Source organism: Hahella sp. CR1 (genome assembly GCF_029813005.1).
In the GTDB taxonomy this organism is placed as follows: domain Bacteria; phylum Pseudomonadota; class Gammaproteobacteria; order Pseudomonadales; family Oleiphilaceae; genus Hahella.
Genome location: NZ_JAPELK010000002.1, coordinates 1 through 461,373 on the forward strand (window position 1 = coordinate 1; position 461,373 = coordinate 461,373).

General features: G+C 53.0%; 387 protein-coding genes and 14 tRNA genes (1 of these 401 only partly in view). 154 read left to right on the forward strand and 247 right to left on the reverse strand.

The genetic code is table 11. The features are described from left to right. The coding region (locus ONV78_RS05590) for an IS630 family transposase (protein WP_279501774.1) at nucleotides 1-550 on the forward strand (550 nt) is incomplete at its 5' end. 197 nt (nucleotides 551-747) lie between these two features. Next, nucleotides 748-975 carry a DUF2970 domain-containing protein gene (locus tag ONV78_RS05595; RefSeq protein ID WP_279501775.1) on the forward strand — a complete coding sequence of 76 codons (228 nt, stop codon included), beginning with the start codon at nucleotides 748-750 and terminating at the stop codon, nucleotides 973-975. A 179-nt stretch (nucleotides 976-1,154) separates the two neighbouring features. Here the strand turns inward: ONV78_RS05595 and ONV78_RS05600 are convergent, their stop codons facing one another. Then, nucleotides 1,155-1,277 (reverse strand): hypothetical protein, encoded by a 123-nt coding sequence (locus ONV78_RS05600; protein WP_255509308.1) that lies wholly within the window; start codon nucleotides 1,275-1,277, stop codon nucleotides 1,155-1,157. Between the two features lie 294 nt (nucleotides 1,278-1,571). On the opposite strand from ONV78_RS05600, the gene ONV78_RS05605 reads away from it, so the two are divergent. The 3 genes from ONV78_RS05605 to ONV78_RS05615 all read left to right on the forward strand — a co-directional run bounded on the left by ONV78_RS05605 (nucleotide 1,572) and on the right by ONV78_RS05615 (nucleotide 5,037). Further along, the gene (locus tag ONV78_RS05605; protein WP_279501778.1) at nucleotides 1,572-3,233 is read left to right on the forward strand and encodes a nitrite/sulfite reductase; all 1,662 of its coding nucleotides are present in this window, start codon (nucleotides 1,572-1,574) and stop codon (nucleotides 3,231-3,233) included. Further along, complete coding sequence (locus ONV78_RS05610; RefSeq protein ID WP_216735889.1) at nucleotides 3,217-3,723, forward strand: DUF934 domain-containing protein; 507 nt, start codon at nucleotides 3,217-3,219, stop codon at nucleotides 3,721-3,723. Before ONV78_RS05605 ends, ONV78_RS05610 begins: the two co-directional genes overlap by 17 nt. A gap of 150 nt (nucleotides 3,724-3,873) precedes the next feature. Beyond that, nucleotides 3,874-5,037 carry a cation:proton antiporter gene (locus tag ONV78_RS05615; protein ID WP_127969889.1) on the forward strand — a complete coding sequence of 388 codons (1,164 nt, stop codon included), beginning with the start codon at nucleotides 3,874-3,876 and terminating at the stop codon, nucleotides 5,035-5,037. 25 nt (nucleotides 5,038-5,062) lie between these two features. Here the strand turns inward: ONV78_RS05615 and ONV78_RS05620 are convergent, their stop codons facing one another. Further along, nucleotides 5,063-6,064 carry a YhdH/YhfP family quinone oxidoreductase gene (locus tag ONV78_RS05620; protein ID WP_279501784.1) on the reverse strand — a complete coding sequence of 334 codons (1,002 nt, stop codon included), beginning with the start codon at nucleotides 6,062-6,064 and terminating at the stop codon, nucleotides 5,063-5,065. A 109-nt stretch (nucleotides 6,065-6,173) separates the two neighbouring features. Further along, nucleotides 6,174-7,211, reverse strand: a complete 1,038-nt coding sequence (sohB, locus tag ONV78_RS05625) for a protease SohB (protein ID WP_279501785.1) — start codon at nucleotides 7,209-7,211, stop codon at nucleotides 6,174-6,176. Nucleotides 7,212-7,545: 334 nt separating this feature from the next. On the opposite strand from sohB, the gene ONV78_RS05630 reads away from it, so the two are divergent. Further along, nucleotides 7,546-7,860: an SCP2 sterol-binding domain-containing protein gene (locus ONV78_RS05630; protein WP_216735885.1), complete on the forward strand. Its 315-nt coding sequence runs from the start codon at nucleotides 7,546-7,548 to the stop codon at nucleotides 7,858-7,860. A gap of 124 nt (nucleotides 7,861-7,984) precedes the next feature. Here the strand turns inward: ONV78_RS05630 and ONV78_RS05635 are convergent, their stop codons facing one another. Together ONV78_RS05635 and ONV78_RS05640 are read right to left on the reverse strand one after the other, a co-directional pair. Next, nucleotides 7,985-8,635, reverse strand: coding sequence for a multidrug transporter (locus ONV78_RS05635; protein WP_279501786.1), 651 nt, complete (start codon nucleotides 8,633-8,635; stop codon nucleotides 7,985-7,987). Nucleotides 8,636-8,944: 309 nt separating this feature from the next. Next, on the reverse strand, nucleotides 8,945-10,642 hold the full coding sequence (locus ONV78_RS05640; RefSeq protein ID WP_216735883.1) for a chemotaxis protein: 1,698 nt from the start codon (nucleotides 10,640-10,642) through the stop codon (nucleotides 8,945-8,947). A gap of 364 nt (nucleotides 10,643-11,006) precedes the next feature. Between ONV78_RS05640 and nhaB the strand changes: the two genes are divergently transcribed. Beyond that, nucleotides 11,007-12,506: a sodium/proton antiporter NhaB gene (gene nhaB / locus ONV78_RS05645; protein ID WP_216735882.1), complete on the forward strand. Its 1,500-nt coding sequence runs from the start codon at nucleotides 11,007-11,009 to the stop codon at nucleotides 12,504-12,506. A 108-nt stretch (nucleotides 12,507-12,614) separates the two neighbouring features. Here nhaB and dnaQ read toward each other — a convergent pair whose 3' ends face one another. The 3 genes from dnaQ to ONV78_RS05660 are packed head-to-tail and all read right to left on the reverse strand — an operon-like array spanning nucleotide 12,615 to nucleotide 14,569. Continuing rightward, nucleotides 12,615-13,337: a DNA polymerase III subunit epsilon gene (dnaQ, locus tag ONV78_RS05650; RefSeq protein WP_279501787.1), complete on the reverse strand. Its 723-nt coding sequence runs from the start codon at nucleotides 13,335-13,337 to the stop codon at nucleotides 12,615-12,617. 10 nt (nucleotides 13,338-13,347) lie between these two features. Then, on the reverse strand, nucleotides 13,348-13,794 hold the full coding sequence (gene rnhA / locus ONV78_RS05655; protein WP_127969882.1) for a ribonuclease HI: 447 nt from the start codon (nucleotides 13,792-13,794) through the stop codon (nucleotides 13,348-13,350). Continuing rightward, nucleotides 13,781-14,569, reverse strand: a complete 789-nt coding sequence (locus ONV78_RS05660) for a class I SAM-dependent methyltransferase (protein WP_279501790.1) — start codon at nucleotides 14,567-14,569, stop codon at nucleotides 13,781-13,783. The genes rnhA and ONV78_RS05660 overlap by 14 nt, the downstream gene beginning before the upstream one ends. A gap of 194 nt (nucleotides 14,570-14,763) precedes the next feature. On the opposite strand from ONV78_RS05660, the gene gloB reads away from it, so the two are divergent. After that, complete coding sequence (gene gloB / locus ONV78_RS05665; protein ID WP_279501791.1) at nucleotides 14,764-15,537, forward strand: hydroxyacylglutathione hydrolase; 774 nt, start codon at nucleotides 14,764-14,766, stop codon at nucleotides 15,535-15,537. Between the two features lie 84 nt (nucleotides 15,538-15,621). Beyond that, nucleotides 15,622-17,367 (forward strand): LysM peptidoglycan-binding domain-containing protein, encoded by a 1,746-nt coding sequence (locus ONV78_RS05670; protein WP_216735878.1) that lies wholly within the window; start codon nucleotides 15,622-15,624, stop codon nucleotides 17,365-17,367. Between the two features lie 97 nt (nucleotides 17,368-17,464). Here ONV78_RS05670 and ONV78_RS05675 read toward each other — a convergent pair whose 3' ends face one another. Next, nucleotides 17,465-18,907, reverse strand: a complete 1,443-nt coding sequence (locus tag ONV78_RS05675; protein ID WP_279501793.1) for an HDOD domain-containing protein — start codon at nucleotides 18,905-18,907, stop codon at nucleotides 17,465-17,467. Between the two features lie 381 nt (nucleotides 18,908-19,288). Here ONV78_RS05675 and ONV78_RS05680 point away from each other — a divergent pair, with 381 nt between their 5' ends. The 6 genes from ONV78_RS05680 (at nucleotide 19,289) to ONV78_RS05705 (ending at nucleotide 27,186) form a co-directional block, all read left to right on the forward strand. Beyond that, entirely contained in the window at nucleotides 19,289-21,091 is a 1,803-nt protein-coding gene (locus ONV78_RS05680) for an extracellular solute-binding protein (RefSeq protein ID WP_279501794.1), read from the forward strand. Between the two features lie 3 nt (nucleotides 21,092-21,094). Then, complete coding sequence (locus ONV78_RS05685; protein WP_216735875.1) at nucleotides 21,095-22,180, forward strand: microcin C ABC transporter permease YejB; 1,086 nt, start codon at nucleotides 21,095-21,097, stop codon at nucleotides 22,178-22,180. A gap of 3 nt (nucleotides 22,181-22,183) precedes the next feature. Then, entirely contained in the window at nucleotides 22,184-23,215 is a 1,032-nt protein-coding gene (locus ONV78_RS05690) for an ABC transporter permease (protein ID WP_216735874.1), read from the forward strand. A gap of 13 nt (nucleotides 23,216-23,228) precedes the next feature. Beyond that, nucleotides 23,229-24,818, forward strand: a complete 1,590-nt coding sequence (locus ONV78_RS05695; RefSeq protein WP_279501799.1) for an ABC transporter ATP-binding protein — start codon at nucleotides 23,229-23,231, stop codon at nucleotides 24,816-24,818. A 257-nt stretch (nucleotides 24,819-25,075) separates the two neighbouring features. Continuing rightward, entirely contained in the window at nucleotides 25,076-25,858 is a 783-nt protein-coding gene (locus ONV78_RS05700; RefSeq protein ID WP_279501801.1) for an enoyl-ACP reductase, read from the forward strand. A gap of 257 nt (nucleotides 25,859-26,115) precedes the next feature. Further along, a complete protein-coding gene (locus ONV78_RS05705) occupies nucleotides 26,116-27,186 on the forward strand; it encodes an alpha/beta hydrolase (protein WP_279501802.1) in 1,071 nt (356 codons plus the stop codon). 71 nt (nucleotides 27,187-27,257) lie between these two features. Here the strand turns inward: ONV78_RS05705 and ONV78_RS05710 are convergent, their stop codons facing one another. Then, nucleotides 27,258-27,677, reverse strand: a complete 420-nt coding sequence (locus tag ONV78_RS05710; RefSeq protein ID WP_216735871.1) for a PilZ domain-containing protein — start codon at nucleotides 27,675-27,677, stop codon at nucleotides 27,258-27,260. A 3-nt stretch (nucleotides 27,678-27,680) separates the two neighbouring features. Continuing rightward, nucleotides 27,681-29,486: a DUF1631 family protein gene (locus ONV78_RS05715; protein WP_279501804.1), complete on the reverse strand. Its 1,806-nt coding sequence runs from the start codon at nucleotides 29,484-29,486 to the stop codon at nucleotides 27,681-27,683. Nucleotides 29,487-30,243: 757 nt separating this feature from the next. On the opposite strand from ONV78_RS05715, the gene ONV78_RS05720 reads away from it, so the two are divergent. Continuing rightward, on the forward strand, nucleotides 30,244-31,314 hold the full coding sequence (locus tag ONV78_RS05720) for a 3-deoxy-7-phosphoheptulonate synthase (protein ID WP_216735870.1): 1,071 nt from the start codon (nucleotides 30,244-30,246) through the stop codon (nucleotides 31,312-31,314). A gap of 97 nt (nucleotides 31,315-31,411) precedes the next feature. On the opposite strand, the gene ONV78_RS05725 is transcribed toward ONV78_RS05720, so the two are convergent. Both ONV78_RS05725 and ONV78_RS05730 read right to left on the reverse strand, forming a co-directional pair. Further along, nucleotides 31,412-32,275, reverse strand: a complete 864-nt coding sequence (locus tag ONV78_RS05725) for a universal stress protein (RefSeq protein ID WP_279501805.1) — start codon at nucleotides 32,273-32,275, stop codon at nucleotides 31,412-31,414. Further along, nucleotides 32,275-33,765, reverse strand: coding sequence for a SulP family inorganic anion transporter (locus tag ONV78_RS05730; RefSeq protein ID WP_279502451.1), 1,491 nt, complete (start codon nucleotides 33,763-33,765; stop codon nucleotides 32,275-32,277). Before ONV78_RS05730 ends, ONV78_RS05725 begins: the two co-directional genes overlap by 1 nt. Before the next feature lie 321 nt (nucleotides 33,766-34,086). On the opposite strand from ONV78_RS05730, the gene ONV78_RS05735 reads away from it, so the two are divergent. Further along, entirely contained in the window at nucleotides 34,087-35,862 is a 1,776-nt protein-coding gene (locus tag ONV78_RS05735) for an ABC transporter substrate-binding protein (protein ID WP_279501807.1), read from the forward strand. A 260-nt stretch (nucleotides 35,863-36,122) separates the two neighbouring features. Next, nucleotides 36,123-36,317 carry a DUF6316 family protein gene (locus ONV78_RS05740; protein ID WP_279501809.1) on the forward strand — a complete coding sequence of 65 codons (195 nt, stop codon included), beginning with the start codon at nucleotides 36,123-36,125 and terminating at the stop codon, nucleotides 36,315-36,317. Nucleotides 36,318-36,472: 155 nt separating this feature from the next. Here the strand turns inward: ONV78_RS05740 and ONV78_RS05745 are convergent, their stop codons facing one another. The 13 genes from ONV78_RS05745 to ONV78_RS05805 form a co-directional block, all read right to left on the reverse strand. Beyond that, nucleotides 36,473-37,018 carry a type II secretion system protein GspG gene (locus tag ONV78_RS05745; protein ID WP_279501811.1) on the reverse strand — a complete coding sequence of 182 codons (546 nt, stop codon included), beginning with the start codon at nucleotides 37,016-37,018 and terminating at the stop codon, nucleotides 36,473-36,475. 61 nt (nucleotides 37,019-37,079) lie between these two features. Beyond that, nucleotides 37,080-38,459 (reverse strand): molecular chaperone, encoded by a 1,380-nt coding sequence (gene yegD, locus ONV78_RS05750; protein ID WP_279501813.1) that lies wholly within the window; start codon nucleotides 38,457-38,459, stop codon nucleotides 37,080-37,082. A 265-nt stretch (nucleotides 38,460-38,724) separates the two neighbouring features. Further along, entirely contained in the window at nucleotides 38,725-39,078 is a 354-nt protein-coding gene (locus ONV78_RS05755; protein WP_216735865.1) for a hypothetical protein, read from the reverse strand. A 38-nt stretch (nucleotides 39,079-39,116) separates the two neighbouring features. Continuing rightward, nucleotides 39,117-39,455, reverse strand: coding sequence for a hypothetical protein (locus tag ONV78_RS05760; RefSeq protein WP_279501815.1), 339 nt, complete (start codon nucleotides 39,453-39,455; stop codon nucleotides 39,117-39,119). 81 nt (nucleotides 39,456-39,536) lie between these two features. Then, nucleotides 39,537-40,553 carry an NAD(P)-dependent oxidoreductase gene (locus ONV78_RS05765; RefSeq protein WP_279501816.1) on the reverse strand — a complete coding sequence of 339 codons (1,017 nt, stop codon included), beginning with the start codon at nucleotides 40,551-40,553 and terminating at the stop codon, nucleotides 39,537-39,539. Nucleotides 40,554-40,578: 25 nt separating this feature from the next. Beyond that, a complete protein-coding gene (locus ONV78_RS05770) occupies nucleotides 40,579-41,625 on the reverse strand; it encodes an MBL fold metallo-hydrolase (RefSeq protein WP_279501817.1) in 1,047 nt (348 codons plus the stop codon). Between the two features lie 71 nt (nucleotides 41,626-41,696). Continuing rightward, the gene (locus ONV78_RS05775; RefSeq protein ID WP_216735861.1) at nucleotides 41,697-42,464 is read right to left on the reverse strand and encodes an SAM-dependent methyltransferase; all 768 of its coding nucleotides are present in this window, start codon (nucleotides 42,462-42,464) and stop codon (nucleotides 41,697-41,699) included. Between the two features lie 138 nt (nucleotides 42,465-42,602). Then, nucleotides 42,603-45,902 (reverse strand): benzoate-CoA ligase family protein, encoded by a 3,300-nt coding sequence (locus tag ONV78_RS05780; protein ID WP_279501821.1) that lies wholly within the window; start codon nucleotides 45,900-45,902, stop codon nucleotides 42,603-42,605. 31 nt (nucleotides 45,903-45,933) lie between these two features. Further along, the gene (locus ONV78_RS05785) at nucleotides 45,934-47,454 is read right to left on the reverse strand and encodes an FAD-dependent oxidoreductase (RefSeq protein ID WP_279501822.1); all 1,521 of its coding nucleotides are present in this window, start codon (nucleotides 47,452-47,454) and stop codon (nucleotides 45,934-45,936) included. 48 nt (nucleotides 47,455-47,502) lie between these two features. Continuing rightward, the gene (locus ONV78_RS05790; RefSeq protein WP_216735858.1) at nucleotides 47,503-48,690 is read right to left on the reverse strand and encodes a Phenylacetic acid catabolic protein; all 1,188 of its coding nucleotides are present in this window, start codon (nucleotides 48,688-48,690) and stop codon (nucleotides 47,503-47,505) included. 4 nt (nucleotides 48,691-48,694) lie between these two features. Continuing rightward, entirely contained in the window at nucleotides 48,695-50,095 is a 1,401-nt protein-coding gene (locus tag ONV78_RS05795) for an enoyl-CoA hydratase-related protein (RefSeq protein WP_279501824.1), read from the reverse strand. Nucleotides 50,096-50,123: 28 nt separating this feature from the next. Continuing rightward, nucleotides 50,124-51,104, reverse strand: a complete 981-nt coding sequence (locus ONV78_RS05800; RefSeq protein WP_279501826.1) for an NAD-dependent epimerase/dehydratase family protein — start codon at nucleotides 51,102-51,104, stop codon at nucleotides 50,124-50,126. An 88-nt stretch (nucleotides 51,105-51,192) separates the two neighbouring features. Next, entirely contained in the window at nucleotides 51,193-51,909 is a 717-nt protein-coding gene (locus ONV78_RS05805) for a nitroreductase family protein (RefSeq protein ID WP_216735855.1), read from the reverse strand. A gap of 224 nt (nucleotides 51,910-52,133) precedes the next feature. Between ONV78_RS05805 and ONV78_RS05810 the strand changes: the two genes are divergently transcribed. Genes ONV78_RS05810 through ONV78_RS05825 form a run of 4 tightly spaced genes read left to right on the forward strand, consistent with a single transcriptional unit; the run spans nucleotide 52,134 to nucleotide 57,283 of the window. Next, entirely contained in the window at nucleotides 52,134-52,748 is a 615-nt protein-coding gene (locus ONV78_RS05810; protein WP_279501827.1) for a Dabb family protein, read from the forward strand. 49 nt (nucleotides 52,749-52,797) lie between these two features. Continuing rightward, complete coding sequence (locus tag ONV78_RS05815) at nucleotides 52,798-53,652, forward strand: outer membrane lipoprotein-sorting protein (RefSeq protein WP_127969851.1); 855 nt, start codon at nucleotides 52,798-52,800, stop codon at nucleotides 53,650-53,652. 23 nt (nucleotides 53,653-53,675) lie between these two features. Further along, entirely contained in the window at nucleotides 53,676-54,938 is a 1,263-nt protein-coding gene (locus ONV78_RS05820) for a hypothetical protein (RefSeq protein WP_279501828.1), read from the forward strand. A gap of 14 nt (nucleotides 54,939-54,952) precedes the next feature. Then, the gene (locus ONV78_RS05825) at nucleotides 54,953-57,283 is read left to right on the forward strand and encodes an efflux RND transporter permease subunit (RefSeq protein ID WP_279501829.1); all 2,331 of its coding nucleotides are present in this window, start codon (nucleotides 54,953-54,955) and stop codon (nucleotides 57,281-57,283) included. Nucleotides 57,284-58,009: 726 nt separating this feature from the next. Here the strand turns inward: ONV78_RS05825 and ONV78_RS05830 are convergent. Next, complete coding sequence (locus ONV78_RS05830; protein ID WP_216735850.1) at nucleotides 58,010-58,471, reverse strand: Lrp/AsnC family transcriptional regulator; 462 nt, start codon at nucleotides 58,469-58,471, stop codon at nucleotides 58,010-58,012. Nucleotides 58,472-58,618: 147 nt separating this feature from the next. Between ONV78_RS05830 and ONV78_RS05835 the strand changes: the two genes are divergently transcribed. Beyond that, on the forward strand, nucleotides 58,619-59,542 hold the full coding sequence (locus ONV78_RS05835) for a DMT family transporter (protein WP_279501832.1): 924 nt from the start codon (nucleotides 58,619-58,621) through the stop codon (nucleotides 59,540-59,542). Between the two features lie 137 nt (nucleotides 59,543-59,679). Here ONV78_RS05835 and ONV78_RS05840 read toward each other — a convergent pair whose 3' ends face one another. Both ONV78_RS05840 and ONV78_RS05845 read right to left on the reverse strand, forming a co-directional pair. Next, on the reverse strand, nucleotides 59,680-60,645 hold the full coding sequence (locus ONV78_RS05840; protein WP_216735849.1) for a LysR family transcriptional regulator: 966 nt from the start codon (nucleotides 60,643-60,645) through the stop codon (nucleotides 59,680-59,682). 720 nt (nucleotides 60,646-61,365) lie between these two features. After that, entirely contained in the window at nucleotides 61,366-61,683 is a 318-nt protein-coding gene (locus ONV78_RS05845) for a 2Fe-2S iron-sulfur cluster-binding protein (protein ID WP_216735848.1), read from the reverse strand. Between the two features lie 1,147 nt (nucleotides 61,684-62,830). Here ONV78_RS05845 and ONV78_RS05850 point away from each other — a divergent pair. The 4 genes from ONV78_RS05850 to ONV78_RS05865 all read left to right on the forward strand — a co-directional run bounded on the left by ONV78_RS05850 (nucleotide 62,831) and on the right by ONV78_RS05865 (nucleotide 70,217). Next, the gene (locus ONV78_RS05850) at nucleotides 62,831-65,047 is read left to right on the forward strand and encodes a M4 family metallopeptidase (protein ID WP_279501835.1); all 2,217 of its coding nucleotides are present in this window, start codon (nucleotides 62,831-62,833) and stop codon (nucleotides 65,045-65,047) included. A gap of 537 nt (nucleotides 65,048-65,584) precedes the next feature. Further along, entirely contained in the window at nucleotides 65,585-67,729 is a 2,145-nt protein-coding gene (locus ONV78_RS05855) for a choice-of-anchor B family protein (RefSeq protein ID WP_279501837.1), read from the forward strand. A 206-nt stretch (nucleotides 67,730-67,935) separates the two neighbouring features. Continuing rightward, nucleotides 67,936-68,877, forward strand: a complete 942-nt coding sequence (locus tag ONV78_RS05860; protein ID WP_279501838.1) for a FixH family protein — start codon at nucleotides 67,936-67,938, stop codon at nucleotides 68,875-68,877. Between the two features lie 8 nt (nucleotides 68,878-68,885). Then, nucleotides 68,886-70,217 (forward strand): cytochrome c peroxidase, encoded by a 1,332-nt coding sequence (locus ONV78_RS05865; protein ID WP_279501839.1) that lies wholly within the window; start codon nucleotides 68,886-68,888, stop codon nucleotides 70,215-70,217. A gap of 157 nt (nucleotides 70,218-70,374) precedes the next feature. Here ONV78_RS05865 and tal (ONV78_RS05870) read toward each other — a convergent pair whose 3' ends face one another. From tal (ONV78_RS05870) to ONV78_RS05890, 5 genes are all read right to left on the reverse strand, one after another. Beyond that, on the reverse strand, nucleotides 70,375-71,343 hold the full coding sequence (gene tal, locus ONV78_RS05870; RefSeq protein ID WP_279501841.1) for a transaldolase: 969 nt from the start codon (nucleotides 71,341-71,343) through the stop codon (nucleotides 70,375-70,377). A 4-nt stretch (nucleotides 71,344-71,347) separates the two neighbouring features. After that, the gene (locus tag ONV78_RS05875; RefSeq protein ID WP_279501842.1) at nucleotides 71,348-72,898 is read right to left on the reverse strand and encodes an FGGY-family carbohydrate kinase; all 1,551 of its coding nucleotides are present in this window, start codon (nucleotides 72,896-72,898) and stop codon (nucleotides 71,348-71,350) included. 11 nt (nucleotides 72,899-72,909) lie between these two features. Then, a complete protein-coding gene (locus ONV78_RS05880; RefSeq protein WP_279501843.1) occupies nucleotides 72,910-73,986 on the reverse strand; it encodes an alcohol dehydrogenase catalytic domain-containing protein in 1,077 nt (358 codons plus the stop codon). 214 nt (nucleotides 73,987-74,200) lie between these two features. Continuing rightward, the gene (locus tag ONV78_RS05885; protein ID WP_216735840.1) at nucleotides 74,201-75,187 is read right to left on the reverse strand and encodes a ribose ABC transporter permease; all 987 of its coding nucleotides are present in this window, start codon (nucleotides 75,185-75,187) and stop codon (nucleotides 74,201-74,203) included. Further along, the gene (locus ONV78_RS05890) at nucleotides 75,180-76,685 is read right to left on the reverse strand and encodes a sugar ABC transporter ATP-binding protein (protein ID WP_279501844.1); all 1,506 of its coding nucleotides are present in this window, start codon (nucleotides 76,683-76,685) and stop codon (nucleotides 75,180-75,182) included. The genes ONV78_RS05885 and ONV78_RS05890 overlap by 8 nt, the downstream gene beginning before the upstream one ends. Here ONV78_RS05890 and ONV78_RS05895 point away from each other — a divergent pair. Further along, nucleotides 76,684-76,884: a hypothetical protein gene (locus ONV78_RS05895; RefSeq protein ID WP_279501845.1), complete on the forward strand. Its 201-nt coding sequence runs from the start codon at nucleotides 76,684-76,686 to the stop codon at nucleotides 76,882-76,884. The genes ONV78_RS05890 and ONV78_RS05895 overlap by 2 nt on opposite strands. 82 nt (nucleotides 76,885-76,966) lie before the next feature. On the opposite strand, the gene ONV78_RS05900 is transcribed toward ONV78_RS05895, so the two are convergent. Beyond that, complete coding sequence (locus ONV78_RS05900) at nucleotides 76,967-77,887, reverse strand: ABC transporter substrate-binding protein (RefSeq protein ID WP_279501847.1); 921 nt, start codon at nucleotides 77,885-77,887, stop codon at nucleotides 76,967-76,969. A 297-nt stretch (nucleotides 77,888-78,184) separates the two neighbouring features. On the opposite strand from ONV78_RS05900, the gene ONV78_RS05905 reads away from it, so the two are divergent. Further along, a complete protein-coding gene (locus ONV78_RS05905) occupies nucleotides 78,185-79,192 on the forward strand; it encodes a LacI family DNA-binding transcriptional regulator (protein ID WP_279501849.1) in 1,008 nt (335 codons plus the stop codon). 166 nt (nucleotides 79,193-79,358) lie between these two features. On the opposite strand, the gene ONV78_RS05910 is transcribed toward ONV78_RS05905, so the two are convergent. Both ONV78_RS05910 and ONV78_RS05915 read right to left on the reverse strand, forming a co-directional pair. Then, complete coding sequence (locus tag ONV78_RS05910; protein WP_279501850.1) at nucleotides 79,359-82,217, reverse strand: glycoside hydrolase family 48 protein; 2,859 nt, start codon at nucleotides 82,215-82,217, stop codon at nucleotides 79,359-79,361. Between the two features lie 113 nt (nucleotides 82,218-82,330). Beyond that, entirely contained in the window at nucleotides 82,331-85,144 is a 2,814-nt protein-coding gene (locus ONV78_RS05915; RefSeq protein WP_279501852.1) for a glycoside hydrolase family 9 protein, read from the reverse strand. 699 nt (nucleotides 85,145-85,843) lie between these two features. On the opposite strand from ONV78_RS05915, the gene ONV78_RS05920 reads away from it, so the two are divergent. Both ONV78_RS05920 and ONV78_RS05925 read left to right on the forward strand, forming a co-directional pair. Beyond that, nucleotides 85,844-86,557 carry a response regulator transcription factor gene (locus ONV78_RS05920; RefSeq protein ID WP_347815408.1) on the forward strand — a complete coding sequence of 238 codons (714 nt, stop codon included), beginning with the start codon at nucleotides 85,844-85,846 and terminating at the stop codon, nucleotides 86,555-86,557. 728 nt (nucleotides 86,558-87,285) lie between these two features. Then, a complete protein-coding gene (locus tag ONV78_RS05925; protein ID WP_279501854.1) occupies nucleotides 87,286-87,687 on the forward strand; it encodes a hypothetical protein in 402 nt (133 codons plus the stop codon). A 12-nt stretch (nucleotides 87,688-87,699) separates the two neighbouring features. On the opposite strand, the gene ONV78_RS05930 is transcribed toward ONV78_RS05925, so the two are convergent. From ONV78_RS05930 to tagH, 3 genes are all read right to left on the reverse strand, one after another. Continuing rightward, entirely contained in the window at nucleotides 87,700-88,956 is a 1,257-nt protein-coding gene (locus tag ONV78_RS05930) for an HD-GYP domain-containing protein (RefSeq protein ID WP_253938203.1), read from the reverse strand. Nucleotides 88,957-89,336: 380 nt separating this feature from the next. Continuing rightward, entirely contained in the window at nucleotides 89,337-91,034 is a 1,698-nt protein-coding gene (locus ONV78_RS05935; RefSeq protein ID WP_279501855.1) for a methyl-accepting chemotaxis protein, read from the reverse strand. Between the two features lie 241 nt (nucleotides 91,035-91,275). After that, the gene (tagH, locus tag ONV78_RS05940; protein WP_279501858.1) at nucleotides 91,276-92,622 is read right to left on the reverse strand and encodes a type VI secretion system-associated FHA domain protein TagH; all 1,347 of its coding nucleotides are present in this window, start codon (nucleotides 92,620-92,622) and stop codon (nucleotides 91,276-91,278) included. Nucleotides 92,623-92,994: 372 nt separating this feature from the next. Here tagH and ONV78_RS05945 point away from each other — a divergent pair, with 372 nt between their 5' ends. From ONV78_RS05945 to ONV78_RS05965, 5 genes are all read left to right on the forward strand, one after another. Continuing rightward, nucleotides 92,995-93,813, forward strand: a complete 819-nt coding sequence (locus tag ONV78_RS05945; protein WP_279501859.1) for a TOBE domain-containing protein — start codon at nucleotides 92,995-92,997, stop codon at nucleotides 93,811-93,813. A 108-nt stretch (nucleotides 93,814-93,921) separates the two neighbouring features. Continuing rightward, nucleotides 93,922-94,689, forward strand: coding sequence for a molybdate ABC transporter substrate-binding protein (gene modA, locus ONV78_RS05950; protein ID WP_279501861.1), 768 nt, complete (start codon nucleotides 93,922-93,924; stop codon nucleotides 94,687-94,689). Between the two features lie 62 nt (nucleotides 94,690-94,751). Then, nucleotides 94,752-95,444 (forward strand): molybdate ABC transporter permease subunit, encoded by a 693-nt coding sequence (gene modB, locus ONV78_RS05955; RefSeq protein ID WP_127969824.1) that lies wholly within the window; start codon nucleotides 94,752-94,754, stop codon nucleotides 95,442-95,444. Further along, nucleotides 95,441-96,517 carry a molybdenum ABC transporter ATP-binding protein gene (gene modC / locus ONV78_RS05960; protein WP_279501864.1) on the forward strand — a complete coding sequence of 359 codons (1,077 nt, stop codon included), beginning with the start codon at nucleotides 95,441-95,443 and terminating at the stop codon, nucleotides 96,515-96,517. The genes modB and modC overlap by 4 nt, the downstream gene beginning before the upstream one ends. Nucleotides 96,518-96,540: 23 nt before the next feature. Then, the gene (locus ONV78_RS05965) at nucleotides 96,541-96,996 is read left to right on the forward strand and encodes a bifunctional diaminohydroxyphosphoribosylaminopyrimidine deaminase/5-amino-6-(5-phosphoribosylamino)uracil reductase RibD (protein WP_279501865.1); all 456 of its coding nucleotides are present in this window, start codon (nucleotides 96,541-96,543) and stop codon (nucleotides 96,994-96,996) included. A gap of 55 nt (nucleotides 96,997-97,051) precedes the next feature. Here the strand turns inward: ONV78_RS05965 and cysG are convergent, their stop codons facing one another. The 21 genes from cysG to leuC form a co-directional block, all read right to left on the reverse strand. Then, a complete protein-coding gene (gene cysG, locus ONV78_RS05970) occupies nucleotides 97,052-98,461 on the reverse strand; it encodes a siroheme synthase CysG (protein ID WP_279501866.1) in 1,410 nt (469 codons plus the stop codon). A gap of 8 nt (nucleotides 98,462-98,469) precedes the next feature. Further along, nucleotides 98,470-99,753 (reverse strand): serine--tRNA ligase, encoded by a 1,284-nt coding sequence (serS, locus tag ONV78_RS05975; protein WP_279501868.1) that lies wholly within the window; start codon nucleotides 99,751-99,753, stop codon nucleotides 98,470-98,472. A 25-nt stretch (nucleotides 99,754-99,778) separates the two neighbouring features. After that, nucleotides 99,779-100,162, reverse strand: a complete 384-nt coding sequence (gene crcB, locus ONV78_RS05980; RefSeq protein WP_216735821.1) for a fluoride efflux transporter CrcB — start codon at nucleotides 100,160-100,162, stop codon at nucleotides 99,779-99,781. Between the two features lie 27 nt (nucleotides 100,163-100,189). Further along, a complete protein-coding gene (locus ONV78_RS05985; RefSeq protein WP_279501870.1) occupies nucleotides 100,190-101,536 on the reverse strand; it encodes a replication-associated recombination protein A in 1,347 nt (448 codons plus the stop codon). Continuing rightward, the gene (lolA, locus tag ONV78_RS05990; RefSeq protein ID WP_216735820.1) at nucleotides 101,533-102,162 is read right to left on the reverse strand and encodes an outer membrane lipoprotein chaperone LolA; all 630 of its coding nucleotides are present in this window, start codon (nucleotides 102,160-102,162) and stop codon (nucleotides 101,533-101,535) included. The genes ONV78_RS05985 and lolA overlap by 4 nt, the downstream gene beginning before the upstream one ends. Nucleotides 102,163-102,167: 5 nt before the next feature. Then, nucleotides 102,168-104,669 carry a DNA translocase FtsK gene (locus tag ONV78_RS05995; protein ID WP_279501872.1) on the reverse strand — a complete coding sequence of 834 codons (2,502 nt, stop codon included), beginning with the start codon at nucleotides 104,667-104,669 and terminating at the stop codon, nucleotides 102,168-102,170. Nucleotides 104,670-104,912: 243 nt separating this feature from the next. Next, nucleotides 104,913-106,136 (reverse strand): O-succinylhomoserine sulfhydrylase, encoded by a 1,224-nt coding sequence (locus tag ONV78_RS06000; protein ID WP_279501886.1) that lies wholly within the window; start codon nucleotides 106,134-106,136, stop codon nucleotides 104,913-104,915. Between the two features lie 214 nt (nucleotides 106,137-106,350). Next, nucleotides 106,351-107,871, reverse strand: coding sequence for an amidophosphoribosyltransferase (gene purF / locus ONV78_RS06005; RefSeq protein ID WP_279501887.1), 1,521 nt, complete (start codon nucleotides 107,869-107,871; stop codon nucleotides 106,351-106,353). Nucleotides 107,872-107,915: 44 nt separating this feature from the next. Next, entirely contained in the window at nucleotides 107,916-108,404 is a 489-nt protein-coding gene (locus ONV78_RS06010) for a CvpA family protein (protein WP_011396317.1), read from the reverse strand. Nucleotides 108,405-108,502: 98 nt separating this feature from the next. Continuing rightward, nucleotides 108,503-109,297 carry an SPOR domain-containing protein gene (locus tag ONV78_RS06015; RefSeq protein ID WP_279501889.1) on the reverse strand — a complete coding sequence of 265 codons (795 nt, stop codon included), beginning with the start codon at nucleotides 109,295-109,297 and terminating at the stop codon, nucleotides 108,503-108,505. A 77-nt stretch (nucleotides 109,298-109,374) separates the two neighbouring features. Beyond that, nucleotides 109,375-110,667, reverse strand: coding sequence for a bifunctional tetrahydrofolate synthase/dihydrofolate synthase (folC, locus tag ONV78_RS06020; RefSeq protein WP_279501890.1), 1,293 nt, complete (start codon nucleotides 110,665-110,667; stop codon nucleotides 109,375-109,377). Between the two features lie 44 nt (nucleotides 110,668-110,711). Beyond that, a complete protein-coding gene (gene accD / locus ONV78_RS06025) occupies nucleotides 110,712-111,644 on the reverse strand; it encodes an acetyl-CoA carboxylase, carboxyltransferase subunit beta (RefSeq protein WP_216735814.1) in 933 nt (310 codons plus the stop codon). A 20-nt stretch (nucleotides 111,645-111,664) separates the two neighbouring features. Then, entirely contained in the window at nucleotides 111,665-112,468 is an 804-nt protein-coding gene (gene trpA / locus ONV78_RS06030) for a tryptophan synthase subunit alpha (protein WP_279501891.1), read from the reverse strand. A 12-nt stretch (nucleotides 112,469-112,480) separates the two neighbouring features. Then, entirely contained in the window at nucleotides 112,481-113,701 is a 1,221-nt protein-coding gene (gene trpB, locus ONV78_RS06035) for a tryptophan synthase subunit beta (RefSeq protein WP_216735812.1), read from the reverse strand. Next, nucleotides 113,685-114,326 carry a phosphoribosylanthranilate isomerase gene (locus ONV78_RS06040; RefSeq protein ID WP_279501893.1) on the reverse strand — a complete coding sequence of 214 codons (642 nt, stop codon included), beginning with the start codon at nucleotides 114,324-114,326 and terminating at the stop codon, nucleotides 113,685-113,687. Before ONV78_RS06040 ends, trpB begins: the two co-directional genes overlap by 17 nt. A 122-nt stretch (nucleotides 114,327-114,448) precedes the next feature. Continuing rightward, nucleotides 114,449-115,300 carry a tRNA pseudouridine(38-40) synthase TruA gene (truA, locus tag ONV78_RS06045; protein WP_279501895.1) on the reverse strand — a complete coding sequence of 284 codons (852 nt, stop codon included), beginning with the start codon at nucleotides 115,298-115,300 and terminating at the stop codon, nucleotides 114,449-114,451. A 47-nt stretch (nucleotides 115,301-115,347) separates the two neighbouring features. Further along, nucleotides 115,348-118,374, reverse strand: coding sequence for a FimV/HubP family polar landmark protein (locus tag ONV78_RS06050; RefSeq protein WP_279501896.1), 3,027 nt, complete (start codon nucleotides 118,372-118,374; stop codon nucleotides 115,348-115,350). Nucleotides 118,375-118,917: 543 nt separating this feature from the next. After that, complete coding sequence (asd, locus tag ONV78_RS06055) at nucleotides 118,918-120,033, reverse strand: aspartate-semialdehyde dehydrogenase (RefSeq protein WP_279501897.1); 1,116 nt, start codon at nucleotides 120,031-120,033, stop codon at nucleotides 118,918-118,920. Nucleotides 120,034-120,139: 106 nt separating this feature from the next. Next, the gene (gene leuB / locus ONV78_RS06060) at nucleotides 120,140-121,222 is read right to left on the reverse strand and encodes a 3-isopropylmalate dehydrogenase (protein WP_279501898.1); all 1,083 of its coding nucleotides are present in this window, start codon (nucleotides 121,220-121,222) and stop codon (nucleotides 120,140-120,142) included. A 56-nt stretch (nucleotides 121,223-121,278) separates the two neighbouring features. Beyond that, complete coding sequence (leuD, locus tag ONV78_RS06065) at nucleotides 121,279-121,929, reverse strand: 3-isopropylmalate dehydratase small subunit (protein ID WP_279501899.1); 651 nt, start codon at nucleotides 121,927-121,929, stop codon at nucleotides 121,279-121,281. A gap of 10 nt (nucleotides 121,930-121,939) precedes the next feature. Continuing rightward, nucleotides 121,940-123,355, reverse strand: a complete 1,416-nt coding sequence (gene leuC / locus ONV78_RS06070; protein WP_279501900.1) for a 3-isopropylmalate dehydratase large subunit — start codon at nucleotides 123,353-123,355, stop codon at nucleotides 121,940-121,942. Nucleotides 123,356-123,556: 201 nt separating this feature from the next. On the opposite strand from leuC, the gene ONV78_RS06075 reads away from it, so the two are divergent. Then, on the forward strand, nucleotides 123,557-124,438 hold the full coding sequence (locus ONV78_RS06075) for a LysR family transcriptional regulator (protein WP_279501911.1): 882 nt from the start codon (nucleotides 123,557-123,559) through the stop codon (nucleotides 124,436-124,438). Here the strand turns inward: ONV78_RS06075 and phaC are convergent. From phaC to ONV78_RS06125, 10 genes are all read right to left on the reverse strand, one after another. Next, a complete protein-coding gene (phaC, locus tag ONV78_RS06080) occupies nucleotides 124,435-126,246 on the reverse strand; it encodes a class I poly(R)-hydroxyalkanoic acid synthase (protein ID WP_279501912.1) in 1,812 nt (603 codons plus the stop codon). The two genes, ONV78_RS06075 and phaC, sit on opposite strands and share 4 nt — an antisense overlap. Nucleotides 126,247-126,381: 135 nt before the next feature. Beyond that, nucleotides 126,382-126,744 carry a phasin family protein gene (locus ONV78_RS06085; protein WP_127969801.1) on the reverse strand — a complete coding sequence of 121 codons (363 nt, stop codon included), beginning with the start codon at nucleotides 126,742-126,744 and terminating at the stop codon, nucleotides 126,382-126,384. Between the two features lie 385 nt (nucleotides 126,745-127,129). After that, entirely contained in the window at nucleotides 127,130-128,284 is a 1,155-nt protein-coding gene (locus ONV78_RS06090) for an MFS transporter (protein WP_216735801.1), read from the reverse strand. A gap of 235 nt (nucleotides 128,285-128,519) precedes the next feature. Beyond that, entirely contained in the window at nucleotides 128,520-129,635 is a 1,116-nt protein-coding gene (aroC, locus tag ONV78_RS06095) for a chorismate synthase (protein WP_279501916.1), read from the reverse strand. A 48-nt stretch (nucleotides 129,636-129,683) separates the two neighbouring features. After that, nucleotides 129,684-130,589, reverse strand: coding sequence for a 50S ribosomal protein L3 N(5)-glutamine methyltransferase (gene prmB, locus ONV78_RS06100; protein ID WP_279501918.1), 906 nt, complete (start codon nucleotides 130,587-130,589; stop codon nucleotides 129,684-129,686). Nucleotides 130,590-130,642: 53 nt separating this feature from the next. After that, complete coding sequence (locus ONV78_RS06105; protein ID WP_279501920.1) at nucleotides 130,643-131,689, reverse strand: patatin-like phospholipase family protein; 1,047 nt, start codon at nucleotides 131,687-131,689, stop codon at nucleotides 130,643-130,645. 34 nt (nucleotides 131,690-131,723) lie between these two features. Beyond that, nucleotides 131,724-132,617 carry a DUF4892 domain-containing protein gene (locus tag ONV78_RS06110; protein WP_279501921.1) on the reverse strand — a complete coding sequence of 298 codons (894 nt, stop codon included), beginning with the start codon at nucleotides 132,615-132,617 and terminating at the stop codon, nucleotides 131,724-131,726. A gap of 28 nt (nucleotides 132,618-132,645) precedes the next feature. Beyond that, nucleotides 132,646-133,491 carry an alpha/beta hydrolase gene (locus ONV78_RS06115; protein ID WP_279501923.1) on the reverse strand — a complete coding sequence of 282 codons (846 nt, stop codon included), beginning with the start codon at nucleotides 133,489-133,491 and terminating at the stop codon, nucleotides 132,646-132,648. 8 nt (nucleotides 133,492-133,499) lie between these two features. Further along, the gene (locus tag ONV78_RS06120; RefSeq protein ID WP_279501924.1) at nucleotides 133,500-134,297 is read right to left on the reverse strand and encodes a TatD family hydrolase; all 798 of its coding nucleotides are present in this window, start codon (nucleotides 134,295-134,297) and stop codon (nucleotides 133,500-133,502) included. 87 nt (nucleotides 134,298-134,384) lie between these two features. Then, entirely contained in the window at nucleotides 134,385-134,735 is a 351-nt protein-coding gene (locus ONV78_RS06125; protein ID WP_011396293.1) for a PilZ domain-containing protein, read from the reverse strand. Nucleotides 134,736-134,903: 168 nt separating this feature from the next. Here ONV78_RS06125 and ONV78_RS06130 point away from each other — a divergent pair, with 168 nt between their 5' ends. After that, complete coding sequence (locus tag ONV78_RS06130) at nucleotides 134,904-135,821, forward strand: zinc ABC transporter substrate-binding protein (protein WP_279501930.1); 918 nt, start codon at nucleotides 134,904-134,906, stop codon at nucleotides 135,819-135,821. Between the two features lie 59 nt (nucleotides 135,822-135,880). Here ONV78_RS06130 and ONV78_RS06135 read toward each other — a convergent pair whose 3' ends face one another. From ONV78_RS06135 to ONV78_RS06300, 34 genes are all read right to left on the reverse strand, one after another. Continuing rightward, nucleotides 135,881-137,290, reverse strand: coding sequence for a mannose-1-phosphate guanylyltransferase/mannose-6-phosphate isomerase (locus ONV78_RS06135; protein ID WP_279501931.1), 1,410 nt, complete (start codon nucleotides 137,288-137,290; stop codon nucleotides 135,881-135,883). 24 nt (nucleotides 137,291-137,314) lie between these two features. Continuing rightward, complete coding sequence (locus tag ONV78_RS06140; protein ID WP_279501933.1) at nucleotides 137,315-138,121, reverse strand: glycosyltransferase family 2 protein; 807 nt, start codon at nucleotides 138,119-138,121, stop codon at nucleotides 137,315-137,317. Nucleotides 138,122-138,270: 149 nt separating this feature from the next. After that, nucleotides 138,271-139,374, reverse strand: a complete 1,104-nt coding sequence (locus ONV78_RS06145) for an acyltransferase (RefSeq protein ID WP_279501934.1) — start codon at nucleotides 139,372-139,374, stop codon at nucleotides 138,271-138,273. A gap of 72 nt (nucleotides 139,375-139,446) precedes the next feature. After that, the gene (locus ONV78_RS06150; RefSeq protein ID WP_279501935.1) at nucleotides 139,447-141,642 is read right to left on the reverse strand and encodes a glycosyltransferase; all 2,196 of its coding nucleotides are present in this window, start codon (nucleotides 141,640-141,642) and stop codon (nucleotides 139,447-139,449) included. Between the two features lie 44 nt (nucleotides 141,643-141,686). Next, nucleotides 141,687-142,646, reverse strand: a complete 960-nt coding sequence (locus ONV78_RS06155) for a hypothetical protein (RefSeq protein WP_279501937.1) — start codon at nucleotides 142,644-142,646, stop codon at nucleotides 141,687-141,689. Between the two features lie 61 nt (nucleotides 142,647-142,707). After that, nucleotides 142,708-144,096, reverse strand: a complete 1,389-nt coding sequence (locus ONV78_RS06160; RefSeq protein WP_279501939.1) for an ABC transporter ATP-binding protein — start codon at nucleotides 144,094-144,096, stop codon at nucleotides 142,708-142,710. Continuing rightward, on the reverse strand, nucleotides 144,086-144,910 hold the full coding sequence (locus ONV78_RS06165; RefSeq protein ID WP_279501940.1) for an ABC transporter permease: 825 nt from the start codon (nucleotides 144,908-144,910) through the stop codon (nucleotides 144,086-144,088). Before ONV78_RS06165 ends, ONV78_RS06160 begins: the two co-directional genes overlap by 11 nt. Before the next feature lie 6 nt (nucleotides 144,911-144,916). Further along, complete coding sequence (rfbD, locus tag ONV78_RS06170; protein ID WP_279501942.1) at nucleotides 144,917-145,822, reverse strand: dTDP-4-dehydrorhamnose reductase; 906 nt, start codon at nucleotides 145,820-145,822, stop codon at nucleotides 144,917-144,919. Next, nucleotides 145,823-146,359, reverse strand: a complete 537-nt coding sequence (gene rfbC, locus ONV78_RS06175) for a dTDP-4-dehydrorhamnose 3,5-epimerase (protein WP_279501944.1) — start codon at nucleotides 146,357-146,359, stop codon at nucleotides 145,823-145,825. Between the two features lie 11 nt (nucleotides 146,360-146,370). Beyond that, a complete protein-coding gene (gene rfbA / locus ONV78_RS06180; protein ID WP_279501946.1) occupies nucleotides 146,371-147,243 on the reverse strand; it encodes a glucose-1-phosphate thymidylyltransferase RfbA in 873 nt (290 codons plus the stop codon). Nucleotides 147,244-147,334: 91 nt separating this feature from the next. Then, the gene (gene rfbB / locus ONV78_RS06185; RefSeq protein WP_279501948.1) at nucleotides 147,335-148,396 is read right to left on the reverse strand and encodes a dTDP-glucose 4,6-dehydratase; all 1,062 of its coding nucleotides are present in this window, start codon (nucleotides 148,394-148,396) and stop codon (nucleotides 147,335-147,337) included. A gap of 157 nt (nucleotides 148,397-148,553) precedes the next feature. After that, nucleotides 148,554-150,470: a nucleoside-diphosphate sugar epimerase/dehydratase gene (locus ONV78_RS06190; RefSeq protein WP_279501950.1), complete on the reverse strand. Its 1,917-nt coding sequence runs from the start codon at nucleotides 150,468-150,470 to the stop codon at nucleotides 148,554-148,556. Between the two features lies 1 nt (nucleotide 150,471). Next, the gene (locus tag ONV78_RS06195) at nucleotides 150,472-151,491 is read right to left on the reverse strand and encodes a glycosyltransferase family 4 protein (protein WP_279501951.1); all 1,020 of its coding nucleotides are present in this window, start codon (nucleotides 151,489-151,491) and stop codon (nucleotides 150,472-150,474) included. A gap of 271 nt (nucleotides 151,492-151,762) precedes the next feature. Then, complete coding sequence (locus ONV78_RS06200) at nucleotides 151,763-152,692, reverse strand: ketoacyl-ACP synthase III (protein ID WP_279501952.1); 930 nt, start codon at nucleotides 152,690-152,692, stop codon at nucleotides 151,763-151,765. Nucleotides 152,693-152,914: 222 nt separating this feature from the next. Next, entirely contained in the window at nucleotides 152,915-153,835 is a 921-nt protein-coding gene (locus ONV78_RS06205) for an NAD-dependent epimerase/dehydratase family protein (protein ID WP_279501954.1), read from the reverse strand. Nucleotides 153,836-153,947: 112 nt separating this feature from the next. Continuing rightward, nucleotides 153,948-155,003 carry an MraY family glycosyltransferase gene (locus tag ONV78_RS06210; protein WP_279501955.1) on the reverse strand — a complete coding sequence of 352 codons (1,056 nt, stop codon included), beginning with the start codon at nucleotides 155,001-155,003 and terminating at the stop codon, nucleotides 153,948-153,950. A gap of 380 nt (nucleotides 155,004-155,383) precedes the next feature. Next, nucleotides 155,384-156,490, reverse strand: coding sequence for a glycosyltransferase family 4 protein (locus ONV78_RS06215; protein ID WP_279501956.1), 1,107 nt, complete (start codon nucleotides 156,488-156,490; stop codon nucleotides 155,384-155,386). A 12-nt stretch (nucleotides 156,491-156,502) separates the two neighbouring features. Beyond that, nucleotides 156,503-158,500, reverse strand: a complete 1,998-nt coding sequence (gene asnB, locus ONV78_RS06220) for an asparagine synthase (glutamine-hydrolyzing) (protein ID WP_279501958.1) — start codon at nucleotides 158,498-158,500, stop codon at nucleotides 156,503-156,505. A 59-nt stretch (nucleotides 158,501-158,559) separates the two neighbouring features. Next, the gene (gene asnB / locus ONV78_RS06225; protein ID WP_279501959.1) at nucleotides 158,560-160,530 is read right to left on the reverse strand and encodes an asparagine synthase (glutamine-hydrolyzing); all 1,971 of its coding nucleotides are present in this window, start codon (nucleotides 160,528-160,530) and stop codon (nucleotides 158,560-158,562) included. Nucleotides 160,531-160,599: 69 nt separating this feature from the next. Further along, nucleotides 160,600-161,733, reverse strand: coding sequence for a glycosyltransferase family 4 protein (locus tag ONV78_RS06230; RefSeq protein ID WP_279501961.1), 1,134 nt, complete (start codon nucleotides 161,731-161,733; stop codon nucleotides 160,600-160,602). Between the two features lie 17 nt (nucleotides 161,734-161,750). Continuing rightward, nucleotides 161,751-162,563, reverse strand: a complete 813-nt coding sequence (locus ONV78_RS06235) for a class I SAM-dependent methyltransferase (RefSeq protein WP_279501963.1) — start codon at nucleotides 162,561-162,563, stop codon at nucleotides 161,751-161,753. 40 nt (nucleotides 162,564-162,603) lie between these two features. Beyond that, the gene (locus ONV78_RS06240) at nucleotides 162,604-163,338 is read right to left on the reverse strand and encodes a class I SAM-dependent methyltransferase (RefSeq protein WP_279501965.1); all 735 of its coding nucleotides are present in this window, start codon (nucleotides 163,336-163,338) and stop codon (nucleotides 162,604-162,606) included. Further along, nucleotides 163,331-164,263 carry a glycosyltransferase family 2 protein gene (locus ONV78_RS06245; protein WP_279501967.1) on the reverse strand — a complete coding sequence of 311 codons (933 nt, stop codon included), beginning with the start codon at nucleotides 164,261-164,263 and terminating at the stop codon, nucleotides 163,331-163,333. Before ONV78_RS06245 ends, ONV78_RS06240 begins: the two co-directional genes overlap by 8 nt. Then, nucleotides 164,253-165,350: a glycosyltransferase family 4 protein gene (locus ONV78_RS06250; protein WP_279501969.1), complete on the reverse strand. Its 1,098-nt coding sequence runs from the start codon at nucleotides 165,348-165,350 to the stop codon at nucleotides 164,253-164,255. Before ONV78_RS06250 ends, ONV78_RS06245 begins: the two co-directional genes overlap by 11 nt. Nucleotides 165,351-165,354: 4 nt before the next feature. Next, a complete protein-coding gene (locus tag ONV78_RS06255; protein WP_279501970.1) occupies nucleotides 165,355-166,767 on the reverse strand; it encodes a hypothetical protein in 1,413 nt (470 codons plus the stop codon). Nucleotides 166,768-166,772: 5 nt separating this feature from the next. Continuing rightward, nucleotides 166,773-167,522 (reverse strand): class I SAM-dependent methyltransferase, encoded by a 750-nt coding sequence (locus ONV78_RS06260; RefSeq protein WP_279501972.1) that lies wholly within the window; start codon nucleotides 167,520-167,522, stop codon nucleotides 166,773-166,775. Between the two features lie 35 nt (nucleotides 167,523-167,557). Further along, nucleotides 167,558-169,315 carry a carbamoyltransferase C-terminal domain-containing protein gene (locus ONV78_RS06265; RefSeq protein ID WP_279501974.1) on the reverse strand — a complete coding sequence of 586 codons (1,758 nt, stop codon included), beginning with the start codon at nucleotides 169,313-169,315 and terminating at the stop codon, nucleotides 167,558-167,560. After that, a complete protein-coding gene (locus ONV78_RS06270; RefSeq protein WP_279501976.1) occupies nucleotides 169,315-170,487 on the reverse strand; it encodes a hypothetical protein in 1,173 nt (390 codons plus the stop codon). Before ONV78_RS06270 ends, ONV78_RS06265 begins: the two co-directional genes overlap by 1 nt. Nucleotides 170,488-170,641: 154 nt before the next feature. After that, the gene (locus ONV78_RS06275) at nucleotides 170,642-171,505 is read right to left on the reverse strand and encodes a class I SAM-dependent methyltransferase (RefSeq protein WP_279501977.1); all 864 of its coding nucleotides are present in this window, start codon (nucleotides 171,503-171,505) and stop codon (nucleotides 170,642-170,644) included. Further along, nucleotides 171,486-173,360 (reverse strand): asparagine synthase (glutamine-hydrolyzing), encoded by a 1,875-nt coding sequence (asnB, locus tag ONV78_RS06280; protein ID WP_279501978.1) that lies wholly within the window; start codon nucleotides 173,358-173,360, stop codon nucleotides 171,486-171,488. The genes ONV78_RS06275 and asnB (ONV78_RS06280) overlap by 20 nt, the downstream gene beginning before the upstream one ends. A 64-nt stretch (nucleotides 173,361-173,424) precedes the next feature. After that, entirely contained in the window at nucleotides 173,425-174,375 is a 951-nt protein-coding gene (locus ONV78_RS06285) for a Wzz/FepE/Etk N-terminal domain-containing protein (protein WP_279501979.1), read from the reverse strand. Nucleotides 174,376-174,498: 123 nt separating this feature from the next. After that, the gene (locus tag ONV78_RS06290) at nucleotides 174,499-177,585 is read right to left on the reverse strand and encodes an SLBB domain-containing protein (RefSeq protein ID WP_279501980.1); all 3,087 of its coding nucleotides are present in this window, start codon (nucleotides 177,583-177,585) and stop codon (nucleotides 174,499-174,501) included. Nucleotides 177,586-177,602: 17 nt separating this feature from the next. Continuing rightward, on the reverse strand, nucleotides 177,603-179,093 hold the full coding sequence (locus tag ONV78_RS06295) for a capsule assembly Wzi family protein (protein WP_279501981.1): 1,491 nt from the start codon (nucleotides 179,091-179,093) through the stop codon (nucleotides 177,603-177,605). A 226-nt stretch (nucleotides 179,094-179,319) separates the two neighbouring features. Next, nucleotides 179,320-179,667: a histone-like nucleoid-structuring protein, MvaT/MvaU family gene (locus ONV78_RS06300; protein ID WP_279501982.1), complete on the reverse strand. Its 348-nt coding sequence runs from the start codon at nucleotides 179,665-179,667 to the stop codon at nucleotides 179,320-179,322. 226 nt (nucleotides 179,668-179,893) lie between these two features. On the opposite strand from ONV78_RS06300, the gene ONV78_RS06305 reads away from it, so the two are divergent. Further along, nucleotides 179,894-180,199 (forward strand): helix-hairpin-helix domain-containing protein, encoded by a 306-nt coding sequence (locus ONV78_RS06305; RefSeq protein ID WP_279501983.1) that lies wholly within the window; start codon nucleotides 179,894-179,896, stop codon nucleotides 180,197-180,199. 100 nt (nucleotides 180,200-180,299) lie between these two features. Here the strand turns inward: ONV78_RS06305 and ONV78_RS06310 are convergent, their stop codons facing one another. The 5 genes from ONV78_RS06310 to ONV78_RS06330 form a co-directional block, all read right to left on the reverse strand. Next, entirely contained in the window at nucleotides 180,300-181,469 is a 1,170-nt protein-coding gene (locus ONV78_RS06310) for a DUF3103 domain-containing protein (protein ID WP_279501985.1), read from the reverse strand. A gap of 485 nt (nucleotides 181,470-181,954) precedes the next feature. After that, the gene (locus ONV78_RS06315) at nucleotides 181,955-182,539 is read right to left on the reverse strand and encodes an ATP-dependent Clp protease proteolytic subunit (protein ID WP_279501986.1); all 585 of its coding nucleotides are present in this window, start codon (nucleotides 182,537-182,539) and stop codon (nucleotides 181,955-181,957) included. A 150-nt stretch (nucleotides 182,540-182,689) separates the two neighbouring features. Continuing rightward, complete coding sequence (locus tag ONV78_RS06320) at nucleotides 182,690-183,205, reverse strand: DUF1993 domain-containing protein (protein ID WP_279501988.1); 516 nt, start codon at nucleotides 183,203-183,205, stop codon at nucleotides 182,690-182,692. 125 nt (nucleotides 183,206-183,330) lie between these two features. Beyond that, nucleotides 183,331-185,322: a diguanylate cyclase gene (locus ONV78_RS06325; RefSeq protein ID WP_279501989.1), complete on the reverse strand. Its 1,992-nt coding sequence runs from the start codon at nucleotides 185,320-185,322 to the stop codon at nucleotides 183,331-183,333. A gap of 124 nt (nucleotides 185,323-185,446) precedes the next feature. Next, nucleotides 185,447-185,701, reverse strand: a complete 255-nt coding sequence (locus ONV78_RS06330) for a hypothetical protein (protein WP_279501991.1) — start codon at nucleotides 185,699-185,701, stop codon at nucleotides 185,447-185,449. Between the two features lie 162 nt (nucleotides 185,702-185,863). Here ONV78_RS06330 and ONV78_RS06335 point away from each other — a divergent pair, with 162 nt between their 5' ends. Beyond that, entirely contained in the window at nucleotides 185,864-186,364 is a 501-nt protein-coding gene (locus tag ONV78_RS06335) for a hypothetical protein (RefSeq protein WP_279501992.1), read from the forward strand. Between the two features lie 9 nt (nucleotides 186,365-186,373). On the opposite strand, the gene ONV78_RS06340 is transcribed toward ONV78_RS06335, so the two are convergent. Next, nucleotides 186,374-186,643 (reverse strand): hypothetical protein, encoded by a 270-nt coding sequence (locus ONV78_RS06340; protein ID WP_216735761.1) that lies wholly within the window; start codon nucleotides 186,641-186,643, stop codon nucleotides 186,374-186,376. 264 nt (nucleotides 186,644-186,907) lie between these two features. Here ONV78_RS06340 and dusA point away from each other — a divergent pair, with 264 nt between their 5' ends. Both dusA and tal (ONV78_RS06350) read left to right on the forward strand, forming a co-directional pair. After that, a complete protein-coding gene (gene dusA / locus ONV78_RS06345) occupies nucleotides 186,908-187,927 on the forward strand; it encodes a tRNA dihydrouridine(20/20a) synthase DusA (RefSeq protein WP_279501995.1) in 1,020 nt (339 codons plus the stop codon). A gap of 27 nt (nucleotides 187,928-187,954) precedes the next feature. After that, nucleotides 187,955-188,914: a transaldolase gene (tal, locus tag ONV78_RS06350; protein WP_279501997.1), complete on the forward strand. Its 960-nt coding sequence runs from the start codon at nucleotides 187,955-187,957 to the stop codon at nucleotides 188,912-188,914. Between the two features lie 100 nt (nucleotides 188,915-189,014). Here the strand turns inward: tal (ONV78_RS06350) and ONV78_RS06355 are convergent, their stop codons facing one another. Together ONV78_RS06355 and ONV78_RS06360 are read right to left on the reverse strand one after the other, a co-directional pair. Further along, on the reverse strand, nucleotides 189,015-189,710 hold the full coding sequence (locus ONV78_RS06355; RefSeq protein WP_279501998.1) for an ABC transporter ATP-binding protein: 696 nt from the start codon (nucleotides 189,708-189,710) through the stop codon (nucleotides 189,015-189,017). Beyond that, complete coding sequence (locus ONV78_RS06360; protein WP_279502000.1) at nucleotides 189,703-190,944, reverse strand: lipoprotein-releasing ABC transporter permease subunit; 1,242 nt, start codon at nucleotides 190,942-190,944, stop codon at nucleotides 189,703-189,705. The genes ONV78_RS06355 and ONV78_RS06360 overlap by 8 nt, the downstream gene beginning before the upstream one ends. A gap of 176 nt (nucleotides 190,945-191,120) precedes the next feature. Here ONV78_RS06360 and ONV78_RS06365 point away from each other — a divergent pair, with 176 nt between their 5' ends. The 9 genes from ONV78_RS06365 (at nucleotide 191,121) to infA (ending at nucleotide 198,253) form a co-directional block, all read left to right on the forward strand. Next, nucleotides 191,121-191,732 (forward strand): PilZ domain-containing protein, encoded by a 612-nt coding sequence (locus tag ONV78_RS06365; RefSeq protein WP_279502002.1) that lies wholly within the window; start codon nucleotides 191,121-191,123, stop codon nucleotides 191,730-191,732. Nucleotides 191,733-191,864: 132 nt separating this feature from the next. Further along, nucleotides 191,865-192,158, forward strand: coding sequence for a hypothetical protein (locus ONV78_RS06370; protein WP_216735756.1), 294 nt, complete (start codon nucleotides 191,865-191,867; stop codon nucleotides 192,156-192,158). A gap of 38 nt (nucleotides 192,159-192,196) precedes the next feature. Next, a complete protein-coding gene (locus ONV78_RS06375) occupies nucleotides 192,197-193,231 on the forward strand; it encodes an agmatine deiminase family protein (protein WP_279502004.1) in 1,035 nt (344 codons plus the stop codon). Further along, nucleotides 193,231-194,133, forward strand: coding sequence for a carbon-nitrogen hydrolase (locus ONV78_RS06380; RefSeq protein WP_216735754.1), 903 nt, complete (start codon nucleotides 193,231-193,233; stop codon nucleotides 194,131-194,133). Before ONV78_RS06375 ends, ONV78_RS06380 begins: the two co-directional genes overlap by 1 nt. A 132-nt stretch (nucleotides 194,134-194,265) precedes the next feature. Further along, a complete protein-coding gene (locus tag ONV78_RS06385) occupies nucleotides 194,266-195,174 on the forward strand; it encodes a MoxR family ATPase (protein ID WP_127969729.1) in 909 nt (302 codons plus the stop codon). A gap of 183 nt (nucleotides 195,175-195,357) precedes the next feature. Further along, nucleotides 195,358-196,308 (forward strand): thioredoxin-disulfide reductase, encoded by a 951-nt coding sequence (gene trxB, locus ONV78_RS06390; RefSeq protein ID WP_127969728.1) that lies wholly within the window; start codon nucleotides 195,358-195,360, stop codon nucleotides 196,306-196,308. 104 nt (nucleotides 196,309-196,412) lie between these two features. Next, nucleotides 196,413-197,117, forward strand: coding sequence for a leucyl/phenylalanyl-tRNA--protein transferase (aat, locus tag ONV78_RS06395; RefSeq protein WP_279502008.1), 705 nt, complete (start codon nucleotides 196,413-196,415; stop codon nucleotides 197,115-197,117). A gap of 2 nt (nucleotides 197,118-197,119) precedes the next feature. Continuing rightward, the gene (locus ONV78_RS06400) at nucleotides 197,120-197,824 is read left to right on the forward strand and encodes an arginyltransferase (RefSeq protein ID WP_279502010.1); all 705 of its coding nucleotides are present in this window, start codon (nucleotides 197,120-197,122) and stop codon (nucleotides 197,822-197,824) included. A 210-nt stretch (nucleotides 197,825-198,034) separates the two neighbouring features. After that, complete coding sequence (gene infA, locus ONV78_RS06405; protein WP_011396232.1) at nucleotides 198,035-198,253, forward strand: translation initiation factor IF-1; 219 nt, start codon at nucleotides 198,035-198,037, stop codon at nucleotides 198,251-198,253. Nucleotides 198,254-198,409: 156 nt separating this feature from the next. Here the strand turns inward: infA and clpA are convergent, their stop codons facing one another. Both clpA and clpS read right to left on the reverse strand, forming a co-directional pair. After that, on the reverse strand, nucleotides 198,410-200,689 hold the full coding sequence (clpA, locus tag ONV78_RS06410; protein ID WP_216735751.1) for an ATP-dependent Clp protease ATP-binding subunit ClpA: 2,280 nt from the start codon (nucleotides 200,687-200,689) through the stop codon (nucleotides 198,410-198,412). A gap of 18 nt (nucleotides 200,690-200,707) precedes the next feature. Then, nucleotides 200,708-201,088, reverse strand: coding sequence for an ATP-dependent Clp protease adapter ClpS (gene clpS / locus ONV78_RS06415; protein WP_216735750.1), 381 nt, complete (start codon nucleotides 201,086-201,088; stop codon nucleotides 200,708-200,710). Nucleotides 201,089-201,449: 361 nt separating this feature from the next. Between clpS and ONV78_RS06420 the strand changes: the two genes are divergently transcribed. Beyond that, nucleotides 201,450-201,800, forward strand: a complete 351-nt coding sequence (locus ONV78_RS06420) for a cold shock domain-containing protein (RefSeq protein ID WP_127969723.1) — start codon at nucleotides 201,450-201,452, stop codon at nucleotides 201,798-201,800. A 209-nt stretch (nucleotides 201,801-202,009) separates the two neighbouring features. On the opposite strand, the gene icd is transcribed toward ONV78_RS06420, so the two are convergent. Continuing rightward, entirely contained in the window at nucleotides 202,010-203,269 is a 1,260-nt protein-coding gene (gene icd, locus ONV78_RS06425; RefSeq protein WP_279502013.1) for an NADP-dependent isocitrate dehydrogenase, read from the reverse strand. Nucleotides 203,270-203,434: 165 nt separating this feature from the next. Between icd and ONV78_RS06430 the strand changes: the two genes are divergently transcribed. The 7 genes from ONV78_RS06430 (at nucleotide 203,435) to ONV78_RS06460 (ending at nucleotide 209,992) form a co-directional block, all read left to right on the forward strand. Further along, the gene (locus ONV78_RS06430) at nucleotides 203,435-204,043 is read left to right on the forward strand and encodes a pseudouridine synthase (protein WP_279502014.1); all 609 of its coding nucleotides are present in this window, start codon (nucleotides 203,435-203,437) and stop codon (nucleotides 204,041-204,043) included. 21 nt (nucleotides 204,044-204,064) lie between these two features. Continuing rightward, entirely contained in the window at nucleotides 204,065-204,511 is a 447-nt protein-coding gene (locus ONV78_RS06435) for an NUDIX hydrolase (RefSeq protein ID WP_279502016.1), read from the forward strand. Nucleotides 204,512-204,643: 132 nt separating this feature from the next. Further along, nucleotides 204,644-205,738 carry a tRNA 2-thiouridine(34) synthase MnmA gene (mnmA, locus tag ONV78_RS06440; protein ID WP_216735746.1) on the forward strand — a complete coding sequence of 365 codons (1,095 nt, stop codon included), beginning with the start codon at nucleotides 204,644-204,646 and terminating at the stop codon, nucleotides 205,736-205,738. 13 nt (nucleotides 205,739-205,751) lie between these two features. Continuing rightward, nucleotides 205,752-206,369 carry a high frequency lysogenization protein HflD gene (gene hflD / locus ONV78_RS06445; RefSeq protein ID WP_216735745.1) on the forward strand — a complete coding sequence of 206 codons (618 nt, stop codon included), beginning with the start codon at nucleotides 205,752-205,754 and terminating at the stop codon, nucleotides 206,367-206,369. Nucleotides 206,370-206,429: 60 nt separating this feature from the next. Next, complete coding sequence (purB, locus tag ONV78_RS06450; protein ID WP_279502020.1) at nucleotides 206,430-207,824, forward strand: adenylosuccinate lyase; 1,395 nt, start codon at nucleotides 206,430-206,432, stop codon at nucleotides 207,822-207,824. A 7-nt stretch (nucleotides 207,825-207,831) separates the two neighbouring features. Beyond that, nucleotides 207,832-209,049, forward strand: a complete 1,218-nt coding sequence (locus ONV78_RS06455; RefSeq protein ID WP_279502022.1) for a cupin domain-containing protein — start codon at nucleotides 207,832-207,834, stop codon at nucleotides 209,047-209,049. Continuing rightward, on the forward strand, nucleotides 209,036-209,992 hold the full coding sequence (locus ONV78_RS06460) for a GNAT family N-acetyltransferase (protein ID WP_279502024.1): 957 nt from the start codon (nucleotides 209,036-209,038) through the stop codon (nucleotides 209,990-209,992). Before ONV78_RS06455 ends, ONV78_RS06460 begins: the two co-directional genes overlap by 14 nt. 46 nt (nucleotides 209,993-210,038) lie before the next feature. On the opposite strand, the gene ONV78_RS06465 is transcribed toward ONV78_RS06460, so the two are convergent. Continuing rightward, nucleotides 210,039-212,240 (reverse strand): adenylate/guanylate cyclase domain-containing protein, encoded by a 2,202-nt coding sequence (locus ONV78_RS06465; protein ID WP_279502025.1) that lies wholly within the window; start codon nucleotides 212,238-212,240, stop codon nucleotides 210,039-210,041. 127 nt (nucleotides 212,241-212,367) lie between these two features. Between ONV78_RS06465 and ONV78_RS06470 the strand changes: the two genes are divergently transcribed. The 3 genes from ONV78_RS06470 to ONV78_RS06480 are packed head-to-tail and all read left to right on the forward strand — an operon-like array spanning nucleotide 212,368 to nucleotide 216,668. Further along, nucleotides 212,368-213,681, forward strand: a complete 1,314-nt coding sequence (locus ONV78_RS06470) for a porin family protein (RefSeq protein WP_279502026.1) — start codon at nucleotides 212,368-212,370, stop codon at nucleotides 213,679-213,681. 12 nt (nucleotides 213,682-213,693) lie between these two features. After that, nucleotides 213,694-215,862, forward strand: a complete 2,169-nt coding sequence (locus ONV78_RS06475) for a FecR family protein (protein ID WP_279502028.1) — start codon at nucleotides 213,694-213,696, stop codon at nucleotides 215,860-215,862. A 26-nt stretch (nucleotides 215,863-215,888) separates the two neighbouring features. Next, nucleotides 215,889-216,668 (forward strand): cyclic nucleotide-binding domain-containing protein, encoded by a 780-nt coding sequence (locus ONV78_RS06480; RefSeq protein ID WP_216735739.1) that lies wholly within the window; start codon nucleotides 215,889-215,891, stop codon nucleotides 216,666-216,668. A gap of 32 nt (nucleotides 216,669-216,700) precedes the next feature. On the opposite strand, the gene ONV78_RS06485 is transcribed toward ONV78_RS06480, so the two are convergent. Next, a complete protein-coding gene (locus ONV78_RS06485; RefSeq protein ID WP_127969711.1) occupies nucleotides 216,701-217,663 on the reverse strand; it encodes a LysR family transcriptional regulator in 963 nt (320 codons plus the stop codon). Between the two features lie 107 nt (nucleotides 217,664-217,770). Between ONV78_RS06485 and aceA the strand changes: the two genes are divergently transcribed. The 4 genes from aceA (at nucleotide 217,771) to ONV78_RS06505 (ending at nucleotide 222,791) form a co-directional block, all read left to right on the forward strand. Further along, nucleotides 217,771-219,105, forward strand: coding sequence for an isocitrate lyase (gene aceA / locus ONV78_RS06490; RefSeq protein WP_011396215.1), 1,335 nt, complete (start codon nucleotides 217,771-217,773; stop codon nucleotides 219,103-219,105). Between the two features lie 101 nt (nucleotides 219,106-219,206). Further along, nucleotides 219,207-219,575, forward strand: coding sequence for a hypothetical protein (locus ONV78_RS06495; protein WP_279502030.1), 369 nt, complete (start codon nucleotides 219,207-219,209; stop codon nucleotides 219,573-219,575). A gap of 399 nt (nucleotides 219,576-219,974) precedes the next feature. Further along, a complete protein-coding gene (locus ONV78_RS06500; protein ID WP_279502031.1) occupies nucleotides 219,975-221,939 on the forward strand; it encodes an alkaline phosphatase family protein in 1,965 nt (654 codons plus the stop codon). Nucleotides 221,940-222,404: 465 nt separating this feature from the next. Next, entirely contained in the window at nucleotides 222,405-222,791 is a 387-nt protein-coding gene (locus tag ONV78_RS06505) for a 2OG-Fe(II) oxygenase (protein ID WP_279502032.1), read from the forward strand. Nucleotides 222,792-222,897: 106 nt separating this feature from the next. Here ONV78_RS06505 and ushA read toward each other — a convergent pair whose 3' ends face one another. The 7 genes from ushA to ONV78_RS06540 form a co-directional block, all read right to left on the reverse strand. Continuing rightward, on the reverse strand, nucleotides 222,898-224,544 hold the full coding sequence (ushA, locus tag ONV78_RS06510; protein ID WP_279502033.1) for a bifunctional UDP-sugar hydrolase/5'-nucleotidase UshA: 1,647 nt from the start codon (nucleotides 224,542-224,544) through the stop codon (nucleotides 222,898-222,900). Between the two features lie 314 nt (nucleotides 224,545-224,858). Next, a complete protein-coding gene (locus tag ONV78_RS06515; RefSeq protein ID WP_279502034.1) occupies nucleotides 224,859-225,830 on the reverse strand; it encodes a nucleoside hydrolase in 972 nt (323 codons plus the stop codon). Between the two features lie 3 nt (nucleotides 225,831-225,833). After that, on the reverse strand, nucleotides 225,834-226,706 hold the full coding sequence (locus ONV78_RS06520) for a ribokinase (RefSeq protein ID WP_279502035.1): 873 nt from the start codon (nucleotides 226,704-226,706) through the stop codon (nucleotides 225,834-225,836). A gap of 76 nt (nucleotides 226,707-226,782) precedes the next feature. Next, nucleotides 226,783-227,748: an ABC transporter permease gene (locus ONV78_RS06525; protein ID WP_127969704.1), complete on the reverse strand. Its 966-nt coding sequence runs from the start codon at nucleotides 227,746-227,748 to the stop codon at nucleotides 226,783-226,785. After that, nucleotides 227,745-228,845, reverse strand: coding sequence for an ABC transporter permease (locus tag ONV78_RS06530; protein ID WP_279502036.1), 1,101 nt, complete (start codon nucleotides 228,843-228,845; stop codon nucleotides 227,745-227,747). Before ONV78_RS06530 ends, ONV78_RS06525 begins: the two co-directional genes overlap by 4 nt. Beyond that, nucleotides 228,845-230,389, reverse strand: a complete 1,545-nt coding sequence (locus ONV78_RS06535) for an ABC transporter ATP-binding protein (RefSeq protein WP_279502037.1) — start codon at nucleotides 230,387-230,389, stop codon at nucleotides 228,845-228,847. Before ONV78_RS06535 ends, ONV78_RS06530 begins: the two co-directional genes overlap by 1 nt. 240 nt (nucleotides 230,390-230,629) lie before the next feature. Next, the gene (locus tag ONV78_RS06540) at nucleotides 230,630-231,622 is read right to left on the reverse strand and encodes a BMP family ABC transporter substrate-binding protein (RefSeq protein WP_279502039.1); all 993 of its coding nucleotides are present in this window, start codon (nucleotides 231,620-231,622) and stop codon (nucleotides 230,630-230,632) included. 168 nt (nucleotides 231,623-231,790) lie between these two features. Between ONV78_RS06540 and ONV78_RS06545 the strand changes: the two genes are divergently transcribed. From ONV78_RS06545 to ONV78_RS06555, 3 genes are all read left to right on the forward strand, one after another. Further along, nucleotides 231,791-232,282, forward strand: a complete 492-nt coding sequence (locus ONV78_RS06545) for a histidine phosphatase family protein (protein WP_279502041.1) — start codon at nucleotides 231,791-231,793, stop codon at nucleotides 232,280-232,282. A gap of 122 nt (nucleotides 232,283-232,404) precedes the next feature. After that, nucleotides 232,405-233,184 (forward strand): hypothetical protein, encoded by a 780-nt coding sequence (locus ONV78_RS06550; RefSeq protein ID WP_279502043.1) that lies wholly within the window; start codon nucleotides 232,405-232,407, stop codon nucleotides 233,182-233,184. Nucleotides 233,185-233,283: 99 nt separating this feature from the next. Continuing rightward, nucleotides 233,284-235,677 carry an ATP-binding protein gene (locus ONV78_RS06555; protein WP_279502044.1) on the forward strand — a complete coding sequence of 798 codons (2,394 nt, stop codon included), beginning with the start codon at nucleotides 233,284-233,286 and terminating at the stop codon, nucleotides 235,675-235,677. Between the two features lie 5 nt (nucleotides 235,678-235,682). On the opposite strand, the gene ONV78_RS06560 is transcribed toward ONV78_RS06555, so the two are convergent. The 4 genes from ONV78_RS06560 to msrB all read right to left on the reverse strand — a co-directional run bounded on the left by ONV78_RS06560 (nucleotide 235,683) and on the right by msrB (nucleotide 237,906). Next, nucleotides 235,683-236,159, reverse strand: a complete 477-nt coding sequence (locus tag ONV78_RS06560; RefSeq protein ID WP_279502045.1) for a MarR family transcriptional regulator — start codon at nucleotides 236,157-236,159, stop codon at nucleotides 235,683-235,685. Continuing rightward, complete coding sequence (locus tag ONV78_RS06565; RefSeq protein ID WP_216735725.1) at nucleotides 236,156-236,635, reverse strand: glutathione peroxidase; 480 nt, start codon at nucleotides 236,633-236,635, stop codon at nucleotides 236,156-236,158. Before ONV78_RS06565 ends, ONV78_RS06560 begins: the two co-directional genes overlap by 4 nt. Nucleotides 236,636-236,791: 156 nt before the next feature. Next, complete coding sequence (locus tag ONV78_RS06570; protein WP_279502049.1) at nucleotides 236,792-237,457, reverse strand: DNA-3-methyladenine glycosylase I; 666 nt, start codon at nucleotides 237,455-237,457, stop codon at nucleotides 236,792-236,794. 29 nt (nucleotides 237,458-237,486) lie between these two features. Beyond that, the gene (msrB, locus tag ONV78_RS06575) at nucleotides 237,487-237,906 is read right to left on the reverse strand and encodes a peptide-methionine (R)-S-oxide reductase MsrB (protein ID WP_279502051.1); all 420 of its coding nucleotides are present in this window, start codon (nucleotides 237,904-237,906) and stop codon (nucleotides 237,487-237,489) included. 224 nt (nucleotides 237,907-238,130) lie between these two features. Between msrB and ONV78_RS06580 the strand changes: the two genes are divergently transcribed. After that, nucleotides 238,131-239,345, forward strand: a complete 1,215-nt coding sequence (locus ONV78_RS06580) for a pyridoxal phosphate-dependent aminotransferase (RefSeq protein ID WP_279502053.1) — start codon at nucleotides 238,131-238,133, stop codon at nucleotides 239,343-239,345. A gap of 71 nt (nucleotides 239,346-239,416) precedes the next feature. After that, nucleotides 239,417-239,884 carry a hypothetical protein gene (locus tag ONV78_RS06585; protein ID WP_279502055.1) on the forward strand — a complete coding sequence of 156 codons (468 nt, stop codon included), beginning with the start codon at nucleotides 239,417-239,419 and terminating at the stop codon, nucleotides 239,882-239,884. Between the two features lie 95 nt (nucleotides 239,885-239,979). Here the strand turns inward: ONV78_RS06585 and bla are convergent, their stop codons facing one another. Continuing rightward, entirely contained in the window at nucleotides 239,980-240,879 is a 900-nt protein-coding gene (gene bla, locus ONV78_RS06590) for a class A beta-lactamase (RefSeq protein ID WP_279502057.1), read from the reverse strand. A gap of 214 nt (nucleotides 240,880-241,093) precedes the next feature. On the opposite strand from bla, the gene ONV78_RS06595 reads away from it, so the two are divergent. The 3 genes from ONV78_RS06595 (at nucleotide 241,094) to htpX (ending at nucleotide 243,753) form a co-directional block, all read left to right on the forward strand. Then, on the forward strand, nucleotides 241,094-242,002 hold the full coding sequence (locus ONV78_RS06595) for a LysR family transcriptional regulator (protein WP_279502058.1): 909 nt from the start codon (nucleotides 241,094-241,096) through the stop codon (nucleotides 242,000-242,002). 104 nt (nucleotides 242,003-242,106) lie between these two features. After that, nucleotides 242,107-242,622, forward strand: coding sequence for a hypothetical protein (locus ONV78_RS06600; protein WP_279502059.1), 516 nt, complete (start codon nucleotides 242,107-242,109; stop codon nucleotides 242,620-242,622). Nucleotides 242,623-242,871: 249 nt separating this feature from the next. Further along, complete coding sequence (htpX, locus tag ONV78_RS06605) at nucleotides 242,872-243,753, forward strand: protease HtpX (RefSeq protein ID WP_279502061.1); 882 nt, start codon at nucleotides 242,872-242,874, stop codon at nucleotides 243,751-243,753. 111 nt (nucleotides 243,754-243,864) lie between these two features. Here htpX and ONV78_RS06610 read toward each other — a convergent pair whose 3' ends face one another. Further along, a complete protein-coding gene (locus ONV78_RS06610) occupies nucleotides 243,865-244,560 on the reverse strand; it encodes a flagellar brake protein (protein ID WP_279502063.1) in 696 nt (231 codons plus the stop codon). Between the two features lie 422 nt (nucleotides 244,561-244,982). On the opposite strand from ONV78_RS06610, the gene ONV78_RS06615 reads away from it, so the two are divergent. Further along, nucleotides 244,983-245,183 (forward strand): PA1571 family protein, encoded by a 201-nt coding sequence (locus tag ONV78_RS06615; RefSeq protein ID WP_216739131.1) that lies wholly within the window; start codon nucleotides 244,983-244,985, stop codon nucleotides 245,181-245,183. Between the two features lies 1 nt (nucleotide 245,184). Here the strand turns inward: ONV78_RS06615 and pdxB are convergent, their stop codons facing one another. The 3 genes from pdxB to ONV78_RS06630 form a co-directional block, all read right to left on the reverse strand. After that, nucleotides 245,185-246,330: a 4-phosphoerythronate dehydrogenase PdxB gene (gene pdxB / locus ONV78_RS06620; protein ID WP_216739127.1), complete on the reverse strand. Its 1,146-nt coding sequence runs from the start codon at nucleotides 246,328-246,330 to the stop codon at nucleotides 245,185-245,187. Between the two features lie 30 nt (nucleotides 246,331-246,360). Next, complete coding sequence (locus ONV78_RS06625) at nucleotides 246,361-247,542, reverse strand: DEAD/DEAH box helicase (RefSeq protein WP_216739126.1); 1,182 nt, start codon at nucleotides 247,540-247,542, stop codon at nucleotides 246,361-246,363. A gap of 234 nt (nucleotides 247,543-247,776) precedes the next feature. Continuing rightward, entirely contained in the window at nucleotides 247,777-248,319 is a 543-nt protein-coding gene (locus ONV78_RS06630; RefSeq protein ID WP_216739125.1) for an elongation factor P hydroxylase, read from the reverse strand. Between the two features lie 410 nt (nucleotides 248,320-248,729). On the opposite strand from ONV78_RS06630, the gene dsbD reads away from it, so the two are divergent. Next, the gene (dsbD, locus tag ONV78_RS06635) at nucleotides 248,730-250,649 is read left to right on the forward strand and encodes a protein-disulfide reductase DsbD (RefSeq protein WP_279502066.1); all 1,920 of its coding nucleotides are present in this window, start codon (nucleotides 248,730-248,732) and stop codon (nucleotides 250,647-250,649) included. A 44-nt stretch (nucleotides 250,650-250,693) separates the two neighbouring features. Continuing rightward, a complete protein-coding gene (locus tag ONV78_RS06640) occupies nucleotides 250,694-251,581 on the forward strand; it encodes a DMT family transporter (RefSeq protein ID WP_279502067.1) in 888 nt (295 codons plus the stop codon). 4 nt (nucleotides 251,582-251,585) lie between these two features. Here the strand turns inward: ONV78_RS06640 and tusA are convergent, their stop codons facing one another. Beyond that, a complete protein-coding gene (gene tusA / locus ONV78_RS06645; protein WP_279502068.1) occupies nucleotides 251,586-251,849 on the reverse strand; it encodes a sulfurtransferase TusA in 264 nt (87 codons plus the stop codon). A 120-nt stretch (nucleotides 251,850-251,969) separates the two neighbouring features. Here tusA and ONV78_RS06650 point away from each other — a divergent pair, with 120 nt between their 5' ends. Further along, on the forward strand, nucleotides 251,970-252,254 hold the full coding sequence (locus tag ONV78_RS06650; protein WP_216739121.1) for an antibiotic biosynthesis monooxygenase: 285 nt from the start codon (nucleotides 251,970-251,972) through the stop codon (nucleotides 252,252-252,254). Nucleotides 252,255-252,338: 84 nt separating this feature from the next. Here the strand turns inward: ONV78_RS06650 and rlmM are convergent, their stop codons facing one another. Together rlmM and ONV78_RS06660 are read right to left on the reverse strand one after the other, a co-directional pair. After that, nucleotides 252,339-253,490, reverse strand: a complete 1,152-nt coding sequence (rlmM, locus tag ONV78_RS06655; RefSeq protein ID WP_253938600.1) for a 23S rRNA (cytidine(2498)-2'-O)-methyltransferase RlmM — start codon at nucleotides 253,488-253,490, stop codon at nucleotides 252,339-252,341. A 90-nt stretch (nucleotides 253,491-253,580) separates the two neighbouring features. Then, nucleotides 253,581-254,207 carry an alpha/beta family hydrolase gene (locus ONV78_RS06660; protein ID WP_279502071.1) on the reverse strand — a complete coding sequence of 209 codons (627 nt, stop codon included), beginning with the start codon at nucleotides 254,205-254,207 and terminating at the stop codon, nucleotides 253,581-253,583. 556 nt (nucleotides 254,208-254,763) lie between these two features. On the opposite strand from ONV78_RS06660, the gene ccoN reads away from it, so the two are divergent. The 10 genes from ccoN (at nucleotide 254,764) to hemN (ending at nucleotide 264,835) form a co-directional block, all read left to right on the forward strand. Beyond that, the gene (gene ccoN, locus ONV78_RS06665) at nucleotides 254,764-256,209 is read left to right on the forward strand and encodes a cytochrome-c oxidase, cbb3-type subunit I (RefSeq protein WP_216739118.1); all 1,446 of its coding nucleotides are present in this window, start codon (nucleotides 254,764-254,766) and stop codon (nucleotides 256,207-256,209) included. Nucleotides 256,210-256,228: 19 nt separating this feature from the next. Continuing rightward, nucleotides 256,229-256,831 (forward strand): cytochrome-c oxidase, cbb3-type subunit II, encoded by a 603-nt coding sequence (ccoO, locus tag ONV78_RS06670; RefSeq protein WP_216739117.1) that lies wholly within the window; start codon nucleotides 256,229-256,231, stop codon nucleotides 256,829-256,831. A 5-nt stretch (nucleotides 256,832-256,836) separates the two neighbouring features. Next, a complete protein-coding gene (locus ONV78_RS06675) occupies nucleotides 256,837-257,022 on the forward strand; it encodes a cbb3-type cytochrome c oxidase subunit 3 (RefSeq protein ID WP_216739116.1) in 186 nt (61 codons plus the stop codon). Then, complete coding sequence (gene ccoP, locus ONV78_RS06680) at nucleotides 257,015-257,908, forward strand: cytochrome-c oxidase, cbb3-type subunit III (protein WP_279502078.1); 894 nt, start codon at nucleotides 257,015-257,017, stop codon at nucleotides 257,906-257,908. Before ONV78_RS06675 ends, ccoP begins: the two co-directional genes overlap by 8 nt. Nucleotides 257,909-258,017: 109 nt before the next feature. Further along, complete coding sequence (ccoG, locus tag ONV78_RS06685) at nucleotides 258,018-259,451, forward strand: cytochrome c oxidase accessory protein CcoG (protein WP_279502079.1); 1,434 nt, start codon at nucleotides 258,018-258,020, stop codon at nucleotides 259,449-259,451. Nucleotides 259,452-259,465: 14 nt separating this feature from the next. Next, nucleotides 259,466-259,981 carry a FixH family protein gene (locus ONV78_RS06690; RefSeq protein ID WP_279502081.1) on the forward strand — a complete coding sequence of 172 codons (516 nt, stop codon included), beginning with the start codon at nucleotides 259,466-259,468 and terminating at the stop codon, nucleotides 259,979-259,981. Beyond that, nucleotides 259,974-262,415, forward strand: a complete 2,442-nt coding sequence (locus ONV78_RS06695) for a heavy metal translocating P-type ATPase (protein WP_279502083.1) — start codon at nucleotides 259,974-259,976, stop codon at nucleotides 262,413-262,415. Before ONV78_RS06690 ends, ONV78_RS06695 begins: the two co-directional genes overlap by 8 nt. Before the next feature lie 9 nt (nucleotides 262,416-262,424). Beyond that, nucleotides 262,425-262,658: a cbb3-type cytochrome oxidase assembly protein CcoS gene (ccoS, locus tag ONV78_RS06700; RefSeq protein WP_216739111.1), complete on the forward strand. Its 234-nt coding sequence runs from the start codon at nucleotides 262,425-262,427 to the stop codon at nucleotides 262,656-262,658. Then, entirely contained in the window at nucleotides 262,651-263,382 is a 732-nt protein-coding gene (locus ONV78_RS06705; RefSeq protein WP_279502087.1) for a sulfite exporter TauE/SafE family protein, read from the forward strand. The genes ccoS and ONV78_RS06705 overlap by 8 nt, the downstream gene beginning before the upstream one ends. A 76-nt stretch (nucleotides 263,383-263,458) precedes the next feature. Beyond that, nucleotides 263,459-264,835 (forward strand): oxygen-independent coproporphyrinogen III oxidase, encoded by a 1,377-nt coding sequence (gene hemN, locus ONV78_RS06710; protein ID WP_279502455.1) that lies wholly within the window; start codon nucleotides 263,459-263,461, stop codon nucleotides 264,833-264,835. A gap of 29 nt (nucleotides 264,836-264,864) precedes the next feature. On the opposite strand, the gene ONV78_RS06715 is transcribed toward hemN, so the two are convergent. The 7 genes from ONV78_RS06715 to ONV78_RS06745 all read right to left on the reverse strand — a co-directional run bounded on the left by ONV78_RS06715 (nucleotide 264,865) and on the right by ONV78_RS06745 (nucleotide 275,067). Beyond that, nucleotides 264,865-266,244, reverse strand: coding sequence for a hypothetical protein (locus ONV78_RS06715; protein WP_279502089.1), 1,380 nt, complete (start codon nucleotides 266,242-266,244; stop codon nucleotides 264,865-264,867). A gap of 183 nt (nucleotides 266,245-266,427) precedes the next feature. Continuing rightward, entirely contained in the window at nucleotides 266,428-269,160 is a 2,733-nt protein-coding gene (locus ONV78_RS06720; protein ID WP_279502091.1) for an ATP-binding protein, read from the reverse strand. Between the two features lie 137 nt (nucleotides 269,161-269,297). Further along, the gene (locus ONV78_RS06725) at nucleotides 269,298-270,965 is read right to left on the reverse strand and encodes an acetolactate synthase large subunit (RefSeq protein ID WP_279502092.1); all 1,668 of its coding nucleotides are present in this window, start codon (nucleotides 270,963-270,965) and stop codon (nucleotides 269,298-269,300) included. Nucleotides 270,966-271,039: 74 nt separating this feature from the next. Beyond that, nucleotides 271,040-272,473, reverse strand: a complete 1,434-nt coding sequence (locus ONV78_RS06730) for an aldehyde dehydrogenase family protein (RefSeq protein WP_279502094.1) — start codon at nucleotides 272,471-272,473, stop codon at nucleotides 271,040-271,042. Nucleotides 272,474-272,943: 470 nt separating this feature from the next. Next, the gene (locus ONV78_RS06735) at nucleotides 272,944-273,201 is read right to left on the reverse strand and encodes a hypothetical protein (RefSeq protein WP_216739022.1); all 258 of its coding nucleotides are present in this window, start codon (nucleotides 273,199-273,201) and stop codon (nucleotides 272,944-272,946) included. Between the two features lie 73 nt (nucleotides 273,202-273,274). After that, on the reverse strand, nucleotides 273,275-274,132 hold the full coding sequence (gene ttcA, locus ONV78_RS06740) for a tRNA 2-thiocytidine(32) synthetase TtcA (protein ID WP_216739023.1): 858 nt from the start codon (nucleotides 274,130-274,132) through the stop codon (nucleotides 273,275-273,277). Nucleotides 274,133-274,254: 122 nt separating this feature from the next. Beyond that, on the reverse strand, nucleotides 274,255-275,067 hold the full coding sequence (locus ONV78_RS06745) for a DUF547 domain-containing protein (protein ID WP_279502097.1): 813 nt from the start codon (nucleotides 275,065-275,067) through the stop codon (nucleotides 274,255-274,257). Between ONV78_RS06745 and ONV78_RS06750 the strand changes: the two genes are divergently transcribed. Next, a complete protein-coding gene (locus ONV78_RS06750) occupies nucleotides 275,066-275,734 on the forward strand; it encodes a DNA-J related domain-containing protein (RefSeq protein ID WP_279502099.1) in 669 nt (222 codons plus the stop codon). The genes ONV78_RS06745 and ONV78_RS06750 overlap by 2 nt on opposite strands. Beyond that, a complete protein-coding gene (locus ONV78_RS06755; protein WP_279502100.1) occupies nucleotides 275,731-276,807 on the forward strand; it encodes a polysaccharide deacetylase family protein in 1,077 nt (358 codons plus the stop codon). The genes ONV78_RS06750 and ONV78_RS06755 overlap by 4 nt, the downstream gene beginning before the upstream one ends. Before the next feature lie 16 nt (nucleotides 276,808-276,823). Here the strand turns inward: ONV78_RS06755 and ONV78_RS06760 are convergent, their stop codons facing one another. The 15 genes from ONV78_RS06760 to ONV78_RS06830 form a co-directional block, all read right to left on the reverse strand. Then, nucleotides 276,824-277,960 carry a MalM family protein gene (locus tag ONV78_RS06760; RefSeq protein WP_279502101.1) on the reverse strand — a complete coding sequence of 379 codons (1,137 nt, stop codon included), beginning with the start codon at nucleotides 277,958-277,960 and terminating at the stop codon, nucleotides 276,824-276,826. A 2-nt stretch (nucleotides 277,961-277,962) separates the two neighbouring features. Further along, on the reverse strand, nucleotides 277,963-279,585 hold the full coding sequence (locus tag ONV78_RS06765; protein ID WP_127969656.1) for an outer membrane protein transport protein: 1,623 nt from the start codon (nucleotides 279,583-279,585) through the stop codon (nucleotides 277,963-277,965). A gap of 30 nt (nucleotides 279,586-279,615) precedes the next feature. Further along, entirely contained in the window at nucleotides 279,616-280,632 is a 1,017-nt protein-coding gene (locus tag ONV78_RS06770) for a transporter (RefSeq protein WP_216739029.1), read from the reverse strand. Between the two features lie 63 nt (nucleotides 280,633-280,695). Next, on the reverse strand, nucleotides 280,696-281,505 hold the full coding sequence (locus tag ONV78_RS06775) for a C39 family peptidase (RefSeq protein WP_011396064.1): 810 nt from the start codon (nucleotides 281,503-281,505) through the stop codon (nucleotides 280,696-280,698). Between the two features lie 323 nt (nucleotides 281,506-281,828). Then, the gene (locus ONV78_RS06780) at nucleotides 281,829-283,715 is read right to left on the reverse strand and encodes a SurA N-terminal domain-containing protein (protein ID WP_279502104.1); all 1,887 of its coding nucleotides are present in this window, start codon (nucleotides 283,713-283,715) and stop codon (nucleotides 281,829-281,831) included. Between the two features lie 80 nt (nucleotides 283,716-283,795). Continuing rightward, nucleotides 283,796-283,872, reverse strand: a tRNA-Asp gene (locus tag ONV78_RS06785). Nucleotides 283,873-283,914: 42 nt separating this feature from the next. After that, nucleotides 283,915-284,187 carry a nucleoid-associated protein HU-beta gene (gene hupB, locus ONV78_RS06790; protein ID WP_011396062.1) on the reverse strand — a complete coding sequence of 91 codons (273 nt, stop codon included), beginning with the start codon at nucleotides 284,185-284,187 and terminating at the stop codon, nucleotides 283,915-283,917. 198 nt (nucleotides 284,188-284,385) lie between these two features. Beyond that, on the reverse strand, nucleotides 284,386-286,818 hold the full coding sequence (lon, locus tag ONV78_RS06795) for an endopeptidase La (RefSeq protein ID WP_279502106.1): 2,433 nt from the start codon (nucleotides 286,816-286,818) through the stop codon (nucleotides 284,386-284,388). Nucleotides 286,819-287,029: 211 nt separating this feature from the next. Further along, on the reverse strand, nucleotides 287,030-288,313 hold the full coding sequence (gene clpX, locus ONV78_RS06800) for an ATP-dependent Clp protease ATP-binding subunit ClpX (protein ID WP_127969652.1): 1,284 nt from the start codon (nucleotides 288,311-288,313) through the stop codon (nucleotides 287,030-287,032). Between the two features lie 77 nt (nucleotides 288,314-288,390). After that, nucleotides 288,391-289,005: an ATP-dependent Clp endopeptidase proteolytic subunit ClpP gene (gene clpP, locus ONV78_RS06805; protein ID WP_041599406.1), complete on the reverse strand. Its 615-nt coding sequence runs from the start codon at nucleotides 289,003-289,005 to the stop codon at nucleotides 288,391-288,393. A gap of 135 nt (nucleotides 289,006-289,140) precedes the next feature. Further along, the gene (tig, locus tag ONV78_RS06810; RefSeq protein WP_216739031.1) at nucleotides 289,141-290,490 is read right to left on the reverse strand and encodes a trigger factor; all 1,350 of its coding nucleotides are present in this window, start codon (nucleotides 290,488-290,490) and stop codon (nucleotides 289,141-289,143) included. 118 nt (nucleotides 290,491-290,608) lie between these two features. Then, nucleotides 290,609-290,693: transfer RNA gene (locus ONV78_RS06815), tRNA-Leu, on the reverse strand. 68 nt (nucleotides 290,694-290,761) lie between these two features. Next, a tRNA-His gene (locus tag ONV78_RS06820) sits at nucleotides 290,762-290,837 on the reverse strand. Between the two features lie 39 nt (nucleotides 290,838-290,876). After that, a tRNA-Arg gene (locus tag ONV78_RS06825) sits at nucleotides 290,877-290,953 on the reverse strand. A gap of 60 nt (nucleotides 290,954-291,013) precedes the next feature. Beyond that, nucleotides 291,014-291,090: transfer RNA gene (locus ONV78_RS06830), tRNA-Pro, on the reverse strand. 339 nt (nucleotides 291,091-291,429) lie between these two features. On the opposite strand from ONV78_RS06830, the gene folD reads away from it, so the two are divergent. Continuing rightward, complete coding sequence (gene folD, locus ONV78_RS06835) at nucleotides 291,430-292,314, forward strand: bifunctional methylenetetrahydrofolate dehydrogenase/methenyltetrahydrofolate cyclohydrolase FolD (RefSeq protein ID WP_279502107.1); 885 nt, start codon at nucleotides 291,430-291,432, stop codon at nucleotides 292,312-292,314. Between the two features lie 98 nt (nucleotides 292,315-292,412). On the opposite strand, the gene cysS is transcribed toward folD, so the two are convergent. After that, complete coding sequence (gene cysS / locus ONV78_RS06840) at nucleotides 292,413-293,816, reverse strand: cysteine--tRNA ligase (protein WP_279502108.1); 1,404 nt, start codon at nucleotides 293,814-293,816, stop codon at nucleotides 292,413-292,415. A 53-nt stretch (nucleotides 293,817-293,869) separates the two neighbouring features. Beyond that, a complete protein-coding gene (locus ONV78_RS06845; protein WP_279502109.1) occupies nucleotides 293,870-295,558 on the reverse strand; it encodes a glutamine--tRNA ligase/YqeY domain fusion protein in 1,689 nt (562 codons plus the stop codon). Between the two features lie 219 nt (nucleotides 295,559-295,777). On the opposite strand from ONV78_RS06845, the gene ONV78_RS06850 reads away from it, so the two are divergent. After that, nucleotides 295,778-296,272, forward strand: coding sequence for a peptidylprolyl isomerase (locus ONV78_RS06850; protein WP_279502111.1), 495 nt, complete (start codon nucleotides 295,778-295,780; stop codon nucleotides 296,270-296,272). A 3-nt stretch (nucleotides 296,273-296,275) separates the two neighbouring features. Continuing rightward, the gene (locus tag ONV78_RS06855; RefSeq protein WP_279502112.1) at nucleotides 296,276-297,010 is read left to right on the forward strand and encodes a UDP-2,3-diacylglucosamine diphosphatase; all 735 of its coding nucleotides are present in this window, start codon (nucleotides 296,276-296,278) and stop codon (nucleotides 297,008-297,010) included. Nucleotides 297,011-297,037: 27 nt separating this feature from the next. Here ONV78_RS06855 and ONV78_RS06860 read toward each other — a convergent pair whose 3' ends face one another. Continuing rightward, nucleotides 297,038-297,646: a tRNA-(ms[2]io[6]A)-hydroxylase gene (locus tag ONV78_RS06860; RefSeq protein ID WP_279502114.1), complete on the reverse strand. Its 609-nt coding sequence runs from the start codon at nucleotides 297,644-297,646 to the stop codon at nucleotides 297,038-297,040. 338 nt (nucleotides 297,647-297,984) lie between these two features. Here ONV78_RS06860 and acnB point away from each other — a divergent pair, with 338 nt between their 5' ends. Then, nucleotides 297,985-300,555, forward strand: a complete 2,571-nt coding sequence (gene acnB / locus ONV78_RS06865) for a bifunctional aconitate hydratase 2/2-methylisocitrate dehydratase (protein WP_279502116.1) — start codon at nucleotides 297,985-297,987, stop codon at nucleotides 300,553-300,555. A gap of 64 nt (nucleotides 300,556-300,619) precedes the next feature. On the opposite strand, the gene tmk is transcribed toward acnB, so the two are convergent. From tmk to ONV78_RS06910, 9 genes are all read right to left on the reverse strand, one after another. After that, nucleotides 300,620-301,258, reverse strand: a complete 639-nt coding sequence (tmk, locus tag ONV78_RS06870; protein WP_279502117.1) for a dTMP kinase — start codon at nucleotides 301,256-301,258, stop codon at nucleotides 300,620-300,622. 51 nt (nucleotides 301,259-301,309) lie between these two features. After that, nucleotides 301,310-302,389, reverse strand: coding sequence for an endolytic transglycosylase MltG (gene mltG, locus ONV78_RS06875; RefSeq protein WP_279502119.1), 1,080 nt, complete (start codon nucleotides 302,387-302,389; stop codon nucleotides 301,310-301,312). After that, a complete protein-coding gene (gene pabC / locus ONV78_RS06880) occupies nucleotides 302,340-303,164 on the reverse strand; it encodes an aminodeoxychorismate lyase (RefSeq protein ID WP_279502120.1) in 825 nt (274 codons plus the stop codon). Before pabC ends, mltG begins: the two co-directional genes overlap by 50 nt. A gap of 98 nt (nucleotides 303,165-303,262) precedes the next feature. After that, a complete protein-coding gene (gene acpP / locus ONV78_RS06885) occupies nucleotides 303,263-303,496 on the reverse strand; it encodes an acyl carrier protein (protein ID WP_011396045.1) in 234 nt (77 codons plus the stop codon). Between the two features lie 113 nt (nucleotides 303,497-303,609). Then, nucleotides 303,610-304,341: a 3-oxoacyl-ACP reductase FabG gene (gene fabG, locus ONV78_RS06890; RefSeq protein ID WP_216739040.1), complete on the reverse strand. Its 732-nt coding sequence runs from the start codon at nucleotides 304,339-304,341 to the stop codon at nucleotides 303,610-303,612. 13 nt (nucleotides 304,342-304,354) lie between these two features. Further along, nucleotides 304,355-305,272 carry an ACP S-malonyltransferase gene (fabD, locus tag ONV78_RS06895; RefSeq protein ID WP_216739041.1) on the reverse strand — a complete coding sequence of 306 codons (918 nt, stop codon included), beginning with the start codon at nucleotides 305,270-305,272 and terminating at the stop codon, nucleotides 304,355-304,357. 72 nt (nucleotides 305,273-305,344) lie between these two features. Then, a complete protein-coding gene (gene plsX / locus ONV78_RS06900) occupies nucleotides 305,345-306,352 on the reverse strand; it encodes a phosphate acyltransferase PlsX (RefSeq protein WP_279502125.1) in 1,008 nt (335 codons plus the stop codon). An 11-nt stretch (nucleotides 306,353-306,363) separates the two neighbouring features. Further along, complete coding sequence (gene rpmF, locus ONV78_RS06905; protein ID WP_011396041.1) at nucleotides 306,364-306,543, reverse strand: 50S ribosomal protein L32; 180 nt, start codon at nucleotides 306,541-306,543, stop codon at nucleotides 306,364-306,366. A gap of 47 nt (nucleotides 306,544-306,590) precedes the next feature. Further along, nucleotides 306,591-307,112, reverse strand: coding sequence for a YceD family protein (locus ONV78_RS06910; RefSeq protein ID WP_279502126.1), 522 nt, complete (start codon nucleotides 307,110-307,112; stop codon nucleotides 306,591-306,593). 126 nt (nucleotides 307,113-307,238) lie between these two features. Between ONV78_RS06910 and ONV78_RS06915 the strand changes: the two genes are divergently transcribed. Next, nucleotides 307,239-307,835: a nucleoside triphosphate pyrophosphatase gene (locus ONV78_RS06915; RefSeq protein ID WP_216739044.1), complete on the forward strand. Its 597-nt coding sequence runs from the start codon at nucleotides 307,239-307,241 to the stop codon at nucleotides 307,833-307,835. A 56-nt stretch (nucleotides 307,836-307,891) separates the two neighbouring features. Here the strand turns inward: ONV78_RS06915 and ONV78_RS06920 are convergent, their stop codons facing one another. From ONV78_RS06920 to ONV78_RS06930, 3 genes are read right to left on the reverse strand one after another with little or no spacing between them, the layout of a single operon-like run. Continuing rightward, a complete protein-coding gene (locus ONV78_RS06920) occupies nucleotides 307,892-308,881 on the reverse strand; it encodes a S49 family peptidase (RefSeq protein WP_279502127.1) in 990 nt (329 codons plus the stop codon). A gap of 60 nt (nucleotides 308,882-308,941) precedes the next feature. Further along, nucleotides 308,942-309,583 carry an HAD-IA family hydrolase gene (locus ONV78_RS06925; RefSeq protein ID WP_279502128.1) on the reverse strand — a complete coding sequence of 214 codons (642 nt, stop codon included), beginning with the start codon at nucleotides 309,581-309,583 and terminating at the stop codon, nucleotides 308,942-308,944. 12 nt (nucleotides 309,584-309,595) lie between these two features. Continuing rightward, entirely contained in the window at nucleotides 309,596-310,543 is a 948-nt protein-coding gene (locus tag ONV78_RS06930; protein WP_279502129.1) for an RluA family pseudouridine synthase, read from the reverse strand. A gap of 552 nt (nucleotides 310,544-311,095) precedes the next feature. Between ONV78_RS06930 and rne the strand changes: the two genes are divergently transcribed. Both rne and ONV78_RS06940 read left to right on the forward strand, forming a co-directional pair. Further along, nucleotides 311,096-314,194: a ribonuclease E gene (gene rne, locus ONV78_RS06935; RefSeq protein WP_279502131.1), complete on the forward strand. Its 3,099-nt coding sequence runs from the start codon at nucleotides 311,096-311,098 to the stop codon at nucleotides 314,192-314,194. A gap of 222 nt (nucleotides 314,195-314,416) precedes the next feature. Beyond that, on the forward strand, nucleotides 314,417-314,974 hold the full coding sequence (locus ONV78_RS06940) for a YecA family protein (RefSeq protein WP_279502132.1): 558 nt from the start codon (nucleotides 314,417-314,419) through the stop codon (nucleotides 314,972-314,974). Between the two features lie 40 nt (nucleotides 314,975-315,014). Here the strand turns inward: ONV78_RS06940 and ONV78_RS06945 are convergent, their stop codons facing one another. Together ONV78_RS06945 and ONV78_RS06950 are read right to left on the reverse strand one after the other, a co-directional pair. Beyond that, nucleotides 315,015-316,184: a phosphatidylserine/phosphatidylglycerophosphate/cardiolipin synthase family protein gene (locus ONV78_RS06945; protein ID WP_279502134.1), complete on the reverse strand. Its 1,170-nt coding sequence runs from the start codon at nucleotides 316,182-316,184 to the stop codon at nucleotides 315,015-315,017. Between the two features lie 10 nt (nucleotides 316,185-316,194). Then, nucleotides 316,195-317,055 (reverse strand): PHP domain-containing protein, encoded by an 861-nt coding sequence (locus ONV78_RS06950; RefSeq protein WP_279502136.1) that lies wholly within the window; start codon nucleotides 317,053-317,055, stop codon nucleotides 316,195-316,197. Between the two features lie 167 nt (nucleotides 317,056-317,222). Between ONV78_RS06950 and ONV78_RS06955 the strand changes: the two genes are divergently transcribed. The 4 genes from ONV78_RS06955 to ONV78_RS06970 all read left to right on the forward strand — a co-directional run bounded on the left by ONV78_RS06955 (nucleotide 317,223) and on the right by ONV78_RS06970 (nucleotide 319,669). Then, nucleotides 317,223-317,807, forward strand: a complete 585-nt coding sequence (locus ONV78_RS06955; protein WP_216739052.1) for a septation protein A — start codon at nucleotides 317,223-317,225, stop codon at nucleotides 317,805-317,807. Nucleotides 317,808-317,854: 47 nt separating this feature from the next. Further along, nucleotides 317,855-318,154: a YciI family protein gene (locus tag ONV78_RS06960; RefSeq protein WP_216739053.1), complete on the forward strand. Its 300-nt coding sequence runs from the start codon at nucleotides 317,855-317,857 to the stop codon at nucleotides 318,152-318,154. 174 nt (nucleotides 318,155-318,328) lie between these two features. Continuing rightward, complete coding sequence (locus ONV78_RS06965) at nucleotides 318,329-318,988, forward strand: TIGR04211 family SH3 domain-containing protein (protein ID WP_216739054.1); 660 nt, start codon at nucleotides 318,329-318,331, stop codon at nucleotides 318,986-318,988. A 369-nt stretch (nucleotides 318,989-319,357) separates the two neighbouring features. Next, nucleotides 319,358-319,669, forward strand: a complete 312-nt coding sequence (locus ONV78_RS06970) for a PilZ domain-containing protein (protein WP_241567020.1) — start codon at nucleotides 319,358-319,360, stop codon at nucleotides 319,667-319,669. A 49-nt stretch (nucleotides 319,670-319,718) separates the two neighbouring features. Here ONV78_RS06970 and rraA read toward each other — a convergent pair whose 3' ends face one another. From rraA to ppsA, 3 genes are all read right to left on the reverse strand, one after another. Continuing rightward, a complete protein-coding gene (rraA, locus tag ONV78_RS06975; protein WP_279502141.1) occupies nucleotides 319,719-320,210 on the reverse strand; it encodes a ribonuclease E activity regulator RraA in 492 nt (163 codons plus the stop codon). Nucleotides 320,211-320,295: 85 nt separating this feature from the next. After that, nucleotides 320,296-320,970 carry an NAD(P)H-binding protein gene (locus ONV78_RS06980; protein ID WP_279502143.1) on the reverse strand — a complete coding sequence of 225 codons (675 nt, stop codon included), beginning with the start codon at nucleotides 320,968-320,970 and terminating at the stop codon, nucleotides 320,296-320,298. Between the two features lie 111 nt (nucleotides 320,971-321,081). Continuing rightward, nucleotides 321,082-323,448: a phosphoenolpyruvate synthase gene (gene ppsA, locus ONV78_RS06985; RefSeq protein ID WP_216739057.1), complete on the reverse strand. Its 2,367-nt coding sequence runs from the start codon at nucleotides 323,446-323,448 to the stop codon at nucleotides 321,082-321,084. A 390-nt stretch (nucleotides 323,449-323,838) separates the two neighbouring features. On the opposite strand from ppsA, the gene ONV78_RS06990 reads away from it, so the two are divergent. Then, nucleotides 323,839-324,657 (forward strand): pyruvate, water dikinase regulatory protein, encoded by an 819-nt coding sequence (locus ONV78_RS06990; RefSeq protein WP_216739058.1) that lies wholly within the window; start codon nucleotides 323,839-323,841, stop codon nucleotides 324,655-324,657. Nucleotides 324,658-324,726: 69 nt separating this feature from the next. Here ONV78_RS06990 and ONV78_RS06995 read toward each other — a convergent pair whose 3' ends face one another. Further along, nucleotides 324,727-327,660: an insulinase family protein gene (locus tag ONV78_RS06995; protein WP_279502146.1), complete on the reverse strand. Its 2,934-nt coding sequence runs from the start codon at nucleotides 327,658-327,660 to the stop codon at nucleotides 324,727-324,729. Between the two features lie 200 nt (nucleotides 327,661-327,860). Next, a complete protein-coding gene (locus tag ONV78_RS07000; protein ID WP_216739060.1) occupies nucleotides 327,861-328,322 on the reverse strand; it encodes a methylglyoxal synthase in 462 nt (153 codons plus the stop codon). A 117-nt stretch (nucleotides 328,323-328,439) separates the two neighbouring features. Here ONV78_RS07000 and ONV78_RS07005 point away from each other — a divergent pair, with 117 nt between their 5' ends. From ONV78_RS07005 to ONV78_RS07020, 4 genes are all read left to right on the forward strand, one after another. Continuing rightward, nucleotides 328,440-328,976 (forward strand): hypothetical protein, encoded by a 537-nt coding sequence (locus tag ONV78_RS07005; protein WP_279502148.1) that lies wholly within the window; start codon nucleotides 328,440-328,442, stop codon nucleotides 328,974-328,976. Nucleotides 328,977-329,128: 152 nt separating this feature from the next. Then, a complete protein-coding gene (locus ONV78_RS07010) occupies nucleotides 329,129-330,490 on the forward strand; it encodes a PEGA domain-containing protein (protein WP_279502150.1) in 1,362 nt (453 codons plus the stop codon). 63 nt (nucleotides 330,491-330,553) lie between these two features. Then, nucleotides 330,554-331,693: a response regulator gene (locus ONV78_RS07015; RefSeq protein WP_279502153.1), complete on the forward strand. Its 1,140-nt coding sequence runs from the start codon at nucleotides 330,554-330,556 to the stop codon at nucleotides 331,691-331,693. Nucleotides 331,694-331,845: 152 nt separating this feature from the next. Further along, complete coding sequence (locus ONV78_RS07020; RefSeq protein WP_279502155.1) at nucleotides 331,846-332,697, forward strand: 6-carboxytetrahydropterin synthase; 852 nt, start codon at nucleotides 331,846-331,848, stop codon at nucleotides 332,695-332,697. 28 nt (nucleotides 332,698-332,725) lie between these two features. Here the strand turns inward: ONV78_RS07020 and ONV78_RS07025 are convergent, their stop codons facing one another. Then, nucleotides 332,726-334,600, reverse strand: a complete 1,875-nt coding sequence (locus ONV78_RS07025; RefSeq protein ID WP_279502156.1) for an MFS transporter — start codon at nucleotides 334,598-334,600, stop codon at nucleotides 332,726-332,728. Nucleotides 334,601-334,987: 387 nt separating this feature from the next. Here ONV78_RS07025 and ONV78_RS07030 point away from each other — a divergent pair, with 387 nt between their 5' ends. Continuing rightward, the gene (locus ONV78_RS07030; protein ID WP_279502158.1) at nucleotides 334,988-335,440 is read left to right on the forward strand and encodes a hypothetical protein; all 453 of its coding nucleotides are present in this window, start codon (nucleotides 334,988-334,990) and stop codon (nucleotides 335,438-335,440) included. 21 nt (nucleotides 335,441-335,461) lie between these two features. Here the strand turns inward: ONV78_RS07030 and ONV78_RS07035 are convergent, their stop codons facing one another. From ONV78_RS07035 to ONV78_RS07070, 8 genes are all read right to left on the reverse strand, one after another. Then, nucleotides 335,462-336,751, reverse strand: coding sequence for a hypothetical protein (locus ONV78_RS07035; protein WP_279502160.1), 1,290 nt, complete (start codon nucleotides 336,749-336,751; stop codon nucleotides 335,462-335,464). Between the two features lie 117 nt (nucleotides 336,752-336,868). Then, nucleotides 336,869-336,944, reverse strand: a tRNA-Glu gene (locus ONV78_RS07040). 8 nt (nucleotides 336,945-336,952) lie between these two features. Continuing rightward, nucleotides 336,953-337,028: transfer RNA gene (locus tag ONV78_RS07045), tRNA-Ala, on the reverse strand. Nucleotides 337,029-337,095: 67 nt separating this feature from the next. Continuing rightward, nucleotides 337,096-338,601: a glutamate--tRNA ligase gene (gltX, locus tag ONV78_RS07050; protein ID WP_279502161.1), complete on the reverse strand. Its 1,506-nt coding sequence runs from the start codon at nucleotides 338,599-338,601 to the stop codon at nucleotides 337,096-337,098. A 128-nt stretch (nucleotides 338,602-338,729) separates the two neighbouring features. Continuing rightward, nucleotides 338,730-341,204, reverse strand: coding sequence for an EAL domain-containing protein (locus tag ONV78_RS07055; protein WP_279502163.1), 2,475 nt, complete (start codon nucleotides 341,202-341,204; stop codon nucleotides 338,730-338,732). Nucleotides 341,205-341,219: 15 nt separating this feature from the next. Next, nucleotides 341,220-342,356, reverse strand: coding sequence for a spermidine/putrescine ABC transporter substrate-binding protein (locus ONV78_RS07060; RefSeq protein ID WP_279502166.1), 1,137 nt, complete (start codon nucleotides 342,354-342,356; stop codon nucleotides 341,220-341,222). A 425-nt stretch (nucleotides 342,357-342,781) separates the two neighbouring features. Then, on the reverse strand, nucleotides 342,782-343,393 hold the full coding sequence (locus ONV78_RS07065) for a DUF1439 domain-containing protein (protein WP_279502167.1): 612 nt from the start codon (nucleotides 343,391-343,393) through the stop codon (nucleotides 342,782-342,784). An 82-nt stretch (nucleotides 343,394-343,475) separates the two neighbouring features. Then, complete coding sequence (locus ONV78_RS07070) at nucleotides 343,476-345,128, reverse strand: diguanylate cyclase (RefSeq protein WP_279502169.1); 1,653 nt, start codon at nucleotides 345,126-345,128, stop codon at nucleotides 343,476-343,478. 126 nt (nucleotides 345,129-345,254) lie between these two features. Between ONV78_RS07070 and elbB the strand changes: the two genes are divergently transcribed. The 4 genes from elbB (at nucleotide 345,255) to ONV78_RS07090 (ending at nucleotide 347,428) form a co-directional block, all read left to right on the forward strand. Beyond that, nucleotides 345,255-345,911, forward strand: coding sequence for an isoprenoid biosynthesis glyoxalase ElbB (elbB, locus tag ONV78_RS07075; protein WP_279502170.1), 657 nt, complete (start codon nucleotides 345,255-345,257; stop codon nucleotides 345,909-345,911). 154 nt (nucleotides 345,912-346,065) lie between these two features. Next, entirely contained in the window at nucleotides 346,066-346,485 is a 420-nt protein-coding gene (locus tag ONV78_RS07080; RefSeq protein ID WP_279502171.1) for a hypothetical protein, read from the forward strand. Nucleotides 346,486-346,544: 59 nt separating this feature from the next. After that, complete coding sequence (locus ONV78_RS07085) at nucleotides 346,545-347,000, forward strand: hypothetical protein (protein ID WP_279502172.1); 456 nt, start codon at nucleotides 346,545-346,547, stop codon at nucleotides 346,998-347,000. Continuing rightward, the gene (locus tag ONV78_RS07090) at nucleotides 346,907-347,428 is read left to right on the forward strand and encodes a hypothetical protein (RefSeq protein ID WP_279502173.1); all 522 of its coding nucleotides are present in this window, start codon (nucleotides 346,907-346,909) and stop codon (nucleotides 347,426-347,428) included. Before ONV78_RS07085 ends, ONV78_RS07090 begins: the two co-directional genes overlap by 94 nt. 96 nt (nucleotides 347,429-347,524) lie before the next feature. On the opposite strand, the gene ONV78_RS07095 is transcribed toward ONV78_RS07090, so the two are convergent. The 9 genes from ONV78_RS07095 to thrS all read right to left on the reverse strand — a co-directional run bounded on the left by ONV78_RS07095 (nucleotide 347,525) and on the right by thrS (nucleotide 354,971). Beyond that, nucleotides 347,525-347,601 (reverse strand) — tRNA-Pro (locus tag ONV78_RS07095). A 103-nt stretch (nucleotides 347,602-347,704) separates the two neighbouring features. Further along, on the reverse strand, nucleotides 347,705-348,061 hold the full coding sequence (locus ONV78_RS07100) for a MerR family transcriptional regulator (RefSeq protein ID WP_011398340.1): 357 nt from the start codon (nucleotides 348,059-348,061) through the stop codon (nucleotides 347,705-347,707). Continuing rightward, nucleotides 348,042-348,344, reverse strand: a complete 303-nt coding sequence (gene ihfA, locus ONV78_RS07105) for an integration host factor subunit alpha (protein ID WP_011398341.1) — start codon at nucleotides 348,342-348,344, stop codon at nucleotides 348,042-348,044. Before ihfA ends, ONV78_RS07100 begins: the two co-directional genes overlap by 20 nt. Before the next feature lie 2 nt (nucleotides 348,345-348,346). After that, on the reverse strand, nucleotides 348,347-350,719 hold the full coding sequence (pheT, locus tag ONV78_RS07110; protein WP_279502180.1) for a phenylalanine--tRNA ligase subunit beta: 2,373 nt from the start codon (nucleotides 350,717-350,719) through the stop codon (nucleotides 348,347-348,349). A gap of 56 nt (nucleotides 350,720-350,775) precedes the next feature. Beyond that, nucleotides 350,776-351,771 (reverse strand): phenylalanine--tRNA ligase subunit alpha, encoded by a 996-nt coding sequence (pheS, locus tag ONV78_RS07115; protein WP_216737060.1) that lies wholly within the window; start codon nucleotides 351,769-351,771, stop codon nucleotides 350,776-350,778. A gap of 93 nt (nucleotides 351,772-351,864) precedes the next feature. Next, nucleotides 351,865-352,221, reverse strand: a complete 357-nt coding sequence (rplT, locus tag ONV78_RS07120) for a 50S ribosomal protein L20 (RefSeq protein WP_011398344.1) — start codon at nucleotides 352,219-352,221, stop codon at nucleotides 351,865-351,867. 21 nt (nucleotides 352,222-352,242) lie between these two features. Continuing rightward, nucleotides 352,243-352,434, reverse strand: a complete 192-nt coding sequence (rpmI, locus tag ONV78_RS07125) for a 50S ribosomal protein L35 (RefSeq protein ID WP_011398345.1) — start codon at nucleotides 352,432-352,434, stop codon at nucleotides 352,243-352,245. A 57-nt stretch (nucleotides 352,435-352,491) separates the two neighbouring features. After that, nucleotides 352,492-353,028 (reverse strand): translation initiation factor IF-3, encoded by a 537-nt coding sequence (infC, locus tag ONV78_RS07130; RefSeq protein WP_083769803.1) that lies wholly within the window; start codon nucleotides 353,026-353,028, stop codon nucleotides 352,492-352,494. Nucleotides 353,029-353,057: 29 nt separating this feature from the next. Next, on the reverse strand, nucleotides 353,058-354,971 hold the full coding sequence (gene thrS, locus ONV78_RS07135; protein WP_279502184.1) for a threonine--tRNA ligase: 1,914 nt from the start codon (nucleotides 354,969-354,971) through the stop codon (nucleotides 353,058-353,060). A 296-nt stretch (nucleotides 354,972-355,267) separates the two neighbouring features. Here thrS and ONV78_RS07140 point away from each other — a divergent pair, with 296 nt between their 5' ends. After that, nucleotides 355,268-356,014 (forward strand): AAA family ATPase, encoded by a 747-nt coding sequence (locus tag ONV78_RS07140; protein ID WP_279502186.1) that lies wholly within the window; start codon nucleotides 355,268-355,270, stop codon nucleotides 356,012-356,014. A gap of 35 nt (nucleotides 356,015-356,049) precedes the next feature. Here the strand turns inward: ONV78_RS07140 and ONV78_RS07145 are convergent, their stop codons facing one another. From ONV78_RS07145 to ONV78_RS07190, 10 genes are all read right to left on the reverse strand, one after another. After that, nucleotides 356,050-357,033: a TAXI family TRAP transporter solute-binding subunit gene (locus ONV78_RS07145; protein WP_279502188.1), complete on the reverse strand. Its 984-nt coding sequence runs from the start codon at nucleotides 357,031-357,033 to the stop codon at nucleotides 356,050-356,052. 187 nt (nucleotides 357,034-357,220) lie between these two features. Then, entirely contained in the window at nucleotides 357,221-359,614 is a 2,394-nt protein-coding gene (locus ONV78_RS07150; RefSeq protein ID WP_279502190.1) for an MMPL family transporter, read from the reverse strand. A 51-nt stretch (nucleotides 359,615-359,665) separates the two neighbouring features. Next, nucleotides 359,666-360,805 (reverse strand): YCF48-related protein, encoded by a 1,140-nt coding sequence (locus ONV78_RS07155; protein WP_216737065.1) that lies wholly within the window; start codon nucleotides 360,803-360,805, stop codon nucleotides 359,666-359,668. 114 nt (nucleotides 360,806-360,919) lie between these two features. Next, a complete protein-coding gene (locus tag ONV78_RS07160; protein WP_279502195.1) occupies nucleotides 360,920-362,305 on the reverse strand; it encodes a DUF1329 domain-containing protein in 1,386 nt (461 codons plus the stop codon). 235 nt (nucleotides 362,306-362,540) lie between these two features. Next, nucleotides 362,541-365,201: an aminopeptidase N gene (gene pepN, locus ONV78_RS07165; RefSeq protein WP_279502197.1), complete on the reverse strand. Its 2,661-nt coding sequence runs from the start codon at nucleotides 365,199-365,201 to the stop codon at nucleotides 362,541-362,543. 44 nt (nucleotides 365,202-365,245) lie between these two features. Beyond that, the gene (locus ONV78_RS07170; RefSeq protein ID WP_279502199.1) at nucleotides 365,246-366,073 is read right to left on the reverse strand and encodes a DUF2797 domain-containing protein; all 828 of its coding nucleotides are present in this window, start codon (nucleotides 366,071-366,073) and stop codon (nucleotides 365,246-365,248) included. A gap of 86 nt (nucleotides 366,074-366,159) precedes the next feature. Continuing rightward, nucleotides 366,160-366,444, reverse strand: a complete 285-nt coding sequence (locus ONV78_RS07175) for a DUF1315 family protein (RefSeq protein WP_216737069.1) — start codon at nucleotides 366,442-366,444, stop codon at nucleotides 366,160-366,162. A gap of 209 nt (nucleotides 366,445-366,653) precedes the next feature. Further along, complete coding sequence (locus ONV78_RS07180) at nucleotides 366,654-367,550, reverse strand: rhomboid family intramembrane serine protease (protein ID WP_279502202.1); 897 nt, start codon at nucleotides 367,548-367,550, stop codon at nucleotides 366,654-366,656. 4 nt (nucleotides 367,551-367,554) lie between these two features. Continuing rightward, a complete protein-coding gene (locus tag ONV78_RS07185) occupies nucleotides 367,555-368,544 on the reverse strand; it encodes a metallophosphoesterase (RefSeq protein ID WP_216737071.1) in 990 nt (329 codons plus the stop codon). A gap of 4 nt (nucleotides 368,545-368,548) precedes the next feature. Next, on the reverse strand, nucleotides 368,549-369,439 hold the full coding sequence (locus tag ONV78_RS07190) for an NAD(+) kinase (protein WP_279502203.1): 891 nt from the start codon (nucleotides 369,437-369,439) through the stop codon (nucleotides 368,549-368,551). 170 nt (nucleotides 369,440-369,609) lie between these two features. Between ONV78_RS07190 and ONV78_RS07195 the strand changes: the two genes are divergently transcribed. Beyond that, a complete protein-coding gene (locus ONV78_RS07195; protein ID WP_279502204.1) occupies nucleotides 369,610-370,530 on the forward strand; it encodes a DUF1853 family protein in 921 nt (306 codons plus the stop codon). 9 nt (nucleotides 370,531-370,539) lie between these two features. Here the strand turns inward: ONV78_RS07195 and ONV78_RS07200 are convergent, their stop codons facing one another. The 3 genes from ONV78_RS07200 to ONV78_RS07210 all read right to left on the reverse strand — a co-directional run bounded on the left by ONV78_RS07200 (nucleotide 370,540) and on the right by ONV78_RS07210 (nucleotide 375,217). Then, a complete protein-coding gene (locus tag ONV78_RS07200) occupies nucleotides 370,540-371,481 on the reverse strand; it encodes a pyridoxal-phosphate dependent enzyme (protein WP_279502206.1) in 942 nt (313 codons plus the stop codon). Nucleotides 371,482-371,484: 3 nt separating this feature from the next. Continuing rightward, a complete protein-coding gene (locus tag ONV78_RS07205; protein WP_279502207.1) occupies nucleotides 371,485-372,801 on the reverse strand; it encodes a DNA repair ATPase in 1,317 nt (438 codons plus the stop codon). A gap of 367 nt (nucleotides 372,802-373,168) precedes the next feature. Next, a complete protein-coding gene (locus ONV78_RS07210) occupies nucleotides 373,169-375,217 on the reverse strand; it encodes an NADPH-dependent 2,4-dienoyl-CoA reductase (protein ID WP_279502210.1) in 2,049 nt (682 codons plus the stop codon). Nucleotides 375,218-375,421: 204 nt separating this feature from the next. Here ONV78_RS07210 and ONV78_RS07215 point away from each other — a divergent pair, with 204 nt between their 5' ends. Continuing rightward, nucleotides 375,422-376,477: an AraC family transcriptional regulator gene (locus ONV78_RS07215; protein ID WP_279502211.1), complete on the forward strand. Its 1,056-nt coding sequence runs from the start codon at nucleotides 375,422-375,424 to the stop codon at nucleotides 376,475-376,477. A gap of 261 nt (nucleotides 376,478-376,738) precedes the next feature. Here the strand turns inward: ONV78_RS07215 and ONV78_RS07220 are convergent. From ONV78_RS07220 to ONV78_RS07250, 7 genes are all read right to left on the reverse strand, one after another. Continuing rightward, nucleotides 376,739-376,815: transfer RNA gene (locus tag ONV78_RS07220), tRNA-Asp, on the reverse strand. Nucleotides 376,816-376,839: 24 nt separating this feature from the next. Then, nucleotides 376,840-376,915, reverse strand: a tRNA-Val gene (locus ONV78_RS07225). A gap of 36 nt (nucleotides 376,916-376,951) precedes the next feature. After that, nucleotides 376,952-377,028: transfer RNA gene (locus tag ONV78_RS07230), tRNA-Asp, on the reverse strand. A gap of 20 nt (nucleotides 377,029-377,048) precedes the next feature. Further along, nucleotides 377,049-377,124: transfer RNA gene (locus ONV78_RS07235), tRNA-Val, on the reverse strand. Between the two features lie 221 nt (nucleotides 377,125-377,345). Continuing rightward, nucleotides 377,346-377,726, reverse strand: a complete 381-nt coding sequence (gene gloA / locus ONV78_RS07240; RefSeq protein ID WP_279502212.1) for a lactoylglutathione lyase — start codon at nucleotides 377,724-377,726, stop codon at nucleotides 377,346-377,348. Nucleotides 377,727-377,805: 79 nt separating this feature from the next. Beyond that, nucleotides 377,806-378,141, reverse strand: a complete 336-nt coding sequence (locus ONV78_RS07245) for a hypothetical protein (RefSeq protein ID WP_279502213.1) — start codon at nucleotides 378,139-378,141, stop codon at nucleotides 377,806-377,808. A 229-nt stretch (nucleotides 378,142-378,370) separates the two neighbouring features. Next, nucleotides 378,371-379,222: a DUF2846 domain-containing protein gene (locus ONV78_RS07250; protein WP_279502215.1), complete on the reverse strand. Its 852-nt coding sequence runs from the start codon at nucleotides 379,220-379,222 to the stop codon at nucleotides 378,371-378,373. Nucleotides 379,223-379,600: 378 nt separating this feature from the next. Between ONV78_RS07250 and ONV78_RS07255 the strand changes: the two genes are divergently transcribed. Beyond that, complete coding sequence (locus tag ONV78_RS07255) at nucleotides 379,601-380,155, forward strand: hypothetical protein (RefSeq protein ID WP_279502217.1); 555 nt, start codon at nucleotides 379,601-379,603, stop codon at nucleotides 380,153-380,155. 73 nt (nucleotides 380,156-380,228) lie between these two features. Here ONV78_RS07255 and ONV78_RS07260 read toward each other — a convergent pair whose 3' ends face one another. Further along, nucleotides 380,229-381,125: a hypothetical protein gene (locus tag ONV78_RS07260; RefSeq protein WP_279502218.1), complete on the reverse strand. Its 897-nt coding sequence runs from the start codon at nucleotides 381,123-381,125 to the stop codon at nucleotides 380,229-380,231. Nucleotides 381,126-381,499: 374 nt separating this feature from the next. Here ONV78_RS07260 and purE point away from each other — a divergent pair, with 374 nt between their 5' ends. From purE to ONV78_RS07290, 6 genes are all read left to right on the forward strand, one after another. Continuing rightward, on the forward strand, nucleotides 381,500-381,991 hold the full coding sequence (gene purE, locus ONV78_RS07265) for a 5-(carboxyamino)imidazole ribonucleotide mutase (RefSeq protein WP_127969585.1): 492 nt from the start codon (nucleotides 381,500-381,502) through the stop codon (nucleotides 381,989-381,991). Continuing rightward, nucleotides 381,988-383,115 (forward strand): 5-(carboxyamino)imidazole ribonucleotide synthase, encoded by a 1,128-nt coding sequence (locus ONV78_RS07270; RefSeq protein ID WP_279502221.1) that lies wholly within the window; start codon nucleotides 381,988-381,990, stop codon nucleotides 383,113-383,115. The genes purE and ONV78_RS07270 overlap by 4 nt, the downstream gene beginning before the upstream one ends. Before the next feature lie 358 nt (nucleotides 383,116-383,473). Next, on the forward strand, nucleotides 383,474-384,058 hold the full coding sequence (gene sodB, locus ONV78_RS07275) for a superoxide dismutase [Fe] (protein ID WP_127969583.1): 585 nt from the start codon (nucleotides 383,474-383,476) through the stop codon (nucleotides 384,056-384,058). Between the two features lie 226 nt (nucleotides 384,059-384,284). Further along, complete coding sequence (locus ONV78_RS07280; RefSeq protein WP_279502223.1) at nucleotides 384,285-386,345, forward strand: GGDEF domain-containing phosphodiesterase; 2,061 nt, start codon at nucleotides 384,285-384,287, stop codon at nucleotides 386,343-386,345. A 98-nt stretch (nucleotides 386,346-386,443) separates the two neighbouring features. Next, a complete protein-coding gene (locus ONV78_RS07285) occupies nucleotides 386,444-387,037 on the forward strand; it encodes a LemA family protein (RefSeq protein WP_279502225.1) in 594 nt (197 codons plus the stop codon). A 13-nt stretch (nucleotides 387,038-387,050) separates the two neighbouring features. Continuing rightward, nucleotides 387,051-388,994 carry a M48 family metallopeptidase gene (locus tag ONV78_RS07290; RefSeq protein WP_279502226.1) on the forward strand — a complete coding sequence of 648 codons (1,944 nt, stop codon included), beginning with the start codon at nucleotides 387,051-387,053 and terminating at the stop codon, nucleotides 388,992-388,994. A 69-nt stretch (nucleotides 388,995-389,063) separates the two neighbouring features. Here ONV78_RS07290 and gspD read toward each other — a convergent pair whose 3' ends face one another. From gspD to ONV78_RS07320, 6 genes are all read right to left on the reverse strand, one after another. After that, nucleotides 389,064-391,007, reverse strand: coding sequence for a type II secretion system secretin GspD (gene gspD, locus ONV78_RS07295; RefSeq protein ID WP_127969579.1), 1,944 nt, complete (start codon nucleotides 391,005-391,007; stop codon nucleotides 389,064-389,066). A 63-nt stretch (nucleotides 391,008-391,070) separates the two neighbouring features. Further along, nucleotides 391,071-391,907: a type II secretion system protein N gene (locus ONV78_RS07300; protein ID WP_216737088.1), complete on the reverse strand. Its 837-nt coding sequence runs from the start codon at nucleotides 391,905-391,907 to the stop codon at nucleotides 391,071-391,073. 6 nt (nucleotides 391,908-391,913) lie between these two features. Continuing rightward, complete coding sequence (gene gspN, locus ONV78_RS07305) at nucleotides 391,914-392,663, reverse strand: type II secretion system protein N (protein WP_279502227.1); 750 nt, start codon at nucleotides 392,661-392,663, stop codon at nucleotides 391,914-391,916. 380 nt (nucleotides 392,664-393,043) lie between these two features. After that, a complete protein-coding gene (gene groL, locus ONV78_RS07310) occupies nucleotides 393,044-394,693 on the reverse strand; it encodes a chaperonin GroEL (protein ID WP_127969577.1) in 1,650 nt (549 codons plus the stop codon). A 53-nt stretch (nucleotides 394,694-394,746) separates the two neighbouring features. After that, nucleotides 394,747-395,037 carry a co-chaperone GroES gene (gene groES / locus ONV78_RS07315; RefSeq protein ID WP_127969576.1) on the reverse strand — a complete coding sequence of 97 codons (291 nt, stop codon included), beginning with the start codon at nucleotides 395,035-395,037 and terminating at the stop codon, nucleotides 394,747-394,749. 170 nt (nucleotides 395,038-395,207) lie between these two features. Then, the gene (locus ONV78_RS07320; RefSeq protein ID WP_279502229.1) at nucleotides 395,208-395,714 is read right to left on the reverse strand and encodes an FxsA family protein; all 507 of its coding nucleotides are present in this window, start codon (nucleotides 395,712-395,714) and stop codon (nucleotides 395,208-395,210) included. Between the two features lie 315 nt (nucleotides 395,715-396,029). Between ONV78_RS07320 and ONV78_RS07325 the strand changes: the two genes are divergently transcribed. Together ONV78_RS07325 and ONV78_RS07330 are read left to right on the forward strand one after the other, a co-directional pair. After that, a complete protein-coding gene (locus ONV78_RS07325) occupies nucleotides 396,030-396,791 on the forward strand; it encodes an SDR family oxidoreductase (protein ID WP_216737091.1) in 762 nt (253 codons plus the stop codon). Between the two features lie 99 nt (nucleotides 396,792-396,890). Continuing rightward, nucleotides 396,891-397,211 (forward strand): MGMT family protein, encoded by a 321-nt coding sequence (locus tag ONV78_RS07330; RefSeq protein ID WP_216737092.1) that lies wholly within the window; start codon nucleotides 396,891-396,893, stop codon nucleotides 397,209-397,211. Between the two features lie 21 nt (nucleotides 397,212-397,232). Here the strand turns inward: ONV78_RS07330 and ONV78_RS07335 are convergent, their stop codons facing one another. Both ONV78_RS07335 and ONV78_RS07340 read right to left on the reverse strand, forming a co-directional pair. Then, on the reverse strand, nucleotides 397,233-398,813 hold the full coding sequence (locus tag ONV78_RS07335; RefSeq protein ID WP_279502233.1) for an MFS transporter permease: 1,581 nt from the start codon (nucleotides 398,811-398,813) through the stop codon (nucleotides 397,233-397,235). A 138-nt stretch (nucleotides 398,814-398,951) separates the two neighbouring features. Continuing rightward, the gene (locus ONV78_RS07340; protein WP_216737094.1) at nucleotides 398,952-399,437 is read right to left on the reverse strand and encodes a YajQ family cyclic di-GMP-binding protein; all 486 of its coding nucleotides are present in this window, start codon (nucleotides 399,435-399,437) and stop codon (nucleotides 398,952-398,954) included. Nucleotides 399,438-399,958: 521 nt separating this feature from the next. Between ONV78_RS07340 and ONV78_RS07345 the strand changes: the two genes are divergently transcribed. After that, entirely contained in the window at nucleotides 399,959-400,945 is a 987-nt protein-coding gene (locus ONV78_RS07345; RefSeq protein WP_127969570.1) for a response regulator, read from the forward strand. Nucleotides 400,946-401,462: 517 nt separating this feature from the next. Here ONV78_RS07345 and ONV78_RS07350 read toward each other — a convergent pair. Genes ONV78_RS07350 through ONV78_RS07360 form a run of 3 tightly spaced genes read right to left on the reverse strand, consistent with a single transcriptional unit; the run spans nucleotide 401,463 to nucleotide 406,326 of the window. Beyond that, nucleotides 401,463-403,034 (reverse strand): FGGY-family carbohydrate kinase, encoded by a 1,572-nt coding sequence (locus tag ONV78_RS07350; protein WP_279502237.1) that lies wholly within the window; start codon nucleotides 403,032-403,034, stop codon nucleotides 401,463-401,465. Continuing rightward, nucleotides 403,031-404,683, reverse strand: coding sequence for a glycerol-3-phosphate dehydrogenase/oxidase (locus ONV78_RS07355; RefSeq protein ID WP_279502239.1), 1,653 nt, complete (start codon nucleotides 404,681-404,683; stop codon nucleotides 403,031-403,033). Before ONV78_RS07355 ends, ONV78_RS07350 begins: the two co-directional genes overlap by 4 nt. Then, on the reverse strand, nucleotides 404,671-406,326 hold the full coding sequence (locus tag ONV78_RS07360; protein ID WP_279502241.1) for an FAD-binding oxidoreductase: 1,656 nt from the start codon (nucleotides 406,324-406,326) through the stop codon (nucleotides 404,671-404,673). The genes ONV78_RS07355 and ONV78_RS07360 overlap by 13 nt, the downstream gene beginning before the upstream one ends. A 217-nt stretch (nucleotides 406,327-406,543) precedes the next feature. Between ONV78_RS07360 and ONV78_RS07365 the strand changes: the two genes are divergently transcribed. After that, nucleotides 406,544-407,587, forward strand: coding sequence for an AraC family transcriptional regulator (locus ONV78_RS07365; RefSeq protein WP_279502243.1), 1,044 nt, complete (start codon nucleotides 406,544-406,546; stop codon nucleotides 407,585-407,587). 32 nt (nucleotides 407,588-407,619) lie between these two features. On the opposite strand, the gene ONV78_RS07370 is transcribed toward ONV78_RS07365, so the two are convergent. After that, a complete protein-coding gene (locus tag ONV78_RS07370) occupies nucleotides 407,620-408,423 on the reverse strand; it encodes a helix-turn-helix transcriptional regulator (RefSeq protein WP_279502244.1) in 804 nt (267 codons plus the stop codon). A gap of 146 nt (nucleotides 408,424-408,569) precedes the next feature. Here ONV78_RS07370 and ONV78_RS07375 point away from each other — a divergent pair, with 146 nt between their 5' ends. The 3 genes from ONV78_RS07375 to ONV78_RS07385 all read left to right on the forward strand — a co-directional run bounded on the left by ONV78_RS07375 (nucleotide 408,570) and on the right by ONV78_RS07385 (nucleotide 410,620). Beyond that, nucleotides 408,570-409,457: a hypothetical protein gene (locus ONV78_RS07375; RefSeq protein ID WP_279502246.1), complete on the forward strand. Its 888-nt coding sequence runs from the start codon at nucleotides 408,570-408,572 to the stop codon at nucleotides 409,455-409,457. A 109-nt stretch (nucleotides 409,458-409,566) separates the two neighbouring features. Then, entirely contained in the window at nucleotides 409,567-410,061 is a 495-nt protein-coding gene (locus ONV78_RS07380; RefSeq protein WP_279502247.1) for a CesT family type III secretion system chaperone, read from the forward strand. Nucleotides 410,062-410,071: 10 nt separating this feature from the next. Next, a complete protein-coding gene (locus ONV78_RS07385) occupies nucleotides 410,072-410,620 on the forward strand; it encodes a hypothetical protein (RefSeq protein WP_279502250.1) in 549 nt (182 codons plus the stop codon). Nucleotides 410,621-410,622: 2 nt separating this feature from the next. On the opposite strand, the gene ONV78_RS07390 is transcribed toward ONV78_RS07385, so the two are convergent. Then, on the reverse strand, nucleotides 410,623-411,846 hold the full coding sequence (locus ONV78_RS07390; protein ID WP_279502252.1) for a CaiB/BaiF CoA-transferase family protein: 1,224 nt from the start codon (nucleotides 411,844-411,846) through the stop codon (nucleotides 410,623-410,625). Between the two features lie 238 nt (nucleotides 411,847-412,084). On the opposite strand from ONV78_RS07390, the gene ONV78_RS07395 reads away from it, so the two are divergent. Then, nucleotides 412,085-413,104: an AraC family transcriptional regulator gene (locus ONV78_RS07395; protein ID WP_279502254.1), complete on the forward strand. Its 1,020-nt coding sequence runs from the start codon at nucleotides 412,085-412,087 to the stop codon at nucleotides 413,102-413,104. Here ONV78_RS07395 and ONV78_RS07400 read toward each other — a convergent pair. Next, nucleotides 413,095-414,147, reverse strand: a complete 1,053-nt coding sequence (locus ONV78_RS07400) for a GGDEF domain-containing protein (protein ID WP_279502257.1) — start codon at nucleotides 414,145-414,147, stop codon at nucleotides 413,095-413,097. The genes ONV78_RS07395 and ONV78_RS07400 overlap by 10 nt on opposite strands. Before the next feature lie 292 nt (nucleotides 414,148-414,439). Here ONV78_RS07400 and ONV78_RS07405 point away from each other — a divergent pair. From ONV78_RS07405 to ONV78_RS07420, 4 genes are all read left to right on the forward strand, one after another. Continuing rightward, nucleotides 414,440-414,516: transfer RNA gene (locus tag ONV78_RS07405), tRNA-Met, on the forward strand. 541 nt (nucleotides 414,517-415,057) lie between these two features. Continuing rightward, nucleotides 415,058-415,438, forward strand: a complete 381-nt coding sequence (locus ONV78_RS07410; RefSeq protein ID WP_279502258.1) for a hypothetical protein — start codon at nucleotides 415,058-415,060, stop codon at nucleotides 415,436-415,438. A 49-nt stretch (nucleotides 415,439-415,487) separates the two neighbouring features. Further along, complete coding sequence (locus ONV78_RS07415; protein ID WP_279502259.1) at nucleotides 415,488-416,123, forward strand: hypothetical protein; 636 nt, start codon at nucleotides 415,488-415,490, stop codon at nucleotides 416,121-416,123. Nucleotides 416,124-416,473: 350 nt separating this feature from the next. Continuing rightward, nucleotides 416,474-416,550, forward strand: a tRNA-Met gene (locus ONV78_RS07420). Nucleotides 416,551-416,684: 134 nt separating this feature from the next. On the opposite strand, the gene ONV78_RS07425 is transcribed toward ONV78_RS07420, so the two are convergent. From ONV78_RS07425 to ONV78_RS07440, 4 genes are all read right to left on the reverse strand, one after another. After that, the gene (locus ONV78_RS07425; RefSeq protein WP_279502260.1) at nucleotides 416,685-417,350 is read right to left on the reverse strand and encodes a hypothetical protein; all 666 of its coding nucleotides are present in this window, start codon (nucleotides 417,348-417,350) and stop codon (nucleotides 416,685-416,687) included. A gap of 148 nt (nucleotides 417,351-417,498) precedes the next feature. After that, a complete protein-coding gene (locus ONV78_RS07430) occupies nucleotides 417,499-419,520 on the reverse strand; it encodes an ATP-binding protein (RefSeq protein WP_279502261.1) in 2,022 nt (673 codons plus the stop codon). Nucleotides 419,521-419,526: 6 nt separating this feature from the next. Further along, entirely contained in the window at nucleotides 419,527-420,624 is a 1,098-nt protein-coding gene (locus ONV78_RS07435; protein WP_279502262.1) for an ABC transporter substrate-binding protein, read from the reverse strand. Continuing rightward, entirely contained in the window at nucleotides 420,621-421,928 is a 1,308-nt protein-coding gene (locus ONV78_RS07440; RefSeq protein WP_279502263.1) for a diguanylate cyclase, read from the reverse strand. The genes ONV78_RS07435 and ONV78_RS07440 overlap by 4 nt, the downstream gene beginning before the upstream one ends. Nucleotides 421,929-422,349: 421 nt before the next feature. Between ONV78_RS07440 and ONV78_RS07445 the strand changes: the two genes are divergently transcribed. Then, the gene (locus ONV78_RS07445; protein WP_279502264.1) at nucleotides 422,350-422,661 is read left to right on the forward strand and encodes a hypothetical protein; all 312 of its coding nucleotides are present in this window, start codon (nucleotides 422,350-422,352) and stop codon (nucleotides 422,659-422,661) included. A 25-nt stretch (nucleotides 422,662-422,686) separates the two neighbouring features. Here ONV78_RS07445 and ONV78_RS07450 read toward each other — a convergent pair whose 3' ends face one another. Then, nucleotides 422,687-423,337: a Crp/Fnr family transcriptional regulator gene (locus ONV78_RS07450; protein WP_216737109.1), complete on the reverse strand. Its 651-nt coding sequence runs from the start codon at nucleotides 423,335-423,337 to the stop codon at nucleotides 422,687-422,689. A gap of 100 nt (nucleotides 423,338-423,437) precedes the next feature. Here ONV78_RS07450 and ONV78_RS07455 point away from each other — a divergent pair, with 100 nt between their 5' ends. The 3 genes from ONV78_RS07455 (at nucleotide 423,438) to ONV78_RS07465 (ending at nucleotide 429,580) form a co-directional block, all read left to right on the forward strand. Then, nucleotides 423,438-425,447 carry an adenylate/guanylate cyclase domain-containing protein gene (locus ONV78_RS07455; RefSeq protein WP_279502265.1) on the forward strand — a complete coding sequence of 670 codons (2,010 nt, stop codon included), beginning with the start codon at nucleotides 423,438-423,440 and terminating at the stop codon, nucleotides 425,445-425,447. Between the two features lie 333 nt (nucleotides 425,448-425,780). Continuing rightward, nucleotides 425,781-429,161 (forward strand): FecR domain-containing protein, encoded by a 3,381-nt coding sequence (locus ONV78_RS07460; RefSeq protein WP_279502267.1) that lies wholly within the window; start codon nucleotides 425,781-425,783, stop codon nucleotides 429,159-429,161. 35 nt (nucleotides 429,162-429,196) lie between these two features. Continuing rightward, nucleotides 429,197-429,580: a hypothetical protein gene (locus ONV78_RS07465; RefSeq protein ID WP_279502269.1), complete on the forward strand. Its 384-nt coding sequence runs from the start codon at nucleotides 429,197-429,199 to the stop codon at nucleotides 429,578-429,580. A 51-nt stretch (nucleotides 429,581-429,631) separates the two neighbouring features. On the opposite strand, the gene ONV78_RS07470 is transcribed toward ONV78_RS07465, so the two are convergent. After that, complete coding sequence (locus ONV78_RS07470) at nucleotides 429,632-430,897, reverse strand: uracil-xanthine permease family protein (protein WP_279502271.1); 1,266 nt, start codon at nucleotides 430,895-430,897, stop codon at nucleotides 429,632-429,634. Between the two features lie 203 nt (nucleotides 430,898-431,100). Between ONV78_RS07470 and ONV78_RS07475 the strand changes: the two genes are divergently transcribed. Next, nucleotides 431,101-432,381 (forward strand): methyltransferase, encoded by a 1,281-nt coding sequence (locus tag ONV78_RS07475; protein WP_279502273.1) that lies wholly within the window; start codon nucleotides 431,101-431,103, stop codon nucleotides 432,379-432,381. Between the two features lie 13 nt (nucleotides 432,382-432,394). Here the strand turns inward: ONV78_RS07475 and ONV78_RS07480 are convergent, their stop codons facing one another. After that, nucleotides 432,395-432,631 (reverse strand): TIGR02647 family protein, encoded by a 237-nt coding sequence (locus tag ONV78_RS07480; protein WP_011398411.1) that lies wholly within the window; start codon nucleotides 432,629-432,631, stop codon nucleotides 432,395-432,397. A gap of 159 nt (nucleotides 432,632-432,790) precedes the next feature. Here ONV78_RS07480 and ONV78_RS07485 point away from each other — a divergent pair, with 159 nt between their 5' ends. From ONV78_RS07485 to arsJ, 7 genes are all read left to right on the forward strand, one after another. Next, on the forward strand, nucleotides 432,791-434,245 hold the full coding sequence (locus ONV78_RS07485) for a DNA-3-methyladenine glycosylase 2 family protein (protein WP_279502279.1): 1,455 nt from the start codon (nucleotides 432,791-432,793) through the stop codon (nucleotides 434,243-434,245). Next, nucleotides 434,238-434,720: a methylated-DNA--[protein]-cysteine S-methyltransferase gene (locus ONV78_RS07490; RefSeq protein WP_279502281.1), complete on the forward strand. Its 483-nt coding sequence runs from the start codon at nucleotides 434,238-434,240 to the stop codon at nucleotides 434,718-434,720. The genes ONV78_RS07485 and ONV78_RS07490 overlap by 8 nt, the downstream gene beginning before the upstream one ends. A 93-nt stretch (nucleotides 434,721-434,813) precedes the next feature. After that, entirely contained in the window at nucleotides 434,814-435,695 is an 882-nt protein-coding gene (locus ONV78_RS07495) for a DMT family transporter (protein ID WP_279502284.1), read from the forward strand. A gap of 257 nt (nucleotides 435,696-435,952) precedes the next feature. Beyond that, entirely contained in the window at nucleotides 435,953-436,300 is a 348-nt protein-coding gene (locus tag ONV78_RS07500) for a metalloregulator ArsR/SmtB family transcription factor (RefSeq protein WP_279502286.1), read from the forward strand. Between the two features lie 67 nt (nucleotides 436,301-436,367). Then, entirely contained in the window at nucleotides 436,368-436,838 is a 471-nt protein-coding gene (locus tag ONV78_RS07505) for an ArsI/CadI family heavy metal resistance metalloenzyme (RefSeq protein ID WP_279502288.1), read from the forward strand. A 53-nt stretch (nucleotides 436,839-436,891) separates the two neighbouring features. After that, nucleotides 436,892-437,893 carry an ArsJ-associated glyceraldehyde-3-phosphate dehydrogenase gene (locus ONV78_RS07510; RefSeq protein ID WP_279502290.1) on the forward strand — a complete coding sequence of 334 codons (1,002 nt, stop codon included), beginning with the start codon at nucleotides 436,892-436,894 and terminating at the stop codon, nucleotides 437,891-437,893. A gap of 25 nt (nucleotides 437,894-437,918) precedes the next feature. Next, nucleotides 437,919-439,160, forward strand: coding sequence for an organoarsenical effux MFS transporter ArsJ (gene arsJ / locus ONV78_RS07515; protein WP_279502291.1), 1,242 nt, complete (start codon nucleotides 437,919-437,921; stop codon nucleotides 439,158-439,160). Here arsJ and ONV78_RS07520 read toward each other — a convergent pair whose 3' ends face one another. Further along, nucleotides 439,161-439,580, reverse strand: coding sequence for a hypothetical protein (locus ONV78_RS07520; RefSeq protein WP_279502293.1), 420 nt, complete (start codon nucleotides 439,578-439,580; stop codon nucleotides 439,161-439,163). Between the two features lie 86 nt (nucleotides 439,581-439,666). Continuing rightward, the gene (locus ONV78_RS07525; RefSeq protein ID WP_279502295.1) at nucleotides 439,667-441,649 is read right to left on the reverse strand and encodes a methyl-accepting chemotaxis protein; all 1,983 of its coding nucleotides are present in this window, start codon (nucleotides 441,647-441,649) and stop codon (nucleotides 439,667-439,669) included. A 299-nt stretch (nucleotides 441,650-441,948) separates the two neighbouring features. Here ONV78_RS07525 and ONV78_RS07530 point away from each other — a divergent pair, with 299 nt between their 5' ends. After that, entirely contained in the window at nucleotides 441,949-444,033 is a 2,085-nt protein-coding gene (locus ONV78_RS07530; RefSeq protein ID WP_279502297.1) for a cache domain-containing protein, read from the forward strand. 190 nt (nucleotides 444,034-444,223) lie between these two features. On the opposite strand, the gene ONV78_RS07535 is transcribed toward ONV78_RS07530, so the two are convergent. Next, nucleotides 444,224-444,592, reverse strand: a complete 369-nt coding sequence (locus ONV78_RS07535) for a DUF6713 family protein (protein ID WP_279502299.1) — start codon at nucleotides 444,590-444,592, stop codon at nucleotides 444,224-444,226. 215 nt (nucleotides 444,593-444,807) lie between these two features. Here ONV78_RS07535 and rluA point away from each other — a divergent pair, with 215 nt between their 5' ends. From rluA to ONV78_RS07560, 5 genes are all read left to right on the forward strand, one after another. After that, nucleotides 444,808-445,470 (forward strand): bifunctional tRNA pseudouridine(32) synthase/23S rRNA pseudouridine(746) synthase RluA, encoded by a 663-nt coding sequence (gene rluA / locus ONV78_RS07540; protein WP_216737125.1) that lies wholly within the window; start codon nucleotides 444,808-444,810, stop codon nucleotides 445,468-445,470. 171 nt (nucleotides 445,471-445,641) lie between these two features. Further along, on the forward strand, nucleotides 445,642-447,372 hold the full coding sequence (gene dauA, locus ONV78_RS07545) for a C4-dicarboxylic acid transporter DauA (RefSeq protein WP_279502302.1): 1,731 nt from the start codon (nucleotides 445,642-445,644) through the stop codon (nucleotides 447,370-447,372). A 260-nt stretch (nucleotides 447,373-447,632) separates the two neighbouring features. Then, nucleotides 447,633-448,580: an ABC transporter ATP-binding protein gene (locus ONV78_RS07550; protein ID WP_279502304.1), complete on the forward strand. Its 948-nt coding sequence runs from the start codon at nucleotides 447,633-447,635 to the stop codon at nucleotides 448,578-448,580. Next, a complete protein-coding gene (locus ONV78_RS07555; RefSeq protein WP_279502306.1) occupies nucleotides 448,570-451,506 on the forward strand; it encodes a Gldg family protein in 2,937 nt (978 codons plus the stop codon). Before ONV78_RS07550 ends, ONV78_RS07555 begins: the two co-directional genes overlap by 11 nt. Before the next feature lie 3 nt (nucleotides 451,507-451,509). After that, complete coding sequence (locus ONV78_RS07560) at nucleotides 451,510-452,529, forward strand: DUF4340 domain-containing protein (RefSeq protein WP_279502310.1); 1,020 nt, start codon at nucleotides 451,510-451,512, stop codon at nucleotides 452,527-452,529. Between the two features lie 87 nt (nucleotides 452,530-452,616). On the opposite strand, the gene ONV78_RS07565 is transcribed toward ONV78_RS07560, so the two are convergent. After that, a complete protein-coding gene (locus tag ONV78_RS07565) occupies nucleotides 452,617-453,543 on the reverse strand; it encodes a choice-of-anchor A family protein (protein ID WP_216737130.1) in 927 nt (308 codons plus the stop codon). 306 nt (nucleotides 453,544-453,849) lie between these two features. On the opposite strand from ONV78_RS07565, the gene ONV78_RS07570 reads away from it, so the two are divergent. The 3 genes from ONV78_RS07570 to ONV78_RS07580 all read left to right on the forward strand — a co-directional run bounded on the left by ONV78_RS07570 (nucleotide 453,850) and on the right by ONV78_RS07580 (nucleotide 458,665). Next, entirely contained in the window at nucleotides 453,850-456,546 is a 2,697-nt protein-coding gene (locus ONV78_RS07570) for a CHASE domain-containing protein (RefSeq protein ID WP_279502312.1), read from the forward strand. Between the two features lie 108 nt (nucleotides 456,547-456,654). Further along, the gene (locus ONV78_RS07575) at nucleotides 456,655-457,530 is read left to right on the forward strand and encodes a hypothetical protein (protein ID WP_216737132.1); all 876 of its coding nucleotides are present in this window, start codon (nucleotides 456,655-456,657) and stop codon (nucleotides 457,528-457,530) included. A gap of 307 nt (nucleotides 457,531-457,837) precedes the next feature. Then, nucleotides 457,838-458,665, forward strand: coding sequence for an ATP-grasp domain-containing protein (locus tag ONV78_RS07580; RefSeq protein ID WP_279502315.1), 828 nt, complete (start codon nucleotides 457,838-457,840; stop codon nucleotides 458,663-458,665). A 27-nt stretch (nucleotides 458,666-458,692) separates the two neighbouring features. Here the strand turns inward: ONV78_RS07580 and ONV78_RS07585 are convergent, their stop codons facing one another. Together ONV78_RS07585 and ONV78_RS07590 are read right to left on the reverse strand one after the other, a co-directional pair. After that, nucleotides 458,693-459,367, reverse strand: coding sequence for a site-2 protease family protein (locus ONV78_RS07585; RefSeq protein ID WP_279502317.1), 675 nt, complete (start codon nucleotides 459,365-459,367; stop codon nucleotides 458,693-458,695). A gap of 83 nt (nucleotides 459,368-459,450) precedes the next feature. Continuing rightward, nucleotides 459,451-461,373, reverse strand: partial view of a bifunctional serine/threonine-protein kinase/formylglycine-generating enzyme family protein gene (locus ONV78_RS07590; RefSeq protein WP_216737135.1) — the 3' portion only. It continues 264 nt past the right edge of the window; 1,923 of the gene's 2,187 nt are visible here — the last part of the coding sequence; its start codon lies beyond the right edge, outside the window; it ends in the stop codon at nucleotides 459,451-459,453.

A 461,373-nucleotide genomic window follows, 5' to 3' on the forward strand; every position in this document is an offset into this window, starting at 1 on the left:
CGGACGAGCGAAGGCGGAAGGGGCGGAGATCTATTGGGGGGATGAGACAGGGCTGCGAAGCGACGCTCAACATGGGCGGGGCTATGCGCCGAAAGGGAAAACGCCGGTGATTCGCCTGAACGCCAAGCGTGAGTCGGTCAATATGATCTCAGCGATCAGCAACCAGGGCAAAGTGCGGTTTCAAATCTATGACGGCTCAATGGACGCAGACCGGTTGATAGGGTTCATGAAGCGGCTAATCCAAGACGCCCAACGGAAGGTCTTCCTGATACTGGACAATTTGAGAGTCCATCACGCGAAGGTTGTGAAGGCTTGGCTTGAGGAGAATGAGGATCGGATAGAAGTGTTCTATTTACCCGCCTATTCCCCGGAATTGAACCCGGACGAATACTTGAATTGTGACTTAAAAGCGGGAGTCCACAGTGGTAAGCCGGCACGAAAGAAAGGGGATCTCAAAAAGAAAGTTCGATCACATATGTGTATGTTGCAAAAGAAGCCTTCGAGGGTGAAAAAATACTTTAACCACCCAAGCATCAAATATGCGGCATAGAATGCCTATATCGATGCCGGATTAATAATATGAAGGACAAAATGCATGGACGCACCTGTATGGCGACAAGCCAAGGGAAACAAATAGAAGGATGCTATTTGTCTAGAGGATTAGCATAAGAAGGAGCGCCCGCCGGAAAATCAGGCCAATCTGAGCGTGGGCGTCAAATAATAAGACAAGCGAGTATGGAGAGCATCATGAACAACCTGTCCGAGCACAAGGAAAAAGAGCAAAAACCCTCCCTATGGCAGTTAGTGGTAAGCGTATTGGGAGCAGCGTTTGGCGTGCAAAGCAGCAAGACCCGGGAAAGAGACTTTAAACAGGCCAATCCCAAAGCCTATATCATTGGCGGGATCATATTCGGAGTGGTGTTTGTATTGACGCTGGCGCTTATCGTGAAAATGGTACTGAGTCAGGTCGCATAAGCCTGGTAACTCGGCAGGTTCTGACTAACCTTCAGAATTAACACCTTAAGTTTTTACAAGCGCGTCCAGACAAAGTGAGGATGAAACGCATGTCCCCACTTTGCTTCATTAATTCATCTCACATCAGGGAAACAGGAAAAACGGCTCGATAATCCGCCCGGGATGAAGTTCCGCAGCAGTCAGTGCCCCGCCACCCAGATCACCATCATGGAGGCAATGCTGAGTATCAGCACCACCGCTGCTATGGCGTCTACTTTGCTGTCGGGATTTGAAGTCGCGTTATGATTATTGTTTTCTGACACAGTCCAGCTCCTTTTTTGATGTCCGGATTGTACAAAGAGTATGTACCGGTTTGTTTTAAACCACATTTTTATTAAGTGCAAGCGCTTATAAAGGCCAACGCCCAGAATCCTGACGCCTCTGGCCAGAGGCCGGCGCCGCCGCTTATATTAAGGTGCCATGAACAAGAAAGGGTTCCGTCACATTCATATAATGAAAACGAATTACCATATAGATAATCAATCATTTTAATTATAAGTATATCCTGCTAAATTGGCGCCCATTCAATGGGTAATTGAAACTGTCAGGTAGTGTCAATGTATAGATACGACGATTACGATCGCCAGATCATCAAGGAACGAGTCAAGCAGTTCCAAGGGCAAACGGACCGTTTTTTCGCCGGTGAGCTCAGCAACGAAGAGTTCCTGCCCCTGCGTCTGCAAAACGGGTTATATGTGCAGCGGCTGGCGCCGATGCTGCGCATCTGTATTCCATATGGCATGTTGTCTTCCGCTCAGCTACGCAAGCTCAGTGAAGTCACGCGCAAATACGATAAGGGCTACGCCCACTTCACTACCCGGCAGAACCTGCAGCTGAACTGGCCGTCTATTGAGGATTCTCCAAAGATCCTCGCCGAACTGGCGGATGTGGAGATGCATGCAGTGCAAACCAGCGGCAACTGTATTCGTAACACTACCACCGACCAATTCGCAGGCGTAACGCCGGAAGAGATAGTGGACCCTCGCCCCTATTGCGAGATCATTCGTCAATGGTCCACTTTCCATCCCGAATTCGCCTTCTTGCCGCGTAAGTTTAAAATCGCCGTCAATTCCTGCCCGGATAGCGATCGCGCAGCCATTCAGGTTCACGACATCGGCATTCAGATCGTCAAAGACGCCGCTGGCGAGATTGGCTACAAAGTGTTGGCGGGCGGTGGTCTTGGCCGAACCCCAATGATCGGCTCCGTGATTCGCGAGTTCCTGCCTGAGCTGGACCTGCTGACTTACCTGGAAGCCATCCTGCGGGTATACAACCGTTACGGTCGTCGCGACAACAAGTACAAGGCGCGCATCAAAATTCTGGTTAAAGCCATGTCCCCGGAAGCTTTTGCTGAAAAAGTCGAAGCGGAATGGGAGCGCATCAAAGACAGCCCTTCCAAGCTGACTCTGGCGGAGATCGAGCGCATTAAATCATTCTTCACAGAGCCGGCTTATCTGGCGCTGGAAGATCAGCCCGCCGCATTGACCGATCGCCTGGCGGAAAACAAGTTTTTCAACAACTGGCATCACCGTAATGTCGCCCAGCATAAAAAGCCTGGATACGCGATTGTTACTCTGACGCTTAAGAAGCTGGGGGTTCCTCCCGGCAACATTACAGACAAACAGATGGACCGTCTGGCGGAGCTGGCGGACCAATACAGCTTCGGCGAAATGCGCATCACCCATGAGCAAAACGTGGTGCTGGCCGATGTAGAACAAGGCAAACTGTTCGAGCTGTGGGAAGCCATCAAATCACTTGGCTTCGCCACCCCCAACCTGGGCACGCTGACCGATATCATCTGCTGTCCCGGCGGCGATTACTGCTCGCTCGCGAACGCCAAGTCTATCCCTGTGGCGGAGGCGATTCAGGAACGTTTCGACAACCTGGACTACTTGTACGACCTCGGCAATATCGACCTGAACATCTCCGGTTGTATGAACGCTTGCGGCCACCACCATGTCGGCGCTATCGGCGTACTGGGCGTGGATAAGAAGGGCGAGGAATGGTACCAGATATCCTTAGGCGGAGCCTCAGGACAGGATGCGTCGCTGGGACAGATTCTGGGGCCGTCGTTTGCTCGCGAGCAGATGGCGGACGTCATTGAGAAGATTCTTGACGTATACGTATCCAGCCGTAATGACGACGAGCTGTTTATCGACACTTTCCGCCGCGTCGGCATCACCCCGTTCAAGGAGCGCGTTTATGCCAAACCTAATTAAGAACGCGGCGGTCGTCGCTGACGATTGGACTGTTCTGGACAAAGCTGAAGCCCCTGCGGAACAGGTTGTGCCGACCGGTAAAGTGATCATTCCTTTGAGCACCTGGCTGGCGCAGAGAGAACAGCTGCTGGCGAGAGCCCCGGAGCAAACCGGCGTTTGGCTGGATAGCGATGAAGAGCCTGACACTATCGGCGCAGACTTAAGCCACTTCAGCGTGATCGCTGTGAACTTTCCGAAGTTCGCCGACGGTCGCGGCTACTCCATCGCACGCATTTTGCGCGAGCAACTGCATTACGCAGGCGAACTGCGCGCAATCGGCGACGTACTCATGGACCAACTTTTCTTCATGAAACGCTGCGGCTTTGACGCCTTCGCCGTAAGAGCGGATCGCGATGCAGAAAAAGCGCTGGCGGGACTGGCGGACTTTTCCGTCACCTATCAGGCGTCAGTGGACCAACCGGAACCCCTGTTTCGTCGCAGAATGCACTAACACCAGCTTAGGCGTGTATTAAGGGTGGCGTCGTCCACCCTTTTTTGTGTCTGAACGAATGAGCCTTTTCCTTCTTAGAACAACAGCTTGTACTTTGACAGAGACGGAGACTGCCGATACTCTTTGGTAGAAGCCGATAGCGGAGCATCCATGGAAATCAATATCGTCTACTCATTCTTTCTGATCTTTTCCGGCGCCGCAGTTTTGGCTTCCGTCGCCCTCTTTACGCGACAACCCCTCATCCTCGCTTATATTGTTCTTGGCGCTTTGGTGGGCCCTTACGGACTGAGCCTGATCAACAACTCCGGCCTGCTCGCGGATATTTCCGAGATCGGCATTATATTCCTGCTGTTCCTGCTCGGCCTGGACATGCAGCCGAAAGCGCTGCTGCATGTATTGCGCAAGGCGACACTGGTCGCCCTACTCAGCTCTCTAGTGTTCGCCGCCATCGGCTATGCGATCGCCATCGTATTTGGCTTCACCTCTTACGAGGCGATGATTGTCGCGATTGCGGCCACTTTCTCCAGTACGATTATCGGCATCAAGCTACTGCCGACGACGGTTCTGCACCATCGCCACGTCGGCGAGATGGTGGTGGGTCTGCTGCTGGTTCAGGACTTAATCGCCATTGTGGCGCTATTGATACTGGCCGCTGGCGACGAAGGCATTTCCGTCATGAATCTCGGCAAGACTTTCCTGGCTTTGCCGATTCTCATCGGCGTTACCTTCCTTGCGGTCAAGTATGTATTACTGAAGCTGTTCTCCAAGTTTGACCGCTTTCACGAGTATGTCTTTCTACTGGCTATCGGCTGGTGTCTCGGCATTGCTGAGCTGGCGAAAGCCATGGGGCTGTCCTTGGAGATCGGCGCCTTCATTGCGGGCGTCACTATCGCCACCAGCCCCATTGCTCAATATATCGCCGAGAGCCTGAAACCCCTTCGGGATTTCTTCCTGGTGCTGTTTTTCTTCTCTCTTGGCGCCAGCCTTAACCTTGGATTGCTGCCTGATATCGCTATTCCTGCGATATTGCTGTCATTGATCTTACTGGCGGCCAAACCAGCCACTTTCTATGGCTTATTACGCACCATGAAAGAGGATAAAAAAACCTCTTGGGAGATTGGGTTTCGGTTGGGACAAATCAGTGAGTTCTCGTTGTTGATCGCCTTTCTAGCGACCAGCAAGTCTATGATTGGAGAGTCTGCGTCAGTGTTGATTCAGGCGACGGCGATCATCATGTTTATGTTGTCGTCTTACATTGTCGTGCTGAACTTCCCCAGCCCAATCGCCATCTCTGACAAGTTGCGGCGGGACTGAACCCGCCGCAGGCAATGGCTTTTAATTACTCTTGGTCGATGTGCCGGAGCACAGCGCGCCCCAACATTTTGCCGCAATAGATCTTTTCGATGACGCCGGGCAACTCTTCCAGCACGACATCTTGCGCCAAAAAGTTCAGGTCCGGCAGCGCCCAGTCACTATCCAGCTTTTCCCAGATATGGCGCTTCCTCTCTCTGGCGATCTCCACAGAGTCAATGCCATACAGCGTCACGCCACGCAAAATGAAAGGGAAAATAGAGGTGGAAAGTTCGGTTCCCGCCACCATGCCGCATGTCGTAGCAGCGCCACTATGCTTCACCGTTTTGAGAATTTTGGAAAACAGCGCGCCGCCGACAGTATCCACAACCCCCGCCCAGGTTTCTTTCATCAGCGCCTTCTCAGGCATTTCTTCAAGATGGGAGCGGTCCAGCACTCTGCGTGCGCCCAGCTTGGCCAACAAGTCACTGTGGTCGACTTTGCTGGTCAAAGCCACGGTGTCGTAGCCCAGCTTGGCCAGTAGGGCCACCGCCAGACAGCCCACGCCTCCCGTGGAGCCAGTCACCAGTATTTCGCCATCGCCAGGAGCCACCGTCTGGCTCAGTCGATCCACAGAAAGACCTGCGGTCAAACCAGCGGTGCCCAGCGTCATAAAATAATGCAGGTCATGTTTGGGAGGTTTCACCACGCACCACTCTACGGGCACGCGAATGTATTCACCAAATCCGCCCGGCGTATTCATGCCCAGATCATAGCCCGTCACAATGACTTCCTGACCTGGCTTCAATTCCGGCGAGCGGCTCTCCACCACCACACCCGCCGCATCGATACCCGGGGTATGTGGGAACTGACGGGTTACGCCTTTGTGGCCGTGAGCGGACAGCGCATCCTTGAAATTCAAGGACGAGTACTTCACTTTCACCAATACATCGTTATCGGGCAAATCATCCAGAGATTGCTCTTGAATCTCAGTGTGAAAATATCCCCCTTTTTCCAGCACGCGTAGCGCCCGAAATTTACTATCGCTCATAGAGCAGACTCCGTCACTCAGTTATCTCTTTCCATTGCCGAATGAACCCAACAGGCGACGCCCGCTACAACCCGGTTCCCACGCCGGCATTCCCGCCTCGCTCGCGTCTTTAGCTTTTGAAGTTAAAGGACTTGGCGAGCTTGAGGCCGAGGCTTTCCAGTGACGCCGCCATCGATAACCCCACCTTTTCCGCCAGGGACTTTTTCTCGATATATCGCACCTGGTACACCTCGCATTCGTTACAACGCTCCGCCAGATAATCATCACTGGTCTGGATAGCGTCCACCAGGTTGATATCCTTGGCGCGCGCGCCGTACCATACTTCGCCTTTCGCCACCTCGTCGATATCCACCTGCGGCCGGTGCGTGGCGACGAATTCTTTGAACAGGACATGGGTTTCCTCAAGGTCCTGCATGAACTTTTCCCGTCCCTTTTCAGTGTTCTCACCGAATACGGTCAGCGTACGCTTATACTCTCCAGCTGTCAGCACCTCATAATCAATATCATGCTTTTTCAACAAGCGGTTAAAGTTCGGCAGCTGCGCCACCACACCAATGGAGCCAATAATAGAGAAAGGCGCCGCAATGATTTTATTGGCCAGACAAGCCATCAAATAACCGCCGCTGGCGGCGACCTTGTCCACACAAACCGTTAGATTGACGCCGCGCTGACGAATACGCTCCAATTGCGACGCCGCCAGACCATAACCATGCACCATTCCTCCTGGGCTCTCCAGACGCACGACAACCTCGTCTTCCGGTTTCGCCAGGCTGAGTACAGCGGTAATCGCTTCGCGCAGCGTAGACACTTCAGAGGCTTTGATATCACCGTCAAAATCCAATACATACACCCTGCTCTTGTCCTGCTCTTGCAGCATATCCTTGTTAGCGTCCTTCTTGCTTTTCTTGTCGCTCTTCTTCTTTTCTTTGGCGGCGTTTTTCAGCCACTCCTTGCTGAAAACGCTATGTTCCAGCGCCTCGCGCATTCTCTTCAGGCGCTCATTGAGATGTACGACCTCGATCTCACCGTCCGCATGTTTTTTGCCGCGCTGGCTTAAAGCAATGATCGTCCCCACGACAAACAATATCGCCGCCGCGAGGGTCACAGTTTTGGCCAGGAAAGCGCCGTAATCGGTTAGAAAGTCCAAAAGTCGTACTCCTAAAATGGATGTTTATTCAAAGCATGTGGTAGCTATCAATCTCTATTGATAGATACAATCCGGTTAAATTAAGGGCGTCTATGTAAATTGCAACCCACGGCGAAAAATGAATTGCGCCGCCAATTCAAACAAGCGTTCGATTTTTTATTGACAGACACCTGCAAAGCCCCTACATTCAGGCATTAGCGGTGTATATCTGCTGTTTACGAAAGACTTTACGTTTTGCCTTCAGGGAGTTGCTACTCCTTGAATTCTAAGCTAAAACATATGCGCCAAAGTCTCCACAATATAATTGTGTATTACTCTTATAAAGGAAAGCACCATGCCTGTAGCACAAATTTTTCAACAACTGAAAGACAACTTTAACGCCGACGCCGCTTCCGACCTTGATCTTGTTTTTCAGTTTGCCATTGAAGACGCCGACAACTATCACCTGGTAGTTAAAAACGGCGGCTGCGAGCTGATTCAAGGCGACCACGACGATCCCTCCGTTACTCTGATCATGAATTCCGATACGCTGAAAGGCATCGTCAGCGGCGAAACTGACGGCATGCAAGCGTTCATGGCGGGTGATCTGCGCGCCGAAGGCGACATGATGCTGGCGATGAAACTGGGCCAACTGTTCAACATCGGCTAAGCACTGCGATTTTCTAAAGGCGCCGCTACGGCGCCTTTTTTATGTCTGCTTTTTAGCTCTGTTTTTGTATCTGTATAGCGGAGACATTTCCGCTTCATGCTTAGCGTTGAAATGCGCTAGCCGGTTACTGCCACATCTCCACAGCTTCCACCGCCGGCGTATTGACTGGCCGGGCGATCAAACCGTCATTTCCTATTGAGACCGTAAAGATAGCGCCGTCGCGCATGGGCAAGTATGTGGCGCTACCGTATTTGGCGTCCACCCAGGGCACTCCTTCGTGGCTATTAAGCCAAACCCAGAAATCAAACCCGATATCGGAAGGCGCGATGGCGAACACGGTGCGGGCGCCATCGTTTTCCTGCTCTAGAGAATAATAACGCCCACTGATGCGCTCCAGACGATACCCCGGCTGCATACCCAGCGCGCTAAACGGCCCGGACCAGGACACCAGCCTAGCGTCCAACTGCCAGAGATCTCCTGACACGTCAAAGCTGTACTCGCCATCTGGAGGAGCCGCGACCTTGACGCGGTACAACTGTTCCCCCAGCTTCTGCATGCTAAGCGTGGCGATTGTGGTCTCCTTTTGATAGGCCTTGTAGCGGTACATATCCAAAGCCAGAAAACAGAGAAACACTGCAAATAAAAGCGCGACAAAGGTCATCGTGCCTTTTAACCAAACCAGAAACCAGGACTTCCTGAACAGAAGGCGCAAGCAAATAAAAACGGTCAGTATCGCAATCGCCACCAATGCGACACTAATGCCGGAATACAACATACCCCTCCCCTGACCGCCCTCGGCGGCAGCCGTGAAACCGCATTTCTTCACCTGACACTGTTAGATCACTCGCTCCTGTCGCTCAAAAAATTAGGTAAGCATCCTGCGCTAATCGCCCTTTGAATTCTAGGACAGTCCCCGCAGGTTTTCATATTTTCTCAGGAATAACAGTGATAAAGGAGTTCGAGAGGGAGCCAGACGCGCCAACTAACATGCCCGACCCGACAAAGCGGCGAGCTCTGTTAACCAGTTGGCGATATTGAACCGAGCCTGACCTGCCGCCAGGCTCAAAAAGGAAGGGTTTTGAGATTAGTAGCCCAAAGAGTGGACGCTTTCTTCGGCGAGTTTTAACAACTCAGGATTGCCAGCGCCGGAGCGACCAACGCTGTCCACGTAGTATTCAAGAGACGTCAGCGCATCGGCGAGCGTTTCCAAAACATGATCGCCAGGCTTGTTTTCATTCTTGATGAGTTTCTCTTCAATACAGCGCGCTGTGGCGTGCAACGCCTTCGCCGCGCGGGACTGCTCGATCATCACCAGCGCTCCGAGTACGCCTTCCAGCGTAGGCAACACGTTGGCCAGATGCAGTTTGTCGCCGCCAGACTCCAGGTACGCAGTAATCGCCCGTTTGGCGAGAGAAAGGCCAGCCTGGGACTCGCCAATCACCACGATATGCGCCTCCATCAGATAAGGACTGATCATCTCTTCCGCGTCAGCGCCGACTACTTTATCGGTTTCGATGGTGAGACCATCTTCCTCCAGTTGCAGAATCGCTTGCTCGATGCTCAACACAGAGTCCGCCACCTGCATCAGGTCGGTATTGCTCGGATGCTTTTTATCCATCGCCCATGAGGAAATGGTCTGGTGCACCCCTCTGGCCACCGCACTGAGATTGATGAGGTCCAGCATGGTTAGCGTATCCGCCAGCTTGCCCAGACCTTCCGCGATCTGGGACAGACCATCTTCCTGGCCATCAATCCCGCGCTCGATTATATCCAACTTGTCTTTGATTTGGCTGATTTCTTCGTGCAGCGCTTTGGACAGCGACGCCAGGACATCGCTGCCCGGCCCCATCAACAGACTACGATGCGCAATGATCTTGGCCTGATCAAAATCCGCCGGCGCGAGACTGTAACCGGCCAACAGCTCCCGGGTCTTCTCGCCTTTATCGCCGCTGATGGCGATCAGATACAACAAATCCTTCGCCACGGTCTCAGAAATGGCCTTGGCCGTGGCCACTTTGCCCAGTTTGACGATTTCCCGCGCGTACTTTTCGATTTTCATCAACAGGCGCTGTCGAGTCGGCGTCAGCTCCATGGACTGAGTGTGCATCAGCTCCACGGTATATGCCGTCAACGACCATAGTTCAGAGATTGAAGAGCCTGCGCATATCTTGCTCATGCCGTCTGCGGCGCGACTCATCAGGCGATAGCCAATATCGGTTTCCTTGCTGCGCAACAGGTTCAGCAAGCCCACTTGATACATGTGACGCAGACGACGGCTACGGTGCTCGAACACATCCGTGGTGACGCTGGCGTCGCGTACGGGCTTGGGCGGAGAGCGCTGGAACTCGACATCAAAGAAATAGCTGTCCGGCAGCGGCTTGGCGCGACGGGACAGGCGCAGGAGATTGATGATCTCCAACAACAATTCGGGATGGTCTTCACGACGACGCTGGTAGTATTCGGTATAACGGCGCAGTACAAATAAAGCCTGACTCAACGACGACAGCAATCCGTTTTTATCCTCAGCCGCGCCGACGGGAACTTCATTGGCGATCGCCACGGATTCCTGACACAGAACGGTGCCGCCCTGCAGTTCAATCAATACAAAAATACCGCGCAGTTGATTCAGATAATCAATGCAATTCTGTAGATCTTCGCCGCTTTCGCGGTTTTCCTGAAAACGTTCGAGACTAAGCTCCGCTTGCTCAATCGTATTATTGATTTCCCTTTCGACCAGATCGAAGGAACTAGACTTTTTCGCGGCTAGCGTCGCGTCAACCATATACGATGTCCTTAACCCTCAGTTCATCAGCAACTGGGGAGTTTATTGTCAAAAAGTGGAAAATCGCCGAGTTATTACTAACTTATAACACAAAATTCAAGTTAAACAAGAAACTAACTGTTTCATTTGTTATCTGCTTGCGGAATCGCGAAAGCCCCGCAGGCATTAGGCCTAAAGAGAGAAACGATAAAAGGCGAATTCAAGAATAGTTGGCTATTATTGGAGTCACAACCGAATGCTCTCGCTGAAGCGGCAGTGCGAGCTTAAATGCATGGATTTATTGCCGTTTTTCATTAGAATGGTCGATCCTTACAATTTTTTAACTGGTCGTTTCGGCGGCCGCATTCGTTAACAGGAGCCGAGTATGGTGACCACTTTGCCGCAGGCGTTTTACAGTAATTTCCTGGGAAACGCCCCGAGCTGGTACAAGAAGGCCATTTGCCTCTTTCTACTGATTAACCCTTTCATCTTTATGGTCAGCCCCTACATCGCAGGCTGGGTGCTGATTCTGGAATTCATCTTCACTCTGGCGATGGCGCTGAAATGTTATCCGCTGCAACCTGGCGGCTTGCTCGCTATCGAAGCGGTCCTCATCGGCATGGTGTCGCCGCATACAGTATATGAAGAAGTCTCCGGCAACCTGGAAGTTATCCTGCTGCTGGTGTTTATGGTGGCCGGCATCTATTTCATGAAAGAGCTGCTGCTCTACGTGTTCACCAAAATACTGCTCAGCATTCGCTCCAAAGCGGTGCTTTCGCTACTGTTCAGCCTGGTGGCGGCGGTGCTCTCCGCGTTCTTGGACGCATTGACGGTAACCGCGGTCATCATCAGCGTCGCCGTCGGCTTTTACTCGGTCTACCACAAGGTCGCGTCAGGCAAACACTTCCACCACGACCACGATCATGGCGACGACGAATCCGTCCATCACGACCACCGCTCCGACCTCGAACAGTTCCGCGGCTTCCTGCGCAGCCTGTTGATGCATGCCGCAGTGGGCACCGCGTTAGGCGGCGTATGCACGCAGGTGGGCGAGCCCCAGAACCTGCTGATCGCGCAGCGGATGGGCTGGGACTTTATCGAGTTCTTCGTACGCATGGCGCCCATCTCCATGCCTGTGCTGGTGGCCGGTCTGGTGACATGCTTCATCCTGGAGAAGACTCATTGGTTCGGCTACGGCGACGACATTCCTGCTTCCGTGCGCAAAATCCTGGAAGATTTCAATGAAGCCGAAAAGAAGAAAATGACGCTGCTGCATGAGTCCAAACTGATCGCCCAGGCGGCTGTCGCCGTTATTCTGGTAGTGGCGCTGGCGTTTCATTTGGCGGAAGTGGGCCTGATCGGTTTGACAGTCATTATCCTGGCGACCGCGTTTTGCGGCGTAATTGAGGAACACCAGATCGGCAAGGCCTTTGAAGAAGCGCTGCCCTTCACCTCCCTGCTGGTCGTGTTCTTCGCCGTGGTTGGGGTTATCCATGAACAACACTTGTTCACCGGCATCATCAACTATGTGCTGGGTCTGGAGAAGAGCATTCAGCCGGGCATGTTCTTTATCGCCAACGGCGTGCTGTCGATGATCAGCGACAACGTCTTCGTTGCGACGGTTTACATAGATGAAGTGCGTAACGCCTTCAAAGACGGTTTGATCGACAGAGCGCATTACGAAGCATTAGCCGTGGCGATCAATACCGGCACCAACCTTCCAAGCGTCGCGACGCCAAATGGTCAGGCGGCGTTCCTGTTCCTGCTGACTTCCGCCATCGCCCCTTTAATCAGATTGTCCTACGGCAAAATGGTTTGGATGGCGCTGCCCTACACCATCGTGATGGGCGCGCTTGGTTACGTGATGATTGTCGTTACTCTCTAACGCCACGCCAGTCGCACTTAAGAAAAGTCAGAAACAAAAAAGCCGCCTCAAACAGGCGGCTTTTTTAGTTTTAAGCGAGAACAGATTGTCGGACTAAAGCAGCCCCGCTCAGTTCAACCCTTCTTCCGGCTTCTTGCGCCACAGGCTGAAGCCAGCGGCTTTTTCCACCGCGTCCAGTTGCCGGGCGTGCTCCGCCAATTCCGCTTCAGAGGCGCGAATCACTCGCAACGACGGTCTTTGCATATTGATCCTGCGTACTTCGGAGGCCTCTTCTTCCGCCCCGCCATCTTCTGAGTGCAGCGAAAGACTCGTCTGTCCACCGGTCATGGCGAGATAGACATCCGCCAAAATCTCCGAGTCGAGCAAAGCGCCATGGAGGTCACGGTGGCTGTTATCGATGCCGTAGCGTTTACAGAGGGCATCCAGGTTGTTCTTCTGACCTGGGTGCTTCTTGCGCGCCATCATCAAGGTATCGACGACGGAGCAATAATCGCTGACTTTGCCGAAAGGGGCTCCCAGCATGGAGAATTCGTAGTCGATGAAGCCCACGTCAAACGCCGCGTTATGAATGACCAGTTCCGCGCCGTTGATAAAGTCCAGGAAGTCCTGGGCGACTTGTTTGAATTTTGGCTTATCCGCCAGGAATTCATTGGAAATGCCGTGAACCTCAAAGGCTCCGGCGTCCACTTCCCGCTCGGGATTGATATAAACGTGATAGTGATTGCCGGTCAGAGAGCGATCGACCACTTCAACGCAACCGATTTCAATGATCCGGTGGCCCTGGGAGGTTTCCAGACCAGTGGTTTCAGTATCCAGTACTATTTGACGCATATAAAGATTCTCAGCCTGTCTCGCCTAACGCTTCTTTAACGCCAAGATTGGCCAGCTCGTCCGCGCGCTCGTTTAATGGATGGCCGCTGTGCCCTTTGACCCAGCGCCAACTGATATCGTGCTTGTTGCGTTCTTTGTCCAACGCCTGCCACAGATCAACGTTCTTCACTGGATCGCCGCCGCTGGTGCGCCAGCCTTTCTTGATCCAGTTCTGCATCCATTCGGTGATGCCTTTGCGCACATATTGCGAATCTGTATAGAGCTCGACTTTGCAGCCTTGTTTCAACGCGCGCAGCGCCTTGATCGCCGCCATCAGCTCCATGCGATTGTTGGTGGTGTCGAGCTCTCCCCCGAATATCTCCTTTTTATTCTTTCCGTATATCAGGATCGCTCCCCAACCGCCGGGCCCGGGGTTCTTCTTGCAGGCGCCGTCGGTATAAATTTCAACTGTCTTCATTCTTTTTGTACGGCCTGTAGGGCGTAAATTGGTGGACCACAGCCGCCCCCGCGACACGCGAGCGACGCCATTGGGGCCGCAGCGGAATCACGCATCCCACTCGTTTTTGAGCGACGATAGTGTAATAAGCTCCCAGGGGCAGCCGGAAACGTGCGCCGAACTTATCAAGAAACGCAAGGCGACTCAACCATTGCAGGTTGGTGACCGGTGGCGCATAAAAACGGTAGTGCACGTCTTTAAGGCGGAAGTCCAGCAGACTCAACCAGTCCTCCAGACGCGAGGAGGTCAGAAAACGTCCGGACCAGGGCGCTTTCGGACTTCTGAATATCGCCCGACGCAATCCCCAGGCGCTAAGCGGGTTAAACCCGATGATCACCATATGGCCGCCTGAGCGCAGTACGCGCGCCGCCTCGCGCAGGGACTGGTGCGGCCGCGCGGCTACATCAAGCGTATGGTGCAGTATAACCAGATCAATGCTGTCGCTTTCCAGCGGCAACTCATGGGAATGACACACCAGAGAGCCCTCGGGCAGCTCTTTCTCCCAGCGGGGAACGGAGATGATACGGTGTCCAAGCAGGCTGGACTGCCCTACCGGCAACTCATGACTGACCAGTAACTCCAGCTGGTGATAGCCGAAGAAGCGCCCGATGCTATGTTCTACCGTCTGGCGTTGATTGGCCAGCATGGTCTGCCCCAGAGGCGACTGAAACCAGGTTTCAAATTCCTTCTGTAGACGCTCCGCTTCCATGTCGCTTTTAACTTTCAGTCCTCGCACGCATCCCCCTTGGTCAGTTCTCTGTGAAAACTTACTTTCGTTTGAAAACCACTTAACAACAGACAGCGAGCAGCTATGCTATTAACATGGTCTTCAATCTGTCAGGTTAATGATAAGGGCAGTTCAAAATATGATAAGCGCCCTACGGCAAGTTTTCTAATATTTCATCAACGCATAGCAGTCAGTAATTCAGAATGACCGAAATACTCCCCATTCCCGCCTTCAACGATAACTACATCTGGTCGATTCAAAACGATCAGGGCGACGCCTGGGTGGTGGACCCCGGCGACGCGCAACCTGTACTGCGCCATTTGGCGGAGAACGGCCTCACGTTGAGAGGCATTCTGATTACGCATCATCATCACGACCACATCGGCGGCGTGAACGAGCTACTGGCGAACTACGCTGTTCCGGTTTACGGCTTCATGCGCTCCGCCATCAAGGCCATCACCATACCTTTACAGGAAGGCGACCGCGTGGAGTTAGGCGACTTCTCTCTGGAAGTGCTGGAGACGCCCGGGCATACCCTGGACCATATCGCCTACTTTGGCGAGATCGCTGGCGCGCCGCGTCTGTTTTGCGGCGACACCCTGTTTTCCGCCGGTTGCGGACGTTTGTTCGAAGGCGACCCGGCGATGATGCGCCAGTCGCTGGACAAACTGAGACGTCTGCCAGCGAATACCTATATATATTGCGCTCATGAATATACGTTATCTAACCTCCGTTTCGCTCAGGCCGTAATGCCAGAATCGGACGAGGTAAACAAAAGAAAACTTCAATGTGAGTCTTTGCGGGCCCAAGGCGTTCCAACATTGCCTGCCGTGTTGGGCGAAGAGGTCGCCTACAATCCGTTCTTAATGGCGGAACACCCCGCAGTACGGCGGATGGCGCAGGAAGTATCCGGTTCTCCCTGTGCTACTGCAACCGACACTTTTGCGGCGATTCGCGCCTGGAAGGATCGGTTCTAAAATTTTTTAACTTGCTGTCTATAAAATGTGTACCTAAAATCCGACCCTGGCATTTTTCAGGCTCAAAAGTAAAGTTGTGAAGTTATGGTTTGGATCTCGCGCCTCGCGATCACGTTGTCATTACTAGTCTGCGTCTCCTGCACGCAATTAAGAGGACTATCAAAGGAAGGCGGAGAGCCCCTGGCTGACGAAAGCGCCGCACAACAAGCGGACGCCTCTACCCGTAAAAACGGCGAAGGGCCGGCGGGAGGCAAACAGGACCCTTGGAATCCCTCTCTGCAATCGGATTACGAATATCTCGACCTCAATGACCTCTCTCCCGAAGAGCAGTTGACTTGGGCCGCACAAGGCGCCCGGGGTGAGGACGGAGACATTGAAGGCGGCGTGGACGCAACGCCCGCCAATATCTGGAACCGCATCCGCGCTGGTTTCGCACTGGATCTCGTTAATCAGACTAACCCCCGTATCGACTCAGAACAGAAGTGGTACGCGAGTCATCAGTCTTATCTTGATCGCACTTTCGGTCGTAGCGCCCTGTATCTGCATCACATTGTGAACGAGGCGGAAAAGCGCAAGATGCCGCTCGAACTGGCGTTATTGCCGGTGGTGGAAAGTGCCTTCGATCCCTTCGCCTATTCTCACGGACGCGCATCCGGCATCTGGCAGTTCATTCCCAGCACCGGCAAACATTTTGGACTACAGCAAAACTGGTGGTATGACGGCCGTCGCGATATCGTCGCATCTACCGATGCCGCGCTGACCTACCTGCAGAAGCTGTCGGACATGTTCGACGGCGACTGGCTGCTGGCGCTGGCGGCTTATAATTCCGGCGCCGGCACCGTTATGCGGGCGATCAAAAAGAATCAGGCGAAAGGCCTGCCGACCGATTACTGGTCATTGAGTCTGCCCCGTGAAACCAGCATGTACGTGCCGCGTCTATTGGCCATCGCCAAAGTGGTGGCGGACCCGGACAATAACGGCGTCACGCTGGTGGATATCGCAGATGAGCCTTACTTCGGGGTTGTAGAGCTGGATTCGCAAATTGACCTCGCTCAAGCAGCCAAACTGGCGCAAATTGACGTTGACGACCTTTACGTTCTCAACCCTGGTTACAACCAGTGGGCGACCGCGCCGCTGGGCCCGCACCGTCTGGCGCTGCCTTTACCGCAGCTGAAAGTCTTTGAAGACGCCTACGCCAACACGCCGAAAAAGCAGTTGGTGAACTGGACTCGCTACAAGGTCAGACAAGGCGACACCTTAATCACTATCGCCAAACACCACAAGACCACTCCAGAAGTAGTGCAGGAAGTTAACCGTCTAAAAGGCGCGTTGATCAGAGTTGGCCAACAGCTGCTGATTCCCAGCTCTTATGAAGGCGAAGATTTCTACAGCCTGAGCGCAGACAACCGTCTGGAAGCCAAACAGTCGAAGCAGGTTGGCGGCAACGGCACTGCGAAGGTGGAGCACGTAGTGAAAGCCGGCGACACCCTGTGGGATATCGCCCAGGACTACAAAGTCAATGTTCGCAAACTGGCGCGCTGGAACGGCATGGCGCCCGGCGATGTGCTCTCTCCCGGCAAAACATTGGTTATCTGGACCAAGTCCGGCGTGCAGCAAACCGCCAAGGCGTCCTCCCCCTCCATCAAGAATCGTCAGGTTATTCGCAAGATCGGCTACAAAATTCGTAGCGGCGATTCGCTGTACCGCATCGCCAGCCGCTTTAACGTCAGCGTCAACGATCTACTACGTTGGAACTCTATCAATAAGGGAAGCGTTCTGCGCCCAGGCCAGCGCCTGAGCATCTACGTAGACGTCACGCAAATTAACTGACGCTCATCTGCGGACTGATTGAAAAGCCAGCTACAACGCTGGCTTTTTTATTGGGCGCGCAAGAGAAGCTTTCGAATCAACATACCCGCTGGAAAATCTACTTCTTCGCCAGCAGCGACAGACATAAACAGGTTTGCTGCACAAAATGCTTAAATCCCGTGTAGTAAGTTTCGCTCATGGGTCGCCCGCTGACTCTTAAATCCGCATAGAGAAAACCGACCTCTCTACCGTTGGCGATAATCGGCCCGATAAAGAAATCCCCCATTCCAACAATGTCGATGAAGGCGCGAGTGCGCAGTTTGCTCAGGGAAGCGTAGCTGCCGCTGCCAATCCAGGCGGACTGATGCGAACTCATGACAGCGTGGAAAAAGTTATCCTGCGACTTGTCGTAGGCGAATCTGAACCGCTCGCGCCAGTTGATCATTTTTTGCCCCACCAGGAATTTAGCGCCAACCTGCGTTCGCGGCTGATTGAAAATCGCCAGTACGACTCTCTCCAACCCCACCCCTCGATGGAGACCTTCCAACACCGTCTGGAACAAGACTCCGGTATCGATTTTGCCCGCCATCATTTGCATGATGCGCTGCAAGGTTTCCAGCTGAAACTGTGGGTCCGGCTGTAGCAGAGGTTCATCCGACGCCAGTTCAGCGGACTTCGCCTCCCGGCTTGTCTGCTCCAGAATTCTGGAAATCTGCGGGTCAGAGTACTCTCTGGATAACTCAGCCGCTTCCTCCATACTCGCTTGCAGCTTGGCCTTGATGGCATTGACGGGCGTGTTGCTGAACACCGACACTCGCTTCAACACCGCCTGCATTTCAGGAGAGTCCCAGCCTTTCTCTACAGCGATGGAGATGTCTTCGCCCAAGCGCACCGCCTGCGCCTTTCTGCTGGGCTCATCCGGGGGCGACAAAGCTTCGCTCAGCGTGTCTCCCAACCCCCACTCATTGGCCATTTCCCGGGTCAGCCGGTCGAAGGTCACACCTAACAAGGATTCCAGTTCCGGCGTGGAGACGCCTTGCTGGTACATGCGATAGGCCTTGTCCACAGCGGGATGAGGGTAGCCCCAGATCAGCATTTCTCCCAGGTGCAGCAACAGCGTTGCGACGAACACTTCCTCTTTTACATCCGCCCGCGCTTTATCACATAGATTGCGAGCCTGCACTGCAGCGTGGAAGGACCGCGCCATTTGCATGACCAGGCTGTCGCGAGGATGCTGCTTCAACAACGCCTCCATCAAAATGGAGGACACACAAATCGCCCTTACCGCATTGAAGCCGATATGCATGATCGCCCGGCTGACAGTGGGTATGGGAGCCCTGCTGGGGTTATACACCGCACTGTTCGCCAGCTTGATTATTTTTGAGGTCAGCGCGGGGGTCTTCAGCACCACATCCGAGAGTTGCGCCACGGAGGACTCCTCCGAGGCCGTCAACTGGTTCAGTTGCCTGATGATCGCCCCCATCACCACAGCGTCCATGTGCGCCAACTCTTCAAGCCATTCGTCCAGGCCAAAAGGCGCCTTTGTCTTTGCCAAAACCATGATCGCTCTATTGGGTTCTCTTAATTAAATAGTAGAAGTCGCCGCAGGATGCGTAAAAGTCATGCGTTGAATAAGTGTAGTCGCTTTACGGGAAGTCAGCCGTTTATGGGGTCTCGCGGCGCGCCCAACAAGTTGCGCGACAGCGATAAGAGAGCGGCTCAGCCTAAACGGATCGTAATATAAAGCGCTTGAAGCCTCGCGCCGGACAAAGCAACATGCAAACAGGAACGCCCACCCACCGGGCGCAGGGATTTTGTCGGCAAGGACGCGTGGATCACAGTTTACGGCGGCGGTCCGTCAATCATCTTGTACGCCCGCATTAAACTGCTAATATCAATAACTGCTTGTTTTCAATAAATTAACCTTTAACAAGGCTATGAAATGATTCGATCCTTCGTTCTGCTGCTCTTATGCGCCGTTAGCTTGGTATGTTATGGAGAGCCGGAGGTCATCACAGCAAAAGGCATCGCGCTCAGGGGCGAACCCAAGTATCCGGACAATTTTACCCACTTCGATTACGTTAACCCCGACGCGCCCAAAGGCGGCACAATCCGACTTCACTCCATCGGCACCTACGACAACTTTAACCGTTATGCGCAAAGGGGCACTTCCGGAGCAGGCGCAGACGAGCTATACGATAGCCTGCTGATCGCGTCACAGGACGAAATTGAAGTTTACTATCCGTTGATAGCGGAGAAGATTGAATTCGCGTCTGATTATTCCTGGATCATTTTCCATATCAATCCCAAGGCGACCTTCCAGGATCACAAGCCGATCACCGCCCAGGACGTCAAATTCTCCTTTGAGAAGTTCGCCAATGAGGGCGTGCCTCAATTCAAGAAATATTATTCATTCATCACCTCAATCGAAGTTCTGGATGAGCATCAGGTCAAGTTCTCTATGAAGGACGCCAACAGGGAGCAGATGTTCTCCTTGTTCAGTCTCAAAATCCTGCCAGAGCACTACTGGGCTTCCCGTAATTTCGGCGACCCTATCAAAGATGTTCCCCTGGGCAGCAGCGGCGTCACCATCAGCGATTACAGTTACGGCCAATATGTTGTAGTGAAAACGCTGGATGATTACTGGGGCAAAGACCTGCCCGTCAACAAAGGGCGCAACAACATCACTTACACCCGCTACGATTACTACCGGGACGCCACCGTCGCATTCGAGGCGTTTAAGTCCGGCGAATTCGATTTTTGGCAGGAAGGTGAAGCCAAAAACTGGGCGACGGCCTACAATTTTCCGGCGATCAAGAACAAGCTCGTCAAAAAAGAAGAGTTGGCCCACAGTATCCCTCAGAGCACAACCGGCTTCGTCTACAACACGGAACGCCCTATCTTCAAAGACCGTCGCGTTCGTAAAGCGCTGAGCTATCTGCTTGATTTCGAGTGGATGAACAAAGCGCTTTTTTATGGCCAATATGTTCGCACCACCAGCTACTTCACCAATACACCATACTCCACCTCAGGGCTTCCCAGTGAAGCAGAGCTGGAAATATTAAATCCGCTAAAAGACCAGCTTCCGCCGGAAGTATTCGAGAAGCCATTCAAGCTGCCCGTCACCAACGGCGACGGCTACATTCGCGACAATATCCGCATCGCACTCCAATTATTGAAGGAAGCTGGCTGGGAGCTGAGAGATGGAAAGACCGTCAACGCCAAAACCGGTCAACAAATGGAGTTTGAACTTCTCAGCTACAGCCCCACTACAGAGCGCTCAGCAGCGCCGCTGAGGAGAAATCTGGAGAAGATCGGCATCATCATGAATCTGCGCCAAGTGGACCCAAGCCAGTACATCAACCGCGTGCGCACCCATGACTTCGACATGGTGTCGTTCCGTTATCCCGCCCTCTCCTATCCTTCCAGCGATCTCAAAATCCTGTTCCACTCCAGCTTTGTCGATTCCACCTGGAATTCCGCCAACCTTAGAGATCCAGCGGTGGATGCGATTGTTGAAGGGATAGAAAAAAGCCAGGAAGACCCAGACAAACTGATGGTTTACGGACATGCGCTGGATCGCGTACTGCTATGGAAGTACCTCATGATTCCACAATGGCACCTAAGCGCCTTCCGCATCGCCTATTGGGACAAATTCAGCCGTCCTGAAACCCGCCCCAAATACGATTTAGGGCAGGACACCTGGTGGTTTGACAAAGACAAAGCAGCGCAACTTGGGCGTTAATCTATGGCCGCTTACATAATAAGACGACTCCTACTGATGATCCCTACCCTTTGGGCGATCATCACCATTAACTTTTTCATTATCCAGATAGCCCCCGGAGGCCCGGTAGATCAAGCCATGGCCCAAGCCATGTCACTTGAAGGAGGCAGACTGGATAAAATATCTGGCGCTAACCAACAGGATGTAGGGTCAGCAGCCAGTGAAAGCTCTCAATACCGCGGAGCGCGAGGTTTAGACCCTGAGGTCATAGCAGAGATAGAGAAACGCTTCGGGTTTGATAAGCCAATCCACGAACGTTACTGGAATATGCTGAAAAGCTATGTGATGTTCGACTTTGGCGATAGCCTGTTCAAAAGCGGTAGCGTTGTTGGCCTTATAATAGAGCGAATGCCCGTCACCATCTCACTTGGACTTTGGACAACTCTACTTATTTACATGATTTCCATTCCTCTTGGCATCTCAAAAGCCCTGAGAAATGGACATCAATTTGATAGATGGACCAGCAGCGTACTTTCCATCGCCTACGCAATTCCAGGCTTCCTGTTTGCTATCTTGCTGGTAATTCTATTTGCAGGCGGCACCTACTTTGACTGGTTTCCACTGCGTGGCCTGGTCTCCGAAAACTGGGACAGTTTATCTTGGCCCAATAAGATTCTGGATTACTTCTGGCATATAACTCTGCCTGTCTTGGCGATGGTTATCAGCGGCTTTGCAACACTAACCCTTTTAACCAAAAACTCATTTTTGGATGAGATCAACAAGCAGTATGTCATGACCGCTAAGGCAAAGGGGCTCACTCAGCGGGAAGTGCTTTATAAACACATATTCCGCAACGCCATGCTAATTATTATCTCGGGGTTTCCCGGCGCATTTATCAGAATCTTTTTCACCGGCTCAATCATTATTGAAGTGATTTTCTCTCTTGAAGGAATCGGACTCTTGGGCTTTGAAGCAATTACCCAACGCGATTACCCCATTGTATTCAGCACTCTCTATATCTTCACTTTAATGGGGCTTCTGATATCACTGATATCCGACCTTACTTATACCTGGGTTGACCCCAGAATTGACTTCGAGAAAAGGGGCTAGCTAATGGCGTCATTCAAGCTCAGCAATAAAAGTGCGCGGCGCTGGCAAGCATTCAAATCTCATCGAATGGGCTTTTACTCACTTTGGCTCTTTCTGTTCATATTCCTATTCTGTCTATTCGCAGAGCTTGTCGCGAATGACAAACCCATCCTCGTAAAGTATGACGACAGCTATTACCTCCCAATTTGGAACACCTATCTGGAAACAGAGTTCGGTGGAGAATTCGAGTTCGAAGCGGACTATAAAGACCCATATGTCGCAAAGCTGATTGACGATAAAGGGTGGATGATTTGGCCGCTGGTTCCATACAGCTATAAAACAATCATCTATGATCTGGATTCTCCCGCTCCAAGCGCTCCTAGCACAAAAAACTTGTTAGGAACCGATGATCAGGGGCGAGATGTATTAGCCCGGGTGATTTATGGATTCAGAATATCTGTCTTATTTGGTTTTAGCCTAACCATTATCTCCGCCATCATTGGAGTAATCGCGGGGGCGATGCAAGGATATTACGGCGGCAAGATAGACTTGTTTTTCCAACGCTTTATCGAAATCTGGGCGAGTATGCCAACGCTGTTTCTCCTGATTATTCTGGCCAGCATCATTGAGCCTACTTTCTGGGTATTGCTCGGTTTCATTCTTCTCTTCACATGGATGGGGTTCGTTGGCGCGGTACGAGCAGAATTTTTACGTGGCAGGAACTTTGAGTACGTCACCGCAGCAAGAGCAATGGGCATGGGCGACAGGAGAATCATGTTCAAACATATCTTACCTAACGCAATGGTGGCCACGCTGACATTTATGCCGTTCATACTATCAGGCTCGGTGGAAACGCTCACTACGCTCGACTTCCTGGGTTTCGGCCTTCCAGCCGGCTCTCCCTCTTTAGGCGAGTTATTGGCTCAGGGCAAAGCTAATTTACAGGCCCCCTGGCTGGGCATCACGGCCTTCGTTGTTCTCGCGCTACTTATGGGCTTATTGGTCTTTATTGGAGAGGCTGTCAGAGACGCCCTTGACCCACGCACCAGCTACTAACTGAGAGAGTCTCATGGATACAATTTTAAGCATGCAAGACCTGACTCTTAGCTTTGCCCAGGGAGGCAAAGAAAATCAGGTGGTCCATGGCGTCAGCTTTGATATCAAGGCGGGACAGACTGTGGCGCTAGTGGGCGAAAGCGGTTCCGGCAAGTCCGTTAGCTCATTGTCGATACTCAAGCTCCTGAACTCCCCTCCTCTCAAATTCAAAAGCGGCAAGATTCTCTGGCAAGGAGAAGACCTGATCAGTGCGCCGGAATCTCGGATGCGACAAGTGCGCGGCCATGAGATAAGCGTGATCTTTCAAGAGCCGCTGACCTCTCTCAACCCACTGCATAAGATTCATCGGCAGATTTCGGAAACCATTGAAAGACACCAGGGATTGACCAAAAAGCAGTGCATGGAGCTGGCGCTGGATTGGCTCAATAAAGTCGGCATCCGCAATCCGGAACAAAAACTCAATGCGTATCCGCATCAGCTTTCTGGCGGGGAAAGACAGCGCGTAATGATCGCCATGGCGCTGGTCAACAAGCCCAAATTATTGATCGCCGATGAACCAACTACGGCGCTGGACGTTACCATACAGGCGCAAATTCTGGATTTGATCCGTGAGCTGCAGACAGAGATGAATATGTCCGTCCTGTTTATTACTCACGACCTGCACATTGTGAGGAAGCTTTCTGACTATGTTGTTGTCATGGAAAAAGGCAATGTTGTCGAACAGGGAGAAACTCAGGCGCTATTCTCCAATCCTTCTCACCCTTATACGAAAAAGCTGATTGAGGCGGAGCCTCATGGAACCCCGCCCCAAATCGCAACAGATAAGATGCCCATCCTGGAAGTAAAAGAACTGAAATGCTGGTTCCCGATTAAAAAAGGCGTCTTCCAGCGCACGGTGGACCACATCAAAGCCGTGAACAATATCAGCCTGAGCATATTGCCCGGAGAATCCGTCGGACTGGTAGGCGAAAGCGGCTCGGGCAAGTCCACGCTGGGGCGCAGTATCTTGCGCCTGGAAAACAGCGAAGGCGTCATCAACTACGACGGCCAGCGCATAGACCTGCTGGACAGCAAATCCCTGAAGCCGCTTCGTCGGGAGATCCAGGTTATTTTCCAGGACCCTTTCGGCTCTCTCAGCCCAAGGTTGACCATCGAGGAGATTATCAGCGAGGGGTTGGAAATCCATAAAATCGGCGACGCCGCCAGCCGCGAGCAAAGTGTGATTGAGGCGATGCGGGAAGTGGAGCTTGATCCGGAATGGCGTTATCGCTACCCCAATGAGTTTTCCGGCGGACAGCGACAACGTATCGCCATCGCCCGCGCGCTGGTGCTAAAACCCAAGCTGCTGATTCTCGACGAACCCACCTCTTCTCTGGACCGCACCATCCAGCAGCAGGTCATCGAGCTGTTGCAGCGACTGCAGAAAGAGCATCATCTCAGTTACTTGTTCATCAGCCATGATCTGCGAGTCGTGAAAGCGCTTTGCCACCGTATCGTGGTCATGCAGGGCGGTGAGCTGGTGGAGGCTGGCGACTGCGACGCCATTTACGCCAATCCGACGCAGCCCTACACACGCAAATTATTGGAAACTGCTTTTTATTAATACAAAGCGGCTACATCTCATACCAGCGCGCCCTCCCTCGTCCCGTTAAATGCTCCCGGGGCGTTGCGGGACGGGCCACGGCGCGCCTTTTTCTGTCATACTAAAGACTCATAGAAGCGTCGCCGTGATTAGTAAGAAAATATTTAATGTTTCAGCCGACAATAAGTTTTGGATGTTAGCTTAAGTAAATACAATCATCGGCCGTTTATTCATAAACAGCTTGAAGGTCTCTCTGAAGATAACTACAGGATAGAAAAATGGGATTACTAAGCGGAAAAAAAGCACTGATCGTCGGTGTTGCAAGTAAATTATCCATCGCCAAAGGTATTGCTGACGCTTTCCATCGGGAAGGCGCTGAAATCGCCCTGACCTACCAAAACGATAAGCTCAAGGGCCGGGTGGAAGGTTTCGCCGCGGAATACGACTCCAAGCTGACATTTCCCTGCGACGTAAGCAGCGACGCTGAAATCGAACAACTGTTCAAAGACCTCGGCCAGCATTGGGACGGCGTGGACATTCTGGTGCACTCCGTCGGTTTCGCGCCAGGCCACGAGCTTGACGGCAACTACGTGGACGCCACCACTCGCGAAGGCTTCCGCATCGCCCACGACATCAGCTCCTACAGCTTCGTCGCGCTGGCGAAAGGCGCCCGCGAAATGATGAAAGGCCGCAACGGCAGCCTGCTGACGCTGACCTATCTGGGCGCAGAACGCGTTATCCCCAACTACAACGTAATGGGTCTGGCCAAAGCCAGCCTGGAAGCCAACACCCGTTACATGGCGTGCAGCCTGGGGCCGGAAGGCACTCGCGTCAACGCGATTTCCGCAGGTCCCATCCGCACTCTGGCGGCGTCCGGCATTAAGGACTTCCGTAAGATGCTGCAGGAAAACGAGAAGCAGACCCCGCTGCGTCGCAACGTGACCATTGAAGAAGTGGGCAACGCCGCGCTGTTCCTGTGCTCTGATCTGGCTAGCGGCGTGACCGGTGAAATCATGTACGTGGACGGCGGCTTCAACATTACCGCCAGAGGCGGCGAATAAGTTATCGCTGCTGACTGCAATACCGGGGAGCCGGATCATGCCGGCTCCTTATTTAAACGTCTCGCCGTTTCTTAACCTCTCTTCGTCAACTTTCTCCAAGACCCTTATCCCACAGGCGCGTATTGGTTTTCAGCACCACGTCACTGTATGAGTCCGACATTAGGGTTAATGTAACCTTTTGTTATCTAGGGACATAACGCTCCCACCGCGCAACGCATATAAAAACAAAATCCACACCAGGAGTATTTCAGCCGCATATGAACAGGAAGCTCTTACTGTCGTTCTGCCTTCTATTCGTCGTCGGGCTCAGTGGCTGCGCCGGCCTCAAGCCATCACTCAAAGCCAGTCCCACTCTCGCCAACGCCCTGGGCGTCGCAGACATTCCCCTGAAAGAGTTAAAGAAGCAATACGCGGATAAAGACTCCCGCTTCATGGAAGTGGATGACCTGCAGATTCACTATCGCGACGTCGGCGATGGTCCGACCATTGTGTTGCTGCACGGCATCATGTCGTCGTTACATACTTGGGAAGGATGGATTGAGGAGTTGCGCAAGAACTACCGCGTCATCGCTCTGGACCTTCCCGGTTACGGCCTGACCGGAGGGCCGGAAGACGCCGATGACTTCGATGAAGATTACGTTTACATCCGTTTCAGCAAGTTCATCAGACAACTGGAGCTAACCCGATTCAGTCTGGCGGGCAACTCCTTTGGCGGCTATCTTTCCGCCCGCTATGCCGCGGAGCATCCAGAACAGGTGGAGAAACTCATTCTGATTGACCCGGTAGGCTACCCGCAGGAACACACGCCAGGAGTATTCGATCTGGCCACCATGCCGGTGGTGGGAACGCTGGCCAACTACGTGCAACCGCCGATATTGGTGACGCGCAATGTGGAGCAGGTTTATGGCGATCCCAAGCGCATCAGCCAGGACAATCTCTATCGCTACGTACACATGTCCCAGCGCCCCGGCGCCAGGAAGATTTACGTGCGCACTATGCGCATTATGAAAGAAGCCGCGGCGGAGCAACGCAACCTTCCCTTCGCGGACATTCGCTCGCCGACACTATTGATGTGGGGAGAAGCGGATCATTGGGTTCCCATAAAACTGGCGGAGCGCTGGCGCGGGGACGTCAGAAACATCAAGTTCATCAGCTATCCCGGGGTAGGACACGTGCCCATGGAGGAGATCGCCTACCAGACTGTGCAGGACGCTATCGTATTCCTGTCAGACCTGCAGCAGGCGCCGACACACAGCGAGCCTTCCATTGAAGAGCTGGAATCCATTCTGCAAGGCGACGGCGGCTTCGAACCGATGGAGGGCATCTGACGCCTTCTGCGCATCGCCCTCTCCCGGCGACCACGCCATAATCATTCCGTCACCCCGAGGATTACAAATCCTCAGTGGGTGACGTGATCCGCGTGGTCGGCGTCCTCATCGGAAAACATGGCTGACACCGCCAGTTTCCACTCGACGATGGAGGTCTCTTCGGACTCGAACAACGCCAATCCGGTCATATATCCATAAGTTCCTGGCAGGCGTTTGCGCCACTTCACTTCGGCGGTAAGATGAAACTTGTCGCCGGTTTTCTCCCGCAGGATGCATATCTGCAAGATGGCCCCGACTCGCAGCGCCTCCGGAATACGCACTTGCAGCCCGTTGGCGGAGATATCCACCGTCTCGGTCGCCCGCACCGCCGGATTGAGATCGTCGCTTTCCACCGCGCCAGGGGTCATGATCTCCACATAAATCACTTCATTGTGCGGCAGACGCGGCTCCGTGCGCTGGTTATCGTCCAGGGGATTTTCTTTCACCGACATACGTCACCTCTTCGCAATGCCTATTCTGCCCAAGGCGCGGGACAACCTTTCTTCCATTTCCACACCCGCTCCCAACACTTCAAAAAGCCCGTCGAGAATGTGGTCCACAACCTCATCACGTTTCATTTCTGTTATTTTCATCCCGAAATCATCTACAAATATCAGCTTGTCCGTGGCGTTCAAACGTACGCCCAGCTTACAGCGCACAGGTTCGCCTCCCTTCTGCAACTGCACCCAGCCACCCACTTTGAGGCCGTCTATCGCATTACGCGCCTGCTGACGTCTCTCCAGGGCTTTTCTTTCCTGCTCTTCCAACTCCCGCCGAAGCAACTCCTGCTCCGCCTCAAGGCGTTCCTGCTCCAGCTTTCTGGCGGCTTCTTCCCGCGCAGCGATGATCGCCTTGGCTTCAGCTTCCGCTTTTTCCTGCGCCGCCTTACGCAGCGCCTTTTCCTTCGCCAGCAAACTTTGCTGACGCAAACGCTGCGCCCGATCCCAGACAATATACTCCCTGGCCAGCTCATAAAACACTTGCTGAATGCGCGTCGAACCATCGAACGCCTGCAGACACCCTTCATTCTTGTCTTTGATCAAATCCTCTATGGGCTCCATCGACGTTTTTCTGCCGTTATAGTCGCCCCAAACCACCACTTTCTGTCCCGGCAGATAGACCAGAAACTTGCACACTTTTTCGAACCGGTTGAACCAGCCCCCGCGCAATTCCGTGAGCGCCAGTTCGTCAATCTGCAACTGATCTCTGACCTCATCCAGTTCCGTGGGAGCCGGCGTGAACATCACCCGCTCCACATCCTGACCTTTGACGATGCTCATCAGGATATCTTCGAGCCAGGCCAGGGTCTGCTCCGCATCGTTGGGGTTATGGCTCAGGCTCACCAGATGTTTCTCCAGCTCTTCTACGATCAATCCCGCGAAGGTGTATAACTTCTGCTGGCTGGCGGCCGTGTGATCGCCGCGAAACGTGAACACAATGCGATCGCACAGCTTACGCATGATCGAATAGTGTTTGCTGCTTTCGCCTTCCTGCAACAGCACCAGACGCATGGAGTCGAGCCAGGACCCTTTCATGAACTGCACCACCACTTCCGGCAGCTCTACCCCCTCCGCTGACTGATTCACCGCCATCGCGGCCTTCTGGTGGATATACCATGCATTATCGAGCCCCAATTCAGTTTCAATCAGGCGCTTTTCCAATTGATGACGGCGCTGACTTTCCCGCTGCCACTCCGCCATCAAGGCGTCGTATGCGCGACGCTGCTCGTCGGAGCTGAGACAGTTGTCGTCATCCAGCAGATGCGTCAAGGCTGAGAGGGACTTCATTACAAAGGGCGGCGGCTGGCCTCCGCCCTCTTCCCATCCCATGAACAGCTTTTCCACCAACGCCAGCAGGCGCGCCACCGGGTGCTCTTCGTTGATGACGAATTCCGGTTGATCCAGCAGCAAGGCGGCGAATATGTATTTACGGCGCAGCAGCGTCTTCTTTACGAATGGGTCCAGGGGGCTGGCGCTTTCCCAGCGCTCCGCCGCGCGGTCGATGAAAGTAAGGCAGTTGACCAGCGTTCTGTCCAATCCGCCAAGTTCTTTACTGAGCGCCAGCACCACGCCCTTGAGGTTTTCCTGCTTCTCCCGGCTGACGCTGGCCAGCTTGTCCGCCACCTCATGGCGCTCTCTGTCGATTTGCGGCGGCGCGGCGGTGTCGCCAAGAAAAGAAAAGATTTCTTTCGTCTCTGGAAGCTCCAGTCTGACCAAGGCCGCGGAAAGGGCTTCTACTGTAACTTCAGCTTGCTCCATCATGTACCTTTTGCACGCAACCCATCTTATCAAGACAGCCGCATCAGCGAGATCCGGGCCGAAGCGGTCCGGTGTTAGAGGGGAATAAAAACGCGAGGTTAAAAATGTCCGGACGACTCTAAAAGTATAGTCGGATTTGTCGCGGACGAGTCGCGCCTGACAGATATTTCATGCGCGTCGCCTATAACCGCCAATTCTGTACAGACCGCTCTTATGACCAATCAATATGACCCCACAAACGTAATACTGTTATGCTTTAAAGCAGAGTCCCGCAAGACCGAACAGCAGTGAATAACAAGGAGGACTCGATGTATAACCTTTGCGAAGATCGCCGCCGCAGAGAGCGTCGCAACCAACCGGGATCGAACGCGCCCAGGATCAAAAACCTTGAGCGTCGCAGCACTGACCGGCGCAGGGATAGACGTCCATTGGACGAATTCCCCTATTTGCCCCAGTGTTGCCTATAGTCGGCTAACGCCGACCCTACCGGAGACGGAAAATTCCGTCTCCGGGTTCCCATTCTGCGGTTAAACCGCCCGCAAACTCCCACTGCGCGCTGAATTTCCTCGATTCATCTATAGGCTAACGCCGGCAAGCTTGCTATTCTTCTTGTCCTGCCCGGGCCCGGCCGCGCCGCGGGGTTCGCCGGCGGGATCAAATCAAACCAGCGCCATCGGGGACCTGACGAACTCTTTTTCCCACAAGCGAAGTTCGCCTGACGCCTGGAGTGCTGACACGGGAAATCAAGTAGGGATCAAGCATGTCCTTAAATCAGATTGAAAACGTAAATGTAAACAGTCAGGAGATTCTCATTACTCCTGACCAGCTTAAGAGCGACATCCCTCTGTCCGAACAAGCGGGTCAAACCGTAATCGAGGGTCGCGAAACCATCCGCAATATTCTTGATCGCAAGGATCACCGTCTGTTCGTAGTGGTCGGGCCCTGCTCGATTCACGACGTGGCGGCCGCCAAAGAGTATGCGCAGAAACTTAAAACGTTATCGGACGAATTAAAGGACACTCTCTATCTGGTTATGCGCGTGTATTTCGAAAAACCGCGCACCACCATCGGTTGGAAAGGATTGATCAACGACCCCAACCTGGATGATTCCTTCGAAATCGAGAAAGGCCTGCACCTGGGACGGCAACTGCTGGTGGAGCTGGCGGAAATGGGCCTGCCTACCGCGACGGAAGCGCTGGACCCGATTTCTCCGCAATACCTGCAGGACACCATCTCCTGGTCCGCCATCGGCGCCAGAACCACTGAGTCTCAGACTCACCGTGAGATGAGCAGCGGCCTGTCCATGCCCATCGGCTTCAAGAACGGCACCGACGGCAGCCTCACTGTGGCGGTTAACGCCATGAGCTCCGTCTCGCATCCGCATTCCTTCCTGGGCATCAACCGGGAAGGACAAGTCGCCATCATCCGCACCAAAGGCAACGCTTATGGTCACGTGGTGCTGCGCGGCGGCGGCGGTAAGCCGAACTACGACTCCGTCAGCGTCGCACTGTGCGAGAAGGAACTTCAGAAAGCCAAACTGCGCGAAGCCATCATGGTGGATTGCAGCCACGCCAACTCCAACAAGGACGCGTCACTGCAGCCGCTGGTCATGCAGGACATCACTCATCAGATCATGGAAGGCAACAAGTCTATCGTGGGCGTGATGGTGGAAAGCAATATCCATTTCGGCAATCAGCCAATCCCCGCCGATCTGGCGGATCTGCAATATGGCGTCTCCATCACCGACGCCTGTATCGACTGGGCCACCACAGAAAAGGCCTTGCGCGACATGCACGACAAGCTGAAAGACGTTTTACCAAAGCGTATCTAGACGGCGGGTCAGAAAGTTCGCGTCCGCCGCACAGGCGGACGCCTTCCCTCTTTCTTAAATCATCCTGTTCAAACTATCCCTGTTTCTACAGGAAATCCTAGCGCAGCAATAACAATGGCTTTTGCGTCATTGTCAGCATCTTGGCGGTGAAGCTGCCGAGCAGCAGTTCACGCAGACGGGTATGGCTGTAGGCGCCCATAACAGTTAGATCGATATCGTGCTGACGCTGGTAGTCGCATAATTCCTGCTCCACTGCGCCAGTCAGCTTGGCCGTGACGACATCAACGCCGGCGTTCCGCAAACGTTGCGCCGCCTGCTCCAGCACCTGCTCATTGGCCTTGCCGTCGCGACTGACATGCACGACATGGCAACTTAGGTCTTTGTATAGCGGGCTTTCCGCCACCATATTCAGCGCCTTGCCAGCGGCTTCGCTGCCGTCATAGGCCAGCATGATGCGCTGAGGCGCGCTGAATTCGCCATTCACCACCAACACTGGACGATGCAAGGAGCGAATAATGGTTTCCAGATGCGCGCCAACGCGGCCCGCCTGATTCTCATGCTCTTCGCCGCGAATGCCCATCACCAGCACCCCGATATCGTCCTCCAGCTCAATCAGCGCCTCGGTGAGACCGCCGTGACGCTGGTTGACGATAGGATCGCTGACGCCAGCGGCGATCACTCTTTCTTTCGCCGCCTCCAGCATCAGTTTGCCTTCCTGCAACAAAATCTTGCTGCGACGCTGCTCCAGATCGGTCAGCTCCGCCAGGAGTTTCTCTCTGCTGCCCAGACCAATGCTGCCAGTCAGATCCGACACGGCGGGCGCTTCGCGATGTTCGATGTTGTGCAACAGCTTCAAGGACGCGCCGACACGCTGCGCAATCCAGGCGGCGTAATCGCAAACGGCGCGACTGAAGTTAGAGCCGTCGATACAGGCCAACACCGTCTTGTTATTGTTATCCATTAATGACCTCCCATGATTTTCTCGATCTCTTCGGGCTTATCGTGCACGCCGAAGCGGTCAACAATTGTCTCGCTGGCCTCGTTCAGGCCGATCAACTCGACATCCGCCCCTTCCCGGCGGAACTTTATCACTACTTTATCCAACGCAGAAACGGCGGAGATATCCCAGAAGTGCGCGCGATGCAGGTCGATGACCACTTTATCCACGGCTTCCTTGAAATCAAAGTTGGCGACAAATTTGTCGGATGAATTAAAAAACACCTGCCCCACCACCCGATAAGTGCGTTGGGCGCCATCTTCACTCAGGGCGGATTCGACATACATGAAGTGGCTGACTTTATTGGCGAAGAACAACGCCGCCAGCAAAACACCGAGAAAAACGCCGTAAGCGAGGTTATGAGTCGCGATAACCATGGCAACGGTAGAAATCATCACGATATTAGTGGAGAGCGGATGCTTCTTCAGATTAATGATGGAGTCCCAGCTGAAAGTACCGATAGACACCATGATCATGACCGCCACCAAGGCCGCCATGGGAATACGCGACAACCAAGGCCCCAGGAAAGCGATCATCACCAGCAGAAAAAAGCCCGCTACGAAAGTGGATAGCCTGCCGCGACCACCGGATTTAACGTTTATCACCGACTGACCGATCATGGCGCACCCAGCCATGCCGCCAAACAGCCCTGCGACGATATTGGCGATGCCCTGCCCCTTACACTCACGGTTTCTTTCGCTCTTTGTGTCGGTCAGGTCGTCAACGATGGTCGCTGTCATCAAAGATTCCAATAATCCCACCACCGCCATGGGTGCGGAAAACGGGAAAATGATCGCCAGCGTTTCAAAGTTCAAGGGTACGTCGGGGAACAGAAAGATTGGCAGCGTATCCGGCAATTTGCCCATATCGCCTACCGTACGGATATCCAGATCAAATAGCACCGCCACCGCGGTCATGGACAGAATGCAGACCAATGGCGACGGCAGGCTCTTACCAATCACCGGCACATGGGGGAACAGATAAATGATGACCAGTCCCGCCCCGGTCATGGCGTATACGTGCCAGGTGACGTTGGTCAGCTCCGGCAATTGCGATACGAAAATAAGAATCGCCAGCGCATTGACGAAGCCTGTCACCACCGAGCGTGAGACAAAGCTCATCAACTGCCCGAGTTTCAGATACCCGGCCAGTATCTGCAATACGCCGGTCAGCAAGGTGGCTGCAAGCAGGTACTGCAGGCCATGAACTTTCACCAGATCCACCATCAGCAACGCCATCGCGCCGGTGGCGGCGGAGATCATACCGGGTCTGCCGCCGACGATAGCGATAGTCATGGCGATACAGAAAGACGCGTACAGCCCTACTTTGGGGTCAACGCCAGCGATGATGGAAAACGCAATCGCTTCAGGAATCAGCGCCAGCGCAACCACCAGTCCGGCCAGCAGGTCGGCTCGCACATTTCCCAGCCAGTCATGTTTTTTTGAAAGTAACAACATATTTGTTCCACGAACGATCAGAAGCGGAGCGGCCTTCACCAGTATGGCGGGGCCGATAAAAAAGGGGCGTTGGATTATACACACTGCGCACAAAAACGCCATTTTTCCAATTTTTTCGTTTTGGAAAATTCATTCATCGCATCCACTTAGCTTATTCACATACGAATAATTACAAATAATTCAGCGACAGCCATTTAAATTACGGCATTTTGTGTATAAATTTTATCCATTGCAATTGGCGTCACATTTCGAATGCCGACTGTATCGCTTTCCTTTCTCAAATAAAAACGAACAAATACGAAGACAGGTTGAGTAGTTATGATCACAATAAAAAACACTTTCAGCGTCTCTATGCTTTCTCTCACTCTTGCCGCGGCGCTGCATGCCGCAGACGCAGCCGCCGGCCCCTACGCCGACAGACTGACGCCGCAAAAACGCGCGCAGGTGGAAAAATGGGTGGATAGCGAGTTCAAAGACTCCTCCATCAGCCGAGATCAGCAAATCGAAGAGCTGGCCTGGTTTATCCACACCGCCGCGCCTTATCAGGGACTCGAACTGAACGTACTGTCGGAAACCATTAAAACCCACGAATATGAATCCCAAGTGTTGGCGAAGGCGTTCAACGAACTGACCGGGATTAAGATCAACCATGAATTGCAGCCGGAAGGCACAGTCATTGACCGCCTTTGGGTGCAGTTCATTGGCGACCAACACCGTTATGACGCCTTCATCAGCGACTCCGACCTGATCGGCAATCACTCCCGCTCCGGGCGCATTCTGGCTCTGAGCGATTTCATGCAAGGGGAAGGCAAAGACGTCACCTTACCCACTCTGGACATCAACGACTTTATCGGCGTCAGCTTCGTGACCGGACTCGACGGCAAGATCTATCAGCTTCCCGATCAACAGTTCGCCAACCTTTACTGGTTTCGCTACGACTGGTTCCAACGCCCGGACCTGAAGAAGAAGTTCAAAGAAATTTACGGTTACGAACTCGGGGTGCCGATCAACTGGTCCGCCTATGAGGACATCGCCGACTTCTTCACTAATAAGGTCAAACACATCGATGGCGAGCGGGTTTACGGACACATGGATTACGGCAAGCGCGATCCGTCTTTGGGCTGGCGTTTCACCGACGCCTGGTTTTCCATGGCCGGCGCGGGGGACCCGGGGCTGCCCAACGGCAAGCCCGTAGATGAATGGGGCATCCGCATCGAAGGTTGCCACCCGGTGGGCTCCAGCATGGATCGCGGCGGCGCCACCAACAGCCCCGCCGCCGTGTACTCACTGGAGAAATATATCGACTGGCTGAAGAAATATGCGCCGCCGGAAGCTATCAAAATGGACTTCAGCGAAGCTGGCTCCGTTCCCGCGCAGGGCCACATCGCCCAGCAGATTTTCTGGTACACCGCCTTCACCTCAGACATGACCAAGCCCGGTCTGCCAGTGGTGAACAGCGACGGCACGCCAAAATGGCGCATGGCGCCCTCGCCTCACGGAGCCTATTGGCAGGAAGGGATGAAGCTGGGTTATCAGGACGCCGGTTCCTGGACCATTCCCAAAAACATGAGCCCAACCCGACAAAAAGCGGTCTGGCTGTATGCGCAGTTCACCGTCGCTAAAACCGTATCCCTGAAGAAAACCCTGGTGGGCCTGACGCCGATTCGCGAATCCGACCTGAGATCCGCCGCCATGCAAAAAGCCGCCCCCAAACTGGGCGGACTGGTGGAATTCTACTTGAGTCCCGCCCGCAAAGCCTGGACGCCCACCGGCGTCAACGTCCCGGACTATCCCAAGCTATCGCGCTACTGGTGGCCGACGCTGGCGGACGCCATCACTGGCAAGAAAACCCCGCAGCAGGCGCTGGACACTTTGGCGGAAAGGCAAGATCGGGCGATGGCGGTCATTCAGAGAAACATGGAATTGCAGTCCTGCGCGCCTAAAATCGCGGACGCCAGTGAGGTCAAGGGCGCAGACTACTGGCTGCGCCAACCCGGCGCGCCCAAGCCCAAACTATCCAATGAAAAACCCAAGGGCGTTACGGCGTCTTACGACGAGCTGTTGAAAGCCTGGAAGAACGGCCGCGTACGCTGATATCGCCAGGAACACAAGGTATTACGACGCACGATGCGCCGGTCGGAGACTGGGAGTTCAAAGAAGTCACTCTAGTTAATCGACCGGCGCCCTGTCTAAGTCCCAAAATGACTCCGCCCCTAGGGAATACCCTAGTCAAAATGAGGGGTATTCGCTGAAAGTCTTAGAAGGGCGAGGCATTTCGCTCTTTTGTAACAAAGTGTAAATGTGTATAATTTTTCGCCTTTCCGGTTCTAACAGCAGTTTCTTATGGAGTAGACATGAACCAATTGACACGCACCGACGACGCGCTTCAGCGTCCCAGCTACGATCGCTCAGATCGTTTTTATATCGAAAACGGCGAGTGGTTCTACCTGACCCGCGAACAAATTCCCATCGGCCCCTACGCTTCGCAGCAAGAAGCGGAAGACGGACTCAACGCTTATATCGACTACATGCAGGTAGAAGCGGAATAAAAAAGGGAATGCAAGGATGACGAACTATCACAGGAAGATAGCCCAAAATGAACCAAGCGCCCGCCAATCTTAGCAGCGCGACTCTAGGTAAAAAGCGGGTGTTTGGAAATTTCTCCCCCGTAAATTGAACATTGTTGAAATAACTTCCCCCCCCTCTACTCTCTCTCAACCCCTCTCGCCTGACGCCGACGTCGTATAAAGATCGCCAACCACGCCAATCCAGACAAACAGGTAATAGGAAGCAAGACCATACCGGCATGAATCGCTGCATTTTGGGCACGCTCACAGAGACTTGGACAAGGGTCGAAAATACCGCAGGGATAGGCCTTATCCCAGTTCACGATATCGTCGCCCTCGCCTTTTTCATCGACGCCATTTGGGCCAATCGAGTACAGCGTCATTTCCATCCCATGCCAGGGCTCAGGAGAGTACTGATACTCTTGTCCCCATGCGTCAATTGGGATTTTGGCGAGATAACCGTTCTTCAACGCCTGCAATCCTTGCTCTCTTGAAGGCAGTGCGTTGTGGTCGAGCTGATACAGACGCAGCGCGCTTTGCAAAGACGTCAACAGGATGCGATCGTCATGCTGGCTGCACTCAATCGCGCCTGGACAGGTACGCAATGTAATCAGAGCGGCCATCAACGCGAGCAACCAAAACCCAAACAATCCTAACGTTAGTTTCTTGATCACTCGCTCCATTTTATTTCCTTACTTTGCGGCCTTTATCCGTAACTTCATCCGTACCTTTATCTGCAGCCTGTTATCGGTAGATTTTAGCGGCCCATTGGGTCAGCCCCGCCGCGACGCTACCGAAGAAGTCGCCGTCCACGACGGGAATTTCGCCCAGCTCCTGCTCAAGCGCGGCGCGGATAACCGGGGATTTGCCGCTGCCGCCGGTGAGGTATACCAGATCCGGACGGCATTGCGCCAGTTTCAGCGCCTCGTGCACGATGTCGATAATCCGGTTGAGCGGATTTTGAATCGCTTCGCCCAGCATCGCGCGGTCCAAAGGCTGGCTTAGGCCTTTTTCGATGTAGTCGAGATTCACCTCATGGGCGTCGGCGTCTGACAGCTCGATCTTGGCCTGCTCTCCGCTGCGCACCAACTGATAGCTCTTGCGGCCTTCCTGCAGCAGCAACAGACGGTTCAATAACTCCGGGCGTTTGGCGTCGCGGCATAGCTGCGCGATGTCATCGCGGGTTTGCCAGGCGCTGAATTCCGCCTGGGTGCGCACATTGTTGATTTCGATGGCGCTCCAGAACGGCTGCGTGGGCATGGTGAGACCGGATTTTTTATCGGTTCCCAGACCAAACAACGGCATCAGGCCTTTGTAGGTAAGGTAGATATCCAGATCATTTCCGCCGGTGCGCTGACCGCAGTGCGCCAGAAAGTCATCGCTGCGATTGTCGTTATTGCGGTGCGACGGCCCCATTCTCACCATGGAGCAGTCGGTGGTGCCGCCGCCGATATCGACGACCAGCAGCACTTGGTCCTGCTGCATGCGACTTTCAAAGTTAACGCCCGCAGCAAGAGGCTCATACATGAACTCAAAGTCTTTGAATCCCGCCCGCTGCGCTGCGGAGGTCATGATTTCCATGGCCTGCCGGTTCGCCGCGTCGCTATCCGCTCCTTGATAATTCACCGGACGACCAATCACCGCTTGCGACAGCTCCGCTCCCGCGTTCGCCTCCGCCTGGGACTTCGCCCATATCATCATGGCGGTGACCACGTCTTCAATAAAGTCGAGTTGCGGCCGACTCAGGCCGCCAGAGCCCAGGAAAGATTTGGGAGACTTGATATAAAAGCCTTCATCCGGCGCTTCGATGTGCAGATCCACCGCCTGCCGACCGACGCACAACACTTGTTCGTCGGAGCCGATGCTCAGCTCACGGCGGGCGCGTTGCGCCTGTCCGGCTGCGTTGGGTCGGGAGGCGAGATAGGATTCACGGGCGTCCGGATCAGCAATGCGCCCGGCGACATATTCACATACCAGACTGCGATCCAGAGCATAAAGATTGGAAGGCAGCAACACCGAGTCCCGATCCAGGCCCAGCAACTTCACCTCCGATGACGCCTCTTCTCCGCGACGAATCACGCCCAGCGCGCAATTGGAGGTCCCATAATCAAAACCGGCGAACATAACTGGCCCCTTTTTGGAAAAAAGCCGGCGATTATAACGATGCGGATCGGGGTGTTCTAGTTTAAATAGAGATAGATTCGGACGACGAGACAACGTCGCCTGCCTGATTAGCGGGTAAACACGCACAGCAAAACGGGCGCACTTGAACAAATGCGCCCGTTTCGTCGCCCCTTACTTTTACTTACGTTACTCAGTAAGGGCTTGTATCTTTGGTCGCTGTTGAAGACGGATTTTGAACAGCGCGTCTTGCCGTCTTACTTTTGCATCACTCAGACTTCACCACAACGAGCTCTTCCTCCAGGTCAGCCAGAAATTCGGAGGAAATACCGGTGGTGATGGTGGTGTTGCTGGCCTGAGCAAGGGTGACGGATTCTTCGATATCCGCGCCGATTTCACTTTCCAGACCATAATCGCCGGAGCCCCATTTCACGCACTTCCACAACTCCATGGGGGCCATGTAGTCTTCCCGCAGATGCTCTTTGAACAGCTCAATCGCTTCCATCATCTCTCTGGCGGGAACGGCGCTGACGCCGACCATGTAATCGGAGCCGTCCATATTGATGGACGAACGGGGGCTGAGTGAGGACTTGTGATAAATCAACCAGATGTCTTTATTCATAATGAATCCTTTCCGTCTTTTTTATTTTAAGCATGGTGTTACGCAATAAAGTCACGCGCCCTGAAAGGCGTTGAGTTTGTTAAGTATTCATCCAGTGCGTCGATGGTTTGAAAACCCATCGTTGTCGACTCCTTTTCTTCCCCCTTAAGGGTCGCCCTGAATTCCCCATCATAGTAAAGAACCGCCTGCATGCGCTCGCCATCGGAAATGATGGTCGAGCTGGCTTGGCCACCTTCCTTCAGCGTCGCTTCCAGCGCGCTCAAGTTGCGCTGATGGCGCTCCGCAGCATTGCGAGCGCTGATTTCGCCGGGCAGGTTCAGAACAATATAGACCAGCCATAAGACAGAATTGTTGATGAAGGACAAAAGAGATTCCATTATGCGATCCATTTCCCATATCCACGGCGCGGCAGCAGGCTGCGCACAACTTACCGATAGGTCCGCAATTTAAACAGACTCTCAGGTCTCCAACAAATTATGCATAGGCGCCAGGGTTTTCTGGCGGCATATTTCTTCAATTTGTTCGTCAATGGAGCGTCGCCAGTCGATCTGCGGCTGATAGCCCAGCACAGCGGTGGCGCGGCTGTTATCCGCCCCGGTTTCTTCCAGCAAGTGAATCAGGCTGCGGGTAACCAATGGGTCAAAGGGCATCAAGGGATCAATCAGCTCCATCAGTTCGCCCACGCCATAGGCGACGGGAAACGGCACGCTGTAACAGGGTTTAGGAATCTGATGCCGGTCGGCGATGTATTCGATCACCTCACGCACGCTGGGCGGGCCGGAACCGACAATATTGAAGGCGGCGAAGTTTTCTCCCGGCGTCCATTGCGCCGCCAGAGAAAACGCCTGACCGATATCGCGACCATCGATCAGGGGCAAACTGGTTTTGCCGCCGCGAATCCAGGGAATCAGCCGTGTTTTCAGACGTGGCAGCAATATCGGCAGAAAACCGACGCGATAACGTCGCCCGACATAAATCCCCATGCGCAGGTTAATCACCTTAAACCAGTCGCGAGCGTATCCGCGCAGGATATTTTCGATGCGCACCAGATTACACAGGTGCGGCCAATAAGGAGGCTCGACGCCGGGACTATAGGGGTCGGAGGAACGCTCCGGCGCGGCGGCGGAAGCAGTGCTGGTGTTGATGAAGACTTTTACGCTCGCCTGCCGCGCCGCCTCGATCAATCCGAGGGTCGGCTGAAAATACAGGCGTTGCGAACTTTCGCGATGACCATACAGAGACGTCCAGGCCGCTGCGTGAATCACCACATCCACGCCCCGGCACACATCCTTGATGTAATTGGCGTCGCGCAAATCGCCTTCGCGCACTTCGCAACAGACTTCCGCAGGCAGTGCGCCGGGATGACGACAGGCGGCGATAGGCCGGATTCCTGGGACTCGACTCAGCGCTTCCAGAATATGGCTCCCGGCGAACCCCGTCGCGCCAGTCACCAGAACTTTCCTGACTTTAAACACCCCGCCGCTCCTCTCCGTCATGACCTTACACCGAAGACGCGCAGGCGGTTTCCTCCCTCTGCTGGTCGGCTTGGGAGACGGATTTGAAAGACCAGGTTTTCTCGCCCTCGCGATGCATCAACCCGATGCTTTCAAGATAACGCAGGTGCGCGGCGGTCTCCCCCAGCGCAAACATATACTGGTGAGGCGGCAGCTCCGTATTGAACAGCATGCCCACCGCTTCGTACACAGTAGTCGGTTCGCCGCAACCGCTCAAAAGTTTCTGCAACTGCCGATGATGATGCATTTTGATCTCGGCGATGCGTTCATGGTAGTTCTCGGAAGGCAGTCCATGGGCAGGAAAGTATCTGGCGCAATCAATCGCCAGAAAATCTTCCAGGGACAACAGGTAGTTTTCAAGTGGGTTAGACAGGCCGCCCACGATAATGCCGATATTCGGGGTGATTTTCGGCAGCACGTGGTCGCCGGTGATCATCTCACGGCTGGCCTCATTCCACAGACACAGATGCTCTGGAGAGTGGCCGCTGCCGCTGACCACGCGCCAGTCGCCGCTGGCGGCGCTGATGATATCGCCAGCGCGCAAGAACTTGACCTGTAAAGGCAGTTCCTTCACCAGACGCTGATAGTTGCCGCGGTTTTCGATCAGTTGCTCGAAACGCTCCCCGTCCACGCCAAACGCCCGGTAGTGCGCCGCGTAGCGGGGAATCGCGCTTTCCGCAGGGGAAAACCACAGCCGCTGCGCCATCAGCCAGTCCCCTTCGGAAATATAGGCGTCCGCCTTGAAGCGGCGCTGCAGCCAGGCCGCCTGACCAATATGATCCGGATGCAGATGGGTGATCAGGATCTTCTTGATCGGCTTTTGCTGGAAGACCGTATCCGCCAACGCTTCCCATGTCTCACGCACAGCGCGATGATTCAGGCCGGTATCGACCAGAATCCACCCGTCCTGATCATCAATCAGATACAGGTTGATATGATCCAGGCGAAACGGCAGCGGCATTTTCAGCAGGAATACGCCCTGCCCCACCTGAACCGGACTCCCGAAAGGGATGTCCTTGTGTATGTTATCCATATCTTATTCCTCGTGCGTTAACCGCGATCCATGGGAAGAGCGAGCGAACCGCTCGGCATGCCTGACGCGAATCACTCTTTACGCAGTTCAATACCGTAGATATCGAAACCGATGCCCGCTGTCATTTTGGAAGGCGGCCAGTTCACCCACTCCCACAACGGCATGGGGCGACGCGTGACTTTCCAGGGGGCAAACAGTTCGCAGAACTTGTCCACGTTACGAATGTGCATGGGCGCATTGACCTTCTTGAAGAAGGTGCGAATGAACTTGGCGCGCAGGTCGCTCTCCGATCCGGTGATGCCGGTGGTGCTGATTTTCAGCACGGAGCCCGGCGCGCACCAGTCGTACAGGTATTGGAAGGTGCTCTTGATTTCCGCGTCGTCCACGAACATCAACACCGCGTTGGAACCAAAAGCCACTTTTCTGGAATCATCGAAGAAGCCGTCCACCAGACCTTTTTCCAGCAACCCTGGCAACGCGCCGACGCTGGAGGTTTCGTATCTTGCGCTGGCGCCGGCGGGCAGTTTTCTGCGCGCGTGCTCAACGATGTCCGGGTTGTGATCGACGTACATGATATTGGCTTCGGTCGCCCACTCATGACCTCTGGGAATGGGGCCCGCGCCGATATCCAGAATATTGTTGAAGCCTTCCTGCTGGTAGCCCTCGTACATCTGCCGGACAAACGCGCGGTTGATGCGCATCTTCTCCGGGAACGGGGTGATGAATCCCATCAGGCCTGTAATGATGGAGTCTTTCCAATCGTGGTAGTCACCCTCATCCAAAGCCGCGCTGTAAAGTGTGGCCGTGTTTGAATAGTACTTTGGGTTACTGAAGCTCATTCTACTTCTCTCCGTAAGAGTATTGTTTAGAGCCCCCCACCTCCTCCGCCCGTAGGCGGAATCAGTTTCTTTGGGGGAAGTTTTTTTATTAGTCCGCCGCGCCGGGCCCATCCCAACGTCGGCGTTTAGAGTGCGGCGCTACTGCGCCATGTTCAGCTCCCGTTCTGGAGCGCTTTCTCTCACCGGTCTGGCCCAGATGACTTCCTGAGCCATATCCCGCAGGATCGCCTTGGCGATTTTGCCGGTGGCGGTGCGGGGCAGTTCGTCCAGCGCCTCCACGCAATGAGGGGTTTTGTATTTAGGCAGACGCTCCCGCAGGAAGCGGTGCGTATCGGTCTCCACCCGCTGTTTGTCCTCGAAGCTTTCCGCTTCCCGGGCCACCACATAGGCTTTGGATTTCAATAGCCCGTCGTTGCCCTGGAACACCACCACGGAGGACTCCGCCACCGCCGCCAGCTCACCCAGCACCGCTTCGATCTCCAGAGTGGAGACCCACAGGCCGGAGGATTTGTAGGTGTCGCCATGTCTGCCGACAAAGACATACTCGCCTTTGTCGTTGGCGAAGTAGCGGTCGCCGGTCAGCAGTGATCCGTCGTAAAAGGTTTCCGCCGTCTTGGCGGGATTGTTCCAATAGCCCTGCGCCAGGGTAGGCCCTTTCACCCGCAGCTCGCCGATGGCGTTTTCCGTCAGGACTTTGCCGTTCTCATCGCATACACAAAGCTCATAGCCAGGCACAGCGCGGCCGTAATAGCTTTCCTTGGCGGAGGAATGGTTGGAGACGCAGAAGATATGCAATGCCTCAGTGCTGCCAATGCCATCCAGCACTTCCACACCGGTGGCGGCGCACCACTGTTGCGCCAGCTTGATCGGCAGCGCTTCGCCGGCGCTGACGCATAAGCGTACGGAGCGGAAGTTGTCTTCCGTCGCGCCGCCGCCCTCCAGGATGCCCCGATACACCGCCGGCACCGCGAAGAAGACCGTCGGCTTGAGCTGTCCCAAAATATCCCGAATCACTTCCGGGGCCGCCTTGGTGCTGCACAACAGCGCGGTGGCGCCGAAGTACAATGGGAAGTACAGCGAATTGCCCAGTCCATAGGCGAAGAACAACTTGGAGGAAGAGAAAATACGGTCGCGGTCGTTGATCTTCAGGGTTTTGCGCGCAAAATTCTCCGCGCTGAAGCCCATGCTCACCTGGCGATGAATCGCGCCTTTGGGTTTGCCAGTGCTGCCGGAGGTGTAGAGAATGAAGCCGATGGTTTCATCGCTGACCGGAAGAATATCCTCCACCGGCTCCATGCGGGAGGTGGCGATGTCCTCGTAGCTGACCACTTCCACATGGGTCTGCTCGTTGATCTGCTCTACGGAGTAACGAGCCACCAGTTCCGCCTCGGTGATCAGCAGCTTGGCCCCGGAATCCTCCAGATAATGAGTCAGCTCCTGCTCTTTCGAGAAGGTGTTGAGCGGAATCGCGATGGCGCCGATTTGCTGCGTCGCCAGGAACATCGCCAGATATTCGGGACGGTCGTTCAGCAGCAGCGCCACACGGTCGCCCTCGTCGATGCGACTGGCTTTCAGGAAACCGGCGTATCGACTGGTCAGGCTCCACAGTTCGTCGTAAGTGTATGAAACGTCCAGCGTCTCCACCGCCGCTTTGCCGCCAAGTCCGGTTTCAACATGCTTTTTCAACAGAAAGTAAGCCGCGTTTTTTGTGGCCGCGCTGCTTATCAAAGATTTGTCGTCCATCGCTAATCGCCCTCTGTCTATCATTGCGGAGAGTTGTTCGGCGCTGATCAGCTCCGCGTGTACTTCATCGGATTCTGAGTCATAGCGGGTCAGCGTCCGTTGTGAGCTCAGGGCGGGATTTTCATCCCCGAAATCGTCCCGGAAGAAACAGCCGCGGCTTTCCTGCCGGGCCAGGGAGGAGCGCATAATGGCCTCGCCCACCAGCAGATAGGCCACCACGTCATCCAGTTCCCGGTGTTGCGCCGTCAGCGCGCGTCGTTGATCCCGAATCCAGTCGGCGAAGGCTGCCGCGCCTTCCACATCCACGCCGCTTTCCTGATAGCGCTGCAATCCCTGCTGCAACTCCGCCACCAACTTCTTGTCATAGGCGGACGCTTTGTCATCCAGCTCGAACGGCGTAGACAGCAAATGTCCCTGCCGCTTGAGCAAGTCGATCTTTTCAGAAATCACTTTGGCGGCGCAGAGATACAACGCCCACGGCAACCCTCCGACCCGATGAGCGCCGTAGTCGTGCATGGCTTCGCCGCACACAAACACGTTCTTCAGGTTGGTTTTGAATTTGTGGTGGGCCACGCCGCCCATGGAGAAATAGGAGATCTGACGAATGCGGCTGCGATCCACCGGATAAGCGTCCGCGACCAGCGCCTTGATCTCGCTGAACGTCTCAAAGTTGTACTCCCGTTCATGCCGGTTCACCGCTTCAAGAATCTCCCGCAAAGCGTCTTGACTGGCTTCCGGGCAGCGCTCCACCAGACCGGCGATCAAGGCTTCTTTGTCCGCGCAGATATCTTCGATATCGTCGGAGCCGACTACGGCGATGCGTTTGATGCTGCGGTGCAGTTCGCGATAGCGAAAGTCCACGTAGTATTTAAGATCGCCGCCCTTACGCCAGGTCATAAACGCCTGGAAGTGGTTGCTGGTGCCGCGTCCGTAGAACAGTTCCTGCTCCAGCCAGTCCACGTGTTCGCCGTTCTCGTCATAGATTTCCGCGCCAGGCAGTTCTTCCGTCGGCGTCAGGGTGCCCAGGTCCGGTTGTCCGTAGCCGTGTTTGAATACGAACTCCAGATTGCTCAACCAGCCGCCGGCGGCGAGATGGCGACCGTGCACGGAGCCGTAGGTGCCGGTTTTCACCGAACCATGGAACAGGCCGGAATAGCCGCCGGAGGCCAGCACCACCGCGCCGGCGTAAACCGCTCCGATTTGATCGCCGCTTTGATACTGCACGCCATGGCAACGCTTGGCGTCGGCGACGATACGGGTCACCCAGGCGTTGTCTAAAACGACGCCGCCCAGATAACGAATCTCCTGCAGCAGCCGCGCCAACAGATGTCGACCGGAACCGGATTTCAGCGCCACACCCAATTGGATGTTCTTGAGCGCGTCGAACTCCAACAGCGCGTCCAGTTCCGACGCCAGGTGATTTCTGGTGATGGCGCCGACGTCTGAGTGCTCTTGTCCGCGCCCCAGGTCGGTCAACCATTCCAGATAATCCCCGCGCGTCAACGGAGAGGTGTTGATGGCGCCCACCGACAAAGCGGAAGCGCCCAGCTTGCCGCCCCGATCGCTATCGCTGTAGAAGGCGATGGCGGTGGGGATGCCCTTGCGCAACAGCTTCAGCGCCGTCCAGCACCCCGCGATGCCTCCGCCCACTACGACGACATCAACGCTTATAGGATCAAGATTACTCGCAACCATGTTGTCCTCTCCGTGGTCATTTCTCAGTTGATCAGGCCAGTTCCGCGAAGTATCGGGATGACTTGTCCAACCGACGGTGCACGCCGCCGTAAATGGGGTTGCCGTAATCCCGGTAGTTATAGTCTTTCATTTCGAAGCGCACGAAATCGCGCAGGTAATCGAGCTGCTCCTGGGTCACTTCATCGCGTTCGTGCAGGTCCTTCACCATGGTGTAGAACTCTTCGAACTTGGCGACGAAGTTGTCGTCGCCGACGTTGAGCAGCAGGAACTTGGGATCATGCGGGCGCTTGATGCCGCCACGGTGCACGAAGCTCTCCGCGCCCATGAAGCAGAAGAAGCAGTAGTACTTGAACACTTCGAAGTGGCGCATGCTCTTGTAGATGCCGTCCACCATGCGGCAGACGTACTTCCACTCCTTGAACAGCGCGGTTTCGTAGTTCTCCAGATATTGACGGGAAAAGTCGTCGTCCTTGAGCATCTTGGTATGCAGCATGTCTACGATGCGATGTGCGCAAAGTAAGGTAAAGCCGAGTCCGGTGCTAAACCAACCATCACCTCCTACCGCCGAACCCGGCAACATGGCCCAACGATCGCCGACCGCTTGTTTTGTGCGAAACTGAATGCGTTTGGTCTTGATAAACGGCATCAAGGTTTCGCGTCCCTTCAACATCTTTTCGACAATCGGATAACGTCCGATGATCTCCCAGAATTCTTCTTCCCCGGTTTTGTCATTGATTGGATAGGTGTCGATATCCAGGTTCAGCCCCACACTGGTGACGCCGTTGTCGAACGGGATGAACCAGATCCAGCCGCCGTCGAAGCAGTGGTGCTGGGTGCCGCGAATACGCGGAACCGGGGTGCGTCCGATAAAGGCGTCATCGCATTCCAGACTGCTTTCAAAGTCGCCGATATCCTTGAAGTGAGTGAAAATGCTGCGGCTTTTCAGCGGCGTATCCAGTTCTTCCTGCGGCACAATCAGGTCGTAACGCTGGGAAATCAGCGAACGATGGCCGGTGCCGTCGATGATGAACCTGGTTTTGATTTCGCTGGCGCTTCCGTCTGGACGGGAGCACTTGATCACCGCGCCGTCGTCATTGAATTCAATGTCTTCAACGGTGGTTTCCTCGAAATAATCCGCGCCGTAGCTGATGGCCACGTCCACCAGATATTTGTCGCTCTCCGCACGGTACAACTGCGTGTCCACTTCCGGCGTCTGCACGATGATTTCCGGCACGGCGCCATTGCTCAGTTTGGCGGAGGACAATCCAGGTTCATGCCAGAAGTAGTGGAACAGCTCCTTGGGTCCGCAGGTGATCGGCATGTGCGCGTTCATGATGGTGTCGTAACTGGCCAGATTGACGAACTCGGGAATGTCGTATTTCTGACCCAGGTGCCGAATCGTCTTACTCATGATGGGCGTAGTCGATTCGCCCAGCGCGAAGCGCGGGTGCTTGCCCTTCTCAATCAGCGCCACAGTGTGGCCCAGTTTCGCCAGCATGATGGCGCTTGCGGCGCCTCCGAATCCTGATCCGATGATTGCAACGTCGTACATAACTTTATCCATCCGTATTAATGTGCCGTGTCTGTCCAAGGTCCCCGTCTACGCCGCCGTCATGGTCGGCAGCGCCTGACGAATCCTGTCCGTGTAGCTTCTGAAGTACTCCGTGCTACACAGTTTCTCCGGCAGCACACGGGTCAGGTAATTGATGTATTCAAAGGGGCTGATGCGATTGCCATCCACATCGAAAGTGGACTCATGTATCCCCTCGCCGCTGCGGAAGCGCAGGAAGCGAGTCGAAGGCAGCCGCAGAATCGCGGTTTCTTTCGCCATCAGACGCACCTGCTCCTTGCTCAGTTCAGGATGTCGACGCTGCAAGATGGCCGCGTTAAGAGAGTTGAGCAGCCACTCGATCTCTTTGATGTAACCGCCAATCGCCTCTTTGTTGGACATGGTTTTGAAACTGAATTCCAGGTTGGACTCGCCGCCCTCCTCGCTGCCGAACATTTCCAGCGCGCGGGGATACCAGAGATTGATCTTTTTCTGGATGTCCGCCAGGGTCCAGGGGCCTTCGCCCACCGCCGCCATTTCGCAGATTTCCTTCAGCACTTCCCAGCCGGTTTTCAGGTGGAAGGCTTCTTCTTTCAGCATCGGACGCATGCTGGCGGCCATGGGCGCGTAGGCGAACTCTTCCTGCATGGTGAGCTGGAAGCGCCCCACCCGGTCGATGAAGCAGGCGAAAGTGACGTTATCCAGCGAGTCCGTAAAAGGAATGTTGAACGCGTCCAGCACATGGGAGCCGGTGTTCATGGACAACAGCTCGTCCAGAGTGTTTTCCGCAATGCGGCTGGACCCGGTGGTGGACCAGCTGGGGTCGTGAGACAACACCCAGAACATCTGATAGGCGTGACGAAATTCTTCCGCCATGATGCGCAGCACGCTGAACTTCGCCTTATCCGTGTAGCAGGTGTTCACCGTGTCCATATGCTGCTGGATGGAGCCCAGCTCGGTGCTGCACTGGGCCTTGATGATGCGCAGCGCCTGATACAGCATGGAGCCTTTCATCTCGCGGGCGGTGGCGTACTTCTTCACGCCCTGATACTTGCCCTGATTGATGAGATCCGCTTTCACTTCGGAGAGCTTGGCGGTCAAGCGCCAGGCTGGATCATTCGGGAAGTAGACATCCCAATACTTCTCCAGCAGACCGATGTCCGGGAAGTTCTTGCGCTGCCATTCGATCAACGCGTCGTGATACTTCTTATCAATGGTGTATTCGTTAATGGCGGCCATTTTCCTATGCCCCTTTAAAGTTTGGTGTGCGTTTTTCGATGTACGCGCTCATGCCTTCCTGACTGTCCGCGCCGATGAATAGTTGCTCCTGCAGGTGGCGCTCCAGCAGCAGCGCTGAGGGAATGCTCTCCGCATAACCTTTACTGATGGCCAGTTTGGCGTAGCCGATGGCGGTGCTGGCGCCGTTGGGCGGCAGAAACCGGGTCATGTAACGCGCCACCCAGGCCAGGGGATCTTCTTCGTCGATGCAGCGGAACAGACCTGTTTCCACCAGTCGCGCCAGCGTCACTTGTTTGCCGGCGAGCGCTGCGGGAAGCTGGCTGGGATAACGTTGCAGAATTGCCAGTTCGCCCGTGGGCAACGCCACTTCCGCCGTCAATCCGGCCTGGTCGCAGAAGCGGAAGTCGCAGCCCAGCGCCAGTTCCATTTCCAGCTCCGACATGGCGCGGTTGCAGTAGAGCACGCACAGGCGGGCGAAGCCGTCGATGCGGGAGAACACCCTGCGTCCGTACTCGACCACAAAGTCATCGTTATCAATCAGCTCGTCGGCTCGCAGGAGGCCCGCAGACAGATCGATCGCCAAGGCGTATACGTCTTCGTCGATGCGGGCCTCCAGCAGCCGTTCGTTGAGCGCACGCAAGGTGGAGAACGCATCCGCCGAGGCGCTGGCTTCGGTCAGAGTAATCACCGCCAGCCCGTTCTCTTTGCGCAGGGTCGCCAATCCTTCGGGGAACGGCGTGCTCAGGCTCTGCGCCAGCGCCGCGCCGGTTTCGCTGGAGAGCGTCGGCGCCGGCTTCAGCGCATTCAGTTGCTCGCGGGTGAAAGCGATGGCGCGATTGAGGAAGCCTTCCTGGGGATAAATTTCGTCCACCAGACCGATTTCTTTCGCACGCTCCGCACTGATGAACTGCCCCTGGGTGATCATTTCCAACGCGGTTTGCGGTCCCACCAGACGCGTCAGACGTTGCGTGCCGCCCATCCCCGGGATAACGCCCAGGCGCACTTCCGGGAAACCGATGTTGTACTCGCCTTCCACCGCCACCCGCTTGTGCGCCACCAGCGCCAATTCCAGTCCGCCGCCAGTGATGTTGCCGTTGATGGCGGCGACGATCAGCTTCTTGGAATGAGTGATAGCTTCCAGCACTTCCGCGGCGTACAGAATGAAGTTGGAGTTGAACTTCTTGCCCGCGGTCAGCAGCATGCCGATGTTCACTCCGCCGGAGAAAAAGCGTGCGCCCTTGCCAGTGATGACGATCGCCTGCACCTGCGGATCCGCCTCCAGCGCCAAGAACTTGTATTCCAGTTCATGCAGCAGGTCGTAAGTCAGTGTGTTGGCGGACGGATCGTCCAATTCCAGAATGGCGATGGACTCATCCAGGCGATTGTTGATAAAGCGAAAATCCATGTTTGTCTCCTTGCTGGCGTTGCGGGAATCAGGCGGGCGACGCCTGCAGTTTTTGACCTGCGCGGGCGCGTCTCATGCTGCGCACCACATCGCCGACTTCATCGAGAAAACGCGGGTGTTTCAGGGTGAAGCCGGTGCTCTTCAATTTGGCGTTGCTGATGCGCTGGGACAGGGTCATGAACTCCACCGCGCACTTGCCGCCCAGGATCGCCACCAGCCATCTCGGCATGGTCATCACCCGCGTCTTGCCAAGCGCTCTGGCGATGGAGGTGACGAATTCGCGCTGAGTGACCGGCTGGTCGTCGGCGATGTGAAAGAATTCGCCGGCGTATTTGACGTCCGTGATATGCGCGATGGCGCGACCGACATCTTCCACGTGTCCGGTGGTGATATAGTTCTTACCGTCGCCGACCACGCCCATCTGCCCTTTTTCCAGCGGCTTGACGAAGACTTCGTCAAAGGAGGAAGTGGGCTTGTCGCCGTATACCACGCTGGGGGCCACGGCGATGATCAACGGCAATCCTTCGGCAATCGCCTGCTGGCACAGTTTGGTGGCGGGCGTCGCGACCCGGTTGAAACCGGAGGGGGTGTAGCGAATAGGAGTTTCTTCCGTCACCCAGTCCAAGCCCATGTCTTCGAAGATGGTGGTGCCGGTGACGTTGACCACCGCTTTGATGCCTTTTCGGCGCGCCAGATCGATAGTGACTTTGATCCAGCGGGTGTATTTCTCGCAGCACTTTTCCGCGTGGCTGACGCTGAAGCGCGCCGGCATGCCGTCAGTGAAAAAGCCCAGCACATTGATGGCGTAATCGATCCTGGGCAGCTTTGACAGCCACTCTTCGGGGCGGTAGACATCGCCCATGACGGGCGTGACGCCGATGGATCTCAATTTGGCGGCGCTGGCTTCACTACGCGCCAGTCCCAGTACTTTATTGCCTTTGGCGATATGGCTTCTGGCGGTTTCCTCGCCGATGAATCCGGTTGCGCCCATAATGAATATGGTGTCCACAGTGCCTCCTTCTAAAGACAGTCTTCGTTTCGCGTGCTTTTAATTGTTGTCGCAGTGGAGTCCGCCGAAGCGTCCCTGCGCCCGCCGTTCAATCCCGGTACTTGTCCTCATGGGTGAAACGGGCCGCCGGAATGCGCCTTTTGCCTGTCCCCGGCTGGCTGACGCCTTTGCCGATGGTCAGAATCATGGCGATCTCCACTCTGTCTTCATCCAGATGCAGAAGCTCGGAAACCCGTTTGTAGTTGAACCCGGACATGGGGCAGCTTTGATAGTCCAGCGATTCCGCAATCAACATCACCGACATGGCGAACAGATTCGCGGAACGCATGGCCTCATCTCTCTCCAGCGCAGGATTGTTTGCGTATATGGAACGCAGCATGTTGGCGAACGCCGCACGGTCCTGGGGATTACGGCTGTGGCAGAACGGCATGCCGGGAGTGGCCCAGGCTTTCTTGTCGGCGCACACCACCAAGATCTCCGCCGCTTCGCTGATCTGCTTTTGATTCCAGGCCGCTTTCAGAATCTCGTTTCTGAGCGCCTGGCGCCGCACCCGAATCACGCGCCAATGCTGTATGTTGAAGGCCGAAGGCGACAGACTGGCCTGCTGCAGGATGTACTCCACATCCGTTTCCGGAATGACGCAGTCCGCATGGAAGCGTTTGTAAGCCTTGCGTTTACGCAGCAGTTTCGAAAGCACCGCGGCGTCCTGACGTTGCGAGCCCGGCTTGGTGCGTTTGAAGTATCCGGTGTCCGCATCGGCTACCCAGTCTTCTATGGTTTCGTATTCGCCTTCGATGAATAACATGAGCCTGCAATCCGTGATTTCGCTGTTTGAAAAACCTTAATTGACTCCCCTTCTCGTTGGCTACAACCAAAATCGGGACACAATGTCTCACCATTAACGGTTGCTCAGAGGCGCCCCGCTCATTAAGAATTTGGCCGATAGCAAAGTTGGAACGCTTTATTTAAGTGCTTGAATTAACGAGAGATAAGGAATGCAGCAGGCGCATTTCGGAAGTGGAGCCCAGTATGAGATTCAAACCAGAGACGGGTAAATTCAGAACGGAGACAGGATTGTCCCGGTTATTTACCCAAGGCGCGGCGACCTGGACGGAAAACGACGGCTTTCTCTGGCGACTCATGCGCCAGACAGCGGAGGAATTCGCCGAAGCCGCCGAGCGGTTTCTCATTCAGGCGACGGAAAACGCCTCCGCTCCCACCGAAAAAGAACGCAAGTTCGCCCCCGCCGCCGCATTGCGCTCGTTGCGCAGCCGACTGTTCCGGGCTCACCGGGAAACGGGCGCCTACAAGCGCATTGTCATGGTGAAGTTCAAGGACGACGCCTCCGCCGCGGATATCGACAGTTTTCAGCAGGCGCTCAATCGCCTCGCCGCCCTGTCCGAAGGTCTGTTGAGCATGGATTGCGGCCCCATACATCGGCTGCAGGGAGAGGAATCCTTATCGGCGGTGTCGCCCGATGTCAGTTATGGAGATTTCATTTCCATCTGGACCTTCAAGTCGGAGCACTACCTGCAACGCTTCATCGACAATCCCGAGCACAAGAAGATCGCTGCGCGTTATTTCAAACCCGTAGTGTCCAACCGATACGTCATCAATCACCTGTCCCGGCCCCACGACGCTTGAGTCGCGGGACGACCGGCGGCGGTCACACAGGAATCAGCGGAGATTCATCATGCAAAGAGGAGCACTTTCCATCGCATTTCTGACGGCGGCGCTGACGGCCGGCGCGGTTCAGGCGGGCAATTACGACGAGAAAAACATCAACGGATATCTGGACCCGATCGCCGCTCGCCATCAGTCCGAGTCCCAGAAAAAAGGACTGGAGATTTACACTCATCAGTACCTGATTGACGAGGGCTGGACCTCAACCGAGGCGCGCATGGAAATGACTCTGGTGGACGCCCAGGGCCGCACCAGCAAGCGCCTGGTAATCAAAAAAATGATGGAGGAAGCCGGGGTGCCTGATAAAACCATCGGTATCTTCGTCGAGCCCAACGACATCAAAGGCACGGTGATGCTTACCTTTGAACAGTCCGAAGGCGCGGACAATCAGTGGCTGTTCATGCCCACCATCAAGCGCACCAAGAAGATCAACGCGCAGAACAAGTCGGGCTCTTTCGTCGGCTCCGAGTTCAGCTGGGAGGATATCTCCACCACGGAACTGTCCAAATACACGTACAACCTGCTGAGCGAAACGCCGGATTACTGGGTGGTGGAACGCACGCCGGTGTATGGCTATTCCGGTTACAGCAAGCAGGTCACCCATGTGGACAAGAGTAACTATCAGACCAGTTACATCGAGTTTTACGACGCCAAGGGCGACATGCTGAAAACCCTGACGCTGAGCGAATGGAATAAGTACGAGAACCGCTTCTGGCGTCCCAAACACTTTGAGATGGTGAACCTGCAGAACAAGAAGAAAACCATTCTGCAGCTCAGCGACTATGTGTTTGGCGCCGCTGACGGCGGCGAGTTCAACAGCTTCAACCTGAGCCGGGTGAGCAACGACACCCTGCGCCGCTTTTAACCTCGGCGGCGAAAGGGATGCTCATGCCCAGGCACTCACACTTGCGATTTGCGTCACAGCGAGCGGGCGCGGCGACCCTGGCGTTAGCCATCGCCCTGCCCCTCGGCGCCGGCGCTGCGGACATCTCCGTCACCAGCGCCTACCTCAGCCCTGAGATTTACTGGTATCCGCAGAACGGCGCGCCGATTCAGGATCATGGCAATGCGGCGCTGGCGGGGTCGGCGGAGCTGTTCACCTATCTCCCGCACAACTGGAGCCTGAAAGCCACGCCCTATGGTCGCGTGGATTTCGTTGACGACAATCGTCACCGCGTCGACTTCAAGGAACTGGACTTTGAGTACTTCCACGATAGCCACATCGTGAATATCGGTCTGCGTCATGTGTCCTGGAGCACCGTGGAAGCAGTGAACGTTCTGCCGTTGCAGGTGGCGGATGTGATCAACCAGCGCGACATCGCCGGCGATCCTGCGGGCCAGGACAAACTCGGCGCCCCCAGCATTCGCTACGCGTATCAGGCGGAATCCATGCAGTATGAAGTGTATGCGCTACCCTGGTTTCGCGAGCGCACTCTGCCCAGTCGCGAAGCCCGGGAGAATCCCACCCGCGGACAACTGGAGTTCGACGAGGACGACGCCCTGTTCACCGATGATCGGGACAATCACCGCCTGAGTTACGCGCTGCGGGTGGAGAAAGTAACCGGAGAGGTGAACCTCGCCGCCTTTCATTACGACGGTTATCGCCAGGACCCGCTATTTGCTCCCGGCTCCGAACCCGGACATTTGCGCCCGCTGTATTACAAGGTGAGAACCACGGGTTTTACAGTGCAGGGCACTGCGGGAAGCTGGTTGTACAAAGGCGAGTTCGCTTACAACAATACGGAAGAATCCAGCTCGCGCTACGCCTTGCCAACGGACTTTTTCGCCGCCGTGGCGGGAGCGGAATACACCTTTATCCGCCCAGAAGAACAAGCGGACCTCAGCGTTTTCGCCGAGTATATCTATGACTCTCGCGGCGATGACGCGCTGGGGACGCCTTTCGATCAGGATCTCTTCGTCGGCGTGCGCTGGGCCTCCAACGACTACAACGACAGCACGCTGATCGTCGGGGCCATTGCGGACCTCAATCACAGCGCGGCGGTCTATCACCTCAACTTCAAACGTCGTCTGACCCCCAATATCGCCATGGAACTGACTTTACGCGGTTACGACCCAGACGACAGCGATCCATTGTATCCCCTGCGCGATGACCAATTGATCAACGCTTCATTCACTTACTATTTCGACTGATCCGGTGATTCACTATGAACAGGCTAGCTCTCACTCTCGCCCATCTGATCATCGCCGCCCCGAAACGGGTGATTGCGTTTCTGCTGTTGATGCCCGTGCTTCTGTCGCCGGGTTTGCAATACATCAAATTCAACGACGATTATCGGGTGTACTTTTCCAAGGACAATGTGGATCTGGTGGCCTGGGAAAATCTGTTGGACACTTACTCTCGCACCGATCCGCTGATTGTGACGGTAGAGGCGACCCAGGGCGCAGACCTGTTCTCCCCGGAAGTGATGGAAGCAGTGCAGCGGCTGACGGAAGAGTTATGGCAAGTGGATTTCGTCACCCGCGTGGATTCGATCACCAACTTCCAGCACATCGAGGCGGACGCCGAAGAAATCCTGGTGGAGGATCTGGTTGTGCCGGAGAAACTGCATAATCCAGGCTACCTCAGTTCCCGCCGGACCATCGCCGAGAGCGAGCCGCGCATCAAGGACAGAATGCTGTCTTCCGATGGCAAGGTCACCGCCATCTATCTGCAGTTGATGATTCCCGACAAGGAAAACGCCATCGCCGAGGCCGCCGCCAAGGTGCGCTCCATTCGCGATGGCTATGAACAACGCTACGCCAACCTCGACATTCGTCTGGGCGGCATCGTCATGCTCAACGCCGCTTTCGATGAGTACGCCCGCGCCGATATGGCGACGCTGTTTCCACTGATGTTCCTGATTTTCATGGTCATCATGGCGCTGCTGTTCCGTTCCTGGAAAGTCACGTTGTGCATCGTGTTCTCAACAATTCTCACGGTTTTCTCGGCCTTTGGCGTCACCGGTTTTCTGGGTATCGAATTCAGTCCCCACAGCTCCATTGCACCTCACGTTATTCTCACCATCAGCGTGGCGGTGGGCATCCATGTGGCGCTCAGCTACCTGTTCGGTCGCGCCCGCTATCCAGGCCGGGACGATGCGGTCAAACACACGCTGCAACAAAATATTTATCCCGTCACCCTGACCAGCCTCACCACCGGCATTGGCTTCTTGTCCATGCTGTACAGCGATGTGCCGCCGTTCCAACACCTCGGCGTCATGTGTGCGCTAGGCGTGCTGTTCGCCTACATCAACTCCATGATTTTGATTCCTGCGTCCATGATGTTAATGAACATTCAGCGCGATCAGTCCGCCACTTCAGTGATCAGTCAGCTTTGCAAAGCGCTGGGGGAATTTCTGGTGCGCAGAAAGGCGTTAGTGGCGGTGGTGTTTCTGGGCCTGATGTCGGCGCCGCTTTATGGATTACGCTATTTCACGATCGACGATCATCCGGTGAAAATGTTCGAGAAAGGCACTGAATTCCGGGACGATGCGGACTTTATCGATCAACGTCTGGCCGGCACCACAACCATTCACTTCAGTCTCGACACCGGCGTTGAACAAGGCATTTCCGATCCGGTTTTCCTGCAAGACGCAGAGGCGTTCAAACAGCATTTGCTCGATGACCCCATGATCAATCATGTGGCGTCTTTGACTGACACGCTGAAGCGGGTCAACAAGTCTCTGCACAACGGCGATCAGGCGTTCTATAAAACGGCGGACTCTCAAGAAGCCAACGCCCAGGCGCTGCTGTTCTATGAAGCTAACCTGCCCTTCGGTCAGGAGATCAATAATGAGATCAATATCGCCAAGTCCTCCACCCGCATGATCGCCACTATCTCCTCCTCCAGCTCCAGTGAAATCATTAATCTGGTGGACCGCACGCATCAATGGCTGCAGGACAATGTACACAGTTTCAAAAGCCGGGGCGTGTCGGTGCTGGTGATGTTTTCTTACATGATTGAGCGTCTGGCGGACAATATGATCATCAACGCCGCGCTGGCCACCGTATTGATCGGCCTGGTGTTAACGCTGACCTTGGGCAGCGTGCGCCTGGGGCTGATATCCATGGCCCCCAATCTGGCGCCCATACTGGTGGCGTTTGGCGTCTGGTCGCTATGCGGAGGCTCACTGGATTTCGCCGCCGTGCTGATCTTCGCCATGACCCTGGGCGTAGTGGTGGACGACACCGTCCATTTCATCAGCAAATACCTGCGCCTGACCCGCGATCAGGGCATGACGCCCAACGAAGCCGTCGTGGAAACCTTCCGCAGCATCGGCCCCGCCCTGCTGATATCCACCGTCGTCCTGTCAGTCGGCTTCCTCGCCTTCTCCCTCAGCCACTTCCACATGAACGTGACCCTGGGCATCATGTCCTCCCTCACCTTCCTCATCGCCCTCATCTTCGACTTCATCATGCTCCCACTCCTCCTCCTGGCCTTCGGCCCCAAACCGAAGCCCGCCGCAGAAACGCTGAAAAATACCGTGACGGCTTGAAGAATTTGGGAGTGGTTGGCGCCCACCGCCTAGTGCGGTGGGTTGATAGGAGACGCGACAGAGAGGGTTCTTCCAACTCTAGGGAACCTCTGAAAAACTACCTGCGGCGTCGCCAACGTTTTTCAGAGATTCCCTAAAGAACAATTTCCCTGTTCTACACACCCCGTTCGCCCTGAGCTTGTCGAAGGGCCTCCCAGAGCGCTAATCTAAATGACCAGCCTGGGCAGAAAAAACAACTGGATTTAACGTTAGTGATCCACTAGTTCCGATGTCCGCCTGTCGATTAAGGACCACGCCTAGTTAACCAAATTGGATAAATTCAGCTTCATATGCATGACATAGATAGCCAAGGCAAAACCATGAACAAATTAAAGCCTGCACTCTATTTATTAGAAGCGGCGTCTATCATCGCAATGATAACCTGCTATATGTCTATCAGAACCGCAGGGGCTCTAGGCATTGATTCTTGGCAGAGTATAGGACTACAACTCGCGGGAAGCTTATTCTTCATATGCTTTTTCCCACTTTGCTACCTTAGCTGGTTTTCAACTGGCGAGAAAAATCTCCAGTATTACCTGAAGCAGGGCTTATTCTGGCTTTTCTCTTTTTCCGTCCTAGCCATTTACATTTCCCTTTTAAGGGTAGTTTTATGATAAACAAGCCAAGCTGACACTATCGTCTTTTACTTCTTCCACTGGCGACCTTCTTATTAGTCAACACTGTGCCTCACAACGGCAAACTCAAGTCGGCTTTTACCGCTTCGATAGCGATGATGGTGTAGAACTTACTGATCTTCATGTCGTCTGGAAACAGTTTGCGGGTGAGTAGGTCGTATTCGGCGATGTTGGCCACGTTGACTATTAATACGAAATCGAACTCCCCTGCTACGTAGTAGCATTGCTGCACTTCCGGGAATTTGATGACCCGGCGTTTGAAGGCGTCGACGATTCGCGGTCCGCCTTTTTCCAGAATTACCTGAATGATAACGGTCATTCTGTTACCCAGCAGTTGCGAGTTCAGAATCGCCACTTCCTTGTGAATAATCCCCTGCTCTCTCAATCTCTTAATGCGACGCTGGATCGCCGTGGGCGATAGGCCGATCTTCTCCGCCAGTTGTTGGGAGGTTTGCTGGCAGTCTTCCTGCAGTGCTTTGAGCAATGCGACGTCAAACGAGTCCAGTGCGTTCATTTTCGCCTCTTTTATGCGTTTATTATGAAAATAAGCGGATTTCCGACATAGTAAATCATAAATACGCAGAAATTCCCCTCAGCCCTCCTCCTAAAATGTCGTTCTGGCATTCAGCAATTAAAAGTTTCAAATAGCAGTAGGTGAATCGTGACAGTTGAGCGGGCTCGTATTGGACAAGGCATCGCCATGGGCGTCCTGGCGGCATTGATTTGGGGCATCTGGCCGGTTGTTTCCCGTCTGGGCGTGCAGCAGACTTTAACCGCCTATGATGTGGCCGCCATTCGCTTTATCGTGGCTGGCGTGATTTTTCTGCCCTGGGTCATCAAGTCGGGTTTGGGTGGCCTGACCTGGAAACAGGCGCTGATCCTCACCACCGGCGCCGGCGCGCCCTATGTTTTGATCAGCGTTGGCGGTCTCACTTTAGCGCCCGCAAGTCATGGCGGCGTCATTATTTCCGGTTGCGCCTTTTTGTTCGCCACACTGGGCAGCGTTCTGTTATTGGGCGACCGTCCCTCTTCCCAGCGCTGGATCGGTTTCATGCTGATCGCCTTGGGCATCATGAGTATTGGCTATCGGAGCGTCACCACTTCATCGGACGCTCTTGCTAACGCCTGGATTGGCGACCTGGTGTTCGTCCTGTCCGGTTTCCTGTGGGCGTCCTACACCCTCAACAGCAAACGCTACAATGTTCCGCCGGTCACCGGAGCAGCCATCGTGTCCGTTCTATCCATGCTGATATATGTTCCCGCTTATCTAACGCTCGGCGAGCCTCACCTGCTTCAGGCAAGCGGGCAGGAGTTACTGGTTCAAGGCGTTTTCCAAGGAGTCCTCGCCGCCGCCATCGCCCTGGTGTGCTACACCAAATCCATCTCCATTCTGGGCGCAGCGCAAGCCGCCGTCTTCACGTCTCTGGCGCCCGGCCTGGCGGTGCTTTTCGGTGATGTAATACTCGGCGAAACGCCAAGCTCCGCCGAATATATCGGCGTCTCTCTGGTCATACTGGGATTACTGACTTCACTAGGATTATTCAATTGGCGGAGAGCGTCTGGCGCTGTGGCGGCAGACTCCTGACAGAGCTATTTCTGATCAGGAATTCACGACTGAGAAGAATGTTCGACGCTAACTAAACCGTTCAGAAGAGCGAGCTTTCCGATATCTCCGAAGGGGGGACAATATCGGAAAGCTCCGGGCGCGCTGCTTACTTTTGTCTATTTCTGCATCAGCAACGGTTCTCTGTCGACATTCTTATGCGGGGGAATCATGGTATGGGGGGATGGGAAAACATCGTCGACATATATTTCCCAGGGAGGTATTGGGCGGGTTTCCTCTACGACGTGGTTAATGAACTTCCTGACGTGGGCGGGTTGGTGACGGGATTGGGTGTACACCAGGTTGAGATGCCGCGTGGGTTGGAAGCATTCTTTCTGAATGGGGATCAGAATGCCTTCTCTGATTTCATCCACGCACATAAACACCGGCAGTACAGCAATACCAAAGCCGTCCATCGCCATTTGTTTCGCCAATGAAAAGTCATTTATCTGCACGCGATCGCCAATCTTTTCATTGATCCGGAAATCATCCAGAAGCTTGCAATCATGCATGGCGATAATGGTGTGATTGATGACGTCATTGGGATTATCAGGCAGTCCGTTCATTTCCACATATTCCGGGCTCGCCACATAAGTAAAGGTCAATACGCCAAGTCCCCGCGCAATCATGGTCGAATCCACCAATGGCCCCAGCCGGAACGCCATGTCTATCCCTTCACTGATCAGACAAGTGCGGCGGTTGCTGAGATGTATATCGATTTTTACTTGCGGGGTTTTCTTAAGGAAATTGGTGAACAATTTCGACATGGCGTTATTGTTATTAAACGCCAGAGGCATACTGACTTTAATTTCACCTACCGGAGTGCTTTGCAGGGATTTGACCATCGCATTGGCCTCCTCCGCTTGCTGCACTATACAGGTGCAATATTGGAAATACGCTTGACCGGCGGTGGTCAATTCAAAGTTACGAGTGGTTCTCCTTATCAGGCAAACGCCTAATGATTCCTCCAATTGAATAATTTTACGACTGATGGTTTGTTTACTTATACCAAGCATCTGACTTGCGGAAGTAATGCTCTTAGTTTCCGCGACCTTGGTAAAAATACACATACTGTTAAGATCCATAGTGCATTCATCCCTAACTATAATGAAAAGCTTATTTTCTTAGTTTTATTAACGCCCGGCGTCTGGCCTCCAGCTACCGGTCAGTCGGTCCTGCGACCAACGTCTTTTCAACTAAACTGCAACCTATTCCAACAGCTGATGATCCATCTTTTTAGTTATAAACAGGTTCAACCGTCTGTGCTGTTAAATATTCACATTTGGTGAACCCTTTCAGTCGCAACGCCTTACCGCTGAACCGCAAAGAGCGCCGCCTCCGGCGGAGAACACATCACGTTCGCGCACGGAAATTCAGGGTGTCATGAACCGGCAAACCCGGTTCTTATTAGTTCCAGGGGAAGTAATAGTTATTCAGTATTTTTTGATATTTTGTGGAGTGAGCATTCATCCTCAGAGCAGAATGTAAACTGATTCGATGAAGCTTTAAATAAACCTTTAGCCTAAACCGGGATATTTTTTTAAAAAGTGCTTCCGTCACCATAACTTAACCCTATTGTCCTACAAGTTTCGACTTGGATGAAATACCCACACCCAGGGCGCCTGGATAGAGATATTTATACGTGAAGAGATCAGGAGATTGGAAACGCGGAGGCGGGATTAGTTCCGCTGACGCACCGTCGCGGACAATAAAAACGATTAAGTGATCATCCCTTTTAAGACGAACCTTAATCGCCTGCGTGCGCCCCACCGCCAAACAGCCCGGAGGGGTGAAATAAGCGAGAGTCAGTTATCTTCGGTCAACTCCAACAACAGACCGTCCAACTCTTCTGCATAACTTATCTGACACGCCAGCCTCGACACTCCCTCGATGTAATCAGGCTTGGTTTCCAGCAGTTCGGCTTCATCATAAGCAGGTTCAGGCAAGTGGCGTGCGTTCTCCCCGCGCACATGAACATGACAGGTGCCGCAAATGCAAGCGCCTCCGCAAATGGCGGCCATCTCAAAGCCGTTGTCTCGCAACAGCTCCATGAGAGAGTAACCCTCAACCGCCTGGATTTTTACTTCCGCGCCTTGCAAATCCTTCACGTTTATCGTTCCCATGCTCCACTATCACCCTGTCTTGTCTTTACTTCCCACCGCGCGGAGACATCCGCCGCACAGTCGACCCTGTTACGCCCTGACTCGCGTCGTCATTCGAAAGGCAGGTATTTTTCCTGCGTTTTTTTGGGATTCTAACAATTTCTCCGAACCCGGATAGCGTCATAACAGGGAAACATTGTCCCAATTTTGAAGCGATATTTGTCCCATTCGGTTTAATACCAGGCCACCAATACACAATTAATTCGCTTATATAAAAGCAAGTAAAGCGCGCTTTTTCCAAATTCTCACTATACGTTTCTTCTATTGAAACCATGAAAGGAAATCAATTTTTAAACAGAACCTTTATTTCATCTCCGTAATATTTACCGACACAGATAAAATATTTATGTCAAAGAGAGCGACGGCAGAGATGAGCGGCAGTTCTCAAAACTTAATGCCGTTTATTAAATACCATCAGTAAAAACCGAAAGAATCAACCACTTAACCTGTGTTTTGAGCATGGACATAGGCTTTTACCACTACGGAAAATACCTATAGATAATCCATTATCCTAGTCCTTATTAACGTTGACAGATTGTAATTTTTTAACCTACTATTTTTTCCACTTGCTTGCCGCGGCGTCAGCAAACGATGCGAATGGAAATACCAACTCATACAAAAATCGCATCAAGGAACGACTCCGGCAGCCAAGTTGGCGGATTGTCGCCAAGCCTGGGAATTCAGAGGGTTAACCCTCTCATCAAACAGATGTATGAGTGACCTGGGTGGCGCGTCCCCATAACAAGGATGGGAAAGAACTGTACTTGGATGTTTGGCGATTCGGATAATTAAAGGGCTACCAAGTGCAGTGTATGGATAGCTCTAACGCGACAGGGTTAGCGCGTAAAAAAGATAACAAACGGGTTTGCTAAAAGCCTTATATGACTTTTACATGGAATGTGAAGTTTATTTGCCGTCACTTCACTGCATTTCATACTTTTACCAAAGCATGAAATGATCCTATTGGATCAGGTGTATTTATATCCAAAGCCTGTTCTATTTCGTTTGCCTATCTTTTTATATATCGTTTCCTTTCGTATATATCTTCCTTCTCGCTGAACGCCAGTATGCTTCGACCCGGTTAAATAATTAAAACTGGAGTTTTAGCATGTCTGATCGACACTTTAAGCTTAATGCCTTGATAGTAGGCCTTACGCTCGCTTCCGCTCATACAATGGCGGCGGAGCGCGTAGATCTCCGCACTCATCAAAGCGCGGGATTCTTAGCGTCTGGCTCATCTATGGCTTCCCTGAGCAACGATGCTGCTTTGGGACTGTTAGGGGAGAATGGCCTAGTCAAGCTTTCGAGCCGAACCGAAGCAAACGGCCGCACCTATGAAAGACTGCAGCAAACCTATCATGGACTGAAGGTTTTCGGCGAACACATCATCATGGTGCGCGATGCGAACGACGAAGTGGTCCACATGAACGGCGGCCTGATTCAGGGCATCCAAGCGGATCTGGACAATGGTTTCGTACCCGGAGCCAACCCCACCATTTCCGACAAGGAAGCGCTGAACATTGCGAAAAACAACAGCGGATTCACCTTCGTGAATGCGCCGCAATATCGCAATGAATCCTCCGAACTGATGATCTACTTCGACCAGGAATCCGAACAGGCGAAACTGGTCTACGTCGTCAACTATTTCTCTGAAGCAACCAATGGCGCGCCTGATCCCAAGCGTCCATTCTTCATCATCGACGCTCATAGCGGCGACGTGATCAAGACCTGGGACGGCCTGGCGCATCAAGAAGCCACTGGCCCCGGAGGCAACCAGAAAACTGGAAAATACGAGTACGGCACCGACTATCCCACTTTTGAAGTGGACTCCCAATGTCGTATGAGCACCGCCAATGTTGAAACGATCAACCTGAACCACGGCACTTCCGGCGGTTCGATCCACCAGTTCACCTGCCCGAGAAACACCGTCAAGGAAATCAACGGCGCATACTCTCCACTGAATGACGCACACTTCTTCGGTATCGAAGTGTTCAAAATGTACAACCAGTGGTTCAACACCTCCCCGCTCAACACCAAGCTGAAACTGCGCGTGCACTACAGCAATGGCTATGAGAACGCCTTCTGGGACGGCAGCCAAATGACTTTCGGCGATGGCGCCAGCTACTTCTATCCGCTGGTTGACATCAACGTGGTCGCGCACGAAGTCTCTCACGGCTTCACCGAGTTCAACTCCGGCCTGGTCTATGAAAGACAGCCCGGCGGCATGAACGAAGCGTTCTCCGACATGGCCGGCGAAGCGGCTGAGTTCTTCATGCACGGCGAAAACGACTTCTATGTCGGCGCAGCCATCATGAAAAACGGCGACGGTCTGCGTTACATGGACAACCCTCCACGTGACGGCAGCTCTATCGGCCACGCCAGCGACTACTATGACGGCCTGGACGTGCATCACAGCAGCGGCGTTTACAACAAAGCTTTCTATCTGCTGGCCACCACCAGCGGCTGGGACACCAAGAAAGCCTTTGAAGTATTCGTGCGCGCCAACCAGACCTACTGGACGCCAAACTCCAACTTCAACGACGGCGCTTGCGGCGTTGAGTCCGCTGCGGAAGACAAAGGCTACAGCAAAGCCGACGTTACCGCTGCGTTCGAGCAAGTTGGCGTAAGCTGCGACGGCACTGATCCTGGCGATCAAGTCATCACCATGGAGAAAGCAACGCCGATCGAAGGCCTTTCCGGCAACCAGGGCTCAATGAAGTACTACAAACTGAGCGTACCAGCTGACGCTACCGATCTGGTCTTCACCATGAGCGGCGGCAGCGGCGACGCTGACATGTACGTCAAGTTCGGCTCCAAGCCAAGCACCTCCAGCTACGACTGCCGTCCATACAAAAACGGCAACGATGAAGTGTGCACCGTCGAAGCGCCAAGCGAAGGCGACTACTACGTCATGCTGCGCGGCTACTCCAGCTACTCCGGCGTAACCTTGGTCGGCGACTTTAACGGCGACACTGATCCTGGCGGCGGCGAGTTCGAAAACACTGATGACTATGCGATTCCAGACAACGACGCCAATGGCGTTTCCAGCCCGATCGAAGTGAAAGAAATCGGCACAGCCAACTCCGTTGAAGTGACTGTGAACGTTGTTCACACCTACATCGGCGACCTGGTTGTTCAGCTGGTCGGTCCAGACGGTAGCGTTCAAACTCTGCACAACCGCTCCGGCGGCAGCGCGGATAATCTGAACAAAACCTACACCGTAAATCTGGGCGGCAAAAACGTCGACGGTACCTGGGAGTTGAAAGTCACCGACCGCGCAAGACGCGACACTGGCTACATCGACAGCTGGAAAATGGTGTTCTAAGACAGGCCCTCAAGGTCTGATCTGATTCCTTAAATGTGACCGCAGTCTCGGACTGCGTAAATATCCGGCGACGAAAGTCGTCGGATATTTTCGATTTTATTTAACGCTGGTAAATTCAAGTTACCTATTGTGACATCAATGTGTTACGAAAAGGTGCATTAACGCACTGTTTTAGCGCCGCCACGGTCCGGATGCTGACCGCAAGGCCAGATTCCAGGGAAGCGGCGCATGGTGCGATTATTGCTGAATAGCCGGTTCGCCACGGCTAGAACGAACGCCCGAGATGAATTAGGACGAACGACATATAGGCCAGAAGCCAATGATCGTATTCAATAACAAGGCGTTTCCGTAGTGGCGAAGATTGCGTGATTTCACGCGAGTGACGTGGATGACCGAACAGGGGTTTGGGGCTTCCAGTCGCAGTACTCGACAGACAAGGATAACGTCATGTTCTCCCCGATGACCGTTTCTTCGTCGGTAGTGGAATTCAGCGGAACTAATAAAACTCAAACCGCAGAGTTATAAGGAAATATAAAGATGAAAAATCTTCCTTTAAAGGCTGTAGCGGCGACTAGCGCTCTCTTGCTCTCTTCTCATTCCTGGGGGCACAGCGCAATGTTTCCTGACGGCTTTAAGTACGACAATTCGAACGAGGGCGCGCAAAGCCCAATGATGAGTGCGATGATGGCCGATGAGGGGTCGGCGTCCGTCGCAAGCTTCACCGCCAGCACAGAATGCCAGAATGGCGGCGCCGCAGGTTATCCCTGTAAAAACGTTGACCTGATGTCATTTTTGCCGAAAGGCGATATGGGCGGCGGCTCCGCCAACCTGAACGACATCTGGGGTTACACCGACCCGCAGACCGGCAAGGAAATCGCTATTGTCGGCCGCGAGAACGGCACCTCTTTTGTTGACGTGACAGACGCGGAAAACCCGGTTTACCTGGGCTTCCTGCCTTCACACAACAACGGCTCCGACTCCTGGCGGGATATCAAAACCTACAATGACCATGCGTTCATCGTCGCTGACGGCAGCGGCAACCGTACTCATGGCCTGCAGGTGTTCGACCTGACCACCCTGCGCAACGTGACGCCAGGCTCCACACTGACGGAAACGGCGCATCTGGGCGGCTTCGGCAACGCGCACAACATCGCCATCAACGAAGAAACCGGTTACGCCTACATCGTGGGCAGCAACCAGTGTAGCGGCGGCCTGTACATGGTGGACGTGTCCAACCCGACTGCGCCTTCCTACTCCGGCTGTTTCTCCGCTGACGGTTATACCCACGATACTCAGTGCGTGGTGTACAACGGTCCGGATTCGCGCTACTTCGGCAAGGAAATCTGCGTTGGCTACAACGAAGACACTATCACCATCGTAGACGTATCCAACAAGAGCAACCCTCAGCAGATCTCGCGTACGCCTTACCAGGGCTCGCAGTATACGCACCAGGGATGGTTCATCGATGACAACCACTCTGTGTTGATCATGAACGATGAGCTGGATGAGCAAAACTCCGGCATCAACACCACGTCTTATATCTGGGACGTGAGCGATCTGCAGCATCCGGTAGAGCTTGGACGTTACGTCGGCCCAACCGAAGCGATCGACCACAACCTTTACACCAAAGACGGTTATGTGTTCGAAACCAACTACCGCGCAGGTCTGCGTATTCTTAACGCAGACGATATCGCCAACGGCAACCTGGAGGAAGTGGCGTATTTCGATACGATCCCCAACTCCAACGCAGCGCAGTTCTCCGGCACCTGGAGTAACTACGCCTACTTCGCCAGCGGCAACATCATCCTGAGCGACATTGGTAACGGTCTGTTCACAGTGAAACCAGATTGGGACGCGATTGGAAACCCTGATCCAGACCCCGATCCAGATCCAAGCGACTACTGTGAAGCCTCTGGCGCCAACGCCAGCGAAGAGTGGATCGGTAAAGTGGAAATCGGCGAATTCGCCAATGCTTCCGGCTCGTCCAAGTACAGCGACTTCACTGACATGACTGTCGCACTGGCCGCCGGCGAAACCAGCGTCACTCTGACTCCTTCTTTCAGCGGCAGCTCCTACAAAGAGTCCTGGAAGATCTGGGTTGACCTGAATGGCGATGGCGACTTCGAAGACAGCGGTGAAGAAGTGTTCAGCTCCGGCAGCGCTTCCTCGTCTCCAGTAACCGGTTCTCTGAACATTCCAGCCTCTGCGGCTGAAGGCAAAACCCGTATGCGCGTGGCCATGCGTTACAACGCAGCGCCCAGCCCTTGCGGAACCTTCAACTACGGTGAAGTGGAAGACTATACGGTTGAAATCGGCGACGGCGGCGAACCGCCCACTGATCCAGACAGCTACGAGAACACCACTCCATTCGCCATTCCGGATAACAACGGAACCGGCATCAGCAGCCCGATTGACGTGACCCGCTCCGGCGCTTCCGGTACAGTCAGCGTCACCGTGGACATCACCCACACCTACAAAGGCGACCTGGTGGTGGACCTGCTGCATCCGGATGGAACTGTGTTCAACCTGCATAACCGCACTGGCGGCTCCGCTGACAACATCCAGCAGACCTTCAGCGTCGACGTCGGCGCTAAAGACTCCGCAGGACAGTGGAAGCTTCGGGTCAAGGATCAGGCCAGACGCGATACAGGCACGCTGAACAGTTGGGGCGTTAAGTTCTAACTGACCGGCTGATCGGATAAAGGGGCAAGTTGGGGAGACTTGCCCCTGTTTTCGTTTATATCGGGACTTGTCGGCGCAACCGCGTCGCCAGCCCCGAACCCTAATAAAATAAGAAGCTCTTCAGAGAAGTTTCCCCAAGGCGACGCAGATCGCCCCCGCAGAGCAAGAAAGGGGAACTGAAGGGAATACATAAAGATGGACTGTTCATGAAACACATTGCCCAAGTTTTTTTGTTGCTCACCCTAATGCCGGGTATCGCCGCCGCTGAAGATCCCGCGCAGGCGCCCGCCCCCGAAACTGAAATCTCCAATTTATCCATGCAGGTCGCCAGTCGCCTGCTTACTGAAGCGCAAGAGCTGGAGCAAAACTCGGTCAACGTTCTTCGCAACGCCAGCCACATCCGCAAACAGGTGAATGAAATGCGGGTGGTGGAAAGGTCTTTGAAAGACAAGAAACAGAAAGACTCCTTTGGCCAATCAATCGATATGCTGAACAGCCAGTTGGAGCTTTGGCAGAAACAGGGCGCAGACCTGCGTGAAAGCAGCTCCAAATTGAAGAATTACGCCCTGGCGCTGATTGAAGAAGGCTTCATTCTGCAGTGGAGCGACTGGGTGAAACTGACCGGCCCCATGCGTTTGCAGACGTCTCACAATCAGATGCTCGCCCATAACACGCAGATCCGTAGCGTTCATCCTTCCATGTTGAATCGCATGACCGCTACGCCGGAAACCGTGAAGCCGGACTCCATGAGTCTGGAAATCCCGGCGATGACTGGACAGCAAGCCCCGGCGGACCTGGATATTCGCACTTTCCAGGCGTCACGCGACCTCAATTTCTTTGCGCATATTGAGCCTCTAACAGAAGGCTCTCCCGAGCCGCTAACGCCACTCAACGAGATTCACAAGTGGAACTTCCTGTTGTCGGACATGAACGGCGAACCCATCACTGACGCCAAGATTGAATTCTCCGGCCATATGCCAGGCCACGTTCACGGTCTGCCGACGCAACCCCGCATCACCGCGGAGTCCGCTCCCGGCGTGTATAAAGTGGACGGAGTCAAGTTCCAGATGGCGGGTTGGTGGGTCATTCAGTTTGACATCACCGCCCAAGGCAAATCCGACACTATCGTGTTCAATCTCGTACTCTAGAGGGCTGTATGTTGAGGATCAAACATATCGCGGCAGGCGTGCTGGCGACGATATCCAGCATTGCTGTCGCCGCCTCGGACGTCTACCAGTTTACTGATGCGGACCGGGACTTTATCGCCAGATTTTCCCTGTCCGCTCTTCCCGATCTGCCCGCCGCGCCCAGCAATAAATACGCAGATAATGAAGAAGCCGCCGAGCTGGGCCGCAAGCTTTTCTTTGACCGTAGCTTGAGCGGCAACGGACAAGTCTCCTGTGCGCAGTGCCATAACCCGCAGCTGTATTTCACGGATGGCCTGCCGCAGTCTCAAGCCATCGGAACCACCCGTCGCAGCGCGCCCTCTATTCCCGGCGCCATCTATGGGCCCTGGCAATTCTGGGACGGCCGCACGGACAGCCTGTGGGCGCAGGCGCTGTCGCCAATGGAGGATCAGAACGAACACGGCCTTGATCGCACCAGCGCGGCCAAAGCCATGGCGACGGACTACCGTGAGGAATACGTCAAACTGTTCGGCGACGCCAATGATCTGGACGCCGTCTCCGGCCTGACTCTCCCCGCCAGCCCTAAAGTCGCCGGTGACGCGGAGAAGAACTGGTCGCAACTCAGCGCCGCTCAACAGGAAGCGGTCAACCGGGTATTCGCCAATATGGGCAAAGCCATCATGGCCTACGAGCGCAAGCTCAAGCTGCCCCCTGCCCGCTTCGACCAGTTTATTGATCTGTTGGAGAAAAAAGCCGGCGAGGACAAACTCAAGACCGTCATGAGCGCAGATGAAATACAGGGCATGCGTCTGTTCATGGGCAAGGCGAACTGCGCCAGTTGCCATAACGGCCCATTGTTCACCAACTTTGAGTTTCACAATATCGGCGCGCCGGAACCAGACGTAAAACAGGTCGATTTGGGTCGCTTCCAAGGCGTCAACGACCTCACCAAGAATGAGTTCACCTGTCTGTCTCCCGTCAGCGACGCCGAGCTGGAACAGTGCGAGGAAATGGCGTTTCTGAAGAAACAGGGACCAGAGCTGGTCGGCGCCTTCAAGACGCCCAGTCTGCGTAATGTGGCGGCGACCGCGCCTTACATGCAGGCGGGACAGTTCGCGACGCTGCAGGATGTGGTGCAGCACTATAACAAACCCAAACCGCCCTACTACGACCGCGAGCAACACCCCAGCCGCCCGCACTTCGACATCATTCCCTTAGGCTTGACGGAAGAAGAACTGGCGCAATTGGTGGCGTTTCTGGGATCGTTGACGTCGCCCTTGCCCAAGGACGACAAATGGTGGCGAGACCCGCACCTGGAAGCCAACGGGGACTCCAGCGGACTGGCCTCTACGACTAAATAGCCTGACCAGAGTCAGGCCATTACGGCTCAGGCCTGAGCCGGATTCACCGAGCGCGCCATACGGTAATCCGGCTTTTTTAGGGGCGTTTGCTTTCCTCATTTAACGATAGATAACGCCGCTTGGCGCCCTCCACTCGCAACTACCTACAACAGTAGCTTTAATCTCCCCCGCGCAAGCGATCGCGGATCATCGCTTCCAGCTTCAACTGATCCTGATAAAACCCACGAATGCCCTCCGCCAGCTTTTCCGTCGCCATGGCGTCTTCACTCATCAGCCAACGGAATTCTTTTTCCGTCAGAGGCTCAGGAGGCGCGGCGCGCACGCCATCGTCGCACAGCGCCGGCAGCAAGGTCCCTTGCGTGTCCGCCAACGCTTCCAGCAGCGATGGGCTGATCGTGAGACGATCACATCCCGCCAGCGCGATAATTTCTCCGATATTGCGAAAGCTGGCGCCCATTACTATCGTGGCGTACCCATAGCGTCGGTAATAACGATAAATGTCTTTTACCGACAACACCCCCGGCTCTTGCTCAGGGACATATTCCATGTCGGGGTTCGCTTGCTTGTACCAGTCCAGAATACGCCCTACGAAGGGAGACACCAGAAACGCCCCCGCCTCGGCACAGGCGCGCGCCTGCGCCAGATTGAAAATCAGCGTCAGGTTGCAGTTCACGCCTTCGCGCTCAAGAATACGCGCGGCCTGTGCGCCTTCCCAGGTTGCGGCGATTTTTATCAGCACCCGCTCCACCGGCGCGCCCACCTGACTCAAAAGACGTCGCAACTCTCGCGCCTTGGTGACGGTGGCGTCGATGTCGTAGGAATAGCGGGCGCTGACCTCAATGGAGACCTTGCCCGGCGTCGCGTCCAGTATGCGCTGCGCCATCGCTACAACCAGATTGTCCTGGGCGGTTTCAATAGCTCTTTCCTCATCCTGAGGATTCAATCTGCGCGCCAGCGCCACGCTTTGCCGCAATAAGGCGTCATAGTCGCCGGATTGCACCGCTTTCAACACCAGCGAAGGATTGGTGGTGGCGTCTTCCGGCGCAAAGCGGCGAATCGCCTCCAGATCACCGGTGTCGGCCACAACCTTGGTGTAATCGCGTAATTGGTTTAACAGGCTTTTCATCGTTCTATTCTTTCTCCTGGGCTACCGCTCTCAAGTCATGCATGGCGTCGCGCAGCTTTGGATAAAGCCCGCAGTATTGCTGAAACATACGCTCGTAGATTGCTGCATTGGCCGCAATAGGTCTGGCTCTGGGGGCCAGGCTGATCCAGTTGCGAATAGCCGCGACGTCCTCGACTAATCCACCCACCAACGCGGCCAGCAGCGCGGCGCCAATCGGCGCTTCTACATCCTGCTCGATCGTGAGCACCGGATATCCAGTGACGTCGGCGATGATCTGCATCCATAAATCCGAGCGCGCTGCGCCGCCGACGACAATCAGCTCAGGGTCCAGCCGCGCCGCGCCTTGTCGGCCGCACTCAATGTTGTGCCGCAACGCAAACGCCAGGCCTTCCAGAATGGAGCGATATAAATGCGCACGGGTGTGATACAAGGTCAGCCCGACGAAGGAGCCGGAAGCGTTGGGGTCCCAGATTGGACTGCGCTCTCCCATCAGATACGGCAGAAATACCAGGCCATTGGCGCCGGGAGGCGTCTTCGCCGCGTCTCTTTCCATCAACTGATGAACGTCCGCTTCCCCCTGAGCCCGGGCGGCCTGCCGGTCCTGTTCGCAAAACTGCTCCCGAAACCAACTGATGGAGGCGCCCGCGGTGATGGCGCCGCCGAAGATATAGATGTCCTGCTCACTGTTGGCCACATAAGGCATGCTGATCAAGCCATTGCGCGCATCGGTCTCCCGATTGACGAATCCCCAGCACATGCTGGTGCCGATCATGGCGACATGGTTGCCCGGCTCCACCACTCCCGCCGCCAGGGTCGCCATGGCCGCGTCGACGCCGCCCGCCACTACCGGAATGTCGGCGGGCAAGCCCAGCCGCGCTCCCGCTTCCGCAGTGAGACGACCGACTATCTCGCCGGACGCCACCAGTCGCTCAGGCATCTTATTCGCCTCAATGCCCAGCATATCCATCGTTTCTTGCGACCATTGGCGACGCTGCAGGTCGTACACGCCGCCAATATTGCCGGCGGAGCTATGGTCCACCGCCAGCTCGCCAGTAAGATGGTAATTGACGTAGCTGTTGGGCGGCAGCAGATAGCGGGTTTGTCGCCAGACCCCCGGCTTGTTGGCCTTCAGCCACAGTATTTTGGTGTAGCCGTAATAGCTGTCCACGCCATTGCCGGTAATCTCCTGCAACCGCGCCACATCTACATGTTCGCGAACCCATTCCGTCTCGGCGGTGGCCCGGCGATCCATCCAGATCAAACAGGGGTGTAGCGGTTTAATATCCGCATCCACAGGAATGCCGGAGCCGCCATAAAGACTGCTCACGCAGATGCCGCGAACGCTGGCGGGGTCGACTCCAGAGGTCGCCACACATTCAGCTGCGGTTTTGTACACCGCCTGCAGCCAGACATCCGGCCACTGCTCCGCCCACAGCGGACGCGGCGTGTCCACTTGATAGCTCTGCGAGGCTTTCGCAACGATGGCGCCGTCCGCCGCCACCAACAGCGCCTTGGCGCTTTGCGTGCCGATATCGACGCCAATGACGTAATTCATGACAGGGCTCCTCAGGGTATCAGCAGCACTTTGATGGAGTCAGCGGTGGACGCCAGTTGAAAGGCGTTCTCCCAATCATCCAGCTTGCGTTGATGAGTGACGATGCCTCGGGATGTCACCAGTCCACGTTCAAACAGATCAATGGCCACTGGATAGGTGTACGGCCCCAGGTGCGCGCCGCGAATATCCAGTTCCTTGCGGTCGCCGATGACGGACCAGTCGGTGGTGGTTTCCGCGCCGAAGACGCTGAACTCAACGAAACGCCCCAGCTTACGGATGATGCGCAATCCCTGAGTGACCGCCGCCGGCGCGCCGGTAGCCTCGATGTAGACATCGCAGCCATAGCCGTCCGTCATGCCTTTGATCGCTGCGTCGATATCGTCGCGAGCAGGATTCAACACCACATCGGCCCCGAAGTCCTTCGCCAGTTCCAGACGCTCATCCACCATGTCGATGACCACCAGTTTTTTCGGCGTTTTCAATCGCGCGACCTGGATCATGCACTGCCCCAACGGACCCGCGCCCGCCAACACCACTACGTCGTCCAGCTGAATGTCCGCCCGGTTGACGGTGTGAATGGCGCAGGCCATGGGCTCGATCAGCGCTGCATCCTCCAGAGACACAGACTCAGGAATACTGTGCACGATGGCGTTGGCGGGCACGCGCATATATTCCGCCATGCCGCCTTCGGCGACCTCTTTCTGAAATCCAAAGATGTTGTGCACTTCGCACATCCAGTATTTGCCGGAACGACAGAAGCGACAGCGTTCGCAGGGAACAATCTGCTCGGCGATCACTTTCTCTCCCAACTTGACGTTAAAACGCTCCGCCGCGCCCGGTCCCATCTCGACCACGCGACCGTAGAATTCATGACCGGGAATGACCGGCGCTTTTAGCCAGGGATTATCCCCGCACCAGAACATATCCGCGCCGGAGCTGGCCTTGCAGTCGCTGCCGCAAATACCGCAGGCCTCGATTTTGATCACCAGCTCGCCATGACCCGCTATCGGTCGGGCGCGTTGTTCCAGGCGGTAATCGTTGGGAGCGTGACAGACCACCGCGGTCATCATTTCAGGTAAAGCAGACATGCGGAATTCTCCATATTATTAATCTGGCAGAAAAATGGCTTCCTTCCATTTGTCTGAAACGACAGTCCCTGCACGTGTCAGGTCCTGTCTCCCGCGGCTTGCCGCCGCGCAGGCGCATCCATGCCCCTGATTATCAGCATGCCCCTATCATCGCCATGCTGATAATGGCTGTTGTTCGTGTTATATGATTTCGAGTTTTGAGAGCGGGCCGGGGCTACTTGTCCCGGCTTCTGCTGATAAATATGGCGAGCAGGATAATGCCGCCCTTGATGATGTTTTGAATGTAGGGTGAGACGCCCATCAGATTGAGTCCGTTATTGAGCACGCCCAGCATCATGGCGCCAATCAAAGTGCCCACAATCGCTCCGCGACCGCCGGCGATGGCTGCGCCGCCAAGCACCACCGCAGCGATGGCGTCCAGTTCAAAGCCGATGCCGGCGTTGGGCTGTCCGCTCATCAGACGGGAAGTCAGCACGATGCCCGCCAGCGCCGCAGTAAAGCCGCTGATGGTGTAGACCGCCAGTTTATAGCGCTGCACTCTCACCCCGCTCAGACGCGCGGCTTCTTCATTGCCGCCTATCGCGTAAACATAGCGGCCAAAGGGCATGTGATTAAGCAGAACATAGGCGACCAGATACACCGCCGCCATCACCAGAATCGGCGCCTGAATGCCGAAGACCTCGCCGCGCCCCAGCACCGCGAAAGAATCAGGCAAGCCGGAAATCGGATATCCGCCGGTATAGATCAGCGCCAATCCGCGGGCGATGCCCATGGTGGCCAGCGTCACAATAATCGGCGGCATCTTGGCGTAGGCGACGAATGCGCCGTTGCCCGCGCCGAACAACGCGCCCACCAGCAAGCCGCCCACCATGGCGACTTCCGGCGGAAAGCCCGCCAGGATCAAACCGGCGGTAATGGTGCCGGACAGCGCCATCACCGGTCCCACAGACAGGTCGATGCCGCCGGTCAGAATCGCGCAGGTCATGCCCACGGCGATAATCGCATTGATGGACACCTGCCGCGCCACATTGCTCAGGTTGGCGGTAGTCAGAAAGTTCTCGTTCGCCAACGCCATCGCGACGAATATCACGATAAAGCCGAGCAACGGATAAAATGCGGGGGACTTCCTCCACTTTTTCAACCAGCCTTGCATCAGATTCACCTCTACATTCGCCGCGGCGCTACCCGTCATTTTATTCATCTTTTACGCCTCCGGTTGCATAGCGCATAATTTCATTGGAGTTCACCGCATCCCCTTCCAGGATCTTGACGATGCTTCCCTGCCGAAAAACCGCGACGCGATCGCTCACGCCCACCACTTCCGGCAGTTCGGAAGAAATCATGATGATCGACACGCCCTGGGCGGTCAGTTGCTTCATCAGACGGTAGATTTCCGCTTTCGCTCCGACATCGATGCCCCGCGTCGGCTCATCGAAGATAAGCACCTTGCAGTCGTTGTTCAGCCAGCGTGCGATCACCACTTTCTGCTGATTGCCGCCGCTCAGGTTGCCCACCGGCGTTTCGCAGTCCGGCGCCTTCACCCGCACTTTCGCGGACAAAGTCTCCGCCACTTCGCTCTCCCGCTTGCGGTCGATCAAAGAGCCAGCCCCGGCGACTTTGGCGAGATTGTTCAATGTGATGTTTTCGCGAATGGAAAACGGCAGTATCAGCCCTTCTTTTTTACGGCTTTCCGGCAACAGACCAATGCCGCGACGCAGGGCATCCGCCGGTGTTTTCATGGCGACGGGTTCGCCATCCACGCTTACATCTTTACGACAAGTTGGCAGTGCGCCGATCATGGCCAGCGCCGTCTCCGTGCGTCCTGAGCCGACCAGTCCGGCGAAGCCCAGAATCTCGCCCTTGCGCAATTGAAAGCGGTTCACCGGCGCGCCTTTGTGTAATTGAATTGCGCAGGCGTCGATGACGATATCGCCGTCATCCCGCAACGGCGTTTTCTCTGGAAAGCTATTGCTGATTTTGCGTCCCACCATCATTTCCAGCAGATCATCCACCGCCACTTCGCTGACATTGCGATCGCCGATCTTTTCGCCATCGCGCAACACAGTGATGCGGTCGCAAATCTCGTAGATCTCTTCCATGTGATGGGAAATAAACACCATCCCCACCCCTTGCGCCTTCAGCTCCCGCATCACCCGAAACAGATGCTCCGCCTCGTTGGGCGTCAAGGTGGCGGTGGGCTCGTCCAGCACCAGAATGCGGGCGTCCAGGGACAACGCTTTGGCGATTTCTACAAACTGTTGTTCCGCCACGCTGAGGTGATCCACTGGCGCGTCCAGATCAATGTTCACATCCAGGCGCTGACAGATTTTTTCCGCCTGCGCGCGCATCGCCTTTTTGCGCAACATGCCCAAGGGACTGCGCAATTCGCGACCAAGAAAAATATTTTCAACGGCATTGAGATAAGGAATCAGACTGAATTCCTGAAAGATAACGCCCACGCCGGCGTTCGTGGCGTCGTGGTAATGACGAAAGTCCACTGGCGCGCCGTCGATCAGGATTCGCCCGGCGTCCTGTTTATAGACGCCGCACAGGATTTTCATCAGCGTGGACTTGCCGGCGCCGTTTTCGCCCAACAAGGCGTGGATCTCCCCTGCCTGCAGCTCAAAGCTGATATCGTTGAGCGCGCGTACGCCGGGAAATCCTTTGCTGATATGTTCAAGGGAAAGAAGACTGTTCATGACTCTTACACCCAGTATTACGACCCAACTTCCAACCGCATCATCCAAAGCGTCGGCATGGCGTTACGACAATGACTGCGCCAAAGCAACCGCCACCATCTGCGCTATTTCCGAGAGCTTTGTGGCGACACACAAAGCCCTCGCCGCCGAACGCCTGTGCAAGGAAGACGCGAAAAAGACCCCGCTCCGTTCACCCTGAGCCTGTCGAAGGACCCTGCCCACCTTTGAGTCAGCGGGAGGCCAGAGCGACGGACTCCCAGATACAGAAAACGGATTAACGCCTACCAGCTGAAATTAGCGGCGGCGGCTTTATCGATCAGCTTCACATCCACTGGCATGGAGGCGGGTATTTCCGAGCCCCAATGCTTGACCAGCGCGATAGCCAGGCCCAGACGAATCTGGTCGCGAGGAAACTGCGCCGAGGTGGCGATAAATTTGGAGTTAGGTTTCAGCATGGCCTTGATGGCTTCCGGGTGACCGTCCACGCTAACCAGCTTGACGTCCATACCGCTGGCTTCGATGGCGGTCAACGCGCCCAAAGCGCCGGTGTCATTGACGCTGAATACGCCGTCCAGACCGGGATTGGCCTGCAGCATGTTCTCCGTCACATTCATGGCGACGTCGCGCTCCTGCTTGCCGTTTTGCTTGCCAACCACTTTGATGTCGGGGAATTCCAGCATGGCGTCGCTGAATCCGCGCACGCGTTCAAGGATAGGCACGACAGGAATGCCGTCTAAGATCGCCACTTCCCCCTTGCCGCCCAATTGTTCGCCAAGGTATTTGCCGGCCATGTAACCGGCGGTGTAGTTCTTGGAGCCGACGAAAGAATCGATGGGACCTTCCGCTTCAGCGTCAATAGCGACAGTGATGACGCCCGCTTTCTTGGCGGACACGACGGCGGATTGCACGCCGACGGAGTCAGTGGGGTTGAGCAATAGAATGTCCACGCCTTTCTGCAGCATGTCTTCTACGTCATTGATTTGTTTGGAAACGTCGTGATGGGCGTCGGTAATGTAGACTTCTGCGCCAATATCCTTGGCCGCTTCTTCCAACGCATTCTTCATGGTGACGAAGTAAGCGTTGTTCAGTTCCTGAAAGGACATGCCGATTTTCAGTTGTTCAGCTCCGGCTGGCGATGCCAGGCCCAAACTGCAAGCGATACCGGCGACTAGGTTCTTAAGGGTTTTACTTATTTTCAACATGACTCAACCTTTAGTTATTTTTAGTGGTTCGAAGCGGCTTCTACGCCAATGTTAACGTTAACATTCCCGCATCGAACAAACCCGTAGATAGGAGGCGGACCCAGCCTCCGTCTACGGGAAAGCTAACGTTGACATCTATATAGAATAAATATCAACTTCTGCAACAATCCCTCGCATTGAGAGAATGTTAACGTTAACATTAAGCTATCATAGCGAATTTTCCATTGCAACAAGCAAGTCGCGACACGCATTCCGGGATCGCAGCATCCCTTACCAACACAGCGTTTGAGAGGCATCATGCCCAAAAAGAGTAAAGTAACGATTACCGATATCGCCCGCCGGGTGAACATGACCACCATCACCGTATCCCGGGCGTTGACCAAGCCGGAACTGGTGAAAAAAGAGACTCTGGACCGGATTCTGGAAGTGGCGCGGGAGCTGAACTACGTCCCCAACGCCTTCGCCCGCAACCTGAAAGGCAGTAAAAGCCGGCTGATCGGCATCATCACCGCCAGCATGGACAACCCCTTCTACAGCGAGATGATCAAGGCGATCTCCCGCGCCGCCAAAAAGCGCAACTACTCCATCATGCTGTTCGACACAGACGGGTCGCCGGAGCTGGAGAACAAAGCCATGGAGACCATGCTCAGCTATCAGGTGGACGGCATCATTCTGTCCGTGGTGTCCGACTATGACGAATACCATCCGCAATACCTGGAGCAATTGATTCACGCCAATATCCCCGTGGTGCAGGTGGACCGTCGTCTACCGGCGGCGCCCTTCCCTGGCGTATATCTGGACAATCTGGCGAGCGGCTACAAAGGCGGTCGTTATGTGCTGGAACAAGGTCATCGCCATATCCTGGCGCTGGCGGGTCCGGAGCAGTCCAACATCTCCAAACTGCGTCTCGAAGGCCTGAAAAAGGCCCTGGCTGAATGTAAAGAACCTACCCGGCTGGAAGTACTTTACGGCGACTACACCATGCAGCCGGCGTTTGAAAACGCCACCGCCTACTTCAAACAGCATGAACAGGCGCCCGATGCGGTGTTCGGCCTCAACATCCTGATTACCCTGGGCGCGCTTAAAGCGCTGCGTAGATTGGACAACAAAAATCACAATCCTGCGGTGTTCAGTATCGATGAGGCGCCTTATGCGGATATCTTCGACTTCAACATCCCCTGCGTGCATCACGACACCTATCAAATGGGCCATTCCGCCATCAATATGCTGTTGGATCGAATTGAGAATCCCGGATGCGAGGGAAGCGATATTATTATCGAAGGTGATTTGCGAGCGCCGGCCTGAGGACGAATTCGCTCTCTACGCCAAACCGTAGAACGCGGAATGGAAGAAAAAATGAAAGAAAAAAAGAGGGGACGTTGCCGTCCCCCAAAAGGGCTATCAACACCTAATGGTCAGTCGACGCGATAGGCGTAATAGGTCGCTCTAATGAACCTTGCAAGCGCTCAGTTTATTTAGCGCATTTGATCGGCGCGTGATCGCCGCCATGGGTTCCCTGGAAGCCGATGCTGGTGGAGGCGCCCGGTTGCAATGTCCCGTTCCAACTCATGTTGGAGGCCTTCAGCACCGAACCGTTGACGCTGTATTGCGCGCTCCAGCCATTGGTGTATTGATCCGTCGCTCCCAGCGGGATGTTCACGGTCCAACCATCAATCACCGCATTGGTGTTATTGGTCAGTGTGATGTGCGCGACAAATCCGCTGTTCCAGACATCTTCACGTACAGTACAGGTCAGGCCATCGCCGGAAGGCGCTTGCTTGGTCTTCACGCTGATGCTATTGGAAGTGGCGATGACGGAGCCGTCTTCATCCAGCAGTTTCGCCAACAGACTGTGCGCGCCTTCGCTGGTCGGCAAAGTCACAGGAGCGGAATCGCTGTCGCCGGCGATAGTCGCCGCGACGGCCCCATTCAGTATGACCTGCGCCTGCAAGCCTGCTTCTTTGTTGACTTTGACCGTAACAGTCGCGCCGGTCTCGAACTCAGAACCGTCTGCGGGAGACGTCAGACTGATGCTAGCTTCCGCGACATCGATGCTGACTTTGGCTGGCGTGGACACTTCGCCGCTGTTGTCGGTCACGGTATATTCGAATGCATCGCTGCCGCTGAAACCCGCCTCGGGCTGATAGGTCAAGTTGGCGCCCGAGCCGGACAGGGTTCCATGCTGAGGCGGCTTACTGACGGTGTAACCGACGATCGTTCCGTCGCTATCCGTTCCTTTAAGCGTGATGGAAACCGCCTTGTTGATGCGGGTGGAGACGGACAGCGGTTGCGCCGTCGGCGCGCAGCCTTCATCACAGGGATTGTCCGCTTCGAACAGCGACGCGTAATTGGCGTAGGCGGTCGCCGCTTCCGTTTGCGCCCAGAACCGGTGATAGGTGAACACGGGATCTTCACCGGAGTTCAACGCGTCTTCGACCTGCTTGAACATAGGATCGTTCAGATAGAACGAGCGCATGCTCAGGAAGGTGGACTCACTGTTGATCGCGTCGCCGTTAGCCATAGAGCCGTTGAACTCGCCCGGCACGTAGACTTTGTCAAAGAAGCGCGCGTAATCGCCGCGTTTTTCCGGCGCCGCCAGCCCTTTCGAGGTCTGGAAGTGCGTCCACATGGCGTCCAGCAACTTCTTGGATGCGTCCTTGGCTTCATTCTTGGGCGAGTCATATTTCTCCGCCGCCGCGGCGTAGAACATCAGGGCCTTGGCCACGCCGGCCGCAACACCAAGATCCTGACCATGATCCACCACGTTCACGTGCAGATTAGCATTGGCTTTCGGGTTGGCCGCGTCCCATTTTTCCGGTTTACCGGTCCACTCCAACGTGGCGGGAATTTCAAAAGAGCCGTCTTCCAGCCAGTTGATGTTGTTCAGCACCCAGGGAACCCATTTATCCATCAACTGCTTGGCCTGAGCGTCGCCTTTCAGGTAGTAGTATTCCGCCACGCGCTGCATGGACCAGGCCTGCCAGCCAAACCAGGTACCGCTGCCTGGATCGTGATACACCGGGTTTTCGTCGTACACCATGCCGTAGAACGTAGCGTCGGCGCGGTCCTGAGGATGGGGATTATAGGAACCGTCCCAGCTGTTGGTGGCACCGCCGGCGATGCCGCCCTCTGCGGATTGCAGCCAGGTGTAGAATTCCATGGAGCGCTTAAGGCCAGTGGCCCAGTCTTCCGTGGCGCCCGGGGTTTTCGGTTTCATCGGATCGAATTCCGACAACGCCATGGCGGCGATGGGGTTCTGATAACCGAAGTGCACATGGCTGCTGCCGATACGGAACGCCCAACCGGCGTTGGGGTCCGCCGCTCCGCCCCAGGCGTAATACCAGGACATCAGATAGTGAGCGCTCTCGTAGCCGCGACCGCCCTGGGCGTTCTTGTCCTGGGTTCCCATTTTTTTGAAGTATTTATCGAACATGGCGAGACGCAGGTAATCCCCCATTTTGGCCGCTTTCGCCACCAGACCGGGAATTTCCTGTTCTGGATCTTTGCCCTGCTCCTTGATCCACTGATACGCCCAGTACATGACCTGCACCGCGCGGGCGTCGGCGTCCGGAGCATTGGTGTAACGCCATTGTTTAGAGTAGTTGTTGTCCTTGGTGAACAACGGCAGGAAACCGTTAGGACCGCCCCACTTGAAACTCTCCCAGGAAGGATGGGTGACGGTTTCCCACACGGATTCCTGTTCGCCGCGCTGGAAGGTGTTGATGTAGGAAGGCGTGCTGACGCCATCGCCCAGGTTGCCGTAGCCGTAGATATTGTCCATATCCAACAGCCAGTGCATGCCGTAAACGTCCCAGGTGCCGTAAGTCTGCGCCAGTTTAGCGGAGATCGGGTCTTCGCCGACGGGAACGCCGAACTCTAACTGGCTCGGATAACCGGAGGGCAGCGGATGTTCCGCCGCATAGGCCGCGGGCTTGGATGGATTATAGAAATTGTTGGTCGGCTGCATTTCATGGGTGGGAATGATCTGCTCTTCCATTTTTTCCCAGGCGTTGCGCAGCTTGCTCCAGTCGCCAGTCACTTTACCGTAGTAGGCTTCCAGCAACAGAAAGTAAGAATAAGCTTCACTGGTGGACTCATGACCATGGTCCGGCGCTTCGACGATAAGCGTCTCTACCGAATGGTAGGGTCCGCCGTCGGCGCTGAAGTATCCGTTGGCTGGATCGTGGATTTTGTTCCACATTTCCATAAAGCGCTCGTTATATTCTTCCGCGCTGGCCTGGGCGTGAGAACAGAAAGTGGCGAAGCTGACCGCTGCGGCGATAGGCAGCAGCATCCCCTTCAATGGTCTTTTCTTGAACGTTAAGTCCATGTTTTGACTCCATAGATTTTATTAATTCACACATCGCTCAGATGTCGCCGCCCACCGACTGGAATCCAGCGCACTGGAACCGCTTCCGGTCGGAGTTTGGCGAATTTGCTGAGTTATCTGGCGGTGCAGGTTGGCGGTGAGAAACTTCCGTCGTGAACGCCCTGCAGACCAAAGCTGGTCGCTGCGCCGGGCCCTAATGAACCGTTGTAAGGCATATTTTTCACGGTGAGGGTTTTACCGTCCGCAGACAGCGTGTAGGCCCCGTTCCACAGGTTCACGATGGAAGTGGGTTCATCAAAGGTGAGAACGACTTCCCACCCGTTGATAGAAGACGATCCGTTATTGACGACTTTGACGTCGCCCAGCACATAGCCGGTATTCCAGACATTCAGCCCGCCGACGCTGCAGGAGATATCCCCGCCTGCGTCCGGCTCGGCGACCTTGATCATGATTGCGTCAGAAGCGTCGTCGATTTCCTGGCCATCGGTGGACAGCGCAATCAGCTTCAGGGTGTAATCTCCTTCCGCTGTTGGGGCTGCGACCTCAATCGCACCCGACGCGCCCCCTTCGCCAGCGACTGCATCATTGAGATACAAACGCACGCCGGCGGCGTTATCCAAGCGATACCGCACAGTGAAGGATTGCCCCGGACTTACTTCGAATCCGTCAGCAGGATCGGTGATTTCCAACGCCGGCAGGTCCGGCGCTTCCACATTGATGTCGACCTGCGCCTGCGGCGAGCGTCCGCCATCGTTGTCCACCACGGTGTAGGAGAATGAATCCAGGCCATGGTACCCGGCATGAGGCATATAGGTGACCGCCGGGCCTGTTCCAGTCAGGGCGCCATGGGCGGGTTGCGCGTATTCATAACTCACGATGGAGCCGTCGCTGTCTTCGCCATGCAAGGTGATGTCGACCGCTTCGTCCATATTGGTGGTCACGCTTAATGATTGCGCCTGGGGCAGACAATTGACGCCTGAGTCGCCGCCGCAACCTGCGCCGGGTTCTTCGCCCCAGACCAGGTCAGCGCCGTCATACAGAGCGATTTTGCTCGCTTTTTTGTAGACGCCGTCATAACTGTCCCAGGATGGATCGCCTTCGTTACCCCACTCGCTGGCGTTGCTATTGGTCGGCAGCGAAATTCTGAATTGCACTTCCCTGCGGGACTCGGACTGTCCGCCAGGATAGATATTCACTCCCTGGAAAGAGGCGTCCACATAATAGATATGATCCTCAGGATCGCCCCAGGGCTGCAGCCCGCTCACCTCCGTCGCCTGACTGTAGGCAGTGGTGACTTTGATATCCTGCAGGCCATAACCGGCGGCGAATTCGTCAGAAAGATCGACCCAGTAGCGGAAGCGCAGGTGCTCGCTGCCGCGCGCCGGCCAGGCGCTGTGGTTATGCACCTGCGCAGCGATTTCCACATAACGGGGACCGCTGGAATTCAGCTTGGCTTCGACATAAAACTCTTCGTCTTTTGCTTCCGCCTGCGGGAAAGCGTTATCAGGAATCGGGTCGCCGCCAAAATCCAGATAGAGGCGCGCCAGGGCGGATGTAAAGCCTGCGTTATAGTCCGTGGCCACCTCATTCTTCACATAATCGCCCCGGTCGTCCGCATAGTTATCGTTACTGTCAGGCCCGCCAACCAATGCTCCCACCAGCAAATGTCGCGACTGCTCCGGCGTGCGCAGGTTGTTGGTCCAGGTTCCGTGGGCCGTACGATGATGGGGGTTAGTGGGATAGTTGGCGCCATAACCAATTTGATAACTGACGCCCGCCGGATTGTTGCCAAGCAGGTATTCGATCTGACTGCGGCCGAAGTCGTAATAGGCTTGCGCTTTCTCCGCCTTGATGCCGGCGTTATTCAAAAAGTCGGCGTAAACCAGCGCAATAAAAGCGGTGTTGGCGGCGTAGCGGTTGGCGCCCCACACATCCAGATAAGCCAGACCGCCGGGGGTATAGTTCACCCGTTCGCCGTTGTAACCGGTCGTCCAGTAATCCAGCCAACGCTCCGCATCCGCCTGATAGCCGGCCTCCCCTGTGATCTGCGCCATCAGCACATAAGAGCCGTAGGCTTTATTATCCCAGGCATGCCCCCATTTGTAGGCTTTGACGTCTTGTTGCCCTTCTCCGCCCAGCTTCTGGTATTCCTGTTTCGCCTGCTGCAGATAGCTGGCTTCGCCGGTGGCGCGATATAGCCAGAGCGCGGACCAGACCAGTTCATCCTGATAACCGCTCCAGGATTTGTAGTAACTGCCCGCGTCAGTGATGCAATCAGAATATTTGCCGCGATAGGTATTGGCGAACTCGTACAACTGGCTGGCGTGGGTCAGCAGTGTATTGGCGTATGCGCTATCCACCGGTTTGAAAACCATTGCGATCGCCGCCAGCGCCGCGGCGGTTTCTCCCGCCAGATCCGAGCCCGGACAACTGACGTCTATTTTATAAGACGGGCGCGCCATCGGCATGACTTCGGCGGAGCCCCACCAGGCGTGGTCCGCGCCGCCATTGCCGACCTGCCCCCACAACTCATTGGGCGCGGTATGGGCTTTTACGAAATAATCGGCGACAAAACGCAGATTATTGAGGATGTGTTGTAACTGACCGGACTGCGCATAGGCGTCCCGATACTCCACCGCGCCCCAGGCCAGCAGTGTCGCCGACGCCGCCATGGGAAAACCGAATTTGACGTGATCGCCAGCGTCATACCAACCGCCGCTGAGATCATGCCCAACATCGGCGCCGTCCTGTAGCGCCGAATTGTCCCGCCATTCAACGCGATTCCAGTCCGGCAATACGCCAGACTGCTGGGCTTCATAGAAGTAGATGGATTTCTGCAGGGCTTCACCGTAGTTTTCCTGCGCCATCCCCTGAGCGGACATCAGTGCGCATCCGCCTAACAGGGTCCATACCGATAGTTTACTCATATTCTTTCTCCTTACTTCGCCATTCCGATTCACGTCAGTCGCATCGCTCACCGCAGGCAGGACGTTGGTCGCGTTTTATTTTTATGATCCCCCTGATAGCGCCAGGGTTATTTTTTGATCATCTTTGAAAACGTTTTCAATCTTTCGTAAAATTTTTTTACGCTTTGATTCGACTCTTTCACCTGTGCCGGCAAGCTATACGCTCGCGTGGGCTGATATGATAAAAGCAGTCTAGTTTGCAAAGTCCGGTTTGTAAAAAACGATCTGAAATACGCCCTGTTTTGGGGTGCTCATAACCGGCTGCGTATCACTAAATAGCGCTATTTGTCTCCATTTCCGGCAATCATGATATGAAATCACTTAAAAAAGTATCGGTTTTTGGGTCTAGACCCGAATCGCCACTTTTTCTATACAAGCGTCCCTATCACCGTCGCCGCCCAGGCGCATTCCGGGCCCATCCGGTGACGCCCCTCGTCAAGGTATCCAAAGCATTCACATGACTTGGCGATGATTTCAGATTTATGAAATCGTTTTCCAGTTAACTGCATTATGCAAAGCTATACCGGAAAAAACATAGGCAAGTCAGACTATGCCCTTTGAGTGAGCGCCCCCGCCCGCTACACTGACGCTTATTGAGCTTTTACACTTGGGACTATATCCTCCTGCGGTTTTTCACACTCTTACTGAACAACGAGACCCATTTCATTGACCGCCACCAAGCCGCGTATTCTTGTTATCGACGATGAACCGCAAATACTGCGCTTCCTGCGCATCAGTCTGCGCTCGGAGGGCTATGAGGTATTGCAGGCGGGCAACGCTACGGAAGGTTTAATGCTGGCGTCCTCAGAAGCGCCGGATGCGATTGTGCTCGATCTGGGACTGCCGGACATGGACGGCCAAGAAGCGCTGAAGCAACTGCGACGCAGCAGTCGCATACCAGTGCTGGTGCTGTCCGTACGCTCCTCGGAGGCGGAAAAAGTAGAGGCGCTGGATAACGGCGCCAACGACTACGTCACCAAGCCGTTCGGAATTCGCGAGTTCGTCGCCCGCATCAGAGTGCTGCTGCGCGATCGCGAACCCACTGCGTTGCGTCCTGCCGCCAACGTCTACCGTTCCGCCGGCCTGATCATCGACTTTGTGAAGCGTTCAGTGATTCTGGACGACGAAGACATTCATCTGTCCAAGAAGGAATACGCATTACTGGCGCGACTGGCGACCACACCCGACCATGTGGTGACGCAACAGCAACTGCTGGCGGAAATCTGGGGGCCGACGCACAAAGAGGATACGCATTACCTGCGCATTGTGGTGGCCAAACTGAGAAATAAGCTCGGCGACGCCCCTTCCTCTCCCCGTTTTCTGGTGACGGAACAGGGCGTCGGCTATCGGCTGATCACCTACGAGGCGGAATAAGCCGCCGCAACCTCAGCGGATGATGATTGAAAGTTGAGTGATTACAGCGTGGTCCTCGCCCAACCGCCGATCTCACCTGCGCGACGTCCGGCGATCTGGCGGCGGTCCGGATTCCCTGGTTCAAAACGAACGCTGTTGCGTCGATCGGCGTTAGTGCGCCGAGGTCCAGACCGGCGATCTATACCGTTATAGTGTAAATCTCTTGAGGTAAAGTTAGCTGGCATAAGCAGTCCTATATTTTCTAATTTATATTAACAGCTTGTTTAATCGGCAATTTCCTGATTATGCCTCAACCCCGCTTCCCAGCAATAAACTCACGATATTACTATTTATTAATAAGTTAAACCTTCCCGATAAAACAATATTTCATAAAAACCATATTTTTCATGCAGTTGAATGGATGTAAAGCGAAATAATCAACAGATTTTTCATGAATTCATTCCGGTAATTACCTAATTAATGAGAGGATTAATCCTCACTTATATATTCCAAGTAAACTGCAATTTAAATATTACAAATAGCAAACTGATGCAGATGAAAAACTATCGCAATCAAGTCATCAATATAATCAAATGCATTGATATCGATTTCAGGCCTCACTACCAAAAATCTAAAAATAAGCCGATTTCTCCCCAAACGACGCTCTACCCGGCCTTCTGCGCCTCCCGCATCATAAACCCTGTTTTTGTTGATTCATCTTTCAGAGAAGTATTGGGGGACGCGAAGTCATGGATTTGTCAGCCGCATTGGTGGGATTAGGTATTTATTTGCTGATATGGGAAAAACTGCCGGAATGGGGAACCTGGTTTAATCGCGTGATTGCGAGCCTGCCCGGCCCTCTGGCGAAACTCTACGAAGATTGGCGTTGCCCTTACTGTTCAGGCTTCTGGATCGCCCTGGCGCTGCATGGTTTGGTGGGAATGACGACGTTGAGCGAGACTTTCAGGCCCGTATTCGACGCAGCATGGCTGACAACGCCCATGATATGGTTTCTCGACGCCCTGGCCACGGCGACGCTCATTCTTGTTGGCAAACTGGCGTTGAGCGCGCTGTCGGGCCCTGCGCTTAAAGGGCATCAGATGGTAGCGGAGTTCAAGAAGGCGAAGACTGTTGAGGCGGAGAGCGCCTGAACGCATTGCGGCTCAGTCGTCGTACTCGGCGAGCCGCAACCCTTTCTTCACATAATTTTCCAGGCGCACGCCAAAGGTTCCGTTAGGATGAATTTCCTTGATGCGCAGCGGTTTGCCTGCATCGGTCAGGCAGTTGATGGACAGATCGAGGATGGTTTCTTTACGTAGCTGTTTTTTCTCATCCAGCACCAGCAATATTTTGGGCTTAAGACGATATTCATTGTTGGAGCGTACGATGATTCCCACTTCGCCGCTGTTGAGTTCCGCGATATGGCCCGCCGGATACACTCCCATGGTTTTGATGAAGAATTCCGCCACTTCCAGGTCAAAGTGCTTGCCTCTAACGTCATAGATGATGCGCAGAGACTCCAGCGCCGACATGGGGTCTTTATAAACGCGGGCGGAAGTCATGGCGTCATAGGCGTCCACCACGCCGACTATTTTCGCCTTGAGTGGAATCTGGTGAGCCGCCAGTCCGCGCGGGTAGCCAGTCCCATCCACTTTCTCATGATGACTGTAGGCGACATCCACGGCGCTCTTCGGCGCTGAGGACAGCGAGATAAGAATATCCCGGCCGTACTGGGAGTGCTGCTTCATGATCTCAAACTCATCCTTGTCCAGACTGCCCGGCTTATTGAGGATTTCATCCGGCACCTTGACCTTGCCCACATCGTGCAGCATGCCGCAAACGCCGATGTCCACCATTTCGGATTCGTTGAACCCCATCTCCCGTCCGATGATGATGGATAAGACGCAGACCCGCAGGCAATGCTCAGCGGTGTAATCATCCTTATCCTTGATCAGGGAAAGCCATTGCAGCGCGTTAGGATTACGCATGATGCTGTCGACGATATCCGTCACGGCGACGGTCACCGCCGCCATATCGATATCCCGCCCCAGCTTCACGGCGCGGAACACATCATGAATTGTCTGCCTGGCCTGCCCCATGGAATTAGTCGCTTTGGTCAGCTCCCGATAGGCGGGCACTTTGTGCACCAAACGGGTCTTTTCTTTCTTCACTCGGGTGCGGATTTTCTTGCCGCTGGGCGCGGTGACGGTTTTCTCTTCCTCCACCACCTCCGTCTCCGACTGCACGTAGACGAATTCACACTGCGTCTGCAGTTCCTGAATATCGCGCCAGTCGTAAATGAAGAAACCCTGATAAACGAACCGGGTCTCCTCCCAGGGGCGGTCCAGTTGAGCCACATACATGCCGACCTGAAGTTCGGACACAGGAATTTTGACGAGGGATCGGCGACTTTGCGGCATCAATGACACGGTGTTCTCATAGGCTTGGTTACAGGCTGATTCGCGACGCTGCCATCTATTTTCAGTCTAGCAAAGGATGGCCTAAGGCTCCCAAACGCCAGCACGCGAAGAGCCGGCCATTTTAGCGCAGGAGCGGTGTACGGGAATAAGAAAAAGCCGCGCCTGCGTCTCAACTCACGAACAAACGTCAAGCCTGACTGATTTAGTTGCATTTAGCGCACGGGCAACCAGGCTACAAACAACGCCGCTCGATGACTGACAGTCTGCGGCAATCGGAGCCATCGACTACCAAGTGGCGGCTAGATGTGTTCATAACCATCAACGCTGACGGCCAGGTGCAGGGCTTCCTGGGGGCCCATTTGAGTTGGAAATGGGCTCCATCAAGGCAACTTGAAAACCTGAATCTTATCCTGCAGGCCATGGGTCATCTGACTTAAGGACTCCGCTTTTTTCTCCAATGCACGCAGATCCTGGGAGGTCTCTTCCGCCAGATCCCTCACTGCGCCAACGCTTTGGTCAATAGAGCCGATGGTCGCCGACTGCTCTTCCGTCGCAGAAGCGATTTGCAGACTCAGGTTGCTGATGGCCTCAATGCTGGAGGCAATCTGTTCCAGCGACGTCATGGTTTGCGCCACAGATTCACTGCTGCGGGACACCTCGCCAATTCCCGCATCCATGGAGTTAACCGTATTGTCCATGCCCTCCCTGAGCTTGGCGATATTGGATTCTATTTCTCCCGTTGATTCCTGCGTGCGCTTGGCGAGCGTCCTCACCTCGTCCGCCACTACCGCAAAGCCCCGGCCTTGTTCGCCAGCGCGCGCCGCTTCTATTGCCGCGTTGAGGGCAAGCAGGTTGGTCTGCTCCGCGATGCTTTTTATGACCTGCAGTACGTTTTCAATCTGGGAAAACTCTTGCGACAATGCATTGACCTGCCCTGAAGCGTCGTCAAAACATGCTTTTAAACGCGTCATATTATTGATGGACTGCCTTCCCACCCCGTTTGCGGTCGAGGTGTATTCCGTCGCCTTCTCCACGGAAGTCTTGGCTTCATTGGTCGACGCTGCGATTTCCTCCATCGCGGCGGTCATTTCCGTGATCGCCGTGGCCACCATATCCGTCTCGCTCGCCTGCCTCTCCGTTCTGGCGTTGGAGTCCGCAGTGAGACGGGCCACTGTTGAGGAGTCATCCGCCACGTGACGAATGAGAGTCCGAGCGTCGCCGAGAATGTCCCTGAAGCGCCCAACCAGACTATTGAACCCTTTCGCCATCATGCCAATTTCATCCTGGCTGCCATAATCTGAACGCAGCGTTAAATCAGCGTTCTTTTCTACATCGCCAATCAGCCGGTAAAGGTTCAGCACCGGTCTTTCGATCTTCCTGAGCACGACCAGATAACCCGCCGCCGCCGCGAGCGTCAGCAGTATCAGGAAGCAGATCAGCGCCAGAATAATGTTCGACACCGCATTCTGAATCCCGGAGAGTTGTTGACTGGTGCGCGCTTCCAGCGCTTTGAAGAACTCATCGATGGGCTGCATGATCTTGGCTTTCTCACGATGATAGTCCTGGCCATGCATCAGCTCTCTGGCGCGCTCCAAACTACCGTCTTCCACCGCTTTCATCGCTTCGACTTCCAGGTTCACCAGGCCGTCCGAGTTTTTCTGCGCCTGTTTGAGCAGGTCAAATTCCTTTTGCGAAAAACCAAGATTCTCCATCATCTTTTGCAGAGAAATTGTTTCGCCATCTGGCTTGGGCTTATCCCCCGCATTCAGCGCCAGATCCCAGTATATGCGGTGATAATCCTGAGGGCGGGGTTTAACGCCATTACGAATATCCAGAACAGACTGGTACATCTGCTTGTATTTCTGATCCCCGGTCACCACGTAAGTGCGGGCCAGCCTGGTCAGGTCATCCGAACTCTGCCGCAACTCATCCGCCCGCTGGTAAGACGCGTACCGGGTTTCCGTCGTCTGCTTCAACGAAGTCACTTCCGAACGCAAATAGAACGCCAGTAAAAAGTTGGCCAGGGTGCTGGCGATAATCACGCCAAAAATGGTTAGGAATAGCGGACGAATCTTCACAATGTGTTCTCCCTCTCTTTTAAAGGCCTCGCCCCGGGGAACACATACAGTTCGTATGACCAACGCACTGCGATACCACGCATACCGCAGGAGAGAGTGATTGCGCCCTTTGGGGCTGCTTCATGTTGAAGAAGTATAGAACAGTTAAGAGAGAGGCGAAGACGGGAGTGCGTTCGACCACCCTGTCGAAACGGCGGCGCCCGCACTGCGAGCGCCTTGAGATAAGCGGAGGAACGACGCCTTACAGGTCGTCTTCGTCCGCTTTATTGTTTTTGCGTTGGGCCTTGAGCTGATTGAAGTAGAACTCGTAGCTGTTGGCGAAGTCTTCGGAGAATTTACCTTGAAACGCCTGTTCTTCGTCTTTGCGCAACTTGTTATAGGCTTTCAGGTATTCATCCCAGTATTTGCGATGATTACCGCCAATCCAGGGCTGCCCATGCTTGTTGTCGATATGCTTGACGATCTGCTCCGGGTCGAGAGATTTGATGATCCGGGTGTACAGCCCGCGCACGGATTTGTACAACGCGCGCTGGTGATCGCGAATATCGGCGAACGCTTCTTTCATCGCTTCGTCGGCGGAAAGGTATGTCGTCCCCTGCTTCAGCAAGAGATTTTCCAACGCCACCTCAGGAGTCGGTGAAAACTTCAGGGGATTGTTTTCCGCCACGCGAATCTGGGTCTGGTTGATGCGCAACTCATTCTTCAACGACTGCTTTTCGCGCAAGGTGGAGAGCACTCCTTCCACCGCTTCTCTCAGCAGGTCCATGGATTTATCCACTACCTGCTTATGGGCTTCCTCCGTCAGCGTCATCATGCCCAGGGCCTGAGTCAGCCAGTCCGGGGTCATATCCTTTTTGCTGAATTGCGTGGTTTGCTCATCCTGTTCGGGAGCAGTGGCCGCTTCTTCAGCAGCTGGCTCCGCAGCGGGTTCAAATTCATCTTCAAGCGCCGCCTCCGCATCACGCGGCGCAGCGTGATTCACCAGCGTCGGCGCTTCCACATCTTCGATGATTTCCGCGTCCAGGATGCCGTCATCCATGTCCGCCTCGCTCTGCGGCTCCAGATCATCCTGCATCTCCGCCTCCACCTGCTCCGGCGGCACGGCGGTGGTGTTCGCCGCATGCTGGTAGACCGGCCAGGGTTCCTCGCCGGAACCGATCCAGTCATCCAAATCTGACATAGCGGTTTGAGAAGCAATATCGGATGAAATTCGAGTCGCCTCGATATCCGAGTCAGGCGCAAACATTTGCGTCCGATCGTCACTTGGCTCAGCCAGCTCCACTTTCAGCTCATACTGCCCCAGCATCAGGCGGTCGCCGTTCTTGAGCGGCTCCGGGTGGCCTTTGATAAGCGGATGCCCCAGATGATTCAGGTAGCTGCCGTTAGTGCTGATATCGATAAAGCTGTATCGACTTCCGTCGAACTCGATCCGTCCGTGGTCCGAGGATACATACCGATTGGCGTCCGGCAGCACCAGGGAGTTCGTAGTCGCTCTCCCGATGGTTGCGCCGTCTTTGCCGACGGTAACAGTCACCCCAGACATGTCGCTTCCGGGGGGACATTTAGTCACTTTGAGGATGAGTTCCATTTACTTTTTCACTGTTCTTAAATTTTAGACAAAACATCAGGCGTATAAGCGCCAAACGAAGGTGAAATCAGTCATTCTTTTTTCACAAAGTTTACGGCGTCGTCAAAGGGTCATGCAATGTTTATCCTCCCCGCTATGCCGCGCCGCCGCTTACATGACAGTTGATCGCATCACCGTTATATAGAATACTATATAACGCTTTTTTGAGAGCAGGATCGCCTGCTTTCCACCAACGCCAGCAGTTATAACCAAACGCCAGGAAGCATCCGCCAGGTGGCGAGCTGCGAGAGGCAGGCTCTGCGCCTGTTGTGTTCGATAACAGGATAAAGTTTGCCCAACGGATGAAAACCCATGAGCGAAAGATGAAAAATCATGAGTGAAAATAGCGACAGCGCCAAAGTTCTGGAGCTGGCTGGCGAGTTCTGGCTCAACCAGAATGTGCGCGGCGTACAAGGAGGCTCCCGCATCGCCTTGCTGGAACACATCGACAGCGCCGGCTCCATCACCAAAGCAGCCAAGCTGACCGGAATCAGCTACAAAACCGCCTGGGACGCCGTGGACGCCATGAATAATCTGTCGCCGCACCCAGTAGTGGAGCGCGCCACCGGCGGTAAGCAAGGCGGCGGAGCGCGCCTGACGCCCCAAGGCCGCAAACTGGTCTCCGCCTATCGGGCGATGGAGGCGCACTACTCCGCTTTATTAAGCCGATTACAGCGGGACATTGACGATTTTGACGATATTCACGGAGTGCTTCAGGCCATGGCGATAAAGACCAGCGCGCGCAATCAGTTTCGGGGAGTGATCAGTCGCGTGCAATCCGGCGCGGTGAATGCGGAAGTCGCCCTGGACCTGGGAGACGGCCTGGAACTGGTGGCGGTAGTGACCCAGGATTCGGTTAAGGATCTGGGACTGACGCCGGGACGCACGGCAAGCGCGATCATCAAGTCCAGCTTTGTCATTCTGGCGACGGACGAGACCCTGAGGCTCAGCGCACGCAATCGTCTATGCGGCGTCGTCAGCGACATTCGGCACGGTCAGGTGAACGCGGAGGTGCGCGTGCGCTTGAGCGGGGATCGGACGCTGACCGCCGTCATCACGAAACAAAGCCTGGAGGAACTTGGTCTTACTGAAGGCGCGCCCTGTCAGGCTTACGTTAAAGCGTCCCATATCATTCTGGCGGTCAATCAATGACCCTCGCCGTCGTAGAGCGCCAGTAACGTTCTACGACGCAACATCGGCGACGCCGCCAAAAACGCTGCCCTGTAAAGCAGGGCTTATCAACACGAAAAGGATCTGTACATGTTGACACGCTTTACTCTCGCTCGCGCAATCGCGGCGACGTTCATCGCCTTGTTTCTGGCGCCGCTGGCTAATGCAGGCGAGGTTTTGGCGGCGGTATCCGCCAATTTCACGTCCACCATTCAGGCGCTGGCCCCAGACTTCGAGGCGCAGACCGGACACCGTCTCAAACCCAGCTTCGGCTCCACCGGCAAGCTTTACGCGCAAATTACTAATGGCGCGCCCTTTGAAGTATTTCTGGCGGCGGATGACGTACGCAGCAAAAAAACCATAGACGCCGGCGTAGCTGTTGAAGGGAGCGACTTCGTCTACGCTAGCGGACGTCTGGCGTTATGGAGCAAAGATCCCGTTCCAGGCGGAGACGGCCGCCAGTGGCTGGAAATCAACAAAGGCAAACTGGCTGTCGCCAATCCCAAGACCGCTCCTTACGGCGCCGCAGCCGTCAAAACCATGCAATCGCTAAAGCTATATGATCAGCTGCGCCCTCAGTTGGTTTTTGGAGAAAACATTTCGCAGACCTATCAGTTCGTTTACAGCGGCGCAGCGGCGCTGGGATTCGTCGCGCTATCGCAGGTGATCGCCATGGATGAAGCCGAACGCGGCGCCTACTGGCTGGTTCCTCAATCGCTGTATGCGCCGATACGGCAGGAAGGCGTTCTGTTGACCAAAGGTCAGGATAATCCGGCCGCGGTGGCGTTTATCGACTATCTGAAGTCCCCCCGCGCCCGCTCGATCATCGAATCCTTTGGTTACAATGTTGAAGAATAAGGAGAAATGCCGATAATGACGCCCTATTTCATCCCGATATCCGGCATAAGGAACTTGATTAGATGAATGCAGTGGGCGTCCAGGGGCTGGTCGACTGGCAGGCGGTGTGGATCACGCTGAAACTGGCGGGGCTGACCACCCTGATTCTGATGGCTCTGGGCACGGCTATCGCCTGGGGACTGGCGCAGAGCCGGCACTGGAGCAAACGTCCGCTGGAGGCGATTATCTCGCTGCCTTTGGTGCTGCCGCCCACCGTGCTGGGCTTCTATCTGTTGCTGCTGTTAGGTCCTAAAGGCCCCATTGGCGAGATCACCCAGGCTCTGGGATTGGGCGTGCTGCCCTTCACTTTTCCCGGCTTGGTGGTCGCTTCCGTCATTTATTCGCTGCCCTTCGCCGTACAGCCTATTCAGAACGCCTTCGAGACCCTCGGCGCCCGCCCGCTGGAGGTCGCCGCCACCTTGCGCGCCTCCCCCTGGGATCGCTTCATGACCGTCGCATTGCCGCTTTCCCGCTCAGGCCTGATCACCGCCGCTGTGCTGGTGTTCGCCCACACGATTGGCGAATTTGGCATCGTGCTCATGATCGGCGGCGCCATCGCTGGCGAGACCAAAGTTCTGTCAGTGGCCATTTATGATCACGTGGAGGCCATCGAGTACACCCAGGCCAACATTCTCTCCGCCGGCATGCTGATCTTTTCCTTCACGGTGCTGCTGGCGCTGCAGATTATCCGCAAGCCGGCGAAGGTGATCGCATGAACGACGATATCTCCGCTTCCTTTTTCTCGCACAAAGGCGACTTTACTCTGGACGTCGCGTTCACTACGCCGGGCCAGGGAGTCACCGCCCTGTTCGGTCGCTCCGGCTCAGGCAAAACCACGCTGCTACGCTTTATCGCCGGTCTGGAGCGAGCGGAGAAAGGCGCCCTGCAAATCAAAGACGAAGTCTGGCAAAGCGCAGACCTGTTCGTACCGCCGCATCGCCGCGCCCTGGGTTATGTGTTTCAGGAACCCAGCCTGTTTGCGCACCTCTCGGTCATGGACAATTTGCTTTACGGCTATCACCGCATTCCACAATGGGAGCGCAGAGTGGCGCCGGAAGAGGTCATTCGCTGGCTTGAACTGGAGCCCCTGATCGGACGCAACACCCATTCCCTGTCTGGAGGGCAAAGACAACGAGTGGCCATTGGCCGCGCTCTGCTCACCAGCCCCAAACTGCTGTTGATGGACGAGCCTCTGGCCAGCCTGGATTTGCAGAGTAAGGAAGAAATCCTGCCCTACCTGGATGAGCTGTTTCAGCAGTTGGACATTCCCGTTTTCTACGTGAGTCATTCGCCTGATGAAGTCATGCGCCTGGCTTCGCATCTGGTGCTGCTGGACCATGGCGGTGTCCGCGCCGGCGGCCCCATCAACGATCTGCTCACCCGCCCCGACCTGCCTCTGGCGCACCTGGAGGAGGCCAGCGCCGTCGTGCACGCCAACATTCAGGCCCATGACCTGGAGTACCATCAAACCCTTCTGGGCGTTCCTGGAGGCGTTTTGGCCGTGCATCACAAACAGGGACCGATTGGCCAGCAAGTCAGACTGCGCATCCACGCCAAGGACGTCAGCCTGGCGCTGAAGCCACCCGAGTTGAGCAGTATCTCCAACTGCATTCCGGTGAAGGTGATCGATATCAACGTAGACAGGGAGCCGTCACAGGTAGTGGTGCGTCTGGCTCTGGGGGAAGAAACCATTCTCGCCCGCGTCACCCGCCGCTCCATCGATCAATTGCATATCGAGAGAGGCATGCAGCTGTTCGCCCAAGTAAAAAGCGTAGCCTTAATTGACTGATTCCCTTGGAGAGAGAAAGTTTAATGGAAAGCAGTGAACTGGAGCGTTTCATGCGGCTGGCCATCATCGAAGGCCGAAAAGCCATCGCGCATTGCCGCCCCAACCCGCCTGTCGGCTGCGTACTGGTGCGCAACGGCCAGGTTGTCGCATCAGGCCATACCAACGCGCCTGGACAACCTCATGCCGAAGCTATGGCGCTGCAGAATCTGCCTGGCCCGACCGCGGACGTCATCGCTTTTGTCACTCTGGAGCCCTGCTCGTTCCAAGGCCGCACGCCGTCCTGCGCTCAGGCGCTGGTCAAGCGAGGCATACGCACTCTGTATGTCGGCATGATCGACCCTCATCCGAAAAATCGCGGGGCTGGCATTGATATCCTCAAGCATGCAGGGGCTGAAGTGGTGGTAGGGTTACTGGAAGATGAGGTACGAAAGGAGCTTGAGGCATATTTATGGCGTCCGGAAGACGAGGAGAGTCACTAAAAGCTCGTTAGGACAGTTTGGCCCCGCCCATAAGAGCGGAGCCTGATCGGCGTCTTTAATCCATCCAGCGCAAACGGTCACGCAAGGTCACGACATCGCCGATAATAATGATGGTTGGACCAGGAATCTGTTGCTCCTCGACCTTCTTGGCGATATTGCCCAGCTCTCCCACCAGAACCCGCTGATCCGGCAGCGTGCCGCGGGATACCAGAGCGATTGGCGTTGACGGCTTCATGCCATGCGCGATCAGCTCGCGACTGATCACAGGCAGCCCCACCAACCCCATGTAGAACACCAGGGTCTGATTGTCCTGCACGAACTCATGCCATGGCAGGTCGCAGGTGTCGGACTTCAGATGGCCAGTCACAAAACGCACCGACTGCGAATGATCTCTGTGGGTCAATGGAATACCGGAATAGGCCGCACACCCTGAAGCGGCGGTAATGCCAGGCACAACCTGAAACGGGATGCCCGCATCCGCCAGCTGATCGATCTCTTCACCGCCGCGGCCAAAGATAAAGGGGTCGCCGCCTTTAAGGCGCAACACCCGTTTTCCTTCCTTGGCCAACTCCACCAACATGGCGTTGATCTCCTGCTGCGGCAACGTATGGTTGGAGCGGGCCTTGCCCACGTTGATACGCTTGGCGTCGCGACGCACCAGATCCAGAATCTGCGGCGAAACCAGACGGTCGTACAACACCACATCAGCCTGACGCATCAAGCGCAGCGCCCGGAACGTCAATAAGTCAGGATCGCCGGGCCCGGCGCCGACCAGATACACTTCACCCGCACCGGTGATCGCATCCGCCTGCTCGCCGCTCAGCATGTCATCCAGCATCGCTCTGGCTTTGTCCGTACGTCCGCAAAACACCAGATCGGAAACGACGCCTTCCAGTACGGACTCCCAAAAGCGACGCCGCTGGTTGATATGGCCAAAACGGGCCCGGACTTTATCCCGGAACTCCATCGCCAAATCCGCCAGCCTGCCAAAACCATGAGGGATCAACGACTCCAGACGGTTACGCAGCAGACGGGTCAATACAGGCGCGCCGCCGGAACTGGTCACGGACACCAATATCGGGTGACGATCGATAATAGAGGGAAAGATAAAACTGCTTAGCTCCGGCTGTTCTACAACATTCACCGGAACACCGCGCGCCTGAGCGGCTTGCGCGACCTGTTGATTCAAGTCCTTAGAATCGGATGCCGCGACGACCATCGCACAGGATTGCAATAGCTCAGGATGAAAGGATTCAGAAGTAAGAGTAATGGCGTTGAGCACGTCAGCGCTCTCAACGAGCGCCTTCGCATTCGCATCGCCCAGGAGCCGGACTTTGGCCCCTGCGCGCAACAGCAGGTCAGTTTTGCGCACCGCCTGCTCAGTGTCCCCAACTACAAGACATTCCCTGCCCTGTAGATTCATGGATATGGGCAGAAAATCCCAGGTCTGTAGTTGTGTGGACATCAATTACCTCAGTTAGCTGGTTTGATCACCTTCACGCCGCCCATGTATGGCTCCAGCACATCCGGCACCAGAATGGAGCCGTCCGCCTGCTGGTAGTTTTCCAGCACAGCGATCAAAGTACGTCCTATCGCCAGACCAGAACCATTCAACGTATGCACCAGCTCCGGCTTACCGGTTTCCGGGTTACGCCAGCGCGCCTGCATGCGGCGCGCCTGGAAGTCGCGACAGTTGCTGCAAGAAGAAATCTCACGGTACTTCTTCTGCGCCGGCAACCAGACTTCGATGTCATAGGTTTTCGCCGCAGAAAAGCCCAGATCGCCTCCGCACAGCGCCACAACACGATACGGCAGGTTTAACAACTGCAGGATTCGTTCCGCATTGCCGGTGAGTTCCTCCAACGCCGCATCAGATTGCTCCGGCGCGACCACATGAATCAGCTCTACCTTCTCAAACTGGTGCTGGCGGATCATTCCGCGTACGTCACGGCCATAGCTGCCCGCTTCGCTACGGAAACAGGGAGTATGGCTGGTCATTTTCAGAGGCAGCTCTTTGGCGTCCAGAATTTCTTCACGCACCAAATTGGTGACTGGCACTTCCGCCGTTGGGATCAGATAAAAGTCATGCTCGCCCGGCACTTTAAACAGGTCCGCCTCAAATTTGGGCAACTGTCCCGTGCCCTGCAAGGCATGCGCGTGCACCAAAAACGGCGTCATGGTTTCCTGATAGCCGTGTTCAGTGGTGTGAATATCCAACATGAACTGCGCCAGCGCGCGGTGCAGTCTGGCCAGTTCGCGGCGCATCACCACAAAACGGGAGCCAGCCAGCTTGGCGCCGCTGTTGAAGTCCAACAGGCCCAGGCTCTCGCCCAGATCAACATGGTCCTTGGGTTCGAAATCAAATTCGCGGATGCTTCCCCATTGGCGCACTTCCACGTTGTCGTCTTCACTTGCTCCTTCAGGAACAGCGGCGTCAGGAAGGTTGGGAATGCCTTGCAGCAGGTCGTCCAATTTGTCCTGGATGTCCTGCAGCTCTGCTTTTGCGGACTCCAGTTCTTCGCCGATTTTAGCCACTTCGTCTTTCAATGGCTGAGGGTCCTGACCCTGCTTCATCATCATGCCGATATTCTTCGACTTACTGTTGCGCTCGCTCTGCAGTTCCTCAGTACGGACCTGAACGGACTTGCGCCGCTCTTCTAATTGACTGAACGCGTCTACGTCCAGGTCATAGCGTTTGGTCTTTAGTCTGGCAGCCACTTCATCCAGGCTGTTGCGAAGCAATTTTGGATCTAACATGAATTCGTCCAGTAATTTTTTTAAATCAAAGAATAAGCCGAGTCAGAGCGATACCTGCGCCCACGGCGAAGAGGCATAGTATAACGCTCATAAAAATATAGGCGAGACCTTGCAACAGCTGATCGCTTTGCATCAGGCTCCAGGCTTCCAGCGAAAAGGTGGAAAACGTGGTCAGCGCGCCTAAAAAGCCCACCATTATCAAAGATCGCAGCTCAGGTTGTCCATGCAGTTTCTCCACCACATACACAAAAGCCGTCCCCAGCAGAAAAGAGCCAAGCAGATTCACCGCCAGCGTGCCCCAGGGAAATTTAGCGCCCGCCACATTACTGACCCAGGCGACGATTAAATACCGGCTGACAGCGCCAAACGCGCCGCCAAGAGCAACATACACAAGATGGGGAATGCTCATAATGATCACGAACAGATTTCAGGTGGTTCAGGAGCGGCTCTGATACTCTTCGTCCAGACTCCGCAGGTATTCCAGCTTTTCCTTAACTTTGCTTTCCAGGCCCCGCTCCACAGGATGATACAGACGCAGGCCATCCAGCTCTTCAGGCAAATACGTCTCGCCGGCGGCGTAGGCCCCAGGCTCATCATGAGCGTAACGGTATTCTTTGCCGTAGCCCATTTCCTTCATCAACTTGGTCGGCGCATTGCGTAAGTGCACGGGAACCGGATAATCCGGCGACTCCGCCGCCAGCTTCATCGCCGCGTTAAACGCGTTATATACCGCATTACTCTTTGGCGCGCACGCCAGATAAACAATCGCCTGAGCAATCGCCAGCTCGCCTTCCGGGGAGCCCAGTCGCTCTTGCACATCCCAGGCTGAAAGCGCGAGATCCAGCCCACGCGGATCGGCGTTGCCAATATCCTCACTGGCCATACGCACCACGCGACGGGCAACGTACAAAGGGTCGCAGCCCCCGTTCAACATACGGGCGAACCAGTACAAAGCGCCATCAGGATTGGAGCCGCGCACGGATTTGTGCAATGCGGAGATCTGATCGTAGAACGCATCTCCGCCTTTGTCGAAGCGTTTTAGTGAAACCTGCATTACCGACGCCAGCAGCTCACGGGAGAGAATCCCACCCTGCTCGCCTGGGTCAGCCAGATCAGACATGGTTTCAAGTATGTTCAGCGCCTGTCTCGCATCGCCGTTGGCGGCTTCAGCGATCATCCGCAACAGGTCGTCGTCGTAGCTCCAGGGCGTTTGCCCCAAACCATTTTCAGCGTCCGTAAGAGCCCGTTGTAATAGCGCCGTCAGGTCATCGATGGTGAGCGGTTTTAATGGATACACCCGCGCCCGCGATAACAGTGCGTTATTCAGCTCAAAAGAGGGATTTTCCGTGGTGGCGCCGATAAAAACAAAAGCGCCTTCTTCTACGTAAGGGAGAAAGGCGTCCTGCTGGGACTTATTGAAACGGTGGACTTCATCCACGAACACAATGGTCTTGCGCCCGTTTTGTGAGTTTGCGCGAGCGCGCTGGCTGACTTCGCGAATTTCCTTAACCCCGCTCTGCACGGCGGACAAGGTAATAAATTCTGCCCCCGTGTATCCCGCCACCAGTCGGGCCAAAGAGGTTTTGCCTACGCCGGGGGGGCCCCAGAAAATAACTGAGTGCAGCTGATCGCGCTCCAGCGCCTTGCGTAACGGTTTATCTGCATCCAGCAGATGCGTCTGCCCGATATACTCATCTATGACACGGGGACGCATGCGCGCCGCCAGAGGCGCATACTGCGCGCTCCGGCGACGTTCTTCCGACTCAAACAGGTTCAGCGTCAAGGCGCCTCCCGGATGACGTCTACGCCATCAGGGATCTCAAAGTGAAAGGCTTTTTCGCTAATGGTTTGATTTACCGATACGCCAGTGAAGAAAAGGCTGGTTTGCTGACCAAGAGAGTCCTTCAGCTTCATACTCACCAGCTGATCGTTAACAAAACTCAGTTGCAGCGTGTCGAACAGGGAATCAACGCCTTTCGGACGCAGCAGGAAATCCACCTGGCCCGGCTGTGATTCCGGTTGCTCTTCCACCTGATACTGTTCATCAATCTTGCCAACTTCTCCACTCAGCAGCAGCGCTGGCGTGTTGGAAAGTTGCTGCGACAGGTGCTGAATCGTCACCTGTTCCAGATCCGGATCGTAAATCCAAACCTGCTGGCCGTCTGTCACGATGGTCTGTTCCAAAGGCGCTTTGGTTTTCCAATAGAACAAACCCGGGCGTTTGGCTTTTAATGTGCCAGTCACTTCCTGCATCACCTGCCCGCTCTGGGAACGCATGGTTTGCGTGAAGTTGGCGGTAAAGGTTTCTACATTTTTCAAAAGGCCGGAGAGCGTATCCACGCCCGCCGCATTCGCCATCATACTAGCGGCGCTCAACGCCGCCACGGAGAGTAGTTTCAATAATTTCATGGATATCAATCTCTAGGAGGAGGTGGTGCCAGAACTTCCCGGGAGCCGTTATGGCCTGCGGACGAGACCACGCCCGCCGCCTCCATCGCGTCAACCAGGTTGGCCGCCCTGTTGTAGCCAATTTTCAGACGACGCTGCACGGCGGATATGGACGCCTTGCGACTTTCGGTCACAAAGGCTACAGCCTGATCAAACAAGTCGTCTTTTTCGGTGCCGTTGTTATTGTCGCCGCCGCCATCGAAACTAGCGACAAACTCGCTGTCCGTGGCGCCGTCGAGAATTTCGTCCAGATAATCAGGCTCGCCCCGTTGTTTCCAATCATCCACCACACGGTGCACTTCATCATCGTCGACAAAAGCGCCATGCACACGGATTGGCAAGCCGGTACCGGGGGGCAAATACAGCATGTCGCCATGCCCAAGCAACTGCTCTGCGCCGCCCTGATCCAAAATAGTACGGGAGTCGATCTTAGAGGACACCTGAAACGCCATACGGGTCGGCACGTTGGCTTTGATCAAACCAGTAATAACGTCCACTGACGGCCGCTGGGTCGCCAGGATCAAGTGAATACCCGCCGCTCGCGCCTTCTGGGCGATACGGGCGATCAATTCTTCCACTTTCTTGCCGACGATCATCATCATGTCAGCGAATTCGTCAACGACCACCACAACAAATGGCAGTGGGGTCAGCATCGGCGGCTCTTCTTCAAGCGCGTTATCGCCCGGTTTCCACAGAGGATCACGAATCGGCTCGCCAGCAGTGATGGCGTCTTTCACGACTTTGTTGAAGCCTGCGATATTTCTAACGCCCATGGCGGCCATCAACCGATAGCGGCGCTCCATCTCCCCTACACACCAACGCAGCGCATTGGCGGCTTCTTTCATATCCGTCACTACCGGCGTGAGCAGATGGGGAATGCCGTCGTAGATGGACAACTCCAACATTTTGGGGTCGATCATGATAAGGCGCAGTTCTTCCGGGGTCGCCTTGTAAAGCATGCTGATCAACATGGCGTTAACGCCCACGGACTTACCGGAGCCCGTGGTGCCCGCCACCAGTAAGTGCGGCATTTTCGCCAGATTGGCGACAACCGGATTACCCGCGATATCGTTGCCCAATCCCAGTGACAATGGCGAGCTGGAATCGTCATAGGCTTTAGAGGACAACACTTCCCGCAAACGCACGATGTCGCGGTTTTCGTTAGGAATTTCAATACCTACCACGGACTTGCCGGGGATAACCTCCACCACACGCACGCTGATCACCGCCAACGAACGCGCAAGGTCCTTGGCCAGATTGCTGATGCGACTGACTTTAACACCAGGCGCAGGCTGGATTTCAAAACGGGTGATCACCGGGCCAGGGTTCACCTCCACCACTTCGGCGACAACGCCAAAGTCGTTCAATTTCACCTCCAGGAGGCGCGACAAGTTTTCCAGCACCTCGGGAGAATAGCCGCCTTTTTTCGAGGTTTCAGGCGGGTCCAGCAGATTCAAGGATGGCAATGGGCCTTCCGCAAAGTTAAACAGTGACGGCTGCGATGCGCGCTTGGCTCGTTTGCTCTCCCCTCCCGCTTCTTTCTGGAACGGCAGAATCCTGACCTTTTTGTCCGCAGAGTCCGCGGGCGTTTCGCTATCCACGTCCATGGTGTCGCCCAAACTGGGCTCAACTTTGGTCTCGGCTTTCTTTTTGCCGAAACTCAGCAAGGAACGCTTTTTAGTCTCTTGCTCTTCAGGGACATTAACCCGAGAGTCCAACAGCGGAATACGATCGTCCTCATCATCAAAGTCTTTCACTTCCCGTTTCGCCTTTTTAGGCTTGGGAGGCGGCGCTTCGGCTTCTAATCTGGCTTTTTCTTCGCGACGGGCTTCCGCACGCTCTCCCATCTTCTCTTTTGCGGACGAAAACTCTTCGCCGATGCGACGGAACAACGCCAGTGTCTTAGCGCCGACCCAGTCCATGATCTTCAACCAGGACAAACCGGTGGCGATGCTAAAACCGAACAAGGAAAGCGCCACCCATACCAGCGTACTGCCGATAATGTTGAAGGTGTCGACCGCCATCCCGGCGACTTCCGCGCCGACAATGCCGCCGGAGCTGGAGTTCAGGCCACTGACCGAATACATGGTCAACAACGAACAGGTGGACAACACCAGCACGATCAGACCGACTACACGGATAACCACCATCCACCAGTTGATGGGGTGGCGCATATGGCGCTGACGGAACAATTGCACCGACCGTAATACGAACAAAAAGGGAAATAAGTAGGCGACGTAGCCGAAGAAGTACAGCAGTACGTCGGAAATCCAGGCGCCAACGCGCCCAGCGTAGTTAACGACCTGGGAATGATGCCCTGTGCTGGTCCAGCCAGGGTCTGAAGGATTATACGAGACCAGGGCCAACACCAGATAAACGGCGATGGTAACACAAGCGATCAACACCCCTTCACGGAGCCCCTGCTCCAGGTAGCGCTTCGCTCTGTTGTCTTCTATATCTGCTGGCATAAGGATTTTAGCTGGCTAAATATTCAGTAGTGTACACAAGCCGGGAGTCTAGGTGAACCCAGCTTAACCGCGCATTAATAGAATTTAACGCCAAAAATTAAAATTGCGCTCTATCTATTTGTTTATATTGATTTTATTCTAGCTCAAGTTGGCGGGAGATGCATTTTTCGACAGTCTGACGGTCGTATCAGGCGGGATCAGACGAAAAAACGCCGGGGCTTTCGGCCGCCCCGGCGTCTAAAATCAAGCGCCCAACGCCGCTGCGCCGGCCAGTAGATCTTCACGAATATCCTCAAAATCCTCCAGTCCCACGCAGAGACGAATCAGATTCTCGGAAATACCCGCCAGCGCCTTGTCGTCATCGGAAAGGCGACCATGAGTGGTGGTCGCCGGATGCGTCATAGTGGACTTCACATCCCCCAAATTGGCGGTGATGGAGATCCACTTGGTGTTGTCGATAAATGACCAGGCCTCTTCTCTGCCGCCCTTTACCTTGAATGACAGCACTCCGCCATAGCCTTTCTGCTGACGCGTAGCCAGCTCATGGCCTGGATGATCAGGCAATCCGCAATAGTGGACTTTCTCCACCCAGCTTTGCTCATTCAGCCATTGGGCGACCTTCATGCCGTTCTCACAATGCGCTTTCATGCGAATTGGCAGCGTCTCCAGGCCCTTCAGGAACACCCAGGCGTTAAAGGGGCTCATGGTAAAGCCGCCGGAGCGCAGGAACGCCAACACTTCCGACGTTAATGCAGTGTTACCCACTACCGCGCCGCCCAGGCAACGCCCCTGGCCGTCCAGATACTTGGTCGCCGAGTGAATCACTAAGTCCGCTCCCAGACTCAGCGGCTTTTGCAGAACCGGCGTACAAAAACAATTATCCACCGCCAGCAAAGCGCCATTGGCGTGCGCCAACTGCGCCAGAGTCGCAATGTCGGCCACTTCGTTCAAAGGATTGGATGGCGTTTCGATAAACAATAATCGGGTATTGGATTTGATCGCCGCGCGCCAGCCGTCCATGTCCGTCAGCGGCACAAAAGTCGTTTCCACGCCGAACTTCTTCATGTACTTGTCAAATACGGCGTGAGTCGTACCGAACACGTTACGGGAACAGACCACATGGTCGCCGCTTTTCAGTAGCGCCATACAAGCGGACACTATCGCCGCCATGCCAGAAGCGGTCGCCACACAGTTTTCCGCTCCCTCCAACGCCGCCAGACGCTCTTCAAACATGCGTACAGTAGGATTGGTGTAGCGCGAATAGACATTGCCGGGATTATCGCCAGCAAATGTCGCAGCAGCTTCCGCCGCCGACTTGAAAACGTAGCTGGAAGTGGGATAAATCACTTCCGCATGCTCTTGCTCCTGAGTGCGGATCTGGCCCGCGCGAATCGCCTGTGTAGCATCGCGCCAGTCTACTTCCGGGGGCAGCAGAAGCTCACGGGTTTCAGTTTTTCTGCCTGACATCGTCTGTTCCTGGATATGAAGTGGGGGCGCCTGAGGAGAGCAAGAGAGCGCCCTCCCCTATCCGGCGCTATAGCGTTGTTCCGTGCAGTCTATTGAATTGACCGCTGAATGGGTAGTCGTGCGACTGAATAGATCCTGGTGCAACTGACTAGACAGTAGCGCGACTGACGCCGGCATAGCGACCGGCGTCATGCGCAAAAGACGCTGCCGACGATCAGTCGTCGTTGTGCAGGTCCAGAGGCGCTTGCGCCATCATCAGTTCCTGCTCGCGCTTGGACTTGCTGCTGTCGTTACGGACAGCCTCCAGTCGCTGGAGATATTCATCGTTCACATCGCCAGTCACATAATCGCCATCGAACACGGAGCAATCGAATTTTTCTATATTCGGATTGCCTTCCAGAGCGCAAGATACCAAGTCTTCCAGGTCCTGATACACCAGCCAGTCAGCGCCGATCAGTTCCTGCACTTCTTCCGGCGTGCGGCCGTGAGCAATCAGCTCGTTGGCGGAAGGCATGTCGATGCCGTACACGTTGGGATAGCGCACAGCCGGGGCCGCCGAGGCGAAATAGACTTTCTTGGCGCCGGCGTCCCGCGCCATTTGCACGATCTCGCGGCAGGTGGTGCCGCGTACGATGGAGTCATCCACCAGCAGCACGTTTTTGCCGCGGAATTCCAGCGCGATGGGATTCAGCTTTTGACGCACGGATTTCTTACGCTGGTTTTGGCCCGGCATGATAAAGGTGCGGCCAATGTAGCGGTTCTTGATAAAGCCCTCCCGGTATTTCACTCCCAGACTCAGCGCCATTTGCATGGCGGAAGTGCGGCTGGTGTCAGGAATCGGCATCACCACATCGATATCGTGATCAGGGCGCAGACGATGAATCTTCTCCGCCAGATAATCCCCCATGCGTAAACGCGCCTTGTAGACGGAAATGCCGTCCATGATGGAGTCGGGTCTAGCGAAGTACACGTACTCGAAAATACAGGGGTTTAGTTTTGGGTTTTCCACACACTGCTGCGTGTGCAGACTGCCGTCAGTCTCAATGTAAACTGCTTCGCCCGGAGCGATGTCGCGTTGCAGCTCGAAGCCCAGCGCGCTGAGCGCCACGCTTTCGGAGGCTATCATGTACTCAGGCCCTTTCGCCGTTTCCCGTTTGCCGAAGCAGGCCGGGCGAATCCCGTTGGGATCACGGAAGGCGACGATGCCATAGCCAGTAATCATGGCGATGACAGCGTATGCGCCTTTAACACGCTTATGAACCGCTTTAACCGCCGCAAATACGTCGTCCTTTTCCGGCACCAGTTTGCCCAGCTTCTGCAGCTCATGAGCGAAGATGTTCAGGAGCACTTCAGAATCGGAACTGGTGTTGACGTGACGCAGGTCGGTGCGAAAGATATCGCGAGCCAACTCTTCCGCATTGGTGAGGTTGCCGTTGTGGGCCAGCGTGATGCCGTAAGGAGAGTTCACATAAAAAGGCTGGGCTTCCGCAGAACTGGAAGAGCCCGCTGTGGGGTAGCGAACATGGCCAATGCCCACACTGCCGACCAGACGCATCATATGGCGAGTGCGGAACACGTCGCGCACAAGACCGTTGTCCTTTCTCAGGAAAAAACGGTCGTCCTGGAAGGTAACGATTCCCGCGGCGTCCTGGCCACGATGTTGTAACACGGTGAGTGCGTCGTAAAGGTCCTGATTAACATTCGCTTTACCCACAATACCAACAATACCGCACATGTATGGTTACCTCGTCTTTGAATCTCGCGCAAAATTTAAGCGGTTTATGTAAGCATAGACGCTATGGGGTCGCCGAAGACCGACCGCGACCAAGCTTCCAATTTTTCAAAATGGGGAATTAACGTCGATTCCGACCACCAGGGGTCCTGTACGACGGGAGTCAGTCGCAACAGCGCCACGACAACGACAACCAACACCACGCCCCGGATCATTCCAAACGCCATGCCCAAGGTACGATCGGTACCGGACAGGCCAGTGGACTTCACCAATGCGGAAATCAAATGGTTCAGCAACGCGCCGATAATGAGCGTCACGATGAAAAGTATGACAAAGGCTGCAATCAGCCTGACGGAAGGTACGGAGATAAGCCCTTCCAGCAGCGTGGCCAAATGCACATAAAACATGCGCGCCACTATAAATGCGAGAACCCAGGTAACCAGAGAAAGCGCCTCTTTGACGAAGCCTCTGACCAGGCTGACTACCGTGGATAAACCAATAATTCCAATAATGACCCAATCGGCCCAAATCATCATAGCATCCTGGAAATAGCGTAATTAGCCCCCGGATTTCGGGGGCGCATCATTCTAGCAAAAAGGAGGGGGCAGAAAAACTAATGCTTTGTCGCGGCGGGCTATTGCCCTGGGCGATATTGCACGACGAGGGAGTTGACTTTGTAGCGCTTATCCACCTGAGTCTTGAGCTTGTCCGCCTGACTGCGCTCCATTACCGGCCCGGCGAAGACCCGAACTAGGTTTTCGCCTTCTGAGCTGCGATATTCCTGAGTAAATGCAGGATGGCCGTCGCCATGCAGTTCATTACGAATTTTCAAGGCGCTTTCGCGATTCTTGAACGTACCGATTTGAATTGACCATGCGGCGGGAGACTTGTCTTTATCCAGACTGTAATCCTTAGGCGCCTCTTTGGTCTCGTTCTTGACGCTGGCTGATGGGGTCGCCACAGCTACCGTCGTCGCAGGCTTTTCCTCCGCCTTCACCACAGGTTTGGGTTCAGGCTTGGATTGCGGCTCAGGTTTAGGCTCCGGCTTCGCCTCCACAACCTTTTGCGGAGCTGGCTCTGGCGTCGTTGCCACCGGCTTGGATTCGCTCATATTGTGCATCTCCGCCATGGCCGCTTCTTGAGCGATTTCCTCTGCGGAGCCTGAGATCCGGGAAGTTTCGTCCGCGACCGCATCGCCAGTTTGCGTATCAACCGGCTGCGCTGGCATTGCAGCATTGGCGTCGCCTGCGCTCAGTTGCGGCGCTTTGGCTTCTTCGATAGTGAAATTGGGCGTTTCCGGCTTGTCAGGAATGATAATGATCTGGGATGTCTTTTCCTGCTGGGCGTTATCGAACAACATGGGCAGAAATATGACCGCCAGAGACACCAGCACAATAGCGCCGACAATACGCTGCTTTAATCCATCCATAGAAAAACCCTGAGACTGTAAATAGAAATCATGATGGAAAAAACCAAATGGATTAAAAGACTGTGGAGACGATCCGTTTAGCGACCGTCTCCCTCATCGGTTCCCATCATACCGTTTTGAAAAATTTCCGCCACGGTGAAAAAAGAACCGAAGGCGACGATACGCCCGTCTGAGCCCACTTCGGATGTCGCCTGAGCCAGACACTCCGACAAGGAATCGCAGGTTTGCAGCGGCGCGGGTTGATTCTGCTCGACCAATTCCGCCAGTTGCGCCAGCGGCATGGCCCGATCCACATTGAGAGGAAACACAAACCAGCGGTCGAATACGCCAGCGAGTTCTTTGACGATGCCCGCCACATCCTTATCTTTCAGCGCTGAAACTACCGCCACCTGCGGTTTTTTAACCGGCAATCCACCCAGCCATTGTTTGAGATAGCGCGCAGCGTGGGGGTTATGCCCCACATCGGCGTATACTTCCGGGTCACGGCGCAGCAACTGGAAACGTCCCGGCACCTTGACGTCAGCGATGGCAGCGGCGATTTGAGATTCCGACAACGCAAAGTCCAGCAGCATGGCGGCCTGCATCGCCGCAGCCATATTGGCCATAGGCAGACCGTTATCGCTCAGTCCGTCAATGACCATGTCCGCATGCTTGCGACGACCGCGCCATTGCAGAGTTTGCGACGCATCGCCAGTGCGTTCGAGAGTAAAGTCCTGACGCCAGATAAAGGTTGCGCACCCCAGCTTTCCTGCTACGTCCACCACACTGGTTGGCGGAGCGTCTTCGGCGATGACAAGAGGAATGCCCGGCCTCAGAATACCCGCCTTTTCGCGGCCGATATCTTCACGTGAGTCGCCCAGCCATTCCTGATGATCCAGATCCACACTGGTGATCACCGCCAGATCAGGATCGACAATGTTAACCGCGTCCAGGCGCCCGCCCAAACCGACTTCCAGCAGAACCACGTCCAGCTTGGCCTGTTGAAACAAGTAGAACCCCACCAACGTGGTGAACTCGAAATAGGTCAGCGCCGATGGGCCGCGAGCCGCTTCTACGGCCGCGAACGCCCCTTCAAGCGCCTCGTCGCTGACATCAACGCCATTAATGCGCACACGCTCGTTAAAACGCAGAATGTGGGGCGATGTGTAAGCGCCTACCGTTTTGCCCGCGGCGAGAGCAAGCGCCTCTACCGCCGCCAGCGTAGAGCCTTTACCGTTGGTTCCTGCAAGGGTCACCACGGTTTTCGCCAGCCTGGCGTTGCGGCAAAGTCGGCGAAATACGTCATTGACGCGATCCAGTCCCATTTCTATGACCTGAGTATGCAGTTGCGACACATAATCAAGCCAGTCAGACAGTCTTCGAGGTTCCATATTCCTATCTACGCTATGAGATCCGATATCAGGCTAAGGCCGGCTTATTCCAGGTTTTCTGGCGGCTCCGGTATTTCCATTTCCTCATCATCGAGATCGTCTTCGTTTTCAAATTCAGGCTCTGGCAGCTTCATCATTTTGGAGATGAGCATCGACAGTCTGCGACGCAATTGATTGCGGGCAAGAATCATATCCAGCGCGCCATGCTCCAGCAGGAATTCACTGCGCTGGAAGCCTTCAGGCAGTTTTTCACGCACAGTCTGCTCAATAACGCGAGGACCTGCGAAGCCAATCAGCGCATTGGGCTCAGCCACATTCAGGTCGCCCAGCATGGCGAGACTGGCGGATACGCCGCCGAACACGGGGTCGGTCATCACAGAGATGTATGGAAGGCCGCGCTGCTTCATCACTTCCAGCGCCGCAGCGGTTTTCGCCATCTGCATCAGGGAGATCAGCGCTTCTTGCATACGCGCGCCGCCACTGGCGGAGAAGCAGATCAGTGCGCGGTTTTCTTCCAGACAGACATTTACGGCGCGAACGAACTTCTCGCCCACCACCGCACCCATGGAGCCGCCCAGGAAAGTGAATTCAAACGCCACCACAGCAACCGGTACGCCAGCGACAGTTCCCTTGAAGGCCACCAGGGCGTCTTTTTCACCGGTCGCTTTTTGATTGCTGACCAAGCGGTCTTTGTAGCGCTTGGTGTCTTTGAACTTCAGGCGATCCGCCGGCTCCAGCTCAGGAGCTAGCTCCACTCTGTCAGCGCCGTCCAGGAAAATGTCGATGCGTCTACGTGCGGAGATGCGCATGTGGTGCTGACACTTGGGGCACACATCCAGGTTTTTTTCCAGTTCAGGGCGATAGAGTACGGCGCTGCACTTAGGGCACTTTTTCCACAAGCCTTCGGGAACGTTACTCTTGTGCTTGGACTGAGCCCCCCCCATTCCCGGAATAATTTTTTCTAACCAGTTACTCATATTAAACCCTACTCACTTGTTTATTCGTCCATCGCGGCGCGCATGGAGCTAAGCAGCTCTTTTACTTTGGCGCGCATCTGCTCCGGATTTTCAGCATTAGTCGCTATTGTATTCACAAGTGCGCTACCGACAATTACACCATCGGATACTGCCGACACTGCTTTCGCTGTTGCCGCGTCTTTGATGCCGAAGCCAACCCCGACAGGCATATCAGTCAGAGACTTGATGGCGCTGACATGTTTTTCCACATCGTCGATATCCAGGGCATTGGAGCCAGTCACCCCTTTCAGCGACACATAGTACAGGTATCCGCTGCCGAACTTCGCAGCGGCGGCGATACGATCTTCCGTAGTGGTGGGCGCAATCAGAAAGATGACATCCAGCCCCGCTCCTTTCAGATGCGGCGCCGCCAAATCCGCTTCTTCCGGCGGCAAGTCCACGATCAATACGCCATCGACTCCCGCCGCCTTGGCTGCGTCGGTAAATGGATGCACGCCCATGGCTTCCACCGGATTCAAATATCCCATCAATACGACAGGGGTCTCCGTGTTGGTCTTGCGGAACTCCTCCACCATGCCCAGCACCATTCTCAGAGAAGTCCCGTGCTCCAGCGCGCGCTCACAGGCCAGCTGAATCACGGGGCCGTCCGCCATGGGATCGGAAAACGGCACGCCCAACTCAATAATGTCAGCGCCCGATTCAACCAGGGCGTGCATGATATTTACCGTGTGCTGCGGCGCGGGATCTCCCGCGGTCACATAGGGAATCAACGCGGTTTTGTTGTTCGCCTTCAACGTCTCCAGGCATTGCTTAATTCGACTCATGTCACACCCTTTTTAAAATTCAATTCCGTCAAGCTTGGCCACAGTATGGATGTCTTTATCGCCGCGTCCGGACAGGTTGACGATGATGATCTGGTCTTTATCCATGGTCTTGGCCAGCTTCATGGCGTACGCCACCGCATGACTGGACTCCAGCGCCGGCATGATGCCTTCCACCCGAGTCAGAGTATGGAAGGCGCGCAGCGCTTCTTCGTCTGTCGCAGAAACGTAATCCGCGCGTTTGATGTCTTTGAGCCATGCATGCTCAGGACCAACGCCCGGATAATCGAGACCTGCGGATATAGAGTGCGTTGCGGAAATCTGGCCGTTTTCATCTTCCATCAAATAGGTGCGGTTGCCATGCAACACGCCGGGACGACCCGCGCAAAGCGGCGCCGCGTGCTGCCCGGTCTCCAATCCGAGCCCGCCGGCTTCCACGCCGTACATTTTGATCTGTTCATCCGCGATAAAGGGGTAAAACAAGCCAATGGCGTTGGAGCCGCCGCCCACGCAGGCTACTAATGCATCCGGGAGACGCCCTTCTTTTTCCATGCACTGCAGGCGCGCTTCACGACCAATAATGGACTGGAATTCCCGCACCAGCTTGGGATATGGGTGCGGGCCCGCCACCGTACCGATAATGTAGAAAGTGTCGTCGACGTAGGTCACCCAGTCCCGCAAGGCTTCGTTCATCGCATCCTTGAGGGTTTTGGTGCCGCTGGTGACCGGGCGCACTTCAGCGCCCAAAAGCTTCATGCGGTAGACATTCAAAGACTGTCTATGCACATCTTCTTCGCCCATATAGACCACGCATTTCAACCCCAGACGGGCGGCGACGGTGGCCGTGGCGACGCCGTGCTGGCCTGCGCCGGTTTCGGCAATGATGCGCGGCTTGCCGAGGTATTTCGCCAGCAACGCCTGACCGATGGTGTTGTTTACCTTGTGGGCGCCGGTGTGATTCAGGTCTTCCCGTTTCAGATAAATCTTGGCGCCGCCGACCTGCCTGGTTAGACGCTCCGCAAAATACAACGGAGAAGGACGACCGACGTAGTCGGCCAGATCCGCATCGAACTCTTCCTGGAACTTGGGATCGATACGCAATTTTTCGTAATGCTGCTCCAGCTCCAACAGCGAAGACATGAGCGTCTCGGATACGAATCGGCCGCCGTAATGACCGAAGTGGCCGCGATGGTCCGGAATATTGGCCAGCGTTTCAGCGTCAAACCTCGTACTCACGATATACCTCACCTATAAATTCCTGGATTAATTCAATGCTCTTCACGCCCTTGCTTGCTTCGACGCCACCGCTGACATCAACGGCATAGGGCCTGACAGTGCGAATAGCTTCCGCCACATTGGACGGATTCAGGCCGCCAGCGAGAATCACCGGCTTGCCCAGCTCATGACGAATGCGGGACCAGTCGAAAACTCTTCCAGTGCCGCCACGTAATTGCGGGTCATGGGTATCAAACAATAAGGCCGCTGCATCCGGATACTTAGCCGCCTCCGCAACCACGTCCGTCTCATCGCCCACGCCAATGGCCTTGTAGAAAGGACGGGAAAAGCTGCGGCAAAAATCGTTATCTTCATCGCCATGAAACTGCAGCACATCGAGAGGGACGACATTCAAAATCTCCCTCACCTGCTCCGCGCTATGATTGACGAAGAGACCAACAGTAGAAATAAAGGGAGGCAGTTGGGCGATAATGCGGCTGGCTGCGGCGGGATCAATGTATCGGGGGCTGGGCGGATAAAAAACAAATCCTATGGCGTCGCCGCCGGCGTCGGAGACCGCCAGCGCATGCTCCAGCTCGAGGATGCCGCAGATTTTGCAGCGAACGCGCTTGTTGCGGGCATTCATTTTATCTCTTCCTTTTTTATGCTGTTCTTCGTTTTTCCGGAAAAGTTCAAGTCAGCGATTCGGCGGCGCATAACAGGCTTGGGATTATAGCGAGTTAAAGCGGCTTCGGGAAATCGAGGAAATCAGGCGCCGAGAAAAAACGGCCCTTTCCGCAACGAAGGAATCGCAAACTCTTCCGGATAGGTGACAGACGTCAGGTACAACCCAAAAGGCGGAGCCGTCACTCCGGCTTTTGAGCGCTTCTTGGAAGCCAGCACGTCCGCGACCCAGTCTGACGGCTTCTTGCCTGTCCCCACCGCCATTAAGGTACCTGAAATGTTGCGCACCATGTGGTGTAAAAACGCGTTCGCCTCCACTTCTATCACAACCATGTCGCCGACCTTGCTCACTTCAAGACGGGTCAGATTGCGAAAAGGCGTCTTGGATTGACAGTCGGAACCGCGGAATGCGCTGAAGTCATTCTCGCCGATCAGATGCGCGCCGGCGGCGGCCATGCTTTCCACATCCAGAGGACGGTAGTTCCAGGTAACGTTGCTATTGAGCCACGCGGGGCGAATCGGATGGTTGTAGATAATGTAGCGATAGCTGCGTGAGGTCGCGGTGTAGCGGGCATGAAAATTCTCTGACACCGCGCCCGCCCAGCTCACGGATACATCCGCCGGCAAAAAGTGATTGACGCCCATCGCCCAGGAATACGGGCTGCGCTGCGCCTTCGTCACGAAGTGAACGACCTGGTTCACCGCATGAACGCCGGCGTCGGTGCGCCCCGCGCACACAACACTAACGGGATGGTCTGCGACTTTTGATAAAGCAGCCTCTACTTCCGCCTGCACGGAGGGTACGCCGGAGTTCTGCGCCTGCCAGCCGTGATAACGGGAGCCGTCGTAGCCCAACACCAGCGCAACGCGCCCGGTATCCGGCAAGAGATCGTTGGAAAGTGGGTACAATGACTGGTTCGAACTGGTTGGATTCATAAGCCGCCCTCAAAACATGAGGGCAGCATTATTGGAAAGTAGCGGAATTATGCAAGTCTCTTCAGCAAGGAAGCGGCTTCCTGCTTCTGGTCGTTATTGCCTTCTTCGACAACCTCTTCCAGGATATCGCGAGCCCCTTCACGGTCGCCCATGTCGATGTAGGCTCTGGCCAGATCCAGTTTAGTGGCGGCTTCGTCGGTGTCGGACAGGAAGTTGAAGTCTTCTTCCAGCTCTTCCACGAACTCGTCCTGCATGCCTTCTTTGGCTGCGGGTTTCGATTCCGCCGCTACACTTGGCGCGGGCTCTTGCGGCTGCACGATGGTCTTGTCGCCAAAGTCATCATCCAGATTAAAATCGAGATCCGTATCCAGCTCTGCAGCGACGTCCGCTTTCGGCTCTTCGTCGAAGGACGCGCTCAAATCCGGCAGTTCGTCTTCCAGATCATCAACCTGTTGCACGAATTCTTCCGCCACATCACTGGATAGCTCAGCGCCGGTGAAGTCTTTGCTTTCTGCAGGCTGTTCGTCGAGTGACAAATCCAGATCGCTGTCATCCAGATCCAGAGAGGGTTCTTCCTCTTCCAGATTCATATCCAGATCAAGGGTTTCGTCCAGCTCATCGCTTTCAGCGGGCGCATCCATATCCAGCAGCTCGTCGCTGAGGTCGCTCTCCAGATCCAGCGTCTCCAGATCATCGTCCAAGCCAACGGTGTCCAGCTCGAAATCTGACTCCAGCTCTTCAGCGTCCGCCAGCTCAAAGCCGTCTTCTTCTAAGGACTCAAGAGAAACATCCGCCGTCTCGAAAGCGTCCTCCAGGGATTCTTCCTCAGCAGGCGCTTTGCTGGAAACGTAATCAATGCCTTTGTCATAACCGGATGAAGTTTTCGATTCTTCAACCTCTTCCTTGTCAGTTTCGCCCAGATCGATTTCGCTCAGGTCAAAGTCGATATCCAGGTTATCTTCGGCTTCTTCGACGGGCTCCAGCTCTTCAGGCTCGCTCAGTGCGGCAGGCTGGCTGGGAATTGTCGCATCCAGGTTCGCGTCCAGATCCAAATCTAACTCGTCTTCATCCACTGTTGAAGAGGCAAAATCATCACCGCCCAGCAGCTGGCTTTCCAGATCGTCCAAGGACAAACCTGGCTCGTCATCCAGGTCGGAGAAACGGGATTTGATTTCATCCGCGCGGTTTACGACGCCAGTGTTGCCAGCTTCGCGCAGATGGTTATAAGTTTCGTTGAAGCGCGCGCCTTCTTTGGCTTCGCCCAGCACTTCCAACAACTTCAGGCGGTATTCCTGATTGTTAGGATTCTCTTCCAGTGCGGCGTCAAGCACTTGCACTGCCTGATCGAAACGCTGATACGCGATATACACATCCGCTTCCGCAATGGGATCATCGCCGCCGACTTTGGTTTCGCCCTCACCTTCTTCCGCGTCGATATCCAAGTCCAGCGCCAGATTATCGTGGTCTGCGATATCCAAAGCGTCGTCATCCGCTTCCGCTTCTTTTTTGCCGCCGCGACGGGCCAGCAACCAGAGAATCAGTAACAACAGGACCGCACCGCCGCCAATAGCGGCCTGGTAAATCACATTGTTCTTAATGATGTCGATCCAGCTTTCCGGCTCAGGTTGTGGCGTCGGCTCGGTAACTGCTGGCGTTGGTGGTTTTTTGTCTACTACGACAGGAGGCTGTTCAGGCTCTGTTGGCGTAACGGGCGCAACAGGCTCTGGCGTCTCCGGCGTATTCATGCCAGTTTGATCTTCTGGAGTCTCCATGCCGGGAGACATCGGCGTCTCTTCTCCCATCGTGGATGGCTCATCGCCCAAGCCCATGGAGGGCTCGCTTGGCGTCCCTGGAGTCATGCCTTCATCGCCGGGCATAACAGGCTCTTCAGGAAGCGTCGGCGCAGTAGTATCGCCGCCAGTTTCGCCTACTTTCGATTGCATGGCCGCCAATTGGTCATCTTTCAGCGACACAAGACGCTGCATTGTCTCCAACTGACTCTGCAGGTCTTCCATGCGGCTCTTCAAGTCTTCGTTTTCGCGAGAGACCTGATCCAGTTTCTCTTGCGCCAGGCTCAGCTCTTCAGCAGTCTTCGAAGTGCCGCCGCGAGAGCCTGTGGAGTCACCCGCTTTTTCAGGCGTGGTGGAGGCATTCTCGCCAGTTTTGGCGACGATAATTCTCAACTTGTCTTCGTCAGTTTGCGACGTGGCGGAGCCAGTTTGATTGCGACCGGTTCCTGACGCATCCACCTGACGGGTAGATGGCGCGCGCCCTTCCGCAAACTCGCGGTTTTGCAGGCTGACCTGACGCACCGCGTCGCGGTTGCTGCGCTGCTGGGCCTGCTCTTTGTCAGGAATACGCAATACCTGACCGGATTTCAGCTTGTTGATGTTGCCGTCGAAGAAAGCGTCCGGGTTCAAATCCTGAATCGCCAGCATCATCTGCTGGGGCGACACGCTGCTGTCTGGACGGGTTTTCAGCGCTATCTCCCACAAAGTGTCATCGCCGCCTGTTGGTCCATAAGACCCTGAAGTAGAAGGCGCATCGTAGGTGGACGAGGAAGAAGGGGCGGTTGTTCTGGTAGTGGTCGTTGAGGTGGAAGGACGCGTTGTCGTAGCAGGCGCACTGGCGGTGGTGGTTCTGGCCGGCGCAACCTGCGCAGGCTTCACGCTCTCGCTGCTGAACGTAGGCGGATCGATCAGCAGCGCGTACTCTCGCAACAGTCGCCCACTAGGCCAGGTCACTTCCATCAGGAAATTCAGATAAGGCTCGCGCACCGGCTTGGAGCTGGTGACTCGCACATAGGCCTTGCCGTCTTTGAATAAAACTTTGAAGCGCAAATCCGAAAGGAAATACACCCGGTCCAGGTTGGCGCGCTGGAACGCTTCCCGGGAGGCCAGATTCGTCAAAATTTCGCTCTCGGTGAGATCACGAACGCTGACCAGCTCGATTTCCGCGTTCAGCGGTTGATTGAGCGATGAATAAACTTTTGCTTCGCCTAACCCTAGCGCCTTAGCCACCCCCGATGAAAGCGCGGACATTGTTAATACTGCAATCGCGAGTTTGCGAACCATAGCGTCTTTCCTTTCTATTAATTCTTCACCTCTTCAGGTGGCGCGCCGAGCTTTCCGGCGCCGCCCGAGGTTATCTGACGGCGTCAAATGTCGTTAAAAATCTCAGTTGATTGAGAATGTTTAGAATAAACTTTCAATATTGCTACTAAGTATTAATTAGGTCCTGCATTTTTACAAGAAATTAGGCCTATTCAAAACGGCCAAACGGATGATTTTTAATACAAGCCTGTCTGGTTGATCAATTTACATGCAGATCAACCACTTCCCCAACTCCAGAAGCGGATAATGCGTCATAAGCGCTTGCGTAAAAAAGCCATATCGGCCATCACACACTTAAATTTAGTCCAGAGATGGAAATGAGCAACAAAGGCGGAGGTAGTTATTCGGAAACTGATAACTCCGTCCGAGTCAGGCGGGATTACCGCTCAAGCGAATCGGAATAAGCCTTTCACTTGAGCGGTATTGTAACGACGAATGCAAATTTTTCCAGATTTAACGGCGCCGATTGCGTCAAAAAACCGGCGCCGTCGCAAAACCCAGAGGTCAGATATTACCCAGCAAAATGGCCAGTGTGCGGCGTAACGGCTCGGCTGCGCCCCATAACAACTGGTCGCCGACAGTGAATGCGCCCAGATACTCTGGCCCCATGCTCAGCTTGCGCAAGCGGCCAACCGGAATATCCAGACCACCGTTCACTCGCGCCGGCGTCAGCTCGCGCATAGAGATGTCGCGGTCGTTGGGAATCACTTTCGCCCAGTCGTTGGACGTGGCCAGCATCTGCTCGATTTCCGGCAGAGGAACATCCTTGCGCAGTTTGATCGTCATCGCCTGGCTATGGCAGCGCATGGCGCCGATACGTACGCAAAGGCCATCGATAGGAATCGGCGCCCCTTCTCTGCCCAGAATTTTGTTGGCTTCCGCCTGCGCCTTCCACTCTTCTTTGCTTTGGCCGGAAGGCATGGGCTTGTCGATCCAGGGAATCAGGCTGCCGGCCAACGGCACGCCAAACTGGTCCACAGGGAATTCGCCGCCGCGCATTCTTTCCGCCACCAGACGATCGATTTCCAGAATGGAGCTGGCGGGGTCGGCCAGTTCAGCAGAAACGCTGTCGTAAACGGAGCCCATCTGCTTGATCAGTTCACGCATGTTCTGCGCGCCGGCGCCAGAGGCCGCCTGATAGGTCATCGGGCTGACCCACTCAACCAGATCCTGCTCAAACAAACCGCCCAGGGCCAGCAACATCAGGCTGACGGTGCAATTGCCGCCGATGAAGTCTTTGCGTCCCTGATCGATGGCGCGGTCAATAACTTTACGGTTAACCGGATCCAGCACGATGACCGCATCGTCTTTCATACGCAATGCGGAAGCGGCGTCGATCCAGTAGCCATTCCAGCCAGCGGCGCGCAATTGCGGATACACGTCATTGGTGTAATCCCCGCCCTGGCAGGAAATAATAATGTCCATTTCACTCAGGTCTTGAATGGAGGTAGCGTCTTTCAACGCTGGCGCGGGTTTGCCAAAGTCAGGCGCCGCCTGACCAACCTGGGATGTGGTGAAGAATATCGGATCGATGTGCGCGAAATCGTTCTCTTCTTGCATGCGCTGCATCAAAACGGAGCCTACCATGCCCCGCCATCCTACCAGACCCACTTTCTTCATTTGCTTCAAGACCTCTATGCGTTCAATGAATGATGCTGACGGACTGGGAAAGCCCCGAGAATTGGCGACTCTCCCTGATTCAGATGTATGAGTGCGACTTGGCGGGTCAGCGATCCGCCAAGACCCTCGCCACGGCTTCGCCCATTGCCTGAGTTGAAACGGACTCTCCGCTGGAGCCGGCGATGTCGCGGGTTCTTAATCCCTGGTCCAGCACGTCGCTGACCGCTTGCTCAATCGCCGCCGCCGCGTCTTCCGCAGCGAGAGAATAGCGTAGCATCATAGCTGCTGAAAGAATAGTCGCCAGGGGGTTGGCCATGTTCTGTCCCGCGATATCCGGAGCCGAGCCGTGACAAGGCTCGTACATGCCCTTGCCCGCCGCATTAAGCGACGCGGATGGCAGCATGCCGATGGAGCCAGTCAGCATGGCGGCTTCGTCAGACAGGATGTCTCCGAACATGTTGCCGGTGACGATCACGTCAAACTGCTTCGGCGCGCGCACCAGCTGCATAGCCGCGTTGTCCACGTACATATGGCTCAATTCCACATCCGGATATTCCTTCGCCAGCTCGTCCATCACTTCGCGCCAAAGCACGGTGACTTCCAGTACGTTGGCCTTGTCCACGGAACACAGACGCTTATTGCGCTTCTGCGCCGCTTCAAACGCCACACGGCCGATACGGCGAATCTCACTCTCGCTGTAAACGTAGGTGTTGTAGCCTTCGCGCTCACCGTTTTCCAGCGTGCGAACGCCACGGGGCTTACCGAAATAGATGCCGCCGGTCAGCTCGCGCACGATCAGAATATCCAGACCAGCGACCACCTCTGGACGCAGTGAGGACGCTTCCGCCAGTTGCGGATACAGAATGGCCGGACGCAGGTTAGCGAACAACTCCAGTCCGCTGCGCAGACCAAGCAATCCTTTCTCTGGACGAATCGCCATGTCCAGTTTGTCCCATTTGGGTCCGCCCACTGCGCCCAGCAGAATTGCATCCGCCGCCGTCGCAGCGGCCAGCGTCTCCTCAGGTAAGGGAACGCCGGTGGCGTCAATGGCCGCACCGCCCACCAGACCTTCAGTGAAAGTCAGGCCCAGGGAAAACTTGTTGTTCACCACATCCAATACATTGCGCGCCTGCGCCACAATCTCTGGCCCAATACCATCGCCAGGTAAAATCAGTACTTGTTTCGCCATGTTCAATCTCTGGAGTTTGTTTTAATGTCTTTCCGCAAATAGGGACCGGTCGTTGACTAGGATTGCACGCCTAAAAACATCCAAGGCGCCTCGGCCTTGCGGCGTGTTTCATACGCAGCAATCGCTTCTCTGTCTTCCAGAGTGACGCCGATTTCGTCCAGCCCTTTCAATAAACAGTGCTGCCTGAACTCATCCACTTCGAATGACAATTCAGTCCCGTCTGGCTTGATAACTTTCTTACGCTCCAAATCCACGGTCAGCTGATAGCCTTCCTCAGCGAAAGTTTCCTCAAACAGCTTATCCACTTCTTTTTCATCTAAAACAATAGGCAACAAGCCATTTTTAAAACAGTTGTTGAAGAAGATATCCGCAAAGCTGGGCGCAATCACCGCGCGGAATCCGTAGTCGTCCAACGCCCAAGGGGCATGCTCGCGACTGGACCCGCAGCCGAAGTTACGTCGGGCCAGCATGATGCTCGCGCCCTTGTAACGGGGCTGATTCAACACGAAGTCCGAGTTGATCGGACGCTTGCTGCAATCCGCATCAGGCTGCCCTTCATCCAGATAACGCAACTCATCAAACAGATTCGGACCGAAGCCGGAACGTTTAATGGATTTCAAAAACTGCTTCGGAATGATCATATCGGTGTCGACATTGGCGCGATCAATGGGCGCCACCACACCTGTGACCTGAGTAAATTTCTTCATGGGGCGCTCCTTAAATCAGCTCTCTGACATCAACAAAGTGACCGAACACCGCCGCAGCGGCGGCCATAGCGGGACTGACCAGGTGGGTCCGACCGCCGAAGCCCTGACGGCCTTCGAAATTGCGGTTGGAGGTGGATGCGCAGTGCTCGCCCTGCCCCAACTTATCCGCGTTCATGGCCAGACACATGGAGCATCCTGGTTCGCGCCACTCGAGACCCGCTTCAATAAAGATCTTATCCAGGCCTTCCTGCTCCGCCTGCTCTTTCACCAGTCCAGAGCCTGGCACCACCAACGCCTGTTTGACATTGGCGGCGACTTTGCGGCCTTTAACGACAGCAGCAGCTTCGCGCAGGTCTTCAATCCGCGAGTTAGTGCAGGAGCCGATGAAGACGCGATCCAGTTTGATGTCGGTAATCGCGGCGCCAGCTTGCAAGCCCATATATTTTAATGCGCGGCTGATGCCTTCTTTAGCGGTGGCGTCTTCCGCTTTTTCCGGATCGGGAACGCTGCTGTTGACGCCAGCGACCATTTCCGGGGAGGTGCCCCAAGTCACTTGCGGCTCAATGTCAGCGCCGTTCAATTCAACGACTTTATCGAATACGGCGTCGGAGTCGCTTTTCAAGTCGCGCCATGCTGCGACGGCCTTATCCCACAACTCTCCTTTGGGGCTGTAGGGGCGACCCTTCACATATTCGATGGTCTTGTCGTCTACCGCCACCAGTCCGGCGCGCGCGCCCGCTTCAATGGCCATGTTGCAGATGGTCATACGTCCTTCCATCGACAGGCTTTCTATCGCCTCGCCTGCAAACTCCATCGCATATCCGGTGCCGCCGGCCGTGCCGATTACACCGATAATCGCCAAAATCACGTCTTTTGCGGTGACGCCGCGAGACAACTGACCATTTACTTTGATCAGCAGGTTTTTCATTTTCTTTTGCACCAGACACTGGGTGGCCAGCACATGCTCCACTTCCGAGGTGCCGATGCCATGGGCCAATGCAGCGAAAGCGCCGTGGGTCGAGGTGTGAGAATCGCCGCAGACGATAGTCATTCCTGGCAGGGTCGCGCCCTGCTCCGGCCCAATGACGTGCACGATGCCCTGACGCTTATCCAGCATCTTGAACTCAACGATGCCGAACTCTTCGCAGTTTTCATCCAGCGTCTGCACCTGAATGCGTGAGATGGGGTCTTCGATGCCCTGTACGCCGGCGCTGCGTTCCGTGGTAGGCACGTTGTGATCCGGCGTCGCCAGATTGGCGTCCACACGCCAGGGTTTTCTGCCCGCCAGACGCAATCCTTCAAACGCCTGGGGCGAGGTAACTTCGTGCAGTAATTGACGATCGATATAGATAAGCGCGCTGCCGTCGTCGCGCTGTTTCACTACATGGGAATCCCATAATTTGTCGTAGAGGGTTTTGCCCGCCATGATAGTTACCTCAGAGTATTCATCGCTTTTTGAATTTGTTATCCGGACTCTGTTGCGTCTTGATCCGCGTCCGGGTCGCCACTTCCACGCTCATCCGTTGATAACGACGTCATGGGGCGACATGTATCGGCAATGCTAGTATTCAGGTTAGAATAAATCCAATTCATATTTTTCATATTTTCCATAACCAAACGGAATAGCATGGATTTACTCGATCTGAAGACCTTCATGGCTATCGCAGATACGGGCTCATTCTCACAAGCCGCGGAATTGCTGCATGTCACTCAGCCTGCGGTATCAAAGCGCCTGGCCAATCTGGAGCAGCATTTCGCCACACCATTGATTGAGCGTCTGCCACGCAGGGCGGTATTGACCGACGCTGGCAAGTTGTTACGCCAACGCGCCGCGACGATACTGCGCGAAGTCGACAACACGCAGGCGGAAATCCTCAATCTTCACAGCAGCGTCGCCGGGGTGTTGCACCTCGCCACCAGCCATCATATCGGCCTGCACAGATTGCCAAAGGAAATCAGACGCTTTTCCCGCGCCCACCCGGAAGCGGAATTCGATCTGCAGTTTTTAGCCTCGGAGGACGCCGAGCAGGCATTATTGGCGGGATCGGTGCAATTGGCGCTGGTCACGCTTCCTGAGCAGGTAAAGGCTCCCTTCACCGCCCATGAACTTTGGCTGGACCGCCTGGTTTTCGTGGCGGAGCCGGATCACCCTCTCACTCACCACACTGACTTGCAACTGTCCGATCTGGCGGAGTATCGCGCACTACTGCCAGCGCCGCACACCGTAACGTTTCAGTTGATTTCATCGCTGTTCGCCGGACAGTCTTTGCCGCTGGCGACATCCATGCCCACTAATTATCTGGAGACGATCAAGATGATGGTGTCGGTGGGACTGGGCTGGGGCGTACTACCGGACTCCATGCTCGACGACAGCGTCGCCGAGCTGGCGCTGGAGACGAATCTCTATCGCAAGCTCGGCGTCATTTACGACTCCCGACGCACCCTGAGCAGGGTCGCGGAAGCTTTTCTTCGACAGCTCCGGGGAGAAGCGCCGCCAACAGCGCCTTAATGCCCGATTACATCAGCGATGCGCTGCTTCACGTAAGTGCCCGGGGCGTCTTCGATCACGGCCAGTTCGCGGTCTCCCGGAACCCGGGCCGCTACTTTTTCTCCGGTGAAGGGCTGTATCCATTCACTCCAATGAGGCCACCAGGAGCCTTTGTGTTTCTCCGCCATGGCGAACCAGTCATCCGGGTCGTCGGGTAGCTGGTCTCCAGTCCAAAAACCATACTTCTCCGCACTTGGGGGATTCACCACGCCAGCGATATGCCCGGAACCGGACAATACGAATTGCGTGGGACCGGAGTGCACGCGTGCGCCGCCATAGGTGGTCTTCCACTTGGCGATATGGTCCTGAATGGTGGAGAGGAAAAAGGCCGGCGTTTTGATCTTGCGCAGGTCAATGGGGGTATTCATCAGGGAAATTCCGCCCGGCTCCATCAACTTGTTCTCCAGGTACATATTGCGCAGATAGTAGCTGTGCATGGCCGCCGGCAAATTCGTGCTGTCGGAGTTCCAGTAGAGCAAGTCAAAAGCCGCCGGCTTTTCTCCCTTCAGGTAGTTATTGACGAAGAAAGACCAGAACAGATCGTTCTCCCTCAGCATGTTGAAGCTGAAGGCCATGGCGCGACCGTCATAATAGCCGGCTTTATCCAGTTGCTTTTCTATGCCGCTGATCGCGTGCTTATTGATGAACACGCCAATGCCACCAGGGTCAGTGAAGTCCAGCAGCGTCGTCAGATAAGTCGCCGACTTGATGCGCCTGGTCTGCTTCTTCGCCGCCAGATACGCCAGGGTACAGCCGAGCAAGGTGCCGCCGACGCAATAACCAATGGCGTTCATCTCCTTCTCGCCTGTGGCTTTCTCCACCGCATCCATGGCGGCCAGCGCGCCTTCCACCATATAGCTCTCAAACGTTTTGTCCCGCAGAGCCGGACCCGGATTGACCCAGGACACCACAAATACAGAGTGCCCCTGATCCACAATCCACTTGATCAACGAGTTTTTCTCTTTGAGATCCAGAATGTAGTACTTGTTAATCCAGGGAGGAATAATCAGCAGCGGCGTCTTATATACCTGCTCTGTAGTGGGCGTGTATTGAATCAGCTGCATCAAGTCATTCTGATAGACCACCTTGCCCGGCGTGGTGGCGACGTTGCGCCCCACTTCAAAGGCGGAAAAGTCCGTCATGGAGATATTGAGCAGATTGGGATTCTTCTTGTAGTCCTCCCAAAAGTTCTTCATGCCCTCCAATAAATTACCGCCGCCGCTGGATAGCGTTTTCCGCAGCACTTCGGGATTGGTGAGAAAGAAGTTGGTCGGCGCCAGCGCATTGACCAGCTGCCGGGTGTAGAACATGAACTGATCGTGTGTGTGATTGCCGGAATCCTCCAGCGTATCCACCAGATCCAACACCGCCTTGGAGTTCAACAAATAGGCTTGTTTGAGATAATCGAAAAGAACGTTATCGTTCCACTCTGGATCGCTAAAACGGCGGTCGCCATCTTCCGGCATCGCGATCGGGTCCGGCTTTTTGCCAAGAAGACGTTTCAGGCTGCCGCCCAGCAGGGACACATGCCCTTTCGCCAGTTCAAATTCCTTGCCGGCGAGACGCACCGGATGCAGCGCCAGTTGCTCGGCGATGTCCCTGTAGGAGCCGAGCATATCCATCAGAGCCGACACTTGGGCGTCATTGACGTCCCAGTTCTTATTTAAAAAATCCTGCAGAGAGTTTCTGTAATTTTCCGAGGAAGTATTAACCGCGTGAAAAACCCTGCGCAGCGCTCTACCGGCCACGCTTCCCTTGTCGTCGCTCATTATTTCCATTTCCCCCTGGCCAAAATGACTTAAGGAGTCGGCCGGAATCCAACTACTCCGGGCGCGGAACCGGCCAGACTCATGAAAAAACGCCTGCGGGACAGGCGTTTATCTTGGAAAGTCTATGATTCGCTGTCAGGCGCCGGTTTTACCGGCTGGTTTATCAGCGCCGTTGCGTGAGGTGGCGAGAATTTTCTCAACTTCATCTTTGAACTCAATGCCCATGTCGCCCAGCACTTTCATGTCTTCAACCCACTTCTTGCTGATTTCGCTGGCGAGCTCCGCCTGGCCGGCGGCGAAGTTTTTCAGAGACTCCACATCCTTGATGTCTGCGATATCCTTCCATTGTTTCATGGTCAAATCTGCGTAGGACTTGGCCGCATCCATCTGGAACTCAGCGACTCTTTCCAGGTTGGACACAACCAGAGAGCCGATTTTCCCAACCGGTTCATACATGTGTTTTGCTTGGTCAGCAAAGTTCCCGAAGTATGATTGCATAGTAATCACCCAAATATTCCTGATTGGTTTGAACGTAACTACCCTGTCCCGGCGACAACAAACTCCCTGCTGGGCAGAAGTATTTTATTGCCATATCTGAAACTTCACAGCAAAAAATTGCGCTCTATTCCAGGGCGACTGCTTACAGCCGTTAGCCCAGTGTAGAGCGGCGACCTGTCAGCGCCGTTGATGCAAGTCAAAGCTCACGGCTAATCGCGAGCCCGTTTCAACGCCATTCCGTCAGGCTGACAAAAATAGTAGAAACATCCTCCCGCCCCCTGCAATACGACTATCCGCCAGCCATCAGCGCATCGGAGACAGCTGGCGGCGGTCTTGGCGTCACTTCAGAGGAAGGCCAGCCCAGGCTGCGCAACGCAGCGGAAGGTCAGTCCCATAACGCACCAAGATTACGGCGTTTAAGTATCAAAATTATTGCAGAAAGAAGACAAACGCCTGCGGCGGCGAGAAAGGTAAAGGTAGCGCCCAGGGGATCATAAATCGCGCCGCTGACATTGGCGCCAATCGCTCCGCCAACGCCAAAGCTGACCGCGCTGTACATCGCCTGCCCCTGCCCTGCATATTCTTTAGGGAAAGCGCGATGAACAAACTCAATCGCTGCGGCGTGCAAACCGCCAAAACTGGCTGCGTGCAGGGCCTGAGTCAACACCAGCACCCACCAGTGCTCCGCCAGCAACGCCACCCCCGACCAGCGTAGCGCCGTCAGCAACAGGCAGCTGACCACGATGACATACAGCGAATAGCGGCCCAGCAGGCGGTGCATCGCGGAAAACAACAGTATTTCCGCCACCACGCCCACGCTCCAGAACAGACCAATCATGGTCATGTCGTAGCCCAGCGATTTCAAATAAATACTGAAGAAGGTGTAAAACGGGCCGAAAGAAATCTGCCCAAGGCAGGCGATAAAGAAAAACAACAGAATCGAGCGATTCTTCAACAGCCCCAGAAAGCCGGTAAACCCCGCTGACTCCACCTTGCCGGTATCGCCGCGAATAATACAGGCGCTTAGGAAAATACCCACCAAAAGCGCCAGCAATAGCCAAGGCAACAACGCCACCGAATACAGATTGAACAAAGCGCCGAAACTGGTGACGGAGACGACAAAGCCAATGGAGCCCCACAGGCGCACAGAGCTGTAACGCGCCCTTTCGTCGCCCAGGTTATGCAGTGTGACCACCTCAAACTGCGGCAGCACTGCATTCCAGAAACAACTAAACAAGGTCATCAGCAGCGCATGCCACCAGAAACCTTGAATGATCAGCAACCCAGCGAAAAAGAAGGTGGCGCAGGCGCTGCCCATACGGATCATTAAAAGTCGTTTGCCAGTGGCGTCCGCAATCCAGCCCCACAGGTTAGGCGCCAGGATACGGGTCAGCATGAGGATAGACATGAGTTGCCCGACCTCCAGCGCATCGAAACCGACATGCTCTAGATAAACCGGGAAGTAAGGCGAGATGCCGCCCACCAGGGCGAAATAGAAAAAGTAGAAGCCCGCGAGCTTCCATATGGGCTCTCTGGTCACGAGATATCCGTTTGTCAGGTTACAACTGATGACAAGACGCAGACTCTGCAATGAGAAGCCGCGCCAATACTTTCAACCTAAGGCGTCATCCTTTCATCAAGGCTGACCGGGGCGCACAGGCCCCGACATTCCGGGAGCAATTAGGCTCTGAGGCATAAGCCGCTCCTGACTTCCCTGCAGGAACAATCGCCTCATACGCCTTGCCTGTATCTGGATATCGACGACAACGCGTCGCTTAGTCTTGCGCCTTCGCCCGCGCAATGGCGGCGATATCAGGCGTGCCCACTTTAACGTCCGCGTTCTGTCCGCGATGACGCAGCAAGTGATCCATCAGCACCATGGCCATCATGGCTTCCGCAATCGGCGTGGCGCGAATGCCCACACAGGGATCGTGACGCCCGGTGGTGATCACCTCTACAGGATCGCCATTCACATCAATGGACTGACCCGGCAGACGCAGACTGGAGGTTGGCTTGAGCGCCATGTGAGCGATCACGTCCTGGCCGCTGGAGATGCCGCCTAACACGCCGCCTGCGTTGTTGCTCAGGAAGCCTTCCGGCGTCATCTCATCGCGATGTTCCGTGCCTTTCTGCTCGACCACGTCAAACCCGGCTCCTATCTCGACGCCCTTAACCGCATTGATACTCATCAGAGCATGCGCCAGATCCGCATCCAGACGATCAAAAATCGGCTCTCCCAAACCGGGAGGAACGCCTTCGGCGACCACGGTGATTTTAGCGCCGATTGAGTCGCCTTCTTTGCGCAAGGCGTCCATGTACTTTTCCATTTCCGGAATCTTATCCGCATCCGGACAAAAGAAAGGGTTGTCGTTGACGATAGACCAGTCCACTTTCTCGACTTTGATCGGTCCCAGCTGAGACAGATATCCGCGAATGCGAACGCCATAGACAGTCTGCAAGAACTTCTTGGCGATAGCCCCGGCGGCCACCCGCATGGCGGTCTCGCGAGCGGAGCTGCGACCGCCGCCGCGATAGTCGCGCACGCCATACTTGTGCCAGTAGGCGTAATCCGCATGCGCCGGACGGAACTGGTCTTTGATGTTGGAATAGTCTTTGGATTTCTGGTCGGTATTTTCGATTAACAGACCAATCGGCGTACCGGTGGTTTTTCCCTCAAATACGCCCGACAGAATGCGCACCTGATCCGGCTCTCTGCGCTGCGTCGTGTGGCGGGAGGTTCCCGGCTTGCGGCGATCCAGGTCAACCTGCAGATCTTCTTCCGTCAGCGGCAATCCTGGAGGGCAACCGTCAACGATGCAGCCCAGCGCCAGGCCGTGACTTTCGCCGAAGGTCGTGACCGTGAATAACTTGCCAAATGTATTTCCAGACATAGGGGTATATCACTTTTTGCAATTTGAAACTTAATCGACGGCCGTCGCCTATAACAGTTCGCGACAGCCGAGCAAATCGTCTTTAGTCATGACGAAAACGCCGTCTCCGCCATTCTCGAATTCAGGGAAGATGAACATGATCTCCGGATAGGAGTTCTGCAGCGCTTCCATACTGTTGCCGACTTCACACACCATGAACCCGCCATTGCTTAAGAAGTCTGCGGCGCGAGCGAGAATAATCCGCGCAGCGTCCAGACCATCCGCCCCGGAAGCCAGCCCCAGCTCGGGCTCATGCAGATATTCCGGCGGCAGGCTGTCCATATCCGGCTTGTCGACATATGGAGGGTTGGTGAGGATCACATCGAATTCGCCATGCAGCGCGTCGAACATGTCTGACTCCACTACTTTACAGCGATCCCCCAGGTGATGCCGGGCCACATTTTTACGCGCCACTTCCAGAGCCAGCGGGGAGATGTCCGCCAGTACGACTTCCGCTTCAGGGAATACGTGCGCCGCCGCGATGCCAATACAGCCGCTGCCGCAGCACAAATCCAGAATACGTAGCGGAGGCTGTTCAAGCCAGGGTTGCAGATCATTTTCCAGCAGCTCTGCAATGGGAGAGCGAGGAATCAGGACGTCCTGAGTGATATGAAACGGTAATCCCATGAACCAGGCTTCGCCCAGAATATATGGCGTGGGAATACGCTGCAGCACGCGCTTGCCGATGGCTTCGGCCAAGGCCAGCTTTTCGTGATCCACAAGACGAGCGTCCAGCATGCTGGCGTCCACGTCCCAGGGAAGGTGCAACGAACCTAACACCAGATGCACCGCCTCATCCCAGGCGTTGTCCGTGCCATGGCCAAAAAACAGTTCTTCCTGATTAAAACGGGACCAGGCATAACGAATAAAATCACGAATTGTCTGCAACTGCAGGAAAGACTCTGGTTCGAACACAGCACACCTCAGAAAAAATGGAGCCCTATTATAGCGACGCTTGGCGGCCGCGCCTAACCGGATTCAACGCCATTCCCCTCTAACTTGCCTTCTTTGGCGAGTTTGTCCAGGGTGCGCTCGGCGATTTCCCGGCCCAGTTGAATTAATTCCGGAGCTTTATGGTACTCAAAGGTACGACATACGCCCTTGGGAATATTGATCAGAATATCCGGCGGATACCCCGCCAGTTTGTATTGCGTCAACGAACTCTGCATCGCCTCGAAAGACAAGTTCATAATGTCGAACTTGCCCAGACTGAGCCGGGTCTCCATAACGTCATCCGTCGACGCTTCATCTTCAGTACTCACCGCTTCCGCGCCGCCGGCGCTGTTCGGCGTCGGCTCGCCTATCGCTGGCGCGCCAGGGGGCGAAGCTACAGCATCGGAAAGCGCCTCTTCTTCCCGATCAAAGAACTGCGAGGCTTTTTCCCACACGCCCGCAACCCATTCCTCAAATCGGCGATCCTGCTTGATCTCCGTTTTTTCATAGAGTTTTTTCTCAGCCTGATAATCGTAATAACTGAGATTGACCGCAATGATGTAGTCGGCGTGAGCGGAGATGGTGGGAATGATCGGCAAGGGGTTCAAGAGACCACCGTCCACCAGGACGCGATCTTTAATGATTTCCGGAGTCAGCAGGCTGGGAATAGCGACTGAAGCCCTGATGGCCTGATGCAACGGCCCTTCCTGAAACCACACCTCTTTTTGATGCAACAGATCTGTAGCTACGGCAGTGTAAGCGATCGGCAAATCCTCTATACGAATGTCGCCAATCAACTCCCGCACCACGGAAAAAACTTTCTCTCCCCGAATGGCGCCTGGGGAAGACAGGGAAATATCCAGCAGGCGCAGTACGTCAAACTGATCCAGCCCGGTAGCCCAGTCTTTGAACTCTCTCAGCTTGCCCGCCGCATAGATGCCGCCAACCAACGCCCCCATTGAGCACCCGGAGAGCGCAACAATGTTATAGCCGCGTTCCAGCAGCACCTCAATCACGCCAACATGCGCATATCCGCGCGCGCCACCGCTACCTAACACCAACGCTACTGTTTTCGCCGCCATAACCGATCATTCGCTCCAAGTCTTGGTTATGCGCTCAGGAAGCCGCATCAACCGTATGTATCTCCAGATAACTGGCGCTCTCCGCAAAATCCTCTTCATCCGCAAAGGGCCCTATCACAATCAGGCGAATTGAGCCGGAGGGAATCGCCTGCTGCGTCAAATACACGCGAAACCTGCGGGCGAGGTCGGCGGCGTGCTCATAATTTTCAACGTCCGTGCGCTTTGATGAGTGACTGTAAGAGGCGATAAATATTTGGAAGTCTGCAGGCTTCGCCCTCACTTTGCTCAGCCAGACGCCCAGTTTGTCATTCAAAGAACTCGGTCGTTCCAGATCAGCTTCGTCAATGGTGATCTGCTCCCGCTTGCGCGCTTGCATAGCGACTTCAGCGTTGTTCAGCTCAACCAGCTCTACATGCGCAAACACTCGCTGGTTGGCGCGGCGCACCGTATAAATCGCCACCGCATAAGCTGCGTCCTGCGCCTGAAAGGTGGCGGCAAGATACTGCTGATAATCATCCAATCCATATAGATAAGAACGCTTGAAAATCACGTTCGCCCAATCATTGCTGCGCCCACAATCGCGGCCTTCGCAGCGATACAAAATGTTCGCATTCAGTCGCTGCAGCGCTTTGAGATAATGCTGCATCACTTCCCTTGGTTCATGCACCTGTGGAATCTCATATGACTTCTGCGTCAGTTGACCGCTAACCCGCTCCTCTTTTTCTGGTCTAGCGACGCTGCCGAGAGACGCTAACGGGCCTGTCGCCAAGCGATACTCTGGCGCATTCACCGCACGATCGCCAACCACGTCCGCCAGGGGAAACAGAGGCAACAACTCCTCCACGCGACTCCCTGCGGCCGCGATCGCCACCTGGCTAAACGCCGCCCACAGGACCCACAACAAGCGCAAACTGTCTTTTTTCTTCATTATTTATCCGTATCGTATGCGTCCAGGATCAACGCAAAAAATCATCGATGATTTGCGCAAGACCGTCGACATCTCCATCCATATGCAAGTGGTGACCGCCACGAAGAGTTTCTTTTCTCGCCGCCGCCAAGGCGTCAATCCGCGCGTTTTTCTCAGAATCGAGCGAAATAAACCCCTTATCCCCCGCCACCAGCAAAGTTGGCGTCAAAATGGAGCGCAGATAAGCGTTCACCTGCTCTTCACTGAAACGCAAGTATGAGGGCCAACGCAAGCGCGCATCCGTACGCCATACCCAGCCGTCCCTCACCGGCTGAATGTTACGCTCCACCAGAATGCGGGAGGCTTCCGCCGACAGCCCGCCAAAGCCGCGCTGCCGGTCTTCCACTAATTTCTCAATGGTATAATAGACCTTTTTCTGACCTGATTTGGTGCGGGTTTTAGCCAAGGCTTTACTTAGATTAGCGGGAACTTCATTGGGAGTCGCAGCAACCGGCCCCAAAGCCTCGATCAGTATCAATCGGGCAATACGATCCTGGGCCGCCGCCGCATATAACGAGCTGATCACCGCGCCTAATGAATGCCCTAACAAAATAGGACGATTCCATCCGAGAGCGATAAGCGCCTGATCCACCTCATGGAGATAATCCAGCAAATGGTAGCTGGCCCCAAGTGGTCGATGCTGGCTGTAGCCGTGACCAGGCAGATCCACAGCGACGACCTCATAGCCAGCGGCGGCTAAGCGAGGAGCCAGAAAGGAAAATGACGCGGCGTTATCCAACCACCCATGCAGCGCCAGAATTTTATTCGGCTGCCCCTCCCCCCAACGTAACGCCGCCAGTTTAATATGGGGAAGTTGCAGGGTCAGTTCATCCATGGCGTACTTCAGCTACCCTCAGCGCTTTGTCGCGTTTTGAATAAGCGATGAAAGTTGTCGGTGGTCGCTTGCGCCGTCTTATCCAAAGACAACCCCTTCAAATCCGCCACACATTGAGCAACTTCCAGCACCCACTGGGGCTGGTTGCTTTTGCCTCGATAAGGAACAGGCGCCAGATAAGGAGAGTCGGTTTCCACCAGCAAGCGCTCTATCGGCGTCTGTTTGACCACCTCTCGCAGCTCTTCCGCATTGCGGAAGGTGATAATGCCGGAAAACGAAATATAGAAATCCAGATCTAACGCGGCTCTCGCCATATCCCAACTTTCGGTGAAGCAATGCAAAACCCCCTGCAGTCCTTTAGCTGAGTATTTTCTCAACAGGTGAAGCGTATCTTCCCGCGCCTCCCGAGTATGCACGATGACCGGCTTGCCGATATCGCACGCCACACTCAATTGCTTTTCAAACATTTCCTGTTGGTTGGCTTTGCTGTCCTGATCGTAGTAGTAATCCAGCCCGCACTCGCCAACAGCTACCACCTTATCGCCGGACATCGCCAGCTGCGTAAGGTGATCAGTGCTCAAATCCGCCGCGTTCATTTTGGCTAATGGGTGAACGCCCGCAGAACACCAGACATCGTCGTAAGCCTGGGCGATACGGTAGACGTCATTGAAGTTATCCAGGTCGATATCAACACAGAGGAAACCGGATACACCACGCGCTCGCGCCTGGTTCAAAGCGACGGTCAAATCGCCGTCGGCCTGGGACAGATCAATACGATCCAAATGACAATGGGAATCTATCAACATCTTTAAGTGTGGTCTGTAGAAAAAGGAATTGGCTCAGAGCATGAGGCCGAATCAGCCGGCCTCCGGCATAACCTGAACGGCGCGCAATCACATAGTATGCGTCGGGCGGTCGGAGTTCAACGCTCCGGCAAGATAGGTCTCGATCTTGTTCTTCGCTGTCTCATCATCGCTGTTAAACTGTACGCCTATACCAGCTGCACGGTTTCCTTGAGCGCCCTTGGGCGTCACCCAGACAACTTTACCCGCCACCGGAATCTTTTCCGGCTCATCCATCAGATTCAATAACAGAAAGACTTCATCGCCCAATTGATAGTTCTTTGAGGTAGGAATAAACAGACCGCCATTACGAACAAAAGGCATGTAAGCAGCATAAAGCACTGCTTTGTCTTTTATGGTTAACGTCAATATGCCACTGCGAGCACCAAATTTTGGAGGCATAGTATTCTATTCCCTTGATTTTCGTTCTAAGACAAGCATATACCAATTTTATCAAACTCGCGCAGAGTTTAGCGCAATAGCTATCAAATGCCTCGGGTTATTTGTATAATGTTATGTTATAACCTTTCCGGAAACTCTCAAGGCGTAACGCCGTATCATTCAAAAGTCATGCAGTTAATCATTCGTTCGCTATCGCATTTTTTCCAGGCGCTGTTATTGCTCTGCCTGTTCACCATGCCCGTTCAAGCGGGAGAAAAAATCAAAGTACTCACGTCAATCAAGCCATTGAGCCTGATCGTCAATGAAGCATTCGGCGACGCCGTGCAAGTGGACTATTTGCTCCCGCCAATGGCCAGTCCCCACATGTATCAGCTCAAACCCAGCGATGCGCGACGGCTGCAGGCGGCGGACGTGTTTCTATGGGTGGGGCCGGAGCTGGAGCGATTTCTTCCGAAAATCCTGGAGAAATACATACAGCTGGAGAAAGTGGACGCCCTCAGTTATCTGGAGAGCAGCCAGGATACGCTACTGCTGGCGTTTAATCAGTCAAAACACAGCGACTCCCATGATCACAGCCACGATGGAGCGCACGACCCTCATGTCTGGCTGAGCGCGAATGTAGCTGGAGCCATCGCCTTGGACCTGGCGGAGACGCTCTCCCGGATAGGCCCCATCGGCGCCGATTACCAGGCGTTGGCTAGAAAATATCAAACACAGATGCGGGAGCTGGCTGACGCTTCGCAAATGGCTGCGCAGCAGCTTAATAACAGGAACCTGCTTACCTATCACAATGGGTTTAATTATTTCGCCAATGAGTTAAGTCTGAATGTCGTGGATGTCGTGGCGCTGCAACCTGAAACCTCTCCTGGCGCCCGCCATCTCTCGGATATCAAGGCCAAAGCTATCTCTTTGCAAGCCTGCATCGTGGTCGAACCACAGTATCGAGCCTCAGCCATAGACCGTTTTTTCACAATCCCTAACCTGGCGATCACTGAAATAGATCCTATGGGAAGCGAATACACAACGTATTCAGACTACTATCGGGGAATGGTGAAGAGAGTGCTGGAATGCCTGAGCAGCCACTGAGCTGCGACTATTGAGTAGATCGTAAAAAAGCGCACCCTCTGGTGCGCTTCAGTCTTGGCTTACGATCGTCCGTACGTATCTTCAAAGCGCACAATGTCATCTTCACCGAGATAACTTCCTGTCTGCACTTCAATGAGCTCAAGCGGAATCACCCCTGGATTCTCCAAGCGATGCACAACGCCTAACGGAATATAGGTAGATTGATCTTCACTCAATAGCATGACTTCATCGCCGCGGGTGACGCTTGCGGTTCCCTTCACTACCACCCAGTGCTCTGCGCGATGATGATGTTTTTGCAGGGAAAGCGTGCCGCCAGGATTCACTACAATGCGTTTTACCTGGAAGCGATCGGATATCGCGATGCCCTCGTAAGTCCCCCAGGGACGGTGCACCTTCTTGTGGAAGCGGTGCTCAGCGCGGTTCTGCTGCTTGACCTGCGCCACCAGCTTCTTAACATCCTGCACACGCTCTTTGTCCGCTACCAGCACCACGTCATCCGTTTCAACAATCACGTGATTTTTCAGGCCAATCGCTGCGATCAGGCGACCTTCGGAATGGATATAAGAGCCTTCCACATCTTCAGTGATTACATCGCCGCGACACACATTGCCGGACGCGTCTTTATCTTGAATCTCCCACAGCGTCGACCAGGAGCCCACATCGCTCCATCCCGCATCCAGAGGAATCACGACTGCGTCGGACGTCTTTTCCATCACCGCATAGTCAATGGAGTCATCCGGGCAATCAGAGAACGCCTGCTTGTCCACGCGCACAAAGTCCAAATCAGAGGACTTGCCAGCATAAGCTTTAGTACAAGCCTCGTAGATGTCCCCCCGGAACTTTTTCAGCTCTTCCAAGTAACGATCCGCACGGAACATGAACATGCCGCTGTTCCAGAAATAGTTTCCAGAATCCACGTAACTCTTGGCCGTATCCAGATCCGGCTTCTCAACAAACTGCTCTACCGGAGCCCAGTCTTTGTCGCCAACATCCGCTTTGATATACCCGTAACCCGTATGCGGGGAATCCGGTACGATACCAAAGGTCACCAACTTCCCTTGCGCAGCCGCCTGCTCACCAGTACGCACCACATCAGCAAATGCTTGCACATTGCGAATAACATGATCCGCCGGCAGCACCAATAATACCGCTTCCGCATCCGACGCCAGAGCATCCAACGCAGCCAATGCAATAGCTGGCGCAGTGTTTCGGGCGCATGGTTCTAAAAGGATATTTTTCTTTGTGGACGGACACTGCACCTGCAATGTAGCCGCCACCAGGAAGCGATGATCTTCGTTGGAGACCACGCTTAAATGAGCGCCACTATCAACCGCCGCCACTCGGGCGATTGTCTCAGCCAGCAGACTGCCATCTGCCGCCAAACTTAAAAACTGCTTAGGATAGGTTTCTCTGGATAATGGCCAAAGGCGCGTGCCTGAGCCGCCGCAGAGAATGATCGCAGTAAGCATTGCTACTCCCCAAAATTGATAAGGTCAGATCCACTTTAGGCCGTGCTTATGGAAAAATTTAGCAGCAGATACGATAAACATCCTAACGTGCTTCCATCCTTTACGCCCTGCGCCTCCCCCATAATGCTGAATTTTCATTTCCGGCAAATAAACCACTTTACCAACTTTCCCCATCCTCAGCGATAGATCAAAGTCCTCAAAGTATAAAAAAAAGCGCTCGTCAAAACCGCCAACTTTCTTCAAAGCTGAAGTTCGACATAACATAAAACAGCCGCTGACTATTTCGGGAGAAAAGCTGGCTCCAGAGTCAGTCTCGTGTCTGTATTCGTATTCTGATAGTGCGCGGCTAAAACGGGAATTCAACCATGGCGAATTAATAAACCGGAGAAACAGGACTAGAAAGGATGGGTAGCGCTTGCATAGATATTGCGTATCATTTTGCCCGGGAGTTCGAGAGGCTGGCGATATAAGGATTACATCTGATTGATCTTCCAGATATCTCAAACCAAAACCGATAGAATCAACGTCAACAAGCACATCTGGATTCAATATCAAATGATACTTCGATTCCAATATATTTAAAAGTTGATTATTACCCCCTCCATAGCCGCCATTATTACTGGCCTTAATAAAGACCATCTCCGCCCCCCAATCAAGCTCAGAGCACACCTCCTCTAAATTTTGAGGACTAGGCTCCGAATTATCAACCAGGAAAATTATTACATTTTCATTTGAGACGGCAATGGCAATATTTAATGCGCATGCCAGCTCAACCAACAATGATTTTGGGGTATTATACAAAACGATAGAGATAGTAAGCTTAGCATGCATAGTTCAGCAATAAAAACGTTACCAAAGCCTTTTTAAACGTGTAAAACAAGCAGAAAAATGAATATCACACCCGCCTATCAGCTTTAGGTTGTTTATTGTTTTTGAGAAAAAAGAAAGCATCTGACATTCTTCTTTTCCACATACGAGACTCAAGCAACACTTTGACATATTGTCACCCCCCCATTGTACGAGTCAGATTTACGTGTATAAAACGGTTTTTCAACAAACCTCCAGCTAACCCAACTAACAAGCAGAGAGCAAGTAGTAATGAAAAATATCCTGACCAAGTAATGAAAGTCAGAGAGAGAGTTATTTATGAAAATCATAATAACAAGGTGGTATAAGTAAAAACTAAAGCTAATTTCACCTAACTTATCCAACCCGAGAAGACAATAGCTCTTCACACCCTTCATATAAACCAAGCCCAGAATGACACCTCCAAAAGCACCGTACAAAAAAGTTCTCCATAGAACTGAATAAGACCAAACAAACCAATACTCTCCGGAATTCCTCTCAAACATATACAATAAAAAAGCAAGAATAATTAAAGAAACAGCGAGAATACCCCATCTGTATTTTTTAATACTCTCTCCACCAGCCTCCCCATGAAAAACATACGCAACTAAACCACCTATACCAAATGCATCCAGCACCCCAAGCAGCTGAGAGCTTGAAAAAAAGCGCCAATAGGCATCTTGCGGGCCAAATACAAATATAGAATGGCGCCAAACCAGGGAAAGCAGTATCAAAAAAATAGTCAAAGGCAAAAAAAACCTTTTATCTCGAAAAAAAACTGCTAGGCCCAGCATAAGAATATAATAGGGAAATTCAACACCCAATGTCCAATATACCCCATTTATCGACCCCCCCACACCTGGCAAAAAATTATGGGTCATCGTCAAATGCATGAAGACATTAGCCACTAGGTATTCATCAGCACTAAAGCCACTCCTAAAAAAAAGAGACAACAAAACGATAATGAATAAAGAAACTAGATACGCGGGATAAATCCTTTGAATCCTCGCTCTCATAAAAAAAATTGGACTCCATTCTTTAGGTTTTATGATAGCAAGAACAATAAAAAAGCCACTTAAAACGTAAAAGAGATCTACGCCAAACATACCCAATATAGGCCAGCCTGAAAAAAAAGCCGCCCCCTCTGGTACCACCTTCAACTCATATATGTGATACAGAAAAACAGAAAAAACAGCTATTCCTCTGCATGCGTCAAGGGAAGCAACACGACTAGACATCACCACCCCTTAGCTTTCGCACAGCTTATATAAGTCAAAAGAAAGCAGATAGCAGCGATTTTAGCATAAAAGTCAACCTCCACCTTTAACCACCTCATGAATAGGTTTCGTAGATAATCTTCGCTTAATATAACGTTGCAATTTAAAGGGTATATACGATGATACCACCCTAAAGATGGGTAGCATTCTAAGCCTCCACAACCACAGTACAACAGTATCTCCTCGGCTGTTCTGCATCGACTTCTTAGCTTGGCAACTTAGTGCAACTCGATGCACATTCTTAATGGAGATCTCTCCCTGACCTTTACGAAGCCAACCTTGATCAACATATGCCTTTTTATAAAAGCCATCCCATCTAGTAGCATCCTCATGCTCAGAATATTCAAAACAAGAGCTCCATACTTTAAATATATCTTCCTTCCAGAACTTCACCCAAGATTCAAGAGACATATTCCAGGGAACCACTATGCTACTCTCACGCCCTGACAACCTTTCAGCGAAAGCACCAATATTGGGCGCCACTATAACCGAGTTGGACCTCATAGAAAGACTCAAGGTATAACTGTATGTTTCTGGCCATAAGGCAGGAAACCAAATCACATCTGGATTTATAGAGTCAATTAATTCAGGCACTTCAGCATTGCTATAAGCACCGTGAGTATGAATATTTTTTGACAAAGGCCGAAAGGCATATCCTAAAAGATGAAACTCAATATTATCTGATGACATAAGGTCCGCAACGGACTCTAGCAGCAGCGCCCCTTTCTCTCTGCTAAGCGCGCCTAACACTAATATCTTGAGACCCTTCTGCATGCCAATTTTACGATTAACTTTAGGAACTGTATAATCTTTCTCACTATCCGGATGCCAAGCCACTACAGTATTGTCAAGATTAAATACTTTACAAAATCTATCCTTCGTATCACTCGAAGGGAAAATGACTCTTTTTGCCCGCTCCAACAAGGGTAGCTGATACTCCCTCCAAACCTTTGCAGAGACTGGAATAGGATAGTGGGCAAAGCAAAGCTCGTCTCGAGCCTCATGATCCCCGCAATATATCCCATTACTATCAGTTAATGTTGGATTCCCATTAACATGATAGTAATCATGAACAGTAACATCATAGTCACAATTTAAATCTCTATAGATATCCCAGAGCCTCGTTGGCAACCGCATCGTATGATGAATATGTACGTGCCCTACCCCCATGTATATTAAAAACTCAATCAACTGGGAATACTGAGTTTCAACATCAAATATCAATACATCCTTGACATCTTCAGTCAATGAAAAGGTGAGCTTGACAAACCCTTCTTTTTCCGCCGACAGTCTTAGAAAATGCACTAATCCGCTCAAAGACTGCGCCAACTCTTCTACATGTTGGACTACCCCGCCTCCAAGGCCGTGGTCTAGCAGCAATACTTTGGGTCTATCTAAGTTAGCGATGATTCTCATTAATGCTAATATTCTATATGAAAGGGCGGGATCCCTTCTTATATAAGAACTAACATCTTCCAGGTATTTTGGGTATAGTCTATTAATTATATCAAGCGCCTTTGCCTTTCTTGGATCCTGCTCATCTGAAAAACTAACTCCACCTTTATGATAAACAAAGCAGGCTGTAGAGTGTACATTTCTCCATCCAGATTGGATCGCTCTTTGACACCAATCGTTCTCTTCACCATACCCCTTACCAAAAGTTTCATAATCAAATAAGCCCACAGCATTCAAGCAATCTCTTCGAATGTACATGCAAAAACCAACACCCGTTGGGACATCTATTACATCCGAAGAATCACTTAAACTTGAAAAGAAATGATCCAACTCGGTAACGGATAAACCTAATAGCAAGTCGTTATCATTACAAAAATTAGGAAAGCTACAAATCGTCGCATTATTCGAAAATGGGGTAACAGAGCCTATATCTTTATCTTTATATGCTGCATCTTGAAGCCTAATTAGCCAATTGCTATTTGGGACAACCACATCACTATTTAGAAGCAGAATATCATTATCGCAATTAAGGGCCATCCCTCTATTAACAGTCGCAACGAATCCTAGATTTTCAGCATTTTCGTAAAGAGTAAACAATCCTTTTTCCGCCCCGTCTCTCAAGTAATCCGATAGTTCTTTTTCAGGGGAGCAGTCATTGATTACAATTATTTGCGCGAAGCTTTCCATTGAATCCAGCGCAGACTCTATGCATTCTCTAGTCTCGTCTAGACCGCGATATACAGGAATAACAATATCTACTTTTTTTCTTAACATAATATCAATTTCATTTAATTAGCCAAAAGCAGCCGCAATAAAAATCACTCAAGCCCTTCAATCTTATCCAGCAACAGCTTTTGCTGTCGCAACATACTCAAAAGATAACTATACTTTTCCTCCGCAGAGCTCAATCGCGCACTTAACTCTTGATTCGCTATAACTTCTCTATTGTATCTTAAAAACAACTCTGCCTGCCCATCCAAGATATGCTCTATATTCACGCCCCTATACAGGTCATCCAAGAGAAAGCTTTTATTCACATCAGATTTCATTGAATAGTTAGACAAGTGTGAATACAGCTCTCCACCAAATGGAAACACAACCTTATCTTCAGTGTTCTTGTGATGCCTTAAATTAGCATCAAGGTAGTCCCGCCATCCAGTTCCATCTATATTGAGCCTTACGCCCAAAACAGATTGAAGCGACAAAAAGGAACGAACTGGAGCCAAAAGTAAATCATCAAAATCAATAAACGCAACTGGCATATTTTTTGTCGAAATCAACATAGAGGAGCTATAAATAATCCATAACGCCTCAGATAATGACTGAGGTATTCCGTCTCTTCTATTCAAGGATCTTGCGACCTCAACAGGAGATCTATTTATTATTATTGCGGCTGGAGAAATATCGAGCTCCGACATTACATCAAGCCAAAAAGGGAGCAATAAACACAACCTCGGATCTTTTAAAGCAAAAACTTCTTCCTCGCCAAATACTTCCTTCACAAAATCCAGCGACTCTTTTTTAATGTCGTCAAAAAGCGAAGAAGTCCAGTCAACCTCCAAAAGACCAACTACCGAATACCACGTTTTATTAACACGAGCCAGCAGCCTCTCATTTATATCTACTAGTTTCTTATGCTCCCAAAAGCCCTTCTCGTTAACTCCCGCAATAGGCTCTATAAAATCATCACCAAGATAAAGCCCTAGACAACGCAGCGCTCCAGCTAAAGCAGAAGTACCACTTCTATGCATGCCGAGAATAAAAATTACCTTTCTCATATCGAAGCCTCCTTTCATTTAGAGCACAAACTCTCAAAAGTAAAACTTGCTTCATAGAATGCTATGAAGTCAGCCTCATTTCTGCTTTACATCCGAAATCAACAACACCTGTTGAGAGTCTATTGGATTGTGGAGAAACTCTAAATAATGCAGCATCAATTAATCTATGCAAAAAAGTTTCCTCACCGTTAATTTCACCAACCACTCCTGCATTAATAAAATACGTCCCAGGGTTAAGTAGGCAGCAAAATGAGAACTTTACTTCAACAGTTTGACTACTACCAGCCACACACAGTGAGCCCCCATTCAAGAAGGAAGAAGCAGCCCCTCCCAATTCAAACCCGGACATAGTTTTTATAAGCATACCGAACTTTATATTCTTAAATTCCTTTGAAAAATCCACTTTATAGGTATAGTAATATGTAGCACCTATAGTCAGTATATTAACTCTTTCACCCAGTTCATTATATATTTCAGGAAAACTAATGGCTGCTCCTCGCGCCTCATACTCTATGGTGCTCGTTGGTTTCAAATTCGGGTCAAATGCGTCGTCGCTATAGCTCAAAATTTTAGAGCCAATAGTGGAGCTATTATTAGAAACGTCATTCTCATGCAATTTTAAGACTGGCTCACTTCCCTCCATAGCCACCATACGCCGCACATCCATCCGAGTATCTTCAGGTGCATATAAGAGCTTTTGGTAGTTGGATACGACCTGCTTAGGAGGGCCTGATGTCAACTTTTCTCCATCGTCTATTAGTATCGCCCTATCACAGAGCTCAATAACAGTACCACCTGAGTGGGAGACAAAGAGAATCGTAACTCCTTTTTCACGAATTGATTCTATTTTCGAAAAGCACTTGCGCTGAAAAAGCTCATCTCCAACAGATAAAGCCTCATCAACGATTAATATTTCCGGGTCAACATTAATTGCAACGGAGAAAGCAAGCCTAACAACCATACCGCTGGAGTAGGTTTTAACTGGTTGCTCAATAAAGTCCTCAATTTCCGAAAATCGAACGATATCGTCATATTTTCTATCTATTTCCTTTCTATTTAATCCCAATATTGAGGCGTTCATATAAATGTTTTCACGCCCACTAAACTCAGGATTAAACCCCGACCCCAACTCAAGCAAGGCAGCCACCCTTCCTGCGGTCTTCACACTACCGCTTGTAGGTGTAAGTGTCCCGCAGATCAGCTGTAACAAAGTGGACTTCCCAGAGCCATTCCGGCCTACAATCCCAACCGTTTCACCTTTTTTAACATCAAACGAAACATCTCTTAAGGCCCAAAACTCTCGATAGTATTGCCTTTCACTTAGAGTTGAGAGTTTACGTAGCCTTGGGATAATGAACTGCTTTAACCTATCAGAAGGAGCATTATAAACCTGAAAGCATTTACTTAAGTCTCTAACTGAAATTACCACCTCATTATTATCAAAGGACATCCGCAAACCCTTTTCTTGTTTTTTGAAACCAATAAAAACCCACGAAAAAGACTAGAAACGCCATACAAAAATATATACCAAGGCCATACCAGTCAGGCATCCTCCCCCATATTAAAACCTCGCGACACTGCTCAATAACAAAAGTGAGCGGGTTCAGCATAATTACAGCTCTATATTCTTGCGGCATAGCATTGAGAGGGAAAAATATAGGTGCAAGAAACAATAAAACACTTGTCATAATTCCTACGGCCTGCCCTATATCCCTTACGTAAACACCTAGAGATGAAAGCACCCAGGAACAACCGAGAGCCAGCACGGCTAACGGAAACAAAACAACGATAACAAGGGGTGCGGTCAGATGCACACTTCCATTAACGACATATATGGCAACCAATAGAACAAAAAGGCTTATCAAACAATGAAATAGCGACGCAAGCAGTGCTGAAACAGAAAGAATCTCTAGAGGGAAGACGACTTTTTTAACATAGTTAACATTGGATAATATAATTCCTGGAGAGCGATTTAAAACCTCTGAAAACATCGCATGAACTATCAAACCAACAAAAAGCATTAGGGCAAATTGAGATTTGTCCTGTTCTGCCCCACCCCATTTCGCTTGAAATACCACTGAAAATACAAATGTATAGACCAATAACATAAGCAATGGATGAAAAAAAGACCAAGCAAGCCCAAAGAAGGATCCTTGATAACGACCCACTACATCCTGAATTGTAACCTGGAGAATGAGTTGCCAATTCTTATAGATAGAAAAGAAAATAGATATTGGATAAAGATTCTTTTTAAAACCAGACATATAATCTTAATTAGACTCAGATAGAAACTCTTTAACGCACAGATCACAAGCCTCCTCCCATGAGGGCATGCTAACTTTAAGCCATCGCTCTAGTTTTTCAACGTTTAGACTTGAGAATTCAGGCCTGGCAGCAGGAGTAGGATAAGAGCATGAAGGAATTGGCTTAATATCTCTAAATTTTAGAGTATCTTTTTTATCACCAAACTGTTCATAACGCTCTAATATATATTTTGCAAACCCATACCAAGAAGTCATACCAGAAGATGTCAAATTGTATATTCCTGAATGAAATTCACCTAGTCGTTTTTCATACAAATATTGAGATACGGCAATTCTAGTGGTATTAGCAATATCTCTAGCCCAAGTGGGGGCGCCGAATTGATCAGAAACAACATGAATCTCTTCTCTTTCATATGCAAGCTTAATTATTGTACGTAAAAAGTTGCGTCCTCTAGACGCGTACACCCAGCTTGTCCGAAAGATCAAGTAGTCGCCAGCGACTCGCGCCACACCTTTTTCACCCTCTAATTTACTGCGCCCATAAACATTTATTGGGCATACAGTGTCAGTTTCTGTATATGGAGTGCTTTTTTTCCCATCAAATACATAATCCGTTGAGTAGTGGACAAAGAGCGCATTGAGCCTTTTAGCCTCTCTAGCTAATACTTCTACAGACTCGGCATTGATACGCATAGCTTCAAGCTCATTAGTCTCAGCTTGATCCACCGCTGTGTAAGCGGCCCCATTAACAATTACATCAGGCTCAACTTCTCGTACTAGCCCTGGAAGCAAACTAGGCTTATTAAGGTCGCATTGCTCTCGCTTCAAAGCAACCACGTCACCAAGCGCCGCCAAGCTTCTTGATAGCTCCCATCCAACTTGGCCATTTGCTCCCGTTAATAAAATCTTCACTTAGCCCCCCAGTTCAGCCAACAACGGAAGATCTAGATCTTTTGAAGACAGTTTAGGTGCATCAACTGGCCACTCAATCCCCACATCCGGATCATTCCATATCAAGCCCCCCTCATCTGAGGGGTCGTAATAGTCGGTACATTTGTATTGAAAATCCGCAGTGTCACTCAAGACACAGAAGCCGTGCGCGAACCCAGGAGGCACATAGAACTGAAGATGGTTTTCCCCTGAAAGAATTACAGCTTCCCACTGACCAAAAGTCGGTGAGCCTTTACGCAAGTCCACCGCGACATCAAAGACTTCTCCTTGCGTCACCCTTACCAGCTTACCTTGGGGTTTCGTTTTTTGAAAATGCAAACCTCGTAAGACCCCCCGCCCTGAGCGAGAGTGATTATCTTGTACAAACTCCATATCAATACCAGCCTCTTCGCGATATCTAGCAACTTGATATGTCTCCATAAAAAAGCCACGATGATCACCAAATACTTTGGGCTCAATAATTACAACACCACTTAACTTCGTTCGAATAACTTTCATAATGTATTAATTCAGAATTGTTTTTTGACCAAGCGCATTAAATATTGGCCATAGCCAGTCTTCGATAGTGAGCCGGCTTGCTCCAGCAGCCTTTCTTTAGATAGCCACCCATTATGGAAAGCAATTTCCTCTAAGCAGGCAATTTTAAGACCTTGTCTGGACTCAATTGTTTTTACAAAATGCGCTGCTTCCAACAAGCTGTCATGAGTCCCTGTATCCAACCACGCGAACCCACGCCCAAGTTGAGTAACGTTAAGATCCCCACGCCGAAGATACGCCCGGTTAACAGAAGTAATCTCTAGCTCCCCTCTTTCTGAAGGCCGAACCGACTTTGCGATATCTACAACATCATTGTCGTAAAAATATAATCCCGTCACTGCGTAGTTTGATTTAGGGACTTCCGGCTTTTCTTCAATAGAAACCGCTCGCCCTTGCTGATCAAACTCAACAACACCAAATCTCTCAGGGTCATTCACAAAATACCCAAATACTGTTGCGCCTCTATCTTTATTGGCGGCCATTTTCAACTTATCAGAGAAATGCTCACCGTAGAAAATATTATCGCCCAACACTAAGCAAACACTATCGTCGCCGATAAAGTCTTCGCCAATTATAAAAGCCTGAGCCAGCCCGTCGGGAGAAGGTTGAACGGCATACTCAAATGCAACGCCAAAGTCTCCACCATCTCCCAACATCTTTTTAAAGTATGGCAAGTCATCGGGGGTTGAAATGATAAGAATCTCCCTTATTCCAGCAAGCATTAACACTGAAATAGGGTAATAAATCATCGGTTTGTCGTAGATTGGGAGCAGCTGCTTAGATACCCCCCTTGTAATCGGGTGTAGCCGAGTTCCCGACCCGCCAGCTAAAACAATGCCTTTCATCCTAACTATCTATTCCCCCACCACACTCTAAAGAGCATAACAATTTGTAGTAACTCAATACGCACACTGAATAGCCCTCGCCTACTACCTACTAAATAAGACCCAACCTCTCACCTTTGTATGAGCCATCCAGTACTCTTTGCGACCACAGTCTGTTAGACAAATACCACTCCACGGTTTTCCTTAACCCACTTTCAAAAGTTTCTGCAGGAGACCAACCCAACTTCCTTTGGATCTTCGATGCGTCAATAGCATAACGAATGTCATGACCGGGACGATCTCTTACAAAACTAATCAGCTCTTCGTAGGAGGATACGCCTTGAGGTTTGGCAGGAACCAGCTCTTCTAATAATTGACAAATAGCCCGTACAACTTCGATATTCTTTTTCTCGTTATGACCGCCAATATTGTATGTCTCCCCAACCTCACCTTCAGTCACAACTTTGTACAATGCTGCAGCATGGTCCTCAACGAATAGCCAATCCCTTATTTGATCCCCCTTCCCATAAACAGGCAAAGGCTTACCTTCTAGCGCATTAAGAATCATGAGAGGTATTAGCTTCTCTGGAAAGTGATAAGGACCATAGTTATTAGAACAGTTTGTGACAATTACAGGCAGACCATAGGTGCGCCCCCATGCTCTAACCAAATGGTCTGAACTTGCCTTACTTGCCGAGTAGGGCGAGCTGGGTGCATATGGCGTATCTTCGCGGAAAAGGTCTGTAACCCCATCCAAATCACCAAATACTTCATCTGTAGAGACATGGTGAAAGCGAAATATTTCTTTCCGCTCCGCTGGCAATTGAAGCCAATACTTACGCGCCTCTTCTAATAATGTGTAAGTTCCAACAATATTAGTGTGAATAAAATCATCTGGACCATCAATCGAGCGGTCTACATGTGACTCCGCAGCTAAGTGCATAACCGCATCAGGTTTGTATTGCGAGAATATATCCGCTATTGCTGTTCGATCACAAATATCCGCTCGAACAAACTCATAACGATCGTTACTTTCAACATCAGCCAAGTTATCTAAATTACCGGCATAGGTTAACTTATCAATATTTACAACGCTATCAGCAGTGGAGTTAACAATATATCTAATTACCGCAGAACCAATAAATCCCGCACCGCCGGTTACTAATATCTTCATACTCTATACTCACGATTAATGGCTTAAGCCACATAGACAAGCAAAAACCAGCTAAGCTAAGAAATGCTTAAATCAAATAGCACCTGAGGCTAACAAAAAAAACCATTTTGCAGCTATTGCGACGTTTGAGAATACAACTCCAAAACACCGTTCAGCCTCACTTAACAAGGCCAACCACATTGCCTTGGTATTGGGTCAATGCAACACTTTTATAGCCTTGATCTTGCACAGCATCGCTGCCCACTATTTGAATAAGCAGCTTTTTAACTACCTCCTCCAACTGCGATTCGCATGCATTGTGCAAAGCTACAGCATAGCTATCTATATTAAAGTCTCTCATTTTGGACTGCCTGGCCCGCCAAATGCGACTGTGAGAAGTGCCAAACCCGTCATCTTCGTCAAACAGTTGCTCATGTAGCTTTTCTCCCTGTCGAAGGCCGGTATAAACAATTTCTATATTGCCATCCGGGTTGTCGTCATCCCTAACATCCAACCCCATAAGGTGGACCATCTTGTAGGCGAGATCCTTTATTTTTATGGGCGTTCCCATGTCCAACACAAATACTTCACCGTCACCTTCAGCCATTCCCCCTGCTTGGATCACTAATTGAGCCGCTTCAGGAATAGTCATAAAAAACCTTGTCACATCAGGGTGAGTCACAGTAACCGGCCCCCCCTTCTTGATCTGATCCCGAAACAGCGGAACGACAGATCCGGAGGAACCAAGCACATTGCCAAATCTTACTGAGCAAAATGTCGTATTTGATGGTTTTTCAGCCATCTTTCTTACAATAATCTCCGCTGCCCGCTTGGTCTGCCCCATAACATTTACAGGCTTAACAGCCTTATCTGTAGAAATAAGCACAAATTTTTCTACGCCATAAGTTCTTGCAGCCAAAGCCGCATAATAGGTGCCCAATACATTATTCTTTGCACCCTCAATAGAGTTCCGCTCTACTATAGGAACGTGCTTATATGCCGCAGCATGATATAGAGTATGTATACTGTAATTAGCAACAACGTTTCCGATTAGATCCTTATTAGTGACAGATCCTAGAATAGGAACCAGGTCAACCTTAAGCTTCCGCAGTGCGCAAATGTCCGATAGCACCTTGGAGATTTCATATAACGCAAATTCAGATTGCTCCAGAAGAACCAGCTTTGTTGGTGACAGCCTAATGAGTTGGCGGCACAACTCAGAACCTATCGAACCGCCAGCGCCAGTGACCATGACATTTTTGTGTTGAGCGCACGAAAGCATCAGCTCTATATCAGGCTCAACACAATCTCTTCCCAGCAGATCTTCAATTTCCACGCTTCGAAGCTCTTGAATTTTTGATTTACCTTCAATCAAATCTGTAAAACTGGGAATTTTAAGGACCTCCACCGGAAAAGGCTCTAAAAACCGGAGAATAAAACGCTTCGCGCTTTGGGGCGCATCGCTAATAGCCAGTAGAACCTTCTTAACTTTATAGTCCTTGATTAGCTCAGCAAGCTCTGTTGGTGAGTATACATGCAGCCCTTGAACGATACTCCCTTGTTTACGCTTATCATCGTCTACATATAACACTGGCTGATAATCACTACCCTGCGACAAGGCAATAGCCAATTGGACGCCAGCATGACCCGCGCCATAAATAACAACCTTTTCCTTGGGCTTAACTAGCTTATTGTGCAAATAGGCGCGCACTAGCATTCTGGATCCACCGACCATCAGGAGAACAAAACACCAATACATAAAAGGTACGGATCTTGGAATAAACGCCTTAACTAAGAAACCCATGCTCGCCAGCACGAGACCCGAAAATGAAGCTCCAATAAATACAGCCATCATTGCGTGATTGCTCATAAAGCGAATCACCGCTCGGTATAACCCAAGACGAACAAAAAAGAATATACTCGTTGCGATAGTAACACTGATAACGCCGAGCTGCTTTGCGTCGAAATCAAGGTACGCCTCATCTAACCTCAAACTCATCGCAGCCCAAAAGGCGAGAATAATAAACAATGAGTCAGCTATAACAGAAAGACTCCGCTTAGTTCGCCTTGAGGCATTCAATAGTGTTTCCAGCACTTTAACATTCCTCAGCCTTGGAATTTCTAATCAGTTGCCCCCTCGTCGCGGCACACACCAACAGAAGAGGGCTGTATGCCGCTACCACAAAGCCCAACGCCCAATCAGGCATCATGAGAGCGCATAACGCCATAGGAAGCAACCACACCACATTAATAAATATCAATAAATAATTAACTTTACGATGGTCCTGGAACAGCACACTTAACAGTTGGTACAAGTGACTGCGGTGAGGAAGCCAAACCTTTTCTCCGCCCAACAATCTAGTCAGCAAAGTATAAGTTGCATCCGCAATAAAGGCGCCCATCAAAATCAGATAAACGCATACGCCCACTTGAGTCCCTTGTGCACTGATTATTCCGCCTGCGCCAAATAACCACCCCAGAGTAATACTTCCAATATCACCCATGAATATCTTCGCGGGAGCCCAGTTCCAAAACAAAAAACCTAAACAAGACGCAACTACAGTGAAGTTAAGAAAGCCCCATTCATACTCACCACAGTATGCATACATCCCCGCTAGCGATAAGGAAACAAAAATTGCTTCAACAGCGGCAATCCCATCAATCCCGTCCATAAAGTTATACAAGTTTGTTACCCAGACAACCCCCAAGACAACCAACAGAATTAAGGCCCAGCTCACGACATAGGGAGCGCCCCCTACAAGAATCGGGAAACGACCGAAATCACTTACAAAAATAACAAGCACGCAAGCACATGCCAGTTGCGCCAACAAGCGCACTCTAAATCCTAGCCCCCGATGATCATCAATGTAACTTAGCAGCGCCAGGAAAGCTAAGGTGCACCAAAGCACCCAGTGATGCTTGATATCCATAAACGGCAGCACGGCTAGAATACAGACTGTTATAGCAAGGCCACCGCCTCGCGGCGTGGGAATGGAATGAGAGCTACGCTCCCCAGGAATATCGAACACTTTGTTCGCTATCGCATATCGCCTGGCCCAACCAGTTAAAAAATAAGAGGCGACACCCAAGATAAGAGGTAGAAGCAAAGTACCCAAGACTCATTCCACATTGAGTTTAGAACAGTAAAAGGCCAGCCTTCGCTAAAACAGTGGCAGCATGCCAGCGGCGACACACGCCCGAAAGCCATGAATTATCAATCCATAAAACCTCACCGAACAACAAGGATTACCCTATGTTACAAAGGCTTTAACAGCGGCGCGAAGTTTAACAGGTTTTAATGCGTGCTTACATAAGCGGCGAAACGATAATCACCGCCAAAATGTATCCATCTGTAACAAAAAAATCAGCCATCACTAACGGCGGATATTAGTCATCACAGAGGCGGGATAACACACAACTCCCCCAGGACAACCCAACGCCAAACCCCGAGACAACCACTTTTCGGGCTTCGTTTTCATTAGCCAGGATCATTGGAATGGATGAGGAGACGGTGTTGCCGTACTGGGCGGCTTCGAAGGGAACTTTGGCGGGGTCAAGCTTCATGCGTTTGATAACCATATCAACGATGAACTTGCTACCTTGATGGAGGATGAATTTATCGATGTCGCCCAAAACAGTATTGTTTTGAGCCAGGGTGGCGTGAATATTTTCAGGAACGACGTTGGCGCAAAAATCGAGTACGGCTCTGCCTGCCATTTCAAATTTACGGTCTTCCGCACGGACGCGAATAGCGGCGTTACGAGTACCGTCAGTGCCAAAAACACACTTGCCAATCAGCCACTTTGGCTTATCGCTGAACAAAGTGACGGTAGCTGCATCGCCGAATAGGAGGGAAGTATTCTTGTCGGACATATCGATTATTTTCGAATAAGGGTCCGCAGTGATAAGAACGCCTTTTTTGTAGCCATTGGCGTCCATAAAGGCCTTCATAATGGAAATGCTGTAAACATATCCCGAGCAGGCAAGAGAGATATCAAAGCAAGCGCAGTGCACTGGCAACTCGAGCTTACCATGCACGATGGCCGAAGTATGAGGAACGCCGTAGGCGTCGGGGTTTTGCGTACAGACTACAAGGCACTCAATATCGCTGGCAAGCGGACCAAGCTCTTCTTCCAGACGTCGAAACGCCTTTACGCACATGTCAGAGGTTTCTTCCCCCTCTCCTTTCACCGCCAAATACCGCATCCCGGTCTTTTCGGTCAGAAAGGTCTCGTTGACGTTAAACTGCTCCTGACGCTCCAGATTGTTAACTCGTCCCTCTGGCAAATACGTACTGATGTGCTCGATGCCGATCATAAATAAACCGTTAAATAGCAAAACCGCATTTCCGGGGGGCCCTTCACCCGAAACACGGCTTTTTGTAATTCTTTGATGGGACCGGCATTCCATTGAGAGTCGCCAGCGCCTTTACCTCAAAAGGTAAGTGCATAGCGATAAAAGATAAATTCGACCTTTTTCTATAAGAGGCAGCCGCAATTCAGTTTCTGACTGCATCAGCTAACATATTTAGCATCCTGTTCAACGTATTCCCGGAGCTGGTCGCCAATCTAACTCCGACATCGTGGCGGAGCAGTCGACTTCCAAGCTGCCAAAGAGCTTTTCCTTGATCCCCAACTTATCAAGCACATAGAACATGAGCGATTTGAACGGCTTGGGAAGATTGAAAACACGTCCTTTAATATCCATTGAGCGGCACAAAGAAAGGTAAATCTGACTGGTGGACACTGAATAGCCATCGGAAACCAGCCAAAGATTTCCCGCTCCGGGAGCGACGGAGGGAGCCTCCGCACAGCGCAAGATGACGTCGACCAGGTTTTCGCGACTGATCAAACTACGACGATTATCCACTCCAGCTAAGGGCAACGGCGCTCGCAGCCGCGCTAACTTTTCCAGTATGGCCAAGTTTCCTTTGGCCCCATCACCATAAACCAAAGGAGGACGAATGATATCAAAAGACATTGTGGACCCAGCAGAAACTTCACGCAGGGCCTGCTCCCCTTCCCACTTGGATAAGGCATAGGGAGATGAGGGATTTGGAGAGTCGCAGGAAGTAAATGGTTGACCAGGGGAAGTCCCCTCTCCATTAACTTTGATCGTGCTTAGATATATAAATTTCTTAACGCCAGATTTAACAGCCCACTGCGCAAGACTTCTAGTCGCATCAGTGTTTGCGGCGCGAAACTCAGCCAAAGGATCGACCGCGTCGTCTTTTACTTGATGAACCCTTGCCGCGCAATGAACAAGAACATCCACCCCGTGCAACAGATCAACCCAACGTTCGCTTTCATAGGCGGGAGACAACTCAACTTTGCCAGGAAATGGCGGTGGGCACTGGCCAGCTTTTCGGGAAGTCCCGCTGACAAAATATCCTCGCGACGCGGCTTCTACAGCCAATGCGGAGCCGACAAAGCCCGTACAGCCGGTTATTAAGATTTTCATTACTAATGCTTAGATATCGATTTCACTTCCTCCTATTATATCTTGCAGCGCTTCACATTATTAGCCACTCAGACACAACCGACCAAATAGCAAGCCTCTCTATTTTTCGCAGCTATGCACTCTGATTGGCGCGCTTATTATCAAGCGAGTTCACAGCAAGACTGTACGTAATAAACGCCAGGATAAATAATGGAAACATTATATATTCAGGGATATCCGCCACTTCTCCTGCGACGCCAAATGCGACCAACGCAAAATGCCCGCCAACAATGAGAAAGACAACTCGACTGATTGAAACGCCATGGTCCAAAAGAATATGGTGGATATGGTCTCTACCAGCTGTAAATGGAGAGCGCCCAAATTTCACTCTTCTCGCCATAACTCGGCATGTGTCGAACAAAGGAACCGAGAATACCCATAACGCCGTGACAGGCCTCAATACCTGATGATCTCCCTGCGACAGGTCTATAGAAAACCACGCAATCGAGAAACCAAGAAACATACTTCCGGCGTCTCCCATGAACACCCGAGCCCTCGGCTGTCCTGGGCCTCGCATATTAAAATATAGAAAGGCTGCAATAACACTTATATATAAAAGCAGTATGCCTGATTTAAACAGGCCATCCCCTCCCAACAAGCTCAGAACATAAAATCCCATAAAGGTGACAAGACTGACTCCACCCGCCAAGCCATCAACCCCATCAGCCATGTTGAGGGCATTGATGACGCCAACTACGCAGAACACCGTTACAGGCAAAGCCATCACTCCCAGTGTGATTTCACCCAGCCCGACAAGGTTACCCATGCTATGTAGAGAGACACCGCCAAAAATCATCATAACGAGAGACGCTGCGGTCTGAGCCGCAAATCGAGTCTTTACGCCCAGTTCATTTAAATCGTCCAGAATACCCGTAGTTAAGATAATGACTAAGGCGACAATTAAGAGTAGAAAATATTCGTTTCCATGAGTGAGAATGACGCCGCTGACACAAAAACCAAAAAACATGGCGACGCCGCCTATCAGGGGAACTTTGCCGTCATGAGACTTTCGCCCTCCCGGCACATCAACCAGCTCCAGCTTCTGCGACATCGGAATTAAAATTTTGTGCAGTACAATTGTCCCTACCAACACCAAACTGTAGAAAGCCAACTGAAATAACGCGTCCATACACCCTTCTTATTCTTCGAGTAAAACCAGTTAATCGAGCCCTGGCCTAGCCAGAGGTGAGTAAAACAGCTAATAGTCCGTCACCGCGCATGAAGCGCGAACGTCAAAGAGCTGGTACTGCTTAACAACTGGGCTTTTCCGGCTACTTAACTTGCATTGCGCAAGTCGACACTCCAGTCCGGAACTTTTTTCCCTCCCAATACGCCTATATAGGGGCGATTGGGGGGGAAACCTTCTCCTGCAACGACACCATCTGGCTCAAGCCCTCAGCGATGGAAATCGTATTATTCAGCTTAGACGCTTTCTATTTTTTTGCTTAAACTTTTTAAGGCCTGGGGTGTAGTGGTCAACCAATCCCGGAGATTGTTTTAAGTTTTTCTTCAACATACAGACTCAACGCACTCTAACGCCCTATTGATGACATAGACCTCAGAAAATGCTTTCTCTACTCTCCTTCGCGCGGCAGCCCCCATCATAGAGAGACAGTTTCGTTCAAGCTCAATGACTTCAAGCATTCTTCTCGTTAAATCAGAGGCATTCTGAGGCTGGCAGTGAAATCCGGTTACACCGGCCTCTACCGACTGCCTGCATCCTGGCGCATCAGTTACTATAGCCGCCCTTCCCATACTTGCGGCCTCTAGAACAACCCGCGGCATACCTTCTCGATAAGAGGGCAACACCACCACATGCGCCTGGCTAATTAGCGGCCTGACATCCTCTTGGTATCCCAAGTATTCGACCCACTCCTTCCGCACCCACTCAGCAATCTCTTCCTCTGCGATAGCCGTCTTATTGCTGACTCCCATTGGCCCTACCAATAAGCACCTAACATCTGGATACTTTTCTCTGACGACTTTGGAAGCCGCTACATACTCGCGAACGCCTTTATCTGCAATCAGACGCGCTATCATCAAGAATACGATTGGGCCGTCAGGTAGAGGGGAAAAGTAGAATTCATCCGTGTTTACGCCAGACCCCGGCAAAATATCGACACTTTGCCGCCGGATGAGATTCAGACGCTCAAATAGACTTTTGTCGTCTTCATTTTGAAAGAAAACTCTATGCGCCCCCTTATTGGAAAAACCAAGTAGTTTTCTTGCCACTCGATACACAAATGAATCATGAATAAATGCAGTGCCAAGGCCAGATATATTATTCGAGTAAAGAACCCCCATACTCCTACACGCCAGCCCACTATACAAATTCATTTTTGGCGTGAAGTTAAAGACATAGTCGGGTCTTATACGCTTTATCGCCTGGTATAGTTCACAAATAACACTAAACTCTTTAAGAGGGTTGACACTTTTTCCATCCATTTTTATGTCAACAAACTCAGCGCCCAAATCCACCAGCATTTTCGAATAGTCATCACGGGGAGCCAAACAATAAACCGCCCCTCCTTCCTCCAGCAGCCGACTTATCGTAGAGCGCCTAAACTTAAATAAGTACCAGGAAGTATTAGAGCAAAATATTATTCTTCTATTCATTTCCGTATTCCTTTACGCGTTGGTTTCCACCTCTCTCCCATATTCCTTGGAACTGCTGGCGAAACTGTCATCTATTGAAAAGCGCCATGCCTGGAACATAAGCACCCCCCACATTTCATACCACCAATTCCGCTTTCCTGTCACATGTTCCTTCCACTTCTCCCTGACAGCGTCAACATTCCAACAACCCGGAGCTGCCAATGCCGCATGAGATAAAAGCGACTCAGCCCAGTCCCTCAAATCCTTTCTTAACCACTCTGCGATCGGCACGCCAAACCCAGTTTTTGGGCGTTCAATAAGCTGTTCGGGCACATGTCTGTATAGCACCTGTCGTAAAATCCATTTCCCTTTCCCATCCCTCACTTTAAGCGCCGCCGGAAGACGCCACGCAAACTGGGTGACGCGATGGTCCAAGAAAGGCACTCTGGTTTCCAAACTGACAGCCATTGCGGCACGATCTACTTTGGTCAAGATGTCGTCTCTTAGATAACTAAGCTGATCCATCAACATCATTTGTTCGCTAAAATCCGACAACGCCCCCCAAACACCAGACTCATTCAGCACCGTAGAAAGTTCACAGCCTCCCGCTACCAGAGAGTCCGGCTTTTTGCATTGAGATACGAGATAGTGATAAACATCAAAATGATTTTTAGAGCCAAGAACGCCTGCAAGCTTGTGCAGTTTATCGCCAGGATGCGATTGTTTGAACCGCGCTGGCGTCAATGGACTTAACGCGTCAGCGATACTATTCCAACGCTCAACAGATACACCACTAATTAAAGACTGGGCAGCCAACCGAGCCGGCAATGGAATATTTCGCATTGCTCGCCAAATGCTCGTCGCCCAGGAATATCGGGTATATCCGCCAAAAAGCTCGTCGCCCCCATCGCCAGAGAGAGCAACAGTTACATGCTGGCGAGCCAACTGCGAAACAATATATGTGGGTATCTGCGATACATCAGCAAACGGCTCATCATATATTAAAGGTAGTTCGGGGATAATCGACTGCGCCATCTCGGGCGTAACATAGAGCTCCGTATGCTCGGTATTCAGATACGACGCCACTTCTTTCGCGAATTGCGCTTCGTTATATTCATCCTCATGAAAGCCGATAGAAAATGTCCTGACCTTTCTGGAGCTTTGCTTCTGCATCAACGCAACAATCGTTGAGGAGTCAACGCCGCCAGAGAGAAATGCGCCAAGAGGCACATCCGCTATCATCTTGTCGCTAATAGTATCCAGCAACACCTGCTCCAGCTTTTCTATGGCGCGATGATCGTCGCCTGAAAATGAGTCTCGAGGTGAATTAGCGTCGTCCACCACAGACCAGTAGTCGATACACTCAGGCTCAAGAAAATTATCTCCTTTAAAGACGATATACGTTCCCGGAACTGCTTTCCTAAACCCTTTATAGATACAATAAGGCGTAGGCACATAATTGAACCTCAAATAGGTCGACAGGACATCTTTATCTATATCGTTATTAAAGCAAGGATGCGCCCTAATAGCTTTTAACTCGGAGGAAAATAATAAAACGCCTTGACTCACTCCATAGTACAGGGGCTTTTCACCAAATCGATCGCGCATCAGATACAACTTTTTCTCGAAGTTATCCCATAACGCAATAGCAAACATTCCCACCATTGCTTTTAATGCTTCCTTGACCCCCTTCTGTTCAAATAATGCAAGGATAACTTCAGTATCAGAATGGCCATAAAATTTATACCCTGAACTTTCCAATTCAGCTCGCAATGAAAGGAAGTTATAAACTTCGCCATTAAAAATAATTGTGTAGCGCCCGCTTGGTGATTTCATCGGCTGATGGCCTAATTCAGATAAGTCCTGAATAGACAATCTTTGGTGCGCGAATCCAAGACCAGCAACAGGGTCATGCCATAAGCCAAAGTCATCAGGGCCACGATGACGTATAGCGTTCGCCATACTACGCAGTACGCTTTCTGGATTTTTAGTTGTCGCTCTTGCGTCCCAAAAGCCAGCTATGCCACACACCAAACACCCCCTTGAGCGATTTTTTAAATTTATAACTACGGGTATTCCGGGCTACTTGATCAAACAAGCGCAACCGGTGGTACAACTACTTCTTTTCTACGACTTTGCATGATCCTCTCTTCCCAACTCCTGAAGACGAGTATCGTCCACAATTGTGAAGAGAAATTTTCACCACCAAGATGGCGGCGCCACATACTCGCCACCAACTCGAAATTTGCTAAACGCGAGCGCTCCATTGCCGACTTCGTTAATAGAGACTCCGCCCATTCTCGTAACGCTCCTCTTAGCCACCGGTCCATAGGTAGTCCAAACCCCTTCTTTGGACGCTCGATCAAGCGTGGCGGCACGTAACGGTACAATAGCTCCCTCATCACCCGCTTACCCTGATCAACACCTTCCGCCTTTTTAAACTGAAAAGGCAATGTCCAAGCCCACTCAACCAAGCGATGGTCAAGTAGCGGCTCTCTCGCTTCCAATGAGCATTGCATAGACGCCCAATCCACCTTCATGAGGATATCATTGGGCAGATAATGCTCTTGATCACAGGCCATCATTTGCTCTGACCATGGCATTTCCCTGTAGCGGCCTATCGTGGGGCTCCAGTCATGCAATTCTCTCATCCCCACCAGCGACTCCGGCGAGTCCCATACCGATATTATCTTTCTGTAAGCTTCACTCTCTGGAGTGGACAAGTAATCGGCAAAACGGCGCACTCTATAGGCCAACCCTTCACTGCCAGTAAATCGCCCTCGCGTTAAACGATGAATAAAACCATCCCAAAACGTAGCAGGCGTGGATTTTAATAACCCACCAATTGCTCTCGCCCCCACTGGCGTCAGCGCTTTTCTCAGCGCACTAATTCGGTCACCCCAAAAGTACCTCGGGTAGCCAGCGAAAAGCTCATCCCCCCCGTCGCCGGAAAGCGCAACAGTAACTTTCTCCCGCGTAAATTTACTTAACAGATAGGTAGGAATAATGCTGTTATCGGCAAAGGGCTCATCTTGTGCGCCAGCAATTTCAGGAACCAAGTCAATCGCATCGCGCTCTGTCAAAATAGTCTCATGATGATCCAACCCCAAGCTTCGCGCCACGTCCCGCGCATAGGCCGATTCATCATGCGAAAGCTCTTCGAAACCAATAGAAAAAGAGGAAATAGCGCCATTTGAAATCTTGCGCATCATCGCGGCAACCAGGGAAGAATCCACACCGCCAGATAAGAAAACCCCCAGTGGCACATCTGAAATCATTCTAAGAGAGACCGACTCACTAAGAATGGACTCCATCTCATCCGCAGCTGTCTTGATGTCGAGCCCCCCCCTTTCTTTTCGGGCCAACATCCCATTGCTTACGGACTCTCGAATTGACCAATAAGCGCTCTCTTGCAAACCCGACGTTTGCGACCATTCAATCAAAACACCAGGCTTTACCTTATGTATCTGCTTAAAAATAGAGATGGGAGCGGGAACAGTTAGATACCGAAAATAAGCGTGCATCGCATCGCTATTAACCTCAGCGTCAAACCAAGGCAGGCGCCTTAAAGGCCCCAGTTCCGAGGAAAAAGCGATTTCGTCACGATCAACAGAATAGTAAAGAGGCTTTACCCCCATTCTATCTCGCGCCAGATAGAGCTTTCTGTCGTAGATATCATATGCGGCGAAAGCAAACATTCCGACCAACCGCCCTAAAGTCTTCACAACGCCACGCTGCTCTATACTTCTTAATAGAACTTCCGTATCTGAACTTCCTTTAAACTGACAACCTTCCTCTAAAAGCTGATTTCTGAGCTGTTGGAAGTTATATATCTCTCCATTAAATGTTAGCGTCCAGCGCCCGCTTTCACTACGCATAGGCTGCTTTCCCGCACTGCTCAAGTCCAAAATAGAGAGACGCCGATGCCCAAGCCAAACGTTATGATCGGGATGAAACCAATCTCCACGATCATCCGGCCCTCTATGCGTCAACTGATCCAGCATTTGATTTGCGAGCTGTACGTTTAATTGAGCGCCAATCCAACCTAAGATTCCACACATAAGTAGAAGCTTCCACCTTATCGCCGCGCTATGGGCTGCGCTGCTTGAGCCTTTTTTGTTAGTCGCTTTTTACTTTCCGTTGTATGCGGCCAGTTGCGCAGTTCGATAGATTATTCTGTTCCAGAATTGCTCATGAGATTGGCAACAATTGGCTATGGAGAAGCAGACTTCCGCCTTGGATCTGGCAGCCTTAGATAGCTCATTTCTCAAATCGGGACTTTGCAGAATCGCGGTAATGGCATTTGCCAATGCGTCTATATCGCCAACCTGCTCCACTAACAGCCCCTCCTTTCCAGATTCAACCAACTCTGGAACGCCATCTATCGCATAAGCAACGACAGGCACCCCGTAGCTCATCGCTTCCATGACGGATGTAGGGCATCCTTCGCCATACAATGAAGGTAAAACCATTAAAGAGGCAGACCTAAGATAGGGGCTTACGTCTTTTTGAAATCCCGCGTAAGTAACCGAGCTCCCAAGATTCATTGAATCAATCCTGCTCTGGATGACGCCCCCTAAATCGTCTCTACCCAAAAAAACAAACTTGGCGATAGGTATAGCTTCCACAACTTTCGAAATGGCAAACAGGTATGGCTCATAGCCTTTTCGATAATTCAGGTTCGCAACAGTGATGACTAAAGGCGAAGACGCTGGCGCCAGCTCACTGGCCGAGGGTATCGCATCAAGCCCATTGTAGGCCGTTACAAGCTTGTCTGCAGGAACGCCAAGTTGCTGCAAAGTATTATTCGCAGCGATTGAGTTAGTGATATAGCCGTCGGTTACTCTGTGCGCATACCGCTCTACACGCCGAAACCAAACATCCAGCTTGCTGAAAGAGTTAGGGTTCCATCGAATGCCTTGAACAACCTTCACGCCAGGCATAAACCCTCTAAGGAGTCTAAAAAAGACAGAGGAGCGAAAACCCAAAATATAGATAATGTCTACCTTATTCTCTCTCACAAACCTGGTAGCGCCAAGAACAGCGGAGAGCCCAAATCGACCATGTCGCCCCTGACGCTTTCCAAACACAAAGGGAGACATGCCAATAGCCTCCGCCCACTCACACCAAGGCCCTACTCCATCCAGAGTCCCTAAAAAATATTCTATGCCTGGAGTTGAGTCTGCGGCGGCTTTAGCCATTTTAGTAAGGCTACGCTCCGCACCACCTAACTCACTGCTGGTAAATATAATTAATACTTTCACAGGTAATTTTGCCCACATCATCCATATGATTTGACTACAACCAGCTTATAACCAGAGGTGATTTCTCCTTCTGTTTCCTTACAGTTAACCTTCCCACCAAAAATATAGGACATAAGACCAAATAAAAAATTAATGGGGTTGAGCTGCGCCAGTATGTATGCGGCACGCACTGAGGGTGAAGCTGACTCAGGACTAGCGCCGCCATCATTTATCGCAATACTTCTCTCTACTGGATTACGTTTTGCTAGGCGACTTGCTTTCTTAAGAAATTTGTATAAGGAATTATTAAAGTAAGAAGTGATTATGTTCATTAGGCAAGAAAAGCGGCTATCTACTGGCTCAACTCTTATAGACGATTTCTTGCCAAATGCACTCCCCAGTAGTTCGACCCACCCATGCCTAGTCGGACGATGAAAGTCAAATGGGGCTCCGTGAACATGATTCGTAAAGGGCACAACGGAAATAAACACCCCTCCCTCTTTCAAAATACGCTCAATTTCCTTTAGCGTGATATTTATATCTTTTACATGCTCAAGAACGCTAGAACTAAAAATTAGGTCATACGTCTCGTCCGGTACTGGAATCTCTCCCCCATCATACACAATATCGACGTTTTTCCCTCTATATACATCTATCCCTTCATAACGACTAACATTAGAAAAAAAAGAGGCCCACGGCTTATTTCCACAGCCAAAATCTAAAACAGCAATATCTTTTTCTTTAATGGAGCAGAAATTAGTTAACTCTTCTAGCAGAGCATTAGAAAAGCAATAATCGGAGGAAGCTAGATTAGGGATATTCCTTATCAGTATTTTTGACTTAAGTTTCATCTTGGAATGACCATCGTCATATTGGGCTTTATTAGTATTATTACTGCCAGGGATTTTCACACGCTAAAACAACGTAATGAGTAGCCATTATTTTGGAATATAGGTTCAACCCCGCCGTTTTCAAAAGCAACTTTTCCGCCGTTCTGACCCAATTAGAGTTGTAGGGCGAAAACGGCGCCGATGCATAGTTATAGTCACGTATGACTACATATCCATGCCTTGCCAATAGATCACGGAAACTTTTTCGAGTCCAAAATTGAACGTGTCCAAGCGAGTTCTCGTGCCTTGGCTTATTTAAGAGAGCCCACTTCAATGTCTGAAACAGGCAGTCTTCAAGTGGCACTTCAAATACATACCACTTGGCGACGCCCTTCAATGAAGCTAAAGCCTCATCAACATCTGGAATATGTTCAAGCACATGGGAAGAAACAACCGCATCAAATGCGCCCAACTGCCTGACATTCATCGGAGAGGAAATAACCCTGTAGTCCAACCCCGGTTGAGCAAACTCCCGGTGTGCATTGCGAACTCCAGTTCTACTGACGTCTACACCGAGCACCTTATAAGCAAAGCTATTCTGATACATCCAGTATGACAGAACGCCATTACCGCACCCAAAGTCCAAGACCCGGTGCGGCCGACGCAGCCCTCCCCAGACTTTCTCGATTGCAGGAAAGCGATCTCTAACCGCCGAATCCATCGCATACGCATACTGATAGCCTGCGTCACGCCAAAAATCTTCATAAAATTCAGAGTCGTCCAGTGTATTATCCATATTTTCTCAGTACTCCGATTCTACGTGCGAACATTATAAGAGGGCGCATTACCCCCTCTCCCATAACAAGAATAAAAGCCGTAGCTAGAAACTCGGGTATAGCGCGCATGGAAAAGCCCTGTAGCCAGGGACGCCATATTCCTGACAAGTTGCCGACTTTTCGGTATACGGCGTAGCGCAACATTTTGGTGTGATAAACTCTGGGAGCGTACCGTCGATACTCAGCGCTGAATTCTTGAAAGAGCTTTTCATAACAAAGGGCCGTCTCTCTGGCTTTCTTTTCCGTTAACCAACCACTGGAAACAGAGCCCTGCCTTTGATCGTGATATATCCTTAAAATGATGGGGGTAATCCAAAAGTCGCATTCTTTTGCGAAATAGAGGTAACTAACTATCCCACAAGACTTTCGCAACCCTAAGTCTTGATATAGTTGAGTTCTTACAAAATTTCCACGAAAAACAGGCAAATATTCTCCTGAATGCCTTTCATTCAAAAGATCCTCGTAGGTCAATCTGCCACGATAAGCTGGCTCTGAGACAGTAGGGGAGCCGTTAGAATTTACACATGCGCTGTAGCACAATTGGCAATCTTCCGGCCATTCAGAAATGATTGACTGCAATCGCTCAGGCCAACCTTCGACAAACTCATCATCCGCATCCAGGATCGTAACAAAATCGCCTCGGCTGGCCTTGATTCCTGTGTTACGAGCGGCGCACATCCCCTTATTAGACTCATGCACGACCAAGCGCACAAAAGGATAGTCCTTGATGGCGATCACAAGTGAATCACCGTCGTCGCTTCCATCATCCACCACCACTACTTCCACTTCGAAGGCGATATCTACAAGGGAAGCGCTAATACTTTTTAAAGTCGCGCTTATAGTCGCACTGGCATTAAATGCAGGCACAATAACGCTAAGCAGCATGACGGCCAAACTCCCTCAAAAAAATCTCCAGGCTGTTCTTCCTGTACCGCTTTAAACGCTCTTCGTCTTCAGCAACATGGACAATCGCTTTCTCCAATTCTCGAGAGAAAACACTATCATCCGCTCTTTCTATCAATGACTTTATATTTCCAAGTTGATAGTAGTACGGAGATGGGAGGTATTTATCCCATATCGAAATAGGTGGCCGCAGTAAAACCCCGTTCTCTTCATTCCTGACCATTTCTGATATGGCGTACACATCAGTGGCAATTAGCGCCATTCCGTATGACATCGCCTCCAATACCACCATCCCAAATGAGTCCACGTAGGTTGGATGAATCAAAACGTCACAATGGCTCATAAATTTTTCTGCTATTTCGCGCCGGCTATATTCTGCAGGGTGAAAATGGATAGCAGGGCAACCAGCAACTAAATCTTTATATTTATCAGGAAGATGAGTTATCATATCCAAAGAAATATTGGGAGATGTTTTATAGGCATTTATAAATGCGTTTATTAGCGCCCGCCCACCTTTTATATCGAACTGAGTAGATATATAAAGAAACCTCTTAACTCCTCCCCCCTTAGCAAGACGGGTTACATTCGTCTCTTTAACCACAGGCATATAGGGATATGATACAACTGCTTTATCAGCCACATCATCCCCCAAAGTAAGCCGTAAGTTTTCCAGGCAAGCGCGGCTCATACATCTTATCTGAACACAGCGCTCAGAAAGCAATGTTTTCCTCAATATAGGCTTATATAACCCGAAAGCTCTAATATTGTATCCAGTAAGGCTATACGGGTTATCTAAATCTACAATAAACTTTCCAGATAGGACTAAAGCCCCCCATACATAGACAACAGTATGATCATCAAGCCCCTTGGGCCTGACCTTAAAGTTAATCAATGGCACTCTATTAACCCAAGATTTTATACCAGCGCCAGCAATAGACTTTTTAGAGGCGACTTGCTTTCCCACCTGTTTGCCAACATCTGGGTTAGCGACTTCTCCTGGCCAATTCCTAACCGTATCTAGTTGACGGTCTCTAAAGTAACCATGGGGATAGAAATATATTGCACTCATAATATTAACCAGAATTCAAAGCCAAATCCTTTACACCACCCTCAACTTTACAGCATCTTAACCCTAGCACGATCTCAACCATTTCCTTAACCTCTGCATATATACGGCGCGGGCCTAATATAATTGCCGATGAGATCAAAAATATAATTAACGGCTGAGTAAATCCAGTTCCGCTTCTGACTATATTAAAAATATTTGCCAAAACAAATATGGAAATTGATTTTCCGGCATAATTTTCATCATTAGACCATAATTTAAAATAGAGAATTTTAAACAGTCTTCCCAAAAAGAAGGCAAAGAAAATACCTACAAAAAAACCCATCCCAAACATGAAATCAACAACAAAGCTTGATGGCAAAGTTGTTGTAGCTGATCCATTTTCATACATCCAAGGATAAAGAAACTTCTGTTCAGATATGCTTCCATATATTTCAGGTTTACTTGTCCACAACGCCCTGGGAACAGCTCCTAAAAAAAAGTTGAAAACCCAAGCCACACCCCCATCAACTCCAAATACAATCTGATTAAAATCAGCCTTCTCCAAAAACGCAGCTAAGTGGTCGATACCTTCAAAAGAGGAAGATAAAGAAGTAAGAAAATTTCTCATAACAAATGCACTTAGAATTATCTTGCTGACAGATATATCTTCAGATAAAAATAAGTACGGATCAGTATATCTCAAAGTCTGCAGAAGCGGCGCCATAAATATGGAAGAAAGTATCAAAGCTGGCGCCAACGCCACTCCGCGCCGCCGCCTTAAAATATAGCACACCGCCAAAACAAATACTGTCATTGATATAATACGCCTGGAAGCCAGCGCAACTGTCATAACAAGAGATGTAATCAATACAGCCACAACGACAATCCAAAAAACATTATCTTTAGCAGGCCTCCTTTTATAAATCCAAATAATGCATACATAGGAGAAAAACGCGTTCAAATAGAGTTCTGAAAATAGGAATACATGCCCTCCCCCCGTCCTCATTTCGTTTTGCTCGTTACCTTGAAATGGGACAAAAACACCGTCTTGTATAACTCGACCAAAAAGGAAAACCCAGGCCAGAGAAACCAACACCAACACCTTAATCCCTGGATACCTTACCGCCGCCTCTCTCTTCGCTATAAAATGCTGGTTGCTGCCCGTTAATGACAAATAGCCGAAAAATGCAGAAACCCAAAACAAGAATGCCACTAATAGCGAAATAATAAGCTCTGACTCACGCCAATCCCTGCTAACTTGGAGAGAAATTATTCCCTGGTCAATCAAAACCCCTCTAAATGGAAAATATATTATCCATAACAGCGAGAAAAACCAAAAATGATTCAAGCAGGATTTGGAGACACCCAGACGACAAGTATCGTATAGCCAAAGCCCAACAACCAAAGCACAAGAGACTATGAGAAAGGCCAGAAGCATTTCTATTATTTTCCAACAAAGTGGATTTTATAATTCATACTTTTTATATTCAAAAAAACCTTATGAAGCTTCGGCATAAAGCCTTCAAAAGCCCCCTTCATTATCAAATACTCTTTTTTGCACACCAACCCTTGATTATAGTAAAGCTCTTTCCAAAAAGGTTCTGAGTGAAAACAAACACCAAATCCTGCAGTATTAGCTCCCATAAATTTCGCAAACGGAGCCAACAGCCTGCTGGACGAAATTCCGAATATTATCTTACTCGCTACCTCGTTATACAACCCTCCGTTATAGTGAATTTCATAAACAATAATCACACCATTTTTTGTAAGTAGCTCTCTGGATACTTCTAAAGCTTTCCTCTGTAATGCTACAGATGACGCCCAGCTTTCACTGACAAAGTGATGGAGTACGAAATTAAAAAAAATGACATCGAACCTCTCATTACTATCTAGCTTTCTGTTAGCCCAATCCAAGTAGTTATCACATACGACCTCCTTGTTGTGACGGGATGTATTTTTGTCAGCCATTACTTGGCTCATCTCGACAATTGTCCCCCTTGATTCAGGCATAGAGCTCAGCATAGTATCCAAAAAAGTCCCATTCCCTCCTCCCACATCCAACAAATTAACTGAAGCCGGATTATTGAGGAGTGAGCGAACAGTGTTTACAACCGGTGAAACAGCATGTACAGCAGTGGAGTCATGATCAAAATAAGCCACTCTATCTTCTGAGAGCCGCACTATATCGTTCATAATTGCGTACCTTGTATTCTTGGCCCATAGCAACGCTATGATTTTGAGATTAAAAATGTTCCAAGCGCCAAATATTGCAGGCCTGAGTTCTCAAAAGTCATAATTGCCTGTTCTGGCGTGGCGACTAACGGATAGCCATGAAGGTTGAAACTCGTGTTTAAAACAGCTCCTACGCCTGTAAGGCCATGGAACTCATGGATCAGCCTATAATAGTCAGGATTCACTTGCTTTTTGACGACCTGAGGCCTCAACGTGTGGTCCCCTTGATGGATCGCAGCGCGCAGCTGGGCGACCCCTTCCTCTGTCGCCTGATATGTACATATCATATAAGGCGCTTCGGATTTTTCCGGGTTATAGTTTTGCAAATAAAGAGAAGCATGCTCTTCGAGGATGCTGGGAGCGAAAGGCATCCAGAAGTCTCTGGATTTAATCAAGTCATTAACTGTGTAGAAGCTTTCCATATAGCTTGGGTGCGCCAATATGGCTCTATTACCCAATGAACGGGCTCCCCATTCACAGCGGCCATGAAATCTTGCAACGACATTTTTGCTTGCAAGCAGTTGCGCAATTTTTACTTCTATCTCATCAAACTCCTGAATCTTATACTTCTCACTCAACCTCGTTTTTTCTATGTAATCAACAAAATCCTCCCTTGAGTATCCGATCCCCAGAAATAAGTCTTTCAATGGTTTTGTGGGATGACCGCTTCTCGCAGCATAGTCATAACAGGCGCCAATGGGATTAGACTCATCGCCACATGAAGGCATAAAACAGACAGTGTCAACTTCTTCCAAATCCTTAATTCGCTGGTTTAGCTTGACGTTCATAAAAACTCCGCCACCAACAAATATATCCCGCAGTCCCGTTTTCTCTATTCCACTTTTAATCCAGCGAATGCATAGATCTTCCGTTAGATGCTGTAACGCGGCGGCGATATTGTCGAAACGCTCTCCAACTGCATTCTCCACCAGATAATCATAGAATTTCGTCGTATCCACATTGGATGAAAAGCTAAGCGGGTTATGTGGATCTAAATCTATTACCGGTTTAAAAATCTTTTCATAGGTTTTCAGATAGTAGCTTTTTGCATAAGGAGCTAATCCCATTACTTTATATTCATGCTCCAGTATCTTCATGCCTAAAAATCTAGTAGTGTTACTATATATCCCCCCCAGGGAAGACCTCATCGGCGTTTCAGCCAACCTCTCCCAACCGCCATCAGCGCGAGCAATGCTCACAGTGGCGCATAAGCCGTCGCCGCTACCATCTAAGGTAAATATAAGTGCGTCTTTTTTTGATGGAGTTGAACAAAATGAGTGAAATGCCGCACGAGCATGACAGGTATGATGCTCAATATGCTCTATGGATTTTTGCTCAAGTCCTGCTTTTTTTAAGTTAACTTGTAGCTCCTCTACCCCCATCTCCTTTAGCTGATTTGCCCGAATAGTCCTAAGTCGGTCAAATGCTTTAGGAGCCAAACGTCCGGCAATACCTTTTTCGGCTCTTTTGATAAGCTCCGCTATGCTCAGGGAAGTCTGGGTTTCTGGAGTAGATCCAAATAGATAGTCGTAACAAATAGCAGGAAAGACTTCCAAGCTTGCTATCAGCACTTTATCTATCTCGTCCGCACGCCATCCCAACTCTCTGCAAAGAGAGCGAATGGCATCCACCGGAAAATCTGCGGAGTTCTTCTTATTATCCAGCTTCTCCTGACTTAACGCGCCTTTAATCTCACCATCTTCCATCGCTGCGACAGTGGAATTATGACCGACATGAATCGCTAATATCTTCATTAGATCAATCTCTCTTTTTTTATTATAAAGTAATAGGCTAGAGCCAACCCTAGTATATATTCAACATTTACCGCCACAATTGGAGAAATAAATCCAAAATAGTCATACAGTGAAAGTATTAGTGCAATTTTAAAAACCAACTCAACAGCCATAACTTTTATCAGCATACGCAATCTAACCATTGCATAAAGGAAGCTAACCGGCCATCGGGCAAGACTAAGAAATAAAACAGCTCCGGCGCACATTAAGTAATTAAAATCGCCTGAAAGCTCGGAAATATTACCCACCCATACCTTTAGTATGCTTTCTCCTGCAAAGTAAAACACCGTCGCCGCCACAAAGCACATCACTCCATAAGCGAAAAATCCTTTTTTGAAGAGATTTCGCAAATTCTCCTTCTCACCTTTGGCATCCATGTGAATGACATATGGCTCAGCATATCCGGGAATTCTCCACAATGTCTGCATCAGAAGATTAGGGATTTTCCAAATCAGAGTAAGAGTAGCGGCGGCTTCCGCCCCCATTAAATACCCAACAATGATTACATCCGAGAATATAAATAGAAGTAATACTCCATATATTGAGTACCCTGCCGCAAAGCTCTTAAGCATTCTAGAGGCAATTTCTATTTGCGCCCTATCTGGGCGCTGTAAAATCACATAATGTCCGTGGCTGGACATTTTCCTCCAGTAAAAGTGGGTGCATATTCGCATTATCAGGAAGCCAAGCGCCATGGCTATAAATACCGCCTGCATACCGATATCAGACAAGATCATAAGATATACTGAGACAGCCATAATCAAAGGGCTTATAACCTGCAATACATTACCTTCGTGCTGTTTTTTCGTCGCAGCAAACGCAGCCAGCTCAGCGGAAAACTCATACTGGATGATAATGTATATACAAAAGCATGCAATTAAGGAGTGAAAATTAGATATTGCATAGGAGTCAGGAGCCCCGCTAAGCCAGTAACTCTGAAAGTAAACTCCAATTATCGCAAGCAGCACCGCAACGATAAGTCCATAACCTGTAAATAGGTACTTTGATGTTGAGTAGATCTGACGGGCGCCAGCAATATCCTGTTTAGCAACCGCCTCCCCCATAAGACGCGCCCCTCCGCCGCTAACCCAAGTTATTCCTAATGCCAGGAGAGGTATTGCGGCAAGCATCATGGAAATAACTCCAAACCCCCACTTTTCGTACTGGTCAAGATATAGAGGTATCGTAATAAGCTGAGTCAGCATTGTTACGAACATCAGGATATAACCACTTGAAAGTGTGCTTAAGTACGGCTTTATAACTTTTATTGACGCCAAGGCTAGCAATTCATTGTCCCTTTTTAGCGACAAACATAAGACTGGGGTAAAGCCCAATTAGGAATATCACGCTGATTACTGCCTTTCCCACCCCTAATTTATTCAGCATACGAAGAGCCTTTGCTATGCCAGGGTACGCCTTTATCGCCACAGAGTTACCGAGCAATAAGCGTTCTACTTTTTCATAAAATACATTTCTGATAGCGAGTTCATTATTAAGCAGTAATTTCTTAATTTGATGAGGCGTAACAAGCTGCAAGTGATCTAAAAAGAGCGCCTGTCTTCTCTTACCTTGAACCAGAGCACACAAAGACATCCATTTTTTTCCCAGCTTTGGTATCGTCCATATTTGTAAGTGCGGCTCATAGGGCCATATGTAGTTTGGCGCTTCAATGTATATCACTCCATTTTTTGATAGCACCCGCGTCATTTCACTGATGACTTTCTCTACGTCCCTGACATGCTCAATCACCGTACTACATAAAATCAGATCAAACTCACCATCCTCAAAAGGCAGGCTCTCGCCGAAGCCCAGGACAAATCGGCAAGTAGCAACTTCCTTAGATAAAGCTTCCGCCACCTTAACTGCTTCGTGTTCAGGCTCAATACCAGTCACTTTAGCTCCCGGATACTCTTCAGCGAGGGCCACGCAGTTCATTCCAATAGAAGAGCCAACCTCAAGAATGCTTTTTACATTATTTCTGTCTACATACTGGGAGACCCACCGAACTACCTCGCGAGATGACTGAGAACAAGCTTCGTAATGACGTTGGAGGCTGTCGCCCAAAATAATCCGTTCCGCGTGCCCTCTATTGTCAGAGTTGTTCAAGAAGTCCAACCAAAGGGCTTCCGCTTCAGAAGTCAGCGCTCTCATGATTCCTCCAGAGTTGTATGGCGAAGAGCCTCGCGACAGTGCTTGTATCGACGCGACTGTCTCCTCCCAGGTACCGATTCCAGACACCATTCAGATTTTTTGCGTCAAATAGGCCCTCGCAGTCATCCGCTCCGGTAAAAAGACGATTTCCTACATCTCGCCACGGTCCCTTTAAAACATCTTCTTCCTGAATACCCATACCAAAGCCTCGCTTTGGCGCATGCAGTATTTCTTTTGGGATCAAGTCTCCCACTGCTTCCCTGAGAATATATTTCAGACCCTCTCCACTTCCGCCTTTACGCACCTTATCTTTAAAATGTATTCCCATCGCAGCTGCGATAACTTCTTTATCAAGAAAAGGCGCTCGAAATTCCACTGAGGCCATCATTGCGGGCAGATCAGACGAAATTGTTATTGAATGGGCATTCTCAATTAGTAAAGCCAAATAGTTGGACTCATCGATGAAATCTTTATTTGGAAGAAGCGGTCCCCAATAACTCATTTCCTCGGAAACATAGTTCAGCATGGTCCTGGCTATGTCAGGAGGAATAATCAAAGGCCATTGTTCAGCCGCCTTATACTTATAATATGCCGCTTTCCTTAATCCTGGCCTTTCTAGTAAAAACTTTAGCGGCCCCTTTCTCCAACTGTCAGGTGCAATTCGAGCACATGCCAGAAATAAAGCTATGCCGTTTAAAAGCTTTGATATTTTTGCAGTATGGAAATGACCGGTATAACCGAAGAACAGCTCATCAGCGCCATTTCCGCTCATGACGACCTTAACTCCATCCTCATGAATCGCTTCAGACATTTCATAAGTATGAATAAGCGGCAACAGCATGATTGGCTCCCCCCAGGTCGCCAACAAGCTTTTAAAAACCTGAAATTGCCTATCAGCGTCATAATAAAATTCCTTATGACTCACTCCGAAAAGTCTCGCTACCTTTCTCGCCCTGCACAAATCTTCATCCTCAGGGCCAGCTCCGAAGGCATAGGTTCGAATAGTTTGGTTGGTGTGCTTTTTCATCAAAGCGACAATAGCGGAGCTATCTACCCCGCCCGACAATAATGCGCCAACAGGAACATCAGCTTGGGACCGTATAGCCACAGCGTTCTCAATTACATCACGCAGTTCCGCGGCGTCTCTCACCATGCCGGGAGTGGGACTCCAATGCCGCCACATTGACTCCAGCCTTCCTTCGCGAACAATCATTGCGTGGCCTGGCCTAAGCCTTTTAATCCCTTGAAAAGCGGTATGTGGCTCAGGAATATGACGAAGATTATGTAAAAGCATCGCCGCCAAGGCGGAGTGATCAATACTTCTGTTTATATCCGTAAACACTCCCAATGCGGGGATCTCAGAAGAAAAATAAAATCCGCTACTAGTTTCAGCGTATATGAAAGGCTTTTTGCCTACAGGATCCCGTGCGCAAATCAGGATATTTCTCTGATGGTCAAAAAGTGCGAAGGAAAACATCCCTCTTAGCTCATCAAGAAACAATTCTCCCTTCACCCGGTAGGCGACCAGTAAAACCTCAGTATCAGAATTGGAATTAAATTTATATCCAAGCGCCTCATACCGGGTTCGCAGTTCTTTATAGTTATATATCTCTCCATTAAAAACTACGGTCAAGTCACCACAAGGGCTATGCATGGGCTGATTGCCTTGGGGAGATAAATCAACTATGGCCAGCCTGGAGTGACAAAGCCCTATTGCTTTCGACTTATTAAGCCAATAAGCGGAAGCATCAGGGCCGCGATGCCGCTGCTTTTCCAGAATCCCTTTAAGCAACGCCGCGCCATCCTGGTTCGCGCAGTGTGAAGGTTTATAGTAGAAACCGCCTATTCCACACATTAGCTTGATAGATCCTCATATCATTTATATAAATAGTGATAATGCAAGGACAACAATAACAGGCTTACTCACTTTGCTTGCTTTCAGTTAAAATCTGAATAAATAAAACTAATAAAACCCCAAAAACACAACCTGCGATAGCGCCAACGATCACCATTTGAAATCTATTTGGTTTATATTTTTGCTCTGGCACAAACGCAGGATCGATCACCCTGAACACATAATCCTCCCTGACGCTAGCCAACATAGCCACTTTGGCCTGCGCTTCGACTAACTGATATAAAACTCTTTGCATTTCAGCATTTACAGTGAGCCTTATCTGTTCATTTAGATAATCTATGCTTCTTTCGGCTTCAGCTTTTTTCTGTAGCCTTACATGGCTATTCAGTTTATTAATCAGGAGGGTTACCCAATGCGCCGCCTCTTCTGGCTCATACGCCATGACAGAAACCGTTACCAGCCCGGATTTAGGATCTTCAGATACACTTAAATGCTTACTTACAAAGACCTGATAGGTTTTTTGCCAGGAAGGTTCGAGAGAAGATAATTCCTCCTCATCATCTCCCTTTAACCAGGTTAAGAGTCCGCCTAGCAGAGAGCCCGGTTTTTTCCACTGTCCACTCTCTTTATCCCAGTTTTTAATAAACAGAGAGGACTTAATATTTTCCTCTTTCAAAAAATGCGTGAGAAAATCTTGTGACTTCAGGATAGCCAGCGCCTCTGTTACTTCAGACTTCCCTCCGCCAATATTAAGTCCCGCGATACTGGCCAACCCTCCAAACTGACCCGCAAGACCTGCAAGCCCCCCTTTTTGCTCTTCCTGCGCCGGCGTCAACAATACAGATGACTTATATATATTCGGTTTATTAACCGCCATTAATATCGCAAAAAAAATTGAAATGAAGGTTATGGATATTATTAGCCACTTCCCCTTCCACAAGGTGCGAAATATGTCCTTAAGACTGACTTCGTTATCCTTGTACGTTTCAATAACAGGAAAAGTCTTTCTTTCCATAGTTCAATAGTCCATAGAGAAGGTCATTTCTCTTCCTATCTGGATAGATAATCTTTTCATAAACCCTCCTGAACAAAGTAACAGTAACTACATTAATGTAGTTACACCAGGGAATTATTTACGCTATAAACTTGCAACCGCCGCCGCTCCCAAAGCAATCTGATAGAAGATCTGACTGACATTCGTCCAAAGCTGTAGCTTACTAAGCCTGTCCGTTTCCAGGGGCACTACGATAGTGTCTCCAGGTCCTATCTTCTCCGTACCACTGCTAAACCAAGGGGAACCGCCTGGTAGCCAAACGGAGCCATTTGCCCTTACAACATAAGTACGCCCCGCGTCCGCTTGAGCCGTTTCGCCGCCACTCCGTTTAATATAGTCTTCAACGGAAAGATTTTGATAAAAGATATGGCTGGTGGAAAACTGGACTTCTCCTATGACCGTCACAGATTGCGTGACTGGAGGAACGATTAATCTATCTCCCTCCTGCAAAATGACATCTTGTTTCTTATCCCCTTGCATCAACGCATTCAAATCTATTACCAGACGACCCAGAGGCTTGCTCTCTTTGACTTGGCTAAGCAAGTTTTCCAATGTGCCCAGATCAGATGTAGATATTTCCTGCCCAGGGTTGCCTTCCCTGGCCAATTGCAGTTGCAGTGAGGCCAAGTCCCTTTTCAAGCGCGCCTCTGCCTCTTTCAACCTCTCCGCCTCCAACTCAGCCAAACGCTCTCTTGTATAGATCGCCCCCTTAATAAAGGCGTTCGAGCTGAATCCCCCAGCCCTCTCGATGACTTGCGATAGCGTCTCACCCTTTCTAACTACATATTCTCCCGGAAACTGAACTTCCCCCTCCAAAGTGACGGTATATCGCTCCGCGTACTCAGGTATAGTTTTTATAAATACCTTATCCATTGCTTTTAGCTCGCTCGTCACGCCATCAGTCAGCGTATTTACAGGCGCATTAAATACTTCCAAGTCGCTTTTTGCAGAAGAGACATTTATGCGCGATATTTCGGCCTGCAGCGTATATGAAGAGTCGAGCAATCCCCCCGCCGCACGAATGAGCCGATCAATTGAGAATTTTTCCGTAACAGGATAGGAGCCGGGGAACTTCACCGCGCCGCCAATGGTCACATACTGAGGGGGGCGGCCCGGGCGCGCTTGCTCTCGCAACCTGCTAATAACGTCTTCAAGAAGCGGCTCCCTGATTGCATCTTTATTAAAGAGAATGAGCTTATCTAAGGACTTAATCGTATAGCCGGCATCTCGCTTGTCAGAAAAAATTTCTACCAAGTCCAGCGCCTTAACTGCAATATCTCCACGCGGGTTGACCTCTCTTATCAATAGCGCGTAATTGAGGTCCGTTACAGCTGGGTCTATCCCCCCTGCAGCAATGATAGCGTCCTTCACAGAGTAGTTTTCAGGTAACGGAAACTTACCTTGCAGGCGAGCGGTTCCAAGAACGGAGAATGTTTTTTCTTTCTCGGCCGGGCTGGACTGCGCCTTTAATTTTCTTAACAGTCCGGCCAGCATTTTGCTTCTGCTGCGATATCGATCAAAAACCAGCAGCCGGTCCTTATCCATCATAACCACATTTGCAGCGCTACTTGGTTTTGAAAGGGCTTCCCCTAGTTTGACGTGAATAACTTCAATGTCTTTATAGGCGCCCTTTTCTCTGACTATCAGCGCATACTCCAGGTCCGACAAAGGTTTTAAGCCTGATTTGATGGAGTGCAAGACATCACTGACCCGCATCCCCGGACTCCAGTCGTATACCCCTGGGCGGCTGACTTCGCCCAAGATTTTCACGTAGCCTTCCACAAGTTCATCCACGGCGCCGACAGTAATTAAGTCACCATTTTTGACGCCAAACCTTTCCCCCTGCTTGGTAAGGAGATTCACGTCCTGCACCGTCTTTTTAAAGCCATCGGCGACCCTCTCCACCTTGGTGAACTTCGGGTAGGCTTCCGCCCGAAGCCCCCCCGCCAGCTCTACAACTCCAGATATCGTCTTTTCATTCTTCAGCTCGTAGACAGCAGGGCGTTGAACATAGCCATCAACGCCCACAGCTTTACCTTTGGGAGGGATAAAAATGACATCGCCAGGCTGCAAGCGATGATCGGCGCTTGTGTCTCCGCTCAGCAGTAAGTCATACAAATCCAAAGCGGAAATCAGCTTACCTTGGCGCTTAAGCTGAATATTACGTAGCGAACCAGTAGGCCTCACTCCTCCGCTGACAAACAGAGCATTAGTCATGGTAGATAACGAACTTACCGTATAAGCACCCGGCGTTCTTGCCTCGCCCAGGATAAACACCCTTATGCTTCTTAGCTCGCCCAGGGAAATAGCACTCTCAACGCCAATAAATTTTTGTTGAATCAAACGTGTTAATTGATCTTTCAACTCGTTGAAAGACAAGCCCGCCACGGGAATTGGTCCTATTTGAGGTATCTGAATCTGACCGTCCCTGGTGACTATCAGCTCGTGTAGTTGATTTTCTTTGCCAAACATCTGCACCCGGATAGTGTCTCCAGGTCCAACGATATACTCTGCGGGTATAGGTATTTCAGTGACTGGTGCAAACGTGGTTGGCGCACCAGCAAATAGGTCATAGCCAAATGGTTTTATTTTATTGGCGGTAGAAGGCGCATCACGCCTCTCTTCTCTCTCTCGTCTTTCTCGCCACTCCCGCTGATCCAACTGTTCTCGTTTGTCTTGGCGGTCAGTCCTGTACTGCTTGTTATGCCGATCCTTATTATAACGCTCCCTGTTTTCCTCCCTTGAAGACCAGCTTCTATCTCTCTCATACTCTACATCTTGACCCAGATCTCTATCGGCAGGCGGCTCATCATCGCGCAACAGCCAGTCTTGCTCATAGGAGTACGCCCCTTCGTCCGGCTCCCATTCATATCCATACTCATCAATACGACTGTCAGGTCCGCCACTGTCAGCAAAACGCTCTTGCTCTTCAGAAGGCAATGGCCTGACTGGTGATTCCGGAGCTGGCTCAAGTTTTTTCTGGCTTGTGGTGGCCTGTGATTTTTTTAAAGCGTTTATATCCAGACCATATTGTTGGGCAAGCGCCTTTTGTTGCGCCTCAGGAAGCGAAAGAAACTGCTGCACTTGCTCTTGCGTTAGCGTCTGAGCGCCTGAGAGCAAGCTCCATCCCCAGAGAAGTATTATCGCTATAGCTTTATACATACTGTGCATATATACGTTCTTCATTATTAAAATCTATATGTCCCTTCAAGCCACACCAGGAAATCGCCACTTGCGGCATAATCGTTGATTAATTCTCTAGAGAAATAGTTACAGCCGACTTCATACCGCAATCCTCCCCATTCACTCTGATACGCCAGCTGAGCTTCCCACAGCGACTCTTCATAAAACTCTCCGCTAGGCGAAGGGGCGATTCGCGCGCTGTCAATGTTCGCGCGCACTTTTGCAACAGACCCTGTTATCACCGTAGAACTCGGGGAAATTAAACGCAGTCCAATAGAGTATATTTCCGCATCATTATCCACTGAGGCTCCAATAGAGCGTCCGTGATATCTGTAGCCTGTCAGATAAATTTGATGGTTATATGCAACGTTGGAAGAAAGAGATCCAAAAACTCCCCCCGCCGAGGTCGTCGCAGCCTCAAGGAAAACACCATAATCCCAATCATTGAAGCCAAATGAACTTTCAAGCCCACCGAGCCATAGCCTCTTGGACGGTAGGCCTCCAGCTTCATCTTCTCCAACCACTTGCAGGTAGAGGGCGGAGGGAAACGAATCAAAATCAAGGGAAAAGCGCAGGTCGACACCGGCTAACTGATTACCTGGCTCATTCTCAGCAATGACCCCTCCATCTCCGACGTTGTCTCTCCCCAACAACATATCAACCAAACTGGAAATTGACTGAGGACGCCCCTCTCCTCCCCACTGAGCAACCCGATATAATCCAAACTCCAGATTTTGCAGCGGTCTAAAAGAGAAACGAGCGCCTAGCAGTTTGGCGTCGGGCACAGCACGCTCGCCCTCCAATTGACCACCAAACATTTCGAAGCTCCAAGGCCCTAACCAGGAAAGCCAGCGTGTTTCAAAAGAAGTGTCGGCATTACGCCGCAGGAACACGCCAGGGACCGGCCTGGCATTATTGGAAAGAATAAGACTGGATTGCCACCCCGGTCCCCACCAGCGGTCAATTGCGCCGATGCCAAAAACCCAATTACCGAAGATTCCAGCAATATAAGAGCCGTCGGCCCGAGCAGTAGGAGTCTCGTCATAATCTCCATTGACGCCGCCGACACGTATGCCGGCAGCCAAAAAACTACCCAAAAATTCCGCTTGCAACCATGCTTCATCTTTCTCTGTAAAACTGTCACCAAAGCCTTTTAGGAAAGGAGAACGACTGGAAGCATAGAATTGCGCTTCAAAATGAGCGCTCTGAGTCTTATAGCGGCGTAATTCAAATTGGACATAGTCGAAAGCGGTACGAATACGATCGGAAGGGAGTTCTGCGCGGTCGATCAGCATCAATTCTCTATCGATGCTGGACCAGGAGATAGGCCACGCCATCACATTCAGGTTGGCGTACCCTGAATCGACTAGTAGCTGCAGGCTATGACGCAGACGGATATCGTCAGTATCCGCCCATGGCGAAGCATGCGCATTAAGTGACCAGACCAGGAGCAAGGCAAGTACAGACTTCCTCCCCGGAATTAGTGATTCCTTCACCCTTATTACCGATTATTGTAGTTGTCTGATACCACTCTGATTAGGAGAGCTGGCGTTATTATAATTAGATACAGCTATTTAAAAGGATTATAGGAGAGATGTTTTGGAATGTGTAGGAAGCGAGGAAAATTAATTTTTGCGCATTATTTAACCAAATCAATGCATTAGGTGACTGATTTTGGTGCGCGCTACCTGCCAAAAAGCACTGCAGGTAGCGCCCAAAAACTTAGCTGATCCAGCTGTCGACGGTTTCTTTGCCGTGCTTACCGCGCCATTCGTTCAACACTTTATGATTGCCGCCGCGGGTTTTAACCACTTCGCCAGTATGAGGGTTTTTGTATACTTTCAAAGGACGAACGCCACGACGTTTATCAGTCGCACTAGGTTTCTCGTCTTTGTTCCACATACGAACGACTTCTTCTTTGGATACCCCGTATTTATCCATTAAGTCCTGTAGTTTCTTTTGAAACTCTAACGTTTTCTTAACACTCTCATCGCTCTCCAATGCTTCGATCTTCTTCTTGAGATTTTCGTAGGCGGCTTTTGCTTCAATATAAGCAGATAGTTTATTCATTTATAGCTCCGGGGGTTATTCGATCGGGTTTACAATCATCCCATAACAATGTAATTAAAAATAAATAAATATCAAGAGGTATATGGAGCATTTCTTACAGCCGTACGTTATTTCTTACGAAAAATTCAGAATAAAGCGTACAGCTTTTTTAAACGCATTGAGCATAATAGCGCCACCACCGGGATCGGTGGATATTAAATCAAATACTTCAATGGAGTGATTTCACATGCAAAAACTGCTATCCGTTATTTTCTTCGCTTTTACTCTCGCCTTCGCTAATGTTTCATTCGCTACGGACGTCGCGCCACAGCAAACGCAGCCGGCCGCGCAACAGAATGTGGTGAATATTAATACGGCGGACGCCGAAGCATTAGCAAAAGCACTCAATGGCATTGGCCTTAAAAAAGCCGAAGCTATTATAGAGTTTCGCACCACCAACGGCCCCTTCAAAGATATTTCCGAGTTGGCGCTGGTTAAAGGTATTGGAGAGAAAACCGTGGAGAAAAATCGTAGCTTGATTGTGCTGGAATAATATTGAGGCATTCGAAAGGCCCCTCCACGACAGTTATAACTGCTCCTAGAGTGGGCCTTTTTTATTTGGCGGGCGTATCTATGCGCCCGTTGATTTACCGTTATTTAATTCCATTCAACGTGTAGGGTCTCATAGTCGTCATCGCATTACCCGATACGCCCATGTGATTTCCATAGTGCATACTCTTTTCTAATGTATAGAAAGAGTCCAGATAGTCGTCGTCATTGCTGAACCAATGTTCTGGCATCAGCTCGACAATTCCGCTGCCTAAAGCCACCAATGCCCCAATCTCCGGCTGCCCCAGCGCTGACAAAACTTCAGCGGCGGTAGTCAGAAGTTTTTGCGCCAGCGTTTGATAGTTGGTGTTGTCGTCATGCTCCATCAAAATGATATTCGCTGCGCCCCAACGATATCTATCCCAATAAACGACAATCTGGTTGGGGTAATATGTTTTGCCGTCTTCATCGAGATAAGGCATGTCCACAATATCCAGCGCCGGCTCATCTCTGCTGGGATCAACGCCTGTCACAATCGCGTATACCTCAGCATTGCCAGAGATCCATGGTTCCTCGTCGTCTTCCAAACGGATGCTGTCCAGTATGGTCACATCGATGCTATCCGACTGAGCTTTATTGATCTGAATGGATTTAGACGCAGATCGAGAAAAAACCTCGCGCATCTGCGCCAGGCCAAGCTGCATATCCTTTTTCGCATTGATGTCGACAACGACAACGGGCTGCTCCGGCATATTCCACACATCCAGCAAGTGCAAACCGCCATTGCTGTCATAGGCTTCAATATATTGCCAGGAAGATTCATCCCCATCCGGTTCGTAGGCATAGAGAGGCTCCACGCCCTCTTGTAACTGCGACATCATCTGCGGAGCGGCTATACGCAACTCAAGTAATGTTTCCCCTTTTGTACGTATGCCTTTCTTGTTCAGGACGCTTCTTTCTGCGCTTTGCGCCTGATTCACAAAGGAACTGGATAAACCCTTTACATCCTTCAGTACATTGGCCACCGAGACGCTGCCGTTATTTTCCTTTAATTGGCGTACAAGATCCGCTGGATTAATTTCCCGTGCAGCGGCGCTGGCCATCATACGTTTTTCATTGGCGAGTTTGATAAATCCAGGCGGGACGAACTTAGAGTGAATAGCAGGAACATTTGATGGCGAGTTATTAATGGTGACCGTTTCGGCCGCCGTTATATTGGACATGAAACTGCACGCCAACAAAGTTACGAATCCCAAAGCAGTATTTTTCCTCATACTGAATTCCTTATTATTTCCTTATTGATAGAACCCTGATACAGGTCTATTCCCTCGACTACGAGCGCTGGATAAATGGAAAAGAGCGAATAGCCCCCATCAGGGGTTACTGCCGGAGAACACACTGGATTTTGATAACGACTTTATATGCATGAGAGGTCCGCCGGTCATTTGAGAATACAACATGTTTTCCAAAAAGTTTCTCAATGATTTAGTTTTTTTAATATTTTTGAGAAGAATGTTGCAAGTTTCAGTTTTATCGGCTGAATAGGATAGTGACGAGGCTGATATTTTTTCCTATGCTCTAGAGCCAAATGACTCTAAAAATCTCTTTAGTATCAGCAGGCTGAGGCGGAAATAGAGATACATTGTTATCTATTTTTCACGCCAGAATTATATATTCGATAAGGTCGGTTATATAAATCGTTATAAATAAATCATGAGCGCTTTAAACCGCGCTCATGAAGCAGTAGAGAATATAAAGTTTACTGGAGATCCTTGTAGGACTCGATGACACGGGAGACAATGCCGTAATCCATCGCCTCCTCTGGACTCATCCAAAAATCCCTTTCTATATCCACCAATACTTTTTCGAATGGTTTGCCCGTCTGTCTGGCGACAACATGGGCGATACGCTCACGGGCTCTCAGGATCTCTTTCGCCTGAATGGCGATATCCGAGGCAGGACCGCCTGCGCCGCCGCCAGGTTGGTGAATCATAAAGCGCGTATTGGGCAAACAAACTCGACGCTCTTTTTCCGCCGCCAGATAGATATGCGTACCCGCACTGGCGACCCACCCAGCGCCTACCGTAATGACCGGTGCGCGGATAAAACGAATAATGTCGTGAATTGCGTCTCCCGACTCCACATGCCCGCCGGGAGAAGATATCAGCACTCTGATAGGGTCTTCCGAGTCTTCCGCCAAGGCTATCAAGCGCTGGCAGGTCGCTTGCGCCATTTCATGGTTAATCTCGCCGAAAATAAACACAAAACGGGACTTGAATGAATACTGCTCTTCAATACGGTCAGTCTTACTCCCCTTTTCAGGTTCGCCGGACAACTTTTCCATGGATCACTCTCCTTATATTGATTTTAGCTTGCGCACTGAACGCAACCGGTGATTAAGCCACCTCAGTATAGTTCACCTCGTCCAAATCAAAACAACCCCAAAAGTAACCCCGAGAAGTAACCTCGGTGCAAAGGTCAATGCTCATGAGGCTCAAAACGCAAATCCCGGGGGATACTCATGAAAACCATCGAAATCCATCTTCCCGACTGGAACCCCACACTGTCGCAAAATTGCGTAGACCATGCTGAGATGAAAGAAAAAATTCGGCAATGCATACTGGGTAAGAAAAGTTTGACCATCCAATCGCAACTCTTTGAACCCGGCTGTCGTCACAATTTCCCGTTCTGCAGCCTTGGTAAAACTTTGCGCTGACAAGGCCTGCAAATAGCGCTCTGCTTCTTGAATTTGACGGTGCAGATCTGCAACTGTGTCTTCATGAGACTCTGTTTCCGGTATATCCAGCCCGGCTAGCGGATAGCAGGTCCGCAGAGAAAAACCGATCGCCGTGCGCACCTGCTGAACAAGTGGGAACATACCCGGCGCGAGACTCGTTTGCAGTATTGCTTCCTGTTTAGACGCCGTCTCAGCATATGCCTCCAGGCGGTTCAACATGACGGACAAACGCCGCAAATAGTGTTCAAAGACGATAACAGATTGATCGTACATGCTACTCCTTAATCGATAGCCACATGAAATACTTAGCGTTGGCGATCATTAAATACAGGACGCAAGACGACGAGTAAATGCCTGAGAGGTAAATGAAGGCGTTGCCGCGACGTTACAGAGCCAGGCTATTCTTCGGCGCCATGCAGATCGGCGTAATACCGATACTGCCCAGGACCGCTTTTTTTGGCTTCGTACATGGCTTCATCCGCACAGGAAAGCAGTTGAGACTCACCAGAGACATCATCAGGATAGACGGCGATGCCAATACTGGGGGAGGTGCGTACTTCGACGCTTGCCAATATGTATGGCGCAGACAGGCTCTTGATAATGCTTTCCGCAAGCCGCGTAACATCGGAAACGCCTTTAATATCCAGAAGCACCACCACAAATTCATCGCCCCCGAGCCTGACGATCAAATCCGACTCGCGCACCACTTGACGTAATCGGCGCGTCACCTCCTGAAGCAGCGCGTCGCCAATGTCATGTCCATGGTTATCATTGACGTCTTTGAAACGATCAAGATCCAGATATAGCGCAGCGACCTTCTTGTTCTGTCGCCGGGCCACCGCCAGCTCTTGCGTAATAAAAGTAGAGAGGAAGCGTCGATTGGGCAGCCCCGTCAACGTATCGTGAGTCGCGAAGTATTCCGCCTGTCGCTGCGCGGTCATTTCGCTGATCAGTAACGCCACGGCGACTGCAGAGGCTTTCTTCTCTTCAAACAGGGGCAGACAGGAGGCTAAAAAGTGCCGCGACTTACCTGCACTGCTCTCATTCATCGTCATCTCAATACCAAACTCCGGGGCCCCGGACTCCAACACTTTCAATACCACCGGTTTGGTCCACTCCATCAACTCACTGGAGATTTCATGGATATTACGCCCCACCACCCACGTATTATCCACCCCAAACCAGTCCGCCAAACGGGTATTGATGCGCAGGCAGTTCAAGTCCTGCCCGATCATAGCGATGCCAACCGGTGAGCCTTCGTACAGCATTTGCAGCTCCGAATACTGACGCTGCAAGGTTTCCTCTCGATTGCGCAGCTTCTCCAACATATCTCGCAAGGCCGCCGCCAATCCGCGAATTTCTCTGGGGGCGAATGATTCCGTGTAGGAAAGTTGGCTATCCGTGCGCTCAATCGCTTCCGCGGAAGCCGCCAGCTCTCTTAGAGGACGCGAAATACGCGCCGCGATCATCCAGCCAATCATTGCAAAAATGATAGTAATCGAGCCTCCCCACATCCATATTGCCGCACTCAGCTGCCGAACCGGGCCGAGGGCCTGGGAGACTTCCCGTCGCGCAATCACTGTCCACCCAAGCCCGGAGTATTCCAGGAACCCTTTGGTGCCGGAAAAGCCTGTCAAATACTTCTGACCATCAGGCCAAGTCATAATGTGGGTTTCGTTGCCTTTGAGCGAATCTGGAAGCGTCACTTTCGTAAAAGGCGTATTTTCAGGCGCCAGCAGGACATCGCCATCCTTTGAGAGCACCAGCAGTTCTATATCTTTGTTGCGTTGCTGCAGCAGGCTGGATGCGGCTTCTTTAACCCAGTCCCAGTTAAGGTGAGCGCCCATTACGCCAATTGGCGCGCCATCCGGCCCGAGAATCGGCGCAGCGAAGTCCACGATACGCAGAGGTTGCGTCGGATCTCCCTGACGCGGATAGCGATCAAGCATTTCGCTATCTCTTACATCGCCAACATAAGGGGCGAGATGCCCTTCTTTCCACCAGGGCAAGCTGGAAACATCCACTCCTTCCATCAGACCACCGGTAGCTCGGAGCACCACACCGTTAACATCGGTGAGACCCACCCAGGCGTAATAGCCGTAAGTTCGCTTGAGGGTTTCCAGAATATTGCGCTGCAGCTCCGCCTGGGAGCCATTGAGATTGCGGATAGTGGGGAGACTGGACACGTTGATCATGTCACTGAGCCTTTCGAACATCCCCCTATCCAACCGATCCGCCATTTGATAAGCGAGTTCAGAATACTGCTCCCCTAACTCATTCCGTAAACGGTGCGAAGCCTCATAGTCGACAATCCCATTCACAAGGCTGGTGGTGATGAAGACTATTCCGGCAAGGGTGAGTGATAGCAGGGTTCGAATACCCAGATTCATAGCGGCCGATTCCGATCGCAGTCTGAATACTAAGAGATAGATGATTTGATAAGGGGTTGCAAGAACTCTGAGGGACTATGCGCCAGAGAAAGACGCATAGTACGCAGAGGAAACTCTAGTTGGGCTATCGATCTTTATCTTTCATAAAAACCAGAATAATCAAGCCTATCAGGCTGAACAACCCAAGAAATCCCCACACTCCAGAATACCCTTTGCTTTTCGCATACTGCCCGCAGCCCCACACAAAGAGGACAATGCCCAATAAGACGACAATAAAACCCATTGTTGGACTGGTGGCGCTCATGGACTTTCCCGCCAACTGCATTATGACGCCCAAGCCGACGCCGATATTGGTATTTCGTTTATGCTCGTAAATCATTTAATCATCTCAATTAATACTTTCATGGCGAGCACCGTCTAACGCAGTACTTTACGCGCCAACACTTTGCAGGCCGCGTATTTTATACTTACAAATCGAAAGGTGATGAAAAATTATCTTTATGAAATGTAAAATCTGACATTTACCATAGAGGTATCCTCCATGGTTATCGCACTCGCTATGCTGCTGTTTCTGGGATTCTTCCTGGCGGCGCCATTCTGGGTCTCGTTCCTGACTAAAAACGAGACCAAAGAGGGTCATTGGCTCTCAATCACTGCCAATTACATCAAGGGAGATCCACGCCATCATCTAGCTCTGGGCTACTCACCTTTCCTCTTTTCCGTGGGCGCAAACCTACTTTTCAGCCAAGATCCAGCGGACACACAAATAGAATCAGGCCTCTTGACTATCGGACTCGCAATTTTTTTCATTATAGGCAGAGAGCATCTGTCTCACGCTCTTCTTAAACGCAAGAGGGCTGGGCTCGTATCGATCGCTGCGTTTTTCGCCCTGTTCGCACTGGCTTACTTAACTGGCGCCGGCTGGATACATCTTATTTCTTGCGTTTTCTTCAGCGTCTTGATCTGTTTAATTTGGACGCCATACGCCCTTGTAATGGAAGCAACCTATGCGCATGACCTGAACAAAGACAAAGAAGGGTGAATAGCGTCGCTATGCCTCTCCATTCGAGGAAGAAATATCCGCCTTAATGGCCAAATAAAGTAACTTAATAAGCCCGCCAGCAAATACAGGCCCTGCCGTCGCAGCGATGACCACAGGGACTAGCATTCCAAGAGCCCCGTAATCTCTGACTTCTGTATCCATATATTCTCGGTACATAAATTCAACGCCCAGCATGAGAAGCAGCCCTCCAAGAACCAAAACCAAGGCGCTCAACCACTTCCATGAAGAGATAAGCAGCGGGGCGATAAAAGCGACCATAATAAATAGACCTACGCACGCTAACAGCAATACCGCCTCCCAATTGCTTTCCAGATAAAGTTACGGGCCTAAATCGTGACATAAACGTTACATAAGCCGTCACGAAGCTCACTGCCTTACAGCGACGGCCATGATATACTGCCCGCCAATTGACCAAATCAGGTCGCCCAAGAGCAAAAGGCGCAACAACGACTTCAGTTCGCTGCAAGCCTCCCCGTTTTTAGAGATGTAATAATGCCTGCAACTTCAGCAAACAACGCAGACATGACGAGCAATGATGGTCTTCGTCGCTTTTCCGTGGCCCCAATGATGGATTGGACGGACAGGAACTATCGTTACCTCGCCCGCCTCCTTTCCAAGCATACCTATTTATATACCGAGATGGTGACCACTGGAGCCATCATACATGGGGACCGTCATCGCTTCCTGGATTTCAACACGGAAGAGCATCCTGTCGCCGTGCAGCTTGGCGGCAGCAATCCTGATGAATTGAAGGAGTGCGCCAAGATTTGCGAAGACTGGGGCTATGATGAAATCAACCTGAATGTGGGATGTCCCAGCGACCGCGTACAGAACAATATGATCGGCGCCTGCCTGATGGGCTATCCTGAGCGAGTGGCGGAATGCGTGGCCGCCATGCGCTCCGCTGTTTCAATCCCGGTGACGGTCAAGCATCGCATAGGCATAGATGATCAGGACTCCGAAGAGTTCTTGTTGAATTTTGTCCGCACCGTCAAAGCAGCAGGATGCTCCACCTTTATCATTCATGCTCGCAAGGCGATTCTCAAAGGACTCAGTCCAAAGGAAAACCGCGAAATTCCACCGCTGATATATCCGCGCGCCTATATGATCAAGCAGACATTTCCAGAGCTTGAGATCATTATCAATGGCGGCATCAAAACCATGGACGAGTCGGAAAGCCACCTGCAGGAGGTCGATGGGGTCATGATCGGGCGCGAAGCCTATCAGCGCCCATGGATGCTGGCGGACGTGGACCATCGTCTGTTTCACACTCCGCCGCCAAGCTTCAGCGCTACGGATATCGGCTATCAGTTTTTAGAGTACATCGAACGCAACTATCAAAACGGCGTTGCGGTCTGGCATATGGCGCGACACGCGCTGGGTTTGTTTCATGGCCAAAAAGGTGGGAAACAGTTTCGCAGATATTTAAGCGAAAACGCCATCAAACGCACCGCCTCACCGACTGTTTTTAGAGAAGCTTTAGATATAGTATCTTCTTACAAACAGTCCAACTCTCTGAACACCGCCTCCGAGGCGGTCTGAAAGAACCAACCCAGGGATAAAAATACAATGGCTTTAAGCAAGCTCGAGCAATTACGCCAAATGACTTCCGTTGTCGCTGACACGGGCGATATCGAAGCAATCAAAAAGCACAAACCCGACGACGCAACCACCAACCCTTCGCTACTGTTGAAGGCAGCATCTCTTCCCGTCTACGAAAGCCTAGTCAATGACGCGCTCAACTATGGCAAGCAACAATCCGCTACGCCTGAAGAGGCCGTCGCCCACGCTATCGACTACTTGTCCGTATCTATCGGCAAAGAAATTTCAAAAGTCATTTCGGGGTATATTTCCACGGAAGTGGACGCTCGCTTGTCCTTTGACACTGACGCCACCATCGAAAAAGCCAAGCAGCTGATCAAGCTTTACAATGACGTCGGCGTTGGCAAAGACCGCATTCTGATCAAAATCGCGTCTACCTGGGAAGGTATTCGCGCTGCGGAAGTGCTGGAAAAGCAAGGCATTCGCTGCAACCTGACGTTGCTGTTCTCCTTCACTCAGGCGGTTGCCTGCGCCGAGGCTGGCGTATTCCTGATATCGCCTTTTGTTGGGCGCATCTATGACTGGTACAAAGCCAAGTGGAACAAAGACGAGATTTCCGTTGACGAAGATCCTGGCGTAGTGTCAGTCAAATCTATTTACGAGTTCTACAAATCACGTGGTTACAACACTATCGTAATGGGCGCCAGCTTCCGTCATGCTGGACAAATTGAAGCCCTGTCAGGCTGCGACAAGCTGACCATCAGCCCAGAACTGCTGAATGACCTGGAAGCTGATTCCGGCGAATTGACCCGCGCCCTATCCTCTGAGCAGCCTAGCGCCGAACGCGATGCGCCGATTACCGAAGCCGCTTTCCGCTGGGGGATGAACGAGGACACAATGGCGACCGAAAAACTGGCCGAAGGCATTCGCAAGTTCGCCGAAGATCAAGTTAAGCTAGAGCAGATGCTGCTCAAGAAAATGGGCTAAACCTGGCAGAGCTTCCAGGGTAACCCCAATAAAAAAGGCGGGCTTCTATAAAGAACCCGCCTTTTTTAATCCCGCAACGACATGCGCCGCAAAGGTTACTCTACAAAGAGTTGCGATCCACTTTCGCCAGTACGCCTTCTTTTAAGGAGTATTGTTCATCCATACGCGCCGCCAGCCCATAATCATGAGTCACCAGCACAAACGCGGTCTGATTCTGACGCACCAGATCCCATAACAGCGCCTGCACAGAATCCGCAGTATCCGGGTCCAGGTTACCGGTAGGTTCGTCCATCAAAACACAGGACGGCCTGGGAGAAAGCGCGCGCGCTATCGCCACACGCTGGCGCTCGCCACCAGACAACTGTCCAGGACGATGCTTAAGGCGGTGGGACAAACCCACTCGCTCCAGCCAGTATTCCGCTTCCTTTTTAGCTTCCTTGACCGCCACACCTCTCAACAACAAAGGCATGCAGACATTTTCCAGCGCACTGAACTCAGGCAAGAGGTGGTGAAACTGATAGACAAAACCCACGTGCGCGTTACGCAGTTTAGCCTTGGCTTTTTCATCCATGCCGTGCACGTCCTGTCCCGAGATGCGAATAGAGCCTGAACTTGGATGATCCAAAGCGCCCATAATATTCAGCAACGTGGACTTACCCGAACCGGATGCGCCGACAATAGCGACAGTCTGCTCCGGATAAAGCGAAATATTAACGCCACGCAGAACTTCGATAGACTCCTTCCCCTGAACATATACTTTATGCACAGATTGGCATTCCAATACTGGACTACTCATACCTCAACGCCTCCGCCGGCTCGATTTTGGACGCGCGCCATGCGGGATACATAGTCGCAACAAAGCTGATAGTCAGGGTTACTGCGCTAATCAACCCAACATCTCCCCATTGCAAATCAGAAGGGAGGTAACTGATGAAATACACATCGGAGCTTAGTAACTGAATACCCGCCACTTTCTCAAACCAGGCGATCATATCACTGATATTAAGCGCCAGCAGGCAACCTAGCAGCACCCCCAAGGCAGTGCCCACAACCCCTATAAACAGACCTTGGACCATGAAAATGCGCAGAATATTACCGGGGGTCGCCCCCATCGTCCGCAATATTGCAATGTCCGCTTTCTTGTCCGTCACAACCATTACCAGAGTGGAAACAATGTTAAACGCCGCCACCGCAACGATGAACATCAACAGCAATCCAACCATGGTCTTTTCCATTTGGATAGCTTGAAACAAATTACCGTGTGTCCGCGTCCAGTCACTTGCGTAGTACCCACTCCCTAATTCCGCCACAATTGTGCGGGACACTTTTGAAGCATCGAACAAATTCTTCAGCTTAAGTCTCACACCCTCAACAGAATCTCCCAAGCGCTTTATCTTGGCTGCATCTTCTATATTGATAATCGCCAGCGTACTATCCAGTTCCGCACCAACGCTGAATATCCCTTTCACTGTAAACCGCTTCATTCTAGGGAACACTCCAGCAGGAGTTACCGAAGCTTCGGGCAGTATGACCGTGATTTTGTCTCCCACTCTGGCGCGCATGTAGCTAGCCAAAATGTCGCCAAGAACAATACCAAACTCCCCAGGCTTCAAATCATCAAGACTGCCAGAGGTAATGTGATCCTGAACGATGGAAACACCTTTCTCCGCCTCGGGATCAATACCGTTGATCATGATTCCATGCACATTTCCCGACGCGGTGGCCATGCCTTGCGCATATACGAATGGGGCAACGCCTTCTACCTGCGGATGTTGCAAAGCAAACTCTTTGACCTCCTCCCAGCTACTCATAGGGTTATGGCTCTTAATCACCGCGTGCGGAACCATACCCAATATCCGCTGCCGCAACTCCCGGTCAAAGCCATTCATGACGGACATGACGGTAATCAGCACCAGCACTCCAAGAATCAACCCAATCATGGACGTCAAGGAGATAAAAGAAATAAAGTGGTTATCTCGCTTCGCCGAGGTATAGCGCAAGCCTATAAATAGAGATAAGGGTTTATACATCCACAGAGCACCTGGTATTAATGGTTGGCTTGTTGGCGGGCCTAAATCGCCGCCTGAAAGTGTGATCGGATGGGAGCGTCCGACTGGCCGCTTAAGATGATGAGTTAATTAGCCCAAATTAAGCGGCGTAAAACTATAATCTATTAATAAGTGTTTCACTACTACGGTTTATTAATATGTCCGATTCAGACGCCACATCAGATAACCGGAGGGATTATTATCGAATTCATGACCAGGCTTTGGTTGAGTATCAGGAACGCACTGCAAGCAATCACTCAATGGCGGAGTTCTATCGGCACCCTGTCTATTTCGAAATGCTGAACGAGTTGCAAAGCCTGGATCTGGAGACCTCCAAGCTGATGGGACATGTTGCGGAAAAGGACCGCTCCCTCGCTGCATTGCTGAAAGCGCTCAACAAAAAAGTCGACTTGATCGCCCGCACGCTCGCGCTGGTGGAGACGGACATCAATGAGGATAGACTGCAGTTTATCGACCTGAGCGAGGGCGGTATGGCCTTTGTCAGCCCCCGTCAGGAGCGTGCGGGACAGCAGCTGATTCTTAAGGCGACGCTAGTGCCCAGCTATATATCCATTCTGACCGAAGCGGAGGTCGTCAGCTCCGAGTCCGTCAGGGAGCATCCAGAGCACGTTCTAAGCCATGAACAAGAAAACGGCGACGGATTTATCACGCGAGTCAATTTCATTAATTTCAGCGAATCACAGCGACAAATCGTTGCAAGACACATTCTGAGAACCCAGCAACAGCAACGCAGGCGCCAACTGGAATAAGATGTCGCCATGACGCAAATCCAAGAGCATTACTCAATTAATGACAAAGACTTGCGTATGAAATTTTAAGTGTCTAATCAGCTAAATACAGCTAGACTAGTATGTTAAAGAAACGAATTTAGGAATAAGTCGATGCTAAATTCTTGGAATAAGTTATTCGCTGTCGCTTTAATCAGTCTCGCGCCATTGGCCAACGCCGATGAGCTAGTCACCCCCATCATGCAACAAGGCTCATCAAACGCCGGCATGGAAACGCCACGCACAGGCCTAACTATGAGCGCAGTGGAAAAACGCTACGGCAGCCCTTCTCATGTTAAAGGCCCGGTAGGCGACCCGCCTATTACGGTATGGGAGTACGGAAACTATTCCGTATATTTTGAGGGCGATCGCGTAATTCATACTGTACTTAAGCCTGTCAAACCGTAAACTACTCGCCCCTTAAACTGTTTACGATGGATTAACCAGTGAGCACTATTGTCCTGCCTCCTGAATGGGCGCCGCAGTGCGCCGTTCTGCTGACTTGGCCTCATGAGCAAACCGACTGGGCTGACCGCCTGGAAGAAGTTGACAGAACTTTTTTGGATATCGCCATTGCGGTATGCAAATACCAGAATCTGGTTATTAACTGTCAGTCATTTCCGCGCCTGGAGGCGATCGCCGACGCATTGCACGAAAACGGCGTACCTCCTGAAAAAGTGGCGCTGTTCTGCGCCCCGTCGAACGATACCTGGAGCCGGGACCACGGGCCTATCACCATTTATGACAATGACGAGCCGGTGCTGCTGGATTTCCACTTTAACGCCTGGGGCGGTAAGTTTGACTCCGAAAAAGACGACCAGATAACCGCTACGCTTTACGAGCTGGGCGCGTTTGATGGCGCAGCCTTGCGCCATATTCCTTATATTCTGGAAGGCGGCTCCATTGAAACAGATGGTCGAGGCACATTGCTAACCACCTCCGCCTGCCTGTTGACCCCAACGCGCAACCCGGACGCCACCAAGGAAAAAGTGGAAGCCGTCATGGCGGAACACTTGGGCATCCAACGCACTTTGTGGCTGGATCACGGCTATTTGGCCGGAGATGACACCGACAGCCACATTGATACGCTCGCCCGCTTCTGCGACGAACGCACTATCTGCTATGTACAGTGTCTGGACCCGGAAGATGAGCACTACGCGGAATTGTCTGCAATGGAAAAGCAATTGCAGTCATTCGTCGATGCGGACGGCGCGCCATACAAACTTGTTCCACTACCCATGGCGCGCGCCTGCTATGACGAAGACGGTCATCGCCTGCCAGCGACATACGCCAACTTCCTGATCATTAATGAGGCAGTCCTGGTTCCTGTCTACGACCTTCCCGAGGACGAGGCGGCGTTGAACGTCATTCAGTCATGCTTCCCTGACCGTACTATTGAAGCCATTGACTGCCGCAGCCTGATTGAACAGCATGGGAGCCTCCACTGCGTCACCATGCAATTACCAGAGGGAGTGATCTGATGAAAAAAACCACCTTACAGGTGGCGGCCCTCCAGCAGCAGAGCTTTCCCGAGAAAGAAAAAAGTCTTGCCCTGACGGCGGAGCTAATCGCCCAGGCTGCGGCGCAAGGCGCTGAATTGATTGTATTACAGGAGCTGCACGCCACCCTGTACTTCTGCCAAACAGAAGATGTGGACGTATTCAATTTGGCGGAGCCGATTCCCGGCCCGACTACCGAGTTTCTGTCCGAGTGCGCACGCAAGCACAATGTAGTGATCGTTGGCTCTTTATTCGAGAAGCGCGCACCAGGCCTCTACCACAATACGGCGGTCGTATTGGAGAAAGACGGATCATTGGTCGGCAAATACCGCAAAATGCATATTCCCGACGATCCCGGCTTCTACGAGAAGTTTTACTTCACGCCTGGCGATGCTGATGCCGAGGCGGGCTTCAAGCCAATCCAGACCTCTGTCGGCAAACTGGGCGTGCTGGTGTGCTGGGATCAGTGGTATCCCGAAGCGGCGAGATTAATGGCGCTGGCCGGCGCAGACATGCTGATCTATCCAACCGCTATCGGCTGGGACGTGCGCGACGATCAAGCCGAACACAAACGCCAACTGGACGCCTGGATCACCATTCAGCGCGCCCACGCAGTCGCCAACGGCTTGCCGGTAATCGTCGCCAACCGGGTCGGCCAGGAGCCTGATCCTTCACAACAGTCTCCCGGCAGCCTGTTTTGGGGCAATAGCTTTATCGCCGGCCAACAGGGCGAAATCCTGCGTCAGGCCGATGACTCAAGCGTGCAGATAATCGCCGCTGAGCTTGACCTGCAGCGCACGGATGATGTCCGCCGCATCTGGCCTTATCTGCGCGATCGCAGAGTAGACGCCTACCAAGACCTGACTCGTCGTTACATCGACTAGTTAGAGCCAGAAGTGGACTATACGTCCGCTTCTCTATTTAGCGCCCAAATTATCCTGGCGCGACTATAATTCTCAAACAGTCAGCGCTGCGCGCAGCCGACTGATGACCGTTAATCACTGATTGGACGAACCATGACAGAAACCGTCAGACAGGCCGTCGCACAGATTGGCAAAGTCGTTTTAGGTAAAGAGCACCAGATCAGGCTCGCACTCACCTCCCTCCTCTGCCAAGGGCACCTGCTGATAGAAGACCTGCCCGGCATGGGCAAAACCACACTTTCCCACGCCATGGCGCAAACGCTGGGCCTGAGTTACAACCGGGTGCAGTTCACCAGCGATCTGCTGCCGTCCGACCTGATTGGGATTAACCTTTTCGATAAGAACAAAAGCGAGTTCACTTTTCATAAAGGACCTCTTTTCGCGCAATTGGTGCTGGCCGACGAAATCAACCGCGCCACGCCAAAGGCTCAGAGCGCCTTGCTGGAAGCTATGGAAGAGCGCCAGATCAGCGTCGAAGGAACCACTTACACGCTTCCGAAGCCGTTCTTCGTCATTGCGACTCAAAATCCATCCGACCAGTCCGGCACCTTTTTGCTGCCGGAGTCGCAAATGGATCGCTTCTTCATGCGCATTCATCTCGGCTACCCACCGCCGGAAGCTGAACGTGAACTACTGAAAGGCAGTGACCGTCGCTCACTGCTGAGCAAGCTGCAACCTGTGATGCCGCCGGACGTGTTGGCGGATCTGCAAGCGAAAGTATTGGAAGTGCGAGCCACTGACCCGCTCATAGACTATATCCAGCGCATCATCGCCTATACTCGCAGCCACAGCGGCTTTAAAGACGGCATATCGCCTCGTGGAGCCATCGCACTCCTGCGCGCCGCCAAAGGTTGGGCATTACTGGAGGGACGCCAGCACGTGCTTCCTGACGACGTTCAGACCGTCCTGCCAGCTGTCGTCGAGCACCGGCTCGGAGGCTCAAGCCGCGCGGAACACTATCCGTTGTCGACGCAAATTCTGAGAGAGGTGACGGTGGTCTAAAAACCGCCTCCCCCATAATTACATGGCTCTATATGCCCCATAACCAAATATAATCAATCCAGTTAAACAAATATGGTACTTTAGGCGCATTATTTTTGATGCCTTCCAGCCACAGGGATCATTGGATACAGCGGCAAGGGGTCCGTACCAGGCATTGTTTTATTTCAGCATTAAGGAACGTCAATGAGTAAAGAAACCAGGCACATCAAACTGCTTATTCTAGGCTCCGGCCCCGCCGGCTACACCGCTGCGGTTTACGCAGCCCGCGCCAACCTGAATCCGGTCATTATCACCGGCATGCAAATGGGCGGACAATTGACCACCACCACGGATGTAGATAACTGGCCCGGCGACGATGCTGGCGTACAAGGCCCTGAGCTGATGCAGCGCATGCAAAAGCACGCGGAGCGCTTTGACACCGAAATCATTTTTGACCACATCAACGAAACTGACTTGAGCCAGCGCCCGTTCCGCCTGAAAGGCGACAACGGCGAGTACACCTGTGACGCGCTGATTATCGCCACCGGCGCCTCCGCGCAGTACCTTGGCCTGGATTCTGAAGAAGCATTTAAAGGCAAAGGCGTCAGCGCTTGCGCCACCTGCGATGGGTTCTTTTACCGCAAGCAGAAAGTCGCAGTTATCGGCGGCGGCAACACTGCAGTCGAGGAAGCGCTTTACTTGTCCAACATTGCAGCGGAAGTCACCCTGGTGCACCGCCGCGACAAGTTGCGGGCGGAAAAAATCCTGCAGGACAAACTGTTCGAAAAAGAGCAGAACGGCAATATCAAAATTGTCTGGGATCACACACTGGACGAAGTCCTGGGCGACGACTCCGGCGTAACGGGCCTGCGCCTGCGCAGCACCAAAGACGACAGCACTCAGGAACTGGAAGTGACTGGCGCATTTATCGCCATTGGCCACAAGCCCAATACCGATATTTTCGCTGGCCAGCTGGACATGAAAGACGGCTACATCAAAATTCGCTCCGGTTCTGAAGGCAATGCGACCCAGACCAGCGTACCCGGCGTATTCGCCGCAGGCGACGTTGCCGACCATATCTACCGCCAGGCGGTAACTTCAGCGGGCTTTGGCTGCATGGCCGCTCTTGACGCCGAGAAGTTCCTGGACCAATAATCCCACCGGGAATGCGACTAAACGCCCATTAATCCAAATGGGCGTTTTTGTTTACGCTTTCTTCGATATTGTGTATTAAAACAAGCCCAGCAAGATTCATTTCTATGCCCGCCCTACCCTGGTTAGATGAAAACCTATGGTTTCCTCATCCTGACAGCGCCTTGAAGGACCCAAACGGCCTGCTCTGTGTCGGCGGCGATCTCCATCCCGCCCGTTTACGTCTGGCGTATGAAAACGGCATTTTTCCCTGGTTCAGCGACGACCAACCGATACTTTGGTGGTCTCCCGATCCTCGCTGCATCATTCGACACGAAGACTTGCATATATCCCGCAGCATGCGCCGTTTTTTGCGTAACAGCGGACTTACTTACAGCTTCGACCAGCAGTTCAGTCAGGTAGTGCAATCCTGCGCCGCGCCTCGTTCCTACTCAGACGAAACCTGGATCACCCCTGACATGCTTCAGGCATATAGCTATCTCCATCAGATTGGCGTCGCCCACAGCATTGAAGTATGGCGGGAGTCCGAACTGGTTGGCGGATTGTATGGTCTCGCCATCGGACGCTGCTTTTTTGGCGAGTCCATGTTCTCCAGAGAAACCAACGCATCCAAAGCCGCATTCATCACCTTGGTCCGACAATTACACGCCTGGGGCTATCGATTAATTGACTGTCAGGTGCCCAATCCACACCTTCTCTCTTTGGGGGCTTGCCAGATTTCAAGAAAAGAGTTTTTATCTATACTAGAAATAGAGGTGCGAGCCGATTTCTCTCACCCCTGGAAGATGACGATAGACCCCACAGGCTGCTGACGATGTCGAACTTAAGGACTCTGGTTTTTTACGCCACGCCGGAACACCCGTGCAGTTACCTTGACGATCGCCTGGCCACCACCATGTTCGTGGACCCTAAAGCGGACATTAACGTGGATCTGTACACCCGGCTGTCACAACTGGGTTTCCGTCGCAGCGGCAACCACTACTACAAGCCTCGCTGCAATGGTTGCAACGCCTGCATCGCCGTGCGCATCCCCACGGATGAATTCAACCGTACGCGCAGCCAGGAACGCACCTGGAAGCGCAACTCAGACCTGACGGTACGTCTGCGCTCCGCTCAGTTCGAACAAGAGCACTTTGCACTCTACCAACGCTACATCAGCGCCCGACATCAGGACGGCGATATGTACCCACCCACGCTGGACCAGTATGAGTCATTCTTACTGGAGGCGCGGTCAGAAACTTTGTTTATCGAGTTCCGCCTGGACAACAAACTGCTCGCCATCGCGGTAACAGACAGAACCACAGACGGCCTCTCCGCAATCTATACATTCTTTGATCCGAATGAGGATAAACGCGCCCTTGGCGTCTACGCCATCTTGTGGCAACTCCAGTTCGCCCGCGAACAACGCCTCCCCTATTTATATCTGGGATACTGGATACGAGGCTGTCGAAAAATGTCCTACAAAACCAATTACCGCCCTATTCAAGTGTTAGTCAGAGATTCCTGGATTACTATTTAACGCCCAACTTTCATACATCTCCTGGCTACATAACACCCTTATCCCCGCGTCAACCCGAAAATTTTGCGAAATAGGGGCCGATTATCCAGATAATAAAGAATTGGCTTTTGCACTTTGGTTATAATTAAGGCAAAATTCGCTCTCTTAAAAAAGCGCTTACTATTTTTTAACTTTTTGCGCTTAACACGAATTTCATGAGGACAAAGCTGAATGGCGAAAGAAGGTAATATTGAAATGGAAGGGACCATCATTGACACCCTTCCCAATACAATGTTCAGGGTTCAACTCGAAAATGGTCATGTCGTTACTGCCCATATCTCCGGAAAAATGCGTAAAAACTACATCCGCATTCTGACTGGAGACAAAGTCAAAGTAGAAATGACCCCCTACGACCTGAGCAAAGGTCGCATCGTATACCGCGCCCGCTAATACCTCACATTAATTTTCCCAAATCGCCTCCTGAACTGTTTAACACGTTCTGTAGTTGGGAAAATTCGTAAATCACCAGCAACTATCTGGCGATTTAAGCAGGCGAAATAAAAAAGGGGCTTTTCGCCCCTTTTTTAGTTTCCAACACCCTTCCAATTAAGGCGTAGATTCGTCCAGCAGCTCACGCTCCGGCACATATTTAAAGTCCAACTTGTCGTCCTTCACACTGATAAACACGGTGCCGCCGCATTCCGCCAAATCTCCGAACAGGATCTGTTCGGCGAGAGGCTTCTTGATATTCTCCTGAATAAGTCGAGCCATGGGCCTCGCCCCCATCTTCTCGTCATATCCGTGCACCGCCAACCAGGCTTTGGCTTCGGTATCAAACTCAAGAAGGATGCGTTTCTCGTCCAATTGCGCCTGCATCTCGGTCAGGAACTTGTCCACCACATGAGTAATCGTAGTGGTGTCCAATGGGCCAAACTGAATGATTCCATCCAGACGGTTTCTGAACTCAGGCGTAAAGGTCTTGGTAATGATCTCCATACCGTCAGTCGTGTGGTCCTGAGAACGGAAGCCAATGGAGCGACGACTCATTTCCTCAGCGCCAGCGTTGGTGGTCATCACCAGAATGACGTGACGGAAATCCGCCTTGCGACCGTTGTTGTCAGTTAGAGTGCCGTGGTCCATTACCTGCAGTAGCAGGTTAAAGACTTCCGGATGCGCCTTCTCTATCTCGTCCAGCAGCAATACGCAATGAGGATTCTTATTAACCGCTTCGGTCAACAAACCACCCTGATCAAACCCGACATAGCCAGGAGGCGCGCCAATCAAGCGGGAAACAGTATGCCTTTCCATGTACTCAGACATGTCAAAACGCACCAGCTCCACACCCAGAATTTTGGCCAACTGACGAGTCACCTCCGTCTTACCAACCCCTGTAGGGCCAGCAAACAGGAATGAGCCTTCAGGCTTACCGTCCGACTTCAACCCCGCTCTGGAGAGCTTGATAGCGGTCACCAAGGCCTCAATTGCAGGGTCTTGGCCAAACACCACCATCTTCAAATTACGCTGCAGATTGCGCAGCTTGTCTTTGTCGGAAGAAGAAACGGTTTTTGGCGGAATCCTGGCGATTGACGCCACGACGCTCTCAACGATATGAATATCAATGATCTTGGCGCGATCAGCCTCGGGCTTCAGCCTTTGACTGGCGCCCGCCTCATCAATGACGTCAATCGCCTTATCCGGCATATGGCGATCATTGATATAGCGATCCGCCAAGTCCGCCGCGGAACGAAGCGCCGCGTCGGTATATTCAACTTCATGATGCTTCTCGAACTGTCTTTTGAGGCCCTTCAGAATCAGATAGGTATCGTTAACAGAGGGCTCCACCACGTCAATCTTCTGGAAACGACGCGCCAGGGCGCTGTCTTTCTCAAATATGCCGCGGAATTCAGTGAAGGTGGTTGAACCGATGCAGCGAATCTCACCGGAGCTCAACAACGGCTTCAACAGGTTTGATGCGTCCATAACGCCACCGGAAGCTGAGCCAGCGCCAATGATGGTATGAATTTCATCAATAAACAAAATGGACTTGGTTTGACGCTTCAATTCTTTCAATAACGCTTTGAAGCGTTTTTCAAAGTCGCCACGGTACTTGGTACCCGCTAACAGGGCGCCCAGGTCCAGAGAATAGACTACCGCATCTTTAATGATGTCCGGCACGTTACCTTCAACGATCTGTTTCGCCAAACCTTCAGCAATGGCGGTTTTACCAACGCCAGCCTCACCCACCAACAGCGGGTTGTTTTTGCGACGACGCGAAAGAATCTGCATGACTCTTTCCAGCTCTTTGTCACGACCGATTAAAGGATCAATCCGCCCCAGTCTGGCCTGCTCATTCAGATTGGTTGCGTACGATTCCAAAGGTTTTGAACCGCCGCCCTCTTCCAAGCCTTCCTCCTGGTGTTCGTGTTCCTCATCCTGTTCACGGTCGCCGGAAACTTTGGAAATGCCATGACTGATATAGTTAACCACATCAATACGAGCGACGTTCTGTTTCTTCAGGACGTACACCGCCTGACTTTCCTGCTCGCTAAAAATAGCGACCAGAACATTAGCGCCAGTCACTTCTTTCTTGCCTGATGACTGGACATGAAATACGGCTCTTTGAAGCACCCGTTGAAACCCAAGAGTCGGCTGAGTTTCCCGCTCTGGATCATTGTTCGGAATCAACGGCGTAGTCGAATCAACAAACTCCGAAAGCTCGTTACGCAGCTGACCCAGATCCGCGCCGCATGCTGTTAACACTTTCAGCGCAGAATCATTGTCGAGCAGGGCAAGCAAAAGGTGCTCGACCGTCATGAATTCATGACGTTTCTCGCGCGCGCTTTTGAAAGCTGCATTAAGAGTTAATTCGAGGTCTTTACTTAGCATTTGGCACCTCAGGAATGACTAATCCGCTCTTTCTATCTCACATAGCAGAGGGTGTTCACACTCGGACGAGTACTGGTTTACCTGAGCCGCCTTCGACTCAGCGATATCCCTGGTGAACACTCCACATACTGCACGCCCTTGGGTATGCACCGCCAGCATAACTTGCGTAGCCTTAGGTTCCGACATGTTGAAAAACGTTATCAACACCTCAACAACGAAGTCCATCGGTGTATAGTCGTCATTCAACATAACAACCTGATACATCGAAGGCCGCTTCAGCGCCGGTTTCTCAGGCGCTAGCGCTAGACTCCCGGGGTGGTCCCCATCTTGGTTCCCTTCATCCTCCAGGCCATCGTTGTCCTGATTTAATATTAGTAGACTATTTTCAACTTTACCCATAGCCGGATTGAATAATTTAGTTAAATTTTTACAGTAGTTCGTAACTTTCCGGCAACCAGCTCTGAGCTCTTTTTTGCAACACAATAACTGCCCGCCAACTACACTATACGCCAATTATAAAAGTGGAGTCGCCCCATCCAAACTTCAATGGGCCCAGCCTTTTGGCCGGTTACTTTCAATATGCGCTGCTTTATAATACTATCTGCTTTGGTAGCAAACTAGGCCGAGATACTCGAATTGTTGTACTGCTGCTACCGGTGCTTTAGTAGTAAAGCGAAAGTAGTAAAATTAGAGTGGACTGGCCAATAGACAAAAATAACTAGGGTAAAAGCCCATCTCTATGGAGACAAGGGAGTCGATCATGCCTCAAGGTAAAGTAAAATGGTTCAATAATGCCAAGGGCTACGGCTTTATCATCGCTGATGAAGGAAACGGCGATCTCTGCAAAGAAGATCTGTTCGTCCACTTCTCGTCAATCCAAATGGAAGGATATAAGACGCTGAAAGCGGGACAAGCTGTTAATTTTGACGCACAGCCCAGCGGCAAAGGATTCCACGCGGTCAATATTGTTCCGCTAGAATCCGAACCAGAAAAATCCTCGAACGATCCTGAAACGGAGACTGCGGAAGGCCCTGAAAGCGCCGCAAAAACCGAATCAGTCGAGAATAAATCAAAAGAGAATTCAAGAACGCCAATGGCCGCAAGCGCCTAGCTTAGCAACCATCCGGATACTTGAAATTCCAAACATGCTCCGGCTTGTACGGGGCGTGTTTTGCCCTGCTTGTGACATCAATCGGCCAAATCACCGCCTTTGCGCCATCATCTTTTATGTACGCTAGACCATGGCGATAAACATAAACGAGATGGCGAAAAAAAGCCCCGCTACCTGCGGGGCTTTTAGTTTCCGCTGTACGGAAAATCCTACTTCATATGCCTAATTACCGCATCGCCAAATTCAGAGGTTTTCAGCAATGTCGCGTCGGGCATCAAACGCTCGAAGTCGTATGTTACCGTTTTCGCTTCGATAGCGCCCGCCATGCCATTCAAAATCAGATCAGCCGCCTCTTCCCATCCCATATGACGCAACATCATCTCGGCGGAAAGAATTAACGACCCCGGATTCACCTTGTCCTGGCCAGCGTACTTGGGAGCCGTGCCATGCGTCGCTTCAAACAACGCCACACTGCCGCCAATATTCGCGCCTGGCGCAATGCCAATCCCCCCCACTTCCGCCGCCAAAGCGTCGGAAATGTAGTCGCCGTTCAGGTTCAGTGTCGCAATGACGCTGTAGTCTTCCGGGCGCATCAAGATTTGCTGCAGGAATGCGTCGGCGATAACGTCTTTAATAACAATCTGACGGCCGGTTTTTGGATTCTTGAACGCATGCCATGGTCCGCCATCCAGGGGTTCCGCCCCGAAGCGCTCCACCGCCAATTCATATCCCCAGTCCTTAAACGCCCCTTCCGTGAACTTCATAATGTTGCCTTTGTGGACCAGAGTCACTGATGGCTTGTCATTATCAATCGCATATTGAATCGCTTTTCTCACCAGACGCTTGGTGCCCTCTTCCGACACAGGCTTGATGCCGATACCGCAATTGTCGGGAAAACGGATTTTGGTGACGCCCATTTCTTCACGCAGAAAACGGATGATTTTTTGCGCTTCCGGACTATTCGCCTTCCACTCAATGCCAGCGTAGATATCTTCGGAGTTCTCACGAAAAATCACCATGTCGGTCTTCTGAGGCGCCACGACAGGACTGGGCACGCCTTTGAACCAGCGTACCGGGCGCATACAGACATAGAGATCAAGTTCCTGTCGCAGCGCGACGTTCAGGGAGCGAATGCCTCCGCCAACAGGCGTAGTCAGCGGTCCTTTGATACCAATAGAGTACTCCCGCAACACCTCCAAGGTTTCCTCAGGCAGCCAGTCATTGGGCCCATACACCTTGGTCGCCTTCTCGCCGGTATAGATTTCCATCCAGGCGATGGCGCGTTTGGAGCCATAGGCTTTTTCAACGGCCGCATTGACAACTTTGATCATTGGAGGGGTAATGTCGACGCCAATCCCATCGCCTTCGATGAAAGGTATAATTGGATGATTGGGGACATTCATGGACAGGTCCGCGTTTACTGTGATTTTGTCACCGTCGGCAGGAACTCTGATCTTTTGGTATCCCATTCTCTACTCCGTAGGTTTAAGGTTTGTGTTATTCCATAATATCGAACAGAAAGAAGCTTCCACCGAACGGCGTGAAGCGGGAGCGCTTTGTAGTTTTATTACCGCGCTCATAGTATAGCACTGCAAAAACCGTAATTTTATTACAGAAGTTGGTGACTCCAAGCAATGGCTACTTTAGTCGTATTCAACAAGCCCATGAACGTTCTGACTCAGTTTAACGACTCTCAGGGACGCGACACCCTGTCCAACTATATCGACAAACCCGGCGTGTACGCCGCAGGCAGACTGGATTACGACTCTGAGGGATTACTGCTGCTGACGGATGACGGCGCGATTCAAGCGCGCATCAGTCAACCGAAATTTAAACTCCCGAAAACTTACTGGGTGCAAGTCGAGGGCGTCATTGGCGAGGCCGCATTACGTAGACTGGAGAAAGGGGTAATGCTCAATGACGGCCCTACCCGCCCTGCTCACGCCAGCCTCATCAGCCCTCCCGAGGTCTGGGAGCGTGATCCTCCCATCCGGCAACGTAAAAATATCCCCACCAGCTGGATCGCCCTGACCCTCTTTGAAGGCAGAAACAGACAGGTGCGACGCATGACCGCCGCGGTAGGGTTTCCAACCCTGCGTCTGATCCGATACAGTATTGGCCCCTGGAGCATTAATGGCTTAGAACCAGGAGAGTGGCGGGAAGAACACGTTCATGCGCCGCAGAAAGCGCAAACATCCAGTCGCAGAAACCCTCAGAAAGTCGTTCGTTTCAAAAAACGCTAATCAAATATTCGGAGCATTTTTATGGTGTGGCGTCCCAGAGCTGTCGTGGCCGCGATCATTCCCCAAGACGATAAATTCCTGTTCGTAGAGGAAGAGATTAATGGGCGCGCCGTTCTGAATCAGCCCGCCGGCCATATCGAAAAAGGCGAAAGCATATTTGACGCAGTTCTACGTGAGACGCTGGAAGAAACCGGCTGGGAAGTGGAACTGGAAAATTTTGTCGGCATATATGTCCTGAATACACCCGACCCGGAGACGGTTTACCATCGCTACTGCTTCAGCGCTCGCCCCTTAAGACAAACCGGACGCACGCTGGACCCGGACATCACCGCCACCCACTGGCTCTCGCCTGCGCAACTCATCAATGGCGATATCCCTCTGCGCAGCGATCTGGTCAGGCTGTGTCTGGAAGATTATCTTGCAGGTCGCCGCCTTCCTCTGGATACGATTCGCCACCACAGAATCTAAGGCTTGCGCCCAAAATCTAACGCCAGTTAATGAAACTTTAGAAATCTTGCCGGCGGACGCCTATAATAGGGCGTTTTTTCACACTGAAGCCTTGGCGTCCCTTAGCCAATCCAAGCCCTGAAAGTTTAAGCCATGTCCACACATCGTAATCAACGCGTCATCGTTGGCATTTCCGGAGGAGTCGACTCCTCTGTATCCGCCTACCTCCTGAAAGCACTCGGCTATGAAGTCGAAGGCTTATTCATGAAAAACTGGGATGAGGATGACGGCACCGAATACTGCACCGCGCTTTCCGATCTGGAGGATGCGCAAAAAGTCTGCGATAAGCTGGGCATCAAATTGCACACAGCAAGCTTTTCTGCTGAGTACTGGGACCGCGTTTTCGAACATTTTCTGGATGAATATCGCGCAGGACGCACGCCCAACCCGGATATCCTGTGCAACAAAGAAATCAAATTCAAAGCTTTCCTGGACTACGCCCAGGCTCTTGGCGGCAATCTGATCGCCACCGGCCATTACGCCCAGTTCTCCCGTTTTGGCGAGCACACTTATCTGATGAAAGGCGCAGATCCCAGCAAAGAACAGAGCTACTTTCTACACGCCGTCCCCGGACAGGCGCTCGCGCGAACCTTATTCCCGGTCGGCGGTCTATTGAAGAAAGAAGTCCGTCGCATTGCCCGGGAGCAGGATTTGGTCACTCACGACAAAAAGGACAGCACCGGCATCTGCTTCATCGGCGAGCGTAAGTTTTCCGACTTTCTGAAAACCTACCTGCCTGCCCAGCCCGGGAAAATCGTGACGGATAAAGGCGAAGAAATTGGCCGTCACCAAGGCTTGATGTACCACACTATTGGCCAGCGCCAGGGTCTCGGCATAGGTGGCCTGAAAGGTTATGACGACGCGCCCTGGTACGTGGTGGAGAAAGATCTCGACAACAATGAATTGGTCGTCGCCCAAGGCGGCGACCATCCTCGACTGTTCAGCGCCGGTCTTACCGCCAGCAAACTGGATTGGATTAACGGCCTTCCCGCCAAATCCTCCTTTTCCTGCTACGCCAAAACCCGTTATCGACAACCCGATCAGCTATGTCGGGTTGATGTGCGGGATGGCGGCGTAAAGGTGACATTCGATAAGCCCCAGCGGGCGGTCACCCCCGGCCAGTCAGTTGTATTTTATGATGGCGCGCGCTGCCTGGGCGGCGGCGTTATCGAATCCGTATTTAAATAGGAGTCTGTCGACATTGTCCTATAACCTTGAGAATCAAGTGATAGCGCTGGCGGGCGTCTTTCAGTCCGCCGCGTTGGTGGATCAGTTGGCCAAGCAAGGTACTGTCGCTCCAACCAGCTATGAATGCAGTCTGAAAAGCCTGCTCAAGGTCGATGCGACCTCAACCCTGGATGTGTATGGCGATATTTATGGCGTGCAACTAGGCTTGAAAGAGTTGATCGCCGTACTGGAGAGAAAGCAGGACCGCAAAAAAGTGGATGTCGTGCGTTACGCCCTGACGCTCCTGTACCTGGAAGGCAAGGTCAACAAGCGCGGCGATATGCTGGACGTAATGAGCCAACGCATCGCGCAGATAACGACCCAGACTTTGCACTTCGACCCCACACACACCAATATCATCAGCGCTTTCGCCTCGCTATACAGCGACACCATCAGCACCTTCCCTCAGCGTATACAGGTGACTGGCGACCCCAGATTCCTGAGAGTGGATGAAAACGCGGATAAAATTCGCGCCCTGCTGCTGGCTGGCATTCGCGCCGCCGTGTTATGGAGACAGGTTGGCGGACGCCGCTGGAAACTGTTCTTCATGCGCAAAAAGATTCTGCAGATCGCCAATGGTATGTTGCGCTGATCGCACGCCCCTTTAATGTTAGAATTCAACGTTTGTTCAACCGCTGCAAGAGATAGAAACATGATACTTAACGAGCTGACAGCACTCTCCCCCGTCGACGGCCGTTACGCCGGTAAGGTCGCCGATTTGCGGCCGATCTTCAGTGAGTTTGGTCTGATCAAAGCGCGGATTGAAGTGGAAATCAAATGGCTGCTGCAACTGGCCGCCAATCCCGGTATCCCAGAAGTTCCCGTTTTTGATGCAGCCACTGCGGCCTTTCTGACCGCCATTTACGAAAACCTGTCGCTGGAAGACGCTTCCCGAGTCAAGGAAATCGAGCGCACCACCAATCACGATGTGAAGGCGGTGGAATATTTCATCAAAGAGCAGTTCAAACGCGAAGGCGCGCCTAAAATCCTTACGGATATCAATGAGTTCGTCCACTTCGCCTGCACCTCGGAAGACATCAACAACCTGTCTTACTCCCTGATGCTGAAGCGCGGCGTACAAGACGTCGTGCTGCCGGTTATGCAGCAGGTCGTCGCCAGACTGGAAGAGCAGGCCCTGAACTTCGCCGCACAGCCCATGCTGTCCCGTACGCACGGCCAAACTGCATCTCCCACGACAGTCGGCAAAGAGCTTGCCAATGTGGTCGCTCGTCTGAAAAGACAAATGGCTCAGATTCGTCAGGTCAAAATGCTGGGCAAGATCAACGGCGCCGTCGGCAACTACAACGCACACTTGAGCGCCTATCCCGATGTCGACTGGGAAGCCCACGCTCAGGGCCTGATCAAAGAGCTGGGCCTGGAATGGAACCCGTACACCACTCAGATCGAACCCCACGATTTTATCGCTGAAGCCTTCGACGCAGTATGCCGCTTCAACACCATCCTGATCGACCTGAACCGCGACATATGGGGCTACATTTCCCTGGGTTACTTCAAGCAAAAAGCGGTGGCTGGCGAAGTCGGCTCTTCCACCATGCCACACAAAGTTAACCCGATTGACTTTGAAAACTCCGAAGGCAACCTGGGCATCGCCAATGCGGTGATGGAGCACCTGAGCCGCAAACTGCCGGTTTCCCGCTGGCAGCGCGACCTGACCGACTCCACCGTATTGCGTAATCTGGGCGTCGGCCTGGCGCAGTCCTTGATCGCCTATCACTCCACGTTGAAAGGCCTTGGTAAGCTGGAGCTGAACCCAATGCGTCTGGACGAAGACCTGAATCAAAGCTGGGAAGTATTGGCGGAACCCATTCAGACCGTCATGCGTCGCTATCGCATCGAAGGCGCCTACGAGAAGCTGAAAGAGCTGACTCGCGGCAAAGCGATTACCCAGGAAGCGATGAAGCCGTTTATTGAGTCGCTGGAAATCCCTGAAGAAGCCAAGCAGCGTCTGCTTGAAATGACGCCGGCGACATACATCGGCAATGCTGCGGAGCAAGCTGCGCGCATCAAAGACTATAGCGGCGAGTAACAGCGATATGTTGACTCACCTGGGCGACATCAGCGTCGCCGACTTTCTGGCGAATTACTGGCAAAAAAAACCGCTGATTATTCGCGGTTTACTTCCCGGTTACGAATGCCCGCTGGACGAGAATGATCTGGCGGGGCTCGCCACGGAAGAAGAAGTGGAATCCCGTTTGGTCTATGAAGAACTGAACGGTCAGCCCTGGCAACTTGAGCATGGCCCGTTTTCCATTGAAAAGCTGGAGAACATGCCTCTTCAGGGCTGGACTCTTTTAGTGCAAGGATTGGACACCTGGGTTCCAGAAGTCGCCGACCTGCTCGACCGCTTCCGCTTCCTGCCCAACTGGCGCGTAGACGACATCATGGCCAGCTTCGCCCCTCCGGGCGGCAGCGTGGGACCGCACTTTGACCATTACGACGTGTTCCTGATCCAGGCGACGGGCGCTCGCCGCTGGCGCATCGGCCCGCCCTGCGATCACCAGTCGCCAAGGGTGGACGGCACGCCATTACGCATTCTGCAGAATTTCGAGCAGACGGAAGAATGGCTGCTGGAGCCAGGCGACGCGCTGTATTTACCGCCACGTTACGCCCACTACGGCATCGCGGAAACGTCCTGTATCACTCTTTCCGTGGGCTTTCGCTCCCCTACTTATGCGGAACTGATGTCCGCGCTGGCGGACGATTGGTTTGAGAGTCCCGCGTTATCCACTCATCTGCATGACGCCACCGAAGCGCCATTAAATAATCCAGGCCTGATAAGCGACGACGTTTTTGCGGATATCAAATCCCGTTTACAAGCTCTGCTGGATGACGAAGCAGGTCTGCGTCGCAGCTTCGGTCGCTTTATCAGCGCACCCAAGTTTGACGCCGCCGTCCCGCCCCTGGAGGCGGATATGCGCCTTTCGCCGGAAGACGCAGGCGAATCGTTGCAGGACTCAGAAATCCAGTGGCGCTGGAATGAAGGTTCTCGCTACACCTACAGTCTGTATGAAGAGGCTGGCGTGCGCCGCGTCATGTTCGCCGTCGACGGTGAGGCTTATGACGCCGATGAGCGCTTTGCGCCGCTGGTGGAAATATTGTGCCGCAGCAACAACATAGACCGCGAGCAGCTGCTGCCGTGGAGCGCCGATAAGGACGCATTGAAGTTGTTGAGTTCCTTGTTAAATAGAGGCAGTCTGGTGCTAGAAGGCTTCGATGATGACGAGGAAGACTGGGACGATGACGACGCTTAAGTACACCCGCATTACGACTTGGTTGGAAAATGAGAGCGAACTACGCGCGATCCGCCAACAAGTGTTTGTGGAGGAGCAAGGCGTTCCCCCGGAACTGGAGTGGGACGACAAGGACGAGAACGCCGTACATTTCCTGGTAAAAGACGTGGAAGACCGCAATCTCGCGGTCGCCCGTCTGGTGCGTCTGTCGCCAGAAAAAGCGAAGGTCGGTCGTCTGGCGGTGCTGCCGGAGTTTCGCCGCCAGGGCATCGCCAAAAGTCTGCTCAAATTCGTTATCGGTTACGCCCGTTCAGAAGGATTCAACCTTCTGACGCTCAGCGCCAACATCGACGCTACCTCCCTCTACGCGAACGAAGGTTTCCAGGCTTTAGGTTCGCCTCATGAAGAAGCCGGTTCGCTGCATCAGCGCATGGAGCTGACGTTAGGAACCGCCAAAGTCGAAGCCGCCAATGCGCTGGGGCAAGACGAGCGGGTTTACCGCACTCACTCCGAAACCGATTATCTGGAGCACCTGAAGTCGCTTACCTCCCAGGCGAAACAGAGCGCCTTAATCCTGACCTGGGATCTGGAAAAAAATATTTTGGACAACCCCGATGTGCTGGATGCACTGAGTCGTCTCGCCCGGGGCGGTCGCGCCACACAGATTAAAATCCTGCTGGGCGCGCCGAAAACGCCAGTGGCGCAGAGCAACCAACTGCTCGCCCTCGCCCGTCGGCTCACCTCCAATATTGAAATCAAGATGCTCAACCCTGAGCTGAGTTTTCCCGAGCAGGTTTATGTGCTGATTGACGATGACGGCGTCTTGCTGCGCCATCATTACGAAAAATGGGAGGGCTTTTGCTGCTATCAGGACCCCGGCACGGTGAAGCGCCTGAAAGATGAGTTCATGCGCTTACTGCAGCACAGTCAGGTTTCGCAGGAATTGCGTCAGTTTTCCCTGTAGATCGGCGTTCAGCTCCCTAACTGAGTTTTCTACGCACAGCTCACCGCTATTTGGAGGTGTGGCGATAGACGCCGTCCCAATCCTCAGGCAGCGTTTGCTGTCTGAGCCCGCTGATCCTCTCCCTGTAGAGACCGTACAAACAACAGCCTGGCTCTTCGAGCTGCAGTTGCTGGAATATGGCGTCCGCCTGCTCCCATTGCCGCGCTCGATAACACTCGATCGCCCTTTGGTAGCGCGTCAGACGATTCAAAGTCACCGCATCCAGTCGCCCCTTTTCTCCCAATGGTTCGTAGGCGTCCACCGGAATGTCCTTGCCTTTCACCTGAATGCGATCACAGAAACGAAAGGCGTAGCCATCAGCCTCCTTGACTGTCGTCTCTCCCACCAGCACATCCACGCCATAGAACTTGGTCAGCCCCTCCAGCCGGGAGCCCAGATTCACCGCGTCCCCCAACACCGTGTACGCCTTGCGATATTGCGACCCCATGTCGCCGACATTCATCAAGCCGGTATTAACGCCGACACCGATTTGAATAGGGGGGAAGCCTTTTTCGGTAAGCTCGGCGGACAAGCGTCGAGTGATCGCCTGCATCTCCATGGCGGTTTTGACCGCTTTTTCCGCATGCTCCGGGTCGTCTACCGGCGCGCCCCAGAATGCCATCACCATATCGCCGACATACTTATCGATGGTGCCGTCATTACGGAAAATGGACTCGGTGATAGGCGTAAAGTAAAGATTCAGAAGCTCTTTCAGTTGCGCGGCGGATAGCTGCTCGGAGATAGTGGTGAAGCTGCGGATATCGGAGAACAACACCGTCAGCTCCTTGCTTTCCCCCGCCATGGAGTAATGCTCTGGATTATCCAGCATACGGTCGATATGGGCGGGCGGCACATATTGCGCGAACATACCGCGAACGCGTCGCTCGACAGCATATTCGTGAATGAATTCCGTCACCAGATACCAGCCAAAAACGCCTTGCGCCAGCAACAGCGTGCTGACCATGGGAAAGTCCATGCGCCAGCGCGTCCATATCAGTGTGTTCAATGCGACCAATAACAGGCTGATCATGATCGCCGCCAGCACCATTGTCAGGGGACGACGCCCCGGCAACACCCACACCAGCAACAGCAGCAAAGCCAGCTGAAACACCAGCACCGCGCCCGGCTCCCACACCGGCCGATATGGAAACCCTCCCCGCAAAAGCCCTTGCGCCACCAGCGCCTGCACTTCTACGCCAGGGAAAACCGTGGCGAACGGCGTACTGACCAGATCCGCGAGACCAATGGCGGAGGTTCCCACAAACACGAGCTTGCCTTCCAGTTCCTGCGGAGCCAAACCGCCAGCCAGCGCAATCCAGGCAGGAATATAGCGAAACTGTCCGCGCCCCTGCCGATAGGGCGCCAATACCCGTCCAACGGCGTCAGTCTGCACCAGCGCATCAGTCAAACGAATACCACTCGCAGCTTGCACCGCGCCCAAAGGCGCGAACTCCAATTCCACCTCATCCGTCAGCAAATAGGTCATCGCCGACGCCAGAGCCAGAGAGGGATAGACAGAGCCATCATGGGACATGAACAACGGGGTGCGTCGAATCACCCCGTCCGCGTCCGGAAAGGTGGTGACAAACCCGCTTCCCGCCGCCACATCCTGCAATTCCAATAACGGCGCGGCGTAGCCAGAAGCATTGATCAGCACATTGCCTGCCGGCGCTGAGGTGAGCGGGTCCGGCAACCTGCCGATTTGCATCGACGTGTCCAGATGCATGAAGAACCCCAACACCGTATCAATCTCCGACAGGCGTTCCGCCAGCTGTTCATCCGGCCGCCAGGACATAGCGATGCGATTAAGCACCGCGCGCTCTTCATCACTCAGATCCGGACCAGCGGACGCCGCTACGGATTCAATGAAGTTATTGCTTTCGGACTCGGAGAACACCACATCAAACGCCACCACCGCCGCGCCGGATTCCTGCAGCGACTCCACCAGAGCCGCCACCCGGGCGCGACTCCAGGGCCAACGTCCTTCACGCTGAATGGACTCCTCATCGATGTCCACAATCACCACGTCCGCATACAGCTCCGCCCTGGTGAAAAACGCCCCGGTCTGCGCCCGCCAGTCATAAAACACATAGTCGAGACGGTTCAATAAAGAACGGTCGCCTGACTGCGTGATCAGCTGCCAGCCGATCATGACGACAGCAATCAGCAGCGCGGGAAGATGCTTGAGGAACCCAGAAATCGTTCGCATGTGAACTTGTTGCAATTCATCAATTTATTGCCGACTCCGAAAAAACTGCGGCTGGCAAAATCACCCTCTCTTTCTAGACTTAAAGCACTGGATGTTTCCGTAACCATCGGCAAAAGGAATTATCGCTTTGTTGATAACCAAAATAACTCGCCGCCTGTTAATGGTTTTGCTGATGATCTGGGGCCTGCCCGCCTACGCCCAGGATTCTGTTAAGAGTAGCTCAATCACTGCGACCTTGAAGTCGTTGAACGCCGCAGCGGATTATGAGCAGGCTTATCGACTGGGGTCCGCGCAAGTGGAGAACATGGAAGGCGATCCGGAGTTCGATTTCTATTTCGGCATGTCCGCCCTGCAGAGCGGCCACTACCCGGAAGCGCAATTTATGTTCGAAAGGCTCACGGCCACGTACCCGGACAATGACCGCTTCCGCCTGGAGTACGCGAGAACGCTGTTTAATCTGCAGCAGTATGAAACTGCGCGGGAGCAGTTTCTCATCGTTCTGGCCAGAGAGCCGCCGCCCGCCGTCAAAGACAATATCGCCCGCTTTCTCGCCGCGTTGGACGAACGCGAATATGAAAGCCAGCGGCGCTGGCGCGGCTATATCGGACTGGGCGGCGGTTACGACAGTAACATCAATAACGCCACCGACGAACGCTTCGTCGGTCTGTTTGAACTGCCTGATTCCGCTCAGGAAACGGAAAGCGCCTACGCCGCGCTGCGCACCAATTTCGCTTACGAACACCCGGTTTCACAATTAAACGCCGCCAAACTGGAGTTCGACAGCCAGCACAAGCACAACTTTGAAAACAGCGATTTTGACCTCGACTCCGCCCGCCTCAGCGCCTCCTGGAAATACCATCGCGCCCGTCGGGAATTGGAGGCCGGGGCCTCTTATCAACATGTGCTGCTGGACGCCGAAGATTACCAGCGCAATACCGGCGCGTTCATGCAGTGGCGAGAGCAATGGAATGCGCATTTGCTGACGTTTTTTTACGCGGGCGTCTTCGTCAAAGACTCTTTCGCCAACCCGCTGCTGAATAACTATCAGCCGCTGACAGGTCTGTCTTTGCTTATTCCTCGCGCCAGACTCCTGCACACCCTCAGTGTATTCGCCGGGACGGAAAACCCACGGGAGCAGGACGCCGCTTCTCTCGCCAAAGACTTCTACAGTCTGGGCTATCGGCTTAGCTACAAGCTTTCCCCCACTCTGACGCCGTACGTTGGATACTCAGGCTTTTTCGCTGATTACAAAGCGGAAAACCCGGTCTTCGGGGAAGTACGCGACGATAAATCTTCCCAGTTCAACGCTGGCGGCGAATGGAAGCTCAATCATGAGCTAAGCGCGCTCGCCGAGCTGTCCTACACGGACAACCAAAGCAATCTGGACTTATATGACTACACCCGATGGCGCGGAGAATTTCGCGTTCGTTGGCGGTTTTAAGGAGGTTCCCTTATGCGAGAACTCATGCTCAACGCGTTGGCCGCCATACTGATGACCTACGGCATGCTGGCACCTACGGCCGCCGCTGCGCCATTGGAGGCGGGGAAAGTGATTATGTCCCGCGGCGTCGCCACAGCGACGGGAGATAATGGCGAAGAACGCTCCCTGAACCGGCGCGCCGCTATCTATGTAGGAGATACGCTCACCACCGGGGCCGACTCCATGCTGCAACTAAGGTTTACCGACAAGGCTCTGATGACGTTGCGGGAAAACACCCGCTTCACCATTGAAGAGTATTCTCCAGGAGACGAGGGTAAAGGCGGAGCCGCCATCATGCAGCTGCTGGAAGGCGGATTCCGCACCATTACAGGCTCCATCGGCAAAGGCGACAGTGACGCCTACAAAGTCTCCACCCACGCAGCCAGCATCGGTATCCGCGGCACGCACTACGAAGCACTGGAGAGCAGTGGCCAAAAGCTGCTGCTGGCAGTCTGGCAAGGAGGCGTACGGGTAGAGAACACAGCTGGAGCCCTGGACCTGGGAGAGGATGTCGCCTTCCGCTTCTCCGCCATCACGCCCGGACAGGCCCCTGAAGGGCTCCTGCAAGCGCCGCCGGAAATGCAGCAAGGCCTGCCCATCCCGAAAGCGGAAGCCCGGCGCTCGCGCTCACAAGGAGCGACCGCGGACGACACCAACTCCGTAGAGGAGCCTGATAAAGAGAGCGAGAACACATCGGCTTCCTCAGGCCAGACAGCGGCGACTGGCGGAGTAAAAACGTCACCGGATGGGTTCACCAACGACACAACCGCCAGCGCCAATAACAGCGACGCGGAGCTGATCTCCGCAACGACGATTGCCGAGTCCAATCCCGTTAACCTTGTCAGTGATCCGGAAACCACCAACTTCACCGACACCAATCCTGACTTGAGCGGCGGACTGACGCCAGCCCCCTCTGGCGACAACTCCGGCCCCGCCATTCAGGACCCGCGCCTGACTGTCGCCGAGTATGAGCAGTTCATCAATGACCGCATATTCGGCGCCGCCGTGGTGACCGGGGCTGGCGCAGAGATACTCGCCACCATCATCGCCCCCCAGACAATCACGCCTTTCGATTACACCAGCGCGGGGCCGGTGACATTCAATATCGAATATTCCTTCAGTAGCTCCGGCGGCACGCCGCCGATTAATACCGTCACGATCATGCTGCAAGATAATATTACCGATCTGGCCGGCCTCATCGCTGATATTGACGACGACCTGTCCCTCTCCGGCGCGCCCATCGGCGTGCGCGAATCCATGCAGAATCCTGGCAAACTGGAGTTCTACACCACCACTGGAGACGTCACCTTACTGTTTGGTCTGGTGACCTATGATCCCATCTCCTCCTCCGCATCCAGTACGGATATCGCCGGCACCCTGGGCGGCATCATGGAGGGCACTTACGGCTACGGCAGCATCGACGGCTCCCAGTCCTCCAACCTGAAAATGGTGTTCGACGCTAACGGCGAGCCGGTTTTCCTTCTGCCGGATGTGGATGAGCCCGGCTCCGGCAGCCCGCCCTCCACCGTGATGTTTTTCGACCCGGATAACTTCCCGGAGCCATACACAGTGGTGAGACGGGGCGACGCCATTCTGGATAAATTCGATCCCAGCGTGGGTGGCCGCAGCAACATCAGCTGGGGGCTCTGGAAGTCATCCGCCAGCGCTGGCGTGAACATATATGACGACGTAGCCAACCCTGACGTTTTCAGATCCGAGGAGCGCTCCATCTACTGGCTGTCAGCGGAAGCCGCCAACACCGCCGACCTGACGGGAACCGCTAATTTCGCCACCACCGGCGACTTTATCGGCAGCGGCTCAGACGGAGCGGTCACCGCAGTCAATGGCTCCTTTCAAGTGGATTTCGATAGCGGCGTCATCAGCAATGGCCTGCTGGACATCAGCACCGCCAGCCAGAACTGGAGCAGCCAGCTGTCAGGCTCTTATCAAGACGCCCAGGCCTATTTGAACGTACTGAACGGGGATATCAGCGGTTCGGTCAATTGCAGCGGCTGCGTCACCGGTAATCTCAACGGCATTTTCGCAGCGCCGGGAGACGCCTTCGCCGGCTCCTTCGACTTGCAGCAATTTGACGATCCAGACGTTCATGTGGAAGGCCTTTTGCTTATGGAACAACAATAGTCCGTCTCTGTGGGGGAACTAACACCATGCGTTTCATCAATAGCACAACGGACAGGCTGCAGGCCCTGGGCGCAAACGTCACCCAGAGCAGCGCCAAGCTGTACGACGCCATCAAGATGCTGTGCGATAGCGTCAAATTCGACTACATCGACGACTTGTATCGGGAGTTCGATGGCGACTATTTATACTTCGTCGAGTCAGGCGAGCTGGAAGCGGTGACGGATGACCGCCCGATTTATCATTTCGAGACCGGAGACCTGATCGGCATTCAGGTGCTGTCAGGCTTCCCAGAGCCGGTCATTCGCTCGGACGGCCCCGCCACCCTGGCACAGATCAGCAAGAAGCGCTTTCGCGACGCCGCCGCGGGCTCGGCGCACTTCAAAGAATATCTCATGCAGATCTCGGCTTTTTTCGCCGAAGCCTGCTGCCACGGTCTCGACACTCAGAATGAAACCCACACTTCCTTCAAGTCGTTCAAACAGGGAGAAGTGATCATACGTGAGGGCGATACCGCCGATGAAGTGTTTGACCTGATCAGCGGCGAGGCGTCGGTATACGTAAAGGATCAATTGGTCGGCAAAGTCGGCCCCAATGAGATTTTCGGCGCCATGGCGGCATTGACCAAAACGCCCCGCACCGCCACGGTCATCGCCGACCGTCCTTGCACCGTCATGTCCGCCCCCATGGACGAGTTTATTTTTCTGATTCGCAATCAGCCGCGCACCTGTCTGGCGCTAATGGAAAATATGGCCAAGCAGATATTGGAGCTGAACAATAAGCTGGTGGATGTCATGCAAAAATCCTGAGTCGCCGATGGCAAGAGCGCACGGGATGGTTATCAGTCCTTGGCTCGGGTCTCCCTCTCTTCGGGTTCGTTGGCGGCTTCGGTGATCAGTTGACGCAGCCAGCGGTGGTCTGAGTTGTTCTGCAACAGCGGGCTCCATGCCATTTTCAGCTCGATCGGCGGAATGGGAAAAGGCGGTTCCTTGACCACGACGCCCGGGCTGTCCAGGGTCAACAACGCGGCGCGACTCGGCAAGGTGGCGATCAGGTCATGCTGCTGCGCGAGCAACATCGCCACCTGATAGTGGCGGGTAAACACGCTGATCTTCCGCTTTCGCCCCAATCGGGTCAGCGCCTCATCCACCCATCCCAAACGCTGTACATCCTTGGGGTTGACGCCCACCCCCACGCCAAAGCCGGTTTTACTGACCCAGATATGGTTGGCGTTGAGATAATTCTCCAGAGTGAAATCGAACACCAAGGGGTTATGCACGCTCAAAAGGCAGGAAAAGCTGTCCTCCCAAATGGTTTTCTGGTGAAAAGACTGGGGCATTTTGTCAAAGCGGTTGATCGCCATATCCACTCTGCCCTGCTCCACATCGAGAAAGGTGACGTCGCTGGGGGTCAGCACGTCGAGGATGATATTCGGCGCCACTCTGCGCAAACGGCGCAACAAAGCGGGGATCAGGGTGCTTTCCGCATAGTCGCTGGCCATAATGCGAAAGACGCGGCGGCTGGTCGACGGCGAAAATACTTCCTTCGGCTGCACCACCATATCTATATCGGACAATATCGACCGCACCATCGGCTGCAACTCCAGCGCGCGGGCCGTCGCCGTCATGCCCTCACTGGTGCGCACCAGCAATGGATCGCCGAACATATCCCGCAGACGACGCAGACCATTACTCATGGCCGGCTGGGTGATTCCCAAGTGATTCGCCGCCTTGGTGACGCTTTTTTCCCGTAGCAAAACATCAAGGAAAACCAATAAATTCAGATCGATACGGCTTACATTCATTTCACGAATACCGAAAATAAAAACTATAAATTTAAGAAATTATGACTAAAGTCGTACACTTTGTCTCGTACAAAAATTCGACTAAACCAAAAGAGGGTCGTTGAGCGATGACAACTGGAAATTACAATCGCGCTGAAGAAATAGCAGCCATCGAGAAGGACTGGGCGGAAAACCCACGTTGGAAAGGCGTAAGACGCACCTACTCTGCTGAAGACGTAGTGCGCCTGCGTGGTTCCCTGAAAATCGAAAACACTATCGCCAAGCGCGGCGCTGAGAAGCTGTGGAAGCTGATCAACGAAGGCGCCAAACCCGCTTTTCGTCCTGAGAAGGACTTCGTCAACGCCATGGGCGCTCTGACCGGCGGTCAGGCTGTACAGCAGGTTAAAGCCGGCATCCAGGCTATCTACCTGTCAGGCTGGCAGGTTGCTGCGGACAACAACTCTTACATGTCCATGTTCCCGGATCAGTCTCTGTACCCGGTGGACTCTGTTCCAGCAGTCGTTAAGCGCATCAACAACTCTTTCCGTCGCGCTGACCAGATTCAGTGGAAAAAAGGCCTGAACCCAGGCGACGAAGGCTACATCGATTACTTCGCTCCGATCGTTGCTGACGCGGAAGCCGGTTTCGGCGGCGTATTGAACGCTTACGAACTGATGCGCGCCATGATCGAAGCAGGCGCTTCCGGCGTTCACTTCGAAGACCAGTTGGCTTCCGTTAAGAAATGCGGCCACATGGGCGGAAAAGTTCTGGTTCCGACTCAAGAAGCTGTACAGAAACTGATCGCAGCCCGTCTGGCCGCTGACGTTTCCGGCACATCCACCATCGTTCTGGCGCGTACCGACGCCAACGCGGCGGACCTGCTGACTTCCGACTGCGACGACTACGACAAGCCGTTCGTCACTGGCGACCGTACTTCCGAAGGTTTCTACCGCGTTAAAGCCGGTATCGACCAAGCCATCGCTCGTGGCCTGGCTTACGCGCCATACGCCGACCTGCTGTGGTGTGAAACTGCGACGCCGGATCTGGCTGAAGCCAGGAAATTCGCGGAAGCGATCAAGAAGGAATACCCAGACCAACTGTTGTCCTACAACTGCTCTCCTTCCTTCAACTGGAAGAAGAACCTGGACGACGCCACCATCGCCAAGTTCCAGCGCGAACTGTCAGCCATGGGCTACAAGTTCCAGTTCATCACTTTGGCGGGCATCCACAACATGTGGTACAACATGTTCGACTTGGCGTACAAGTACGCTCGCAACGACATGTCCGCCTACGTGGAACTGCAGGAAACCGAATTTGCTGCTGCGGAACGAGGTTACACCTTCGTTGCTCACCAGCAAGAAGTCGGCACCGGCTACTTCGACGACATGACCACCGTTATCCAAGGCGGTCAGTCTTCAGTAACCGCTCTGACCGGCTCAACTGAAGAAGATCAGTTCCACTAAGAACCGATTTTCACGCTAAGTCCCCGAAAAAAGGCGGCCGCAAGGTCGCCTTTTTTTGTTTATGATTGAGCGCCAGTTGCGCCAATCGAGCCGTCTTATTGATGAAAAGCAAACTTCGCAAAATTTCGGTGAGTGACCTCACTTTCACCTACGCCATTTCACATGAGAGATGCTTGAAAGAAGAGCCCGGATATCTACGGCTCACAGTCTGGTTTTCTGATAACAAAAGTCAGAAGCTGATCGTCATCACACGCTTTGATGATCCCTGGCTCAACTTCGGCCCCGTGATCGCATGCCCTCCAGAAAAAGCGGCGGAGTTATTTGAGTTGAGACCAATCACTCCCGGCGAAGTTAGAGAAGTGATCGAGTCAGCGCTGGAAAGGGGATGGCCAGCATCCGCCAAGTCACACGAAACGCTGTTCGAATGGAACAGAGACTCGCAAACGCTATTCCCCTACACCACCGGTTAATCATCTGTTTTTCGAAGCGAATGAAGCCCGGAGCGCCTGACGCAACCCTGGCTGTTACCGGCGTAACGAGAAGCACCCGCCTTGACGCCACGCACTGATCAATAAACGGTCTATACTAACCTTCAATACAAGACAAAAAGTTGGCTTCCGCTTGCTGTGCGGAAGCAAGTGGTTAGTGGATCAAAGCCCAGGGAGCCCTCTATGGACGGGTTAGACAATTTGTCTCGATCAAACTCCAGCCCCTCTACTACCCCCATCACTGAATGCATTCTTATCGGACTCACTGACTGCATTCCCTGCGAAAAATCCAGATCACGTGGGCACTCATTTCCGCAACAAAAAGTTGAAGTTTCACTCCGCCAGTACAGTTTATCCGCCCAAAGCGAATAGGGAGGTTTTATGGAAGAGCGCGTCTTTGATCATGTCCTGATCATCATGTTTGAGAACGAGTACCGGGGTTACGTGCAGGAAAACGAATACATGCGTAATCTGGCCGCTCAGGGAATTGAGCTGACCAACAGCTTCGGCGTCATGCACCCCTCTCAGACCAACTACATTACCTCCATTGCGGGAGAGCTCTGCAATGTCAGCGATGACGACCAGCCCCAGCCGCTCCCGCAAAAGACGATTGTGGATCTTATCGAGGCCTCTCCGCTGAATTTGCGCTGGAAAGCCTATATGGACAGCTACGTCCCTGACGATACGCCCTGGGTTCCTGAAAACTTCAAGCCTCGCGACCACTATCCCTACGTGATCAAGCACAACCCGTTTTCGTCCTTCCAGAACATCCTGGACAATCAGGAGCGCTGGAAAAAAATAGACAACGAAGCCGGATTCTGGCGCGACCTGCTCAATAACGACTTTCCTGAATATGCGTGGTTCACGCCCAATATGTGGAACGACGGCCACTACCTGGTGGGCACCCTCAATGACAGCCTAAATGGCGAGCGCGCCCCGGTATTGGTCGACCAGCAGGCGAGATGGTTGCAATCCTTCTTCGCCGGTCTGAACTTTCCCGGTCCCAACAGTAAACTGCCGCCGAAAACCCTGGTGGTGGTCACCTACGATGAAGCCGACTTCGAAGCCTTTTACGACAAAGGCAAAAAGTACACCTACGATGGTCCCAATCAAATCTACACCGTTCTTCTCGGGGACATGATCAAGCCCGGCAAACAGGCGGAGGGCTATAACCATTACAGCCTGCTTAAAACCATCGAAAAGAACTTCAACCTGGGTGATCTGCAGAAAAACGACAGGGACGCCAATTGGTTTCAGTTCCTGTGGGGTAAATCCTTCCAATGGCTGCCCCCACGGGAAACGCCCCTTGGCGGCAAGCAGAACCTGAGCGCCGCCGCCTACCAGGATGAACTCTATGTTGTCAGCGCGGACCTAGATGGAACGCTGAAGTACTCTGTGTTTGACGGTCATAGATGGTCGCATGAAGTCACTGTCGCCGAGGATGGCGACGGCTATCTGCATTTGGCCTCCAATGCAGACGGGCTCGCGCTGGCCTATCGGGACTCAAATAAGCGATTGATCATCAAGCACTATGATCTTGAAAACGGCTGGCGGCTGGCGGAAACGCCCGATACCGGAGAAGTCGAAGAAATTGCTCTGACCAGCATCCCGCACCAGTCAGGATTTATGCTGGTCTACCGCGATAATGCGAACCAGCAACTGCACAGCCTGACCTTCAACGATGGAGCCTGGCAGGGTCCTTCCCCCGCGATTTGCTCCCATAGCGAAGGCCCTTTCACACTCACAGCCCTCGGACCCACCATTTTGTTGATCTATAAAATTGTGAAAACCGGACAGTTAGCCTGCATGAGCTACAACACCGGGGAATTCAATAAAGTGACAGTGGAGAACAGCAAATACGCCGGCCCCTATGACGACACCACCGTGAATCAATGGTCCGCCAGCGCCTTCTCTCTGAATCACTTCAGCGAAGCGCCCAATCCAGTGACGCCGAACGAAGATGAACCGGTGGCGGAAGGCGTCGGCGCTTCAGGAGAATTAGCGGCCGCAACCCTGAATGGCGTCGTTTATCTGACGCACAACCGACGCACCGATGGACCTGCTAACGGACAACTGTTATTCGAAACTTTCTCCATCAGCGGCACGCTGACGCCCGCCAACCCGGTTTCCTATAACCCGGCCGAAAACGACACCACCAGCAATGGATACGGTACCCTGGCTGAGGCGGGCTGGAGCAGCTCCAGCGCGGTCTCCGGCGTATTCCGCAACTCAGATACGCCTCTCGCCATAGCGACGCTTAAAGACACTCTCTGGGTCTTCTATCAGCCACTAACCGATGCGCATATCTGGGCATGTCCGGGCGCTTATTTGAAGAAGAAGGAATAATTACAGCGCGTCTTTGACGAACCAAAAGGAGACTGAGACCGGGCCTGCCATGCGCAGGTCCCGTCATTTTCAGGATTAACAAATGGATTTAGTCCGTCGAAAGGTCCAACCTACACTTCAACCCACCCTCTGACGACCTCACAAAAAACCAAGTTAAATATTTTATTTTCAGACACTTAGACAACAAAAATAGCTAACAAAAACCCCTGAAAACATGCAAAAAATGGTAGAATTAACGCCGTTATAAAACGCTCTCTTCCTCTAATAATCCAACCTACAAAATCCATATGAACATCGATCATAGCGCTCCCTATATTTCCACCGTGGAAGAGGCTATTCCGATGCAGGAATGCCTTGAGTGGATTCAATACATTGACGATCAAAACCCCAAAGCCGCCCCTCTTCACACACATAAAGGCGAAATCTATAGACCGGATTATCGAAATAACGAAAGGGTGATGAAAGATGAAAAACGATCCCTACTATGCCGACTACCTGTACCAGAAACTAAAAAGCGAGCTGCCTCAGACGGTGTTTGGATGGTCTATTGCAGGGTTGAATGAGTTGTTCCGATGCTACCGATACAAACCTGGGATGAAGTTCGCCCCTCACTCTGATGGCTTTTACGGACGTTCGGAAAATGAGCGTAGCTTTTACACCTTGCTGCTATATCTGAATGAAGTTGAAGCTGGCGGCGAAACGGGATTTTTTGTGACGCCGGAAGTCACAATTTCACCCAAGGCGGGTCTGGCGCTGGCGTTTCAGCACGAGATATTTCATGAAGGCTGCGAGGTCAAAGCTGGAATCAAATACGTGCTGCGAACAGATGTAATGTATCGCCGGACGAATTAGTTTTTCTGGACGGGAATTACAGGAGAAGAGAAAGCAGACCTCCCCTTCCTCCTGCCATGCTGTCAGGAGAAAAGGGGAAGCTGAGGCGCTTTCAGTTCAGGAAAGCTTACTTGCGGATTACTTCCGCTTTCTCGTGATCCGCCGCTTTAACCGGGGAGTGTTTCTTCAGATAGCTCATCAACACTTCCGCGTCGACAAACCCACTGTTCACGTAGCCCGGATGAGTGTCGATTTTCGGATAGCCGTCACCGCCGGAAGCGATATAGCTGTTGATAGCCATACGATAAGTCTGCTTCGGATTAATCGGCTTGCCGTTAACCTTAGCGGACTTCAGTTTGCCGCCAACTACTTGCAGCTGCACACCGGCGAACTGAGCGAAAGCGCCGCTATCTACTGGCTTCTCCGCCACAATGCGCAGGTAGTCCAGCAGCTCTTTGCCGCTCAGGTCTACGGAACTCACCATGTTGGCGAAAGGCTGCACCATCAGCACTTCTTTGTAAGTGATCGGGCCTGCGTCAATGCTGTCGCGTACGCCACCGGAGTTCATCACCGCCAGATCCGCTTTCACCTTTTCCATTTGCGCCGCCGCAATCAGGTGGCCCAGGTTAGTCGGTTTGAAACGCACCACTTTGCGGTCGCCTTCCAAACGCTTGTCAACATCGCCCACGACCTGATTCAGCTGCTCCTGACCTTTGTCCTGGTAGGGTTGCAGGAAGGCCAGCACTTTCTGATCCGGTTTGATTTCTTCGCTCACGAATACGCGCTCGTCTTCACCCTGCGCGTTTTTAACCTTCTTCTTCAGGTTAACCGGAATCAACTGATATTTAACCAGTTTCAATTCGCCATTGCGGTATTCCAGATCCGCACGCCCCACGTATTTGCCCCACTCATGGGCCTGCATGATCAGCGTGCCGTTCTGCACATCCGGCATACAGGGATCACCCGGCTTGTAGGACTCATTCCGCTGGTTCTCGCCAGTCATACAAACAGGGTCCTGGGAGTGGCCGCCAACGATCACGTCGATGCCGGAAACGGTTCTGGCCAAAGTAACGTCGCCTGGAGCGTTGATGCCGTAATTAGCGTCAACGTAGTGGCCCATATGGGTCGCCGCGATAACGACGTCCGCCTTTTTCTTTAACTCTGGCAGTACTTTCGCCGCTTCGTCAGAAGGCTTGGTGAACTGAACCTCGTCAATAAATTCAGGGTTGCCCAGCTTCTTGGTGTCTTCCGTCGTCAGACCCATTACGCCAATGCGCAGACCATCGACGTTGAAGATTTTATAGGGTTCGAACAGGCGCTTGCCGTTGGAGTCGTAGATATTCGCCGCCAGGAATGGGAAGTTCGCCCACTGTTCCTGCATACGCAAAATGTCGATCGGGTTGTCAAACTCATGGTTGCCGATCGCCATGGCGTCGTAACCGATCATGTTCATCCCTTTGAAATCCGGCTCAGCGTCCTGCAAATCGGACTCAGGAACGCCAGTGTTGATATCGCCGCCGGACAATAGCAGCACATGACCGCCTTCCGCCGTCACTTCCTGACGAATCTCATCCACCAGAGACTTACGCGCCGCCAGGCCGTACTCGCCGTACTTGTTGGGCCAGAAGCGGCCGTGATGATCATTGGTGTGCAGGAGGGTGATATGGTACGTCTTGTCTTTCTGCGGACCCGCTTGCATCGGGGCGCAGGCGACGACCGTCAATGAACAGGCCGCCAGAATGGCCAGGCCCAGTATGCGTTGCTTTGCTACCATGTGTTTTTCCTTTCTGTTTTTATATCCGGGCCCGTTGTCCTTTGGGAACAGCGCCGATTTTGAAACATATTTCATTACTCACAGTGAAGACCCCGGCGAGCTGGCTACGCCGCCGAATCGCGTCTCCGGCAATGAGAAAGGGAAAATAGCCAAAAAGGGGTGGCGAAAGCAATCGCCAACAGACCCAAGCCCTAAGCTGAGTTATTCTTAAACGCCCGTGGCCGCTCAGTAACGCTCACTTCGCAAAAGGCCCTTGGAGTACAAGGGCCTTTTATCATGAGAAGTTCGTTACCGTCATTATTCTATTTATCAGTTCAGCGCACTTTGTGCTGGATGATCGTATCCAGGAACAAAGAGCGTACTTTCTCCACCTCCAGGTCCATACAGACCTTGGCGGCGGGACGGTCTTCCCAATGCTTGAGCAGATAGGTGTAGCCCTTGCGATTAATCGTCAATTGCCCTGCTCCAACGCCTTCACTAATAACCCGCACAGGTCCGCTGATACAGGTGAACAGTTCCGGAGCCACCACATAAGCCACCGCGGCGGCGTCGTGCATACAGCAGCCCGCTTCGTCATGGTCGGACGCTGCGCCGGTATTCGAGTAGTAATTCACATAAAAACGGCTGGTTTCCCACAGCAATTTACCAGTTTCACCGGCGTTGTCGCGCAGTTGCGCCAGATTGCTGTCCGTAAGAATGATTTTATGCGTTACATCCAGGCCAACGATAACCGCCGGCCAGTCCGCGCCCAACACCACGTCTGCGGCATGAGGGTCAGACAGGAAGTTCGCTTCGGCGATAGGCGATACGTTGCCTGGCTCGTCTACCGCGCCGCCCATAATCACCAGAGAACGCAACTTTCTGGGCAGGTCCGGGTCTAGCTTGAGCGCCAGCGCCAGGTTGGTCAGTGGTCCAATCGCCACGACAGTCAGCTCGCCATTCAGGCGATTGGCCTGCTCAACGATAAACTCCGCTGCGCTTTGCGCCACGGCTTGTCCTTGAGGAGCGTCATAATCCATGTTGCCCAGACCGTCCGCCCCGTGAACAAAGTCAGGGTGCGGCAGCGGCGACTGCACCAGAGGGTACTTCGCGCCTTGCGCCACTGGCAGGTTCGGAACACCAAAATGCTCCGCCAAAGCCAGCGCGTTGCGGGTGGCGCGAGCAACCGGCACATTGCCGAAGACAGTGGTCAGGCCCACCAGTTCAATCTCAGGATGCGCCAGGGCGAAGGCGATCGCCATCGCATCATCTACACCGGGATCCGTATCGATAATAATTGGGTACATAAATCAATCCACCTCCTGGGCGGTTGGAATACTGGGAGAAGCGCCGGGGCGGGTGACCGCAATGCCAGCCGCTTTGACCGCTCTGTCCAGAGCGGCGGAATGTTCATAACCGGAAATAAGCGAAGCCAGGAAATAGCCGACAAAGGTGTCGCCGGCGCCCGTGGTGTCCACAGGCGTCACTTTATCCGCCGGACGGGTGACCGTCTCGCCGCCGTGCATGACCAAAGCGCCTTCGCCACCCAGTGTCACCACAACCGTAGTGTTCGGGTATTTGCTCGCCAAGGCTTGTAATGCGGCGTCCGCATCTGCGGTTTCCGCCAGGTCGCAGGCTTCCATCGCGTTGAGAATCAACAGGTCAATCTGCTGCAAAGGCAGCGTCTTGACGTCTTCCGTCATCGGCGCAGGATTGAACGCAATTTTCACCTTACGCTCCGCTGCGGCGGCGATCGCCCATTCCACGCCATTACATTCGTTTTGCATGAGCAGCCAGTTGCCTTCGTCCAGAGCGGACACAGCGGAGACCACCTCTTCTTGAGAAAAGCTGCGGTTGGCGCCGCCAAACAACACGATGGCGTTTTCACCTGCGTCATCCACCTGAATGATGGCGTGACCGCTGGGCTCAGCGATTTGTGAGACGGTGGCGACATCCACGCCGCTTTCGCGCATCAGGTCCACCGCCCAGGCATCCGCCGCGGATACTCGCCCCAAATGAGCGGTTTGGACGCCCGCGCGCGCCAAGGCGATGGCTTGATTAGCGCCTTTGCCGCCCAACACTGTCGTCAACGAGTCGCTGGCCAGTGTTTCCCCCGGGCGCACGAAGTGAGGCACCCGGTAGACATAATCAATATTAATAGAACCGAAATTCAGAACTTTCATAGTCTTCCTTAGGTCGTCGCCAAGGCCAAATGGTCAGAGCCCTCGCGACGCAGATATGTCTTTATCAGTGTTTGACCTAACGTTCTTTCACATAAGGCAAGCCGATCGCCTTGGGCGCCACCGCTTTGCCAAAGAAGCCCGCCAGCAGAACTACCGTCAGGATGTATGGCAACGCCTCAATCAACTGAATCGGCGCCTTGCCCAACCCGGGAATTTCCACGCCCTGCAAGCGCACGGCGACAGCGTCGAGGAATCCGAACAGCAGACAGGCGCCCAGAACAGGCAGAGGACGCCACTTACCAAAAATCAACGCAGCCAGCGCGATAAAGCCCTGCCCAGCCGTCATATCCCGTACGAACTGTGCATTCTGAGCGGAGGAAATATAGGCGCCGGCGAAGCCGCACAAAATGCCTGCGCACAGTAATGCGGCGTAGCGCATGCGATGCACGGAAATTCCAGCGGTATCCACTGCTTTCGGGTTCTCGCCAACGGCTCTCAGACGCAAGCCGAAGCGCGTGCGGAACAACAGCCACCAGGAGAACGGCACGACCAAAAAGGCCAAGTAAACAAAGATATTGTGGCCGCTGAGCATTTCAGAATAGATGCCGCCGATTACCGGCACATCCCTCATCATCTCCGCGCCCGGGAACTCAATAATGGAAAAGCGGGCGGCGTCAGTCAGCTGCGGAGTCTGTCCGCCCTGCTTGAACCAGCTCAGGCCCAGCGTCATCGTCAGGCCCGCAGCCAGGATGTTGATGGCCACGCCGCTGACGACCTGATTACCGCGGAACGTGACACAGGCGACGCCGTGCAACATCGCCAGAGACACGGAAACCATAATGGCCGCGCCTAGACCCAGCCATGCGGAATTGGTCAGGTAAGCGACCGCCGCCGCAGTGAACGCCGCCGCCAGCATCTTACCTTCCAGGCTGATGTCCACCACGCCGGAGCGCTCGGAAAACATGCCTGCGAAAGCGGCGAAAATCAGAGGCGTGGACACGCGCATGGTGGCGTCCAAAGTGAGAATCAAGGTATCGATCATGCCGTTTTCTCCTTGAACATATTGGCGATCAAGGGCTTATACAAGAACTCCAAGGCGCCACAGAACAAAATAACCAGACCCTGCATGACCACGACGATGTCCCGGTTCACGTTGGACATTTCAAAAGCCAGCTCAGCGCCGCCCTGATACAACGCGCCGAACAGCAGCGCCGCCAGCACGATGCCGATGGGATGGTTGCGCCCCATCAGAGCGACCGCAATACCTGCAAACCCATATCCATAATGGAAATCCAGCAACAGACGATGCTGCACGCCATTGATTTCATTAACGCCTACGAAGCCCGCCAAAGCGCCGGAGATCGCCATGGCCAGCAACATCACCCGCGCAGGTTTGATACCCGCGTAGACCGCCGCCTGCTGGTTGCTGCCGACGGTGCGAATCTCGTAGCCCCACTTGGTTTTCCAGATAAATACCCAGGCCCCAAATGCGCACAGCAAAGCCAAGAACAGAGAAATGTTCAATGGAGAGCGTTCAAACTCAATGCCAATCGCCGCGAACAAGTCATGCATAAAAGGCAGCCAGGCAGTTTCCGCCAGAGCGCGACTTTGCGGCGCCATCTGTCCCGGTTCACGCAGAACGTTCACCATGAGATAAACCATCAGCGATGACGCCAGGAAGTTGAACATGATCGTGGTGATAACGATGTGGCTGCCGCGATAGGCCTGCAGCCAGCCCGGGATAAACGCCCAGGCGGCCCCGAACAGCGCAGCGGCCAGAGTGCTCAGCAACAGCAACACCGGCCCGGGCACGGAGGCATCCAACGCCAGACACAGCAGGCCGACGCCCAGGCCGCCAATGTAGGCCTGACCTTCGCCACCGATATTGAAAAGACCGACGTGGAAAGCGATCGCTACAGCCAGACCAGTAAAGATGAAGTTAGTGGTGTAATACAACGTAAACCCTATGCCTTCCTGATAGCCAAAGGCGCCGTACAACAGAATTTCAGCCGCTTCCAGCGGGTTAACGTCGATCAGCCAGAACACCACGGCGGATACCAGCAATGCGGTAACGACGTTCAATAACGGCAACAAGCCGACATTGACCCAAGTGGGCAAATTACGATCCAGACCTTTCATTATTCTTTCTCTTCGCTGGCGTTGATATCCCGGGACGACGACATCATCAGCCCCAGCGTACATTCATCCGCCTCCGAGGCGGCTAACTCTCCAGTGACGCGGCCGTCGCACATGACGATGATGCGGTCGCTCAGAGAAAGAATCTCATCCAGCTCTACGGATACCAACAGAATGGCGCCGCCGCGGTTGCGCATATCCAACAGACGCTGATGGATAAACTCAATCGCGCCGATGTCCACGCCGCGCGTTGGCTGGCCTACCAGCAACACTTTAGGCGTCTGATCGAGTTCACGGGCGAGGATAAGTTTCTGCTGGTTGCCGCCGGAGAAGTTGGCGCATTTAAGGGTGGGGTCCTGGGGACGTACGTCGAAATCGGCCATCAATTCCGCGCAGTGCTTACCAACGGTAGCGCCGCTTAGTACGCCCTTACTATTCCAGGCAGAGCTGCGATGATAGCCCAGAATGGCGTTTTCACTGGCGCTGAAAGAGGTCACCAGGCCAACCCGATGGCGGTCTTCCGGCACGTGGGCCACACCGGCTTTGCGCATCTCAGAGGGGCAGACTTTATGATCAGCGGAAATTAACAGGTCGCCGTAGCGAATTTCCCCGGATTCCGGTGAAACCATACCCGCCAGCGCTTCCATCAGCTCGGTCTGTCCATTGCCGGACACCCCTGCAATGCCGACTATTTCGCCAGCCGCGACTTCAAAGGAAACTCCTTTCACCCGCTCAATGCCTTGGGCGTCGCGCACTTTCAGGTTGGAGACGGTGAGCGCTTTGGAGCCGGCATCCGTCGCAGGCTTCTCCAATTGCAGTACCACCTTGCGCCCGACCATCAGCTCAGCGAGCTCTTCGGGGTTGGTTTCCGCTGTATGGCGATGGGCCACCATCTTGCCTTGACGCATAACGGACACATTGTCCGTCACGTGCATGATTTCTTTCAGTTTGTGTGTGATCAAAAGGACGGTCACGCCCTGCTCTTTCAGAGATAACAGTATCTTGAACAGGTCGTCTGTTTCCTGCGGCGTCAGTACGCCGGTGGGCTCGTCCAGGATCAGAATTTTTGCGCCTTTGTACAGCGCCTTCAGGATTTCCACCCGCTGCTGTACGCCGACCGGCAGCTCGCCAACCAAGGCGTCAGGGTCAACTTTAAGGTTGTACTCCCGGGACAGTTTACTCAAAGCCTCGCGCGCCTGCGCCTGGCCCTTGCTCAGCAACATGCTGCCTTCGCAACCCAGAGTAATGTTCTCCAGCACAGTGAAGGTATCCACCAGCATGAAGTGCTGATGCACCATGCCGATGCCGACGTCGATGGCGTCCTGAGAATCGTGGATTTTTGCTTCCTTGCCGAAAACTTTGATGGAACCGCTGTCCGCCTGATAAAAGCCGTAGAGTATGCTCATCAGGGTCGACTTACCTGCGCCGTTTTCACCAATGACGCCGTGTATAGTTCCCTGTTCGACGGAAAGGCTAACGTCCGAATTAGCCAATACAGCGCCGAACCGCTTGCTGATACTCTCAAGCTGCAATGCGTTACTAGTCATGGAAATGGGAAATCCCGAATTGGTTTATCGGTTGTTAGTTTACTCGGAAATCCGCCGGGCTTAAGCACCCGCGCAGGGTTTTTTCTCATTTTTCTGACCAAGTAGTCAAGATAAATGACAGACCCGGGCAAGAAAAAACTTGTCCCGGGGCGTCTAAAAACCCGGCTTCGGGCCCTTCACGCCCGGCGATATTTCTTTCGTGGCGGCGCTTACAACGCCGTCGTTAAATTCACAACCCGCTTAGTATTTGCAGCTGTTGTCAGACATGTAGTCGTGCACTTTGATCTTGCCGGAAATGATATCCGCCTTGATCTGATTGACCTTCTCTTCCATTTCCTTGGTCACCAGCGAACGGTTGTATTCGTCCAGCGCCCAATCAACGCCGTTTTCCGCCAACCCTAAGGCTTCAACGCCTGGCTCCCACTTGCCGTCTTTGGCCGCCATCCAGTTGCTGTACGCTGCTACGTCAACACGCTTAACCATAGAAGTCAGCATGGTGCCTGGATGCAGGTGGTTCTGGTTGCTGTCTACGCCGATAGCGTATTTGCCCACGTCTTTGGCCGCCTGGTATACGCCGCTGCCGCTGCTGCCAGCCGCTGCGAAGATAACGTCCGCGCCGCTGTCAAACTGGCTCTTGGCGAGTTCCGCCGCTTTGCCCGGGTTATTGAACGCCGCGCCGGTGGAGCCGATCATGTTAGTGAAAACTTCCGCTTTCGGATTTTCGTACTTGGCGCCCTGCTCGAAGCCGCAGCCAAACTTACGAATCAGAGGGATGTCCATACCGCCGATAAAACCGACTTTACCGGTTGCGGACTTCATCGCCGCCAATGCGCCGACCAAAAATGAACCTTCATGTTCTTTGAACACGATGGAGTGAACGTTAGGATTGTCCACAACCATGTCGATCAAAGTGAACTGAACGTCTGGATATTTTGCGGAGACTGAAGACACCGCATTCGCCTGGCTGAAACCAACCGCTACAATCGGGCTGGAGCCGCGACGAGCTAACTTCTCGAGACCTTGCTCAACCTGAGCCTCATTAGTAGGCTCCACCTCTTTCACTTCAACGCCGGTGTCCTTTTTAAACTTCTCCGCTCCTCGAAAAACCGCCTCATTGAATGACTTGTCGAACTTGCCGGCTTTATCGTAAACAACGGCCGGTTTGAAGTCCGCGGCGATCGCCGGCTGAACCAAAGTTAACCCCATACAAGCAGCAATTATAGTTTTTTTCATATAATTATCCTTGGTAGATCTAGGACTGAACGATCTTTTTATCATTACAGTGCGGATGCTATTACAATTCTCCATCGACGCACAATGTTGACGCACGCCTGAATTAATTGATGGCAGAATAATTTTCACGTTATAAATACGAGTTCGCGCAAATTCCGGCAGCCCCTCATGCACACTCTAACCCTGATCCGTCACGCAAAATCCTCCTGGGAAAATTCACAACTGCCTGATTTGGAAAGGCCGCTGGGAACACGGGGATTAAGGGACGCGCCCAGGATTGGCGGTTTGCTGAAGAATATGAAATTCTCCACCGATGTATGCCTGCTGAGTCCTTCACGCAGAACCCGGAAAACTCTGCAATTACTGGGCCAGGACAATCCCGCGCTATTAAAAGTAGCGCAGGAGGACGCCAAAATTTACGAGGCGGATTACACCACACTCCTGGCTCTGATCAAACAGCAAACGCAAGCCAATCTCACAATTATTGGACACAATCCCGGTTTTACAGACCTGCTAAACGCTATTTCCGACAGCCGCATCGCTAACCTCCCCACCTGCGGCGTCGCTCAAGTCCGCTTTGACATGGAACGCTGGTCCGACATATCGCAAACGCGGGGAATTTTGCAGCTTTTTGTAACGCCAAAGTCTCTATCGGCGTAGTTTCGTCAGGCAGCCGCCCTCTTCACCCAGACAGACATTTTTTTGCAGAAATCCGTAGACTTTCCCAGTTTCATCTATACTTTCCGTAAGTTCTAAATTTATATAGAAAATATACGACCCAGATGTCTGCAACGAATATTACCGCCTTAATAGGCGGCGTCATTATTTTGGTGTTGCTTCTGATTTACTTGGGACAGTGGCGCGAAAAGGCGAAGGACGCCCGGCAACGTCAGCTCAACGCTTTGCTCGACCGTTTGCGTCTGTTGAAAGCGCTGGCCACCGGATTGCCGCCCCAATACGCCGCCAAAGACATTCGTCTGCTGGTGGTGGCGCGCGCCCAGGAAACCATCAAGGAGCTCGCCAATCTCGGTCATCGGGGCGATCACGAAAGCCAGGCCGAAGAGTGGGAAGTCATAAAGGAGAATATAAATAGTCAGGCCGACTTCCCTCAGCTTGATCTGCAAAATCAGGCAGTGATGCAGGAAGTCCGCAAACTGCTCAAGGGGCTGTACAAGTTCATTGAGGTGCAGGTCAAAAAAGGCCGCATAGAAAAGAAAGCGGGCGTCAAACACCTCCTCAACACCCAATTCCTGATTGTCCGCTCCCTGGCGGACTCCCACGTCAACAAGGCCAAACACGCCCTGGCCACCAACCGGCCACGCATCGCTATTCATCATTATCATGACGCTATCGAGGCTTTGGGCAAAATAGAGAAGAATCCCCTTGCGCAGAAAAGCATGCTTATTTATCGTCAACGCATCAAAGAGCTGGAAAAACTTGCCACTGAAGCGGCGCAGACCAAATCTGAAGCAGTTGCGGAAGGAAGCGACAGGCTGAGCGCGCAATTGGACAAGATGATGACAGAAGAAGAAAAGTGGAAGAAAAAGCAGTCTTATGATTAGAGCGGACGGCCCGGACAGCGCTTGTGCTTTCCTGACCGGCGGAGCGCCGGACAGTTTCCTCTGTCTCCGCCGCTCGCTTGGCGTTCATGGGAATAACCCTTGAAAATTAGCATCAACAACCGACTATCCTTCCGACTGGCGCGCAACACCGTCGCCGTAGCCTTGCTGCTGGGCATGGTGCTGAGTCTGATCCAGGTCATCATCGACTTTCTCAACGAAAAAAATTCTCTAGACGCGGAAATTCGCGCGGTCGTCGCGATCAGCCATGCGCCGGCCTCACAGATCGCCTATAACATTGACGCCAGACTCGCCGCAGAGTTGTTGGACGGGCTGCTTGAGCACCCTTCGATCATCCATGCGGAGATTATCGACACGGACAATCGGCTGCTGGCCAGTAAAGAACGCGAGCCGCAGACCTCCGCCTACCGCTGGCTCAGCGACCTGCTGTTCCAACCCAGTCGCACCTACACTGAAACGCTATTCGTACCGCAGCTGAATGACTTTGTTCTGGGCGACCTGAATGTGGTCGTGGACACTTATCCCAGCGGCGCGGAGTTTCTCAAGCGGGCGGCATTTACCCTTGTGTCCGGCTTTTTACGCAGCTTGATCCTTTCCGCGGTGCTGCTGATTCTGTTCTATATCATGCTGACCCAGCCGCTGGTGAAAGTGATCTCCGCGGTCAGCGAAGTCGATCCGGAGACCCCTGAGAAAATCCGCCTGCCTGTGCCCAAGGGCCATGAAATGGATGAAATCGGCGTCCTGGTCAACTCCACCAACAACCAGTTGCAGGCTATCGATGAGAACCTGAATAAGCTGAAGAAAGCCGAATCGCGCCTGAAGACCTATTCAGAGCAGTTAGAACAGATCGTCGACAGCCGCACCAAAGAGCTGTCCGAGAAGAACAAACAGCTCATCAAGAGCAACCACGACCTGCGCGTCGCCAAAGAGGAAGCGGTCAGCCGCGCCAAAGCCAGGGCGGACTTCCTCGCCAATATGAGCCACGAGATTCGCACCCCGTTCAATGGCGTACTGGGCATGATCAGCCTGACGCTGGAAGAGCCGCTGTCCGAGAAGCAGAAAGAACAGCTCAATGTCGCCTATAGCTCCGGCGTCGCCTTGCTGGAGTTGCTCAACGACATCCTGGACATTTCCAAAGTGGAAGCCGGCAAGCTGACGCTGGAGAACATCGCCTTCGATCTTCGCAAGACCGTCGAGGACGTGTCCCGTCTGTTGGCGCAAAACGCACACGCCAAGAACGTGGCCCTGTACACCAATATTGACCCCACCTTCCCTGAGAGGGTTTACGGCGACCCCACCCGTATTCGCCAGATCGTCAGCAACCTGACTGGTAACGCCATCAAGTTTACCGAGACCGGCAGCGTGACCGTCAGCCTGAGCATTCTGAAAAACCAGAGCGTGGAGATCCGCGTATCCGATACCGGCATCGGCATCGAAGCGGACCGGCTGGAGTCTATTTTCTCCCCCTTCTCTCAAGGCGACGCCGACATCACCCGTAAATACGGCGGCACCGGTCTCGGTCTGACCCTGTGTCGGCAGCTGGTGACCCATATGGGCGGCAAGATTGAGGTGGATTCAGAACGAGGGCGCGGCAGCAGCTTCATGGTCACCCTGCCCCTGCTGGCGGACCACAACACGCCCAGCCCGAAGGTGGACGAAAGCCTGTTCAAACATCATTTTGTGCTGCTGCATCAGACAGAGAATCGCACCTTTGAATGCATCAGCGCCGAGCTGCAGAACTGGAAGTTGCCCTGCGCTTCCTATCCTTATGAACACCCACAGGACGTTCAGTTAAAAGAACAGCGTTTTGAGCCCAATACTATTATTTTGTTCGATTCCCGATCTCTCTCCCCGCTATTGGTGGAGCATCAGGACATAGAAAACGTGCATATGATTCTGGTGGCGCGGCAAAACATTCCGTCTGACACTGACGCCTTCAAAGCCATGCGCATTGAGCAGATGATCAGTGCGCCAGTCAGCCGCGACCGGCTGTACGACACCCTGTACAAGGCCGCCAACCCTGGCGGGGCTGCGGTGATTACGGAAGGGACGGATATGCCGGAGGCGCCGGTAGGCCAGAAACATGTGCTGCTGGTGGAAGACAACCAGGTTAACCAGCTGGTGGCGAAAACCATCCTGCGCAAGCTGGGTTACGAGGTCAGCATCGCCAACAACGGACAGGACGCCCTGGATCTGGTGGGCAACGACCATTACGACATCATTTTGATGGACTGCCATATGCCAGTCATGGACGGCTACGAGGCCACGCGACTGATTCGTCAGAACGCCAAGTACGACGCCCTGCCTATCATCGCGGTCACCGCAAACGTCATGCAGGGCGACAAAGAGCGCTGTCTCAGCTGCGGCATGAATGACTACCTCACCAAGCCTTACGAGAAAAAAGCGCTCACCCAAATGCTGGCGAAATGGCTGGAAGACCCTGTTGCAGCGGCCGCCAGCAGCAAATTTGCCTAAACGCCTCAGCTCAGTTGCTGAATTCGATCCAGAAAGCCGCGTAAATCGCCTTTCAAACGTTCAAGCTCCTCAATCGCCACGTTCGCCTTACACAGCAATTGCATCGGCACTTTCGCCGCCCGCGCCTTAAGCTCCCTTCCCGCGTCAGTCAGCCCCAGCAAAACACTACGCTCGTCTTCCGCTGAGCGCTGACGGGTGATCAGCCCCTGCTGCTGCAATCGCTTCAGTAGCGGCGTCACTGTCCCGGTATCCAGCAACAGGCGCTCGCAGATGTGCTTGATGCTCATCGCCTCACCGGATTTGTCCCCCTCCCACAGCACCAGCATGGCCAGATACTGCGGATAGGTCAGCCCCAACTCATTCAACAGAGGCCGGTAGAGAGACGTCATGCTGCGGGAGCAGGAATACAGCAGAAAACAAATCTGGTTATCCAACGCCAGCAATTGATCTTCCCGTCCCTCCTGACAAGCGGGTAGCGTCACGCCAACAGTTCCTTGATCGGCTTTTCCAGCTTCTCTGGCGTAGCGGTGGGCGGAAAGCGCTCAAGAACTTTACCGTTCTTGTCCACCAGGAATTTGGTGAAATTCCATTTGATCCCCTCCGTCCCCAATAGCCCTTTAGATTGGCTCTTCAGAAACTTATAAAGAGGATGCGCGCTATCGCCGTTGACATCGATCTTGGCGAACATCGGGAAGCTGACGCCATAGTTAAGCTGGCAAAACTCGGCAATCTCAGCGTTCTCTCCGGGGTCTTGCTGCATGAACTGGTTACAGGGAAACCCCAAAACTTCCAGGCCCTGATCTTTGTATTTCTCATACAAGGACTCCAGACCGGAAAACTGTGGCGTGAAGCCGCATTTGCTGGCGGTGTTGACGATCAACAGCACCTTGCCCTTGAATTCAGACATGTCCCGCTTCGCGCCTTTGATGTCCTCTACCTGATAGTCGTAAACGCTCATAGGTTCCTCCTTTGTATTTCGAAAAATAATATTGTGCACAATATATATTTTCAATCTCTCCTGAGATCTTTTGCGTTCAGGGTCACAAAACTTCGCCGCCAGGCAGACTCCAGGCGGCGATCATTGCGTACTCGGCCCTGCCCGTTTTCTCAGCGATTAGCCAACGCTGTAGGCCAGGATCTGGCTCAGCTGGCAGAGCTGAAATGAGTAGGTGTGCGCCAACTCATTGAAAAACGCCTGGGTATGCTGCAGTTGCTTCTGCGAAGTCGGGATTTTCTCCACCACACCCATCACTTTGAGCGCGGCGACCACATCGTCCGTCAGCAAAAAGGTGTCCTTGCCGACCATCCGCAAGAAACGCGCCCCTGATTGCCCGCCCATTTGCTTGCCCTGTTTGGAGAGATAACGCCACAATCCGACAATATCCGTCTCCGGCCATTCCGCCAGAAAACGACCGAATCCGCCATGAGCGCGGGAGACTTCTCTCACCATCGCGGCGTTATAAGGAATCGAACACATCTTGCCCCAATGCCGGATGAGCCGAGCGTCTTTCATACGCTCATCCAGATCGGACTCCGATAACAGCTCTGCTTTTTCCGGCTCAAAGCCGAAAAACGCTTCTTCAAAAGCCGGCCAGCGAGAGTCGACAAAACTGTGCTTCAGCCCGGCGCGAAATATCCGCCGACTGATATTGGAAAGATAGTAAGCGTCGGACTGTTGCGTCAGTTGCTCTGCATCCGCCGCCACTGATAACGCAGCGCGCATAGCCTCGTCGGAGCCGAAGCGGTCCCGCACCGCCGCCAGCCGATCTGCAAATTTCACGATTATTCTCCTGAGACGCGGAGCGCCGGTTATTCGTCGTCCTGTTTGGCGTCGCCGTCAGCGGAATGAAAGCGCAGCGAGGCGGAGTTCACACAATAGCGCTGCCCGGTGGGCTGCGGGCCATCGTCAAAAACATGTCCCAGGTGCGCGTCGCACTTGCTGCACAGGATTTCCGTGCGCACCATCATATGGCTCATATCCATTTCTTCCGTGATTTTTTCTTTTTCCAACGGAGCCCAAAAACTGGGCCATCCACAGCCGGAATCGTATTTATTCTCCGAGGTGAACAGCGGCTCGCCGCAGCAGACGCAAACATACACGCCCGCGTCTTTCGTGTCGTAATATTCGCCCGTGAAAGGACGCTCCGTCCCCTTCCCTCGGGTCACCCGATACTGCTCATCCGTTAGTTGTTGGCGCCACTCCTGGTCGCTTTTCTTTACTTTATCCATAAGGCCTCCGACTCAATTACTCTCTGCTCGCTTGAACGATATTCCATTTACTTTGACGCAGGCGGCGCTGAATTGTTCCGCACCTTGCGCCGACACAAGACTGCGATATGCGACTTTCCGCATCCCGCTTGTAATTATGGGGACATCAATTGAATAATACGCAGCCCCCTTTTATGTTCTATATATATGTTTCTTATAGGCCAGTTCCCGGCAGCGGTTTAAGTATGCATGAAATCAAGAAATCAAATAAGTTGCTCCACGTCTGTTATGAAATTCGTGGACAAGTGCTCCAGGAAGCAAAACGCCTGGAAGAAGAAGGTCATCGAATCCTGAAACTCAATATCGGCAACCCCGCCCCATTCGGGTTTGACGTTCCGGAAGAGATCCAGCAAGACGTTATTTACAACCTCAGCCATGCGCAAGGTTATGCGGATTCTAAAGGTCTGTTCGCCGCGCGCAAGGCGGTGCAGCATTACACCCAGCAATGCGGCATCGCCAACGTGGATATCGAGGACATTTACCTGGGCAATGGCGTCAGCGAGCTGATCGTCATGGCGATGCAGGCGCTGCTGAACACCAACGACGAAGTGTTGATTCCAGCGCCGGATTATCCGCTGTGGACCGCCGCCGTTACTTTGTCCAGCGGCCGCGCCGTCCACTACTGCTGTGATGAGCAGTCGGACTGGTTCCCGGATATTGCGGACATCGAAAGCAAGATCACCGAGCGCACCAAGGCGATCGTCATTATTAACCCCAACAACCCCACCGGCGCCGTCTATTCCCGGGAATTGTTGCAGCAAATCGTAGAGCTGGCGCGCCGCCACCGTCTGATCGTCCTCGCCGACGAGATTTACGACAAGATTCTCTATGACGAAGCGGAGCACACCTGTATCGCCTCATTGGCGGACGATCTGTTGTTCCTGACCTTCAACGGCCTGTCCAAAAACTATCGGGCGGCAGGCTATCGCGCCGGCTGGCTGATCGTCAGCGGCGCCAAATTGCGCGCCTATGACTACATTGAAGGCCTGACCATGCTCAGCTCCATGCGTCTGTGCTCCAACGTGCCGGCGCAACTTGGCATTCAAACCGCATTGGGCGGCTACCAGAGCATCAACGATCTGGTGGCCCCGGGCGGACGCCTGCTGGAGCAGCGCGACACCGCCTACAATCTGATTTCGCAGATCCCCGGCGTCAGTTGCGTCAAACCACGCGGAGCCATGTACCTCTTCCCTAAAATTGATCCCAAGGTACTGACCATCCACAATGACGAGAAGATGGTGCTGGATCTGCTGCGGCAGGAGCGCATCCTGATCGTTCAGGGCTCCGCCTTCAATCAGCCGGACACTCAGCATTTCCGGCTGGTGTTCCTGCCGAGGGTGGATGAACTGGAGGGCGCGGTTGGCCGCATCAGCCACTTCCTGCAAGGCTACGAACAATAATTCGTCGCCTTTGCGGCGGACGCGCTCCGGCAGGCGTCCGCCTTTATAGCGAACTAACCGAGAATTGAATCGTGCCAGAAATACACATAGAAGAGTTCTACAAGGACGCAGCCAAAGTCCTGATTCAGCTCTATAACTCTTTTCCCCGCAAAAGCGCCGTCTTTGTGGAGGATATTTCCGGTGCGGACACGCCGGATGAGTTCGGGCTGCACAGTGTGCGACATCAAGCCTGTTTCGCCGCCATGATCTGGCTGTCGGAAGAGGGGCTGATTCGCTTCGTGGACACTATCAGACAGGAAGCCATCGATCAGGCGGTGCTAACTCAACCGGCCTTTTTGAAACTCAACAGTCTGGCCGTCAATCAAGCCGTCTCGCCGACCCTGCAACGTTTTATCAGCGCTTTGGAAGAAAGCGGCGACGCCATGCCCAATACCGCCATGAGCAATATCCAGCTCATCAAGAAGGCGCTGCATAAAGCGACTTCCACGCAATTGGCGGAGCTCATGCAATGCATCCTGTTTGCGCCTGCGCAGCACTGATAAAACATACGCCCCACTCCGTTGAGCCAGACAGACGTATCAAGGGTAAGTCCGATTTACCCTTGTTTTGAATATTCGCTTTAGCGATTCCTACTTCAGGGCTGAAACGCCGCTCCCACTGCGCGACCCACATCGGCAATCGCCTTGTTGCGATCGTCAAAAGTCGCTTCCGTCTCTGTGATATACACGGTCACGATCAGAGGCTCGCGCCCCTGCGGCCAGATCACCGCCACGTCATTGGTAGAGCCGTAAGCGCCGCCGCCAGTACGGTCGCCAATGCGCCAGTCTTGCGGCAAGCCTGCGCGCAACTTGGCGTCGCCCGTTTCGTTCGCGAGAAACCAGGCAGTCAGTTGCTGACGGGATGCGGGCGACAGCGGAGAGTTCAAGAACAGCTTCCGCAATGTAGACGTCATTGCCGCAGGCGAGGTCGTATCCCGTGGGTCCCCCGGCGTCGCCTCGTTCAGTTCAGTTTCCCAGCGATCCAGACGGGTGATTTCATCCCCCAGACCACGCAGGTACTCGGTCAGCTTGGGCGGACCGCCGACCGCTTTCAGCACCAGATTGGCCGCCGTATTATCGCTTTTGGTCATGGCCGCCTGGCACAGCTCTCCCAGGGTCATTCCCTCTCCGCCGATACGGTCCTTGGTGACAGGAGAATAGGTAACAATATCCCGAGCTTGAATCTGGACGCGGCGCGCCAGATTTTCCTCGCCGGCGTCCACTTTCGCCAGCAACGCCGCGCAGGCCAGCACTTTAAAGGTACTACACAGGGGAAAACGTTCCTGTCCACGCTGCTCCCAGGTTCGGCCGGTCTGCGTATCCAGCACCATCACTCCCATGCGCGCGCCCAGCCGATCTTCCAGTTTTGCAAAAACCTTTTCCAACTGAACAGGCTTATCCGCCGCTGCGCTGACGCCGGAAAAAATCAATAGCCCGCCTACGCACGCCGATCCCAGTAACGCCGTCAAACGACGACGCGTCACCAAAAAACTCATAAGTATCTCCAAGATTACTCGCCATGTTGAATGAAGTGACTAAGCGTTGGCTTTATAAACGTCGAAAAAGGGTCCGGCCTGAAAAGCACAAATTATATTTATACCAAACCAGCAACAAAGCCCTTAACGCTTAGGGATGGATAGCTTATGATCCAGGAGAATTGATAACAAACGACCAATTTTTGCATTAGCCATAAATTTAATTTGGGTATCCATGGCCAGACCACACCTTCCTCTTAACGCCATCAGAGCTTTTGAAGCCGCCGCGCGACACCTGAGTTTCACCCAGGCCGCCATCGAACTTTGCGTCACTCAGGCCGCCGTCAGTCACCAGGTCAAGGTGCTGGAAGAGCGCCTCAACGTGAAGCTGTTCAAACGCCTGCCCCGCGGGCTCATGATCACGCCAGAGGGCGAGGCGCTGTTACCCACCGTCAATCAGGCGTTCGACCGCATGTCTGAGGCGTTGTCCCGGCTTGAGGGAAGGCAAGTTCGCGAAGTGCTGTCGTTGGGAGTGGTGGGCACTTTTGCGGTGGGATGGCTACTGCCGCGTCTGGCTGACTTTCAGCAGCAGCACCCCTTTGTGGAAGTACGTCTGTCAACCAATAACAATCGCGTGGATATCGCCGCGGAAGGCCTGGATTACGCCATCCGGTTCGGGGACGGAGCCTGGCATGGCGTCGACGCCGCACCGCTTTTCGAAGCGCCGTTAACGCCTTTATGCATCCCCGCCCTGGCGGAAACGTTGCGCACGCCGGAAGATTTGAGCGGACACACGCTGTTGCGATCCTATCGCGCCAACGAATGGAGCAACTGGTTCGCCGCCGCCGGCATGGCGCAACCGGCCAACTTGATAAAGGGCATTGTTTTCGACTCGTCTATCGCCATGATGGAAGCCGCATTGCAAGGTGTGGGCGTGGCTTTGGCGCCACCACTGATGTTCGCCCGCCATCTCGCCTCCGGGACCATTCAACAGCCGTTTTCCTGCTTTATTTCCGAAGGCGGATACTGGCTGACGCGACTGAAGTCCCGGTCGCCCACCCCAGCGATGGAGGCGTTTCGAGATTGGATGACGCAGTGGGTGGAAGCGGAGAAGCCGCCCCGTATGGAACAAGGCTCAGCTTGAGCCAATCGGTCTGGCCATAAATATCGCCACTCGCGCCAGCCCCGCATCGCGACCGTTGGTTTCCCCTACCCCAGCCCGCAAAAACCTTCTCCCAAAGCGCCTTAGTGAATTCTCGCCCTGAATTACTTGGTTGTGCGGCATTAGTTTTTATCAAAAACGCATTTAAAAAACACTTGTTACACTGGGTCAAAAAAGGTGGAATTATTAATCAGGCAGACAAGAAGCGTCCTTCTAGTTACCTGCAACGACAGCCCCCCTTACTTTCATATTCGAGACATCAAATGGATACTGAAGAGATATGGCTTATTCATCATAAGGCGTCATTAAGCCCTAACACCCCCATGAACATGGATGGCTCGACCTATGCGGCAGGCATCATTGCTGCGCCTGGCAAAGATCTGCAAGACGCCCTGGTGAGATTTCACGAATATCTGAAAAGCAATCATATGGAGTTACTGGACCTTTGGAAATGCATTAAGCACAACGCAAATGACTATGGCCTAGCTAACGAAGACCCCAACGAAATAGAGCGCGCCATTCATAAAGCACAAGAGCAAGGCAAAGCATTTTATGCCTGCGGACTATCTTCAGAAGTACTGGCAGCGCAAGGGATCAAGTAACTTACTTAGTCCCATGAGCGCAACAAAAAACAGATGAATGATACCGAGCATAAAATATATACGCATCATGTTAGTGGGAACCTGATGAAAAACGCCTCTCACTAACACTCAGCCAAGTTTAGAGTTTCACCTTTTAAAAGCCTGTTCTGCGCCCTGATCGGTTAATAATCTTTAATCCCTGATTTATTGATTTTCCCCCACCCGAAACATATTTTCCCAGTAGGCTTATCCCTTTAGTTTGAGGCGACTATGTTCAGGATTCTACTGTTTCTGGCAACCAACATTGCTGTAGTGCTTGTAGCGAGCGTGACGTTGCGGCTTTTGGGGGTTGAACCCTATCTGCAGGGCAGCGGACTGAATCTCACCTCGCTCCTTATCTTCTGCGCCGTATTCGGCATGAGCGGCGCGATGATCTCGCTCTTCCTGTCCAAGTGGATGGCGAAAATGTCCACTCGCACCCAGATAATCGGGCAACCCCGTGATGCGACAGAGCGCTGGTTGCTGGACACCGTAAAAGAGCTTTCCAGCGAAGCAGGAATTAGTATGCCGGAAGTCGGCATCTTTCCCGCACACCAGTCAAACGCCTTCGCGACCGGCTGGAACAAAAATGACGCCCTGGTGGCGGTGAGCGAGGGGCTGCTGCGACGCTTCACCAAAGACGAAATTCGCGCAGTGCTGGCTCATGAGATCGGGCATGTCGCCAACGGCGATATGGTGACTCTGGCGCTGATACAGGGCGTTATTAACACCTTTGTGATGTTCTTCGCCCGCATTATCGGCAATATTGTGGATAAGGCTGTCTTCAAAAATGAAAACGGTCACGGCATCGGCTTTTTCATCACCACCATCTTCGCCGAGATTATATTGGGTATTCTCGCGTCGATAATCGTCATGTGGTTTTCCCGTAAACGTGAATTCCGCGCTGACGCCATGGGCGCCAAACTGGCTGGTTCCGGCGCGATGATTGCGGCGCTGCAACGTCTGCAAGCCGAAACCCAGATGCCAAATGAAATGCCAGACACACTGACCGCTTTTGGCATAACCGAGGGAGTTAAACAGGGACTCAAAGCGCTGTTTTCCAGCCACCCTCCTCTGGATGAGCGTATCGCCGCGCTTGCCGCCAATCGCTAAGAGCCAGAGAAAGGCTTAACCTGCCTAGTCCTGAAATAGGTTGGCGCTTATTTCGTCTCAAAAAGCCCGGAGACTGAGCCGGGCTTTCTCATTTCTGACGATTGCCGTTGATTACTTGGACAATTGCAGCTCGTGCACAAAGCCGCTGATGACGATCTTCGCCGCATCAGACAAGCCAGTGAACTGCACGCCATATAAGTATCTGAAAGGCGCATCATCCTGCTCCAGAATAGTGCGATTGCGGATGATGCCATTGACGTTAAACGTCTTGGTGATATCCGCCACCGTCAAAGTAAAACGCAGAATCACCTCTTCTCCAGCGTCCCCCAGTTTGACGATGGACTTCACCCCGGCGCCGGTCTTGCTGACATCGATAATCACCGCTTCTTTTGGCCAGTCGCCCAACCCGGTATCGAAGTCGCTGTTGACCTGAGTGGGGATTTCCACTTTGAGCCGTTCGGCGTTGCGCACTTGCAGCGCCAGCAGCTCCTTGGGATATTCCAGATGAATATGAGCGAAAGGCTGTAACGCCATGTGCTTAATCTGACTGGTGAAGGCGCACACTTTGTTCTTCGCCACAGAGCGCACGGTAAACGGCCGATCCTTTTTCAAAATCAGCTGTTTGCCGTCAACCACAGGCGTGGTGACCATCACGCTCTGCCCGGGTACAAACCCGATCAGGCGCACATGATAGCGCGCACTCTGGTCCATGCTCTCCAGATGCAAAGGATCGCCAACTTGCAGTCCCAGCTTTTCGAATGGTATTTCCACATCCTTGGGAGAATACACCGCTGCTTTATCACCCACTCAGCCATTTCTCCAAGACTAGTATCCAGCGACGTCTACATTGTAACGCCTTTGTTCATGCCGGAATGGATTGATCGCCTCTTTCCGTGACGATAATTTCGACAGTTTAGTATCGACCGCCTGTCGCTGCTTGTGAGCCCGAATGATCATTTTTTTGCAATGATTCACAAATAAGCGCCAATTCAGGTTGGTTTGCCTTTCAATATATTATCGTCCACTTTTCGAGCTTTTTCGCATTTTCTGTCGATAATGCCTTGGGAGAGCCTTCCTGAGCCTGATAGCTCAAGCTGACGCCATGGGCTAATTTTAGAGATAAGGACGTCTGCCGAGAGTAAAAAACTCTGAAAACAGATGCCCATCTCGTGTCACAGGATCGTCATGAGACAAGTTTAGGCTGGTGCAAACTCTGGAGGTCCGGGCAAATGCAAGCGAACAACTGGCGTAAATCGGCAAGCGAGACTGGCGACGAAGAACGCATGAACGGCGCCGCCATCATTACGGAAAACGGTGAAGAGATCCCCATCACTGAGGCCATGATTCAGCAGGCGTTGAAAGCGATGGAAGATAATTGGAATCCGTGGAGCCGCCAGCACATGAATATGCGCCAGCGGCAGAAAGGCTGAGTTACTTTGAGCTGAGATTAAACCCAACCGCGCTCAGGGTGGCGAGAAGATCTGCTTTGCCGCCCTTGAGTTCAATCTTGATGCGATCAAACCCTCTGCGCACGCGATACTCTCTGCGTAAACGATCAAACTCTTGAGCCCGCATGGGCGCATCCAGGCGCAAGGTGCGCTTTAGCTGGCTATCGTCATGACGCACGTCATAGCTTGCTCTGATCGCAGTGTGCAACGCCCAGTCTGGATCTACTCCAGAGGAAAACGCCATTCTACGCAGCGGCGGCTCAGGTAAAAACTGCCCAAGTTTGTGTCTCACCGGCAATCCGAGATAGCGACTCAGATGTTGGTAAATGATCTCCGTTCCCGCCGTGCGGCCATCCAGCGTGTAGCCTGCAATATGCGGCGTAGCGAAGTGACAAAGCATCGCCAGCTCCACATCAATGGCGGGCTCGTTGTTCCAGACGTCAAGCGCGACGGTCAGGCCATCGCCCCTTTGTAGTCGGCCCTTGAGCGCGGCTTCGTCAATCACTTCGCCGCGACAGGTGTTGATCAGAATCTGGTCCGAACGCAGGTTCTCGATCATCGCCGCGTTCAGCAAACCCTGAGTTGGGTAGGGACCGGAATCCGTCAGTGGCGTGTGCAAGGTGATGATGTCGCACTGCAACACCTCTTCCAGAGAAAACAGATTCTGCTCTCCAGCGGCCTCTCTGGGAGGGTCATTGGATTTCACCTCAAGCCCCAACAAGGTCAGCGCACGCTCAAGTCGCCCGCCGATTTCACCTCGCCCAATAATGCCCACGGTCTTGTCTTCCAGCTCGAAGCCCAACTGCTCGCTCAGTACGGACAGACAGCTCACCACATACTCGACCACTGCGCTGGCGTTACAACCCGGCGCATTACTGAACCCCACTCCCCGTGAAGTGAGGTAGTCCATGTCGACATGATTGCAACCAATGGTGGCGGAACCGACAAACTTCACGCCGGTATTTTCCAGCAGTCGCTCGTCCACCTTGGTCACGGAACGCACCAGCAGCACATCCGCGTCACGCAGGTGCTCGTTGCTGATTTCTCGCCCCGGAAGCGTATGAACTTCTCCCATTGATCCGAAAAACGGCTGCAGTAGCGGAATATTCTCATCTGCAACTATTTTCATCTTCCCTTTCCTCTTGGTCGGTATGCTCGGCTACTGCAGTAAATCATCATCCGGGTGAATCAGAGCCAGCTCATGACCCAGGTATTTCTCCAGTTCCGGAATCAGGAAGGAATCGTCCTCACAGGCGAAGCTGATGGAGACGCCCGTCGCGCCTGCGCGCCCGGTGCGTCCGATACGGTGTACGTAATCTTCCGGGTCGTCGGGAAGATTGTAATTGACCACGTGAGTCACTCCATCGATATGCAGGCCACGGCCCGCGACATCAGTGGCGACCAACACGCGGAAGTCGCCTTTACGGAAGCGCTCCAGCGTCTTCAAGCGTTTTTGCTGGGGCAATTCGCCGGAGATAAGCTCATTTTTGATGGAATGGCGATTCAAAGCTTCCGACAGGCTTCGTGTTTCATCGCGGCGGTTACAGAATACGATCACACGACGGGTTTCGCTGTCTTTCAACAGGTTCACCAACAGCTTGCGCTTGGCGCTGCTTTCCACCATGTAAACGCGCTGATCCACGGTTTTCGCGGGAAGATGGTCCACCGCCAGCATGACTTCCACCGGCTCTTCGGTCCAGCGCCGCGCCAGATTCTTGATGTCTTCGCTAAAGGTCGCACTGAACAGCAGGGTTTGCCGCTCTCTCGGCGTCGCCCGGACAATACGTTTGACGTCAGGGATAAAGCCCATGTCCAGCATGCGATCCGCCTCGTCCAGCACCAGCACTTCCACCTGATCCAGGTATATATCAGCGCTGGTGAGATGGTCCAGCAAACGTCCCGGCGTGGCGATCAGCAAATCCACCGCTTCATCCCGCAGCTTTCTGCGCTGGCGATCCAGCTGGGTGCCGCCGATGACGGAGATAATATTCAATTTCAGGTGCTTGGCGAGCGCGCAGGCGTCTTTCTCGATCTGTAACGCCAGTTCCCGGGTCGGCGCTACCACCAGGGCTCTCGGCTCACTGGAGAAGCGCTCTTCCGCTGGGATCGGATTGGAAACCAGTCGCTGCAGAATGGTGATCAGAAACGCGGCGGTCTTGCCGGTGCCTGTCTGCGCCTGACCGATCAGGTCCACGCCCTGCAGCGTGTGCGGCAGCGTCTGCCCCTGTATCGGAGTGCAGCGCTCAAAATTCAGATCGCGAATAGCCTGCTCAAGTTTTGGATGTAAATTCAGAGAAGAAAAGAGGACGGCGTTATCCGTCGTTTGATCACTAACTGTCATGATTTTTGAAGATATTCCCGGCAAACCGACGTAGTCCAAACCACATACTTTATGCGATGGGCGACTGGACCTGCAATGTTTGCAATAAGTTGTTTAAAACAAGCCCGCCAACGCCTCATTCGCCAACCGCCCGTTCTTCGCGCGAGGGCCGGTGAATGGGATATTGAGAAGCTTATCCGCGGACGCTCCATCGCGCACCGCTTATTTGGGTTATTCCGGGATCTCCGCAAACATTCATAGCTTATCCAGTGCAAACAGAGACAGTCCGAAATTTTCCCGCCCTAAGTATGTGTCCAAAAAACAGTCCAGAAGTTGCTGGGCGCGCGGCGGCAACCCTTCTTGCAGATAGCGTCGCGCCTGTTCATGAACGGCGGCCTTGAAGGCCTCTTCCCCGGCGGCGCCTTGACCGTCGAGATTATCGAAACTGATAAAAAACTTTATGCCGCAGGCTTCCGCCAGAATCCACTCTAACGCCTGCGGCTTGACTTCAACCCGCTCAAACTCCGCTTGACGTTGGGCGCTGCGGCCATCGGGCTCGTACCAGTACCCATAGTCAGTCAGCTTGCGACGCGCTTCGCCCGCGATGCACCAGTGAGAAATCTCATGCAAAGCGCTGTTCACAAAGCCATGAGCAAAGTGGATTTCATTGCAACCGCCCGTGGCGGAAGCGGGTAAGTAAATAGGCTCGCCTTCTCCCCGCACCAGCACTGTATTCAATGTTTCCCGGAACAAGCCGTCGAATAAAAGCTGTAAGTCATGCGCCGTAGCGGCCGGCATGGAGAAGTCTAATCTGGAATAACTCGACAACGCGTAAAAAACCCCGATGCGTGACAGCTCCGTGTCGCTACAATCAAGCCGGGCGGCATGCCCGTCTTATGGACGCCCCATCGCCCGTGCGAAGCACTTAGAGTATAGGCGTTGCGGCACGTTCAGGCGGATCTTAAAAATAGTTTAACTTAACCGCAGAAAGTCGCGCAGACAGGGGCCTTGGATTATGATGGCCGATTATCGATTTTATGGATAAGGTAATCAATTGTAATTTCAACGAGAAGTTCAAGTTTTTTGAACCTTCAACCCAGTAAATTGTCATATTGAACCAGTCCATACCCGCGCAACCGAAGGGACGCCCGGGGAACAGGAGCGCCGGATAGCGCCACTATTAATTTTAAGCACCAGTAGCGAGAAACATGCCCCTACTACTCAGAGCCCTATTCATACTGACGCTGTTTTGCTGCGCCACGGTCAGAGCGGAAAATAACCTGTTCGGCGACAACAGCGGTTTTCTGGCCGAACCGGAATTCCTGCCCGTAGAGGAAGCCTACCGGTTCACGTCATCGGTGGAAGGGGACGAGTTAGTCCTGCATTGGGCGATTGCTGACGGCTATTACCTGTACAAAGACCGCACGTCAGTGACGACAGACGCAGAGGGCGTAACACAAGGGCGCTGGACCTATTCCTCCCCTGGAGAGGAAAAGGAAGATCCCTACTTCGGCATGGTCTACGTCTACCACGATGAGCTTACAATCCGCGTGCCAGTGGCGGCGGAGGAAGGCGCTGAAGTTGAGTTCAAAGTGCGCTATCAAGGGTGCGCGGAAGCCGGTTTGTGTTATCCGCCGCAGACAGAAACGACGCTGTTTATCGGAACGGAGTCGGATAGCCCTGCGCCAGCTGCAACGACAAACGACGCCCCCTCATCCACTCCTCCCTCTACAGGTCAAAACAGCTCAGGCACCGCGGTCACTTCCAGCACGCCATCCCCAAGCAAGGCTGCTGACGTTGATTTCACCTCATCCACCTCGATTACAGACTACCTCATCGCCCAGGGCCTGTTATTCAGCTTTTTCATCCTGATGGCCGTGGGTATTGGTTTGGCGTTTACGCCCTGCGTGTTCCCCATGGTGCCTATTCTGTCCAGCATCATCGTTGGGCAAAAAGAAGTCACCATGCTGCGTTCTTTTATTCTGTCCTTTAGCTACATCATGGGCATGGCCGCTGTGTATACCGCGCTGGGCGCCGCCGCTGGCCACTTCGGCGAACTGGGTCAGGACGCCAACATTCAGGCGCAGGTGCAAAAACCCTGGATTTTGATTCTGTTCAGCGGGTTGTTTGTGCTGCTGTCTCTATCCATGTTTGGTTTCTACGAACTGCAGATGCCTTCGTTTTTGCGCGACAAGCTCAGCGGTCTGAACAGCAAGCAACAAGGCGGAGAAATCCTCAGCGTTTTCATTATGGGCCTGCTATCCGCACTGGTGGTGTCGCCCTGCGTTTCCGCGCCGCTCATCGCTGCGCTGGGATATGCGGCTTACCTGGGCTCGGCGTTCAAAGGAGGCATGGCATTGTTCGGCCTCAGCCTGGGCATTGGCTTGCCGCTGCTGATACTCGGCACTGGCGGCACCAAACTGTTGCCCCGCGCCGGCGCCTGGATGGAGCATGTGAAGCATGTCTTTGGCGTCGCCCTGCTGGGTGTGGCCATCTGGATGCTGGAGCGTATCCTGCCACCGGAAGCCACCCTGACTTTGTGGGCGGTATTGATCGGCGTGTCTGCGGTTTACATGGGCGCCTTCACCAACGTCGAATCTGGCTGGAGCGGCTGGCAGAAACTCAGCAAAGGCCTGGGACTGGTGTTCTTTGTCTACGCCGTCACGCTGATGCTGGGCGCAGCGGCGGGCGCTAACGACCCACTGCAACCTCTGGCGCCCTATGCGATCAAATCCGCGGCGGCGGCTACAGGCGGCTCCTCCACGCAGCCGCTGTCTTTCGTCAAAGTCACTTCACCAGAGCAGTTAGACCAGGAAGTCGCCAAAGCTTCCGCCAGCGGCAAGCCCGTTATGGTGGATTTCTACGCCGACTGGTGCATCAGCTGCAAGATCATGGAGCGGGAAACCTTCGTCCTGCCCGAAGTACAAGCCGGACTCAGCCGCTTTCATCTTATCAAGGCGGACGTCACTGACAACGACCAAGGCAATCAGGCGCTGCTCAAGCGCTACGGCATATTCGGGCCTCCCGCGTTCGTCTTCTTTGACGCCAATGGCGCGGAGCTGGCGCCCAAACGCTTCCTGGGCGAAATCTCCAAAAACGCGCTTCTTAATCACGTCAAAGACATATAGACTGCCCGGCGTCGCAATCATCCATCTTCAAGGGTTGTCAGCGCATGCCGCAAGATCGTTTTCTGCGGGGAGTGGCGTTCATCATTCTCGGCGAATGCTTTTTCGTGCTTACCGGCATGGTGGTGAAACATATCAGCCTGGAAGCCCATGTCTGGCAGATGGTGTTTTTCCGCAATCTCTTCGGTCTGGCGTTTCTGACTCCCCTGCTGCTCCGTTCTGGACGTAGCGCTTTCAAAACCGAGCGATTGCCGCTTCATTTTCTCCGCGCCGCCCTTGGCGTCGCCGCCTTTTCCTGTCTGATCTACACCTTCGCGTCCATTCGTTTGGCGGAAGCCACTATGCTGAAACTGATGCTGCCGCTATTTATTCCAGTCATCGCCTGGATCTGGCTACGCGAGCGTCCGACGCCGGTTTTGGCGTTTTCTCTGGGATTGGGGTTCCTTGGCGTTCTGATTATCCTGCAACCGGACAGCCTTGCCGCCGCGGGGAAACTCGCCATTCTCACAGGATTGTGCGGAGCGCTGTTCGCCGCCGGAGCCAAAGTGGTCATCGGTCGCTTAGGCGCTACCGAACCCAGCGTCCGTATTGTTTTCTATTTCAACCTGTTCAGCACGCTACTGTCCTGCATTCCCATGCTCTGGTACTGGCGGGCGCTGGAGCCGGTCACCCTGCTTTGGCTGTTTCTATTCGCCATACTGGCGACAATCGGCCAGTTATCAACCACTCACGCCTATACACTGGCGTCGCCGGGCAAAATAGGCCTGTACAGCTATGCGTCGCTGCCGATTGCAGGCCTGTTGGGATGGTTAATCTGGAGTGAGGAAATTTATCTGGAGCTCTGGATCGGAAGCGGTCTGATTGTCCTGGCTGGCGCGCTGACCTTCTTCTATAGTCGCCCCAGAAAACCTGTGATTGCGACCGCCAAAGACTGACGCTTCAGCCGCCAACTTTACGGATGTGATAAAAAAACTGTTTGTCCCGCTCGCCTGAAGCCAGCAATTCATGCCCCAGGAACTGACAAAACTTGGGGATATCTCTCTGGGTGGAGGGATCTGTCGCCAATACTTCGATAACGCACCCCACTTCCACGTCATTGATGCGGTTGTGCAGCATCATGACCGGCTCGGGACAAAACAGACCACACACATCCATGACGCTGTCGATCGAGTAATCTACGTTTTCGTTCTTGCTGTCGTTCATTGCAACCTCTCCATTTCGTGGCGGCGATTATACACCTTCAACGCCGCATCGACCTCAATTGCATGGGATTGCTTGTTATACTCATAACAAACAAGCGCTGCTAAACCGGAGGGTAGCTACATGATCCGCGTGCTGATCGAACGCCATATCGCCAAGACCCTGGAAACCAATTACGAATACACCGCGAAAAAGATCCTGCAAGCGGCCGTGCAGGCGCCTGGATTTTTATCTGGCGAATCCCTGCGTAACGCCAACGAACCCAACGACCGGGTAATCTGGTCGACCTGGCGCTCCGTGCAGGACTGGCAGTCCTGGCAGACATCGGATGAACGTAAAGCGCTGATGGCGGAGTTGATTCCGATGATGGACAGGGAAGAAAAAGTCACCATCCTGGAACACTCTTAAAGGAAGAAGTCTGCTGAGCAACAACCAGAGACTCAGGGCCTTATGCCCCGAATGCCTCTGATTTAGGTCTTCGCGGGTAACGCGTTAATGCTTCTGGAAAGCGGTCAGAAAATGCCCTGTGAGCGCCAGTACAGTGACTTCTTCGCGATCATGGTATAACTGCTTCACGCGAACTTCCGACTCAATGTCAGCGCCGAGAAGACGCTCCTGCAACCGTTGCAGACAGGCTTCCACTTCATCCATGCGCGTTTTCATCGGCAGCTTGAGATTAAACAGCGCATAGGTGGTCCAGTCATAACACAGCCAGTCCGCCATTCGCTCCATTGTCCGTTTCGGCTTATCCACGATATCGCATACGACCCAATCGACTTTTTTCTGCGGCTTATAGACATATCCATCATCGCTGACGTAAGTCACCGCCGGGTCTTCCAAAAGCTCTTGCTGCAAAGAGCCATGATCGACCGCCGTCATCTTCACGCCCTGGGACACCATATACCATGTCCAACCGCCTGGCGCCGCGCCCAGATCCACACCCCGCTGCCCGCGCTTCAATACGAACTCACGCTCCGCAGGGGTCAACATGGTCAGAAACGCTTCTTCTATTTTCAAAGCGGAGCGGCTCGGCGCCTCATTGCGAAACCGCAGACGGGGAATGCCCAGCGGCAAGGCGCTGCTGTTGGGATAAATCGCCAAGGCGGCGATGATGTGTTGCCCAGACAGGCATACCAGATGCAACTGGGGCAGTTCATCCGACTTGGCCTTGCTCAATACGCCTGCGTTGCGCAGCGCCGCGCTCATCGGCGCCGTCAGCTTCTTGGCCAGTTTCTGCAGAGAACCCGCTTCATCTTCCAGCGGCGTTTCAATATGCAGGAACCCAAATGCGCCGCCGGCGCGCAGCGCTTCGACCACTGGCGAGACACGGTCCTTAGGGTCTTCAATTTCGAGGTCATGCAACGCGCAAAACACCTGCCGCGCAAAAATACAGCGACTCACCTCTATCTCTTTATATACATCCAGCGCGTTGCCTTGGGAGCAGCGCCAGAATACAACGCCCGATCCCTTTTCTATTTTCGAGTAGCCGTATACAAACTGCAGCGAAGCGATATTTTGCAACTCCTGGGCGCACTCCGCTTCAAATCCAGGCCGGCAGTAGGCGAGCAATCCGATGGCGGAATATTTGCCGGAGCTTAAAGGGGAGCGTTTACGGGAAGAACTGGTAGGGTATTTTTGCGACATCCGGGCGTTTCCAATCATCAATTCATCGACGCGCCAATGCGCGGCCGGGTAAAGGCCGCTATTGTCGTCGATCCTATCGCCTCGGGCAAATCAGCGAAGCATAAAGGCCAGCGCCGCCTGCGCAGCCGTGCGCCAGTTTTGCTCTTTGGTCAGGCCGGAAGCCTTACGCGGGGCCAGATCGTGATTGCCGTCGGGGAGCCAGACCATGGCGCTTTGCTCGTTCAAATACTGCTCCATATTCTCAGAACGGCCGCCAAATGGGTCCCGTTCACCCTGCAGCACCAGTCCGGGAAGCGGAATATTCATCAAGTGCTCGGTCCTGAGCTTTTCCGGTTTACCAGGGGGATGAAAGGGATAGCCAAACGCCAGCCATCCCCGCACCCGAGCATCGCCCTCTGGCAAATCAGCCGCCAGCATACTGGCCATGCGTCCTCCCATAGACTTGCCAGCCAGAAAAACCTCCGTATCAGAAGGACAATTCTCCAGCGCCTCCGCAAAGCAGTTTAGCAACTTCTCCTGACGGTCCGGCGGACGCTTCTTTCCAGTATCGCGACGCTCTTGCATGTAGGGAAATTCAAAACGCACGACCTTAACGCCGCCGGCGCTGACCTCCTGTGTAATAAAGGACATGAAATCGGAGTCCATCGGCGCGCCGGCGCCATGAGCAAATAAAAGAACCTTCCCGGCCTGTTCCGGACCGTCGACCATAAAGCGCATACGCCCTCCATCTACCAAAAACCAATGCGAAAACTACGATCTGAACAAATATTCATCTTTGCGCGAAGGCCGTCATTATCACGATCTCGCCTCCTTTATTAAAGGAAGGAGTCATCCCATTTGAAATTGACCAGAAATCAGCCAAAAATCATCTATTATTTCTAATAGTTATTTAGGCATTGGGTGAGAGGGATTTCCTGTCCTTTGGTCATTGCTTCACATGCCCTAAGACTTCCCTTGCAGTAAAGTCGAAGACAGACGCTCCCCTTCTGAACTAACGCATCCGCCCTCCGGTTTATAACGCGTTTGATGCATATCAAGCAGGGGAAAAAATATGTGGAGATAATGACTTGGCCAAGCATATTAAGTTGACAGCCCCATTGTGCAACTCTTATGCTTCGGCCCGCTGTCGAGGGGGAGGAAAAAGAGGCCCCTGGTTTCTGGATCCTGAAAGCCTGACATTCGAACTGGGCGACAACTCAAAATTGCAAAAGCATAACGAACTCGCCAGCAGGTTTGCGCCGTATTAATCAACTCAGGGTAGGAATAGTCACTAATGAATACAGTAAGTGCTAACGAAACCTACAACTACAAGGTGGTGCGTCAGTTCGCCATCATGACAGTTGTTTGGGGTATAGTGGGCATGGCTGTCGGCGTGCTTATCGCAGCACAGCTGGTCTGGCCGGAGCTAAATACTCACTATCCATGGTTCCACTTCGGTCGCTTGAGACCACTGCACACTAACGCCGTTATCTTCGCTTTCGGCGGATGCGCACTTTTCGCAACTTCCTACTATGTAGTCCAACGCACCAGTCAGGCTCCTCTGTTCTCCAACGGTTTGGCTAGCTTCACCTTCTGGGGCTGGCAGGCAGTCATCGTCCTGGCCGCCATTACGCTGCCTCTGGGTTACACCACTTCCAAAGAATACGCTGAGCTGGAATGGCCGATCGACATTCTGATCGCGGTTGTCTGGGTGGCGTACGCTATTGTTTTCTTTGGTACTGTCGCCAAACGTAAAAGCAAGCATATATATGTCGCCAACTGGTTCTTCGGCGCATTCATTATTACTGTCGCCATTCTGCACATCGGCAACAGCATGGCGATCCCTGTTTCCGCCATGAAGTCTTACTCCATTTATGCTGGCGCTATCGATGCGATGGTCCAGTGGTGGTGGGGCCACAACGCGGTAGGTTTCTTCCTGACTGCAGGCTTCCTGGGCATCATGTACTACTTCGTACCCAAGCAGGCGGAGCGTCCGGTTTACTCCTACCGTCTGTCCATCGTTCACTTCTGGGCGCTGATCAGCATTTACGTTTGGGCTGGCGCGCACCACTTGCACTACAGCGCACTGCCTGACTGGGCGCAAAGCGCGGGTATGGTTATGTCTCTGATTCTGCTGGCTCCTTCCTGGGGCGGTATGATCAACGGCATGATGACTCTGTCCGGCGCATGGCATAAGCTGCGCACCGATCCGGTTCTGCGCTTCCTGGTCGTATCTCTGTCTTTCTACGGTATGTCCACCTTCGAAGGCCCGATGATGTCCATCAAGACCGTCAACGCGCTTTCTCACAATACTGACTGGACCATCGGCCACGTTCACTCCGGCGCTCTGGGCTGGGTTGCGATGATTTCCATCGGCGCGCTTTACCACCTGATTCCTCGTCTGTACGGCCTGAAAGAAATGTTCAGCGTCAAGCTGGTTAACGTTCACTTCTGGCTGGCGACAATCGGCACCGTACTGTACATCGCTGCAATGTGGGTCAACGGCATCATGCAAGGTCTGATGTGGCGCGCAGTTAACGAAGACGGCACCCTGACCTACAGCTTCGTACAAGCGCTGAACGCCAGCTACCCTGGTTATGCTGTGCGCGTCCTGGGCGGCGCTGTATTCCTGACTGGTATGCTGGTCATGGCGTACAACACCTGGAAAACCGTCAGACAAAGCGACGCCAAAGCAATTGATGCGCTGGCGCAAGCTGACTCTGTTCCACACGCTGTTTAACTAAGAGGGAGAGAATTCGATGAATCATGAAGTCGTCGAGAAAAACCTTGGCTTGATGATCCCTCTGATCGTGATCGCAATCAGCTTCGGTGTACTCGTTGAAGTCGTACCTTTGTTCTTTACCAAAGAAGTCACGACCCCGGTTGAAGGTCTTAAACCGCTCAACGCCCTGCAATTGGAAGGACGCGACATATACATCCGCGAAGGCTGCACAGTATGCCATACGCAGATGGTGCGTCCGTTCCGCGCAGAGACAGAGCGCTACGGCCATTACTCTGTCGCCGGCGAATCCGTTTATGAGCACCCATTCCTGTGGGGCTCCAAGCGTACTGGTCCGGATCTGGCCCGCGTAGGAACGAAATACAGTGACGCCTGGCATCGGGCTCACCTGTTCAACCCTCGCGAAGTGGTTCCGGAATCCAACATGCCTGCTTTCCCATGGCTGTTCACCACTAAGGTGGACCCATCGAAAACTGCGGCCAAACTGAACGCTCTCAGCAAAGTCGGCGTACCTTATACCAAAGAGGACATCGAAGGCGCAGCGGAAATGGTTGAAGGCAAGTATGAGATTGAAGCCCTGGTTGCTTACCTGCAGCAACTGGGTACGGCAATCAAACGGTAAGTTCAATGGATATTAATACTGTCCGCGGGTTAGCCACCTTGTTCATCATGGCGGCGTTCATCGCCTTAGTGGTATGGGCATTCAGCTCCAAACAAAAGAAAACGTTTGATGAAGCTGCGAACCTACCCTTTGAAGATGACGAAGCGGACGCTAAGTCAGTACGCGAAGCGGAGACTAAAAAACATGACTAGTTTCTGGACCGGATGGATATCTTTTATCGTCCTGGGATCAATATTTGGTTGCGCCTGGTTGCTGTGGGTCACCCGCAAAAGCCAGAAGTTCGATACCGAAACCGAGCAGACCATGGGTCACTCGTTCGACGGCATCGAAGAGTATGACAATCCCCTGCCCCGCTGGTGGTTGGTTCTGTTCATGGGAACCATTGTCTTCGGACTGGGTTATTTGGTTGTTTATCCTGGACTGGGAAGTTACAAAGGCCTTTTCGGCTGGACTTCCGCAAACCAATGGGAAGCGGAAGTTAAAAAGGCGGAAGAAACCTACGCCCCGATTTTCGCCAAGTTGGCGGCTACGCCAATCGAGGAACTGGCTAAAGACGACAACGCCATGAAAATCGGCCAGCGTCTGTTCGCCAACAACTGCGCAGTCTGCCACGGCAGCACCGCGCACGGCGCTACCGGCTTCCCCAACCTGACTGACAATGACTGGTTGTATGGCGGCTCCCCAGAGAAGATAAAAGAGACCATTACTGGCGGTCGTAACGGCTCCGCCATGCGCGCCTGGAAAAGCGAGATTGGCGACGAAGGCGTTAAGCAAGTCGCCAACTACGTTCGCTCTTTGAGCAACCAGGAAGGCGTTGACGAAGCCATGGCTGCGAAAGGCGCTGAGATATTCGCCGCCAACTGCTTCGTTTGCCACGGCAAAGACGGTAAAGGCAGCCATGACATGGGCGCGCCCAACCTGACTGACGGCATCTGGCTGTACGGCGGCACTCAAGCAATCGTTGAGGCGACAGTCCGCAACGGCCGCGGCGGCGTTATGCCATCCTTCAAGGATAAGCTGGGTGAAGAGCGTATTCACCTGCTGGCTGCATACATCTACTCTTTGTCTCATCGCTAAGCATTGCGATGCCGGAGCCCGCTTAGCGGGACTCCGGCGGCTTAGTCTCCTTAGCTTTGGTCATTCGCTGTTTGGACAAAGCTAAAGTGATTAAACCTTGGACAGCATCATGAGTAATAAGATCCCGGTCCAAAATATCGACCCGCAAGACGCCTCCACGGCGAAAGTCAAAACGGTCGAGCTTTACGAAGCCCGCAAGAAGATTTACGTCAAGGAAATTACTGGCGTCTTCCAAAAAGTCCGCTCCTTCTCGCTCTGGTTCCTGATGGGAATGTATTTCCTGTTCTGCTGGATCAGCGTCGACGGACAGCAACTGGTGCTGTTCGATTTGCCAAACCGCAAGTTCCACATCTTCGGCGCCACATTCTGGCCGCAGGACTTTGTGCTGCTATCCTGGCTATTGATTATCTGCGCCTTCGGGCTCTTCTTCATCACCACCCTGTTTGGCCGGGTCTGGTGCGGCTATACCTGCCCGCAGACTGTCTGGACGTTCATATTCATGTGGCTGGAAGAGCGTATTGAAGGCAGCCGAAACCAGCGCATGAAGCTGGATCAGGCCTCCATGAACAAACAAAAGGCGCTGAAAAAGGCGGCCAAACATGCCTCTTGGCTGTTCGTGGCCTTCGCCACCGGCCTGACTTTCGTAGGGTATTTCTACCCTGTCCGCGAGCTGGTCCCTGACTTCTTCACCTTGGATATCAGCTCCGGCTGGGCGTATTTCTGGATCGCATTCTTTACTCTGGCCACCTACATCAACGCGGGCTGGATGCGCGAGCAGGTGTGCCTGTACATGTGTCCTTACGCCCGTTTCCAGTCAGTTATGTTCGATCGAGATACCCTGGTGGTGTCCTATGATCTTAACCGAGGCGAACCCAGAGGCAGCCGCAAGCGCTCCGCCGATCCCAAAGAGGTCGGACTGGGGGATTGCGTGGACTGCGGTATGTGCGTGCAGGTCTGTCCGACCGGCATCGATATTCGCGATGGCCTGCAGTACGAGTGCATAGGCTGCGCGCTTTGTATCGACGCCTGTGACTCGGTCATGGAGAAAATGGAATACCCGAAAGGGCTGATCAGCTACACCACGGAGCAGAAGCTGGAAGGCAAAGACTCCAAACTGCTGCGTCCGCGCACCATCGGCTATGGTCTGGCCCTGGTGATCATGATGTCTGCCTTTGCATTCAAACTGGGGACGCGTCTGCCTGTTGAGCTGGATGTCATCCGCGACCGGGGAGCCCTGTTCCAGACCAACGCAAGAGGCTATATCGAAAACGCCTATACCCTGCAGCTGATGAATATGTCCGACCAGGTGCGCACGTTTGTCATCACTGTGGAAGGCATGGATGGCATCAGCATCTCCGGCAAGAGCGAATTCACGCTGGAGCCATCGGAAATACGCTCCATCCCGATGGCGGTTGAGGCTAAACCCAGCGCGCTGACAGAGCGCAGTCATGATATCGTGTTTAAAGCGCAGGCGATTGACGACACCTCCGTGAAGATCGATTCCGAAAGCCGTTTTCTTGGTCCTGCGCCGGTTAAATTCTAATGAGTAATACTGCTATGTCGGCTGGTACTGTTCTGCCTTGGTACAAAGAAAAATGGGTATGGCTGCTAATAGGCCTGCCCGCCTCTTCTGTGTTGTTCAGCATCCTGATGGTCACTCTCGCCGTGCGCGGGAAAGATACGCTGGTTAAAGACGACTATTACAAAGACGGTCTGGCGATCAACCAGGAACTGGTCAAAGATCGCACTGCACAAGACTATGGTCTGGCGGCGCAGGCGAGCATCGATGAAGACGGACGCATCAAACTGGTGCTGACGTCAGGCATTCCCATCAAGAAAGCGGAGCGTCTGAACATCCAGTTCATTCATCCTACTTTGGCGGAACATGATTACAACGTCGCCCTGGTCAGCCAAGAAGACGGTTACCACGGTATTTTGCCCAGCCCCATCGAAGGCAGACGTTACATCCATCTGACCGACGCCGACGGAACCTGGCGCCTGAAAGGCCAAAGCTGGTTTCCCACCGACGCCAAAATCACGTTGAGCCCGGCTGTCCCGACCGAGAATGAGTGAAGCCGAAAAGTGCTATCACTGCAGTAATCCTGTTCCCGCCGCCATCAATCTTCATGTCACTGTAGGCGGCGAAGATTACGCAGTATGCTGTCGCGGCTGTCAGGCAGTCGCCAATCTGATCCATAACGACGGATTGCAGCAGTTTTACCGCTTCCGGGACAAGCGCCTGGAAGCCCCCGAGCCGATCTCCAGCCTGGATCGTTCCAAGTACGCGCTGTACGACAGGGACGATGTGCTCTCCTCTATCGCCACACACCCCGGCTCCGACGGCAAACGCACCCTGTCCCTGTCTCTGGAAGGCATTACCTGCGCCGCCTGCGTCTGGCTGGTTGAGCAGTTCGTGCGCAAGCTACCCGGTGTTGATGAGTTCTGGGTGAATCTGAGTAACCACCGCGCCACCCTGACCTGGAATCAGAACGCAACACCGCTCAGCGACGTATTATTGCAACTGCAGTCCATCGGTTTTCGCGGCTATCCCTTTTCCGCGACGGAAGAGGAAAAGCGCCTCGCCGATGAACAGAAAAGCATGCTGGTGCGCCTGGGTATCGCCGGCATCGGCATGATGCAAAACATGATGCTGGCGGTGCCGATGTACTTCGGCCTGTTGCAGGATACGCCAGAGTACGTCGACCTGTTCCGCTTCATCAGCCTGATTGTCGCCATGCCGGTCATCCTGTATTCAGCGCGGCCATTTTTCAACGCAGCGCTACGGGATATCCGGTTACGTCACCTGACCATGGACGTTCCCGTCTCCCTTGCGATTGGCGGAGCCTTCGCGGCCAGCGTCTGGATTACTTTCCGCGGAGGACCAGAAGTCTACTTCGACTCCGTCTGCATGTTTACTTTCTTCCTGCTGCTGGGCCGCTACCTCGAAAGCCGCGCACGCATGTCCGCCGCCCAATCCAATGCCCGCCTGAAACAAAAGGCCCCGCAGTTTGTGGACTTACTACCCAGTCAGGGGGAGCAAAATAGCCAAATCGACCTGACTAAGGCGCAACTGACGCCACTACGGGATATTCGCGTAGGCGACCTCATTCTGTTTAAGGCCGGCGATCTGATTCCCGTTGATGGGGAAATCGTGCAAGGCGAGTCTTCGGTCAACGAGGCCGCCTTGACTGGCGAGTTCATGCCGCGTCCCCGGTGCGCCGGAGACGCCGTGCTCAGCGGCAGCGTCAATATCGATAATGCATTAGTGGTGCGCGTTACCGCCCTGGATCAGGACTCCCACCTGTCCACCATCAATCGTCTGGTGGAAAGAGCCTTGCAGGAACGTCCGCAGCTCAGCGCCATGGCGGACCGGGTCGCCAGCTACTTTGTCGCAGGGGTGCTGCTAACTGCTGCGATTGTCGGTGTGATCTGGTGGCGTATTGATCCCGCCCATGCCTTCGCTATTACGCTTTCCGTACTCGTGGTGACCTGTCCCTGCGCACTGTCGCTGGCGACTCCCACAGCCCTGACCACCGCCACCACCGCATTACGACAGTCCGGATTAATAATTACCCGGGGGCACGCGCTGGAAACCCTTGCCCGCGCCTCCCGCGTAGTCTTCGACAAGACCGGCACCTTAACCCAGGGCGAACTGAGTCTGGTGAAAACCGATAATCGCTCTCGCTATTCCGACGCGGAGCTGCTTGCCCTCGCCGGATCGCTGGAGTGGGATAACCCCCACCCGATCGCCAAAGTCTTCCAAGATTACGCCCAGGGCCCGGCGGAGCAAATTCGCAACCATACCGGGCAAGGCGTCGAAGGAATGCGCGGCGCGACCGTCTACCGTCTCGGCAATCTGAAATTTGCTACGGAGAAGCTGCCTGAATCGCAAATGGTGACGCCGGAGAACTACCAAACGGTAGCCCTGGCGGATGACCAGCAGCTACTGGCGTTGTTCTATCTGACCGACAGTCTGCGTCCGTCCGCAAAAGAGGCTCTACGGCAATTGCAGCAGGAGCAGGGTCTGCGCACGGCGATTCTGTCCGGGGACAGTTCCGCCGCCGTCGAAACCATCGCATCGGAACTGGCGGTGACCGATATCGAAAAATCCTGCTCGCCGGAAGGCAAGCTTGAGCGAGTCAAGCAATGGCAGAAAGAAGGCGACACCGTCGTCATGGTGGGCGACGGCGTCAATGACGTTCCCGTCATGGCGGGAGCGCATCTGGCCGTGGCGATGAACAATGCGACCGACTTGACCCAGGTGCGCGCCGACGCGGTCATCCTTAACGGCGATTTGCGTACTTTCGCATTCGGCGTCAAGAAGGCGCGGGACGCCTATCGCATCATTCGCCAAAACCTGTCCTGGGCGGTCTGCTATAACCTGCTCGCCCTGCCGCTGGCCGCCGCCGGTTATGTGCCGCCCTACGCCGCCGCAATCGGCATGTCAGTCAGTTCATTGATTGTTGTGCTTAACGCTCTTAGACTGTCCGGCGTCCAAAAGCCATAAGGCCCCGCTATGCAGATACTGTTCGTCCTGATCCCTCTCTCCATCGCGCTCATCGCCGTCGCTGTCATTATTTTTCGGTGGGCGGTGCGCTCCGGCCAGTATGACGACCTGGAAGGTCCTGCGCACAGCATCCTGTTCGATGACGATGAGAAGATGATTCCCGGCAACGAAACGGACAAGAAAGGCAAACAGGAAACCCCCACTCAGTCTTCCGAGGACGCGCCCCGCAACCCCGATGCATGAGCTTCTGCTGATCGCTAACGCGTTTCTGATCGGCCTGTTCGGCAGCGGTCATTGCATCGCCATGTGCGGCGGCATCGCTGGCGCGCAGTCCTTCGCCCAGGGCGGAGACGGCTCGCCAAGAACCTCATGGTTATTTCTGTTCAACTTCGGCCGCCTCAGTAGTTATGCATTGATCGGACTGCTCGCCGGTTTCCTGGGTGAAGCGCTGGCGCTGAACGAAACGCTGCTGGTGGCGTTACGCACTATCGCAGCCGTTATGATCATCCTGATGGGACTTTACGTAGGCCAGTGGTGGATGGGCCTGACCCACATCGAACGCCTCGGAGGCAGACTCTGGAGCCGAATCTCCCCGCTTAGCAAATCCCTTGGCGAACGTCAGGGACCACACATCAGCTTCGCTTTGGGTCTGCTCTGGGGCTGGCTGCCCTGCGGACTGGTATACAGCGCCCTCGCCTGGTCAATGTCGAACGCAGACGCCTCGCTATCGGCCCTGCTCATGTTCTGCTTTGGCCTCGGCACTCTGCCCAGCATGCTGGCCGCCGGGCTTTTCGCTTACCACCTGAGACGCTGGCTGAGCAATTTATCCGTGCGCCGCGTATTCGGCGTTCTACTCATTCTGTTTGGCGTCTGGACGCTGCCCGTGCATTTCGCCGGACTATTCGGTGGACAGAGCATGGACCATCGACACGACGGAGCCTCCTCCACACACCACGGCGGGCATTGACCCATATCAAGCCCGACTGTTTGGCTCGGATATACAATGGCCACTTCTTATCCATGGTAGAAGTGCGAGCGCCGTAGTGAAAAATATTTACTGGAACGAGAACCTCATCCGCAAATACGATTTGCAGGGTCCCCGATACACCTCCTACCCCACCGCCGTCGAATTCCAGAACGATTTCCCTATCGACGCCGTGCATGAGGCGGCGGCCGCCAGTCGCGCCGCAAACCGCTCGCTATCGCTGTATCTGCACATCCCATTCTGCGCGCGCCTTTGTTACTACTGCGCCTGCAACAAAATCATCACCAAACGCAGGGAAAAAGCGATTCCCTACCTCGACGCCCTGTATCGCGAAATCGCCCTGCAAAGCGAGCTTTTCGGCGCGGACCGCCTGGTGGAGCAACTGCATTGGGGCGGCGGCACGCCCACTTTTCTGGCGCCGCAGCAGATGCGAGACCTGATGAATGCACTGCGCACGCATTTTCGCTTTATGGACAATGACCAGGGCGACTACTCCATCGAAATCGATCCCCGCGAAGCCGACGACGAGACACTGACCACATTGCGTGAAATCGGCTTTAATCGCATTAGCTTGGGCGTGCAGGACTTTAATCCCGCCGTGCAGAAAGCGGTGAATCGGATTCAAAGCGAAGAACTCACTTTGGGCGTGCTGCGCAAGGCGCGCGAGCTGGGCTTCCGCTCCATCAATATTGATCTGATCTACGGCTTGCCCCTGCAAACGCCAGACTCCTTCCGCAAGACCGTAGACACCATCATCGACTTCGCGCCGGACCGACTGTCGGTGTTCAATTACGCGCATATGCCGCAACGCTTTATGCCGCAACGCCGCATTCGCGATGAAGACCTGCCGCGCCCGGAAGACAAGCTGACCATCCTGCAGCAATCCGTCGACCAACTGATCGCGGCGGATTATCGCTTTATCGGCATGGACCACTTCGCCAAGCCCGGCGATGAGCTATCCATCGCTCAGGAGAAAGGGGAACTGCATCGCAACTTCCAGGGCTACACCACTCATGGCGACTGCGACCTCATCGCCATGGGCGCTTCCAGCATCAGCATGCTGGATCGTTGCTATTACCAGAACTGCTACGACCAGGAAAGCTACGAAGCAGCCATGGCGGAAAACCGGCTTCCGATTATCAAAGGCGTGCAGTTGAATGATGACGATGTCATCCGCCGCAAAGTCATCGTCGAACTGATCTGCAACTTCAAAATCGAGTACCGCCGCATCGAAGCTCTGTTCAATATCGACTTCGCCCATTATTTCCGCGGAGAGCTAAGCATTCTGCAGGACATGGCGGAAGACGGACTGGTCACCTTCACCCGCGACGGCCTGCATGTGAACCCCACAGGAAGACTGCTGATCCGCGGCGTCTGCAAAGTGTTCGACCGCTACCGGACACAGGCGCAACAGGGATTTTCCAGGATTATCTAATTCCCCTCTTTGCCTAAGCGCGGCCTTCCTCAGCCGCGCTCTTTCTCGCTGTCCATGGCGATCGAGCCCGAGCGATCAAACTTATATCTGAAGAAATCGCCCAGATTGACCATTGATGTCGACTTGTTGAGATAAACGGAAGCGGACATTTCTTTCAATTTAACCTGCAGGAGCCTGATCTCAGCGATGAAGCGGTCCGCCAGTGATTCCGCATCGCCCTCTTTTTCGAGCAGTTTGTCTGTGGGCATGCTCAAAAAGTAATTGATGTATTCCGGCAACCAGGAAAACACCAGTTTCTGGAAGTCATGCTTGTCATCCTGAAAGACAGACTGGCGACTAATGTAGGGCAGCAGATAATCGATAAGATGGTCTATCTCCCCGACTAACGCTCTGGTCTCGTTGAGTCCCATGTCGCTCAAGCGCATCATCAGGCGCTGCTTGGAGGCTTTCCAATCAAGCATTCCCTTTGACTTGATCAGGGACCGATAGTGGTCCGCCTCCAGACCCAATTGATTGATCCATTGAATATCTTCAGCGCCGAGTCCGGCGTCGCGCCATTTGCGCCTGGTCTTGAGCAGATCTGCGTAAACATCGTAAATACATGCGCATGTCAGATGGATAAGCTTGGCGTTGTCGCGGTTATTGAAGTGATGTTGCTGGAGATCAAAGGTCGCCGGATCATGCTCTTCAGCCGAGGTCGATAGCGCCAGGACAAGCTCCGTCAGTATCGGGTTTTCCAGATACTCCACCCCACTTTCGCTGAATTCCTTTAACAGTTTCGCCCGCGCCAGCTCAACCTCTTTTTCGGCGTTCAACGCATTGAGTTTCTTGCCTGCGCTGTTCAGTCCGTATTTAGCCAGAGTGGGCAGTAAGGCGTGTCCGGCGATAGCCGCCGCCGTCACCGGATTGATCATCGCAACCAAACCTCCCACCAACAGCAGGCCGCCTGTCACTTTGTTTTCTACCCGGTCGATATTGTTCGCCACTTCTTTCAGATATTGACCAAACGCGCTGCCGTCCTCGGGTGGAGGCGCTTCCGCGAGCATAGGCTCTACAATCAAGTGCTGAATCATTTCTCGGGAGCAGTTCGACGGCGCGTGGAAGATACGCTTTTTGGGAAGACTGTTTAGCGGTGGAACGCCCGGCGGCAGCACGCGCATGGTGTGCAATACATAGCCCTGCTCTGCAAGACGGAAAGGAACAATAAAGTAATGCTTCTCATCCACATCCTCATACAAGGACACTGCGGTCTGGCTTGAGGAAAATAACTGCAGCTTACCGACGCTTTCCTTCACACGCTGATACTGCTCGTCCACCGATGACATCAGATTGGACAGCGCCTCCTTGGAGGACTGCACGGCGCCTTTCACGCCGTTCGCAATTGTCGAGGTAGTAAACTTGATAGCCATAGCGCCAGCTCTTCCCAATTGAGTAACAGCGCGCCCTTTGCCTGTCATGACTGACGGCGCGCTTAAAAAATTGGTTGCATGTTATCGGTTATCAAGCGCAAATTCAGCTTTCTTGACGCTACCCTCTCCAAGCGGTAAGCGGATCTGGCGATAACTTGTAAACTGAACGACTCGCCGTTTAGTTCAAGCAAGCACCGGCATCTCAAAATAGAACGTACAACCCCCGCCAGGATTATTGTGGAAGCCGATCTTGCCGCCATGCCTTTCGATGATGGCTTTGGAAATATTAAGGCCAAGACCGGTTCCGCTTTTGTTGCGGGTGTTGGAGGAATCGGCCTGCGCGAAGCGACCGAATATGCGGTTTTGAAATTCCGGCGGTACGCCAGGCCCTTTATCTGTGACGGAAACCCGCGCCTCGCCGTTTTCCAGCGTAATTGCAACCGCGATTTCCGAATGCGGAGGCGAGAATTTAGCGGCGTTGGAAATCAGATTCGTCAGCACCTGAGTCAGACGTTCTTCATCCGCCTCCACCACTACCGCGTTGTCAGAAGGAATCTGCAGCGTAAAGCTCACGTCAGCGTTATGAGTCAGCCCCTGGTTGAGCGCCAAAACGTCACTGACAAGCTGCGCCAGATTGAAGTGACTGAGCTGCAAGGTCATCTCCCCAGACGCCATTTTTTTCAGGTCCAGAATTGCATTAACCAGATTAAGCAAGCGATCCGTATTGCGCCGCGCAATCTCAATCATATGCGCATGCTTGTCCGGCGCAGCCAGGGCGATCTTGGCGTCCAGCAACGTCAGTGAACCGTTTATAGCAGTCAAGGGCGTCCGCAACTCATGACTGATGGTGGAGATAAACTCGTCTTTGATGCGCTCCGCTTCCGCCCTTTCGGTCACATCGCGCACGATGCAAAGATAAGAGGCTGGCGGCGTCTGGGACAGACACACCGTTTGCAGCTCCAGAGGGAAGTCCTGCCCATTGCGGCGAATGCCCTGCAAGTATCCCGGCCCTGCATCCAGAGCGGCGGACTCTTGATTTGTCTCAGCTGTAGCCGCATGAAAATCCGGAATCAGAACCCGAATATTCAAACCGGCGAAATCGGAGCAGGCGTATCCAAACAAACTCTCCACCGCCGGGTTCACCGCCGTGATGTTGCCATCTTCCGTCACCGTCAGCAGTCCATCCGGCGTATGTTCATAAATGGCGCGCAGGCGTTGCTCACTGTGCCTCAACTCCGCCGTCCGTTCGCCAACCAAGGTTTCCAAAGCCAGCGTTCGACCACTGAAGAACAGCGATACCATGCCGCTGACGCCAGTGAACAACAGCCCCAACACATAGACAATCCAGGCGTTGATGGAGGTGTTCGCAGCAATATTGCTCTTGGTGGGAGCAATATCCAGATCCCATTCTCTGTTGAGAACGGCGAATTTATGCTCCCAGCGATAAGGGCGGCTATTGACCTCTTCCTCAGAGATGTCCGGGGACATACTGACCTTGCCGTTATCGATCGTCATTTCATGCATCAGGTAGCGCTGCTCTGTAATGTCGGCAAGCGTAATGTGGTAGCCATCCATATTCAGCCGCTCAGTAAAGTGCTTCAGCAACGAGTGAATGCGAAACACCGCCACCAAAAAACCTTCTGGATAATCCGAGTCTTCCGCTCCCTCCCCGTCTCTCTCCTCAGCACCCGGAGCCAACGATGGCATTGAGCCCTCGCCGTGTCCGCCACTGAGAAAATGCGGGTAAAACACCAGAGCGCCCATATTGTCCAAAGACTGTTGCACCAGGTGTATAGGGCCGGTCATCACCGGTTTTCTTGAATCCCTGGCTTCGGCGATCGCGCTCAGACGGGAGGGATTGGAAGACACATCAAACCCAAGCGCGCCACGGTTACTCTCTAAGGGAAAGATAAAACGCACAGGAAGATAAATCGGCTTTTCCGGTGATCGTTGTAGCTCACCGTCCAGCCGAGTCACGATTCCCATATCGACGTCGTAGTCGTCTAGCAGCCCGGCTTCAAACTCCTCCCGTTCATAGCTGCGTATATAGGGATTCCAGGACATGGCCTGGAACCCCGGGTAACGCTCCAACGCCCAGAACACCGCCTTCTCAAAGCCGCTTCGATTGATTGTGGCATTGGCGGGAAGGTTTCTTTCTATCGCCCGGGCGACATCCAGGTGGGCCTCCAGGCTCTGATTGAGTGCGGCGGAATAGCCCTGGGCCTCACTGAAAAAGCGCAGTCGTAAGCTGCTCTCCTCCCAGGATTTCGCATACAAAAACGCGACCGTGGCGAGAAAGAAAGTTCCGAGCAAAGAGAATGTCACCGCCCAACGTCGTTTTTTCCATGACTCACGAGGCTGCAGTCCCCACACCAATATCAACGGGGTAAAAACTACCACTCCAATGGTGTCGCCAATCCACCAGACACCGAGGGAGCGCGCGTAATTTTCCGCGGGTATAAATCCGGCCAGCAACAGACTGCTGCAACCGATTAAGGCGTTGGACAAACAGCTCGCCGGACCGGCGAAAAACAGGAAGCGAATGATCTCTGGAAGCTCCGCCAGACGACCGGGATAGTTCGCGAAGCGAATAACTAAATAACGCCCCAAACAGGACTGCAGGGCGGCGCCAGCTCCAATGGCGACAAAGGTGAACAGTTGCCAGGGCCAGATTTCGGCATCGGGGAAACCCTGAGTTACGCTCAGGTTATTGATCAGCGACCCAAGAAAAACGCCTGCGCAAAGCCGGTAGCCGCCCAGCAGCACCGCCGCGAGCGCGATGCCGGAAGGTATCCAGATAGCGGTGACATAGGTGCTGTCCGTGGTCAGCCATAAACCAATTCTACCCGTGACAAAATACGCCAGCGCGGTAAGCAGGTTATAAAACAGGGTCCCGACGGAATGGGATTTGGCCATAATGTTGGACGGGGTCCTTCCACATAAGGTATTCGCCTGAATATTTTATAGGCTATAGATGGCGTAGCTTCAAACCCGTGGAAGCAGGTCCCGGCCATGGCGGCTCGGGACCGAAGTGGGAAAAGTATGGTTAGCGGTCAGACCAGACAGACTCTGCTGGCCAGCTCCTCCGTCAACACACGACGGTTCTCCGAATAGTCCACCGGCACGTCAATCAAGTGTACGCCACCCTCAGCGAAAGCCTGTCTAATGGTGGGCGACAGGTCTTCAGCGCGTTGCACGCGGTGTCCAGAGGCGCCATAGGCTTGCGCGTATTTCACAAAGTCAGGATTGCCGTAGCTCAGTCCCCAATCATGGAAACCGCCCTGTTCCTGCTTCCAGCGAATCATACCGTAGGCGCTGTCGTTAACGATCAACACCACCAGATTCAATCCCAGACGCACCGCCGTTTCCATTTCCTGGCTGTTCATCATGAACCCGCCATCGCCGCAGATCGCCATCACCTGCAATTCGGGATGCAGCATGGCCGCCGCGATAGCGCTGGGCAATCCCGCTCCCATAGTGGCGAGGGCGTTGTCCAGCAACACCGTGTTATTCATGTGCGCCTTGTAGTTGCGGGCGAACCAGATCTTATACATGCCGTTATCCAGAGCGATAACGCCATCATCAGGCATCACCTTGCGCACATCCGCCACCAGCCGCTGCGGAATGATCGGAAAACGGTTGTCCTCAGAGCCTTCGCATAGCTGTTTCTCAACTTCTTCCTTAACCCGCTGGAAATACTCGAAGTCGTGAGTATTCACCGGCTCCAGCAACTGCGTCAGCCTGGAAACCGAATTGGCGATATCTCCCACCACTTCCAACTGGGGGAAATACACCCGGTCCACATTGGCGGAATTGAAGTTGATGTGAATGACTTTCTTGCCGCCGGGCTCCATAAAGAAAGGCGGCTTTTCGATGACGTCATGGCCGACATTGATGATCAAGTCAGCGAAATCGATGGCGCAATGCAGATAGTCGCCATCGGACAACGCCGCCGTTCCCATAAACAGTGGATGACGCTCATCCACCACGCCTTTGCCCATCTGGGTGTTAAAAAACGGAATGCCAGTCTTCTCAATAAACCCCAACAACGCTTCCGACACTCGTTTACGGTTCGCCCCCGCGCCAATCAGCACCAGCGGGTGCTTGGCGTTCTGGATCATTTCCAGCGCCTGCTGAATGCTCAGATCATTGGCGTCCGGACGGCGGCTATGGCTGGATTCGAACAACATGACATCGGAGTCGGATATTTCTTCAGCGATATCTTCCGGCAGCTCCAGGTGCGCGGGCCCCGGTCTTTCCTCCTCCGCCAAGCGAAACGCCTCACGGATTTTCGAAGGAATGGTGTTCACGTTGATGATCTGATGGGTGAACTTGGTCAATGGACGCATCATGTCCACGACATCGACAATCTGAAACAAGCCCTGCTTGGACTTCTTCACCGGCTTCTGCCCCGTCACCATCAGCAACGGCATAGCGCCCAGTTTCGCGTAGGCGGCCCCGGTCACCAAATTGGTGGCGCCCGGTCCCAAAGTCGATAGACACACGCCGGTTTTCCCCGTTAACCGGCCATAGGTGGCCGCCATAAAGGCCGCCGCCTGTTCATGCCGGGTCAGCACCAGCTTGATGGAAGAACCCCGCAGCGACTCGAGTAAGTCCAGGTTTTCTTCTCCGGGCACGCCGAAGATATATTTGACGCCTTCATTTTCCAGCGCTTTGACAAATAGGTCTGAGGCTTTCTCGCCCCCGTGCTCTGTTTTCATTCAGTTCTCCACAGGGTTTCACACGTACTCCGTATCCAGGCGCAATAGCTGCGCCTGAATCCCTCGCAACACAATCAGCTTTGACGCTTGATCGCCAGCAAGCGTGGTTCGCTCATGTCCTGCATGGCGTAACGCACCCCTTCCCGACCGATACCGCTGTCCTTCACGCCGCCATAGGGCATGTGATCCACACGCCAGGATGGCACATCGCCGATAATGACGCCGCCCACTTCCAGTTCTTCCCAGGCTTTCTGCATGTTCTCCACGTCACGGGTGAATACGCCGGTTTGCAGACCGAACTTGCTGTTATTGACGGCTTGCAGCGCGTCATCGAAAGTCTTGTAAGCTTCCAGGACGATCACCGGCCCGAAGATTTCCTCGTTATAAGCGCTGCAATGACGCGGAGTATTAGCCAGCACCGTAGGCGTAATTACATTACCGCTGCGCTCGCCGCCGATCAGCAGTTCAGCGCCCGCCTCCACCGCTTCATTAACCCAGGAAGCCACACGATCCGCTTCTTTGCGGCTGATCAGCGGACCTACAAAGGTATCCTCATCTTTAGGATCGCCTGTCTTCAGCGTTTCCACTTCCGCCACCAGGCGACGCTTGAAGTCTTCATATAAAGACTCCTGCACCAGCACGCGCTGAACGCTCACGCAACTTTGTCCAGACTGGTAATAACCGCCGAAAAGGACGCGTGGAATCGCCTTATCCAGATCTGTTTCCGGCTCAACAATACAGGCCGCGTTGCCGCCCAGCTCCAGCACAACCTTTTTCTTGCCGGCCTTCGCTTTCATAGGCCAACCCGCCGCCGGCGAGCCGGTAAAGCTCAGCAGCTTGATGCGCTCATCAGAAATCAGCGCCATGGCGTCGTCCTTTTTACAGGGCACGACGGAGAAAGCGCCTTTGGGAAGGTCTGTTTCAGCCAGAATTTCCGCCAGGATCAGCGCGCCAATCGGCGTGAGACTGGCTGGCTTGAGGACAAATGGACAACCAGCGGCGATGGCTGGCGCCACCTTGTGCGCCACCAGATTCAAGGGAAAGTTAAAGGGAGTGATAAACGAACAGACGCCAATTGGGAACTGGCGCACCATTCCCTGATAGCCTTCGCTGCGTGCGGAATAAGCCAGATCCAGCCATTCTCCGTTATTGCGAACAGCTTCTTCAGCAGCAATCTGAAAAGTTTCGATCAAACGCCCCACTTCGCCACGGCTGTCCTTGAGCGGCTTGCCCGCTTCCCGCACCAGCGCCTGAGCCAGCTCTTCCGAGCGCTCTTTCAGGCGCGCAACGGTATGCAGCAACACATCGCGACGTTTATATCCAGGCATTCTGCGCATGGGAGCCACCGCTTTTTCCGCAGCGGCGATAGCCTTTTCAATATCATCATGATCGGCCAGGCCAACTTTGGTGAATTCTTCTCCAGTATATTTGTCTTCGACCGGCAACCAGCCGCGAGGATCTGCGACAGGCTCGTTGGCGAGATAGAAGGGATAGGATTTGGCTAACATAAGCAGGTCCTTTTTCTGTCAGGCAGTTGACGTATAAGCGAAAGGCGGAGCCTGATACTGCTCGCTTAATTCGAGCGCACGAGTATGACACATTCGCAAAATGTTTTGCCTAAAGGAAAAGACTATGAGCCTGATAAGTCGAAGCAATAAAAGAGGCGACAAAAAAAGCCGACTCGCAAAACCGCGGTCGGCGCAGGAGCGTATGTCGAGATACGCCTATAGGATAAGAAAACTAACCGATTGGGCCGCTTCTCAGCGGGGAAAAACATATCAGCGCAAGCGCCGAATAAAAGCTGTTCTTCATGCCAACCTAAGCGCCGGATAGACATAAAAGCCGTCAATTAAATCAAAGAATTACGATATATTAATTTAGAGCGGCGCGAGTATTGGAAGCAGATCGTGACGACCGTGGCCCAGATAGAAATGGACAACATGAGAAGAATGGATAAATGACATTGCCGACGAAAAGGTTAACTCAACAAAGCCCAGGCAATAGAACCCATGACGCCGAGCATGCCCAAACCAAGCGTAAACATACTCAACCAGGCGAAGACGAACATCCTGTATAGAATCGGGCTGATGTCTCTTCCGAACAGCATGCAACCCTCGCAATCCGCTTCGCTCAGGGTTCCGCCCAGAGAGCTTGCTATCGCCTTCGCCATACTGGCGACCAACAATGGAAAGATGCCGATAACAATGCTGAGAATGGCTAGCGATAAAGGCGTCATGACGCTTGATTCTCCGGCGGATGATACAGACGGATAAGGGCCGAAGAACTCGGCCCATCTGCTCTATGTCTGTTTAGAGGTTAAGGACGCTGATTTGGTTGAACTCTTCCGGTTCCATACTGTATCGCTCCAACTTGTCGAAGTCATACAGTCTGGTGTCGCACAAATGCGAAGGCAGCACGTTTTGTACCGCGCGGAACATGTTTTCCAGACGTCCAGGAAAACGCTTATCCCAGTCCTGCAGCATCATTTTGATGTTTTGTCTCTGCAGATTTTCCTGAGAGCCGCACAGGTTGCAGGGAATAATTGGAAACTCACGCAGGCCAGCGTAACGCTCAATGTCTTTTTCACGGCAGTAAGCCAGAGGACGAATTACGATATTGCGGCCGTCATCGCTTTTCAGTTTGGGAGGCATTGCGCGCATTTTTCCGCCGTAGAACATATTCAAAAACAGCGTTTCCATAATGTCGTCACGGTGGTGCCCCAACGCAATCTTGGTGCACTTATGTTCGACAGCGAAATCGTAAAGAATCCCACGACGCAAACGTGAACACAGACCGCAGGTGGTTTTACCCTCAGGGATCTTATCTTTCACGATACTGTATGTGTCGCGCTCAATGACGTGATACTCAACGCCCAGGGAGCTTAGATACTCAGGCAGAACATGCTCGGGAAAACCGGGTTGTTTCTGGTCCAGGTTAACCGCAATAACCTCAAAGCTGATAGGCGCGTGCTTTTTCAGATTCAACAGGATGTCCAGCATGGCATATGAATCTTTACCGCCACTGAGGCAGCACATCACTTTATCGCCATCCTCAATCATATTGAAATCAGCAATCGCCCTGCCGACTTCACGCCGCAGCAGTTTTCTCAGTTTGTTCAACTCCAAGCGATCGCGCTGCGCCATCTCTGACTTAAAAGCCGCCGTCATATCTCACTACCTCCGGTTAACGGGTGCGCATTATAGCCTAAATCCCCCCGTCTAACGCCAGTGCAGTTTTTGTTCAGTCTGTAAACAATGAATGTTGAATTTATGGGCAACCAAGGTCTCCCCTACTGCGCATCATTCAACTTCCAGTCATAGGCGTATTCAATGCCGCCCTTATAGTTTTCCAGACGACTTTTCTCCGGCTCCGCGGAGTACTTGGCGAGATGATCAAGGAGTTCTTGCCGGGTGCCGAAGTCGCTTTGATACCAGTCGTAGATGGAGGACAGTCGCAGGCCGTCTTTAACGAAGGCCACGCCTTTGGGGTGGCGAATGAAGTTTTGCGCGGCGTTATTTAACTGTTCTTCCAGACGATTGGGCTCAAAGGCTTCAGGATAGAGATTCGGGCAGCCGAGGCTGGCGCAGTTGACCGCATAGTGAATGCGCTTGTCTTTCCAGATGGGACGTAGGATTCGGTGCTCGATATCATTCAATGTCAGCGCCTGTCCCTGCACATGGGTGATGACATCGTCCCAGGGGCCAAAACGAAACCAGCCGCCGCCAATCTCCTTAATACTGTCTACCGGATAATGTTGCAGCACCAACTGCACAGTCAGGGCGTTGTATAAGTTGATCCAGTAAGCCATTTGCGTATTTTTGGAATACTCGCGGGGATCAACGGACGTCAGTGAGGCAATGTAGCTATCCAACTGACGCTTCTCTTCCGTCGTGAATCCGCCGTACGACAATCTGGCGAAGCCGTCCTCATCCTCACTAAGGTGGGTCTGCAGAAGATGGGTCCAAGTGCTATGATCTAGCAAAGCAGGGTTTCGCTCATTGGCCTTGTCCCACAGGCCCCAATACTCGGCCTTCGGCGCCGCGGCAGCTTCGCCCGACAACCAGCCCATAAAAATCAGGATTAAAAATAGTCTTACGCTCATGAGTTTTGATCATCCAGAGATACCAGAGGATTTGACCCTTGCAGGTACGAAAGGTTCCCGCGAACCGACCAGTTGGCGCTATCTCACGCAAAAACTGGAACAGGCCGTCGCAGAGATTCTCCTCCCCGGCCCGGCAATGATTTCCGAACACGACCTAATCAAACAATTGACCTCGCCGCCACATAGCATTTTTTCAGAGAACTGCCTGCAATCTCCACTGGATCTTTTTCAGACCCACTTCTTGACGTTCCATACACTCTATCGCTTGAAAAACAAATGGTTACAAGAACATAATCTTGTCCTCGCCATGACCTCCGTACGCATCACCCTTTACCACTACGATGCGGAGACTCACAGCAACCACAACGCGCCGGTAGCGGCGGACCCCTTGGCGGAATACTACCTCAATCCGAAAAACCTATTCGACACCAGCGCCGCAGACGTGGAAAAGCTGATCAGGGATTTTTGGCTGATGTACGTACACCCCCATCAAAAGCAGTCCGCGCTGGACACTCTGGGATGCGCTCCAGATAGCGACGCAACACAGATTAAGGCCCGCTACCGCCGCCTCGCCATGGAACATCACCCGGACCGTGGCGGAGACACCGCGTTGTTTCAAGCCATCACGGAAGCATATGAAGTATTGAAGGTTTATTACTCACTATGAATAACGGACGCTATTCTCTCACCGCAACATCAATTACTCGTCGGATTCAGGCGCTTGGAATCGCCGCCGGCGTCTTGTTTTGCGCATCAGCTCAGGCTCAAGAAAGTCCCGCCCGCGCATACATACTGCAATACCATCACATCAGCAACGATACCCCGCGCAGCACCTCCACCACCCCGGAGCTCTTTCGGCAGCACATGCAGTTTATCGCCGATAATGGCTACCAAGTGCTGCCATTGGCGGAGATCATTCGCACACTTCAGGAAGGCGGCAGCCTCCCCGAGAAAACGGTCGCGCTGACTTTTGATGATGGCTACAAAAGCATCTACGAAACCGCATACCCGCTATTGAAGGAACGCGGTTATCCATTCACGATTTTCCTGAATCCGGACGCGCTTGATAATCACCGCAGCACGCACATTACCTGGGAGCAGGCCCGAGAAATGGGGAAACACGGCGGCGTGGTGGCGAACCATGGCGTGGGCCACATCCATATGGTGGAAGTCAAAACCAATGAGGACGCCAGCGCCTGGCGCGCGCGCATCACGCAAAACATCGAACAAGCGGAAAAAAGAATCGAGGAAGAGACTGGCGCCTCACTCAAACTACTCGCCTACCCTTACGGCGAATACGATGCGTCACTGCAAAAGTTGGTGAGTTCATTGGGGTACGTCGGATTAGGCCAGCACTCCGGCCCTATCGGGTCTGACAGCGATTGGACCTCTCTGCCCCGTTTTCCCGCCTCCAACGCTTACAGCTCCGTGCCGCAGTTAAAAGAAAAGCTGAGCACATTGCCGCTGCCTGCACAGATGCTATCGCCACAGAACATCCTGATTGCGGATAACAACCCTCCGCAATTGCGCTTCAGCACCGAGCTGAACGCAAAGGTCACATGCTACGGCAGCGGACAGGGCCTTCTCGATAGTGCAGTCGATAACAATGAAGTGACCGTCGTCGGAGCAGCGCCGTTCAAAGGGCGCCGCTTCCGCTACAACTGCACAGCACCGGCTGGCGGCGGACTGTTCTATTGGCGCTCTTTCCCATGGATCAATCCCGCCGTCCCTGAGGATTAACCCTCACCCCTCTCGCCTACTCAGGGGGCAAAATCGCCAGATGCAGTATGCCGCTGGCGGAGTGGCTGATAACAACCGGTTTGTCAGCCACACCTTCCGCAACAGTGCGTTTTTTGAGGTCCGCCCCTGTCGTCAACAAGACGAGATACTTCTCATCCTTCGTTTTTACCCTGAGGAAACCTTCCAGATAGCCATAACGAAACCAGTTTTCCGGCTCGTAGATATAGAGCAAATCCTGCAGGAAGCGCACCGGTTTCCAGTCGCTATCCAATACCAGCACCGACGGGTAAAACGCGTCAGGTTGCGCATATGCGCGCAACTGCAACAACCGATTGGCGCTGCCTTCAGGGATCTCCACAACACGATACAAGCTGTAGCCTACGCCGAAGTTGTAGCCCTGCTCGTCCTTGCGAATTTCCAGCAGCTCCCCATCATCAAACTCAAGCTCAACCCGCTCGTCATTCACCAGGTTTTCACAGCAGCGATCGTAAATGAGGTCGATCTCCTGCTCCGCGCCCGGCGCGTTCAGGCCAAGCAAATCGGCGGCAAAGGGGTCCGCGCCTTCGGGGAGACGGGCCTTTTCGATTCGTTGTTCATCCGCCACAACCTGAGCAGGTTGCAGAGGCTGTATGTGCGCCTTGGACTTGGCGTCGGCGGGATTATATTCTTCTGTGTGCATGACCCCGTTAGTATCGACCCAAGTGTAAAAACGGCTATCGCCATCGCGCACAAAGCCGCGTTTTTCCAACTCCGCCGCATCAATATAGGTAGACTCGTCGATGATTTCGCGATGGCTTGATTTAGACTGGCTCACTGGCGGCGCAGACTGGGAGCGCTCCCCTTTAGATACTTCCTGAGCATCATTCGTAGCAGGGACTTCCAGTGTCTGGTTGGGAGTCGTCGCCTCCGCGTTAATTTCCGGCTCAACGAGAGGAACTGCCGCCTCAGCAGAAGCCGGACTTTGCTCGGCCGTCGGCTGAGACGCTTCAGGCTGCGTTTGCTGTGGCGCCTGTGGCGAAGGCGCTGGTTGCCCATCTCGAATCAGCGTATGGCGCACCTGACCGTTTTCATCCACCCAGGTGTAATACCTGTCCGCCAGCGCCGCGCCGCTGCTGAATAGCGTCAACGAAAGAAGTAATGCACTCGTCTTCATGCTCAAAACGCCGTCCGGAAGGTCATACCCGCCATGATCAGTTTCAGATTGGTCTCCACATCCACGCCGGCATAGGGGTTGTAGACAATATTCTGGATGCCGTCGTCGTTCAGATTCAAACTGGAGCCGGCGGGAATATACTGCCAACTGCGCATGTAGCTGAGGTTGAAGTCCACCGTCGTGTCTCTATCCCACTTATACCCCATGCCAACGCTGTATAGCACCGTGTCATTCAGAGGAGCCAGAATATCGCGGCGATTATGAGGGATCGGCGAGTTACGCATCTCTACCCCGAAACGGAGGTCCAGACGATTGGAAAGGTGCTGTTCAACGCCTACCCCCACATTCCAGACATCTTGGTACTCCAATGGCAAACGCATGGTGTTCGCCGTTGCGTTAGGCGACAGCAGACGCGCCGCTCCCAGGAATTCCAGGTTGCGATCAAACTTGAGCAGAAAGGCGTCCCAGGAACTGTAATCCGTCCACCCCACATCCACATTCACAGTGAACTGATGATTCAGCTTCACACTCACGCCGGTTTGAAAGTGCTGAGGGTGAGTCAGGTCGATGGATAGCTGCCCCGCTTCTCGGGGAGTCCCGGATGGCAGTGAGAATATCCCGGCGGTGATAGCCCCGACGATCGAGCCGTTGAAGGAACGCCAGAAGCCGGACCAGTCATCGGTATACGCAAGCTCATAAGTCCCTTTCAATTTCATGTCGGACTCGCTCTGATAACTGGCCCCCCATGCGAACCAGTCCGTCGGCTCCCAGAGCACGCCGACATGATATTTCGGAGACAAGGTCTCCTGCACCTGAATGCTCATTCCCCCAATGTCATCCCAGGGCCCCACATTGCCACCGCAGAGGCCGAGAAAAGGCGCCAGCGGTTCTTCTCCGGTCTCACAATTGAAGGCGTCCTGCAGGACTTCCAACACACCGATCATCAAGTTGGGCGCACGGGTATAGGTATCCAGCGCCAATGATTGAGACGACATGCTGACGCCAAACCCTACCGACCACTCATCGTTGATTTCATAGCCAAATGAGGGCGACAGGTACGTAAAACGCTGCAATGACAGCGCCTTACCCAGATATCTGGCGGGATCGTCTTTTTTCCGGTAGTAACCCAGAATTTCCGGGCCGTAGGTCAGGTTCGCAAACGTGAACTTGGAGCCCGGCGGGTTCAAACTGAATCCCACAGAAGGCGCCAACGCCGGCGGACCTTTCGGCAGACGCTGGATGCCGAAGCCTGGTACGTACAAGGCGATGGTATTCGTGCGACTTCTAGCCACCGTATCGCCATCGAATATAGGGTCGTTTTCCACCCCGTCGATACCGAATACGTTATAGCCTTCTGGGGCATAGAAGTCAGACTGTATATTGGCGTGCACCCCCATCAGCGTTACCGCCAGCTGACGTCCCTTCAGCTTGGTCAGGCCAGCGGGATTATAGTGAATGGAAGCCACGCCAGGAGGCGCAGCCGTCACGGCGTTACCCAGCGACAATGCATAGGGGTCCACCATCAGATTCGTCGCCAGCTGGGCGGAAGCGATTCCACTCCAGCAGGCTGCGCATAGTCCCGCCGTAGCCAGGAGCTTTGTATTCTTATTAATATTTAAGCTCATCTTACAACTCTGCCTGATTGTTGTTCCCGCTTATTGCTCTTTAAGTCCTGCGATATTGATGGGGATAGACACCCCGATAGTTACATCAGGCGAATCCTCTGTGAGACCAAACCCCACGGAGGTGTTAATGATTTTGGTTTCACTGACGCGAATGCCCATAGCGAAACTCATCAAGCTGCTGACCTGATCCTGGGCGACTGCTTTATTACCAGTGTCGAAACTCAGAACGGTTTCATCTGAATAGCTCAGCTGGGATGAAACACTCAGCGATACATCGTATGACAGCGCATAGGAAAAGCCCGCCGATAACGACAGGGAATTGGCGGGCTCTACAGAGACCAGTCTCTGCCCCCCGCGCACCTGATTCAGATCCGTCTCTTTCAGAGGAAAGGTATAACTGACGGAGCTGAATATGACGACGGGATCAAGCACTTTAGAAAAGCTGCCACCAACGGAAAAGGAGTAGTAACCGCTCCCGGAAGACAGCTGCCTCTTGACGTCAATCTCATATGGACTGACCCCGGTTTTAGACTTAAAAGTGCTGAACAGGGTGTAGGACGGCTTTCCCGGAACATAGGCGAAAGGCTGCCAACGGGCGGTCAGTGAAACGTCTCCCACATCAGAGTTGTTCAGCTCTGTCTCAGTATCGTACTTGGTGGACAGCGGCACTCGTGTGGACAGGGTCAGGTTATCCAGTACGCCATAGTCAAAGGTGAAAGTGTTGGTGAAGGTATGTTGCGCCGCAGGCGTGACGTCAAAATTCCGGAATGAACCGTTGACGATGTCAATGTCCAGGCGCTGGTCGCCGAAGTAGCTGTAGTCAAAGGCATAGGTCAATGACATCTTGCTCTTCTTCAACAAGGAGTAGTTTTTCTCGGCCGCCTGGAACACTTCCTCCAGTTGCTTAGCGGAATCGGCATCGTCCTCCTGTTTGGTCAACGCCTCTCTCGCCTTGTCCACGCTGTTTTGCCCCTCATCGGCTAAGACAGGCGAAGCAGCCGTAAAAGTAAGCGCACAGTAAACACAGGATACTACCCAATGCTTCATTAGCTTTCCCTTAATGTTATTGTATTTATTAGCTTTTCCAGACGGTTACGTTTTCAGGGCTTTTTAATTGCGTTTGTAATGCAAATACTTGTTGGTGTTGTTAACTGAACCGTCTTCGTTGTTTTTAAGTCTTTCCAGTTCGTTACGTATGCGAAACTCCGTCGCCTCATGAAACTGAGGAAATTCCCGGTATGCATTTAAGGTGAAGGTCTGCTCATCCACATAGCGCATGTCCTCTTCTCTTAATTCCAGTCCGTCCACAGGCTTGGTATTGCCGGGAAAGACGATAAAGAGAACATTCTGATCCCAATGCTCTTTGAACAGCTCTACCGTAAAAGTGATGTTGCCTAACGAGGGGTCCGCCACAAAGACGCGATTATCGCGAACTGCGCGAACAACAATGAAATGTTTGAAGCCGCCATAGCGGATCGGCACGATAGCGGGGTGATCCAGCTCAGCCAAGTCTTCAATTTCCGCCTTGAAACCACCTGAGGGATACCCCAGCGCCGTCACCAGTCGTTTGAAGTCGAGCATGGAAAAGCCACGGCGTTCAACAATACGCGCCGCGTCGCCATAATGAAGCAGCCCCTCCATGATCTGACGCTCTTCAAAAGTACGTCCCAGATAATGTTCCAACACAGTAGTCAGTGCGGCGGAACCGCAGCTGTAGTCATAGGCTTGCTTGGTGATATTGCGAAACTTTTGCTCTTTCGCTGGTTCGACCATCGTGTCGTAACGCAAAAATGCTACGTCATTGCCCGCAGTGCTGATTGCCTGTTGATACACCACAACCCCTTTAGGCTGCGGCTCAACAATAGCCGCCTCATTGGCGATATTGAAAGCGAGCACCGAACCGGCGAGCACTAGAAGCATTCATTTCCACTCGTTTTTATTCTGCGAAATTACGGGTTTACAACGTAACTGTTTGTAAAGTAAAGATACCGCAATTGCCTTTCTGGTAAAGATAACCAGTACACAATTCTCAGTTAGACGGGAGCGCAAGATCGGTAAAATCCCTTATGCGCCAAGCGCCAGAGGGAGCAAGGTTTAGCAGAGGGTTCATAGCGGCGCCATCCCACCTGCCGCCACCCCATAGAAAACGCCTATTACAAGCTATTCGTTTTTAGAGTGGACGTTTCTTCTGGACAATAAAAAAGACGGCGCATGGCCGTCTTTTTTTAGCTTAAATCGAGAGCTTACAGGCGCTCAATTTCCGCCGTGTCTTGAACTTTCTCATTGTAGTCGTTGTATTCACGCTGACCGTTACGGCTCGCCATAAAGGTTCTATAGGTCTTTTGCTCCGCTTCGCTCAGGTCTTCTGTATTATCCTTCACTTCATTCAGAACGATGACCGCATAACCAAAGTTTGTCTCAAACTTCTCTATAACGGGTTTACCTTCAGCCGGCTTAGGCAGCTTAAAGGCCAAACGGGAAATATCCGCAGCGCCAGCCTGAGAACGACGAGCGTCATTCAGCTCCACCCAACCCGTCTGCTCGCCATCTGCGCCTTTAGAAACCGGAGCCAGATCGCCACTCTTCAGCTGAGCGACCATTTCTTCCGACTTCGCAGCCAGAGAGTCTTTCGCTTTTTGTACAGCCAGCTTCTGCTTAATCGCTTCTTTCACTTCAGCAAACTGTTGAGGCACGCTTGGCAACAGCTCTTTCTTTCTCAACACCAGGCTTCCTTCCTTGCCCAGATCGATAACCTGACTGTTGTGGCCGTCTTCTATTACGTCCGCGGAGAAAGCTTCCTGGATTACCTGAGGACCACTGAAAATACCTTGCCCGCCTTCTCTGGAGAAGGGCTCGGACGTTTGTACCGTCAAACCAAGCTCCTCAGCTGGTCCAGCCAGATCATCCGCGGTATAAGTGATGTCTTTCAGCTTGGCGTTGATTTCAACGAACAGACTATCCGCCTTCTGCTCCTGCAACTCTTTGACTATGCGGTCTTTGGACTCTTCCAGACTTGGCATTTCAACCGCTTTAACGTCATTCAATTTGATGATGTGGTAACCGTACTCGGTCTTAACCGGTTCGGAAACATCGCCCACATTCATGGAGAACAGTTTTTCTTCGAAAGGCTTAACAAAAGCGCCTTTCTGAGCATAACCCAAGTCACCGCCGTCGTTAGCTGAGCCTAGATCGCTTGAAAACTCTTTCGCCAGCGCAGCGAAATCACCGCCGTCTTTTAGCTTCTGCTCAACTTCCTGCGCTTTAGCCAACGCCTGCTCATCAGACACATCATCAGAGGTTTCAATCAGGATATGGGAAGCACGGCGTTGTTCAGATGGATGAAACTCTTTCTTTTCATCCTCATAACGCTTGCTGATTTCGTCATCGCTGACTTCTGCACGATTCACCAATACATCTCTAGTCAACTCAATGTAGTTGACGATGATGCGCTCAGGCAGGATAAATTCGTCTTTATTCGAGTTGTAGTATTCCTCAGCTTCCGCGTCGCTAATCTCAATATCTTTCGCAACGTCTTCAGCATTAAGGCGATAGTAGCTAAAACTGCGAGTCTGACGTTCCATTCTCAGCAGCTCATTCAGCTCTTCCCCGATAACAAAAGAAGTTTGAGCAATCCCGGACTGCAACTGTCCTACCAGCAACTCATCCGATAACTCTTTACGGAACTCCATAGGACGCATGCCAATCCTGCGCAGCGCTTCCATAAACTGGTTGTTGTCGTATTTACCGTCTTTCTGGGCCATTGGCCACTGAGTGATAAAGTTGTTGATGGTTGCATCAGAAACAGCGAAACCAGCCTCCCGCGCAGCCTGTAGCTGAACCTCGCGAGTAATAAATTCATCAAGGGTGGTTTTACGCAGTTTGTTTTCATCGATTTTGCTGGGATCGTAATTCTCTCCCATGCTGGCGATAGCCTGAAGGCGGTTTCTCTCGAACTTGCGTTCGAACTGAGACTTAGTGATAGGTTCGCCATTGACTGACGCAACTTCGGGCTCGCCGCTGAGCCCTCCAACGATAGACTCAATGCCGAAGAAGGCAAACGTCATTACGATTAGGCCGACAATTACCTTGGCGATCACGCCCTGGGCGTTATCCCGAATATTTTGAAGCATGCGCCCCTCTTAGAATTCTAACTTCCAAATCTGGTTGTACTGTTCTAATGAAAAAAGGCGCTCTTAGGCGCCTTGGATCTTGGCGGAGCGGACGGGACTCGAACCCGCGACCCCCGGCGTGACAGGCCGGTATTCTAACCGACTGAACTACCGCTCCTTCGATTGCATTGCGTCCCTATTTTACTAGGGACACAAGATGCTAGTTGACTGCGTCTTTCAGAGCTTTACCGGCTTTAAAGCTGGGAACTTTGGCGGCGTCGATTTTAATCGTAGCGCCAGTTTGCGGGTTGCGACCAGTGCGTGCAGCGCGCTCTTTAACAGAGAACGTACCAAAACCGATCAAAGTAACCTGCTCACCCTTTTTTAATGCTTCAGTAACTGACTCAACGACAGCATCAAGAGCACGACCAGCAGCCGCTTTTGAGATGTCTGCAGATGCAGCAACAGCATCAATCAATTCTGACTTATTCACACTAAACCCCTTAGATCTTTTTGAATTGATTAATTGACTGGTGATGAAGGAATTCAGGTATACAACACACTTAAAACTTTAGAGCGTGAGTACATCCTTTTTCTTCTTTTAATTGGCCGGCAGCCCTTGTGGGACGCTGCCTGACAACGCGATCATTTATACCAACACGGATAAAAGCGTGTCAAGCAGCTTCTTCCACTAGTGCGTATTTATACGGTCCGCCCCATCAGAAGTTTCATCACCTTTATTAATGGAGCTTTTATCTTTTTCCGATACGCCCCCTTCAGCACTAGATAACCTATTTGCAAAGTCATCCCCCAGTGCAATATTCCAAACTTCATCTATCCATGTAACTGGAATAATTTCCAATTCATTTTTGATGTTATCCGGAATCTCCTTTAAGTCACGAACATTTTCCTGTGGTATCACCACCGTTTTAATACCGCCACGGTGCGCGGCCAACAACTTTTCCTTAAGCCCGCCGATAGCCAGGACCTCACCACGAAGGGTAATCTCTCCTGTCATCGCCACGTTAGCCTTAACCGGCGCGTTGGTCAAACTCGATACCAACGCGGTGCACATTCCAATCCCTGCGCTAGGGCCATCCTTCGGCGTCGCGCCTTCGGGAACGTGTACGTGAATATCATTCTTCTCGTGGAAATCAGGTGCTATGCCCAGCACGTGAGAACGTCCTCTCACCACCGTCAAAGCCGCCTGAATAGACTCCTGCATGACATCGCCAAGCGAACCCGTTTTCACCACTTTGCCCTTACCAGGCACCGAGGTGCACTCAATTGTCAGCAGTTCACCGCCAACCTGGGTCCAGGCCAAACCAGTAACCTGCCCAACTCGATCTTGGGACGACGCTTTGCCGTAGTTAAATTTGCGCACTCCCAGATAATCTTCAAGATTCTCGTCAGTAACGCGGCGAGCGTCGCCCTTCTTGCCTTTCAGCAATACATTTTCTTTTACCACTTTGCGGCAGATCTTTGCGATCTCACGCTCAAGGCCACGTACGCCAGCCTCTTTTGTATAGTATCGAATGACCGTACGGATAGCCTGCTCATCCGTTTCCATCTCGCCTTCCTGCAAACCGTTGTTCACCATTTGCTTGGGCAACAAGTACTTCTGAGCAATATTCACCTTTTCGTCTTCCGTATATCCTGGAATCCGAATAATTTCCATACGATCCAACAAAGCTGGCGGAATATTCATTGTATTGGAAGTACAAACGAACATAACCTCAGACAGGTCGTAATCTACTTCCAGATAGTGGTCGTTGAACGTGTGGTTCTGCTCCGGGTCCAACACCTCCAATAAAGCAGACGCAGGGTCACCGCGATGATCCATGCCCATTTTGTCGATCTCATCGAACAGGAACAAAGGATTCTTCACGTTGACTTTCGCCAGCTTCTGCAGCAGCTTCCCAGGCAAAGAGCCGATATAAGTCCGACGGTGACCGCGAATTTCAGCTTCGTCACGTACGCCACCGAGAGCCATACGAACATACTTACGGTTGGTGGCCTTTGCAACCGACTGCCCTAGTGAAGTCTTACCTACACCAGGAGGACCAACCAAGCAAAGCACAGGCCCCTTCATTTTCTTGACCCGGCTTTGTACCGCCAAATACTCAAGAATACGCTCTTTAACCTCTTCCAGACCGTAGTGATCTTCATTCAGGATCTTACGCGCCGCATCCAAGTCATGTTTAACGCGACTGCGCTTTTTCCATGGAATATTCACCATCCAATCGATATAACTACGCACAACGGTCGCTTCAGCCGACATTGGCGACATCATTTTGAGCTTGCTTAACTCAGATTCCGCCTTCTTGCGCGCCTCTTCCGGCATGCCTGCCGAGAGGATGCGTTTTTCAAGCTGCTCCAGCTCATTACCGCCATCACCCAGATCTCCCATTTCCTTTTGAATGGCTTTCATCTGTTCGTTGAGGTAATACTCGCGCTGGCTCTTTTCCATCTGCTTCTTAACGCGGCCGCGAATACGCTGCTCCACTTGCAGAATGTCAATCTCATTCTCTAGTCGCTGCATCAGCGCTTCAACTCGCGCCTTAACATCCACAACTTCCAGCAACTCTTGCTTGGACTCAAGCTTAAGCTCCAAATGCGCCGCGATGGTATCGGCCAAACGTCCGGGCTCAGCAATATTGCTCAATGAGTCAGATAGTTCATTTGGAATTTTCTTACTCAGCTTCACATATTGCTCGAACTGAGAAAGTAAAGAACGAGTAAGGACATCGGCGGAACGCTCAGAAAGAATTGGCTCAGGCAATTCACTGACTTTCGCACTGAGATAATCGTCGTTTTCTACGCGATCAATATGGGCGCGATAGTTGCCCTCAACCAGTACTTTTACAGTGCCGTCAGGTAGTTTGAGCATCTGCAGGATCGTTGATACGGTGCCAATGCCATATATTTCAGACTGCCCGGGATCTTCGTCCGCAGGGTCACGCTGAGCTACCAGCAGGATTTCCTTATTGCCTTCCGTTGCTTCTTCGAGAGCCTTAATAGATTTGGCTCTGCCGACAAACAAAGGGATCACCATGTGCGGGAAAACAACTACATCACGCAATGGCAGTAAAGGGATTACGATAGGTGATGAACCCTCAACCATATAACACCTCAGAACTTGATGGCGCTTCTTACTCGCGCCGTATGCTGGTCACTATCTTTCACTTGATATAGATGATGGGGACAATGGCCGCAAAATACAAATGTAGGATGATTACAAGATAGGAATATTTTAGAAAAAAGGGGCTTAAAGCCCCTTTTTTTACAAAAACCTTCAAAAACAGGCGGTAATTTAACCATTACCGCGATAGATACTACTCGTCAGCAGCCAATTTAGCCTGTTCGCTGTTTTTGTAGATTTTGATTGGTTCGGACTCGCCGGCGATAACGCCCTCGTCAATGACGACTTTGCAAACATCCTGCTCTGAAGGAATGTCATACATGGTCTTCAGGAGAACTTGCTCAAGTATAGAGCGAAGCCCTCTCGCGCCGGTTTTACGCTCCATGGCTTTCTTGGCGATAGAGTGCAAGGCGTCTTCACGGAAGTCCACTTCAACGCTTTCCATTTCAAACAGCTTAGAATATTGCTTGGTCAAGGCGTTACGCGGTTGAGTCAGAATCTGAATCAACGCCGCTTCATCCAGCTCATCCAAGGTGGCGATGACAGGCAAACGACCAACAAACTCGGGAATCAAACCAAATTTGATCAAGTCCTCGGTCTCTACGTCTTTTAACGTCTCGCCAACAGATTTAGAGCTAATCTGGCTCTTCACTACCGCCGAGAAACCGATACTGCCCTTCTCCGCGCGATCTCGAATAATCTTTTCCAGACCAGCGAATGCGCCACCGCATATAAACAGAATATTCGAAGTATCAACTTGCAGAAACTCCTGCTGCGGATGCTTACGACCACCCTGAGGCGGCACAGAGGCGACAGTGCCTTCAATCAGCTTCAACAGCGCTTGCTGAACACCTTCGCCAGACACATCACGCGTTATAGAAGGATTATCGGATTTACGTGAAATCTTATCGATCTCGTCAATATATACGATACCCTTCTGCGCCTTCTCGACGTCATAGTCACACTTCTGCAACAGCTTCTGAATGATATTCTCAACGTCTTCGCCGACATAGCCGGCTTCCGTCAATGTGGTAGCGTCGGCAATGGTGAACGGTACGTTCAGCAATCTCGCCAGCGTTTCAGCCAGCAAAGTCTTACCGCTACCGGTGGGTCCGATCAGCAAAATATTACTCTTGCCTAGTTCGACTTCACCTTTTTTGTCTTCGTAACGCAGACGCTTGTAATGGTTATAAACCGCTACAGCCAACGCAAGTTTGGCTCGGGTTTGACCTATTACATAGTCATCCAACGTTTCCTTGATTTCGTGAGGTGTGGGCAACCTGTCGCTGCTGTCACTGGTGGTCGCTTCCTGAATCTCTTCGCGGATAATGTCGTTGCACAGATCAACGCACTCATCGCAAATAAATACAGACGGACCGGCGATCAGCTTGCGAACCTCATGTTGGCTTTTCCCGCAAAAGGAGCAATACAGCAACTTGCCGCTGTCTTCGCCCTTTCCGCTTCTTTCATCAGCCATCAAACTACCCCTAAATTAATTCAATATATGCAAGACGGGTTTAGTTAGTCTTACGTATTTACCATACACCAAGTATGCTAACCAACTACCCGTTTATCAAGCACAGAGTCTATCAAGCCATAATTTTTAGCCATCTCCGCGTCCATGAACTTATCGCGGTCAGTATCGCGGGCGATGGTCTCAATGTCTTGCCCTGTGTGCTTGGAGAGAATGTTGTTCAGCTTCTCGCGCAACAACAGAATTTCCTTCGCATGTATCTCTATATCGGAAGCCTGCCCCTGCAGACCGCCCAACAATGGCTGGTGAATCATCACGCGGGAGTGTGGCAGACAGTAGCGCTTTCCAGCAGCGCCGCCGCTTAATAGTAACGCACCCATACTTGCCGCCTGCCCGATACACATTGTAGAGACGTCAGGTTTGATAAATTGCATGGTGTCGTAAATTGACAGCCCCGCGGTCACGGAGCCACCAGGAGAATTGATGTAGAGATGAATATCTTTGTCCGGGTTCTCTGACTCCAGGAACAACAACTGCGCCACCACCAGATTAGCCATATGGTCTTCAACCTGGCCGACCAGAAAAATGATCCGCTCTTTCAACAGCCTTGAGTATATATCGTAGGATCTTTCGCCACGCGCGGTTTGCTCAACCACCATGGGCACCAGAGCATTGGCTATTTCTAATTTATTCATCATCGTTGCGTTGTCGTCGCGAGCCATTTTTATCAGAACTCCATTGCTATCTTTAAAAGACAAACAGCCGGACGTTACCGGCTGTTTGTCATTCTAGCTTAATTTGCTGGCTTTTTTAGCGCAAGACCGCGTTTTTTATTCCGCGCTTTGCTCAGCTTCTTCCGCCTGATCAGCTTCCGCAGCAGGAGCTGTTCTTGGCTTGACTGCGTCCTCATATGATACGGACTTAGTCTCGATCTTCGCTTTATCAGCCACGAAGTCAACCACCACATCTTCCAGTACTACAGACTGCATTTGAGCCTTCTGCTCTGGGTTGCTCATATACCAGCTAACCACTTGCTCAGGCTCTTGATAGCTTGACGCCAGCTCACGAATTTTCGCTTCGATCTGCTCTTCAGACGCTTCAAGGCCGTTATCTTTAACCACTTGAGCGAAAATCAAGCCGGTCTTAACACGTTTGACCGCCTGATCCTTAAACAGTTCCGCAGGCAATTGCGAAGCCTTCATTTGACCGCCACCGAAACGCTGGGCAGCATCTTCGCGCATTCTGTTAACTTCAGAGTCAACCAGAGCAGAAGGCACGTCAAATTCGCTCAAGCCTAGCAACTGATCAACCACTTGCTGCTTCACTTTATTTGCGATTGCAAATTTTGCTTCACGCTCCATATTCTTGCGAATTTCAACCTTGAAAGCCTCTTCTCCACCTTCCTGTACGCCGTACTGCGCAAAGAATTCATCATTGATTTCAGGCAGTTCAGAGCGCTCAACCTTGCTCACCTTCACTTCAAACTGAGCAGGTTTACCCTTCAGGTTTTCAGCGTGATAATCTTCAGGAAAAGTCAGATCCAGCGTTTTTTCATCGCCAGCCTTTAAGCCCACCAAACCGTCTTCAAAGCCTGGAATCATGCGCTTGGAGCCGATAACGATCTGTGCATTTTCTGCGGAACCGCCTTCAAATGCTTCACCATCAATCATGCCTTTGAAGTCGATGGTCAGACGGTCGCCGTCAGCAGCTGCATCTTCGCTATCTTTCCATACAGAAGATTGCTGACGCAGCTTGTCGATCATGGTATCAACATCGGCATCAACAATTTCAAAGTCTTCTTTTTCAACACTGATAGAGGAAAGGTCGCCAATAGCTACTTCAGGATAGATTTCGAATGTAGCGATAAACTCCAAGTCTTCGCCGTCTTCGATTTTCTTGGGTTCAAATTTGGGATAGCCAGCGGGGTTCAGGTCTTCTTTCTGAAGCGCCTCAACATAGGCGTCGCGCATCATTTCGCCGATAACTTCCTGGCGCACGCCTTCTCCGTAGCGCTTCTTGACTACGCTCATCGGTACCTTGCCGGGACGGAAACCATTCATGCGGACAGTACGAGCAGTTTTCTGCAAACGCTTCTCTACTTCCGAGTTAACTTGAGTTGCCGGCACACCAATTGTCATTCGACGCTCGATAGAAGAGGTCGACTCTAGCGAAACTTGCATGATAATCCTCGATTCTGATACGCAACTTAAAAAAGTGGAGGCAAATATTACGGAGCCCCGACTGCTTTAGCAAGTAGAGAATACAAACAAGGAGCTTCGCAATTATTAAAAATCAACATGGTGCGAAAGGAGAGACTCGAACTCTCACATCTTTCGATACTGGAACCTAAATCCAGCGCGTCTACCAGTTCCGCCACTTTCGCACTATAAGAGGTAGTTTTGCTGCAAAATACATCAAAACTTTTTAACAAGCCCTAAAGCTTGAGAGGAATGGGGTGGACGAAGGGGATCGAACCCTCGACCGCAGGAATCACAATCCTGAGCTCTACCGACTGAGCTACGTCCACCACAAATGCTTCGCTACCTAAGGCCACCACTTTAAAGCATGGCGCGCCCGGCAGGACTCGAACCTGCAACCCTCGGCTTAGAAGGCCGATGCTCTATCCGGTTGAGCTACGGGCGCTCTATATTCGCGAATCCTTGCGAACTACCACTTCAAACCGTGATTACTCACCGAATAAAGTGGTCGGGGTAGAGAGATTCGAACTCCCGACATCCTGCTCCCAAAGCAGGCGCGCTACCAGACTGCGCTATACCCCGCTCTTAGTGAGACCAGGCGTCTCAGCGAAAGCTGGCGCGAATATTACTCGCGGAACCCACCATCGTCAACCATCAATTTGAAAATACTTAAAATATTTTCAAACACAGCCTATTAGGCGGTTTGCCTCCACATAAATACATATAGATGAGAGGAGCATCCCCACCTCAACATGATACCGCCACCAACCACTTACTTACACCCTCCTAACATGAAGCGCCCACCCGCTAAACTCAAACCATCAACCAAGACCGCCCGAACCAGCCTTTAGCATTACATTAAACAATTGAGCTATAGCGCCATTTCAGTAAAATGTGGGCCCCTATTCCCATCAGTTGGCCATGACTATGACTCACGCCCAGAACAACCATCACGCTAGGCTGATCGACGGCAAGCAGGTCGCCGCGGACGTTCGCAAAAATGTTGCGGAAGGCGTAAAAGCCCGCATCGACAGCGGTCTGCGACCACCCGGTCTCGCCGTTGTATTGGTGGGAGAGGATCCCGCCTCCCAAGTTTATGTGAAGAACAAAACCAAGGCTTGCGAAGAAGTCGGCTTTCTCTCTCAAAAATACACCTTGGACGAGAGCACGACGGAGCAGGAGCTACTCAAGCTCATCGACACTCTTAACGAAGATAACGCCATAGATGGCATCCTCGTCCAATTGCCCCTCCCTGCGCATATGGATGCGGACAATATATTAGAGCGCATCAAGCCAGACAAAGACGTCGATGGCTTTCACCCTTACAATCTGGGCCGACTGGCGCAGCGCATGCCCGTGCTACGCCCCTGCACCCCTAAAGGCATTATGACGCTACTGGCCCGCACCGGCGTTGAGCTGCGAGGCAAAGATGCTTTGGTGGTCGGAGCGTCTAATATTGTCGGACGCCCCATGGGATTAGAGTTATTGCTGGCGGGCTGCACCGTCACCATTACTCACCGTTTTACGGTCAACCTTCCAGCCAAAGTGAGCCAGTCCGATATCGTTGTCGTCGCAGTAGGGCGCCCAGGCATTGTAAAAGGCGAATGGGTAAAGCCTGGCGCCATCGTGATCGATGTAGGCATCAATCGCAAAGATGACGGCGCGCTAGTTGGGGACGTTGAATTTGATGAAGCGGCGGAACGCGCCAGCTGGATCACGCCAGTACCCGGAGGCGTCGGCCCCATGACCGTCGCCACCCTCATGGAGAACACGCTTTACGCCGCGAATCACCTGCACAAAGATTAGCTCCCACCTCATAGCCAATCACTTAGCAGACTCCATATAGAGAAAAGCCCCGGTTACTCACATAAATAACCGGGGCTTTTTACATTTAAACGACCGAGCTAAGCTCTCTGCCAGGTCGTACCCTCACGCGCGTCGTTAAGCAGTACGCCCTTATCCTTGAGCAAGTCTCTAATGCGGTCAGACTCAGCAAAGTCCTTATTGGCGCGAGCCGCATTGCGCTGAGCAATATAGTCTTCAATTTCAGCCACACCCAGACCGCCAACCTCTTCGTTCTCTCCCTGCATCACCGATTCAGGGTTAGCTTGAAGCAGACCAAGCACCTCAGCCAGATCAATCATGCCTTTCGCCAGCGATAACGCCTTGACGCGATCTTCCTTTTTCGCCACGTTCACCGCTTTCGCCATATCAAACAGCACGGCCACAGCGGAAGAGGTATTGAAGTCATCATCCATCGCCTGATGGAAGCGCTCTCGATACTCCTCAACCAGAGATTCATCCACTGAAACAGCACCCAACTCCCCATAGAGCTCACGAAAGGTGTTGTACAATCGCTCCAACCCGCTCCGCGCCTCATTCAAAGCGAGATCGGAATAATCAATCGCACTCCGATAATGACTGGAGACAATGAAATACCGTACAACTTCCGCCGGATACCGATCCAGAATCTCTCGAATTGTGAAGAAGTTACCCAAAGATTTGGACATCTTCCGCTTATCCACTCTTACGGGACCAGCATGCATCCAATAATTAACATACTTACAGCCTGTAGCGGCTTCCGACTGCGCTATTTCGTTTTCATGGTGCGGGAACTTAAGATCCGGTCCGCCGCCATGGATATCAAAGGTATCGCCCAAGCATTGCGTAGACATTGCAGAGCACTCAATATGCCAGCCAGGACGCCCCTCACCCCATGGCGAACTCCATGACAGCTCACCCGGCTTCGCCGCCTTCCATAGCACAAAATCCGCAGGGCTGCGCTTCTCCGCATCCACTTCAACTCTGGCTCCAGCGCGAATTTCATCCAGCTTCTGCTTGCTGAGCTTACCGTAATCCGCAAACTGCTCTACGGCGTAGTAAACATCACCATTGGACGCATGGTAGGCATACCCTTTATCCATGAGCCGCTGAATCATGGCGATAATTTCACCAATGTGCCCCGTCGCACGAGGCTCCGCAGAAGGAGACAGCACGCCCAACGCGCGCTCATCTTCATGCATGGCGTCGATAAAACGAGCCGTCAACGCATCAACAGACTCCCCGTTATCACGCGCCCGATTCAGAATCTTGTCATCAACGTCAGTAATGTTGCGCACATAATTGACGTCGTAACCTTTCGCGCGCAGATAACGGGTAATTATGTCAAAACACACCAGGACCCGGGCATGCCCAAGGTGACAGTAGTCATATACAGTCATTCCGCAAACGTAGATACCGACCTTACCGGCCTGAATGGGTTTAAACTCTTCTTTTTGCTGAGAAAGGCTACTGTATATCTTCAACACGACCTATTAGTCCTAATGTTACCGTTAACGTTGCTTCCGGCGTAAAGGCGAAATTATTCGCCCTTCGCCTCAATTTTCGCCCAGGTGTCACGAAGTGTGACCGTGCGATTAAACACCAATTCACCCTGAGCCGCCTTGATTGGGTCGAGGTAAAAATACCCTTCCCGCTCAAACTGATATGGAACTTCAGAACCCGCCTGACGCAGGCTCGCCTCCGCCTTAGCTCCACTCAAGACAACCAGAGACTCTGGATTCAGAAATTCAGTAAATTCCACCTCTTTCTGGGCGTCGGGGCTTTCATGATTGAAAAGGCGGTCATAAAGCCGCACTTCCACATCTACCGCCTGATCCGCAGCGACCCAGTGAATAACGCCCTTAACTTTGCGCCCTTCCGGGTCTTTACCCAGCGTATCGGCATCATAGACACAGCGCAGTTCAATAGGTTCACCCGCTTCATTTTTGATCACTTCATCGCAACGAATCACATAAGCGTTACGTAAGCGCACTTCCTTCCCTAACACTAAACGCTTGAAGTGTTTATTGGCGGATTCCCGGAAATCCTCCTGATCAATATAAATCTCTCTCGCGAAAGGCACAGTGCGAGTTCCCATGGACTCATTTTGAGGATGCGCCGGCGCCACCAACTCCTCAACTTGCCCTTCGGGATAGTTGGTAATCACCACTTTCAATGGGTGCAACACGCACATTGCTCTTGGCGCCCGCTCATTCAGATCTTCACGGATCGCGAACTCCAGCATGGCTACGTCAACCACGCCTTCGCTGCGCGTTACACCAATTGCATTGCAAAAGCTACGAATTGAGCGGGGCGTATAGCCGCGACGACGCAGCCCCGCCAGAGTCGGCATGCGCGGATCATCCCAACCTTCAACATACTTTTCGTCCACCAGCTTCTTCAGCTTACGCTTACTGGTGACGGTATAGTTGAGATTTAATCTCGCAAACTCAATTTGCTGTGGATGGCAATCGATACTGATGTTATCCAACACCCAGTCATACAGGGGGCGATGGTCTTCAAACTCCAGTGTGCATAGAGAATGCGTTATCCCTTCCAGAGCGTCCGAAATCGGATGTGTGTAGTCGTACATCGGGTACACGCACCACTTATCACCAGTCTGATGATGGTGAGCGCGACGGATGCGATACAAAATAGGATCGCGCATATTGATATTGGGCGACGCCATATCGATCTTGGCGCGTAGCACATGAGCGCCATCCGCAAACTCACCTTTCGCCATACGATGAAATAGGTCGAGGTTTTCCTCAACGCTCCTGTCGCGATAGGGACTGGGTTTGCCCGGCTCTTTCAGTGAGCCGCGATATGCAGTCATTTCGTCAGGCGTCAGGCTACACACATAAGCCTTGCCGTTGTTAATCAGCTCAATGGCGTACTCAAACAACTGATCAAAGTATGAGGAAGCATGTCTGACAGGCTCTTCCCACTCACACCCCAGCCACTTGACGTCAGCGGCGATCGAATCGATGTATTCCTGGCTTTCTTTTTCAGGATTGGTATCGTCGAAGCGTAGATTGCAGCGGCCGTTGGCGTAGGTTTCAGCAACGCCAAAGTTTAGACAAATGGACTTCGCATGGCCGATATGGAGATATCCATTCGGTTCCGGTGGAAAACGGGTATGCACTTTGCCGCCATGCTTGTTCGCCGCCAGATCTTTATCAATGATCTGGGTAATAAAGTTGGGCTTTATGGCCTCGCCTTCACTCATAAAAATGCTTTCTCTACCATCAATGTTTATTGCGCTTAAGGCTGATTCTCAGCCTTGCAAAAGAATTCGCTTTTAATATCCCTTGGATTATACGCACAGGGAATAAACCGGCAATTATAGGGAAACTTTACCTTCGTCGCAGCGCAAATTACTGAAATGGTCGCTGCTTTTTGGCTAAAATGACGTTTTAACCGTTCAAAAGCCTTAAAAGGTAACTACATGATTCTTTTGCAGACAAACTTCGGTGACATCAAAATCGAGCTCGACCACGAAAACGCCCCTATTACAGCGAAAAACTTCGAGCAATATGTCCGCGACGGCTTTTATGACGGCACCATCTTTCACCGCGTCATCTCCAACTTCATGATTCAGGGCGGCGGCTTTGAGCCAGGCCTTACTCCCAAGCAGGCCCGGGAGCCAATCAAGAACGAAGCAAACAACGGCCTTAGCAACATGACAGGCGCTGTCGCCATGGCCCGCACTATGGACCCTCACTCAGCAAGCGCTCAATTTTTTATTAACGTCGCAGATAACGGATTCCTGGACTTCACTTCGGAAACCACTGAAGGCTGGGGTTACGCAGTATTCGGCAAAGTCGTTGAGGGCATGGACATCGTCAATCAAATCAAATCCGTCGCCACCACTTATAAAGGCGCGCACCAAGACGTTCCAGCCGAAGATGTGATTATCACTTCCGCCACCATCGTCGAATAAATCATGCCAACGCTGTTTATTTCCGATCTACATCTGGAAGTGGAAAAACCGGAACTCACCCGGTTTTTCTTTAATTTTCTGGACAAAATAGCTCCGAATGCAGACGCTCTGTATATACTCGGAGACTTCTTCGAGGTCTGGGTAGGTGATGACGAGCAGACCCCTCTGCAAGTAGAGGTGGCGCAACGGCTTCACAGGCTGGCGGAAGCCGGAACTTGCATTTATCTCATGCATGGCAATCGCGACTTCCTCATTGGCGACACCTATGCCAAGCAATGTGGCGCCACCCTGCTGGAAGAGCCTCATTCCCTTGATCTGTATGGAGTCCCGTCATTACTTATGCATGGCGACTCGCTTTGCACTTTGGACGCCGCCTACCAGAAGGCTCGCGCCACATTTCGCAACCCAGCCTTTCAGTCGCAGTTTCTTTCACGCCCCCTGGATCAACGCCAATTAACAGCTCGCCAAATGCGGCAGATCAGCATGGCGAAGAACCAAGGAAAAGCGGAAGAAATTATGGATGTCGCGCCGGACGAGGTAATAAGCGCCTTCAACACTTATAAAATTGAGCTGTTGATTCACGGCCACACACATCGTCCCGACACACATCGTTATAACCTACCCCAAGGAGAAGTAAAGCGCATTGTTCTGGGCGACTGGGGAGACGAAACCTGGTATGGCAGAGCGGACGCAGATGGCTTCCAATTGCTGAACCTGAAAGCCGAGGATATAGCCTGACGCAAGCAGCGTCAGGCTCTCAACACTTTAAACGGGTACACCGCTATGGAAGCGAAACTCCGAATCAGGCGAACGAATCAAATCCGCCTCCACCTCACGGACATACGCAATCCTGTCCGTTATATCGACAGGTGAACGCCCTTTGGCCAATTTCAGATAGTTTCTGTAATGCCGCCCTTCCGACTCAAGCAAGCCTCGATAAAAAGCAGCCAATTCTTCATCCAAATATGGAATTAATCGAGCGAATCGCTCACAGGAACGCGCTTCTATAAACGCCCCAATGATCAGCATATCCACCAGTCTGTGCGGCTCGCCTTTACGAACGCAATCGCGCAACGCGGAAGCATAACGAGACGCCGTCTGCTTGCGATCAGACACGTTTCGGCCCTGCATGATTTTCACTACCTGCTCATAGTGGCGCAGCTCTTCACGCGCAAGCTTCGACATCCGCGTCGACAACTCAATATCCTCAGGATATCTGAACATCAATTGCAATGCTGAAGAGGCCGCCTTCTTCTCACACTGCGCATGATCCACCAGCAATAACGGCAGTTCCGCTGCAGCTTTATGCAACCATGCCTCGGGCGTTTCACAGCCTAAAAAGCTAACGATATCTTCAGGAGCCGATACAGACATATCCACTAGAGTTTCCGCACTAAAAGTCAAAATTAATCATCAAAATGTGAGCCGGGCAGTATACCAGAAATTCTCATATCCCCGCTCACCCAACCCACCAACAACACCATTTTCTATAAGCCGCTCACCCACCTACATTCACGAAAGTTTATTACGACCAATGGCTACATTTTTCAAATTTATATCGACTATCAACAGGGCTGATAGGGCGTTTGCTTAACTTTGCACTATCATTGGCATAGAATATTGCGTCTTTATATATGGAGCGAAGTAACCTCTCGCCCAATCAAAAACACCGCCCCATAAGGGCGGATACAGGAAATGATGAGGGTTCTACCGTGCTAGAAGCATATCGTAAACACGTTGAAGAACGAGCCGAACTAGGCGTCCCACCCAAGCCGCTTAATGCAGAGCAAATGGCAGGGTTGGTGGAGCTACTGAAAGCCCCCCCAGCCGGTGAGGAAGAAACGCTAGTAGACTTGTTGGAAAATCGCGTGCCCCCCGGCGTAGATGAAGCGGCATACGTTAAAGCCGGCTTCCTCACCGCCATCGTTAAAGGCGAAGCCCAATCCCCCCTGATCTCCAAGGAAAAAGCCGTTCAATTATTAGGCATGATGCAGGGTGGCTATAACATCTCCACGCTGGTTGAACTGCTGGATGACGCTTCTCTTGGACAGCTTGTCGCAGAACAACTGAAATCTACGCTCCTGGTTTTCGATACTTTCCACGACATCAAAGAAAAAGCGGACGCAGGCAACGCCAATGCAAAAGCAGTCATGGACTCCTGGGCCAACGCAGAATGGTTCCTGCAAAAGCCCGAAGTGCCCAAGAGCATTGTCGCCACTGTTTTCAAAGTAACAGGCGAAACCAACACCGACGACCTTTCTCCTGCGCCTGACGCATGGTCGCGCCCGGACATCCCTCTGCATGCTAAAGCGATGTACAAAATGCCTCGCGAAGGCATTACCAATGCCGAGCAACAGATTGAAGAACTGAAGAAGAAAGGCCACGAAGTCGCTTTCGTCGGCGACGTAGTGGGCACAGGCTCCTCCAGAAAGTCCGCCACCAACTCCGTACTTTGGTACATTGGCCGCGACATGCCAGGCGTGCCCAACAAGCGCACTGGCGGAATTTGTATTGGCGGAAAAATCGCTCCTATCTTCTTCAACACCATGGAAGATGCCGGCGCTCTGCCTTTTGAATGCGACGTATCCCAAATGAACATGGGCGACGTCATCGAAATTCTGCCCTTCGAAGGCAAGGTCAAGAATCACGAAACCGGTGAAGTCATCGGCGAATTCGAACTGAAATCAGACGTTCTACTGGACGAAGTTCGCGCAGGCGGACGTATTCCTCTGATTATCGGCCGCGGCCTGACCGACAAAGCTCGCGAAGCGATGGGCCTGGAGCCATCCAACGTATTCCGCCGCCCACAAGCCGCTAACGATTCCGGCAAAGGCTTCACTCTGGCCCAGAAGATGGTCGGCAAAGCCTGTGGCGTCGAAGGCGTACGTCCCGGCCAATACTGCGAACCTCGCATGACAACAGTCGGCTCTCAGGACACCACTGGGCCAATGACTCGCGACGAACTGAAAGACCTGGCGTGCCTGGGCTTCTCCGCCGACTTGGTTATGCAGTCATTCTGTCACACCGCCGCTTATCCCAAGCCGGTTGACGTAGAAATGCAACACTCTCTGCCAGACTTCATCATGAACCGCGGCGGCGTGGCGTTACGTCCTGGCGACGGCATCATTCACAGCTGGCTGAACCGCATGCTGCTGCCAGACACTGTCGGTACCGGCGGCGACTCTCACACCCGCTTCCCCATGGGCATCTCTTTCCCTGCAGGTTCAGGTCTGGTCGCTTTCGCCGCAGCCACTGGCGTCATGCCTTTGGATATGCCTGAATCAGTACTGGTTCGCTTCAAGGGCAAAATGCAGTCCGGCATTACTCTGCGCGATCTGGTTCACTCCATCCCCTATTACGCGATTCAGCAAGGCCTGCTGACCGTTGAAAAGAAAGGGAAGAAAAACATCTTCTCTGGTCGCGTACTGGAAATCGAAGGCCTGGAAAGTCTGACTGTCGAGCAAGCGTTCGAGCTTTCCGACGCATCGGCGGAGCGTTCCGCTGCAGGCTGCACCATCACCCTGTCTGAAGATTCTGTCGCCGAATACCTGCGCTCCAACATTGTTATGCTGCGCTGGATGATCGCTGAAGGCTACGGAGACGTCCGCACCATCGAGCGTCGCGCCAAAGCCATGGAAGAATGGCTGGCCAACCCAAGTCTGATGCGCGCCGACTCCGACGCCGAATACGCAGCGGTTATCGAAATCGATATGGATGAAATCAAAGAGCCTATCGTTTGCTGTCCGAACGATCCAGACGACGCCAAGAAGCTGTCTGACGTAGCAGGCGATAAAGTTGATGAAGTCTTCATCGGCTCTTGCATGACCAATATTGGCCACTTCCGTGCTGCCGGCAAACTGCTGGAGCAAAACAAAGACGCGCTGAAAACCCGTTTCTGGATGTCGCCACCCACCAAAATGGATCAGGCGCAGCTGATGGAAGAAGGTTACTACAACATTTACGGACGCAATGGCGTACGCACAGAAATGCCAGGCTGCTCACTCTGCATGGGCAACCAGGCTCGCGTAGCTCCCGGTGTAACCGTACTTTCTACATCCACTCGCAACTTCCCCAACCGTTTGGGGGATGGCGCCAATGTCTACCTGACCTCCGCAGAACTCGCGGCAGTCGGGGCGGTGCTGGGACGCCTCCCTTCCGTTGAAGAGTATATGGACTATGCGAAAAATATCGACAGCATGGCTGGCGACATTTACCGCTACCTGAACTTCGACAAGATGGATGCATACACCGAGAAAGCAGCTAACGCGAAAGCGGAAGCCTAAAACAAAACGCCCCGCAACTGCGGGGCGTTTTTTATCATTCACTATTCAAAGCTCAAACAAACGGCTAACTAACCAATTTCTCCACCAATTCCTGGGCAATCGTAGCCTGTACATCTTCCAACGGCTGCTGCGCATCCACAACCAGAAAGCGCTCTGGGTCTTCAGCCACCCTCTTCATATAGCCTTCCTGAACACGGAAATAAAACCCCAGTTTCTCCTGCTCAAAACGATCCAAGGCGCCACGCTTTCTCGCTCTTGCCATCCCAACCTCAGGATCAATACGCAATAACAGAGTAAGATCCGGCTTGAAGTCCGCCTGCACCATCTTTTCAAGGTCATGTATCATTTCCCAGGACAGTCCACGCCCCCCACCCTGATAGGCATAAGTTGCATCGGTAAACCGGTCGCTCAACACATGCACGCCCTTTTCGATAGCTGGTCGAATTTTTTGCTCCAGGTGCTGAGCTCGCGCAGCGAACATAAGCAGTAATTCAGCCGTAGACGAGACTGTTTCCTCACGAGGGCGCAACAACAACTCTCTGACTTCTTCCGCCATCGGCGTACCGCCGGGCTCACGAGTCATCAACACCCCCTCTCCGCTCTCCTCTAAAATAGAACGAATGAAGTTGAGGTTAGTGGTCTTGCCCGCCCCCTCGATACCTTCTACGGTAATAAACAGCCCTTTCTTCAACGTTTGCCCCATTAAAATATCTAAACTTAAACCAAATTTAGCACGCCCAGCACCAACTCTCGATTACTGCGTTGAGCGATAATCTTCTCTGCGACGGAGCTGGTACTTCCTAACTGCTCTTACATGCGCTTCATGTGTTTTAGAAAATTCATGAGTACCGTCACCTCGCGCCACAAAATAAAGATCCCCCGTCTTCTCGGGGTGCAACGCGGCATGAATGGAGGCGCGCCCAGGCATAGCAATCGGTGTTGGCGGCAACCCTTTTATGACATAGGTATTGTAAGCCGTTGCTTCGCGCAAATCCTTGCGACGCAGATTTCCTTCATATTTATCACCCATGCCGTAGATCACCGTGGGGTCTGTCTGTAGACGCATCCCTTTCTCCAGCCGCAAAGTAAACACCCCGGAGATACGCCCTCGCTCACTATCCACGCTAGTTTCTTTTTCGACGATCGAAGCCAGTATCAACGCTTCGTAGGGAGTCGCCGCCGCACTCCAGGCGCTCTTGCGAGACCATTCATCTTCCAGAATACGCACCATCCGACGATGAGCCGTAGTCAGCAGATCAACATCTCGGGTCCCTTTTTTATAAAAATAGGTATCAGGAAACAGAAGACCTTCCGCATGCGGATAGTTCATGCCCAGCAATTTGGCGAGCTGAGCCGGATCTTGCGTATCGATGGTTTTTTCCAGTTTTGGATGGTTTTCCAGCTCACGCAGCACATCCTTCAGATTCCAGCCTTCGATGATAGTGAGCGCATAATTCAGAGTATTCCCGGAAGTCAGCAAGGCGAACAGCTCAATGGTATTCTTGCCAGGCTCAAGCAAATACTCGCCAGCCACTAGCTGCTTATCTTTTCGACTAAGCCGGCCGTACCAATAAAACCATTCAGCGCTTTCCAGCACGCCTTGCTCGACCATCCTATCGGCAACTTTCCGCAAAGAATCGCCGCGCTTGACTTCAATTGTAGTGGTGGCAGCCACCGGCAAGGGCTGCAATAACAAATAACGCCCGTAATAGTATGCGCCGACGACAACTGCTGATGAGATAAGAAATACAGCAAGAAAGGTCTTGAGAACAAACTTTCTCAAGCTAAAACGGGATTTTTTGGTGGACTTTTTCTTGGAGTTCTTTGATGACACAGTCGATATTCAGTAATTTACCATCTAATTGATTAACCGGAATAACTCCCATCACACTATTGACCAAAGCCATCCCCTTGATTTTTTTCAATTTTGCCTGAGCAATATCCGCCTCATCAATATGCAAACCCCACTCAGTAGCATTGTTAAGGATATATTGTCTCAGCACGCCCTTCACCCCCGATCGCGCTAATGTCGGTGTGAAGATTCTACCCTCATCCCAGAGAAAGATATTCGTCCGAGTCCCTTCAACTAAACGCCCAGAAGCATCAAACATCAATCCTTCGAACGCCCGCCCATCAAGCTCAATGGACGCAAGCACTTGCTCCAGGCGATTAAGGTGCTTAAGTCCCGCGTACGAGCCATATTCCACAGCCTGCGATTTTAGAGTCCGCACACTGCCGCCATACACTTGAATCGAATCGACATCCGGCACACTAAACAGACCCAACACCTCCAACGGCTGTTGCACCTCGGGCAGCGCATACCCTCTACCGCCAGCTCCTCTGGTCACTATAATCTTCAATACACACTTGCAACTCATATCTTTATTCTCTGCAAGCAGCTCATCCAATCGCGCCAGCAAAGAATCGCCGCTCACGTCATAGGGTATTCGCAATAGCTCACACCCCATCCGCAAACGCGCCAAGTGCTCATTCCATAAAACAGGGCGACCATCTACCACAAGAATAGTCTCAAAGAGACCATCCCCGTAGGCCAACCCTCGATCGGCGATCGATATATGATCCGCTTTTTCACCATTCAACAGATACATGCATCAACCCCAAAAAAATCACAAACCCCAAAAGCAAAAAACCGCCCGCAAGGTCTACCTGCGAGCGGTTCTTCGGCTTGGTCTGAGAAGGTTACTTCTTATTGATTAGCCAAGATGTAGTCGATAGCGTCTTGAACAGTTGTGATCTTCTCTGCTTCTTCGTCTGGGATTTCGGTCTCGAATTCTTCTTCAAGCGCCATTACCAGCTCTACAGTATCCAGAGAGTCAGCACCGAGATCTTCAACGAACTTGGAAGTCAGTTGAACGTCGCCTTCTTTAACTCCCAACTGCTCACAAACAATCTTCTTAACGCGCTCTTCGACAGTACTCATAATTTCCTCACTCTTATTTCATAACCAAGCACTTAATCGCGTGCTAGTCTAGTTGAACCCTATTTAATTAATCAAGCTAAAGTTCACGCACCGCATAGCGCGGCGGCGCAAACTTAACCCATATACATGCCGCCGTTTACATGGATGGTCTCACCGGTAATATAGCCGGCGGCGTCAGAAACCAAAAATGAAGCCACTTCAGCAATCTCAGATGGCTTGCCAAGGCGCTGCAAAGGAATAGCGCTCAGCAAGGCCTCTTTCTGGGCTTCGGGCAATTCGCTGGTCATATCTGTCTCGATAAAACCAGGCGCAATCGCATTAACCGTAATTCCTCTTGCGCCAATTTCTTTAGCAAGGGAGCGCGTAAACCCTTCAATCCCCGCTTTGGCGGCGGCATAGTTTACCTGCCCCGCATTCCCCATTGAGGCAACCACGGAGCTAATATTGATAATTCTACCCCAACGCGCCTTCATCATGCTTTTCACTACCAGCTTGCTCATGCGAAAGACTGAACTCAAGTTGGTCTGAACCACTTGATCCCAGTCCTCATCTTTCATACGCATGATCAAGGTATCCCGGGTAATGCCTGCATTATTAATCAACACAGCCGGAGCGCCAAATTCTTCTTCAATTGACTTGAGGCACTGAGCAATGGATTCATCTGAAGCCACGTCCAACACTTTTCCCGCCCCCTTACCGATAGCGCTCAAGCGCTCGGTAATCGCCGCCGCGCCGGTTTCAGAGGTGGCCGTACCAATTGTGATATAACCCGCTTTCGCCAACGAGTCCGCAATGGCGCTGCCGATACCTCTGGAAGCACCAGTCACCAAGGCTACTTTATCCATTATGGGAGTCCTTCTATAACGCGTTCCAGACTTCTGCGTCTGATAGCGATTGAATGGAAGCGGCGCGATCAATTTTCTTAACCAGACCCGCCAAGACTTTGCCTGGACCGCACTCTACATAGCTGTCCACGCCTTCCTCACTCATATGTTGAACGCTCTGCGTCCACAAAACAGGAGAAAATAATTGTTTGATCAGATTGTCTTTGAGTTCGGCAAGATCATCGACAGACCTCGCCCCCACGTTCTGGACAACAGGTATAGACGGCTTGTTAAACGCCATAGAGCCGATATGCTCCGCCAATTGCTCCGCGGCCGGCCTCATCAGCGCACAATGGGAGGGCACACTTACAGCCAACTTCAATGCACGCTTCGCACCTTTCTCCTTGAGCGCCACAATAGCCCTTTCTACAGCAGACTCCGTTCCCGCTATAACCACTTGTCCCGGGCAGTTGAAATTCACAGCCTCAACGCACTCTCCGGCAGCCGCTTCGCGACAACCGTCAATCACGGCCTGGTCATCCAATCCTAAAATCGCAGCCATGGCCGTCGCTTGCCCTTCGACAGACTTCTGCATAAGTTGGCCACGCAACTGAACCAGCTTCACGCCCTCTTGCAGCCCAATGACGCCAGCGGCGACCAAGGCGCTATATTCACCAAGACTGTGGCCCGCCATAAAGGCAACGGAAGGATTCACTTTCTGCTGATATAGCCGCCATAGGGCGACACTAGCAGTCAGAATAGCAGGTTGCGTAATTTCGGTTTTATTGAGTTGATCTTCGGGCCCGTTTTGAGTTAAAGACCAGAGGTCATAACCCAAGGCGTCGGACGCCTCCTGAAATGTTTCGGCAATTGATGGAAACGCCTGATTGAGATCAGATAACATCCCAATGCTTTGCGACCCTTGCCCTGGAAATAAGATAGCAGTGTTCATCGGCTTAGAATACTCAAATACAGTTAAACGGAGTAATTAGATCAAAGTTGTATTACAACTTGCATCAGAGCGTCATATAAGCTCGTCAAGGCGGGCGTTTATCATCTCGGGCACACCTTTCTGCGCCTCAAAAATAGCCTGCTCCAGCGCACTAAGGAACCCTATCTCTCGTGCATTGCCATGACTTTTAATCACAGTCGCCTGAAGCCCAATTAGACTTGCACCGTTATGACGAGAGGGGTCCACTAAGTCGCGAAGTTTGCGCAACATTGGCAACGCAGCATATCCAACCAAACGACTGTACCAATTACGATCAAACACGCTTTTGACCATACCGATTATCAGCTCCACCACCCCTTCGCCAGCTTTCAGAGCAACATTGCCAACAAAGCCGTCACACACCACCACATCAGCAATGGTTTTAAATATATCCCCGCCTTCTACGTAGCCAATGTAGTTAACCGACTCACACTCCGCCAGCATACGGGAAGCCAGCCGCACCTGCTCATTCCCCTTGATTTCCTCTTCTCCCACATTCAGAAGCGCCACCCTCGGCTCAGGCTTACCTTCCAGAGCCTCAACCAAAGCGGACCCCATAAGGGCAAACTGGTACAAATGCTCAGCCGTGCAATCAACGTTGGCGCCCAAATCCAACACATAACAGCGATTTTTAGGCGATGGAATGCGCTTCACAATGGCGGGACGATCCACCCCAGGATGCGTTTTCAGAATCGATCTAGCCAACAGCATCAAGGCCCCGGTATTGCCCGCACTCACACAGGCATGAGCAGCCTTTTGCCGTACCAATGATAGCGCCACAGCCATAGAAGACTGCTGCTTTTTCCTAAGCGCATGACTGGGACGGTCATCCATACGGACAACGTCAGGAGCATGAACGATTGATATACGGGGAGAGGTAGGCTGATTGCGAAGCAGGCTTCTTAGCTCAGCTTCATCGCCAACCAAAATCAAACTTACGAAGGGATTATTTTTGATGCATTTTAATGCAGCAGGAATCACGATGGAGGGACCGAAGTCCCCACTCATCGTATCGACCGCAACTGTTATATTGCGTTCCAAGACAGGGCTTCTTAGTCCTGAGAAACCTCAACCACTTTCTTGCCACGATAGAATCCGTCTGGAGTAACGTGGTGACGACGATGCTTCTCGCCAGTAGTCGGGTCGATAGACAACGCCGCTGAAGACAATGCATCATGTGAACGACGCATGCCGCGACGTGAACGGGATTTACGATTCTGTTGAACAGCCATTGCAATTCTCCTGAGCTAGCTCTTTCGCTAAAACTAATAAAACAGGTCTACTTTTTTAACAGGTCGCCCAGCACCGAGAAAGGATTATCAGCCTTTGTCTCGGACGCCTGCCCCTTAATTTCGTTTAACTCACCGCTACAGTGCTCATCTTCATGATAAGCGAACATGGGCAAACTCAGCAGCAGCTCGTCTTCAATTGCCTGGAGCAGGTTAACCTCGCTCCCTTCCATAAGGACTGGCTCATAGGAACGCGGTAACTGATCTAACTCAGATTCGGAACCTAAAAAGGCGAAGGTAGTTTCACCGTTAATTTTCAGCCCAACCTCACCCAAACATCGCTGACAGGTTAATCTCGCCAAAGTAGAATATACAATATACGCTACTCTGGAGCCCTGCTCATCACGCCTAAAACGAGCCGACGCTTCAACCTGATCACTATCAGTTGCGCCACCCGCCAGTTGATCCGCATATCTGGGGAGTGCTTTAGCCAAAATAATCCCTTCAAGCGTGAGTTCTTTCTCACACATTTTGTAGGGATCTACCAATTCCGGAATACCAGGCTTTTTCATAAGCGCGCAATTCTAGTGATGCGCCCAAACAAAGTCAAAGAGATGATTGCAAAATCACGGAATTAAAGCGATAAAAGAGCCGCAAAACGATTATTCGCCCTGAATCACAAAGCTCACACTCCAAAAATGACGAATAAAAACACACCTCCTTCTATTATATTAGGCTCGACCTCTCCTTACCGGGCCGCACTGCTACAAAAACTAAACCTAAACTTCCAACAAGCCGCCCCATGCTTTGACGAAAGCACGACACCAAACAGCCACCCCAAAGATATAGCCATCAACTTCGCGAAAGAAAAAGCAGAAAGTCTCCGCAAACAGTTTCCAGACCACTTAATAATTGGCTCCGACCAAACAGCCGCACTTGACGGACAATTACTCAGAAAGCCAGGCGACAAAACCAACGCCATCAAACAATTGACCGCCTGCTCCGGAAAATCAGTAACCTTTTATAGCGGGGTAGCACTAATAAACACCAGACTCAACACCACAAGAACATGTGTTGACTGGCAAACCGTTTATTTCAGAGAGTTATCTAAAGAGGAAATCGAGCGCTACCTGGAGCTCGAAGAGCCTTACGACTGCGTTGGCAGCTTCAAAGTCGAAGGACTGGGGATTAGCTTATTTGAAAAAATAGAAGGAAAAGACCCCAACACACTCATTGGCCTCCCCCTAATCGACCTGATTACCCTACTCAAAAAAGAGGGGTTACGCATACCGTAACCCCTCTTTACATTGCAGCACTTACTTAAATTCAGGCAAAGCGCCCGACCATAACGTTAATGAAGCTGAGGCCCTGAGCCCAACACCGCCTGGGCCACACCTTTACCAACACTTACGCCCAGCTTCCCAAGCAGTTCATCAAATGGGTTGCGCTTCGGCGTATAGTTAATAAGCTTCTCCGCTTTCACAACCTCCCTAGCCACATAACCAGAGCTACCCAGACCATCAATCAATCCCAAGCCCAAGGCTTGTTCGCCACTCCAAATCATTCCGGAATATAGCAACGGATTATCTTTATGGATGCGATCGCCCCGACCTTTCTCAACCTGCTCAATAAACTGCTTATGCGTTGTATTCAACACACCCTGCCACAGCTCACGCTCATCCTCTTTTACTGGCACAAATGGATCCAAAAAGGACTTGTGCTCACCTGCGGTGAAGATTCGGCGCTCGACACCCAACTTATCCATCGCATCAACAAACCCAAAGCCGGATGCGGTCACACCAATAGACCCCACAAGACTCGCCTTATCAGCATAAATTTCATCCGCCGCGGCCGCGATGTAATAAGCCCCGCTAGCGCCGATATCCATAATCACCGCATACACTTTCTTATCTGGATGCTCACTCTTCAGGCGCCCGATCTCATCGTACACATAACCTGCCTGCACCGGGCTCCCACCTGGACTATTGATACGCAGGATAACCGCTTTGGCCGCCTCTTCTTCGAATGCATCCCTTAACGCAGACACAATGGCGTCCGCATTAGCTTCTTCAGTGGCCGCAATAACACCATTCACTTCAATGACAGCAGTATGAGGCTCTGTACGCGCAGCAACGCTTTTACCTACTCCCGGACTGAGAGCAATCACAATGAAAAACAAGTACAAAAAAGTCAGCGACTTAAAAAAGATCCCCCAGCGACGCGCTTTGCGCTGCTCGTTGAGAGAACTCATCACCATTTTTTCAATAAGACGCCACTCTTTTTGATTTCCTGGTTGCCCAGCAGATTCCTGCATAGCTTTATCTTCAGAATTTTCAAACATATTCGTTTTTACACACCTGCTAGCTTGGTCTTAACATCCATAGTCACAACTACAAGGCCATCACAGAAACAGTTTCTGCAATTCAGCCACATTATCCGCGACCGCTACCGGCCGATATTTTTGCAACCGGGAAACTTGATGAGCGCCATGAGACATCGCTATACGATCCACACCTAACCGCATAGCCATCTCCATATCGTATTCCGTATCCCCTACCATCACCGCCTCATGCGGCCGCAGCGAAAACTCATCCAACAACTCCTGCAGCATGAGCGGATCTGGCTTGGAGCGAGTCTCATCCGCACATCTGACAGCATCAAAGTATTCACTCATATCCATTGCATTAAGTGCTCTATCCATACCACGCCGACTCTTACCTGTCGCAATCGCAGTCAGATATTTAGCCTCGCGTAAATCACCCAGCATGTCGATAACACCCGGATACAGTCCGCTCCGGGTTATTTCAGCCAACAGAAATTGCGCCGAATACGCTTCTTTGAAGCCATCGACAAACATCTGATCTTCGACACCAAACAACTCGACAATCGCCTCAGACAGACCAAGCCCGATTATATTCTTGGCCGCCTCTCTTCCCGGAAAAGGCGCCTGCATTTTTTTACTGGCCACCTCCAGACAGTCCACAATATGAGAAGTGGAGTCAGCCAAAGTTCCATCCCAATCGAATATCAACAACTTATACATATGATTTAGACGTCAACTTCTCAGCGCAGGAGAATGATCCTCATCCCACTCACATACAATTTTTTGCTCTGGCCGATCAGGCCAACTCAAGCGCAACGAATAAGCATGCAGGCAGAGCCTTTTAACCCCCATATCCCGATAGACCTTATTCGTTTCTGAGTCGCAGTATTTGTCATCGCCGATAATGGGGTGTCCGGCAAATTTCGCATGCACACGAATCTGATGCGTTCTACCTGTAATTGGCTGCGCCTCAACCAAAGATCGCCCCGCCCCGGAATACAACACTCTAAAGCGCGTTTCACTGGCCTTGCCATCTTCACTGACACTCACCACACGCTCCCCTGAGCGCAGGACGTTCTTTTTCAACGGAGCGGTTATCACTGACTTGTGCTTGGGCCATTTACCACACACCCAAGCGTGATAGATCTTCTCAACCCTGCCCGTTTTCAACATATCATGAAACTGCACCAAGGCCCGGCGCTTTTTCGCCAACACCAAAACACCAGACGTATCGCGATCAAGTCTATGAGCCAACTCTAGAAAACGTAAGTCCTGGCGCGCAGCGCGAAGTATTTCAATGACGCCGAAGCTAACTCCACTTCCACCGTGCACCGCTACGCCACACGGCTTATTTATAATAAGCAGTTCGTCATTTTCAAACAGCGTTGACTGCGAGACCAATTCAATCAAGCCAGCAGGTATGACAGGTTCTGAGTTATCGCTTTCCGATACTCGAATGGGAGGAATTCGAACCTGATCGCCATCTTTCAACTTTGTCTCGGGCTTGCATCGCCCTTTATTAACCCGCACCTCTCCCTTGCGAATTATTTTATATATCTTCCCCTTCGGCACACCTTTCAACTCTCGCACCAGAAAGTTATCCAGGCGCTGTCCGTCAGACCCACTATCGATAGTAACAACTCGGGCGCCGACGCCGGCCCCGCCATCTAATTTAGTCACAAATATTTAACTCTGGCGTAAACCGCAAATATTCTTGGATAAAAACCGGACAAAACAAACGTGATTGAATGCCAGTGGTTTAACTGCTATATTTTCAAGGCGCTAACTCGGCGGAAATAAAGGTAGGCCATTTAGCATCCGAATAGCTGAGCGATGACATAACATCAGGCGCGAAGAGATTATACAGAGTTGAACACGGGTTATAAACCGAGCGTTGACTCCAAGCCTATATGCTGTAATCAGACTGGCAACCGATAAAACGGCGCCGAGAGACGCATATCCAGGCGGAACGAATTCCCGCGGTAGGGTCAATCACCTTCCCGCCCATCCTCTGATTATAAAAGAGGATGGAAAACTAGTGACGACACGGCGCACACATAGATAATGTACGGCTCGCACAATAGAGGCACAATCTGTAACTCTATGGTTGACCCGGATGATCCCATCCCATGGTCCACCAGCACACCTCCGCTGTGGCCTCACGCATCACCGTTCCGACTTGCTTAAGCGGTTTTTGGCGCCCACAGAACACTGAGTGGGACAAAAACATAAATGAAGCGAATGTTGATCAACGCAACTCAACCAGAGGAGTTGCGTGTAGCCCTCGTTGACGGACAAAAACTGTACGATCTGGACATTGAATCCGGCACCCGCGAGCAAAAAAAATCCAATATCTATAAAGGCAAAATTACCCGCATAGAGCCCAGCCTTGAGGCCGCCTTCGTAGACTTCGGCGCAGAGCGCCACGGCTTCCTGCCCCTGAAAGAAATTTCCCGCGAATACTTCAAGAGTCAGCCGCAAAAAGGCGGCAAGATGAACATCAAGGATTTGCTGCAGGAAGGCCAGGAAATAATCATCCAGGTGGACAAAGAAGAGCGCGGCAATAAAGGCGCAGCGCTCACGACGTTCATCAGTCTGGCTGGCCGCTATTTGGTGCTAATGCCGAACAACCCTCGTGCAGGCGGCATCTCTCGTCGCATTGAAGGCGATGATCGCGACCAACTGAAAGACGCCATGTCAGGCCTGACAGTACCCAAAGACATGGGACTGATAATTCGCACTGCAGGCGTTGGCCGCTCTTCCAAAGAGCTGCAAAGAGATTTGGACTACCTGCTGCAATTCTGGGACTCCATCCGTCACGCATCGGATAGCAAGCCCGCACCCTTCCTCATCTATCAGGAAAGCAACGTAGTTATCCGCGCCACCCGCGACTACTTGCGCCAGGATATTGGCGAGGTTCTGATCGACCACCCACAAGTACACCAGGACGCGCTTAACTTTGTAAAAGCGGTGATGCCAAACTTCGAAAACCGCATCAAGCTGTATCAGGATGACATCCCGCTATTCAATCGCTACCAGATTGAAAGCCAGATCGAAACCGCGTTCCAGAGAGAAGTAAAACTGCCATCAGGCGGCTCTATTGTTATCGACCCAACCGAAGCCCTGGTTTCTATCGACATCAACTCTGCTCGCGCCACCAAAGGCGGCGACATTGAAGAGACCGCGCTGCAAACCAACCTGGAAGCAGCGGACGAGATCGCACGCCAGCTACGCCTTCGCGACATCGGCGGCCTGATCGTTATCGACTTTATCGACATGACGCCCAACAAGAACCAGCGCGAGGTGGAAAACCGCCTAAAAGAAGCACTGGAGTTGGATCGCGCTCGCGTGCAGATCGGCAAAATCTCCCGCTTTGGCTTATTGGAAATGTCGCGCCAGCGTTTGCGTCCATCATTAGGCGAGACCCGCAACGAGATGTGCCCCCGCTGTAAAGGCCAGGGTTCAATTCGCGGAGTAGAGTCTCTTGCTCTATCCGTCATGCGCCTGATCGAAGAGGAAGCATTTAAAGAGCGCACGGCTGAAGTTCGCGCAATCTGCCCTATCAGCGTCGCCACGTACCTGCTTAATGAAAAGCGCGAGAACTTAGCCAAAACGCAAAAGCGCCATGGCGTGAAAGTGATTGTTGTCCCTAACTCGCATATGGACACCCCTCACTTTGAAGTTCAGCGAATCCGGGACGATAACGCCAATGTTAGCGAGATCAGCTACAACGTTAAGCCTGAGATGGAAGAGAAAAACCCGGTTGAAAGCCTGCTGCACAAAGAAGTTGTACGCCAGGAAGCCGCGGTGAAAACCATTGTGCCAACCTCTACGCCTGCCGCTCCAAGCGAAGAAGTTGGCTTGCTGAAGCGCCTGCGTCAGAAAGTGTCAAAAATGTTCTCTGGCGAGAAGAAAGACAGCGACCTTAAAATCACGGTTGCAGAGTCTCCGCAATCGTCACAAGACAAAGACGCTGGCCGCAGAAAAGTTAAAGTGCGTGATCGTCAAGACGGCCAACGCGACAATCAACGCCAGGATAACCGTCAAGCCGAATCCCGAGATGGCGGACAGGATAGTCGTCGCGGCAACCGTGGCCGCAATGACGACCGTAACCAGCGCCGCAACGAACGCAATGAGCGTAACGACGGACAGAAAGATAGACGTCAACGGGATCGCGACTCTAGCAAAGGCGATACTCCACGCGAACAAAGAGGCCGCAACGAATCAGCGAAAGCAGAGTCAGGCAGCCAGGAAAAGTCGGAGTTTAGTCGCCCAAGACGCGACCGCTCCTCCGGCAAGCCAGTTCCTCGCCCACAGCGCCAGGACAGACCTGAGCGCCAAGACAAGCCTGAAACTCAGGAGAAAGTGGCCGAAGAGACTGCAGAACGTCGAACTCCCGTCGTAGCCAACAACGTCACAGACGAGCCTGCGAAGTCTGAAGTCGCCAAAGAAGTGTGGAACAAATCTGTAGAAGCTATTGCTGAAGCAGAAACTACCGACAATGCGCGCCCATCGCAGCCAAAGACGGAAGAGAAAGTCGCAGCGCCCGCTCAGCAGTCAGCACAATCCGGTGAAGCCGTCGAGCCTGGCAAAGCTGCGCAGAAGACCACTTCAGAGCAGCCGGCGAAACAGCTCGATGTGGACACACGTCAACGCAAGGATGATAGCGCAGAAGTCAAACAGCAGAGCGAACGCGAACAGGAAAAACCTGCGCGCAGAGCCCGTGCGGAAAACGACCCTCGCAACAAAACACGCCGACCCAAGCGTGAGGCTGCGGAAGCTAAATCAGAGGAAGCGCCCAAAGAGAGTCATGTAGAGAAGCCTGTAGCACGAGCAAAAGCAAGTGCGCCAGAGGCAGACAGCATCTCTGCAGAAGCCAAGAGCAAGGAAGACAAGAAAGAGGCGCCCACAGAGGCCAAGGGCAAGCCAGACAAAGCGGCGCCAGCGCCAACTGCCGAGAAGAAACCTTCCGACAAACCAGTTACAACTGTAGCAGAGTCCGAAGAGGAGCCTAAGCGAGCCTTCAACGATCCTCGAGAGGTGCGGAAGCGCATACAGGCTCAGAAGACTCAAACCAGCAATAACTCGGCAGGCGCTTCCACTCCCCAGCCAATGGCGGCCCCCAAAGCTCCCGAAGCGGCAACCATCGAATCCAAGATGGAAGCGAAAGAGCCTGAGCAGCCCCCAAAAGCGCCAGCCCCGGTGGCGGAGAAAGCTCGTGAGGAGGCCGAACCTCCCAAGAGCGCTCCCAGCGCCCCGGAAGCAACTGTTGCTGACGTAAAGGCTGAAGACAAACCTTCATCTCAGGACAGCAAGGCGTCACAAGCCTAAGCTGGCGATAGCCGGCGCAATGACGCCGACGGCAGGTTGCAATACCTGCCGTCGGCGTCTCGCTTTTTGCTCCCAGGTTCAGGCCGAGACACAGCGAAAACCGTTATAAACGGAGCGCTTATGTCAGTGCAAAATGCGGATATTAATACTTCACATTTTTGCTGTAGCATCCGCTATCGGCATAAATTAGACTGATTCAAAGCGCCCTCTAAGGAACCCGTCATGCAATCCGAAGCTTTTCCCTTTACCTCCCAGGAAATCGACCATCTTGAGTCACTGTTGTTCGACAACGATCAAGAAGAAGAAAACCTGGATCTATTTGGGATTCACGGTCTCTTGAGCGCATTTGCCGTTGGTCCGGCGGACGCGGACGTCAATGAGTGGCTACGCCTTATCCTCGACGGCTCCTGCCAACTGGAGAGCCAAGAGCTTGAGGAAATCAAACAATCCATTCTGAGACTGTTCAAGCACATCGAGCAGCAACTTCACAGCGAGGAAAACGTCTCTGTACCAGAGGAAATCTTTGACGACGAAGATGCTCTCGCCAACTGGTCTGCTGGATTTATTGAAGGCTTCCTGAGCAATGAAAAGCTGTGGTTTGAAGGCTACGACGAAGCCGCGGTGGCGTCACTACTGCTTCCTATGATGGCGCACTCCGAACTCTTCGAGGATGAAGACTTCGAGGACATAAAACACAATGACAAACTGATGGCGGAAATGGCGGACCAGATCCCAGAGAATCTGACCGATCTATACCTGCTCTATCACGCAAAGCAATAAGCTTGTTTTCAGCAGCTCTCAAACCCTACTGAGAGCTGCACTACCTCAGAAATCGGATCAGCAGTTCGTCTAATTTCCCCATCAAATAGACCATCAGCCGACTATACCAGCCCATCTTATTCAGGGAGGCCAAGGTTACCGCCCTGCTCTTTCTACGACACTGCTCGAAAAAGCCCGCCACTTGAGTCGTAAATTCTGCATTCCATACTTCCTGATTCGCTTCCAGATTCCAACGATACGTCCAATGATCAAGATTGAATGACCCGACCGAACACCAGTCGTCGCATATATACACCTTGGCATGAATAAACGTCGGCTGATATTCAAACAATTCCACTCCAGCTCGCAGCAAAGAACGATAATGGCGCCGCGCGGCGTAGGTTACCCCCGGATGATCACTCGTCAGCCCCGGAACAATAATCTGCACTTTAACGCCTTGTCGCGCCGCCCAACGCAGAGCGCGCCTGACCCGCCAAGACGTAACGAAATAAGGCGTGATGACCTGTAAACTTCCATGCGAGCGCTTAATGCGACGCAGCAATTCACGCACAATGTCCTGCTTTCGCCACCCCCAACCAAAGGCGGCGCGTCCAGCCATCTCTCCGCCCTTAACCGCCGTACGCCCCAAAGGGAGCATGATCTTGCTGCTCTCACACCAGATTTCTCGGAAGCCCCTATCCCAGTCCGCCAACACAGGACCGGAGATGGTCACCGCCACATCCAGCCAAGCCGTCTTGGCTTCTTGATCATCAGACTCGATAGCCTTTTCTGACAAGGGCTCCCCAAGATCTGGAGTTTGCGGGAAAAAATCGTCCGTAATCCCAAAACCACCCACCAATGCAACCTCACCATCGACTAACACCAGCTTGCGATGATCTCTATGGAAGTTTCGGGTCCAGCGTCGATAATTTATGGGATTGTATGCAGCGACATGAATATTCGCCGGCAAGGCATGGGATAAAAAGAGGTCGCGTAACACGGCGCGGGAGCCGAAGTCGTCCAGCAGTAAAAATACCTGCACCCCACGATTCGACGCTTCTTCCAACAGGGCATACACCCATTGAAAAGCCCTCCCTCTCTCCACCAAGTACATTTCAATAAATATGTAATGACGAGCGGAGGAAAGCGCCTGATGCAGCGCATGCAAAATTTCAATGTGCCCAATACTGAAACTGAAAGTGTTGTCTCCGACAACCTTGCATCTATCCATGAGCGTTCATTTATTGTCGAGCGCGCAAGACGTCAATGAGACTGGGTAAAGATTGAGCCATCTTAGGGAATCGGCCCAATTGACGCCAAGGCATCATAGCGCCATGATAGTCGCTGCCTGCGGATTGCGCCAACCCAAGCTTTCCAGCCTCTTGCTGAATCCAGCCGAACTCGCCAGAGTTGATGTCGGGCACCGAGACCTCCACCGCATCTCCGCCGCAGGCTTTAATTTCCGCCATCAGACGCCGCAGTTTCGTAGCAGTCATTTTGTATTTGAAAGGATGCGCCAGAGAACTGTATCCCTTACTGCGCTTCACCGCGGCAAGAACTTCTTCCAGGTCAGGCCAATACAGCTTCACATCGCCAATTTTTCCTGCGCCCAGGTATTTCTTGAAAGCCACATCGATTGATTCAACAGCTTCCATTTCCAGCAACGCCTGAGCAAAGTGCGGACGAGCCGGCACTCCACTTTCTGCAAACGTTTCCGCCCGGGCGTACAAATCAGCGACCTTCAGCTTTCTCTCCAGCTTATCGGCGATCACTCTGGCGCGATCCAAACGACGCGTTTTCTGCTTTTCCAGCAGCGCAGCGACTTCACTGCCTTCCAGATCAAAATCAAACGCCAGCATATGTATCGTCATTCCCTGCCACAGGCATGAAAACTCCGTACCGGCAATCAACCTGATCCCCAGCGCCTTATCCAGTGACGCATCCATCAATGAGTGCATCCCTTCCACTGTATCGTGATCAGTAATTGCTAAAGTTGTCAGCCCCCGACTTACAGCTAGCTCCAGCAGCTCTGCTGGACTTCGGGAGCCATCCGAAGCGGTGGTGTGACAGTGAAGATCGAAGTCGTGATTGACAATCTGCATAAATGGTTACAAAACCCTAAAGTACAACGCTAGTAGAAAATACAGTATCATCTCGTCTAATTTAAGTTCTAATTAAAAAAGTTCTCCGCACGCCTAAACTTGCGTCATTGTGGGAGACAACAACGCCGACGGTCCTGACTGATCGTCGCCAAACGACACGGCTATCTATGAAACTGTTATTTGATTTTTTTCCGATCATTCTTTTTTTCGTGGTCTATAAAACGACTAACGATATCGTCACCGCTACCGCCGCGCTTATACCCGCCACCGCCGCACAAGTCGCCTTCTCCTGGTTTAAATACCGGAAAGTGGAAAAGATGCATTTATTCGCCCTTGTTATCGTCGTGATACTGGGGGGGGCAACGATTCTATTTAAAGACGACACATTTATTAAGTGGAAGCCCAGCGTAGTGTGCTGGCTGCTGGCCGTCGTGTTCCTGATTGGCGGCTGGGTAAGCAAAAAGAACCTTTACCAGCGTATGATGGAGGCGAATATAAGCCTTCCGCAGCACGCATGGTCCAAACTGAATTATTCCTGGGTAATTTTTAATGCCCTATTGGGGGGACTCAACCTGTATGTCGCCTACCACTACACCCAAGACCAATGGGTTAATTTTAAGCTATTCGGCATGCTCGGTTTGTCCCTGGTTTTCGCATTGATGCAGGGCGTTTACATCAGCCGCCACATGGAAGAGGACGAGCCAGCGCCATCCGATAGCGCTACAGGTAATGGCGATAACAAGTCCTTTTAGTTAACAAAGAAACTTCCAACATACCTCAAAGAATCAAGAGTCGCACAATGCTCTACGTCATTTACGCAGAAGATAAAGCTAACAGCCTGGAAGACAGAATGCAGGCAAGACCAGACCACTTGCAGCGTCTGGAAACATTGAAAGAACAGGGCCGCCTCATCCTCGCCGGTCCCACTCCGCATGTTGACGCCATGGACCCGGGACCGGCCGGTTTCAGCGGCAGCGTGGTGATAGCGGAGTTCCCATCATTGGAAGACGCCAAAGCCTGGGCGGACGCAGACCCCTATATAAAAGCGGGCGTGTACGAGAAAGTCACCGTCAAGCCATTCAAAAAAGTATTGCCCTGAGAACAACCAAACGCTCTGGGCGCTTGCACTACCCCGTCGATATAGTTTAAAAAACATTCGACTAATACTGCCGCTATTTAAAGCGGGAGGCAGGGTCAACTCAAACTGAGACAATGATACAAATGCGCCCGGGCTTTCCAACAATGTCACCGCATACTACTTAGGAATAACAACGTGGGAAAAAAAGCGCTTTTATTAGCCGGTTTGCTAATTTCCTCATTTGCATTTGCAGATACGAAATACATTGACGACACCATGTACGCTCCGTTGAGAAGCGGTCAGGGACTAGAGTTTCGTATCGTTCACAAAGGCGTAAAAAGCGGCACGCCGGTAGAGCATCTGCAAACCAACGCCGAGTCTGGATACAGCCTTATCCGCACCCCTGAAGGCATTGAAGGCTGGCTGCCCACTCGCTTTTTGATCAATGAGCCTGTCGCCAGAGATAAGCTCAACAGAATGACTCAGCAATATACCGCGCTACAGCAGAAATTTAACGACCTGCAGAACGAATACAGTCAGATCAAAGGCGAAAACTCCAATCTCGGCGGCGCTCGGGAGCAACTGGAAAAGTCCAACAAAGAACTCCAATTGGAGCTTAGCAATATCAAACGAATTTCTGAGAACGCCATTGCTCTGGATACTCGTAATCGCGAACTTAGAGAAAGCAATGAGAAGCTGAAAAATGAAGTGGAATTGCTCTCTGCAGAAAATTTGCGTCTGAAAGACAGCGACGAACGCGACAAGATGCTATTGGGCGGCGGGCTGGTGTTGCTTGGGGTCATTATCGCCCTGATTGTCCCCATGTTTAAAAGAGAGAAGAAAGCCGGCTGGTAACGCTTATCTACCCCCTTCCCTGAAAACTCGTCCGCAATAACATCCGGGTATGTTTGCGGACGAGTGCTACACTATTCATATATAAGGAAGCAGACAAACGTTTGCTTTTTTATTAAAGCCTTTTATAACCGGATACTTTCATCACTATATTTTTTATACCACAGTGAGCTGAAAACGCGTCCGGAATAATGGAAGCGGGTGTGCTTGAAAGGGGGGAAAGGTTTTCATGCTATCAATATATAGTGCCTTGATTCAATAGCACATACCAAATGTTCTACCAATAGGCCAACTTATAACAAATCCAGCTTTGACAGGTCCTTTTTAGCAGCGTATAAAACTAAGGACCCAATAACAATAAGTGAGGCCGCGATGAGACTGACAACTATGCGCGATTACAGCGAGAAACGTGATTTCATCCGTATGAAAGTCGACTCAGAAATTGTGTTGACTATCGCCGACACTGGCAGAAGCTTAACTGGGGTTTGTAAAGACCTGAGTGGGGCAGGAATGTCCATCGAAATTGGTGAGCCGTTCGCCGAGGGCGCAGAATTTCAAACGTCCCTCCCCTCGTCCAACGAGGCATTTCCTTCTTTTGAGACCATCGTCCGAGTAATCAGATGTACGCCTGTATCTGAGGACAGATACGTCATAGGCGTAGAGATCACCAAGGTCGTCAATTGATATCCATGAAAGGCGTCATTCGACGCCTTTTTTGTTTGCTTTGGCTCAATTACTCTTGAGGCATACTTAGCTGCTCTGGAGATACAATCACGCCATTATTGTCTGCATAAATATAATGGCCAGGTTTAAATGTGACGCCTCCAAAAGTAATATCCACATTCAAATCGCCAATTCCCCTCTTATCTGTTTTCATGGGGTGAGTACCTAATGCTTGAACGCCAAGATCAGTTTGGCGAATCACATCAACATCCCGGATACATCCGTAGATAATGATCCCCTCCCAACCGTTGGCCGCTGCTTTCTCCGCCAGCATATCTCCCAATAGCGCCGCCCTTTTGGAGCCGCCACCGTCCACCACCATAACCTTACCCTGTCCCGGTTGATCCACCTGCTGCTTGACGACAGAGTTATCCTCAAAACACTTAACCGTCACAATTTCTCCGCCAAATGAACTCCTGGCTCCGAAATTTTGAAACATTGGCTCAACCACTTTAACCAGCTGTGGATATGCGTCGCATAAATCTGGAGTGACATATTTCACTTATTAGTGCTCCCTATTTTTATGAAAGTGCAGAAGTATTATTAGAAGGTTTTTACCATGAAACTTAAACGGCCAAGGCCGCCTTTTAGAGAACCTTTTGCAGACAATCGGATTCAAGCGTCAGTATAGGTGGTCGGTTTGTAGTTAAAGCTTGTTCCGCTTCATGAACCATACGGTACGCCAGTTTATTTGCATCCAGTCCGGCATACTTTCTGAGCGGACCTTGCATCAGCGGATTCAGCCATGCAGCCGCCTTGACGCCCACGCCCTCCAAAAATCGAGACTCGTGACGCTCACCAAGCAGCAACGAAGGCCTGAATATCGTCACAAAAGGAAAGCCTTCTTCCAGCACCGCTCGCTCAACCTTTCCCTTGACGCGATTGTAGAAAAACAGCGACTTTTCTGACGCCCCTATAGCCGATACCAGCAAAAAGTGACTGGAGCCATTACGCTTCATAGCATGAGCCGCAGCAGCAGGATAGGCGTAATCGACCTGACTGAAAGCTTCCTGACTGCCCGCCTTTTTAATGGTCGAACCAAGACAGCAAAATACGTCGTCCGCACTTATATCCGCCAGTTCTTGCTCCAATCGATCAAAATTGACCACTCTCTGAGCCAACTTTTCGTTTTCCACTTCAAGAGGACGACGCACAACCGCAGTAACTTGCCCATAGCACGTTGAAGCAAGCAGGCGATGTAGACATAACCCACCGACAAGGCCACTCGCCCCTAATATCAAAGCGCTGCGCTTCCCACCCACCTTTTAGTCTCCTTTATCCAATTCCCAGTTGCACTCGATAAGGCAGCAACCCAATCCCTAAACGCAAAAAGCCGGCATCAGCCGGCTTTGCGAACATACCTAACGGCGTCGTTACGCGTGTTTTTCCGCCAGGAAGAACCAGGTATCCATCACCGAGTCAGGGTTCAAAGAGACGCTATCGATACCCTGATCCATCAGCCACTTGGCGAAATCAGGGTGATCGGATGGACCTTGCCCACAAATACCGATGTATTTATCCGCGTTCTTACAGGCCTGAATAGCCATGGACAGCAGGCGCAACACCGCATCGTTACGCTCATCGAACAGGTGCGCCACAATACCGGAATCGCGGTCCAACCCCAGGGTCAGCTGAGTCAGGTCATTAGAACCGATGGAGAAGCCATCGAAGTATTCCAGGAACTGTTCAGCCAATAGCGCGTTGGCAGGCAGCTCACACATCATGACCAGACGCAGACCGTTGTCGCCGCGACGCAGTTCATTTTGTTCAAGCAGCTCAACTACCTGCTTGGCTTCGCCCACAGTCCGCACAAACGGAACCATGATCTCTACGTTGGTGAAGCCCATTTCATTACGCACTTTCTTCAGCGCGCGACATTCCAGCTCAAAACAGTCGCGGAAAGAGTCCGAAATGTAACGGGAGGCGCCACGGAAGCCCAACATGGGGTTTTCTTCTTCCGGTTCATAGATGGTGCCGCCGATCAGGTTAGCGTATTCATTGGACTTGAAGTCAGACAAACGCACGATGACGCGCTGCGGATAAAACGCCGCCGCCAGTGTGGAAATGCCCTCAACCAGTTTCTCAATGTAGAAATCGACCGGAGACGAATAGCCGGAAATGCGCTTTTCAACAACCTGCTTAACATCGCGAGGAAGGGTGTCAAAGTTCAACAGCGCCTTGGGATGCACGCCGATCATACGGTTAATGATGAACTCCAAACGCGCCAGACCCACGCCCTCATTGGGCAACGCCTGGAAGTCAAACGCGCGATCCGGGTTACCGACGTTCATCATGATTTTGAACGGCAGTTTTGGCATGGATTCAACACTGTTTTTCTGCAACTCGAAGTCCAGCAAACCTTCATAGATCATACCGGTATCGCCTTCGGCGCAGGATACCGTCACATTGACGCCGTCCTTCAACAACTCGGTCGCGTCTCCGCAACCGACGACCGCTGGGATACCCAACTCACGGGCGATAATCGCCGCATGACAGGTACGACCGCCGCGATCCGTCACGATGGCGGAAGCGCGCTTCATTACAGGCTCCCAATCCGGATCGGTCATATCTGTGACCAAGACGTCACCATCCTTAACCTTATCCATCTCGGAGATATTGGTGATGACGCGAACCGGTCCGCTTCCGATTTTCTGACCGATACTACGACCTTCACAAAGCACTTTACCCTTCTCTTTCAACAGGTAACGCTCCATGACAGCGGAAGCGCGGCTCTTAACGGTTTCTGGGCGCGCCTGTACGATATACAGCTTGCCGTCGTCACCGTCTTTCGCCCATTCGATATCCATCGGACGGTCGTAGTGTTTTTCGATAACCAACGCCTGACGCGTCAGCTCATAAATTTCCGCATCAGTCAGGGAAAACTTACCGCGATCTTCCTGATCAACATTCACTGTCTGCACGGACTTGCCGGCGGAGCCGTGATCGCCATACACCATTTTGATGGCTTTGCTGCCCAGATTGCGACGCAGTACAGCGGGACGACCGGCTTCGAAAGTGGGCTTGTGAACATAGAATTCATCAGGATTCACGGCGCCCTGCACAACCGTTTCGCCCAGACCGTAAGATGCAGTGATAAACACAACATCTTTAAAGCCTGACTCCGTATCCAGGGTAAACATAACTCCACTGGATGCGGATTCACTGCGCACCATGCGCTGAATACCCGCAGACAACGCCACGTGACTGTGTTCAAAACCATGGTGGGCGCGGTAAGAAATAGCGCGATCATTAAACAGAGACGCAAAAACTTCTTTCACTGCGTGTCTAATATTTTCGACGCCGACAATATTCAGGAATGTTTCCTGCTGGCCTGCGAAAGAGGCGTCCGGCAGGTCTTCTGCAGTAGCGGAGGAACGAACCGCCACCGCCATATTCTGATTGCCTTCTTGCAACTTGGCGACGCCAGAGGCGATCGCTTCATCCAACTGCTTGGGGAAAGGAGTGTCAGTAATCCATTGGCGAATACGGGAACCGGTTTCCGCTAACGCTACCACATCGTTCACATCCAACTTGGCCAGCTCATCATGAATGCGCTTATCCAATCCTTCGGTTTGGAGGAACTCACGATAAGCGTGAGCGGTAGTGGCGAACCCCAACGGAACGGTAACCCCGGCATGGGCCAGGTTACTGATCATCTCGCCAAGTGAGGCGTTCTTTCCCCCCACTTTGTCGATATCGCCCATACCCAGGCTTTCAAACCAAATGATGTAATCTTCCAAGGTGCTTCTCCCTAGTCAAATCATAGCGTTTGGCGTCAAACTACGAAGCATGTCGCAAATCATAGCTCAGCGGCGCCACACAGTTGTAACCGTTTACCGAGATAACTACAAGTAGCAGCCATCCCTATGATGTTTATGCCTAATCTTATTTGTGATTCACTTTATAAGCGACTTATCCGGCGTAGTCTAGCATCTGTATACTGGGCTCTGCACCCAACAATACAGGAAGACAATTAGCAATTAGGCGATTACGATCAAGTCTTTCGATTGCGGCATTCCAGGCCAGTCTTGTCGGCGGCGGGACTCGCGACAAAGGAAACGCGTAAATACATTTAAATCATAACTAACTATTACTTCCGCCTTTTATATGCTTTGAGCAGGTTAAACTTCATGAAAAGAACCGCATTTTTTATATCCGACGGCACAGGCATTACCGCCGAAGCCCTGGGACAGAGTCTGCTGGCGCAGTTTGAATTCATAGAATTTGAAAAGATCACCCTGCCATATATCGACTCACTGGAAAAAGCCCGCAAAGCCGTCGCACGCATAGATAAAGCATCGGAAATAGACGGCAATAAACCCGTCATATTCGACACCATCGTAAACAGTGAAATTCGCGCTGAAATACGTAAAAGCCAGGGGTATATGATTGATATCTTTGGCACTTTCCTGGAGCCTCTGGAGCAGGAACTAGGATCAAAGTCCACTTATACTGTCGGCAAATCCCACTCTATCGTCAGCAACTCCTCTTACAACCGTCGTATTGACGCTATGAACTACGCCCTGGAGAACGACGATGGAGCCCGGATCCGCTACTATAACGAGGCGGACATCATTTTGGTTGGCGTCTCCCGTAGCGGCAAAACGCCCACTTGCATTTACCTTGCACTGCAATATGGCATCAAGGCGGCCAACTTCCCTTTGACCGAAGACGACATTCTGGATCAGCGCCTGCCGGAGTCACTACGCAGCTATCGCGAAAAGATTTTCGGTCTGACCATAGACCCCGAGCGTCTCGCAGTCATTCGTAATGAGCGCAAGCCCAACTCCAAATACGCCTCCATCAAGCAGTGTAATTATGAAGTGGAAGAAGTAGAGCTGATGTACCGTCGCGAGCGTATTCCTTACCTCAATTCCACCGACTATTCCGTTGAAGAAATATCCACCCGAATTATGATGATGACCGGCATCGAGCGCCGTATTCGCTAACAAAAAAAGCCTCGGCAACCTGCGTCGCCGGGGCTTCTATGCCAATGCATCGCCGTGAGGCGAAGCGATTTAAATCTTGTGAATAGCCAGATTCAGCTTGGTGAAAGTATCCTTAGCGTTCTCTCCACTCACCACCGCCACACTGGCCTCTTTGTTCAGCAGATAAGTGTTGGCCACCCTCTCCAAATCTTCCATCGTCACAGCAAGCACGCGACGACGGAACTGTTTCCGCTGCTCGGCCGTGCGACCGAACAACTCGCTATGGAAAGCGGACTTCGCTTCGCCAGCAGGAGAGCGCGGCTTATCAATGTTGCTCACTACGCCCAACACCGCCTGCTCAAGCTCAGCAGGGTCGTGCTCACGATTCAGCAGCCAAGTGACTGATTCGTCAAAGTCGCTCAACGTCCCTTCTATCCGCGGGTCGCGGTAGGAGTAGAAGCGGAATACGGAGTTGGCGTTATCCTGTCCCGCCCCGGCTCCATAGGCGCCGCCCTGCTCACGGATCGCCCGATGCAGGAAGCCGTTGCGCAGATAGTGCCCCAATACAGTCAATGCCGCGGCATCGGCATGATCGCTGGGAACCGTCGCATAAACTTTCGCGCAGAAGCTTACTTGGCTGTTGGTGATCCAGCCCACCTGACAATGCTCTCGCGTAGCAGGCAGGTTAAGCAGGCTGACTTCAGAATCAGACGCAGCCTCACCCCATCCTTCAAATGCAGCCTGATTGAACGCATCCAAATTGGCTGGCTCTGCAACGCTCAGAAACTGCGCTGGATTGGCGACAAGCTTCTGGTGCAACTGCTTCAAACTATCCGCAAACGCCTGCAATTTCGCTTTATCCGCAAAGGATTTATCCAGCGTCTTGATCCACTGAATGCCCGCCAAACCGCCAGTGCGGTGACCAATCGCCCCCGCAGGACTTAAGCGACTTGCCGCCGCCATCATCGCCATACCGTGACCATTACTGGTAACGCCCTGCTCCCTTCTGGAAGCCAGCAACGCCACCAGCTCTTTGATGCGATCCAGCTCATCAAAGCGCGGCTGATATAAAAACTCTTTCATCAGACCAATCAACTCGGCCTGATTACGCTGCAACGCCTTGCCGGAAACAACCAGGAAGCCCTTGCACTTCTGTTCATCCGCCACCTCGCCGCGAATCTCCCAATAACAGGAAACACCGCCGGTGTAGGCGGATTGGCGCTCTTGCATCTCCAGATAGGAACGTTCACCAGCGCCGACTTCCGCCAGACAAAATGTCAGCAGCGGCAACAGCGACAATTCCTCATCACTCAGATCCGGCAACGGCAAAATAGCCTGATGATAGATTATGCCGTTAGTTCCCTGAGCATACGCTGTCAGCGGTAGGGCGCCTTGAGCCTTGGCCGGCTCAGGAATCGCGATATCCAGAGGAACATCATCCAGACCCACTTTAGGAAGAATATCTTCCGGGTCTTTTTGATTCTGGCGCTCGTTCAGCGCTTGCGCCTGAGCGACGATTTTCTGCTTTTCTTCATCCGACAAACGGCTCTTAACCGCCTGTAATTTAGCATGAGTATATTTTTCCCGCTGAGCTTCTAATTGCGCATCTGGAGCCAAGGTCAGAGTAATGCGATGCGGATTATCCAGCAGCAGCTCTTTCACCAGAGTCTTGATGTATTCCGGGTTCTTGATGCGCTCACGTAACTTCACCAGCACCGGATCAATGTCCAATAATTCCGCAGGATCTACGCCCTGCAGCGCAGGCGACATGGCCGCCAGAATCAATTGCAGACCGTAAGGATAAGAATCGCCGGAAATCTCACGCTGACTCAGTTCCAACTGGTGCAACACAGCTTCCAGTTTCTCCAGTGGTACGCCTTCCGTCGCCACTTTTTCCAGCACGCCGACGACCAGAGACTCAAACGCTGCTGCGCGCTCAGGCTCAGAGCCTTCTATTCCGCACACAAACGCCATTTCTTTATAGGAGTCTTCCAAACCACAAAGGCCAGATGGAGAGTGCCCCAAATCCGTCGTCTCCAATGCATGCATTAAAGGAGATGCGCTATTTTCCAACAGAACGTTGGACAGCAGGTGAGCCTCCAGATTGCGCTCAAGATCGCCGCTCGGCGTCAACAGCCAGCCCATAACAATATGTGACTTGGAGGCGGACTCTTCTTCCGCCGCCAGCGGATAGGCTTCTTGCACGCGAATCGGCGAGAAGTAACGCTTTTCATCACTAATCACAGGAATATCGTCAGAGCGCTCGAACTGCTGCAACGCCTTGTCTTCAAATACTTTCTGCAGCTCACTCGCCGGCAGATCGCCAAAGGTCATGAACACGGCGTTACTGGGGTGATAATGCTTACGATAAAACTGCAACAGTTGCTCGTGAGTCAGGTCGGGGATATGGTCAGGCTCTCCCCCACTGTTGAAATGATACGTGGATGTCGGGTACAGATATTTGGTGACCGCCCCCCACAATTGCGACATCGGCGAACTCATTGCGCCTTTCATCTCATTGTAGACAACGCCTTTGTAGACTAGGTCAGAATTGGAATTTTCCGCTTCTTCAAACTCAAAGCGGTGCCCTTCTTGCGCAAAATCCAACTCATTCAGATTCGCGAAAAACACGGAATCCAAGTAGACATCCAGCAGATTAAAATAGTCCTTGCGGTTCTGACTGGCGAACGGATAAGCCGTCCAGTCGCTGCTGGTGAACGCGTTCATAAAGGTATTCAGTGAACGCCGGGTCATCATGAAAAACGGATCGCGCACAGGGAAATTCTTGCTGCCGCACAGCGTTGTGTGCTCAAGAATATGGGCGACGCCAGTGGAATCCGTCGGCACTGTGCGCAACGCAACCAGAAAGACGTTTTCTTTTTGCTCGGAACTCAAGTGAAAGTGCCTGGCTCCGGTTTTCAGATGCCGGAATTCCTGAAGCTCAATTTTCAACGCATCTATTTTGCGTCGGCTAATGCATTCAAATGTGGGATGGGCGATATCCAAAGACAACGAGTCAGACATTTATTTCCAGCCAATCTTTACGAGTGTCGAGTTAGTTTTAATTCCTTGCGCCGCTCTCCTGAAGGCTGCCGATACGCTCAAAACCGCGCCTACAGAGAACGACAATTGAAACAAGTGTAACAGAGAGAACAGATATTTACCGAATACCGCACCAGACATATCTTTCTATCTCCTCGATTGCGCATTCCTATGGCAGGCAATCATTTATTGGGAACATCCCGGTTGAGATAGGAGTCGAAATCCGGGCGCTGCGGCAGAAATTCTTCAAACAGGTTTGAGTTGACCAAAAAGTCAGCGGTCGCCGAATTGCAGGCGCTGGGCACATTCCATAAGGTCGCTAAACGCAGCAGCGCCTTGATATCCGGATCATGCGGCATCGGCTCCAACGGGTCCCAGAAGAATATCAGCAAATCAACTTTTCCCTCTGAGATCAAAGCGCCTATCTGCTGGTCTCCACCAAGTGGACCGCTATGGCAGCGCCTGACATCGACTCCCGTTTTTTCAGCAATTAATTTTCCCGTCGTCCCCGTCGCGTAGACTGTACATTTGTTCAGTTTAACGCTATTTTTTTCCACCCAGGCGATCAGGTCGGCCTTTTTGTTATCGTGAGCGATAAGAGCGACACTGGTGACGCCCTTGGGGCGATTTACTTGATCTGTCATGTAGTTACATCCACTATTTCAGACTTTATTCTATACATGCTAAAACGCTGACATCGGCAGATCGGATGTAGCTTTTTATACGAATATGTCAGAACCCAAAGGCAAAGACCAGACTCTATGACAAGCGAAAACAACAACGAAACGCCGACCGGCGAGTCTCCAGCTCCAGCTCCAGCTCCAGCTCCAGCTCCAGCTCCAGCTCCAGCTCCAGCTCCAGCTCCAGCTCCAGCTCCAGCTCCAGTAGAGATTGAAGCCTATTGGGTGGAACGCAAGCGCTATTTGAATGAAATCAAGAAAATCCCGGAGCTGCGCACCCGTTATTTGAAGTCAGCGCTCATTTACTTACTACGGCGCTTTCTATGGTCATTTACGTTCTTTCCTGTATTCATCGCATTCTGGGTGCCTTTGGTGCTGTCCCGATTCAATCCCGTAGCAATGGTTCAGGACATTCTTCCCAGCTTGCAATCATTCGTGGAGGCCAATCCACAAAGTCAGGCGGCGACTATAGAAACTTTATTTATCGCCTGGTTTTCAATCGGCTTCACCTTCGCAGTTTTTGACTTCATACTTACGCCCTTTAAAAGCCCTTACGAATATGAGGCGGATGTCCACATGCGCGCTTGGGAGGAGTTGCAAACTCGCAACAAAACTTAACAAGGACAGATATTTAGCGTGAGCCAATACCAACAGCAATGTGACACTATATGCATTTAATAGAAGCCGTAACCTATTTGGTTACAATCAGCCGGATTAGGGGCTAAGATGAATTACAAATTACACATGGGTTGGTAGGCAAGGTAGTAATAATGGTCGATCTGAGACCACTTTTATTTATCAATGCGCTTGTCCTGATGCTGCTGGTGACCGCCGGCTTCGCCCATAGGCAAGATATCAACATACCGGCGCTGGCGGATACCTTATCCCCCGCGACCGAGCGCAGGGCAGGCGATATTAAAACTACCGATTACGGCACGCCTATCGGCAGTGCGGATCTCAGCGCCCAGCTGGAAAGTTTCCGTTCTACCGAAAACGCGCCGGGGGAATCGCTGGAAGAGGCCGTCCTGTTCGTCGATCAGTTAACGCCGGAACAACAGCAGGCGCTTGAAGAATCGAACGCCACACAGGATGCGGAAAACGGTGCGCTACTGGCGTCAGCGGACGCGGACCAGACGCTCTCCTTACCACAGCAAATTGTTGCGAAAGAAACCCAACCGTCGCCCTCCCCCACTATGTCGGAAACCGGCAAGCTGTTTATCCGTTCGAATGTCGCCAATGACAATGTCCTCATTAATGGAAAGCCCTATGGCGCCAGCGCCGTTGAAGTCGAGTTACCGGCAGGCGAATACGAGATAGAGGTCAGCAAAGAAGGCTATAAAACCTTTCGTAATAAGATCGACCTAACCCGAGGCGACTCTCGCACCATCAGCGTGACGCTGGATCGCATCACGGTTGTGGAATACAAAGATGGCGTCTGGAAGCATGGCGTGGTAACTGGCGAAGGAACCTATGTCGGCAAAGACGGCTCCCGCTATCAGGGAGAGTTCGTCAACAAGCTGTTCCATGGCAAAGGCCTGCTGAAAATGGCTAATGGCGCGGAATACAACGGAGAGTGGTATGAAGGCCGCAAGCACGGACACGGCTCTTTCAAACAGCCGAACGGCGACCTGTATGTCGGCGATTTCAGAGACGACCAGTTCAATGGCGAAGGTACGCTGACGCTGAAAAGCGGTGACATCTACACAGGCTACTGGGTAGATGGAAAGCTGAACGGCGAAGGCACGCTGACCGGCAAAAACGGCATGCTCTTTGTTGGCGGTTTTTCCGAAAGCAAATATCACGGCTCCGGTTCGTTAACCTATCCGGACGGAACTCATTACGAGGGAGGCTTCGCCAACGGGCAGTTCCAGGGCAAAGGGGAACTCATCTACGCGGACGGAAAAAAGTACACCGGACAGTTCTTTGAAGGGAAGTTTCATGGACAGGGGGAATTACTGAACCCCAATGGCAGTAAGATCAGCGGTACATTTAAATTCGGTAAACCATATGGACTGGCGACGCTGACGACGCCGGAGGGCGAGATATTTACCGCCCGCAGCAGTAACCCCGGCGTTTGCTATCGCCTGAAAAGTTATAGAGCAACTCAATGCCCGCCTTTAGAAGGCTGGTAACAAACACCCAAAGTCAGCTATGTTAGCCCGCTGTGACGGTGACATTGGTATTTGAGGTACACCATGACAATTAAAACTGCGTTACTCGTTGACGACTCCAAAGTAGCAAGGTTTGCGCTCAGCAAGCTACTTGAAAACGTCAGCATGAACGTAAATCTGGCCGGCTCTGCGGAAGAGGCGCTCGATTACCTGAGCAAAAACTCGCCGCCCGACGTGATATTTATGGATCACCTGATGCCAGGTATGAACGGAGTGGAAGCCTCCAAGGCGATCAAATCCAATCCGGATACCGCCGCCATTCCGATCATTATGTGCACGTCGAAAAAGTCCAAGGAATTTGAGGACGCAGCCAAACGCTTCGGCATTTACAACATTCTCACCAAACCGCCGCAAACCGATGGCTTGCACAGCATTCTGGAGCAGCTTAACCGGGATATTGAAGCCGGCAGTCTCGCTTCAGCGCCTATCGACCTGACCGCCATGGATTTCGCCTTCAGCGACCATGACGTAGATGATACTGAGGAAACTGCCGCTACGAACGTCAAGGCCAAAGAAGAGCAGCCGCCTTCACCTCATGACGCCCTGCCCGTAAACGGAAAAGCCTTCAGCCTGCCAATAGAAATGATCGAGCAGGTCGCGCGTTCCACAGTGAAAACCAGTTTGAACACGCGCGTTCACGAACTATTAAGCGACCTGTTCGATGAACAGTACGCCCACCTCAAGCGCTTGTCGGAAGAACTACAAAACAGACATGATGAGCGTATAGAAACTTTTTATAGCCGCATTGAAAACCAGATTACAACCAGCTTCGTCGCACTCAAAGAAGAGGTGTCCGCTGAGCTGGCCAGAGAAATCAGCCAAGAGCTGAACGAAATCAAGGAAGAGCTTAAAAACGCCGCGCCGGCGGCCTCCGCCACAGGCGCTTCCCCCGCCATCACTCAGAAGCAATTGGATGAGCTGAAGGACCACATGACTACAGTGCAGTCCATTGACACTGAGTTCTGGCAAACCCTGCAGGCGGAAGCCATCCAACAAGCGCATGATATCTCCAGGGAAACAGCGGAAGACATCGCTCAACGCACTATTGAGCTGTACGCGGAATCACAACGCAGCGCCAGCAATAAAGCTTATATGATTGCTTTATCGATCAGTATCGGCGTATTCGCCGCGGGCGTCGCCTTTATCTCCGGCATATTCGGCTGATTACTCTCCTGCCATCTCCCGCCCCCCGTTGATTGTTTGGCGAGGCGGGGGAAGCCCCAGGAAAATACTCAACTTTACTGGACTTACACGCTTTTAAGCGATATAACGCAGCATTAATTTCGCACACATAGCTCATTTTATAGCCACCCCTTATGAATCGTCTGTTTGTTGATCACCTTACCGTCCTTGATTTTTCTTACCTTCACCCTCTCCGCGGCATCGTTGGAGAAAGCTGGATTATGGATATTGAGCTTTCCGGCGACCTGGACGAACAAGGCATGGTGTTCGATTTTGGCGACGTCAAAAAAATCCTTCGCCAGGCTGCGGAAGACATGATTGATCACAAGTTGGTGGTGCCCCAGGACCTGCTGGACATGAATGTCGAGCAAAAGGGCGAGCGCATTGAGGTCAGTTGCGGCTTTCCCGGCGACGCGCAGTTCCACATATCCTGCCCCACTGACGCCATCGCCGCTCTGCCCCTGACGGAAATCGATATCGAGTCAGTGGAGCCTCTATTGACCAAGCACCTGCAAAGCGTGGTGCCGGACAATGTGAAGAAGGTAAAAATCCGCTTGCGCGAGGAAAACATCCAAGGCGCTTACTACCACTACACTCATGGATTGAAAAAGCACGCCGGTAACTGCCAGCGCATTGCTCACGGCCACCGCTCCAAGCTGGAAATATTCGCAGACGGACAGCGCAGCCAGCTCACCGAGTATCAATGGGCCAAGAAATGGAAAGATATCTATATCGGTAGCTGGGAAGATGTCGCCCAAGAAGAGACTATCAATGGCGTTGAGCACATTCGCTTCAAATACGTCGCCTCACAGGGTGACTTTGAGCTACTGATTCCGAAAAAGCGCGTATATATGATTGATACTGATTCCACCGTCGAGTGGATCGCTGAACATATTGCGCAGACTCTGAAAAAGCAGCGCCCGCAAAACTGGTTTACTGTGCGAGCGTACGAGGGCGTAAAAAAAGGCGCTATCGCCGAACGTTAGCGCCTCTATATCGAAAAAGCGGAGCGGGCTAAGCCCACTCCCCTCTCAAAGCCTTAACTTTCTCTTCCAGCGCATCGGAACTGACTTTTTCCGGCTCCCAGCTTGCGTCCGCGACCAGCTCGACTTTCGACCAGAAGCGCCGTGGCAGTTTAGCCAACGCCATGCCATCTTTATGACTGAAGAATGAGCCCCACAACCCTCGTAGCGCCATTGGCGTTACAGGCACAGGGTTACGCTGGATAATCAGCTCAATTCCCTTTCTGAACGCATCAATATCTCCCGTCTTTGTCAGGCGCCCCTCAGGGAAGATACAAATCACCTCGCCATTCTCCAGGGCCTCGCTAATTGCCTCGAAAGCGCGGTGATAGGTATCCGGATCTCTCTTTTCAGAAGTGATGGGGATGGTGCGCGCAAGCTTGAAAAACCAATGCAGTCCCGGCATTTCGTAAATACCTTTATCCATAACAAAACGCACAGGTCTGCGCACAGCGCCGCCGATCAGCATTGCGTCGACATAACTGACATGGTTGCACACCAACACAACAGGCCCTTCCTCTGGAATATTACTCAAACCTCGATGCGTAACCCGATACATCGTGTGGCCCAAAAGCCATATGCAAAAGCGCAATGCAAATTCCGGCACTTGCTTGAATATATACACGGCGACAACGGCGTTCATGATCGCCAGCACCAGAAAGTATTCGGGAATGCTCAACCCTATGAGCGTTAAGAAAACAATGGCGAAGGCTGCGCTGAACACCATAAAAATAGCGTTCATGACATTATTCAACGCAATGACCTGCGCCCGTTTCTTTTCTTCTGAGCGCTCCTGAATCAATGCATACAAGGGCACAATATAAAAGCCGCCAAACAAACCTATAAACAATAGATCCAATAACACGCCATAACCGGAGGGATCAGCCAGAAATTCTCCAAACGTTCGTAGCTCTAAAGCATTAACGGCAGGGGTCGCAAAGTAGAGATGAGCGCCAAACAGGGTAAGCCCCAGTGAACCAATAGGAACCAGTCCAAGCTCCACTTTGCCATCCGACAATTTGCTGCACAGCAGCGATCCCGCTGCCACGCCAATAGAAAACAACGTCAATAGCCCTGTAGCGACGGCCGGATTCCCCAATAAATATTCTTTGGTGAAAAGATTGAATTGAGTCAGGTAGCTCGCCCCCAAAAACCAGAACCAGCTAATAGCCATCACCGAGAGAAACACCGCGCGGTTGCCTTTCACGTCACGCACGGTTCCCATGGTCTCGGTAATCGGGTTCCAATTAATTCTTAGCTGCGGGTTGACCGAATCCGCCTGCGGTATCGAACGACTGGCGACATATCCAATGATCGCACAGACAATAATGCCACCGGCGATCAGATTTACGCCCCCCTCACGGCTAAACAAAACGCCAGCGAGGATAGTGCCGAACAATATCGCCAGAAAGGTGCCCATTTCCACCAGCGCATTTCCAGCCAGCAGCTCTTCGTGCTTCAAATGCTGCGGGAGAATGGAATATTTCACTGGGCCAAACGCTGCAGACTGCACTCCCATCATAAACAACAAAAACAACAGTAGAACTTTGGACTCAGTGATAAAAGCAAAGGCAGCCAGCGACATAAGCGCAATTTCCACCAGTTTGATAATCCGAATTAACTTTCCCTTCTCGAACTTATCTGCGAGCTGGCCCGCCAGGGGTGAAAACAGGAAAAACGGAAGGATAAACAAACCCGCCGCCACATTTACCAGCGTTGCGCTTTCTTCTTCGCTCAGCTTGTATGCAAACAGCAGTAAGATACCCTGCTTGAAAAGGTTGTCGTTAAAAGCTCCAAACGCCTGCGTCAAGAAATACGGCAGAAAACGAATGGAGCCGAGCAGATTAAACACGCCTTTATTAGCCATGAAGGAACTCCGCAAGGGCGAAACGCAATCGGATAGCAAGCCGCTATCCGGCGAATTTTTATAACACTTTGTTTTAGCGAAGATTAGCAGCAGCGCTTCTGGTACGCCATGCAACATTCGGCAGGTTGCGAATAATTGCCCATCGAGTATCGATATCCGCATCATCCTATTAATACATAGACTTGTTACAACCTTCAGAAACCAAGTCTATTCCAGTATCGCTCGCATTTCTAAGAGCAACAGGCGCTTCGGGAGCGTTCTCCAGGCCCTTACATTCTGTAATTTTTTGTTGAGAAACAATTCGTTACCGAAATAAACAGAATCCCGTCACAGGCTTAGTTTAAACTCCATCGCAAAATTAGGAGCTGGTATAAGGCGGTACCTACAGTGAAGTCCATGTCATTTGCAGGATTTGCATCAATTTTATCTGCTTGCGTACGTAATAAATCCTTACCCATATTCACAGGCATTTTCTTTCTGACAACGTTGGTAACTGGTTGTGGAGGCGGTGGAGACGGGAAAAATTCCCAGTCAGCATCAGGAGCCAACGGAGTATATGTATTCTGGGATGCGCCTGTTAGCCGAGAAGACGGCACTCTCTTAAAAGCATCAGAGATAGCAAGCTACCGCATTTATCACAGCTTCGCCCCTTCCAAAGCATCCGGGAGCGACAAAGCAGCGAACAGCGACGAGTGGAAGTCAGTCAAAGTTCCAGCCGACGCTGATTCTTATTACTTTGATAATCTTGAGGTGGGCGACCACTATTTTGCAGTCACCGCAGTAGATACCTTTGGGGTCGAAAGCGATCCTTCACAAATTCTCCCCAAAACTATTCGCTAACCAGTTTTACACACCTTCCCCTTAGTCCTTGTGTAAGCGCCGCTGAAGTTTTCGGCGCTCTTCTTCCATTCGCGCTAATAGCTGCTCAAGCGGTGATTTAAATTTCACTGTTGCTGGAGCCATCGCTTCCAAATATTGCTTCTGCCGCTCTCTAAGCTCATTTAGCCTAGCAAGAACACTCTGCATGCCGAGCACAAAGCTTGAGCTTTGTGCATCATCTGAGGACGTCTGAGCGCCTTCTAAATTAAGTTCAGCGCGAGCCTCTTCAATTACTTCTGCAGAAAAGGGTCTCATACTGGCTGGAGCGGAGTGCGCAAGGTCAATTTCCTGCAAGGTGCGCACATCGCCATTTTCCATCAACATTATGCCCGTGGACTTAGTGCGCCCAAGCACCCGACCATAATCACCCACCAATTCAAACGAGTCCGGCGTCGAGCCCAAATATATCGCGCCGACACCGACCTCCTTCAGGGACAATAGCTGCTTATCACCATTCTCAGAAGCCGCCCAAACGCGCAATTGGGAAAAGACAGGATCAGATTCGTCAATCCAACGATTGCCGTCCGCATCATAACGAGAGAGGTCGCCAAGACCATCGCCACTGTAGGCGCCGAACATTTCACCGCCATTATTAATTTTTCCGTCGCCATTTACATCCAGCACTAAATAGCCGCTGCCAACGCCCAACTCCGCAATATCTTCCTGCCTCCCGTCTCCATTCAGGTCAAAGCTGAAGGATGTATTACGCAACGTCGCAGTCTCCGCTCCAAAATTCAGCACCAGCGGATCAGTCATCACTCTTGCGCTGACCAAAAGGTTAGATTGGCTTTCAACCACACTCGCACGCTCACGATTAAGATATAAAGTGAACGCAATCTCCCTACCGTCCTCCAGGTTGATCACACCAGAAGAAACGGTTGTAGAGCTTTGTGACTCAGAAGCAAAGGAATAGCGACTGAATGCGACAACGGCTTCGCCCGCGACCGATACGCCACCTGTCGCCCCGCCTGCGATCACTTGCACCGCCTCCTCTCCCTGCAACCCAACCTGAATAATCTGCGATAAGGCCGAACGCCTATCCAGCACTTCTGTCTGACCATCGCCAGAAAGCACCCTGGAGTACACCTGAGCGCTTTCAGATTGATTGGCGTCGTAGTTGAAATAAGATTGTCGCTGACCAAGCAAATAAGAACCGGAAGTATCTACCGGCGAAGATTGCGAGGAGACAAACAAAAGACGTTCGCGCTCCAGCGTTTTTTCCTGCGAAACACTCTGATTGGTCAACTGAATGGAAGAGGATTGGATCTGCATAAAGCCTCCGCTCAACAAACTGCAGTCGCTAACAGGTTATCGGCGGTGGAGAAAAAAACTTCAGCCTCGAAAGCATAAAAAAAACCCTCATATCTTTCGATATGAGGGTTTTCGATTTGGCGTCCCCTAGGGGATTCGAACCCCTGTTACCGCCGTGAAAGGGCGGTGTCCTAGGCCTCTAGACGAAGGGGACTAGAAACTTGGTGGAGCCAGACGGGATCGAACCGTCGACCTCAACGCTGCCAGCGTTGCGCTCTCCCAGCTGAGCTATGGCCCCGTGTCACAACGGAGGCGTATGTTAGAGAGATCCCCCCATTGAGTCAAGCATTACCTTTGAAAAAATTCTAATTTTTTTCAGCAGCGTCGATAGCGGCTGAAATTTGAGCGAACTCTTTCTCCGCCGCCTTCAGCCCCTTCTTGGACAGCCCGCCCAATACTTCCAGCGCAAACCGCAGTCTGGCGCGGGTCATATCAGGCCCCAGGGTTTCCATAGAGTCCACGACTGACCAAGAATTTGGCGTGCCCGCGATAGATACGAAAATCGGCATCATGAAGTCGCCCATTTTCACACTCATCGCTTTGCTGAGCGCTTTCAGGTCAGCAAAGATATTCTCTTTGCTCCAATGGCGTTGTGCTTCCAGTCGCCACAGCGAATATTGCAGCACCTTCTTGAGCTGCTCAGCCTCCAGCTTGGATGCGGCGAAATCTTCCTCTTTAATCGGCAAGTAGCCGCTGAACATGAAGGCCGCCAACGGAGCCACATCGGAAAATGTTTCCGCTCTGCTTTGCACATGAGGAATCATCTTAGCGGCGTAGTCATTATTGTATGACCAGTGCACCAAACGCTCCAGGAACTGAGTTTCGCTCAGATTCTCTCTCATCCAGAGCCCATTCAGCCAACGTAGTTTCACTACGTCAAAAACCGGTCCGCCAAGGGAAACGCGCTTAATGTCGAAATTCTCGATCATTTGGCTCAGCGTGAATTTTTCGCTCTCGTCAGGCATGGACCAACCCATCCGGCCCAGATAATTAAGCAGCGCCTCCGGCATCACGCCCAAACGCTCATAGAAATTGATGCTGGTTGGGTTCTTGCGCTTGCTCAGCTTGGTTTTATCCGGGTTGCGCAGTAACGGCATATGGCACAGCGTTGGCATTTCCCAGCCAAAATATTTGTACAACAGCATGTGCTTAGGCGCCGAGTTGATCCACTCTTCACCGCGAATAACGTGGGTGATTTCCATCAGATGGTCATCCACCACATTGGCCAGGTGATATGTCGGCATGCCGTCGGATTTCAATAGAATCTGGCAGTCGACCTGCCCCCAATCGATTTCAATATCGCCACGCAGCATGTCTTTCACAACGCACACGCCTTCATCCGGTACTTTCATCCGGATAACGTGCGGCTCGCCAGCAGCCAGACGACGCTTCACTTCATCTTCGGGCAATTCAAGATCGCCTTTTATTCCCGGCGGCAAACCTTTCGCTTTCCGCTCTTCGCGAATGACATCCAACTCTTCCGGCGTGCGGAAGCAGTAGTATGCGTGTCCTTTAGCAACCAATTCTTCAGCATAAGAGCGATAACTGTCTTTTCTTTCGCTTTGACGATAAGGCGCATGAGGACCGCCGACATCCGGCCCCTCATCCCATTCCAGCCCCAACCATCTCAAAGCGCTCAGAATGTCTTGTTCCGATTCTGTCGTACTGCGAGTCTGATCAGTATCTTCAATACGCAGAATGAATTTACCGCCGTGCTGACGAGCGAAGCACAAATTGAAAAGCGCAATATAAGCGGTACCTACGTGAGGATCGCCGGTGGGAGATGGTGCAATACGGGTTCTTACCGTCATGGTAGCAGTTACCTGTTTTATATCTCAGTGAATCGGGCCCGATTTCAGGCCACAGCAAAGTGAACAGGCATTATAAACATGGCGACAGCGACTGCACACACCCTGAGGAAGGTTAGTCGGGGAAGAAACTAAACTCTTACACCGCCACGCTCGCCAGTAGGCAGGTCAAAAATTTTAATGCGGTAATCCACCCTCACATCATCAACAGGAACCGCCTCTGAAAGATAGTGCCCCTGCGCCTGATCAGCGCCGACGGTAAGCGCCTGTTCTACTTGCGCCCGACTCTCCACACCCTGCACCACCACCTTCAGCTCAAGACTACGCGCCAGATCGCAGATCGCCTTCAGGACAACCGGGCTTTCTTTATCCACATACAGTTCCTGCATGAAGTTTGGCGAGACTTTCAGCGTATCAATAGGCGCACGACGCAACGCCGACAAAGAGGAATCCCCAGAGCCAAAATCATCCAGCGCCACAGACACTCCGCGCTCACGCAATCGATTCAAGAGAATCAAGGCGTCCTTGTTTTCCGCTTTTAGCAAATCCTCGGTAATCTCCAGTTCAAGCGTCTCTCCTGGCAGACCGTAACGCTCCAGGCAATTACTGATTTCGCTAAGTACTTCGTTCATCCTTAAGTGATGCGGAGAGAGATTAAATGATACGGTCACGTCATTACCGACGCTTTGCTGCAGACTCTTTATTGCGCTGCAAACGGCCTCAAGTAACTGTTTGCCCAGCTCAATAAGATGACCGGACTCTTCCGCCACAGAAATAAACTGTTCAGGGAGCAATATACCCAGCCGCGGATGATTCCATCGAGCCATCGCCTCAAACTCCGTGGCGACGCCGGTCCTTAAATTAACGCGAGGCTGAAGGTGCACCGTAAATTCTTTTACGATCAGGCCATCCTGAATATCTCGCTCCAACTGCAACCGTTTCTCTGCAGAAGTGTTGAGGGCATGCGTAAAGAATCGGAAGCATGCCCCACCCGCTTGCTTGGCTTCGTACATGGCCAAGTCCGCACTTTTCAACAGCAGCTCTGGTGTCTGCCCGTCCACCGGATATAAGGCGATACCGATACTAACCGACATGGATACGCTGTGTTCATCCAAGGTAAACGGGTGATCGAATGCAGCAAGAATTCGGGAGGCGACCAATGAAACCTGATGCGCTTTACGGATATCTCTCAGCAGCACGGTGAACTCATCGCCGCCGGTACGCACCAACACTCTGTCCATATCGCCAAATTCCGTCATCACCTGTCGCGCCACTTCATCGGAAAGGCGCAGGCTGGCGCTGATTCGGTCAGCCACCTGTCGGAACAACTCATCGCCCACTTTGGAACCATAAGTTTCATTGACGCGCTTGAAGTGGTCGATATCGATAAACAGCACCGCCAACGCCTGATCCTGCCTGCGAGTGTAACTGACCGCTTTTTCCAAAATGCCGGAGAAGGCGGTGCGATTAGGTAAGCCCGTCAGCGGATCTAAATTCGACAGGCCCTTCACACGCTCAATTTGCCCGCGCTGGGTTGAGGCCATTTCCTCAAACTCCGCGCTGAGACGACTTAGCTCATCATTACCGTCGAACACCCAGGCGATTTCAGCGCCACTGCGAAAAGCCGCGATTTGACGCTGGAGGCGATTAATCGGCTCCAGCAGCAGTTTGTTTAGCTTCGAATAAATCAACAAAAACGCCACAATCACCACAATCACCACAAACCAGCCCAAGGCAATCAGGATTGGCGTCACCATCCGGTCCACCACTTCCTCGGTGACGATACCGGTAATAAAAAGCTGCTCATTAACACGATAGAAGCCTCCCAGGTAGTCCTGATCCCCCAGAGTAAATCCTCTCAATCGTCCTATGCCTGAGGTAATAATCTGCTTTACCAGAGGGCCCCATAGCTTCAGTTCCTTATCGTTAAGAAAGTAAGAGGCTCCCTGGGGATCGCTGACCACAACGTAGCCTTCAGGATTATTCAGCTTTTTGCGCAGCATCTGCATCACATCCTCGATCCGCATCACTACCAGAAGGTAGCCTTTGGTCAGATCCGTAGTGCCGAGATACTCCACCGCCTCGTTGCGATGATCTATTCGTTGCGCCTGCACATATTCGATGTACCCGCCCTCTTCCACGAAAAACAATTGCTCCGCGTAGCTTGGGCGCTGGGCCGCTACTCGCTCAATAAAATCGTGGTATTTAGGCGGAGCTTTGGGGTCTTCCGCATCCCTTGAGTCAATACTGCCATCCGGCAATAACAGGGCAATATCGACATATGAAGGAAAGGCTTTACGGTAGTCGGCGAACAACCCCAGCAATGCGGGCTGCATGACTTTGTAGCGCACCGTATCAGGGAGATTCAGGTAACGGCGAATAATGTCATTGGAGACGAACAACTCCAAATTAGCACGGGCGGAGCTAAAATCCTTGTTGAGTTCATCACGCCCACTGCGCAAAGAGAGATCAAGCTGATGCTCCAGTATACGCATGGTGTTCTCGCGAATATAAAGATACGAGAGACTGCCAAACATAAGCAGCGGCAATACGATGAAAGGCAGGACAAATAGAAAGATGCGCGCTCTTAACTGCAGTTTTAGCATGGCGGCGTATCCATTCTAGCGCTTAATTGAACGAAACATCTGGTTGCGCAACTTTAACACCTCCGGCGAAATGACTTTGTAAGTATCCGCCTTGTCCATCACGTTTTTAGGCGGGTAAATATCAGGATTTTCCAGATGCTCCTTTGACAACTTGGAGGCCGTCGCTTTATTCGCCGACGCATAGTGCAGAAACTCAGACAGCTTGGCGGCGTTTTCCGGGCGCAGTAAAAAGTCGATGAACTGATGCGCCTCCTCTTTATGCTGGCTTTTTTTGACAACGCCAATGTAGTCCACCCACAAATTAGTGCCCTCAGCCGGCGCCACGAACGCCACTCTTGGGTCCAATTCGTGCAGACCTACCGCATCTCCGTTGTACATCATGGCCATTACAATATGGCCTTTGATCAGTTCAGAGTTCTCATCAATAAGCGGATAGGCGTAACCCGCCACATAAGGCTTCTGCTGCTCCAGCAGCACGCCGGCCGCTTCAACCTGGGTCAGGTCCGTTGCATTCATGGAATATCCCAACGCCACCAACGCCATTCCAAATGCGTCGGCGGAATCGTCGATCACCATGATTTTTTGTCGCAGGCTATGATGGGGTTTAAAAAAGTCCCGCCAACTGGAGGGCGGCTGCGGAAGCTTGTCACTTCGGTAGGCGATGCCGATGGTTCCCCATAACAGGGGCACACCGTATCCCTCCACCTCTCCAAACTTTCTCATCCAATGCTCATCCACATTGGATAGATGGGGCAATAGCTCCGGCTGTAACGCATCAATCCATTCTGGAATCACATATTCCCGCATAGACGCGCCGGCGCTGATAATCAAATCAAGCCCAACGCCCTGGGTTTCCGCCAGCAACGCTTGCTTGCTTTCATCGGAGGAGTAATAAAGTTCCCGCACCTGAACCCCCGTTTCCTTTTGAAAGGCGTCCAGTAACTCAGGAGGCATGTAATTCGCCCAGTTATACAAAACCAGCTCGACACTATCCGCCCCCCTCACCGCGGGAGGATAGAGAAGGCTAACCCCCCATATGGTCAACCATAGAATCAGGCGATGCTCCATGTCGGCGGTGTCTATCAGTTGTCCGATATCCGTGTTTTGCACTACGCCGGGGATATGACGGTATTTGCCGGAAGCCCTGGCCACTCTCTTTGAGATTAGCAGAAGCCTCGGATATAGAAAGAAAAAAGCCGGGTGACTCTCATCACCCGGCTTCTTTAAAAGATTCTTCCATTAGGCCTTGAATTCAGCGACCCATTCGCCGTTAACGTCAGGCCAGCATTGAACCAGCAGCACTGTGTTGGCTGCTATGAACGCGTCCAGTGCGCCATAAGATGCAAAACGTCTAATCACAGCTGGTACCTATTTCATTAATACAACTTTACTTCTTTTGCCACCCGCTTAAAGAGCCCGGCATGGCTCGACTTCCTGACGACGATCAGCCAATCACCGACAAGTAAAGATGAAGTTTAGTCATATCTATAGGAATAAAAATCCGAGAATCTCCGTATCCTAAAGGGTATACAGGGATTCGCGGGTATTTGAGAAAGAGAGCCTGGCGACATCGCCCGCTATAAGCGGAACCTCACCATATCGTCTTCGACCGTAATTTCTCGCACAGCGCCAACAATTTTACTTGCAATACCAACGGGCTCTTTCAACTTATAGACAGGATAAGCCCCATAATATGCATTCAGCCAATCGCTAATACTGCTCCACAAAGGCTTGCGAACGCCCTCAGGCACGAAACGATTAATAAAGCGAGACTCGACATTCAGCACTTTAATGTTATCCAGATACAGAGCGCCTGAATCCGCATCCCATCGTACCGCCGCACTTCCAGTAATTCGGAGCGGCTCCTCAATACCAACGCTCAAAATTCGGGTGGACAACATCGGCTCAGCATCCAACATGACATATCCGCCTTTATCGCCCAACAACGCAATATTCAGTCGCTGCAAGTCCAGTTGCGCCTGAACGGACAGGCTTTGACGCATAAGATCAGGCAGGATGCCGCCCAGTCCACCCAAATCTTCCGGCGCACGGACCTGCACATTGATAATGCCTTGGATGGGGAGCTGCTTGTTAATACTGGCCTGAATTTCCGCCTCTCTTACCGTAAAAGAATCACAGCCGGATAAAACGAAGCTCAAAGCAGACGAAAGCAGTGCAGCAAAACGCATAAAAGTTCACCAAAATTTCGAGATAACGTTGGAAACGGAGTCAGGCACCCAATATAACGCCTAGGTGCGAGTGGACAAATGCTTAAGGATTGACTGAGTTGTAGGAGCCACTGCGCTTTAAATTGCGCAAATCCGCAGGATTAATCGCAGCGAATCGATTTCGTCCAGACTCCTTGGCTTTATATAAGGCTTCGTCCGCCAATCGAATCCACTCTTCTTTTGTCTCGTCTTCGCCAGGAGAACCTGCTGCGACGCCACAGCTTACGGACACATACTGGGCGACTTGCGAAAAATGGTGAGGGAGTTTCATTTCATAGACGCGTTTAACCAAGCGCTCAGCCACCTGCTCTCCAATATGCAGGTCAGCGCCTGGCAACACGATTAAAAACTCTTCTCCTCCATATCGGGCGACTAGATCAAGCCGCTTGTTAGCGCCTCGACGCAACGCCGAGGCGACCTCCTTGAGCACTTCATCGCCCATGTCATGACCATAGTGATCATTAAAGTCCTTAAAGTAGTCAACATCGCAGATAATAACTGCGATATCCGACTTTTGCTCCAAGGCCAGCTTCCAGCGCTCATCCAGATATCCAATGACCGCTCGACGGTTCGCCAGCCCCGTCAACTCATCACGAAAGGACATCTCGCGCAGCTTTTCGCTTTGCTCCTGCAGCTGGCATAACAACTGATAAAACGCCCTGCCAAGCTTACCTATTTCGTCTCTAGGCAGCTTGGGCAGATCCAGCTTTTCCAATTGCGGCTGACTTTGAACACGCCTGACATAGGCCTCCAGTCGCGCCAATGGGCGCAGCACCAGCATCAATACAAGGAAGGCGAAGATACCCAATACCGCCGTTAATAAATAGGAGGCGTAGCTCATCGCCCGGTCAAACGTCGCTGCGGTCAGATTAAAAAAATCACGGTCGGCGTTGATGCGCACCAAAATGCTAAGATCGCTCTCAATATCTGGAATCAGCGTGTAACCCTCCAACTTGGAGTTGCTGACTTCCCGGGTATAAATAGGTTCATCCACCGTCAATCTGTCGGCGATATCGCGCAAGTCATCATTGAGCTTGGGGTCATGCATCCAAAAGACCGCGAATGGAACCCCCACCAACTGCTGCAGATTCTGCAACAACCGCCCGCGCACCAAGCGGCCAAACAACAACACGCCATTCGCCGGTCCAGTCAGGTTGGAGCGAAACACTGGCCGCACACTGACAAACATCAGCCCTGATTCAGTCCCCATAATCCCGGAGTATCCCGAATACGGGTCCTTAAAGTCACCGAGCGCCACCCCCAGGATAAAACCAGGATCAGGCGGGCCATCCAAGGGCAACTCTTTCACATGTAGCGTCTCCCCGGTTTCCTGGTCCCACGTCTTTCCCCAAACCACCTCGCCATTGGGCTTATAAAGCATCATCGCGTCGATCTTGAGATTAACGAATGTAGCGTCGCCGAGATTGGACTCTATGTATTCAGGATAAGGTGATTCAACAAAGCGGTAGGTGTCGTCCCAGGCGGCCCAGTCCAAGGTATATTGATGCAGATTGGTTAATTCATGGAATAAAGCGCCGGTCACCCGATCTATGTCAAGACGGGCGCGCTGAGATTCCAAGTCCCTGGCCATTGGGGCAAAAAATACCTGCAACCCCGCCATAAAGATCATGATCAAAATCACGGCGAAGCAGACACAAATTGCTCCGAATTTGAACCAAAGCGATCTCAAATTCATGGCGGATTGTTCTGGTGAGTCTAAATTCACCATAGCATAGAAAATGCAAACCCGCCGGGCTAAAGTATGTCGGCATAAATAGTTAAGACTGATTAAAGCTGAGCTGAGAAAAAGGGAGGAGATACAATGGCTAATATTGCTGTGGTTTTGTCAGGCTGTGGGTACCTCGATGGCGCGGAAATTTACGAGTCCGTCATCACTCTTTTGGCGCTGGACAGCAACGACGCGAAATATCAGTGCTTCGCACCAGACATTAATCTGGTGCAAGTGGTGAATCACATCAGCGGAGAGCCTGTCCCTGAAGCGTCACGCAATGTATTACTGGAATCCGCCCGCCTGGCGCGCGGCGACATCAAAGAACTCTCGGAGCTAAATCCCGATGAGTTTGATGCACTGATCTTTCCTGGCGGATTCGGCGCCGCGAAAAACCTATCCACCTTCGCTGTCGATGGCGTCGACATGAAAATCCTCCCCCAAGTGGAGCGAGTCGCCAAAGCCTTCGCCGAAGCTGGCAAACCAGCCGGTTATGTCTGCATCGCACCAACCATGATTCCCCATATCTATGGAGCTGGCGTCAAATGCACCATTGGAGACAATAGAGACGTCGCTGGAGCCATTGAAAGTATGGGCGGGCAGCACGTGAACTGCGCTGTGGACGATGTAGTCGTGGATGAAGAACGTAAAGTCGTCTCCACGCCCGCCTATATGCTGGCTGGCCGGATTTCAGAAGCCGCCACAGGTATTGAAAAGCTTGTTCGACAGATTCTAACCTGGGCCGACTAATCCCCTGCTCTGCTCCCGCCGACTTCAAACCGGCGGGTTTCCCCCAACCTTAAATCTCCTGCTCGACTGTCTGCAAATTAGGATGATTATTCTAATTTTTGCTTCTAGTATTTGATTCAAATTTAGCCATATAACCCGATTTCAAGGCGCTAAAATGTCGGCAAAAAACTCAAAAAGCCAAATGGACCGGCTAACTACTTTAAGGGACCAGCTACAACGCCAACTGCAATCTGGCCTGAGTACGGTTGAGCAGGAAGGGAAAAAGGTTCTGAATCAACTGGGCGCAGATCTGGATAACGAAGATAAGAGTTTAAAGGCCGTCGTCGCCCGAATCAGAGCCAAAAACAACACCCTCAAAGACTTCGCCCGCAACATCGACGCAGCCACCTATGACGTGCGCGGCAGAATACGCTGGAACGCAAACATGATGTCCGCTTACGCCAAAATGCAGGCCGAGAAAGCGGTGGACAAAGAAGTCAAACCAAGACTCGAAACTTATAAGCACAACCTCGAAAGCAGAATCAAATATCTTCTGAACAAGGTCACCTTGTTCAAGGAAAAGATTTCACACTGAGTAAACCTCACTAGTTTAGAGCTAGAGTAGACTCAGCCCCTTCCCCAGGGGCTTTTTTTATGCCTTCAGATAGAATCACTTGTGACTGGTTCCTGACAAACATAATCCCAGAAAGGGATTATGCAAAGGCTACTGTTGATATGTACAACACGCGAATCAAACAATTGAGAGCATCCTTTGAGAACACTCTTATTGAGGAAGTATCAGTTAAAAACTTGAGTGACTTTTTGGAGACATTTTCCGCAAGATCTTCACTTCAAATCAGGCAAGTAGCCACTGATATATTCAAGGTTGCAATATCAAGAGGGCTTCGCCCTGTGGGCGACAACCCCGCTGAAGCAACATTAAAAAGAAAGTATAAAAAGACCCGTAAGCGCCTATCCCTAGAAGAATATAAACGCATTAGATTTCACGCTCCAGCATGGATGAAAAATGCGATGGACTTAGCTTTGCTGACCCTTCAGCGACGAGAAGATATATCAAAGATGAAATTCGAAGATATTACCTGTATGTAATCCAAGAGAAAACAAAAAAACACGACACGGGATATTTGAGAATAGAAATAGGAGAGCAACTTCAAGAGGTCCTAAAAAGATGCCGCACGGACATCCCCAGCCCCTTCATAATAAACAGGAGGCCGCAAAGAAAATTCAAACGGATAAAGTCCAAACACTGGACCCAAGTGCTACCCGATATGATCTCAAGAGAGTTCAAGTCAATCAGGGATTCTCAAGTTGGACTGTACGAAAATTATCAAGAAGGAGAGAAGCCAACCTTTCATGAGATACGCGCATTGGGTGAAAAATTGTACAAAGACCAAGGAAAAGACCCCAAGCAACTGGGCGGATGGGCTTCAGAAAAGATGGTGAAGAACTACGATTCCGGACACAGCGAAATTAGGTGGATAAATGCCGTCGCGGACCTAAAAATAGCTGAAATTTAACGGGAGGTTTTGCAAAACATTTGCAAATCTTTTGCAAGACTAAAATTTAACCGCAAGAAAATAGTGGTGTAACTTATTGATACTAGAAAGGAAAATTGGTCGGGACGGAGTGATTTGAACACTCGACCCCTTGCACCCCATGCAAGTGCGCTACCAGGCTGCGCTACGCCCCGACTCGAAGAGGTGCGTATGATAGATAAAAACACCTCGCCCTTCAACCCCTAAAAACCCAAATAATTCAGTTTTTTACTTTGGGGTGACGGTCCTTGAAACCTGTTAGGCTTCAAGGACCAACAATACTTCTTCTAACTCAATAATCATCTGACGTATGAGTTGCTTGGCCTGTGTAGCGTCTTCCTTGGTTTCGGAGCCCGCCAATTTCTGCTTGGCGCCGCCGATGGTGTAACCCTGGTTATATAGAAGGTCTCGGATCTGACGAATCATCAACACGTCTTGGCGTTGATAATAGCGGCGATTTCCGCGCCGCTTTACGGGAGCGAGTTGAGGAAACTCTTGCTCCCAATATCGCAACACGTGAGCCTTAACACTACATAGATCGCTAACTTCACCGATGGTGAAGTAGCGTTTTCCTGGAATGGGTGGGAGCTCGTCGTTATGACTGGGTTCCAGCATAAGCTTCTACTTTAGCCTTTAATTTTTGACCTGGTCTGAAAGTAACAACCCGCCTGGCGGTGATAGGAATCTCCTCACCAGTCTTAGGGTTACGGCCAGGACGCTGTTTTTTGTCCCTCAGGTCAAAATTGCCGAATCCTGACAGCTTTACTTGCTCGTTGTGGCTTAATGCATCCCTGACCTCGTCAAAGAAGGCCTCGACCATTTCCTTAGCTTCACGCTTATTGAGACCCACTTCCTGATAAAGCCGCTCAGCCATATCTGCTTTCGTTAAAGCTCCCATGACTAACTCCTCAAAGACGCACCGAAACGATTACCAAGTTCTTTCACCACGTTGTCAAATGCCTCCGTGATTTCTTCGTCGCGTAATGTTCTTTCAGGATGGCGCCACACGATACTGATGGCCAGGCTCTTCTTGTCCGCACCGACCGAATCCCCATGATATACATCGAACAGTTCGTGGTGAACACGCCACTCCCCTGCGCTCTGAGCAATCGCCAGGGCGACATCCGCGTAAGGTGTTTGTTCATCTATTACAATAGCAAGGTCTCTTCGGATCTCCGGGAAGCGGGAAACTCCTTTAAAAGAAGGCACTTGCCCGTCTGCTATTGAATTTAAGCATAGCTCAAATAAATAAAGTGGGCCATTTAAATTCAAAGTTTTAGCAATTCTGGGATGCAGTGCGCCTAACACACCAATAGGTTGCCCATCTTTTAGTACTTCAGCCGTCTGTCCAGGATGCAATGCAGGATGCTGAGCGCTCCGGAAACTCAAGTTACAGCCAGGAATTTCCAAAAGCGACTCCAGATCTCCCTTCACATCATAGAAGTCTACCGTGCGCTTTTTGCTTTCCCAGCCTTCCGGCATACTGGCGCCCATAATTAACCCCGCCAACATCGGGTCCTGTTGAATTTGGCCGCCCTTCTTAAGGAAGCGTAGACCAGATTCAAAAAGGCGAATGCGATTTTGTTGGCGATTTTGGTTATATAGCGCAGTTTGCAATAGGCCTGCCCAGAGGGTCGTACGCATCGCAGCCATATCGCTGGCGATAGGATTCGCCAAATTAATGGTATCTTCCTCAGGAGTCAGCAGACTCAACACTTTCTGATCTACGAAAGAGTATGTAATCGCTTCCTGATAGCCTCTCGACACCAAGTGTAGTTTCAAGCGACGCAGAGATACCTTACTCTCCGGCAACGGCTTAATTCCCAACGGAGCCATCGGCTCGGTAACGGGCAGCTTGTTGTAGCCATACAATCTTGCCACTTCTTCGATCAGATCCACTTCAATACTGATATCAAAGCGATGGGTCGGGGCGCTGAAAGTCCAGCCGTCTTTAGCCACCTTGTGTACGCTAAGACCCAACCTTGCAAGCATTTCCTCTACCCTGGTGCGATCAAGGTGAACGCCAAGCAGCTCATCAACACGTGCATGACGCAGGTTTACTAATGCTTTGGCAGGCAAGTGCTCTTTGCTACAGACTTCAGTAACCGGACCAGGTTGACCGCCCACGATCTCAAGCAACAACTCGGTGGCCCGCTCTATGGCGCGCGCCTGATGAGCGTAGTCGACACCACGCTCAAAGCGATGAGATGAGTCCGTATGCAAACCATATGAACGCGCTTTCCCAGCCAGATGCAAAGGAGCGAAGAATGCGCTTTCGAGGAATATGTCCTGGGTTTTTTCAGAAACGCCGCTATGCTCGCCCCCCATAATGCCAGCCAGGGCTAGAGGCTTTTCTTTGTCAGCAATGACTAACGTATCAGGGTTAATAGTTATTTCCTGACCGTCCAGCAGAACTAACTTTTCGCCCGGCGCAGGCATCCGAACAACGATACCGCCCGCAAGCTCCTTGAGGTCAAACGCGTGCATGGGTTGACCTAGCTCGATCATGACAAAGTTAGTGACGTCCACCACTGCGTCAATACTGCGAATTCCGCTACGGCGCAGTTTCTCGACCATCCACTGAGGTGTAGGCGCAGACAAATCCACCCCTTTAATAACGCGCCCCACATATCGCGGGCAGGCCTCTGGAGCGTCGATACGAACAGGGAATACGTCTTCAGTGACTGCCGCCGTTTTCTTCACTTCAGGCGCATCAAAAGGAATCTTATTGAGAGCAGCCACTTCCCGCGCCATGCCCAGAATACTGAGGCAATCGCTACGGTTGGGGGTCAAATCGACATCAATAATATTGTCATCCAGCTTCAAATAGCTGCGAACGTCAGCGCCAACAGGCGCATCCGCGGCCAACGGCATTAAGCCATCGGACTTCTCCGCCAGCGTCAGCTCCTCTTCTGAGCACAACATGCCCTGAGACTCTACGCCTCGCAGCTTAGCTTTTTTAATTTTGAAGTCGCCAGACAACACAGCGCCAATTTTAGCGAACGGAACTTTCATTCCCTCTACGACATTGGGAGCGCCACATACAACCTGGAACTGCTCCTGACCATCCGAAACCTTACAAACGCGAAGCTTATCTGCATCGGGGTGGGGCTCGACTGACAGCACCTCACCCACCACGATTCCACTAAAAGGCTTGGCTACGCGCTCGGCAGCGTCCACTTCCAGGCCCGCCATAGTGATTTGCTGAACCAACGCCTCAGAGCTCAGCTGCGGATCGACCCACTCTCGTAACCAATATTCACTGAATTTCATATCACAAAGCCTATTATTAATCCTTACCGTGTTTTAAGGGGTAATCACGTCCGAGGTTAGAACTGGTCAAGAAAACGCATGTCGTTTTCGAAAAACATCCGCAGATCGTTCACGCCGTACCGGAGCATCGCCAATCGCTCAACGCCCATACCAAAGGCAAACCCTGAGTAGGTTTCAGAGTCCACGCCCGCTGCTTCAAACACTTTAGGATGAACCATGCCGCAGCCCATCACTTCCAACCACTTGATTGAACCGTCTTCGTTTCTTCCCCACTCAATGTCCACTTCAGCGGAAGGCTCTGTGAACGGGAAGTAAGACGGACGGAAACGCACTTCAAGGTCTTTCTCAAAGAACTCGCGCAGAAACTCAACGATTGTACTTTTCAAGTCAGCAAAGCTGACATGCTTATCCACCATCAAACCTTCTACCTGGTGGAACATGGGCGTATGAGTCATATCCGAGTCACAACGATAAACTCTTCCGGGGCAAATCATGCGGAATGGAGGCTTGCTTGATTCCATTACCCGAATCTGCACTGGGGATGTATGCGTGCGCAGTAATGTCGTCGGATCAAAGTAAAAGGTATCGTGCATGGCGCGCGCGGGATGATGAGAGGGGATATTAAGGGCCTCGAAGTTATGATAGTCATCTTCGATTTCAGGTCCCTCTTCCACTGTGTATCCAGATCGCGCGAAGAAGTCTTCAATACGTAACATCGTCCGGGTGACAGGATGAAGAGTTCCCAATGACTCTTTACGCCCGGGCAAGGTTACGTCGATTGATTCCGCAGCCAGTTTGACTGCTTCGTTTTTGCTGGAGAGCTCGCTTTTGGCTTCGTTGATAAGGTCTTGCACCAACAGCTTGGCTTCATTGATCTTTGCTCCCGCCGCAGGTCTCTCCGCAGCGTCAAGACGTCCCAGTTCTTTCAGAAGTTGGGTGATTTGCCCTTTCTTGCCAAGGTAGTCAACTCTTAGTTGTTCAAGGCTCTGCTCGCTCTCCGCCTTGGCGACGGCGTCTTTGGCGCGATCAACAATGCCTTCAAGATTCTCCATTTTTCCGCTCCGAGAAACAAAAATAGGGGAAGAGCAGCCCCTTCCCCTATCAAATATTAATCAACAAAATCAAGGATTTGCTGAAAAGTTAGATTACGCCAGGGCCTCTTTAGCTTTCTGAACTACAGCAGCAAAAGCTGCTTTTTCGTTCATAGCCAGATCCGCCAGGACCTTACGGTCGATTTCGACATTGGCGCGCTTCAGACCAGCGATCAAACGGCTATAGGACAGACCGTTGTCACGCGCACCGGCGTTAATACGGGCAATCCACAGCGCGCGGAATTGACGCTTACGCTGACGACGGTCACGGTAAGCATATTGTCCGGCTTTGATAACCGCTTGTTTGGCTACACGGAATACACGACTACGCGCTCCGTAGTAACCCTTGGCTTGATTCAGAACTTTCTTATGGCGACGGCGAGCCGTTACACCACGTTTAACTCGAGGCATATTTCAATCCTTCCGTATTAATTACTGACAGAGCATACGCTTGATCAATGGAACATCCGAAGGGTTCACTTGCTTCTTAGGACGCAGGTGACGCTTACGCTTGGTGCTCTTCTTGGTCAAAATATGACTGGTGAAGGATTGGCGGTGTTTAAAGCCGTTAGCGGTTTTTTTGAACCGCTTCGCCGCCGAGCTTTTGCTTTTCATCTTAGGCATATGAATACTCCGCATTCATTTAGATATAAATGAGCAGCCTCTATATTGCTGAGAAGGCTACTTTTTCTTTTTCGGGGCTACCACCATCATAGCCTGACGCCCTTCCATCTTGGGCCTTTGCTCCACGACGCCGAACTCCTCCAGGTCTTTTTCGACCCTTTGCAGTAACTGCAGTCCGAGCTCTTGGTGAGCCATTTCCCGTCCGCGGAAGCGAATGGATACTTTGGCCTTGTCCCCGTGCTCTAGGAAACGTATCAGGTTGCGCAGCTTTACCTGATAATCCCCTTCTTCCGTCCCTGGTCGAAATTTCATTTCTTTTACTTGCGTCTGCTTCTGCTTCTTCTTAGCAGCAGCTTTCTGCTTCTTCTCTTCAAAAATCTTTTTCCCGTAGTCCATTATGCGGCAGACTACCGGGTCAGAATCCGCGATCTGCACTAAATCCAAGCCTTCCTGCTCTGCTTTTTCCAAGGCTTCTTTTATAGGAACTATACCGACCTGCTTCCCGTCGGATGCTATCAGCCGGACTTCGGGAGCAGTTATGTTCTCATTTATTTTTGGACGATCGGATTTGCCTTGTGGCGTATTGCGCTTAATCGTGTTTTCTCCGTGTTAATTAATCATTTTTAGCTACGGCTGCGTTTGGCTTCTTCATTTTGAAGCAATTCTTCAAACGCAGAAATGGACATCACGCCGAGGTCTTCGCCTTGGCGAGTCCGGATAGCTAAACATTGAGTTTCGACTTCTTTGTCCCCGACCACTGCCAAAAAGGGGACTCTGTTCAAAGTATGCTCGCGAATTTTATAGTTGATTTTTTCGTTTCTCAAGTCCAGACGCACCCTAAACCCTTTATCATTCAGGATTTCGCCTATTTTTTTACAATAATCCGCTTGTTTGTCAGTAATATTGAGGATTGCCACTTGAGTTGGCGCCAGCCAGGAAGGGAATGCGCCTTCGTAATGCTCGATGAGAATGCCGATAAATCTCTCAAAGGAGCCCAAAATCGCCCGATGCAACATGACAGGCGTTTTTCTGACCTGTTCATCAGATACGTATTGCGCACCTAAGCGGCCCGGCATCGAGAAATCCACCTGCACAGTGCCGCATTGCCACAGACGCCCCAGACAGTCTTTCAATGAAAACTCAACCTTCGGACCGTAAAACGCGCCCTCACCGGGCAGCTCATCCCAAGGCAAGCCTTTGGCGTCCAGCGCATCAGCCAGCGCTTTTTCCGACTTATCCCAGATTTCGTCTGAACCGACGCGCTTCTCTGGACGCGTGGACAACTTGTAGATGATCTCAGAGAAGCCGAAGTCCGCATAAACCTCGTGCAGGAAGTCGATAAACTTGCCGACTTCTTCCTGAATTTGCTCTTCAGTACAGAAAATATGTGCGTCATCCTGCGTGAAACCACGCACTCGCATCAGGCCGTGAAGCGCGCCAGAAGCTTCATTACGGTGACAGGAACCAAACTCGGCCAGTCGCAGCGGCAGATCACGATAGCTACGTAGCCCTTGATTAAACACCTGAACGTGACAGGGGCAGTTCATCGGCTTGATAGCGAAGTCGCGATCTTCAGACTGAGTGGTGAACATATCGTCGCGGAACTTCTCCCAGTGTCCGGACTTCTCCCACAGAGTGCGCTCAACCACTTGAGGCGTTTTGATTTCTTTGTAGTCGTGCTTGCGCAGTTGCTTACGCATGTATTGCTCGATTACCTGGTACAAAGTCCAGCCGTCAGAGTGCCAGAACACCATGCCTGGGGCTTCTTCCTGCATATGGAACAAGCCCAGCTTTTTACCAATTTTACGGTGATCGCGCTTTTCCGCTTCTTCGATTCTGTGCAAATAAGCCTTGAGGTCCTTTTTATTACCCCAGGCGGTGCCATAAATACGCTGCAGCATGGCGTTGCTGGAATCGCCACGCCAGTATGCGCCCGCCACTTTGGTCAGTTTGAAGGCTTTGATTTTGCCTGTGCTGGGAACGTGCGGGCCGCGACATAAATCAATGAAGTCGCCCTGAGAGTAGAAAGACAGGTTTTCTTCGGTTGGAATACTGGCGATGATTTCGACCTTATATTCTTCACCCATTTTCTTGAACAGCTCTACCGCCTCGGAACGAGACATCAACGAGCGGGTGACCGGCAAATCGGCGTCGGATAATTCCTGCATCTTTTCTTCGATCTTAACCAGATCGTCTGGAGTGAAAGGACGCTCAAACGCAAAGTCGTAATAAAAGCCGTCTTCGATAACCGGACCGATAGTTACCTGTGCACTGGGAAAAATGCTTTGCACCGCCATCGCCAGCAAGTGGGCGCTGGAGTGTCTGATCACTTCCACGCCTTCAGGGTCCCGCTCCGTTACAATCGCCAGATCGGCGTCTTTATCAATAACATGAGAGCAGTCGACCAGTGTTCCATCCACTTTACCCGCCACGGCGGCTTTGGCCAATCCGGGACCGATGTCGGCAGCGACATCCAGCACGGTTACAGGGTTGGAAAATTCTCTCTTACTGCCGTCAGGCAATGTAATTACGGGCATAAAAAACTATCCTTCACCAGTGGTGGTCCATACCAAAGACCACTTGCACACAAATTTCAGGGGCAGAGATTCTAGCAACTATGCGTCTGCGTTACCACGCCAAAAGCGCTCAGGCATGCGATTGTTTCTTGATTTTACAGTTAAAGCCTATATAACTCTGACAGAGTAACCGAATTATAAAACCCTGTCGGCGAAGCCTGACTCTCCACACTCACCGGCGCTCCAAGGAAGTATAACGTCGTCGCCGGTTAATAAAGGCTCCAGCCGACCATAACAACAAGGCGCCATCAGACTCCATGAAAACCATAGCGGTATACAATCTCAAAGGCGGGGTGGGAAAAACCGCCACCGCCGTCAACATTGCCTATCTCAGCGCCGGAAGCGGCCAGCCAACACTTTTGTGGGACTTTGACGCCCAAGCGGCGGCGAGTTGGTACTTTCAGGTTGAGAACAGCAAGCGCAAGAAGGCGAGCAAGCTGATCAAGGACAAGCTTGCGCTGGGGGAGTTGATTCAGGGAACAGGTTATGACCGACTGGATATCATCCCCTCCGATATGAGCAACCGTAATATCGACGTCAATCTCACTGGCGTCAGCGGAGGCAAACTCGACTCCTGGTTATCTATGCTGAGCGAGACTTACGGCGTATTGGTTCTAGACTGCCCTCCCACCTTATCGGAGCTGGCGTTACGCATACTCAAAGCCGCCGACGCCGTGCTAGTCACAATGATACCGACCCATCTGTCGTTCGAAACTTATCGTCATGTGTCGGAGATGATGGAGCAGAAGAAAATCGATTTGGCCAAGCTGTATCCCGTGTTGACCATGATTGATCGCCGCAAGAGCATTCACCAGGAGTTCACCGCCAGCTGTAAAAAAACGCTTGGCAAGACGCCTATCGGCTTTATCCCCTACTGTAGCGATGTGGAAAAGATGGGGGAGTTTCGCGAGCCCTTGCCGGTATTTGCGCCCAGGTCGCCGGCCACCCTCGCCTATCAGCTGCTCTGGGACAACATACGCAAAAAAGCTCTACGCCGACGCTAAGGTCGGCATTGGGGGGGGGGGAACAGACTCGACGATCAGTTACCGATCATGCCCATTTCCCGATAGTATTTTTCAGCGCCAGCATGCAGCGGCGCGGTCAGACTATCGAAGATCATCTGTTCTTTCTTTAGATTAGCCAGCGCGGGATGCAGGCGCCGAAACAGATCGAAGTTCTCAAACACCGCCTTAACCACGCTGTAGACCACCTCATCGGACACCGCCGTCGTCGTCACAAAGGTAGCGCCAACGCCGAAGGTGTTCACGTCCCGCTCATTACCCCGATACATTCCACCGGGCACCACAGCGCGGCGATAATAAGTGTTGGCGCGAATAAGCCTGTCGATTTCGTCACCTTCCACCGACACCAGCACGCTGTCGCACAGAGTTGTCGCCTCTTTCACTGCGCCGCTTGGATGGCCCACGATATATAGCATTACGTCAATCTGGCCGGAACATAGCGCTCTCGGTTGTTCGATAGCCTTGATTTCCGAAGCGGACTTGAAATCATTGAGGGACCAGCCATACGCATTCATCAGCACTTCCATGGTGCCACGCTGGCCAGATCCTTCATTACCCACATTGACCCGCTTACCCTTCAAGTCCTTAAAACTTTTCACATTGGCGTCTTTACGCGCCACGATGGTAAACGCCTCCGGGTGGATAGCGAACACGGAGCGTAGCTCCTTATGAGGTCCTGCTTCTTTGAAAATACTGCTGCCATGGTAGGCATGAAATTGCCAGTCGGACTGCACAACCGCGAAGTCCACTTCACCGGCGCGTAATGCGCGCAGGTTGTAGGGCGACCCGTCCGTACTCTCAACAAAGCAGCGAAAGCCATATTCCTTACTGGACTTGTTCACCAACCGACAAATTGCGCCGCCGGTAGGAAAATACACTCCGGTTTCATTGCCGGTAGCGATACTGATGTGAGAAGGCGTGTCTGCGGAATACGTCAATGTGGCGCATAGCGCTGCAATGCTCAGAACCAAGAAGCGCAGCATAGCGTTAATCAATGGCATTGGGAGATGAGTACCTGCTTTCAAGACTGCTTTACGTAAACCGGGTGATGTATAGGCCCGCAAGCCGCTTTACAACCTAATTTACTATTCAATTCCAGACGCTTACCAATTAATTATAGTCAAAGAAGGGCCCTTGACCGGGGCCCGTTCGTTACAGAGATATACGACGGCTATATCGTCTGACGTGTCAGACGCCCCCTTCCGCGGCTTTCGCCTTGGCGACCATCTTCTCTGGATTAAGCAGAAAACGGGCCAATGCCGGCAGCAGCCACAATGCGCCAACCATGTTCCAGAGGAACATAAAGAACAGCAGCAGCCCCATATTCGCCTGCAGTTTGATGGGTGAGAATATCCAGGTGCATACGCCAATCGCCAGCGTAATCCCCGTAAACATCACCGCCTTACCCGTGGAGCGCAACGTTTCGAAATACGCATCCTGCAAGCTTTTGCCTTCCAGGATATAGTACTCAAACTTGGTGTAGATATAGATGCCGTAATCCACGCCAATGCCCACTCCCAGTGCAATCACCGGCAAGGTTTCGACTTTGATGCCGATCCCCATCTGCGTCATCAGCGCTTCGCACAGGATTGAGGTCAAACCAAGAGGCACAACGATACACAATACGGCGCGGATAGAGCGGAACGTGACAAAGCAGAGTACGCTGACCACCGAGTAAACGAAGATCAACATCAGATCCTTGGCTTTGGAAATAACCTGATTCGTGGCCGCATCCACGCCGGCGTTGCCCGCCGCCAGCAGCAATTGGTAGTCTTCATTGGCGTTCTCGCGGGAGAAAGTCTCTATGGTGTCCACCACCCGCTGCAAGGTTTCCGCCTTGTGATCCTCCAGGAAAGCCAACAAGGGCGTCATACTGCAGTCGGAGTTCACCAGCCCGGACGGCGCACGCTGGATGGAAGAGTTGATAATCTGCTGATTACGGGACAGTTCGTACCACTTGAAGTTACCTTCATTCAGCGCTTTGGTGACGATTTTGGATACGGTCGCCAACGAGGCGGTCGACTCGACGCCAGGCGTGTTTTCCAGCACCCACTGCAGATCATCCATTCCTTTCATGACAGGATAACTGGAGCATTTTTCCTTATCCGTCTTCACCATCACCACCATGACGTCCGAGCTGGTGCTGTAGTTGTTGATGATGAAGTCATTGTCCCGGTTGTATCTGCTGTCAGGGCGTAGCTCAGCAGCACCCTTGTCCAGATCGCCGATTTTCAGACCCTGCTTGTAGTAAATCCCCAGGCCAGCGCCGACCAATGCGATCAATAGGGAGACACGCGCCACCGAGGGATGGGCGAAATAAGACATGCGCAGCCATTTACGATCGCGCTCTTCGCCCCGGTTCTTCTGATGCTTGATGCCGGACTTGGTGATGCCCACATAGGACAGAATAATCGGGTGCAGCACCAGGTTGGTGATGATGATCACCGCTACGCCAATACTGGCGGTGACGGCGAGATCCTTGATGACGTCAATCTTAATAAACAGCAGCGTCAGGAAGCCCATCGCGTCGCTCACCAACGCCAGCATCCCAGGGATATACAGCGCTCTGAACGCCAAACGCGCGGAAGTGGTGGCGTCAAACCCGCGAGCCGACTCAATGGACATTGCGTTGACGATTTGTACGCCATGGCTGATGCCGATAGCGAACACCAGAAACGGCACCAGAATAGAGTAAGGATCAATCCCATATCCCAGCAGACGCAAGATCCCGACCTGCCAGATCACCGCCACAATGGAAGCCAGAACCGGCGTCAAGGTGCCGGACCAACAGCGCGAGTACCAGTACAACAGCACGATGGTAAGCACAATGGCGACCAGGAAGAACAACACGACCGAGCGCATGCCCTCGATCAGATCCCCCAGCTTCTTCGCGAAGCCAATGGCGTAGATATGAATATTGGGGTTTTGCGCCTGAAACTTCTCCCGGATATTCGTCTCCAGATCACGAGAGAATTGTTCGTAATTCAGGGATTGCCCGGTATCCGGGTCCACCTCCAGCAGAGGCGCATAAATAATGACTGAGCGGAAATTGTCCGCGACCAACCTTCCCACTTCGCCGGAGCGCAAAATATTCTGGCGCAGCTTGTCCAGGCTTTCCTGACTGCCGTTGTACCCATCGGGAATAACTGTTCCGCCCTGAAAACCTTCCTCGGTCACTTCCACCCAGCGCACATTGGGGGTCCATACAGAACGTACGCCAGAGCGGTCCACGCCGCGCAGATAAAACACTTCATCCGTAATCTGCTTCAGAGTTTCCATGTAGGAATCAGTAAAGATATCCCCCTCCTCGACCGCCACCGCGATACGAATGGAGTTCCCGAGATTCTCCAGGTCGTCCCTGTTCTCAAGCATATTCTGGATGTAGGGGTGCTCCAGCGGAATCAGCCTCTCAAAGCTGGAGTCCGGCTTGATTTTGGCGGCGCTGAAAGCCATGAAAACGGTAATCGCCAGGAAAGCGATAAGAATGATCAGGCGATTGTTAAACACCAGCCGTTCCAGCCACGGCTCCGCCTTCGGCGTTAAAATGAAGTGATCGCCTTGATCGTGTAACTTGTTCGACATTCAAGTTTCCCCTGTCTGATTATTCTACTGTGGGTTGCTATCGAACTATGGCTAGTTCAGCTTGCTTATGCTTTTGAGGACGTTCACGCCGCCCTCGCCGACTAGCAACAATTGGTCGGGAGACAGGAATGTCGCCGCCAACAAGCCCAGGCGGTTCGCCTGCGGATGCACCTTGAAGTCTTCGCCGAAGTTCTGGCTTAACAGCATAACGCCAGAGTTACCGACGACCGCTATGCGGCCACCCTCGCCTACCGCAGCGCTCATCAGCGACTCCTCCACATCGACCCCCACGCGATCCCACGTGGAGCCCGAATCCTGGGAATAGAACAGATGCCCACGCAGACCAAATACAAACACTTCATTAACGTTGCCATTACCGCTCACGCCGAACAGTGAGCCGTCATAAGGCGACTCAAGGGTTTCCCAGGTTTCGCCAAAATCCGTCGAGCGGAAGACGTAGCCCGCCTCGCCGACAATAAACATGGCGCCGCCGGTGATCTGCGCAATCGCATTCAAGTGAAAGCGTTCGGTGTTTTCCAGCCTGGGCGCCCAGTTGGTCCAACTGGCGCCACCATCTTCCGTATGAAAGAAAAATCCATAGGCGCCGACGACAAAACCTTCCTGCGCATTTTTAAACCAAACGTCAAGCAGAGGCTTGCCTGGGCCGACTTCCGCGTCCGCCATGGCGTCTTCAAGAGCGAAGCTGGCGTCTTCCAACTGATACTCCAGATCTGACGCCTCCTCTTCTGGAGCCGTTTCCAGTTGTTCCTTCAAATTCGCCACGCGCTTCTGCGCCTGCGCGATAACCATCTCGTTCGCGGCCACACCGTCAAACTGCTTGCTCCAATTGACGCCGCCATCCTCGGTATGCAGCACCACTGCGCCGTGGCCCACCGCCCAGCCTTGCTTGGCGTCCACAAAATACAGGGAGGTCAACAAGGTCGACACAGGTGAATTGGCCTGCGTCCAGCTGCCGCCCTGATCATCGGAATAAATGATATGACCCCGCTGCCCAACCGCCACCAGGCGCTCGCCGGCCTTCACCACATCCACCAGCAACGTGGAGGACGCCAATTCAGTTTTCATTGCCGGAGTGCTGAGCACATCGCCCGCCAGCGACCAAGGAGAGTTCAGCGACGCACATAACGCGCACGCGAACGTCATTTTCCGCAGAACCGTCGTTAACTTCATTTATTCCTGCCTTTTTCTGAGCCTATCACTGTCTACGCCCACTTCTTCCTTTTGCACATTGCGCCTCACGGCGCCCCTTAAAAATTAGCCGCTATCGCGCCAACTGCAAGCGCTCTAGCGTATGCCGCGCCGCCGCAGCGACTGCGGACTGAAGTAACGGCGATCCGGCACTTCATTGGTGAACACCCGCGTGGAACGCTCTTCGCTGTCCAAGCCCTGAACGTGATACCGGCGCGCCTGCAAATCGTAAAACACGTCCAACGCCGTCCATGTGGAGGGCAGCTCGTAGAAGTTTTTCAGGAACGCCATACTGACGCGCCACAGCTCGCCACGGCCGTCGTATTGATCCACCAAGGCGATATTCCAGCTGTCCTCATCGATATAAAATACGCGCCGGGAATAGATATGCCGTTCGCCCGCCTTGAGTTTGGCCTCAATGACATGCACCCGATGCTTTTCAAAACGGGTGTAGTCAGGATTGATATGGGATACGCCCAGCACGTCCGCATACTTCAGACCGGCCTGGGATATTTGATAACTGTTGTAAGGAATATACATTTCCTTCAGCCCCAGGTAGTTCCAGTCATAGCGATCCGGGGCGCCGTTATACATATCCGTGTCATCCGCCGTGCGCAGATTGTCCGAGGCGGCGATTGGCGAGTCATAGGCCAGATTCGGCGCTCTTCTGACACGTCGTTGCCCGGCGTTATAGCCCCATGCCTGGCGGGGTTCCTTCACCTGATCCAGGGTTTCATGCACCAGCACCGCCCCGCCAGCGAGACGCGCAGGAGAAATGGTGAACGACAGATAGTAGAACAGGATATTCTTCAGATACTTTTCGCTGCCTTCCGGGTTATAAAAGTTCCAGAACACTTCCTGCTGAGAGTTAACCAGACTGAACTCACCGTTGCGCTGCACCGCCGTTTCCGATGCGCGACGGGTGACGAATACGCCGCGCCAGCGCGTAAGATGGTTCCAGATCGCCTGCAACGCCTTGCGCTCGTTCGAACCATGCAACACGGGGAATGGAATGCCGCCATAGGCGCCGGTAACGCCATTTCCATCTTTGGTCAGATCGGCTTTGACCGCGTTTTCATAGGTGTTCTGATTCACCCAGTCCGGCGCGGAATGCGAGCGTCGGGTAACGTACACCGGGATCTTGAATGTGGTGGGATAAGTCTTAAACAGCGCCTTTAACCCTTCACTCAGATACTTTTCGTATTTGGTGAAGTTCTGGGCTGTAATTACTTCTTTAGGTTTATCTTCTTTAAAGGGGTCCGGATGGTGCTGCCCCTCCCGCTGATATTCTTTCGGAGGCTGAGTAATCCCCCCTTCCCAACGGGGAATGTCAGCGCCATTGCCTTCACGAATTGCGCCGAAAGGAGTGAGTTCTCCCGTTAGTTTTTTGGCTTCAGCGGGACTGACGGCCGCCCCTGCGCAGGCGGCGTATAAGGAAAACAGCAATAAGCTTCCAAGCAGTACTTTTTTATTCTGCATCATAGATACTCTTATTCCTAATCGAAGACAGCTGGATTATTGAACGACTCTTTCGGCGGACGCGGCGCTCAGCTGAGTGATTGAGCGCCGGACTTAGAGGTCATCTCCTGCTTTATTCTTATTTTTGCTCTGCTTCAACAGGGCTTTATTGTATGTAAAAGCTTAGTTCAGCAAGTAATTTTGTCTATTCCTCCGGGACTTAACGGACTTTTATCGACATTTTCTCTACAAGTTACGCCTATTTCAGGCTCTTTGACACCACTTCGTACGCATCTCTGGACAGGCCGGGATGCGCCATGATTTCCTGCAGCTCTTTCTGCATAAGCGCAGAGCGCTGTGGCTCCAATTTACGCCAGCGAGTCAGAGGCGTCAGCAGACGGGAAGCGATCTGCGGATTCAGACCATCCATTTTTATGATCCATTCGCGCAGGAAGCGATAGCCGGAGCCGTCTGCAGCATGGAAGTGGCGCCAGTTCTGCCCGCCAAAGGTTCCAATCACGGAACGAACCTTGTTGGGATTGCGCTCAGAGAACAACTCATGGGCCGTCAAAGCCTGAATGCTCTCCAGTGCGCCATGATGCTCGCTGGCCGCCTGCACGCTGAACCACTGCTCCATGACCAACTGATCTTTCTTCCACTTACACAGGAAGTCGGCCAACGCGGATTGCCCCGCCTCAATATCCGGCCCGTTAACCAGAGCAGCCAGAGCGCCGAATTCGTCTGTCATAGTCTGCGCCTGCTGCATCTGCAGCTTCGCCAAGGAGACGGATTCTTGCGCGCCGCCCTGAGCGAGCAGCATCAAGCAAGCGTTCTTATAAGCACGCAGGCCCATGGAAACGCTGTCCAATGCATTGCCCGATTGAGCGTGAAGCTGACGATATTTGCTCAACAACAGCTCCGACAAAGACGCGCCGATTCGCTCATGCACCCGCTGACGGGCGTTGAGGATGGCGTCGACATGGACCACTTCGGCCTGTTCCGCCAGCAGCGACACGCCGGGCGTCTGCACCATTTTCGCCAGCATGGCGTGGTCGCCTTTGTCATCCAGCAATACCTGGCGCATGGCGTCGATGTAGCGTTCGTCGATTTCCGCCTGTTCGCCTTGCAGCTCAGCATTTATCAACTCATTGAAGACGGAAACAGCCAGTTTCTGTCCCGCGTCCCAACGGTTGAAGCCATCGCTGTCAAAAGACATGAGGAAAGTAAGCTGATTTCTGTCATAGGGATAATTCAGTCGCACTGGCGCAGAGAAACCACGCAACAGCGAAGGCGTCGGTTTTTCCGTTACGCCGGTGAAAACAAAGCTTTGTTCGGACTCTCTAACCTGCAGGACTCGGGTGAGATCGCCATCCGCGCCGGAGGCTTCGCCCTGACCTGCTTTCAGCGTCAAGGACATGTCTTTGCCCGAACTGTCCAACAGACCAACCGCCAACGGAATCTGGAACGGCTGCTTTTCCTGTTGCCCTGGCGTAGGAGGACAGCTTTGTTTGACGTCGAGACGGTACTCTTTCGTCTCCGCATCATAATGATCCGTCACTGCCACCACAGGCGTTCCCGACTGACTGTACCAACGCTTGAACTGAGCAAAGTCTTGCCCGCTGACTTCTTCCATACAGGCGACAAAATCATCGGTAGTCACTGCCTGCCCATCAAAGCGGGAGAAATAAAGATCAGAGCCTTCGCGGAACTTCTCCGCTCCCAACAGCGTGTGCAGCATGCGCACCACTTCACTGCCCTTCTCATATACGGTCAGGGTGTAGAAGTTAGAGATTTCCATATAGGAATCCGGGCGCACCGGATGCGACATAGGACCCGCATCCTCGGCGAACTGCATAGTACGCAGCAAGGCGACGTCTTCGATGCGCTTCACAGCGCGCGAATGCATGTCCGCAGAAAATTCCGCATCGCGGAAAACAGTAAAACCTTCTTTCAGGCTCAACTGAAACCAGTCGCGACAGGTCACCCGGTTGCCGGACCAGTTGTGGAAGTATTCGTGAGCGACAATCGCTTCTATACGCTGAAACGCGCTGTCTGTGGACGTTTCCGGGTTCGCCAGCACGCAGGAGGAGTTGAAGATATTCAGCCCTTTGTTTTCCATCGCGCCCATGTTGAAATCGCTGACGGCGACGATATTGAAGATATCCAGGTCATATTCACGACCATATACTTCTTCGTCCCAGGTCATGGAGCGCTTGAGAGAGTCCATGGCGTGGCTGCACTTATTCAGGTCCTGCGGTTCGACATAAATACGCAGTTGCACTTCGCGCCCGCTCATGGTCGTGAAGCTGTCCTCCACCCAGCGCAGATCGCCAGCGACCAGAGCAAACAGATAACAAGGCTTCTTGAAAGGATCTTCCCACTTCACCCAATGACGATCGCCGCTCTCACCAGAAGCGACAGGATTACCGTTGGACAGCAGTACAGGATAGCGCCCCTTCTCCGCTTCAATCGTAGTGGTGAAGGAGGACATGACGTCCGGGCGGTCCAGATAATAGGTAATGCGACGGAAACCTTCCGCCTCGCACTGAGTACAGAACATCGAACTGGAGCGATACAGCCCTTCCAGACAGGTATTCTCCTGCGGCTTGATCCAGGTGACCACTGTCAGCACGAACTGCTTAGGCAAACGCTCCAGTCTCAGCGTCTCGTCGTCCAGCTGATACTCATCCGGGTTCAGCGTGCGCCCGTCCAGCAGCAAACGCTCCAATTGCAGCTCAACGCCATCAAGCTCCAGAACGTCCCGAAACGCATCAGCGTCAGGGTTGCGTCTGATGTGCAGCTGAGAAGTGACTCGGGCCCCATCTTCATAAAGCTGGAAGTTCAGGTCCGTGGCGTCGATCAAAAAGTCCGGTTTACGATAATCTTTCAGATAAATAGTGCGAGGTTGACTTTCTTTCATAGTAATTATGCTCAAGTTTTCCGTAGGCGAGCTTCCATATACGCTCAAGCGGCGACTGAAACTTCGTATGACGTAAATTTGCGAATGTTGATGCAGCCGGTATCCAGGATCAGATACTGCCCTTTGATACCGAGTAATGTACCACTAATTTCCGGCTCTTTTTCCGGATTCAGGCTAACCACCTTCTGCGGATACTGCATCACTGGAAAGGCGATGTCGACCACCTCCGCAGACGTCAAAATTTCCATGTTATCCGCGCCCTCGGCGCAGCGTAGACCTTCCAGCGACCCTTCCAGCTCGGCCAGCAAACGGTCTCTTTCCGCGACCAGGTCCAGCGGCTCAGGATCGCCCTTAAGCATCGCGCGCCAATTGGTTCTATCCGTCACCGATTGCCGGAAGATCGCTTCCACTAACCCGGACATCCGGCGTGTGGTGACCTCCATGATGGGCAGAGCCTGAGTTGCGCCCTGATCAATCCAGCGGGTAGGCGTCTGGGTTTTACGGGTAATGCCGACCTTAACTCCCGATGAGTTGGCCAGATACACCACATGCGGAACCATGCAATGGGTTCCCCCCCACTCAGGCTCCCGGCAGGTGCCGGCGAAAAAGTGGCATTTTTCCGGGCTCATAATGCAGCTGTCGCAACGCGCCAGTTTTTTGAAGCAGGGGAAGCAGAACCCCTGACTGAAGCTCTTTTTAGTCGAGCGGCCGCAATGATTGCAGACAATCTTACCGCTGAATTTAATCTGAAGTGATTTGCCGAGCAGAGGATTCAACTCCACCCGTTCATCGCCAACCACCAGGCTGTAGTTGACGGGGTTATCGAGCTGGCTGAACATTTTCTCCAGACAGCCTTGAGCTACTTCCCTCAAGTGAGTCCCCTTGGTTCTGAATTCATCTCTCAATTATTGTTATTGTCGAAACGCGCGCTCCCGTCGCAACGAAAGCGAAGCTTCGATCAATGCTTGGAAACGCCGCTGTCGGGCGTCCATACGCCGGAAGAAGATTCAGCCGCGGCCGCCTTCAACGCGCAAGGCGTCGGCCGATCTCTTTCTATATACCCCACCCGCTGCTCTTCAGGCACATTGTGGGAAATTTCGTAGGTGATGAGCGCCTCCATGCAGAGCTCTTTCTGTTCCATTGATAATTTTTTGCCGTCCGGCCACTTTCCCAACTCCAAGGCTGTCTTCATGGCCTCATAGATCTCCGGAGTCAGGTTTTTTACTGCATTTTCAAAGGACATAAGGGGTCTCCAGCACAATGTTGCGGACTATAACATAAGGGCGATCCGACATTTCAATAAAATTCTGGTGAAAAAGTGTTGACTTACAAATGATAATCATTATCATTTGCATTGTGTGTTTGATCCCACACAGCTCTCATCAGAGTATTCACAGCTACTTGGGGGATGCGCATCAACGGAGGCTGGATAAATCAGCTCTGCAACTTGGTTTAACCGTTATGCTCCGTTGATGCCTTCCCCATCTTTTTCCCACTTGTTTTTAGCCACAACGCCATTGACGTCAAGCCAAACCAAAAGCCGACGAAGTGCGCGGTATTGGCGAACGACACGCCAAATTGATCAGAGACGCCCAACATCCCCGCCAACATCCACACAATACTGAAAATCACCATCGCGGAAGGCGCCCACATCCGCATACTCGGCGCTAACGCCCAACCCGCCGCATGTGCGCCAACCAAAGCGTAAGCGACCCCTGAGAAGCCGCCGAACGCCGGCCCCGCCACCAGATATTGAGCGAGATTACTGAAGATCGCCGCCCCCAGAATGAACGAAACGAATCCACCCCGGCTGAACAAGACTTCCAGAGAGCGCCCAAAGATCCACAACGCAAGAGAGTTAAACAGCCAGTGCGCCAGCCCCAGGTGCAACCATGCGGGAGACAGCAGACGCCACCACTCCCCTTGCTGTAGCGTAAACAGCAAGGACTGCACACGGGAGGGCAAATCCCCGTAAGGCAACTGGAAACGATCGATAATGAAGAAGTAACGACTGCTCTGAAAGTCGCCGAAGCCGGTGTACAAAGCCGCCGCCAGCAACGTCAGCAGTAACCATGCGATACAGGGGAAAGGCTTGAACTGCATTGTCAGACTGTTGCCGCTGGACTGCGGTTGCTCGCTTACAGCCTCATCCAGTCGCTCGCGAACGCCAGGATCTTCTTTGAAGCGCTGATAACAGTCCAGCACGACAGGTTTGGCGGCCGGATCTTTCACCCATATTTCCTGCCGCCCTTCATTCTCGGTGACCCATATCGCAACGCCTCTGCTGCGCAGATAGCGATACAGCGACTCAATGTCTTCTTCGATAGGGATATCGCAAACTTTTTCCATGTGCTCAGCGCCCGGCGGCGCCCCCCGCTTCACGCATGACATCGACCCAGACAAAGTTGTCCGCCGTCAGTTTGCGGGCTCCCGCTTCGAGCCGGTAGGCCACCAGCTTGCCGTACTTCACTGCGCTGTAATCCAGGCAGGCGATATTCGGACGAATAGGACGCGGCGCGCCTTGCAGCCAGTAATGTCCGACAAACAAGGGCGGCTCATCCAGACCATAAAACAACAGCATGCGCCGCTCTCGCTCCGACAAGCGTCTTTCCGCCACTTCGTCAGGCAGAGCGTCCGGCTGAAACACGACGTCGCCGTAGGTTTCAGGCTCCGCCTTCCAGAACTTGGTGCGGAATGCGGTGCGCACAAAGCCATCGCTGCTGCGAATAGACATGCCATCAGGGAGTTTCATATCCGTGCCGCGTAACAGCCGGTCCATCACATGACCGGCAAAACTGTCGCGCACGGTGGAAGCGTGCAGAAAATCTTCCGTAATAAGACCATCGGGGTGATGCTCCAGAAACTGTGAAATCAGATCATGATCCCAGCATGCATGCACAACCCGGAAACTCTGATCGTCAATCACCAGTGGCAGCGTCATGAACCATTCAAGAAATTCATTCCATTCATGCCCGTAATTAGCGAACTGATCCAGCGTTTCCCGAATCAATCGCTCATGACGGGGCGTATGTTCGCGCAAATAGGTGTGGGCGCTGCCTGGACGCGCCCGGGTGCAATAGCCCAGGGCGTTGTACTCATGATTGCCCATGACAATACGCGCACTGCCGTGCTCCACCATATCCCGCACGACATGCAACGCTTCGCGAATACGGGGACCGCGGTCGACGATATCGCCAACGTAAATGGCCTGACGATGCTTATGGCTGTATACGCCGTTGATCTTCCGGTAGTCGAGCTTCTCCAGCAATGCTTCCAGGGTTCTGGCGCATCCGTGGACATCGCCGATGAAGTCAAAGCCTCGGTACTTCTGGCTCTCGGACATTAGACTACTGCCCTCCCTGATCTCTACTGCTTGACCAGCCCAGTTTATCCCGGCAGATCTGATAGAAATTATGATTCATGGGATGAATCAAACGCAGCTTCTGCGGCTTCTTGCAGATCGTGACCGTATCGCCCGGCGCACAGGTGACGTGCGTCTGCCCATCGCAACTGACATGAGGATAGGTTTCGTTGTAATCGCCGATAATGATCTTAATTTCGCTGTTGCCGTCCACCACAATCGGACGGCTGCTCAGGGTATGGGGAAACATGGGCACCAGCACGATAGCGTCCAGACGCGGATGCATAATCGGGCCGCCGGCGGACAACGCATAGGCGGTGGAGCCGGTAGGCGTGGACACGATCAATCCGTCGGAACGCTGGCTATTGACGAACTGCCCTTCAATATAAAGATCAAACCCAATCATACGGGTGGATTTGCCAGGGTGCAGGACAATGTCATTCAGACCGCATCCATAGCCCACGGGCTCGCCATTGCGCTTGACGTAGGCGTCCAACAGGAAGCGGGACTCCTCGACATATTTGCCGGACAACACTTCCGCCAGCTGAGGCTCCATTTCCGTCGGCGTAATATCAGTGAGGAAGCCTAATCTGCCGCGATTGACGCCAAGCACCGGCACATTGCACCCGGCCAGCGCACGCGCCGCGCCCAGCAAACTGCCATCGCCGCCGACCACAATCACCAGGTCGCAGATTTCTCCCAGCATTTTCTTGCTGGACACCTGCACGTTATGCCCTGGCAACACCGCTGCGGTAGCTTCTTCCAGGACCACCGCGTAACCTTCGCCGACCAGATAGTTTTTGAGCCGCTTCAGCGTCTCCACCACCTGCACGCTGCCCATCCGGCCCAGCAAACCGATATTACGAAACTGTTCCATACATGCCCTTAATCAAGCGTTTTTGTTATGTTACCCAAACTGCCCCGGCTTGTATGCGCCCAACGGGCGGTTTTTGTCTTTTTCCTCGCCCTCGCACCCCGCTGCAGCCCAGTCAGTGACTGCGCTCGACGACCAAAGCGCCGGTCGGGGCACTAACGGAAGTTTAATTTGTGAAGCGAACGCCACAACAACTGATCAGAGATTTACAGTGGACCTGTAACAGCCCGGAGCTGGCCGCCAGTGCCGACATGGCGCCAACACAGTTCGATCGTCAGGCGCCCATAGCGCTGAGCGACACAGACCGGACGCTGGCCATGGACCTGCTAAATATGGAGAAAGACTTAAAAAGCCGTTTTCTGGGCCCTTACTTTGAATCACTTTGGCGCTTCGGCGTCGACCGGCTTAGCGCCTGGCGCGTGATTGCCCATGGCTTGCAAGTGAAAGACCGTAAAAAGACTTACGGCGAGTTTGACTTTATCCTGCAGGACCCCGAAGGCAATTATGTCCATCAGGAAGTCGCCATCAAATACTATCTCGGCTTATCCACGCCATCAGCGAAAGGCGGGGACGCCCACTGGTTTGGCCCCAACTACCTGGACCGGCTGGATCTTAAGTTAAACAAGCTGCTCAACAGCCAGATTTTACTCCCGGAAACGCCCGAAGCCCGACAAGCGCTGGCGAGCCTGGGCATTAACGAAGTCGGCCGTCAAATCGTTATGAAAGGCTACCTGTTCTATCCTCTGATTGACCCTGACAGCGTCGCACCCTCCTCACTCGCCGCAACCGGCCACTTACGCGGCAAATGGCTGCCCGTCAGCGCCCTGCCCCAATTGGAGGGAACCGCCACAAACTGGATACTCACCCCTAAATCACACTGGCTATCGCCCCTTTTAATACATCCCGGCGATCAGGCCACAGTCATGAGCTGGGAAAAGTTGTACGGGGAATTGAACTCTACGGAAAGGAGCGGCCGACCACAGATGTTGATCGCATTGGCGGAGTCGCCGGCGGGCGAATGGCTGGAAACGGCCCGCTATTTCGTCGTTAGCGACGACTGGGCGGAATCAGCAAGGGAGACATTGAACAACTAGTCCAAGAACTCAAGGCTGCTCAACAAAACCCCGCGCGCCCTGCATACCGCCAGTGTGCACAAGCACAACGTCTGAGCCTCTGGGAGCCTCGCCCCGGCGCAACCAATCCAGCGCCGCATACGCCATTTTCCCCGTGTAGACAGGCTCTAACCCAACGCCTGTGTGATCGAAAAATGCCTGAATGAAGGTCATCAACTCGGGACTGGTCTTGGCGTAGCCGCCAAACTCATAACCTTGCACAAAGCGAAAGGGAGTTCTTGGCTGCTGGTTATTCAAAGCCAGCAACTCATTGATCTTAACTGCAATAGAGTCCCCGGCGCGCAACACGGGCACGCCGACCAATTCATGATGCGAGTCAGCGGCGACAAACCCCGCCATCGTACCGCCGGTGCCGCAAGGCAAGAATATAGACACCGGAGTCGAGGAAAAATGGGAATAGATTTGCTGCGCCCACTCAGATACTCCCTTCAACGCCAGCGCATTGCTACCGCCCTCGGGGATAACCATCAGCTTTTGCGTAGCGATTAGCTCTGACAGCCTCCAGCCCTCAATGCTTTCATCCACCCAGGCAGAGTCATCTTTGCGGCGATACGCCTCATTGCTGACGAACAGCAAACGCATCCCCCACTTTTGAGCATCCTGCAGAGTTGGCGTCAGCTCACGCCGCCAGGCGCCGCGCACAACGCCAAAGGTGGGTATATTCAGCATACGGCCCGCCGCAGCGAGCGCATGCAGGTGATTGGAATAGGCGCCGCCGAAGCTCAGCAATCCCGACGCCTGGCTTCGCTCCGCTTCCAGCAGGCTGTATTTGAGCTTGAACCACTTGTTGCCGGATACAGACTCATGAACCAAATCACCCCGCGCCATCCACAAACGAACGCCAGCGCGCTCAGCCACAGGGTGACTGAGCGGTTGAATGACGCAATCAGGTTGATACAGCAGAGGGGACACGAACTATTCTTGATGCTTCTCGCAACGGTTGCTTTCGCCTGCAACAAACTCAGCGGGCACGGTCACGCGAGGGACGCTCTCGCCACACAATCCTTTGCCAGGAATTTCGTGTTCGCACACCGCGTTTTCGTAATGGTCCAGCCACTCTTTGTAGTGCCGCTCCGTTACAAAACAACGCTCCGCCGCATAGGAGACAGGATTCTGTATGTAGCGCAAAACATCTTTCGCCGGGATGGTGATATGCCCTGCGCCAGGGTGATACACCACAAACACCACATCCAGTTCGGACAGCTTATTGAGAATATCTCCGCCGCCATCCTCAGACTCATCCTTCAGGGTTTGAATCTCCTGACGCAGCTGCTCCTCACGCTCATCGCGATAAACCAGCTCCGCCTCGCGACGCTGTAATTGCTCTTTGACAATCGTCAGTTCGCTTTCCAGGCGCTGGCGCAGACGTTCCGCCTCCTCGCCTCCGTCTCCTTTACTGAGTTCTTTCTCCAGCATGGATTGACGCTTTTTGAACTGAACCATTTCCTCTTGCAGAGACAGGTATTGATCGCTGCGCTTCTGCAGTTTGATTTTGGTCTGATCGTACAGCACCTTGGTGTGCTGGAGGCTTTGCTCCATATCCTGCACTTTGGTCTTCAGCGCCTGCATCTCCAACCGGTGCTGCCGGTTGAGCTCTTCAATTTCCGCTTCGTGCTGGCTATTCAACGTCTTGATGCGCAGGCGCTGCGCTTTCAGCAAGCGCGCCAGTTTCGTACGATGAATACGCTCCTGCTCTTCCAGCGCAGACGCGGACGCCGCCGGTTGCGGCGCAGCCTGAGTGGGAGTCAGGACAGGAATATCCTCTTCCTCCTCAACCACTTCACCAACTACTTCAAAGCCCAGGCGGTTTTCCTGCAGGGATTTTTTAATCACCTGAAAGTCATTGCCGCCCGGCTTCATGTCCGGGTCCCACAAATCCCGCTGATGCCAGGAGATAGCGCATTGACTGCGACACGCGAGCCTTATAGGACCTGCGCCGAGATCAGGGCCGGAGCCGGAAATTTTCGCCAACCGCTTCAGCGGGACGTTCCACTCCGAATCCGCGATGCCTTCCTCGTCGAAATAGACCGTAAAAAATACCAGCGCTCGAGGCACCAGCTGTTTGTTCAGCTCTGCATAAACAGCCGTTATTTCCGTATCAGCCAGATCATTCAGAGCAACCACGCCGTCCAATATGGCCTCAAATTCCGAATAGCGCATTTGCCGCGCTACATACTGATCCTCCAAGAAGAGAACCGCTTCGTAAATATCATCTTTTTGAGGTTTGGGCATGCCAATGTCCTAGATAATAAGCCCTTCTTTCTTTGCTTGTTGTTTAAGCTGCGTTGTCCAGAAGCCCATTGTCGATGTTGTTATTTTTTGTAAGCGCACCAAAATAACAGAAAATTGTTTCGTTAGCGCTTACCAAGCGTTTAAACACCGATATTTTTTCGCCCCCGGGCCATTTAAAACGGCTCCGGCGCATACGTTGATTATTAATGAAGCTGTTGAAAACTTAGCACGCAACCTTGGAAATGTCAGTTGGGCAGGTCGCGCTCAGTTGGGGAAAGGGCGCACAAATCAGGCCAATCGACCTGGTTTGCACAAAAAATGAAAGGTTGAAATGGACTCAGCTTTCACTGAGTCCAGAGAGGAGAGATCAGATTTCAGCGGCCAGTCGGCTGCCCTGATTTATCGCGCGCTTAGCATCCAACTCCGCCGCCACATCGGCGCCGCCAATCAGATGCACCGACACGCCCGCCGCTTCAAGCGGCTGCTGCAGCTCACGCAAGGGGTCCTGACCTGCGCAAATAATCACATTGTCCACCGGCAACAACTTGGCCTCGCCGTTAACATTCACATGGAAGCCGTCATCATCAATTTTGACGTACTCGCAACCGGCGACCATCCGCACCTGCTTGTTCTTCAGTGAAGCGCGATGGATCCAGCCCGTCGTCTTGCCAAGATTTTTGCCCGGCTTGGAGGTTTTCCGCTGCAACAGATAGACCTCTCTGGGAGACGGTTCGATATGCGCCGCAACGCCCCGAACGCCACCACGATGCTCTACACCCAGGTCCACACCCCACTCTTTCATGAACGCAGAAACGTCCAGGCTGGGCGACTTGCCTTCATGGGTAATAAACTCACTGACGTCAAACCCGATACCGCCAGCGCCGACAACGGCAACCCTTTTCCCTATCGGCTTACGTCCTAACAGCGCATCCAGATATCCCATCACTTTTGGATGATCGACCCCTTCTATCTCAGGTATGCGAGGGGCGACACCGGTAGCGAGAATCACCTCGTCGTAACCGCCAGCCTTCAAGTCTTCAGCGCTCACACGGGTATTCAGGCGCACATCGACATTATGCTTTTTCAGCATACGGTCGAAATAACGCAAGGTTTCATAAAACTCTTCTTTACCCGGAATCAGTTTGGCGACATTGAACTGGCCACCGATCTTATCCGCGCCGTCAAACAGCGTTACATCATGACCTCTCTCCGCCGCCACCGTAGCGAAAGCCAGACCAGCAGGTCCGGCGCCGACAACCGCCAATTTTTTCTTCGCACCGGTTTTCACGTAGACCAACTCGGTCTCATGACAGGCGCGAGGATTCACCAGACAGGAAGTCAGCTTCATCTGGAAGGTGTGATCAAGGCAGGCCTGGTTACAGGCGATACAAGTATTGATTTCATCCGCCCGATCTTCTGACGCCTTCACGACAAAATCTGCGTCCGCTAGGAAAGGACGAGCCATGGAGATCATGTCCGCATCGCCATCCGCCAGCACTTTTTCCGCCACATCCGGCATGTTGATGCGGTTAGTGGTCACCAGCGGAATATTGACGTCTTTCTTCAGTTTCGCGGTTACTTTGGTGAACGCCGCGCGTGGCACCATTGTCGCGATCGTGGGAACGCGCGCTTCATGCCAGCCGATACCCGTGTTGATGATGGTGGCGCCCGCCTCTTCGATCTTCTTGGCCAGTAACACCACTTCTTCCCAGTTACTGCCGTCGTCAATCAGGTCAAGCATGGAAAGGCGATAAATAATGATGAAGTTCGGCCCGACTCGCTCACGCACGCGACGCACGACCTCTATCGGCATGCGAATCCGGCTCTCGTAGTCGCCGCCCCACTTGTCAGTCCGCTTGTTGGTGTGACTCACGATGAACTGATTGATGAAATAGCCTTCCGACCCCATGATCTCAACGCCATCGTAGCCCGCCTGTTGCGCCAGAGCCGCACAGCTTGCGTAGGCGTCTATCTGTTCATCCACCTCGTCAGTGGACAGTTCGCGCGGCTTGAACATATTGATCGGCGCTTGAATGGCGGAAGGCGCCACCAGCTTGGGATGATAGGCGTAGCGTCCCGCATGCAGAATCTGCATACAGATCTTTCCTCCGGCCTCATGCACGGCTTGAGTGATAATCTTGTGCTTTTCCGCATCCGCGTCGGAGTCCATCTTGGAAGCGCCCTGAGCGACCGCCCCTTCAGGGTTCGGAGCGATACCGCCGGTTACGATGAGCCCTACCCCACCTCTCGCGCGCTCAGCGTAAAACGCCGCCATACGCTGAAAGCCATTCGGAGACTCTTCCAGCCCTGTGTGCATGGAGCCCATTAGAGTACGGTTAGCGAGGGTGGTGAAGCCCAGATCCAAAGGGGCCAACAGATGCGGATACTTACTCGCGCCAGATGAGTTCTGTTGCATGAAACACTCCTGAATATTCACTTTAATGAGCGAAATGCCGGTAACTAAGCGGCTTCCGCCTCGAGTTATACGCAGCAATCAAGGCTACGGGATTTGCCGTATAAATTAGCTCTGTCGCGCAAGACATCCAATATCCTTGGATAACATTTTTTTATCTATAAAATACACCTATCCGTCACTTTTAACCCGCCAGGAGAAAGTCCCATGCAGCTCGGCGACATATCCGTCAATTTCGTAGAACTAATGCGCGAAGCCTGTCAACGACTTAACGTTGATCCAATGCCGGTCCTCAACGAATACGGCGTTACGACAGAGACGCTCGCCTCCCCCAAAGCGCGCATCAGCATATCCCGCTTCATGCGCATTGGGCAGGCCCTGATCAGCACCGCCAACCAGCCCGCACTGGGATTATTCATGGGGCAGGCGCTACGCATTTCCCATATGGGACTTTCCGGTTATGCCGCCATGACCAGCCCAAACCTTGAACGGGCGATCCGGCTATGGATTCACTATGAAAGCCTGAGCAGCGTAAACAAACGCGGGAGCAGCCGGTTTTACCTGATGACAGGAAGCGGCGTCGCCCAGTTTTATTCCATCAGTCCCTATAATGAGTTCAACTATTTCGTGGTGGATTGTCTGCTCAGTGGATGGAGCGCGCTAGCGCACTGGATTACCGGACAGGAGCGCTTACTGAAAGAGGTGGAAATTGAATTTGAAGCGCCGCCTTACGCCCAACATTATCAACAGGCTTTCAATTGTCCCGTTAAGTTCGGTCGCTCTCGTAACGCCTTAATTTTTCGGAAAGAAGCGCTTTCACTTCCTTCTGTTTACGCTAATCCGGCGACACATAGCGAAATTGTCAGTATCTGCAACAGGGAGCTCACCACCTTGGTTGGAGCCACCAGTCTGACCGAACGGGTCAAGCAGATTATCACCCCCATGCTGCAAGGACGCGAAGTGGGCCTCACCGAAACGGCCAGGCAACTCGGTCTATCGGAGTGGACGCTACAAAGACGATTAAAAAAGGAAGGCGTTCAGTTTCAACAAGTTTTGGACGAGACTCGCAAGCAGGTCGCGGAGACTTACCTCAAAGCCACAGACTTAACGATTGGCGAGATAGCATATCTACTGGGCTTTTCTTCACCAGCTGCATTTCATCGGGCGTTTAAGAGGTGGTTTGGCGTCAACCCGAAGCCGTTCAAGGACCAGCACACTTCTGGCCGAACGGACGAAGATACAGCGACAGGCGAAAATGCCTGAGCGAGAAAGAAGAGACTGAATTAAAGCTCTACGGCGTCATCGACGAATTCGTCGTCTTCAAACTCTTCGTAATCAACATCAATGAGATCATCAATATATTCTTGCACGGTTACGGCTCCTTGCTAATGGTTAACGTCCAGGCTATCAAACAGCTATGTCAGAAAAATGACAGAATATATCAGGAAGGAAAATAAATTAGTGATTTAAATCAGAAAATTAAGAGATGAAGTTAAAGCAAGAAGGATATAAGAGGGAAAGAGTTGGCGGAGCGGACGGGACTCGAACCCGCGACCCCCGGCGTGACAGGCCGGTATTCTAACCGACTGAACTACCGCTCCGCGAAAATCCATCTTTGGGGAAGATGGTGGGTGGTGCAGGGTTCGAACCTGCGACCCTCGCCTTGTAAGGGCGATGCTCTCCCAGCTGAGCTAACCACCCAGTTCCAGACGAACTGGCTCTTGACTAAATAGAAAGTGGCGGAGCGGACGGGACTCGAACCCGCGACCCCCGGCGTGACAGGCCGGTATTCTAACCAACTGAACTACCGCTCCACGATCTCTATTTCAGAATTTGGTGGGTGGTGCAGGGATCGAACCTGCGACCCTCGCCTTGTAAGGGCGATGCTCTCCCAGCTGAGCTAACCACCCCCACGCCACTCTGAATCAAGATGCGCTTCCGAACCAACCCCGCGAACCGCTTGGCTGCCCCGTGAAGACGATGCGCATAGTACTGATAGCCCCATGGTGTGTCAAGCGCAATGTTTAAAAAAGTTTTCGCAGTTGCTATTTCGCTGAAAAGTCGATCAAAAGCGCCAAATTAAGGCGCTTATTCTATTGAGAAATAAAAGTCTGTGCAGGCAGAACAAAAGTTAGCGCTGGATCAGCTCAATCATATAACCGTCAGGATCTTTAACGAACGCGATCACTGTGGTTCCGTGCTTCATGGGTCCCGCCTCCCGAACTACCTGCCCGCCTTTTTCACGAATAGCGTCGCAGGCTTGATAGGCGTCCTCCACTTCTATGGCGAGGTGCCCAAACCCGGAGCCCAATTCATATGCAGCGGTATCCCAGTTGTGAGTCAGCTCAATGACGGCGTTTTCCGACTCATCGCCGTAGCCAACAAACGCCAAGGTGAAACGGCCTTCCGGGTAATCTTTACGCCGCAACAGACGCATACCCAGCACTTCAGTGTAAAAACCGATGGAGCGATCCAGGTCGCCGACCCGGATCATCGCATGCAATAGCCTCATGATTTTTCTCCTAACAACAATGTGAAAAATGGGGCTACCTTACCATACCCGGAAGCGTGATGACCTCGCGGGCGCAATCTCAAATATCCTGACGCGAAGCGCCAGCGTCGCTGATTCCATGTCGCGCTGCGCACGACTTTTCCTCCAGACGAGCGGATTCGACATTAGAACGTCGGCATTCGGGAATGGCTTTATCCGCCAGCGATTGATTGATGCCATCAAAGAAATGATGGGCCGAGTCGATACTTTGTCGCACCTTGGGCTCCAGCGCCGCACTGATGCGCGTGGCTCCGGCCAAGCCGCCTTTTCCCGTCTGCAACGCCTTATCGTAGGCTCTGCTATATACATCCTTCACACGGTCCACAAAGCTTTTGGTCTTTTGTACATGGTCTTGAAACATGGTCGTCACGCTCATAGTTCAGTAAGTCCTTTTTCTGTTTCCTGTCCGCCGTTGATTCGCCGCCGCTTACATCCAATATTAACCGGCTGAAATCCTTACCCATATTTCAGAAGCGCGGCGTCGCCGCAGCCTCTGCTTCAATCGAAGCCCTTACAGTAAATGATAGATGTTAAACCCAGATGTCACCCTATAGAACCGGGTGACGGTACAGAATTGAAAATTTAATGTGGTGATCGCCCCGCCTTTAGAAGGGCCACCACCAGGATGGGCCCTCACTTTCCGCCAGCTGCGCCTCGTAAGCGTTTTTACGCTTGTCCAGCTCACGCTGCATACGATCCGTCTTCAGCCGCTTGGTCGGCCCGCCGCCGCACATATACATACACCACCATTTATCGGGGCGGTAATATCCCTGCTCCTTCAACCTTTCAATTTCTTCCTCGCGGGCGACCTCAATTTCTTCCTGCTCCCGCTCAAATGAATACTCTATATTTTCTTTCACAATAGAGGTGGCGGCATGATTAGGCGCCAGCAGATCGCTATTCAGAAAGCGGGTCTCCACGATTTCGTTATAAGCGAAGTCAGCGGCCACCAACTGTAAATCCCCTTCCGCCCAGGGCGAGTCGGTTTCGATTTCCGGATTTGGATCTGGTTTGCTGATTTCGGAATAACGCAGATAGTAAATTTTGCCCGCATCGACACTGAGTACCTGATCCGTCATATCGCTCAGGGTAAATCCGCCTATGCCTTCGAAGCCCAACAGAGGCCTGCGCATAGTGATGCGTCGTTCGCCTGGAGCCACCTGCAGCCAGGTATAGCTGTTGTCGCGAAAGTTGAAATATTGACTGTCATCGACATACACGCTGGGAGACTCGACCTCTTCTGACGCCCAGTCACTGTGAGGTCGGTAAAAATAGATAAGCGCAGAAGACGCACTATCCCACTCCGAGTCGGGAATATGCACGAATTTAGGGCCGCTGACCGGATGCACAAAGGCTCCTACGCTCTTCCCCATGGATTGATAGATCTTACACCCACTCATTGCCACCGCCGTCACCAGCAGTAGGACAAGCGTTCTGAGGCTAGGATATCGCTGCATACTCACTCCCCCGTCTATAAGGGCGTCGCTTTCATGACCATTTCACAAATCATGGCTCTTGTTTATTGAAGCGGAAGGTGTTGCGGGACGACTCCCTTGGGGTCAAACCCTCCAGACGGGAATGATTCTAACAACCGTTTGCTTCGTCAGCTGAGAATTGGAGCAAGAATTCGCTACAACGCGTTACTTTGCACTACATTTCTTTACAGTCATTTTGCCTGCATACAAGCGTCACCTGACGAGCAGGTTGAATTTTCAACAGGGAACGGCGAATGACAACAATTAAGCCGTATTTTGAAACGGCTCCACATTCCCGTTCGGCTGAATTGCTACAATCAGTCACAACCAATTATAAAAAATGCGCAAGGGTCACTACTCATGAACGACTCGGATGTCCTCGCCACCGCGCCTGATCCGCATGCGGATCGCTTGTCCACACTCACTTTGATGGCGCTGCTGCTCGGCGCAGCGTTGAGCGTTTCAGCAGAAGAGCTTCCCTACGAGATGGAATGGAAAGCCTTGGATGAGCCCTCCACTGAAGCCAGCGTGCATATCGAGCTTGATGACGGACAAGCGCTCGATATCACCTTCTCTGAAGCGCAAATTAACTACATACCCATTGCCGATACAGTAGAACGCTCAACTCTGGACTCAATTTCACTCGCTCTACTTCAGAATCCACAGCTATCGAGCATTTTTGTGCCTGGCCTGTTCTCTCCGCCAGCGGCGGGCGGCCCGATTTATGAAGAAGCGCAACGAGCGCGAAATGATGAAAGAGAGGCTGCACTATACGACCCCAACAAATTGGCGACGCTGGAAACATCCGTCGCGGCGGCGCTGCTTTTTCGCCAATACGTGGAAGTAAGAATCGAGCCGCAATTTCAAGCGGTGGATTTTGACGCGACTACGATCGTCAACACGCCGCGGCCGTAAAAGAATAAGTGTAAAGATTGATTCATACGCTGCAGGCGCGCGCCTAAGCTTCACTTAGGCGCAATAGCGAGGGCTATTTCTTGATGGCCTTCAATTGCAGACCAATTTCGTTCATGCGACGATCCAGCTCAACATAGCGTTGCACCAGTTGATTGCGGGTGGCGTCGATAGCGCTGACTTTCTTCTCAAGCTCTTTGAGATTGCCGTCCAGGTTCTGCTCATTCATTTTACCGATCATGCGCTCAAGCTTGGCGATAGCCACGGTTTGCTCAGAGATGGATTTCTCCAGCTTGTCGGAGCTCTGTTTCAGAAGCTGCGCCAACTCAGCCTGCTCCCTCTCCAGGGCTTCATCAGTGCGCCCCATATCATCCGCCAACGCAGAAATCTGCAGCGCCTGGGCTTCCTGAGACTTGCCAAGATTTTCACCGATAACCGTCAGGCCATTTATCTCACCGCTTAACGCTTTAATCCGCTCCTGTGACTGTTTAAAGTCACCCTGCAGGGCTGTCAGCGCTTTTTGGTTATCCTCAATCAACTGTTTATTGCGCTTATTGGATACATCCCACAGCTTGCGGATCTCAGAGTCCAAGGTTTTCAGTTCCCTGGCCATTTCATTTCCGCTTTGCGCCATGGTGGCGTCGGTCTGATTGATTTGACCTTCAAGACGCGCAGTCACAAGCTTACTTTGGGATATATACTGAGTCGCCTGCTGCAGCTGGGTTTGCAGAGACAGAATGGTTTGCTGCTGGGTTTTGACCTGCCAATATCCAATCAGCGCAAAAGTCAGCACCAGAATGAATACAAAGACGATCGCCCATTGTGCGGGACGGGACAGTCTGACATAAGCCTCCACCGGGGCCTCCGCAACCGGCGCAGCCTTTTTGGGCTCAGCAGGTTTCGCCGCAGGCGCTTTATGGCGCTGTGATTGAAATCGATCAACCTCGTCTTTCTCGGGCTTAATTGTCTCCATGTATCCTCGCTAGTGGACTGTATTTATATAGTGTATCGGCAAACGCCCGATTCTGCGCGGTTGCGCCATGGCATTTTAGACAATGCCGAAGTTTCCGTACACGCGCCCTTATCCAGCTTTACCATATTTGCGACAGAACAGGCATGAAGCAACCCGCTATTATTCCGTTTTTCCTGAGCCAGATAAAGGCTCCGCGAACGCAGGATCTCCGCCGCCTGCGGCGAGAGTCGGCAAGGGTCCGCTTTCGTTTGCATCCCATGTACCGACTCACTAAACTATGCGCCTCTTTTTTAAACAGTATGCCTCGACCACCCGCAAATTCGCGCCCCATAGGCGAATTTATCCAATAATGACAGGGTTACTAAGGAGAAATCATGCAGCCTTTAGTTGGCATTATTATGGGCTCCAAATCCGACTGGCCTACCATGGAGCACGCCGCCGAGATGCTCGACAAGCTGGGCGTTCCCTATGAAGTGCAAGTTGTTTCCGCTCACCGTACGCCGGACCTGCTATTTGACTACGCCAAGTCCGCCGAAAGCAGAGGCATCAAGATAATCATCGCCGGAGCTGGCGGCGCCGCCCACCTGCCCGGTATGGCCGCGTCACAAACCTCGTTGCCGGTGCTGGGCGTCCCCGTGCAGTCCAAGACACTGAATGGTCTAGACTCATTATTGTCCATCGTACAAATGCCCGGAGGCGTCCCCGTGGGCACGCTGGCGATCGGTAAAGCCGGCGCCACTAACGCAGGACTGATGGCGGCTCAGATTGTGGGCTTGCAGGACAGCAAAATCATGGACGCCGTCAAAGCGTTCCGCAAACAGCAGACAGACACTGTTCTTAACAACGCTGATCCAAGGCAATCATGAAAAGAATCGGCATTCTCGGAGCCGGCCAACTTGGCCGCATGATGGCGCTGGCGGGTATGCCGCTGGGCTTTGAATTTGCGCTTTACGACACCTCCGGGGCCCCTTCCGCGGGCCTTGGCGCGATTTTCAGCGACCCCGACAACACCCAGTCGGAGCTGGATCGCTTCCTTGATTTCGTCGATGTAGTGACCTACGAGTTTGAGCACTTACCCCTGGATCTGGCGCAGAATATCGCCGATCGTAAGCCGCTCTACCCGGGAGTGGAAGCGCTGCGCGTGTGCCAGAACAGAGAGCACGAAAAAGCGCTGTTTACTCAGTTAGGCATCCCTACTCCCAAATATCGTCTGGTCAACAGCCCAGAGGAATTGGCCGAAGCCGCTCGCGAACTGGGAACTCCGGTCGTGGCGAAATCCATTACGGAAGGTTACGACGGTAAAGGCCAGGCAGTCCTGAAGTCCGTCGATGAGGCGGAAGAGGCCTGGAACAGCATTGGACACCCCCGACTGATTGTCGAGTCCTTCGTCAATTTCTCCCGGGAAATATCCATCATCGCCGCCCGCAGCAGCACAGGTGAAACCGTCACCTACCCTCTGGCGGAAAATATTCATCATGGCGGCATTCTGCGTTACACCATCGCCCCGGCTCCACGCATTAGCGACGATCTGGCGCAGAAAGCGGCTGAGTATATTGAAACGCTGATGGCGCATCTGTCCTATGTGGGCGTCCTGGCTCTGGAGCTGTTTGAAACGCCTGACGGCCTCCTGGCCAATGAGATGGCGCCGCGCGTGCACAACTCCGGTCACTGGTCCATGAATGGAGCGCACACAGGACAGTTTGAGAACCATTTGCGCGCCGTCGCCGGTTTACCTTTGGGCGACACCCAGCCTGTCGGCGTCAGCTGCATGATCAACCTGATTGGTCGTCATGCTGACCGCGAAAGCGTATTGACGCTCAGCGACACGCATCTGCACCTGTATGGAAAAGAAGAGCGCGCCGGTCGCAAACTCGGGCATATCAACATTGTCGCGGAAGACTACAAAGCGTTGATCGCCAAAGTGGAAAAGTGCCTCCCATTCGTGCCGGAGCATACGCCTTTCACTTCCTCGCTGGCTCACTTTGACTAGTGTTTTTCCGGCCCATTTTTATGGGCCGGCGCCCCCAACAAACCACCTGTATTTCTTATAACCAACATCCCCTGGCGCACCCCTAGCTTATTAATTTTATTAATAAGTCTGATAAATAATCTTGAAAAACCCTTGATAGCACTCCATATATGCGGGTGATATCATTCTGCGCGATCTAACAAAAGAATTCTGTCGGTCGCCATCTGGCCGGCATCAATACCCAGGGTGATACTGTGATGACCCTGAGCCTGCAGGCTGAATTTCCGGAGATTCGGAGCTATCTCTTCTTACTCAGTCTGTATACTCTAGAATCAGAGACTTACACGGGATTACACACTTAAAAGACGGAGAAAATCTCATGGCATTTGAACTTCCTGCCCTCCCTTACGAAAAGAATGCGCTAGCGCCGCACATTTCCGAAGAAACTATCGAATACCACTACGGTAAACACCACAAAACTTATGTTGATAAGTTGAACGGTCTGGTTCCCGGAACTGAATACGAAGGGAAGTCTCTGGAAGAGATTATCATGGCTTCCAAGAGCGGCCCCGTTTTCAACAACGCCGCCCAGATCTGGAACCACACTTTCTACTGGCACTGCCTGAGCCCTAACGGCGGCGGCGAGCCTACTGGCGAGCTGGCGGACGCCATCAACAAAACTTTCGGTTCCTTCGAAAGCTTCAAAACCCAATTCACTGACAAAGCCGTTAACAACTTCGGTTCCGCTTGGACCTGGTTGGTTAAAAACGCTGACGGCTCACTGGAAATCTTCAACACCAGCAACGCAGGCACGCCAATGACTGACGGCAAAACCGCACTGCTGACCGTTGACGTTTGGGAACACGCTTACTACATCGATTACAGAAACGTTCGTCCTAACTACATGAATGCGTTCTGGAATCTGGTGAACTGGGATTTCGTCGCCAAAAACCTGGCCGCTTAATCCGTTCCAACGTCGGGGCCCAGCGCCCCGACGTGATTCATGCCCTGACAGATCCTGTTCTCCCTCGCCTCATTTCTCCCTCCTCACACCCAATTTCTCTCCACCATTCCCTCTGCACCCGCGCGCCTAAGCTGTTACTTTGTCCCGTATATAACTACACTTTCCATAGCAGGGGATAATAAGATTGACACAAACACCACCGCCGGCGTCGAAGCAATCAATCAGCATGGTTCAAGAAAAGCAAAACGCTCCAGTAAAATGGCGACATAGCCTGTCCGCCAAATTAATGAACTGGGTGTTGTTTACCGCTTTGGCGGTAGGCGTTTTACTCAGCATTGGTCAGATTATTTTTGAATCCATGCGCGCCGTGGAGGAAATGGACAACGAGGCCAGACAAACCCTGGCCATTGTGCGCGACCCCGCCACCCAGGCGGTTTACAGCATCGACCCCGACTTGGCGCAACAGGTTCTGGAAGGCCTGTTCGAAAAACCGTCTATTCGCTACGCAGCTATCGCTCACCCCAATCAGACGATTCTGGCTGAACTCTCCAAACCCCTGCAGGAAACCCAGAGTCGCTGGATGACCGACGCTATCTTCGGCAAAGAGCGCGAGTACGCCATTTCTTTATTCCGCCCAACGCCGCAACCGACTTACTACGGCGAGCTGAAGATCGTCGTCGATACCGCACCCAAATCAGCGCTGTTTTTGGAGCGCTCCATACTGATTTTTATGACTGGCCTGCTGCGCGCCCTGCTCTTGGCGTTCGTCCTGCATCTGGTCTACCACTTCTTGTTAACGGCGCCACTCAAGGCCATTATCAACTCCTTACTGCGCATCAACCCCGCTGAGCCCGGGTTACAATCGCTTCCGGTGCCCCGTCAACATGAAAAAGACGAACTGGGCAGTTGGGTGCGCGCCGCCAACAGCCTTTTGCAGTCCATCGAGGAGCACCAGCAGAAGCGTCAGGCGGCGGAAGCACGGATCATTAAACTATCCCAGTACGACTCCCTCACCGGCCTGCCAACCCGCTCTCTGTTCAGTAATTACATCGCCGCGGCGGTGGACGACTCTGAGGCGCTGAACCAGAAGTTTGCGGTTTTTTGCGTCGGCATTGACGACTTCAAGTCGATCAATGAGCAACTCGGCTATAGTCAGGGAGACAAGCTGCTACAGGCCTTCGCTGAGAGGCTGCTTTCACAGCGGGACGGCGTACACACAGTCTGCCGACTTGGCGGCGATCAGTTCGCCTTGATCCTGTTTAATGTCAGCAGCAGTTACCGGGTGGCGGCTTTCGCTGAGTCACTGCTGCGGGAAATCAGTCGCCCGTTTGAGATTGAGGATCAACTGACTCCCGTATCCTGCACCATCGGCATCGCCATTTACCCAGATGACGCCCGCGATGCAGAGAAAATCCTGCAAAAGGCTGAGCAAACTATGATGCTGGCCAAGTCGGTCGCCAATAATCACTTTCAGTTCTACGTCGCCAGTCTCGACAGCGAAATCCGCGAACGTAAAAAGCTGGAAAAGGATCTCTCCAAGGCCATACAAAACAACGAGCTGTTTTTGGTCTACCAGCCGCAAATGGATCTGAATTCGAAGCAGGTTGTGGGCTGTGAGGCGCTGCTGCGCTGGCGTCATCCTGAACGCGGCCTGGTGCCCCCAGACGTATTCATCCCCATTGCAGAGGCCAATGAGACCATTCTTGAAATTGGAGACTGGGTGCTGCACGAGGCCTGCGCCCAGGTTAACCAGTGGCGCAACCAAGGCTTTAATATCAAAGTGGCGATCAACCTGTCCGCCAACCAGCTCAGACAGAAAGAGTTCGCGCCACATGTCCTGAAGATCATCGAAAGCCGCCAGATCCCCACCTCGCTCATCGAGCTGGAGGTCACGGAAACCAGCTTCATGGAGAACCTGAATCAGGCCATCACTTCCCTGCGCCACCTGAGCGAATTTGGCATTCAGTGCGCCGTGGATGATTTCGGCACTGGCTATTCATCGCTCAGTTACCTGAAGCAGTTACCTATCCGCAAGATCAAAATCGACAAACAGTTTGTTCGCGACCTGATGAAAGACGAAGACGACACCCAAATCGTGCACGCCATCATCCAGCTGGGCAAAAGCCTGCGCCTGGATGTCATCGCAGAAGGCGTGGAAACGCCACGGCAGGAGCGTTTCCTGAAGCATGACGGCTGCACGCTGGCGCAGGGCTACTATTACAGCAAGCCGGTGCCGCCGGAAGAGTTCATTGAGTTCATGAAAGTCAGTCACGCGCCGCAGACCTGATCACCAACTCATCGCACCTGACGCCGCGCGTACGGGTGGAACTTATGTAACGCCCTCATTTAACATGCGGGAAAACATTCTTTTACGGGAGTCTATCAATGAGCATTTCCGCGATTATCGGCATTGTCGTCATCATCGCCGTCGCCTTCTATCTGATATCCATCTACAACAAACTCGTGTCTCTGAAGAATCGCTTCAAAAACGCTTTCGCTCAAATAGACGTACAGTTGCAGCGCCGACATGACCTGATTCCCAACTTGGTGGAGACCGCCAAGGCGTTCATGAAACATGAACAGGACACATTGGAGAAAGTCATGCAGGCGCGTAACCAGGCGATCAATGCGCAACAGGCGGCGGCGCAACGGCCCGAAGAAGGAGACCGCATCAAACAGCTGTCTCAGGCCGAGGGCATGCTGAACCGCGCTTTGGCGAACTTCTACGCCGTGTCTGAAAACTATCCGGACATTAAGGCGAATCAAACCATGCAACAGTTAATGGAAGAGCTCACCAGCACAGAAAATAAAGTTGGCTTCGCCCGTCAAGCTTACAATGATGCCGTAATGACCTATCACACCTATCGGGAACAGTTCCCCAGCAATCTTATCGCCAGCTTTTTCGGCTTCAAAGAAACCGAGATGTTTGAGGTTGAGTCCGCCGAGGCTCGTCAGGCTGTCAAAGTCAGCTTTAACTAGCTCCTGACAAGTCATGGATTTTTTCGCCAAGCAAGAGCGCGCGCGCAAGCTCTCCGGTCTACTCCTGCTCCATTTCGCCGCCGCTCTGATCGGCATAGCGCTCGCCATTAATATCGCCGGGTTCATCGCTTACCACCAGTTCGTGGACGCGCGCATGACCCCAAACATCTGGCTGGCTGGCCCTGCCTGGTGGGTTGCGCTGGCGGTCATCGCTATTGTCGCAGTGGGCGCAGGCAAACGTTTTTTGCAGTTGAGCCGCGGCGGACGCTCCGTTGCGCAAATGGTCGGCGCACGCCAGATCAACGCGACAATTCAAAACACGAATGAGCGCCGTCTGGTCAATGTTGTGGAGGAAATGAGCATCGCTTCCGGCGTGCCCATCCCCAGCATTTACATTATGGACAAGGAAGCAGCCATCAACGCCTTTGTGGCGGGCTACACGCTTGAAGACATGTCTCTGGTCGTCACCGCCGGTACGCTTAACTCACTTAGCCGGGATGAACTACAAGGCGTCATTGGCCATGAATTCAGCCACATTCTGAACGCTGACACCCGCTTGAACGTGCAGATTATCGCCGTTCTCGCGGGCATCCTTCTGATCGGCTCCACCGGAGCCTTTCTGCTGCGAATGTCCAGCAGAAGCGGCGGTAGGCGCTCACGCGACGCACGTGGGGTGATCATTGTCGTAGCGGCGGGATTCACTCTGTTCGTATTGGGTTATATTGGTCTGTTTTTTGGCCGCTTAATTCAAGCTGCGCTTTCCCGCCAACGGGAATATCTGGCGGACGCGTCGTCGGTGCAGTTTACCCGCAACCCAGAAGGTATCGCTGGCGCCCTCTTCAAGATCAGGGAAAGTCAGACACACTCCTACCTGGGACATACGTCCAGCGCCCAAGAGATCAACCATATGTGTTTTGGCGAAAGTCTGAAACTGAGCGCCTGGTTCGCTTCCCATCCGCCGCTGGACGAGCGCATTCGCGCCGTGGACCCGCTTTTTCTGACCAAGCAGCGCGCGCGCCGCAACCAAGGTCAAGCGCAACAAACTGCAGCAACAACCTCAAGCGCTCCACCGGCCACATCAGGATTCGCTCCAGAAAGCGCGCCGCCCTCCACGGAGCAAATCAAAAGCGCAGGCATCGCCAGACAAGTTGGACGTCATACCCAGGCGACGCAAGACTGGAGCCAGCGAACGCTACAACGGTTGCAGACCACCTTTGGCGACGCCCTGCATACGCCAAGCCAGGCGGAAAGCATGATCTATGCTCTACTGCTGCTGGAGTCGCCAGTCAGATTGCCCGTGGGCGATACTATCCTGCACTCATCGGGAATCCCGATAAAGAGCACGCCAGATTTCGACAGTCTTGAACGCAAGATCACGACATTACCGGCCAATCACCGTTTACCGCTTTTAGAAGTCTGTCTTGGCGCGCTGAAAGGAGGCGACATCGCCGCTCGCTCTCACGTCGTCGCTACGGCGCAGCAAATCATCGCCCTGGACGAACGCACGACACTTTCGGAATTCGCCATACTCGCCCTATTACGCACGCAGCTCGATGAGAACTTCGCTCCTCAACGAGACACGCTGACTCGCTACGAACAGGCCAGCGATGAGATTGCACTGATGCTTTCCGCTTTTGCTCGTCTGGGCGTCGCAGCTTCAGGCGCAAGCCCAGAGACCAATCCCAGTCAGTTTTTCAAACAAGTGATGTCGCAGAACTTCCCTCACCTGCAAGCAACCTTTCACTCCAGACTTGCTTCCGATCAGCTTGCGGATGCGCTCAACAGATTGTCACAACTGTCAGCGTTGCTTAAACCCGCTGTGGTCGAGGCTTTCGCACAATGCGTCAGTTACGATGGCTATGTCAGCTTAAAGGAATATGAGTTGCTGCGCGCCGCAACGGCGGTGATGGGGTGTCCGATGCCGCCCCTGGAGCCCAGCGACGAGGTTGATAATTAGAAAAAAGAGGAAAAGGAAGGAATCAGGCGCAAGGCGGCGGAGCCTGTCCGCCGCCTGAACTGAGAAGTACTACTGCTCGAACGCGTTCTCTCTGTATACGCTATCCATAGAAGGCTTGATCATGGTCTCTGCATGCTTATCGCCTTTATGATCGCGTTTGATGCTCAGGTTAAGCTCCCACAGTTGATCATACTTATCCTGGCTCGCCTTCTTGGCTTCTTCCTTGTTGCGCAGAATAGTCGGGCGCAGGAACACGAGAAGGTTTTGCTTGTCTTTTTCGCGCTTGGTGCTGCGGAACAGCGCGCCTAACAGCGGGATATCCCCCAGCAGCGGCACCTTGGCTTCTGACAGCTTGTAGTTCTCGCTCATCAGACCACCCAGCACGATAGTTTCGGCATTGTCCGCCAAGACGGAGGTCTTGATCTGACGCTTATTGGTGATGATATCCGACGCGCTTTCGTTGGAAGGCGCAATGGAAGAGGTTTCCTGTTCGATTTCCAATCTGACCAGATCGCCATCACTGATGCTTGGCGTCACACGCAAGGTCAAGCCGACGTCCTGACGCTCAATAGTAGTGAACGGGTTGCTGGTGCCGTCGGTGCCCGTGCCGGTCTGTCCGGTACGGAAAGGCACATTCTGACCAACGATAATTTCAGACTGCAGGTTATCCATAGTAATGATGCTTGGCGTGGACAACAGGTTAGCCTGCCCGCTGGTGCCCAATGCCTGAATCAAGGCGCCCCAACCTTTCTTGCCGTCAGCCTCGCCAATCGCCACGGCAGCGATATCGCCGCCAATGGAAGGCGTCGAGTTGCTGGCGATCGCCGCCAGTATCGCCGAGGCGGAAATGCCCACGTTAGTGAAGTTAGTAACGGTGGCCGGGCCAGACTTGCCAGTCAAATCCCCAGCGGCCATTTGCACGCCCAACTGACGACTCAGGCCATCGCTGATTTCCACAATCGCAGCCTCGATCAATACTTGCGCACGACGCACATCCAGCTGCTGAACGATCGCCTCGATTTCTTTCATCATGGAAGGCTCTGCACGCACGACCAGCGCATTCAAACCTTCATCAGGATAGATGCTGACTTTGCCGCCGCCAGGAGCCGCTGCCGCGCCCTCGCCTTTTGCAGGGGCAATATCGCCCATCAGGCCTTTCAGCAACTCAGCCAGTGCTTCTGCGTCAGCATGACGCAAATTGATAACCTTGGTGGTGCCGCTTACTGCCGCAGGCTGATCCAGCTTGGCGATAAGAAGACGCATTTTGTCGCGGAAGTTTTCGTCGCCTTTCAGAATCAGACGGTTGCTACGCTCGTCGGCTACAACGCTGAACTTGTTGGCGGGCCCTTTTGGCGCGCCTTTACCCAGCTCGGAAGGGGCCAGCTCTTCTAACAACTTAACCATGTCGCCAACCCAGGCGTCTTTCAGCTGAATGACTTCAAGTTGATAGTTAGAGGGGCTGTCGAGCTCACTGACGATGCGCTCAATACGGGCGATGTTATTAACGTGATCACTGATAATCAGAGCGTTGGCGGCGGCGACGCCGGCAAGGTGTCCATATTTGGCCACCATCGGACGCAGAATCGGCACCAGCTCAAGGGCGTTGGCGTTTTTGACCTGTATGACCCGGGTCACCAACTGCTCCTGCGGCACCGTCTTAAAAATCGAGGTGTTCTCCGCGGTTTGCTTGGCCTCGTTCTGCTGCACAATTTTGATGATTCCCTCGGAAGGAATCGCCGCGAAGCCATGTACGTTCAACACGGAAAGAAACATTTCGTAGACTTCATCACGCCCCATGGCGGCGTTCGAGACCACGGTGACTTTGCCTTTCACCCTGGGGTCGACTACAAAGCTGTAACCGGTGATGTCGGCGATTTGAGTAATGAAGGCGCGGATATCAGCGTCTTTAAGGTTGACCTTCCATGTCTGATCTTCGGCCCCCGCCACGCCGGAGAAAAAACCCGCAATCAACAACCAGGCAAATGTAAAGGCTCTAAAATGTTTCATGTCCATTCAACAATCTTTTTTTGATTTTCATTACTTTGAGGAAGTCGCTTAGCGCAGCGGGTAACTGGCTCAGCGTAATGGGTAACTGATAGTGAAAGTCGCCCCATCCCGTTCTATTTCCACCTCCAGCATGCCGCTTTCATACAGCTGCTGAATCATCTGTCTATCCTGCTCGATGTTGCCAAGGGTATGACCGTTCACCGAACGAATCACATCCCCTTTCTGCAGGTTCATGGCGCCCAACATTGGGTTATTGCCATCATACTGGTAGCCGGACGCTCCTTCGCCGCTACTCACTGGCGCCAGACCCACCGAAGCCAAGGCTCCGCGCGGATCTTCCTCCAATCTCTTCTGCGCGACGCTGACAAACTCTTCGGGAGAGTCAATTCCGCCAGTATTTTTGGGTCTCGCCACCTGTTCGATAGCGCTGCCCGCCACAGCGACGGAATCGTCAAACGCCAACTTCTCCAAGGCGCCATTCCGACTGATCAACACATGATCAGGAAACACTGCTGACAATTTGGCTCCGCCGGGCAGCATTTCATTAATACGATAATATTCGGCCGATTTTCCCTTTTCCGCAATGATAGCGCCCGACCCGCCCTCCTCACCGCCGACTACGACCCCATACAGGTCCAGTCTTAAGGCAGTGATTGGCGCGTCCACTTGGCTCAACGCCTTTTTAGCGGAGGCATCTTCCGCCTTGCCGAATAAATTCCATGCAGGATAGTTGGCCTGCATCGCCTGATTCTTGTTTGCATTCGCCACACCGCCGACCGGCATGACGATAATGTCCGGGGTTCCCACCCAAACGCCCCAGGTCACCCTTGCGGCTTGCCACGCCAGCGTTACGACTATGGCGAGCAAGAGCACCCAGGTTATCTTAGTAATATGGCCTGTCAACATGGGTCGTTAAAGTATCCGTTGCTGTACCCGGAAAACAATGTCGTCAGGATTCGCCTGTTTACTCCAGGGCGCGCCCGCCAGATCCAGCAACCGTTTGCGAATTTGTATCTTCGCCGTGCCGTCCCGCGTTACCTGAGCGCTCATAACGGGTTTGTTTTCCGTGCTATCCAGTACTTCCAGGTGAATTTCCTCACCCTCCTGTTTAATCAGCCCCTGCAACGGAGGCATTGTGGCGGTCTTGTTTTCCCGGCCCATCGGATAAGTAACCGGCCCGCCCGCCCACTGCGCTCGCCCTGAAGCTCGCACAGGAAGACCCGTATTGGTGTCCAGCGTCACGTCCAAGCCGCTTATCTTCAGCTCTCCGCTCAGATTCAGACGATGGCGGCGCAATGCCGGCGCCAGCGCCGCAAGATCCAGAGAACCGTCAGCAAGCACCCGGACTTGATCAAATCCATCCAGTGCGGCTTTGGCGTCAATATCGATTTTGTTGGCGCGAAAATTCAGCGCCAGAGCGTCGCCCATCATTAGCAGGCCAGATGGATAAACATCCCAATCCAGCACGCCGGTGCCCCAAGAATGAGAAATCAGCGCTTTGCCTTCCCAAAGCGTGCCTTGCAGCTTCTGCACCCGCACAGGAAGTTGGTTGGCGGGAACGCCGGCCTGACGCCACACAAACTCTACGGGCACGAGTAATACCAACCCCGCCAGATAGGTCAGGCCGCCAATAATAACCAATCCCACAATTTTTTTTATCACTTCTTTGGCCTACAACCTTCCCAATCAACCACTGAGCATATGCATACGCGCAATGGACTACATTCTAATTGTTGAATCGACAAACCCTACTACGCCAAGCCTCGGCGGCCATTATCACTGACCGGGCTCCGCCTCCGGGAGGTTTAAGACGACTGTCGCGAACAGCAGAATACTTTTATCTTCGCCTCAAAATACAGGCTATAAAATTTTTACATGGTAACAAAAGCATAGCAGTGTTTTCTAAAGAATATTTGCAACATTGGCAACGAGTTTGAGGTTAAACATTCTTAATAGACCCCACCATCCGCGTCAGGTTCTTCGCGCCATAAAAAAACCCGGCCGAAGCCGGGTTTTTTCCGCGGGAGCGTTATGGGGGATGATTACATCATGCCGCCCATGCCACCCATTCCGCCCATGCCGCCCATGTCTGGCATGCCGCCTTTCTTGTCGTCTTCAGGCAGGTCAGAAACCATACACTCGGTAGTGATCATCAGACCAGCAATAGACGCAGCGGACTGCAGTGCGGTACGGGTAACTTTCGCAGGATCCAGAATACCCATTTCCAGCATGTCGCCGTAAACTTCAGTGCCGGCATTGTAGCCGAATGCGCCTTCGCCCTGACGGACTTTGTCCACAACTACGGAAGGCTCGCCGCCAGCGTTAGCAACGATCTGACGCAGAGGAGCTTCCATCGCGCGACGCAGCAGGTTGATGCCTACGTTCTGATCAGCGTTGTCGCCAGTCAGGTCAGAAACGGCCTGCAGTGCGCGCACCAGCGCTACGCCGCCGCCAGGCACCACGCCTTCTTCAACCGCAGCGCGGGTGGAGTGCAGCGCGTCTTCAACGCGGGCTTTCTTCTCTTTCATTTCCACTTCAGTCGCTGCGCCAACTTTGATAACGGCTACGCCGCCAGCCAGTTTGGCAACACGCTCTTGCAGCTTCTCACGGTCGTAATCGGAAGAAGTTTCTTCGATTTGACGACGGATTTGCGCAACGCGCGCTTCGATGTCGCTCTTAGCGCCAGCGCCGTCGATGATAGTGGTGTTTTCTTTAGTAACAACAACACGCTTAGCGGTGCCCAGGTCATCCAGAGTAGCGCCTTCCAGGTTCAGGCCAACTTCTTCGGAGATAACGGTGCCGCCAGTCAGGATAGCGATATCCTGCAGCATTTCTTTACGACGATCGCCAAAGCCAGGCGCTTTAACCGCCGCAACTTTCACGATTCCGCGCATGTTGTTAACAACCAGAGTCGCCAGCGCTTCGCCTTCCAGATCTTCAGAGATCACCAGCAGAGGCTTGGAGGACTTAGCTACTGCTTCCAGTACAGGCAGCATTTCGCGGATGTTGGAGATCTTCTTGTCAACCAGCAGGATGAAAGGATCTTCCAGTTCAGCGCTCATGCTGTCCTGGTTGTTTACGAAGTAGGCGGACAGGTAGCCACGGTCGAATTGCATACCTTCAACCACGTCCAGCTCGTCTTCCAGACCACTGCCTTCTTCAACAGTGATAACGCCTTCCTTACCAACTTTTTCCATCGCTTCAGCAATGATGTTGCCGATGCGCTCGTCGCTGTTGGCGGAGATGGTGCCAACCTGGGCGATGGACTTGGAGTCTTCGCAAGGACGGGAGATGTTCTTGATTTCTTTGACCGCAGCGATAACGGCTTTGTCGATGCCGCGCTTCAGGTCCATTGGGTTCATGCCCGCTGCAACGGACTTCAGGCCTTCGTTCAGGATCGCCTGAGCCAGTACAGTTGCAGTGGTGGTGCCGTCGCCCGCTTCATCGTTGGTTTTGGAAGCAACTTCCTTAACCATTTGCGCGCCCATATTTTCGAACTTGTCTTTCAGTTCGATTTCTTTCGCTACGGACACACCGTCTTTAGTGACGGTAGGCGCGCCGAAGGACTTGTCCAGAACCACGTTGCGGCCTTTTGGACCCAAAGTGACTTTAACTGCGTCGGCCAGGGTGTTAACGCCCGCCACCATGCGCTTACGCGCGGAATCGCCAAATTTAACGTCTTTAGCTGCCATAACAAAATCCCATTACTTGTTAGTTGATGACAAAAGTCTTTAGTTTCGGAGTGTTAGCCTTCGACTACGCCGAAGATGTCGCTTTCGCTCATGATCAACAGCTCTTCGCCATCAATCTTAACGGTGCTGCCGGCATACTGGCCGAAAACCACCTTGTCACCGACTTTGACCGCCAACGGACGGACATCGCCATTATCCAAAATACGGCCTTCGCCCACAGCCAGAACTTCACCCTGTGAAGGCTTTTCTGCCGCATTGCCGGGCAATACGATACCACCGGCAGTTTTGGTCTCTTCTTCCTTACGGCGCACGACAACACGTTCGTGTAACGGACGAATTTTCATTTCGCTTTTTCTCCCAGTTAGAACATTTAACTAGCTGACTTTTTGGTTTTAAACAGCAGCCGGACATCCGGGTTGGACCAGGAACGCCGAGTGCTTAAATTGTGGAGGTTTAAATGGGGCCCGGGGCGAGGATTTCAACACCCCGGCTATAATTTTTTTAAATTTTTTTCCTAGTCCTCTCGGGTGTACTCGCCTTCAATCACTTTATCCCCGCCAGCGCCTTGCCGTGGGCCGCCAGAGGGATCTCCGCGGAAAGCGCCATCCCGTTCAGAGGTCGAAGAATAGGTCGTTTGACTATAACTGCGGCTTACTACTCGCCCGCTACGCAACAACGCGCCGCCAATACGGCCGATGAGCAACTTGCGCGTCAATGGCGTCAACAGAAGAAATCCCATGAAATCGGTCAAAAAGCCCGGCGTCACCAACATGGCTCCGCCAATCAACAGCGCTACGCCCTCCAGCATTTCTCCCGCTGGAGTCTCGCCCGCCTGCATTTTCGCCTGCAGACTGCTCAGCAGAGAAAATCCCTGCCGTCGCAGCATGGTCACGCCGACAAATCCGGTGACGATAAAAATCGATACAGTCGGCCAGAAGCCAATGGCGCCGCCGACTTCAATGATCAGATAAATCTCAATGAGCGCAATGATAGGGATAAGAAAAGGTATTCTGCTTAGCATGATTCCGTCGTTACATCAGCCAGTGTTATGCAGGTGGAAATCGGTTCCTGGACCGTTTGGTGGTCGGCGAAATTACTGCCATAATACTGGCTTTACGAGCGCCTCCCGGCGCAGCCGCAAACCCTAGAAAACCATATAATTCAATATAGTAAGCGGTAATTCAGCGTGGAGGAGTCCCGCCCCTGGCGGTCCGCTCCCCTCTATGAAGCGTATGTATCTTCACCTGTCGTTACTATAGATGGAGTTGTTTATTTCTATTTCAACGCGACGGACAAAGATTATTGTTTTTTCACTATCGAGAGAGTGGGACAAGTTATGCAATTGAAAGATTCTGTGGTTGTGATTACCGGTGGCGGCCAGGGCCTTGGCCGCGCCATGGCGCTGTATCTCGCCGAAAAAGGCGCCCGTCTGGCGCTGATCGACCTGTCAGAAGAGAAACTGCAGGAAAGCGTCGCCAAATGCGAGGAACTGGGCGCTGAAGCCAAGTACTATCTGTGCAACGTCGCCAAAGAGGCCGACGTTGAAAGCGTGTTCGCCAAAATTGCCGAGGACTTCGGCGGCGTCGATGCATTGATCAACAATGCAGGCATCCTGCGGGACGGTATGCTGATCAAGTATAAAGACGGCCAGGTCACTCACCGCATGAGCCTGGAGCAATGGCAGTCCGTCATCGACGTGAACCTGACCGGCGTGTTTTTGTGCGGGCGCGAAGCCGCCGCCAAAATGCTGGAAAGCGGTCGCAAGGGCTGCATCATCAATATTTCCAGTATTTCCCGCGCCGGCAACATCGGCCAGACCAACTACTCCGCCGCCAAAGCCGGCGTCGTGGGCATGAGCGTGAGCTGGGCGAAGGAATTGGCGCGCTTCGGCATTCGTTGTATGGCGATCGCGCCCGGCTTTATCGAAACGGAAATGACCGGCTCGATGAAACCCGAAGCGCTGGAGATGATGACCAAGCAGATTCCTTTGCGTCGCATGGGTCAGCCGAATGAAATTGCGCAAACGGTGAGCTTCATTCTGGAAAACGACTATCTTTCCGGCCGCGTCATCGAAGTGGATGGAGCGCTGCGTATCTAGCAAAAAGGGGCTTCGGCCCCTTGCTTTTTATCTCGCCGTAAAACAAACCTCGGCTTCTTTTTTTCTAGTAGATTCACTTACCCAACCAGCGTCGCCAATATGTCTGAACTTAGCCAACAGGAAAAACTGCAAGCTATCTGGTTCGTTGTCAGCCAGATTCCTCCTGGAAAAGTGGCGACCTATGGGCAAGTCGCCAGCTTGGCGGGGCTGCCGGGGTTGTCCCGGTATGTGGGATACGCCATGAAACAGCTTCCAGACGGCTCCAGTATTCCCTGGCACAGGGTTATCAACAGCCAGGGAAAAATCTCTTTCCCGCCAACAACCAAGTCTTTTTTCCGCCAGCAAAGCGCGTTAACGCAGGAGGGCGTCGAGGTTCACAACGGACGCATCCCCCTGAAACGCTTTCAATGGGCGCCCTGACTGAGCCAGCCGCCCTCGCCTTCACTTCAGAACGGCTTCCAGACGCACCCTCAGGAAAGTTAAAAAGATCAGGCTCGGCGTAATCATCAACGTAGTGATGATAAAGAACATCACCCAATCGCCATTGAGACTGTCCACCAACGCGCCGCTATAGGAGGCCAGCAAGGTTCGCCCCAAGGTTCCGAGGGAAGCCATCAACGCATACTGCGCCGCCGTGAAGGCGCGGTTGCACATGACGGACAGAAACGCCACAAAGGCGACAGTGGACCAGGCGGAGGTGAAGCCATCCACTACTACCGCCGACACCAGCATGGGCACGCTCGGCCCCACCATCGCCAGCGCTGCGAACATCAGGTTGGAGGCGGCCATAGCGATACCGCCGATCATCAGGCCTCGATATAACCCATAGCGGATATTGACCAGACTGCCCAATATTGAGAACACAATGGTCACCCACCAGGTAACCGCTTTGGAATAGATGCCAATTTCTTCGTCCGTGAAGCCCACTTCTTTATAGAAAACCACCGACATCTTGCCGAGAAAGGCCTCGCCGATCTTGAACAGGAAGATAAACAACAGAATCGACGCCGCCAATTGCACGCCATTGCGGCGGAAGAACTCCGCCAAGGGTTCGATAAACGTAGTGAGCAGCCAAATAAGCGCGCGTTGATCCCAGCGAATTGTGGAACTCTCAGGAGTATCCTCCACCGCTTGAGACTCCCAACGCCACAAGGTGCGGATCATCCAGGCCAACGCCGCCAGATCCGCCATGGCGATAAACAATGTCAACGGCGTGGATGCGCGCCACTCTTCCGCCAGCCCTGGCTTGCCGATAATGGACCACACCGCCAGCGCGATCATCACCATCAGGGCGACAAACATGGCGAGCGGCTTCGCCTCGCCTTTTGAGCCCAGTACCCGCGCATAACGGGATTCCGCCGCCTGCTGGCCGCCCTCGCGATTGTTGGTTGGCTCGCTGGCCGCCAGCCAGGTAAACGCCATCAGCAGAACGACTACGGCCGCCATCAACACATACATGTCGGCCCACCCCCAGTCCCAGCGCCCCACCAGAATAAAAGGCGCGGCGCCCAGACCGGCATAGCCTGTCCACCAACCGGCGGTGGCCATGGCGGACGCCGCCGACATCATCTTGCCGTCGCCTTCCGGGACCACATCGATGCGATAGGCGTCAATGGCGATGTCCTGGGTCGCCGCGAAGAACGCCAGCGCCAGGGCAATGGACTTGGCGAGCAGCAAGTCATCCGCCAGATCCACCCCTGACATCGCCCAGCAACATACCGCCACTAAAGCCTGCATCATCAGCACCCAACTGCGACGCTGTCCCAGCGCGCGAGTCAACCAGGGCAGGCGCACGCGGTCCGCCACTGGCGACCACAAAAAGTTGGTCGAATAGGCCAGAAACACCAGACCAAAAAAACCGATATCCGTGCGCGAATAGCCCACGTCCTTCAACCAGGCCGTGACCGCCGAGCCGATCATGACAGCGGGAAAGCCGCTGGAGATGCCAAATACAAAAATGGTCAACAGGCGTTTGTCGAGGTAATAGCGCACCCCGTCGCGCCAGGAGGACGGCGTTTCCAAGTTTCACAACCTTTTGTTTGCGGAAGAAATTCTGGCTCAGGATATAATCAGGCGAGGCAAAGCTCCAGCATCCTGAAGCTTACTATGTAGTAAGAATATGCGGTGAGAAAAGGCCGGCCAGAGACCGGCCCGAAAAAATCAGTCGCGGAAATTGTTGAACTGCATTGGAACGTCCAGGGACTCATCGCCGCGCAGCAACTGGATGGCTTCTTGCAAATCATCTCTTTTCTTGCCGGTAATACGTACTTGGTCGCCCTGAATAGAGGCCTGCACTTTCATTTTGCTTTCTTTGATCTTCTTGACGATGTCTTTCGCCACTTTCTGTTCCAGGCCTTCTTTCAGCGCGTAGGAGCGCTTCACTTGCTTGCCGGATTTTTGATCTGTTGAGTCGCCCAGTACGCGCAGATCGACTTTGCGCTTGGACAATGTGGTGTTGAGGATCAGCAGCATCTGCTCCAGTTGGAACTCCTGCTCCGCCGCCATTTCCACCGCTTTTTCAGCCAGAGTGAATGAAGCCTCGACGCCCCGGAAGTCATACCGCATTTCCAGTTCCCGATTGGCCTGGTCCACCGCATTGGTGAGTTCGTGACGGTCTATTTCTGAAACAATATCAAACGAAGGCATTCAATTCTCCAAATAGTCATTAACGTTTGCGCCCATCATACCCGCCCGCGCAGTAAAGGTCGCGCCTGGCGAGCGTGTTTCGTCGGCTCCGCGACGAATGCGGACTCACAGCAGTCTTCCTGGCCGACACACTAACAAATAGCTTTCCCGGCAACCCCCGCGGAGGCGATCCTGACGCGGCTGCATGCAAAACTGTAAACACAACGTTACACCTGGGCGTGTCGGCAAGATCCGCCATGTGTCCGATAGCAATAAACTACAAGCCGTTTATTATAACTCGCACGAAAAATGCAGCTATACTTCTGACAACTAAGTTATTTCAAATAAAGTCTTGCAAGAACGCACGTCCGGACCAGCCGCCCAGGCCTGACGGCGGGGCAAGCCCGGGCCGATTATCGCGGCCGGTTACGAAAGTTCTCTCTTCATACAACCCATCCCGGCGATCCCATCCGTCGGGGCGTTTATTGAACTATCGAGAATTTTTAAATGTATAACCAATAAGGTTGAACTGGACTTATTCCATGCCGAATCTAGATTTATCCATCCTTGTGGTCGACGACGCCAAATTCAGCAGCGCCATGATCGCCAAGACATTGAGAAACTCCGGTTATCATGATGTGCGTATCGCCCACAACGCCCCCTCCGCTCTGCAAATGCTTGAAGAACGCGCCGTCAGCGTATTAATCGCCGACTGGCTGATGCCCGAAATGGATGGGTTGGAATTGACGGCCAAGGTTCGGCAACTTGACGAGGCCAGTAATCACTTTACCTACATTATTCTGCTGACCGCCAAAGAAGGCGTGGAAGCACTGGCTGAAGCCTTTGATCGTGGCGTCGACGACTTTGTTTATAAGTCAGAGATGAACAAACAATTGCTGCCCCGCGTGTTCGCCGCAGACCGGATTTCCGATATGCAGAACACCCTGCTGGTGGCCAATCAACTGTTAATGGATAACATCAAAGAACTGCAGGAACGCAATGTGCTGGATCTGGCGACCGGTCTGGGCAATCAGGTGCTGGCTCGCGAACGCCTCACCGATACGCTGCGTCAAATGGAATCCCGCGGCGGCGCGGCAAGTTATCTGTTGCTGGGCATCAAGAACTGGCAGACCATCAAGAAGCACTTCAACCCGGCCATTCTTGAAGAAATCGCCAACGGCGTGTCTCGCCGTCTGCGCCATCTGACCCGACCTCTGGATACAGTCTGTCGCATCTCCGAGAATCAGTTCGCGGTCATTGGCCAGTTTTCCAGTCTGGAGCAGTGCACGACCAGCTGCTATCGCCGCATTCACGACGGCATCAACCTGAAGGCGTTCAAAACCACCGCGGGCTTCGTTTCCGTTCAGGCGGGCACCAGCGTGTGCGCCATCGACGGCAGCACCACGACGCCAAAAGCCCAGCAAGTGGAAAAAGTCGCCTTGCGCCGCCTGCAATACGCCTACGAGACCGCCACCATCGCTCTGGCGCTGTGGCCGGAAGTCAGCGACGAAGCCAAAGACGCAGAATAACCTCGTCTCGCAATCAATCCTCGCATGATCCGAGGCGTCACCATAAAAAAACCGGGACAGTTTTCCCGGTTTTTTTATGTCTGCTCGACAATCTTCATCAGCTTGGCTTCGAAACTGCCAGAAAACCACTGTTTACGTAACCCCCTTATTCCAATCGGGTTATAAACTTAAAGCCCTTTCTGGCCGGGCATAACAAATACTTACGTCAATAACAGAAATGTTTCAGCAGCCGCTCCGTTATATTCTTTTGTTACAAAAGCAAAACAACCCATTACTCAAACACAACTGAGATTCGGGCCGGCAGACACTAAGATTAAATCGTGGATTTGAGTAGTATCCCCCACTTAGAGCAGGGGGGTTAAGTAGTACCCCCTGCTTCTTTTGGGATTCAGATCTCCAGGTTTCCTTGCCTTTTTGTTTCATTTTTATCCTTAGCAGGTTTCTTTGGGGTGACGCAGTTTGTCGCCCCGTTTTGTTTATATCTCCCCGCTAATTTTCGTCTTCATCACATCGCAATCTAACCCGGATAGCCCGTTATCTCCCTGATGGATTGATAGAGAGGCTGCAACTGCCGGTACATTTTCAAGTACACCTCGGAATATAAACGCTCATATACGCTTACCACCTCTGGTCGCGGCTGAAAGGTTTCCCCTACCCGGGTCATGGCTGCGATGGCGGTGTCAAAATCCCGATGCACGCCCAGTCCTACCATCGCATCAATGGCGGCGCCCAGCGCTGATGTCTCATAGGTATGAGGGCGCTCCACCGGAAGGTTGAAGATATCCGCCGTCAACTGCAAAGCGGCGTCGCTCTGCGAACCGCCGCCGGATACGCGTAACACGCGCATTTTGACGCCGGACTTCTTCTCAATTTTTTCCCGCCCTTCCCTCAGCGCATACGCCAGTCCTTCCAAGATCGCACGATACATATGAGCGCGGGTGTGCACGTCGCCAAAACCAATAATCGCTCCTTTCGCTTCCGGTCCCGGGCTGCGTACGCCGGGGGACCAATAGGGCTGTAAAGTCAGCCCCATAGAACCCGGCGGGACGGCGTCGACCAGCTCGTCGAACAATTGCTCCGGCTCAATGCCCCGTTCTTTCGCTACGCCTTCCTCGCGCAGACCAAACTCTTTCTTGAACCAGCTCACCATCCAAAAACCACGATAAATCATGACTTCCGTACAGTAGCGTCCAGGAATGGCGGAAGGATACGGCGGCATATAAGGAATGGCTTCCACATACTTGGCGTTAGTGGCGTTAATCGTGGCGGTGGTGCCGTAACTCATGCAGCCGATGTGAGGGGCGGAGCCGCCCGAACCAATAATCTCGCAGGCTTTGTCGGACGCTGCAGCGATAACCGGCAGACCAGCGGGTAATCCTAACCAAGCCGCGGCGTCAGTACTCAACGTTCCCGCTGGCCGCCCCGGCTCCACCAATTCAGGCAATTGCTCCGGGCATACTGGCATCGCGCGCCACTTCCAGTCTCGCGCCGGCGCCCAGCGTAGCTTTTTATAGTCAAAGGGGATGTATCCCACCTGACTGCCGATGGAGTCCACATAATTTCCGGTCAGACGAAAATTCAGGTAACCCGAAAGCAACAGAAACTTGTGCGTACGCCGCCAGAGGTCCGGTTGCTGCTGCGCCAGCCAGTTGGCCTGGGTCTTTTCCCGAAAGCGCTTGACGGTTTCCTCTACCCTGGCGACTTTGAACAATACATCCCAGACGCCGCCCAATTTATCCTCCGCCTGCGCATGGCGCTGATCCAGCCAGATGATAGCGGGGCGTAACGGCGTCCCATCCCGATCAACACAAATGACCGTGCCGCGCTGCGTCGTCACCGTGACCGCCGCGACCTGTTCGGGCGCCACCGGACTGTCGCGCCACATCAGACGACAAGCCTCTCCCAACGCTTCCCAATAATACTCCGGACGCTGCTCCGCCCAACCTGGCTGCTCTGAGAAATAAGGCTCTATAGGCTGCTTGCCTTTAGCGACCACATTGCCAAGGTCGTCGATCAACAGGGCGCGCACACTCTGAGTGCCGTTATCGATGGCCATTACGTAGGTGCGGGCGGATGCGGCCGTGGTCATGCCCCACTCTCCTCAGTCTTGCGTTGTGCCCGCGCCGCCTCATTGTTCGTCGTCATTCCAGGTACGCCAAAGTGGCGCTGAAACAGATTCCGGTAACGGTTCGCCTCGTCACGCCAAACCGCCTCCGACCAGCCGAGATAACGCTGACACCGCCGGCCGATTTCCTCCAGCATGGCCTCTGCGCCGTTCGGCGCCAGCAGGCCCAGACGGGTGCGTCGCAACATCAGGTCATCCAGATGAACCACGGATTCATTTTGCAGCGCGTGATCAATCTCTCCCCAGAGCAGATTGATTCCGGCGATAGGCCGCAGGCGCTCTTTGTCCTTCTCCAACATTGCGGCCCCCGCAGAGCCGTAGCGTCCGCATAACCGCCGATACACCGACGCCGAGACGCCGCAATCCGGGCTGTATGGCGGCGCGCCATTGGCGAATACTCGGGCGTCCGAAGCATTGAAGGCCACACCGTCGAGATAGCAGGCCGCTTCCTGCAACACATCCAAAGCAATCAATCTGAATGTGGTCAGCTTGCCCCCGGCGACGGAAATCAGTCCATTATCATTCCAAATCGAATGTTCGCGCTTTTCCTTGGAGGGGTCCGCCGCGCCGCTGGATACGACAGGGCGAATACCGGAGTAAGTACACATGACCTCCTCCGGCTGCAATCCTAAGGACGGAAACATATGGTTCACGCCGCGCATCAAATACCCCATTTCGGCGGCGCTGATGCTGACATCCTGCTCCATATCCTGCGTGTGATCGAGATCCGTGGTGCCCACCACGGTGACGCCTTCCCAGGGAAACGCGAAAACGGGACGCTTATCATCCGGGTGAAATCCGCTCACCGCATAGGCGACCGGCAGTCGCCAGTGAGGCAGAACCAGATGACTGCCGCGCAGAGGCCGTATTTGCGCATCGCAGCCTTCCTGCACGCGTAATTGATCGGACCAGGCGCCGGTGGCGTTCACCACGACCCGCGCCCGTACTTCGCAATTGCGGTCGGCGATGGCGTCATGCAGCACCACTCCATGCATACGTCCGTTGACGCGCACAATTTCTCTGGCGCCGCAGTAATTCGCCGCCACGCCCCCTTCCGCCACGCCCTGGCGCAGAATTTTCAGCACCAGCCGGGCGTCGTCCGTCACTGCATCGCCAAAGCGGCTAAGACTGCGCAGCCCCTCAGCGTTTATGCCCGGAGCCAGATAAGCAGCCTGTTCCGGCGCAAAGGCTTCGTGATTCCGCGCGCCCGCCATGCGGTCGTATACGTCCAGCACCCGCTGAAAAATAAAACCCGGGGGGAATTCGCCACGATAATGCCCCATCAAAAAGTTCAGCGGCTCCACCAGCCCGGGCGCTTCTTCCAACAGACGCTGCCGCTCGCGCACGGAGTGACGGGTCAGCGAAAGCTGCCCCGAGGCGAGGTAGCGTAGCCCGCCATGCACCATTTTCGATGACTTGCTGGAAGCGCCCCAGGCGAAATCGCGCTTTTCCACCAGCAGCGCCTTCAGGCCATATCTTACGGCTTCCCTCAAAATACCCGCGCCGGTGACACCGCCGCCGACAATCACCAGGTCCCAGACATGCTTGCCAGACTCCAGCATCTCCCAGAGTTTTTCTCGTTGCTGTGGCCGCCAGTAGCTCAGGTTGTCCATACATCACCCCGTTTGGCGGCTTTTTTAGCGGCGGTTTGCGGCTCCTCCACACTGGCGATCAAGGTTCCCGGGTTCATCAGCTGTTGCGGGTCGAACTCGCGACATAAAGCCGCGATCGCGCACATGCCCAGCTCTCCTTTCTCCACCGGCAGGTAAGGCGCATGATCTTTACCCACGCCGTGCTGGTGACTGATGGTGCCGCGATTGTTGACAATCATGTCGGAAGTGGAGGTTTTCATGCGCTCCCAACGCGCCAATGTTTCCTCATAGCTGGAGCCGGATTTGAAAACATAGGTGGTATATATGGAGCAGCCCTGTCCGTAGAAATGCGACAAGTGAGTGAACACATGCACCCGCTCACCTTCCCGCTCCAGACCTGCCCGTAGATTGGCTTCGATTTTGTTGAGCAGGTGATCGACATTATCCCAGTCGGTGGCGGTTTCCAGGGTGTCCACCACATAGCCGTCACGCCATAGCGCTTCGCGCAGGTAAGGCATCAGGAAGCGTTTTTGCGCCCATTTACGTCCCAGTAACGTACCCGTGTTGACGCCCTGCCGACGCTTGATCAGGGCATTGAGCTGGCTCCTGGCGGCGCGACACTGCTCGGTGGTTCCGGTCACGCCGACGGTCATCATGCATTTGCCTTCCCCTGCCCCGCGCCACTTCAGATAGCGCTCCAGCCATTCGATCTGTTTGGGATGTCCCGCCAGCGCCAATTGTGTTTCCGTCTCTACCGCGTTGCTGACGCGCAGCATGGACAACTGCACCTTGCCCTGAACCAGCTCGCGGGCGGCGTTTTTGGCCTGAGTCCAGGAGGGGAATACGATGACGTAGAAATCTTCTTTTTCCGCCAGGGGCGTCACCCGCACTTTCACTTCCGTGAGCACTCCCATGCGCCCTTCCGACCCCAGAATGATTTCACGAATATCCGGCCCCGCCGACGAGGCGGGAAAAGTGGGGATATACATCGTTCCCCGGGGCGTCTCGACGCGACCGCCGGCAAACAGTTGCTCGATACGACCATAGCGCAGGGACTGCTGCCCGCTGGAGCGGCTGGCCACCCAACCGCCCACCGTGGACAGTTCAAAGGATTGCGGAAAGTGTCCAAGGGTATACCCCCGCGCCCGCAATTGCGCTTCCAGATGCGGGCCAGGCGTCCCAGCCCCGAAAGTGGCGAGCTGACTCTCTTCATCCAGCTCCAACAGACTGTTCATACGCCCCATATCCATCGTCAGGATGGGCTTGTCCGAGTCAAACGGGTTGATGTGTCCCGCCACGCTGGTGCCGCCGCCGTAGGGAATCACCACGATGTCTCGCGCCAGACAGAAGTCCAGCAATTCGCGCACGTCTTCTGAGCTTTCGGGAAAGGCCACGCCATCAGGGAAAAACTCGAAATCGCCGCTGCGCATGGCCAGCCAGTCCGGCAGACTTTGCCCCCGCGCATGTCTGACGCGAGTCTCGGCGTCAGTGGTAATCAGAGGATGCGCAGGCAGACGCGACGGCGGCGTTCGCGCCAGCACGCTCTCCAGCGACGCGTCAGCGAGCGGCGTCGCCTTGCCAACGCGTTCATGTAGAAACCCAACGCCGCCCGGCGGCAGCTCCATCCCATTATTTTCGTCGCCCCAGCCATTCCAACGCCGCATACTTGTCTCCCGGTGTGAACCTGTTTCTTACGCTGTCTGCGTCCGTCAATAGCGGCGTCGCTAATTCGACGGACCCCGGCCCTATGATCTGTCGCCATTTCGGGCCTGTTCTCTGCGGCATATACTAATTAAAATCCGTCGTCAGTCACTGTCGGATTAAGACAGCCCCGGTATCATTTGGCGACATGCGTCAATAAACGATGTAATAAACTAAGAAATGAACGCCAACCAGCACTTGGGATTCGCCTCCGTTCCCGCCGTTAATCAATATTTGCGCTTCGCCGCCGACTCTGGCCTGGACTGCGAGCGCGCCCTCGCCGCCGCCGGCGTGGACCCGGTGATCCTGCAAGGCGGACAGAATCAACGCATTAATGGCGATCAATTTCAGTCTTTGTTGCGCGATCTGGCGCAGCAGGCTCAGGACCCATTATTGGGACTGAAGAGCGGCGGCTATGTGCAACCCGGCTCCTATAGCGTGCTGGGCTATATCGTCATGAGTTGCAGCACCTTGCGGGAGGCGGTGGAGCGCATCATTCCCTTTGAAAAGCTGGTTGGCGACATGGGCGTCACCAGTCTGACGCAAGAAGGCGCGCAGACGCTGATTCGCTGGGACTGCGCTTATCCTGATCCAGACGTGCGCCCGCATATGATCGCCAATGTGCTGGCGTCCTGGGTCAACTTCGCCCGCTGGCTCGCAAACGCGGACAACGCCGCGCCATTGCAGGTTCTATTTGAACACCCGTCTCCCGGCCCTGAATTCGAACCCGCCTACCAGCGCGCTTTCCAGTGTGAGGTCATCTTCGACAGCCCCGTGAGCGGACTGGTGGTGAACGACAGGTTGTTGGACACGCCTTTACGGCAGCCGGATCTGTTGCTGCGGCAAACGTTGGAAAGCCACGCCAGCGCTCAAATCAAAACGCTGGATGAAGAAGATCTAAGCTTATTGACCCGTGTGAAGAACGCCATTCGCCACCAATTACGCCATGGCGTCAGCCGTCAGGATATGGTGGCGGAACGGCTTGGCGTCACCGCCCGCACGCTACAGAGACGGTTGAGCGAATCCCACAGCAGCTACCAGCAGTTACTCGACGAGGTGCGCCTGGAGATGGCGCAGGATATGCTGGCCCACTCCGACATCCCCATTCCGGATATCGCCCGCCAGCTTGGATTCGCGGAAGTGCGCTCCTTTCACCGCAGCTTTAAGAGTCATACGGGAGTGACGCCCGGCGAATTCCGCGACAACGCCGGCGCGCCATCTTGATTGCCTCACACCCAGGCGCTAACTGAATCCGCTTAAATTTCCTGCTTCGGTATAGCGGCCAGAGCATCCTCAGGATTCACCTCTAACTGCGCAAACCAGTCAAAGGGGCTCAAACACAGCGTCCATTTTACCGGAACCAGCTGATCCGCCGGCAGCAGCCGTTCGTCCTGATACGCGCTGCGCCGCACCTGGCGGACCAGCTCTTCCATATCCCGTCGCCAGCGCTGCAGGGTGCTTTGCGAGATGCGCCGAAATCCACTGTCAAACAGTCGGTCTTCCTGCTCATATTCGTCCAGAACCTGTGACAGGAAACGGCTGTTCATGCCTTTAATGTGTTCATGCAACGCGCCTCCCAGAGGAAAGCTCAAATGCCCCTCCACTCGCAGCCGAATCTCCAGTCCCTGCTTGATATCCAGAAAGCGCCAGACTTCCAGCGCGCGTAGGAAAGCGTACATCTGCGCCTGCGATAGACCATGACGCGCCTGAATATCGGTGACGCTGTACCCCTGCGTGAGCAGAAACAAAATATTGAAATGGCTGATATGGGACGCCAGGAAGCGCTCCTGTTCCGGGGTGATCTGAGTGAGGGGTTCCTGACGATTGCGCGCCACCAGCATCAGATCAAGGAGAGAGACGCCTATCGCCTCGCAAATTTTCTCCAACCTGCTCAAGGAGCAATCCTGATCACGAAAAAGCCGCTTAACGCTCTGCTCCGAAACGCCTAATATTTCCGCCAGGTCGCGGTAAGTGAACCCTTTGGCTTTCAATGCGGTTTTAAGTACAGCGATCAGTTCTGATCGATCGCTGCTCTGATTAGCTGCCTGTTCTTGCTTCATATGACGCCATCCTTCCTATGTCGCTTCAAGCAGGAAAAAGATACACATACTGTCACTTCAATATCCCGCAGTTTTAAAAAGTCACACAAAAACATAACCTGAGCGCATTCAAACGACAACCTAATTGTTCCGTCTCAGGAGATAACATGCATTCTCGACTTCTCAGCCTGCTCGCACTCGCCACCCTGCCCTTCGCCGCATCAGCGGAGACTGCTGCGCCTTCGCAACCCTCTCTCCAGAATGTCTGGACTGCTTCCGGCTTCGACCAGCCGGAATCCGCGATTTACGACCGTAAACGTCATCAGATTCTGTTATCCAGCATGAATGGGGGCGCTGACGCCGCCAATGGACTGGGTTATATCTCCGTACTGACGGAGAACGGAGACATTGTGAAAAAGCACTGGGTGCAGGGCCTGAATGCGCCCAAGGGCCTGGGCGTCTATGGCGACCACCTTTATGTGGCGGACCTGACCCGGGTCTTGGATATCGACATCACTACCGGAAAAATCGTTCATACCTATGAAGCGCCGGAGGCCAAGTTTCTCAACGATGTGGCGGTCACCGACAACGGCGATGTCTATATTTCCGACCTGTTGGCGCAGCGTATTTACCGCCTGCATCAGGGCTCCCTGGAAATCTGGCTAAGCTCTGCGGAACTGAATTTCCCCAATGGTCTATGGGCGCAGCACGATCGCCTGCTGGTAGCCGCCTGGGGCCAGGATCTGCAGGCGGACTTCAGCACACGCATCCCCGGCCGCCTGAAACAGGTTCAGCTGTCCGACAAACGCATCAGCGATTTGATTGACGACCAGCCGCTTGGCAACCTGGACGGCGTCACCGACGATGGCGCAAACGGCCTGCTGGCCACAGATTTCATGCGCGGCCGTCTGTTCTATTTCAGCTCCCTGGACAGGGCGCCGGCGGAATTCGAACTTACTCCCGGCAGCGCAGACCTGGACTATATTCCGGAACAAAAACTGGTGCTGATGCCGCTCATGTGGAAAGGCGAACTGGCGGCCTATCGACTGCCTTAGGCCTCAATTCCCTACTATCTGGTTGCGCCAGGGCTAAAACCCGGCGCAACTTTGCTTCAGAAAGCGTTACCCAGTGCAGACAAATAGTCAGTATGAGGGAACGTTCAAGATGGTTGACCAAACCGGCCAAACTAAAATCAACTCTTTCCTGCGCCAATTAGGCCAGGATTACAATCTGCCGTTTATGAAGCTCGACGATAACGGCGTCTGCTCTCTCTCTGTAGATGGCCATCTCTATTCCATTGTACAAACCAATGACAGCCCCTGGTTATTGCTGCATGCGGATTTCGGCCATGCGCCCAGCGCGGAAGCAAGCAAAGCCGCTCTGCTGGAGCAACTGCTTGAGTGGAATTTTCTGGGCAAAAGCACTCGCGGCGCCACCCTGTCCCTCAACCCGGAAAGCCATCGCCTGACGTTCCATATGCAATATCTGACAGAGCACGTTAACGAGGCGGTTCAATTAAACAACTTACTGGATTTCTTTATTGAAAGCGCCACCCAAATCCGCGAGCAGCTGGTAGACGCTATCGGCACTAGTCAAAAAGCGCCGACTGCGTCTAATTCCGCTCAGCCGGTACACCCAAGTAGCTTCATGCGAGTATAGGAGTCGTCAGATGACAAATATCCATGGCGTATCATCCGCCAATCAAGTGCAATCAACCCAACAATCCAATCCGACCAATCCATCGTCGAGCCTGAACCATGCCTCGCCGTCTAACGACAGTGCGCGACTTGGCGGCTCTGATCTGGGAGGAGGCTCTTCCTCTCACCCAACGGGTTCGTCAAGCGGCCGGGCTTATCTCGCGGCCAGCACCGAAGGAGCTCAAACCTACTACGGCCAGGCGGTCAACGGGGTAAACAGTTTCCTGCAGCAAAACGGCGTGCCATTGCCTAACGACCAGGCGCATAGCATCGCAAATAACGTGTCTGAGCATGAGAGAGGCACGTTGTCCCAGGGCGAAGCCCATATGCGGGAGGCCAGAATGTTCGCTGGCAGCGCCGTACAGTACGCAGCCCAGGGCGATTTCGGAAACGCCGCAATCAATACCGCTGGCGCAGTAGCCAACACTGTGGGCGCTGGCATCGTGGCGCCGGTGACGGACAACTCTGAGGCAGGCAGAGAGTTGGAGCGCATCAACAACGCCGTCAGCGGCACATTCTAACTTTATTGGGACAGCCTTTTCGGCGATGAGGCAACTCCCTGTTCCATCAGGGCGTCTATCTCATCGTCGCTAAAGCCCAGCTCCGTCAATACTTCCCGGCTGTGTTGGCCCAAGGCGGCGCCGGCGCGACCAGGAACAAAGGCGTCTCCCTCGAATTTGATGGGGGACGCCAACTGTTTTCGACTCACGCCCTCAGCGTCACTCACTTGGCAAAACATTTCCCTGCCGTTGAAGTGTGGATGTTTTTCCGCTTCAGACAAGGTTAAAACCGGCTCTACGCAGGCGTCGATCGATGCGAATATCCGCTCCCATTCCGCCAGAGTTTTACCCAGGAAGATTTCCACCAGCTTTTGCTTACTGGCCTGCCGGTCCTGCTCCCGAGGGCTCAACATCAACGCCAGCATATGAGGAATCTCCAAAGCGCGACACAGCGCCTCGGCGAATTGCGGCTCCAAGGCCCCAACGGAAAGATAGCGTCCGTCCTGAGTGCGGTAATAATCGTAGCACCCCCCGCCATTGAGGATTTCCGCCTCCAGTTGCGGATCTTCTCCGGTCGCCAGATAGCCCGCCATCGCCATGTGATTCATCGACAGCGCCGCATCGCTCATGGAAATATCAATGCGCCGCCCTTCATCATTTAACTGGCGCTGCACGACCGCCGCCAAAATGCCCATCACCGCATGATGCGAGCCTCCCGCCACATCCGCCGTCTGCACGCCAAACGGGGCCGGGCCGCTTTCCACTCGTCCGCTGTAGGAACTGACGCCCGCTAACGCCAGATAGTTAATGTCGTGGCCCGGTCTTTCCCGATAGGGACCGCTTTGTCCATATCCGGTGATGGAGCAATAAATCAATCGGGGATTGATCGCCTTTAAGGTTTCATAGTCCAACCCCAGACGCTGCATCACTCCCGGTCGAAACTGCTCTACTAATATGTCGTACTCAAGAATCAGCTTTCTGACGATATCGATAGCCTGAGGCTGTTTCAGGTCCAGGGTCAGAGAGCGCTTTCCCCTGTTCAGATAAGCGTGACTGGCGGAGACCTCGCCCACCATCGGCGGAACAACTCTCAGTAGATCGGTGCGCGTGGGCGATTCGATTCGCAAAACTTGCGCCCCCATATCCGCCAGCATCATGGTGGCGCAGGGACCGGGCAGCAACGTGGAGAAGTCGAGTATTTTCAGGGAGGACAAAGGCGCAGCCATATAAAGAAACCACCATTTCATTGTAATTATCAACGCGATGACTATCGGATAGCCGGACGCGCCGCTTCAGCAATCTCCATTATCATGCCCCTTGTTCAGGCGCCAATGGGATTCCGCGCCAAATCCATTGGCGAAATCATCCTTGATCATGACAGGCAATTAGTTAAGACTGAGCGAATCAGAGTTTCTATAGATTCCAATAGGTTAGCGCCCCACAAGGGCACGACGAACAGTATTCTCCGCCGGTATACCCAAAAACATGGCAAAACTTACGGTTTCCAGTCATTTTGTTCGCGCCGCGCTTAGCGGCGCGGAAAGACAAGGCAAGGACGTTGCCGAACTATTGCGTTGCGCAGGCATCCCCCTGCAGGCGTACCAAAACCCGCGCAGTCGTGTGGGCGGTCCGCAGTACACTAAATTAATGCAATGTATCTGGAAGGTTCTGCAGGACGAGTTTATGGGCTTGACGGACACCGTCTGCAAAACCGGAACCTTCGCCACCATGTGTTATCTGGTGGTGCACTGCAATAACCTGGAAAGCGTGCTGCGCCGCGGCCGTATCTTTTATTCTCTGTTCGAAAAGCCGGTGACCTTGAAGCTGGAAGTGCATGGGGATCAGGCCGTGCTCATCGTCGACGCCGAGGCGACTTTTCACGACCCTTACCACTTCTTTCAGGAAAGTCTTTTGGTGATCTGGCACCGACTCGCCTGCTGGTTGACCGGACAGCGAGTGGCTTTGGACGAAGCCCGCTTCAATTATCCCGAGCCGGAACACTCCAGTGAATACCGCCACTTGTTTTACTGCCCACTGCAATTTAATCAGCCGGATACACGCATTTACTTCCATAAACGCTATCTGCAGTTACCGGTGATTCAAGATGAGCCATCGCTCAAGGAGTTTCTGAAAACATCTCCCGCCGACCTGCTTGCGCGACCGGACGACAGCAATACTTATACATCTAAAATCCGGGCGCTGGTAGGACGCGATCTTAGCCAGCAAATGCCGGATTTTGAGTTCATCGCGTCCCAGATCAATGTCAGCCCACAGACTCTGCGGCGGCGTCTGAAAGAGGAAAACACGTCGTTTCAGGAGATTAAGGACAATATGCGACGAGACGCGGCGATTTATTATCTTTCGCGCCGGGAAATGTCCATCAACGAGATCGCCTTCAAAGTGGGATTCACCGAGCCCAGCACCTTTCATCGGGCTTTTAAGAAATGGACTGGGATGACGCCGGGAGAATATCGGGAAAGCGTGCTGCGAGAGCGTCAGCACTGATCCTGAGACGACAGTCGCGCCGTCGCGCAGGGCTTACGCTTTTTCTTTTCGTACAAACGCTTGTCCGCCAGCTTCAACAGCGATCGCGCGCTTCCCGTCCCGATCTGACTGGTGGACGCCACGCCGATGCTGACTTTGACGGGAATACGCATGTCGTCAATGACCAATGGATTAGCGTAGAGGTAATCGCACAGTCGCTCCGCAATTTGCTCAGCGCCCTCCTGGTCCTGGTTGGGCAACAGCACCACAAACTCGTCCCCGGCGAAGCGAAACGCCTGATCAGACTTGCGCAGCATCACACACAGCCCTTCAGCGACATGCTTCAGGTACTCGTCGCCCACGTCATGACCGTAAGCATCGTTGACCAACTTAAAATCATCACAATCAATAAATGCGAGCGCTAAAGGCTGTTCATTACGCGCCGCCCGACTTATCTCCACGTCCAACGCATCCTCCATTTCCCTGCGATTGCGTAATTGCGTCAGCGGATCACGGGTGGCCAGGTCAGCGACTTTTTCCCGCGCCACTACCGAACTCAGGCATAGCGACGCCTTGACGCTCAGCTGACGCAAAAAGAAGCATTCTTTATCCGCGCGATAACGCTCCTGATCGTCGGCGGCCAGGTTCAAGCTGCCCGCCAGACGTCCTTCAAGAATCAAAGGCAGTATCGCAATTGAGCGAATTTGCGTGCGGATTTCCGGCGGAGTCATAAAGAAGAAACGATACAGATCGGCGTGATCCATCAGCGGCTCCCGCGCGCCTTTAGTGGCCGCCAGATACTCAACAGAAGGCGCGCTCACCCATTTCCCCACCAGATCCGGCGAGGCTTTCAGGGTTTTTATCAGGGATTCCGTATGGGCGCTTTCAACCATGGCGTACCAGACATGCTTGACGCCGAATTTGTCCTGCACGGTTTGCAACAGATGCTCAAGAAACGGCTGTACCTTGGCGACATTGAGGATCGCGACCTCAATGTCAAACAGGTTACGCGCAATTTCTTCATTTTTACGCGCTCGGGCGAACAGCTCTTCCAGGGAATCCATCGAAGTTCTGACTCACTCTCTCAAATGCCCAATCGGGCTGTTTCTTGACATCACTGATTTATTATTGGCTCTAGAGGCTGCGCCCAACCTCTATACGAAACGCCGAACAGCTCTGCACATAAGAGAGACTATTGGCGTCTGAATACACTGGCTTGAGCTAAATAATAGTCAAACATTCGTAGTTTGTTCACGCCGGCGCCCAACTCCGCGCGATATTTGACCACACCGTTAAGTTTTTCTCACAAGGGGTTGACGGATGCAAACAAGGTCTTTAGTATACGCACCTCGTTGTCGCGGGGTGGAGCAGTCTGGTAGCTCGTCGGGCTCATAACCCGAAGGTCGTAGGTTCAAATCCTGCCCCCGCAACCAGCATTCCTAAAAGCTCGATTTTATATCGGGCTTTTTTATTGCCTGAAAGACGACCTTAGCGGTCGTATGCGGAGGCCCGCCGCGATCAAATCCTGCCTCCGCAATCAGCATTCTTAAAGCCAGCTTTTTAGCTGGCTTTTTTATTGCCTGAAAATAACGACCTTGGCGATCGTATGCGGAGACCCTCCGCGATCTAAGCAACACCCTGTTTAGCTCAAGCATGCTGGCAGCTACATTTCGCAATACCAAAGACACAAATATAGGCTGTGTTCGTATCAGCACCACTCCTCTTTTGCACAGAAAAAACTCAAAACATTAGCCCTCACTCTATATACGGGGATTATTTTGGCGTCCCCACCTACCATAACGACAATGAATATCGCTTCTCACTGCTAAACTCATAAAAATTTCAATTTAATAAAAAATAATGACGGCTTTTTGGGCTTATAGTCGCTACCTGTTTCTAATGTGGCAAACCAAAACAAGAGAGAAAATCTCAGCAATCTAGACCAATTCAATAACATACTTTTATGAGGTAATTATGGATAAAAAATGCGTATGGATAATATTTACAAAAAGTCTAGTCTTGAGCAATCGGTGCAGCATAGCCTTCGATGGTTGCGACTATTACTGCACCGAAGCCTATGTTCCCTCATACGACGAGGGCATCCCTCCCATCGACAAAATGATAACCCAAGTAAAACAAAAATTGTCACAAGACTATTTAGAATTAAAAGAAGTAAAAAAATGCATAAAGTTTATATCAGATGAATGGACTACAAGCACCGAATTAAACGAAGAAGTAATAGTTTATTCTCAAAAAGCACTTTCTGAAAATAGAATAATGTTTGGAGGGTTTAGACCAGAAGAGATAGAAGAAATAACACAATACAATCACATTATCAGTGAGCTAGAAATTTAAATATACACATTAAGGATATATCATGTTATAAGTTTCTGGCGCAACGACTTTGGCAGAAGGCAAATACGAATACAAAACAGATGTGAATTTAATATTTGGCAACCAAAAAGTCGGAAGAACACATGTTCTTCGAACAACACTAAACAGCCTGCCTGTTTGGAAAATACGGAATCCAGAGGTAAGCCTATCTCCCTTTAGAGACAGAACTATTGGAATCACCAAAGATGCTTCAGTCATTGACGGTGAAATGTGGGTTTTTGGCATTAATGCAACACTCTCTCAAGATATAGTAGCTGCAGTAAAAGTAGCAGCCAATTATTTCGACATTACCCCGTCTAAAATATTAATGGATATTTATGCCAAAAACTTAAACGTTGACGGCGAACACGAAATGGGCAACAAAGCACTAATCGACGCAAATAAGGTTTTATATAAGAATATCTGCAAAGCTCTATCAGAGGCAGCAAAGTGGCTTGGGGTATCCAATAATATTAATTTCTATGTATTTAGTAAGAACAATAACAACAAAATACCTCAACCAGATTTACATGAAGCTCTAAAGTCTGGGGGGGCAACATCTGTAACCACAGACACACATATGCCAAAGGTTAAAATTGGAAGCAACGATGGAGAGAAGTTCATACCTCAATTAAGCAACTTTCACTTGGCCACCCTAAAAATATAATACAGCCTCAAGATCATCAAGGGTTCTATTTAATATCGAACCCTTTCATAAATTGCTTCAATAACCTTATAGATATAAACCACAGGCCTCTTCCCATATCATTCATTTTTGATAGTTAGCGCTTTAATTCGTCGGGGCAATTTCAATAGTCTCTTATGCCTACATTTCAGTCTAATGCATCGCCTGTAGAGCTACACAGACCTCGTTCAAAAAAGCGTCAGCAATCACCGTTTCAGCATATCCTATAGACTTTCGCTCTGTACACACCAATAAATAGCGATTCCTCAAAAGTTTTTTTGCAATTGCCATTGACGTACGCCACTCGGATCTTTAGTATACGCCCTCGTTGTCGCGGGGTGGAGCAGTCTGGTAGCTCGTCGGGCTCATAACCCGAAGGTCGTAGGTTCAAATCCTGCCCCCGCAACCAGTATTCCTAAAAGCTCGATTTCATATCGGGCTTTTTTATTGCCTGAAAGACGACCTTGGCGGTCGCCACCGGATGGCCGGCCCGTTCAAATCCTGTCCGCCTCAACCAATATTCCTAGCCGCTTGTCTCCTCTGTCACAGTTCACATTCGACCACAAACAGTCCGCCTTGTTTCAGCCATGTCTTTCTTTCTTCAGACCGGTAGAAGGCGTCGGCCACTATTTCCAGTACTTGTTCCGGGGCGATTTTGTGGGAGCAGAATTCCAGTTGTTCCGGTCCATTGGCGTAATCTTCAAGAATGGTGGGGGTGAGTTCATCGTGGCGGTATACGCCAACCACGGCGTCAGCAGCGAACTTCACTCCGCCCTGCTCCAGTTGGCGCTTGACGTCGCCCAGGGAATGCAGCATTTCGTATTCAATCGCGGTTTTCAGCATCGAGATCAGGTCGTCGGTGATTTGAGAATCCTGTAGGGCGGTGAAGTCGTCGGAAGCGCCGATTTTGTTGGCGATTAACGCCGCCAGATTGAGAATGAAAAGGCAGCGATGGCCGTCGTTAACGCTCTCCGGAAGAGCTATCGCAGCGCCATGGGGATCTTTATCTGGCAGGCCGATTAGAGCGGCCCTCTCCTCGCCATCGCAAATCCACTCAAACCCTCCCAGACACATCTCCACATCGTCGCCAGTGGCCAGCAAGCGAGATACCTGTTGTCCCGGACTGATTTCAATTGCGAGGGCGTTATACCAATGCGCCGCCAAAGCGGTCCCAATCTGCTCGACACAGTCGAATTGCGGTGCGTTCATGATTTCTGTACGTCTCAAAGCAGTTATCCAAGGCAAGTCGAAGTTCCGGCATCGTCGCTGATGATGGGAATCTTCGCCTCCTTAGTCTCACGCCTGATTGAACAGGCCCAACTCAACTTGTCATCCCTATACAAGCAACATACTCTCTTTAATCCCAGCACACCGGCAAGCGGATCACAAATTTCGCGCCTCGTCCCGGCTCCGATTCACAGGTTATTTCTCCCCGATGCGCCTGAATGATCTCGTACGAGATGGATAAACCCAGGCCGGTGCCCTGCCCCGCAGGCTTGCTGGTATAGAAAGGGTCAAAAATATGCTTCAGCCGATCCTGAGGAATACCCGGCCCATTATCTTCGATAACCATGCAGAGAGCGCCCGACTCAATCCGGCTGGAGACGCTTATCCGCCCCCGATAGCCAGTCTCGGCCTGTGGGTCGACGCGCTTTTCTTCAACCGCCTGACAAGCGTTGATTAACAGATTCATAAATACCTGCCCCAATTGCGCAGGGAATGCCAGGATCTTCGGGTCCGCCTGTAGATCCACGTCAAATTCGATATCGCTGCGATGGGCCGACTGCACCAGCCGCAACGTTCCCTCCAATTCCGACATCACACGCGTTTTGCTTTGCTCCGCGCCTTCGATGCGAGAAAAGTCACGCAGGCTGTCCACCAGACGTTTAATGCGGCTGGAGCCTTCCATGATAATGGAGAGATGGCGATAGAGCGTAAGAAAACGCTGATCAAACTCTTCCCGCACGGCGCTTTCCCCCTCGGAAAGCTCGAAAATCAGTACTTGCAGATCGAACAGCTCCTTCAGCAAATTGGACGTACTCACATGAATGAAGTTATTAGGATTATTCACTTCGTGAGCCACGCCAGCCACCAAACTGCCGAGGCTGTTCATCTTTTCCGCCTGCACCAACTGGGACTGCGCGGACTTGAGTTCCTCGTTGCGCTCGGTCAGCTCATTCACTGCAGACTGCAGCAAGGCGGTCTTATGGCTGACCTTGCCCTCCAGCTCTTGCGTGGTCTGCACGTTCTTCAGGGTCAGCAACACAAACTGCATCAGCGTCGGCAACAATTCATATTCCTGCTCGCCTTGAATGCGCGTGGTATCTATCCCGATGAGTCCCAGATAGAAAACAGGCCGCCCCTCTTCTTCCCAAGACAGTTCCACAGCGTCGCCACTAATGCGAATACCCGCTCCTTCAGGCATCCACTGAAAACCGCCAAAATCTTCGACTGGTGAATGGTCCAGATATTCCACGCTGAAATCCGCCGCGCCACGCTGCAGCGGCGCTACAGCGGTTAAATGTTCGAAGCGCACACGCCCCTGCTCGACGCCTTGAAAAGGAACAAACGCCGCCACCCTGGCCCCTTCGCGTGGATGTGCTTTGCGCAACAGATACTCCGCCGCACAGGCCAGCACAGCGCGCTTGTCGTCCAACCCCGCCATTTCCTGCGCCAGCCGAATCAAACCTTGCTGGCGCTCCATATCCTGCAGCAGGTTCGATCGCATGGCGTTGATGGCGTCCACCAACGATTGCAGCTCATCTGGGGCTGATTTGCGCCTTAATAGCAGCGGTTGATGCAAACCTTCCTTACTCAGACCTTTGGCGTAGCGCGCCATTTTCGCCAGATGCCGCGTCACCAATAGCTGCGCAATAAACAGGAAGAAGGCGGAGGTCAAAAACGTCTTTATCCCCTGGGAGCCCAGAATCACCAAAACGCGACTGAACAGGCGCTCATAAACGCCTTCCAGCGAAGCGCACACAGTCAGCTGCCCGAGGATGACCGTGCGGTCGTCGCGATGCAGCTCCAGCATGAATGACTTAACTATGGCGCTACGCTCCGCTTCCGGCGTCGCGCCCCTCGACACCAGCACTTCCTGATCCTGACGCACCATGGCGCACACCATATCGGGAAGGCTCAGAATCGCGTCCAGGTGGATTTCCGCCGCCTGGTAATTAAAGTTCCAGATGGCATCGGCGATAGGACGCAAATAGCTGCGCTCCACCTGGTCAAAGCGGCTCTCTATGAGTTGAACGTCCGTCCGAAAATCCAGATACAACTGCAATGTGGTCACGATAAGCGTAATCACAGAACTACAAAGCAGGATATAGAACAGCAGGCGAAATCGCAGAGAGGTATAAAACGAACCTTCAGCCATACTCACTCAAGGTCCTTCGCTGGCGCGCATCAGCTCATCCAGACTGAAGCGATACTGCGTCAACTCAGGGTGATGGAAACGGGAAAATCGCCGGAAATTCACTTTCTTCCAGTCCATATCACCGAATAGCTGCAAATAGCGCTCGACGTTGCCTGCGTTCAGCTCGTCCATATGCGTACTCAAACTCAGATGTTCGCCGACGGGCAACGCTCCTCGCAGATAATCGAACATCACGACAATGGACCAGCCCGCTTCCATGTAATGGCCGCCGTAGCTGGCCTCGATTTGATGATCGGCAATCGCTTTCAACGCTTCTCCAGCCCAGTCGATGCCTCCCGCCAGCAGGTCTTTCCCCATGGTCAGTCCATGTTCTCCCACCCAGTCGACGACGCCCAGCGCCATGGAGTCACTGGCGGCCCATACGACCTTGACGCCCGGATAGCGCTTATATAGTCCATCCATTTTCTGCGCCGCTTCCTCGCGTCGCCAATTGGCCGCCAGCACCTGATGCAGGATGACGTCCGGGTTGGCGGCGACATAATCCTGTAACCCGCCAACCCGGCGCAGCGAGGCGCCAGAGGAAGAAAACCCTTCCAGAGCCACGACCTCAATCATGCCCTGATCATTGCGCATCCCCAGGCTGCGGGCCCGCTCCACCAGCGTCTGCGCCAGACTCCTGCCCGCTCGGCCTCCATCCGGAGTGACTTCCCCCACCCAAAAAGTGGAGCCAGCGACATCGTCCATCATATTGACGTCATTGAAGAAGAACATGGGCGTCTTATAGCGCTCGCCAATACTGACGTAGCGGGCGCCGCCGCCTTTGAAACTTTGCAGAATGATGGCGTCCGCGCCCTCCTCCCCAGCGGCTTTCTCGATGTTGGAGGTATATAGAATGCGGTCGTCCTGGGCGTAATAGACCTTCAGGGTGACGCCAAGATCTTCAGCCACGGCTTCGCTAAAGCGCACCAATGGCTCATAAAACAAATCCCCTTCGCTACGAGACACCATCAGGGCGAAGCTCAACTTCTCCTGCGCGAGGGCGATAACGGATAAACCTGCAGACAGCATCCCCAGTACAAGCAAAATGATTGCGCGCAGCCTCATCGCGCGTCTGATCCAAACCAGCGTTGAAACCCGGCCGCCTCAGAAGAGGAGATCACCTTCGCCTCTCCCCGGCTCAACATATCGTCAGGTCCGGCCTTGAAGCGACTGAGCCAGTCTTTGCCGGAAATTTCCGACCAGGGCTCCTCGGCGTTGTTGCTGAACACGCCCACCCAGCTATTGCGGCTACTGCGTTTGGCCGCATATAAAGCGCAGTCGGCGATATCCGCCACCTGTTCCCAGGACAAGTAGCCAGGGCGCTGAGTAAAAAACGGATAACAGGCGAAGCCTATGGAGCAGGTTTTGTTGACGCTTTCATCCAGGCCGATTTCAAACGTCGCCTGCTCCACTTCCCGGCGAATTCTCTCGGCAATGAAGCAGGCTTGCTCACGACTCACAAAGCGACTGACCACCAGGAATTCCTCGCCGCCCCAGCGCACCAGATAATCGGACTCGCGAAACAACGACGCCAGCAGCTGGCTGAACCCTCTTAACAGCTGATCTCCCGCCATATGACCATACACATCGTTGACCTGCTTAAAATGATCAATGTCGATCAGGTAGAACAATAGATCGCGCCGGAGGCTCCGTACATCTTCACTGGCTTTCGCTTCCGACGGAGCAACAGGTCGATTTTCCAGATTCAGATTTTCCCGTGCGGCGAATGCGCTGTCCTGGCGCAGCACGCTATGGATAAAGCGACGGTTTTTGAGGCCTGTCAGAGGGTCGGTGACGCTGAGCGCCTCCAGCTTGTCATAGGCCTGCCGCAGCTCCGTATTCTTACGCTCCAACTCTTGGGTGCGCTGCGTCACTTTCTGTTCAAGCTTATGCACGTAGCCATTAAGCTCCTGACGCAGGTCGAAGTGCTCCGTCGCCCGCTTTACGGTGAGGAGAAAATCATGCCGGTCAAACGGCTTGATAATAAACTGATAAATGTGGGCTTGATTCACCGCTTCCAAAATAGCGCCCACATCCATATAAGCGGTGAGAATAATGCGCACCGCATCTGGAATAATCAGGCGAATTTTTTCCAGAAATTCCACGCCGCTCATTCCCGGCATGCGCTGGTCGCTGATGATAAGACTGATGCTGGAGGGGTCCGGCAGTTCCTGGGCCCTGTCGAGCGCTTCTGCGCCGCTGCGGGCTTCGATAAGCCGATACTGGTCCGCTAACAGGCTGGCGAGCATCTTCAGGTTGGCGGGCTCATCATCCACAACCAAAACAGTATGTCGCTCGCCAGAATCGTTGGGTCGCTCTTCTTTCCTTTTTTTGATCGCATCCAGCTTTACGTTGGAAAAAAGCGCCATAATCTGCTCAATTATTAGCCACAACTTTTCTTCAATGTAAGACTAACTTATTGCAAATAGCAAACATTCGCCCTTGCCCGACGCAACCTTAAAAAACTTTTTTACATTGCCGTCCCAGTGATCATATTTTGGACTATATTTAATACAGAGGGCCAACCGCCGCGTTCGCGGCTCCTGGACAGGCCCCTTGCGACTAGCCGGCAGTATCCGGGAAGCGGGTGAGTTCAACCAAAGCGCCTGCGCCGGGATTACGGTGGAGATGCTTCGCGAGGACGGTCGGTTAGTGAATTTTCCACACATTGAAAGTGCATTGTGTTACAGAGGATTGTTGCATCCGCTGCTCTAATAACTATTGCAATTTCAACGCTGATCCAGATTTTCAACTTCCGAGAGTAGTCGCAACTACAAAAAGAGCCGTCCTATGAAAGTCTATATTGATGCGCCACTGGTCGCCGTCGCCCTGTTCTGCGCCGTCGCCGCAAGCATCGCCTTTGAAAGGGTGTCCATCAGTGACGATAAACATCCTCCTGTAATCCAGACCAATGCTTCCGCACTGGAGAATGCAATCGATCAGGACAAAGCCCCCGGAGCCCTCCCAGGCGTACAGCCCGGACTGCGCCCGGTCGCTTTAACCACCGATTACCTACGCTACCCGCCGCTGATCAGTGACGAAGCCATTCTGGAGCTATGGGCGCAAAACAAAAGGACCGCCACGCCGCTAATAACGCCTTGAAGGACGAGGAACTGCGCGCGCCGGCTCAGTAGTGAGCTGGCAGCGCGTCGTTAATGACGATTTTCTTTTTCTCCACCTTGATATATCCGCCTATCTCAAGATCTTTCATGATGCGCGAGACCATCTCCCGACTGGCGCCGACCCGGTTGGCGATCTCCTGCTGGGTCAGCGGAATCTCCGTAATCAGGCGGTCGCCTTTGCGCTCCGACAGCTGTAGCAGAGTGCTGGCGACCCTGCCGTAGACATCCATCAGCGCCAGGTTTTTCACATTATTGGTCAGTGCGCGCACGCGTTGGGTGAGGTGAATAATCAGGTTGTAGGCAAGATCGGGCGTCTGCCTGAACGCTTCCAACAGGCTGGATTTGTTCAACATCAGAAAGCGGCAAGGTTCGGTAGCCATCACCGAAGCTGAGCGCTCTTTGTCATCGAACAGGGCCAATTCGCCGAAATATTCGCCGGCTTTGAGGTCGTTCAGAATGACCTCCTTGCCGTTCTCATCGCTACAGAACACTCGGACCCGTCCTGAGACAATGATATAAAGGGAGTCGCTGCGGTCGCCTTCCGTAATGACAATACTGTTTTTCTGGAAACACCGAAAAACAGCATGCTTTTCCAATTGCTGGAGTTGTTCAGCGTCGAACCCGGAGAAAAGTGGAATCTGCGATAAAAGACTCATACTGTATTAGCTCCGACATCATTTTTTCTTATTACGCCGTCCCCGGCTATGTTTTATATGTTACGCGCTAGTGAGTGATTTTTCCGTAAAAATTAATCAGATGTCCGAACAGCCACGATACCGTTCGCCTCTTCGGCAGCACTTGAAAATGTGGCTGCCGCCCTTGCTGCTGAGCCTGCTTTTAGCGCTTGGCCTGATGACGCCAGTTGGTCAGAGCATGGAGGAAGGTTTCGGACTGGATACCTTATTTCACCTGCGTGGCGAGCGCGCTCCTCCTCCCAAAGTAGCGGTGATAGCGATCACGGAAAACACCGCTGCCTACCTGCAGGCGCCGGCCCGCCTCACCGAATGGCCCCGGTCGGTTTACGGGGATCTGGTGGACACATTGGACGCACAACAGGTCGGTTTGATTGCGTTCGATATCTATTTCAGAGAAGCCCGTGACCCCGCGGCGGACGCACGCTTCGCCGACGCTATGACCCGCAGCGGCAAGGTGGCCCTGTTCGCTTTCAGCATGCGCCGCATCACCAACGTAGATGGTCGCCGCATTGTCGCGGACAGCATCAGCGAGCCGCTCCCCCTGTTTGCAAACGCAGCGGCGACGACAGCGCCTTTCGCACTGCCGAAAGTATCTTCCAAGATCAGCCGCTTCTGGTTACGTCAGCCCGCCAACCCGCCACGCTGGGCGATGCCCGCGGCGGCGCTGTTGCAACGCGCCCCAGATCGCGAGGCCGCCATCGCCCGCCTACAGGAGCTACGACCAACGCAGCTATATAATTTTTATGGCCCACCCCGATCCATACCGACCATTTTTATGGAGCATCTCCTCGCCAGCCCCGATGATTACGCCGACCTCTTACGGGACGCCACGATCTTCATCGGCTATGCAGCGGAGTATCAGCCCGACCAGCGCGACGGCTTTTACACCCCCTTCACGCCAGACACCGGCCTGGACATCAGCGGTGTAGAGCTGGCCGCCACCGCTTACGCCAATCTGCAGGAAAACAGCGCGGTGCGTTATCACCTGGGAGTCTGGTTCATCGCAACGCTGTTTTACGCCGCGCTGGCGTTCGCATTAAGCAATATCGCCTCTCCCGGTCGCGGGTTACTGTTGCTGGGTTTGCTCGCCGCAGGCTACATGACGTTGACCTACGCGTTGTTTGTACAGAGTTATGTCTGGCTTCCGTGGATGACGCCTATCCTGGCGCTGACTCCCGCTGCGGCGCTGCATGGGGTATGGCGGCGCGTGCAGATTATCGACCAGCAGAAGCGTCGTCTGGAGCTGGCTTTTGGCCGCTATATTCCGGCGCATGAAATTAAGCGCCTGGCCAGCCAGCCCGGACTACCGCAACAGCAAAAACTATTCGGCGTGTGCCTCGCAACCGACGCCGCCGGCTATACAGCGCTGTCTGAAAGCGTGTCCCCGGAGCGACTGAGCCAAATCATGGATAGCTACTATCAGGCGGTGCTCACGCCAATTCGCCAGCACGGCGGCATCATTTCCGATGTGGCGGGCGACGGGGTGATCGCGCTTTGGCCGCACATCTCGACCGATAAGACCTGGACGACAATCGAGCCCGCATTAAAGGCGTTGCGCGCGTCCATCGACCTGTTCAATCAACAGTATCCAGACTCGCCGCTCCCCACCCGCATCGGCCTGCATGCGGGCGAAGTGGTATTGGGGCATTTCGGCGCTTCCGACCACTTCGAATACCGGGCGATGGGCGACATCGTCAACACAACGTCGCGCATTGAAAACGCCAATAAATTACTGGGAACGGACACGCTGATCAGCGAAGCCTGCGCGGATACCCAGTCCCATTCACTTCGCACCCTGGGACGATTTCTACTACAGGGCAAACAGCATCCCGTCGCCCTGTTCAGCCTGATGCAGGACAACTGGAGTCATGACAATGAACTCGCATTTCGGCAAGCGTTGCATTGCCTGGACCTCGGAGACATCGCGCAAGCGCGAGTTATTTTTGCGCGCCTGCACGAAAATAGCGCCGATTCCGTATGCAAATTTTATCTGCGCCAATGTGATGCAATATCTTCACAGTCAACATATAAAGGCTCACCGGAATTTGTCTCCCAACTCACTAAGGCCTAGTCCATTTATATGAGTTTATTGGAATTTTTCCACTGAATTACCGGCACTAATGCCTGGATTTATTGCTAGAATCCTCTCAGAATAATTACATGACTATGCGACACTTTCATAAGTGTTGAATAAGCCAAAAGACAGATGCGCGTCTCTGTATCCGGATTTAATCCTTAGGGATAATTTCCAAACGTTGGCGCCGCATCGATATAAAAACATAGTCATATATCTGGGCGGATATTGAGCTTGCCGGAAGCTGTTTATTAAATCCGGCGCGTTGTCCTCACGCAGTTGTCAGCCTGAACATCAATAATAAATGCGGTACCCGTTAAGGAGTTCGCCGTGGGCCTATTGCTGCGTGGCCAGTTGCTGTGTCGTGTTTCATGCGGAGCATTGTTTTCCCTTAGCCTGACGCTGTCAGGAACCTCCGTCGCCGCCCCTCCCTGCGCGGACTGGATGGGCAAAGTTATCGCCGTACAGGGAACGCTGGAAAAATCACTCCCCCAACAAGCCTGGACCTCGCTGACGCCCGAGCAATATCTCTGCCCCGGCGATACCCTGCGCACAGGGCAAAACAGTCGCGCCTCCATCTATCTGCGCAACAACACCTACATGCGCCTGAACCAGAGCGCCATCATGCGCTTTCCTGACAACGTCGAGAAACAAAGTTTCTGGGTGCAGCTCAAGCAAGGCGTCGCGCATTTTCTCAGCCGAATCGTCAACCGCTTCGAAGTCGACACCCCCTATGTGAACGCCATGGTGGAAGGCACCGAGTTTGTCGTAGAAGCGACGCAAGGCGGCTCCGTCACGGTAATCGAAGGCAAAGTGCTGGCTTTCACCGACACGGAACGCCTGCGACTGACTCAGGGCGAACAGGCGCGCAGCGATACAGGCGCGCACTTGCGCAGTTTAAAGGTGAATACGCATGACACGGTCGCCTGGGCGATTTATTACCCTCCAGGCACAGTGCTGAAGGAGCTAGCCGCCATGAGCGACAGCGCCGGCGCCGCCACACTGTCTCAAGTCCAGGAGATGATTGATCGCAATCGCCCGGATGCAGCGTTACAGGCGTTACGCGCCGATTCCGGCAACGGACCGTCCTTAAGACTTGCGCAGGCGGCGATACTGTTAACGTCCGGTCAACAGCAGGAAGCAGGCAACCTCTTAGAGCCTCTGCAAAATGATCCGCGCCTGGGGCATCTCGCCCTCGCCATGCAAGCCGTGCTCGCTGCGGTCAACAGTCAGTCGCAACAGGCATTGCAACTGGCGCAGAACGCCGTCGCCCTGCGCGCTGACAGCCCGTCCGCACAGCTCGCCCTCTCTTACGCCTGGCAGGCAAACTTAAATCTGCCGGAAGCCATTGCCGCCGCGGAAAGAGCGACGGTGGCCGCCCCTCAGAGCGTCATCGCGTGGACCCGTCTGGCTGAGCTTGAGCTTACTTCCGGCGCATATAGCGACGCCAAATATGCCGCCGGACGCGCAACGGAAATCGCTCCCACGCATCCTCAAGCGCAAATCGCTGCAGGATTTATCGCGTTGTTCGAGCACAAACTGGCTGACGCAGACGCTCATTTCCAAAGCGCGATCAAAGCTGACCCTGGCGTTCCTGACGCATGGCTGGGTCTGGGACTGAGCAAATTGCGCGGCGGCAATCTGGAGGGCGGACGCAACGACCTCGAAGTCGCTGTCAGTCTGTCCCCCAACAACGCTGTCTTGCGCAGCTATCTGGGGCGCGCCTATTTCGAAGAAAAACGCAGCGACGACGCCAGTGAGCAGTGGCTACTGGCGAAAGAGCGCGATCCGCAGGACCCGACGCCGTATTTCTACGATGGCGTCAACAAACTCTTCGGCAATGACCCCGTTGGCGCCATAGAAGAATTGGAGCGATCCAAACAACTGAACCGCAATCGCGCGGTCTATCGTTCAGACGGGCTGCTGCAAAGCGACTCCGCCGCCCGTAGCGCAGCGTTGGCCCGCGCATACGGTGAAGCAGGCTTCGATCAGGCGGTGCTTTTGGAAGGATGGGAAGCGCTCAGGCAAGATCCGACCAGCGCCGATGGCCATCGGTTGCTCGCGGATCGCTACCTGTCGCAACCCAATCATCAGGCAGCCCGGGTTTCCGAACTGATGCAGGCGCAGCTCTGGCAACCTATCACTGCTTATCCGCTGCAACCGCAACTCTACGAGACTGGACTGCCTATCGTGGAAGGACTTGGGCCCTCACGCAGCGGCGTCAATGAATACCATCCCTTGTTTCTACAAGATGGGGTTTACGGCCTGACCAATGGCTTCGTCGGCAGCGACGACACCTGGGGAGAAGACATCGTCGTCTCCGGTTTGCAGGGCCCGGTGAGCGCCAGCTTCGGCCAGTATCACTATGAAAGCGATGGCTTTCGCAACGGACTGGATCAGGAACAGGATATCTACAATGGGCTTTTGCAGTGGCAGATTCATCCTTCCATCAGCATTCAGCTGGAAGCGCGGAAGGCTGAGAAAGATGATCATCTGTTTAAACTGAAAACGATCGCCCCAGACGCAGATCCAGAAAGCCGAAGTATAGATACGGAAACATACAGAATTGGCATTGCAAGCCGCTTGAATATTCACAACAACCTACTGTTTTCAGCAATTCGGCAGGAATTTGATGAGAGACAACAGTCAGCCTCCGGACGCTCATCATCTGAACGTAGTCCGTCCACGTATGAAGCGCAATATATCTATAACCAAGAAAATTTTTATGCGCAAGTTGGCGTAGGTCGCTCTAATACCGATGCCTCAACCAATGTTGCGGACAGCGGCTTTTTCAAGCTGCACCAAAAAGAAGATGTTGTTTATAAGAGCGCCTATGTTTATTTCGGTTTTAGGCCGAATGAAAAGGTATTCGCTATATTAGGAACGGCATTTGACACTGTTGAGAACAACGCAACACGGTCAATTACATTCTCACCTTTTCCTTCTGAACTCTCGGAAGAAAACAGGAAGTTTCAACAGTGGTCGCCTAAACTAGGCCTTGAATTCAATCTTAGCGAACCAATCACTCTGCGAATTGCGGCTTTCAGAAAGTTAAAGCGAGACATTGCGGCAAACCGCACAATAGAGCCGGCCCAGATTCTTGGCTTCAATCAACTCTATGACGATCCTAACGGATCAGACGTTAAAGTCTACGCAACTGGCTTGAACTACGCTTTTTCTGATTCAGGAAAAATAGGCTTCGAAGCCATCAGAAGAGTGGTCGACGTTCACGTTGAAAGTTTTCAGATGGAACCCGACAATCCATACCGCGAATTTGAAACTTACCGTCTGTATTATTACCACCCTCTAACTCAATCCATAACGTTGGACTTTGGCTATTCCTTCGAAGATCAAGAAATCAAAGATAATTTTGGGTCTAGAGGAGGAGCCGTCTATCGAACACGCACTAATACTGCGCCATTCGGAATAAACCTGTTTCCAGGACGCAGGATTACTGCAAGAGCTGAAGGAATTTACACCGACCAAAGAGTTCAGGCTTCGATGGCCTCTGCCGACCAAAGAAGCTTTGATGTAAACATGTGGATATTTAACTTCCGCATGGGATTAAAGCTGCCTCGACGTTTGGGAGAGCTTCAGTTCGGCGTCGACAACCTCTACGACAACAATAAAGAAGTCCTGAACAGTGAGAGGAATTATCCAGCCGTTTACCCAAAAAGATTCCTATACAGCCGCATACAGCTGTCTTTCTAAATAAAAAAATAACGCAATTGAACAAGGAGATAATAATGAATGTAATAAAGCTGTTTTCTACCATTGTTTTGGGGGCATCTCTATCAATGAGCGCATGCGCTCACACTCCAGGCCAAAAGCCAACCAAAGACGACCCAAACTTTCCCAACCACCCTAATACAGGGGAAAGGCATGTTAAAAAAACGGATGATAAATACGCGCCCTTCAGAATAACTATGACCAGCGACGGCCGATTAGTGATTCTGAATGAGAAAGGGGATGAAATGCGCCCCAACGCAAAACTGCCCTTAAAAGTTGAAGCCCACTATATCGAATCGATGGAAACCATGACCATTATGAGGTACCGAGGTTCACCGGAATATGACGTTCTGGAAATCGGCGGCAACATCTATCATATTCCTGTGCAACACACTCATTGACAGCTAACTTACGTATTTAAGAGGCCGGCTCAAACCGGCTTCTTTTTACCACTAAATCATATCCTCAACACGCTCAATGTGCTCCTTGCGCCCAGCGGGCATCGGCAGCAACAAATTCAGAATAATGGCGACGAAGGCGCAAAGTGAAATGCCTTTCAGACCCAGATCTTTATCTCCGATCACCATGCCGCCAATCCCGAACACCAACGTGACGCCGACGATCACCAAGTTACGGGCTTCGCTTAAATCCACCTGATGACGAATCAGTGAATTCATTCCCACCGCAGCGATAGAACCGAACAGCAAACACAATATGCCGCCCATCACCGGGACCGGAATCGTCTGCAACGCCGCGCCGAATTTGCCGATAAACGCCAGCGCGACAGCGATAACCGCCGCCCAGATCATAATTTTAGGATTGTAGTTTTTGGTCAGCATGACTGCGCCCGTCACCTCGGAGTAGGTCGTGTTGGGTGGCCCGCCAAACGCCGCCGCGACAGAAGTGGCCACGCCATCGCCAAGCAGGGTGCGATGCAAGCCCGGCTTTTGCAGGTAGTTTTTACCAGTGACCGAGCTGATCGCCAGAATGTCGCCAATATGCTCCACCGCCGGCGCCAAGGCCACGGGGATCATGAACAGGATCGCCCCCCAACTGAACTCCGGCGCCACAAAAGCGGGCAATCCGAACCAGTCGGCGTTGACTACCGCCGTCATGTCCACCACGCCAAAAGCCAACGACAACGCATATCCAAACGCCACGCCGCATAATATCGGCAACAAACGCAGTAGTCCCTTGCCCATGACCGCCACTATCAATGTCAACGCCAGCGCGGGCAGAGAAATCATCAACGCCGTTTCATAGGGAACCAGTTGCAGAGCGCCATTGCCGCTTTTACCCATCGCCATGTTGGCGGCCACTGGCGCTAACCCCAAACCGATGGACATGATCACCGGCCCCACCACCACGGGCGGCAATAGCCGATCCAGAAAGCCGGTTCCTCTGAACTTCACCGCTGCGCTCAAAATCATGTAGGTCAAGCCGGCGGCGATCAGCCCTCCCATGGTGGCGGGCAATCCGAAAGTGGATTTCGCCGCCATAATCGGCGCGATAAAAGCAAATGAGGAGGCGAGAAAAATGGGAACCTGCCCGCCGGTAATCAGGTGAAACAGCAAGGTGCCTACGCCGGCGGTGAATAATGCGACATTGGGATCAAGTCCGGTAATGAGAGGCATCAACACCAGTGCGCCGAATGCCACAAATAGCATTTGCGCGCCAGCCAGCGCCTGTTTCCAAAGCGGATCGGTCGTACTCATCATGGATATTTTCCTACCTGAAAAAGCGAGTGTGTTTTTTGGCTTAAGCAAAACCCGTGCAATATAACGAAAGGCGCGCGCAAGGTCACGGCGAAACGCCTCTCCAACAAGGACTTTCCCGTTATCAGGCATTCACATTTCGCTTGCCAAACCCCAAATTCACTATAAAATCTGCGCACCTTTCATCTGATCAATTATTAAACTAAATGTCAGTCGCTGTTCCGCTGCATCCTGACGCCGCTTCTGAGCGGGGCGATCTGGATCTACTTCAACGCTTCCAGTCCCTCGACGCCCTGCTCGCCGAGCATGACTATTTTTGGAAACCACGCCCCTTTGAAACAACTCATCCGAGTTGGCGCAACGTGCATCCAGGACTCTATAACGCGATCAATAGTTTGTCTGATGCAGAAGTCGATACCTGCTCCGCCGAGCCAGCCCGGTTTCAGGAAATCGCGCAACCATTTCTGCCCTGGCTGCCGGAGTTGTCGCGGGCCAGTGAGTTAGCCGCCGCATCAAGTCGTCCTTTGACGTTTTCGCCTTTTGACGCCTTACATGCGCCCGGACGCAAATGGCGTCAGGTTACCGCCTTCGCCGCCGCCCTTCCGCCGCTGAGCGGACACGTTCACGACTGGTGTTCAGGCAAAGGGCACCTCGCCCGAGCCATCGCCGGCGCCAACGAAGTAACGTCGCTCTGTTTCGAATTGGACGCGCAATTATGTGAAAGCGGACAGGCATTGGCGGATAAACAACAATTGCCGATCCGCTATGTTCAACAGGACCTGCTACAGCCGTTCGATTCCAGCACGGAAGCGTATCGCGGCGGGTGGCGCCTGGGCCTGCACGCCTGTGGGCAGTTACACGTCAACCTGTTGCGCGCCGGTGTGGACAGTGCGGCGGATGGCGTCGCCATTGCCCCATGCTGTTATCACAAGCTCTGTCTTGGCGAGCAATACCAGCCTCTCTCCGAGACCGCCCGTCGGGCCAGTCTAACCTTGTCCTTGAAAGACGTATCCCTGGCGGTGCAGGAAACCGTCACTGCCTCAGCGAAAGAGCGCGCGCAGCGAGAGAAAGAAAGCCAATGGCGTCTGGGATTCGACGTACTACAACGTCAGTTACGCAATAAAGACGAATACCTCCCTACGCCATCGCTTCCCAAAGCAATGCTGAATGGCGACTTTACCGCCTTCTGCGCATGGGCCGCACAGGAAAAACAACTCACCCTGCCCAAGGACATCGACTACGCCCAGTTCGCAACAGCCGGCCGTTCACGTTATCGCGAAGTACGCAGAGTAGAACTGGTGAGACATCTGTTTCGCCGCCCACTGGAAATCTGGCTGGCGCTGGATCGCGCGCTATTTCTGCAAGAACGGGGCTATGAAGTGACAATGCGGGAGTTTTGTAGTCGCGAGATAACGCCGAGGAATATATTGCTTGTGGGGCGTCGGCGAAAAGACGCCGCCAATGAATCGGGACTCAGCGCCTGCTGAGCCCCAGAGACGCTCAAACCGGCTTCAAGATAGTCAGCAGGGCCTGGGCGTGTTCCGCCGCGTCGTGGCCGAGGCTGGTAAGGTAGCCGCCGTCCGCCTGGGTGATCAGCCCTTTCGCATGCAGCCTTTTCGCCGCCGTCACCATTTTCTGCCCTGCAGTCTGGTGCACTTTCAACCCTTCCTGGGTCGTGGTGAGATTGTATTTAGCGAGGATCTCGATTTCATCAATCAGCTCGGGCGTGTAGGCCATATAAGCTCCTGGTTATTATCATTCAGCGCAATTGCGGGGACCGGTTTTCCGGATAATACAACGAACTGCCTGAAGTGAAAAACGGTCTGTCGGGAATGAAAAAACAACAGTTCCGAAAATGGCGAGACAGGCTTCGTGTTGAGGATTAGCATAGCCTCTATGAAGACAAACGCCAACCTCGACCACGACACCTGTTACAACGCTCTGATCAGCAGAGATCACCGCTTTGACGGCTGCTTTTTCGTCGGCGTCACCAGCACCGGCGTATACTGCCGACCTGTCTGCGCCGTCCGCAAGCCGAAGAAAGAAAATACACTGTTTTTCCGAAGCGCCGCAGCAGCGGAGAACGGCGGCTTCCGACCCTGCTTGAAGTGCCGGCCGGAACTCGCTCCCGGGCTCGCGGCGGTGGATAGTAAGCGGCAGCTCGCCCGCGCCGCCTCCAACCTGATTGAGCAAGGATTTCTGCGTGGACGTTCACTGGCGCAACTGGCTGCGCGGATTGGCGTCAGCGACCGCTATCTGCGCGATCTGTTTCAGAGCGAGTTCGGCGTATCGCCCATTCAGTATTCCCAAACACATCGCCTGTTGCTGGCCAAACAGCTCCTGACAGAGAGCGACCTGTCCATGACGGATGTGGCGTTGGCGGCTGGGTTCAACAGCACCCGCCGCTTTAATGACCTGTTTCAAAAGCACTATGGTTTGATCCCATCCAAAGTGCGGCGTCGTTCAGCGCCAACACAGAGCGAGATGATCAGCTTTGAGATGCCCTACCGTCCGCCGTACGCCTGGGACGCTCTGCTCAGCTTTCTCAGCGCCAGAACCATCGCCGGCGTAGACGCGGTCGTCGACGGACGTTATCGCAGGATTGTCCGAGTCGAGGCGGGAGAGGACTCCGCCGTGGGCTGGTTTGAAGCCAGCCATGAAGCAGACGCCGCCCGTATTCGCATTCGTCTGGACAGTACGCTCAGCCGCCACATTGGCTATCTCATCAACCGTCTGCGCGCCTTTTTCGATGTTTCCTGCGTCCCGCAGGAGATCAATAAAGTGCTGGGGACCTTAGCGCAAAACGAACCTGGGCTACGCATTCCCGGCGGCATGGACGGATTTGAAATCGCCGTACGCGCCATTCTCGGACAGCAAATTACCGTCGCGGCGGCGCGTACATTACTGGCCAGGCTGGTGGACAAATTTGGCGAGCCTATTGAAACCCCATTCCCGGAAATTCACCGCGCCTTCCCCAGTGCAGCGACGCTGGTCGACCTGCCCATTGAGGAGCTGGCCTCTCTTGGCGTGATCAGAACGCGGGTTCGCGCCATTCAGGAGATCGCCGCGGCGATGTTGCGAGGGGAATTGACCCTGACTCCAGCCACTAATGTGGAGCAGGAAATACAACGGCTGCACGCCATTCCAGGCATTGGCGACTGGACAGCCCAGTATATCGCTTTGCGCGCCATGTCCTGGCCCGATGGCTTTCCGGCCTCCGATGTGGGCGTACGTAAAGCCCTGGGCGGCGTGGACGCTAAACTGGCTGCGCTGACGGCGGAGGATTGGCGGCCATGGCGAGGTTACGCCGTCATGCATTTATGGAGAAGTTTGGAGACCCCCCATGATTGACTATATCGATATCGACTCGCCTTTGGGGCGCGTCCGTCTGGCCGCTCAGAATGGCGAGCTTACCGGCTGCTATTTCGATGGCCAGAAATATTACCCGGAGCTGACGCCAGCGTGGCGCCATCATCCCGATTGCATCGTTCTGCAGGAAGCGGCGCGCCAACTTGAGCTCTACTTCGCCGGCCAGTTACAGCGTTTCGATCTCCCGCTGGCGCCTAAAGGCACTGCGTTTCAGCAGGAGGTATGGCGCGCCTTGTCGGATATTGAGTCCGGGCGACTTTCCACCTACCAGCAGATCGCCAACTTTCTGGGTCGCCCCCGCGCCACGCGAGCGGTCGGCGCGGCGGTGGGACGCAACCCTCTCTCCGTCATTATCCCCTGTCACCGCGTCATCGGCGGCAATGGTTCATTGACCGGTTACGCCGGTGGATTGAATAGAAAACAGGCGCTTTTAGAGCTGGAAAAAGCACCGCTCTGAGCCCTCTCAAAAACCGGATATTTCCACCTATATCATTGGCTTGCAAAAGAAGGCATGTTGTCATCTTTAGCCGTATCAGTATGAGCGTCGACTATGGAAAAGAAAGACTTGATCAACCTGCTCGCCCTCGCAGGATTATGGGGCGCCTCCTTCCTGTTCATGCGTATCGCAGCGCCGGAATTCGGTCCGGTAGCGATGGTGCAGTTGCGCATAACCATCGCCGCGTTCTGCCTGGCGCCCATTATGCTGATCAAATATCGACATCAAGTGCGCTGGGCCCATGTGCCTCACTATATCTTTCTGGGAGTGAGCAATTCCGCCCTGCCCTTCGTCCTGTTGGGATTCGCCACGCTGCACGTGAGCGCCGGTTTCACCTCCATTCTGAACGCCGCCGTGCCTTTATGGAGCGCCATTATCGCCGCGCTCTGGCTGGGGGACTGGCTTAACCGCTGGCAAACAGTCGGGTTGTTAATCGGCTTTCTTGGGGTATCCATTCTGATCGTCAGTAAAGGCGAGTTCTCACTGAGCGGACCAACCCTGGCGATTATGGCCGCTTTGGCCGCCACGCTCAGTTACGGCTTTTCCGCCAATTACACCAAGCGTTTCATGACCGGCGTGCAGCCCATGGTGTTGGCCGCCGCCAGCCAGATCGCCGCCGCCCTGGCGCTGGCGCCGTTCACCTGGAGTTATATGCCGCAAGGGGATATTTCCACGGCCGCCTGGACTTCAGTGATCGTTATGGGGGTCTTCTCCACGGCTCTGGCGTACATTATTTTCTATGGCCTGCTCTCGCGTATCGGTCCTACCAAAACGGTTACCGTGACCTATTTGATTCCGGTGTTCGCGATGTTTTGGGGTTATGTCATTCTCGACGAGCCAGTCACTATTTATATGCTGAGCGGCTGCCTTGTGGTGTTCGCTGGCACGGCGCTGACCAACAGTTTGATCAAGCCGAAGCTGGCGACGGCGCAGTAGAGGCTGAACTTACCTCCGGGCGCTCGCAAGCAGCGCCCTTTCTTTTTACCTTTTCACCTTTCTATCTCTTTTTATTTTCCATCTCATTCTACTTTTCATCTCCCTTTGCTTACTCTCTTCTCCTCTTCTCCTCTTCTCCTCTTCTCACATACCTCACGTTTTGCGACTTTCCGTGTTTATCTTTCCAGCTCATTGGCGTTGACACATATGAAATTTCATATATATGATATTCCGCATATACGAAACAGGAAATTGTCATGTCTCCCGTCTCATTCTTTAAGTGTCTGGCGGATGAAACCCGCTTGCGCCTGATGCTGCTGATACAAAGCGAAGGCGAGTTATGCGTGTGTGAGTTGACTCACGCCTTACAGGAAATTCAACCGAAGATCTCTCGTCATCTGGCGCAACTCCGCAAGTCCGGCCTGCTGCTGGACAGCAAGCGCGGGCAGTGGGTCTACTATCGACTGAATCCAACCCTGCCCTACTGGATAAAAGCCACCCTGGAACATACCGCTTCAGGTAATGAGGCGTTTATGCAGGAGGTCAGGCGCAGACTCGCTGACATGTGCGCAAGGCCCGGCGTCAGTTCCGCCTGCTGCGACTAACGCCCGTTACTATTCAGACAAGCATATGTTTTTCTATATATGATTTTACATACATAAGGAGAGCGACATGAAACGACTGCATGTACACCTGAGCGTCGAAGACCTGCAAGCCAGCGTCCGCTTTTATTCGCGCCTGTTCGCGGCTGAACCCACTATCCTTAAAGACGACTACGCAAAATGGAAACTGGATGATCCCCGGGTCAACTTCGCCATATCCAATCGTTCCGCCAAACAGGGGTTAGACCACTTGGGCATCCAGGTGGAGAGCGAAGCTGAGCTTGATCAGGTGCGACAGTTAATGGAAGACGCAGATCGCCCCATGACGGAGGAAGAAGGCGCCGCTTGTTGCTACGCCCGCTCCAACAAACACTGGACCATCGACCCAGACGGCGTCGCCTGGGAAGCTTTTCATAGTCTGGAAGACATTCCCACCTATGGCGACGCAAGCGCCGCCAAGCAGGAAGCGGTGGCTACATCAGCGCAAAAAAGCTGCTGCGCCAGTACGATAAAACCCGACAGCGCCCGTTCCTGCTGCTAAAGTCTGCAGACATCGCCATACCGCTGGATAAACAACACAAACAGGAGTTGGTTATGACAATAAAAATCGGCATCAACGGCTTTGGCCGTATTGGTCGTCTGGCGCTTCGGGCCGCCTGGGATTGGCCCGAGGTGGAGTTTGTAAGGATCAATAACCCCGCCGGCAATGCGGCGACCCACGCCCACCTGCTGAATTTTGATTCCGTCCACGGCCGCTGGGCGCACGAAGCCGTAGCGAGCAATGACGGTATCGACATCAACGGCAAGCACATTGCTCTCAGTGCGGAAAAAGCCATTCCCGGCGCAGACTGGTCCGAGTGCGACGTTGTGATCGAAGCCTCCGGCAAGATGCGCAAGAAAGAGTTACTGCAGGCCTACTTTGCTCAGGGCGTCAAACGCGTCGTGGTTACTGCGCCGGTAAAAGAAGAAGGCGTCTTGAATGTGGTGATGGGCGTCAATGATCACTGTTTCATTCCGCAAGCGCATCGCATCGTCACCGCCGCATCCTGCACCACCAATTGCCTGGCCCCCGTGGTGAAAGTCATTCATGAAAACCTGCATTTACGCCATGGCTCCATCACCACCATTCACGACATCACCAATACGCAGACTATTCTCGACGCCGCTCACAAGGACCTGCGACGCGCCCGGGCTTGCGGCATGAGCCTGATTCCAACCACCACCGGCTCCGCCACCGCCATCACGGAAATTTTTCCCGAGCTGTCGGGTCGCCTCAATGGACACGCCATTCGCGTCCCGCTGGCCAATGCATCAATCACTGACTGCGTATTCGAAGTAGAAAAGCCCACCACAGTGGAAGAAGTGAATGCGCTGTTTAAAAAGGCGGCGGAGAGCGAACTGAAAGGCATCCTCGGTTATGAGGAGCGCCCGCTGGTGTCCATTGATTACCGCACCGACCCTCGCTCCAGCATCATCGACGCCTTATCCACCATGGTGGTGAACGAGACGCAAGTGAAAGTCTATGCGTGGTATGACAATGAATGGGCTTACGCCAACCGCACGGTAGAGCTGGCGCGCATGGTCGGCGCCGCATAGCGGGACATTGGGAGCGGAAGTCGTTATGTCCGTCATCGCCAGCCTGTCGCCGCAGGTGCGTCAATATTTATTGATCACCGGCAATTACTGGGCGTTCACTCTGACCGACGGCGCGCTGCGGATGCTGGTGGTGCTGCATTTTCACCAGCTCGGTTATGCGCCTCTGGACATCGCGCTGCTGTTTCTCTTTTATGAGTTTTTCGGCGTCGTCACCAACCTGTTCGGCGGTTGGCTCGGCGCCCGCATCGGCCTTAACCGCACCATGAATCTAGGGTTGGCGTTACAGGTCATCGCCCTGGCCATGCTGACGGTTCCGTCTTCCTGGTTAAGCATTCCCTGGGTAATGAGCGCCCAGGCTCTGTCCGGCGTCGCCAAAGACCTCAATAAGATGAGCGCAAAAAGCGCGATCAAGCTGCTGGTTCCCGCCAACGCCCAAGGCAAACTCTACAAGTGGGTGGCGCTGCTGACTGGCTCCAAAAATGCGTTGAAAGGCGTCGGATTTTTTCTTGGCGGCGCCCTGCTGGCGCTGGCCGGATTTCGTGGGTCCGTGGCGGGCATGGCGATAGCGATCATGGTGATCTGGATCGCCAGTCTGTATTGGCTGAAGCAGGACATGGGCAAAGCGAAGAACAAACCCAAGTTCAAGGATATTTTTTCGCAAAGCCGAGCGGTCAATATTCTGTCCGCAGCGCGCTTGTTTCTGTTTGCCTCCCGAGATGTGTGGTTTGTGGTCGCCCTGCCCGTCTTTCTCAGCGAGCAACTGGGATGGGATTTCTGGGGAGTGGGCGGTTTTCTCGCCGCCTGGATTATCGGTTACGGCGTCATACAGTCCATCGCCCCCAGGCTGACCGCAGGCGCAACGCCTGACGGCGTCAACGCAACCGTCTGGGCCGCTGCGTTGGCGGCGACGCCTGCGGTTATCGCCGCCGGTCTGTACTTGCAGTTTCCACCCGGTCCAACCATCGTCGCTGGTCTGCTGGCGTTCGGCGCCGTCTTCGCCGTCAACTCCTCGCTGCACAGCTATCTGATCGTCAGCTACGCCAAAGAAGACGGCGTCTCCCTCGATGTCGGTTTCTACTACATGGCCAACGCCCTGGGACGCCTATGTGGAACCCTCCTGTCAGGCTGGCTGTTCCAAACCGCCGGACTGGCCGCCTGCCTGTGGACCTCCGCTGGATTTATCGCGACGACTGCGGTGATATCACTGTGGTTACCGCGACATAAATCCTATAAGACGGACAACGCGGGTTCGGGCGTATCGGAGTGATCAGTCCTCCATGCCCAGCCAAAATTTGAAAACATCCAGGCTGATTCTTTCTCTTTCTGTCAGTTCCGTCGCAGCCAGTTCATTCACGACCATCACAACGCGTTCTATGCCGCAGAGCAAGACTAGGTATAGCGGCAGCTCTTGCACACAGATGTAGTAGGTCGCCAAGCAGTCTTTTATCACCCGTCGCAGATCTAAGTGCAACCGGGGGTATAGCTTATACAGCAGCCTGCCAGCCAGTTCTTGCCGATTTTTGTAATTGCTGTCGTCGGATAGAAACAGGCTGTACAAACCATTAAATAACTCGGAAGGATCGCATGGCGTCAGCTGCGACCGCAGTTCTTTTATTAATAGGCGATTGGTGTAGCCTCTGGCGTCGGCGGATTGAATAATCAGCTGGCGGATTTCGTCTTGATTCATTGCCTGTCGCGTATAGTTGAGTGCTTATGACGCCGCCACGAGGCTTGTGTTCAGAACCTGTGACAACAGAGCGGGCAATATACCCGCTACAAGCTCAACTTATCCACCAGTTGCTGCAATTGCCCGCTGATGGCGACCAGTTGTTCGCTGCAGCGTTCGCCTTCTTCGGCGGCGCGGCGGCTTTCATCGCTGAGGCCGGAGATTTTCTGGATGTGCTGGTTGACGCTGTCCGTCACTGTGGATTGTTGTTCAGTGGCGGAGGCGATAACGGTGCTCATTTGATAAATTGTGGCGACGGCGATCTCGCCCTCGCGTAACTGTCGGTCGGATAATTGATTTTTCTCCGCCGCAGCGCGAGAGATGGCGTCTTGCCGGGTAATGAGTTCTACCGTCGCATTGGCGCCGCGCATCACTTTCTCGATGATGCTGCGAATTTCGTCGGTGGAACTGGAAGTACGCTGGGCCAGTTGGCGCACTTCATCCGCGACGACAGCGAACCCCCGCCCCATTTCGCCTGCGCGGGCGGCCTCAATCGCCGCATTCAACGCCAAGAGATTCGTCTGCTCGGCGACGCCCTGAATGACCGCCAACACTTTCTCAATATCCTGACTGTCCTTCTGAAGCTGTGCGATAACGGCATTGCTATGACCGATGCTGTCCTGCAGATCATTCATTCCCTGGATCGCCGCCGCCATGGCTTGCTGCCCGGCTTTCACCGTCTCCGTCGCGCGGGAGGCGGAATCAGAAGCGTCCTGAGTGGTCTGCGCAACATCGCGAATGGAGGCGCTCATTTCGTTGACCTCCGTGGCGCACATGGCCGCCAGGTCATTCTGCGCATCGATTTTATCCGTCAACGCGCTGGACAGCGCCTTCATCTGTGCGCTGACCGCCACCACACTGCTGGCTTGATCCGTAATGGTCCGGGCCAGTTGCGACAGATAATCGCGCAACTCGCTGCTGGAGCGGCCCAGACTATCAATTTCCTTCACTCTGGAAGATATCCGCTGTTTATCCGTGAAGTCCCCATTCGCCAGCGCCCTGAGAGAAGGTGTAATCGCTTGGATGCGCCGGGCGATGCGCGCCTGAATGAATGCAAACACTAATGCGAGAATCATTACTGTCGCTACAGAAACGCCCAGGGCCCAATACACCGACTGCACAATGCGTTCGCGCTGAGCGTCGATAACCGCGCGAACGTCGCTGATCGCCGAGGTTAGCGCGGTCAGCAGCTGTTCCGCCCGCACATGCGAGTTATGGATGTTCTCAATGATCTGACGGGTGTTATCCAACTCTCGCAGATAGCGTCCGGACAAACTTTGCAGCTCACTGCGATAGTCCTCCACCAGATCGTATTGCTCAGCATCCGACCCGCTCTCGCCCGTCAGCATACTGAGAAAGTCGTCTGCTTCCTTCTCACTCATCACGCCAAGGGGCTCCAGTCCCGCGAGCGCAGCGATGTTATCCACCAGTTGGCGATGGCTGTTGGTGACCGTCTCATACAGACTGGCGTCAGAAGTTCTGAAGTAGTTTTCGCGCTTTTCGCTCAGCCCCAACAGGCTTTCATAGGCGGCGGCGATCTTGACGAAGTATTCCCCCGCCGCCTCCGGCTTCTCTTCCATGCCCTTTCGGGCGTATCCGGACAGCAGTGACAGTTGATCGGAAATCTCCCGCTCATTCTGTTGCAGTAATTGCTGGGTATTGCCGGAAAGCTTGCCCGAGGCTCGCAGATCCGTGCGCATGAATTCGGACAACGTCTGCAGCGGCGCCGCAATCGCCGTCTGGATATCCGGAGGGAACTGCGCCAGCTTTACCTCATTTAGCTCGCGGACCGTGCCTTCCATAGCGGTCAGCAGCGTCGCCTCCCCCGTGGAGAGATAACCGTTGAGTTGTCCCGCCAGGGTTTCGTTTACCGTGGCGCGGGTATCCTGGTAGGCCAGATTCAGTTGCTCAGGCAAAGACAGCCGATACATGCTGAAAGCCAGCACGCCAGCCATCGCCAGCAACACCACCATTAACACAAAGGTGTTCAGTCTACTGATGAAAAGTATGGAAAATTGACGACCAGGCAAAACAACGACCCTATGAGCAATCACAAGATAAGACCGCTTTACTGAAGTTTCATCTGTCACATGAACCTTCAAAATCGCGGCGTGTTGGAAAGAAATAATAGTACAAGCAAGCCTATATCAACATACAAACGGATTATGACAAAAGGATTACAAACACCCTTAATCCTGCCATTGCAGGCGACTTCCGAGTCATAGAACAGCTCGCCATTACCCGCTTGCAACCGCAGCGTCCAATTGAATTGCGTCCGGGTTGACCTAGACTTTTAAACACACTCAAGGAACCCGAGAAGGTCGCTCTAATGCTGAATACGATCTCCGTGCGCCAAAAGATGTACGCTCTTATTGCAGTCGCCATTGCAGGCACGCTCATCCTGTTGATTCTGGCGCTTTACACTCACTACAAAACGCTGGAAGAAGCCCGTAAAAAAGAACTCCGCCATCTGGTGGAAAGCGGGTATTCCATCATTGAGAGCCACTACCAGTCTTTCCAAAATGGCGTACTCACAGAAACCGAAGCGAAGTCCCGAGCTCTGGAAGACATCTCCAAACTGCGCTACGACAATGGCAACTACTTCTGGGTGAATGACTACCACCCCCATGTGGTGATGCACCCCATCAAACCTGAACTGAACGGCAAAGACGCCACGGGAATCAAAGATCCCAACGGCAAAGCCCTGTTCGTGGCGTTTGCGGAGAAAGTGAAAGCGGACGGAGAAGGTGTGGTTGACTATTTCTGGCCCAAACCCGGTTTCGACAAACCCGTGGAAAAATTCTCCTTTGTGAAGGGATTCGCTCCCTGGCAGTGGGTATTGGGGACCGGCGCCTATGTGAACGATATCAAAGCGGAGTTTCAAAGCAGCCTGATTGCGGGCCTGATCATCGCGCTGGCGATCATCGCTTTGGTCATCGCCTGCTCCCTGGTGATCATACGCAGCATTAGCCTGCCCCTGTCCCAGATTGAAAAAGTGCTGCTGGACGTAAAAGAGAACGGCGATCTGTCCCGTCGTATCGAGAGCGTGCGAGAAGACGAACTGGGCAGAGTGGCCAACGCCACCAACCACTTGTTCGATCGCTGGCAAAAATTCATCGGAGAGGCGGGGGATTCGGTGAAGAAACTCGGCGACGGCGACTTCAATTCTCCCATCATTTCCGAATACAAAGGCGATATGCAACAGTTGCGCGAGCACATCAATCACTCCATCGCCGTCACCGGGCGTTCCATGGGCCGCATCAACTCCGTCATGGAGGCCATGGCCGCAGGTCGCCTGACCACACTTGAAGAGGACCATCGCACCCAAGGCGAATTTGCGCGCACCCTCACGCTGGTCAATAAAGCCGTGGAGCAGTTCCAGCACACGATTCGCCTCGTACAGGAACGACTTCAGGCGATGCGCGAAGGGGCTTTCGACGACCGTATTGAAGAATCCTTCCCCGGTGACCTCAATCACCTGAAGATAGCGATCAATGACACACTGGAGACGCTGGCCTCCAGCTTCGCCAGGCTGGAAGAAAGTTTCCGCCGTCTGAGCCAGGGTCAGTTGGACCTGAAGACCCGGGACAAGCAACCCGGGCAGTTCGGCGAATTACAGGAACACCTGCGCCGGACCATCAAGTCACTGCATGAGATCGCCATTCAATGCCGCTCCGACAGTAAAAACCTCACCGCCAGCACCGGCGAGGTCTCCAGCGCTTCCAGAGATTTATCCCGCCGCACCGAGGAGCAGGCCTCTGCGATTGAAAGCGCAACGCGTCTGATTGGAGAGCTGCGTGAGGAACTGGACAACACCTCTGAACTGGCCAACGCCACGCGCAATGTCTCCGAAACCGCCGCCAAAGAGGCGCAGCTCGGCCTTAGTGTATCCGCCACCACGCTGGAGGCGATGTCTTCCATCAAGTCATCCAGCGAGAAGATCAACAACATTATCCGGGTTATCAACGACATCGCCTTCCAGACCAATCTGCTGGCGCTGAATGCATCCGTCGAAGCGGCCCGGGCGGGTGAGCAAGGTCGAGGATTCTCAGTGGTGGCGGCGGAGGTGCGCGCCCTGGCGCAGCGTTCCGCGGACGCCGCCAAAGACATCAAAAACCTGATTGAACTGGCGGTGACTGGCGTGGGCAATGGCTCCGATCAGGTTTCTCAAATGGCGGAGCAGTTGAAAACCATCGCCGCAGGCATCGAAGAAGTCAGCGGCAGAATTTCCAGCGTATCGCAATCCAATGCAGTGCAAACCACCCGGATTCGCGACGTGTTCACCCAGCTGGAACAGCTAAAGGATATCACCCATCGCAACGCCTCCATGGCGGACAAAACCGCCGCCACCAGCGAGTCGTTGGTCAATATGGCGGACTCGCTGGATGACAAGCTCAGTTTCTTCAAGACTTAGGGAGTCTCTGAAAAACGTTGGCGAGGCCGTCAGTGCAAGGAAAAAGTCGGCGAAAAAGCGCAGTTTATCGTGAATAAATGAGCATTTTGAGCCGACTTTTGACGCTGCAATGGCGGCCGCAGGTAGTTTTTCAGAGGTTCCTTATTCGGGACGTGGCTTTTCAAATCTAGACATAAGCTGAGCCAGAAAGTCAGCGCTGATGCCTTTCGAATAACCGGGTCTGGAAAAACTGCCAAAGGCCGCTGACCAGACAGCCGATAATCAACGCGATGGACAGCGGCAGCTTGAACTGCGCGTATCCGGCAAGAAAAAAGCCGGCGTGAATCAGGAACGTGAGCATGCCGAGGCCCGCGCAGGCATAAGAAAAAAGAGGCGCGTTGCGTTTTTTCAGCAACACCTGTCGGTATCCGTATAGCAGGATGGGTAACGCCAACATGTTGAAAATCAGATATCCCTGTACGCCTCCCGGAAGTTGAAACATCTCCCACTCCTTCCAGTAAGCGGCGTCAATCTGGTGGAAAATCAACAAACATAAGGTCGTCAGATAACTACGCTCCATGCTCTATCCTCCCGCAACGGTTCCCGTCCCAGTTTTATTTTTATTGGATCTCTTGTTTGCTTTACAGGCTGAACGTCATTAACCAGCGCCGGATAGTGTATGGCCGCCGGCTCGGCGATAACAATACTTGATTGATTTATCCTGCGAACCGCCTTATAACTGCCGAAATCCCGTCCCTGGGAGCTTATTATTCCACTTGGCCAGCCGTTCCGCCTATGCAAGACGATTTCGTTTATTCTCCCCCAACCGAGCCCTGGTTGGAGACGCTGTATGAAGACAAGGACATTATTGTCGTCAACAAACCCAGCGGCATTCTTACCACTCCCGGGCGCGGCGCGCATTTGTATGACAGCGTCTGGAGCCGGGTAAAAGAGAAATATCCCTTATCTCATGTGGTGCATCGACTGGATCTGGCGACCTCCGGCGTGCTGGTGCTGGCCCTGAGGCGCAATGCGGAAAAAGAGCTGAAACGGCAGTTCATGGAACGCGAAGTGCGCAAAACCTATATCGCCAAAGTCTGGGGCGTGATCAAGGAAGACCAGGGCGAAGTGGATCTGCCGCTGATCTGCGACTGGCCCAACCGTCCTAAACAGAAAGTCTGTTTCGAGCACGGCAAACCGGCGGTGACCGGTTATCGCGTGTTATCGCGGGAAGATAACGCCACCCTGGTGGAGCTCTACCCGGTTACTGGCCGCTCGCACCAACTGCGCGTGCATATGCTGTCCCTTGGCCATCCCATTCTCGGCGACCGTTTCTATGCGTCTCCGGAAGCGCTGGCCGCCAGCGACCGCCTGTTGCTGCACGCGCAATCCCTGAGCTTTAAACATCCCTATTCTGGCGAGGACATGACTTTCCAGGTTCCTGCCGATTTCGCCTGAAGCTTCTGATAACAATTCACGCTCCAGCCGATACAAAATATATTTAAAATCAATCACATAACAATTTCATCCTCGCGCCATGCTAAACTAAGGGCGCGCCGGGCTGCGTCCCGCCATGACGGCGGGTCAGTCTGGCGCCGAGCCCCTTAACCTCACATCTTCGGAGTCCATATGCCACATCGCGCGCATTTGCGTTCGGTACGTCTGGCTAGCGCCTTTGTCGATAGCTGCATCAAAGAACCCTATAACCTCCATCGCTTTCGCAAGGATCTGATCGCCGGCGTGACCGTGGGCATTATCGCCATCCCCCTGGCCATGGCGCTGGCTATCGCCAGTGGCGTGCCGCCGCAACACGGCCTTTACACCGCCATGATCGCCGGGTTCCTGATTGCGCTGACCGGCGGCTCCCGTCTGAGCATATCCGGCCCCACCGCCGCGTTTGTGGTGATCCTGTTCCCTATCGCCTCGGAATTTGGACTCGCAGGCCTATTGATGGCGACGCTGATGTCCGGCTTCATTCTGGTTGGACTGGCTTTGGCCCGCCTGGGCAGACTGATCGAATACATCCCGGAGCCCGTCACCCTGGGCTTCACGTCCGGCATCGCCATCGTCATCGCCACGTTGCAGGTGAAAGACTTTTTCGGGCTCAGCCTCGCCGAAATGCCGGAAACCTATATTGGCAAAGTCCATGCGTTGGCGCTGGCGCTCCCGACGCTGGACTGGGCGAACATTCTGGTGGCGTCTCTCACCCTGGCGTTACTGATACTGTGGCCGCGCCTGAAGATGCCGGTCCCGGGCCATCTTCCCGCCGTTCTGCTCGGCGTCGCCGTTTCCCTCGCGCTGGCGTCGGCGGGCCATCCCGTAGACACCATCGGCTCTCGTTTTACCTATCCCCTGGCGGACGGCGGCGTGGGGCACGGCATTCCCAGTTTATTTCCGGATTTCACCTGGCCCTGGCTACAACCGGGCCCGGACGGCCAGCCGTTGGCCTGGACCTGGAGCACCTTCGAACGGCTTCTACCGGCGGCGTTTTCCATCGCCATGTTGGGCGCCATTGAGTCGCTGCTGTGCGCCGTGGTTCTGGACGGCATGACCGGGCGTCGCCATCAGGCTAACGGCGAGTTGCTCGGCCAGGGCATCGGCAATCTGGTGGTTCCCTTTTTCGGCGGCATCACGGCGACTGCCGCCATCGCGCGCTCTACCGCCAACTACCGTTCCGGCGCAGAGTCCCCGGTCTCCGGCATGGTGCACGCGGCCGTGGTTCTGGCGGGTTTGATCGCCCTGGGCCCTTTGCTCGCCTATCTGCCAATGGCTTCCATGGCGGCGTTATTATTAATGGTGGCCTGGAACATGAGCGAAGCGCATAAAGTTGTCGCGCTGATCAAGAAGGCCCCCACCGGCGATATTCTGGTATTGATGACCTGCCTCACGCTCACCGTGCTGTTCGATATGGTGTTGGCGATCTCCGCCGGCATCGTCATGGCGGCGTTGCTGTTCATGCGTGATATATCAATGATGACCAAGGTCTCCGATATCTCCAGCCACCCCAAGCTGATCTCCACGCCACTGCCGGACAATTGGGCGGTGTACAAGATCAATGGCCCCTTATTTTTCGCCGCGGCCGACAGGGTATTTTCCGAGCTGGACATGCTGACGGAAACGAAACAGGGGCTGATTCTGTACATGGACGCAGTGTCCCTGCTGGACGCCGGCGGGCTTTCCGCCTTTAACAAGTTCGTCCAGTCGCGCCACCAACGTGGATGCCAACTCATCCTGGCGGACTTGCAGTTTCAACCTTTGCGCACCCTGGCCAAAGCCAACGTCAAACCCATCGAGGGCGCTCTGCGCTTCGCCCCTACCCTCAGCGACGCCTTGCAATTAATTAATAATCCCTCCACCTGACTCCTGCTTCTTGTGCGCCGGGACTTCCCGGCGTTCGCCCCAGACGCGACAAGTGGTTAAATTTCATTAATTTTGCTCGGTCGCGGTATTTTTTTCTTATATTTAAGCCCCTATTTTTATCGCGCCCGGGAATCGGGCTTATTGGCGTTTCGACATTGAAAAGTCAAAAGCCCACGCCCCCCGGAATCATCTCGGCGCAATGCCGAAACATAACCAATAAGCATTATTCGTTGTAAATGTCAGAAGGGAGACATGATTCCATGATCAATGTCCAGAACCTCAGTCGTCATTACGGCGACTTCACCGCCGTCAATAACGTGAGTTTTAATATCGAAAGCGGCCGCATCGTCGGCTTACTTGGCCATAACGGCGCCGGCAAAACCACCATCATGAAAATGCTGATGGGCTATCTTGAGCCTTCGTCAGGCGACATCCGCATCGACGGCAAAGACCTGCGCGAGCACTCACTCGCACTGCGCGCCAATATGGGATACCTGCCGGAGAATCCACCCACTTACCCGGAAATGACGGTGGTGGATTATCTGGACTACGCCGCGCAACTCAGAGGAACCCCTGCGGACAAGCGCCGCCAGGCGGTGATAGACGCCGTCGCCCGCACCGATTTACGGGATAAGGCGCTCAACCCCATCAGCACCTTATCCCGGGGATACCGGCAAAGAGTCGGCGTCGCCCAAGCCATCATCAACCGCCCCAAAATCCTTATCCTCGACGAACCCACCAACGGCCTTGACCCTTCGCAGATACAGCACATGCGCGACCTCATCACATCATTGCGCAGCCACTCCACCGTGATACTGTCCACGCACATCATGCAAGAGGTGAGCGCCATGTGCGACCGCGTGCTGATGATCCGTCACGGCGAACTGGCGCTGGATTCTTCTCTGGCGGACCTGCAAAAATCGCAACGTCTCTTGCTGCGCAGCAGTTCAGGCCAGGCGCAGATCAAGAGCGCACTGACGGATCTGGGCGCCTTGCGGGACATCCAGCCCATCGCTACTGATGGCGGCACGTCCACTTACGCGCTCAATACGTCTCTATCGCAGGTGGACGAAAGCTTTGTGTCCGATGTCGCGCGCAAACTCATCAACGCCAATGTGCCTATCCTGGCGCTGCACCCGGAAGTGCGCGACCTGGAAACCGTGTTCAAGGAAGTGAATCAAGTTGCGGAGGTTCCCTATGCTGCCTGAAAAAAGCGTATTACGGATGGCCGGTAAGGAAGTCTCTCAGTTCTTCTCTTCGCCGGTGGCGTTTGTTTTCCTGGCCGCTTTTCTGGCGGTTAACCTGTTTATTTTCTTCTGGGTGGAAGCCTTCTTCGCCCGCAACATCGCGGACGTGCGCCCCTTGTTTGAATGGATGCCGCTGTTGCTGATCTTCCTGGTCGCGGCGCTGACCATGCGCATGTGGAGCGATGAGAAGCGCATGGGCACCATCGAGTTTTTGATGACGTTGCCGGTGACGCCATTGCAGTTGGTGCTGGGCAAATTTATCGCCTGCTTCATTCTGTTGCTCATCGCCCTGGCGCTGACGCTGCCTATCCCCTTCACCGTGTCTTATCTTGGTCATTTGGATTGGGGTCCGGTTATCGGCGCTTATGTGGCCACGCTGTGTCTCGGCGCCGCCTACCTCGCCATTGGCCTGTATGTCAGCGCCAAAAATGAGTCGCAAATCGTCAGTCTGATCGTCACGGTGCTGGTTTGCTCGCTGTTGTATCTGTTGGGCTCAGACACCCTGGTGGATCTGTTTGGATACTCAACGGGCGAAGTCCTCAAGCAACTGGGCACCGGCTCCCGCTTTGAATCCATCACCCGCGGCATCATTGACGTGCGCGATCTCTATTACTACCTGAGTCTGGTCGGCGTATTCCTGGCGCTGAACGTGCTGGCGCTGGAGAAACAGCGTTGGTCCAGCAGCCATGGCGCGCGCTCTAACCATCGCGCCTGGTACGCCGTCTCCGGCCTGATGATCGCCAACCTGTTCGCCGCCAATCTGTGGCTGAGCGAAGTCAAAACACTGCGCGCGGATCTCACCGACGGCAATTTGTACTCCATTAATGACGCCACCCGCGACTACCTGAATCAATTACAGGAACCGCTGTTGATTCGCGGCTACTTCTCCGCCAAAACCCACCCTCTGCTGGCGCCTTTGGTTCCCCAGCTGCGGAATCTGATCAAGGAATATGAGGTGGCCGGCGGCGATAAAGTGCGCGTGGAGTTCGTCGATCCGCAAAGCAATCCCGAACTGGAAGACGAAGCCAACAACAAATACAGCATCCGCCCGGTGCCTTTCCAGGTGTCTGACAAGTATCAAGCGTCGTTGGTGAACTCCTATTTCAACGTGCTGATAAGCTACGGCGATCAATTCGAAGTATTGGGCTTCCGCGACCTGATCGAAGTGAAGGATCGCAACGAGTCGGATCTGGACGTGCGCCTGCGCAATCCGGAATACGACATCACCAAAGCCATCAAGAAAGTGCTGTACGCCTATCAGAGCCAGGGCGACCTGTTCGCCACCATTAACACCCCGGTAAAACTGAACGGCTACGTCTCTTCCACCCAGCAACTGCCGAAAGAACTGCAAACGTTGGCGCAGGAGCTGAATGACGTGCTGGCGGAAATCAAACAGGAATCCAGCGGCAAATTCAGCTATGAACTGCAGGACCCGAACGCAGGCGACGGCTCTCTGGCGCAGAAGATTCAGCAGGATTTCGGCATGCAACCGATGGCCACCAGTCTGCTGTCCAATGACCGTTTCTATTTCTACCTGTTGATGAACGACAGCAAACAATACGTGCAGATCGCCCTGCCCGACTCTCTCGACAAAGACGGTCTCAAGCGTAATATTGAAAGCGGCCTGAAACGCTTCTCGGCGGGCTTCACCAAAACGCTGGCGCTGGTGGTTCCAGAAAGCGACGCCAACCCTTACATGCAGCAGCTCGGTCAGCAAACCTCGCCCAGCTTTAAAACGTTGCGTGACAAGCTGATGGAAACGATGACGGTTAAAACCGTCGACCTGAAAGACGGTCTGGTTCCTGAAGACGCGGATATCCTCATGCTGGCGGCGCCGGAGTCCCTGTCCGACAAGCAACTGTTCGCCGTTGACCAGTTCCTCATGAAAGGCGGCACGGTCCTGTTGTCCACTTCGCCCTATCAAACCCGCATGACCTCCAACTCCCTCACGGCGGGCAAACATACCTCCGGGCTGGAGACATGGCTGCAGAATTACGGGATCAACCTCGCGCAGTCCATGGTGCTGGACCCACAGAACGCCAGCTTCCCCATTCCGGTCACGCGTAATGTGGGCGGCATGTCGTTCCGGGAGATACGTCTGCTGGATTACCCCTATTTCGCTGACATTCGCGATACCGGCATGAATCAGGATTCCGCGATCACGTCCGGTCTGCCTAACGTCACCATGAGCTGGGCTTCCCCCATTGAGCTGGATAAGGAAAAAACCAAATCGCTGCAGATCACGGAACTGCTGCACTCTTCGCCGCAATCCTGGGTCTCCGACAAGTTGGACGTAACGCCCCGGGTTTCCTCCGACGGCCGCGTCAGCCCCTGGACCAGCGAAGGCGAACCCGAGTCCTATCTGGTGGGCGTCGCTTTGGAAGGGCGTTTCGAGTCCTCGTTCAAAGGCAAGGAGTCGCCTCTGTTGGGCAAAGCCGACGACGCGCAAAAAGCGGATCAGACTTCCACTGACGGCGATAAGGCCGGCCAGAAGGAAGACAAAGCAGAGAAAACGCATTTCGGCGGCGTTATCGATAAATCGCCGGAGTCCGCGCGCATCATTCTGTTCTCCTCTAACGAGTTCCTGAATGATCAGACCATCAGCCTGATCAGCTCCACAGAACGGGCGCCTTATCTCAACTCCATGCAACTGGTGCAAAACGCCGTGGATTGGTCGCTGGAAGATCGCAGCCTGCTGCAAATCCGCTCACGCAGCCATTTCGCCAACACGCTCTACCCGATGAGCGCAGAGCGCCAGCAGTTCTGGGAATATCTGAACTACGGTCTGGCGATCGCTGGACTGGCGTTGTTGTACGCATTGTTCCGCTTATGGTTCAACCGTCGGCAGAGCTATTACGCCGGCATGCTGGAATTAGGGAGGGCTTGATAGATGAACGCCAAGTGGACCAAATTACTCTCCATCGCGCTGGCGGCGCAGGCGGCGCTTATCGTCGCCCTGCATTGGCCTGGCTCGCAGCCGGCCTACACCCACACCGATCAGGCGCTGCTCGACCTGGAGTCCAGGCAGCCTGACGCCATTCATATCTACGGCGAAGAAACGGCGAAGGTCGACCTGAAAAAAGACCAAGACGGCTGGGTAGTGGCCAGTTACTACAACCTGCCTGTCGCCAACGGCAAAGTGGACGCCATGCTCACCAAGCTGAAAGAGCTTAAGGCCAGTTGGCCGGTGGCCACCAGCGCTTCAGGGGCCAAGCGCTTTGAAGTCGCCGAGGATAAGTTCCAACGCAAACTGGAGCTGGCCCAGGGCGACAATACGCTGGCCACGCTCTATCTGGGCACGTCCCCGGGATATCGCAAAGTGCACGCGCGCCTGAATGAGCAGGACGCCGTGTTCGCGGTCAATTACGCCACCCATGAGCTTCCCATGGCCGGTAAAGACTGGGTGGACAACAAGCTGACCGCCGTGCCCGAAGAAAGCATCAATCAGGTCAAGATCAAGGATATCGTGCTGAATAAGAACGGCGATAAATGGGATCTGGAAGGCCTGCAGAGCGACGAAGTCACCAATGAGGAAGCCGCTCACAAACTGCTGGCGTCCCTGGCGGACATGCGCTTCGAGGATGTGCTGGGCGCGGAAGTGAAGCCGGAATATAACCTGAGCGAACCCAAGCTTCGCTTTACACTGCAGTTAAAAGAGAAGAACGCCCAGGGGGAACAGTCTCTTGAGCTGAATTTCGGCAAACCGGCGGAAGGCGACTATTACATCCTCACTCGCTCTGATCGCCCGCAAGTGTTCAAGATCGACGCCAGTCATGTCGACTCACTGCTGGATCTGGAGCGCGCCCGTTTCGTCAGCGCGGCCCCGGTGACCGAGCCGGAACAAAGTGAAGTCAACCTGGGGCAACAAGGCGACGCTAGGGAGACGACGGAAGCGCCCGCCTCTTCCTGATCAGCAAGCTGCTACCATAAAAAAGGCCCCGAATTCGGGGCCTTCTCTCATCGTATTTTATTCACAGCCACTGACTGTTTTTACTGGTTACGCCTGCGGTTTGCGACGCAGTGCGCCAGCGCCTACAACCGCTAACGCGGACAACATCAGGCCAAAGGTCGCCGGCTCAGGCAGCTCCACATTGTGCTCATAAGGATGCCAGTTCAGCTGGTTGGCGCCTTGCCAGGAGTGCGCAATCACCTGACCGTCAACATGACCGCCGTTAGCGAAGATATCCGCGCCCGGAGCCAGAATGGTTCCATAGAAGCCTGCAGCCAGGTTGATCTGCGTCGCTTCATAGAAGTTGAAGATCACGCTGGTTTCATTACCCACCCAGGACCAGTCGCTGGCTTTGATTTTGTAGTCTGCGGGGTCAATGTCGATAACGTCGCCCGCCACGTTGATGATCAGCTCCTGGTGCTGGCCGATATCTTTGGCGAAGAAGCCCCAGACCGATTCGAAGTCCTTCTCGCTGATATTGAAAATCTGCTGACCGCCAGAACCGTCGCCATTGAAAGTCAACGCGCCCCACTGCTCAGTCACGCCAAGGGAATCCGCCAAAGACAGCTCTTTTGACAGTTGCGTCAGCTTGGCGAATTCGGCGTCGAAATTAATCGGCAATACCGCATGATCCTTCACGGTTCCAAAAATGCCCGCGCTGGCGGTGGTGAATTGCCCGCCAACCAGAGCGTCGCCGTGGATATCGCCGCCAACATGGCTGTAATCGCCGCCGACGACAATCGCCAGTCCATCATTTTCGCGGAAAGAGTTCAGCGTATAACCGGTAAGGCTGGCGTTACCGCCCACCGCCAACGCGCCTTCACTGTCATTTGGGGAAGACGTGAAATCGCCATGGAAGAATCCGTTGTAGTTCGCCGCCGCGCCGAGATTGACCGGCGTCGCGTAAGTGTTAGCTGAAATAGCCGCACTGAAACCGACAAGTGTGATTGCGTAAAACTGTTTTACTGAGATCATTGACCACCCTGACACATCAAAAAGAAATCCATATGAAAAAGAGGGGAAAGCGCCTGCGGCTAAATGTTTGACACTTCTAAAAGAAACTACCTGTCACCCTTTGCTAAGGCATGCGCATCATACCGGAGTCAACCCGCCAAACCCACGAGGAAGCCGTTCCCAAGGGTAAACAAATGTAAAAAACTGTAAGTGATTTCAACGCGTTAAATGCCCTAGGGTTATATCCGGCAACCGTGGCGCAAACTTGTGTCTATAATCAATCTGACGCTGATCATTTTTTAGCCCAACAGGAGGTTGCCTGCGCCTATGGCGAAACATCAGTGGCCATCGCAGCTCAGCGTTCTGGCTCCGGCGTGCGCCCTGGCTATTGCCTATTTCCTCACTGCCCGCGCCGGTTTGCTATTGTCACTGCCCGGCAGCAACGCCAGCCCGGTATGGATACCCGCAGGCATCGCACTGGCGGGCATGATCCATTATGGCCGCAGCATCTGGCCCGCCATCTGGCTGGCGAGTTTCGCCGCGGAGCTGGTATCGCAGCAGGCGGACTCCTTCAGCAAGGTCATACTGGCGCTCGCCATTTCCATCGGCGCGCCGCTGGAGGCGGTCATCGGCGCCACCCTGATTCGCATGCGCGCGGACTTCAGTCCCTCTCTGGAAAAAAAGCAGGATGTGGCGCGCCTGCTCATACTCGGCGGACCGGTGGCCTGCGTCACCAGCGCAACTCTCAGCATTGGTCTGATGGCCAGCCTGGGCGTCATACACATCCAGGACGCAGGCGCTCACTGGCTGGCGTGGTGGTTTGGCGACACCTTCGGCGTCCTGATCTTCGCCCCGATTTTGTTACTGTGGCTGCAAAAGGAAAACAGCACGCTGAAGCGGCGATTGCTGGTGACGTTGCCTGGACTGGCGTCTTTCACTCTCGCGGTGATTTCTCATTATTATCTGGTGCAGGCGGACCAGAAACAGATTAAAGAAGACGTGCGCCAGCAGGGCGTGCAACTACGCTGGTCCACCTTCAACCAGATACAGGGGATCACCAACGCCGTCAGCGCTCTCGCCCTGCTGTTTGAGGGCTCCAAGGTCATCGTGCCGCAGGACTTCGAGCGTTACGCCTCACAGTTTCGCAACTTCCATCGCGACATCAGCGGTCTGGGTTGGGCGCCCTATATTGATAAAGCCAGTCGCTCTAATTTCGAGCATTGGGCGACATTGTTGCTGGAGAAGGACTATCAGATACGCGAGACCCTGGGCCAACAGCAGATTCCCGCTTCGGAGCGCAATTTCTATGTGCCGGTGTTGTATGTCACGCCCAATAATGAAGTCACCCGCGCGGCGCAAGGCTTCGACCTGTATTCCAACGCCATACGCCGCAGCGCCATTCTGGAGTCCATGCGCAAGGGCGAACTGACGCTCACGGCGCCAATCACGCTAGTAGGAAATTACGGCAAAGGCGCCATCTGTATTGCGCCGGTTTACTCCAGCCCGCCGCAAAGCGCCAACTCAGATCAGAAGCGCCGGATTATGGGATTTGTCGTAGGGTCGGTTCAGATCGGCAATCTGATTGATCGTTTATCCCAAGACATCAATCTTGAACTGTTTCATATCGAGATCTTCGATATCACTGAACCTGAACAACCCGAAGCGCTGTTCATTTCCCGCCAGAGCGAGCCGGACAATCCTTTGGAGGATATGTTCACGCAAACCATGCAGATGGATATATCTGGACGAGTCTGGCGAATATCCATAACGCCGACGCGTTTATTCATCAAACAGGACGCATCCATCACCCCCTGGATCGCATTGATACTGGCCGTCCTGTTCGGAAGTCTGCTCACCGCGGTTTTACTGCTGGAGACAGCGCATACTGTAAAGATAGAGAAAGAGGTCATCGATCAATCACAACGACTGGTCAAAGCGGAAACCCGTTATCAGGAATTATTCACGGGGTTAAAACAGGTGATCTTTCAGGCCGATAAAGCCTATCAATGGCGAGTGCTCAACCCTGCCTGGAGCGGCCTGACCGGGGAAAATCCTGACGACGCCGTCGACCGTGAAATGTTTCACTACTTTCACCCCGATGATTGCGACAAGCTGAGAGATGCGCTGCAGAAAATCGCCCGGCTGGAAGAGTCCAGCCTGTTTCTGGAGCTGCGCCTGAACGCCCTGCAACTGGAGCGGGCGCCCTGGGTGGAAATCCATCTGCAGCGCAGCAAAGACGCCAGCGGAAAAATGGATGGCTATAGCGGTTTCATCGCCGACATCAGCGAACGCAAACGTCTGGATATCCTGAAAAACGAGTTTATTTCTACGGTTTCCCATGAACTACGCACGCCGTTAACCGCCATTAACGGTTCACTGGCGCTGCTGGATTCCGGCCGCCTCGGCCTGCTTCCCGATCAGGCCAAACAAATGCTGCATATCGCCTACAGCAACTGTGAACGCCTGCTGCGCCTGATCAACGACCTGCTTGATATCCAGAAAATAGAGTCCGGCGGTCTGGAGTTCAGTTTTGAACGCCTGGACCTAAGAGATCTCATTGAGGAGGCCTTAAGCGCCAATCAGCAGCTCGCGGAAAAAGCCTCCGTCACCCTCGCCTTTGATCCACCTGCTTCGCCCGCGCTGGTGAAAGCAGACCGGGATCGTTTGCGGCAAGTACTGGATAACCTGATCTCCAACGCCGTCAAATTCTCTCCCGCCGATGAAGCCGTGTCGCTGACATTGAATGCTCACGCCCACTATTGGGAAGTCTCCGTGCAAGACCAGGGGCCGGGAGTGCCGCCGGAGTTCCGCAATAAAATCTTCCAGAAGTTCGCCCAGGCGGACAGTTCCGACACCCGCCTCAAAGGCGGCACCGGCCTGGGATTGAGCATTTCCAGAGAAATCGTCCAGCGTCACCACGGCCAGATCGGCTACCATTCCGAACCTAACTGCGGCGCCACCTTTTACTTTCGCCTGCACGCCTTAACTAACGGCGCGGTGTGGGAAGCCCAAGCGTCCTCTTAGGGCGAAAATCTCGTAATATTCTTGCTGAAACGACCTTTCTTTGACTTTCAAATGCTTTAATTTTCTAATATTTCCCTTTTATCAGCCCAATATCGAAGGATAGGCCGCATGCCGTGGACCTGGGGATTTCTACGCGTTTCTTTTTTCGTCTGGATTGCGCTAAGCATCGTGCTGATCGCAATGATCGTCAGCATTTTCAGTTCACCGCTGCAGGATATCCTGCACCCGGAAGCCGGCAAAAGCTGGATCGCCGCCATTGATCCACGCATCGTCGCCGTGGTGCTCGGCGCCATCCTGATTCAGATTCTGATTCCCGCCGCCCGCTATTACCTGACCTTGATCAATGCGCAGCAACAGGCGCTGGCGCAAATGGACGCGTTGGTGGAAATGCTGTTCGAAGACTTCGGCCTGATGTTGTCCACCCGCAAGGAAATCGATGAAGCCGTGAAAGCCATCGCCCGTAAGTTACAGGTCAGTCGTTGGCGACGCTGGCTGCCGCTGGGCCTGACGCGGCCGTCGGAAGATCTCAACATCGACAGCAAACGCGCGCTGATGAACGGTTATTTGCAAACGCCTTTCGATAACTATGTGCGCCACATTCGCTCCCAGTTCGAAGCCTTCCGCAACGAACTACCGCAATATCAAAGCGACGCCAGCAAAAAGCACAAAGGGCTGCCCTATCAGTACTATCTTTCCACCTCAGAAGGCCTCATGGACTCCTGCAATCTGGAAAGTCTGCCCAAACATCTGAAGCCAGCGGCCATGCAGTTCATCGCTCATGACAAGTACTGCATTAAGTCCTGCAACGACCTGTACAGCGACCGCTATATGAAAATATCTATTGAGACTGGCGACTACGACAGATTCGAAAAAGCTCAGGTCGGTTTTATCGAAATGGAATGCCGCAAAGTGCTGGAAACAGCGGTTTATCTGAAGGCGTTGATCAAACTGGCGAGAAAAAGATGGACGCTGTTTCTGGACTGAAACGCGAAAGTTAAAGCTAGATCAATTAAAAAGTTAAGCGAGTATCAATTAATTAGGCGAGGCCCTGAAATCAGGGGAGACAAGAATAACTCGGCTGGCGGAAGCAGGATGCTTCAGTTTATCTTTCACGGGGCATGCGCATAAATCAGCTCCAGAAAACGTCAAAACCTAAGTTCTTAAGCGAGTATATAAGCATGCCGGACGATCTTCAATGGCGCAGGCGATGAGTTACGTCTCTATTTGTTTCATACGCTTATTCATACGTCAGTCATCAGTCAGTTTATTCACACGGGTCGTCTATCAAATCATGAGTGAACAGCCGTCTAAGAACGCATCAAACACGTCTGCAGACCTGCTCTGGGTCGTGCAAAGCAACCTTGGCGACAGCGATGACGCAGCGAAGATAGAATCCTCCTGCCGCGGGCTGGGCTATGACTGCGCCATGACCCGGGTCATTCCGTTCGCGACGGACCTGCCTGATATCCCGAATGACAGACCGGCTATTTTCTATGGCTCTTCCAACTTCATCACGCCCGCGCATCGCTCCGGCAGATGGAGCCCCTGCGCTTACTTCGATGAGCGCCAGTTTTTGTTCTCCGAAGCTCTTCGCCATTATGGCGACCGCCTGTTAAACGCAGACGCCCGGATTCTGACCATGGAACAGTTCGCACAAAGCGGCGCTGACGACGAGGAAGTCTTTTTCATCCGACCGGATGGCGATTTAAAAGAGTTTGCAGGAGCGATCACCACCTTCAAAGCCTTCAAGGAGTGGGCGGATAAACTCAGACCCGGCGGCTTCACGGTGGATTTGTCGTTGCCTATGGTGGCGGCGAAACCCAAAGACATTGAACATGAGTGGCGTTTGTTTATCGTTGCAGGAAAGGTCGTCACAGCCAGCCATTATCGCGCTGACGGTAGAATGCAGGTCTCGGCTGGCGCGCCTGAGGCGGTAATCAAATTTACGGAAGCAATGGCGGCCACATGGAGTCCGGCTCCCGTATTCGTCATGGACGTTGCGGTCTGCGCCGGAGAGCTTTATGTATTAGAAATTAACGGCTTTAACAGTTCCGGCTTCTATGCCTGCGATATCGAAACCATCGTGCGGGAAGTCTCCGCCTATACACTCTCCCACTAACAGACCATGCTAGCTGGCGGCGTGAATTCAACCGCCGGTGAACGCACGCCAGATAAAGACGGCGTAGGCGCCAATCCAACTCAACGGCAACAGCAGTCCCGGCAGGATCAGCCAGAGTATCCATTTCGGCTGTGCTTCCGTTTGACGCGGCTGGCGCAACGCCATCAACGCCTGTCCGCCGTTCATATGAGGCAGCGGCAATAGATTGCAGGCGGATAGCTTGGTCGCCACCAGGGCGAATAGCAGGATGAAGTTATTGCTGGCGGCGAAAGCGGCGCCTTCGCGTAAATATTCCTGTGCAACGGACAAGGGACTGAACGCCCCCAGAAAAATCTCTACGAAGGCGGCGCCGAAACTACGCCAGCCGTCCTCGTAAACGCCCAATGCGAAAGCCAGCACAAAGAAGCATCCAGAAAGCGGGATGACCGCTCTGATCCAAGCCGGCTGGCAATCGTAGGCGTCAGGCGCCGGTTTAACGTCATCCCTCTCACCTCGCTCTTCTCGCGTATCCTTGAGTTTGACGTAGCCCGCGAGAAGAATTGCTCGAATGCTGACAATGCCCGTCTGCAGCAGGAGAGGTCCGGAACCGATACTGATCTCCCTGACTCTGACGCCAAACGCTTTTGCGCACACAGCCATCAAGGTCAGGTGTAGAGGCATGTAAAGCAGAACGGCGAGCAGTAGGGCTATCTCAGGCGGCATCGATAAACTCCGATCACAGCTTTATTTATGATCGGCTAGAGTACCGCCCTGGCTGACCAAAGCAACCCGAGAATGGCCTCCTCTTACTGAGAGGGGGCTCCTGCGGCGGGAGCCTGGGTCGGCGTCTCCACCAATCGGAACCCGTTCACTTGATAGCGGACATCAACGCCATTGGCGTCGCGACTGACCAACTGCATTGACTTAGGCGGACTGTACCAGGAGCCGCCACGCAGGACGCGGCGTCGGCAGTCTCCCGCCGTGCGCGCGGAGCCATCCGCTGGAACGCCTTTCATGGACTCACTCCAACAATCCTGCACCCACTCCCACACATTGCCATGCATGTCATACACGCCCCATTCGTTAGCGGGGAATGAGCCAACTGGCGAAGTGAATTGCCATTTATCGGCGCCGCTCACCAAGCCGCCACAACAATCGTCCTTACCGTAATTGGCGAACTTGTGGCCAACCTGATCCCCCCAGGAGAAACGCTTGCGACTGCCTGCGCGCGCAGCGTACTCCCACTGCGCTTCCGTGGGTAACTGAAAGCTTCTGCCGGTTTTGGCGGTCAGCCAGGCGGCGAATTCTTCCGCGTCATTCCAGCTCACGCTGATCACCGGATTACGTCCCCGGCCCCATCCGCGATCATCCGCTTTATTCGTGCACCCGCCATCGGCGACGCAGGCGTCCCACTGCTCAAAGGTCACTTCATAGGCCATGATCTTGAACGGCGTCAGCGTCACTTCCTGCCCCGGATTGCCGCCCCATAATACGCCGCCGTCATCAAAGCCCATGCGGTACTTGCCGCCAGGAATATCGACAAAGGCGATGTTCAGGGATTCCAGCGCATCCTTCTCAACCAAAAACACCTGTTCGGTAAACTGCTCTCCACTGATTTCCGTCCATCGGGTCAGCTTCTCATACCCCGGCGCGCTGACTTCCAGCAAATAGCGGCCTGGGTCCAGCGGAATACCCTCTTCGTACTTAGGCTGAATATTGAGAATACGAATTTTCGCATCCACAGGCGTCACATCCACCGTGAAGGCGGTTTTAGCCGGCTTCAGCGACACATAATGCGAACGGTGGTCGGCGCTGTGATTCAACATAAAGGTTTTCGGCCAGAATCCTTTAGCGGTCACCTCAACCTCATAGTCACCCTCAGGGAGCGAAGCGCCCGGCGTATAGGCGCTCTCCTCGCCGGCGAACTTCACTGTCGCCCCTACCGGCTCCGTCACTACCACAAAGGGAAAAGTCGGTGCGGGCCGGGTCATATTTTTATACGCCCCATATCCCACTACCGCAGCAATCATCAAGGCGACGCCTAACGCGCGCCAGACGCCGGAAGACACAGAGCCGCCCCTTTCCGTTCTGCGCGTGGAGGTAGGACTCTCCTGCGCCGCCGTTTCGCCATGAGCCGTTTTTAACGACTCGACGGTAAACAGACAGGTTGCTTCCGTATCCACCGGGACATTTTTAATCGCTTCCAGATGGGCGCGAAACTCGTCCAATGACGACAATCGGCGCTCTGGCTCCTTCGCCAGCAGCAAGTCCATCAACTGCTGATACATGCGCAGATGCAACGGCAACGGCGGCGGCGGTTCCTGTTTGTGCTTGATGCCCAGACTGATCGGATCGGTGGCCTCGAACGGTACGGCCCCCGTCAGCATCTGATAGAACACGATGCCCAGACTGTACCAGTCGGCGCGATGATCAAGCTGTCGTCCCATGGCCTGCTCGGGGCTCATATAAGGAGGCGAGCCCAGTATCGAGCCTGTCGTGGTGAGGTCGCCGCGATGATACAGGGATTTGGCGATGCCGTAGTCCGACAGCACCGGCGTATCATCCGCGCGAAACAGAATATTGCCCGGCTTGATGTCGCGATGAATATAGCCCAGCTTGTGGGCGTAATTCATGGCCTCCGCCAACTGCAGAATAATGCGCGTCGACTCTTCTCTGGTCAGGCGACCGGAACGGATACGCTCCGTCAGCGAGCCGCCTTCCATGAACTC

Bases quoted from the DNA above. Each gene is read 5' to 3' on its own strand.
- ONV78_RS05830 (WP_216735850.1), bottom strand. From the start codon at position 58,471: ATGAACGCACTGGACTCGTTTGACGTCGCATTGCTCAAAGCACTGCAG.
- ONV78_RS06000 (WP_279501886.1), bottom strand. From the start codon at position 106,136: ATGTCAGGCAGAAAAACTGAAACCCGTGAGCTTCTGCTGCCCCCGGAA.
- ONV78_RS05635 (WP_279501786.1), bottom strand. From the start codon at position 8,635: ATGTTGTATTCCGGCATTAGTGTCGCATTGGTGGCGATTGCGATACTG.
- ONV78_RS06690 (WP_279502081.1), top strand. From the start codon at position 259,466: ATGTCGGCTGGTACTGTTCTGCCTTGGTACAAAGAAAAATGGGTATGG.
- ONV78_RS05670 (WP_216735878.1), top strand. From the start codon at position 15,622: ATGGTTTGGATCTCGCGCCTCGCGATCACGTTGTCATTACTAGTCTGC.
- ONV78_RS07530 (WP_279502297.1), top strand. From the start codon at position 441,949: ATGCTGAATACGATCTCCGTGCGCCAAAAGATGTACGCTCTTATTGCA.
- ONV78_RS06860 (WP_279502114.1), bottom strand. From the start codon at position 297,646: ATGTCTGTATCGGCTCCTGAAGATATCGTTAGCTTTTTAGGCTGTGAA.
- ONV78_RS07080 (WP_279502171.1), top strand. From the start codon at position 346,066: ATGTCGGCAAAAAACTCAAAAAGCCAAATGGACCGGCTAACTACTTTA.
- ONV78_RS05690 (WP_216735874.1), top strand. From the start codon at position 22,184: ATGGCGTCATTCAAGCTCAGCAATAAAAGTGCGCGGCGCTGGCAAGCA.
- ONV78_RS07370 (WP_279502244.1), bottom strand. From the start codon at position 408,423: ATGAAGCAAGAACAGGCAGCTAATCAGAGCAGCGATCGATCAGAACTG.
- asnB (WP_279501959.1), bottom strand. From the start codon at position 160,530: ATGTGTGGAATCTTAGGTTGGATTGGCGCTCAATTAAACGTACAGCTC.
- ONV78_RS05905 (WP_279501849.1), top strand. From the start codon at position 78,185: ATGCCCAAAAAGAGTAAAGTAACGATTACCGATATCGCCCGCCGGGTG.
- ONV78_RS05720 (WP_216735870.1), top strand. From the start codon at position 30,244: ATGTCCTTAAATCAGATTGAAAACGTAAATGTAAACAGTCAGGAGATT.
- acpP (WP_011396045.1), bottom strand. From the start codon at position 303,496: ATGAGTACTGTCGAAGAGCGCGTTAAGAAGATTGTTTGTGAGCAGTTG.
- ONV78_RS05745 (WP_279501811.1), bottom strand. From the start codon at position 37,018: ATGGAGCGAGTGATCAAGAAACTAACGTTAGGATTGTTTGGGTTTTGG.
- ONV78_RS05785 (WP_279501822.1), bottom strand. From the start codon at position 47,454: ATGTACGACGTTGCAATCATCGGATCAGGATTCGGAGGCGCCGCAAGC.
- leuB (WP_279501898.1), bottom strand. From the start codon at position 121,222: ATGGCGAAACAAGTACTGATTTTACCTGGCGATGGTATTGGGCCAGAG.
- rplT (WP_011398344.1), bottom strand. From the start codon at position 352,221: ATGCCTCGAGTTAAACGTGGTGTAACGGCTCGCCGTCGCCATAAGAAA.
- ONV78_RS05780 (WP_279501821.1), bottom strand. From the start codon at position 45,902: ATGGTTGCGAGTAATCTTGATCCTATAAGCGTTGATGTCGTCGTAGTG.
- ONV78_RS06915 (WP_216739044.1), top strand. From the start codon at position 307,239: ATGACGAATAAAAACACACCTCCTTCTATTATATTAGGCTCGACCTCT.
- ONV78_RS05605 (WP_279501778.1), top strand. From the start codon at position 1,572: ATGTATAGATACGACGATTACGATCGCCAGATCATCAAGGAACGAGTC.
- mnmA (WP_216735746.1), top strand. From the start codon at position 204,644: ATGTCCACACATCGTAATCAACGCGTCATCGTTGGCATTTCCGGAGGA.
- dusA (WP_279501995.1), top strand. From the start codon at position 186,908: ATGACGAGCAATGATGGTCTTCGTCGCTTTTCCGTGGCCCCAATGATG.
- ONV78_RS06765 (WP_127969656.1), bottom strand. From the start codon at position 279,585: ATGAGCTTAAATATTAATAAGAATACAAAGCTCCTGGCTACGGCGGGA.
- ONV78_RS07190 (WP_279502203.1), bottom strand. From the start codon at position 369,439: ATGGAACAGTTTCGTAATATCGGTTTGCTGGGCCGGATGGGCAGCGTG.
- ONV78_RS07490 (WP_279502281.1), top strand. From the start codon at position 434,238: ATGATTGACTATATCGATATCGACTCGCCTTTGGGGCGCGTCCGTCTG.
- ONV78_RS07535 (WP_279502299.1), bottom strand. From the start codon at position 444,592: ATGGAGCGTAGTTATCTGACGACCTTATGTTTGTTGATTTTCCACCAG.
- ONV78_RS07005 (WP_279502148.1), top strand. From the start codon at position 328,440: ATGACAAGCGAAAACAACAACGAAACGCCGACCGGCGAGTCTCCAGCT.
- ONV78_RS05595 (WP_279501775.1), top strand. From the start codon at position 748: ATGAACAACCTGTCCGAGCACAAGGAAAAAGAGCAAAAACCCTCCCTA.
- rne (WP_279502131.1), top strand. From the start codon at position 311,096: ATGAAGCGAATGTTGATCAACGCAACTCAACCAGAGGAGTTGCGTGTA.
- ONV78_RS07260 (WP_279502218.1), bottom strand. From the start codon at position 381,125: ATGGAGACAATTAAGCCCGAGAAAGACGAGGTTGATCGATTTCAATCA.
- ONV78_RS06435 (WP_279502016.1), top strand. From the start codon at position 204,065: ATGGTGTGGCGTCCCAGAGCTGTCGTGGCCGCGATCATTCCCCAAGAC.
- ONV78_RS06325 (WP_279501989.1), bottom strand. From the start codon at position 185,322: ATGAATCTGGGTATTCGAACCCTGCTATCACTCACCCTTGCCGGAATA.
- ONV78_RS07560 (WP_279502310.1), top strand. From the start codon at position 451,510: ATGAACGCCAAGTGGACCAAATTACTCTCCATCGCGCTGGCGGCGCAG.
- bla (WP_279502057.1), bottom strand. From the start codon at position 240,879: ATGAGTTTTTTGGTGACGCGTCGTCGTTTGACGGCGTTACTGGGATCG.
- ccoN (WP_216739118.1), top strand. From the start codon at position 254,764: ATGAATACAGTAAGTGCTAACGAAACCTACAACTACAAGGTGGTGCGT.
- ONV78_RS05995 (WP_279501872.1), bottom strand. From the start codon at position 104,669: ATGCCAGCAGATATAGAAGACAACAGAGCGAAGCGCTACCTGGAGCAG.
- ONV78_RS06545 (WP_279502041.1), top strand. From the start codon at position 231,791: ATGCACACTCTAACCCTGATCCGTCACGCAAAATCCTCCTGGGAAAAT.
- ONV78_RS07505 (WP_279502288.1), top strand. From the start codon at position 436,368: ATGAAACGACTGCATGTACACCTGAGCGTCGAAGACCTGCAAGCCAGC.
- ONV78_RS06650 (WP_216739121.1), top strand. From the start codon at position 251,970: ATGATCCGCGTGCTGATCGAACGCCATATCGCCAAGACCCTGGAAACC.
- ONV78_RS07325 (WP_216737091.1), top strand. From the start codon at position 396,030: ATGCAATTGAAAGATTCTGTGGTTGTGATTACCGGTGGCGGCCAGGGC.
- ONV78_RS07270 (WP_279502221.1), top strand. From the start codon at position 381,988: ATGAAAAGAATCGGCATTCTCGGAGCCGGCCAACTTGGCCGCATGATG.
- ONV78_RS06420 (WP_127969723.1), top strand. From the start codon at position 201,450: ATGCCTCAAGGTAAAGTAAAATGGTTCAATAATGCCAAGGGCTACGGC.
- ONV78_RS06285 (WP_279501979.1), bottom strand. From the start codon at position 174,375: ATGGAAAGAAAGACTTTTCCTGTTATTGAAACGTACAAGGATAACGAA.
- tagH (WP_279501858.1), bottom strand. From the start codon at position 92,622: ATGGAACTCATCCTCAAAGTGACTAAATGTCCCCCCGGAAGCGACATG.
- tig (WP_216739031.1), bottom strand. From the start codon at position 290,490: ATGCAAGTTTCGCTAGAGTCGACCTCTTCTATCGAGCGTCGAATGACA.
- gspD (WP_127969579.1), bottom strand. From the start codon at position 391,007: ATGGACATGAAACATTTTAGAGCCTTTACATTTGCCTGGTTGTTGATT.
- ONV78_RS05715 (WP_279501804.1), bottom strand. From the start codon at position 29,486: ATGATGGAGCAAGCTGAAGTTACAGTAGAAGCCCTTTCCGCGGCCTTG.
- clpS (WP_216735750.1), bottom strand. From the start codon at position 201,088: ATGGGTAAAGTTGAAAATAGTCTACTAATATTAAATCAGGACAACGAT.
- ONV78_RS07205 (WP_279502207.1), bottom strand. From the start codon at position 372,801: ATGCCCAAACCTCAAAAAGATGATATTTACGAAGCGGTTCTCTTCTTG.
- ONV78_RS06130 (WP_279501930.1), top strand. From the start codon at position 134,904: ATGCAGTTAATCATTCGTTCGCTATCGCATTTTTTCCAGGCGCTGTTA.
- ONV78_RS05695 (WP_279501799.1), top strand. From the start codon at position 23,229: ATGGATACAATTTTAAGCATGCAAGACCTGACTCTTAGCTTTGCCCAG.
- msrB (WP_279502051.1), bottom strand. From the start codon at position 237,906: ATGGATAAAGTAAAGAAAAGCGACCAGGAGTGGCGCCAACAACTAACG.
- ONV78_RS07425 (WP_279502260.1), bottom strand. From the start codon at position 417,350: ATGAACGCACCGCAATTCGACTGTGTCGAGCAGATTGGGACCGCTTTG.
- ONV78_RS06085 (WP_127969801.1), bottom strand. From the start codon at position 126,744: ATGCAATCATACTTCGGGAACTTTGCTGACCAAGCAAAACACATGTAT.
- ONV78_RS06335 (WP_279501992.1), top strand. From the start codon at position 185,864: ATGGTTATCGCACTCGCTATGCTGCTGTTTCTGGGATTCTTCCTGGCG.
- ONV78_RS06270 (WP_279501976.1), bottom strand. From the start codon at position 170,487: ATGATGCTTGCCGCAATACCTCTCCTGGCATTAGGAATAACTTGGGTT.
- ONV78_RS07400 (WP_279502257.1), bottom strand. From the start codon at position 414,147: ATGGATTCCCTGGAAGAGCTGTTCGCCCGAGCGCGTAAAAATGAAGAA.
- dsbD (WP_279502066.1), top strand. From the start codon at position 248,730: ATGCCCCTACTACTCAGAGCCCTATTCATACTGACGCTGTTTTGCTGC.
- ONV78_RS06625 (WP_216739126.1), bottom strand. From the start codon at position 247,542: ATGACAGTTAGTGATCAAACGACGGATAACGCCGTCCTCTTTTCTTCT.
- ONV78_RS06430 (WP_279502014.1), top strand. From the start codon at position 203,435: ATGGCTACTTTAGTCGTATTCAACAAGCCCATGAACGTTCTGACTCAG.
- rfbC (WP_279501944.1), bottom strand. From the start codon at position 146,359: ATGAAAGTTATTCGAACGAAGTTAAGTGGTGTTGTAATTATTGAGCCC.
- ONV78_RS06770 (WP_216739029.1), bottom strand. From the start codon at position 280,632: ATGAAGCATTGGGTAGTATCCTGTGTTTACTGTGCGCTTACTTTTACG.
- ONV78_RS05805 (WP_216735855.1), bottom strand. From the start codon at position 51,909: ATGTTATTCATCGAAGGCGAATACGAAACCATAGAAGACTGGGTAGCC.
- ONV78_RS06535 (WP_279502037.1), bottom strand. From the start codon at position 230,389: ATGACTAGTAACGCATTGCAGCTTGAGAGTATCAGCAAGCGGTTCGGC.
- ONV78_RS06105 (WP_279501920.1), bottom strand. From the start codon at position 131,689: ATGGCGGCGAAAACAGTAGCGTTGGTGTTAGGTAGCGGTGGCGCGCGC.
- ONV78_RS07290 (WP_279502226.1), top strand. From the start codon at position 387,051: ATGGATTTTTTCGCCAAGCAAGAGCGCGCGCGCAAGCTCTCCGGTCTA.
- ONV78_RS07395 (WP_279502254.1), top strand. From the start codon at position 412,085: ATGGCAAAACTTACGGTTTCCAGTCATTTTGTTCGCGCCGCGCTTAGC.
- ONV78_RS05680 (WP_279501794.1), top strand. From the start codon at position 19,289: ATGATTCGATCCTTCGTTCTGCTGCTCTTATGCGCCGTTAGCTTGGTA.
- arsJ (WP_279502291.1), top strand. From the start codon at position 437,919: ATGTCCGTCATCGCCAGCCTGTCGCCGCAGGTGCGTCAATATTTATTG.
- ONV78_RS06695 (WP_279502083.1), top strand. From the start codon at position 259,974: ATGAGTGAAGCCGAAAAGTGCTATCACTGCAGTAATCCTGTTCCCGCC.
- ONV78_RS07360 (WP_279502241.1), bottom strand. From the start codon at position 406,326: ATGCGGCGTTGGAATGGCTGGGGCGACGAAAATAATGGGATGGAGCTG.
- aroC (WP_279501916.1), bottom strand. From the start codon at position 129,635: ATGTCTGGAAATACATTTGGCAAGTTATTCACGGTCACGACCTTCGGC.
- ONV78_RS05610 (WP_216735889.1), top strand. From the start codon at position 3,217: ATGCCAAACCTAATTAAGAACGCGGCGGTCGTCGCTGACGATTGGACT.
- ONV78_RS07140 (WP_279502186.1), top strand. From the start codon at position 355,268: ATGAAAACCATAGCGGTATACAATCTCAAAGGCGGGGTGGGAAAAACC.
- ONV78_RS06730 (WP_279502094.1), bottom strand. From the start codon at position 272,473: ATGTTAGCCAAATCCTATCCCTTCTATCTCGCCAACGAGCCTGTCGCA.
- ONV78_RS06775 (WP_011396064.1), bottom strand. From the start codon at position 281,505: ATGCTTCTAGTGCTCGCCGGTTCGGTGCTCGCTTTCAATATCGCCAAT.
- ONV78_RS05705 (WP_279501802.1), top strand. From the start codon at position 26,116: ATGAACAGGAAGCTCTTACTGTCGTTCTGCCTTCTATTCGTCGTCGGG.
- ONV78_RS07575 (WP_216737132.1), top strand. From the start codon at position 456,655: ATGCCGTGGACCTGGGGATTTCTACGCGTTTCTTTTTTCGTCTGGATT.
- ONV78_RS07255 (WP_279502217.1), top strand. From the start codon at position 379,601: ATGAACGACTCGGATGTCCTCGCCACCGCGCCTGATCCGCATGCGGAT.
- ONV78_RS06920 (WP_279502127.1), bottom strand. From the start codon at position 308,881: ATGTTTGAAAATTCTGAAGATAAAGCTATGCAGGAATCTGCTGGGCAA.
- cysG (WP_279501866.1), bottom strand. From the start codon at position 98,461: ATGTCCACACAACTACAGACCTGGGATTTTCTGCCCATATCCATGAAT.
- nhaB (WP_216735882.1), top strand. From the start codon at position 11,007: ATGGTGACCACTTTGCCGCAGGCGTTTTACAGTAATTTCCTGGGAAAC.
- ONV78_RS06720 (WP_279502091.1), bottom strand. From the start codon at position 269,160: ATGGCCAAATCCCATTCCGTCGGGACCCTGTTTTATAACCTGCTTACC.
- ccoG (WP_279502079.1), top strand. From the start codon at position 258,018: ATGAGTAATAAGATCCCGGTCCAAAATATCGACCCGCAAGACGCCTCC.
- ONV78_RS06245 (WP_279501967.1), bottom strand. From the start codon at position 164,263: ATGCTGCTTAGCGTTATTGTGCCTGCATTTAATGCCAGTGCGACTATA.
- ONV78_RS07465 (WP_279502269.1), top strand. From the start codon at position 429,197: ATGAATGTAATAAAGCTGTTTTCTACCATTGTTTTGGGGGCATCTCTA.
- ONV78_RS06945 (WP_279502134.1), bottom strand. From the start codon at position 316,184: ATGGATAGATGCAAGGTTGTCGGAGACAACACTTTCAGTTTCAGTATT.
- ONV78_RS07010 (WP_279502150.1), top strand. From the start codon at position 329,129: ATGGTCGATCTGAGACCACTTTTATTTATCAATGCGCTTGTCCTGATG.
- ONV78_RS05685 (WP_216735875.1), top strand. From the start codon at position 21,095: ATGGCCGCTTACATAATAAGACGACTCCTACTGATGATCCCTACCCTT.
- ONV78_RS06150 (WP_279501935.1), bottom strand. From the start codon at position 141,642: ATGTTAAGAAAAAAAGTAGATATTGTTATTCCTGTATATCGCGGTCTA.
- ONV78_RS06845 (WP_279502109.1), bottom strand. From the start codon at position 295,558: ATGAGTGAAGGCGAGGCCATAAAGCCCAACTTTATTACCCAGATCATT.
- ONV78_RS05790 (WP_216735858.1), bottom strand. From the start codon at position 48,690: ATGGCCGCCATTAACGAATACACCATTGATAAGAAGTATCACGACGCG.
- ONV78_RS05910 (WP_279501850.1), bottom strand. From the start codon at position 82,217: ATGGACTTAACGTTCAAGAAAAGACCATTGAAGGGGATGCTGCTGCCT.
- ONV78_RS06210 (WP_279501955.1), bottom strand. From the start codon at position 155,003: ATGGACGCGTTATTTCAGTTGGCTTTCTACAGTTTGGTGTTGGTAGGG.
- folD (WP_279502107.1), top strand. From the start codon at position 291,430: ATGACTATGACTCACGCCCAGAACAACCATCACGCTAGGCTGATCGAC.
- lolA (WP_216735820.1), bottom strand. From the start codon at position 102,162: ATGAAATTATTGAAACTACTCTCCGTGGCGGCGTTGAGCGCCGCTAGT.
- ONV78_RS07145 (WP_279502188.1), bottom strand. From the start codon at position 357,033: ATGCCATTGATTAACGCTATGCTGCGCTTCTTGGTTCTGAGCATTGCA.
- fabD (WP_216739041.1), bottom strand. From the start codon at position 305,272: ATGAACACTGCTATCTTATTTCCAGGGCAAGGGTCGCAAAGCATTGGG.
- ONV78_RS07100 (WP_011398340.1), bottom strand. From the start codon at position 348,061: ATGCTGGAACCCAGTCATAACGACGAGCTCCCACCCATTCCAGGAAAA.
- ONV78_RS06215 (WP_279501956.1), bottom strand. From the start codon at position 156,490: ATGAATAGAAGAATAATATTTTGCTCTAATACTTCCTGGTACTTATTT.
- ONV78_RS05865 (WP_279501839.1), top strand. From the start codon at position 68,886: ATGTTGAGGATCAAACATATCGCGGCAGGCGTGCTGGCGACGATATCC.
- ONV78_RS05900 (WP_279501847.1), bottom strand. From the start codon at position 77,887: ATGTTGAAAATAAGTAAAACCCTTAAGAACCTAGTCGCCGGTATCGCT.
- ONV78_RS07375 (WP_279502246.1), top strand. From the start codon at position 408,570: ATGCATTCTCGACTTCTCAGCCTGCTCGCACTCGCCACCCTGCCCTTC.
- ONV78_RS05775 (WP_216735861.1), bottom strand. From the start codon at position 42,464: ATGAGCTTCAGTAACCCAAAGTACTATTCAAACACGGCCACACTTTAC.
- ONV78_RS06760 (WP_279502101.1), bottom strand. From the start codon at position 277,960: ATGAAGACGAGTGCATTACTTCTTTCGTTGACGCTATTCAGCAGCGGC.
- ONV78_RS06540 (WP_279502039.1), bottom strand. From the start codon at position 231,622: ATGAAAAAAACTATAATTGCTGCTTGTATGGGGTTAACTTTGGTTCAG.
- ONV78_RS06360 (WP_279502000.1), bottom strand. From the start codon at position 190,944: ATGTATAAACCCTTATCTCTATTTATAGGCTTGCGCTATACCTCGGCG.
- leuC (WP_279501900.1), bottom strand. From the start codon at position 123,355: ATGGCGGGCAAAACCCTCTACGACAAATTATGGGATTCCCATGTAGTG.
- ONV78_RS05855 (WP_279501837.1), top strand. From the start codon at position 65,585: ATGAAAAATCTTCCTTTAAAGGCTGTAGCGGCGACTAGCGCTCTCTTG.
- modB (WP_127969824.1), top strand. From the start codon at position 94,752: ATGAATGCAGTGGGCGTCCAGGGGCTGGTCGACTGGCAGGCGGTGTGG.
- ONV78_RS07480 (WP_011398411.1), bottom strand. From the start codon at position 432,631: ATGGCCTACACGCCCGAGCTGATTGATGAAATCGAGATCCTCGCTAAA.
- ONV78_RS05815 (WP_127969851.1), top strand. From the start codon at position 52,798: ATGCAAAGAGGAGCACTTTCCATCGCATTTCTGACGGCGGCGCTGACG.
- ONV78_RS05825 (WP_279501829.1), top strand. From the start codon at position 54,953: ATGAACAGGCTAGCTCTCACTCTCGCCCATCTGATCATCGCCGCCCCG.
- ONV78_RS06565 (WP_216735725.1), bottom strand. From the start codon at position 236,635: ATGAGCGTTTACGACTATCAGGTAGAGGACATCAAAGGCGCGAAGCGG.
- tusA (WP_279502068.1), bottom strand. From the start codon at position 251,849: ATGAACGACAGCAAGAACGAAAACGTAGATTACTCGATCGACAGCGTC.
- ONV78_RS06400 (WP_279502010.1), top strand. From the start codon at position 197,120: ATGTCGAACTTAAGGACTCTGGTTTTTTACGCCACGCCGGAACACCCG.
- tal (WP_279501997.1), top strand. From the start codon at position 187,955: ATGGCTTTAAGCAAGCTCGAGCAATTACGCCAAATGACTTCCGTTGTC.
- ONV78_RS06855 (WP_279502112.1), top strand. From the start codon at position 296,276: ATGCCAACGCTGTTTATTTCCGATCTACATCTGGAAGTGGAAAAACCG.
- ONV78_RS07435 (WP_279502262.1), bottom strand. From the start codon at position 420,624: ATGAGGCTGCGCGCAATCATTTTGCTTGTACTGGGGATGCTGTCTGCA.
- gltX (WP_279502161.1), bottom strand. From the start codon at position 338,601: ATGACGGTAAGAACCCGTATTGCACCATCTCCCACCGGCGATCCTCAC.
- ONV78_RS06990 (WP_216739058.1), top strand. From the start codon at position 323,839: ATGAAAAGAACCGCATTTTTTATATCCGACGGCACAGGCATTACCGCC.
- elbB (WP_279502170.1), top strand. From the start codon at position 345,255: ATGGCTAATATTGCTGTGGTTTTGTCAGGCTGTGGGTACCTCGATGGC.
- pheT (WP_279502180.1), bottom strand. From the start codon at position 350,719: ATGAAATTCAGTGAATATTGGTTACGAGAGTGGGTCGATCCGCAGCTG.
- ONV78_RS06525 (WP_127969704.1), bottom strand. From the start codon at position 227,748: ATGATCGATACCTTGATTCTCACTTTGGACGCCACCATGCGCGTGTCC.
- ONV78_RS07150 (WP_279502190.1), bottom strand. From the start codon at position 359,614: ATGTCGAACAAGTTACACGATCAAGGCGATCACTTCATTTTAACGCCG.
- clpX (WP_127969652.1), bottom strand. From the start codon at position 288,313: ATGGCTGATGAAAGAAGCGGAAAGGGCGAAGACAGCGGCAAGTTGCTG.
- htpX (WP_279502061.1), top strand. From the start codon at position 242,872: ATGTTCAGGATTCTACTGTTTCTGGCAACCAACATTGCTGTAGTGCTT.
- ONV78_RS07385 (WP_279502250.1), top strand. From the start codon at position 410,072: ATGACAAATATCCATGGCGTATCATCCGCCAATCAAGTGCAATCAACC.
- ONV78_RS06145 (WP_279501934.1), bottom strand. From the start codon at position 139,374: ATGTCTAGTCGTGTTGCTTCCCTTGACGCATGCAGAGGAATAGCTGTT.
- ONV78_RS06330 (WP_279501991.1), bottom strand. From the start codon at position 185,701: ATGATTTACGAGCATAAACGAAATACCAATATCGGCGTCGGCTTGGGC.
- ONV78_RS07520 (WP_279502293.1), bottom strand. From the start codon at position 439,580: ATGAATCAAGACGAAATCCGCCAGCTGATTATTCAATCCGCCGACGCC.
- ONV78_RS06940 (WP_279502132.1), top strand. From the start codon at position 314,417: ATGCAATCCGAAGCTTTTCCCTTTACCTCCCAGGAAATCGACCATCTT.
- ONV78_RS06255 (WP_279501970.1), bottom strand. From the start codon at position 166,767: ATGCTTCTGGCCTTTCTCATAGTCTCTTGTGCTTTGGTTGTTGGGCTT.
- ONV78_RS05890 (WP_279501844.1), bottom strand. From the start codon at position 76,685: ATGAACAGTCTTCTTTCCCTTGAACATATCAGCAAAGGATTTCCCGGC.
- ONV78_RS06925 (WP_279502128.1), bottom strand. From the start codon at position 309,583: ATGTATAAGTTGTTGATATTCGATTGGGATGGAACTTTGGCTGACTCC.
- ONV78_RS06480 (WP_216735739.1), top strand. From the start codon at position 215,889: ATGCGTTTCATCAATAGCACAACGGACAGGCTGCAGGCCCTGGGCGCA.
- dauA (WP_279502302.1), top strand. From the start codon at position 445,642: ATGCCACATCGCGCGCATTTGCGTTCGGTACGTCTGGCTAGCGCCTTT.
- ONV78_RS07320 (WP_279502229.1), bottom strand. From the start codon at position 395,714: ATGCTAAGCAGAATACCTTTTCTTATCCCTATCATTGCGCTCATTGAG.
- ONV78_RS05710 (WP_216735871.1), bottom strand. From the start codon at position 27,677: ATGTCGGTGAAAGAAAATCCCCTGGACGATAACCAGCGCACGGAGCCG.
- ONV78_RS06970 (WP_241567020.1), top strand. From the start codon at position 319,358: ATGAGACTGACAACTATGCGCGATTACAGCGAGAAACGTGATTTCATC.
- ONV78_RS07410 (WP_279502258.1), top strand. From the start codon at position 415,058: ATGGATAAAAAATGCGTATGGATAATATTTACAAAAAGTCTAGTCTTG.
- ONV78_RS06745 (WP_279502097.1), bottom strand. From the start codon at position 275,067: ATGAGCGTAAGACTATTTTTAATCCTGATTTTTATGGGCTGGTTGTCG.
- ONV78_RS06750 (WP_279502099.1), top strand. From the start codon at position 275,066: ATGAGTTTTGATCATCCAGAGATACCAGAGGATTTGACCCTTGCAGGT.
- ONV78_RS06755 (WP_279502100.1), top strand. From the start codon at position 275,731: ATGAATAACGGACGCTATTCTCTCACCGCAACATCAATTACTCGTCGG.
- rluA (WP_216737125.1), top strand. From the start codon at position 444,808: ATGCAAGACGATTTCGTTTATTCTCCCCCAACCGAGCCCTGGTTGGAG.
- ONV78_RS07090 (WP_279502173.1), top strand. From the start codon at position 346,907: ATGGATGAAAAATGCGATGGACTTAGCTTTGCTGACCCTTCAGCGACG.
- ONV78_RS07485 (WP_279502279.1), top strand. From the start codon at position 432,791: ATGAAGACAAACGCCAACCTCGACCACGACACCTGTTACAACGCTCTG.
- rfbA (WP_279501946.1), bottom strand. From the start codon at position 147,243: ATGAAAGGCATTGTTTTAGCTGGCGGGTCGGGAACTCGGCTACACCCG.
- aceA (WP_011396215.1), top strand. From the start codon at position 217,771: ATGACAACTGGAAATTACAATCGCGCTGAAGAAATAGCAGCCATCGAG.
- ONV78_RS07155 (WP_216737065.1), bottom strand. From the start codon at position 360,805: ATGAAGTTAACGACGGTTCTGCGGAAAATGACGTTCGCGTGCGCGTTA.
- ONV78_RS06235 (WP_279501963.1), bottom strand. From the start codon at position 162,563: ATGAAACTTAAGTCAAAAATACTGATAAGGAATATCCCTAATCTAGCT.
- ONV78_RS07065 (WP_279502167.1), bottom strand. From the start codon at position 343,393: ATGCGTTTTGCTGCACTGCTTTCGTCTGCTTTGAGCTTCGTTTTATCC.
- ONV78_RS06705 (WP_279502087.1), top strand. From the start codon at position 262,651: ATGCATGAGCTTCTGCTGATCGCTAACGCGTTTCTGATCGGCCTGTTC.
- rnhA (WP_127969882.1), bottom strand. From the start codon at position 13,794: ATGAAGACAGTTGAAATTTATACCGACGGCGCCTGCAAGAAGAACCCC.
- ONV78_RS06995 (WP_279502146.1), bottom strand. From the start codon at position 327,660: ATGTCTGACTCGTTGTCTTTGGATATCGCCCATCCCACATTTGAATGC.
- ONV78_RS05630 (WP_216735885.1), top strand. From the start codon at position 7,546: ATGCCTGTAGCACAAATTTTTCAACAACTGAAAGACAACTTTAACGCC.
- ONV78_RS07430 (WP_279502261.1), bottom strand. From the start codon at position 419,520: ATGGCTGAAGGTTCGTTTTATACCTCTCTGCGATTTCGCCTGCTGTTC.
- ONV78_RS05820 (WP_279501828.1), top strand. From the start codon at position 53,676: ATGCCCAGGCACTCACACTTGCGATTTGCGTCACAGCGAGCGGGCGCG.
- clpP (WP_041599406.1), bottom strand. From the start codon at position 289,005: ATGAATAAATTAGAAATAGCCAATGCTCTGGTGCCCATGGTGGTTGAG.
- ONV78_RS07585 (WP_279502317.1), bottom strand. From the start codon at position 459,367: ATGCCGCCTGAGATAGCCCTACTGCTCGCCGTTCTGCTTTACATGCCT.
- ONV78_RS07330 (WP_216737092.1), top strand. From the start codon at position 396,891: ATGTCTGAACTTAGCCAACAGGAAAAACTGCAAGCTATCTGGTTCGTT.
- ONV78_RS07580 (WP_279502315.1), top strand. From the start codon at position 457,838: ATGAGTGAACAGCCGTCTAAGAACGCATCAAACACGTCTGCAGACCTG.
- purF (WP_279501887.1), bottom strand. From the start codon at position 107,871: ATGTGCGGTATTGTTGGTATTGTGGGTAAAGCGAATGTTAATCAGGAC.
- modC (WP_279501864.1), top strand. From the start codon at position 95,441: ATGAACGACGATATCTCCGCTTCCTTTTTCTCGCACAAAGGCGACTTT.
- ONV78_RS06015 (WP_279501889.1), bottom strand. From the start codon at position 109,297: ATGGATGGATTAAAGCAGCGTATTGTCGGCGCTATTGTGCTGGTGTCT.
- ONV78_RS07180 (WP_279502202.1), bottom strand. From the start codon at position 367,550: ATGGAAAAAGTTTGCGATATCCCTATCGAAGAAGACATTGAGTCGCTG.
- ONV78_RS05875 (WP_279501842.1), bottom strand. From the start codon at position 72,898: ATGAATTACGTCATTGGCGTCGATATCGGCACGCAAAGCGCCAAGGCG.
- ONV78_RS06240 (WP_279501965.1), bottom strand. From the start codon at position 163,338: ATGGATAATACACTGGACGACTCTGAATTTTATGAAGATTTTTGGCGT.
- ONV78_RS05755 (WP_216735865.1), bottom strand. From the start codon at position 39,078: ATGAATAAAGACATCTGGTTGATTTATCACAAGTCCTCACTCAGCCCC.
- ONV78_RS05615 (WP_127969889.1), top strand. From the start codon at position 3,874: ATGGAAATCAATATCGTCTACTCATTCTTTCTGATCTTTTCCGGCGCC.
- ONV78_RS06050 (WP_279501896.1), bottom strand. From the start codon at position 118,374: ATGGTTCGCAAACTCGCGATTGCAGTATTAACAATGTCCGCGCTTTCA.
- ONV78_RS06305 (WP_279501983.1), top strand. From the start codon at position 179,894: ATGCAAAAACTGCTATCCGTTATTTTCTTCGCTTTTACTCTCGCCTTC.
- ONV78_RS06355 (WP_279501998.1), bottom strand. From the start codon at position 189,710: ATGAGTAGTCCAGTATTGGAATGCCAATCTGTGCATAAAGTATATGTT.
- ONV78_RS07565 (WP_216737130.1), bottom strand. From the start codon at position 453,543: ATGATCTCAGTAAAACAGTTTTACGCAATCACACTTGTCGGTTTCAGT.
- ONV78_RS07475 (WP_279502273.1), top strand. From the start codon at position 431,101: ATGTCAGTCGCTGTTCCGCTGCATCCTGACGCCGCTTCTGAGCGGGGC.
- clpA (WP_216735751.1), bottom strand. From the start codon at position 200,689: ATGCTAAGTAAAGACCTCGAATTAACTCTTAATGCAGCTTTCAAAAGC.
- ONV78_RS05850 (WP_279501835.1), top strand. From the start codon at position 62,831: ATGTCTGATCGACACTTTAAGCTTAATGCCTTGATAGTAGGCCTTACG.
- ONV78_RS07160 (WP_279502195.1), bottom strand. From the start codon at position 362,305: ATGATGCAGAATAAAAAAGTACTGCTTGGAAGCTTATTGCTGTTTTCC.
- ONV78_RS05795 (WP_279501824.1), bottom strand. From the start codon at position 50,095: ATGGATTTTCGCTTTATCAACAATCGCCTGGATGAGTCCATCGCCATT.
- ONV78_RS06205 (WP_279501954.1), bottom strand. From the start codon at position 153,835: ATGAAAATCTTAATAACCGGCTGTACGGGCTTTGTCGGCTCCGCATTG.
- ONV78_RS06370 (WP_216735756.1), top strand. From the start codon at position 191,865: ATGCTAAATTCTTGGAATAAGTTATTCGCTGTCGCTTTAATCAGTCTC.
- rlmM (WP_253938600.1), bottom strand. From the start codon at position 253,490: ATGTCGCAAAAATACCCTACCAGTTCTTCCCGTAAACGCTCCCCTTTA.
- ONV78_RS05620 (WP_279501784.1), bottom strand. From the start codon at position 6,064: ATGAGCGATAGTAAATTTCGGGCGCTACGCGTGCTGGAAAAAGGGGGA.
- ONV78_RS06465 (WP_279502025.1), bottom strand. From the start codon at position 212,240: ATGCGAACGATTTCTGGGTTCCTCAAGCATCTTCCCGCGCTGCTGATT.
- ONV78_RS06010 (WP_011396317.1), bottom strand. From the start codon at position 108,404: ATGATGATTTGGGCCGATTGGGTCATTATTGGAATTATTGGTTTATCC.
- ONV78_RS06165 (WP_279501940.1), bottom strand. From the start codon at position 144,910: ATGTCTGGTTTTAAAAAGAATCTTTATCCAATATCTATTTTCTTTTCT.
- ONV78_RS06505 (WP_279502032.1), top strand. From the start codon at position 222,405: ATGAAAAACGATCCCTACTATGCCGACTACCTGTACCAGAAACTAAAA.
- ONV78_RS06110 (WP_279501921.1), bottom strand. From the start codon at position 132,617: ATGAAGAAAAAAGACAGTTTGCGCTTGTTGTGGGTCCTGTGGGCGGCG.
- ONV78_RS06495 (WP_279502030.1), top strand. From the start codon at position 219,207: ATGAAAAGCAAACTTCGCAAAATTTCGGTGAGTGACCTCACTTTCACC.
- rfbB (WP_279501948.1), bottom strand. From the start codon at position 148,396: ATGAAGATATTAGTAACCGGCGGTGCGGGATTTATTGGTTCTGCGGTA.
- ONV78_RS06460 (WP_279502024.1), top strand. From the start codon at position 209,036: ATGACGACGCTTAAGTACACCCGCATTACGACTTGGTTGGAAAATGAG.
- ONV78_RS06300 (WP_279501982.1), bottom strand. From the start codon at position 179,667: ATGAATAAACTATCTGCTTATATTGAAGCAAAAGCCGCCTACGAAAAT.
- ONV78_RS07445 (WP_279502264.1), top strand. From the start codon at position 422,350: ATGAAAGTCTATATTGATGCGCCACTGGTCGCCGTCGCCCTGTTCTGC.
- ONV78_RS07025 (WP_279502156.1), bottom strand. From the start codon at position 334,600: ATGGCTAATAAAGGCGTGTTTAATCTGCTCGGCTCCATTCGTTTTCTG.
- ONV78_RS06040 (WP_279501893.1), bottom strand. From the start codon at position 114,326: ATGAATGCCCGCAACAAGCGCGTTCGCTGCAAAATCTGCGGCATCCTC.
- ONV78_RS06160 (WP_279501939.1), bottom strand. From the start codon at position 144,096: ATGTCCTTTGATAATAATGAGGTGGTAATTTCAGTTAGAGACTTAAGT.
- ONV78_RS07495 (WP_279502284.1), top strand. From the start codon at position 434,814: ATGGAAAAGAAAGACTTGATCAACCTGCTCGCCCTCGCAGGATTATGG.
- ONV78_RS07185 (WP_216737071.1), bottom strand. From the start codon at position 368,544: ATGTCCGAGAGCCAGAAGTACCGAGGCTTTGACTTCATCGGCGATGTC.
- ONV78_RS07035 (WP_279502160.1), bottom strand. From the start codon at position 336,751: ATGCAGATCCAATCCTCTTCCATTCAGTTGACCAATCAGAGTGTTTCG.
- gloA (WP_279502212.1), bottom strand. From the start codon at position 377,726: ATGAGGCTATTGCATGCGATGATCCGGGTCGGCGACCTGGATCGCTCC.
- ONV78_RS07015 (WP_279502153.1), top strand. From the start codon at position 330,554: ATGACAATTAAAACTGCGTTACTCGTTGACGACTCCAAAGTAGCAAGG.
- ihfA (WP_011398341.1), bottom strand. From the start codon at position 348,344: ATGGGAGCTTTAACGAAAGCAGATATGGCTGAGCGGCTTTATCAGGAA.
- thrS (WP_279502184.1), bottom strand. From the start codon at position 354,971: ATGCCCGTAATTACATTGCCTGACGGCAGTAAGAGAGAATTTTCCAAC.
- ONV78_RS06125 (WP_011396293.1), bottom strand. From the start codon at position 134,735: ATGCCTCCAAAATTTGGTGCTCGCAGTGGCATATTGACGTTAACCATA.
- ONV78_RS06155 (WP_279501937.1), bottom strand. From the start codon at position 142,646: ATGAGAAAGGTAATTTTTATTCTCGGCATGCATAGAAGTGGTACTTCT.
- ONV78_RS07085 (WP_279502172.1), top strand. From the start codon at position 346,545: ATGCCTTCAGATAGAATCACTTGTGACTGGTTCCTGACAAACATAATC.
- groES (WP_127969576.1), bottom strand. From the start codon at position 395,037: ATGAAAATTCGTCCGTTACACGAACGTGTTGTCGTGCGCCGTAAGGAA.
- ONV78_RS06200 (WP_279501952.1), bottom strand. From the start codon at position 152,692: ATGATCGGCATCGAGCACATCAGTACGTATTTGCCAGAGGGACGAGTT.
- ONV78_RS05895 (WP_279501845.1), top strand. From the start codon at position 76,684: ATGACTCTTACACCCAGTATTACGACCCAACTTCCAACCGCATCATCC.
- ONV78_RS07555 (WP_279502306.1), top strand. From the start codon at position 448,570: ATGCTGCCTGAAAAAAGCGTATTACGGATGGCCGGTAAGGAAGTCTCT.
- pepN (WP_279502197.1), bottom strand. From the start codon at position 365,201: ATGAAAGAAAGTCAACCTCGCACTATTTATCTGAAAGATTATCGTAAA.
- ONV78_RS07355 (WP_279502239.1), bottom strand. From the start codon at position 404,683: ATGGACAACCTGAGCTACTGGCGGCCACAGCAACGAGAAAAACTCTGG.
- groL (WP_127969577.1), bottom strand. From the start codon at position 394,693: ATGGCAGCTAAAGACGTTAAATTTGGCGATTCCGCGCGTAAGCGCATG.
- ttcA (WP_216739023.1), bottom strand. From the start codon at position 274,132: ATGACGGCGGCTTTTAAGTCAGAGATGGCGCAGCGCGATCGCTTGGAG.
- gloB (WP_279501791.1), top strand. From the start codon at position 14,764: ATGACCGAAATACTCCCCATTCCCGCCTTCAACGATAACTACATCTGG.
- ONV78_RS06530 (WP_279502036.1), bottom strand. From the start codon at position 228,845: ATGAAAGGTCTGGATCGTAATTTGCCCACTTGGGTCAATGTCGGCTTG.
- ONV78_RS06595 (WP_279502058.1), top strand. From the start codon at position 241,094: ATGGCCAGACCACACCTTCCTCTTAACGCCATCAGAGCTTTTGAAGCC.
- ONV78_RS05915 (WP_279501852.1), bottom strand. From the start codon at position 85,144: ATGAGTAAACTATCGGTATGGACCCTGTTAGGCGGATGCGCACTGATG.
- ccoO (WP_216739117.1), top strand. From the start codon at position 256,229: ATGAATCATGAAGTCGTCGAGAAAAACCTTGGCTTGATGATCCCTCTG.
- ONV78_RS06315 (WP_279501986.1), bottom strand. From the start codon at position 182,539: ATGGAAAAGTTGTCCGGCGAACCTGAAAAGGGGAGTAAGACTGACCGT.
- ONV78_RS06475 (WP_279502028.1), top strand. From the start codon at position 213,694: ATGCGAGAACTCATGCTCAACGCGTTGGCCGCCATACTGATGACCTAC.
- ONV78_RS05740 (WP_279501809.1), top strand. From the start codon at position 36,123: ATGAACCAATTGACACGCACCGACGACGCGCTTCAGCGTCCCAGCTAC.
- pabC (WP_279502120.1), bottom strand. From the start codon at position 303,164: ATGTATCTGTTGAATGGTGAAAAAGCGGATCATATATCGATCGCCGAT.
- tal (WP_279501841.1), bottom strand. From the start codon at position 71,343: ATGAAAAGCCTGTTAAACCAATTACGCGATTACACCAAGGTTGTGGCC.
- ONV78_RS07510 (WP_279502290.1), top strand. From the start codon at position 436,892: ATGACAATAAAAATCGGCATCAACGGCTTTGGCCGTATTGGTCGTCTG.
- ONV78_RS06550 (WP_279502043.1), top strand. From the start codon at position 232,405: ATGTCTGCAACGAATATTACCGCCTTAATAGGCGGCGTCATTATTTTG.
- trpA (WP_279501891.1), bottom strand. From the start codon at position 112,468: ATGAGTCGAATTAAGCAATGCCTGGAGACGTTGAAGGCGAACAACAAA.
- ONV78_RS06630 (WP_216739125.1), bottom strand. From the start codon at position 248,319: ATGCCGGCCGCTACGGCGCATGACTTACAGCTTTTATTCGACGGCTTG.
- ONV78_RS05880 (WP_279501843.1), bottom strand. From the start codon at position 73,986: ATGTCTGCTTTACCTGAAATGATGACCGCGGTGGTCTGTCACGCTCCC.
- ONV78_RS05700 (WP_279501801.1), top strand. From the start codon at position 25,076: ATGGGATTACTAAGCGGAAAAAAAGCACTGATCGTCGGTGTTGCAAGT.
- ONV78_RS05640 (WP_216735883.1), bottom strand. From the start codon at position 10,642: ATGGTTGACGCGACGCTAGCCGCGAAAAAGTCTAGTTCCTTCGATCTG.
- ONV78_RS06950 (WP_279502136.1), bottom strand. From the start codon at position 317,055: ATGCAGATTGTCAATCACGACTTCGATCTTCACTGTCACACCACCGCT.
- ONV78_RS05945 (WP_279501859.1), top strand. From the start codon at position 92,995: ATGAGTGAAAATAGCGACAGCGCCAAAGTTCTGGAGCTGGCTGGCGAG.
- rpmI (WP_011398345.1), bottom strand. From the start codon at position 352,434: ATGCCTAAGATGAAAAGCAAAAGCTCGGCGGCGAAGCGGTTCAAAAAA.
- ccoS (WP_216739111.1), top strand. From the start codon at position 262,425: ATGCAGATACTGTTCGTCCTGATCCCTCTCTCCATCGCGCTCATCGCC.
- trxB (WP_127969728.1), top strand. From the start codon at position 195,358: ATGAGTAAAGAAACCAGGCACATCAAACTGCTTATTCTAGGCTCCGGC.
- ONV78_RS06780 (WP_279502104.1), bottom strand. From the start codon at position 283,715: ATGCTTCAAAATATTCGGGATAACGCCCAGGGCGTGATCGCCAAGGTA.
- ONV78_RS07500 (WP_279502286.1), top strand. From the start codon at position 435,953: ATGTCTCCCGTCTCATTCTTTAAGTGTCTGGCGGATGAAACCCGCTTG.
- ONV78_RS06515 (WP_279502034.1), bottom strand. From the start codon at position 225,830: ATGTACCCAATTATTATCGATACGGATCCCGGTGTAGATGATGCGATG.
- ONV78_RS06340 (WP_216735761.1), bottom strand. From the start codon at position 186,643: ATGGTCGCTTTTATCGCCCCGCTGCTTATCTCTTCATGGAAGTGGTTG.
- asd (WP_279501897.1), bottom strand. From the start codon at position 120,033: ATGAAGAAAGTGGGTCTGGTAGGATGGCGGGGCATGGTAGGCTCCGTT.
- ONV78_RS07470 (WP_279502271.1), bottom strand. From the start codon at position 430,897: ATGATGAGTACGACCGATCCGCTTTGGAAACAGGCGCTGGCTGGCGCG.
- ONV78_RS07340 (WP_216737094.1), bottom strand. From the start codon at position 399,437: ATGCCTTCGTTTGATATTGTTTCAGAAATAGACCGTCACGAACTCACC.
- purB (WP_279502020.1), top strand. From the start codon at position 206,430: ATGATACTTAACGAGCTGACAGCACTCTCCCCCGTCGACGGCCGTTAC.
- ONV78_RS07300 (WP_216737088.1), bottom strand. From the start codon at position 391,907: ATGTTGACAGGCCATATTACTAAGATAACCTGGGTGCTCTTGCTCGCC.
- ONV78_RS05675 (WP_279501793.1), bottom strand. From the start codon at position 18,907: ATGGTTTTGGCAAAGACAAAGGCGCCTTTTGGCCTGGACGAATGGCTT.
- icd (WP_279502013.1), bottom strand. From the start codon at position 203,269: ATGGGATACCAAAAGATCAGAGTTCCTGCCGACGGTGACAAAATCACA.
- ONV78_RS06520 (WP_279502035.1), bottom strand. From the start codon at position 226,706: ATGAAAGTTCTGAATTTCGGTTCTATTAATATTGATTATGTCTACCGG.
- ONV78_RS07055 (WP_279502163.1), bottom strand. From the start codon at position 341,204: ATGCTAAAACTGCAGTTAAGAGCGCGCATCTTTCTATTTGTCCTGCCT.
- ONV78_RS06725 (WP_279502092.1), bottom strand. From the start codon at position 270,965: ATGAAAACAGAGCACGGGGGCGAGAAAGCCTCAGACCTATTTGTCAAA.
- ONV78_RS06485 (WP_127969711.1), bottom strand. From the start codon at position 217,663: ATGAATGTAAGCCGTATCGATCTGAATTTATTGGTTTTCCTTGATGTT.
- ONV78_RS07390 (WP_279502252.1), bottom strand. From the start codon at position 411,846: ATGAAATGGTGGTTTCTTTATATGGCTGCGCCTTTGTCCTCCCTGAAA.
- folC (WP_279501890.1), bottom strand. From the start codon at position 110,667: ATGGAACCTCGAAGACTGTCTGACTGGCTTGATTATGTGTCGCAACTG.
- ONV78_RS06120 (WP_279501924.1), bottom strand. From the start codon at position 134,297: ATGTTGATAGATTCCCATTGTCATTTGGATCGTATTGATCTGTCCCAG.
- ONV78_RS07280 (WP_279502223.1), top strand. From the start codon at position 384,285: ATGGTTCAAGAAAAGCAAAACGCTCCAGTAAAATGGCGACATAGCCTG.
- ONV78_RS07245 (WP_279502213.1), bottom strand. From the start codon at position 378,141: ATGAGCGTGACGACCATGTTTCAAGACCATGTACAAAAGACCAAAAGC.
- ONV78_RS06955 (WP_216739052.1), top strand. From the start codon at position 317,223: ATGAAACTGTTATTTGATTTTTTTCCGATCATTCTTTTTTTCGTGGTC.
- serS (WP_279501868.1), bottom strand. From the start codon at position 99,753: ATGTTAGATCCAAAATTGCTTCGCAACAGCCTGGATGAAGTGGCTGCC.
- ONV78_RS07285 (WP_279502225.1), top strand. From the start codon at position 386,444: ATGAGCATTTCCGCGATTATCGGCATTGTCGTCATCATCGCCGTCGCC.
- ushA (WP_279502033.1), bottom strand. From the start codon at position 224,544: ATGGTAGCAAAGCAACGCATACTGGGCCTGGCCATTCTGGCGGCCTGT.
- ccoP (WP_279502078.1), top strand. From the start codon at position 257,015: ATGACTAGTTTCTGGACCGGATGGATATCTTTTATCGTCCTGGGATCA.
- lon (WP_279502106.1), bottom strand. From the start codon at position 286,818: ATGGTTGAGGGTTCATCACCTATCGTAATCCCTTTACTGCCATTGCGT.
- ONV78_RS07350 (WP_279502237.1), bottom strand. From the start codon at position 403,034: ATGACCACGGCCGCATCCGCCCGCACCTACGTAATGGCCATCGATAAC.
- ONV78_RS05860 (WP_279501838.1), top strand. From the start codon at position 67,936: ATGAAACACATTGCCCAAGTTTTTTTGTTGCTCACCCTAATGCCGGGT.
- ONV78_RS06660 (WP_279502071.1), bottom strand. From the start codon at position 254,207: ATGCGCTTTATGGTCGACGGTCCGGAACAGGCCGGGAAGGTTCTTTTA.
- infA (WP_011396232.1), top strand. From the start codon at position 198,035: ATGGCGAAAGAAGGTAATATTGAAATGGAAGGGACCATCATTGACACC.
- aat (WP_279502008.1), top strand. From the start codon at position 196,413: ATGCCCGCCCTACCCTGGTTAGATGAAAACCTATGGTTTCCTCATCCT.
- asnB (WP_279501978.1), bottom strand. From the start codon at position 173,360: ATGTGTGGAATAGGCGGTTTCTACTATAAACCTTCACACTGCGCGAAC.
- ONV78_RS06640 (WP_279502067.1), top strand. From the start codon at position 250,694: ATGCCGCAAGATCGTTTTCTGCGGGGAGTGGCGTTCATCATTCTCGGC.
- ONV78_RS06580 (WP_279502053.1), top strand. From the start codon at position 238,131: ATGCATGAAATCAAGAAATCAAATAAGTTGCTCCACGTCTGTTATGAA.
- ONV78_RS07210 (WP_279502210.1), bottom strand. From the start codon at position 375,217: ATGCAACAGAACTCATCTGGCGCGAGTAAGTATCCGCATCTGTTGGCC.
- ONV78_RS06260 (WP_279501972.1), bottom strand. From the start codon at position 167,522: ATGAACGATATAGTGCGGCTCTCAGAAGATAGAGTGGCTTATTTTGAT.
- ONV78_RS06115 (WP_279501923.1), bottom strand. From the start codon at position 133,491: ATGGATGAACTGACCCTGCAACTTCCCCATATTAAACTGGCGGCGTTA.
- ONV78_RS06500 (WP_279502031.1), top strand. From the start codon at position 219,975: ATGGAAGAGCGCGTCTTTGATCATGTCCTGATCATCATGTTTGAGAAC.
- ONV78_RS06960 (WP_216739053.1), top strand. From the start codon at position 317,855: ATGCTCTACGTCATTTACGCAGAAGATAAAGCTAACAGCCTGGAAGAC.
- ONV78_RS06275 (WP_279501977.1), bottom strand. From the start codon at position 171,505: ATGAGAGCGCTGACTTCTGAAGCGGAAGCCCTTTGGTTGGACTTCTTG.
- ONV78_RS07020 (WP_279502155.1), top strand. From the start codon at position 331,846: ATGAATCGTCTGTTTGTTGATCACCTTACCGTCCTTGATTTTTCTTAC.
- phaC (WP_279501912.1), bottom strand. From the start codon at position 126,246: ATGAGCGACGACAAGGGAAGCGTGGCCGGTAGAGCGCTGCGCAGGGTT.
- ONV78_RS07570 (WP_279502312.1), top strand. From the start codon at position 453,850: ATGGCGAAACATCAGTGGCCATCGCAGCTCAGCGTTCTGGCTCCGGCG.
- ONV78_RS07380 (WP_279502247.1), top strand. From the start codon at position 409,567: ATGGTTGACCAAACCGGCCAAACTAAAATCAACTCTTTCCTGCGCCAA.
- ONV78_RS05925 (WP_279501854.1), top strand. From the start codon at position 87,286: ATGGATTTGTCAGCCGCATTGGTGGGATTAGGTATTTATTTGCTGATA.
- fabG (WP_216739040.1), bottom strand. From the start codon at position 304,341: ATGGATAAAGTAGCCTTGGTGACTGGTGCTTCCAGAGGTATCGGCAGC.
- crcB (WP_216735821.1), bottom strand. From the start codon at position 100,162: ATGAGCATTCCCCATCTTGTGTATGTTGCTCTTGGCGGCGCGTTTGGC.
- modA (WP_279501861.1), top strand. From the start codon at position 93,922: ATGTTGACACGCTTTACTCTCGCTCGCGCAATCGCGGCGACGTTCATC.
- ONV78_RS07070 (WP_279502169.1), bottom strand. From the start codon at position 345,128: ATGAATTTGAGATCGCTTTGGTTCAAATTCGGAGCAATTTGTGTCTGC.
- ONV78_RS06365 (WP_279502002.1), top strand. From the start codon at position 191,121: ATGTCCGATTCAGACGCCACATCAGATAACCGGAGGGATTATTATCGA.
- yegD (WP_279501813.1), bottom strand. From the start codon at position 38,459: ATGTTCGCCGGTTTTGATTATGGGACCTCCAATTGCGCGCTGGGCGTG.
- pdxB (WP_216739127.1), bottom strand. From the start codon at position 246,330: ATGAAAATAGTTGCAGATGAGAATATTCCGCTACTGCAGCCGTTTTTC.
- truA (WP_279501895.1), bottom strand. From the start codon at position 115,300: ATGAATCCAACCAGTTCGAACCAGTCATTGTACCCACTTTCCAACGAT.
- accD (WP_216735814.1), bottom strand. From the start codon at position 111,644: ATGAGTAACTGGTTAGAAAAAATTATTCCGGGAATGGGGGGGGCTCAG.
- ONV78_RS06615 (WP_216739131.1), top strand. From the start codon at position 244,983: ATGCAAGCGAACAACTGGCGTAAATCGGCAAGCGAGACTGGCGACGAA.
- tmk (WP_279502117.1), bottom strand. From the start codon at position 301,258: ATGGGGCAAACGTTGAAGAAAGGGCTGTTTATTACCGTAGAAGGTATC.
- ONV78_RS05760 (WP_279501815.1), bottom strand. From the start codon at position 39,455: ATGGAATCTCTTTTGTCCTTCATCAACAATTCTGTCTTATGGCTGGTC.
- ONV78_RS06310 (WP_279501985.1), bottom strand. From the start codon at position 181,469: ATGAGGAAAAATACTGCTTTGGGATTCGTAACTTTGTTGGCGTGCAGT.
- ONV78_RS05965 (WP_279501865.1), top strand. From the start codon at position 96,541: ATGGAAAGCAGTGAACTGGAGCGTTTCATGCGGCTGGCCATCATCGAA.
- ONV78_RS06320 (WP_279501988.1), bottom strand. From the start codon at position 183,205: ATGTACGATCAATCTGTTATCGTCTTTGAACACTATTTGCGGCGTTTG.
- ONV78_RS06135 (WP_279501931.1), bottom strand. From the start codon at position 137,290: ATGCTTACTGCGATCATTCTCTGCGGCGGCTCAGGCACGCGCCTTTGG.
- ONV78_RS07550 (WP_279502304.1), top strand. From the start codon at position 447,633: ATGATCAATGTCCAGAACCTCAGTCGTCATTACGGCGACTTCACCGCC.
- ONV78_RS06735 (WP_216739022.1), bottom strand. From the start codon at position 273,201: ATGACGCCTTTATCGCTAGCCATTCTCAGCATTGTTATCGGCATCTTT.
- ONV78_RS06675 (WP_216739116.1), top strand. From the start codon at position 256,837: ATGGATATTAATACTGTCCGCGGGTTAGCCACCTTGTTCATCATGGCG.
- sodB (WP_127969583.1), top strand. From the start codon at position 383,474: ATGGCATTTGAACTTCCTGCCCTCCCTTACGAAAAGAATGCGCTAGCG.
- ONV78_RS07250 (WP_279502215.1), bottom strand. From the start codon at position 379,222: ATGCAGCGATATCCTAGCCTCAGAACGCTTGTCCTACTGCTGGTGACG.
- ONV78_RS05725 (WP_279501805.1), bottom strand. From the start codon at position 32,275: ATGGATAACAATAACAAGACGGTGTTGGCCTGTATCGACGGCTCTAAC.
- ONV78_RS06380 (WP_216735754.1), top strand. From the start codon at position 193,231: ATGAAAAAAACCACCTTACAGGTGGCGGCCCTCCAGCAGCAGAGCTTT.
- ONV78_RS06715 (WP_279502089.1), bottom strand. From the start codon at position 266,244: ATGGCTATCAAGTTTACTACCTCGACAATTGCGAACGGCGTGAAAGGC.
- ONV78_RS06455 (WP_279502022.1), top strand. From the start codon at position 207,832: ATGTTGACTCACCTGGGCGACATCAGCGTCGCCGACTTTCTGGCGAAT.
- ONV78_RS05735 (WP_279501807.1), top strand. From the start codon at position 34,087: ATGATCACAATAAAAAACACTTTCAGCGTCTCTATGCTTTCTCTCACT.
- ONV78_RS05810 (WP_279501827.1), top strand. From the start codon at position 52,134: ATGAGATTCAAACCAGAGACGGGTAAATTCAGAACGGAGACAGGATTG.
- ONV78_RS06250 (WP_279501969.1), bottom strand. From the start codon at position 165,350: ATGAGTGCAATATATTTCTATCCCCATGGTTACTTTAGAGACCGTCAA.
- ONV78_RS07175 (WP_216737069.1), bottom strand. From the start codon at position 366,444: ATGTCCTTTGAAAATGCAGTAAAAAACCTGACTCCGGAGATCTATGAG.
- ONV78_RS05930 (WP_253938203.1), bottom strand. From the start codon at position 88,956: ATGCCGCAAAGTCGCCGATCCCTCGTCAAAATTCCTGTGTCCGAACTT.
- dnaQ (WP_279501787.1), bottom strand. From the start codon at position 13,337: ATGCGTCAAATAGTACTGGATACTGAAACCACTGGTCTGGAAACCTCC.
- ONV78_RS07000 (WP_216739060.1), bottom strand. From the start codon at position 328,322: ATGACAGATCAAGTAAATCGCCCCAAGGGCGTCACCAGTGTCGCTCTT.
- ONV78_RS05885 (WP_216735840.1), bottom strand. From the start codon at position 75,187: ATGAATAAAATGACGGGTAGCGCCGCGGCGAATGTAGAGGTGAATCTG.
- ONV78_RS07365 (WP_279502243.1), top strand. From the start codon at position 406,544: ATGAACGCCAACCAGCACTTGGGATTCGCCTCCGTTCCCGCCGTTAAT.
- ONV78_RS07450 (WP_216737109.1), bottom strand. From the start codon at position 423,337: ATGAGTCTTTTATCGCAGATTCCACTTTTCTCCGGGTTCGACGCTGAA.
- ONV78_RS05840 (WP_216735849.1), bottom strand. From the start codon at position 60,645: ATGGATCTTAACAGTATGTGTATTTTTACCAAGGTCGCGGAAACTAAG.
- ONV78_RS06140 (WP_279501933.1), bottom strand. From the start codon at position 138,121: ATGCATGCTAAGCTTACTATCTCTATCGTTTTGTATAATACCCCAAAA.
- ONV78_RS07215 (WP_279502211.1), top strand. From the start codon at position 375,422: ATGCAGCTCGGCGACATATCCGTCAATTTCGTAGAACTAATGCGCGAA.
- rpmF (WP_011396041.1), bottom strand. From the start codon at position 306,543: ATGGCTGTTCAACAGAATCGTAAATCCCGTTCACGTCGCGGCATGCGT.
- ONV78_RS05845 (WP_216735848.1), bottom strand. From the start codon at position 61,683: ATGGGAACGATAAACGTGAAGGATTTGCAAGGCGCGGAAGTAAAAATC.
- ONV78_RS06850 (WP_279502111.1), top strand. From the start codon at position 295,778: ATGATTCTTTTGCAGACAAACTTCGGTGACATCAAAATCGAGCTCGAC.
- ONV78_RS05770 (WP_279501817.1), bottom strand. From the start codon at position 41,625: ATGGATAACATACACAAGGACATCCCTTTCGGGAGTCCGGTTCAGGTG.
- ONV78_RS07440 (WP_279502263.1), bottom strand. From the start codon at position 421,928: ATGGCGCTTTTTTCCAACGTAAAGCTGGATGCGATCAAAAAAAGGAAA.
- ONV78_RS06290 (WP_279501980.1), bottom strand. From the start codon at position 177,585: ATGCACAGTATGTATAAAGCTATAGCGATAATACTTCTCTGGGGATGG.
- ONV78_RS07345 (WP_127969570.1), top strand. From the start codon at position 399,959: ATGCCGAATCTAGATTTATCCATCCTTGTGGTCGACGACGCCAAATTC.
- ONV78_RS06385 (WP_127969729.1), top strand. From the start codon at position 194,266: ATGACAGAAACCGTCAGACAGGCCGTCGCACAGATTGGCAAAGTCGTT.
- purE (WP_127969585.1), top strand. From the start codon at position 381,500: ATGCAGCCTTTAGTTGGCATTATTATGGGCTCCAAATCCGACTGGCCT.
- ONV78_RS06910 (WP_279502126.1), bottom strand. From the start codon at position 307,112: ATGAAAAAGCCTGGTATTCCGGAATTGGTAGATCCCTACAAAATGTGT.
- ONV78_RS06075 (WP_279501911.1), top strand. From the start codon at position 123,557: ATGGATTTACTCGATCTGAAGACCTTCATGGCTATCGCAGATACGGGC.
- pheS (WP_216737060.1), bottom strand. From the start codon at position 351,771: ATGGAGAATCTTGAAGGCATTGTTGATCGCGCCAAAGACGCCGTCGCC.
- ONV78_RS06265 (WP_279501974.1), bottom strand. From the start codon at position 169,315: ATGAAGATATTAGCGATTCATGTCGGTCATAATTCCACTGTCGCAGCG.
- ONV78_RS07455 (WP_279502265.1), top strand. From the start codon at position 423,438: ATGTCCGAACAGCCACGATACCGTTCGCCTCTTCGGCAGCACTTGAAA.
- leuD (WP_279501899.1), bottom strand. From the start codon at position 121,929: ATGAAGAAATTTACTCAGGTCACAGGTGTGGTGGCGCCCATTGATCGC.